368 protein-coding genes and 4 tRNA genes (1 of these 372 running past the window's edge) are annotated in these 377,377 nt (G+C 64.3%); 174 read left to right on the forward strand and 198 right to left on the reverse strand.

Going from position 1 to position 377,377, the window contains the following annotated elements; genetic code table 11:
* The 3 genes in view from ACO06O_RS17690 to ACO06O_RS17700 are tightly spaced (at most 33 nt apart) and all read right to left on the reverse strand, a layout consistent with a single transcriptional unit that may run on beyond the window.
* A protein-coding gene (locus ACO06O_RS17690; protein ID WP_421882774.1) for a GFA family protein crosses the window boundary here: on the reverse strand, positions 1–285 show its 5' portion. Its footprint begins 105 nt before the window's first position; the window shows 285 of its 390 coding nt (coding positions 1–285); it begins with the start codon at positions 283–285; its stop codon lies off the left edge, out of view.
* Positions 282–419 (reverse strand): hypothetical protein, encoded by a 138-nt coding sequence (locus ACO06O_RS17695; protein ID WP_421882777.1) that lies wholly within the window; start codon positions 417–419, stop codon positions 282–284. The genes ACO06O_RS17690 and ACO06O_RS17695 overlap by 4 nt, the downstream gene beginning before the upstream one ends.
* Before the next feature lie 33 nt (positions 420–452).
* Positions 453–1,481 (reverse strand): permease, encoded by a 1,029-nt coding sequence (locus ACO06O_RS17700; RefSeq protein WP_421882780.1) that lies wholly within the window; start codon positions 1,479–1,481, stop codon positions 453–455.
* Between the two features lie 108 nt (positions 1,482–1,589).
* Between ACO06O_RS17700 and ACO06O_RS17705 the strand changes: the two genes are divergently transcribed.
* Positions 1,590–2,465 (forward strand): LysR substrate-binding domain-containing protein, encoded by an 876-nt coding sequence (locus ACO06O_RS17705; RefSeq protein ID WP_421882783.1) that lies wholly within the window; start codon positions 1,590–1,592, stop codon positions 2,463–2,465.
* A gap of 12 nt (positions 2,466–2,477) precedes the next feature.
* Here the strand turns inward: ACO06O_RS17705 and ACO06O_RS17710 are convergent, their stop codons facing one another.
* On the reverse strand, positions 2,478–4,430 hold the full coding sequence (locus tag ACO06O_RS17710; protein WP_421882786.1) for an acetoacetate--CoA ligase: 1,953 nt from the start codon (positions 4,428–4,430) through the stop codon (positions 2,478–2,480).
* 189 nt (positions 4,431–4,619) lie between these two features.
* On the opposite strand from ACO06O_RS17710, the gene ACO06O_RS17715 reads away from it, so the two are divergent.
* On the forward strand, positions 4,620–5,588 hold the full coding sequence (locus ACO06O_RS17715; protein WP_421882789.1) for a DMT family transporter: 969 nt from the start codon (positions 4,620–4,622) through the stop codon (positions 5,586–5,588).
* On the opposite strand, the gene ACO06O_RS17720 is transcribed toward ACO06O_RS17715, so the two are convergent.
* The 3 genes from ACO06O_RS17720 to polA are packed head-to-tail and all read right to left on the reverse strand — an operon-like array spanning position 5,567 to position 9,688.
* Positions 5,567–6,436, reverse strand: a complete 870-nt coding sequence (locus tag ACO06O_RS17720; protein WP_421882793.1) for a 3-keto-5-aminohexanoate cleavage protein — start codon at positions 6,434–6,436, stop codon at positions 5,567–5,569. The two genes, ACO06O_RS17715 and ACO06O_RS17720, sit on opposite strands and share 22 nt — an antisense overlap.
* 7 nt (positions 6,437–6,443) lie before the next feature.
* A complete protein-coding gene (locus ACO06O_RS17725; RefSeq protein ID WP_421882796.1) occupies positions 6,444–6,920 on the reverse strand; it encodes a DUF3429 domain-containing protein in 477 nt (158 codons plus the stop codon).
* Positions 6,920–9,688, reverse strand: a complete 2,769-nt coding sequence (gene polA, locus ACO06O_RS17730; RefSeq protein WP_421882799.1) for a DNA polymerase I — start codon at positions 9,686–9,688, stop codon at positions 6,920–6,922. The genes ACO06O_RS17725 and polA overlap by 1 nt, the downstream gene beginning before the upstream one ends.
* 209 nt (positions 9,689–9,897) lie before the next feature.
* On the opposite strand from polA, the gene ACO06O_RS17735 reads away from it, so the two are divergent.
* Both ACO06O_RS17735 and ACO06O_RS17740 read left to right on the forward strand, forming a co-directional pair.
* Positions 9,898–10,365 carry an Hsp20 family protein gene (locus ACO06O_RS17735; protein WP_421882802.1) on the forward strand — a complete coding sequence of 156 codons (468 nt, stop codon included), beginning with the start codon at positions 9,898–9,900 and terminating at the stop codon, positions 10,363–10,365.
* Between the two features lie 16 nt (positions 10,366–10,381).
* Positions 10,382–10,594, forward strand: coding sequence for a hypothetical protein (locus ACO06O_RS17740; protein WP_420420490.1), 213 nt, complete (start codon positions 10,382–10,384; stop codon positions 10,592–10,594).
* A 43-nt stretch (positions 10,595–10,637) separates the two neighbouring features.
* Here the strand turns inward: ACO06O_RS17740 and ACO06O_RS17745 are convergent, their stop codons facing one another.
* The 5 genes from ACO06O_RS17745 to ACO06O_RS17765 form a co-directional block, all read right to left on the reverse strand.
* Positions 10,638–11,159: a PAS domain-containing protein gene (locus ACO06O_RS17745; RefSeq protein WP_421882805.1), complete on the reverse strand. Its 522-nt coding sequence runs from the start codon at positions 11,157–11,159 to the stop codon at positions 10,638–10,640.
* A 159-nt stretch (positions 11,160–11,318) separates the two neighbouring features.
* Positions 11,319–11,855 carry a translation initiation factor IF-3 gene (gene infC / locus ACO06O_RS17750; protein WP_421883718.1) on the reverse strand — a complete coding sequence of 179 codons (537 nt, stop codon included), beginning with the start codon at positions 11,853–11,855 and terminating at the stop codon, positions 11,319–11,321.
* A 108-nt stretch (positions 11,856–11,963) separates the two neighbouring features.
* The gene (gene thrS, locus ACO06O_RS17755; RefSeq protein WP_421882808.1) at positions 11,964–13,916 is read right to left on the reverse strand and encodes a threonine--tRNA ligase; all 1,953 of its coding nucleotides are present in this window, start codon (positions 13,914–13,916) and stop codon (positions 11,964–11,966) included.
* 221 nt (positions 13,917–14,137) lie between these two features.
* The gene (locus ACO06O_RS17760) at positions 14,138–15,073 is read right to left on the reverse strand and encodes a glycosyltransferase family 9 protein (protein ID WP_421882811.1); all 936 of its coding nucleotides are present in this window, start codon (positions 15,071–15,073) and stop codon (positions 14,138–14,140) included.
* A gap of 11 nt (positions 15,074–15,084) precedes the next feature.
* Positions 15,085–16,299 (reverse strand): glycosyltransferase family 4 protein, encoded by a 1,215-nt coding sequence (locus ACO06O_RS17765; protein ID WP_421882814.1) that lies wholly within the window; start codon positions 16,297–16,299, stop codon positions 15,085–15,087.
* 47 nt (positions 16,300–16,346) lie between these two features.
* Here ACO06O_RS17765 and ACO06O_RS17770 point away from each other — a divergent pair, with 47 nt between their 5' ends.
* Positions 16,347–17,162, forward strand: coding sequence for an alpha/beta hydrolase (locus ACO06O_RS17770; protein WP_421882817.1), 816 nt, complete (start codon positions 16,347–16,349; stop codon positions 17,160–17,162).
* A gap of 5 nt (positions 17,163–17,167) precedes the next feature.
* Here the strand turns inward: ACO06O_RS17770 and ACO06O_RS17775 are convergent, their stop codons facing one another.
* The 4 genes from ACO06O_RS17775 to ACO06O_RS17790 all read right to left on the reverse strand — a co-directional run bounded on the left by ACO06O_RS17775 (position 17,168) and on the right by ACO06O_RS17790 (position 22,284).
* Positions 17,168–18,106 carry a hypothetical protein gene (locus tag ACO06O_RS17775; protein ID WP_421882820.1) on the reverse strand — a complete coding sequence of 313 codons (939 nt, stop codon included), beginning with the start codon at positions 18,104–18,106 and terminating at the stop codon, positions 17,168–17,170.
* A 24-nt stretch (positions 18,107–18,130) separates the two neighbouring features.
* Positions 18,131–20,059, reverse strand: a complete 1,929-nt coding sequence (locus ACO06O_RS17780; RefSeq protein WP_421882823.1) for a hypothetical protein — start codon at positions 20,057–20,059, stop codon at positions 18,131–18,133.
* A 27-nt stretch (positions 20,060–20,086) separates the two neighbouring features.
* Positions 20,087–21,286 (reverse strand): hypothetical protein, encoded by a 1,200-nt coding sequence (locus ACO06O_RS17785; protein ID WP_421882825.1) that lies wholly within the window; start codon positions 21,284–21,286, stop codon positions 20,087–20,089.
* A 107-nt stretch (positions 21,287–21,393) separates the two neighbouring features.
* The gene (locus ACO06O_RS17790) at positions 21,394–22,284 is read right to left on the reverse strand and encodes an SDR family oxidoreductase (RefSeq protein ID WP_421882828.1); all 891 of its coding nucleotides are present in this window, start codon (positions 22,282–22,284) and stop codon (positions 21,394–21,396) included.
* A gap of 99 nt (positions 22,285–22,383) precedes the next feature.
* Here ACO06O_RS17790 and ACO06O_RS17795 point away from each other — a divergent pair, with 99 nt between their 5' ends.
* The 6 genes from ACO06O_RS17795 to ACO06O_RS17820 all read left to right on the forward strand — a co-directional run bounded on the left by ACO06O_RS17795 (position 22,384) and on the right by ACO06O_RS17820 (position 27,594).
* Positions 22,384–23,172 carry a tetratricopeptide repeat protein gene (locus ACO06O_RS17795; RefSeq protein ID WP_421882831.1) on the forward strand — a complete coding sequence of 263 codons (789 nt, stop codon included), beginning with the start codon at positions 22,384–22,386 and terminating at the stop codon, positions 23,170–23,172.
* A 133-nt stretch (positions 23,173–23,305) separates the two neighbouring features.
* The gene (locus ACO06O_RS17800) at positions 23,306–24,646 is read left to right on the forward strand and encodes a hypothetical protein (RefSeq protein WP_421882834.1); all 1,341 of its coding nucleotides are present in this window, start codon (positions 23,306–23,308) and stop codon (positions 24,644–24,646) included.
* 3 nt (positions 24,647–24,649) lie between these two features.
* Positions 24,650–25,402, forward strand: coding sequence for a hypothetical protein (locus ACO06O_RS17805; protein ID WP_421882837.1), 753 nt, complete (start codon positions 24,650–24,652; stop codon positions 25,400–25,402).
* A 142-nt stretch (positions 25,403–25,544) separates the two neighbouring features.
* A complete protein-coding gene (locus ACO06O_RS17810) occupies positions 25,545–26,084 on the forward strand; it encodes a hypothetical protein (RefSeq protein ID WP_421882839.1) in 540 nt (179 codons plus the stop codon).
* Between the two features lies 1 nt (position 26,085).
* Positions 26,086–26,838, forward strand: coding sequence for a hypothetical protein (locus ACO06O_RS17815; RefSeq protein ID WP_421882842.1), 753 nt, complete (start codon positions 26,086–26,088; stop codon positions 26,836–26,838).
* Between the two features lie 9 nt (positions 26,839–26,847).
* Positions 26,848–27,594: a hypothetical protein gene (locus ACO06O_RS17820; RefSeq protein WP_421882846.1), complete on the forward strand. Its 747-nt coding sequence runs from the start codon at positions 26,848–26,850 to the stop codon at positions 27,592–27,594.
* A gap of 68 nt (positions 27,595–27,662) precedes the next feature.
* On the opposite strand, the gene ACO06O_RS17825 is transcribed toward ACO06O_RS17820, so the two are convergent.
* Together ACO06O_RS17825 and ACO06O_RS17830 are read right to left on the reverse strand one after the other, a co-directional pair.
* Complete coding sequence (locus tag ACO06O_RS17825; protein ID WP_421882849.1) at positions 27,663–29,270, reverse strand: phosphoenolpyruvate carboxykinase; 1,608 nt, start codon at positions 29,268–29,270, stop codon at positions 27,663–27,665.
* A gap of 252 nt (positions 29,271–29,522) precedes the next feature.
* Positions 29,523–30,248: a HugZ family protein gene (locus tag ACO06O_RS17830; protein WP_421882852.1), complete on the reverse strand. Its 726-nt coding sequence runs from the start codon at positions 30,246–30,248 to the stop codon at positions 29,523–29,525.
* 117 nt (positions 30,249–30,365) lie between these two features.
* On the opposite strand from ACO06O_RS17830, the gene ACO06O_RS17835 reads away from it, so the two are divergent.
* Positions 30,366–31,001 carry a LysE family translocator gene (locus tag ACO06O_RS17835; protein WP_421882855.1) on the forward strand — a complete coding sequence of 212 codons (636 nt, stop codon included), beginning with the start codon at positions 30,366–30,368 and terminating at the stop codon, positions 30,999–31,001.
* Positions 31,002–31,063: 62 nt separating this feature from the next.
* Here ACO06O_RS17835 and ACO06O_RS17840 read toward each other — a convergent pair whose 3' ends face one another.
* The 8 genes from ACO06O_RS17840 to ACO06O_RS17875 all read right to left on the reverse strand — a co-directional run bounded on the left by ACO06O_RS17840 (position 31,064) and on the right by ACO06O_RS17875 (position 39,410).
* Complete coding sequence (locus ACO06O_RS17840) at positions 31,064–31,783, reverse strand: haloacid dehalogenase type II (protein WP_421882857.1); 720 nt, start codon at positions 31,781–31,783, stop codon at positions 31,064–31,066.
* Positions 31,784–31,863: 80 nt separating this feature from the next.
* Positions 31,864–32,655, reverse strand: coding sequence for a helix-turn-helix domain-containing protein (locus ACO06O_RS17845; protein WP_421882859.1), 792 nt, complete (start codon positions 32,653–32,655; stop codon positions 31,864–31,866).
* Between the two features lie 12 nt (positions 32,656–32,667).
* Positions 32,668–34,224, reverse strand: coding sequence for a bifunctional phosphoribosylaminoimidazolecarboxamide formyltransferase/IMP cyclohydrolase (gene purH / locus ACO06O_RS17850; RefSeq protein WP_420418921.1), 1,557 nt, complete (start codon positions 34,222–34,224; stop codon positions 32,668–32,670).
* Positions 34,225–34,276: 52 nt separating this feature from the next.
* Positions 34,277–36,247 carry a polysaccharide biosynthesis protein gene (locus ACO06O_RS17855; protein WP_421882862.1) on the reverse strand — a complete coding sequence of 657 codons (1,971 nt, stop codon included), beginning with the start codon at positions 36,245–36,247 and terminating at the stop codon, positions 34,277–34,279.
* A gap of 46 nt (positions 36,248–36,293) precedes the next feature.
* Positions 36,294–37,211 (reverse strand): NAD-dependent epimerase/dehydratase family protein, encoded by a 918-nt coding sequence (locus ACO06O_RS17860; RefSeq protein ID WP_421882865.1) that lies wholly within the window; start codon positions 37,209–37,211, stop codon positions 36,294–36,296.
* Entirely contained in the window at positions 37,196–38,200 is a 1,005-nt protein-coding gene (locus ACO06O_RS17865) for an MraY family glycosyltransferase (protein WP_421882868.1), read from the reverse strand. The genes ACO06O_RS17860 and ACO06O_RS17865 overlap by 16 nt, the downstream gene beginning before the upstream one ends.
* A 65-nt stretch (positions 38,201–38,265) precedes the next feature.
* Positions 38,266–38,769: a transcription termination/antitermination protein NusG gene (nusG, locus tag ACO06O_RS17870; protein ID WP_421882872.1), complete on the reverse strand. Its 504-nt coding sequence runs from the start codon at positions 38,767–38,769 to the stop codon at positions 38,266–38,268.
* Entirely contained in the window at positions 38,766–39,410 is a 645-nt protein-coding gene (locus ACO06O_RS17875) for a winged helix-turn-helix transcriptional regulator (RefSeq protein WP_421882875.1), read from the reverse strand. Before ACO06O_RS17875 ends, nusG begins: the two co-directional genes overlap by 4 nt.
* 606 nt (positions 39,411–40,016) lie before the next feature.
* On the opposite strand from ACO06O_RS17875, the gene fabA reads away from it, so the two are divergent.
* The 4 genes from fabA (at position 40,017) to cobN (ending at position 46,491) form a co-directional block, all read left to right on the forward strand.
* On the forward strand, positions 40,017–40,562 hold the full coding sequence (gene fabA / locus ACO06O_RS17880; RefSeq protein WP_420418927.1) for a 3-hydroxyacyl-[acyl-carrier-protein] dehydratase FabA: 546 nt from the start codon (positions 40,017–40,019) through the stop codon (positions 40,560–40,562).
* Positions 40,563–40,640: 78 nt separating this feature from the next.
* The gene (gene fabB / locus ACO06O_RS17885) at positions 40,641–41,864 is read left to right on the forward strand and encodes a beta-ketoacyl-ACP synthase I (RefSeq protein ID WP_421882878.1); all 1,224 of its coding nucleotides are present in this window, start codon (positions 40,641–40,643) and stop codon (positions 41,862–41,864) included.
* Positions 41,865–41,872: 8 nt separating this feature from the next.
* Entirely contained in the window at positions 41,873–42,685 is an 813-nt protein-coding gene (locus tag ACO06O_RS17890) for an enoyl-ACP reductase FabI (protein WP_420418929.1), read from the forward strand.
* A gap of 41 nt (positions 42,686–42,726) precedes the next feature.
* Positions 42,727–46,491: a cobaltochelatase subunit CobN gene (gene cobN, locus ACO06O_RS17895; RefSeq protein ID WP_421882881.1), complete on the forward strand. Its 3,765-nt coding sequence runs from the start codon at positions 42,727–42,729 to the stop codon at positions 46,489–46,491.
* Between the two features lie 253 nt (positions 46,492–46,744).
* Here cobN and gcvA read toward each other — a convergent pair whose 3' ends face one another.
* A complete protein-coding gene (gene gcvA / locus ACO06O_RS17900) occupies positions 46,745–47,680 on the reverse strand; it encodes a transcriptional regulator GcvA (RefSeq protein ID WP_421882884.1) in 936 nt (311 codons plus the stop codon).
* Positions 47,681–47,828: 148 nt separating this feature from the next.
* On the opposite strand from gcvA, the gene ACO06O_RS17905 reads away from it, so the two are divergent.
* The 3 genes from ACO06O_RS17905 (at position 47,829) to ACO06O_RS17915 (ending at position 49,526) form a co-directional block, all read left to right on the forward strand.
* Positions 47,829–48,020 (forward strand): hypothetical protein, encoded by a 192-nt coding sequence (locus ACO06O_RS17905; protein ID WP_420418932.1) that lies wholly within the window; start codon positions 47,829–47,831, stop codon positions 48,018–48,020.
* Positions 48,021–48,177: 157 nt separating this feature from the next.
* Complete coding sequence (locus ACO06O_RS17910; RefSeq protein WP_421882888.1) at positions 48,178–48,999, forward strand: helix-turn-helix domain-containing protein; 822 nt, start codon at positions 48,178–48,180, stop codon at positions 48,997–48,999.
* Positions 49,000–49,085: 86 nt separating this feature from the next.
* A complete protein-coding gene (locus ACO06O_RS17915; RefSeq protein ID WP_421882891.1) occupies positions 49,086–49,526 on the forward strand; it encodes a VOC family protein in 441 nt (146 codons plus the stop codon).
* Here ACO06O_RS17915 and ACO06O_RS17920 read toward each other — a convergent pair.
* The 4 genes from ACO06O_RS17920 to ACO06O_RS17935 form a co-directional block, all read right to left on the reverse strand.
* Positions 49,523–50,392: an HpcH/HpaI aldolase/citrate lyase family protein gene (locus tag ACO06O_RS17920; RefSeq protein ID WP_421882894.1), complete on the reverse strand. Its 870-nt coding sequence runs from the start codon at positions 50,390–50,392 to the stop codon at positions 49,523–49,525. The two genes, ACO06O_RS17915 and ACO06O_RS17920, sit on opposite strands and share 4 nt — an antisense overlap.
* Positions 50,393–50,407: 15 nt before the next feature.
* Complete coding sequence (locus ACO06O_RS17925) at positions 50,408–50,929, reverse strand: redoxin family protein (protein WP_421882897.1); 522 nt, start codon at positions 50,927–50,929, stop codon at positions 50,408–50,410.
* Between the two features lie 135 nt (positions 50,930–51,064).
* Positions 51,065–53,266, reverse strand: coding sequence for a molybdopterin cofactor-binding domain-containing protein (locus tag ACO06O_RS17930; RefSeq protein ID WP_421882899.1), 2,202 nt, complete (start codon positions 53,264–53,266; stop codon positions 51,065–51,067).
* Between the two features lie 3 nt (positions 53,267–53,269).
* Positions 53,270–53,731, reverse strand: coding sequence for a (2Fe-2S)-binding protein (locus ACO06O_RS17935; protein WP_421882901.1), 462 nt, complete (start codon positions 53,729–53,731; stop codon positions 53,270–53,272).
* Between the two features lie 141 nt (positions 53,732–53,872).
* Between ACO06O_RS17935 and ACO06O_RS17940 the strand changes: the two genes are divergently transcribed.
* On the forward strand, positions 53,873–54,763 hold the full coding sequence (locus ACO06O_RS17940) for a LysR family transcriptional regulator (protein ID WP_421882903.1): 891 nt from the start codon (positions 53,873–53,875) through the stop codon (positions 54,761–54,763).
* Positions 54,764–54,778: 15 nt separating this feature from the next.
* Here the strand turns inward: ACO06O_RS17940 and ACO06O_RS17945 are convergent, their stop codons facing one another.
* Positions 54,779–54,973, reverse strand: coding sequence for a zinc-finger domain-containing protein (locus ACO06O_RS17945; RefSeq protein WP_421882906.1), 195 nt, complete (start codon positions 54,971–54,973; stop codon positions 54,779–54,781).
* A 231-nt stretch (positions 54,974–55,204) separates the two neighbouring features.
* Here ACO06O_RS17945 and ACO06O_RS17950 point away from each other — a divergent pair, with 231 nt between their 5' ends.
* Genes ACO06O_RS17950 through ACO06O_RS17960 form a run of 3 tightly spaced genes read left to right on the forward strand, consistent with a single transcriptional unit; the run spans position 55,205 to position 58,462 of the window.
* A complete protein-coding gene (locus ACO06O_RS17950; RefSeq protein ID WP_421882910.1) occupies positions 55,205–56,206 on the forward strand; it encodes an ABC transporter ATP-binding protein in 1,002 nt (333 codons plus the stop codon).
* Between the two features lie 12 nt (positions 56,207–56,218).
* A complete protein-coding gene (locus tag ACO06O_RS17955; RefSeq protein ID WP_421882914.1) occupies positions 56,219–57,202 on the forward strand; it encodes an alpha/beta hydrolase in 984 nt (327 codons plus the stop codon).
* 60 nt (positions 57,203–57,262) lie between these two features.
* Positions 57,263–58,462, forward strand: a complete 1,200-nt coding sequence (locus tag ACO06O_RS17960; protein WP_421882918.1) for a pyridoxal phosphate-dependent aminotransferase — start codon at positions 57,263–57,265, stop codon at positions 58,460–58,462.
* A gap of 102 nt (positions 58,463–58,564) precedes the next feature.
* Here the strand turns inward: ACO06O_RS17960 and ACO06O_RS17965 are convergent, their stop codons facing one another.
* Positions 58,565–60,523, reverse strand: a complete 1,959-nt coding sequence (locus tag ACO06O_RS17965) for a transglycosylase domain-containing protein (RefSeq protein WP_421882921.1) — start codon at positions 60,521–60,523, stop codon at positions 58,565–58,567.
* A gap of 204 nt (positions 60,524–60,727) precedes the next feature.
* On the opposite strand from ACO06O_RS17965, the gene irrA reads away from it, so the two are divergent.
* From irrA to ACO06O_RS17985, 4 genes are all read left to right on the forward strand, one after another.
* Positions 60,728–61,180, forward strand: a complete 453-nt coding sequence (gene irrA, locus ACO06O_RS17970; RefSeq protein WP_420418945.1) for an iron response transcriptional regulator IrrA — start codon at positions 60,728–60,730, stop codon at positions 61,178–61,180.
* 217 nt (positions 61,181–61,397) lie between these two features.
* Positions 61,398–61,814 carry a rubrerythrin family protein gene (locus ACO06O_RS17975; protein ID WP_420418946.1) on the forward strand — a complete coding sequence of 139 codons (417 nt, stop codon included), beginning with the start codon at positions 61,398–61,400 and terminating at the stop codon, positions 61,812–61,814.
* A gap of 123 nt (positions 61,815–61,937) precedes the next feature.
* Positions 61,938–63,296, forward strand: coding sequence for a (Fe-S)-binding protein (locus ACO06O_RS17980; protein ID WP_421882924.1), 1,359 nt, complete (start codon positions 61,938–61,940; stop codon positions 63,294–63,296).
* Between the two features lie 102 nt (positions 63,297–63,398).
* A complete protein-coding gene (locus tag ACO06O_RS17985) occupies positions 63,399–63,983 on the forward strand; it encodes a DUF3501 family protein (protein WP_421882928.1) in 585 nt (194 codons plus the stop codon).
* A gap of 63 nt (positions 63,984–64,046) precedes the next feature.
* On the opposite strand, the gene ACO06O_RS17990 is transcribed toward ACO06O_RS17985, so the two are convergent.
* A complete protein-coding gene (locus ACO06O_RS17990; protein WP_421882931.1) occupies positions 64,047–64,628 on the reverse strand; it encodes a TetR/AcrR family transcriptional regulator in 582 nt (193 codons plus the stop codon).
* An 80-nt stretch (positions 64,629–64,708) separates the two neighbouring features.
* Between ACO06O_RS17990 and ACO06O_RS17995 the strand changes: the two genes are divergently transcribed.
* On the forward strand, positions 64,709–65,503 hold the full coding sequence (locus tag ACO06O_RS17995) for a crotonase/enoyl-CoA hydratase family protein (RefSeq protein ID WP_421882934.1): 795 nt from the start codon (positions 64,709–64,711) through the stop codon (positions 65,501–65,503).
* 56 nt (positions 65,504–65,559) lie between these two features.
* Here the strand turns inward: ACO06O_RS17995 and ACO06O_RS18000 are convergent, their stop codons facing one another.
* Positions 65,560–66,033, reverse strand: coding sequence for a YHS domain-containing (seleno)protein (locus ACO06O_RS18000; protein WP_421882937.1), 474 nt, complete (start codon positions 66,031–66,033; stop codon positions 65,560–65,562).
* A 179-nt stretch (positions 66,034–66,212) separates the two neighbouring features.
* On the opposite strand from ACO06O_RS18000, the gene ACO06O_RS18005 reads away from it, so the two are divergent.
* Positions 66,213–66,782: a TetR/AcrR family transcriptional regulator gene (locus ACO06O_RS18005; protein ID WP_421882940.1), complete on the forward strand. Its 570-nt coding sequence runs from the start codon at positions 66,213–66,215 to the stop codon at positions 66,780–66,782.
* 6 nt (positions 66,783–66,788) lie between these two features.
* Here ACO06O_RS18005 and ACO06O_RS18010 read toward each other — a convergent pair whose 3' ends face one another.
* Positions 66,789–67,337 carry an SH3 domain-containing protein gene (locus ACO06O_RS18010; protein WP_421882943.1) on the reverse strand — a complete coding sequence of 183 codons (549 nt, stop codon included), beginning with the start codon at positions 67,335–67,337 and terminating at the stop codon, positions 66,789–66,791.
* Positions 67,338–67,500: 163 nt separating this feature from the next.
* Here ACO06O_RS18010 and ACO06O_RS18015 point away from each other — a divergent pair, with 163 nt between their 5' ends.
* Positions 67,501–68,487 carry a 2-hydroxyacid dehydrogenase gene (locus ACO06O_RS18015; RefSeq protein WP_421882946.1) on the forward strand — a complete coding sequence of 329 codons (987 nt, stop codon included), beginning with the start codon at positions 67,501–67,503 and terminating at the stop codon, positions 68,485–68,487.
* A 25-nt stretch (positions 68,488–68,512) separates the two neighbouring features.
* Here ACO06O_RS18015 and ACO06O_RS18020 read toward each other — a convergent pair whose 3' ends face one another.
* The gene (locus tag ACO06O_RS18020; protein WP_421882949.1) at positions 68,513–69,157 is read right to left on the reverse strand and encodes a TetR/AcrR family transcriptional regulator; all 645 of its coding nucleotides are present in this window, start codon (positions 69,155–69,157) and stop codon (positions 68,513–68,515) included.
* A gap of 284 nt (positions 69,158–69,441) precedes the next feature.
* Between ACO06O_RS18020 and ACO06O_RS18025 the strand changes: the two genes are divergently transcribed.
* Complete coding sequence (locus tag ACO06O_RS18025) at positions 69,442–70,767, forward strand: MATE family efflux transporter (RefSeq protein ID WP_421882952.1); 1,326 nt, start codon at positions 69,442–69,444, stop codon at positions 70,765–70,767.
* On the opposite strand, the gene ACO06O_RS18030 is transcribed toward ACO06O_RS18025, so the two are convergent.
* The 3 genes from ACO06O_RS18030 to ykgO all read right to left on the reverse strand — a co-directional run bounded on the left by ACO06O_RS18030 (position 70,764) and on the right by ykgO (position 73,275).
* The gene (locus tag ACO06O_RS18030) at positions 70,764–72,011 is read right to left on the reverse strand and encodes an aminotransferase class V-fold PLP-dependent enzyme (RefSeq protein WP_421882955.1); all 1,248 of its coding nucleotides are present in this window, start codon (positions 72,009–72,011) and stop codon (positions 70,764–70,766) included. The two genes, ACO06O_RS18025 and ACO06O_RS18030, sit on opposite strands and share 4 nt — an antisense overlap.
* Before the next feature lie 4 nt (positions 72,012–72,015).
* Positions 72,016–72,918, reverse strand: coding sequence for a bifunctional 5,10-methylenetetrahydrofolate dehydrogenase/5,10-methenyltetrahydrofolate cyclohydrolase (locus ACO06O_RS18035; protein WP_420418958.1), 903 nt, complete (start codon positions 72,916–72,918; stop codon positions 72,016–72,018).
* A 231-nt stretch (positions 72,919–73,149) separates the two neighbouring features.
* Positions 73,150–73,275 carry a type B 50S ribosomal protein L36 gene (gene ykgO / locus ACO06O_RS18040; RefSeq protein WP_420418959.1) on the reverse strand — a complete coding sequence of 42 codons (126 nt, stop codon included), beginning with the start codon at positions 73,273–73,275 and terminating at the stop codon, positions 73,150–73,152.
* A 153-nt stretch (positions 73,276–73,428) separates the two neighbouring features.
* Here ykgO and ACO06O_RS18045 point away from each other — a divergent pair, with 153 nt between their 5' ends.
* From ACO06O_RS18045 to ACO06O_RS18055, 3 genes are all read left to right on the forward strand, one after another.
* Positions 73,429–75,369, forward strand: a complete 1,941-nt coding sequence (locus ACO06O_RS18045) for a prolyl oligopeptidase family serine peptidase (RefSeq protein ID WP_421882961.1) — start codon at positions 73,429–73,431, stop codon at positions 75,367–75,369.
* A gap of 6 nt (positions 75,370–75,375) precedes the next feature.
* Positions 75,376–76,158, forward strand: coding sequence for a competence/damage-inducible protein A (locus ACO06O_RS18050; protein WP_421882965.1), 783 nt, complete (start codon positions 75,376–75,378; stop codon positions 76,156–76,158).
* Positions 76,159–76,264: 106 nt separating this feature from the next.
* Complete coding sequence (locus ACO06O_RS18055; RefSeq protein ID WP_421882968.1) at positions 76,265–76,843, forward strand: PAS domain-containing protein; 579 nt, start codon at positions 76,265–76,267, stop codon at positions 76,841–76,843.
* Between the two features lie 24 nt (positions 76,844–76,867).
* On the opposite strand, the gene ACO06O_RS18060 is transcribed toward ACO06O_RS18055, so the two are convergent.
* Positions 76,868–77,029 carry a hypothetical protein gene (locus ACO06O_RS18060; protein WP_421882971.1) on the reverse strand — a complete coding sequence of 54 codons (162 nt, stop codon included), beginning with the start codon at positions 77,027–77,029 and terminating at the stop codon, positions 76,868–76,870.
* Between the two features lie 155 nt (positions 77,030–77,184).
* Here ACO06O_RS18060 and ACO06O_RS18065 point away from each other — a divergent pair, with 155 nt between their 5' ends.
* The 5 genes from ACO06O_RS18065 (at position 77,185) to ACO06O_RS18085 (ending at position 80,115) form a co-directional block, all read left to right on the forward strand.
* On the forward strand, positions 77,185–77,478 hold the full coding sequence (locus ACO06O_RS18065) for a hypothetical protein (RefSeq protein ID WP_421882974.1): 294 nt from the start codon (positions 77,185–77,187) through the stop codon (positions 77,476–77,478).
* A gap of 85 nt (positions 77,479–77,563) precedes the next feature.
* A tRNA-Leu gene (locus ACO06O_RS18070) sits at positions 77,564–77,649 on the forward strand.
* A gap of 32 nt (positions 77,650–77,681) precedes the next feature.
* Positions 77,682–78,020: an HNH endonuclease gene (locus ACO06O_RS18075; protein WP_421882977.1), complete on the forward strand. Its 339-nt coding sequence runs from the start codon at positions 77,682–77,684 to the stop codon at positions 78,018–78,020.
* Between the two features lie 169 nt (positions 78,021–78,189).
* Positions 78,190–78,705, forward strand: coding sequence for a hypothetical protein (locus tag ACO06O_RS18080; RefSeq protein WP_421882980.1), 516 nt, complete (start codon positions 78,190–78,192; stop codon positions 78,703–78,705).
* 3 nt (positions 78,706–78,708) lie between these two features.
* Positions 78,709–80,115: a sensor histidine kinase gene (locus tag ACO06O_RS18085; protein WP_421882983.1), complete on the forward strand. Its 1,407-nt coding sequence runs from the start codon at positions 78,709–78,711 to the stop codon at positions 80,113–80,115.
* A gap of 4 nt (positions 80,116–80,119) precedes the next feature.
* On the opposite strand, the gene ACO06O_RS18090 is transcribed toward ACO06O_RS18085, so the two are convergent.
* Positions 80,120–80,998, reverse strand: a complete 879-nt coding sequence (locus tag ACO06O_RS18090; protein WP_421882986.1) for an N-formylglutamate amidohydrolase — start codon at positions 80,996–80,998, stop codon at positions 80,120–80,122.
* 190 nt (positions 80,999–81,188) lie between these two features.
* On the opposite strand from ACO06O_RS18090, the gene ACO06O_RS18095 reads away from it, so the two are divergent.
* Positions 81,189–81,656 carry a RidA family protein gene (locus ACO06O_RS18095; RefSeq protein ID WP_421882989.1) on the forward strand — a complete coding sequence of 156 codons (468 nt, stop codon included), beginning with the start codon at positions 81,189–81,191 and terminating at the stop codon, positions 81,654–81,656.
* 17 nt (positions 81,657–81,673) lie between these two features.
* Here the strand turns inward: ACO06O_RS18095 and ACO06O_RS18100 are convergent, their stop codons facing one another.
* The 5 genes from ACO06O_RS18100 to ACO06O_RS18120 all read right to left on the reverse strand — a co-directional run bounded on the left by ACO06O_RS18100 (position 81,674) and on the right by ACO06O_RS18120 (position 87,764).
* Positions 81,674–82,294, reverse strand: coding sequence for a sarcosine oxidase subunit gamma (locus ACO06O_RS18100; RefSeq protein WP_421882992.1), 621 nt, complete (start codon positions 82,292–82,294; stop codon positions 81,674–81,676).
* Positions 82,287–85,301 (reverse strand): sarcosine oxidase subunit alpha family protein, encoded by a 3,015-nt coding sequence (locus ACO06O_RS18105; RefSeq protein ID WP_421882995.1) that lies wholly within the window; start codon positions 85,299–85,301, stop codon positions 82,287–82,289. Before ACO06O_RS18105 ends, ACO06O_RS18100 begins: the two co-directional genes overlap by 8 nt.
* Complete coding sequence (locus ACO06O_RS18110) at positions 85,302–85,589, reverse strand: sarcosine oxidase subunit delta (protein WP_421882998.1); 288 nt, start codon at positions 85,587–85,589, stop codon at positions 85,302–85,304.
* Positions 85,590–85,602: 13 nt separating this feature from the next.
* Positions 85,603–86,859 (reverse strand): sarcosine oxidase subunit beta family protein, encoded by a 1,257-nt coding sequence (locus ACO06O_RS18115; RefSeq protein WP_420418973.1) that lies wholly within the window; start codon positions 86,857–86,859, stop codon positions 85,603–85,605.
* Positions 86,860–87,029: 170 nt separating this feature from the next.
* Positions 87,030–87,764 (reverse strand): NAD(P)H-dependent oxidoreductase, encoded by a 735-nt coding sequence (locus ACO06O_RS18120; protein WP_421883001.1) that lies wholly within the window; start codon positions 87,762–87,764, stop codon positions 87,030–87,032.
* 95 nt (positions 87,765–87,859) lie between these two features.
* Between ACO06O_RS18120 and ACO06O_RS18125 the strand changes: the two genes are divergently transcribed.
* Entirely contained in the window at positions 87,860–88,750 is an 891-nt protein-coding gene (locus tag ACO06O_RS18125; RefSeq protein ID WP_421883003.1) for a LysR family transcriptional regulator, read from the forward strand.
* A gap of 161 nt (positions 88,751–88,911) precedes the next feature.
* On the opposite strand, the gene ACO06O_RS18130 is transcribed toward ACO06O_RS18125, so the two are convergent.
* A complete protein-coding gene (locus ACO06O_RS18130; protein WP_421883006.1) occupies positions 88,912–89,805 on the reverse strand; it encodes a LysR family transcriptional regulator in 894 nt (297 codons plus the stop codon).
* A gap of 115 nt (positions 89,806–89,920) precedes the next feature.
* Here ACO06O_RS18130 and ACO06O_RS18135 point away from each other — a divergent pair, with 115 nt between their 5' ends.
* On the forward strand, positions 89,921–90,421 hold the full coding sequence (locus ACO06O_RS18135; protein WP_421883008.1) for a lactoylglutathione lyase family protein: 501 nt from the start codon (positions 89,921–89,923) through the stop codon (positions 90,419–90,421).
* A gap of 84 nt (positions 90,422–90,505) precedes the next feature.
* On the opposite strand, the gene ACO06O_RS18140 is transcribed toward ACO06O_RS18135, so the two are convergent.
* From ACO06O_RS18140 to ACO06O_RS18160, 5 genes are all read right to left on the reverse strand, one after another.
* Positions 90,506–90,880, reverse strand: a complete 375-nt coding sequence (locus tag ACO06O_RS18140) for an RNA-binding S4 domain-containing protein (RefSeq protein ID WP_421883011.1) — start codon at positions 90,878–90,880, stop codon at positions 90,506–90,508.
* A gap of 76 nt (positions 90,881–90,956) precedes the next feature.
* The gene (locus ACO06O_RS18145) at positions 90,957–91,571 is read right to left on the reverse strand and encodes a VOC family protein (protein WP_421883014.1); all 615 of its coding nucleotides are present in this window, start codon (positions 91,569–91,571) and stop codon (positions 90,957–90,959) included.
* Positions 91,572–91,581: 10 nt separating this feature from the next.
* Positions 91,582–92,502, reverse strand: coding sequence for an alpha/beta fold hydrolase (locus ACO06O_RS18150; RefSeq protein WP_421883017.1), 921 nt, complete (start codon positions 92,500–92,502; stop codon positions 91,582–91,584).
* Positions 92,474–92,779 (reverse strand): ArsR/SmtB family transcription factor, encoded by a 306-nt coding sequence (locus tag ACO06O_RS18155; RefSeq protein WP_421883020.1) that lies wholly within the window; start codon positions 92,777–92,779, stop codon positions 92,474–92,476. The genes ACO06O_RS18150 and ACO06O_RS18155 overlap by 29 nt, the downstream gene beginning before the upstream one ends.
* Before the next feature lie 88 nt (positions 92,780–92,867).
* Entirely contained in the window at positions 92,868–95,459 is a 2,592-nt protein-coding gene (locus tag ACO06O_RS18160) for a helicase-related protein (protein ID WP_421883022.1), read from the reverse strand.
* A gap of 155 nt (positions 95,460–95,614) precedes the next feature.
* Here ACO06O_RS18160 and ACO06O_RS18165 point away from each other — a divergent pair, with 155 nt between their 5' ends.
* The 13 genes from ACO06O_RS18165 (at position 95,615) to ACO06O_RS18225 (ending at position 107,263) form a co-directional block, all read left to right on the forward strand.
* Complete coding sequence (locus tag ACO06O_RS18165) at positions 95,615–96,205, forward strand: TetR family transcriptional regulator C-terminal domain-containing protein (protein WP_421883025.1); 591 nt, start codon at positions 95,615–95,617, stop codon at positions 96,203–96,205.
* A 30-nt stretch (positions 96,206–96,235) separates the two neighbouring features.
* A complete protein-coding gene (locus ACO06O_RS18170) occupies positions 96,236–96,952 on the forward strand; it encodes a hypothetical protein (protein WP_421883029.1) in 717 nt (238 codons plus the stop codon).
* A 43-nt stretch (positions 96,953–96,995) separates the two neighbouring features.
* Complete coding sequence (locus ACO06O_RS18175) at positions 96,996–97,415, forward strand: DUF350 domain-containing protein (RefSeq protein ID WP_420418983.1); 420 nt, start codon at positions 96,996–96,998, stop codon at positions 97,413–97,415.
* Between the two features lie 15 nt (positions 97,416–97,430).
* Complete coding sequence (locus ACO06O_RS18180; protein WP_421883032.1) at positions 97,431–98,273, forward strand: S1 family peptidase; 843 nt, start codon at positions 97,431–97,433, stop codon at positions 98,271–98,273.
* A 379-nt stretch (positions 98,274–98,652) separates the two neighbouring features.
* On the forward strand, positions 98,653–98,886 hold the full coding sequence (locus tag ACO06O_RS18185; protein ID WP_421883035.1) for a Flp family type IVb pilin: 234 nt from the start codon (positions 98,653–98,655) through the stop codon (positions 98,884–98,886).
* Between the two features lie 120 nt (positions 98,887–99,006).
* Positions 99,007–99,522 carry an A24 family peptidase gene (locus tag ACO06O_RS18190; RefSeq protein WP_421883037.1) on the forward strand — a complete coding sequence of 172 codons (516 nt, stop codon included), beginning with the start codon at positions 99,007–99,009 and terminating at the stop codon, positions 99,520–99,522.
* Between the two features lie 15 nt (positions 99,523–99,537).
* Complete coding sequence (gene cpaB / locus ACO06O_RS18195; protein ID WP_421883039.1) at positions 99,538–100,449, forward strand: Flp pilus assembly protein CpaB; 912 nt, start codon at positions 99,538–99,540, stop codon at positions 100,447–100,449.
* Positions 100,446–101,855, forward strand: a complete 1,410-nt coding sequence (locus ACO06O_RS18200; RefSeq protein WP_421883042.1) for a type II and III secretion system protein family protein — start codon at positions 100,446–100,448, stop codon at positions 101,853–101,855. Before cpaB ends, ACO06O_RS18200 begins: the two co-directional genes overlap by 4 nt.
* Positions 101,856–101,868: 13 nt before the next feature.
* On the forward strand, positions 101,869–102,456 hold the full coding sequence (locus ACO06O_RS18205; protein ID WP_421883045.1) for a CpaD family pilus assembly lipoprotein: 588 nt from the start codon (positions 101,869–101,871) through the stop codon (positions 102,454–102,456).
* A gap of 5 nt (positions 102,457–102,461) precedes the next feature.
* Entirely contained in the window at positions 102,462–103,670 is a 1,209-nt protein-coding gene (locus ACO06O_RS18210) for an AAA family ATPase (RefSeq protein WP_421883047.1), read from the forward strand.
* A complete protein-coding gene (locus ACO06O_RS18215) occupies positions 103,658–105,289 on the forward strand; it encodes a CpaF family protein (protein ID WP_421883050.1) in 1,632 nt (543 codons plus the stop codon). The genes ACO06O_RS18210 and ACO06O_RS18215 overlap by 13 nt, the downstream gene beginning before the upstream one ends.
* Positions 105,290–105,291: 2 nt before the next feature.
* On the forward strand, positions 105,292–106,275 hold the full coding sequence (locus ACO06O_RS18220) for a type II secretion system F family protein (RefSeq protein ID WP_421883053.1): 984 nt from the start codon (positions 105,292–105,294) through the stop codon (positions 106,273–106,275).
* 10 nt (positions 106,276–106,285) lie between these two features.
* Positions 106,286–107,263, forward strand: coding sequence for a type II secretion system F family protein (locus tag ACO06O_RS18225; protein ID WP_421883055.1), 978 nt, complete (start codon positions 106,286–106,288; stop codon positions 107,261–107,263).
* 4 nt (positions 107,264–107,267) lie between these two features.
* On the opposite strand, the gene ACO06O_RS18230 is transcribed toward ACO06O_RS18225, so the two are convergent.
* The 3 genes from ACO06O_RS18230 to ACO06O_RS18240 form a co-directional block, all read right to left on the reverse strand.
* The gene (locus ACO06O_RS18230; protein WP_421883058.1) at positions 107,268–108,074 is read right to left on the reverse strand and encodes a tetratricopeptide repeat protein; all 807 of its coding nucleotides are present in this window, start codon (positions 108,072–108,074) and stop codon (positions 107,268–107,270) included.
* A 103-nt stretch (positions 108,075–108,177) separates the two neighbouring features.
* Positions 108,178–109,350, reverse strand: coding sequence for a pyridoxal phosphate-dependent aminotransferase (locus ACO06O_RS18235; RefSeq protein WP_421883061.1), 1,173 nt, complete (start codon positions 109,348–109,350; stop codon positions 108,178–108,180).
* A gap of 122 nt (positions 109,351–109,472) precedes the next feature.
* Positions 109,473–109,865, reverse strand: a complete 393-nt coding sequence (locus ACO06O_RS18240; RefSeq protein WP_421883064.1) for an NUDIX hydrolase — start codon at positions 109,863–109,865, stop codon at positions 109,473–109,475.
* A 208-nt stretch (positions 109,866–110,073) separates the two neighbouring features.
* On the opposite strand from ACO06O_RS18240, the gene ACO06O_RS18245 reads away from it, so the two are divergent.
* Positions 110,074–112,077 (forward strand): PAS domain-containing sensor histidine kinase, encoded by a 2,004-nt coding sequence (locus ACO06O_RS18245; protein WP_421883067.1) that lies wholly within the window; start codon positions 110,074–110,076, stop codon positions 112,075–112,077.
* Between the two features lie 54 nt (positions 112,078–112,131).
* Here ACO06O_RS18245 and ACO06O_RS18250 read toward each other — a convergent pair.
* Together ACO06O_RS18250 and ACO06O_RS18255 are read right to left on the reverse strand one after the other, a co-directional pair.
* Positions 112,132–112,207: transfer RNA gene (locus tag ACO06O_RS18250), tRNA-Ala, on the reverse strand.
* Positions 112,208–112,305: 98 nt separating this feature from the next.
* On the reverse strand, positions 112,306–112,650 hold the full coding sequence (locus tag ACO06O_RS18255) for a TIGR02300 family protein (RefSeq protein ID WP_421883070.1): 345 nt from the start codon (positions 112,648–112,650) through the stop codon (positions 112,306–112,308).
* A gap of 205 nt (positions 112,651–112,855) precedes the next feature.
* Between ACO06O_RS18255 and ACO06O_RS18260 the strand changes: the two genes are divergently transcribed.
* From ACO06O_RS18260 to ACO06O_RS18300, 9 genes are all read left to right on the forward strand, one after another.
* On the forward strand, positions 112,856–113,473 hold the full coding sequence (locus ACO06O_RS18260; RefSeq protein WP_421883074.1) for a hypothetical protein: 618 nt from the start codon (positions 112,856–112,858) through the stop codon (positions 113,471–113,473).
* Between the two features lie 155 nt (positions 113,474–113,628).
* Positions 113,629–114,966, forward strand: a complete 1,338-nt coding sequence (aroA, locus tag ACO06O_RS18265) for a 3-phosphoshikimate 1-carboxyvinyltransferase (RefSeq protein WP_421883076.1) — start codon at positions 113,629–113,631, stop codon at positions 114,964–114,966.
* A gap of 20 nt (positions 114,967–114,986) precedes the next feature.
* The gene (gene cmk / locus ACO06O_RS18270; RefSeq protein WP_421883079.1) at positions 114,987–115,688 is read left to right on the forward strand and encodes a (d)CMP kinase; all 702 of its coding nucleotides are present in this window, start codon (positions 114,987–114,989) and stop codon (positions 115,686–115,688) included.
* Positions 115,689–115,925: 237 nt separating this feature from the next.
* Positions 115,926–117,614, forward strand: coding sequence for a 30S ribosomal protein S1 (gene rpsA, locus ACO06O_RS18275; protein ID WP_421883082.1), 1,689 nt, complete (start codon positions 115,926–115,928; stop codon positions 117,612–117,614).
* A 264-nt stretch (positions 117,615–117,878) separates the two neighbouring features.
* Positions 117,879–118,160 (forward strand): integration host factor subunit beta, encoded by a 282-nt coding sequence (gene ihfB / locus ACO06O_RS18280; RefSeq protein WP_420419004.1) that lies wholly within the window; start codon positions 117,879–117,881, stop codon positions 118,158–118,160.
* Positions 118,161–118,197: 37 nt separating this feature from the next.
* Positions 118,198–118,566 (forward strand): lipopolysaccharide assembly protein LapA domain-containing protein, encoded by a 369-nt coding sequence (locus tag ACO06O_RS18285; RefSeq protein ID WP_421883085.1) that lies wholly within the window; start codon positions 118,198–118,200, stop codon positions 118,564–118,566.
* Between the two features lie 138 nt (positions 118,567–118,704).
* Positions 118,705–119,328: a cob(I)yrinic acid a,c-diamide adenosyltransferase gene (gene cobO, locus ACO06O_RS18290; protein WP_420419006.1), complete on the forward strand. Its 624-nt coding sequence runs from the start codon at positions 118,705–118,707 to the stop codon at positions 119,326–119,328.
* 50 nt (positions 119,329–119,378) lie between these two features.
* Positions 119,379–120,068: a lipid-binding SYLF domain-containing protein gene (locus ACO06O_RS18295; RefSeq protein WP_421883088.1), complete on the forward strand. Its 690-nt coding sequence runs from the start codon at positions 119,379–119,381 to the stop codon at positions 120,066–120,068.
* 20 nt (positions 120,069–120,088) lie between these two features.
* The gene (locus ACO06O_RS18300; protein WP_421883091.1) at positions 120,089–121,588 is read left to right on the forward strand and encodes a cobyric acid synthase; all 1,500 of its coding nucleotides are present in this window, start codon (positions 120,089–120,091) and stop codon (positions 121,586–121,588) included.
* 48 nt (positions 121,589–121,636) lie between these two features.
* On the opposite strand, the gene betC is transcribed toward ACO06O_RS18300, so the two are convergent.
* The gene (gene betC, locus ACO06O_RS18305; protein ID WP_421883094.1) at positions 121,637–123,190 is read right to left on the reverse strand and encodes a choline-sulfatase; all 1,554 of its coding nucleotides are present in this window, start codon (positions 123,188–123,190) and stop codon (positions 121,637–121,639) included.
* Between the two features lie 249 nt (positions 123,191–123,439).
* On the opposite strand from betC, the gene ACO06O_RS18310 reads away from it, so the two are divergent.
* Positions 123,440–123,604 (forward strand): hypothetical protein, encoded by a 165-nt coding sequence (locus ACO06O_RS18310; protein WP_421883097.1) that lies wholly within the window; start codon positions 123,440–123,442, stop codon positions 123,602–123,604.
* On the forward strand, positions 123,598–124,125 hold the full coding sequence (locus tag ACO06O_RS18315) for a hypothetical protein (protein ID WP_421883101.1): 528 nt from the start codon (positions 123,598–123,600) through the stop codon (positions 124,123–124,125). Before ACO06O_RS18310 ends, ACO06O_RS18315 begins: the two co-directional genes overlap by 7 nt.
* On the opposite strand, the gene ACO06O_RS18320 is transcribed toward ACO06O_RS18315, so the two are convergent.
* Positions 124,119–125,969 (reverse strand): ATP-binding protein, encoded by a 1,851-nt coding sequence (locus tag ACO06O_RS18320; protein ID WP_421883103.1) that lies wholly within the window; start codon positions 125,967–125,969, stop codon positions 124,119–124,121. The genes ACO06O_RS18315 and ACO06O_RS18320 overlap by 7 nt on opposite strands.
* Before the next feature lie 193 nt (positions 125,970–126,162).
* Between ACO06O_RS18320 and ACO06O_RS18325 the strand changes: the two genes are divergently transcribed.
* From ACO06O_RS18325 to ACO06O_RS18335, 3 genes are all read left to right on the forward strand, one after another.
* Positions 126,163–127,377, forward strand: coding sequence for an argininosuccinate synthase (locus tag ACO06O_RS18325; RefSeq protein ID WP_420419013.1), 1,215 nt, complete (start codon positions 126,163–126,165; stop codon positions 127,375–127,377).
* 199 nt (positions 127,378–127,576) lie between these two features.
* Positions 127,577–128,980: a tetratricopeptide repeat protein gene (locus ACO06O_RS18330; protein ID WP_421883106.1), complete on the forward strand. Its 1,404-nt coding sequence runs from the start codon at positions 127,577–127,579 to the stop codon at positions 128,978–128,980.
* A 96-nt stretch (positions 128,981–129,076) separates the two neighbouring features.
* Positions 129,077–130,456: a FecR domain-containing protein gene (locus ACO06O_RS18335; RefSeq protein ID WP_421883109.1), complete on the forward strand. Its 1,380-nt coding sequence runs from the start codon at positions 129,077–129,079 to the stop codon at positions 130,454–130,456.
* Between the two features lie 117 nt (positions 130,457–130,573).
* On the opposite strand, the gene ACO06O_RS18340 is transcribed toward ACO06O_RS18335, so the two are convergent.
* From ACO06O_RS18340 to ACO06O_RS18360, 5 genes are all read right to left on the reverse strand, one after another.
* Positions 130,574–131,026, reverse strand: coding sequence for an RrF2 family transcriptional regulator (locus ACO06O_RS18340; RefSeq protein ID WP_420419016.1), 453 nt, complete (start codon positions 131,024–131,026; stop codon positions 130,574–130,576).
* Between the two features lie 31 nt (positions 131,027–131,057).
* Positions 131,058–131,513 (reverse strand): dUTP diphosphatase, encoded by a 456-nt coding sequence (gene dut, locus ACO06O_RS18345; RefSeq protein WP_421883112.1) that lies wholly within the window; start codon positions 131,511–131,513, stop codon positions 131,058–131,060.
* Positions 131,514–131,520: 7 nt separating this feature from the next.
* Complete coding sequence (gene coaBC / locus ACO06O_RS18350; protein WP_421883116.1) at positions 131,521–132,771, reverse strand: bifunctional phosphopantothenoylcysteine decarboxylase/phosphopantothenate--cysteine ligase CoaBC; 1,251 nt, start codon at positions 132,769–132,771, stop codon at positions 131,521–131,523.
* Positions 132,772–132,994: 223 nt separating this feature from the next.
* A complete protein-coding gene (ubiB, locus tag ACO06O_RS18355; RefSeq protein WP_421883119.1) occupies positions 132,995–134,542 on the reverse strand; it encodes a 2-polyprenylphenol 6-hydroxylase in 1,548 nt (515 codons plus the stop codon).
* A gap of 6 nt (positions 134,543–134,548) precedes the next feature.
* Complete coding sequence (locus ACO06O_RS18360) at positions 134,549–135,298, reverse strand: class I SAM-dependent methyltransferase (protein ID WP_421883122.1); 750 nt, start codon at positions 135,296–135,298, stop codon at positions 134,549–134,551.
* A 49-nt stretch (positions 135,299–135,347) separates the two neighbouring features.
* Between ACO06O_RS18360 and mutM the strand changes: the two genes are divergently transcribed.
* From mutM to ACO06O_RS18405, 9 genes are all read left to right on the forward strand, one after another.
* Complete coding sequence (mutM, locus tag ACO06O_RS18365; RefSeq protein WP_421883125.1) at positions 135,348–136,214, forward strand: bifunctional DNA-formamidopyrimidine glycosylase/DNA-(apurinic or apyrimidinic site) lyase; 867 nt, start codon at positions 135,348–135,350, stop codon at positions 136,212–136,214.
* An 85-nt stretch (positions 136,215–136,299) separates the two neighbouring features.
* A complete protein-coding gene (locus ACO06O_RS18370) occupies positions 136,300–136,662 on the forward strand; it encodes a hypothetical protein (RefSeq protein ID WP_421883127.1) in 363 nt (120 codons plus the stop codon).
* A 39-nt stretch (positions 136,663–136,701) separates the two neighbouring features.
* Positions 136,702–137,478, forward strand: coding sequence for an enoyl-CoA hydratase (locus ACO06O_RS18375; protein ID WP_421883129.1), 777 nt, complete (start codon positions 136,702–136,704; stop codon positions 137,476–137,478).
* 121 nt (positions 137,479–137,599) lie between these two features.
* Positions 137,600–137,866 carry a 30S ribosomal protein S20 gene (rpsT, locus tag ACO06O_RS18380; protein ID WP_421883132.1) on the forward strand — a complete coding sequence of 89 codons (267 nt, stop codon included), beginning with the start codon at positions 137,600–137,602 and terminating at the stop codon, positions 137,864–137,866.
* 958 nt (positions 137,867–138,824) lie between these two features.
* Positions 138,825–140,189, forward strand: a complete 1,365-nt coding sequence (gene dnaA, locus ACO06O_RS18385) for a chromosomal replication initiator protein DnaA (protein WP_421883135.1) — start codon at positions 138,825–138,827, stop codon at positions 140,187–140,189.
* 483 nt (positions 140,190–140,672) lie between these two features.
* A complete protein-coding gene (dnaN, locus tag ACO06O_RS18390; protein WP_421883137.1) occupies positions 140,673–141,788 on the forward strand; it encodes a DNA polymerase III subunit beta in 1,116 nt (371 codons plus the stop codon).
* Positions 141,789–141,831: 43 nt separating this feature from the next.
* A complete protein-coding gene (recF, locus tag ACO06O_RS18395) occupies positions 141,832–142,989 on the forward strand; it encodes a DNA replication/repair protein RecF (protein WP_421883140.1) in 1,158 nt (385 codons plus the stop codon).
* Positions 142,990–143,021: 32 nt separating this feature from the next.
* On the forward strand, positions 143,022–145,478 hold the full coding sequence (gyrB, locus tag ACO06O_RS18400) for a DNA topoisomerase (ATP-hydrolyzing) subunit B (RefSeq protein ID WP_421883144.1): 2,457 nt from the start codon (positions 143,022–143,024) through the stop codon (positions 145,476–145,478).
* A 784-nt stretch (positions 145,479–146,262) separates the two neighbouring features.
* A complete protein-coding gene (locus ACO06O_RS18405; RefSeq protein WP_421883147.1) occupies positions 146,263–148,020 on the forward strand; it encodes an adenylate/guanylate cyclase domain-containing protein in 1,758 nt (585 codons plus the stop codon).
* Between the two features lie 755 nt (positions 148,021–148,775).
* Here the strand turns inward: ACO06O_RS18405 and ACO06O_RS18410 are convergent.
* Positions 148,776–149,966 (reverse strand): FAD-dependent monooxygenase, encoded by a 1,191-nt coding sequence (locus ACO06O_RS18410; RefSeq protein ID WP_421883150.1) that lies wholly within the window; start codon positions 149,964–149,966, stop codon positions 148,776–148,778.
* 96 nt (positions 149,967–150,062) lie between these two features.
* A complete protein-coding gene (locus ACO06O_RS18415) occupies positions 150,063–150,812 on the reverse strand; it encodes a GntR family transcriptional regulator (protein ID WP_421883153.1) in 750 nt (249 codons plus the stop codon).
* Positions 150,813–151,072: 260 nt separating this feature from the next.
* On the opposite strand from ACO06O_RS18415, the gene mabB reads away from it, so the two are divergent.
* From mabB to ACO06O_RS18460, 9 genes are all read left to right on the forward strand, one after another.
* Positions 151,073–152,149, forward strand: coding sequence for a 5-aminosalicylate 1,2-dioxygenase (gene mabB / locus ACO06O_RS18420; protein ID WP_421883156.1), 1,077 nt, complete (start codon positions 151,073–151,075; stop codon positions 152,147–152,149).
* 75 nt (positions 152,150–152,224) lie between these two features.
* Positions 152,225–153,538, forward strand: a complete 1,314-nt coding sequence (locus tag ACO06O_RS18425; RefSeq protein ID WP_421883159.1) for a fumarylacetoacetate hydrolase family protein — start codon at positions 152,225–152,227, stop codon at positions 153,536–153,538.
* 77 nt (positions 153,539–153,615) lie between these two features.
* Entirely contained in the window at positions 153,616–154,800 is a 1,185-nt protein-coding gene (locus ACO06O_RS18430; protein ID WP_421883161.1) for an ABC transporter substrate-binding protein, read from the forward strand.
* Between the two features lie 61 nt (positions 154,801–154,861).
* Positions 154,862–155,794 (forward strand): branched-chain amino acid ABC transporter permease, encoded by a 933-nt coding sequence (locus ACO06O_RS18435; protein WP_420417541.1) that lies wholly within the window; start codon positions 154,862–154,864, stop codon positions 155,792–155,794.
* Positions 155,794–156,750 (forward strand): branched-chain amino acid ABC transporter permease, encoded by a 957-nt coding sequence (locus ACO06O_RS18440; RefSeq protein ID WP_420417542.1) that lies wholly within the window; start codon positions 155,794–155,796, stop codon positions 156,748–156,750. Before ACO06O_RS18435 ends, ACO06O_RS18440 begins: the two co-directional genes overlap by 1 nt.
* Positions 156,743–157,504, forward strand: coding sequence for an ABC transporter ATP-binding protein (locus tag ACO06O_RS18445; RefSeq protein WP_421883164.1), 762 nt, complete (start codon positions 156,743–156,745; stop codon positions 157,502–157,504). The genes ACO06O_RS18440 and ACO06O_RS18445 overlap by 8 nt, the downstream gene beginning before the upstream one ends.
* A complete protein-coding gene (locus ACO06O_RS18450) occupies positions 157,497–158,183 on the forward strand; it encodes an ABC transporter ATP-binding protein (RefSeq protein ID WP_420417544.1) in 687 nt (228 codons plus the stop codon). The genes ACO06O_RS18445 and ACO06O_RS18450 overlap by 8 nt, the downstream gene beginning before the upstream one ends.
* Positions 158,184–158,226: 43 nt before the next feature.
* A complete protein-coding gene (locus ACO06O_RS18455; RefSeq protein ID WP_421883167.1) occupies positions 158,227–159,081 on the forward strand; it encodes an alpha/beta hydrolase in 855 nt (284 codons plus the stop codon).
* Positions 159,078–159,479: a RidA family protein gene (locus tag ACO06O_RS18460; RefSeq protein WP_421883169.1), complete on the forward strand. Its 402-nt coding sequence runs from the start codon at positions 159,078–159,080 to the stop codon at positions 159,477–159,479. The genes ACO06O_RS18455 and ACO06O_RS18460 overlap by 4 nt, the downstream gene beginning before the upstream one ends.
* Before the next feature lie 160 nt (positions 159,480–159,639).
* Here the strand turns inward: ACO06O_RS18460 and ACO06O_RS18465 are convergent, their stop codons facing one another.
* Entirely contained in the window at positions 159,640–160,545 is a 906-nt protein-coding gene (locus ACO06O_RS18465) for a LysR family transcriptional regulator (protein ID WP_421883171.1), read from the reverse strand.
* A gap of 179 nt (positions 160,546–160,724) precedes the next feature.
* Between ACO06O_RS18465 and ACO06O_RS18470 the strand changes: the two genes are divergently transcribed.
* The 3 genes from ACO06O_RS18470 to ACO06O_RS18480 all read left to right on the forward strand — a co-directional run bounded on the left by ACO06O_RS18470 (position 160,725) and on the right by ACO06O_RS18480 (position 165,580).
* Positions 160,725–161,681: a TauD/TfdA dioxygenase family protein gene (locus tag ACO06O_RS18470; protein ID WP_421883174.1), complete on the forward strand. Its 957-nt coding sequence runs from the start codon at positions 160,725–160,727 to the stop codon at positions 161,679–161,681.
* Between the two features lie 140 nt (positions 161,682–161,821).
* The gene (locus ACO06O_RS18475; protein WP_421883177.1) at positions 161,822–164,587 is read left to right on the forward strand and encodes a bifunctional aconitate hydratase 2/2-methylisocitrate dehydratase; all 2,766 of its coding nucleotides are present in this window, start codon (positions 161,822–161,824) and stop codon (positions 164,585–164,587) included.
* Between the two features lie 381 nt (positions 164,588–164,968).
* The gene (locus tag ACO06O_RS18480) at positions 164,969–165,580 is read left to right on the forward strand and encodes a hypothetical protein (protein WP_421883180.1); all 612 of its coding nucleotides are present in this window, start codon (positions 164,969–164,971) and stop codon (positions 165,578–165,580) included.
* Here ACO06O_RS18480 and ACO06O_RS18485 read toward each other — a convergent pair.
* Positions 165,577–166,494, reverse strand: a complete 918-nt coding sequence (locus ACO06O_RS18485; protein WP_421883183.1) for a LysR family transcriptional regulator — start codon at positions 166,492–166,494, stop codon at positions 165,577–165,579. The genes ACO06O_RS18480 and ACO06O_RS18485 overlap by 4 nt on opposite strands.
* A gap of 111 nt (positions 166,495–166,605) precedes the next feature.
* Here ACO06O_RS18485 and ACO06O_RS18490 point away from each other — a divergent pair, with 111 nt between their 5' ends.
* From ACO06O_RS18490 to ACO06O_RS18500, 3 genes are all read left to right on the forward strand, one after another.
* Entirely contained in the window at positions 166,606–166,929 is a 324-nt protein-coding gene (locus ACO06O_RS18490; RefSeq protein WP_421883186.1) for a nuclear transport factor 2 family protein, read from the forward strand.
* Positions 166,926–167,705: an SDR family oxidoreductase gene (locus ACO06O_RS18495; RefSeq protein WP_421883190.1), complete on the forward strand. Its 780-nt coding sequence runs from the start codon at positions 166,926–166,928 to the stop codon at positions 167,703–167,705. The genes ACO06O_RS18490 and ACO06O_RS18495 overlap by 4 nt, the downstream gene beginning before the upstream one ends.
* A 94-nt stretch (positions 167,706–167,799) precedes the next feature.
* Positions 167,800–168,597, forward strand: a complete 798-nt coding sequence (locus tag ACO06O_RS18500; protein ID WP_421883193.1) for an alpha/beta fold hydrolase — start codon at positions 167,800–167,802, stop codon at positions 168,595–168,597.
* 126 nt (positions 168,598–168,723) lie between these two features.
* On the opposite strand, the gene ACO06O_RS18505 is transcribed toward ACO06O_RS18500, so the two are convergent.
* From ACO06O_RS18505 to panB, 8 genes are all read right to left on the reverse strand, one after another.
* Entirely contained in the window at positions 168,724–168,912 is a 189-nt protein-coding gene (locus tag ACO06O_RS18505) for a hypothetical protein (RefSeq protein ID WP_420419037.1), read from the reverse strand.
* A gap of 10 nt (positions 168,913–168,922) precedes the next feature.
* Complete coding sequence (locus ACO06O_RS18510) at positions 168,923–169,717, reverse strand: sterol desaturase family protein (RefSeq protein WP_421883196.1); 795 nt, start codon at positions 169,715–169,717, stop codon at positions 168,923–168,925.
* A gap of 135 nt (positions 169,718–169,852) precedes the next feature.
* Positions 169,853–170,740, reverse strand: a complete 888-nt coding sequence (locus ACO06O_RS18515) for a phytanoyl-CoA dioxygenase family protein (RefSeq protein WP_421883199.1) — start codon at positions 170,738–170,740, stop codon at positions 169,853–169,855.
* Between the two features lie 10 nt (positions 170,741–170,750).
* Entirely contained in the window at positions 170,751–172,064 is a 1,314-nt protein-coding gene (locus ACO06O_RS18520) for a TRAP transporter large permease (RefSeq protein WP_421883201.1), read from the reverse strand.
* Positions 172,061–172,585: a TRAP transporter small permease subunit gene (locus ACO06O_RS18525; RefSeq protein WP_421883203.1), complete on the reverse strand. Its 525-nt coding sequence runs from the start codon at positions 172,583–172,585 to the stop codon at positions 172,061–172,063. Before ACO06O_RS18525 ends, ACO06O_RS18520 begins: the two co-directional genes overlap by 4 nt.
* 74 nt (positions 172,586–172,659) lie before the next feature.
* Positions 172,660–173,730 (reverse strand): TRAP transporter substrate-binding protein DctP, encoded by a 1,071-nt coding sequence (gene dctP / locus ACO06O_RS18530; protein ID WP_421883206.1) that lies wholly within the window; start codon positions 173,728–173,730, stop codon positions 172,660–172,662.
* Between the two features lie 54 nt (positions 173,731–173,784).
* Positions 173,785–174,081 (reverse strand): DUF6166 domain-containing protein, encoded by a 297-nt coding sequence (locus ACO06O_RS18535; RefSeq protein WP_420419043.1) that lies wholly within the window; start codon positions 174,079–174,081, stop codon positions 173,785–173,787.
* Positions 174,082–174,109: 28 nt separating this feature from the next.
* Positions 174,110–174,970, reverse strand: a complete 861-nt coding sequence (gene panB / locus ACO06O_RS18540; RefSeq protein ID WP_421883209.1) for a 3-methyl-2-oxobutanoate hydroxymethyltransferase — start codon at positions 174,968–174,970, stop codon at positions 174,110–174,112.
* Between the two features lie 146 nt (positions 174,971–175,116).
* Between panB and ACO06O_RS18545 the strand changes: the two genes are divergently transcribed.
* Together ACO06O_RS18545 and ACO06O_RS18550 are read left to right on the forward strand one after the other, a co-directional pair.
* Complete coding sequence (locus ACO06O_RS18545; RefSeq protein ID WP_421883212.1) at positions 175,117–175,782, forward strand: GntR family transcriptional regulator; 666 nt, start codon at positions 175,117–175,119, stop codon at positions 175,780–175,782.
* A gap of 38 nt (positions 175,783–175,820) precedes the next feature.
* Positions 175,821–176,213 carry a GFA family protein gene (locus tag ACO06O_RS18550; RefSeq protein WP_421883215.1) on the forward strand — a complete coding sequence of 131 codons (393 nt, stop codon included), beginning with the start codon at positions 175,821–175,823 and terminating at the stop codon, positions 176,211–176,213.
* Positions 176,214–176,417: 204 nt separating this feature from the next.
* Here the strand turns inward: ACO06O_RS18550 and ACO06O_RS18555 are convergent, their stop codons facing one another.
* The 3 genes from ACO06O_RS18555 to ACO06O_RS18565 all read right to left on the reverse strand — a co-directional run bounded on the left by ACO06O_RS18555 (position 176,418) and on the right by ACO06O_RS18565 (position 178,962).
* Entirely contained in the window at positions 176,418–177,650 is a 1,233-nt protein-coding gene (locus ACO06O_RS18555; protein WP_421883218.1) for an ATP-binding protein, read from the reverse strand.
* Positions 177,651–177,847: 197 nt separating this feature from the next.
* The gene (locus tag ACO06O_RS18560) at positions 177,848–178,120 is read right to left on the reverse strand and encodes a hypothetical protein (RefSeq protein ID WP_421883221.1); all 273 of its coding nucleotides are present in this window, start codon (positions 178,118–178,120) and stop codon (positions 177,848–177,850) included.
* Positions 178,121–178,227: 107 nt separating this feature from the next.
* Positions 178,228–178,962 (reverse strand): NnrU family protein, encoded by a 735-nt coding sequence (locus ACO06O_RS18565; RefSeq protein WP_421883223.1) that lies wholly within the window; start codon positions 178,960–178,962, stop codon positions 178,228–178,230.
* 43 nt (positions 178,963–179,005) lie between these two features.
* Here ACO06O_RS18565 and ACO06O_RS18570 point away from each other — a divergent pair, with 43 nt between their 5' ends.
* From ACO06O_RS18570 to ACO06O_RS18585, 4 genes are read left to right on the forward strand one after another with little or no spacing between them, the layout of a single operon-like run.
* A complete protein-coding gene (locus ACO06O_RS18570) occupies positions 179,006–179,296 on the forward strand; it encodes a hypothetical protein (RefSeq protein ID WP_420419050.1) in 291 nt (96 codons plus the stop codon).
* Between the two features lie 14 nt (positions 179,297–179,310).
* Complete coding sequence (locus ACO06O_RS18575; protein WP_421883226.1) at positions 179,311–179,625, forward strand: DUF3253 domain-containing protein; 315 nt, start codon at positions 179,311–179,313, stop codon at positions 179,623–179,625.
* Positions 179,626–179,640: 15 nt separating this feature from the next.
* Positions 179,641–180,543: a DMT family transporter gene (locus ACO06O_RS18580; RefSeq protein WP_421883229.1), complete on the forward strand. Its 903-nt coding sequence runs from the start codon at positions 179,641–179,643 to the stop codon at positions 180,541–180,543.
* Positions 180,540–180,971 (forward strand): MarR family winged helix-turn-helix transcriptional regulator, encoded by a 432-nt coding sequence (locus tag ACO06O_RS18585; RefSeq protein WP_421883232.1) that lies wholly within the window; start codon positions 180,540–180,542, stop codon positions 180,969–180,971. Before ACO06O_RS18580 ends, ACO06O_RS18585 begins: the two co-directional genes overlap by 4 nt.
* A 6-nt stretch (positions 180,972–180,977) precedes the next feature.
* Here the strand turns inward: ACO06O_RS18585 and ACO06O_RS18590 are convergent, their stop codons facing one another.
* The 4 genes from ACO06O_RS18590 to ACO06O_RS18605 form a co-directional block, all read right to left on the reverse strand.
* Positions 180,978–181,955 carry an HpcH/HpaI aldolase/citrate lyase family protein gene (locus tag ACO06O_RS18590; RefSeq protein ID WP_420419054.1) on the reverse strand — a complete coding sequence of 326 codons (978 nt, stop codon included), beginning with the start codon at positions 181,953–181,955 and terminating at the stop codon, positions 180,978–180,980.
* Between the two features lie 135 nt (positions 181,956–182,090).
* A complete protein-coding gene (locus ACO06O_RS18595; protein ID WP_421883235.1) occupies positions 182,091–183,002 on the reverse strand; it encodes a site-specific tyrosine recombinase XerD in 912 nt (303 codons plus the stop codon).
* Between the two features lie 17 nt (positions 183,003–183,019).
* Positions 183,020–184,798 carry a hypothetical protein gene (locus tag ACO06O_RS18600; protein ID WP_421883238.1) on the reverse strand — a complete coding sequence of 593 codons (1,779 nt, stop codon included), beginning with the start codon at positions 184,796–184,798 and terminating at the stop codon, positions 183,020–183,022.
* Positions 184,776–184,919, reverse strand: coding sequence for a hypothetical protein (locus tag ACO06O_RS18605; RefSeq protein WP_420419057.1), 144 nt, complete (start codon positions 184,917–184,919; stop codon positions 184,776–184,778). The genes ACO06O_RS18600 and ACO06O_RS18605 overlap by 23 nt, the downstream gene beginning before the upstream one ends.
* 152 nt (positions 184,920–185,071) lie before the next feature.
* Here ACO06O_RS18605 and ACO06O_RS18610 point away from each other — a divergent pair, with 152 nt between their 5' ends.
* Genes ACO06O_RS18610 through ACO06O_RS18625 form a run of 4 tightly spaced genes read left to right on the forward strand, consistent with a single transcriptional unit; the run spans position 185,072 to position 188,631 of the window.
* Positions 185,072–185,644, forward strand: coding sequence for a shikimate kinase (locus ACO06O_RS18610; protein WP_421883242.1), 573 nt, complete (start codon positions 185,072–185,074; stop codon positions 185,642–185,644).
* Positions 185,641–186,753 carry a 3-dehydroquinate synthase gene (aroB, locus tag ACO06O_RS18615; protein ID WP_421883245.1) on the forward strand — a complete coding sequence of 371 codons (1,113 nt, stop codon included), beginning with the start codon at positions 185,641–185,643 and terminating at the stop codon, positions 186,751–186,753. The genes ACO06O_RS18610 and aroB overlap by 4 nt, the downstream gene beginning before the upstream one ends.
* A complete protein-coding gene (locus ACO06O_RS18620; protein WP_421883248.1) occupies positions 186,750–188,039 on the forward strand; it encodes an HlyC/CorC family transporter in 1,290 nt (429 codons plus the stop codon). The genes aroB and ACO06O_RS18620 overlap by 4 nt, the downstream gene beginning before the upstream one ends.
* A 13-nt stretch (positions 188,040–188,052) precedes the next feature.
* Positions 188,053–188,631 carry a DUF2889 domain-containing protein gene (locus ACO06O_RS18625; RefSeq protein WP_420419061.1) on the forward strand — a complete coding sequence of 193 codons (579 nt, stop codon included), beginning with the start codon at positions 188,053–188,055 and terminating at the stop codon, positions 188,629–188,631.
* 5 nt (positions 188,632–188,636) lie between these two features.
* Here ACO06O_RS18625 and ACO06O_RS18630 read toward each other — a convergent pair whose 3' ends face one another.
* Positions 188,637–188,909: a BolA family protein gene (locus tag ACO06O_RS18630; protein ID WP_421883253.1), complete on the reverse strand. Its 273-nt coding sequence runs from the start codon at positions 188,907–188,909 to the stop codon at positions 188,637–188,639.
* A 105-nt stretch (positions 188,910–189,014) separates the two neighbouring features.
* Between ACO06O_RS18630 and ACO06O_RS18635 the strand changes: the two genes are divergently transcribed.
* The 3 genes from ACO06O_RS18635 to cobT are packed head-to-tail and all read left to right on the forward strand — an operon-like array spanning position 189,015 to position 192,562.
* Positions 189,015–189,587, forward strand: coding sequence for a J domain-containing protein (locus tag ACO06O_RS18635; RefSeq protein ID WP_421883256.1), 573 nt, complete (start codon positions 189,015–189,017; stop codon positions 189,585–189,587).
* Between the two features lie 51 nt (positions 189,588–189,638).
* Complete coding sequence (gene cobS, locus ACO06O_RS18640) at positions 189,639–190,640, forward strand: cobaltochelatase subunit CobS (protein WP_420419064.1); 1,002 nt, start codon at positions 189,639–189,641, stop codon at positions 190,638–190,640.
* A gap of 14 nt (positions 190,641–190,654) precedes the next feature.
* Complete coding sequence (gene cobT / locus ACO06O_RS18645; RefSeq protein WP_421883259.1) at positions 190,655–192,562, forward strand: cobaltochelatase subunit CobT; 1,908 nt, start codon at positions 190,655–190,657, stop codon at positions 192,560–192,562.
* A gap of 6 nt (positions 192,563–192,568) precedes the next feature.
* Here the strand turns inward: cobT and ACO06O_RS18650 are convergent, their stop codons facing one another.
* Both ACO06O_RS18650 and ACO06O_RS18655 read right to left on the reverse strand, forming a co-directional pair.
* The gene (locus ACO06O_RS18650) at positions 192,569–193,693 is read right to left on the reverse strand and encodes a mandelate racemase/muconate lactonizing enzyme family protein (protein WP_421883262.1); all 1,125 of its coding nucleotides are present in this window, start codon (positions 193,691–193,693) and stop codon (positions 192,569–192,571) included.
* 120 nt (positions 193,694–193,813) lie between these two features.
* Positions 193,814–195,292, reverse strand: a complete 1,479-nt coding sequence (locus ACO06O_RS18655) for a cyclic nucleotide-binding domain-containing protein (RefSeq protein ID WP_421883265.1) — start codon at positions 195,290–195,292, stop codon at positions 193,814–193,816.
* A gap of 157 nt (positions 195,293–195,449) precedes the next feature.
* On the opposite strand from ACO06O_RS18655, the gene ACO06O_RS18660 reads away from it, so the two are divergent.
* Both ACO06O_RS18660 and ACO06O_RS18665 read left to right on the forward strand, forming a co-directional pair.
* Positions 195,450–196,424, forward strand: coding sequence for an acetyl-CoA carboxylase carboxyltransferase subunit alpha (locus ACO06O_RS18660; RefSeq protein ID WP_421883721.1), 975 nt, complete (start codon positions 195,450–195,452; stop codon positions 196,422–196,424).
* Complete coding sequence (locus ACO06O_RS18665) at positions 196,384–196,722, forward strand: hypothetical protein (RefSeq protein WP_421883268.1); 339 nt, start codon at positions 196,384–196,386, stop codon at positions 196,720–196,722. Before ACO06O_RS18660 ends, ACO06O_RS18665 begins: the two co-directional genes overlap by 41 nt.
* A 21-nt stretch (positions 196,723–196,743) precedes the next feature.
* Here ACO06O_RS18665 and ACO06O_RS18670 read toward each other — a convergent pair whose 3' ends face one another.
* The 11 genes from ACO06O_RS18670 to ACO06O_RS18720 form a co-directional block, all read right to left on the reverse strand.
* Entirely contained in the window at positions 196,744–197,484 is a 741-nt protein-coding gene (locus tag ACO06O_RS18670; RefSeq protein WP_421883271.1) for a protein phosphatase CheZ, read from the reverse strand.
* Between the two features lie 98 nt (positions 197,485–197,582).
* The gene (ccmI, locus tag ACO06O_RS18675; RefSeq protein ID WP_421883274.1) at positions 197,583–199,352 is read right to left on the reverse strand and encodes a c-type cytochrome biogenesis protein CcmI; all 1,770 of its coding nucleotides are present in this window, start codon (positions 199,350–199,352) and stop codon (positions 197,583–197,585) included.
* Entirely contained in the window at positions 199,349–199,888 is a 540-nt protein-coding gene (locus ACO06O_RS18680) for a cytochrome c-type biogenesis protein (RefSeq protein WP_421883277.1), read from the reverse strand. The genes ccmI and ACO06O_RS18680 overlap by 4 nt, the downstream gene beginning before the upstream one ends.
* Entirely contained in the window at positions 199,885–200,466 is a 582-nt protein-coding gene (locus ACO06O_RS18685) for a DsbE family thiol:disulfide interchange protein (protein ID WP_421883279.1), read from the reverse strand. Before ACO06O_RS18685 ends, ACO06O_RS18680 begins: the two co-directional genes overlap by 4 nt.
* 10 nt (positions 200,467–200,476) lie before the next feature.
* Positions 200,477–202,477, reverse strand: a complete 2,001-nt coding sequence (locus ACO06O_RS18690; protein ID WP_421883282.1) for a heme lyase CcmF/NrfE family subunit — start codon at positions 202,475–202,477, stop codon at positions 200,477–200,479.
* Positions 202,478–202,510: 33 nt separating this feature from the next.
* On the reverse strand, positions 202,511–203,044 hold the full coding sequence (gene ccmE, locus ACO06O_RS18695) for a cytochrome c maturation protein CcmE (protein ID WP_421883285.1): 534 nt from the start codon (positions 203,042–203,044) through the stop codon (positions 202,511–202,513).
* Positions 203,041–203,232: a heme exporter protein CcmD gene (gene ccmD / locus ACO06O_RS18700; protein ID WP_420419075.1), complete on the reverse strand. Its 192-nt coding sequence runs from the start codon at positions 203,230–203,232 to the stop codon at positions 203,041–203,043. Before ccmD ends, ccmE begins: the two co-directional genes overlap by 4 nt.
* A 15-nt stretch (positions 203,233–203,247) precedes the next feature.
* On the reverse strand, positions 203,248–204,063 hold the full coding sequence (locus tag ACO06O_RS18705; protein ID WP_420419076.1) for a heme ABC transporter permease: 816 nt from the start codon (positions 204,061–204,063) through the stop codon (positions 203,248–203,250).
* A 131-nt stretch (positions 204,064–204,194) separates the two neighbouring features.
* Complete coding sequence (gene ccmB / locus ACO06O_RS18710; protein ID WP_421883289.1) at positions 204,195–204,863, reverse strand: heme exporter protein CcmB; 669 nt, start codon at positions 204,861–204,863, stop codon at positions 204,195–204,197.
* On the reverse strand, positions 204,860–205,507 hold the full coding sequence (gene ccmA, locus ACO06O_RS18715; protein ID WP_421883292.1) for a heme ABC exporter ATP-binding protein CcmA: 648 nt from the start codon (positions 205,505–205,507) through the stop codon (positions 204,860–204,862). Before ccmA ends, ccmB begins: the two co-directional genes overlap by 4 nt.
* A 70-nt stretch (positions 205,508–205,577) precedes the next feature.
* The gene (locus ACO06O_RS18720) at positions 205,578–206,714 is read right to left on the reverse strand and encodes an OmpA family protein (RefSeq protein WP_421883295.1); all 1,137 of its coding nucleotides are present in this window, start codon (positions 206,712–206,714) and stop codon (positions 205,578–205,580) included.
* A gap of 303 nt (positions 206,715–207,017) precedes the next feature.
* Between ACO06O_RS18720 and ahcY the strand changes: the two genes are divergently transcribed.
* Together ahcY and ACO06O_RS18730 are read left to right on the forward strand one after the other, a co-directional pair.
* Positions 207,018–208,307, forward strand: a complete 1,290-nt coding sequence (gene ahcY, locus ACO06O_RS18725; protein ID WP_421883298.1) for an adenosylhomocysteinase — start codon at positions 207,018–207,020, stop codon at positions 208,305–208,307.
* A gap of 138 nt (positions 208,308–208,445) precedes the next feature.
* Complete coding sequence (locus tag ACO06O_RS18730; protein ID WP_421883301.1) at positions 208,446–210,725, forward strand: PAS-domain containing protein; 2,280 nt, start codon at positions 208,446–208,448, stop codon at positions 210,723–210,725.
* Between the two features lie 26 nt (positions 210,726–210,751).
* Here ACO06O_RS18730 and ACO06O_RS18735 read toward each other — a convergent pair whose 3' ends face one another.
* Positions 210,752–211,777 (reverse strand): NAD(P)/FAD-dependent oxidoreductase, encoded by a 1,026-nt coding sequence (locus ACO06O_RS18735; RefSeq protein WP_421883305.1) that lies wholly within the window; start codon positions 211,775–211,777, stop codon positions 210,752–210,754.
* Positions 211,778–211,903: 126 nt separating this feature from the next.
* On the opposite strand from ACO06O_RS18735, the gene tsaE reads away from it, so the two are divergent.
* From tsaE to trxA, 6 genes are all read left to right on the forward strand, one after another.
* Positions 211,904–212,407 carry a tRNA (adenosine(37)-N6)-threonylcarbamoyltransferase complex ATPase subunit type 1 TsaE gene (gene tsaE, locus ACO06O_RS18740; RefSeq protein WP_421883309.1) on the forward strand — a complete coding sequence of 168 codons (504 nt, stop codon included), beginning with the start codon at positions 211,904–211,906 and terminating at the stop codon, positions 212,405–212,407.
* A complete protein-coding gene (locus ACO06O_RS18745) occupies positions 212,397–213,425 on the forward strand; it encodes an aminoglycoside phosphotransferase family protein (RefSeq protein ID WP_421883313.1) in 1,029 nt (342 codons plus the stop codon). The genes tsaE and ACO06O_RS18745 overlap by 11 nt, the downstream gene beginning before the upstream one ends.
* Complete coding sequence (locus ACO06O_RS18750; protein WP_421883316.1) at positions 213,422–214,150, forward strand: nucleotidyltransferase family protein; 729 nt, start codon at positions 213,422–213,424, stop codon at positions 214,148–214,150. Before ACO06O_RS18745 ends, ACO06O_RS18750 begins: the two co-directional genes overlap by 4 nt.
* A 52-nt stretch (positions 214,151–214,202) precedes the next feature.
* Entirely contained in the window at positions 214,203–217,244 is a 3,042-nt protein-coding gene (gene addB / locus ACO06O_RS18755) for a double-strand break repair protein AddB (protein ID WP_421883319.1), read from the forward strand.
* Positions 217,241–220,747, forward strand: coding sequence for a double-strand break repair helicase AddA (addA, locus tag ACO06O_RS18760; protein ID WP_421883322.1), 3,507 nt, complete (start codon positions 217,241–217,243; stop codon positions 220,745–220,747). The genes addB and addA overlap by 4 nt, the downstream gene beginning before the upstream one ends.
* 122 nt (positions 220,748–220,869) lie before the next feature.
* Positions 220,870–221,190 carry a thioredoxin TrxA gene (gene trxA / locus ACO06O_RS18765; RefSeq protein ID WP_421883326.1) on the forward strand — a complete coding sequence of 107 codons (321 nt, stop codon included), beginning with the start codon at positions 220,870–220,872 and terminating at the stop codon, positions 221,188–221,190.
* Positions 221,191–221,244: 54 nt separating this feature from the next.
* Here trxA and ACO06O_RS18770 read toward each other — a convergent pair whose 3' ends face one another.
* The 20 genes from ACO06O_RS18770 to tsaB form a co-directional block, all read right to left on the reverse strand.
* Positions 221,245–223,470: an ATP-binding protein gene (locus ACO06O_RS18770; RefSeq protein WP_421883329.1), complete on the reverse strand. Its 2,226-nt coding sequence runs from the start codon at positions 223,468–223,470 to the stop codon at positions 221,245–221,247.
* A gap of 125 nt (positions 223,471–223,595) precedes the next feature.
* Positions 223,596–224,033 (reverse strand): 30S ribosome-binding factor RbfA, encoded by a 438-nt coding sequence (gene rbfA, locus ACO06O_RS18775; RefSeq protein ID WP_421883332.1) that lies wholly within the window; start codon positions 224,031–224,033, stop codon positions 223,596–223,598.
* Positions 224,034–224,067: 34 nt separating this feature from the next.
* Positions 224,068–226,632 (reverse strand): translation initiation factor IF-2, encoded by a 2,565-nt coding sequence (infB, locus tag ACO06O_RS18780; RefSeq protein WP_421883335.1) that lies wholly within the window; start codon positions 226,630–226,632, stop codon positions 224,068–224,070.
* A complete protein-coding gene (locus tag ACO06O_RS18785) occupies positions 226,629–227,303 on the reverse strand; it encodes an RNA-binding protein (RefSeq protein ID WP_421883338.1) in 675 nt (224 codons plus the stop codon). The genes infB and ACO06O_RS18785 overlap by 4 nt, the downstream gene beginning before the upstream one ends.
* A gap of 38 nt (positions 227,304–227,341) precedes the next feature.
* Complete coding sequence (gene nusA, locus ACO06O_RS18790; protein ID WP_421883341.1) at positions 227,342–228,931, reverse strand: transcription termination factor NusA; 1,590 nt, start codon at positions 228,929–228,931, stop codon at positions 227,342–227,344.
* Between the two features lie 57 nt (positions 228,932–228,988).
* On the reverse strand, positions 228,989–229,510 hold the full coding sequence (gene rimP, locus ACO06O_RS18795) for a ribosome maturation factor RimP (protein ID WP_421883343.1): 522 nt from the start codon (positions 229,508–229,510) through the stop codon (positions 228,989–228,991).
* Positions 229,511–229,646: 136 nt separating this feature from the next.
* Positions 229,647–230,336 (reverse strand): tRNA (guanine(46)-N(7))-methyltransferase TrmB, encoded by a 690-nt coding sequence (gene trmB / locus ACO06O_RS18800; protein ID WP_421883345.1) that lies wholly within the window; start codon positions 230,334–230,336, stop codon positions 229,647–229,649.
* Between the two features lie 60 nt (positions 230,337–230,396).
* Positions 230,397–231,581 (reverse strand): methionine adenosyltransferase, encoded by a 1,185-nt coding sequence (gene metK, locus ACO06O_RS18805; RefSeq protein WP_420419104.1) that lies wholly within the window; start codon positions 231,579–231,581, stop codon positions 230,397–230,399.
* A 115-nt stretch (positions 231,582–231,696) separates the two neighbouring features.
* A complete protein-coding gene (locus ACO06O_RS18810) occupies positions 231,697–232,152 on the reverse strand; it encodes a helix-turn-helix domain-containing protein (RefSeq protein ID WP_421883348.1) in 456 nt (151 codons plus the stop codon).
* 159 nt (positions 232,153–232,311) lie between these two features.
* Complete coding sequence (lnt, locus tag ACO06O_RS18815) at positions 232,312–233,904, reverse strand: apolipoprotein N-acyltransferase (RefSeq protein ID WP_421883351.1); 1,593 nt, start codon at positions 233,902–233,904, stop codon at positions 232,312–232,314.
* Positions 233,905–233,943: 39 nt separating this feature from the next.
* Positions 233,944–234,900: a hemolysin family protein gene (locus ACO06O_RS18820; protein ID WP_421883354.1), complete on the reverse strand. Its 957-nt coding sequence runs from the start codon at positions 234,898–234,900 to the stop codon at positions 233,944–233,946.
* A 21-nt stretch (positions 234,901–234,921) separates the two neighbouring features.
* Positions 234,922–235,410: an rRNA maturation RNase YbeY gene (gene ybeY / locus ACO06O_RS18825; RefSeq protein ID WP_421883356.1), complete on the reverse strand. Its 489-nt coding sequence runs from the start codon at positions 235,408–235,410 to the stop codon at positions 234,922–234,924.
* Complete coding sequence (locus ACO06O_RS18830; RefSeq protein WP_420419109.1) at positions 235,407–236,399, reverse strand: PhoH family protein; 993 nt, start codon at positions 236,397–236,399, stop codon at positions 235,407–235,409. The genes ybeY and ACO06O_RS18830 overlap by 4 nt, the downstream gene beginning before the upstream one ends.
* Complete coding sequence (gene miaB, locus ACO06O_RS18835; RefSeq protein WP_421883359.1) at positions 236,396–237,781, reverse strand: tRNA (N6-isopentenyl adenosine(37)-C2)-methylthiotransferase MiaB; 1,386 nt, start codon at positions 237,779–237,781, stop codon at positions 236,396–236,398. The genes ACO06O_RS18830 and miaB overlap by 4 nt, the downstream gene beginning before the upstream one ends.
* 297 nt (positions 237,782–238,078) lie before the next feature.
* Positions 238,079–239,002 carry a lysophospholipid acyltransferase family protein gene (locus ACO06O_RS18840; RefSeq protein WP_421883362.1) on the reverse strand — a complete coding sequence of 308 codons (924 nt, stop codon included), beginning with the start codon at positions 239,000–239,002 and terminating at the stop codon, positions 238,079–238,081.
* On the reverse strand, positions 238,989–239,822 hold the full coding sequence (locus tag ACO06O_RS18845) for a GNAT family N-acetyltransferase (protein ID WP_421883365.1): 834 nt from the start codon (positions 239,820–239,822) through the stop codon (positions 238,989–238,991). Before ACO06O_RS18845 ends, ACO06O_RS18840 begins: the two co-directional genes overlap by 14 nt.
* Positions 239,819–240,265 carry a Fur family transcriptional regulator gene (locus ACO06O_RS18850; RefSeq protein ID WP_421883367.1) on the reverse strand — a complete coding sequence of 149 codons (447 nt, stop codon included), beginning with the start codon at positions 240,263–240,265 and terminating at the stop codon, positions 239,819–239,821. The genes ACO06O_RS18845 and ACO06O_RS18850 overlap by 4 nt, the downstream gene beginning before the upstream one ends.
* Before the next feature lie 161 nt (positions 240,266–240,426).
* Positions 240,427–240,852, reverse strand: a complete 426-nt coding sequence (locus ACO06O_RS18855; protein ID WP_420419114.1) for a MucR family transcriptional regulator — start codon at positions 240,850–240,852, stop codon at positions 240,427–240,429.
* 242 nt (positions 240,853–241,094) lie between these two features.
* The gene (locus ACO06O_RS18860) at positions 241,095–241,565 is read right to left on the reverse strand and encodes a GNAT family N-acetyltransferase (protein ID WP_421883370.1); all 471 of its coding nucleotides are present in this window, start codon (positions 241,563–241,565) and stop codon (positions 241,095–241,097) included.
* The gene (gene tsaB, locus ACO06O_RS18865; RefSeq protein ID WP_421883373.1) at positions 241,562–242,254 is read right to left on the reverse strand and encodes a tRNA (adenosine(37)-N6)-threonylcarbamoyltransferase complex dimerization subunit type 1 TsaB; all 693 of its coding nucleotides are present in this window, start codon (positions 242,252–242,254) and stop codon (positions 241,562–241,564) included. The genes ACO06O_RS18860 and tsaB overlap by 4 nt, the downstream gene beginning before the upstream one ends.
* Positions 242,255–242,425: 171 nt before the next feature.
* Here tsaB and ACO06O_RS18870 point away from each other — a divergent pair, with 171 nt between their 5' ends.
* On the forward strand, positions 242,426–243,496 hold the full coding sequence (locus ACO06O_RS18870) for a polysaccharide deacetylase family protein (RefSeq protein WP_421883377.1): 1,071 nt from the start codon (positions 242,426–242,428) through the stop codon (positions 243,494–243,496).
* 25 nt (positions 243,497–243,521) lie between these two features.
* Here the strand turns inward: ACO06O_RS18870 and ACO06O_RS18875 are convergent, their stop codons facing one another.
* The 9 genes from ACO06O_RS18875 to ACO06O_RS18915 all read right to left on the reverse strand — a co-directional run bounded on the left by ACO06O_RS18875 (position 243,522) and on the right by ACO06O_RS18915 (position 253,388).
* The gene (locus ACO06O_RS18875; RefSeq protein WP_421883380.1) at positions 243,522–244,622 is read right to left on the reverse strand and encodes a glucosaminidase domain-containing protein; all 1,101 of its coding nucleotides are present in this window, start codon (positions 244,620–244,622) and stop codon (positions 243,522–243,524) included.
* A 202-nt stretch (positions 244,623–244,824) separates the two neighbouring features.
* A complete protein-coding gene (locus tag ACO06O_RS18880) occupies positions 244,825–245,409 on the reverse strand; it encodes a NifU family protein (protein ID WP_421883383.1) in 585 nt (194 codons plus the stop codon).
* A gap of 105 nt (positions 245,410–245,514) precedes the next feature.
* On the reverse strand, positions 245,515–246,003 hold the full coding sequence (locus ACO06O_RS18885) for a universal stress protein (protein WP_420419120.1): 489 nt from the start codon (positions 246,001–246,003) through the stop codon (positions 245,515–245,517).
* 102 nt (positions 246,004–246,105) lie between these two features.
* Complete coding sequence (locus tag ACO06O_RS18890) at positions 246,106–247,455, reverse strand: bifunctional folylpolyglutamate synthase/dihydrofolate synthase (protein ID WP_421883386.1); 1,350 nt, start codon at positions 247,453–247,455, stop codon at positions 246,106–246,108.
* Positions 247,456–247,493: 38 nt separating this feature from the next.
* Positions 247,494–248,465 (reverse strand): acetyl-CoA carboxylase, carboxyltransferase subunit beta, encoded by a 972-nt coding sequence (accD, locus tag ACO06O_RS18895; RefSeq protein WP_421883389.1) that lies wholly within the window; start codon positions 248,463–248,465, stop codon positions 247,494–247,496.
* 19 nt (positions 248,466–248,484) lie between these two features.
* Complete coding sequence (gene trpA, locus ACO06O_RS18900; RefSeq protein WP_421883392.1) at positions 248,485–249,336, reverse strand: tryptophan synthase subunit alpha; 852 nt, start codon at positions 249,334–249,336, stop codon at positions 248,485–248,487.
* 2 nt (positions 249,337–249,338) lie between these two features.
* On the reverse strand, positions 249,339–250,550 hold the full coding sequence (gene trpB, locus ACO06O_RS18905; RefSeq protein ID WP_421883395.1) for a tryptophan synthase subunit beta: 1,212 nt from the start codon (positions 250,548–250,550) through the stop codon (positions 249,339–249,341).
* 134 nt (positions 250,551–250,684) lie between these two features.
* On the reverse strand, positions 250,685–251,935 hold the full coding sequence (locus ACO06O_RS18910; RefSeq protein WP_421883398.1) for a hypothetical protein: 1,251 nt from the start codon (positions 251,933–251,935) through the stop codon (positions 250,685–250,687).
* 232 nt (positions 251,936–252,167) lie between these two features.
* Complete coding sequence (locus tag ACO06O_RS18915; RefSeq protein ID WP_421883402.1) at positions 252,168–253,388, reverse strand: M24 family metallopeptidase; 1,221 nt, start codon at positions 253,386–253,388, stop codon at positions 252,168–252,170.
* Between the two features lie 100 nt (positions 253,389–253,488).
* Here ACO06O_RS18915 and cysK point away from each other — a divergent pair, with 100 nt between their 5' ends.
* Together cysK and ACO06O_RS18925 are read left to right on the forward strand one after the other, a co-directional pair.
* Positions 253,489–254,445, forward strand: coding sequence for a cysteine synthase A (cysK, locus tag ACO06O_RS18920; RefSeq protein WP_421883405.1), 957 nt, complete (start codon positions 253,489–253,491; stop codon positions 254,443–254,445).
* Positions 254,446–254,555: 110 nt separating this feature from the next.
* A complete protein-coding gene (locus ACO06O_RS18925) occupies positions 254,556–255,311 on the forward strand; it encodes a HesA/MoeB/ThiF family protein (protein WP_421883408.1) in 756 nt (251 codons plus the stop codon).
* Between the two features lie 527 nt (positions 255,312–255,838).
* On the opposite strand, the gene zapE is transcribed toward ACO06O_RS18925, so the two are convergent.
* From zapE to ACO06O_RS18960, 7 genes are all read right to left on the reverse strand, one after another.
* On the reverse strand, positions 255,839–256,966 hold the full coding sequence (zapE, locus tag ACO06O_RS18930; protein ID WP_421883411.1) for a cell division protein ZapE: 1,128 nt from the start codon (positions 256,964–256,966) through the stop codon (positions 255,839–255,841).
* A 40-nt stretch (positions 256,967–257,006) separates the two neighbouring features.
* Positions 257,007–257,687, reverse strand: coding sequence for an outer membrane protein (locus tag ACO06O_RS18935; RefSeq protein WP_420419131.1), 681 nt, complete (start codon positions 257,685–257,687; stop codon positions 257,007–257,009).
* Between the two features lie 108 nt (positions 257,688–257,795).
* The gene (locus ACO06O_RS18940) at positions 257,796–258,548 is read right to left on the reverse strand and encodes an SDR family oxidoreductase (protein ID WP_421883414.1); all 753 of its coding nucleotides are present in this window, start codon (positions 258,546–258,548) and stop codon (positions 257,796–257,798) included.
* Positions 258,549–258,724: 176 nt separating this feature from the next.
* Positions 258,725–260,065, reverse strand: coding sequence for an NAD(P)H-dependent oxidoreductase (locus ACO06O_RS18945; RefSeq protein WP_421883417.1), 1,341 nt, complete (start codon positions 260,063–260,065; stop codon positions 258,725–258,727).
* A 6-nt stretch (positions 260,066–260,071) separates the two neighbouring features.
* Complete coding sequence (locus ACO06O_RS18950) at positions 260,072–260,875, reverse strand: phytanoyl-CoA dioxygenase family protein (protein WP_421883420.1); 804 nt, start codon at positions 260,873–260,875, stop codon at positions 260,072–260,074.
* 19 nt (positions 260,876–260,894) lie between these two features.
* Complete coding sequence (locus tag ACO06O_RS18955) at positions 260,895–261,611, reverse strand: GntR family transcriptional regulator (protein WP_421883423.1); 717 nt, start codon at positions 261,609–261,611, stop codon at positions 260,895–260,897.
* Between the two features lie 90 nt (positions 261,612–261,701).
* Positions 261,702–263,513, reverse strand: a complete 1,812-nt coding sequence (locus tag ACO06O_RS18960) for an SLC13 family permease (RefSeq protein ID WP_421883426.1) — start codon at positions 263,511–263,513, stop codon at positions 261,702–261,704.
* Between the two features lie 170 nt (positions 263,514–263,683).
* On the opposite strand from ACO06O_RS18960, the gene ACO06O_RS18965 reads away from it, so the two are divergent.
* From ACO06O_RS18965 to ACO06O_RS18980, 4 genes are all read left to right on the forward strand, one after another.
* Entirely contained in the window at positions 263,684–264,562 is an 879-nt protein-coding gene (locus tag ACO06O_RS18965) for a DUF2189 domain-containing protein (RefSeq protein WP_421883428.1), read from the forward strand.
* Positions 264,563–264,650: 88 nt separating this feature from the next.
* Positions 264,651–265,400: an EI24 domain-containing protein gene (locus ACO06O_RS18970; RefSeq protein ID WP_421883430.1), complete on the forward strand. Its 750-nt coding sequence runs from the start codon at positions 264,651–264,653 to the stop codon at positions 265,398–265,400.
* An 8-nt stretch (positions 265,401–265,408) separates the two neighbouring features.
* The gene (locus ACO06O_RS18975) at positions 265,409–265,855 is read left to right on the forward strand and encodes a hypothetical protein (protein ID WP_421883433.1); all 447 of its coding nucleotides are present in this window, start codon (positions 265,409–265,411) and stop codon (positions 265,853–265,855) included.
* A 141-nt stretch (positions 265,856–265,996) separates the two neighbouring features.
* Positions 265,997–267,862 (forward strand): PAS domain-containing sensor histidine kinase, encoded by a 1,866-nt coding sequence (locus ACO06O_RS18980; RefSeq protein WP_421883436.1) that lies wholly within the window; start codon positions 265,997–265,999, stop codon positions 267,860–267,862.
* A gap of 21 nt (positions 267,863–267,883) precedes the next feature.
* Here the strand turns inward: ACO06O_RS18980 and ACO06O_RS18985 are convergent, their stop codons facing one another.
* The 4 genes from ACO06O_RS18985 to ACO06O_RS19000 form a co-directional block, all read right to left on the reverse strand.
* Positions 267,884–268,324 carry a tetratricopeptide repeat protein gene (locus ACO06O_RS18985; protein WP_420419141.1) on the reverse strand — a complete coding sequence of 147 codons (441 nt, stop codon included), beginning with the start codon at positions 268,322–268,324 and terminating at the stop codon, positions 267,884–267,886.
* 174 nt (positions 268,325–268,498) lie between these two features.
* Positions 268,499–270,052, reverse strand: a complete 1,554-nt coding sequence (locus ACO06O_RS18990) for a tetratricopeptide repeat protein (RefSeq protein ID WP_421883439.1) — start codon at positions 270,050–270,052, stop codon at positions 268,499–268,501.
* A gap of 90 nt (positions 270,053–270,142) precedes the next feature.
* The gene (locus tag ACO06O_RS18995; protein ID WP_421883443.1) at positions 270,143–270,742 is read right to left on the reverse strand and encodes a cysteine hydrolase family protein; all 600 of its coding nucleotides are present in this window, start codon (positions 270,740–270,742) and stop codon (positions 270,143–270,145) included.
* Between the two features lie 45 nt (positions 270,743–270,787).
* Entirely contained in the window at positions 270,788–271,684 is an 897-nt protein-coding gene (locus ACO06O_RS19000) for an MBL fold metallo-hydrolase (RefSeq protein WP_421883445.1), read from the reverse strand.
* 118 nt (positions 271,685–271,802) lie between these two features.
* On the opposite strand from ACO06O_RS19000, the gene htpG reads away from it, so the two are divergent.
* The gene (htpG, locus tag ACO06O_RS19005) at positions 271,803–273,713 is read left to right on the forward strand and encodes a molecular chaperone HtpG (protein ID WP_421883447.1); all 1,911 of its coding nucleotides are present in this window, start codon (positions 271,803–271,805) and stop codon (positions 273,711–273,713) included.
* 92 nt (positions 273,714–273,805) lie between these two features.
* Here htpG and ACO06O_RS19010 read toward each other — a convergent pair whose 3' ends face one another.
* The 4 genes from ACO06O_RS19010 to truB form a co-directional block, all read right to left on the reverse strand.
* The gene (locus tag ACO06O_RS19010) at positions 273,806–275,071 is read right to left on the reverse strand and encodes a SulP family inorganic anion transporter (protein WP_421883449.1); all 1,266 of its coding nucleotides are present in this window, start codon (positions 275,069–275,071) and stop codon (positions 273,806–273,808) included.
* A gap of 866 nt (positions 275,072–275,937) precedes the next feature.
* Positions 275,938–278,127: a polyribonucleotide nucleotidyltransferase gene (gene pnp / locus ACO06O_RS19015; protein ID WP_421883451.1), complete on the reverse strand. Its 2,190-nt coding sequence runs from the start codon at positions 278,125–278,127 to the stop codon at positions 275,938–275,940.
* Positions 278,128–278,454: 327 nt separating this feature from the next.
* Positions 278,455–278,724 carry a 30S ribosomal protein S15 gene (gene rpsO / locus ACO06O_RS19020; protein WP_420419148.1) on the reverse strand — a complete coding sequence of 90 codons (270 nt, stop codon included), beginning with the start codon at positions 278,722–278,724 and terminating at the stop codon, positions 278,455–278,457.
* A gap of 47 nt (positions 278,725–278,771) precedes the next feature.
* Complete coding sequence (gene truB, locus ACO06O_RS19025; RefSeq protein WP_421883455.1) at positions 278,772–279,698, reverse strand: tRNA pseudouridine(55) synthase TruB; 927 nt, start codon at positions 279,696–279,698, stop codon at positions 278,772–278,774.
* Between the two features lie 128 nt (positions 279,699–279,826).
* Between truB and ACO06O_RS19030 the strand changes: the two genes are divergently transcribed.
* Positions 279,827–281,209 carry a flavin monoamine oxidase family protein gene (locus ACO06O_RS19030; RefSeq protein ID WP_421883457.1) on the forward strand — a complete coding sequence of 461 codons (1,383 nt, stop codon included), beginning with the start codon at positions 279,827–279,829 and terminating at the stop codon, positions 281,207–281,209.
* 243 nt (positions 281,210–281,452) lie between these two features.
* Here the strand turns inward: ACO06O_RS19030 and ACO06O_RS19035 are convergent, their stop codons facing one another.
* The 4 genes from ACO06O_RS19035 to ectA form a co-directional block, all read right to left on the reverse strand.
* Entirely contained in the window at positions 281,453–282,931 is a 1,479-nt protein-coding gene (locus tag ACO06O_RS19035) for an aspartate kinase (RefSeq protein ID WP_421883459.1), read from the reverse strand.
* A 47-nt stretch (positions 282,932–282,978) separates the two neighbouring features.
* The gene (locus ACO06O_RS19040; RefSeq protein ID WP_420419152.1) at positions 282,979–283,371 is read right to left on the reverse strand and encodes an ectoine synthase; all 393 of its coding nucleotides are present in this window, start codon (positions 283,369–283,371) and stop codon (positions 282,979–282,981) included.
* Between the two features lie 24 nt (positions 283,372–283,395).
* Positions 283,396–284,673, reverse strand: a complete 1,278-nt coding sequence (ectB, locus tag ACO06O_RS19045) for a diaminobutyrate--2-oxoglutarate transaminase (RefSeq protein WP_421883461.1) — start codon at positions 284,671–284,673, stop codon at positions 283,396–283,398.
* A 93-nt stretch (positions 284,674–284,766) separates the two neighbouring features.
* Complete coding sequence (gene ectA / locus ACO06O_RS19050) at positions 284,767–285,300, reverse strand: diaminobutyrate acetyltransferase (protein WP_421883464.1); 534 nt, start codon at positions 285,298–285,300, stop codon at positions 284,767–284,769.
* Positions 285,301–285,592: 292 nt separating this feature from the next.
* On the opposite strand from ectA, the gene ACO06O_RS19055 reads away from it, so the two are divergent.
* Positions 285,593–286,078, forward strand: coding sequence for a MarR family winged helix-turn-helix transcriptional regulator (locus tag ACO06O_RS19055; RefSeq protein WP_421883467.1), 486 nt, complete (start codon positions 285,593–285,595; stop codon positions 286,076–286,078).
* A 150-nt stretch (positions 286,079–286,228) separates the two neighbouring features.
* On the opposite strand, the gene gshB is transcribed toward ACO06O_RS19055, so the two are convergent.
* The 4 genes from gshB to ACO06O_RS19075 all read right to left on the reverse strand — a co-directional run bounded on the left by gshB (position 286,229) and on the right by ACO06O_RS19075 (position 289,263).
* The gene (gene gshB, locus ACO06O_RS19060) at positions 286,229–287,170 is read right to left on the reverse strand and encodes a glutathione synthase (protein ID WP_421883469.1); all 942 of its coding nucleotides are present in this window, start codon (positions 287,168–287,170) and stop codon (positions 286,229–286,231) included.
* 50 nt (positions 287,171–287,220) lie between these two features.
* Positions 287,221–288,087: a SirB1 family protein gene (locus tag ACO06O_RS19065; protein WP_421883472.1), complete on the reverse strand. Its 867-nt coding sequence runs from the start codon at positions 288,085–288,087 to the stop codon at positions 287,221–287,223.
* A gap of 4 nt (positions 288,088–288,091) precedes the next feature.
* Positions 288,092–288,727 carry a BON domain-containing protein gene (locus ACO06O_RS19070; RefSeq protein ID WP_421883475.1) on the reverse strand — a complete coding sequence of 212 codons (636 nt, stop codon included), beginning with the start codon at positions 288,725–288,727 and terminating at the stop codon, positions 288,092–288,094.
* A 143-nt stretch (positions 288,728–288,870) separates the two neighbouring features.
* Positions 288,871–289,263 carry a YraN family protein gene (locus tag ACO06O_RS19075; RefSeq protein WP_421883477.1) on the reverse strand — a complete coding sequence of 131 codons (393 nt, stop codon included), beginning with the start codon at positions 289,261–289,263 and terminating at the stop codon, positions 288,871–288,873.
* A 271-nt stretch (positions 289,264–289,534) separates the two neighbouring features.
* Between ACO06O_RS19075 and ACO06O_RS19080 the strand changes: the two genes are divergently transcribed.
* Positions 289,535–290,983 carry a penicillin-binding protein activator gene (locus ACO06O_RS19080; RefSeq protein ID WP_421883480.1) on the forward strand — a complete coding sequence of 483 codons (1,449 nt, stop codon included), beginning with the start codon at positions 289,535–289,537 and terminating at the stop codon, positions 290,981–290,983.
* An 89-nt stretch (positions 290,984–291,072) separates the two neighbouring features.
* A tRNA-Arg gene (locus ACO06O_RS19085) sits at positions 291,073–291,149 on the forward strand.
* A gap of 35 nt (positions 291,150–291,184) precedes the next feature.
* On the opposite strand, the gene fabI is transcribed toward ACO06O_RS19085, so the two are convergent.
* The 3 genes from fabI to ACO06O_RS19100 form a co-directional block, all read right to left on the reverse strand.
* Positions 291,185–291,949, reverse strand: coding sequence for an enoyl-ACP reductase FabI (gene fabI / locus ACO06O_RS19090; protein ID WP_421883483.1), 765 nt, complete (start codon positions 291,947–291,949; stop codon positions 291,185–291,187).
* 90 nt (positions 291,950–292,039) lie between these two features.
* A complete protein-coding gene (locus ACO06O_RS19095; protein ID WP_421883486.1) occupies positions 292,040–293,149 on the reverse strand; it encodes a pyridoxal phosphate-dependent aminotransferase in 1,110 nt (369 codons plus the stop codon).
* A gap of 85 nt (positions 293,150–293,234) precedes the next feature.
* On the reverse strand, positions 293,235–293,519 hold the full coding sequence (locus ACO06O_RS19100; RefSeq protein WP_421883489.1) for a hypothetical protein: 285 nt from the start codon (positions 293,517–293,519) through the stop codon (positions 293,235–293,237).
* A 141-nt stretch (positions 293,520–293,660) separates the two neighbouring features.
* Here ACO06O_RS19100 and ACO06O_RS19105 point away from each other — a divergent pair, with 141 nt between their 5' ends.
* The 5 genes from ACO06O_RS19105 (at position 293,661) to ACO06O_RS19125 (ending at position 298,429) form a co-directional block, all read left to right on the forward strand.
* Positions 293,661–294,119 (forward strand): hypothetical protein, encoded by a 459-nt coding sequence (locus ACO06O_RS19105; protein ID WP_421883492.1) that lies wholly within the window; start codon positions 293,661–293,663, stop codon positions 294,117–294,119.
* Positions 294,120–294,198: 79 nt separating this feature from the next.
* Positions 294,199–295,107 (forward strand): lytic transglycosylase domain-containing protein, encoded by a 909-nt coding sequence (locus tag ACO06O_RS19110; protein WP_421883495.1) that lies wholly within the window; start codon positions 294,199–294,201, stop codon positions 295,105–295,107.
* Between the two features lie 120 nt (positions 295,108–295,227).
* A complete protein-coding gene (locus tag ACO06O_RS19115) occupies positions 295,228–296,685 on the forward strand; it encodes a hypothetical protein (RefSeq protein WP_421883498.1) in 1,458 nt (485 codons plus the stop codon).
* Positions 296,682–297,230, forward strand: coding sequence for a hypothetical protein (locus ACO06O_RS19120; protein ID WP_421883501.1), 549 nt, complete (start codon positions 296,682–296,684; stop codon positions 297,228–297,230). Before ACO06O_RS19115 ends, ACO06O_RS19120 begins: the two co-directional genes overlap by 4 nt.
* Before the next feature lie 53 nt (positions 297,231–297,283).
* Positions 297,284–298,429 carry a hypothetical protein gene (locus tag ACO06O_RS19125; protein ID WP_421883504.1) on the forward strand — a complete coding sequence of 382 codons (1,146 nt, stop codon included), beginning with the start codon at positions 297,284–297,286 and terminating at the stop codon, positions 298,427–298,429.
* Positions 298,430–298,666: 237 nt separating this feature from the next.
* Here ACO06O_RS19125 and ACO06O_RS19130 read toward each other — a convergent pair whose 3' ends face one another.
* Positions 298,667–299,638: a quinone oxidoreductase family protein gene (locus ACO06O_RS19130; protein ID WP_421883506.1), complete on the reverse strand. Its 972-nt coding sequence runs from the start codon at positions 299,636–299,638 to the stop codon at positions 298,667–298,669.
* Between the two features lie 117 nt (positions 299,639–299,755).
* Entirely contained in the window at positions 299,756–301,780 is a 2,025-nt protein-coding gene (locus ACO06O_RS19135; protein ID WP_421883509.1) for a thioredoxin domain-containing protein, read from the reverse strand.
* Between the two features lie 159 nt (positions 301,781–301,939).
* Here ACO06O_RS19135 and ACO06O_RS19140 point away from each other — a divergent pair, with 159 nt between their 5' ends.
* From ACO06O_RS19140 to ACO06O_RS19165, 6 genes are all read left to right on the forward strand, one after another.
* Positions 301,940–302,194 carry a DUF6489 family protein gene (locus ACO06O_RS19140; RefSeq protein WP_420419170.1) on the forward strand — a complete coding sequence of 85 codons (255 nt, stop codon included), beginning with the start codon at positions 301,940–301,942 and terminating at the stop codon, positions 302,192–302,194.
* A gap of 37 nt (positions 302,195–302,231) precedes the next feature.
* Positions 302,232–303,560 (forward strand): tRNA uridine-5-carboxymethylaminomethyl(34) synthesis GTPase MnmE, encoded by a 1,329-nt coding sequence (mnmE, locus tag ACO06O_RS19145; RefSeq protein ID WP_421883513.1) that lies wholly within the window; start codon positions 302,232–302,234, stop codon positions 303,558–303,560.
* Between the two features lie 262 nt (positions 303,561–303,822).
* Entirely contained in the window at positions 303,823–305,712 is a 1,890-nt protein-coding gene (mnmG, locus tag ACO06O_RS19150; RefSeq protein ID WP_421883515.1) for a tRNA uridine-5-carboxymethylaminomethyl(34) synthesis enzyme MnmG, read from the forward strand.
* A 100-nt stretch (positions 305,713–305,812) separates the two neighbouring features.
* Entirely contained in the window at positions 305,813–306,394 is a 582-nt protein-coding gene (rsmG, locus tag ACO06O_RS19155) for a 16S rRNA (guanine(527)-N(7))-methyltransferase RsmG (RefSeq protein WP_421883517.1), read from the forward strand.
* Positions 306,395–306,514: 120 nt separating this feature from the next.
* Positions 306,515–307,339, forward strand: coding sequence for a ParA family protein (locus tag ACO06O_RS19160; RefSeq protein WP_420419174.1), 825 nt, complete (start codon positions 306,515–306,517; stop codon positions 307,337–307,339).
* Positions 307,336–308,325, forward strand: coding sequence for a ParB/RepB/Spo0J family partition protein (locus tag ACO06O_RS19165; protein WP_421883520.1), 990 nt, complete (start codon positions 307,336–307,338; stop codon positions 308,323–308,325). The genes ACO06O_RS19160 and ACO06O_RS19165 overlap by 4 nt, the downstream gene beginning before the upstream one ends.
* Before the next feature lie 27 nt (positions 308,326–308,352).
* On the opposite strand, the gene holA is transcribed toward ACO06O_RS19165, so the two are convergent.
* From holA to ACO06O_RS19195, 6 genes are all read right to left on the reverse strand, one after another.
* Positions 308,353–309,402, reverse strand: coding sequence for a DNA polymerase III subunit delta (gene holA, locus ACO06O_RS19170; RefSeq protein WP_421883523.1), 1,050 nt, complete (start codon positions 309,400–309,402; stop codon positions 308,353–308,355).
* A gap of 9 nt (positions 309,403–309,411) precedes the next feature.
* A complete protein-coding gene (locus ACO06O_RS19175) occupies positions 309,412–309,963 on the reverse strand; it encodes a hypothetical protein (RefSeq protein ID WP_421883526.1) in 552 nt (183 codons plus the stop codon).
* Between the two features lie 41 nt (positions 309,964–310,004).
* On the reverse strand, positions 310,005–310,496 hold the full coding sequence (locus ACO06O_RS19180; RefSeq protein WP_420419178.1) for a DUF3576 domain-containing protein: 492 nt from the start codon (positions 310,494–310,496) through the stop codon (positions 310,005–310,007).
* A gap of 230 nt (positions 310,497–310,726) precedes the next feature.
* Positions 310,727–311,851 carry a porin gene (locus ACO06O_RS19185; RefSeq protein WP_420416281.1) on the reverse strand — a complete coding sequence of 375 codons (1,125 nt, stop codon included), beginning with the start codon at positions 311,849–311,851 and terminating at the stop codon, positions 310,727–310,729.
* 329 nt (positions 311,852–312,180) lie between these two features.
* The gene (locus ACO06O_RS19190) at positions 312,181–313,398 is read right to left on the reverse strand and encodes a cupin domain-containing protein (RefSeq protein ID WP_421883528.1); all 1,218 of its coding nucleotides are present in this window, start codon (positions 313,396–313,398) and stop codon (positions 312,181–312,183) included.
* Positions 313,399–313,400: 2 nt separating this feature from the next.
* Complete coding sequence (locus tag ACO06O_RS19195) at positions 313,401–315,227, reverse strand: tetratricopeptide repeat-containing sulfotransferase family protein (protein ID WP_421883531.1); 1,827 nt, start codon at positions 315,225–315,227, stop codon at positions 313,401–313,403.
* 137 nt (positions 315,228–315,364) lie between these two features.
* On the opposite strand from ACO06O_RS19195, the gene ACO06O_RS19200 reads away from it, so the two are divergent.
* Entirely contained in the window at positions 315,365–316,036 is a 672-nt protein-coding gene (locus ACO06O_RS19200; protein ID WP_421883533.1) for a YggS family pyridoxal phosphate-dependent enzyme, read from the forward strand.
* A gap of 3 nt (positions 316,037–316,039) precedes the next feature.
* Here the strand turns inward: ACO06O_RS19200 and ACO06O_RS19205 are convergent, their stop codons facing one another.
* Both ACO06O_RS19205 and ACO06O_RS19210 read right to left on the reverse strand, forming a co-directional pair.
* The gene (locus ACO06O_RS19205) at positions 316,040–316,552 is read right to left on the reverse strand and encodes a L,D-transpeptidase family protein (RefSeq protein ID WP_421883536.1); all 513 of its coding nucleotides are present in this window, start codon (positions 316,550–316,552) and stop codon (positions 316,040–316,042) included.
* 38 nt (positions 316,553–316,590) lie between these two features.
* A complete protein-coding gene (locus ACO06O_RS19210) occupies positions 316,591–317,817 on the reverse strand; it encodes a hypothetical protein (RefSeq protein ID WP_421883539.1) in 1,227 nt (408 codons plus the stop codon).
* A gap of 175 nt (positions 317,818–317,992) precedes the next feature.
* Here ACO06O_RS19210 and ACO06O_RS19215 point away from each other — a divergent pair, with 175 nt between their 5' ends.
* On the forward strand, positions 317,993–318,679 hold the full coding sequence (locus ACO06O_RS19215) for a response regulator transcription factor (RefSeq protein ID WP_421883541.1): 687 nt from the start codon (positions 317,993–317,995) through the stop codon (positions 318,677–318,679).
* Here the strand turns inward: ACO06O_RS19215 and ACO06O_RS19220 are convergent.
* Positions 318,676–319,941: an MFS transporter gene (locus ACO06O_RS19220; RefSeq protein WP_421883544.1), complete on the reverse strand. Its 1,266-nt coding sequence runs from the start codon at positions 319,939–319,941 to the stop codon at positions 318,676–318,678. The two genes, ACO06O_RS19215 and ACO06O_RS19220, sit on opposite strands and share 4 nt — an antisense overlap.
* A gap of 189 nt (positions 319,942–320,130) precedes the next feature.
* Here ACO06O_RS19220 and ACO06O_RS19225 point away from each other — a divergent pair, with 189 nt between their 5' ends.
* Positions 320,131–320,973, forward strand: coding sequence for an MBL fold metallo-hydrolase (locus ACO06O_RS19225; RefSeq protein WP_420419186.1), 843 nt, complete (start codon positions 320,131–320,133; stop codon positions 320,971–320,973).
* Positions 320,974–321,009: 36 nt separating this feature from the next.
* Positions 321,010–321,870 carry a class I SAM-dependent methyltransferase gene (locus ACO06O_RS19230; RefSeq protein WP_421883547.1) on the forward strand — a complete coding sequence of 287 codons (861 nt, stop codon included), beginning with the start codon at positions 321,010–321,012 and terminating at the stop codon, positions 321,868–321,870.
* A gap of 193 nt (positions 321,871–322,063) precedes the next feature.
* Here the strand turns inward: ACO06O_RS19230 and dnaQ are convergent, their stop codons facing one another.
* Genes dnaQ through ACO06O_RS19255 form a run of 5 tightly spaced genes read right to left on the reverse strand, consistent with a single transcriptional unit; the run spans position 322,064 to position 325,703 of the window.
* Positions 322,064–322,762: a DNA polymerase III subunit epsilon gene (gene dnaQ, locus ACO06O_RS19235; RefSeq protein ID WP_421883550.1), complete on the reverse strand. Its 699-nt coding sequence runs from the start codon at positions 322,760–322,762 to the stop codon at positions 322,064–322,066.
* On the reverse strand, positions 322,755–323,372 hold the full coding sequence (gene coaE, locus ACO06O_RS19240; RefSeq protein ID WP_421883553.1) for a dephospho-CoA kinase: 618 nt from the start codon (positions 323,370–323,372) through the stop codon (positions 322,755–322,757). The genes dnaQ and coaE overlap by 8 nt, the downstream gene beginning before the upstream one ends.
* Positions 323,369–324,214, reverse strand: a complete 846-nt coding sequence (locus tag ACO06O_RS19245; RefSeq protein WP_421883555.1) for a shikimate dehydrogenase — start codon at positions 324,212–324,214, stop codon at positions 323,369–323,371. Before ACO06O_RS19245 ends, coaE begins: the two co-directional genes overlap by 4 nt.
* Positions 324,211–324,825, reverse strand: a complete 615-nt coding sequence (locus ACO06O_RS19250) for a Maf family protein (RefSeq protein WP_421883558.1) — start codon at positions 324,823–324,825, stop codon at positions 324,211–324,213. Before ACO06O_RS19250 ends, ACO06O_RS19245 begins: the two co-directional genes overlap by 4 nt.
* 17 nt (positions 324,826–324,842) lie before the next feature.
* Positions 324,843–325,703 carry a pyruvate, water dikinase regulatory protein gene (locus ACO06O_RS19255; protein WP_420419192.1) on the reverse strand — a complete coding sequence of 287 codons (861 nt, stop codon included), beginning with the start codon at positions 325,701–325,703 and terminating at the stop codon, positions 324,843–324,845.
* Positions 325,704–326,102: 399 nt separating this feature from the next.
* Between ACO06O_RS19255 and hemE the strand changes: the two genes are divergently transcribed.
* From hemE to hemJ, 3 genes are all read left to right on the forward strand, one after another.
* Positions 326,103–327,149: a uroporphyrinogen decarboxylase gene (gene hemE / locus ACO06O_RS19260; protein WP_421883561.1), complete on the forward strand. Its 1,047-nt coding sequence runs from the start codon at positions 326,103–326,105 to the stop codon at positions 327,147–327,149.
* A 25-nt stretch (positions 327,150–327,174) separates the two neighbouring features.
* Complete coding sequence (hemH, locus tag ACO06O_RS19265) at positions 327,175–328,194, forward strand: ferrochelatase (protein WP_421883564.1); 1,020 nt, start codon at positions 327,175–327,177, stop codon at positions 328,192–328,194.
* 170 nt (positions 328,195–328,364) lie between these two features.
* The gene (gene hemJ / locus ACO06O_RS19270; protein WP_421883567.1) at positions 328,365–328,787 is read left to right on the forward strand and encodes a protoporphyrinogen oxidase HemJ; all 423 of its coding nucleotides are present in this window, start codon (positions 328,365–328,367) and stop codon (positions 328,785–328,787) included.
* 15 nt (positions 328,788–328,802) lie between these two features.
* Here the strand turns inward: hemJ and ACO06O_RS19275 are convergent, their stop codons facing one another.
* Entirely contained in the window at positions 328,803–329,183 is a 381-nt protein-coding gene (locus ACO06O_RS19275) for a PIN domain-containing protein (protein WP_421883570.1), read from the reverse strand.
* Positions 329,183–329,404 (reverse strand): type II toxin-antitoxin system VapB family antitoxin, encoded by a 222-nt coding sequence (gene vapB, locus ACO06O_RS19280; protein ID WP_421883573.1) that lies wholly within the window; start codon positions 329,402–329,404, stop codon positions 329,183–329,185. The genes ACO06O_RS19275 and vapB overlap by 1 nt, the downstream gene beginning before the upstream one ends.
* A 340-nt stretch (positions 329,405–329,744) precedes the next feature.
* Between vapB and rho the strand changes: the two genes are divergently transcribed.
* Together rho and kynA are read left to right on the forward strand one after the other, a co-directional pair.
* Complete coding sequence (gene rho, locus ACO06O_RS19285; RefSeq protein ID WP_421883576.1) at positions 329,745–331,016, forward strand: transcription termination factor Rho; 1,272 nt, start codon at positions 329,745–329,747, stop codon at positions 331,014–331,016.
* Positions 331,017–331,337: 321 nt separating this feature from the next.
* The gene (gene kynA, locus ACO06O_RS19290; RefSeq protein WP_421883578.1) at positions 331,338–332,138 is read left to right on the forward strand and encodes a tryptophan 2,3-dioxygenase; all 801 of its coding nucleotides are present in this window, start codon (positions 331,338–331,340) and stop codon (positions 332,136–332,138) included.
* 214 nt (positions 332,139–332,352) lie between these two features.
* Here the strand turns inward: kynA and secB are convergent, their stop codons facing one another.
* From secB to ACO06O_RS19305, 3 genes are all read right to left on the reverse strand, one after another.
* Positions 332,353–332,901, reverse strand: coding sequence for a protein-export chaperone SecB (gene secB / locus ACO06O_RS19295; RefSeq protein ID WP_421883580.1), 549 nt, complete (start codon positions 332,899–332,901; stop codon positions 332,353–332,355).
* Positions 332,902–332,984: 83 nt separating this feature from the next.
* On the reverse strand, positions 332,985–333,557 hold the full coding sequence (locus tag ACO06O_RS19300; RefSeq protein WP_421883582.1) for a histidine phosphatase family protein: 573 nt from the start codon (positions 333,555–333,557) through the stop codon (positions 332,985–332,987).
* Positions 333,554–334,120 carry an FxsA family protein gene (locus tag ACO06O_RS19305; RefSeq protein WP_421883585.1) on the reverse strand — a complete coding sequence of 189 codons (567 nt, stop codon included), beginning with the start codon at positions 334,118–334,120 and terminating at the stop codon, positions 333,554–333,556. The genes ACO06O_RS19300 and ACO06O_RS19305 overlap by 4 nt, the downstream gene beginning before the upstream one ends.
* Positions 334,121–334,269: 149 nt before the next feature.
* On the opposite strand from ACO06O_RS19305, the gene ACO06O_RS19310 reads away from it, so the two are divergent.
* From ACO06O_RS19310 to ACO06O_RS19320, 3 genes are all read left to right on the forward strand, one after another.
* A complete protein-coding gene (locus ACO06O_RS19310; RefSeq protein WP_421883589.1) occupies positions 334,270–334,944 on the forward strand; it encodes a Tim44/TimA family putative adaptor protein in 675 nt (224 codons plus the stop codon).
* Positions 334,945–334,949: 5 nt separating this feature from the next.
* Positions 334,950–336,194: a murein transglycosylase A gene (locus ACO06O_RS19315; RefSeq protein ID WP_421883592.1), complete on the forward strand. Its 1,245-nt coding sequence runs from the start codon at positions 334,950–334,952 to the stop codon at positions 336,192–336,194.
* A 203-nt stretch (positions 336,195–336,397) separates the two neighbouring features.
* Positions 336,398–337,000, forward strand: coding sequence for a Smr/MutS family protein (locus ACO06O_RS19320; protein ID WP_421883594.1), 603 nt, complete (start codon positions 336,398–336,400; stop codon positions 336,998–337,000).
* Positions 337,001–337,015: 15 nt separating this feature from the next.
* Here ACO06O_RS19320 and ACO06O_RS19325 read toward each other — a convergent pair whose 3' ends face one another.
* Positions 337,016–337,606: a hypothetical protein gene (locus ACO06O_RS19325; protein ID WP_421883597.1), complete on the reverse strand. Its 591-nt coding sequence runs from the start codon at positions 337,604–337,606 to the stop codon at positions 337,016–337,018.
* A 158-nt stretch (positions 337,607–337,764) separates the two neighbouring features.
* Between ACO06O_RS19325 and ACO06O_RS19330 the strand changes: the two genes are divergently transcribed.
* The 3 genes from ACO06O_RS19330 (at position 337,765) to ACO06O_RS19340 (ending at position 340,623) form a co-directional block, all read left to right on the forward strand.
* Complete coding sequence (locus tag ACO06O_RS19330; RefSeq protein WP_421883600.1) at positions 337,765–338,115, forward strand: helix-turn-helix domain-containing protein; 351 nt, start codon at positions 337,765–337,767, stop codon at positions 338,113–338,115.
* A gap of 106 nt (positions 338,116–338,221) precedes the next feature.
* Entirely contained in the window at positions 338,222–339,919 is a 1,698-nt protein-coding gene (locus tag ACO06O_RS19335; protein WP_421883603.1) for an ATP-binding protein, read from the forward strand.
* A gap of 125 nt (positions 339,920–340,044) precedes the next feature.
* Complete coding sequence (locus ACO06O_RS19340) at positions 340,045–340,623, forward strand: hypothetical protein (protein WP_421883606.1); 579 nt, start codon at positions 340,045–340,047, stop codon at positions 340,621–340,623.
* A 28-nt stretch (positions 340,624–340,651) separates the two neighbouring features.
* On the opposite strand, the gene ACO06O_RS19345 is transcribed toward ACO06O_RS19340, so the two are convergent.
* The 7 genes from ACO06O_RS19345 to hrcA all read right to left on the reverse strand — a co-directional run bounded on the left by ACO06O_RS19345 (position 340,652) and on the right by hrcA (position 347,056).
* Positions 340,652–341,038 (reverse strand): RidA family protein, encoded by a 387-nt coding sequence (locus ACO06O_RS19345; protein ID WP_421883609.1) that lies wholly within the window; start codon positions 341,036–341,038, stop codon positions 340,652–340,654.
* A 55-nt stretch (positions 341,039–341,093) separates the two neighbouring features.
* Positions 341,094–341,690, reverse strand: a complete 597-nt coding sequence (locus ACO06O_RS19350; protein ID WP_421883612.1) for a hypothetical protein — start codon at positions 341,688–341,690, stop codon at positions 341,094–341,096.
* A 71-nt stretch (positions 341,691–341,761) separates the two neighbouring features.
* Positions 341,762–343,090 carry an ATP-dependent protease ATPase subunit HslU gene (hslU, locus tag ACO06O_RS19355; protein WP_421883616.1) on the reverse strand — a complete coding sequence of 443 codons (1,329 nt, stop codon included), beginning with the start codon at positions 343,088–343,090 and terminating at the stop codon, positions 341,762–341,764.
* The gene (gene hslV / locus ACO06O_RS19360; protein WP_421883619.1) at positions 343,087–343,653 is read right to left on the reverse strand and encodes an ATP-dependent protease subunit HslV; all 567 of its coding nucleotides are present in this window, start codon (positions 343,651–343,653) and stop codon (positions 343,087–343,089) included. The genes hslU and hslV overlap by 4 nt, the downstream gene beginning before the upstream one ends.
* A gap of 94 nt (positions 343,654–343,747) precedes the next feature.
* Positions 343,748–345,175: a S1C family serine protease gene (locus ACO06O_RS19365; protein ID WP_421883622.1), complete on the reverse strand. Its 1,428-nt coding sequence runs from the start codon at positions 345,173–345,175 to the stop codon at positions 343,748–343,750.
* Positions 345,176–345,255: 80 nt separating this feature from the next.
* Positions 345,256–345,885 carry a nucleotide exchange factor GrpE gene (gene grpE, locus ACO06O_RS19370; RefSeq protein WP_421883625.1) on the reverse strand — a complete coding sequence of 210 codons (630 nt, stop codon included), beginning with the start codon at positions 345,883–345,885 and terminating at the stop codon, positions 345,256–345,258.
* Positions 345,886–346,000: 115 nt separating this feature from the next.
* The gene (gene hrcA / locus ACO06O_RS19375) at positions 346,001–347,056 is read right to left on the reverse strand and encodes a heat-inducible transcriptional repressor HrcA (protein ID WP_420419216.1); all 1,056 of its coding nucleotides are present in this window, start codon (positions 347,054–347,056) and stop codon (positions 346,001–346,003) included.
* Between the two features lie 153 nt (positions 347,057–347,209).
* Between hrcA and rph the strand changes: the two genes are divergently transcribed.
* From rph to ACO06O_RS19420, 9 genes are all read left to right on the forward strand, one after another.
* On the forward strand, positions 347,210–347,923 hold the full coding sequence (gene rph, locus ACO06O_RS19380; RefSeq protein WP_421883628.1) for a ribonuclease PH: 714 nt from the start codon (positions 347,210–347,212) through the stop codon (positions 347,921–347,923).
* 22 nt (positions 347,924–347,945) lie between these two features.
* Positions 347,946–348,545 carry an RdgB/HAM1 family non-canonical purine NTP pyrophosphatase gene (gene rdgB / locus ACO06O_RS19385; RefSeq protein ID WP_421883630.1) on the forward strand — a complete coding sequence of 200 codons (600 nt, stop codon included), beginning with the start codon at positions 347,946–347,948 and terminating at the stop codon, positions 348,543–348,545.
* On the forward strand, positions 348,542–349,723 hold the full coding sequence (gene hemW, locus ACO06O_RS19390; protein WP_421883633.1) for a radical SAM family heme chaperone HemW: 1,182 nt from the start codon (positions 348,542–348,544) through the stop codon (positions 349,721–349,723). Before rdgB ends, hemW begins: the two co-directional genes overlap by 4 nt.
* A 164-nt stretch (positions 349,724–349,887) precedes the next feature.
* Complete coding sequence (locus tag ACO06O_RS19395; protein WP_421883637.1) at positions 349,888–350,637, forward strand: hypothetical protein; 750 nt, start codon at positions 349,888–349,890, stop codon at positions 350,635–350,637.
* Positions 350,619–351,251, forward strand: coding sequence for a hypothetical protein (locus ACO06O_RS19400; RefSeq protein WP_421883640.1), 633 nt, complete (start codon positions 350,619–350,621; stop codon positions 351,249–351,251). Before ACO06O_RS19395 ends, ACO06O_RS19400 begins: the two co-directional genes overlap by 19 nt.
* A 189-nt stretch (positions 351,252–351,440) precedes the next feature.
* Entirely contained in the window at positions 351,441–352,433 is a 993-nt protein-coding gene (gene dctP / locus ACO06O_RS19405; protein ID WP_420419222.1) for a TRAP transporter substrate-binding protein DctP, read from the forward strand.
* Between the two features lie 67 nt (positions 352,434–352,500).
* Entirely contained in the window at positions 352,501–352,995 is a 495-nt protein-coding gene (locus ACO06O_RS19410) for a TRAP transporter small permease (protein ID WP_421883643.1), read from the forward strand.
* Positions 352,992–354,266: a TRAP transporter large permease gene (locus ACO06O_RS19415; RefSeq protein WP_420419224.1), complete on the forward strand. Its 1,275-nt coding sequence runs from the start codon at positions 352,992–352,994 to the stop codon at positions 354,264–354,266. Before ACO06O_RS19410 ends, ACO06O_RS19415 begins: the two co-directional genes overlap by 4 nt.
* A gap of 8 nt (positions 354,267–354,274) precedes the next feature.
* On the forward strand, positions 354,275–355,144 hold the full coding sequence (locus ACO06O_RS19420) for an isocitrate lyase/PEP mutase family protein (protein ID WP_420419225.1): 870 nt from the start codon (positions 354,275–354,277) through the stop codon (positions 355,142–355,144).
* A gap of 78 nt (positions 355,145–355,222) precedes the next feature.
* On the opposite strand, the gene gpt is transcribed toward ACO06O_RS19420, so the two are convergent.
* From gpt to ACO06O_RS19455, 7 genes are all read right to left on the reverse strand, one after another.
* Positions 355,223–355,705 (reverse strand): xanthine phosphoribosyltransferase, encoded by a 483-nt coding sequence (gene gpt / locus ACO06O_RS19425; protein ID WP_420419226.1) that lies wholly within the window; start codon positions 355,703–355,705, stop codon positions 355,223–355,225.
* A 126-nt stretch (positions 355,706–355,831) separates the two neighbouring features.
* Entirely contained in the window at positions 355,832–357,355 is a 1,524-nt protein-coding gene (locus ACO06O_RS19430; protein ID WP_421883647.1) for a DegQ family serine endoprotease, read from the reverse strand.
* A gap of 221 nt (positions 357,356–357,576) precedes the next feature.
* Positions 357,577–358,782 (reverse strand): multidrug effflux MFS transporter, encoded by a 1,206-nt coding sequence (locus ACO06O_RS19435; RefSeq protein WP_421883650.1) that lies wholly within the window; start codon positions 358,780–358,782, stop codon positions 357,577–357,579.
* Positions 358,779–359,966, reverse strand: coding sequence for a multidrug effflux MFS transporter (locus ACO06O_RS19440; RefSeq protein ID WP_421883654.1), 1,188 nt, complete (start codon positions 359,964–359,966; stop codon positions 358,779–358,781). The genes ACO06O_RS19435 and ACO06O_RS19440 overlap by 4 nt, the downstream gene beginning before the upstream one ends.
* Before the next feature lie 48 nt (positions 359,967–360,014).
* Entirely contained in the window at positions 360,015–360,755 is a 741-nt protein-coding gene (locus tag ACO06O_RS19445; protein WP_421883657.1) for a M48 family metallopeptidase, read from the reverse strand.
* A gap of 62 nt (positions 360,756–360,817) precedes the next feature.
* Entirely contained in the window at positions 360,818–361,291 is a 474-nt protein-coding gene (locus tag ACO06O_RS19450; RefSeq protein ID WP_421883661.1) for an SRPBCC family protein, read from the reverse strand.
* Complete coding sequence (locus ACO06O_RS19455; protein WP_421883664.1) at positions 361,281–361,634, reverse strand: ArsR/SmtB family transcription factor; 354 nt, start codon at positions 361,632–361,634, stop codon at positions 361,281–361,283. The genes ACO06O_RS19450 and ACO06O_RS19455 overlap by 11 nt, the downstream gene beginning before the upstream one ends.
* A gap of 106 nt (positions 361,635–361,740) precedes the next feature.
* On the opposite strand from ACO06O_RS19455, the gene ACO06O_RS19460 reads away from it, so the two are divergent.
* Entirely contained in the window at positions 361,741–362,691 is a 951-nt protein-coding gene (locus tag ACO06O_RS19460) for a DMT family transporter (RefSeq protein ID WP_421883667.1), read from the forward strand.
* Positions 362,692–362,790: 99 nt separating this feature from the next.
* Here the strand turns inward: ACO06O_RS19460 and ACO06O_RS19465 are convergent, their stop codons facing one another.
* A complete protein-coding gene (locus ACO06O_RS19465) occupies positions 362,791–363,894 on the reverse strand; it encodes a mandelate racemase/muconate lactonizing enzyme family protein (protein ID WP_421883671.1) in 1,104 nt (367 codons plus the stop codon).
* A 108-nt stretch (positions 363,895–364,002) separates the two neighbouring features.
* On the opposite strand from ACO06O_RS19465, the gene ACO06O_RS19470 reads away from it, so the two are divergent.
* The 3 genes from ACO06O_RS19470 to ACO06O_RS19480 are packed head-to-tail and all read left to right on the forward strand — an operon-like array spanning position 364,003 to position 367,180.
* On the forward strand, positions 364,003–364,557 hold the full coding sequence (locus ACO06O_RS19470) for a hypothetical protein (RefSeq protein WP_421883674.1): 555 nt from the start codon (positions 364,003–364,005) through the stop codon (positions 364,555–364,557).
* Positions 364,558–364,586: 29 nt separating this feature from the next.
* Complete coding sequence (locus ACO06O_RS19475) at positions 364,587–365,597, forward strand: ligase-associated DNA damage response exonuclease (protein WP_421883677.1); 1,011 nt, start codon at positions 364,587–364,589, stop codon at positions 365,595–365,597.
* Positions 365,594–367,180, forward strand: a complete 1,587-nt coding sequence (locus tag ACO06O_RS19480; protein ID WP_421883680.1) for a cisplatin damage response ATP-dependent DNA ligase — start codon at positions 365,594–365,596, stop codon at positions 367,178–367,180. The genes ACO06O_RS19475 and ACO06O_RS19480 overlap by 4 nt, the downstream gene beginning before the upstream one ends.
* Before the next feature lie 98 nt (positions 367,181–367,278).
* Here ACO06O_RS19480 and ACO06O_RS19485 read toward each other — a convergent pair whose 3' ends face one another.
* From ACO06O_RS19485 to ACO06O_RS19495, 3 genes are all read right to left on the reverse strand, one after another.
* Positions 367,279–368,064 carry an ion transporter gene (locus ACO06O_RS19485; protein WP_420419238.1) on the reverse strand — a complete coding sequence of 262 codons (786 nt, stop codon included), beginning with the start codon at positions 368,062–368,064 and terminating at the stop codon, positions 367,279–367,281.
* 64 nt (positions 368,065–368,128) lie between these two features.
* Positions 368,129–368,938 (reverse strand): hypothetical protein, encoded by an 810-nt coding sequence (locus ACO06O_RS19490; protein ID WP_421883683.1) that lies wholly within the window; start codon positions 368,936–368,938, stop codon positions 368,129–368,131.
* Positions 368,939–368,984: 46 nt separating this feature from the next.
* On the reverse strand, positions 368,985–369,884 hold the full coding sequence (locus ACO06O_RS19495; protein ID WP_421883686.1) for a LysR family transcriptional regulator: 900 nt from the start codon (positions 369,882–369,884) through the stop codon (positions 368,985–368,987).
* A gap of 144 nt (positions 369,885–370,028) precedes the next feature.
* On the opposite strand from ACO06O_RS19495, the gene gstA reads away from it, so the two are divergent.
* The 5 genes from gstA to ACO06O_RS19520 are packed head-to-tail and all read left to right on the forward strand — an operon-like array spanning position 370,029 to position 372,610.
* Complete coding sequence (gene gstA, locus ACO06O_RS19500; RefSeq protein ID WP_421883689.1) at positions 370,029–370,637, forward strand: glutathione transferase GstA; 609 nt, start codon at positions 370,029–370,031, stop codon at positions 370,635–370,637.
* A gap of 3 nt (positions 370,638–370,640) precedes the next feature.
* Positions 370,641–371,021, forward strand: a complete 381-nt coding sequence (locus tag ACO06O_RS19505; protein WP_421883692.1) for a nuclear transport factor 2 family protein — start codon at positions 370,641–370,643, stop codon at positions 371,019–371,021.
* A 10-nt stretch (positions 371,022–371,031) separates the two neighbouring features.
* Positions 371,032–371,256, forward strand: a complete 225-nt coding sequence (locus tag ACO06O_RS19510) for a tautomerase family protein (protein ID WP_420419244.1) — start codon at positions 371,032–371,034, stop codon at positions 371,254–371,256.
* 42 nt (positions 371,257–371,298) lie between these two features.
* The gene (locus ACO06O_RS19515) at positions 371,299–372,264 is read left to right on the forward strand and encodes an NAD(P)H-dependent flavin oxidoreductase (RefSeq protein WP_421883694.1); all 966 of its coding nucleotides are present in this window, start codon (positions 371,299–371,301) and stop codon (positions 372,262–372,264) included.
* 19 nt (positions 372,265–372,283) lie between these two features.
* Entirely contained in the window at positions 372,284–372,610 is a 327-nt protein-coding gene (locus tag ACO06O_RS19520) for a Dabb family protein (RefSeq protein ID WP_421883697.1), read from the forward strand.
* Positions 372,611–372,617: 7 nt separating this feature from the next.
* Here the strand turns inward: ACO06O_RS19520 and ACO06O_RS19525 are convergent, their stop codons facing one another.
* The 4 genes from ACO06O_RS19525 to ACO06O_RS19540 form a co-directional block, all read right to left on the reverse strand.
* The gene (locus ACO06O_RS19525) at positions 372,618–373,253 is read right to left on the reverse strand and encodes an exopolysaccharide biosynthesis protein (protein ID WP_421883700.1); all 636 of its coding nucleotides are present in this window, start codon (positions 373,251–373,253) and stop codon (positions 372,618–372,620) included.
* On the reverse strand, positions 373,250–374,548 hold the full coding sequence (locus ACO06O_RS19530) for an MFS transporter (protein ID WP_421883703.1): 1,299 nt from the start codon (positions 374,546–374,548) through the stop codon (positions 373,250–373,252). The genes ACO06O_RS19525 and ACO06O_RS19530 overlap by 4 nt, the downstream gene beginning before the upstream one ends.
* Before the next feature lie 141 nt (positions 374,549–374,689).
* Entirely contained in the window at positions 374,690–376,012 is a 1,323-nt protein-coding gene (gene dapF, locus ACO06O_RS19535; protein WP_421883706.1) for a diaminopimelate epimerase, read from the reverse strand.
* A 39-nt stretch (positions 376,013–376,051) separates the two neighbouring features.
* Positions 376,052–376,627: a hypothetical protein gene (locus tag ACO06O_RS19540; RefSeq protein ID WP_421883709.1), complete on the reverse strand. Its 576-nt coding sequence runs from the start codon at positions 376,625–376,627 to the stop codon at positions 376,052–376,054.
* Between the two features lie 141 nt (positions 376,628–376,768).
* On the opposite strand from ACO06O_RS19540, the gene ACO06O_RS19545 reads away from it, so the two are divergent.
* Positions 376,769–376,844 (forward strand) — tRNA-Lys (locus ACO06O_RS19545).
* The last annotated feature ends 533 nt before the right edge of the window (positions 376,845–377,377 follow it).

The following is a 377,377-nucleotide window of genomic DNA, read 5'->3' on the forward strand; positions in this document are numbered from 1 at the left end:
CGGCTTCGCGGCGGGATACCAGTAGACGGTACCGCCGCATCGCGGACAGAAATGAAACGCGATATCGAACCCGCTATCCCCTCGCCGCAGAAACTCGGCGGACTCGCCGCCTGTTGCGACCGACGCAATGTCGAAGAAGGCCGCGATGCCAAAGGGGCTGCCGGTCCGGCGCTGACAGTCCAGGCAATGGCACAGCGAGACCGAAACCGGCTCGCCGGAACAGCGCGCCGTCAATTGCCCGCACGCACAGGCGGCCGTTCGAACCACCGGCGGGCCGGCGGTCAATATCCTGCGTCCTGATTGCCCCCGACCTCGCCTTCGACGGCCGGCTTATCTTCGCCATCCTGCTTCTTGCAGGCAGCGATCAGGGCGGCGAGCGGCAACAAAGCGGCAAGACGCAGGGCGGTACGACGGGTCATGTTTCGGCTCCGGCTTGGATCGACGCCAGGATATCACACCACGAGGCCGAACACCCAACCCGCGATCAGGGACCCGGTCAGAGCGATCGCGAGGTAGAGTGCGAAAGCCTTGGTCCTCAACACTGGCAGGATCGCCATCGCGCCCCAAATGCTGACCACGCCGCCGGACACCAGGAAGGCCATCGCCGCCCCCGGCGCCATCCCGTGATCGATCAATCCGCGGGTCAGGGGCAACGCGGCATAGCCGTCCAGATAGGCCGGCGCCCCGACGAAAACGGCCAGCGGCACAGCCCACCAGACATCCTTGCCAACCAGCGGCGCCAAGGCATGCGGGTCCAGCACGGATTGCAGCACATGTTCGGCCGCGAAGGCAGGCGTCAGGCAGATCAGGATCAGCCGGGTCGTGACCAAGGCCTGGCGCAGGAAGACGGCGCGCCGTTCCGGATCGACCCAGGGCGCCGCCACGAATTGCGACGGCCCACAGCCGCAGGGCCGTTGTTCCTGCAAGCCGCGGACGATGCCGTTTTCCCGCAGCGGATTTTGCACCCAATCCCGCCCTACGATCAGAGCCGTCACAGCGCCGCCCAGCATGCCGATGCCGAAAGCGGCGACCGTCTTGCCGACCGCGAAATCCATGCCCAGCGTCGCCGCCGTGGTCGCCAGCATCGCCGGGTCGGTCACGGGCGAGGACAGCCAGAACGCCATGACCGGCGCCAGGGGTACGCCCGCGGATAGCAGGCCCACCATCAAGGGCAGGACGGTCACGCCGCAGACCGGGGTCACGGCCCCGATGGCGGAGGCGACAAGAACCGTCTTGAGCGCATGGCCGTTGAAGACCGCCGCGACCCGGCCTCCGGCACCGCTGGACGTAACCCAGGCGGCGACAAGGATCCCGGGCACCACGATCGGCGCAACCGACAGCAGGCTGTGCAGCACAAAGGTGAAGGTTTCCAGAGCCGCCCCGGGATAGACCGCCGTGGCGACGGCCCCCGCAAAGCCCGCCGACAGAAGGATGACCCGGCCCGGCCTTACCGGACCCAACCAGCCGATGCCTTGTCTCATGTCCCTTGCCTCATGCCGGTCTCCAGCGCCGTTCGGAATGACGATGGACGCAGTTTGCGGCACGGCCTATCATTTGAGAAACTTGTATTTCTTCTATGAGCTATTCGAATGACTGATGGATTGCCTGCCCGTTCCCTGAACAGCGATGCCTTGCGCACATTTCTGGCCGTCGCGGATGCCGGCAGTTTCACCGGCGGCGCGGACCGGATTTTCCGGACCCAATCGGCCACCAGCCTGCAGATCAAGCAGCTCGAAACGCTACTGGGCCGTCCGGTTTTCGAACGGCATGGAAGGGGCGTGCGTCTGTCACCGGCGGGCGAGCAGTTGGAGAAGGTGGCGCGGCAGGTCGTCGGCGATCTGGACCGGGCGATGAGGGCTTTCGCCGGTGCGGAGACGACAGGCCGATTGCGGGTTGGGCTTCCGGACGAAATCCGCCACGGCCAGCTTTCCCGCGTTATCGCCGATTTCACCGCGGCCCATCCGGGAACGGAGATCGTCGTACAATGCGCGATGAGCAGCCGGTTCTCTTCGGCGCTGGAGAATGGCGAGCTGGATCTCGCCGTCTATGACGCCGAAACCGCCCCACCCGACGCCGAAATCCTGATGCAGGAAACGACCCATTGGGCCGCGTCCCGGCGCAACACCGCGTGGCGGCGCGAACCCGTGCCCGTTGCCCTGTTCGACCGGGACTGCTGGTGGCGGAACGAGGCGCTGGAACATCTGGCCCGGCTGCGCCGCCCCTACCGCATCGTCTATTCCAGCGAAAGCTCCGAAGGCGTGATCGCCGCGCTGGACGCCGGAATCGCCGTCGGCATGCTGTCGCGCGGCAGCATCCATGACGGCCTGACCATCCTTGGCGCAGAAGACGGTTTCCCCGAACCGCTGCCCAACACGACCCTGGTCCTGCGCCGCGCCCCGGCCCTGAAGGACGACCCGGCCGCCGACGCCATGTCGGACGCCCTGCGGTCGGCCTTCAGGCGCTGACCGGCTCTTCGGTTACGACTGCAGTTCCGGCAGGTCCCGGTAGAGATCCAGCGCTTCCGGATTGGCGAGCGCTTCGGCGTTCTTCACCGGGCGGCCGTGGACGACATCGCGGACGGCCAGTTCGGTGATCTTGCCGGAGCGCGTGCGCGGGATGTCGGCGACGGCGATGACCTTGGCCGGGACATGGCGCGGGGTGCAGTTGGTGCGGATGCGGGTCTTGATCGACTTGATCAGATCCTCGGTCAGCGCGTGCCCCGGCTGCATGCGGACAAACAGAACGACACGGGTGTCGTTGTCCCAGATCTGGCCGATGACGATTGATTCCAGGATCTCGGTAAAACTTTCGACCTGGCGATAGATTTCCGCCGTGCCGATCCGCACCCCGCCCGGATTGAGCGTTGCGTCCGACCGGCCGTAAACCGTGAAACCATGATGTTCGGACTGGGCGATGAAATCGCCATGGGTCCAGACATTCGGATATTTGTCGAAATAGGCCGCGTGATAGCGCTCGCCCGTATCGTCGCCCCAAAAGCCCAACGGCATGGACGGGAAGGGCCGAATGCAGACCAGTTCCCCCTGTTCGCCGACCACCGGCTTGCCGTTATCGTCGAAGACATTGACCGCCATGCCCAGACCCGGCGACTGGATCTCGCCGCGCCAGACCGGCTTCACCGGATTGCCCAACATGAAACAGCCCAGAATATCCGTGCCGCCGGAAATGGAGCTGAGCTGCAGGTCCTTCTTCACGTCGCGATAGACATAATCGAAGCTTTCCGGGACCAGCGGCGACCCTGTGGAACACATGACCCGAACCGTGGACAGATCGTGCGTCTCGATCGGCTTCAGCCCGGCCTTGGCACAGGCGTCGATCCATTTGGCCGAGGTGCCGAAGATGGTCCATTTCTCATCCCGGGCAAAATCGAACAGGACATCGCCGTCCGGCGCGAAGGGCGAGCCGTCATAGAGCATCAGGGTCGAGCCGCAGGCCAATCCGGCGACCAGCCAGTTCCACATCATCCAGCCGCAGGTGGTGAAATAGAAGGTCCGGTCTTCCGGGCCCGCATCACAATGCAGCAGATGTTCCTTCCATTGCGTCAGCAACGTGCCGCCGGCACCATGGGTGATGCATTTCGGCTTACCCGTCGTGCCCGACGAATACATGATGTAGAGTGGAATGTTGAACGGCAGTTGCGGGAAGTCGATCTCCTGCGCCGGGAAGTCGGCGATGAAATCGGCCAGCGAGGCCGCGCCCGCCACCATCTCGCAATCCGGTTCCGCGTCGATCAGCGGCAGGACCACGACCTGCTGCACGCTGGGCAGATCGGTCAGGAATTCCCGTACCCGCGGCAGGCTTTCGATTGTCTTGCCGTTGTAGAAATACCCGTCCGCTGTAAACAACACTTTGGGTTCCGATTGGCCGAAGCGGTCCAACACGCCCTGAACCCCGAAATCGGGCGAACAACTGGTCCAGACCGCGCCCAGCGAGGCCGTCGCCAGCATGGCGGCAATGGTCTCCGGCATGTTGGGCACGAAGCCGGCAACCCGGTCGCCCTGCTGCACACCGGCCGCCGCCAGCGCCTGACGCAGGCGCGAGACCAGATCGTAGAGTTGATTCCAGGTCAGACGCTTCTGGGCCTTGTCTTCCGACCGGAAGACGATGGCGTCGCTGTCGTCCCGGCGGGACAGCAGGTTTTCCGCAAAATTGAATTTGGCGTCGGGGAAGAATTTCGCGCCCGGCATCTTGTCGCCATCGGCCAGAACGCGCTCGCCCTTGACCTGCGCCTTGATGCCCGCGAAGTCCCAGAACGTGTCCCAGAACTTCTCGACCTCGGTCACCGACCAGTGCCACAACGCATCGTAATCCGGCAGATCGACGGACCAGCGCCGTTCGCATTCACGGCGGAACTTGGTCATGTTGCTGGCTTCGACAGCCTGCGGATCGGGCGTCCACAACGGCTCGGTCATCCCCCTCGACTCCTTCTCAAATACTGGCTCGGTATAGCGTTCTGACGGTCTGTGCGGTTCCGGCACAATGGTCGTGCCACGCCCCCGCCTTGTTCTTTATGGCGTAAGGGGATAGCACGGAGGAATAGGAAGGCCAAGGCGGCGCGAAGCCCCGGTCCGACGCCTTCTCTCACAAGCTCAAAGCCCCGGATGAGCCCGCCCGTTACCGAAGTCGACGTTCCCGCCGCGAAACACGCCCCGCCCCGGGCGCCGGTCCCGGCAAAGCCAAACAATCCGATGCTGGGCGCGGCACTGATGACCCTGGCCGCCGCGCTGTTCGCCGGGCTGAACGGTCTGGTCAAATATGCGTCCAATCTGGGCCTGGATCCGCTGCAGATCTCCTTCCTGCGCTCGATCTTCGCAGCCGGCGCGATGATGCCTTTCCTGATCCGTCCGATCCTGGCCAACGGGTTTGCCTATCTGAAACCCGTGCGGCCCGGCCTGATGCTGTTCCGGGGCCTGTCGGCCAGCATCGGCGTGATGCTGTGGATGACGGCGGTTACCATGCTGCCGCTGGCGGAAGTCACCGCAATCAGCTTCACCGCACCGCTTTTCGCGACCATCGGCAGCGCCTTGCTGCTGGGCGAAATTGTCCGCGCCCGCCGCTGGTCGGCCATCGCCATCGGTTTCGTCGGCGTGCTGATCATCCTGCGGCCCGGCATGATCCCGCTGGAGACCGGTGTCTTCTGGGCCATCGGGGCGGCCGGGGGGATGGCTGTCGCCGCCCTGGTGATCAAGCTGTTAACCCGCACGGAACCGGCGGACCGCATCGTCTTCTGGACCAATGTCATCCTGACTTTCGGCACATTGGGCCCGGCGATGTGGGTCTGGCAGCCGATGACGATGGAGATGTGGCTGGTCGGCATCGCCATGGGCGCGGTCGGCGCCATCAGCCATATCTTCCTGACCAATGCCTTTGCCGTCGCGGATGCGTCGATCGTCCTGCCCTTCGACTATACCCGCCTGCCCTTCGTCGCGGTGGTCGGCTTCTTCGCCTTCGGGGAGACGTCCGATCTGGTCACCTGGCTGGGTGCGGGGCTGATCGCGGCCTCCGCCTTCTATGTCGCCCGACGGGAACAGCAGATCGCCAAGAAAGCTCAGAGCGCGGCGCGCACCTGATCCGGCGTCGCCGGTGTCCCGCCCGCCGCCTCGATCCGCCGGACGGCGTCCGTCACCCAATCCAGATTGGACCGGGCCGACCCCCAGGGCGCGTCCTCCAACCCGACCCGGACATGACCGCCCGACGCCACCGCCGGTTCGATCAGCGGCGTGATATCGACCCGCAGTCCCGCCACCATCCAGGTCGCGCCCGGTGCGGCCTCGTCCAACAGCCGCCGGTGGGCTGCCAGCGCCCACTCTTGCGGCGGGAAGCCGAAAGCGAAACCCTCCGAGAACATGAAGCGGTAGATCGGTCGCGGGCAGTTCGGCACGGCGGCATGAAGCGCCGCGCCCAGACGGGTGAAACCGGGTTCGTAAATCGCATAGCCGGGATGGAATCCGTGTTCTGCCGCCAGTTCCAGACCGGCGCGGATATGGTCCCCCGGATTGGCATAGAGAAACCCGGTCTCGCCTGCCTCGATGCGGTCGAACCCGGCGATCTGAACCGATCCCGGATCGACCACGGCACAATCGATCAATCCGCGCTTCGCCAGTTCCGCGGTGTGTGAGAAGCGCTGCGCGCCTGTCATGGCGTTGGGATCGCCCATCGCGCCCGGGAAGGGGATCGTCGGATAGACCAGCGCATCGCAGCGCGCGCGGATGCCTTCGATGATCCGGGCATAGGTCCGCCAATCGTCGCGCTGACGCCCGGTCGCCTCGTCGAAGGCATGGACATGGATGATCGCCGCCCCCGCCTCGGCACAGGCGACGCCTTCCGCGACGATCTCGTCCACGGTGATCGGAATGCCGGGCTGGATATCCCGCGTCCAGGGACCGTTCAGCGCCGCTTCCAGCCAGACCGCGTCCATTCGTGAATCAGACCGCGATCGCGCCGTATCCGGCGGCCAGGGTCAGGATCAGCGCCGTCAGGACACCGATGGTCAGAAGCTTGCGCAGCCTGCCGTACCAGGCCGGGAACATGCCGACGGCCACCGCCTTCCGGTCGACCAGGAAGGCCAGCGCGAAAGCGACCGCGAACCCACCCAGAATGACCTTTGCATCGGGCAGCAGCAGCAGCGCCCAGCCCAGTGTCGCCGGCGTCACCGACCAGATCAGTCGCGCCCAGTTCGGCGTGCAGGCGTCCCCGGCCAGCGCACGCCCCCAATGCACCCCGCCCAGAAAGGACAGGATCACGGCGGCATAGCCGAATTGCATGATCAACGCGTTGTGGATCAGGGACGGGTCGCCGCTCCACAGGCCGAGCGCCGGGGCGAAGAAGGGGATCAGCCCCGCCAGCCCCAGAATCAAGGCCGGTTTCGGGATATCGCGCTTGGAGTCCGTCGCCCCGGCCATCAATGCGCCTCCGCCCAACTCTTGCCGGTTCCGGCCTCGACGACCAGCGGGACGGCGAGGTCGAGGATCGGCAACGCGGCGCCTTCCATGACATCCTTCACGCAGGCGATGACCGCCTCCGCCTTATCCTCCGGCGCTTCGAAGACCAATTCGTCATGGACCTGAAGCAGCAGTTTCGCGTCTTCGGTCAGCCTGGCACTTTCCAGCGCTTTTGGAATCCGGATCATGGCGCGCTTGATGATGTCGGCAGCGCTGCCCTGAATGGGCGCGTTGATCGCCTGACGGTCGGCATAGTTCCGGCGCATCGGGTTCTTGTCGTTGATCGTCGGGATGTGGATACGCCGACCGAACAGCGTCTCCACCCGGCCATGCTTGCGGCAATAGTCGACGGTTTCGTCCATGAACTGGCGGATGCCGGGGAAGCGTTCGAAATAGCGGTTGATGAAGTCCTGGGCCTCGCCGCGCGCCACCCCGATCTGGTTCGCCAGACCGAAGGCCGAGATGCCGTAGATGATGCCGAAATTGATCGCCTTGGCCTTGCGGCGGATATCCGGCGTCATGTCGGCCAGCGGCACGCCGAAGACTTCCGACGCGGTCGCGGCGTGAATGTCCTGTCCGTCTCGGAATGCCTGGATCAGCGGCTTGATGTCCGCCACATGGGCGACGAGGCGCAGTTCGATCTGGGAATAATCCAGCGAGATCAGGGTCGATCCTTCCGGCGCGACGAAGGCCTGGCGGATCTTGCGGCCTTCCTCCGTCCGGATCGGGATGTTCTGCAGGTTCGGATCGGTCGAGCTCAACCGCCCGGTCTGCGCGCCCGTCATCATATAGGAGGTGTGAATGCGCTTCGTTTCCGGATGAATTTCTTCGGGCAGGGAATCCGTATAGGTGCTCTTCAGTTTCGACAGCATGCGCCAATCGAGAATTTTGGCGACGATGGGATGGGCGTCGCGCAACGGTTCAAGCACGTCCGAATTGGTCGAATAGGCGCCGGTCTTGGTCTTCTTGCCGCCTTGCAGCCCCATCTCGTCGAACAGGATTTCGCCCAATTGCTTCGGCGATCCGACATTGAAGTCGCGCCCGGCATCCTTCTTGATCCCGTCCTCCAGTTCCATCATCCGCTTGCCGAAATCGCTCGACATCTGACGCAGGACCGTCGGATCGACCTGAATGCCCCGGCGCTCCATCGCGGAGAGAACCGGCACCAGCGGCCGTTCGATGGTCTCATAGACCGTCGTCAGCTTTTCTTCCAACAGGCGCGGCTTCAGGATCTGCCACAGGCGCAAAGTGACGTCCGCGTCCTCGGCGGCGTAATCCCGCGCCTTGTCCAGCGGCACTTCGGCGAAGCTGATCTGCGACTTGCCCTTGCCCGCGACTTCGGAATAGGCGATCGGCTTGTGACCCAGATGCAGTTCCGACAATTCGTCCATGCCATGGCCGTGCATGCCGCCTTCCAGCACGAAGCTGATCAGCATCGTGTCGTCGATGGGGCCGACCTGAATGCCTTCATTGGCGAAGATCACGGCGTCGTATTTGATGTTTTGGCCGACCTTCAGAACGCCCGGATCCTCCAGCATCGGTTTCAGGATTTCCAATGCCTCGGCCTTGGCGATCTGTTTCGGCGGCTCCGCTCCGCCGCCGAGAAGGTCGCCGCCGCCCGATCCCGGCGCGACATGGGCAACGGGGATATAGCAGGCCTTGCCCGCCTCGACGGACAGGGAAATTCCGACCAATTCGGCGCGCATCTGGTTCAGCGAGGTCGTTTCGGTATCGACGGCGACAACGCCCGCCTTCTCCGCCCGCGCGACCCAGGCTTTCAGCGCGTCGGTATCCTGGACCAGCTCGTATTCCGCGTCCGCCGGGGCCGGTACGTCGGCCGCCTTGTCCGCCGCGCCGCCGGTCTCCGTGCCGTCGCCGACACGGGCGATCAGGCGCTTGAAATTGTTCGCCTGAAGGAAGGTCATCAGGCGGTCCCGGTCGAGATCGCGCCGCTTCAGCTCGGTCAGCGGCACCGTCACCTCGACATCGTTCTTCAGCCGCACCAATTGGCGCGAGATCCGGGCCATTTCGGCATGTTCGATCAGGCTTTCCCGGCGCTTCGGCTGCTTGATTTCCTCCGCCCGGGACAGAAGCGTATCCAGGTCGCCATATTCGTTGATCAATTGCGCCGCGGTTTTGATGCCGATACCCGGCACGCCCGGCACGTTGTCGGTCGAATCCCCGGCCAGGGCCTGAACATCGACCACGCGGTCGGGACCGACGCCGAACTTCTCCACCACCTGGTCGTGCTTGATCGCGATATTCTTCATCGGGTCCCACATGGACACCCGGTCGTCGACCAGCTGCATCAGATCCTTGTCGGAGGACACGACCGTCACTTCCGCGCCCAGCTTCTTCGCCTGTTCGGCATAGGTCGCGATCAGATCGTCCGCTTCGAACCCCTCCATCTGCAGACAGGGCAGGTTCAGCGCGTCCACCGCCTCATGGATCAGCGGAAACTGCGGGATCAGCTCTTCCGGCGCGTCGGGGCGATGGCCCTTATAGTCGGGATAGATGTCGTTCCGGAAATTCTGCCGCTTGGCGTCGAAGATCACCGCGACATAGTCGGCATCCGTCTGTTCGATCAGGTTCAACAGCATGCTGGTCACGCCGAACACCGCATTCGTCGGCGTACCATCCGCGCGGTTCATCGGCGGCAGGGCGAAAAATGCCCGGAAAATATAGCCGGAACCGTCGACGAGATAGAGATGTTTGGGTGTTTCGGACATGCGGATCGGACCCTCGAACGGAATGGCGTGGCGCGGTGGCCGCAGTATGCCCGCGCCGGTCGGATCGGGAAACACCGCAGCCGCTTGAATTTCCGGCTCTGCTGACCAAAATAGGAAGAGCGGACGGACGCCTATGAAGGGTCCGTGACCGCGGATCGGCTCTCGCTTGATCGCCGCTGCTACGGGCGATCGCAAGGAGGAGGCAGCCCATGGCGCGCATGACGCTGTTCAACAGCCCGCTTCTGCTGGGCTTCGACGAGATCGAGCGGACTCTCGACAGGGTTGCCAAGATGTCGTCGGACGGATATCCCCCGTACAATATCGAGCAGCTGGACGAAGACCGCATTCGGATTACCTTAGCTGTAGCGGGGTTCTCTGAAGAGGATCTGGCGATCCAGCGCGAGGACGATCAATTGGTCGTCATCGGCCGGCAGGGAACGGACGACAGCGAGACGAGGATCTTCCTCCATCGCGGGATCGCCGCCCGCCAGTTCCAACGCCGGTTTGTCCTGGCGGAAGGGATTGAAATTGACGGTGCGACGTTGAACAACGGTTTGTTGGATATCGATCTGCGCCGCCCCCGCCCCGAAACGCGCGTCGAGAAGATCGCGATCAATGCGGGACGGAAAACGAAATCGGCGAACGCGCCGAAAGCCTTGGACGTCGAAGATGCCTGAGGCGAAGGAGAAAGAGATGGAAACGACCGACCTGAAATCCCTCACCCTGGACGAGCTTCTTGGCCTCGGCGCGGGAGATGTCGGCTATATTCGCCTCGTCGAAACCGACGAAGGCCCGCAATACGAATTGCGTGACGCGGATGGCAGCCAGCTCGCCACCGCCGCGACCGCCGACGCGGCCCTGTTCGCGGCGGAACATTTGGACATCGAACCGGTCACGCTGCACTAGGCGGCGGACGGTCGAAAGGGCCGGCCTCGCGCCCTTTTCCCCTCTATTCCGGAATCGGCAGAAAGGTTGAGCGAACCTGTTCGGACGGGTTCTTGTCGACCGCGTTCGGCCCGTCGTAAATGACGGTGACGCCAACCATGCCGTCCGCCGTTTCGCCATCGCTGGACAACGGTAACGCGAGCCGTTCCGCACGCGTATAGCGTCCGACAGATCGATAGACGAAACCGTCTGTGTGAAAGATCGCTGGCTCTGTCAGAACACGCAGCATCAGCGCGTTGACGCGTGCGAACTCTTCCGGACGAACCAGATCCGACAGCAGCTTTCCGCGAACCGTGGAAATTCCCGTCGCAATCGACACCGCTTCCCCGGCAAGCCGGTAGCGGATGGTGTCGTGCTCCGCCTCGTAGTCGCACAGCCAGATTCCGGACAGGATCGGGCCCAAGTCGACAGGATCAATGTCCTGTCTGGAAGGCAAGGCGCGGCCGTCACGCTTGGCGTGCCAGTAATTGAAAAGCGTCCACAGTTCCCGGTGTTCAAAGCAGGAATAGGTACCGCGGTCGATCACCGGTCTACTACTACGTATCACTTGCGCTTCTTCCGCCCGCCAAACATGCAACCAATCGCACATGTTAGGGGACCGGCCCTGACAGTCAAAGAAATAGCAGCAAAAAAAGCGGCGCCCCATTTCCGGGGCGCCGCCAATTCCGTTTGCATGTCCGGCGCCTTAGCGCGGGGCGAGGACCATGATCATCTGGCGCCCTTCCATATTGGGGCGCTGTTCGACCTTGGCCTGCTCGTCCATTTCGGCCTGGACGCGCTGCAGCACTTCGAGTCCCAGCTCCTGGTGGGCCATTTCGCGACCGCGGAAGCGGAGCGTGACCTTCACCTTGTCGCCTTCTTCGATGAATTTCTTCAAAGCGCGCATTTTGACTTCATAGTCATGCTGCTCGATATTCGGGCGGAATTTGATTTCCTTGACCTCGATGGTCTTCTGCTTCTTCCGCGCCTCGTTCTTGCGCTTCTGCTGTTCGTATTTGAACTTGCCGTAGTCGAGGATCTTGCAGACCGGCGGGTCGGCGTTGGGGGACACTTCCACCAGATCCAGACCTGCCGCTTCGGCGATCCGAATGCCTTCCTCTACCGTGATCACGCCATGATTTTCGCCGTCGTCATCGATGACACGGACTTGCCGCGCTGTGATTTCCTCGTTGACGCGGGGGCCCTCCTTGGTGGGGGGAGGAGCGTAGTGTGGTCTGCGTATAGGAGCCTCCTCGACCGATTGCCGGCCGGTGTCGTTGATGTTGGGTAACCATCCGTTCCGTATGCCGAAGGCGTGCAGGAAATCCCGCACGCCCGCACCGGAACACTTTTAAGGCGCGCCCGCAGGGGATCGCGCTTCTTCTCTTAGAATATGGATTGCGTCGTCCAGCGCAAGAATTTCCTGATCCTTGCCGCCCAGACGGCGCAGGGCGACGGTGCCTTCCTCCTGTTCGCGCTTACCGACGACCAGGACGGCCGGAACCTTCTGCAACGACAATTCGCGGATCTTCAGGTTGATCTTCTCGTTCCGCGTGTCGCTTTCCGCCCGCAGCCCGGCCGCTTTCAGCTTCGCCAGCACCTCGGCCGCATAGCCGTCCGCGTCGTTGGTGATCGTCGCCACCGTCGCCTGAACCGGGGACAGCCACATCGGGAACCGGCCCGAGAACTGTTCGATCAGGATGCCGATGAAGCGTTCGAACGACCCCAGAATCGCCCGGTGCAGCATGACCGGACGATAGCGGTTGCCGTCCTCGGCCATATAGGTGGCATCCAGACGTTCCGGCAGGACGAAATCGACCTGCAGGGTGCCGCATTGCCAATCCCGGCCGATGGCGTCGCGCAGCACGAATTCCAGCTTCGGACCATAGAAGGCGCCTTCGCCCGGATTGAGCGTGAAGGTGGCGCCGGCCGCCTCGGTTGCCCGTTTCAGGGCGTCTTCGGCCTTGTCCCAGGTCTCGTCCGACCCGGCGCGGGTTTCCGGCCGGTCGGAGAACTTGATGGCGAAATCCTCGAAACCGAAATCGCGATAGATCGACGCCAGAAGGTCGATGAAGATCTTCGTCTCGGATTCGATCTGGTCTTCGGTGCAGAAGATATGCGCATCGTCCTGGGTGAAGGCGCGCACCCGCATGATACCGTGCAGGGCGCCCGACGGTTCGTACCGGTGGCACGACCCGAACTCGCCCATGCGGATCGGCAGATCTCGATAGGACTTGATGCCCTGTTTGAAGATCTGCACATGGCCCGGACAGTTCATCGGCTTCAGCGCCAGCATGCGCCGGTTCGCGCCGTCCTCGGACGTGCTGTCGGATTCATCGACTTCGGCGATGAACATGTGCTCGCGGAACTTCTCCCAGTGGCCGGACTTTTCCCACAGCGCGCGGTCGACGAGCTGCGGCGTCTTGACCTCGACATAACCGGCCTTGTCCAGACGGTCGCGCATATAGCGTTCGATGGTACGGTAGACCGTCCAGCCCTTCGGATGCCAGAAGATCGACCCGCGCGCCTCTTCCTGAAGATGGAACAGGTCCAGTTCCCGACCCAGGCGGCGGTGGTCGCGCTTCTCGGCCTCTTCCAGGCGGTGCAGATAGGCCTTCAGCTCCTTCTCGTCGCGCCAGGCCGTGCCGTAAATGCGCTGAAGCTGCGGATTGTTGGCGTCGCCGCGCCAATAGGCCCCGGCCAGACGCAACAGCTTGAACGCCTTGCCCAGACGGCCGGTCGACGGCAGATGCGGGCCGCGGCACAGGTCGATCCAGTCGCCCTGGCGGTACATCGTGATGTCTTCGCCCTCGGGCAGTTCCCAGACCCATTCGGCCTTGAAGCTCTCGCCCTTCTCGGCGAACAGATCGGCGACGTCCTTGCGGTCCCAGACCTCGCGCACGATGGGCACGTCGCGGTCCACGATCTCCTTCATCCGGTTTTCGATCGCCTCGAAATCTTCGGACGAGAAAGGCTGCTCGCGATGGAAATCGTAATAGAACCCTTCCTCCGTCGCCGGGCCGAACGTGATCTGGGTGCCGGGGAACAGTTCCTGCACCGCCATCGCCAGCACATGGGCGGCGTCATGACGGATCAGTTCCAGCGCCTCGTCATCCTGGCGCCGGATCAGTTCCAGCTTCGCATCGGTTTCGATCGGGCGGTTCAGGTCCCATTCCGTGCCGTCGACACGGGCCAGCACCGCGGCCTTCGCCAGGCCGGGGCCGATTTCGGTCGCGACATCCAGCGCCGTCACCGGGCCGTCATAGGATCGCACACTGCCGTCGGGAAGGGTAATTGCCACCATGGCGTCTTGTCTCCATCCAGGTCCCGTCAACCAAACGGGGCACCGTTTCCGGATCGCGGGTATCTCGGCCCGTTTCGAAGGGCCGCCCCCACAACCTGTCAACGTTCGGTTCCGGCACCGCCTCGCCCCTACGAAGGACGTTTGGACGGCACCGCTCGTCAAATAGTCGAACGGGCGGGGTGTATCGCAGCCCCGTTTTCGGGGCAAGGAAATTCAGTTCCCTACGCCAGGGCGGTGCAGGCGGCCAGAACGTCCATCTCGTTCAGGCCGGTCAGATTGGGTACCCGCAGGATCGTGACCTGCGGCCCCTTCTGTCCGCACAGCTTCGGATCGGAGGCATGGGAATAGAGAACGACGCAGCGGCAGCCGGCGACGGCGGCCAGATGCATCGGGCCGGTATCGTTGCCCACCGCGATCTCCGCCCGGCGGGCCAGACTGGCAAGCTGCAAAAGGTCGGTCCTGCCGGTCAGGTCCAGGGCGTCCGGACAGGCGGCGGCAATGGCGCTGGTCCATTCGGCATCGGCCGCGGTCCCGATCAGAACCGGGGTCAATCCACCGGCGGCCCAACGCGTGGCCAGCGCCGCATAACGGTCCGCGGGCCAGCGCTTTTCCGGCCGGTGCGGCGCGCCGCCCGGGACCAGCAGGCCGAAGCGCTGCGGCAGGGCCAGCGCCGACAGGTCGGCATTCATCCATGCCGCGTTCGGCATCGGCACTTCCGCGATGCCGGCTCTGGCCAATTGATCGCGCTGGCGGTCCAGCGTGTGCATGCGGTCGCGGGCGGGATTGTCATGCGGATGGGACGCGCCGGGCGCGATGCCGGACAGATAGGGCCTGTCCGGCCACATCAGCCACCAATACAGGGCCGAGCGGTCCGATGTCTGCAAATCGAAGACCATGTCGAACCCGCCGCCGCGCAGCCGATTGCGCAGGGCAAGATAGCCCAGCGGACCGCGCGGCCGGGCATCCACCCAGACCCGGTCGAACCAGCCCGACCGTTCTGCAAGACCCGCAAAGGGTTTTGTCGTCAGCAGCGTGATTTCCGACTGCGGCAGGGCCGTGCGGATGGCCTGGAACGGTCCCATCGCCTGGACGAAATCGCCCAGCGCGCCAAGCTTGATCACAAGGACCCGTTTCAGGCCGGTCGGAAGGTCCGCCATATCAAGATGTCTTAGGCCGCGCTGGCGGCGGGCGCCTGCAGCAATTCCCGGTACACGTCCAAGGTCGACGCGCACATCCCGGCCTTGGTGAAGCGGTTGCGGGCATTCTCGATCCCGGCCTGACCCATTGCCATGCGCGCCTCGGCGCCCATATCCAGCGCGCGGTCGAGCTTGTTGGCCAGGTCGAACGCGTCGCCCGGACGGAACAGCCAACCGGTCACGCCATCCTCGATCTGCTCCGGCGCGGCGCCATGGGCGGGGGCGATCACCACGCGGCCCATCGCCTGGCCTTCGACGGCGACCCGGCCGAACCCTTCCGGATCGGTCGAGGCGGAAATCACGATATCGGCCAGTTTCAGCGCCGCGGGCATGTCGTCGCAGCCGCCGACGGCATGGACCATGTGATCGACCTTCAGGCGCTTGGCCAGATCCTCGACCTCGCGGACATAGGCGTCGCGCCCCTGGGAGTCGCCGACCAGCAGGCAGCGCACAGGACGGTGCGTCATCTCTGCCAGCGCGCGCAGCAGCAGGGTCTGACCCTTCCACCGCGTCATGCGGCCCGGCAGCATGACAATCGGCACGCCGTCCGGCAGGCGCCAGCGTTCGGACAGCCGGATCAGGCGTTCCGCCGCGACGTTCTCGCCGGAATACAGATCCATGTCGATACCGCGATGGATCACCCGAACCTTGGTCCCGTCCGGGCGGTAATTGTCATGGATATGGCGGCGGATGAACTCGCTGATCGCGATCACCCGGTCGGCCTTAGTCATGACCGAATTGTAGTACCGCTTCAGCGGGTTGCTGAAATTATAGGTGCCGTGGAACGTGGTCACGAACCGCGCGCCCGTGCGCTGCGTCGCCCAGAGCGCACTCCAGGCCGGGGCGCGGCTGCGCGCATGAACGATGTCGACGCCCTCGTCGCGGATCAGCGCTTCCAGGCGGTCGGCATTCCGGCGCATCGTGAAATAGTTCTTGGACGCCAGCGGCAGCTCGACATGCTCGATTTCGGCACGGTGCAGTTCCCGGGTCATCGGCCCGCCGGCAGAGGCGACCAGCGCCCGGAAACCCGCGTTTTTCAACGCCAGTGCCACGTCGATCGTGCCGCGTTCGACGCCGCCGGTCACCAGGGCCGGCAGGACTTGCAGCACCGTACCGCGATACCGTGTCGCGGCGGTTTCGGCCGGCGCGGTTTCGGTCGGGTCGTCTTCCGTGTTAGAGCGTACCATCGTCACAATTCGTCAGTCCGTCGCCACCCGAAGGATCCGCTCCATCCATGTCCGAAAACGCGCACCTGGATACCGTCAAGACGCTCGATCAACCGGAACCGGGTACCACCGGTCGAGCAAGGATCGCATACCGGGATATCCCGCGCAACGCAAGCGATCCGACGGCCGAAAGCAGCGGAAATGCGGGAATCCTGTTCTGCGGCGGCTTTCATTCCAACATGGATGGCGGCAAGGCGGCCTTTCTGGCCCAGCGTTGCGCCGAGACCGGACGCGGCTTCGTACGGTTCGATTATCGGGGGCACGGCTTAAGCGGCGGCGCCTTTGCGGACGGGACCATCGGCGACTGGTATGACGACGCGAGACTGATCTTCGACCGGGTCTGCGACGGACCGCAGATTGTCGTCGGTTCCTCCATGGGCGGTTGGATGGCGCTGCTGCTGGCGCGCGACCGGCCGGAACGGATCCAGGGTGTGGTTCTGATCGCGCCGGCGCCGGATTTCCCACGCCGACTGATGCTGCCGCAACTGGACGCGGCCGCCCGTCAGGCCCTGGACCAGGACGGCGTCTGGCACCGCCCGTCGGAATTTGAGGAGGATTCCTACCCGATCACCCGCGCGCTGATCGAGGAAAGCGCCCGGCACGAAATCCTGGACGGACCGAAGATCGCGGTGTCGGGGCCGGTTCACATTCTGCACGGCACGGCCGACGAGGTCGTGCCGCTGGACCATGCGCGCCGGGTCGCCGAGCATCTGGCGGCGACCCGCGTCACCCTGGACGTCATCGACGGCGGCGGCCACCGCCTGTCCGACCCGCCCGATCTGGACCGTCTGTGGCGCGCGGTCGAATCCGTCTCGGCGCGCTGAACCGGTTACCAATGGGTCAGATCGACCCGCCTTCCTTCTTCCAGGGCGCAAGCAAGCTGATAATAGAGGCCCTGCCAGCGCATTTCCTCGGGATTGCCGTCCGGAATCGGCTTCGTGTAGCAATCGGCATCGGTGCCGTAGGACGCTGCCGCACAAGTACAGACCGATACCGGGTGTCCCGCATTGTCATCCGGCTCCCGCGAGCCGATCATAGTCGCGCGCAAGAAGCCGATTACATTGGTCCGCGTCCCTTTCGCCGTGGCGGCCATGACCTGCAAATTCGACTTCATGGTCGTGACGGCGGTATCCGTACCGATCAGGGAGTTCTGAATGGTGGTGAAAACGTCCGTCGTCGCCTTGTAGTTATTGACGATCGGCAGCCATTCCTGCGTCAGCCGGTCGCCCTCTGTCCCTGCGACGGCTTGGGTGAATTCCGCGCGCGCCTCAGGGCGTGCAAAGGATTTGAACTCGAGATACAGGCGCGCAAGCCTTTCATGATAGGCCATGCCGGCGGCGACGCGGATCAGGGTGCATTCGGCGACGAACCGGGTGGCGCGATCCCCAACGCAGAGCTGCTTCGCCGCGTCGGCAGCGCCGATGACGCTGGAAAGCGCGGACTTGGACTTGGCCCCGGCCAGCGCCTGGATATACCAGAGCTGCAGATTCAGATCGTCGTCGTTCAAGGTCGATTCGCGAGCCGCCGCCGAGTCTTCGGCGATGGCACGATAGACCGGCTCCGGTTGCGCCGCGCAGGAAAATTTTTCCAGCGCGGAGACGGAGGCGTCCGACTGGGACTGCAGACAGCGTAACTCCTCCGCCGCCGCGTCCCTGAAACGGTTTTCCAGGCTGGCAAGCTTGGCTTCGTTGCAGGCGGCCAGCGTCAGGGTTACGCCGATCGCGAGCAGCAAGGCGGCGATACGGCGAGGCGGGACGGTCGGTGGCATGGTCCGGTTCTCCTGTCGGCTGGCTTACTGCACGCCGCCCGTGTCGGTCGGCGCGGGCAGGGGCGAATCGCTGCTGATCAGGGATTCGATCAAGGCGTCGGTCAGGGTCGGCACCGTGCCGTATTGGACGACATAGGGCAGAAGGTCCCGCAGGACCTCGCGCATTTCCCGCTCCCCGAACGATCCGACATGGGCGGCGGCATAGTCCTGCAGGGCGGCCATAAGGCCGCGGATCGCCGCCGTATTCGCGGCCGCTTTCGTGACATTCCCGGCGGCGGTCTTCACCGCGACATGGATGGCGTCCGCCAGGCTTTCGCCGAACAGGATTTTGCCGGACCGGCGGCCCGCAGCGACATCGGCGGCGTTGCGCATATCGCCCGCCGCCCCGGCGATGACGGCGGATACGACGCCATACAGGACCTGATCCGTCTGGGCATTGCCGGTGGAAATGTCGATCAAGCGGCCGGGATTAGCGGCCACGGCGTCGGCCGACAGCGCGGCCACGTTCAGCCAATCCTCCGCCGACAGCATCGGCGCCCCGGAATCGCGGATCGACGCCGCGACGATACCCATAAAGGCCTGCAGTTCGGGTGACCCGTCCGGTGCAATCATGCCCGGCGTCGCGGCAAAGCGGGTCGCCGCGATATGAACCAGAGCGGCAGCCTGATCCTTGCTGAAGAGTTTCTCCAGCACCTTGTCCGTCCCGTCCTGCGCGCGCAGCGCGCCGCTGAGCCCGGCGGTCACGTTCTGGACGAGATGGGTCAGAAGGTCGTTGGACAGAGTTCCCCAATCGCCGGTCCGGTCAAACAACACCGGCGCGGTCTGCCCGACCGCATCGACAGCGGCGGCCACGACCTCGCCGATCGCGGCCTTGTTGTACGGCGGCGGCGCGGCGCGGAGCTGCGTCGCCAGCGCCTCCAGGACATTTTCGCCCAGGGTCTGGATCTTGCCGTCGGCGTCGATGAACAGTTCCGGGCGCTCGGCCGCCAAGTCCAACAGCGCGTTATAGATTCGCAACGCCCCGTCGCGGCCGAAATCGTCGATCAGCCCGTTCTCCTGAAGCGCCGTCAGCACCGACCGGGTCAACTCGCCGATCAACGAGCCCGCCGACGCCGGATCGCCCGCAGACGTCTTGAATTTGGACCCCAGGAAGGCTTCCTGATTGCGCATCAGCGCGCCGATGGCCGCCTCCGACATCGGCCCAAGCAGCAGGTCGCGCACCTTTATGGCGGACAGCGAATCCGCCTCGAATGCCTTGACCAGCGGCACCAGGACGGATTTGGACATGTCGCGCAGATGATCCTCGTCGATCATCTCGTCGATATTCGATTGCAGCGCGCTCAAGCCGGCCTGACTGAAGATCATGAAGGCCTTTTCAGCGAACGGCTGGGATGTGTTCTGAAATTCCTCCAGCTGGGGGATCAGATTCAACGCCAACGACGAGACCAGGCGCGCGGCATTGCCTTCCAACCCGACCGCGCCCGGCTGGTTGGCCACGAAACTGAGACCCAATCGCGCCAGTCTGACCGCCAGCCGTCCGGCCCAGGGTTCGGCTTCCGCCGCGTCGCCCCATTGCTTGACCAGCACGACATAGCAACCCTGATTGCGTATATCGTTCGATCCGAGCGACTGCTGGAAATCAGCAACGTGAAGGCTTGCCAATCCGGTCAGACGATTGGCAATGCGCTGCCCCGCCGGCGTGGATTTGTCGGGGATGTTGTTCCAGGTGTCCTTAAGCTGCTCGAATTCGGACAGGACAGCGGCGGGAAGCGACGCCTGGACGCCGCGCAGCGCCTGATAGGCGCGCTCCCCGGCATCGTCGCCGGTATAGGTCAGAGGCGGCAGGACCGCGCCGTTTCGGCGCAGACTGTCGCGATAGATCAATCGGCCCTCTTCGCCCAGTTCCAAGGCCGCCTGGAATCCCAGAACGATCAACGAAATCGGAATAGCCATGGCGAATACCTTTCCTTGTCGGGCCGGTCAGTCGAGATAGCGGCGCACCGAGGCGGGGCGGGCACCGACACCCGCGGCGAAGGCGTCGATCACGCCATCGACCTGGTTGCGGATCGCGCTGAACGGCGCGGCATTGCCCGCCGGATCCTCGCCCGTGCGTGGACCGGTCTGGTCCTTCTTGCCGCCGCGTATAACCGTGCGGACAGCCGCCAGGCGCTTGGCGACGTCGAACCAGAAGGGCCCGCCAAGACCGATCAACAGCCCCGTCACCAGCACGCGGAAGAACCAGAAGACATAATCCGGACCCTGGTCGGACCCACACAACGCGTCCGCCGCCGCCCCGGCCTTCTGGCAATACGGAAACTGCTGCCAACCGATCGGCAGATTTCGATCCTGAAGGTTTTTCAGGATATCCGCGGATCCAGCCAGCAATTGGCGCATCGCTTCCGGATCGGCCAGTTTCGCAAGTTCCTGCTGCTTCGCCACCAGCGCTTCCCTGGCGGCTGCCTTTTCGGTCTCATTCGCGCTTCGATACTTCTCTTCCAGCGCCCTGACCTCCGCCTCCAGGGCGAGTGCAGCGCGGAAGGAGTCCGTCGCGGCGGCATCGGCCGCTGCCAGATCGTCTTGATCGGCGATGATCGCCAGCGCCGTTTCCGGACTGTCGCGGTAGGTCTCGAACAGGCGCAATCCGTCAACATTCGCCGCGAACGCCAGAATGATGCCGATGACCAGCGACCATCCCCGGGCGCGCGTTGCGAAACTGGTGACCGTGGCCCCCGACATCTTGTCGAAGATGCGTGCCGACTCGACCAAAGCCGCCCGCACCTCCGCGCGCGCCGTATCGATCCGGCCCCGCAACCCGGTTTCTTCGATCAAGCGGGACAGGAAATGTTCCAGGGTAATCCGTTCATAGGCCCCGCCCGGACCGATAATGCGTCTTTCGAGGGACACCTTCTCGGCCGGATTGCCGATGATCGCTTCGACCAGCTTGCGTTCGGCGGCCTTGGCTGTCTCTTCGGTCGGCGCTGCGCCCGTTGCGGCGGCGAAGGCTGTCTTGACTATGGGAATGTTCAGGACTTCCGGCAGGACATAATCCTGGATCATGGTTTTCAGAAACCGCGCCCTTATGCAGAAAACGCGGAAAATGAGTTCCATGAGCATGGTAACGATTGTGCCCAACGCCCCAAGCGTCAGGACCAGCGCCAATGCGGCGTCGAGAAGTTCCACGATAGTTCTCCCCCGGATTTCGCAGCCGTCCGCCAGAACGGCCACTTCAATCCGAGGACAATCTTAACGTGAAAAATGTAGAATACGAATCAAAATATTCGCAAAAGTTACGTGTTTTCTCGGTCAAGCAACGATTTTAGGGCGTTACGGTAGTCCGGCCAACCCAGCTTTACTCCCAGTTCCTGCTTGATGCGCGCATTCGACACCAGCTTGTTATCGGAATAGAAGCTGCGTGCCATGGGCGACAGTTCCGCCTTGTCGAAAGGCACTTCCGGCGGCGGTTCCACCCCCAGCAATTCGCAGGCAAGGGCGATCACGTCCTGCGGCGGGGCCGGGTTGTCGTCGCAGCAATTATAGGCCGCCCCGGCATTCGGGCGCGCGATCGAGGCGCGCAGAATGGCGACCACGTCGTCGCGGTGGATCCGGCTGAAGACCTGACCCGGCTTCACCACGCGGCGCGCACGGCCCTGACGGACCGTTTCCAGCGCGTTCCGGCCGGGACCATAGATTCCGGCCAGGCGGAAACTGTGCACCGGTCCGGCGGCAGCCAGACCGAACCAGGCGGCTTCCGCGTCGACCCGCCGCTGGCCGCGCTCCCCACTGGGCGTCAGGGCGGAGGTCTCGTCGACTTCCCCCCCGTCCCGGTTGCCGTAAACCCCGGTCGTCGACAGATAGCCGATCCAGGCATAAGGCGCGCCGTCGCGAATATCCGCCGCATGGGCGTCGATCACCGGATCTCCCGCCGCATCCGGCGGCACGGAACTGAGCAAATGGTCGGCCTGCCTCAGCGCCGCCCGGCCGGCCGCGTCCAGGGCCCGGTCCCGGTCGAACAGATGCGCATCGATCCCGGACCGGCGCAACCGGTCCTGTTTGTCCGCTTCGCGGCAGGTGGCGGAGACGCTCCAACCCTCGTGAACCAAACTTTCCGCCAGCGCCTCGGCGCAATAGCCATAGCCGAAAATGAAAAGATGGGGTTTCGGCGGTTCGGCATCGGTCATCTGCGTCTCCTGGAGCGGATTGGCGGGCATGGGAGAAAATTGCATCCGGCGCGGCGAGTTGGGCTTGCGTCGGCGGGTCGCGGCGTCGAATTTAGGGGTATGCACAACCGGCTTCAACCAGTCCACCTCCTACTTCTTCTGCTGCTGCCCATCGCGATTTTAGCGGGCGCGTCGGCGCGGGCCCAGACCTTGGGCACTGTCGACGAACAGCAATACCGTTCCTGTATGCAGCAGACGCGGATCGACCCGTCGGAAGCGTTCGAACTGGCGCTCGGCTGGCAGGATATGGGTGGCGGGACACCGGCCAGGCACTGCGCCGCGGTCGCGCTGATGATGCTGGGCCATTATCAGGAGGCCGCCGCGCGGCTGGAAGAATTGGCGCAGCAGATGCCGGACGACGCGCCGAAGGAAATCGTCGCCGATATCCTGGCCCATTCCGGGATCGCCTGGATGGAGGCCGGCAATCTGGAACGCGCCTACAGTGTTCAGTCCGCCGCCCTGGAACTGACTCCGGATCGGGTGATGATCCTGGTCGACCGGGCCCTTGTCCTGGGCCAGATGGACCGGTTCTGGGAATGTATCGACGATTTGAACCGCGCGATCGAATTGGACCCGACCGACCCCAACGCCTTCACCATGCGGGCCAGCGCCTATCGTTTCGTCGAGGCGAACGACCTCGCCCTGGAGGATGCGAACCGGGCGTTGGACCTGGACCCGTCTCATCCGGAAGCGCTTCTGGAGCGCGGAATCCTGCACCGTCTTGCCGGGAACAAGGAAGCCGCCCGGCACGACTGGCTAAAACTGATCGAGGAACATGACGGCCGTCCCGCCGCGGACGATGCCCGCCGGAATCTGGAACTTCTCGACGTCGCGCCCGCCGCGCAGTAAGGCACCCCGAAAAGACGATTTCCCGATTCTTATTGCACCAAAGGCGTGCGGAACATATTATGTACGAAGATCGGATTGGCGAAGGTGCCTCCCGACATACTCTTTTTAATTTTTGAACAAAACGGAAACAATTATGCTTTACCACACAATCGGCCGAGCCCGGCCCGTGGGGACTCCCCGCACCCAGCGACTGCCCAAGCGATCCGAAGAGTTCCCTGGCCCGGTCATGGTTCCGGTTTTCGACGATCCCGATACCGACCCCGATGGCATCGACCGGTTCCTGACCGGCATGATGCGCGACCCGCGCTATGTCCTGCGCGGTCCTGAATCCGACGCCTATCGCGACCGGATCGGCCAGTTGTGGCAAGCCGCCTATCCCGGACAGCGTGCACCGGGCAGTTGGGGCCGCGACGAACGCCCGGCCCTGTCCTTGCGGGAGATGAAGCAGCAGGCGGGCGATTTGGTTGTGCCAGCTTCGGCCCCGTCCGGCGATGGAATTGGCGGGACGCCTGCCCCGCCCGAGGCAATGGGGGCGGCCGCTGCGCCTTTCGACAAGGGCGGAGCCGGAAGGCCGTCGCCCCAGGCAGATAACAGCGCAAAGAGCAAAGCCGACGGCTCGGTTCAGGTTGCGCTGGGACCGCTTGCGATCCCGGCCGCCGGGGCTGCCGCAGCCGGCTTGGCCGCCCTCGGGCTCTATGGCATGGACGACGATACGCGCGACTCGCTTTCCCGCAGCATCGACGGTGCGCTGGGCGGAGACCCGCGCCGCGAAGGAATGGAGACCTACCCGGCGGATAGTCCGGAGGGCACGGTGGAAACCTTTCCAGCCGATCCGCCGGATATGGACGATGCCGAGGTGTTTCCGGACCTTTCCGGCGATCCGGACGACCTTGTCCTGGTGTTCCCCGATGGCCGCGAATTGGCGGCCAAGGCCGGCGTGCCGCCGTTCGAGGATCAGACGGGATATCTGCCCGACGGCACGATCCTGCGTATCGAGGACCAATCGGGCACCCGTTACGGTATCGACGTATCCGGTGCCCGACCCAAGGAAATGGGGCGCCTGAAGGGTCATCTCAATGCGGCGCCGACTGAAGCAGTCCGCAGGCTCTTGATGAAGATCACGGATGGAAGCCGGCTTTCAACGGATTCAGGCGCCAACCGAAAAATGAGCAACCTGACCAAGACGACGGAGGGGGAACCGATCAAGCAGGCCATCCGGGAATTCGAAGAATTGATCCGGGCGGATGGCGGGGACCCGGCCACTGAGGATATTGGTGGTCCCGACAGCGACATATGGGTTCGAATTTACAATATCGACGGGGACAGCCCGGATTCGGGCATCACGATAACGTTCCGCTCCATGGGCAGTTCGAAGAGCGCGGACACCACCAACGAAATTGTCCTATCCCGGATCAAGAACCATCAGACTGTTCTAAAAATCCGCTATGAGAGACAAGAGTCAGATTTGGAGTAGATCATGGACGTAAAGGAATATGGCCAGGATTTCTACCGCCGCTACACCCAGCGGGAGGCGGCAGACATTTTCTTGCCGGTGTTCAATCGCATCTTTCTGCCGGCGGACGATAAACGGTCTCTCCTTGGCGGCCGAGACTCCGCGTCGGCGGTGTTCCGGCAATCGGACTGGAAGACGGTCGTCAGCATTCCCGGCCCCTGGTGGGGCTGCCTGATTAGTCGTCCGACCGAGGAACCGGGTCCGAAGGACGAGAATTTCTGGAACCCTGAAACCAAGGAATGGGAGCCCTTGCGCCCCCTCATGCGGACGCTTGTCGAATTCGAAATCGACGAGATTGTGCATATGAGCATCCCGCGTGAGCCGGGCCTGGACGAAACGGCCGACCTTCTGGATAGGGATCGGAAAGGCCAACTAGTCTACAAGGGCGCCATCACAACACCGCCCGCCGCGGATATGCTGCCCGTCCCGCATTATCAGGAGCCCTGTCACATCATCGTGGACGGCGTGATCTTCTCCCGCGACGGGCGGTGGGGCATTTACGGCGATACGGACGATTTCACCGTTATCGGCGGCGAACCGGATCTCATGGCGCGCTACATCGACAATGCCGGTGGCGAGGAATTTCTGAAGGCATGCTTCTTCAGCGCTGCCCCTAGGGTTCCCTACAGCCCTGGCATGCCAGGAAAGGAATTCCTTCTGACACTCTGCGGTTTGGCGGGCTGGGAGCCGACGCCCGCCTTGCTGGCCAGGACATAGCTTCTATTCCGCTTTTCATACCAGGGTAGGCGGGGACAGATATCGCCCGCCCCCTGGAACGCAGCGCCATCAAAAACCGGACACCGACAAAAGTCATTTTGGCAGTCAACTTCAGAAAACTGAACAAAAGAGGAATAAATTAATGCGTATTCATCAGCCTTCATCGCGCCCGCGCAACGACATGGTCCGAAAAAGGCCTCTGCCCAATCGAGACTCGGATTGGTTCGGCGGAGAACAAGATCCGACGTCTGAAATCGACCGGTTCCTGACCGGCATGATGCGCGATCCGCGCTATACCCGGCGTGGTCCGGAATCCGACGCCTATCGCGACCGGATCGGCCGGTTGTGGCAAGCCGCCTATCCCGGTCAACGCGCGCCGGGCAGTTGGGGCCGCGACGAACGCCCGGCCCTGTCCTTGCGCGAAATGAAGCAGCAGGCGGGCGATTTGGCCATGCCGCTGTCGGCCCCATCCGGCGACGGAAAAGGCGGGCCACCCGCCTCGCCCAATGCGATGGGACCGGCTGTTGCGCCTTTCGAAAAAAGCGGGTCTGGCGCGCCGTCGAACCAGGCGGATGAAAGCGCAAAGAACGATCCCGATGGTTCGGTTCAGGTCGCCCTCGGGCCGCTTGCAATCCCAGCCGCCGAAGCCGCCGCAGCCGGCTTGGCCGCCCTCGGACTCTAGCATGGACGACGATACGCGCGACACGCTTTCCCGCAGCATCGACGGCGCGCTGGGCGGCGACCCGCGCAGCGAGGGAATGGAGACCTTTCCAGAGCATCGGCCCGGAGGCCATATCGAGGTCTTCCCGGAGAAACCGACCGCGCCAAGTATCGAGACTTTCCCAGATCAATCCGGTCTGGGTGAAGGGTTCTCGCTGGTTTTCCCGGACAGAACCGGCCCGGCGGACGGCGCCCCGACACCCCCTTCGGAAGACCAATCCGGAACCTTGCCGCAAGGCACAATCCTCCGCATTGAGGATAGCAACGGCAACTACTACAACATTGACGTGTCGAACTCACGGCGGCAGAAAATCGGGAAGCTGCGCGGTCATTTGAATAAGGTTCCGAACGAGGCCATACGCCGCTTGCTGCGGATGGCGACCGACGGCGGACGGCTGACGACCGAAACGGGGACGAATGGAAAATATAGTGAGATCACGGTATCGAAGGGATCGGCACCGCTGGAAGACGCCCGCCGACTGTTCGAGGAAATCATCCGCGCTGATGGCGGCGACCCGGCCAATGCTGCGCACCATGGTAATCCGGGAGAACGGCTACAGCTTTGGTGGCACCCACTGGACGGTGACGGCGCGGATGGAACGCACTCAATCTCTTACCGAACCTGGTCGGAGTCGGGAACAAACAAGCCGACAAACGAGTTTTCCCTGTATCGGCGCAGCGATGGCGGGATCGTGTTCAAGATACGATTTGAATAGGAGTCCCTTATGGACGTGATGCATTGCCGGGGATACTACCATCGGCGCTACTCCCAGCGGGAAACAGACCGGCTGTTCCGGCCTGTCCTGAACCGTATTTTCGTTCCCTACGGCAACCCGGAAAGCTTCGTAAACCTGGATCCCGGGCCGGAGCTTTTCCGGAACCCGGAATGGAAAGCGTTCGCGGGATTAAGCGATCCCTGGAGCGGCGGCCTGTCGGTGTCTCCTCTGGGAGAGGATGATCCGAGGGATGTTCATTTCCTGAAACCGGAGACAACGGATTGGGAACCGTTAAGGCCGTTATTCGACGCTCTGGCGGAACGGGAAGTTGACGAGATCATTCATATGGGACGCCAATTGCCGGATGCAGACACGGACAATCTGGATTCACTGGATCATTCCATGTACGGCGCGGTGACCTCACCGCCGTTGGAAGCAGCATGTGCCTTCGCGTATTCGCAGCAGCCTGCCTTCATCCTCGGCGCGGGCTACGCGTTTTCACGCGACGGGCACTGGGGGCTCTATGGCAGCACGGACAGTTTCTTTGTATGCGGCGGAGAGCCCGATTTGATAGATCGTGCCTATGAATTGGCCGGTGGAGAAAGCACCTTGAAAGAGGCTTTCTACAATCGGTTTCTCCTCTTGCATGGAAACGATCTCTGGCGGCCGAATCTGCCGATGAAATCGATCATCCTCGGCATGTGCAAATTTTCCGGTTGGGACCCTTTGCCGGAAATGCTCGATCTGGATTACTGAGCGATAATGCAAAACGCCCGGACCTGAAGGTCCGGGCGTATCGCGTGAAATCAAAGGTCCGAGAGAGATTAGGCGGCGTAGATGCCGGCCTTCTTGATGTCGTCGGACACATCGGTTTCGAACTGCTTGAAATTGTCCTGGAACAGACCGCGCAGATTGCGGGCGGTTTCGTCATAGGCGGAACCGTCGGACCAGGTCGTCTTCGGCTGCAGCACGTCGTTCGGCACGTCCGGGCAGTTTTCCGGCACCAGCAGGCCGAAATTCGGGTCCTGAACGCGGGCGACGGAGGCCAGCTTGCCTTCGATCGCGGCACGCAGCATGGCGCGGGTGTACTGGATCGACATACGCTTGCCGACACCGTACTGGCCGCCGGACCAGCCGGTGTTGACCAGCCAGCAACGGGCGCCGGTCTTGGCCATCTTCTCACCCAACATCTTGGCATAGACCGTCGGATGACGCGGCATGAAGGGCGCGCCGAAACAGGTCGAGAAGGTCGCCTGCGGCTCGGTGACGCCGCGTTCCGTACCGGCGACGCGGGCCGTATAGCCGCTGAGGAAGTGATACATCGCCTGATCCGGCGTCAGCTCCGAAATCGGCGGCAGAACGCCGAACGCGTCGGCGGTCAGCATGACGATGTTCTTCGGCAGGCCGCCCATGCCCGTCGGCTCGACATTCGGAATGAAGTCGATCGGATAGGAGGCGCGGGTGTTCTCCGCCAGCGAACCGTCGAACAGGTCGACTTCGCGGGTGAACGGATCGAACACGACGTTTTCCAGGATCGTGCCGAAACGCCGGGTCGTGGCGTAGATTTCCGGCTCTGCTTCCTGGCTCAGATTGATGACCTTGGCATAGCAGCCGCCTTCGAAATTGAAGACGCCATTGTCCGACCAGCCATGTTCGTCATCGCCGATCAGGGTACGCGTGCCGTCGGCCGACAGCGTGGTCTTGCCGGTGCCGCTGAGGCCGAAGAAGACCGCGACATCGCCCTGCTGGCCGATATTGGCGGAGCAGTGCATCGGCAGGACGCCCTTTTCCGGCAGGATGTAGTTCATCATGCCGAAGACGGATTTCTTGATCTCGCCCGCATATTGCGTGCCGCCGATCAGCACCAGCTTACGCGCCAGGTCGGCCAGGACGAAGCATTCGGAATTCGTGCCGTCGCGTTCCGGCACCGCGTTCATGAAGGGCGCGTGCAGAATCGTCGCGTCCGGAACGAAATTCGCCAGGTCTTCGGCAGGCGGGCGGATGAACATGTTGCGCGCGAACAGCGCATGCCATGGGCTTTCCGACACGACGCGCACCTTGATGCGGTGCGCGGGATCGGCCCCGGCATAGAGATCCTGGATATAGAGATCCCGGTTCTGCAGATAGACCGAGAGCATCGTGTGCAGGCGATCGAAACGATCCTGGCTGATCGGCCGGTTGACCTTGCCCCACCAGATCGATTCCTTGGTTTTCGGCTCTTCGAGAATGAACTTATCGTTCGGCGACCGGCCCGTATACTTGCCGGTCTGGCAGGCCAGCGCCCCGCCCTTCGTCACCGTGCCGAGGCCGCGGCGCACCGTGGCTTCGTACAGCGCTTCCGCGCCCAGGTTCCAGTGTTGCGTCGCCGTGTTGACGACGCCGTGCTTACCCAGCCCATAAGAGCTGCGGGTGACAGTTTTCTCGGACGCCAAGGTTTCCTCCTTGTTGCGCCTTACCGGTCTCGCTTAAACGATCATGCACCGCCGATCCGGGGCCGGATACGGGATGCGGCGAGCCGGCATTCCGGCGCCTTTCGATTGCCTACTCTTCGACCCAATCCGGCGGCGCGCGGCCAACGGTTGCGACAGCACGTCTCTACTGCCCGCCGGGGCGTCGTTTATACCGGCTGCACACCGTGTTGGCGAGTCGCGAATCCCTGAAAATCCGCGCTGCACCGCACCAAATCAGCCCATTTGCCGCGCCCGTTTGACGCATCCGACAAGTTCGCGGCGCACCGCATCCGAATCCTCGGCCGCGCCCTCGAAATTCAGCCGCGCGATCGCGCCCTGCCGGCGCAGATCGCACCCTTCCGGATCGACGCCCGTCATGAACCAGCCGACGCCCTCACGACCCAGCAGCCGGTTGGCGTAAAGCCCGATCGCATCCAGGTGATCGGCGTTCATATGGGCCAGGATCTCCGCCTCCGCCTGGGCCAGGGTTTCGGTCGTCCCGCCATACAGAAGACCGTCGCCCGCCTCGACCCAATGGATGCGCCCGAATCCGGCCACCAGATGCGCGCGTTCCGGCACGATGCGGTAGAGGTTGAAATCCCGGAACCCCGCATAGAACCGCGCCGATGGATGCCGCCGCACATAGCGGGTGCGCAACAGATTGTCCTCAACCTTTTCGATCCGGCCCTGAACCGTGGCCCGCGCCCCAGTGAGGGGGTCGTCGAGCCCGGCCGTGCCGTCGATCATCAGGGAGACGCGCGGATCGGCACCAAAGTTCCGGGTGTGATCGGCGAGATCGCTCAACAGCATCAGCGGCTCCCCGGCAGGCGAACTGGCGATCAGAACCAGCGAGCCATAGGGGCCGGATCCATCGGCCATAAGGGTGGAAAGCGTCGCCCGGTCGGCTTGTCGAAGCAAGCGGCGGCAGGCGGCGGCGGGGGAAAGGTCCGTATCGGTCATGGGCGCGAGTGTGCCGGGCCCACCCCCGCCCGCCAAGCCGGAATTGGGCTGGTCAGGGGCGGAACAACAGGCGTAGTCTTACCGCCGTTCGCGCGCCGCCTCCGACGGAACCAATCCATGACCTTTTTTGCTTTCTTGCCCGATCTTTTGATCGCCTATGGCGCCTATCTGATTGCCACGGCCAGCCCGGGCCCGGCCAATCTGGCCATCATGACCACGGCCATGCGCCGTGGGCGCCGCGCCGGGATGTTCCTGGCGGGCGGGGTCGTCCTGGGCTCCGCCACTTGGGGGTGCCTCGCCGCCGCGGGCATGTCCGCCTTGCTGGCGCAATATGCCGGGATCACGGAGATCATCCGGATCCTGGGTGGGCTCTACCTCTTCTGGCTGGCCTTCAAGGCGCTGCGTTCCGCCGCCCGTTCCGGCCCGGTCGCCCTGTCGGAAACGACGGAAAGGCGGTCCGATATCCGCTATTTCTCGACCGGCCTGGCAATCCACCTGACCAATCCGAAATCGATTTTCGCCTGGTTGGCCATCATTGCCCTTGCGATCACGCCCGATGCGCCCGGCTGGGCGGCCTTCGCGGTGGTCGGCGGGTGCTGGCTGCTGGGCATTTGCGTGTTCGAAGGCTATGCGATCGTCTTTTCGACACGTCGGATGATCGATGGCTATGCCCGCTTCCGCCGATGGATCGAGGGCGTGACGGGCCTCGCCTTCGGCTTGGCGGGGATCAAACTGATCGCCGGGTCGCGCTAAGCAAAAGTCCCGGCGCGGACAGGGAACCGCGCCGGGACAGTCAGCCACACCGGAGCTGGGCCTTACGCCTCCGCTTCGACCGCGTCGGCCATTTCGGCCAGTGAGTGGAACTTCCATTCCGGCGTGACATCGATTTCCGGCTTGCGGGTCGCGCCGAACCCTTCCTGGCCGTGGCGGCGATAGATCCAGGCGCGGCTGAGCCCGAACTGACCGGCCCGCCAATGGTCGTGATACAGGCTTTCCGCCGTGTGCAGGATTTCGGACGGCGCGATGCCCCGCTTGCCCATGTCTTCGATCATCACCTCGTAATTGCGCGGCGTCGGTTTATAGGAGCCGACATCCTGGGCGGTGATGATGTGGTCGAATTCGACGCCCAGACGCCGGTTGCTGGCGGCGAACCCGGCGCGATGCACGTTGGACAGGATGACCAGTTGGAAATGCTTCTTCAGCCGGCGCAGCGCCGAAGCGGAATCGTCGAAGGCAGGCCAGTAGGGGACCGACTCGCCAAAGCGGCGGTGGTCGTCCTCGGTCAGCCCCTTCACGCCCAGATCGGCCGCCATGCGGCGATGGGTTTCCGTCAGGACGTCGCTGTACAGTGCCGCCGGGGTTTCGGTCTGAACCGTGGATTCATGACGGGCGAAGGCTTCCAGTTGTTCATCGCGGGAGATCGACAGATTGCCGACCGTCCGCATCGCCTGGGTCGCCAGGTAAACGCCGCTTTCCCAGTCAATCAACGTGCCGTAGCAGTCGAAGGTCAGCGCCTTGAAATCGGTCAATTTCATCGGAGGTCATCCTTTCGGGGTTCGGTTTCCCGAAAGGTAGGAGGGCCCGGCGCGGAAATCTTGTCCCCAGCCGCCGATTTTTAGATCGAAACTCCGGTTTCGGATTCTCGGCCTTTGCGATAGGCGGCGGGCGTCGTGCCGGTCAGCCGCCGGAAGGCGCGGGTGAAGGCAGTCTGATCTGAAAAACCGCTATCCTGGGCGATCTGGGCAATGGGCAGGTTGGTTCCGGTCAGCGCCGCCCGGGCCCGGCGGATGCGGATCGCGGTCAGATGCGCCTGCGGACCGGCGCCGATCCAGGTCCGGAACAAATCGTAGAGCCGGCTTTCGCTGAGCGCCGCCGCCTGGGCGATATCGGCCACGGTCAGGGGCTTGTGGCTCTGCGCTTCCATGAAGGTGATCGCGCGGCGCAACTGGCGTGGCTCGGTCTTGCCCTGACCGGCGGCGATGCTTTCCAGCGCGGTCGCCAAAAGCAGACCTTCGATCCCGCCGTCATTCATGCCCCGCGCCTCCACAAAGCGCAGCAGGTGGAACAGGGCCGGATCGAGCGAGAAGAAGGGATCGCCGCGCCCCTGCGCCGCCGCGTTCAGCAGATCCGACCCGGCTTCCGGCACGTCCAGGATGGCGCAGCGGGCGGACCGGTGACCGATGAAGGCGTGCAGATCGCCGGACGGGACCAGCGCCCCGCGCAGGTCGTCGACGAAGCCGCCCCGACCCCTGGCTTCCAGTTCCAGCGCCCCGCGCAGCGGCAGGACGAACTGATGGTGGCCGTGGCTATGCGCCCGAACCTCGCCGCGATAATCGCGAAAGGACAGTTTGGACTCCCGCTCGGCCACCGGCTCATCCGCCTCCTTGGAAACGACGCCGGTCAGCATAGCGGCAGTTCATCAATGCCGGAAGTGGCGCATGCCGGTGAAGACCATGGCGATACCGGCCTCGTTCGCGGCGCGGATCACCTCTTCGTCACGCATGGATCCGCCCGGCTGAATGGCGGCGGTCGCGCCGGCCTTCACGGCCTCCATCAGCCCGTCCGCGAAGGGGAAGAAGGCATCGGACGCCACGACGGAATTTTCCGTCCCGGCCTGTTCCTTGGACTTCCAGGCGGCGATCCGGGCGCTGTCGACGCGGCTCATCTGACCGGCGCCGACACCGACCGTGGCACCGTCGCGGGCATAGACGATGGCGTTCGATTTCACATGTTTTGCGACGCGCCAGGCGAAAAGCATGTCCGCCATTTCCTGATCGGTCGGCTGGCGTTCCGTCACGACCTTCAGATCGGACCGTTCGACCCGACCATTGTCGGTGTTCTGGATCAGCAGTCCCCCCGCGACCGTGCGGACCTGTGTCCGGTTCTCCGCCGGGTCGGGCATTTCGCCGGTGCGCAGCAGGCGGACATTCGGCTTCGTCGCCAGGACTTCGCGGGCGCGCGGCCCGAATTCCGGCGCGATGACGACTTCCAGGAACAGTTCTTTCAGCTTTTCCGCCAGGTCCAGATTGACCGACCGGTTGACCGCGACAATGCCGCCGAAGGCCGAAACCGGGTCGCAGGCCAGTGCCTTGTCCCAGGCTTCCGCCACCGTGCCGCCCGTCGCGACGCCACAGGGATTGGCGTGCTTGACGATCACGACCACCGGCTCGTCGAATTCGGCGGCCAGTTCGAAGGCCGCGTCGGCGTCGTTGATATTGTTGAAGCTGAGTTCCTTGCCCTGAAGCTGTTCGGCATTGGCGACGCCGGGCCGGTGATCGCCGGCGCGGGTATAAAGCGCCGCCTGCTGATGCGGGTTCTCGCCATAGCGCAGTTTCATCTCCCGGCGTCCGGCGACCGAAATCCGCTTCGGCCAAAGCTCGTCCTGCTGGGTGCCGAACCAGTTCGCGATCGCGCTGTCATAGGCGGCGGTGCGGGAATAGGCCTCACGCGCCAGGAATTGGCGCAGCTCGATCGACGTCATGCCCTCATTCTCGTCCATCGCCTGCAGGATGCTTTCGTACTCGGCGGGATCCGTGGCGATGGTCACCGTTTCATGGTTCTTTGCCGCCGCGCGGATCAGGGCCGGACCGCCGATATCGATATTCTCGATGCAATCCTGATAGCTGGCGCCGGATGCGACCGTTTCGACGAAGGGGTAGAGATTGACCACGACCATGTCGATCGGCGCGATGGAATGGGTTTCCATGGCAATCCGGTGCTTCGGATCGTCGCGGCGCGCCAGGATGCCGCCATGGATCGACGGATGCAGCGTCTTGACCCGACCGTCCATGATTTCCGGGAAGCCGGTATGGTCGGACACTTCCGTCACCGCCAGTCCCGCCTCCTTCAGGATCTTCGCCGACCCGCCGGTCGACAGCAGCCGCACCTTGTGGCGCGCCAGCCCCTTGGCGAATTCGACCAGTCCGGTCTTGTCGGAAACGGAAATCAGCGCGCGTTGGATGGGATGATCGCTCATGGCGGGGTCTATTCCTTCGTGATCGTTCCGGGATGTCGGCCGGTTGCCGGTTCTATTCCGCGATATGCCGCATGTCGAGTGGCGGCTCGGAGTCAGATTCTGGATCAGTTTCGGGATCGGATCGGGATGCCAGCGTCGCCGGGTCGGCCTCGTATTCCGGCACCAGGGCACCGATCCGCCGCAAAACGTCGTTACGGCGGCGGGCGCGGGCGTCGGATTCCAGTTCGTCGAGCGCGCGGCGCATCGCGTCCAAATCAACGGTGCGCGGGGCGGCCAGGGTCATACCCGGCGCCCGGGTCGGCAGCTCCGCCTCCCCGCCATGCAGCAGCTCTTCATAAAGTTTTTCGCCGGGACGCAGGCCGGTAATGCGGATTTCGATATCCTTGTCGGGCTGCAGCCCGGCCAGCCGGATCATCTGGTGCGCCAGGTCCATGACCTTCACCGGCCGCCCCATATCCAGGACGAAAATCCGACCGGCCGCCTCGGCATCCTCCATCCCGACGACGGCGGCCTGCAGCACAAGTTCAACCGCCTCGCGCACCGTCATGAAGAAGCGCGTGATGTCGGGATGGGTGACGGTCAGCGGCCCGCCCGCCGCGAGTTGGCGCTGGAACAGCGGCACGACCGACCCGGTCGACCCCAGGACATTGCCAAAGCGCACGACGACATAGCGCGTGCCGCCCTCTGCCCGCGATACCGGGTCGAGGGCCTGGATATAGGCCTCGGCGATCCGTTTCGTCGCCCCCATCACATTGGTTGGGTTGACCGCCTTGTCGGTCGAGATCTGAACCATGCAGGCGACGCCCGCCGCGCGGCAGGCATCGGCGACGATCCGACTGCCCAGCGCGTTGGTCAGGACACCTTCGACCGGATTGGCCTCCACCATCGGGACATGTTTCAGGGCCGCCGCGTGGAACACCAGTTCCGGGCGCAGGCGCGCCATGGTCTCGTCGACCCGGCCCCGGTCCCGCACATCGCCCAGGATCGCTTCCCGTTTCAGGCCGGGGCGGGTCTCGGCCAGTTCCATGTCGATCTGGTAAAGTTGGTATTCCGACGCATCGAACAGAACCAGCTCCGCCGGTTCTTTCGCCGCGATCTGCCGCACCAATTCGGACCCGATCGTTCCACCCGCGCCGGTCACCAGGACCCGGCGGCCGCGCACCAATGCCGCCATGGATTCCCGGTCCAGCGGCTGCTGCGGCCGGCCCAGAAGATCCTCCACCGCGACCGGGCGGATCGCCAGCCGGTCGGAATCCAGACCGGATCGCAGCTCCGTCAGGCGCGGTGCGCGGGACACGCTCAGGCCGTGGCGTTCCGCCTTCTCCACGACCTGGCGCACCAGTTCGCCGTCCAGATTTTCTTTGGTGATCACCAGTTTGCGCGGCGGAATCGGCACCCGCGTGATGACGTCGCGCAGATCGTTCAACGTGCCGACAACCGGGACATTGTGAATTTCCCGGCCGACGCGGGTGCCCTTCTCGTCCAGAATGCCGACGACTTGATAGGGCGAGTGGCGGTCGCGCTGCATTTCGCGCAGGAACAATTCCGCCCCGTCGCCGGCGCCGACCAGCAGGATCGGCATCCGGTTCGGATCGTTTACGGCCAGGATGTTGTCCAGCCGCCGGTCTTTCAGCAGGCGGTAGAGAAAGCGCGGCGCGCCCAGCATGGCCAGCAGCACGAACCAATTGATGATCGGCAGCGACCGCGGGACCATTTCCAGCCGCGTGATAATGAACAGCAGCGGCAGGAAGATCAGAATGACGATGGTCACCGCGCGGGTCAGCGCGACCAGATCGTTGATCGACGCATAGCGCCAAATTCCGCGGTAGAGGCGGCTGAACAGAAAGACCGCCGCCGCGATACAGGTGAAGATGGCCGTGCCCTGCCACAGATAGCGGTCGGCCAAATAGGGCATGGAATCGCCAACCCGCAGATAAAGCGACAGCGGGAACGACGCCGCCGCCATCACCACATCGTGGGCGAAGGCGATTCGCGCGCGGTTATGGCGGAGTGGCCCCAACATACGTGGCGTATAGCGCCGACCCGCATTCCGCGCAAGCGGGCGCGGATCACCGGGCGTGCCGGCGCAGATAGCTCCAGGCTGTCTTGTCGATCCCGTCTTCCGTCGCGACGGGCGGCACCCAGCCGTCCATCGAGCCGTCGGATGTGAAGGTCTCGGTCAGGCGCGAGACCGCCGCGCGGCGGCCCGTCAACCGCCCCAGGATCCGCATCAGAGCGGGCGGTACCGGAAACAACCGGCAAGGCCGTTCCATACCGGACGCGATCAGCCGCGTCAGTTCCGGCAGCGACAGGTCGCGCCGGTCCTTCGGGTGATAGGTGCCGGGACGGCAGGACAAGGCATGGCGCACCGCGTCCGCCAGATTGCCGACATGGATCAGGCTGCGCCGGTTCCGGATCGCGGCGAAGGGCAGCGGCCAGCCGGACGCGACAAGCCCCATCAGCCGTTCGAAATTGGCCCGGACGCCGGGTCCATAGACCAGCGGCGGGCGCAGAATAACGACATCCATATCCTCCGCCAGATCGTGGATCGCCGCCTCCGCCTCGGTCTTGCTGACGGCATAGGCGTCATAGGGGGCGGGGGGATCGTCGGGACGGACCTCAACACCCGATTCGCCCAGGACCTTGATCGTGCTCATGAAGACGAAACGGCGGACACCGGCCGACCGCGCCTGCCGGACCAGGGTCGCGGTGCCGTGCAGATTGACTTCGCGATAGGCGTCGTCCTCGTCTTCCCCGGCGGCGGGCCCGTTCATGACATGGACGCGGGCGGCCAGATGGACCACCGCATCGCAGCCTTGCAGGACGGCACCCCAATCCGTCCCGCGATGGATTTCGCCGACCTCGTGCCGTCCGACGGCTCGGACAGTGTATCCGGCTTCGGTCAGGCGGGCACAGACGACACGACCGACGAAGCCGGTCGCACCGGTCACCAGGACCGTCGCACCAGGCTTTACCGGGTCATCCACCACAACAAACCTCCTACCGCCGCGACACCGATACAGATTGCGGCCAACGGCTGAGACAGGGACAGCGCCGCCGCCGCGACCAGGACCGCATTTACGCATCCGATCGCGGCGGAAATACGGCCATGTGCCGCCGCCCGGGACAAGCCCCGTGTCAGGCGCAGCGCGACCGCCCGCTGATAGAAATGCTCCCGGTGCGCCTGCCACACCTTTTCCAACCGGGCGGCACGGCGCAGCAGCGTGATCCCTGCGTCGGCCAGATAATAGGCCGGCAGCAGCAGGGCCGGCAGCCAATAGCCCTTCACCGCCAGGAACAGCAGAAACCAGCCCAGAAGAAAGCCCAGCGGAACACTGCCGACATCGCCCATGAACAAATGCGCCGGCGGGCGATTCCACCACAGGAAACCCAGCGCGGCCGCGACCAGCGTCAGCGGCCCGGCGACAGGCAGCGTCTCGGCCGGCAGCAGCGCGGCGACGACGATCAGCCCGGTGCCGATGCCGATGGTTTCAACGCTGGTGATCCCATCGATTCCGTCCATGAAATTGTAGAAATTGACGAAACCGGCCCAGATCAGAACCGTCAGTCCGAAATCCGCCCAGCCCGGCAACAGCCCCTGAAACACCATTCCGTTACCCGGCAGCAGCCAGACCCCGGCGATGCAGGCGGCGAGATGCGCGGGCAGCCGGAGCCCCGCCCCAAGACCGCGCAGATCGTCGATCCAGGACAGGCCGCATAGCAGGATCGCGGCCAACAGAATGCCCGGATGCAGCCCTGTCGTCAGATCGGGGCGCAGCGCGACGACTGCCGCCCAACCGGCCAGCACCGTCCCGACGATGGCCAGACCGCCGCCGCGCGGGGTCGGGGTCTCGTGATTGGACCGGTCGTTCGGGGCGTCCAGAATTGCCCGCCGCTTGAGCCAGGACAGTGTGAACCCGGTCAGCACGATCCCGGCCAGGGTCAGGACAAGGCCGTATGTCAGCCAAAACAACATGCCAGCGGTTTAGGGCCAGTCGTCGGACGGTGGCAAGAGGAAACGGCGTCCGGCCGGTTCCGCGATCAGGACGCGCGGCGCAGTTTTTCCTGCCGAACGCGCACCGGCACCTGACGGCCCAGCAGCGACATCAGCACGATGCCGCGTTCCTGCGAGGTCCGTGCCTGATACAGGCAGCGAACCTCGGACAGCGGGCCCTCGGAGATCTCAAGCGATTCGCCGGGCCGGAACGGCGCGACCGTCGGCAGGCGGACGATCCCGTCATCATCCTCGCGGCTGCGCAATTCGGTGATGACCGCGTCCGGCAACCGCGCCGGTCGCTCGCCGAAACTGACGATGTTGGACACGCCGAAGGTTCCGTTGATCGACCGCCACGGCGCGGCGTCGACATCGATCCGCACGAAAATGTAGCGGGAGAACATCGGAACCGTTACTTCTGCCCCGCGCGGCGCATCTTTCCGACGCGATGCCAGGCGCGGCAGATAGGTTTCGAACCCCTGGGCGCGCAGATTGCCCTCCGCCAAGCGTTCCTGACCCGCCTTGGTATAGACCACATACCAGTGCATCATGGCCCGCTCTCCGGCAAAGACCCTGCGGCCGCCAAGCGGATATGCAGCAGCATCGGCGCCTTGACGCGGTCCGCGCCATACCGGGCGACCATGGTGTCATAGGCTTCCTGCGATTGTCGGACATCCGTGATCAGGTAGGATTCGGCGGCGGGCAGGTCTTCCAGGCGGCGCACCACCGGCAGGCCGGCGAAAGTGTCCTTGTGGCTCTTGGGATCCACGATCCCGACCAATTCCACATCGATCTGCAATTGGCACAGCGCCGCGATCTCCGCCAGCTCGCTGACCCCGATCAGGACGACCTTGCGCCGGTCGGCGGCAGCGAAGCCTTCCAGCGCCTCGCCGATCTGATCCTTGGCCCGGCGGAAGAAGGTCAGGGAGCTGCTGAGATATTCGGCCGTCAGCCGTGCCTTTTCCGCAAAACCCTGCGGCGTCACATAATAGGCATAGCGGTTGGGGGGTACCTGCTGAACCTTGATCCAGCCCTTATGCGCGGCACGCTTCAGATAGGCATTGGCGAGGCCGAGGGCGATACCAAGCTCGCCCGCCAGCGACCGCTGGGTCACGCTCTCCTCTCGCTCGACGGCGGCGAGGAGGCCCAACGTGATCGCCATACTGTCTTCCGAAGTGTCCTTTTCGCTCATCGCGGGCGGCGCTTCCGGTTCGTGTTCACGGCGCGAACGCTTACCGCGTTCACACAATGAACGTCAACTGGAAAACCGTTCGCCGCCGCCAAGCCCGGAAAACCGGGCGCGCCCCGGAAGGCACGTTCGATCCGTCAGGAAAGCCGGATGCCGCCAACCCGAATCGGTGCCCCCGCGTAACGGATCGAACCGCGGCGACATCGCGGCTTCGCGACAAATTTCCATCCGCGTGTAAAAGACGCGACGTCCAATCGGGAATTGGACCGGACCCGTGTCCCGATACCTCGACCACCGCCCCGGCAGGTCAGACGCCTTCGTAACAGGCGCCGTTGGTCAAGACCGCGCGAAGGCCGCGGAAATCAAGACTTTCACAGGCATAGACCGCCGCCCAAGTCGCCGACCAAGCCCGGGCAAGCAACACTCCGCCGCCGCACGCGTACAGGCCTTGAGAGGCGCGGGCTGCGCCCCGTTTGACATCCGAAACGCGCTGTCGTCTATCCATTGTGTTCCGGGGGCATCTTCGGTATGACTGAAATGTTGAATTCGTTATCCGGCCCGCAAGACGATGGTGCCGGACGGTTGTTTGTTAGGAATGAGGGCGAACACTTGACGGGAAACCAGGCGACCGTAGCCGCGCGGCAGAGCAGCTTCTCTTACGATGAACTGATCGATTGCGCCAAAGGCAAGCTCTTCGGCCCGGGCAACGCGCAATTGCCGCTGCCGCCGATGCTGATGATCGACGCCATCACCCAGATCACCGAAGACGGCGGCCAGCATGGCAAAGGCCAGATCCTGGCGGAATACGAAGTCCGTCCGGACCGCTGGTTCTTCGATTGCCACTTCAAGGGCGACCCGGTCATGCCGGGGTGCCTGGGCCTGGATGCCATGTGGCAGTTGGTCGGCTTCTTCCTGGGCTGGATGGGCGCACCGGGCCGCGGTCGCGCCCTGGGTGTCGGCGAGGTGAAACTGTTCGACATGATCCTGCCGACGGCCAAGAAGGTCACCTATGAAATCAACCTGAAGCGGGTCATCATGCGCCGCCTGGTGATGGGGATTGCCGACGGCATGGTTCGTGTCGACGGAAAACCCGCCGCAGAAGCGAAGGACATGCGGGTCGGTCTGTTCCAAACAGAAGGCGCGGACGCCTCGTAATCGTCGCGCCGCGCCCCTACATGCGGGTGTGAGACGCGAATACAAAACATATCGAACGGGTGGAGCTGCGAGATAGCCATGAATACGCGGCGTGTCGTTGTCACCGGGCTGGGCATCGTGTCCTGCATCGGGAACAGTCAGGATGAAGTGCTGGAATCCCTGCGCGAAGGCCGCAGCGGGATCAGCTTCAGCGAAGAATATGCCGAGCGCGGCTTCCGCAGCCATGTGCATGGCAAGCCGAACATCGATGTCGCAGAGCATATCGACAAGAAACTGCTGCGTTTCATGGGCGATGGTGCGGCCTATAACTATATCGCGATGGACCAGGCGATCGCCGATGCCGGCCTGACGGAATCGGAAATTTCCAACGACCGCACCGGCCTGATCATGGGGTCCGGCGGACCGTCGACCAAGAACATGCTGTGGTCCTGGGATACGGCGCGCGAGAAATCCGCAAAACGCGTCGGCCCCTTCATGGTGCCGCGCGCCATGTCGTCGACCAATTCGGCGACCCTGGCGACGCCGTTCAAGATCAAGGGCTACAACTACTCGATCTCGTCCGCCTGCTCGACCAGCGCGCATTGCATCGGCAACGGCGCGGAACTGATCCAATGGGGCAAGCAGGACATCGTCTTCGCCGGCGGCGGCGAGGAGCTGGACTGGACCCTGTCGGTCCTGTTCGACGCCATGCCCGCGCTCAGCTCCGGCTATAACGACGATCCGACCAAGGCCAGCCGCGCCTATGACAAGAACCGCGACGGGTTCGTCATTTCCGGCGGCGGCGGCGTGGTCGTTCTGGAAGAGCTGGAACACGCCAAGGCGCGCGGCGCCAAGATTTATGGCGAAATCGTCGGTTATGGCGCCAATTCGGACGGTTACGACATGGTTCAGCCGTCGGGCGAAGGCGCGGTGCGCTGCATGAAGCTGGCGCTGCAGGGTCTGAACGAGCCGGTCGGCTATATCAACACCCACGGCACGTCGACCCCGATCGGCGATTCCCGCGAGATCGAGGCGATCCGCGAAGTCTTCGGCGACAATATTCCGACGATCTCGTCGACCAAGTCGATGACCGGCCATTCGCTGGGTGCGACGGGTGTCCAGGAAGCGATCTATTCGATCCTGATGATGAACAACAACTTCATCGCCCCGTCGATCAACATCGACGACCTGGACGAGGAACTGGGCGACGTCCCGATCGCGCGGGAGCGGATCGACGATATCGACCTCAACCTTGTGATTTCGAACAGTTTCGGCTTCGGCGGCACCAATGCGACGCTGGCTTTCCGGAAATACGCGGACTGAGCCGAGACATGACCGCGAAGAAACTCATGGCCGGCAAGCGCGGCCTTATCATGGGCGTGGCGAATCACCATTCGATCGCCTGGGGCATTGCCGAAGCATGCCATAAGCACGGGGCCGAACTGGCTTTCACCTATCAGAACGACGCGTTCCTGAAACGGGTGAAGCCGCTGGCCGCGGGCGTGAACGCCGCAGCGCTGTTGCCCTGCAACGTGTCCGATGACGACAGCATCCAGTCCGCCTTTCAGGAACTGGGCAAGGTCTGGGACGGCGTCGATTTCGTCGTCCACGCCATCGCCTATTCGGACAAGGAAGAACTGAAGGGCCGCTATGTCGACACGACGCGGCACAATTTCCGGCATACGCTGGACATTTCCTGCTTCTCCTTCACCGCGGTCGCCAAGGCAGCGGAACCCCTGATGCGCGACGGCGGCAGCCTGTTGACCCTGTCTTATGAGGGCGCACAGCGGGTCATGCCGTCCTACAACGTCATGGGCGTCGCCAAGGCCGCCCTGGAAGCGTCGGTGCGCTATCTGGCGGTCGATCTGGGCCGCAACGGCGTGCGCGTGAATGCGCTGTCCGCCGGACCGATGCGCACCCTGGCCGGATCGGCCATCGCGGGCGCCCGCTTCACCTATAATTGGCAGGGCAAGTCGTCGCCGCTGCGCCGGAACATCGAGCTGGAAGAGGTTGGGAATTCCGGCCTGTACCTGCTGTCCGACCTGTCGGCCGGGGTCACCGGCGAAGTGCACTTTGTCGACAGCGGCTATCACCTGATCGGCATGGCCATTCCGGGCGGCGAAGAGCCTTCGGTCGAAGACTGATTTTCTTTCGCCTACCCGCCCGCCTGCAGTAGAGGTCCCTCATGCACCTGTTAGCGGCAACGCCGGGCGGGATCGACGACGGATCGGAAGCCGTCGATCTGGGGCAAGATCCGGCCGACATCGTCATCCTGACCGCCGCGGACACGGAAATCGCCTGTCTGGCCGCCGCCCAGGAACGCCGCCTGGCCGCCGATCCCGATGCCCCAACGCTGCGCTGCGCCAATCTGCTGCATCTTGGCCATAACTATTCCGTCGACCTGTATCTCGAAGAGACCCTGTCGAAGGCCAAGCTGGTGATCGGCCGCCTGCTGGGCGGGCGCGGCTACTGGTCTTACGGCGTCGACGAAGTCACGGCCCTGTGCCGCAAGAAGGACATCGCCCTGGCTTGGCTGCCCGGCGACGATCAGCCGGATGCGGAACTGCACGGTCTGTCGAGCCTGCCCGGCGATACGGTCCATCGCCTGTGGCAGTATTTCGTGCAGGGCGGCATCGACAATGCGGAGCATCTGCTGGCCTATGCCGCGACCCTGCTGAACCGCGACGCCGAATGGCGGGAGCCGGCACCGCTGCTGCGCGCCGGCCTGTACTGGCCGGGCCGCAACTTGCCGGATCTGGCTGATCTGCCCCGCACCAAGGGACGCCCGGTCGCCGCCATCGTCTTCTATCGCGCGCTTTTCCAGGCGGCCAATACGGCGGTCATCGATACCCTGATCGATGCCCTGGACGCCGCCGGGGTGGATGCGCTGCCGGTTTATGCCGCCAGCCTGAAAGACCCGGTCGCCGCCGACACCGTGCGCGGCCTGCTGGCCGACGGTGGGGCGGGGATCGTTTTGAACGGTACCGGCTTCGCGCTGTCGGTTCCCGGTGCGGCGCGGGTCGAAACGCCGTTCGACGGGCAGGACTGCCCGGTTCTGCAGGTCGTCTTTTCCGGCGGGAATCGCGACGCCTGGGCCGAGGGCACGCGCGGCCTGTCGGCCCGCGACATCGCCATGAATGTCGCCCTGCCGGAGGTCGACGGCCGTATCCTCAGCCGCGCGGTCAGCTTCAAGGGCGCGGCCCGGCGCGATCCGCTGACCCAGGCGGATATCGTTACCTATGAGCCGGTCCCGGATCGGTGCCGTTTCGTCGCGCAGCTCGCCGCCAACTGGCTCGCCCTGCGCGGCACACCGGTCGCGGAGCGGCGGGTCGCCGTGGTCTTCGCGAACTACCCGAACCGGGATGCACGGCTGGGCAACGGCGTCGGGCTGGACACGCCCGCGGGGACCATCGCCCTGATCGAGGCGATGAAACAAGCCGGCTATGCCATCGAGGGCGGATTCGACGATGGGGATGCCCTGATCGCACATCTGAAGGCCGGCCCGACCAACGCGACAAACCAGGGCCGCGAGGAGCGGGAATCCCTGTCGCTGGCCGACTATCAGCTTTTCTTCGGCGACTTGCCGCAACCTGTCCAGGATGCCGTGACCGAGCGCTGGGGCGCGCCGGAAGAGGATCCGTTCTTCCGCCCCGGCGAGGTCGATTGCGGCCGTTTCGCGCTGCCGGTCTTCCGGCTGGGCAAGCTGGCGATCGGATTACAGCCCGCACGCGGCTATAACATCGATCCGCAGGCGACCTATCACAGCCCGGATCTGGTGCCGCCGCACGGCTATCTGGCCTTCTATGCCTGGCTGCGCTGGTCCTTCCGTGCCCAGGCCGTCCTGCATATGGGCAAGCACGGCAATCTGGAATGGCTGCCGGGCAAGGCCGTGGCCCTGTCCGAGACGTGTTATCCCGAGGCCGTCTTCGGCCCCCTGCCGCATATCTATCCCTTCATCGTCAACGATCCGGGCGAGGGCACACAGGCCAAGCGCCGGGCCCAGGCGGTGATCGTCGACCATCTGACGCCGCCGTTGACCCGTGCGGAAAGCTATGGACCGCTGAAGGATCTGGAACTGCTGGTCGACGAATATTTCGAGGCCGCCGGCACCGATCCGCGCCGCATCAAGGTGCTGAAGCGCGACATCCTGGACCTGACGCACCGGATCGGCCTGGCCACCGATTGCGGCATCGATACCGGCGATGACGAGGAACAGGCGCTGGCCAAGCTGGACAATTACCTGTGCGAGTTGAAGGAAATGCAGATCCGCGACGGGCTGCATATCTTCGGCCGGGCACCGGACGGCGATCGATTGACCGATCTTCTGGTCGCGCTGGCCCGGGTGCCGCGCGGCAAGGGCGAAAGCGGCGACGCCTCCTTGATCCGCGCCCTGGCGCGGGATTTCGGCTTCGATCCGGCATTCGATCCGCTGGATTGTGTCATGGGCGACGCCTGGACCGGCCCGCGCCCGGATGCGTTGGCGGCCCTGGACAGCGCCCCCTGGCGCAGCCTGGGCGATACCGTCGAACGGCTGGAGAGCCTGGCCCGGCTTCTGGTACTGGGACGGAAAGAAGCCCCCGGCCCCGCCAGCGCCGCAGTGCTGGCCTGGCTGAACGGCCCATTGCGCACCACCGTGACCGACAGCGGCAACGCCGAACTTACCGGGGCGCTGACCGCGCTGGACGGCCGGTTCCTGGCACCCGGTCCCTCCGGCGCTCCGACGCGGGGCCGCCCCGATGTGCTGCCGACCGGCCGCAACTTCTATTCCGTTGACACCCGCACCGTGCCCACCCCAGCCGCCTGGACCTTGGGATGGAAATCCGCGCAGTTGCTGGTCGAAACCTATGCCCAGGAACATGGCGACTATCCCAAACGCTTGGCGCTGAGCTGCTGGGGCACCGCGAATATGCGCACTGGGGGCGACGACATCGCCCAGGCCCTGGCGCTGATGGGCGTGCGGCCGACCTGGGACAGCGCATCGCGCCGGGTCACGGGGTTCGAAATCCTGCCCGCCGACATGCTGGACCGGCCGCGCGTCGATGTGACCTTGCGCATTTCCGGCTTCTTCCGCGATGCCTTCCCCGGCCTGATCGATCTGGTGGACAGCGCCGCCCGGGCCGTCGCGGCGCTGGATGAGCCGGAGGACGTCAACCCGCTGGCCGCCGGGGTACGTCAGGAGACGGCGAGCCTGATCGCAGACGGCGTTGACGCGGACAGCGCGGCGGCGCGCGCCGGCTCGCGCATCTTCGGATCGAAGCCCGGCGCCTATGGTGCGGGATTACAGGCCCTGATCGACGAGAAGGGCTGGACGACCGAGGCCGATCTGGCCGACGCCTATCTGGCCTGGGGCGGATACGCCTATGGCGCCGGCAAGGAGGGCGCGGCCGACCGCGCCGGGTTCGAACGCCGCCTGGGCCGGGTTCAGGCCATCCTGCACAATCAGGACAACCGCGAGCACGACCTGCTGGACAGCGACGACTATTACCAGTTCGAAGGCGGCATGGCCGTCGCCGCCCGAACCCTGTCCGGCGGCAAGGTGCCGGTCTATCACAACGACCACAGCCGTCCGGAAAGCCCGAAAGTCCGCAGCCTGGAAGACGAGATCGGCCGGGTCGTGCGCGCCCGCGTGGTCAATCCGAAATGGATCCAGGGCGTCATGCGCCATGGCTACAAAGGCGCTTTCGAAATGGCCGCCACGGTCGACTATTTGTTCGCCTTCGCCGCAACGGCACGGGCCGTGTCCGACCACCATTTCGACGCGGTGTTCGAGGCCTATCTGATGGACGAGGAGGTTCGCGCCTTCCTGGAACGGACCAACCCGGACGCCCTGACCGACATCGCCGCCCGACTGCAGGAAGCAGAAAGGCGCGGCCTTTGGACATCGCGGCGCAACGATACCGGCCCCGTCCTGGCCGAAATCGCCAATCCGGAAAATCGCTTAGCCCGCTAGTGCGGTGCGAATTCGCGGCACGAGATGACCCCATTGACTCAAGGGTCATATCGGCGCGACACTTTTCCTCACGCGGTCGGTGAGACTCCGACGGTGCAGCATCCGCCGCAAAACCGATGCGGTGGACGGACCCCACTCACTACGGCCGGTGGGTCAGGGATCCAGCAAAACGACGCGTTCATGCAAAGCGCGAAACCCGGCGGGGGCTCCTTTCAGGGGCCCCCGCTCGCTTTGGGGAGTTAGGCGTCCAGGATCACCGCCCCGGCACGGTAATGTTGAGGGTCCGGTCGCGCTCCTCGAACAGCCAGGCCCGGAACGCCTGCAGCCGGGGATCGTCCGCGTGATGCGGCGGATAGACGACGTGATAGCCCAGATTGGCGTTCAGGATCGGCACATCGGCGAAGGGCTGCACCAGCTTGCCGCTCGTCAGTTCCTCATCCGCGAAGACATATTCCACCAGCGCCACCCCATGGCCGGCCAGGGCCGCGTCGATCAGCAGGGAATAGGTGTTGAAGCGGGGACCGCGCGTCGGATCGACATCGTCGATTCCGGCCGCCCGCAGCCACATGGCCCAGGTATCCTCCATGGCCGCCGCCCCGGTCTCCTGAAGATGGATCAAGGTGTGATTCTTAAGGTCGGCCGGATGCTTGAGCGCATTCGCCCCCTTCGTCAGTTTCGGACTGCAGACCGGCAGCGTCCGGGTCTGGAACAGGGGTTCCCCTTTCAGGCCGGGATAGCTGCCCATGCCGAACCGGATCGCCATGTCGATCGCCTCCTTGTCGAACTGGACAAGACGCGTATTGGCATCGATGCGCAGGTCGATTTCGGGATGACGCTCGTGAAACCGGCCCAGGCGCGGCACCAGCCATTTCGACGCCAGGGACGGCGGCAGGCTGACCGTCAACGGCCCCGCCCGGCCGCCGCTGCGCATGATGACATAGGCGTCCTCCAACTGATCGAACGCGGCGGAGACTTCGGGCGCCGCCTGCTTCCCCGCCTCGGTCAGGGCCAGGGCCCGGGTCAGACGCCGGAACAGCTTCACCCCGGTATAATCCTCCAGCGTCTTGATCTGCTGACTGATCGCGGCGGGGGTTACCCGCAACTCTTCCGAGGCGGATTTGAAGCTCAGATGCCGGGCCGCGGCCTCAAAGGCGCGCAACGCGGCAAGGGGCGGCAAATTGCGTGGCATGGCGCCTCTCATAAGTAATCTGAACTTACTTATAGTCAGAAATTTACTCGTTTGTGAAGCCTCACGGGATACCCCAGATTACGTACAGATGAAGCGTCACCGCCGGTCGCGCTTCCCCTCGGAAACCCGGATTTGAAGGAGTATCCCCATGTTCCTGACGCCCTATCATACCCTGTCCGAAATCCCTGGAAGCCATGCCCTGCGCTCGCGGAACGAGGCCACGGCCTTCGCATTCTGGCAGTCCCTGAACAGCACGCAGGACCGGTTCGCCAGCCTGCTGCGCTGGGGCCGGCCCGACAGTGCCCGGACGCTCGAAGGCCGCTGGCTGGAAGCCAGCTAAACGCCGGGACCGATTAACCCCTGTTTGTGTATCCCCGTTTATCGCCCCCCTCGGGAAAGGGCCGGAACCCAAGATCGGTTTCGGCCCTTTTTCGTTGGAACTTCGACAAGCGGGGGACTGGTGTCTAAGTTGGGGAATAACACCAAACGAGCCTGCCATGACCCTGTCCCGACCGCCGCATCCCATGCTGCGTTCCCTGATCGAGGTGATCTGGGCCGCCCCGGCGCGTCCCGGGACCGGGCGGATCCGGCGTGAGGCCGTGCTGCCGACCGGTCAATGCCACCTGGCCATCCGCATCGGCGGCGCACCGTTCCGGATCGCGGAGCCAACGGATCCCACCGCGCCCCAGATCCTTTCCAATGCGGTTATCGGCGGGCCGCGCAGCGGACACTATGTCAAATTTCTGGACGGCGGCGGCCCCAGCGTCGGCGCATTATTGAGGCCCGGCGTGGCGCCGCTGTTGTTCGGCGTCTCCGCCTCCGACCTCGCCGAACGCCATATCCCCTTGCAGGATGTCTGGGGATCGTCGGCCACGGCACGGCTTGTCGACCGTATCGCCGCCTGTACGGGCGAGACGGCGCGGCTGGCGGCGTTCGAAGCGTTCCTGATGCAAAGGCTGACGCCGCGCCCCATTGGTCTGCATCCCGCCATTGCCCAAACCCTGGGCGCCCTGTCGTCGGATGCGCGGATCGGCCTGTTGAGGGCGGCAAGCGGATTGAACCGCAAACGGTTCGACAGCCTGTTCCGGGATTCGGTCGGCCTGACGCCGAAGCGCTATCAGCGGTTGATCCGCTTCCGCGCGGCACTGACCCTGTTGGCGGATGGTGAGGAGGCGGATCTGGCCGACATCGCCTATGCCGCCGGTTTCGCGGATCAGGCGCATTTTCAGCATGAATTCCGGGCCATCGCCGGACTCACGCCGGGCGCCTATCGCCGGCTAGGACCGGCCGCCGCGCATCATCTGCCGATGCCGGACTAACGGCAGAACCGGAACAAAACTTACAATACGACGCATCGACTGGCCGCTATGGTTCGGGATACCGACCGTTCAGAACGAGGGCCGCCATGCCGATCCACGAATTGTTTCCCTATATCCATGTCCGCGACGCCGCCGCCGCCATCGCCTTCTATCGCGATGCCTTCGGGGCGGAGGAGGAATTCCGCCTGACCGAGCCGGGCGGCCGCATCGGCCATGCCGAAATGCGCTTCGGCGGGATGGTGCTGATGATCTCGGAGGAGTTCCCCGAATACGGAATCCAGGCGCCGCCCAGCGTCGGCGGCACTTCCGTCACACTGCATATCCATGTCGACGACGCCGATGCGACCATCGCAAAGGCAGAGGCGGCGGGCGCGACCGTCGCCACCCCGGCCCAGGATTGGTTTTATGGCGAACGGTCGGGCTGCGTCATCGATCCGTTCGGTCACCGCTGGAATATCGGCCACAGCATCGAGGACGTGACTCCGGACGAAATGCAGCGCCGCTACACCGCAATGATGACAGGCTAACGGCCGGCCCAGGCGTCGAATTCGGCCGCCCGGGCCAGAAGGCGCCGCGCGTTGGAGATCATGGGCAGTTCCAGCATGACACCGTCCAGCTCGACATGGGCGGTCTCGGCCCGGTCGAAAGCGTCGACGATCCGGCGCGACTGATCCAGGGCGTCGGGCGATGGGGTCAGGACCTCGTGGATCGGACCGACATGATCCGGCCGGACCAGCGATTTGGCGGTATAGCCCAACCGCTTTGCATGCCGCGTTTCCGCCTCCAATCCGTCCAGATCGGTATAGGTATAGGGGCAGTCGATCGAAACCACACCCGCCGCGCGGCATTCCAGATGGAAGCGCTGGCGGACATAGAGAAGCTCGGTCCCGTCGCGCCCTCTCTCCGCGCCCAGATCGGCGGCCATGTCCTCGGATGCGACCAGGCAGGCGGTGACGCGCGGATCGGCCTGCGCGACATCGAAGGTCTGCATCAGGCCGCGTGCCAGTTCGACATTCGGCACCAGTTCCACCGCCGCCCGGCCGCCGGCGATACTATCAACCGCCTGGGCCAGTTCATGAATGCGTTCCGGCCCATCGACCTTGGGCAGCATGACCACGTCCGGCCCGGCGGGCAGCACGGCCCGTAGATCGTCCATGCCGTCCCCTGCAAGCGGATTGACCCGAACGGCCGCAACCGCCCCCGCCGCGCGCCAGGCCGGAAACAGCTCCGCCGCCAGGGCGCGGGCAGCGGGACGCTGCGCCGGGCGGGTGAAATCTTCCAGTTCCAGGATGACGACATCGGCACCGCTGGCACCGGCACGCAATTGGGTGTCCCGATCCGCGCCGCCGGTGAAAAGCCAGCTTCGGCGCAGATGCGGCGGGCGAATGGCCATGATTTGAAGTTCCGATCAGGCGTCCACGATTTCGAACATGGAATCCGATTCGGTATCGACCAGCGAGTGCAATTGTGCCTGTGATCCGGTGCGGCTGACCACAAGCACCGACTCCTCGACATCGATATGTTCGATACGTGTCCCGGTGGTCTGAATGACATAGCGTTTCGAACATTCGCCCAGGAACAGACCCGCGCAGCGTTCGGTCAGGCCGCAGGTCCGCACGAAATCCATATTTCCGTCGGACAGGAAGATGAACTCCTCCGCCTCGGGGAAATGTCTTTGCCAGGCTTTCATGGTCCAAGGGTTGTCCGGCGCGATGACCAGGAATCGGTCGAACCCCAAAGCGCGATAGCGTTCCAGGTCACAGGCGATTTCCGGCACATGGGTCTTGGAACAGATCGGTGTGAAGGCCTGCGGTGCCCCGATGATCAGACATCGGTGCCCGGTCAACAGATTGCGGATGTCGAAAGATACCGGAAGATCGTTGTCCAGTATCGCAACATGCGCGGAGGGTATGTCCTCACCGATATTCATTAGTCCTGCCCCTTATCCTGAATCACCCAGGGGATATTGGCGTACCAAGCGCTAAAGATTCGTTAATCGCAGACATGAAAAAGGGCCGCATCCCGATGGAATGCGGCCCCGATTTTCACAGGTGCTCCGGAACGGTCAGGCCGTCATACCCTTGCGGAAGGGCAACATGCGCAGGCGACGCCCGGTCGCCCGGAAGACCGCGTTGGCGACGGCGGGGCCGATCGGCGGAACACCGGGCTCCCCGACGCCGGTCGGCGGTGCATCGCTTTGGACGATATGCACCTCGACCTCCGGCATGGCATCGATCCTGAGCGGCTCATAGCTGTCGAAATTGCCCTGATCGACCTCGCCGCCGGTCAGGGTGATTTCCTCGCTCATGATCGCGCCGAGGCCGAAACCGATCCCGCCTTCGATCTGCGCCCGGATCGTGTCCGGATTGATCGCGGTGCCGCAATCGACTGCGCAGACGACCCGGTGCACCCGGATATCGCCGCCGTCGACGGAGACCTCCGCCACCTGGGCGACGAAGGACGCGAAGCTTTCATGCACGGCGACCCCGTGATGCCGGCCTTCGGGCAGGGGTTTGCCCCAGCCGGCCTTTTCCGCCGCCAGACGCAGGACTTCGGCATGACGGGGCTTGTCCGTCAGCAGGCCCAGGCGGAATTCGACCGGGTCGGCCCCGGCGGCTTCCGCCACCTCGTCGATGAAGACCTCGCCCGCATAGGCGTTCTGGGTCGATCCGACCGAGCGCCACCACAGGACCGGAACCTTCACATCCGTCGTCGTCAGACCCACGGACAGGTTCGGCACCTTATAGGGCAGGTTCGACGCCCCTTCGACCGAGGTATGGTCGACGCCGTTATGGACCAGCGCGGACTCGAACGGCGTGCCCTTGACGATGGACTGGCCGACAATGTGATCCTCATAGGCGATCAGCTTGCCGTCGGCATCCAGCCCGGCCCGCAGCTTGTGGACATAGGCCGGGCGATATCGGCCGCCGCGCATGTCGTTCTCGCGGGTCCATTGCACCTTGACCGGGGCCTGCCAGCCGATGGCCTTGGCGATGGCCACGGATTCGACGACCACATCGCCGTCGGCGACCGCGCGGCGACCGAACCCGCCGCCGGACTTCATGATGTGAAGCCGTACCTTCTGCGGGTCGATGTCCGCCGTGACCGCCGCCAGGTACTGGTAAAGATCCGGCAATTGATGACCGCCCCAGATTTCCAGAATTCCATCAGAATTCATGTGGGCAACGGCGTTCAGCGGTTCCATCGCCGCATGGGCCAGGAAGGGGAATTCGAAACTGGCTTCCAGGACCTTGTCGGCATTGGCGAGGGCGGTTGCGACATCGCCGTCATTGCGCGCCATCGCCGCCGGGGCCTGATCGGCCAAGGCACGATATTCCGACAGGATTTCGTCCGTACCCCGGGTTTCGGCCTGACTTTCGTCCCATTCGACCGCGACCAGATCGCGGGCTTTCAGCGCCGACCACATGTCCCGGCCGACCACCGCGACACCGCGCGGGATGGCCACGACATCGACGACGCCCGGCGACTGTTTGGCTTCGGCGGCGTCGAAGGACGCGACCGTCGCGCCGAATTTCGGCGGATGGATCATGACCGCGGTCAACATGCCCGGCAGGCGGACATCCAGCGTGAAATCCTGTTCGCCGCGCGTCTTGCCGACACGGTCATACCGCCGCAGATCGGTATTGCCGATCTGGGTCCAGTCCGACGGGTCCTTCAGCGCGACCTCTGCCGGAACCGGCTGAGAAGCGGCCGCTTCCGCGAAATCGCCGATATCGGCACTGCGGCCCGATCCGGCATGGGACAGCAGGCCGTCCGACACGGTGATTTCGGATGCCGGCACGCCCCAGGCTTCGGCGGCGGCGGCTTTCAGCATTTCCCGCGCCGCGGCGCCGGCCTGGCGATAGCGCTGCCAGGAACTGACCATGGAGGTCGAGCCGCCGGTCCCCTGCGCCGCGCCGCCCCAGGCCAGATTGCCATAGAGCGCCGCATTGCCATAGGCGCCCTGAACCGACACGCGGTCCCAACCGACGCCCAGTTCCTCGACCACCAGAGTGGCGAGGCCGTGATAGGCCCCCTGCCCCATGTCGAACTGCGAGGACAGGACCGTCACCGACCCGTCCTTGGCGATTTCGACATAGCTTTCGAACGGGCTGACAGCCGCTTTTGCCGCCGTGTCGGCCGAAGCGGGCCGGAAGCCGACGGCGAGCCCGGTCGTCGTGGCGGCCGCGGCCAAAAGGAATCCGCGGCGCGACAGCTTGGTGTCCGTGGCGCGTTGGGCGATGGATTGCAGAGTGTGTGCAAGCATGGATCAGGCCTCCAACCGGCGGGCGGCTTCGTGGATCGCCGCGCGGATCCGCTGATAGGTCGCGCAGCGACAGAGATTGCCCCACATGGCGCCGTCGATGTCTTCATCCGTGGGTTTCGGCGTTTCGCTGAGCAGCGAGACGGCCGACATGATCTGGCCGGATTGACAGTAGCCGCATTGCGGCACGTCCATTTCGGCCCAGACCGTCTGGACGGTCGCCGCGACCTTGTCGTCGCCGACGCCTTCGATCGTGGTGACCGACGCGCCTTCGACGTCGCCGACGAAGGTCTGGCAGGACCGGGTCGGATATCCGTCGACATGAACCGTGCAGGCACCGCACTGCGCCAGACCGCAACCGAACTTCGTGCCGGTCAGACCGGCATGATCGCGAAGGGCCCAGAGCAGCGGCATGTCCGGATCGACATCCAAGGTCTGTTCCGCCCCGTTGAGCGTGAATTTGATCATGATTTCGTCCCCTGATTTCTGTGCCGATGGATTGCAACGCGGGACGCGCGCCCCCATTTGGCCTCCTAACGGCAAGTGGTGACCGGCCCTCCCCCAAACAACATCGTTCAAATCGATTACATTATTCGATATGGTTCACGAATGGACCGAGACATCCTGATTCATCTGCCGGCCGTTCTGGCCGTCGCCCGCAGCCGCAGCTTCGCCGCGGCGGCCAAAGAGCTGTCCATGAGCCCGTCGGCGGTGAGCCATGCCGTCCGGTCGGTCGAGGATCGCCTGGGCCTGCCGCTGTTCACGCGCACGACCCGCAGCGTGTCCCTGACCGAAACCGGCCGCGATTTTGTCGCCGCCACCGCACCGGCGGCATCGGACATCGCGGACGCGGTCGACCGGGCCCGGGCGGCCAATGGACGGGTTACCGGACTTCTGCGCCTGAACATTCCGTCGCCGACGATCGCCCTGTGTATCGACCGGGTGGTGCGCGAGATGACCAACCGCTATCCGGATCTGCGGATCGAGGTCTATTGCGAGAATTCCAACGTCGATATCTTCGCGGACGGGTTCGATGCCGGCGTTCGGCTTGGCGGGATGATCGCGGAGGATATGGTGGCGATCCGCCTGACCCCGCCATTCCGCACCGCGCTGGTCGCCGCGCCATCCTATCTGCAGCGGCATGGCACCCCGGTCCGGGTCTCGGACCTGCAGGATCACAATTGCATCACCTATCGCAAGTCCAAGTCGGAGACGCTGTTCGACTGGTATCTGAAGGATGGCGGCGAGGAAGTTTCGATCGAGGTCAAGGGATCGATCGTGGTCAATGACGTATCCTACGCCCGCCAGCTCGCCCTGGACGGTTTCGGCATCGTCTATGTCTACGAACCGCTGTTGCGCGAAGAAATTGCCGACGGCCGCCTGGTCGAGATCCTGCAGGACAGCGTGATGGAGAAGCCGGCTTCTTCCTGTACTTCCCGCAACGCGCCTCGCGCAGCCCGAAGCTGCGCGCCTTCATCGATACGGCAAAGGACGTGCTGAAACTCTGATCGGGGCTTAGTGGTGCCCGCCCAGCGGCACGCCGTCCTTCAGGACAAAGCGCTTGTCGCAATAGGGGCAATCGACCCGGCGGCTCGGCCCGATCTGCAGATAGACTTTCGGATGACCCAGCGCCCCGCCGCCGCCATCGCAGCTCACGCGGCTGGTCTCGACGGTTACGGTTTCCGGTTCGTCGATCGACGGCACACCCATTCTTCCGGTCCTTCTCACCAAGGCTCCAACGCCGACACCGCGCCCCTGTACCGGGCTTTCGGCGTCTCGGCATAAATGCGTTTCCGCGTCAGCGCTTGCCCCCGATGGCCCATGGCCCTATCTAGGGGGCTCACGGCGTCGCGACGCCACACAGCCGTTATGACCCAGCCTACCCCATCCGCGCAAGTCCGATGCGGCGGCCAAGGGAACCGAAACGAGGACCGACGCAGCATGCCGCTGGACTCTGAAACACGCGCCGACGATCGCGTGATGACCGACCCGGATTTCGCGATCGAGGCGAAGGGCCTGTCCAAAGTCTATCGCAGCCAGGGCAAGACCGCCGAGAAACGGGCGCTGGAGAATGTCGATCTGCAGATTCCGCGCGGCAGCCTGTTCGGCCTTCTGGGCCCGAACGGCGCGGGGAAGTCGACCTTCATCAACATCCTGGCCGGTCTGGTCGTCAAATCCGCCGGCAGCGCGAAGGTCTGGGGCTATGACGTCGCCGACAATCCGCGCATGGCGAAATCCTCCATCGGCGTCGTGCCTCAGGAACTGAACATCGACCCGTTCTTCACCCCGGAAGAGATGCTGGACGTGCAGGCGGGTCTGTACGGCGTGCCGTCGTCCGAGCGCCGGACCGAAGAAATCCTGGCCATGATCGGCCTGACCGACAAGCGCGACGCCTATGCAAGGACCCTGTCCGGCGGCATGCGGCGGCGGCTTCTGATCGGCAAGGCCATGGTGCACGATCCGCCCGTCCTGGTGCTGGACGAGCCGACCGCCGGGGTCGATATCGAACTGCGCCAGCAGCTTTGGGAAAATGTCGTGGCCCTGAACAAGCGCGGGACGACCGTGCTGCTGACCACGCATTACCTGGAAGAGGCCGAGGAACTGTGCGACCGGATCGCCATCATCAACCATGGCAAGCTGGTCGCCCATGACGACAAGCGCAGCCTGCTGGGCCAATTGGACGCCAAGACCGTGCGCGTCACGGTCAAGGAAACCCTGACCGACATCCCGGAACCGCTGCGCAAGCTGAACCCGGCAATCCAGCAGGATGGCCCGGCCGGCGGCCCGACGGTCATGACCATCGCCTACCGCCCCTCCGCCATGACCGCCGGCGAAATCATCGCCGCCCTGAACGAAGCGCGGCTGACGATCCACGACCTGTCGACCGAAGAGACGGACCTGGAAGACATCTTCCTGCAGATCACCCGCAGCAGCCGGGATTAGCCCGGGGCACCGATGCGGCGCTTCATCCTCGTCCCGCTGTTCTGTCTCCTCGCCGCCTGCACGCCCAGGGTCGAGGGGCTGGGGCCGGTGGCGGGGTCTGCGGGGATGGAGGCGGATGCCTTCGTCATGGCGGACGGGTATCGGTTGCCCTATCGGGCGGCAATGCCCGACGGCGAGGCGGAGGCGGTGCTGCTGGCGCTGCATGGGTTCAACGATTATTCCCGCGCCTTCGAAAGCGCCGCGCCGGAATGGGCGGCGCGCGGGATGGCGGTCTATGCCTATGATCAGCGCGGCTTCGGGCGCACGGCGGGGCGCGGCCTTTGGCATGGCGACCTGGCGCTGGCCGCCGATCTGCAGACCGTTGTCCGTCTGCTACGGCTGCGTCACCCCGGCCTGCCCGTCGCGGTGCTGGGGGAGAGCATGGGCGGCGCGGTGGTCATCGCGGCGCTGACCGATCCCAGCCTGCCCAAGCCCGACATCGACCGGGTGATCCTGTCCGCCCCCGCCGTCTGGGGTCGGGCGGTCATGCCCTGGTGGCAGCGCTGGCCGCTGGCGCTGATGGCCCATACCCTGCCCTGGCTGGAAATCGCGCCGCATATCCGGCGGCGGCCGACCGACAATATCGAGGTGTTGCGCGCGATTAGCCGCGATCCGCTGATGATCCGGCGCACGCGGATCGACGCGGTACACGGTCTGGTCGGGCTGATGGACCGGGCCTATGACGGGGTGCCCGCGTTGGGCGGTGATACGCTGATCCTCTATGGGCTGAACGAGGACATTCTGCCGGGTTACGCCATGGAGGCGGTGGTGGCGCGACTGACCCCCGGCGCGGGCTGGCGTCTGGCCATCTATGACACCGGCTTTCACATGCTGACCCGCGACTTGAACGCCGACCGCGTCATCGCCGATATCGCGGTTTTCGCCAAGAACCCGGCCGCGCCCTTGCCGTCGGGCCGCGAAGAGATCGCATCGGACTTGCCCGCCCCGAAGAATTGAAGGAAGTTGCCGCCGTCTTGCGCGCCGCCGGTTCCGGCATTCTGAACAAGGGTAACAGTCATGCGTTTTTCGGGGATCGCCGATCGGGTCGGCGGGATGGGAGAAAAGGCCTGGGAAATCCATCGCCGGGCCGTCACGCGCCACGCGGCGGGCCAGCCGATCATCGTGCTGTCGGTCGGCGAGGACCGGACCGCGACGACCCACCCGGCGCTGGTCCAGGTGGCAAAGGACGCGCTGGACCAAGGCCTGCATCATTACTCCGCACTGACCGGATCCCCGGCGGTAAAGGAAGGGATTGCCCGGCGGCACAAGGCCCTGACCGGCCAGACGGTCGCGCCAGAGGCCTGCTGTCTGTTTTCCGGTGCGCAGAACGCCTTGTTCGCTACGCTGATGTGCCTGACCGATACCGGCGACGAAGTGATCGTGCCGGAACCCTATTACGCGACCTATCCCGGCGTGACCCAGGCCAGCGGCGCGAAGATGGTCGCGGTCAAGACCGATCCGGAATCCGACTTCGTCCTCGACCCGGCCCGGCTGGAAGCGGCGGTGACGGACAAGACCCGCGTCATCCTGCTCAACAGCCCGAACAACCCGACCGGCGCCGTCTATCCGCGCTCGGTGATGGAGGCGGTCGCGGATCTGTGTAAGCGCCACGATCTCTGGCTGATCTCGGACGAGGTCTATGTCGACTTCCTGTATGACGGGGAGCATGTCGCGCCCTGCACCCTGCCCGGCATGGCCGAGCGCACGGTGACCATCGGGTCGCTGTCGAAATCCCACCGGATGAGCGGCTGGCGCATCGGCTGGACCGTGTCGACACCGGAATTTTCCGAACTGTTGAGCGATTTCGCCTGCTGCATGCTGTATGGAAGCGCGCCCTTCATTCAGGAGGCCGCGGCCGCCGCGCTGGCCGAAACCCCGCTGCCCGGCGTGGAGGAGGACCGGCTGGCCATGCTGGCCGATTATCACCGCAAGCGCGATATCGTCATGGGGGCGCTGGGCAATACGCCCGGCCTGGTCCTGCGCCGCCCGTCGGCGGGCATGTTCGCCATGGTCGACGTGCGCCCGACAGGCCTGGGCGATTTCGATTTCGCCGCCCGGCTGCTGGATGAGGAAGAGGTCGGCGTCATGACCGGCGGTGCCTTCGGCCCCAGCGCCAAGGGCCATATCCGCCTGGGCCTCGTCGCCGAAGCCGAAATGCTGCGTGAGGCCTGCACCCGGATCGACCGTTTCGCGCGGAAGATCGTCGCGGGGGGCTGACATCGGCCTGAATAGCGTTCCTGCGATAGCAGGAACCTTCTTCGCCAAACAAAGGCGCTGGGTTTGCGGAGGCTCCTGCTTTCGCAGGAGCATCGGGAAGGCTTAACCGCCGCTCTGCGTCTCCAGACCGCGCGCCAGGGGGACGACGGCCTCGCCGGACAGGGCCTGTTCCATGAATACGCGCCACATCTGCGCCGGGTAGAGCCCGCCATAGACACCGTCCGTCGGCAGGCCGTTGTCATTGCCCATCCAGATCACGGCGGTCAGCTGCGGCGTATAGCCGGCAAACCAGGCGTCGCGGTAATCCTGCGTCGTGCCGGTCTTTCCGGCGGCGGGGCGGCCGGGCAAGGCGGCGGCCTTGCTGGTGCCCCAGGCGACGGACGCGCCCAGCACGTCATTCGTCATGGCGACGACCTGCGGCGACAGGATGCGCGGGCCCAGCCCGCCCTCGCGCTCGTAAATCACCGACCCGTCCGCGGCGTCCCGTACGCGCCGGACGATGTAAGGCGTCGCGGCATGTCCGCCGGCGGCCACAGTCGTGTAAGCCCCCGCCATTTCCATCGGGCTGACCTCATAGACGCCCAGCGCCAGGGCCGGATCGGGGTTCAGGTTTGCGGTAATGCCCAGGCGGCGCGCCATATCGACCACCCGGCTGCGCCCGACCGTTTCCATCGCCGCGACCGCGACCGTGTTGATCGAGCGAGCCACCCCTTCGCGCAAGGTCACGACGCCCCGATACCCCGCCCCGGCATTGCGCGGCGACCAGCCCTCGATCGGCGCGATCCTATCGTCGATCGGCGTATCCGGCGTCAGACCGCCCTCGAATGCGGCCAGATAGACGAAGAGTTTGAAAGAGGAGCCAGGTTGCCGCTTGCCGTGAACCGCGCGGTTGAACGCGCTGCCGCGCCGGTCGGCGCCGCCCAGCAGGGCCGCGACGGCGCCGTCGGGCCGCATGGCGACCAGCGCCAGTTCCGACGCTCCTTTTGCCCTGGCTTCCGGCCCGATCTGTGCGGCGGCGGCTTCGGCAGCGCGCTGAACATCGGATTCCAGGGTGGTTTCGACCAGGATATCCCGGTCCACCCCGCCCAGAATGTCCGCCGCCCGGTCGACCGCCCATTCCGCCAGCCAGCGGGTCTGGGCCCCGGCCGTGTCGATGGGCATGGTCGCGACGCTGTTCCGCTTGGCGGCCTGGGCCTGGTCCGCCGTGATGAAGCCGGCGCGCACCATGTCATCCAACACCTCACGCGCACGCTCCGCCGATTTCTGCGGCGACCGGAACGGGTTCAGCGCCGACGGCGCCTTGGGCAATCCCGCCAGAACCGCCGCCTGCCACAGCGAAACCTGCGCCGCGGGCACGCCGAAATAGCGCCTGGCCGCCGCATCGACGCCATAGGCCCCGGCACCGAGATAGATCCGGTTCAGATAGATTTCGAGAATCCGGTCCTTGCCGTAACGCGCCTCCAGCCAGAAGGCCAGCAACGCCTCCTGCACCTTGCGACGGATCGTCCGGTCGCGGGACAGGAACAGATTCTTCGCCAATTGCTGGGTCAGCGTGCTGCCGCCCTGACGCACGCCGCCGGCCGCGATATTGGTGTAAAGCGCCCGGGCGATGCCGATCGGGTCGACACCGGGATGGTAATAGAAGCGCCGGTCCTCGGTGGCCAGAAGCGCATGGGGTACATGCGGCGGCAGGTCGGTCAGCTTCACGGGGTGGCCGTAAAGATCGCCGACCTTCAGCAGTTCCGTCCCGTCCGCCGCCAGGATCGTCACGCCCGGCCGCCGAACGTCGCGTGCCAGCACGTCTTCCGGGTCGGGCATGTCCCAGGCAAACCAGCCGATCACGGCCGACGTCAGGACCAGCCCCCAGATCAGGACGGAGACCGCGCCGCGCAGAAGCCGCGGCCAGAACCGGCGCGGGGGTCGGCCGGAACGGCCACGGGCCGGCCGGGCCGACGGCGATTTCCGCCCGGCGGTTTTCTTGGCGGCAGCCTTTTTTGCCGCGGATTTTCGCGCACCGCCGCGTTTCAGGGGCGGCGGTTCCTGTCTCGGTTTACGTGCCATGCGCCCGATATAGCGTATCTGACCCAAGAAATCGCCACATATTGTATGGGAATCGGTGTAAATCTACGAGTCTGAGAATCGGGCCAACACAGTGCTGTGAATTGGTGTTGTTCCAAAAAGACACCTAGCTTATTGTGTTAACGCTTGAATTTAGAATTCCTCTGACGATATATGTCGCGGAGATTTGGACTAGGAGACCGTCGAATGGCACATCGCCATGACAGCGAACCGAATACCGGCACGGCGCAGCGCCCCTTTGCGGACGCGCTCGCGCGGCTGAAGGAGGTCGGTCTTCGCCCGACACGCCAGCGCCTGGCGCTGGCCAAACTGCTGTTCGACGGCGGGGATCAGCATATCACCGCCGAACAGCTGCACGGCATGGCGCGCAATGCGTCGGTCAAGGTATCGCTGGCCACGGTTTACAACACGTTGCATCAGTTCCGGGATTCCGGGCTGCTGCGTGAGGTTGTCATTGGCCAGGGCCGGTCCTATTTCGATACCAACATCCACGACCACCACCATTTCTTTGTGGAGCCGATGGGTCAGTTGGTCGACATCCCGGTCGATTCGGTCGAAGTCGGTCAATTGCCGACACCGCCGGACGGGACGGTCCTGGATCGTGTCGACGTGATCATCCGCGTCACGCGGAGCGCCTGAACGCGCGATCCGGCTTAGGCCGCGTCTTCAATCCAATAAACAGTACATTAGAACGATTATAAACTGTTGACTCCTGCCGACTCTGGGGTAGCATGCGACCGTTCCAATTTCGTGTCGTTGGTACCGGCGCGGATGCGGACGATCGGTGAGACCATATCTCTGCCGGCGTCGCGGCCTTCGCCGCGGCTTCGGCCTTAAACCGGACAGGAGAGTGACCATGTCCCTCAAGGGCAGCAAGACCGAAGAAAATCTGAAAGAAGCGTTCTCCGGCGAAAGCCAGGCGAACCGCCGTTACCTGTATTTCGCCCAGAAGGCCGACATCGAAGGCTACAACGACGTCGCCGCCGTGTTCCGCTCGACCGCGGAAGGCGAAACCGGCCACGCCCATGGCCACCTGGAATATCTGGAAGAAGTCGGCGATCCGGCGACCGGTGAGCCGATCGGGGAAACCTCCGACAACCTGAAAGCCGCCATCGCCGGCGAAACGCACGAATACACCGACATGTATCCGGGCATGGCGCGCACCGCGCGCGAAGAAGGCTTCGACGAGATCGCCCAGTGGTTTGAAACCCTGGCGAAGGCCGAGAAGTCGCATGCCGGTCGTTTCCAGAAAGCCCTGGATTCGATGGAATAAGGCTTCGGCCGGGATATCTGGCCGCGGGCGGCGCGCCGACAATCGCCGCCGCCCGCCGCCATTCCCGCCTGCCTCGCGCCGGTCGCGCGGGCTTATCAAAGATGACAGGTCAGGAGACGGGTTATGCGTGAAGGCAGCCTGGACGCACCGGTACGGCATCCGATCGACTGGAACGATCCGGATTTCTATGACGAGACGAAGCTGGACGAGGAACTGCGGCGGGTGTTCGACATCTGCCATGGCTGCCGCCGCTGCTTCAATCTGTGCGACAGTTTCCCGCGCCTGTTCGATCTGATCGACGGTTCCGAAACCGAAGAGCTCGATTCCGTCGATTCCAAGGATTTCAAGCCGGTCGTGGACGCCTGCACCCTGTGCGACATGTGCTTCATGGTGAAGTGCCCCTATGTCCCGCCGCATGAATTCAACCTGGACTTCCCGCATCTGATGCTGCGCTACCGGGCGGTCGAGAACCGCAAGGGCCTGCGCGGCGGCATGGAAGGGCAACTGACCAAGACCGACCGCAACGGCAAGCTGGGCAGCGCCGTTGCCGGGATCGCCAACTGGGCGACGAAGGAAACGAACGGCCTGACCCGCGGCGTGATGCAGTCCATCGCCGGCGTCCATAAGGAGGCGGCCCTGCCGCCCTTCGCCGGCAAGACCTTGCTGGATATGGCCGGCGACCTGCCCAAGGCCGATCCGACCGGCCCGGCCGCCGGACAGAAGGCGGTGATCTACGCCACCTGCTACGGCAACTACAACACGCCGGAGATCGGTGAGGCAGCCGTGAAGGTCCTGGCCAAGAGCGGCGTCGAATGCGAGATCGTCTATCCCGAATGCTGCGGCATGCCGCAGATGGAACAGGGCGATATCGGCACCGTCGCGGGCAAGGCGAAGAACGTCGCCAAGACCCTGAAACCCTATATCGACAAAGGCTACGACGTGATCGCCCTGGTCCCGTCCTGCGCCTTGATGCTGAAATTCGAATGGCCGCTGATCGCGCCGGACGATCCGGATGTGAAGGCCCTGGCCGAGGCATCGCACGACATCTCGGAATATGTCGTCGCCCTGTCCAAGAAGACCGGGCTGGCCGAAGGCATGCAGCCGCTGGACGGTCCGATCGCGATCCATATCTCCTGCCACGCCCGGGCCCAGAATATGGGTCAGAAAGGCGCGGAACTGGCGCGGCTGATCCCCGACACACGGATCGCGGCGGTCGAGCGCTGCTCCGGCCACGGCGGGTCCTGGGGCGTCATGAAAGACAATTTCGACGTCGGCTTAAAGGTCGGCAAACCGGTCTTCAAGCAGATGCAGGCCAAGGGAAAGGCCAAGTTCATTGCGTCCGAATGCCCGCTGGCCGGTCTGCATATCCAGCAGGGGATCGAGCGCAACCCGGAGGATCCCGGCGAGGGCGCGGAGCGGGTCGAGCCCGAACTGGCCGCCCATCCGATCGTATTGCTGGCCAAGTCCTACGGGCTGATGTAGTTGCGACCCATTCGCAATGGAGTTTAGGAAAGGGCTTTGTGGGGGACCGGCGGAACGCCGCCGGGTGGAAGCCTCTAACGGAGAACCGAAGAGATGGAACATATGACCAAACGTGAAATCACCCAGGCCGATATCCTGCCGCTGGCGGATTATGTCAAAGTCCGCAAACAGCGCCATGCCGCGCTGATCGCCCAGAAGAAGCACCGCCGGATCGAAATCGGACCGGTCGCAACCTGCTATTTCGAAAACTACGACACGATGCTGCACCAGGTGCAGGAGATGCTGTATATCGAAAAGGGCGGCGACGAGCAGATCGCCGATGAACTCAGCGCCTACAACCCGATGATCCCGAACGGCAGCGAGCTGACCGCGACCGTCATGTTCGAGATCGACGATCCGATCCGCCGTAAGAATTTCCTGAGCCGCCTGGGCGGGGTTGAGGAGACGATGTTCATCCGCTTCGGCGGCCAGGAAGTCGTGGGCGTCCCGGAAGCCGATGTCGACCGTACCAATGCCGACGGCAAGGCATCCTCGGTCCAGTTCATTCATTTCCCGTTTACCGGCGAGCAGATTGCGGCGTTCAAATCCGCCGATCAGGTCCTCGTCGGTTTCTCCCATGAGCAATACGGCCATATGGCCGTCCTCACCGAGGCGTCGCGCGACGCATTGGCGGCCGATTTCGATTGACCCCCCAAGGTAACGGGATCCGCCGCCCCGGCCCCCTGCCCCAAGCAGGGGGCCGGTTGCTTTTCAGCCCTTCGCCTGCGCCATGGCGCCAAGGTCCCGGGCCGCGGCCGCGGCGGCGTCGATATAGGCTGTATCGTGATGGACCAACATTGCGGAGAAGGCCCCATCGATAAGAAGAAGCATACGACGGGCCAGGGCATCAGCCTCCGCCACACCCGCCGCTGAGAACTCATCGGCCAGCCAGGATTCGATGGCTTGTTTGTGGCGCGACGCCGCGCGCACCGCCGGATGACCGGGCATGTTGGCCAACTCGCCCGCCGTCCGCAGAAAGCCACAGCCGCGCCAGTCCGGGTGGTGCGTCGCCCGCTTTAGCCCGTCGAACAACCCCGCCAAACGATCCTCCAAGCTACGGTCCGACGAGCCGAACCAACGCCGGAAGGCGGCAAGATTCGGCTCATCCCGAGAAACGAGATAGGCCTCGATCAGATCGTCCTTGCTGCGAAAATGGTAGTAGAGCGAGCGTTTTGTGATTCCGGCGCGCGCCGCAATCGCATCCACGCCGGTCGCCCGAACGCCGTCGCGGTAGAACAACGCATTGGCCGCCTCCAGAATCTTGTCCTTGGTCTGATTTGCCGATTTCGTCATGTATACCGACCGGTGAGTGTACTTAGATTGTCCCGTTTTCTAGCCTGGCCCCGTTCGAAACGCAATTCAGGAGCCAGACCATGTCCAATACCGTCATCGAATCGCGCCAAGACGCGATCGCGATACTGCGGCTTAACCGTCCGGAGAAGCTGAACGCCCTCAACTACGAGTTGGTGGACGCACTGTTGAGCGCGCTGGACCGGATTGAAGCGGACCCCGCCCTGAGGGCAATCATTCTGACCGGCGCCGGAGATCGCGCCTTTTCGGCCGGTGCGGATATCCCCGAATTTGCCGGCAGCATTTCGCATGGCGTGGATACGGCGCTAAGGCTTTTCGTGCGGCGCGGTCAGGCTCTGACATCCCGTATCGAGACCTTCCCGAAGCCGATCATCGTCGCGGTAAACGGCCTTGCCTATGGCGGCGGCTGCGAGATCACGGAGGCGGCTGGGCTGTCCATTGCCAGCGATCGCGCCCGTTTTGCCAAGCCGGAAGTCGCCATCGGCATTCCGCCGACCTTCGGCGGCACGCAGCGCCTGCCCAGACTGGCCGGCCGCAAGCGCGCGCTGGAGCTGCTTCTGACCGGGATGGATTTCGGACCGGAGCGGGCGCTGGAACTCGGTCTGGTGAACCAGGTCGTGCCACATGACGACCTGATGGCGGCCAGCCTGGATCTTGCCCGCCGGATCCTGGAACACGCGCCAGAGCCGGTTTCCGCCATTCTGCGCGCCGTCGCCCATGGTCTGAACGTACCCATCGCCGAAGGTCTGCGGATTGAAGGAGAGCAGTTCGCCCGGGTGGCGGAAACACCGAATACTTGGGAGGCGCTGTCGGCATGGATGGATCGGCGTCCGCCGAGCTACCGCAGCCCTATCTGAGAAAGGATCGGCCGGGGCGAAGGGGGCCGCCCGCCCCGGCCGAAATGCGGAACGGCTTACTGCTGCAGTTCCGCGGGGGATTTCGTCGCGATGTCGACCCATTTGCCATCGGCCTGGTCGATATAGCCCGGGACGTCCGCCAGCCATTTTTCCTGAATTTCAGCCGACAGGTTCAGATACAGCTTGTCGTCGACGATGCGCCACTGGGTCGGATCGCCGTCGAATTTGAAGCCCATCGCCGTACCGAAGGCGCAGTAACCGCCGTATTGCGGGACATAGGCCGCCGGATCGGCCTCGAACTTTTCCTTATGCGCCTCATTGGCGAAACGGTAGGTCGCGCCCTGATACTGGGACGTGATTTGCCAGTTGCCCTGAACCGGCTTTCCTTCAGTAAAATAGGCAACCGGATCGTAGCCTTGCAGGGCCAGACCGGTCTGCGAGGTGTTCAGTTCTACGCCGGCGGCCATGGCGGAGGCCGCGACGAATAGCGAGACGACGGCGCCCGCCAGAAGGGATGCGATGGATTTCATGTCTGATTCTCCCGAATTGTAGCTGCCGCAACACAGTTCGGCGGCGGCTGGTTTCCGGTGCGGCATCCGGATCGAATGCTGCGCCTGCTGCAGACATACGGTTAGGAACCAGTTGGTACAAAACAACAGAGTGTGATCGCCGCGTGATGCGGGGACCGGAATCGCGGTAAGGATGGGCCATGGCGCGACCCAGAGAGTTCGACACCGACACGGCGATGCAGGGCGCGATGCGCGTTTTCTGGATGAAGGGCTATGCGGCGACCAACCTGCCGGACCTGCTGTCCGCGATGGGCATCACCCGGGGCAGTTTCTACAAGGCCTTCGACGACAAGGAATCGGTCTATCTCGCCGCGCTGGATTACTACGACGACAAGATCGTCTCGACCGTCGTCGAGCGACTAAGCGCCGGAACGGATGACAGCGCTTCGGCCTGCCTCGCACCCTTGTTCGCCTGCACCGGCGATGCCGCGGACAAGGGCTGCTTCATCTGCAACGCCATGGTCGAACTCGCGCCATTCAACGCGACAGTCGCCGAACGCACGGGCCGAATGGCGGAACGGGTGCGCGCGGCGATCGAGGGCGTTCTGTGCCGGTTCGACATTGGCAGAAACGACACGCACCGCCGGGAGCTCTCGACCCTGGTCCTGCATCTCTATTTCGGATTCCACGCGATGGGCCGGGCATCCCGTGTTCCCGGGGATTGGCAGGCACGATTGAGCCACCTGTTCGGGGAAGCGGCGCCCGCCTGACCGGCACTATTGCAGCGTTTCGCCCGGCTCGATACCCCAGACATCGCTGCGTTTCAGCCAGCCGTCATATCCCAGCACGGTGACCAGGCACCAGACGGGCTCGCAATATTCGACGCGGGCGACCAACCCCTCGGCCAGACGGGCGACGGCGGGCGAGGCCTCGTCGGACAGGCGGCGCAGGGTCGTTTCCGGCGCGGTGACGATGACCGTCCGGCGGGAGCTTAGCAGCGCGAAATGGACCCAGCCTTCGTCGCCTTCCCAATCGCGGATTTTCCGCCATTTGTCGAATTCGGCGATGACCTGGACCGGCATGTCGAGGCGGCGATAGACCCAGCGGATCGGATAATCGACACCCGGGCCGGTGCGGACATTCGCCTCCGCCGCCTTGATCGACACCATGCGCGGAATGGGTTGGCCCGACCTCTGGCCCGCGCCCTGTCCGGCCCCTTGTCCCACCTCTTGGCCGCCGCTCTGCGCCTGGGCCGGCGCACCGGCGGACAACAGGGCGACACCCAGTCCGACGGAGAACAGCAATGTGAGCGCGATCCGGCGCATCGATTCCTCGGGACAGACCTATCGGGCGGCAACGGTTTCCTATAACGCGATTCTTCTATAAAGAAAGCGCTGCACCCGGATTCAGGGACGCGCCGGACTGTGGAAATCCGTCGCACGCGGCCCTAGAACGAAGAGACCGGGACCATCGGGGGTTGGACACGCCATGACCTACAGGAAGCCGAAAGTCGTCGTCACGCGCAAGCTGCCGGACATCATCGAAACCCGGATGATGGAACTGTTCGATTGCGAGCTGAACCTGGCCGACGAGGCCTTCACCCGCGATCAGATGCTGGACGCGGTGAAACGCGCCGAAATCCTGGTCCCGACCGTGACGGACAAGATCGACCGCGAGGTGATCGACGCCGCCGGGGACAAGCTGAAGATGATCGCCAGTTTCGGCACCGGGGTCGACCATATCGACTTCGCCGCCGCCAAGAAGCGCGGGATAATCGTGACCAACACGCCGGACGTCCTGACCGAGGACACGGCGGATATGACCATGGCGCTGATCCTGGCGGTGCCGCGTCGTCTGGTGGAAGGCGAGCAATTGGTGCGCGAAGGATCCTGGACCGGCTGGAGCCCGACCGGGATGCTGGGCCATCGGATCTGGGGCAAGCGGCTGGGCATCATCGGTATGGGCCGGATCGGCACCGCCGTCGCCCGCCGCGCCAAGGGATTCGGCCTGTCGGTGCATTACCACAACCGGAACCGCGTGCCGGAAAGCCTGGAAGAGGCACTGGAGGCGACCTATTGGTCGTCCCTGGACCAGATGATCGCCCATATGGACATCCTGTCGATCAACTGTCCGCACACGCCGGCAACCTATCACCTGCTGAACGCCCGCCGCCTGGACCTGATGAAGTCCCATGCTTATGTCGTCAACACCTCGCGCGGCGAAGTCATCGACGAGGCGGCACTGGTCAAGGCCCTGTCTCAGGGTCAGATCGCCGGGGCCGGTCTGGATGTCTATGAGAACGAGCCGGCGGTGAACCCGAAACTGATCAAGCTCAGCAATGTCGTCCTGCTGCCGCATATGGGGTCTGCGACGATCGAGGGCCGCATCGCCATGGGCGAACGGGTCATCATCAACGTCAAAACCTGGGTCGACGGCCACAACCCGCCCGACCGGGTCATCGACACGATGTTCTGATCCGGCCGAGCCGGACCGCCTCGGACTAGGCAGCTGATCGTGACGAACCGGCGGGTACCGCGAAAGCCAGTTCGATATAGCGGCGCAGATGATCCACGCTTTCCGCGGCGATCTCCACGGCGGAATCGGCGCCGCCTTCGGCCTTGGCCAGGATGAACGCACCCTGCAGCACCGCCTGGGTGTGCAGCGCCAATGACCGCGCAGACCAGTCCGGCGTCAGCCCCCGCTGATCCATCGCGGCCTGGATATCGGCTTCCAGCTTCGCCGCATGGCTGGTGATGCTGCGCTGGCAGGCCTCGCGGATCGACGGTGCGGTCTCATAGGTCTCCTGCACCATCGTTCCGACCAGACAGGTGAATTCCGGCACGCGCCCCTGCAGCAGTGCCTTGCGGAAATCGACATAGGCCAGGATGCGGTCCAGCGGGTCGTCCAGATCGTGATAAGGGGCATCGACGAACAGGGCCCCCGTCACCTCGGACCAGTAATCGGCCGCCGCAACACCCAGTTCGTCCTTGTTCTTGAAATGGTGAAAGAACGCACCCTTGGTCACGCCCGCGGCCGAGCAAAGCTCGTCGACCGAGGTCGCCGAATAGCCTTTCGTGCGGATCACCGTCAGCGCGGCGTCCAGCAGCTTTTCCTTACTGGTTTTCTTTCCCGGCAGCATGGGCATGTCTCATCTCCTTACCAATTAAATACCGACTGGTTGGTATGTATTCAAGTAGCCGTGTTGCCATGCGACAAAAATGTCGGATTCCCGTCCCGGACGCGACCGCGATCTACGGCCGGACCCGCACCGGGACACAAACGCGTGGCGGCGGTCGATTTCGCTTGCCGTGACCCGCCCGCCGGTACACCTAAAACGGTATGAGCACCCCGGTCCCACCACCCCCGCCATTGGGCGGCCCGCATCCTTCCGTAGATCAGTCCGGCGCCCGTTGGTTCTTCGGGCGGTTTATGCGGCATTCGGCGGAACTGGGACGGTTGGCGGTACCGGTCGTGGCCAGCCGCGCGGGCATCCTGACCCTGGCGCTGGCCGACACTGTCATGCTGGGTCCGCTGGGCGCGGAAGAGGTCGGGCATTACGGCCTGGGCACGTCCGCCTTCGTCTTCCTTCTGGTCTGCGGTATCGGCCTGATGTTCGGGACGATGGTGGAGACCAGTCACCTGCGCGGTGAGGGCAGGCTGGTGGATACCGGTGCCGTGTGGCGTCGCGCCCTTCCCTATGCCGCGATCCTGGCCGGGGCCGGATTCGTCCTGACCCTGTTCGCCGAATATTACTTCCTGGCGACCGGCCAGTCGCCGGACCTGTCGCGGGAGGCCGCCACCGTCACGCGGATTCAAGGCATCGGCCTGATCCCGATGCTGCTGTATATCTGCACGAACATGTATCTGGAGGCGATGGGCCGGCCGATGCCGGGCATGATCGCCGTCTGGGGCGCCAATATTCTGAACATCCCCCTGAACCTGTGGCTGATCGACGGCGGCCTGGGCGTGGATGGGGCTGACGGCGCGGCGCTGGCGACGACGCTCTGCCGGGTCGGCATGATGGTCTATGTGGTCGGTTATGTCTGGTATCTGGGCGGCCGGCAGGAATGGGGCATCCGCACCCGGCCGGTGCCCGGCTGGGTCGTCGGGGGCCGGACGGCACGGCGCCACGGTTACGCCGCCGGGCCGGCCTATGCGGCGGAAAGCGGCGCCTATCACGTCATGCATATCTTCGCGGGCTGGATGGCAGCCAGCGAATTGGCCTCGTTCAGCGTCAACATGAACCTGTTGGCGATGATCTTCATGATCTCGCTGGGCATTGCCAGCGCAACGGCGGTGCGCGTCGGCGTCGCCCATGGCCGCAGGGATTGGCCCGACCGGGCGCTGGCAGGCTGGACTGGGGTTTTCTGGGTCATGCTTATGCTGACCCCGTTTGCGCTGGTGCTCTATCTGATGCCGATGGAAACCATGTCCGTCGTCTACCGTATCACCGACCCGGTATTGCTGGCGGTCATGGCCCCGGCGACGATGCTGGTCGGCGCGGCGATGATCATGGACGGGGCGCAGTTCACGTTGGGAAATTCCCTGCGCGCGACCGGTGACGCCTGGGTCCCGACCTTGCTGAATTTCCTGGGCTTCGTCGTCTTCATGATCCCGGCCGCTTATTGGCTGGGCATCGTCCTCGACCGGGGCGCGGCGGGCCTCTACGAAGGCATATTGCTGGCCAGCGGCGTGGTCATGACCATCCTCGCCCTGCGCTGGACCTGGATCTGCGTCCGCAAGATCGCGGGTTAGCCCAGAATCTCGTCCAAAGCGGCAGTCAGTCGGTCGACCTCGGCTTCGGTCGTGTAATGAACCATGGAGACGCGCAGCACACCGACTTCCGGGTCCAGCCCCAGCGCCTGAATGCAGCGGTAGCCATAGAAATGACCGGCGCCGACGCATAGGCCCTTGTCGCCCAGCGCCTCGGCCAAGGCTTCCGGCACATGGTCCGGAACGACCAGGCTGAAGGTTGCGGCACGACGGTGACAATCGGCCTCACGGCGGCCGATCAGGCGGATTTCCGGGCGGGTGTCCAGCCAGTCCAGGAACCGCTTCATCACCGCCTCTTCCTGTTTCTGGAACAGGCGGTAGACGGCGGTGGCGCGGGCGCGGGGATCGTTGGCGGGCGCATCGAACTGATGGTCGTAGACCGCGTCGAAGTAGTCCAGGATGCCGCCGATCGACCCGGCGGATTCATAGTTGGTGCCGCCCGGGTTGAGCATCGCCGCGCCATTGCCTTCATGGAAGAAGTGGTTCTGGTTCGCGACGGCGTCGATCCGGTCCTTCTTGCCGTACAGCATGGCGAGATGCGGGCCGAACAGCTTGTAGAAACTGAACAGATAGAAATCGACGTCTAGGTCCTTCAGGTCCGACAGGGTATGGGCCACGGCGGCGACCCCGTCGACCACGGTCATGGCCCCGGCGGCATGGGCCTTCGCGGTAATCGCCTTCACGTCGTTGACCGAGCCGACGACGTTGGAGACATGCGGGAAGGCGACCAGTTTTACCTTGCCGTCGGCCAACAGTGCGTCCAGACGGGCCGGATCGAGGTCGCCGGTCGCCGGGTCGAGCTGCCATTCCCGGACCTCGATCCCGGTATCGGCCAGCCGCCGCCAGCAGCCGCCATTGGCCTCGTGATCCTGATTGGTGACGACGATCGCGTCGCCTTCCGCGAAACCGGGGCGCAGGGCCTGGGCCAGCACGTAATTGTTCAGGGTCGTCGACGGGCCGATCACCAGTTCGGCCGGCGAAATGTTGAACAGGGCGGCGATGCCCTTCTGCGCCTTTTCGATCCGTGCCTTGCCCCGCTTGGCGGCGGCGAAGGGCCATTCCGGCTGGGTCTGGCTGTCGGTCATGAAGGCGGTCATGGCATCGATGACCTGGCGCGGCACATAGGAGCCGCCCGCATTTTCGAAATAGGCATCCGGCGCGCCGTCCGCGCTCGACATCAACGGGAACTGCGCGCGGCAGAATTCGACATCCAGTTTATCGCTCACAAATTCACTCCGCCGCACTGTTCTGGGTAAAGGTGGCCTCATAGGCCGCTTTCTGGCGCTTCAGCGCGCCCATCGTATTGCGCATCAGGATCGCGACCGTCACCGGCCCGACACCGCCCGGCACGGGGGTGATCCAGCCCGCGACTTCGGACACGCCATCATAATCGACGTCGCCGCAGATGCCCTCGCTACCGTCTTCCTTGGTGATCGCATTGATGCCGATATCGATCACGGCCGCGCCCGGCTTGATCATATCGGCGGTCACCAGTTTGGGCTTTCCGACCGCGACAAAGACCGCATCGGCCCGGCGCGAATGGACGGAAAGGGCACGGGTCATATGGTGGCAGACCGTAACCGTCGCACCTTCCGCCATCAGAAGGAAGGCGATCGGCTTGCCGACGATCTCGGAATGGCCGACGACGACCACTTCCAGCCCCTGCATCGGCAGATTGGTGCTTTTCAGCAACTCGACCGACGCGGCGGCGGTACAGGGCGCGAGATCCAGCTCGTTATAAACGATATTCCCGATGGAAGTCGGGTTCATCCCCTCGACATCCTTGAACGGATGCACGGCGGTCTGCAGCGCCTTGATGGAGATCTGGGGCGGGACCGGGCGCTGAATGATGATGCCGGTGACCCGGGGATCGACATTCATGGTGGAGATGGCAACTTCCATCTCCTCCTGGGTCACATCGCCAGGGAAGGCCCGTTCCTCGAAGGCGATGCCGACCCGTTCGGCCACGCGACGCTGGTTGCGGACATAGACGTCCACGGCCTCGACATCGCCGACCGTGATCGACACCAGTTTCGGCGGCCACCCGGCGTCGGTCAGGCTGTCGACCTCGACCCGCACTTTCTCCAGGATCGCGTCGGCGACCGGCTTGCCGCGCAGATCTCTATCACCCATGGAATCCACCCCTACCGGCCGGTTTCGCGATCCGGCCGCATTTCTTTCGAAAGCCCAGCAGTGTCGATATCGCGCCGGGCCTTTCGCGTCCATGCGCGATTCCGACGCGGAGCGGAAAAACAGCTATGCCGTCGTTCGGTCCCGGCAAGCGGACAAGCGAAAACCGCGCCCGGGTCGGGGCGCGGTTCGGAACACGCGAAGCACCGCCGCAGAGACGCGGCGGGCGCAACCTCAGGCCTGTTTCGCCTTGAAGCGCGGGTTCTTCTTGTTGATGACGTAGACCCGGCCGCGACGGCGGATGATACGGCAATCCTTTTCACGCTTCTTCAGCGTCTTCAGCGAGCTTGCGATGCGCATGGCGCTTCTCCGTTATTTCGGTTCCACAGGGCACGATTTCAGCCGCCCCTGGCGAAAGACCGGCGGAACATATGGATCGGCCCCCTGCTTGTCAAACGGGTTTTGACCGTTACCCTCTGCCCCGCCGCACAATCTCCGCGACGAAGGAAATCCATGCCTGACGATATTCGGAAAACGCCCGCGCCCTGCGGGTCCTGGGCGTCCCCGCTGAGCGCGGATGCGATCACCGGTGCCACGGTCGGTCTGGGCCTGCCCTGGATCGACGGGGACGCGGTTTACTGGACGGAGTTGCGCCCGTGGAACAAGGGCCGGACGACCCTGGTGCGTTGGACCGAACAGGACGGCGCCGCCGACCTGTCCGCCAAAGACCATAATGTGCGCAGCCGTGTCCACGAATATGGCGGCCGCGCCTATGTCGCCGCCGGCGGGACCGCCTGGTATCTGAACGCGGCGGACCGAATGATCTATGCCGCGACGGGGCAGGATGCCCCGCGGGCGATCGCGGGCGACGGACGGCTGGAATTCGCCGATTTCATCGTCGACGCACCGCGCAAACGCCTGATCGCCGTCGCCGAGCGAGCCCGGAACGGACAGGAATCGGAAAACCTGCTGGTTGCCGTGGCTTTCGACGGCAAGGTCACGTCCCTGGCGGAAGGGGCCGATTTCTACGCGGCCCCGAAGCTGTCGCCGAACGGGTCGAAACTGGCCTGGATCGAATGGTATCACCCGAACATGCCGTGGGACGGTACGGTTTGCCGCGAGGCACGTCTGGACGGCGACGGCCGGGTGCTCGGCGTTCCGCGCAACGTCGCAGGCTCCGACGAAATCAGCGTCTTCCAGCCGGAATACGGGCCGGACGGCACGCTGTATTACGTGTCGGACCAAAGCGGCTATTGGAACCTGTACCGCGATGGGGATCCGCCCGCGCATTATCGCGCCGCCGCCGAATTCGGCCTGCCTCATTGGCAGTTCGGTATGCGGACCTACGCGATCCTGGATGCCCGCACCACCGTCGTGACCTTCGCACTGGACGGGGATTGGCGTCTGGCCCTGTTCGATCTGGAAAGCGGCAAGGCGACGCCGATCGACCTGCCCTGGTCGCGCTTCGACGGCCTGACCGCCGCCGGTCGCCGCATCGTTTTTTCCGCCGCGCGCCCGGACGGGCCTGGCGGGATCGTCGAACTGACCTTCGGCGCGGCGGAGCCGGAACGGGTTCTGCGGCTCAGCAGCAACGATCCGCCCCCGGCGGGCAGTGTGTCCATTCCCGAAGCCATCGCCTTCCCGACCGAAGGTGGGCTGACGGCGCATGCCTATTTCTACGCCCCTGCCAATCCCGACTTTCGGGTGCCAGACGGCGAGAAGCCTCCGCTGATCGTCATGGGCCATGGCGGCCCGACCGGCCAGGCCGACAACGGCTACGCCGCGAAAATCCAGTTCTGGACGACGCGCGGCTTTGCGGTCGCCGATGTCAATTACGGCGGCAGTACCGGCTATGGCCGTGCCTATCGCGATCGCCTGAAGGGCAATTGGGGCGTGGTCGATGTCGACGATTGCTGCAACGCCGCGCGGTTCCTGGCCAAGCGGGGCGATGTCGATCCGGAGCGCCTGATCATCGTCGGCGGCAGCGCCGGCGGCTACACGACCTTGAGCGCGCTGGCATTCCGGTCGGTGTTCAAGGCCGGGCGGTCGTCCTATGGCATCGGCGACCTGGAGACCCTGGCCCAGGATACGCATAAATTCGAAAGCCGCTATCTGGACAGCCTGATCGGCCCCTGGCCCGAGGCGAAGGCGGTTTATCACGCGCGCTCCGCCCTGAAACATCCGGAAGGGATCGATTGCCCGGTCCTGTTCCTGCAGGGATCCGAAGACAAGGTGGTCCCGCCGAACCAGGCCGAAGCGATGGTCGAAACCTTGCGTGGAAACGGTGTGCCGGTGGCCTATCTGTTGTTCGAGGGTGAGGGTCACGGTTTCCGCACGGCCGACGCGATCAAGGCGGCCCTGCATGCGGAACTGTCCTTTTACGGGCAGATCTTCGGCTTCACCCCGGCCGGCGACCTGCCGGTCCTGACAATCGACAATCTGGAGAAGGCGTAAGGCATTATGGCGGATACCGTCGGCGCGGCCCTGATCATCATCGGCAACGAGATCCTGTCCGGGCGGACCCATGACAAGAACATCCCGCATATCGCGGAACGCCTGAACAGCGTCGGCGTCCGGCTGATGGAGGTACGGGTGATCCCGGATATTCCCGAGACCATCATCCGCACGGTGACGGAAATCAGCGCCGCCTTCGACTATGTCTTCACCACCGGCGGGATCGGACCGACCCATGACGATATTACCGCCGATTGCGTGGCCCAGGCCTTCGGTGTCGACCTGCCGATCAACGACGAGGCCCTGCGCCGGCTGGAACGGCATTACGCCAATTCCGATCTGGACCTGAACGAGGCGCGGCTGCGCATGGCGCGCATTCCCGTCGGCGCGACACTGATCGACAATCCGGTCTCGGCCGCACCGGGCTTCCGGATCGGCAATGTCCATGTCATGGCGGGCGTGCCTAAGATCATGCAGGCCATGCTGGATGGAATCCTGCCGACCTTGAAGGGCGGGCGGCCGATGCTGTCCGTCACGATCCGCAGCAACCTGCCCGAAGGCATGGTCGCGGCCGGATTGGGTGATCTGGCCAGGACTTATCCGGACATCGATTTCGGCTCCTACCCGGCCTGGACCAAGACCGCCTTCCAGTTATCGGTCGTCGCGCGCGGTCAGGATGCGGAACGTCTGGAACAGGCGGCACTGGACGTTGAAGCCTTGATCCGGTCGCTGGGCGGGACGCCGGAACGCCTGTCAGCCCCCCTGCCGGGAGAAACAGCCGCGCCCTGACGTCGCAGGGATTGTGTCGATTCAGTTACGAATTTTTAACATCCGCGTGCCATATTGGACTTGCGATCAAAGGTGACCTTAGTGTGTAGGTGAAAGAGACCGGCACATGGCCAGTCAGAAAGAAGCGGTTCAGTCGATTACCTCGGCAAACCTAGCGGTACGGGAAAGTCTGGATCTCTATCCGGACCTAGCCTGGGCGCATTCCTATTGGGACACCAAACGCGGCGATCGCATCGCCCCGCGCCGCCGCGATATCGACCCGTTGGAAATGCCGGACATCCTGCCGCGCATCCTGTTGGCCGACGTGATCGACGGCCCGGACGGGATCGATTTCCAGTACCGGCTCAGCGGAACCGGAATCTGCAACGTCCACGGCAAGGAATTGACGGCGCTGCGGCCGCGCGACCTGACGCCGGCAGCCTATGGCGAGCTGATCCACGCGCATTACCTGGACGCTTGCCGCCAGCGGGCGCCCCGGGCCGACGTGATCATTCTGCAGACCGACCAGCGCTCCCGCTCCTACGCCCGTCTGTTGCTGCCGCTTTCGGACGATGGCGAGACGATCAACAAGCTGATGGCGGTGGACAGCGAAACCCAGAACGATCTGCAGGAATTCCTGCGTGTCGTGGAAGGTTTGCGATCCGACCAGGTCCATCCGCGCATGCGCCTGGTACGCGGCAGCTGACTCGTCCGCCGCCGGTCCCGCCCATCACCCGATCAAATTGAACAGCAGCAGATACGCCAGGCCCACGGCAACCCCGCAGGCGATCAGCGACATGCGGCCCCGGCTGGGCAAGCCGCGCCGGAAGGCGAGCCAGAGCAGCACCGCCCCGCCCGCGATCAGGCCGAAATAGAGCATGTCGCGTTCCATCGCCCCTCCTGTGCCAATATTGGCATAAGGTATTGGACAATAGTCCCATATCGACCCCGCACCGTCACGAAGTCGCCGCAATTTCATGCGACAGAGGCGGTGTGGGCCCGTTTCCCGGCCCCTCCCCCGATATCCTGGCACCGGCTGGCGACTGAATGAGACCGAAACGACGCAAGATCAAACTGGACCGCGGCGATACGCTGGGCGGGACCGTTCCTTTGCTGCTGCGCGACAGCGTCACGGCGAACGGGACAGAGGGCCGATTTCTGCACAAGGATCGCGGCGACGGGCTGAGTCTGAAAGCATTGGCCATCGGTCTTGGCGTCATCCTCGTCCTGACGATCGCCGCCTGGGTGGCCCTGCCCGACCTGATGGAGAATCTGGGGGTCCCGACCCTCACGGAGGTCGTGGAACGGATAGAACTGTTCTTCAGCGTCCCGGAAGCGTGACAGCGCGCCGGATTATCTTCCGGCCGCCTCCCATCTTGCGCCGCAGCGCCGCCGCGGGGTAGTTTCCCCCGGCACCATCGCGCATGCGGGCGTGGCGGAATTGGTAGACGCAAGGGACTTAAAATCCCTCGATCCTGGATCGTGCCGGTTCGAGCCCGGCCGCCCGCACCAAAGCCGGGGCTGACTGTCCCGATGGAGGCGCCGTGACCCATCCCGACCTCCCTGAACCTGAAGACGGCCCGCCGCCGGCCGAAGACCTCGGACCCTGTCCGATCTGCGGGCGGCCGATGCCGAAAGGCACGGCGGTGGACCGGCATCATTGGGTGCCGCGCAAGCATAAGGGCCGGGAATGGAGCTGGCTGCACCGGATCTGCCACAAGAAGCTGCACAGTCTTTACGACGAACAGACGCTGGCGGCGCATCTCAATTCCCCCGAGGTATTGCTGCGGCAGGAAGAAATCCGGCGCTTCGTGAAATGGGTGCGCAAACAGCCGCCCGAAAAGACCGGCCGGCACCGCCCACCCAGAAACCGGCCGGGCTGAACCGGCCAGGCTGAACCGGTAGGGACAAATCGGCCAGGTTGCATCGGGACGGCCGACGGCGCGCGGCTTTTCGTCGGTCCTGGTCATTCCCGATCTGGCGTCCCCCGGTAATTGCAGTATCATCGACCCTTGCGCGATCTGGTTACCCTCACAAGAGGACTTGCGACAAATGCATCCGAGAGTTTTTGCGGCAGTTGCGCTTGCCGTATTGATGGCGATTGCCGGGGGGCCATCCTGGGCGCAGACGACTCTGCCGTCGCCGACCGGCCCGGTGGTCCTTTCGATCACCGGCCAGATCGGTCGAACCAACATGCCGGGCGGGGCGGAGTTCGACATGGCGATGCTGGAGGACCTGCCGCAAACCGACATGCGGACCTTCACCGATTGGACGGAAGGACACCAAATTTTCACCGGACCGTCGCTGACCGACCTGTTGTTGGCGGTCGCGGCCGAGGGCTCGCGGATCAAGGCGTCGGCGCTGAACGGCTATGCCATCGAAATCCCGGTCTCGGACGCCGCGAAATTCGGACCCATTGTGGCGATCCGCCAGAACGGCGCCCCAATGAGCGTGCGCGACAAGGGGCCGCTCTGGATCATCTATCCGAATGAAGATCAGGATGCCCTGACGCCGAATCCGAACAACGACAAATCCGTCTGGCAGCTTCGAACGATGGAGCTGCAGTAAGCCATGCGGCGCGGGGTGGGGGGCCGGCTTTTCGGCGCATTTGAAGACTGGCGATTGCGAATCGGCGTCTCCGTCGGTGTGGGGATCATGTTGCTGATCCTGATCGCGATCCAGCAATACAGCACCGAGACGGAACGGAAGGCCTATGCCTATCTGACCCGGACCAATCATTGGATCGCCAGCGAGATGCAGCGCGAGATGCTGGGATTCCTGGTCGATCTGGATGGGTATGTGATGGGCCACGGCGTGTCCCACGGCCATGTTCTCATGAAATACGATCTGTTATGGAGCCGGTTCCCGATCTTCCTCACCGGCCCGGAAGCGTCTACCGCGCGCAGCGTGCCGGGCGCGTTCGAGACGGTTCAGGCGCTGTTCGAAGCCGTGCGCCGGATAGAACCAGACGTTCAGACTCTGCAGCCGGGCGACCTGGCCGCGAGAAACCGGATCGCCGACGCCCTGATCCCGTTCCGTCCGGCCCTGCACGACATTACGCGCACGATTGCCATCGGCGACAAACGATCGGAGCTGCTGAACGAGTTGCTGGAAATCGATACCTTCCACCTCTATTCGACCGTCGCGATCTTTCTGATGGGCGGATCGGTCGTGCTGCTGTTGCTGTTCGAGGTCCGGCGCAGCGAACGCCGCGCGGATGGCGAACGCCGTGCCCGCGCCGCGGCGGAAGCGGCAAGCGAGGCCAAATCCCGCTTTTTGAGCAACATGAGCCATGAGCTGCGCACGCCGCTGAACGCGATCATCGGCTTCTCCGAGATCACCAGCGAAGAGCTTTACGGACCGGTCGGGTCGCCCAAATACAAGGATTGCGCCCAGAGCATCACCGCCAGCGGCCGGCATCTTCTGTCGATCATCGAAGACATATTGGACATCGCACGGATCGAGGCCAATGCCCTGGCGATCAACCGCGAGCGCTTCGAGGCCGCACGGATGGTTGAAGAATGCCTTTTGATGTTCACGGAAGAGGCGCGGCGGAAGCGCATTCACATCCGCACCAGCCTGCCCGACGCACGGACCGACATCACCTCCGATCGGCGGCTGCTGAAACAGACCTGTATCAACCTGGTATCGAACAGCCTGAAGTTCACGCCGCCGGGTGGGGATATCCTGGTGGGCATCCGCGTCGACGGCGACAGCGCGATCCTGTCCGTCGCGGATACCGGGCCCGGCATCCCCGAGGACGAAATCGACGAGGTCGTCCGACCCTTCTTTCGGTCGGACAAGAACGGCCAACAGAATCTGGGAGGAACCGGTCTGGGCCTGTCCTTGGTGAAATCCTTCGCGGAACTTCAGGGCGGCAAGGTCAAGATCGAGAGTGCGCCGGACCGGGGAACGAAGGTTCAGGTATTCCTGCCCCAGGCCATGCCCCGGATCGCTGCGGAACAGGCGGCGGGTTAGCCGGTTATTCGGCCGCTTCGGCGACCGGATCGGTGCGATCCCGGGTATAGGCCGCCATGGCGCGGATCAGCTCCGTCAGCGTTTTCTGCAAGGTCTCGAAACCCCGTCCCGGCTCGATCGCCTGTTCGTCGAGATAGAGCGCGCGGTTGATTTCGATCTGCAGGCTGTGCCGGCCCTCCGACGGGGCGGCATAGGCGCGCACCAGCTCGGCCCCGCGATAAGGATCGTTCAGGCGTACCGAATACCCCATTGCTTCCAGCGTATCGCGCACGAAAGCCGTGAAATCGCGCCCGCAGGTCGTGCCGTCCCGGTCGCCCAGCACGAAATCGGCCCGCACGCCAGCCCGGCCCGGGATATAGGGGCTGCTGGTCGACGGCATGGAATGGCAGTTCAGGTGCCAGACCTGGCCATGGGCGATGTGCAGACGACGGATCTCGGTCTCCAGCGTCTCGTGATAGGGCAGCCAGTATTCGTTGATCCGTCGGCGCACGGCGTCGACCGCCAGCTTACCCGGATAGAGCGGCCGGTCCGGCGGATAGGTTTTCCACACAAGACCGTGTCCCAGGCGCGATTTTTCCGACGGGCGGATCGGTTCGGGCCAGGGGCTCAGCAGCATCGCCGGGTCGAGATCGGTCGCGGCACGGTTGGCGTCGATATAGGTCCGCGGGAAGCGCGCGTTCAGCAGCGTCGCGCCAAAATCCGGCGCCCGTTCGAACAGGCTGTCGACGAAGGCATCTTCCACCCGACGCAGATCGTGACGTCCGACCAGCGGCTGAAAATCATCCGGATAGTCCCTGCCGGAATGCGGCGAATCCAGAATCAGCGGCACGCCATCCGTGTCCGGAAGCGTCAGGTCGAGTACGCCTGGAACCTCATATCGCATGCCTGTCGGGATGTCCTTGGAAGCCTGTCTGTAACAATCCTGCCCGATGGAGATAGCAACGCAGCGCCCAAATTCAAAGCACCTTGTCGCCGCAGCGCCCGAATCCGCCGCGCCGCGCCATGGACAGGGCAACCGGGCGCTGTCTATAGTCCGCGCCAAAGACAACCAACCGAACTATGGGGATACCGATATGGCCGGCACAATCGACGCGCGCTTGAAGGAACTGGGTTTGGAACTGCCGCAGGCCCCGAAGGCGGCCGGTGCCTATGTCGGCTACGTCCGGACCGGCAATCAGCTCTTCGTCGCCGGTCAGATTCCGCTGTGGAACGGCGAATTGCGCCATATCGGCAAGGTCGGGGTCGAAATCTCCATCGAGGAGGCCCAGGAGGCCGCGCGGGTCTGCGCCCTGAATATCGTCGCCCAGGCCAAGGATGCCCTGGGCGGAGATTTGGACCGTGTCGTGCGGATCGTGAAACTGGGCGGCTTCGTCAATTGCCCGCCGGATTTCACCCAGCACCCCGAAGTCATCAACGGCGCGTCGAACCTGATCGGCGATATCTTCGGCGACAAGGGAGCCCATGCCCGGTTCGCCATGGGCGCCGGATCGCTGCCGCGCAATGTCGCGGTCGAAATCGATGCGGTGATCGAGGTCGCCTGAGCCGCGGCGTTCGGGTTCTAAACCGGGTCGGTGACCCGCAGGCCGTATTCCAGACTGGCTTCGACCAGCCAATGATGCAGGTCCGGCGCGAAAGACCGGGCGCAATAGATATCCGCGCCCGACGGCCCGCGTCCGTGGATCGTCACCGTGAAATGGCCCAGGATCGTCCCGACGCAATCGCCATCGCCGAAAGTGTCGAAATCCAGGGTCGATCCTTTCGACAGGACCTGGCGCAGCGCCGGCCCTTCCAGACGCCAGCAGACGCGGGAATGCCCCTGATCGGTAACCGCCGCCCAGTCCTCGGGGATCGACTTGCGTACGGCGGCAAAGAGATCGCGGCTTTCCTTTTCGACCACCAGCCAGCGGTTCGGCCCGACCGACAGGATCGCGCGCTGACCCAGCTCGACCGCGCGCAGCTTTTCCGGCGGTGTCAGATCGAAATCGTCGCGCAGCGCATGGTGGACCTCGCCATGCTTGTCGAACCAGGCGTCGATATGGACGATGGCCAGGTCGCGGCGTTCGGACAGTTCGATGCCCGGGACGCCATCGACGAGCCATCCGAAGTCGCCGGTCAGATAATGCCCCTGCAGGGCGGATCGGCGTTGCGGCTCGGCGGGCGCTTGGTGTTCGTCAGCCATGGAGGCGCTTCCCTTCCGGATCGACGAAATGCGGGTTCCGCACAGTCGCCGGGATGTAGAGGTTCTTCAAAGGATAGGCGACCAGCACGGTATCGCCCTCGCGCGCCAGGCCGCCTTCCAACAGGCCCAATGCGATCGGCGTGTTCAATTCCGGGCTGAACCCGTTCGAACTGACATTGCCGATCATCTTGACCGGGCGAGGCTTGTCGCGGTCGGCGAGTTCGATGATCTGCGACCCGTTCGGCAGCGCCGTTTTGCCGTCAACCGGCACTAGGCCGACCAGCTTCTTGCGGGTCGGCGCCGTCAGGCCCGGGCGCTGTGCCAGGGTCTTGCCGACGAAGGGCTTCTGGCCCGACAGCATCTTGCCCAGCCCCAGATCGTCCGCCGTGGTACGGCCGTCCAGTTCGGCGCCCGCCACATGCCCCTTTTCGATCCGCATATTGCCCAGGGCCTCCAGGCCGTAGGGCACGATGCCGAATTCCGCGCCCGCGTCCGTCAGCGCATCCCAGACGAAACGGCCATAATCGCTGGGCACGTTGATTTCATAGGCCAGTTCCCCGGAAAAACTGATCCGGAACAAGCGTGCGCGAATGGTGTCCGTGACCGCATGGCAGGGTCCGCAGGCCATGAAGGGAAAGGCGTCGTCCGACAGGTCGATATCGACGATCTTCTGCATCACCTTGCGGCTGTTCGGACCGGCCAGCGCGATGGCGGCATATTGCTCCGTCACACTGACGACCTTGACCCGAAGGTCGGGCCAGACCGCCTGAAGATAAAATTCCAGCTTGGCCATGACGGTCACGGCATTCGCCGTGGTCGTCGTCATGACATAATGGTTCTCGCCCAGCCGCGAAGTCGTGCCGTCGTCATAGACCTGCCCGTCTTCGCGCAGCATCAGGCCATAGCGCGCCTTGCCGACCGGCAGTTTGGCGAAACCGTTGGTATAGACCCGGTTCAGGAATTCCGCCGCGTCCGGGCCCTGAATATCGATCTTGCCCAGCGTGGTGACGTCGCAGATGCCGACGGATTGGCGGGTCTGCTTGGTCTCGCGCACATAGGCCTGGCGCAAGGTCTCGTTCGGGGTCAGCGGATAGTGCCGCGGCCGGTCCCACAGGCCCGCCGGAATCCACTCGCAGCCGCGTTCCTGATGCCAGTCATGCATCGGCGAGCGGCGGCGCGGCTTGTAGTGCTGACCGCGCTCCGTCCCGCCCATCGCACCGATGGCGATCGGGGTATAGGGCGGGCGGAAGGTCGTCGTGCCGACCGCCGGAATCGGCTGGCCGCGCAGCTTCGCCATGATGGCCAGACCGGTGATATTCGACGTCTTGCCCTGGTCGGTCCCCATGCCCAGCGTGGTGTAGCGCTTCAGATGCTCCACCGACACATAGCCTTCCCGATGGGCCAGGCGGACGTCGTCGGCGCTGACATCGTCCTGATGGTCGACGAATTTCTTCGGATGGCCCGTCGCCGGGTCCGGCGCTTCCCACAGGGCTTCCGGCGGGGCGGGCGTTTCGGCGTCGACGCGCGGCAGTCTGACCTCGCGGTCCAGGGAATGGCCGGTCAGGGCGGCCGCTTGTGTCCCGCGCGCATGACCGTCCGACAGAACGGCGGCCAGCGTGAACCGGCCCGCCGCCGCCCCGGCCGAGGCTTCCGGCCGTTTCGGCGTTCCGGGCAGGAAGCAATTCATCTTGTCGTTCCAGACCGGTTTCGCCCCGGTCTGGCTGGACAGGTGCACATTCGGCTGCCACCCGCCGGAAATCGCCAGCAGATCGCAGTCCAACCGACGCGCCGCACCGTCGCCATCGATCGGCGCGACGTCGACCGCCTGCAGTTCGAAATGACCATGGGTGTTGACCACCGCATGGCCAGTCAGGACCGTCACGCCCTTGCCGCGCGTATGGTCGATCAGGGTCGACCGGGGGTTCTTGCGGGCGTCGACGACGGCGACCGCCGCCCCACCGGCATTTATCACATCCAGCGCCGTTCGATAGGCGTCGTCATTATTGGTGAAGATCACCGCCCGCCGGCCCGGCAGCACGCCGTATTCGTTGATATAGGCGCGCACCGCCCCGGCCAGCATGATGCCAGGCCGGTCGTTATTGCCGAAGACCAGCGGCTGTTCGGTCGCGCCGGTGGCCAGGATCACCTGTTTCGCGCGGAACCGCCACCAGCGCTGACGCGGCAGATGGACCGGCGTTTCGGGAAGATGGTCGGAAACCCGCTCCACCGCGCCGATCAGATTGCCGTCGTAATAGCCGAAGGCCGTGGTGCGGGTCAGCAGCTTGACGGTCGGCAGCGCGGTCAGCTTGGCGACCGTCTGTTCGACCCATTCGCCGCCGGACAGATCGCCGATCTTGTAGACATCCTGATTCAGCCGCCCGCCGAGCCGCGGCGTTTCGTCGACCAGGATCACGCGCGCGCCGGCCTCTCCCGCCGCCAGTGCAGCGCTGAGCCCCGCCGCGCCGCCGCCGATCACCAGAACGTCGCAATGGGCGTGCATCCGGTCATAGCGGTCGGGATCCGCCTCGCCCGATGCCGTCCCCATGCCCGCCGACTTGCGGATGATCTTTTCGAAGAACATCCACAGCCGCGTATTGGCGAAGGGACCCATGAAGGTCTTGTAGTAGAAGCCTGCCGGGATGAACCGCGCGATCGCCTGGTTCAGCGATTGAATGTCGTATTTCAGATTGGGCGACCGGTTCTGGCTTTCGGCGACCAGCCCGTCGAACAGTTCGGCGACCGTCGCCCGTGTGTTCGGTTCCCGCCGCGGGCCTTCACGCAGGGCAACGAGGGCGTTCGGTTCCTCCACCCCGGCGGAAAAGACGCCGCGAGGCCGGTGATACTTGAAGCTGCGGCCGACCAGTTTGACGCCATTGGCCAGCAGGGCCGACGCCAGGGTGTCGCCCTTATAGCCCGTATAGGCCTTGCCATCGAAGGTGAAGCGCAGCGGCTCGTCGCGGCCGATCCGGCCGAAATCGGGGATGCGGTTCGGTTGATTGCCGCTCATTTACGCGCCCTCTCCGCCTGTTTCGGGCCGCGTCCGGCCGGTGGCCGGGCCGCAGGCCAGGATTTCATGGGTCAGCGTGTCGCGTTCGACGCGGATCCATTGCCGGCAGCCGGCGACATGGTGCCAATACTCGACATGCGGTCCGCGCGGATTGTCGCGCTGATAGACGGCGTCGAACCAGGCATCTTCGCCGGCGGCCAGATCCGGCACGACGACACTGGCGTCCCCGCCATAGCTGAATTCGACGACGTCGCGTTCGCCGCAATGGGGGCAGGTGAAGCGGAACATCCGTCCGTCCTTCTCAGTGATGGCCCGGGATCGGCCCGGCCCCGCGCTCGTCGACCATCCGGCCGTCACGGAAACGGGCGAGATCGAGATCGCGGTTGATCCAATGGGGTTCGTCATGGGCGATGGTATGGGCGAAGACCCAGCCGGATCCCGGTGTCGCCTTGAACCCGCCGTAACACCAGCCGCCGTTGAGATAGAGGCCCTTGATCGGCGTCTTGCCGATGATCGGACTGCCGTCCATCGACATGTCCATGACCCCCGCCCAATGGCGCAGCATGCGGATACGGCCGATGGCGGGCATCAGGGCCATGCCTTCCTCACCCAGATGCTCGATCAGCGGCAGGTTGCCGCGCTGGGCATAGGAGTTATAGCCGTCCAGATCGCCGCCGAAGACCAGGCCGCCCTTGTCGGACTGGCTGATATAGAAATGTCCGGCCCCGAAGGTGACCACCCCGTCGATGAAAGGTTTCAGCGGTTCCGATACGAAGGCCTGCAGCAAGTGACTTTCGATCGGCAGGGTCAGTCCGGCCAGCGCCGCGACCTGGCTGGTATGTCCGGCCACGGCCATTCCGATCTTCTCCGCCTTGATCGGGCCGCGCGTGGTCTGGACGCCCTTGACCGCCCCGCCCTGAATGTCGAAGCCGGTGACTTCGCAGTTCTGGATGATGTCGACGCCCAGACTGTCCGCACCGCGCGCAAGGCCCCAGGCGACCGCATCGTGCCGTGCCGTACCGCCGCGCGGCTGCAATAGGCCACCGACAATGGGGAAACGCGCCGAATCGGAGAAATCCAGCACCGGCGCATACCGCCGGACCTGTTCCCGGTCCAGCAGTTCGGCATCAATGCCGTTCAGGCGCATCGCGTTGCCGCGCCGGGCGTAGGCGTCCATCTGCGCATCGCTATGGGCCAGGTTCAGGACCCCACGCTGCGAGAACATGACGTTGTAGTTGAGGTCGACCGACAGGCCTTCCCACAGCTTCAGCGAATGCTCATAGAAATGCGCGTTCGCCTCCAGCATGTAGTTGGACCGGACGATGGTCGTGTTCCGGCCGGTATTGCCGCCGCCCAGCCAGCCTTTTTCCAGGACCGCGATATTGGTCATGCCGTGGAGCTTGGCCAGGTAATAGGCGGTGGCGAGGCCATGACCGCCGCCGCCGATAATGATCGCGTCGTATTCGGGCTTCGGCTCGGGATCGCGCCAGGCGCGGCCCCAATGCGTCTGCCCGGTCAATCCCCCCTTGAGGACACTGAAAACGGAATACCGGGACATGGCGGCTTTCGTCACTCCATAGAAATGCGGAAGGCCGATACCCGGAAATCGGGCGGTAGAATGGCCGGCGCGATTGCAGGCTATCTAAAAAGAGTCGCGCTGCAAATGACGCGTTGAAATCCGTCCCGGATCATTCAAATTTCGCCATCTTTGCTCTGTAACCGACAAAATTAGCCTGCGCGCACCAAAGGCGCGCCATCCTCGTTCCAATCGTCCCAGCCGGGGAACCGGATCGGGCTGAGGCGGTCGAGCCCTTCCAAATGGTCCGACCAGCGCCGCAAATGATCCGTGCGCAGCGCCGCCGCGCCCGCCGCATCGCGATAGGCATAGCCGTGGCCCTGAACACCATGGGCGGCGAAGGGCGGCAGGACGCCGAAGCCCATGTAATGCAGGGAATAGTGTACGGGCCAGAGGATCTGGTCCATGTCGCCGCCCCGCGCATTCCGCCCGAAGGCCGCAGCCGGCGCGCCGGTCGTGACGGACGTAAGGGCCCGCTTGCCCCGGAAAAAGCCCCTGTCATACCGCATGCTGCCGGTATACAGGCGCCCGCTGAGGAAGACTCGGTCGAACCAGCCTTTGAGAATGGCCGGCGGACCGTGCCACCAGATCGGGAACTGGAAGATCACCAGATCGGCTGCGATCAGCCGATCGATCTCGCATTGGACCTGCCCCGGCACCGTGTTTCTTTTGCCGGCATGCCGCTGTTCCGCCAAGGCGGCGAAATAGTCCGGGTCGGTGCGGTCGGCATAGTGGTTTCCGGATTCAACGGGATCGAACCCCTCGGCATAGAGGTCGGAGATCGAGACGTGATGCCCCTGCCCCTCCAGGCTGCGGCGCGCGGTTTCGGTCAGCGCGCCGTTGAAGGATTCCGGTTCCGGATGGGCATGGACGATATGGACGCGCATGGGCGGCCTCCTGTTCGGTTGGTGATCCGAACGCCAGAATAGTGTTATCGTTTTTGATCGTTTATTGGAAATTTTGGCAAGCGGACTTTGCAAAGATGAACAACCGGCTGGATTGGAACGATCTGAATTACATCCGCGCTATCGCGGAGGGCGGCAGTCTTTCCGGCGCGGCACGACTGTTGGGGGTCAGTCATGCCACCGTCTTCCGGCGCCTTGGCGAGATAGAATCCCAATTGGGCGTGCGTCTGTTCGAGCGGTCGCGCACGGGCTATGCCCCGACCGCCGCCGGCGAGGAGGCGGCCGCCGCCGCCGCGCGTATCGCCGAGGAGGTCTTCGGGATCGAGCGCAGACTCGCGGGCCGCGACCTTCGCCCGTCCGGCACGGTCCGTGTCACGACGACGGACACGCTATTCTTTGGCCTGCTGTCCCCGGTTTTCGAGGCCTTTCGGGTCGATTATCCCGACATCGCCCTGGAGGTTGCGCTGTCGAACGACCGGTTCGACCTGTCGCGGCGGGAGGCCGATATCGCGATTCGACCGGCCGCCGATCCGCCGAACCATTTGACCGGACGCAGGATCGGCCGGATCGCTCAGGCAGCCTATCTCGCTCGCTCCCGCTATCCCGCCGACGCCGCACCGAATACCGTGCCCTGGATCGGGCCCGATGCCCGCATGGGTTATCCGGCTCTGGAGCGCTGGATGACGGGGCAGGGCTTCGGTGTGCATTGCGCCTATCGTTTGGATTCCATGCTGGCCATCGCTGCGGCCGTTCGTGATGGGGCGGGGGCCGGGATACTGCCCTGCTATCTGGCCGATCGCGATCCGGCCTATCGCAGATTGCTGTCGCCGGTCCCGGAGTTGGAAATCGATCTGTGGATCCTGATCCATTCCGATCTGCGCGGCATCGCCCGGATGACGGCTTTTACCGACCATGTCGCAAATGCCGTCAAAGCGGCGTCACCGCGACTGGCAGGGGATTCGGGCTGATCCTGGCCGCGCAGCCGGTCGATTTCCCGGCGCTCTTTCTTGGTCGGCAGGCCGGCGCCTTCATCCCGGACGGCGACCGGGGCCGGTTGGTCCACTTTGGGTTTCGGCTGCAGCGGTGACAGATCCGAATAGAACGCCCCACCTATCGTCTCGGCCGGCAATCAGACATGGTTCGTCATCCGGAAACTGCTTCGGACCATGTCGCCAAGGCGCACGACCTGTGCCGGCAAGACGCGGGCCTTTCGCTGGATCAGCCAGAGGTCGCTGACCACCGGCTCGTCCAGTTCAACCACATTCAACCGATCGCGACGGTGAAACGCCTCATAACCGCTGCGCGGCAGGATCGTGTAGCCAATTCCCTGAGCAACGGGTTCCAGTATCTGTCCAATCTGATTGACATAGCTTCGTATCCTCAGGCTTTCCGCCCCCCGAAAATCCGCAGGATAGTTCGCGGCCAGCACCTGCTCCGCATAGCCCGCCCCATCGGGATGGGCGATGAACCCAAGTTCTTGCAGCCGCGCGAAATCCGGCGCTGCCGGCGCCGCGTTCGGAAGGATCAGGCACAGTTCGTCCTGACCGATCCGGGTACCGGCCAATCTGGCGCCTGTCGGGGCAGCATCGACAATACCCAAGTCGAACGCGCCCTGTTGCACACCATCGACAATCCGGCCTTGCGGCGCAGCCTCGAGCCGGATCTGCAGGCCTGGAGCGTCCCGCATCAATGTCAGGCACGACGGGTAGAGCAGCAGAGCCAGACTTCCCGAGCAGGCGAGCGTTGCCTCGCCGGTGTCGGGGTCATCCCATGCCAATGCCGCGCGCAGACGCCTTTCCTCCTCCCGTCGACTCCGGCCAAGGGCAAGAACCGCTTCACCCGCCGGCGTCGGCACGAAGCTCTTTCCATCGCGGGACAGCAACGCCTGACCGACCTGCTGTTCAAGCTTTCGCAGATGCTGCGACACACCGGGCTGGGTCATGTTGAGACGCCGGGCGGCACGCGTGAAATGGCCTTCGTCGCAAAGCGTGACATAGGTTTCCAGCCAGGTGGCGTTCAACATTGTCATTCCGAATTGTTATCATAATAAGTTATATTGATAATTTCATATTTCGACATGGGCCGTCCAGATTCCTGTCATCCGTCAGGCGACAGAAATCACAGGAAAGGAGTCAGCCATGTCGAATGTTACCACCCGCACTTTTTCTCATATCGGGCTTTCGGTTCCCGATCTGGACGCCGCCGTCGCCTTCTATCGCGACGTTTTGGGCTTCTATGTCATCATGGAACCGACGCGCATAACCGAGGATGACAGCCCGATTGGCGTGATGTGCACGGACGTCTTCGGACCCAACTGGGGGTCCTTCCGAATTGCGCATATGGCGACGGGGGACAGGATCGGGATCGAGTTGTTCGAGTTTCCGGATAATTACCAGCCGGAAGACAATCTGCAGCATCGGCAGATCGGTATGTTTCATTTTGCCGTCCAGGACCCGGACCTCGAGGGCCTGCTACAGCGCATCGTCGATGCCGGCGGCAAGCAGCGCATGCCGGTCCGCGAGTATTTTCCCGGCCAGAAGCCCTATCGCATGGTCTATGTGGAGGACCCGTTCGGCATCGTGTTTGAAATCTACTCGCACAGTTACGAGCTGACCTATTCCGCGGGCGCCTATAGTTGAGCAGGCACACCGGCCGGAAACGATGAAAGCGGCGGCGGGCGCGGGCCCGCTGCCGACTGGTTTTTGCCGCCTGTTTCTTGCCGCTTAATCCTCGCCGCGTAGCCGATCGATCTCGCGCCGTTCCTTCTTGGTCGGGCGTCCGGCGCCTTCATCTCGGACGGCGACCGGGGCCGGCTGGTCCACCTTGGGTTTCGGCTGCGGCGGCGATAGATCCGAATAGAGCGCCTGGGCTTCAGGCGCCGGTCCGCGGCGTTCCGCCAGTCCCAGAATCTCGATTACCCGGATATGCGGGCCCTGCGGAAAGGTCAGAACATCGCCCGGCCCCACGGCGTGGCTGGGTTTCCGGATCGGCTGGCGGTTGACGCGGATATGCCCCGCCGACACGACGTCCGAGGCCAGGCTGCGCGTCTTGAAGAAGCGCGCGTGCCACAGCCATTTGTCGATACGCTGTTTGGACATCGGGACGCGGAATACCTTGGTAAAGGGCAGTCTATGACTGAACCATAGAAGGACAGGCGTCCGATCCCAAGTGCCTTCACACCAGAAGCCGCCGTCCCGAGGGCGTGTCAATTTCCGCGACCAGGCCCGCCCCTGGCGATTCCGCGAAGACCAGGCGGTCATCTTTCAGATAGTCCGCGGCGAAGGACGCGATCGGGGCGACATCGGGATGACCAATGCGCAGGACGGACAGGCGGCAGCCGAGATCCGGCATGGAGTCGGAAGGATGCGGTCCCGGCGGCCATTCGATAAAGGTCGGAAAAGCCCCGTCCATCGGCAGCGACCCATCCTGCGGCACGGAGATTCGCCAGTTCAACGCCCCGCGCGTGATCGGTTCCGCCTTTCCTGCCACCGGATAACGGGCGACGGCGGTATCGAGGTCCGGCACCCCGGCGACCCAGGTTGCGAGCCGCGTCGAACCCGGGGCGTCGAGCCCGAACCAGCGCGCCCGGCCCGGTGGGTCGGCCGCCGGATCGGGTGCGACGATTTCCAGGAAAATCCCCTCACCCAGGCGCATCAAACGGTTATGGGTGCCCATCTGAACATGTTTGCCGCCGGCCGGAACTTCCAAGTCCAGCGCCGCCGCCACGTGACGAACGCCCTCGTCCAGATCGGCCGCGACGATTGTGATGTGGTCGAGACGATAGGTCATGGTGCCCCTTTCAATTCAGAAAAGCGTTTAGCGCGTCATAGGCTTCGTCCGGTGCCTGTTCCGGAATGAAATGGCCGCCCGGCATCGGGGCGACGCGGAGGGTATCCGCCCATCCGGACCAGACCGCCGCCATATCGAAATGCCGGGCCGCGACGCCTTCTTCGCCCCACATCGCCAGGGTTGGGCAGGCGATGCGGCGGTCGGCCGCCCGGTCCGCGCGGTCGTGATCCCGATCCGTCGTGAACCCCGCACGAAAGCATTCGCACATCGCCGTGACCGCGTCGGGCGTTGCGGCGGACCTCAGATAGACGTCCATTGCGATGTCTTCATAGGGCACTCCTTCCGACGACAGGCCGGTCAGAATCTCCCGTACGAACCCGGCCGGGTCCCCGGCGATCAGCCGCTCAGGCACCGGATGCGGCTGGGTCAGGAAGAAAAAATAGTAATAATCCTGGGCCAGGTCGGAGCTGACGCCGTCATAGAAATCCAGGGCCGGAACGATATCCATGACCGCCGGGCGTTCCACCCTTTCCGGGAAATCCAGCGCCAGACGCCGTGCCACCCGCGCGCCCCGGTCATGGCCGACCAACCGGAACCGGTCGTGCCCCAGGCTGCGCATGACGGCGGCCTGTTCCGCCGCCATCGCGCGTTTGGAATACGCAATATGACCGGCCGTACGACCCGGCTTGTGACTTTCCCCGCGTCCGCGCAGGTCGGTCAGTATGACAGTGTGGTTCTCCACCAGACGCGGCGCCAACTTGTGCCAGCACAGATGGGTCTGCGGATCGCCATGCAGCATCAGCAGCGGCGGCCCCTCCCCGGCGGTCAGCACCCGGACCGGCCCGTTCCCGACATCCACGAAGGTGCGCTTAAATCCGGGCAACAGCCGCGCATCCGCCTCTTCAAAGAGAGTCACGGACCCACCGCGCATATTCGCTCAGTCCTTCCTCGTTCCGGGAAAAGAAGGACCACTGGCCGATGCGCCGGACGGACAGAAACCCGGCGCGCCGCAACTGGTCCAAATGGCGGCTGGCCGTGGGCTGACTCATTTGCAGCTTTTCGGCGATGAGGGTGACACAGACGCCGATTTCCGCCGGATCTCCGGTCATCTGATGGGCGAAATGGGATCCCGGGTCTTTCAACCAGTCCAGGATCTTCATCCGCGCATCGCTGGCCAGCGCCTTGGCCTGTTCTATTCGGTCCGTCATGAAATCTGTATATAGCTATATTGCTATATACGCAATGAACAATTTTCCAATCCCAAACTCCGTATGCGAGATGTGAGACGAAGCTTTCCTAGCGGCTTTGTGCGGATTTCTTCCCGACGACTAGATCCTGCAGCACAGCGAAGGGGGAATCGGGATTTGGACGGGCCGGGCTCGGCTTGGCGGACTGTTGCTTCTTATGACCTTTGCGCTTCGCACCGCGGTTTCGGGAGACCGGGACGAAGGCGGCGTTCGGCGAGTCCCCGGTGGCTTCCTGTTTGAAGCCCAGCGCCCGCAATACACCGGGAAGTGCCGGATCGTCCGCCGCCAGGCCCAGCCGGGCGCAGAATTCGGCATCGGGCTCGAATCGGGCCCCCTTCTTGCGGTTGCGCAAATGCGCCGCAAGTTGCTCCCACCGATCCAGGCGCAGCGCGATCGGCCCCAGCGGCGCGTAACCCAGCAACGGCCAGACCTGTTCCGGAACCCGGTCGGCGGGCAGGCTGGGTGCGGTCGTGTTCGGGATTTCCGGCACCGGGCGTCCCGACGCGGCGGCCCAGAGGATCGCCCGGGCGCGCACGGCTTTCACATCCAGAATGCCGGACAGATAGATCCAATCGCGGCCGAGCCGCAGCCCCGCCTTGGTCAGGGCCGCCCGCGCGTCGTCGCCCATAGCCTTCAGATTGTCCCGTGCCTCCCGCCGCGCCATCGCGCCAAGCCCTTCGCGCAGCTGGAACAGAAGCCCCCGGGCCGGCGAATCCAGATCGGCGGCGGACACGGCCGGAGTATAAAGCGCCGGGAGACGGCGGCGCAGATATCCGTCCAGGAAGGACTGGGCCCGTAGCCGGACTCGCTCCGCCAGGACCGATTCCGACAGCGAATGGCTCAACAGGACACAGCGCGGCGACAGCAGGGAATCGCCGCGTTCCACCCGGGCAATCTCGCGGCCCTGCCAGGTGATGCGGCCTTCCGGCGTCATCCCGAAGGCCTGGTCTTCGGATTGTTCGACGGCCTGCACCCGGCGCGGCGCGTCGGATGTCAGCGCGCGGTGGGCGGCGGCCATCAAGGCCTTTGCCTCGCGCCGGTCGGCGGCCTCATGCGGCAGGAACCGCAAGCCTTCCATATGGCCGACAACGTGGCCTTCGACGATGACCTGGCCCTTGGCATTGACGGCGGAGAGCATTTCCGCCCCCTCCGCGCCGCGCGACCGGCCGATCACCGCGGCGCGGCGATCGACGAACCGGTCGGTCAGCCGCTGATGCAGGGCGTCCGACAGGGAATCCTCGATCTGGCGGGTGCGCATCTGCCAATCGGCGGCGCCGTCCAACCAATCGGCGCGGTGCGTGATATAGGTCCAGGTCCGGATATGGGCCAAGCGCGCCGTAAGCGTATCGATATCGCCGTCGGTCCGGTCCAACCGTTCGATATGCCCGGCGACCCAATCGGTCGGCAATCGCCCGTCCCGGTCGACCAGATGCGTGAACAGGCTGGCCACCAGCGTCGCATGATGTTCCGGCATGGTCTTGCGGAAGTCCGGCACCTGGCAGACATCCCACAGCAATTGGACACGGTCGCGGCTGCCGGTGCGTTGTTCCACCGCCGCTTCCCGCATCAAGGCGGCCAGGACCAGTTGATCGTCGGCGTCGCGCGCGCGGACCAGTTCGTCACGGCCGGAATATTCGTTCAAACTGGCATAGAGGCGTTTGGGCGAGGCGAAGTCCAGGGCGCGGTTGCGCCAGTAGATCTGTTTGACCGGAGGATAATCGTGCTCTTCCACCCGGCGCAGAACTTCCGGATCCGGCGGCTTCGTATTGTTGGTGACGCCGAACGTGCCGTCATTCATATGCCGCCCGGCGCGCCCCGCGATCTGCCCGATTTCCGGGGCCGTCAGCATCCGCCGCCGGGCGCCGTCGAATTTGCGAAGCTGGGCAAAGGCGACATGGTCCACATCCATATTCAGGCCCATGCCGATCGCATCCGTCGCCACCAGATAGTCGACTTCGCCGGCCTGATACATCTCGACCTGGGCGTTTCTGGTGCGCGGGCTGAGGGCGCCAAGCACCACCGCTGTCCCGCCGCGCGTCTGGCGCAAGGCCTCCGCCAACTCGTAGACCTGATCCACCGAGAAGGCGACGACCGCGCTGCGCCGCTTCAGACGGCTGAGCTTTTTCTCCCCGGCCCAGGACAGGGTCGACAGCCGTTCGCGCCCCTCGATCTCCGCATCGGGGACCAGCAGCCGGATCATTTCCGTCATGCTGTCCGAGCCCAGGAACATCGTCTCGTGACGGCCGCGGGCGTGCAGCAACCGGTCGGTAAAGATATGACCGCGTTCCGGATCGGCGCAGAGCTGGATTTCGTCGATGGCCAGGAAATCGACATCCCGGTCCATCGGCATCGCCTCGACCGTGCAGACCAGAAACCGGGGATTCGGGGGGATGATCTTCTCCTCCCCCGTGATCAGCGCGACCGAGGCCCGTCCGGCCCGGTCGACGATCCTGTCATAGTTTTCCCGCGCCAGAAGGCGCAGCGGAAAACCGATCATACCGCTGGCATGCCCCAGCATGCGTTCGACGGCCAGGAAGGTCTTGCCAGTATTGGTCGGCCCCAGGACGGCGCGGATTGACCCGCGGCGGCGCGAGGGTGTCGCGCGTGACGGTCCCGGTGCGGGCGCGTTTCGTCCTGTCATGCGAAGAGCCTAGACGAATCTCGGGGCGAGGTGAACCGGAACCCGATGATTCCGGTCAGCATTCATTAATTTTTCATACGAATAATAAATTGAACGATCAATCAATAAATGGTTGGATGAAACAACGGATTGATCTTTATGGGGATTAGGGGGCCGTGGCGCGCCGATCGATCGAAGAAATCCGCCGGCAGGAACTGGTCGAGGCCTGCCTTGCCGTCGTCGCGGAGGAAGGGCACGACGCGGCGACGACCCAGCGCATCGCGGCGCGGGCGGAAACCTCGGCCGGGATCGTCCACCATTATTTCGGCGACAAGGCGAGCCTGCTGCAGGCGGCGATGCGGGCCGTCCGTGCGCCGGTGGCCGAAGCCTATCGCGACCGCCTGACGGCCGGCGGGATCGCGGACGGGTCCGGCCGCGCGGCCCTATCCGCCTGTATCGACGCCCATCTGGATCCGTCGATCCTGACGGTGCGGCGCGCGGCGGCATGGCTGCAATTCACCTCGCGGGTCGCCTATGTCCCGGATTACGCCCGGATCCACGCCGCGATTCGCTGCCGCCAGATCGCCGCCCTGCGCCGGTCGCTCCGTGGCATGTCGGCGGATCCCGGCGCAGCGCCGGCCGTGGCCTTGCGGCTGGCGATCGCCATCGACGGGTTCTGGGCCGAATGCGCGACCCGGGAAGGCGGCTTGATGCCCGGCGAGGCGCGCGCCGCAATCGATGCCATCCTGTCCGATTCCGTTTTGTAACCGACCGCGGAGAGGGATAGGCTTCCGGCCATGACGTACCGTTCGATCCGTTCATCCCTGCATTTGGCCGTATTGGCGCTGTTCGTGGCGCTGACGGCCAGCTGTTACCTGCCGAACAAGTTCGAATTGACCATGCAGGTCGCCCCCGACGGGCGCTACGCCGTCGCCTATGACGGCACCCTGACGCAGCTTCTGTTCCTGCAGCGGATCGGCAGCGGCGAATTGCAGGGCCATGCGATCGACGAGTATGTCGGCATCTACGAAAACGAGATGCGGCGCAATTCCGGCTTCAAGGAAGTCACCTATCTGGGCAATGCCGAGTATCAGGTGAAATACGAAAAGCAGGGCAGCCTGGCGAAGGAGAAGCAATACAGCTTCCCGACCCGCCGGGGGATCGTACTGGGCCTGCGGCGCTGGACCGCCGAAAGCGCGCAGGACTATATCGCCCGGTTCGAGGCGACCGGCCACCCGGCCCTGCAATCGCTGGCCGAGGCCGGATTCGCAAGCGAACCCCATATCATGGAGCTGTTCGGCGACCGGCTGCCGGCCAAGATGCGTCAGGACCTGATTGCCAACGGCTTCTGGATACAGGGCGAGATCCGGATCTGGACCGCCGCCAAGGTGGGCTATCACAATGCCAACCGCGTCGTCGAAGGCAATCCCAGCCTGTATATCTGGAGCGTCGACGATTTGAACCAACCGTCACCGCATATGATCCTGGCCTGGACACCCCCATCCGCAGATTAGAACCCGTCCGCCGTCTATTCATCGCAACAGGACTATAGCGCCCATGGAATTCGCCCCGATCCTGCAAAGCCTGCTGGCCGGTTTTCCTTATCTATTGCTGCATTTCGGACTGACCTTGGCGATCTGGATCGCCGGCGTCGTACTGTACGCCTATTCCACCCCCTATCACGAACTGACCCTGATCCGGCAGAACAATGTCGCCGCCGCCGTCACGCTGGCCGCCGCGATGCTGGGCCTCGCCCTGCCGCTGGCTTTCGCGATGGCGTCCAGCGTAAACGCCGCCGACATCCTGGTCTGGGGGGCGGTTACCGTCATTCTGCAGATCCTGGTTTTCCGCGCGATCGACCTGGTGCTGCGCGGCCTGCCGGCGCGCATCGAAGCGGGCGAAATCGGCCCGGCCATCATGGTTTCCGCCGCGAAACTGTCCGTCGCCGCCTTCAACGCGGCGGCGGTATCCGGATAGAACGGACCCGCCGGCATGCGTCCCGTCGATATAGGCGCGCTGCTGATCCTGTTCGGCGTGCTGGCAGCATCGCTGCTGGGCGCCTTCGGGGGCGAAAAGGATGTTCAGCGCGGACCCGGTGAAAAGAGGCGCCCGATGCCGACGGGCCCGGCCCTGCCCGACCCCAGTCCCCGCGATCCCATCATCCAGGTTCAGGGCGGCGGGCCGAAGAAGAACAGTATCGGAACCGCCTTTTCGCTGGATTCCGACGGTATCTGGATGACTGCACGCCATGTCGTCGACGGCTGCAAGACGGTTGGGATCGAACGCCGTCCGGGCGAGGCCGTCCGGGCCGGCAGGATCTGGATTCACCCGGACGCCGACCTGGCGATCCTGTCCGATACCTTGAGGACACCGGCCCTGGAGATCGCGGAGCGGCTTCCGACCGTGGGAGAGACAGGGTTCGGCGTCGGCTATCCACAGGGAATACCGGCGGAAGTCACCGGAACCCTGATCGGCCGCGCCGTATCGGTCGCGCTGCATCGGAACGAGCGGGCGGAGCCCGTCCTGACCTGGGCGGAATCGCGGCGCTATCCCGATTTCGAAGGAACGCTGGGCGGCATCAGCGGCGGGCCATTGTTTGTGTCCGAAGGCCGCGTGGCCGGCGTCGTGATCTCCGGTTCACCACGCCGGGGCCGCTTCAATACCGCCGCCCCGCGCAGTTTCCCCGCTGCGATCGCCGCGGCGCAACTGACCCCGGACCGGCGGGACCGGTACTTTACCTTCTCGGAATACATCGACGAGACGTCCATCGACGGGCTTGGCGACGCCTTGCGCAGCGCCGGCGCAGTGGCGCTGGTGTATTGTTTGGTCGAATAAGGTAACCAAACACCGCGAAGGCGCCCCATCAATCAGGCATTTTCATGCCGATTGTTAGGAAAATATACTGCCGAATGAAACTTTCGTTCGGGCTTAGAGATGAATAAGGACAAAATTGTTCTTATCATTTATAGAAAATACCATCAATCAAAACAAAATGTTGTGTTGTGTCAAAGCTGTAACCAATACTTTTAGAATTATCTAAATTTATAGTTATATTTGCAAATCAAAACCAAATAAATCTCCATCATTTTAGCTCCACATCCAACTCGATACTCGTTGCGTTTCAAATCGGACTTTTTGAATGTGGATACCGGCAATCCGCCAAGAATTCGGCACAACTGCCGGCTTCGTGTCTTGCAGAGAGGAGGATAGGTCTATGCTGACAAAGAAAATCACAGGTTTCCTGAAAGATGAATCCGGGGCGACAGCCATCGAATACGGTCTGATCGCCGGTTTGGTCTCTGTGGCCGCCATCGGTGCGCTGCAACTGATGGGGACTTCGCTTGTCGACATCTTCACGGTTGTCCAGACCGAGCTGGACAACGCGGCGCAATCCGCGACCGGCAGCGCCGGCGGCGGTGGCACCGAAGGCGGTGGCGGCACCGAGTAATCGCGACACGGCCCCGTTGGGAATGGGGCGGAATCCGGCGCGGGGGATAATAGCGCCTGGTTCCGCCTCCCAACGGGAAGGCGGCTTGCGATCACGACGCACCGAGAGGGACCGGTAGCGATGTTCGATCCACTTGTATCCTTGTGGCAGTTTGGGGATGCCCGTCACGCGGTCCTGATCGTCGGCCTTGCGCTGACCGTCTGGGCCGCGGCGACGGATCTTCGCCACTTCACCATTCCAAACAAGATCAGTGCCGCGCTGTTCGCGGCGGGCGCGGTCTGGATTCTGATATCCGGCGCGGATCCCGGGGCGCATCTGGCGGCTTTCGCCTGCGTCCTGGCGCTCGGCTTCCTGGCCTATGCCTTTCAGTTCTTCGGCGCCGGAGACGCGAAACTGCTGGCCGTCCTGGCATTATGGACCGGGCCGCAGATTGCCGTCGCGCTGGTCCTGCAAACGCTGATATTCGGCGCGATTCTGGCCTTCGCCTGGATGCTGAGCCGCCCGGTGCGCACGGTCCTGATGGCGGCCGGCCTGCCGGTCGATCCGGAACCGCCGGCCCAGATCCCCTATGGCGTCGCCATCGCGGCGGCCGCCTGCTTCGCCTTCGCCGGCCTTTGGCCGCCCTTGGGCGGTTGAACGGAGGACGGGGCGATGCGCATCAAACTGCTGCTTCTGCTGCTGGTCGCCGGCGCCGCCGCCTTTGGCGCGGTGACCGTAGCGCGGGGCTGGCTGGAGGACCGCCGGGCCGAGTTGCTGGCCCTGCAGGCGAGCGAGCCGGTACAGGTCGAGACCATCGACACCGTCGAGGTGCTGGTCGCCAAGGAGGACCTGCCGAGTGGCACCTTCCTGAATCTCGACCAGTTCGTCTGGACGCCGTTTCCCAGCAGCAACCTGCCGGAAACCTATCTGACGCGGGCGACGCTGGGCGAAGAGGGCCTGACCGGCGCGGTGATCCGCGGGGCGATCACGTCTGGCGAGCCGCTGACCAGCGGCCGCGTCATTCGGCCGGGCGACCGGGGCTTTCTGGCTGCGGTATTGCGACCCGGCCTGCGCGCCGTATCGGTGCCGGTCGACGCGACGACCGGAATCGCCGGCTTCGTCTTCCCGGGCGATCGGGTGGACCTGTTGCTGACCCATGAGATCGAGCTGTCCCAGCGCGTGAAGCGGCTGGCGACCGAGACCGTTCTGACCGACATCCGGGTGCTGGCCGTCGACCAGCGTACCGACGATACCGAGGGCGAACCGACCCTCGCCAAGACGGCCACGCTGGAAGTTGATTCCAAGTCGGCCGAAGTGATCGCCGTCGCCCTGAGAATGGGGCGCCTGTCCCTCGCTCTGCGCTCGTTGGCGCAGTACCCCGACGCCCTGGCGACGGCGACCCCTTCCGATCCCCAGCAGACCTATACCTGGGACAGCCAGGCCAGCCGTCTGCTGCCCCCCATTGCCGCCCCGGCCCAGCCGGAACGCGGCGCGCCAGCCAAACCGGCACCGCCGAAAGTCACCGTGACGGTGTTCCGGCGCGGCCAGGCGGAAACGGTGGAATTCCGGGACTCGGGATCATGACATCCCGATTTCGAGCCCTGGCACTGATCCTGGCCGCCATCGCCGGCGCGGGATGGGGGGTTGCGGTCCCATCCATCGCAACACCGGCACAGGCCGAAACCCATACGGCCGATGCGCCCGGCCAATCCGGCCCGATCGCCATCGATCTGGGTGCGGGCGAGATGCTGGCGCTGGCCGGTCGGGCGACGGCGGTCTATGTCGCGAATGACGAGATCGCCGATGTCCAGCTTCGGACCCCGATGCTGCTCTATCTGTTCGGTAAAGCGGCCGGCGAGACGACCCTGACCGTGATCGGCCCGAATGATGAGGTGCTGCTGTCGCGCCGTATCCAGGTGCGCCACAACACCGTGCGGCTGCAGGAGTTGATCGCCGTCGTACAGCCGGATGCCCAGGTCGAACTGGCGTCGATCCGGCAATCGCTGGTGATTTCCGGCCATGTGCCCAGCGCCGAGGCGGCAGAGGACATCTTCCAACTGGCGCGGACCGTGATCGGCGAGGACGGGCTGATCCTGAACCATATGCGGGTCGGCACGCCGAACCAGGTCAATCTGCGCGTCCGCATCGCCGAGGTCAGCCGCGAGACGACCAAGCGCCTGGGCTTCAGTTGGGACATTTTGAAGACCGCCGGGGAATTCAGCTTCGGCCTCGCCACCGGCGGGTTCATTTCGGGTGCGGTGGACGGGTCCAGCATCCTGTCGCTGGCCAAGGACGGCAGCGGGTTCGATGTGAACGGACTGATCGACGCGCTGGACGACCAGGGTCTGATCACCGTTCTGGCCGAGCCCAACCTGACTGCGTTGAGCGGCGAATCCGCGAATTTCCTGGCCGGCGGGGAGTTCCCGATCCCGGTCCCGGACGGCGATGACGGGGCGATCACCATCGTCTTCAAGAAATTCGGCGTCAGCCTGGCCTTCATGCCGGTCGTGCTGGGCGACGGCCGCCTGCACATCAAGGTCAGTACCGAGGTCAGCCAGCTGGCCACCGCCGGGGCCGTCGCCTTCAACGGGTTCAACATTCCGGCCCTGACCGTGCGGCAGGCGACGACGACGGTGAACCTGAACAGCGGCCAAAGCTTCGCCATCGCGGGTCTGCTGCAGAACACCACCAATCAGGACGTATCCGGCGTTACCGGGCTGAGCGAGATCCCGATCCTGGGCGCGCTGTTCCGGTCGACGGATTTTCAGCGCGACGAAAGCGAGCTGGTGGTCATCGTCACGCCTTATGTGGTGCGACCGACCTCGGGGCGGCTGGCCCTGCCGACGGACGGATTCGAAGCGCCGACCGACGCCGACCGGATGGCCCATGCCGCCGATCACACCCCGCGCGTCCCGGATACGCGCCGCATCCCGCTGAACGGCGACGGAACCCAGGGGCTGAAAGGCCCCGGCGGGTTCCTGCTGCGCTGAGGAAGGAAGAATCATGAGATCCCTTTCGCTGATCCTCGTCTTCGCCGGGCTATTGACCGCGTGCGGTCCGACCCAGATCCGCAGCGACGCGGAACTGCGCCGCGAGCCGGTTTTCGACACCGTCACCGACCGCGCCGTGATCGAACCGGGCCTGGCGGGGGACACGGCGCTGGATCTGCTGTTGGCCCGGAATGGCGCCCGATATGGCGACCGGCTGATTGTCACCGCGCCGCCGGAAACCCGCGAACACCTGCGGCGGCGGCTGGCCGGGACCGGCATCCGCGTTCTGGCCGCGCCGGAAGAAACCGCCGTCCAGGGCGGGGCCTATAGCGCGACCTTCGTGCGCTTGGTCGTGACGCCGCCCAATTGCGGGGACTGGTCGGACGACGCGGATTTCGACAACAAGCCGGACGCCCATTGGGGCTGTTCGCAGGTATCGAACCTGGCCCGCATGGTGGCCGATCCCAATGACCTTCTGGCCGGCCGGGAAGCCGACGCCCTCTACAACACACAGGCCGACATGCTGGCGATCCGCGCCTATCGCCAGCACACGATCAAATGGGTCAGCGATCCGATGGAAACGGCGACGGTGGGGGATTGACGGTCATGGCGATGGAACAATCCCGTAAAGTGACGACACGCCTGCCCGACCGGGTCGTCGCCTATATCGACGATACCGCCCTGTGCGACGGGCTGGCCCGGCTGGCGGATGGCTGCGGCATCGCCATGGCGGAAGTCCTGCCGGGCGGTCTGGCCGCGGCGCTGGCCGATGACGCACCGGCGGCCGAAGTGATCCTGCTGGAAATCGAGAATCCGGACGACGCCGTGGAAGCGCTGTCCGTCCTGTCGGCCCGGTCGGACGCGCGGCTGCTGGCGGTCGGGCGGCGGGACGATGTGCGCACCTATCGCCGCCTGCGCGAGGCCGGGGCGTCGGATTATCTGGTCGCGCCCTTGGACGATGACGATCTGCTGACCGCCTTGCGCGTTCCGGCCGGACGCCCCGCGCGCGAGACTTCGGATACACCCCATCTGACCCCGCGCGTGACGGTCTTCCTGGGATGCCGCGGCGGGGTCGGCACGACGAGTCTGGCCGTTTCCTGCGCCTGGTGGGCGGCGGAGAAACTGAAGACCCAGACGGCGCTGGTCGACCTGGACCTGGTCTTTGGCACCGCGACGCTGGCCCTGGATCTGCTGCCCGGGCGCGGCCTGCGCGAGGCGCTGGAACATCCGGAGCGGATCGACCCCCTGTTCGTCGGCAGCGCCATGATCAACGCTACCGACAATCTGTTCGTTCTGGGCGCGGAGGAACATCCGGGACTGGAAACCATGCCGGTCCCGGACGGGCCGGTTCGTTTGATCGAGGCGGTGGCCGAAAGCGTGCCGACCATCATGGTGGACCTGCCGCGTGCCATGCTGCCCGCGTCACGCGACCTGATCCGCCGGGCCGACGAAGTGGTGCTGGTCACCGATCTGAGCCTGGGCGGGTTGCGGGATTCCATCCGGCTGCGGACCCTGTGCCGCGAATGCGCGCCCGACACGGCGCTGACCCTGGTCGGAATCGTGCCGGCGACCGGCGCGCCGCCGATCGAACGCCGCGAGTTCGAGCGGGCCTGCGAATGCGCCGTCGACTGGCTGGTGCCCCTGGACGGCAAGGCGGCGGCAGAGGCCGCATCCGCCGGCAAACCGGTCGCCGCGCGGCTGAAACCGAAACACGCCTATTCCCGCGCCGTCCGGAACATCGCCGAAAGGGCGGTTCCGGCGGCCCCGACGGACGGCATCCATACCGGCAAGGCGAAGCGCAAATGGCTCTGGTAGACGATATCGCCAACCGTGCGGCGCGGCGCCGGCCCGATGATGGCGGCCTGCCGGATCTGATGGAATTGCGCGACCGGCTTCAAGATCAGGTCACGGCCGCTCTGGATAGCTTCAGCGCCGGACCGGGAAGAGGCGCCAGCCGCACCGACCAGGCCGCCTTCGTCCGCAGCGAGGTCGACCAGTATCTCGACCGCACCGGCCTGGCGCTGAACGCGTTGCAGCGCCGGAACCTGACGACCGCGCTTCTGAACATCTATCTGGCCGCAAAGTCCCAGCCGGAAGCCGTCATGGAATCCGCACCCGCACCGCGCCAGGAAACCCGCCCGCCCGCCGCGCGGCGCGATGAGCTGACGACCAGCCGCGAAGGCATCGCGGCGGCGTTGTCGCAAATCCGCGGCCCCTTCATGGAACGGATCGATCCGGCGGCGGCGGTGAAGCTGCCGCGCCCGGACCTGGCGACGGAGGTCGGGCGCATGCTGCCGGATCTTCTGCGCGAATTGGGCCTGCAATTGAACGGCGCGGAACAGCGCGATGTGGTCACCCAGCTGGTCAACGACATGCTGGGTCTGGGACCGCTGGACCCGCTGCTGGACGATCCGTTGATCACCGACATTCTGGTGAACGGCCCGAACCAGGTCTATGTCGAGCGGCACGGCAAGCTGGAACTGACCGATGTCGTGTTCCGCGACGGCAAGCATCTGCTGGCCATCGCCCAGCGCATCGTCAACCGGGTCGGCCGCCGGGTCGACGAAAGCTCCCCCATGTGCGACGCGCGCCTGGAAGACGGCAGCCGCGTCAATGTGATCGTCCCGCCCCTGGCCATCGACGGGGCATCGATCTCGATCCGCAAATTCGCCGAAAAGAAGATCACGCTGGAGGTCATGGCGCGGCAATCCAACCTGTCCGATGCGATGATGCGGGTGCTGCAGATCGCATCCCGGGCGCGGCTGAACATCCTGATTTCCGGCGGCACCGGGTCGGGGAAGACGACATTGCTGAACGCGTTGAGCCGGATGATCGACACCGGCGAGCGCGTGGTGACCATCGAAGACGCCGCCGAACTGCAATTGCAGCAGCCCCATGTCGTGCGCCTGGAAACCAGGCCGCCCAATCTGGAGGGCAAGGGCGAGGTCACCATGCGCGGATTGGTCAAGAACGCGCTGCGCATGCGCCCCGACCGCATCATCCTGGGCGAGGTGCGCGGCGGCGAGGCCCTGGACATGCTGCAGGCCATGAATACCGGCCATGACGGGTCGATGTGCACCTTACACGCCAACAACCCGCGCGAGGCGCTGACCCGGCTGGAAAACATGGTCGGCATGTCGGGCGCGAACCTGCCGCCAAAGGCGGTGCGGACCCAGATCGTCGCCGCCATCGACATGATCGTCCAGGTCAGCCGCATGCGCGACGGCGTCCGGCGCATTACCAGCGTGACGGAAGTGGTCGGCATGGAAGGCGAGATCATCACGACACAGGAACTGTTCCGCTATCGCTATGAGGGCGAGGGCGCGGACGGGAAGCTGATCGGCCGGTTCGAATCCGCCGGGCTGCGCCCCGCCTTCACCGACAAGGCCGGTTATTACGGGTTGGACCGCCCGCTGCTGGACGCGGTGATCTGACCATGATCCCGGGCCTGTCCAGCGAAAGCGTCGAATACGGGTTGATCGGCCTGGCGCTGATCGCCGGACTGGCCCTGGGTCTCGCCGCGATGACGGCTTTCGACCGCGAACGCCGCGCCAGGACGCGGCGCCTGATCCAAACAGCCGCCCGCGCCGCGCCGCAATCGCGCGCGGCGGCGGAAGCAATCCGCCTGACCCGGGACCGGCCAAAATCCGGCGTGCTGATGGCCGCCCTGCCCCGCCGCAGCCAGTTGAACCGGCGGCTGTCGCGGGCGGGCTACAAGCCCGACCCGCGCCGCTATATCGCCTTCTCGCTGGTGGTCGGCTCGATCGTGGCGGTCGCGCTCGCCGCCTCGGGCATGGCGGTCGGGGTCGTGCTGCTGGGCGGGTTGGGGGCGGCACTGCTGATCCCGCATATGGTGCTGTCGAACCGGATCGGCAGCCGCGAAACCCGGTTCCTGACCAATCTGCCGGAAGGGATCGACATCGTCGTGCGCGGCCTTAAGGCCGGCCTTCCGGTCAGCGAATCCCTGTCCGCCGTGGGCCGGGAAGCGCCGGAACCGGTCGGCGGCATTTTCCGTGAAGTGGTCAATCTGGTGCGGATCGGCCATTCGGTGGAGGACGCCATCGCCAAGGTCTCGGACAGCATGGCCGTGCCGGAACTGCGCTTCCTGGGCATTACCCTGTCGATCCAGAAGGAAACCGGCGGCAACCTGACAGAAACCCTGCAGAACCTGTCGGACATCCTGCGCAAGCGCCGCCAGATGAAGCTGAAGATCCGCGCGGTATCGTCGGAGGCCCGGGCCAGCGCCTATATCATCGGCTCGCTGCCCTTCGCCGTCTCGGCCGCGATCTACATCGTCAATCGCGACTACGTCATGCTGCTGTTCAGCGATCCACGCGGCCTGATCATGGTTGCCTGCGGCCTGACCAGCATCGCGGTCGGCGCGGCGGTGATGATGAAAATGGTCAAGTTCGACATCTGAGGGAGAAGGCATGGCGCTCGCGGAACAGATCATCGCCGTCGCCACCGGGGAAACCGCGCTGTTGACCGCGGCGGCGACCTCCGCCGCCGCCGGGGCCGCCGCCCTGTGGCTGTCCCTGACGGAGCGCGGGCCGTCCAACCGCCGGGCCCGCGCGCTGTTGGAGCGGCGCGCCGATCTGGGCCGCACGATCAAGGCGCCCGAGCGGCGCGGTCTGGCCCCGGCGGGACTGAGCCTGGCCAAGCGGCTGGTTCATCGGTTCCGCCTGATGGGCAGCGCCCAGGCCCAGGACGCCCAGCTGAAACTGGAACGCGCGGGCATCCGGTCGCGCGACGCCATCGCCGTCTTCCTGGCCGCGAAGATGATCCTGCCGGCCGCGTTCGGACTGGTCGCCGCCTTCCTTCTGTATGTCCTGCAGATCGCGGGGGACATCCCATCCTTCATGAAGCTCGCCTTGTCCTGCCTGGCGGTGGGCGGCGGCTATATCGCGCCGGACACCTATTGCAAAAACCTGTCTGACCGGCGCAAGACCGTGCTGCGCCGCGCCTTGCCGGACGCGCTGGACCTGATGGTGATCTGCACCGAGGCCGGGTTGAACCTCGATTCCGCCTTTCAGCGCGTGGCGCGCGAATTCCGCGGCGGGTGCCCGGAACTGTCCGACGAGTTCGAACTGACCGCCGTCGAGCTGGGCTTCCTGCCGGAGCGGCGGGCCGCCCTGGCCAATCTGGACCGACGCACCGACCTGCCCGGGGTCTCCGCCCTTACCGGGACCCTGGCGCAGGCGGAGCAATACGGCACGCCGCTGGCCCAGTCCCTGCGCGTCCTGGCAGCGGAAATGCGCGATCAGCGCCTGATGAAGGCGGAAGAGAAGGCGGCGCGTCTGCCCGCGGTCCTGACCGTGCCGATGGTGATCTTCATCCTGCCGGCCCTGTTCATCGTGTTGATCGGGCCGGGTATCCTGAAGACCATCGACGCGCTGATTTCGCTTTAGAGATTCACCCGGAATAGACGGTACGGATGGCCTGTGCCTTGCGGGCATGGTCCGGCATGGCGCGCACCGTCCGCAGCAGCGACAGGTTGCGCGACACGGTTTCCGCCGTCTCCGTTTCCGCCATCAGCCGCGCCGCTGCGCCTTCCTGCCCGTCCAGGGCATAGGCGATGGCGAGCGTGCTGCGATAGCGGGCGTTCCGGTCATGGACCTGCATCAGGTCTTCCAACAGCGACAGCGCCGCGGGCGTATCGCCCGCCAGTGCCTGTGACAGGCCCAGATTGTTCTTCAGTTCGGGATTGTCCGGCGCCTTGGCGAGGCCCGCGCGGTAACTGTCCTGCGCCGCCGACGGGTCGCCCGCCAGATCATGGGCCACACCTAAGCCCAGATCGGCGCGCCAATCGTCCGGCGCCAGGGTTAGCGCCTTTTCATAGTAGGGGATCGCAAGCGCCGGCTGACCCAATCCGACCAGGGAATTGGCCAGGCCGCGCTGGGCGTCGTGATCGTCCGGCGCGCGGATCAGGGCGGCGCGGAACGCCTCCGCCGCATCGTCATAGGCGCCCGCCGCCGCCAGGGTCTCGCCCAGCTTGACCAGCGGCGCGGCCTCGTCGGGGCCGGCCTCATGGGCGCTGCGATAAAGCGCCGCCGCGCCGGGCAGATCGCCGCTGACCCGGCGGGAATCCCCGGCCTTCATCAGCGACGGCGCGGTCGGCGACCCGGCCGCAACCATCGCCTCCAGATCCGTGACGCATCCGGCCAACAGGGCGAGGCTCAAGCCAAGCGCCGTTCCGCGCAGAAAACCAAGCTTTCTCATACCACGCTCCTCCATCGGGCGATTTGCCCATGAAGAACGCATTCCCGTCAACGAATATTGAACGGGAAGTATTTGGTATTTCAGCTAAAATTGCGCCTATCGGTCAGAGCGACGCCAGGCCGGATTCCAACCGGTCGAACGCCGTGGACAGGCGTTCCGGCGACTGCGCGAAGCACAGACGGTACCAGCCTTCCGCGCCGGGACCGAAGGCGGTGCCGGGGGCGATCCCGACCTTGGCCTCGCGCACCAGACGCTGACAAGTTTCCAATGTCCGGTCCTCCGTCCCGTCGATCCGGAAGAAGCCGTAGAAGCTGGCCTCAGGCTCGCGATAGCCGCTGACGCGGGGCAGGTTGGGCAGGCGCTGACTGCAGATCCCCCGCCCCGTCCGGCAATGGCCGATCATCGCCGCAACCGCGCTCTCGCCCTGTTCGATGGCATGGATGCCGCCGCGCTGCAGAAAGGTCGGGACGCAGGAATAGTTGAATTCGATCATGTTCCCCAGCAGTTCGCCGATCTGCGGCGGATGCGTGATCCAGCCGATCCGCCAGCCGGTCATGGCCCAGCTCTTGGAGAAGCTGTTCACCGACAGGACGGGATCGTCCGGCTCGGCTATTTCCAGGAAGCTGGGCGCGGCGCGGCCGTCATAGACCATGCGGGCATAGACCTCGTCCGACACGATCCAGATACCCCGTTCCCGCGCGAAATTCAGCAGGTCGCGCATCTGATCCAGCGGCATGGTCCAGCCGGTCGGGTTGTTCGGCGTATTGACGAAGATCGCGCGGGTTCGCTCGTCGCATTGGGCGAAGACCTTTTCCAGGTCCAGATGCCAGCCGCGCGCCTCATCATTGTCCAGGACGGCATAACGCGGCTCCCCGGCCAGGGCGCGCACGACCGATTGGGCATTCGGCCAGACCGGGCAAACGATGACGGCATTGTCGCCCGGATCCAGGATGGTCTGGAAGATCATCATGATCGCCGACATGCCCGATTGGGTCAGCGACACCCTGTCCGGCGCGATCGCGCGGCCGTACAAATCGGACATATAGGCCGCCAGCGCCGCCTGGAATTCCGGCAGGCCGCGCTTGTGGCCATAGAAGGTCTCGCCCGCGTTCAGCGATTCGATGGCGACCTGGCGGATGGCCGTATCGGTCGGCAGGTCGCTTTCGCCATACCACATGGCGATGACGGAAGGATCGCCCAGGGCCAGCTTGGAGACGGCCAGAATCTGTTGTTCTTCGATGCCGGCGACGGCGGGTCGGATATGCCCGATCGGCATGGTTGGATTTCCTCTCGGCGGGATGGCGGGCGGACGGCGGCGATGCTGTCCGAACCCGCCGCCCCTGGCAAGCGCAGTGTCCGAAAATCCGTGCCGCCCTGATATTTGGCTGTGTCTGACTATCAGCCAAGAATATCCAGCGCGGACCGGACGATGCGTCGGGTTTCGTCCCATTCCAGCAGCGCATCGACGTCGGCCGCCGGAACCCAGCGCGCTTCGGCGGCATCGTCCCCGGCCTGCAGGTCGCCGCCGACGGCCCGGGCGGCGAAGTCGATCAGTGTGTAGTGGTGAACCGGTTCTCCGTCCGGCCCGGGGCTGATCGCGTCGATCACATCGATCAGCCCGGCGATTTCCACCTCGATACCGGTCTCCTCCCAAACCTCGCGGATCGCAGCCTGCCGGACGGTTTCGCCCCATTCCTGTCGGCCGCCGGGAATCGACCATTGCCCTTTGCGCGGTTCCTTGCCGCGCCGAACCAGAAGAACGTCGTCCCCGGCTTCACCGGACCGTATCACCACGGTTCCCACGCCTGAAATTGGTAGTTTTTCCGCCACCGCGACCTCGCCTTGTTTTGGTTAACGCTTACCGCCCGAAAAGGTCCAACTTTCGGCAATACCGGCATTCTGGGTTAAGATTAGTCTTTCCTTAACAGCATTCGGATACTCTTATTTCGCCTGGGAAATCGCACCGGAACAACCGGTGCGCAGGGGCGGGAATGGAAAGATGAAGCACGATCGGCGTCTGCGCCGAGTTTCGTGGAGCGTTTGGCTCATCACAACGGCGATCGTATTGCTGCTGGGCAGTCTGATCGCGACATTCTCCTATCGTCAATTCATCTCCCAGACCGAGGCACGGCTGAGGCAATTGCTTCAGGAGGTGACCCTGGCCACCGATGCCCATCTGAATGGGCATATTGCCGTGGCGCGCCTGGCGGCGGCAACGCAGCTTCGGATTTCATGTTACGAATTGTCCGGCGCAGATTGCCGGGCGGCGGCGATTCCGGCAGGCGGCCTGCACGATGCCGGCGGCGGCGGCGTTATCGGCGCCTGTCCCAACGAACTGTGGCACGAGCGAACGGATCGGGTCGGCACGGCCCTCGGCCCTGTCGGTCCGACGGGAACCCAGGGTGGGTTGCGCGCGGCGCTGACCGTCCGGTTCGGCGGCACGCGCAGCTCCCGGTTCGGCGGTCTGTGCCTGGATGTCGACCGAATCCTGGGCTGGTGGCGCAATGCCGATTGGCCGCCGGGTTCCGAAGTCGCGCTGATCCGCAGCAATGGCGACATCTGGATAACCATCGGACCGCGCACCGGCATGGAGAACTATCTGGCCGAGGCCATCACCTCCCAACGCGAGGCCGCCGGCCTGCTGGAGACGGCGGCTCAGGATACGCAGCACCCGGCCATGGTGATCGCCTGGAGCCGATCCAAGGTCGCCGACCTGACACTGGTCGCGGGTTTCACCACCGACGCCGGACTGGCCGCCTGGTCGAGCCGGTCCCGACCACTGTTGATCGCGATCGCGCTGTCGGCTCTGGTCTTCCCCCTGCCCCTTGCGATGGTCTATGGCCGCCTGGCCGCCAGCAACCGGGAGATCCGACGGCATGTCCAGCGCCTGAACCTGGCGGTCGACAGCGGCGCGATCGGGGTTTGGGAATACGATCCGAAGACCGACGGACTGGAATGGAACGACCAGATGTTCCGGATCTTCGGCGTCGAACCGGAAACTTTTGGCAATCATATCGACGATTGGCGCCGCACCTGCCATCCGGACGATCTCGATCCCACGGAAACCGCCCTGGCGCACAGTATCGAGAATGGCACGCGGTTCCAGCGCCTGTTCCGCATCCGCCGCAAGACCGATGGCGCCACCCGTTGGATCCAGGCCTATGCCGAACCCAGCCGCGACGACGGCGGCGCGGTCGTTTCCGTCATCGGCCTGAATTGGGACGTGACGCGCGACATCGAAAACAAGGCCGAACTGGGCCGCCGCCTCGCCGAGGCGAAAGAAGCCAACGCCGCCAAGGACCGATTCCTGGCGACGCTCAGCCATGAGCTGCGCACGCCGCTGAACGCGATCATCGGCTTCACCGACCTGATGCGCAGCAATATTGTCCGGATGACATCCGAAAAGCGCGATCAGTATCTGGAGGACGTGCATTACAGCGCCGGACATCTGCTGAACCTGATCAACGACATGCTGGACCTGGCACGGATCAACAACGATGCGCTGGATCTGGCCAGCAAGCCGGTCGATCTCGGCGACGCCATCGAAACCCTGCCCAGCCTGACCGGCGCGCGCACCGCCAAGGGCGGCGCCGGGCCGCGCCTGGTCTGGGACATCCCCGACCCGGCCCCGGTCGTCGTCGGCGACGTGCGCGCGATTCAACAGATCCTGATCAACATTGTCGGCAACGCCCTGAAATTCACCCCGCCGGACGGGCGGGTCACGGTGACGACCGCCAAGGCCGCGGGCGGCATGATCGACATCGCCGTCAAGGATACCGGCATCGGCATTCCGCCGGAACGCCTGCCGCTGCTGGGCGAGCCCTTCGCGAAGGGCGACGCGGTCTATCAGGCGAACGAGGAAGGCGTCGGCCTCGGCCTCGCCATCACCAAGCGCCTCGCCGAAGCCATGGGCGGCCGCATCGCCTTCGAAAGCCAGATGGGCAAAGGCACCAAGGTCACCGTCACCCTTCCCGGCGCGGCCCCGGCGAAGACGACGGGGTAGACGCGCGAGCAATCCCGAAACGACGAAACCCCCCGGTTTCCCGAGGGGTTTCGATGGTGGAGCCAAGGAGGATCGAACTCCTGACCTCTACACTGCCAGTGTAGCGCTCTCCCAGCTGAGCTATGGCCCCTTTTGGGACGCGGCCGGTCGGGGTTGGCCCCTGTCCGGCGCGGCGGCATGCGTTATACACACCGCGCGCGGTCCCGCAAGTGATTTTCCGATCCCGGATCAGGAATCGTCGTCGTCTTCGCCCTTACCGCCGACGACAGGCACATCGTCGTCGTCCAGGTCGGACGTGTCTTCCAGGACGCCGTCATCGTCGTCATCGACCAGATCGTCGTCCAGATCCGAATCCAGATCGTCTTCGTCCTCTTTGCTGGCAGCCTTCTTCTCGGCTTCCTTCTTGGCCTTTTCGTCCGCGATCTGCTGGCGGCCGCGCTTCAGCTTGGTCGCCGCTTCGGGATCGAAAGCCGCCTCACAGGACGGGCAAACGATCGGAGTCTTCTGCAGGTCGTAGAACTTCGCGCCGCAGCTAAGACAGGTGCGTTTGAAGCCCCATTCAGGTTTCGCCACGCCGTCGTCCTCCTTCGGGGTTGGAACCGGTCCGAGTGACCGGTTCCGGAATTCATCGATCGGGCCGTAAAAGACCCATGGCGCGCGCCTTTGCCAAATTCAAGTCGCGCTGTCAAAAGCTATTTCGAACGCGGCCCCGGAATCTGCGACCGGCACGGGAATTGCTTTCGCTTCGGCGACGCAATTCTTACGGGAGGATCCGCGGATGTTTGACGCGGTATCATCATTGTTCGGCGGCGCGGCCGCCATGGGCAACGCGGCCTATGGCAAGAAAGCCGCGGGCAAATCGGCGGAAACCCACGACACCGCCTCCGTGAATGAAGGCCTGCCGCCCAATGTCGCGGCGGTTCAGCGCATCAAGGAAATCGGCTTCTCCAAATGGGCGGAGGAAGTGCGCGCCCAGAAGCTGGAGGAGATGCGCGAGGAGATTCTCGCTTCGATGGGACTGTCGGAGGCAGATCTTGCCGGGATGGAGACCGGCGACCGCGCGTCGATCGAACAAATGATCCAGCAGGAAATTCAGGAGCGCATGGCGGCCTCGTCCCTGACCAAGGACAATGCCGCCGGCATCGCGACCAATCAGAGCGGCGTCCAAGCCCAGCAATTCGGTCAGGCCGGCGCCGCCAGTTCCCCTTCCGCCGCCGGGTTTGCCATCGGCGGTGCGCCGGGTACCGGGATCAGCATGGGCCCCGCCGCCATGACCGTCCTGATCAACGCCCAGGAACAAAGCGCGACGCAGGCACAATCCCGCGACGCCGAGCGTGGGTCTGTCCAGAGCCGCTTCGACCCGCCTCCGGGCCGCCGGGCGGCAAATTTTGCCTAACCCGGCCCGCCCCGTCGCGGCGGGACGATTTCCTCCAGCGGTTTAAGCCATAGAGCGGATTTTCACACCGGGGAGCGCGTGCTAAAAGCCGCTCGCCCGGCGGCGTTCCATGCCGGATGCCTGTCCGCAACCTTACCGACTCGAGGCCCTGCCCTATGAGCGCTTCCGCCACTGCCGCCGCCGAGCCGATTTCCGCCCGCGCCGAGGGCCCGCTTTCGGGCATCGCCCGGGTGCCGGGGGACAAGTCGATTTCCCACCGGTCGGTGATGCTGGGCGGGCTGGCGGTCGGGGAAACCCGGATCACGGGTCTGCTGGAAGGCGAAGACGTTCTGGCCACCGCCGCGGCCCTGCGCCAATTGGGCGCGTCGGTCGAGCGCGACCCCGCCGGCACCTGGCGCGTGTCCGGCGTCGGCCTGGGCGGGCTGGCCGAACCGGCCGATGTTCTGGACATGGGCAATTCCGGCACCGCGGCGCGGCTGTTGCTGGGCATCCTGGCCGGGCATCCGATCCGCTGTTTCATGACCGGCGACGCCTCACTGCGCTCCCGCCCGATGAAGCGGGTGACCGACCCGCTCTGCGCCATGGGTGCGCGGATCGAATGTCGCGAGGGCGGACGCCTGCCGCTGATGATCGAAGGCGCCGAACCGGTCCTGCCTATTACTTATGAATTGCCGGTCCCGTCGGCCCAGGTGAAATCCGCCGTCCTGCTGGCCGGGCTGATGTCGCGGGGCGAGACGGCGGTGATCGAATCCGTCGACACGCGCGACCATACCGAACGCATGCTGACCCATTTCGGCGGCACCGTGACGCGCGAGGCAATCGCGGGCGGCGGGGCGCGCATCGCCGTCCTGGGCGAGCCGGAACTGACGGCGGCGGACATCCTGGTTCCGGCCGACCCGTCCTCCGCCGCCTTCCCGATGGTCGCGGCGCTGATCGTGCCGGGATCGGAGGTCCAGATGCCCAATATCGGCATGAACCCGACCCGCACCGGCCTGATCGCCACCCTGCGCGACATGGGCGGCGATATCGAGATATCGAACGAACGCATCGCGGGCGGCGAGCCGGTGGCCGACCTGACCGTCCGGCATTCGGCGCTGAAGGGCATCGAGGTGCCGCCGGAACGCGCCGCCAGCATGATCGACGAATATCCGGTGCTGAGCGTCGCTGCCGCCTGCGCCGAGGGCCGCACGGTGATGCGCGGCGTCGGCGAACTGCGGGTCAAGGAATGCGACCGCATCGCCGCCATGAAGGACGGCCTGATCGCCAACGGCGTCACGGTCGAGGATGGACCGGATTGGATGATCGTCGAGGGCCGGCCGGGCGATATTGTCGGCGGTGCCCCGGTCGCGACCCATCTGGACCACCGCATCGCCATGAGCTTCTACGTCCTGAGCCTGGTGACGAAAAAGCCCGTGACCGTCGACGACGCCGCCCCGATCCGCACCAGCTTCCCGAACTTCCTGGAACTGATGCGCGGCATCGGCGCGCAGTAAGCAGAAGCGGAGACGCCATCATGAACCAGCCCACCCTTCCCATTATCGCGGTCGACGGGCCGGCGGCCAGCGGCAAGGGCACGCTGGCGCGGCGGCTGGCGACGCATTTCGATTTCGCCTATCTGGATACCGGCAAGCTGTACCGTGCCGTGGGCTTGAAGGTCGTGCGGACCGGCGGCGACCCGGAGGACGAGGAAGCGGCGGAGGCCGCGGCCCGCGCCCTGGACACGACCGAACTGGACGACCCGGCGCTGAGCGGCGACGACGCGGCCTCGGCGGCGTCGAAAGTGGCCGCGATCGACGGCGTGCGGCAGGCGCTTCTGGAGTTTCAGCGCAGCTTCGCCGCCATGCCGCCGGAAGGAAAAAAGGGCGCCGTATTGGACGGCCGCGACATCGGAACCGTGATCTGTCCGGAGGCGACGGCGAAGCTGTTCGTAACCGCGGACGTGGAAGTCCGGGCCGACCGACGCCACAAAGAGTTGCTCAATCGGGGCGAGACCAGTATATACCCCCGCGTTTTGGAGGAACTCAAAGCCCGGGATGCCCGCGACACGAACCGCGCGAGCGCCCCGCTGAAACCCGCCGCCGACGCCACGGTGCTCGACACCTCGGCCTTGGATGTGGAACAGGCCTTCGCCGAAGCCCTCAAGATCGTGGGCGGCAAGGTGCAGGAGGCGTTGGATGTGTTGGCGGAAGATTCGGGCGATCCCGAACTCTTCTAACACCTTCAGGACACGAGAGTACCGATTGCAAGAGCACAGGGAGCGCCCCCCGATACTCGGCCGTGGCTGATGCCGCGGACCCTGGCGGAACAAGAAGGGCGACAGACAGTAACGATGTGCCGGCTGCCGCGCGATAAGCCCTAAGCGCGCGGCGGGCCGTTTTCTTTTTGGGGCGAGACCGCCGGAGACAACCGGACGGCCGGAAAACCGAACCAGACTGAAAGGAACAACTGAATCATGGCAAAAGAGAGCTTTGCCGAGCTTTTGGAAGAATCCCTGGGCGAGCGCGACTCGCTCGAAGGTACGGTAGTTAAGGGGATCGTGATCTCCGTAGACAACGACATGGCGCTGATCGATGTCGGGCTGAAGGCTGAAGGCCGCGTGCCGGTGAAGGAATTCGCCGCCCCGGGTCAGCCGGCCGAAATCGCCGTCGGCGACACCGTCGAGGTCTATGTCGAGCGGATGGAAGACAAGAACGGCGAGGCGATGCTGAGCCGTGAGAAGGCCCGCCGCGAAGAAAGCTGGATCAAGCTGGAAGAGCAGTTCAACAACAGCGAGCGCGTCAACGGTGTGATCTTCGGCCGCGTCAAGGGCGGCTTCACGGTCGACCTGAACGGCGCCGTCGCGTTCCTGCCGGGCAGCCAGGTGGATATCCGCCCGGTCCGCGACATCACGCCGCTGATGAACACGCCGCAGCCGTTCCAGATCCTGAAGATGGACCGCAGCCGCGGCAACATCGTCGTGTCCCGCCGCGCCGTCCTGGAAGAGACCCGCGCCGAACAGCGCGCCGAACTGGTCGAAAACCTCAAGGAAGGCCAGGTTCTGGAAGGCGTCGTCAAGAACATCACCGATTACGGTGCGTTCGTTGACCTGGGCGGTGTCGACGGTCTGCTGCACGTCACGGATATCTCCTGGCGCCGCATCAACCACCCGTCGGAAGAACTGTCGATCGGTCAGACGGTCAATGTTCAGGTCATCCGCTTCAACAGCGAAACCCAGCGCATCTCGCTGGGCATGAAGCAGCTGCTTGCGGATCCGTGGGAAGGCGTCGAAGCCAAATACCCGGTCAGCGCGTCCTTCACGGGCCGCGTCACGAACATCACCGACTACGGTGCGTTCGTCGAACTGGAAGCCGGTATCGAAGGCCTGGTCCACGTGTCGGAAATGTCCTGGACCAAGAAGAACGTCCACCCCGGCAAGATCGTCTCGACCTCTCAGGAAGTCGAAGTCATGGTCCTGGACGTCGACCCGAACAAGCGCCGCATCTCGCTTGGCATCAAACAGTGCCAGGAAAACCCGTGGGATACCTTCACCGAGAAGTATCCGGTGGGCGCCGAGATCGAAGGCGAGATCAAGAACATCACCGAATTCGGTATGTTCGTCGGCCTGACCGAAGAGATCGACGGCATGGTCCACATGTCGGACATCGACTGGCACACCGCCCCGGAAGAGGCGCTGGCCGGCTACAACAAGGGTGACCGGGTCAAGGCGAAGGTTCTCGACGTCGACGTCGAGAAGGAACGCGTCTCGCTGGGCATCAAGCAGCTGGAAAGCGATCCGTTCGAAGAAGCCATGGACGGCGTCCGCAAGGGCGACGTCGTGACCTGCACGGTCACCAAGGTGCAGGACAACGGCATCGAAGTGACGGTGAAGGACTCGCTGCCGGGCTTCATCCGCAAGGCGGAGCTGAGCCGCGATCGTTCGGAACAGCGCCCGGACCGCTTCGCCGAAGGCGAGAAGGTCGATGCGAAGATCACCGCCATCGACAAGTCCAGCCGCAAGCTGACCCTGTCGATCAAGGCCTTCGAAACGGCGGAAGAGAAAGAGGCCATGGCCAACTATGGCTCCTCTGACTCCGGTGCGTCCCTGGGCGATATCCTGGGCGCCGCGCTGAAGAAGAAGGAAGAGCAGTCGGGCGACGAATAATCGTCCCCGTCTGACGGAAAACGTCGGGCCGGCCCTGCGCAAGCGGGCCGGCCCTTCGCTTTTCGAGACCCGCAGCGTCACCCTTCCGGCGCGGCCGGAGGCGCGAACGCGGGCAAAACAATGACTTGGCAGGTTTTGGACAAGTCTTTGTCCTTGAAGGGAAATCAGGCCTTTGGCAGGGTCTGCAAGGGTTGAGAGTCGCGCCAGAGAAGAAACAACCGGTTCCGGGGGCGGCGCGCATATGAAACGGCGGGAGACATCCGAATGACGCGATCCGACTTGATCGCCCGTATCGCGCAGAATCGCGGACTGTTCCAGCGCGACGTCGAACGGGTTGTGGCGACGGTATTTGAAGAGGTCACGAACGCCCTGTCCCGGGGAGACCGTGTGGAGCTTCGCGGGTTCGGTGCCTTTTCCGTCAAGGACCGCGACGCCCGGACCGGTCGCAACCCGCGCACCGGCGAAGCGGTGGATGTCGACGCCAAATCCGTTCCGTTCTTCAAGACCGGCAAACAATTGCGTGAGCGGTTGAACGACTCGCAGTAAGCTGGGTACCGTCGGCGGCAAGCCTCGGAGGGACCCCATGCGCGCAATAGCGAAAATTCTTGGAATTGTGATCGGCCTGCCGATCATCATCGTGTCGGTCGCTTTTGCCGTCGCCAATACGGAGCCCGTGTCCCTGGGCCTCTACCCCTTCGAAACCGTGGTCGCGGTGCCGGTGGTTCTGCTGGTCTTCGTCGTCCTGCTGATCGGATTCGCCATCGGCGCAATCTCCGCCTTCCTGGGCGCCGGCCGGTTGCGCCGACGCGTCCGGAACGCCGAGTTCCGCCTGCGCCAGATGGAAATGACCGCCGCGCGCATCAAGCGCGAGGAGGAGGCGGCCAAAGCCAAGGAACGCCAGGAAGCGGCCCTGCAGAAGCCCGCCGACCACCCGGTCCTGGCGGCGGAGTGACGGGCAGCCTCCCCCGTCCCGAAATCGCCTCATTCATCCCCTTCACTACCCGGATAGGGTTGATCCGGCTGGCGTTGCCGACGAATCGGCGGCACTCTCCGCCCTGTCCGGGATAATGGGTGCTAAGGTGTCGAAGCGATGAAAACCGACGGGATGACCGAAGAAGAGATCAACCGCCGCCACGCCGAGAAAATGGCGAAGAAGAAGGCCGCGCGGGACAAGATGCTGGCCGACAAGACAATCGAGAAGGGCCTGCTGATCGTCCATACCGGCAAGGGCAAGGGCAAGACCACGGCCGCCATGGGCCTGGCCGCGCGTGCCGTCGGTAACGGCAAGAAGGTCTGCATCGTCCAGTTCGTCAAAGGCGTCTGGAACACGGGCGAGCGCGAAGTTTTGAAACATTTTCCTGATTTATGCGTCATGAAGGCGATGGGCGAAGGATTCACCTGGGATACCCAGGACCGCGCCCGCGACATCGCGGCCGCGCAAGCGGCATGGGATTTCGCGAAGGAGGCCATGGCGGACCCGAGTTTCGACATGGTCATCCTGGACGAGATGAACATCGTCCTGCGTTACGACTATCTGGACCTTGAGGACGTCATGGCGACGCTGACGGGCAAACGGGAGATGCTGCACGTCGTGGTGACCGGCCGGAACGCCAAAGAGGAACTGATCGAGGCGGCCGACCTAGTGACCGAAATGACCCAGGTGAAACATCCGTTCCGCGCCGGTGTGAAGGCGCAGATCGGAATTGAATTCTAAGCCGCGCCCGGACGGGCAGCCGCGCGCCGGAACCGAAAGGAAGCGACCCTATGCGTATCATCGCTGCGTTAACCCTCGTGCTCGCCCTGGCGACAGCCCTGCCCTACGGCACCGCCCGCGCGGACAAGCTGGACGCCGAACAACTGGTCAACGACGCCGAATTCACCGTGAAGCGGATGTGGGACCATCCCGAATTCAAGGATTACATCCGCACCTATCTGCGCCGGGCCAAGGGCGTGGTCGTCGTACCGACCCTGTTGAAAGGCGGCTTCATCATCGGCGGCGAAGGCGGTTCGGGCGTTCTGATGGCCCGCGCCCAAAACAATGAATGGAGCTATCCGTCCTTCGTTTCGGTCGGCTCCGCCTCCATCGGGCTGCAGATCGGCGGCCAGACTTCCGAATTGCTGCTGATCATCATGACCGGACGCGGATTGCAGGCGATCCTGGACGATCAGGTTCAGATCGGCGGCGAGTTGAGCGGCGCGATCGGCCCCTATGGCAGCAGCGCCGAGGCGTCGACGACGACCAATCTGGATGCCGACATCATCGCCTATTCGATCTCAAAGGGCGCCTTTGTCGGCGTGAATATCGAAGGCACCGCCCTGGTGCCGCGCGGCAGCTACATCCGGTCCTATTACGGGCAAACCGTGTCGCCGCATGCCGTCGTCCTGGAGGGCAAGGCTGGCAATCCGCACGCGGATTCGCTGCGCGCCACGTTGAAGAGCCTGGTCTCGCAATAGGCCGAAGGGAGCCCGTCGGGATGACGGTCGCGCCAAATGCCCCCGCGATCATGTTCCAGGGGACCGGCTCCGATGTCGGCAAGAGCCTGCTGGTCGCGGGTCTGGCGCGGGCTTTCACACGGCGCGGATTGCGGGTCGCGCCGTTCAAACCCCAGAACATGTCGAACAACGCCGCCGTCACCCCGGACGGCGGCGAGATCGGCCGGGCCCAGGCCCTGCAGGCCCGCGCCTGCGGCCTGGCGCCGGATGTCGACATGAACCCGATCCTGCTGAAGCCCCAGACCGATATGGGGTCGCAGATCATCGTCCAGGGCAAGGTTTTCGGCACCGCCAAGGCGCGCGATTATTACGGCCTGAAGCAGACCTTGCTGCCCAAGGCGCTGGAAAGCTTTTCGCGCCTGGCCGAACGGGCCGATCTGGTCCTGGTCGAAGGGGCGGGCAGCCCGGCTGAAATCAATCTGCGGGCGGGCGACATTGCCAATATGGGATTTGCCGAGGCGGCCGATCTGCCGGTCATCCTGATTGCGGATATCGACCGGGGCGGGGTGATCGCCAGCGTCGTCGGCACCCATGCGGTACTGGACGACGCCGAACGCGACCGGATACGCGGCTATCTGATCAACAAGTTCCGGGGCGACGTTTCACTGTTCGACGATGGGATCGCCGCCATTGGGTCGCGCACCGGCCTGGATTGCCTGGGCGTCCTGCCCTGGTTCGTCGAGGCGGTCCTGCTGCCGGCGGAAGATGCCGTGGCCATGGACCGGGGCGCCATCGCAACGGCCGGGACCGGCGAGAGGCCGATCAAGATCGTCGTTCCCCGCCTGTCGCGCATCGCCAATTTCGACGATCTGGATCCGTTGCGCGGCGAACCGGATGTCACGGTGGAAATCGTACCTGGCGGAAAACCCCTGCCCGGCGACGCGGATCTGGTCCTACTGCCCGGGTCGAAGGCGACCATCGCCGATCTGGAGGATTTCCGGCGCAACGGCTGGGATATCGACCTTCTGGGCCATCTTCGGCGCGGCGGCCGGGTGCTGGGGCTCTGCGCGGGCTACCAGATGCTGGGCCGCAAGATCTCGGACCCGGAAGGGATCGAGGGGCCGCCGGGAACCGTGGACGGCCTGTCGCTCCTGGATGTCGAAACGGTGCTGCAGGGCCCGAAAAAGCTGGTCGAGGCAGCGGGCCGCGACCTTGCGACCGGTCAGGCGATCGCGGGGTATGAGATGCATATGGGGCGCACCACAGGCCCTGGCTGCGACAGACCGGCGGTGGAAATCGACGGCCGTCCGGACGGCGCCATTGCCGCCGGCGGCCAGGTCGCCGGATGCTATCTGCACGGCATCTTCGCCTCCGACGCGTTCCGGTCGGCCTATCTGGCGGGCTTCCGGCAGGGCCGCGAGAGCGGCGCGGTCTATGAGGCCACCGTCGAGAAGACGCTGGACCGATTGGCCGATCACCTGGAGCGCCATTGCGACCTGGACCGCATGCTTTTCATCGCCAAGGGCCGAACCGCGCCCTGACCCTTATACCCAATCCGATGAGCGGCCCGGATCCCCGGCGCCGTCCCGCTATTTCCAGCGCGGCTCGAACGGAACCGGCCGGGGATAGCGCGACGCGACATCGTGTTCGGTCAGGTCCATATGGCTGCGCGAATATTCCTCGGTCGCGTCCCGCTTGGGCTGCCAATCCCAGCCATGATGCTTGCCGATCCGCAGCGCGCCGGACAGGACGCGGCGGCGCTTCTGGCTGTCCAGCACCCGGTCGTAGATTTCTGACGGGTCCCAGTGTTCCTTGGCCCAGCCCCGGAACATCGCCATGCGGTCCGCTTGATTCGGGTCGGCCGCGCGGTTGGTCACTTCGTTCGGATCACTGGCCAGATCGAACAACTGTTCCGGATCGCCGGGGCAGCAGGTGTACTTCCAGGTCCCTTCGCGCAGCAGCAGCATCGGCTGGCCGGTGCCTTCGGCGGTGTATTCCGCCACGGTCCGGTTCCGATCGGTCTTGCCGTCGGCGAAGTTCAACAGGCTTTCGCCGTCCAGCGGATCGACCGGTTCCGGAATCGCCGCGCCGGTCCCCTCGGCGGCCAGTTGCAGCAAGGTCGGGGTCACGTCGACCTGGCTGACCGGTTCGCGGACCACCATGCCCGCCGGCGTCCGGCCCGGTACATGCAGCACCATCGGAATCCGGCAGGACCATTCGAAGAAGCTCATCTTGTACCACAGGCCGCGCTCACCCAGCATGTCGCCGTGATCCGCGACCAGCAGGATCGCCGTGTCGTCGGCCAGGCCGCATTCGTCCAACGCGTCGCGCAAGCGCCCCAGCCAATGGTCGACATAGGAGACATTGGCCATATAGGCGCGGCGGGTCCGCTTGATGTCCTCCGGGCCGAAATCGACGGCGTCGATCGCGGAAACCTTCTCCAGGCGCAGGCTGTGCGGATCGTTATCGGCGCGCGCCGGGCGCGGGACCGTCGGCAGCGGGATGTCCGTGTCTTCGTACAGATTCCAGAAGCTGGGCCGCGCGGCATAGGGATCGTGCGGATGGATGAAGCTGGCGACCAGACAGAAGGGCCGGCCGTCCTGCGTCCGCGCCGCGTCATAGATCGCCCGCAAGCTCGCCGCACCGACCTCGTCATCATATTCAAGCTGATTGGTGATCGCCGCCGGGCCGGACTGAATGACGGACGACATGTTGTGATACCAAAGATCGATCCGTTCATCCGGCTGCCGCCAGTCCGGGACCCAGCCGAAATCCGCCGGATAGACGTCGGTCGTATGGCGTTCCTCAAAACCGTGCAATTGGTCCGCGCCGACGAAATGCATCTTTCCGGCCAGGCCGGTGCGATACCCCATCATGCGCAGGTAATGCGCGAAGGTCGGCACCGTCGACGGCAGATAGGCGGCATTATCCCAGCCACCGAAGCGCGAGATATACTGACCCGTCATGAAGGCGTAGCGCCCCGGAGTGCACAGCGGGCTGTTCGTATAGGCGGCGTCATAACGCACGCCTTCCGACGCCAGCCGGTCCATATGCGGGGTCTTCACCGCGCCGTTGCCGTAACAGCCGACCATGAACGGCGTCAGTTGATCGGCCATGACAATAAGAATGTTGCGTGCGCCCATGACGTGATCTCCCCCTTGGATCGATTGCGAACCTCCCTTGCCCTGTGACAGCGAATGCGCGCCGCCGCAAGCGGAAAACCGCTGGAAACCGCGAAATTCCGGGCCTTCATAAACGGTGTCGATGGCGCCCAATCACGCGATGGATGACAGGCCCGAAAATGCCTCAATTTTAATATTGAGAATGATTCGCAATCGCGTTATTAACACTGGGACGGCGGCGAAAATCGACCGTCCTGGAAGGAGACGACAATGACACAGGCCCCTAGTTCCGGATGCTGCACCGGATGCCCGAAATCGGATGCGCCGCGCGGTCCGACCTGCGGTTGGGCCGACAGCCTGTTTCTGCTGCGTGGACGCCGCCTGTCGCGGCGCCATGGGGCACACGGAACGATGGAGGGCGTGGCGGAATGCTGATCCGAATGGCGGGACCCGGACCGATCGACGCGCTGTACCACGCGGTCCGTTTCGACGACCTTAAGTTCGCCGAACGGCTTGCGGTCTGGACCCTACGCCTTTGGACTCAGTCGGTTACGCCGGACGGGTCTCACCGAAACATCCTGTCCATAGCCTATGAAAAGGCCGGCGTTCCCGACGCCATGCCCTCCATCGACGGCACTTTGTGGGCTTTCCGCATTGGCGGCCATCGCAAACTGTCCGTCGGCTTCCCCTGCGCGGCGACCCTGTCCGAGGACGAACGCCGCATCCTGCATCTGCTGTCCTGTTACCAAGCCGGGGCGGCACCCGCCGCGCGGCCGGTGATGGATGCACTGGCCCCTGCGGCGACGGCCCGCGCGGTTCAGGCGCCGCTGTCCGTTTGGGCGGCCTGTCTGGAGCGGGCCGGGCTGATCCTGCCGATGCGCGATTGGGACCTGCCGGAACTGCGCGGCCCCGCGCATTGCAGCCCTGCCGGCACGGAAAGCCCAGTCCTTCACTGACCCGGCGGTTCCAGCGCGCGACTCAGCACTTCATACAAGGAATGCGGCATGATCGGTTTGGCCAGATAGTCGTCGAAGCCATGCGCCAGATAGCGCTCTCGCGCACGGTCCAGCGCATCCGCGGTCAAGGCGACGATCATGGTATCGGTATTGGGTCCTGCCGTCGCACGAATGGTCCGAACCGCTTCGATCCCGTCCATGTTGGGCATCTGTGAATCCATCAGGATCACGTCGAACTTCGTATCGGCAGCCATCCGCACCGCGATCACGCCGTCCTCCGCGAAGTCGACCGCCCCGCAGCCCAACGCCGACAGCAACGTCCCGATTAGCTCCCGATTGGTTTCATTGTCTTCGGCGACCAGAATGCGGGCCGCGGTCCAGTCCGATTCCTGGGTTGGCGCCGCCGCCTCATCCGGCTCCTGCGCGACACCGGCACGAATTTCGGCACTGGTTTCCAGCGGGATATCGATGCGGAAGGTCGCCCCTACGCCGGGGCGGCCGTCGGCGCGCACCTCACCGCCCATCGCGGTGACAATACGCCGGACGATGGCGAGGCCCAGCCCAGTGCCGCCGAAGCGGCGCGTCGTGGTCTGATCTTCCTGTGTGAACGCCTCGAACAGGTATTCCGCCATATGGGGCTCGAACCCGATACCGGTATCCTCGACCTCGATACGTACCTGCCAGGACGTGTCCGACACCTCCCGCCGGAAGGCGCGGACGGTAACGCCACCCTCTTTGGTGAATTTCAACGCGTTGCTGATAAGATTTGTCAGCACCTGGCGCAGGCGCGTCGGATCGCCCAGAACGCCGGCATCCAGCTCCGGCTCCAGTTCCAGGGTCAAATCCAGACCTTTCTCGGAACAATCGCTGCCGAAGACCTCCGCCGCTTCCCCGATCAGGCGCGACAGGTTGAACGGCACCTGTTCCAGGACAAGCTGATCCGCCTCCATCTTGCTGACATCCAGGATGTCGTTGAGGATCGACAGCAGCGACCGGGCCGACCGACGAACAATTTCGGCATAGCGTTTCTGGGTCGGCTCCAACGGTTCCGCCGCCAGCAAATCCGCCATGCCGATAATGCCGTTCATCGGCGTACGAATTTCATGGCTCATACTGGACAGGAACTGAGTTTTGGCAAAATTCGCCCGTTCCGCGACGACACGGCCCTCCTCGGCGCGCAGAAGGTTGCTCCGCACGAACAGTATCGCCGGCCACAGAACCAGCGCGCCGATCAGGACCACACAAACAAGCATCGCCAGCCAGAGGCCGACCGTGATCCGGCTTAGTATCGTCTGCGAATTCTCGGCTGCCTGCTGATACAACAGGACGGCGTTATCCAGCCCCTGCAACAGCGGCTGCCGCGCCTCCCGCGACAGATGGTCCAAATCCGCGGGCGAGGCGATGCCGGTCTTGGTATCGCGCTCGACCCGTTCCGCAGTATCCAGGAAGTCGCGGATGCGGAGGTCCAGGGATTGCGCGCCATTGAAATAATGGTCGGTCAGGGCGTCGTCGGGCGGGGGCAGTTCCGCCCCGGGGTCACCCATCGTCAGGGCGCGATGGGACTGGCGCATCAGGTCGATCGCCGCCCGCAGATCGGCCCGCGTCTCGTCGGTCGCGGCACCATAAAGGGTCACTTCGCGCGAGGCTTCCGCCGCCAGGCCGGCGGTTCGTTGGCTCAACATTCGCTGCCGCCCGCTGATATTGATCAATCGGGCATAGGCGCTTTGAGAATCGACAATCAGCTTGGAAATCACGAATTCGGCGGTCGCCAGTGCGGCGATCAGCGACAGCGCAACGACAACCCGAACCGTCAGTCTCCGGGACGCCGCCGTCACATTCGGCATGTTTCCGGACCTGCCCTCGTTCTCGCTCACGTCACAACCTCGGCCTCAGCCATGAAGTCCTTCCATATAGCGACCGGTCCACTTGCCAAGGTCGCGCCGTCCCACTAGAACGCCGTGTCGGGTCGCGCCGGTTGGCTGCGGCCCGACCCAGCCGTGCCCGTATCACACCGCGTCAGCATAGGGAACGTTCTAGATGACCAAATCCGTAAAGAAAGTCGTATTGGCCTATTCCGGCGGTCTGGACACGTCGGTCATCCTACGCTGGCTGCAAGATACCTACAAATGCGAGGTTGTGACCTTCACCGCCGATCTGGGTCAGGGCGAAGAGCTGGAACCGGCGCGCAAGAAGGCCGAAATGATGGGGATCAAGGAGATCTTCATCGACGACCTGCGCGAGGAATTCACGCGCGACTATGTCTTCCCGATGTTCCGCGCCAACGCGCTGTATGAAGGCACTTACCTGCTGGGCACCTCCATCGCGCGTCCGCTGATCGCCAAACGCCAGATCGAGATCGCCGAGATGACCGGCGCCGACGCCGTCGCCCATGGCGCGACCGGCAAGGGCAACGACCAGGTTCGGTTCGAACTGGGCTATTACGCGCTGAAGCCGGATATCAAGATCATCGCCCCCTGGCGCGAATGGGACCTGACGTCGCGTACCAAGCTGATCGACTATGCCGAAAAGCATCAGATCCCGGTGCCGAAGGACAAGCGCGGCGAGGCGCCCTTCTCGCAAGACGCCAACCTGATGCACATCTCGTCCGAAGGCAAAATTCTGGAAGATCCGGCCCAGCCGGCGGATATGGACCTGATCCTCAGCCGCATGGTCACGCCGGAAAGCGCGCCCGATAAGGCAGAAGAGATCGTCATCGACTTCGTCAACGGCGACCCGGTCGCGGTCAACGATCAGACGCTGAGCCCCGCCGACCTGCTGACCAAGCTGAACGAGCTGGGCGGCAAGCACGGTGTCGGCTGTATCGACATCGTCGAAAACCGCTTCATCGGCATGAAGTCGCGCGGCGTTTACGAAACGCCCGGCGGCACGATCCTTTTCGCTATGCGCCGCGCGGTCGAAAGCCTGACCCTGGACCGGGGCGCCATGCATCTGAAGGACGAGTTGATGCCGCGTTATGCGGAGCTGGTCTATAACGGCTTCTGGTTCTCGCCGGAACGCGAAATGCTGCAGGCCGCGATCGACCACGCCAGCCAGGCCGTCACCGGGCGCGTCACCGCGAAACTGTACAAGGGCAATGTCATCGTCACCGGCCGCAGCGCGCCGAAGAGCCTGTATGACGCCGACATCGTCACTTTCGAGGAAGACAGCGTCTACGATCAGCGCGACGCCGAAGGCTTCATCAAGCTGAATGCGCTGCGCTTGCGCCTGCGCGGTCGGTTGCTGGGACGGTAAGGAAAGCCTTTCCATTCCAAGTTTCTAGATTGTAGTCTCGCAGCCGGGCGTTTGGGGAGGCGCGCCGGCAGGGCGGTATTATCCGCCGAGACGGGATCGGTGGAGTTGGGGGAGAGCCGTGCGTCGCAGCGCAGGCCGACAATCCGGAAGGTCTTGGGCGTGCCGAGGGGCCGCCCTTTTTCTGTGCCTGGGCCTCCTGTTGCCGGTGCTTGCCGGTTCGGCCAAGGCGCAGACCGGCGGCAGTACCGTCGAAACGGAAGATCCGGACCGCGCGCGCGGTGAAGTCGACGCCGCCGCGGACGATCTGGACGCGCTGACCCAAGTGCGCCAGGCGCTGCAATCCGGGTCCTCCCGCAAGGTCACCTATGCGGAAATTCTGAAAGACCCCGACAATATCGCCCTGAACGTCGCCTATGCCCGTCAGCAGGTGGAACAGGGCCGATTGAAGGCCGCGGCGACCACATTGGAACGGGTGCTGCTGGTCGAACCGAAACTGCATGAAGTGCGCTTGTTCTATGCCCTGGTCCTGATCCGGTTGGACAGCCTGGAAACGGCGGAGCGCGAGCTGGAGCAATTGCGGCAATTGGACATGCCGCCCGATCTGCGCGCGCAACTGGACGGCTTGATCGCCCAGATCAACAACCGGCGCCGCCGCTGGGAGGCAAGCCTGCTGACCGGGTTCGGCGTCAGTTATGACTGGAACATCACCGGCGTTCCGGCCAATCGCCAGGTCGTATTCGCCGGCGTTCCGGCCCGGCTGGACGATCAATCGGACCGGACCGGGGATTTCGCCTTCACGGCCTTCAGCCGGGTCGACGTCGCCTACGATCTGGGCTTCCAGGCCCGGCATCAATTGATCGGTTCCGCCACCGGCTATTTCAACGACAAGGTCAATGTCGACCGGCTGGATGTCGGGTCCTATGCCGTGGATGCCGGACTGCGCCTGCGCCTGCCGGGCTTCACCCTGACACCGGAAGTGTTTCACAGCGTCCTGTGGCTGTCCCACGAACGCTATTACGCCAATTACGGCGGACAGGTGAAGGTGCGGGTGCCCCTGCCGCCGGACATCGCGCTGTTCGGGCAGGCCGGCTATACCAATGAAGGCTTCAACCGGATTTCCGAGACCACCTCCGCCGTCCAGGATTCCGGCTGGCGCCTGGACGGGCTGGTCGGGCTGGAATGGGATCTGGACGCCCGCAACCGGCTGACCTTCACCTATGACGCACGGGCGAAATACGGCGCCTTCAACTACGATCATAACTGGCGGCACGGGCTCACAGCGGATTACCTGCGGATTCTGGACAAGGGCGTGTTCGTCGGCGGCAATCTGCGCCTTGCACGGCGTCAGGACTTCCGCGGCGACCCGTTTGTCGACCCCGCACGCCAGCGCCAGGACGACATCGTGCGGGTCCGCGCGCGGATCGGGGCGCCGATCAATGCCCTGATCGACCTGGACGGCATGCCGGACGCGGTGCGCGACGGTCTGGGCAAGACCGTGGCCTCGGCGACGGGCGAGGTCTACCGGTCGATGTCGAACATTCGGAACTATCAGTACTGGAACCGCCGGGCGGATGTGCTCCTGACCCGGAAATGGACATTCTGAGGCGGCTGTGACCGGTGTCACTTACAGGTGCCGGGCGCCATACGATATGAAAGAGACGCGGGAAAAGTCGGGGCGATGACAGGCGGAGACCGAGCGATGCGATCTTGGAAGACGGTTTTGACGGCGGCGGCGCTGAGCGGCCTTATGGCCTATACCCCGGCCGGCGCGGCCGAAATGGCGGGCGTTGCCGCCGGGGTCACCGGCTCCATCCAGGTTGCGCGCCTGACCGATACGGTCGGACGCGACGCGGTCAGCGGCGACGAGATTTTCCTGGGCGATTCCATCACTTCCGCTGCCGACGGCCAGATGCAGCTTCTGCTTTTGGACGAAACGGTCTTCACCATCGGTCCGAATGCCGAATTGATCATCGACGAATTCGTCTACGACCCGGAAACCAATGCCGGCAAGGTCGCCGCCCAGGTCCTGAAGGGCGCCTTCCGCTTCACCACCGGGCTGGTCGGCCAGGAGGATCCGGATTCCGTCTCCATCGGCACGCCCCTGGGCACGATCGGCATTCGCGGCACCATCGTCGCGGGCGTCGTGTCCGGCGACCAGGCGCTGGTCGTTCTGATCGGGCCCGGCGACGAGGGATCCAGCAAGGAACGCGTCGGCCGGATCGAGGTTTCCAACGGTGAAGGCAGCGTGTCGATCTCGCGCAGCGGCTACGGCACCATCCTGGGCGCCGATGGTCCGCCCTCCGCCCCGGTCGCGATCCCGCTGGACACGATCAACGCCGTGCTGGGCGCCGTCGGCACCAGCCGTCAGGGCCGCCCGGCGGCACCGTCCCAAACCGCCGCGACCGACGAACAGGATGGCGAGGAAACAGCGTCCGACGAGGGCAACAGCCAATCCTCCGGCGGATCCGACACCAGCCTGTCCGGGTCTATCGGCGGCGCCAGTGTCGGAAGCCTGGCCGGCAATACGCTCGACATCGCCGTCGGCGGCAGCAATCAAACAACCGACCCGGGCGCCACCGGCGGGAAAAGCAACGACGACACCGGAGAGCCGGCCATAACCAGCAATGTGGCCGATCGGGTCACCACGATCAGCGACTTGGTCAGCGTGACGACCGGCACGGCCACCATGTCCGGCAGCGGCAATTTGACGGGCGACCAGGGATCGACCGGGTCCTTTACTTTCTCCGGCACCTTCAATTTCGGCAATCAGACGGCCCAGTTTCAGATGAACGGGTCCTGGACCGGAACGAATTCCGGCAACTATGCGATCAATGCCGGTCCCGACACCTATACGAATATCTTCGAAAACGGCGGGGAGCGGTTCAGTTCCTTCAGCGATGGCGACTTGAAGCCCTTCAAGGACACCGATGACGACTTCACCCTGAACGGCGCGACCAGCGGCACCGTGAACCTGCGGGTCCGCAACGTGAACGGCGTCGTGGCCGGAGCCCTGGACACCAATGTCTCCATCGTCGACGGCGCCGAAACCATCACCGGCAGCGCCTCTGCATCGCGGTGATCGGGGCGCTTTCAGAATAGATGGCGCATTTGGCACCTTCGCCGGAAGGTCGGGCCAATTCCCACCCGTCTCCCTGCGGAAGCAGGAACCTTTGCGGATCTCGCGCGGCGCCCCGCCTCAGATCATGAAGTCGAACTGGTTCTGGGAATGGCTTTCGATGCCCGCGCGCTGGGCGGAAATGCAGAGGTCTTCGATGGTCGTCTTGGACAGACGTTCCATCGCGTATTCTTCGATTTCCTGCCAGATCGGGCGCAGGACGGTATGGCCCAGCTCGCTGCCCGCCGGGTCGGTCAGGGGGTCGCGGCCGCCTTCCATGTCGTGGACGACGGTGGCGATTTCGGCGACCGTGATGCGGCGGCGTTCCTTGGCCAGGCGGTAGCCGCCGCGCGGGCCGCGCACGCCGCGCAGGATTTCGGCGTGGACGAGTTGCTGCAGGACCTGTTCCAGATAGCGGCGCGGGATGCCCTGACGGTCGGCGATCTCCTTCGACTGCACCGGCAGGTCGGAGGCATGATAGGCGATGTCGAGCACCGCCTCGATGGCGAACATCAGTTTCTTGGTCAGCCGCATTGGTCCCTCGTCCCTTTCGCCTTTTCGTTTTTCAGTTCACACCGGTCGACCCGAAGCCGCCTGCCCCGCGCGCCGTTTCGTTAAGGTCGTCCGTCTCCTGCCAGGCCACCTGAAGCACCGGGGCGATCACCATCTGGGCGATCCGCATGCCGCGCTCCACGGCGAAATCCGCCGACCCGTGGTTGATCAGGATAACCCCAACCTCGCCGCGATAATCGCTGTCGACCGTACCCGGCGTATTCAGGACGGTGACGCCGTTCTTGGCCGCCAGTCCGGATCGCGGGCGGACCTGCGCCTCGTAACCGGGGGGCAGGGCGATCTTCAGGCCCGTCGGCACAATGGCGCTGGCGCCGGGGGTCAGCGTCAGCGTTTCCGTCACCGCCGCAACCAGATCGCAGCCCGCCGCTTCCGCGCTGCCATAGGCCGGCAGCGGCAGGCCCTCGGCATGGGGCAGGCGTTGGACGCGGACGGAAACGGGATCGGACATGGCGGGATCAGCCTTTCTGGATCAGAACGGGTTTGTCGGTTTCGGAGGCGAAATGCGCGGCGATGCGGTCGGCGAGACGCTCGGCGACCTCGGCCTTGGACAGGCGCGGCCATTCCTCCGCACCTTCCGGCGTGATCAGATGGACCTGATTGTCCTCACCGCCGAACGTGCCGCTGCCGGTCGAGACGTCGTTCGCAACGATCCAGTCGCAGCCCTTGCGACCGCGTTTGGCGATCGCCTTTTCGACGACCGATCCCGTTTCGGCGGCGAAACCGACGACAAGCGCGGGCCGGTCTTTCGGCGCGCTTGAGACGGTCTTTAGAATGTCCGGATTTTCGGTCAGGGACAGGGTCGGCGGTGCGGACCCGTCTTGCTTCTTCAGCTTGCTGTCGGCCGCCTGTTCGACCCGCCAATCGGCCACGGCGGCGGCAAAGACGGCCACATCCACCGGTAGCGCCTTGCGGCAGGCATCCAACATCTCCTGCGCGCTCTCCACCCGGATCGTTTCGACCCCCGCCGGATCGTCCAGCCGGGTCGGGCCGGAGACGAGGGTAACCTGCGCGCCCTGGGCCGCGAGTGCCGCCGCGATGGCATGCCCCTGCTTGCCTGAGGAGCGGTTGGCGATATAGCGGACGGGGTCGATCGGTTCGTGGGTCGGACCCGATGTCACCAGCGCGGACCGCCCGGCCAGCAAGGGCTGTTTCGGTGCCGTATCTTTTTTCAGAGCGTCCAGAATGGCCGCCGCGATCGTTTCCGGTTCGCTCAGACGCCCATATCCGAACTCGCCGCAGGCCATCGGGCCTTCGTCCGGGCCGATCACCCGGACGCCACGTCGTTTCAGGGTCGCCAGATTGTCCTGTGTCGCCGGATGATCCCACATTCTGACATTCATCGCGGGCGCCACCATGACGGGTTTATCCGTCGCCAGCAAAACGGTCGTTGCGATATCGTCCGCCAGGCCGGCGGTCATCTTTGCAAGGATGTCCGCGCTGGCCGGGGCGACCACGATCAGGTCTGCCTGGCGCGACAATTGGATATGGCCCATTTCGGATTCGTCGGTCAGGGAGAACAGGTCGGTATAGACCTTGTCCTCACTCAGGGCCGCCAGCGACAGGGGGGTCACGAATTCCGCCCCGCCCTTTGTCAGGACGCACCGGACCGCGACGCCGCGTTCGCGCAGCCGCCGGATCAGCTCCAGCGACTTATAGGCGGCGATACCCCCTGAAACGATCAGAACGATGCGATGCGATGCCGTCATGTGGCCTCTCCGCCGGGCGGCTATAAAACAGGACATCTATGTAGATTATTCCCGGCCCAGGGACAAGCGCGGGAGTTTTTCATATTCTACACCGGTTAATCCGTTTGGGATCGAAATAGTTAAACGAAGGTTAACGGTCAAAAAACTACGAATGAAGTTTTCTAGCTCCCTCGGCACCTCAAAATGTGGTGTCCCACGGGGTCCCTGACTGCAAATGTAGGAGTCAGTTGTTGAACAGGCCTATTGTCATCGCCCCCAAGACCGCCAGAACGACCACAGGCCCCCAGAAACGCACGTTTTCCCGCATTCCACCCGGTTCCCGCAGGCTGCCATCCGGGTTCATGCCCGCCTTGGCCAGCCGGTCCAGGGTCTCCTCCGCCTTGCGCAGGGTGCGGGGCAGGCGTTCCAGACTTTCCATCGTGTCGCGCACCGTCTCGACGATCCGCGCCTCCGGCCCGCGATTGGCGATCATCCATTCCTCGATCAGCGGACGGGCCAACAGCCACATATTGACGTCGGGATTGAGTTTCCGCCCCACGCCTTCGGCCACCAGCATGGTTTTCTGCAGCAGCAGCAGATCCGGCTGGGTCGGCATGTCGAAGCGTTCGGTGGTGCGGAACATCTGTTCCAGCAGACGGCCGACGGATATCTCGTTCAGCGACTTGTCCAGAACCGGCTCCCCGATGGCCCGCAATGCCTGGGTGAACAATTCACGCGACTGGGTCGGCGGAACATAGCCGATTTCGAAATGGGCATCGGCCACCCGGCGGTAATCGCGGCCCAGGAAGCCGACCAGCGTGTCCGCCATGAACAGCCGCTGGCGCCGCGTCACCCGACCCATGATCCCGAAATCGACCGGACAGAGCCGCCCTTCGGCATCGATGAACATGTTGCCCGGATGCATGTCGGCGTGAAAATAGCCGTCGCGAAAGACCTGCAGGAAGAAGATGCGGGCCGACCGCGCCAGGATGTCTTCGATATCGTGGCCCGCCGCCCGCAGCGCCTCGACATCGTCGATATTGTGTCCCCGGATGCGTTCCGTTGTCAGCACGCGCTGACCGGTGCGCTCCCAATCCACATCGACGACGTGGAACCCCTCGTCGCCTTCGCAATATTCCTTCAGCTCGGCGGCCGCCGCACCTTCGAGACGGAGATCCAGCTCGACCCGGATCCATTCCTCGAACGTGTCGACCACGGCGACCGGACGCAGGCGCCGGACCGGCGGATGCGCCCTTTCCGCCAACCGGGCGAGAAAGCGGAACAGGCCGATATCGCGCTCCAGCCTGTCCTCGATCCCGGGCCGCAGAACCTTGACCGCGACCTCGCGCCCATCGGCGGTCGTGGCGAAATGCACCTGGGCGATGGAGGCGGCGGCGACCGGATTTCGGTCGAACTCTGCAAAGGCCTCGGCCAGCGGCATCGCCAAGGTGGCCTCGATCGTCTCGACGGCCTTGTCGGTCGGGAAGGGATCCAGACCGTCCTGCAGCTGTTCCAGATCGCGCGCGACCTCATCACCGACCAGATCGGCGCGGACCGACAGCGCCTGACCCAGCTTCACGAAGCTGGGGCCCAGATCGGCCAGCGCGACGGCCAGCCTTTCCCCCGGGCGTCCGGGGCGGCGGCGGCGGAAGAGTATCCTGAGACACCAGACACAGGCCCGAAGCGGCGCCGCGCGGCGGCTGACCATTTCCAGCGGCCACAGCGCGTCGTGGCGGGCCAGAGTCCGCGCGATCCCGACAAGCCGGGTGAGATGAATGATCGGTAGAAACATCCCGCTCTAAATCCGCCAGCCCTGATGGATTGCCGCGATCCCGCCGGACAGGTTGCGGTAGCCGACGCGTTCCAGCCCCGCTTCGCGCATCTTGCCGCACAGCACGTCCTGCGGCGGGAAGCGCCGGATCGATTCCGCAAGATAGCGATAGCTCTCCTCGTCCTTCGCGACCCAGCGTCCAAGCGCCGGCAGAACCTTGAAGGAATAGGCGTCGTACAAACGGTCCAGCACGGGCAGCGCGACGGTGCTGAATTCCAGGCACAGGAACTTGCCGCCCGGCCGCAAGACCCGGCGCGCCTCGGACAGGGCGCTGTCGATATCGGTGACGTTCCGCAGGCCGAACGCGATGGTATAGGCATCGACGCTGCCGTCCGCGATCGGCAGACGCTGGGCATCGCCGACGGTCCAGTCCAGCCCCGTCAGGCGTGCGGCGTCGATGGCCCGGTCCCGGCCGACCCGGACCATGCCCTCGGTCAGGTCGCAGACCGTCACCCGGCCGCCGCCCGCCTCCAGGAAGCGGAAGGCGATGTCCCCGGTCCCGCCCGCGACATCCAGCAGATGCTGACCCGGCCGGGGGCGGATCTGGTCGATCAAGGTCGCCTTCCACAGCCGATGGATTCCGCCCGACATCAGGTCGTTCATCAGGTCATAGCGCGACGCGACCGACGAGAAGACCCCCCGCACCAGGCCGGGCTTTTCCTCCGCCTCAACGTCGCGATAGCCGAAGCTCGCGTTATCGCTGGAATTTTCGCTCATGATGGGCCAGACAATAGCGCTGGCCCTCCACTAATCAAAGACTATCCGCATGCCGGAACTGCCTGAAGTCGAGACCGTTTGTCGCGGATTGCGCCCGGCGCTGGCCGGCAAGCGCCTGTTCCGGGTTGAGCAGCGCCGGCCGGACCTGCGCTTTCCGTTTCCGGACGGGTTCGTCGCACGGCTGGAAGGCGCGCGGATCGCCGCCATCGAGCGGCGCGCGAAGTACATTCTGATCCGGCTGGAGGACGGCTGGACCTGGCTGGTTCATCTTGGCATGTCCGGCCGGTTCACCGTGACGCCGGGCGCGCAGGCATCCAGCGGGCAGGCCGGGCACAATTCCGGCTGGGCCATGGTCGAAAAGCACGATCACGTCCTGATTGAAGTCGAAGATGGCGGCCGGCTGGTCTTCAACGACACCCGGCGTTTCGGCTTCATGGATCTGATCCCGCCCGGCGGAGAGGCGGCAAGCCCGCATCTGGCGCATCTGGGGCCGGAACCGCTGTCCGACGCTTTCAGCACCGAGACCTTCTCCGCCGCGCTTGCGGGCAAGCGCACGCCGATCAAGGCGGCGCTGCTGGATCAGCGCCTGGTGGCCGGCCTGGGCAATATCTATGTCTGCGAGGCGCTGTGGCGGGCCGGAATCAGCCCCAAGAGATCGGCCCATACGGTGGCGGGTGCGCGCGCCGCGCGTCTGGTCCCCGCCGTGAAGGAGGTCCTGGCCGCCGCGATCGAGGCCGGTGGGTCGTCCTTGCGGGATTACGTTCAGGCGACGGGGGAGCTGGGCTATTTTCAGCATTCCTGGGACGCCTATGACCGGGAAGGAGAGCCCTGCCGCCAACCCGGTTGCGACGGTACGGTCGTGCGGATCGTGCAGTCGGGCCGGTCCAGTTTTTACTGTCCGCGCCATCAGCGATGAGCCGCCGGTTACGGTAAATCCAGCGAAATCAATCTGATTCAGATCGTCATTGTGCAGGGCATCAAAACGGGATAGCAAATCCGCCATGGGAAGACGCCTTGCATGGACGGTTTTTGCCGTCGCGACCGTGATCTCAACCGCGCTGGCCGGTGCCGGCGCGCAGAGCTTCATCGAAGGCTCCGAGGATCTGCCGCTTGCTCCGGTTCTGGAGGCGGTGGACGAGGCGGGCATGGTGTTCGATTCCCCGTCCGGACGGATCGTCGAGGCATTCGCCACCGGCGACACCGACCGGCAGGAGGTACTCGCCTTTTATGCTGAAACACTGCCCTCGCTGGGATGGGAACAACTGGCCGACGGCCGGTACCGGCGCGAGGGCGAACGACTGGCCATCGACTTTTTCGGCGCTGACGGCGCGCTGAGCGTGCGCTTCACGCTGGCACCGGAATAATCGGGCCCCCTTTCCAACGACATCTACGAGGATCACCCCATGGGCTATGAATTCATTCAGACGGAGAAGAAGGATGCGGTCGGCATCATTACCCTGAACCGTCCGAAGGCGCTGAATGCGCTCTGTGCCGGCCTGATCGAAGAACTGGGCCGCGCGCTGGACGATATGGAAGCCGACGATGCGATCGGCGCGGTTGTCCTGACCGGGTCCGAGAAAGCCTTCGCCGCGGGCGCCGATATCAAGGAGATGTCCGAGAAGTCCTTCATGGACGTCTATCTTCAGGATTTCATCACCGACGGCTGGGAGCGGATCACGACCTGCCGCAAGCCGATCATCGCCGCCGTCGCCGGCTATGCCCTGGGTGGCGGCTGCGAGGTAGCGATGATGTGCGATTTCATCATCGCCGCCGAAAACGCCAAGTTCGGCCAGCCGGAAATCACCATCGGCACCATTCCCGGTTCCGGCGGGACCCAGCGCCTGACCCGCTTCGTCGGCAAGTCCAAGGCCATGGAAATGTGCCTGACCGGCCGTCTGATGGATGCGGCCGAGGCGGAGCGCGCCGGACTGGTCAGCCGCATTGTCCCGAATGACGAATTGATGAGCGACGCGCTGAAAACCGCGACCCAGATCGCCGGCCTGTCGCGGCCGATCGTGATGATGGCCAAGGAATCCGTGAACCGCGCCTACGAGACCACGCTCGCCGAGGGCGTCCGTTTCGAACGCCGCCTGTTCCATTCGACCTTCGCGACCGAAGATCAGAAGGAAGGCATGGCGGCCTTCGCGGAAAAGCGCACCCCGAAATGGCAGAACCGCTGATTGCGGTCCCAGGGATCAGTGCGGGGTTGACGGGCCGGTCCGGTATCCGTATAAGCCCCGCCGATCTGATACATGACTGGCCCGGCGCTGACCGGCGCCCTGGAAGGCAAGAGACAAAGACATGGCGAACCACGCATCCGCGCTGAAGCGCATCCGCCAGACCAAGAAACGCACCGACCGCAACATGGCGCGTCGCAACCGCGTCCGCACCTTCGTGCGCCGCGTCGAGGAAGCGATCGCTTCCGGCGACAAGGAAGCCGCGGAGGCCGCCCTGAAAGTGGCGATGCCGGAACTGCACCGCAGCGCGTCGAAAGGCGTCATGCGCAAGGACACCGCGTCCCGCAAGATCAGCCGCCTGACGCACCGCGTGAAGGCCGTCGGCGCCTGACGGATTGCTTCCGGGATCTTCGGTTCCCGGACCTGATTGATCGAACCGCCGTCCGGACTCCGGGCGGCGGTTTCGCTTGCCCATTCATCGTTCTGTCGCCTTTCCGTCACACCCGGACGTCACCGTAATATTTCTGTCCATGGATCAAAAATCGCGGAGTTCCGGGGATGCATTTGCCATCACGCAGACTCGCAACGCTTTTTCGCGGCGCAATACATTGTGTGTGTTTTGAGGGCTTCCGGCGGAGTCAGAATGGGTTCAGAGTCAACAGATTTATTTTCCGAATCACCCTGGCAGGCGGCTTGATCGGCAAATAGCCGCTGAGTAGGATCACTTCCGGTGAGGTTGGTCATACCTTCCCGGAACCAGAAGAACAGTAGAGCTTTCAATAAAATGAAAGATAAAAACCGAGGACAAGAAGCAACAATAGGTCGTTCAGTTTAATCACGCCTGGTCTATGCTTTCTTCGGAACTGTTTCTACTGTCGCTTGCCGGGCATCGGCGAGGCCTGCATTTGTTTTTGGCGCTCGTCCTTGGGGAGTACAAAGTAGTGAGGAGACATCCAACGGCGTTGCCGTTGCCGGGTTCCTATTACTTTGCGCTTTAGGGTTCCACCGATCCTGTTCGGCCGGCACGGGGGCGCTGGCGGCCGGATAATTCTCCGTCCCGTTCCCGGTATTGACCGGGGCAGCGGGTCGGGCGCCGGGACCGTATTTTCGTAGACGACCTCTTCGGTCCGAAACGAACAAGCGGTAACGGCGGGGGTGGGCAGGTATTTTGGCAGGATCGCGGCGCCGCTCAGGCGGGGATCCGGCTCCTACCGGCGGCGGGCTGGCCGTCGGAGAACTGGAACGGGTCGACGGCATTGGGCGTTTTTCGGCGTCGGTGATCGACGATTGGTATAGGCGAAAGCGGGCCAAACTGGCCGCATCGAATTTGGCGGGGGTTACGTCGGTCAATGGACGGCACTACGACTGAGCAATGGGCGCGCGTGCGCGCGGCGCTGCGCGAGGAATTCGGCGAGAACGCATACCGCAGCTGGCTCAAACCGCTGACCTTCGAAGGGTTGGACGGCGACACGGTCCATCTGTCCGTGCCGACCCGCTTCATGCGCAACTGGATCGAATCCCAATATGGCGAACGCCTGACCGCGTTGTGGGCGTCGGAGCGGCAGAGCATCCGGACCGTCTCGGTCCGACAGGCGAAACAGCGCCCGTCGGCGCAGGACCTGCCGGAAGAGGCCGCCGCTTTGCCGGCCGCCGAACTGACCGAGGCGCCGGAGGATGTCGCCGCCGCCAATCTGTCGGCCCCGATAGACCCGCGCTTCACCTTCGAGACCTTCATCGTCGGCAAACCGAACGAGCTGGCCTTCGCCGCCGCGCGCCGCGTGGCCGAGGCGCCCAATGTGCCGTTCAACCCGCTGTTTCTGTTCGGCGGCGTCGGCCTGGGCAAGACCCATCTGATGCACGCCATCGCCGGTCATATCCGCACCACCGCGCCGCAGAAGAAAGTGCTCTATCTGTCCGCGGAAAAGTTCATGTACCAGTTCATCCGGGCGCTGCGGTACAAGGACACGATGGCGTTCAAGGAGATGTTCCGCTCCGTCGACGTGCTGATGATCGACGATGTGCAGTTCATCGCCGGCAAGGAAAGCACCCAGGAAGAGTTCTTCCACACCTTCAACGCCCTGGTGGACCAGAACCGCCAGGTCGTGATCTCCGCCGACAAGTCTCCGGCCGAGCTGGACGGGATCGAGGACCGGATGAAGTCGCGTCTGGGCTGGGGCCTGGTCGCGGAAATCCATTCGACCACCTACGAGCTGCGCCTCGGCATCCTGCAATCCAAGGCCGAGCAGATGCAGGTCGACGTGCCGGTGAAAGTCCTGGAATTTCTGGCCCACCGCATCTCGTCCAATGTGCGGGAGCTGGAAGGCGCCCTGAACCGCCTCGTCGCCTACGCCAATCTGGTCGGCCGCCCGATCACCCTGGAAAATGCCCAGGACGTGCTGCACGACCTGCTGCGCGCCAATGACCGCAAGGCGACCATCGAAGAGATCCAGAAGCGCGTCGCCGAACACTACAACATCAAGGTTTCCGAAATGCATTCCGCCCGCCGCAGCCGCGCCGTCGCCCGGCCGCGTCAGGTGGCGATGTATCTGTCCAAGCAGTTGACCGCCCGTTCGCTGCCGGAGATCGGCCGCAAGTTCGGCGGCCGCGACCACACGACGGTCATGCACGCGGTCAAGAAGGTCGACGAACTGCGCCAGAGCGACCACAGCTTCGCGGAGGATGTCGAGCTGCTGCGGCGCATGCTGGAGGGGTGATTCGCGAAAATCGCCCCGGACGGACGAATCGGGACCCGTTGCGCCGCAAACACGGACTGAAACGGGCCAGGTACCTCCACTTAAGAGTTTTTGAATAACTCCGTAATATCAGAGGCTTACAAAGCAGCTTCCGGAGCCGCCTCGACGCCGGAGCGCGCGCCCGGGAATCGCCAAAAAAAACGCGGATTTCTTGGGCGCGCATGCTATAGTCCGGTCCCGTTCGGACCCCTCGGCAAAACCGTCGAAATCCTCGGTCCGGCGGGCGGAATCCGGTCTCGCGATTCGGCCCGGTCCATCCGCGAAACCACCCCAAGTCCGACCTCGATTGAACGGGGCGGGCACGATCCCCGGAAGCGGGGTCGCATGGGTCGAGACTGACGAATAGGGAGTGCGCTCGCGGCGTTTTCGCCCGGAAATGCTGGAAGTACAGGGTCCCCGCGGACGCTTAAGGTGAAACCAAACACGGAAACGATCTTCTAAGCCATGAAACTCACCATTGAACGGGCCGCGCTGCTTCGCGCTTTGAACCATGTGCAGAGTGTCGTCGAGCGCCGCAATACCATCCCGATCCTCGCCAACGTCCTGATCGAGGCGCGCGACGGCATGTTGAGCCTGAACGCGACCGATATGGATATTTCGATCGTCGAGCGCACGGCGGCGGAAGTCGCCACGCCGGGGTCGATCACGGCGCCCGCCCATACGCTGTACGACATCGTCCGCAAGCTGCCGGACGGCGCCCAGGTCGATCTGGACGCAACGGGCGAGGGCGACCGCCTGATCCTGTCGTCGGGCCGGTCGCGCTTCACGCTGCAGACCCTGCCGACGGAGGACTTCCCGGTCATGGCCGGCGGCGACATGCCGCACAGCTTCGATCTGGATGCCGGCGCGCTGCGCACTCTGATCGACCGGACGCGCTTCGCGATCTCCACCGAGGAGACGCGCTATTATCTGAACGGCATCTATCTGCACAGCGTCACCGAGGACGAGCCCAAACTGCGCGCCGTGGCGACGGATGGGCACCGTCTGGCGCGGGTCGAGATCGACCTGCCGGAGGGTGCCGCGGGCATCCCGGGCGTGATCGTGCCGCGCAAGACCGTGGCCGAGCTGCGCAAGCTGATCGAGGAAACCGATGGCGCGGTCACCGTGACCCTGTCGGACACCAAGATCCGCTTTGCCTTCGACGAGGCGGTGCTGATTTCCAAGCTGATCGACGGGACCTTCCCGGATTACGAACGCGTCATTCCGACCGGCAACGACAAGATCCTGTCCGTCGACCGCAACAGCTTCTCCCAGGCCGTCGACCGTGTGTCGACCATCGCGACCGAAAAGCTGCGCGCCGTGAAGCTGAGCATCGATGCCGGACAGCTGACGCTCAGCGCGTCGAGCCAGGAAAATGGCACGGCCGTCGAGGAACTGCCGGTCGATTACGACAAGGATTCCATCGAAATCGGCTTCAACGCCCGCTATCTGATGGATATCGCGGATCAGATCGAAAGCGTCCAGGCGCAGTTCGTTCTGGCCGATGCGGCCTCTCCGACCATCGTCCGCGATTCCGAGGATCCCGGTGCGCTTTATGTGCTGATGCCGATGCGGGTGTGACCGCTTCGTGTCCACCCTCGTCGCAGCGTCGGCCGAGACGCGAATGGCAATGTCAGAGACCGGACCCGTTCGGGCCTTGGCGGTTCGCCGGTTGCGGCTGACCGCCTTCCGGAATTATCTGTCGGCGGCGCTGGATCTGGACCCGCGCCCCGTCGTCCTGACCGGGCAGAACGGCGCGGGGAAGACGAACCTGTTGGAGGCCGTTTCGCTGCTGACGCCGGGTCGCGGCTTGCGGCGGGCGAAGACGCAGGAATTGGATCGGGTTTCACCGGACGGCGGCGGCACTGGGACGGCCTGGGCTGTCGCCGGAACGGTCGATACGGCAACCGGCCCGGTCGATCTGGGCACCGGGCGCGATCCGGAAGGCGACCGCAGGGTGGTCCGGATCGACGGCGAGGCCGGCCGCAGTCAGGCGGCATTGGGCGAGCATCTGTCCGTCGTCTGGCTGACGCCGCAGATGGACCGGCTGTTCCAGGAATCGTCCGGCGAGCGCCGGCGGTTCCTCGACCGGCTGATCTATGGTTTCGATCCGGCCCATGCCGGTCGGGTTACGGCCTATGACAAGGCTTTGCGTCAGCGCGCGCGGCTGTTGAAGGACGGGACCGGCGACGATACCTGGTTGGGCGCGTTGGAGGCCCAGATGATCGAGCGGGGGATCGCCATCGCGGCGGCCCGGCGCGACATGGCGGACCGGTTGGCCCGTGCCTGCACCCGGCAGGACGGTCCCTTCCCCGGCGCGGCAATCGCCGTCGACGGCGATGTGGAGACCTGGCTGGCCGAGCTGCCCGCGCTGGAGGCAGAGGACCGTTTCGCGGCGGCCCTGCGCGACAACCGGCGGCGCGACGCCGAGGCCGGCGGCGCCGCGGTCGGGCCGCACCGCTCGGACCTGGCGGTGACGCATCTGGCCAAGGGCCTGCCCGCGTCGCAATGCTCGACCGGGGAGCAGAAGGCGCTGCTGATCGCCATCGTCCTGGCCCATGCGCGGCTGCAGGGCGCGGAGCGCGGCGCCGGACCGGTCCTGCTGCTGGACGAGGTGGCGGCGCATCTGGACGAGGCGCGGCGCGACGCGCTGTTCGGCACGGTGCTGGGCCTGGGCCTGCAGGCCTGGATCACCGGCACGGATGCCGGGGTGTTCGGCGCTTTGGGCGGCCGGGCGCAATATTTCGAAGTGGCGGCGGCGACCATTCGCCCCGCCGGATGACAGTGTAACCAAGTGACTGGATTGGGTTCGGTATGAGTGACGATTCGACATCGGATACGGACGGCCTCGGCCAGAGCGTGAACGAGTATGGCGCGGATTCCATTAAGGTCCTGAAGGGCCTGGAAGCGGTGCGCAAAAGGCCCGGCATGTATATCGGCGATACCGATGACGGCACCGGCCTGCACCACATGGTCTATGAAGTCGTCGACAACGCGATCGACGAGGCACTGGCCGGCCATTGCGACATCGTGAAGGTCAAGCTGAACGGCGACGGCTCCGTCACCGTGTCCGATAACGGTCGCGGCATTCCGACCGAGATGCACCCGACCGAGGGCGTTTCGGCGGCGGAAGTCATCATGACCCAGCTGCATGCCGGCGGGAAGTTCGACCAGAATTCCTATAAGGTTTCCGGCGGTCTGCATGGGGTCGGCGTCTCGGTGGTGAACGCCCTGTCGATCTGGCTGGAACTGGAAATCAAGCGCGGCGGCAAGACCCATCGCATGCGGTTCGAACACGGCGACGCCGTCGCGCCGCTGGCCGTGGTCGGCGACAGCGTGGGCGAGAAGGGTACCCAGATCACCTTCCTGCCGTCGCCCGAAACCTTCACCATGACCGATTTCGACTTCGGCACGCTGGAACACCGGCTGCGGGAACTCGCCTTCCTGAATTCCGGCGTTCATATCCAGCTCACCGATGCGCGTTCGGCCGATAAGAAGGTCGTCGACCTGCATTATGAAGGCGGGGTCCAGGCCTTCGTCTCCTGGCTGGACCGGTCGAAGCAGAGCCTGCATGGCGACCCGGTGCTGATCACCGGCGAGAAGGACGGCCTGACCGTCGAATGCGCCCTGCAATGGAACGACAGCTATCACGAGACCATGCTGTGTTTCACCAACAACATCCCCCAGCGCGACGGCGGCACGCATCTGGCCGGGTTCCGCGGCGCCCTGACCCGTCAGATCAACGGCTATGCCTCCGATAGCGGCCTGGCGAAGAAGGAAAAGGTCACCCTGTCCGGCGACGACGCCCGCGAGGGGCTGACCTGCGTCCTGTCGGTCAAGGTGCCGGATCCGAAATTCTCCAGCCAGACCAAGGACAAGCTTGTCTCGTCCGAAGTTCGCCCGGTGGTTGAGGCGATCGTCAACGAGAAACTGGCCGAATGGTTCGGGGAAAACCCCGGCGAGGCCCGCAAGATCGTGCAGAAGGCGGTCGAGGCCGCCGCGGCCCGCGAGGCCGCGCGCAAGGCCCGCGAACTGACCCGCCGCAAGGGCGTGCTAGACATCGCCTCCCTGCCCGGCAAGCTCGCCGATTGTCAGGAACGCGATCCGGCCAAGTCCGAATTGTTCCTGGTCGAGGGCGATAGCGCGGGCGGTTCCGCCAAACAGGGCCGCGACCGGAAGTTCCAGGCCATCCTGCCGCTGAAGGGCAAGATCTTGAATGTCGAGCGCGCGCGCTTCGACAAGATGCTGTCCAGTCAGGAGATCGGCACGCTGATCACCGCGCTCGGTACCGGGATCGGCAAGGACGATTTCAACTTCGACAAGACGCGCTATCACAAGATCATCATCATGACCGACGCCGATGTCGACGGCAGTCACATCCGCACCCTGCTTCTGACCTTTTTCTACCGTCAGATGCGTCAGTTGGTCGATGCGGGCTATCTCTATATCGCCCAGCCGCCGCTCTTCCTGGTCAAGCGGGGCGAGCGCAAGCTGCGCTATATCAAGAACGAGCCCGAACTGGAGGCCTTCCTGGTCGCCAACGGGCTCAGCGACGCCGTCCTGACCGACGCCCATGGCGCCCAGCGGGCCGGCGAGGATCTGAGCGCCATCGTCAGCCGCGCCCGCGAGGCCAAACGCCTGATCGAGCCGCTGGCCCGGTCCTGCGGCAACGCCCAGGTGATCGAGCAACTGGCGATCTATGGCGCGCTGAGCGCGACCCTGCAGCAGGACATCAACCTGGCCGTCGACGCCGCGAATTTCGTCGCCAAGGTGCTGGACCGCCTGTCCGACGAACATGCCAGGGGCTGGACCGGCGAGGCGAGCGCGGAGAACGGTTATGTCTTCACCCGCGTGAACCGGGGCGTCACCGAACGCATCCAGGTCGACCCGGAACTGCTGCGCAGCGGCGAATCCCGCAAGCTGGACGGCATGGCCGGCCATCTGCAGGAGATCTACAGCCAGAACGGCGCGACCCTGCATATCAAGGAAGACGGCCACAAGATCACCGGCCCAATCGACCTGATCGACCGCATCGTCCAGACCGGCCGCAAGGGCCTGTCGGTCCAGCGCTATAAGGGTCTGGGCGAAATGAACCCCGACCAGCTTTGGGAAACCACCCTGGATCCGGAAGCCCGCACCCTGCTGCAGGTCCGGGTCGCCCATGGCGACGACGCCGATACCGTCTTCTCCACCCTGATGGGCGACATCGTCGAACCCCGCCGCGACTTCATCCAGGAAAACGCGCTGAAAGTGGCAAATTTGGACGTTTAGTTCGGGGGTGTGAGAAGTCACATAACCCTGGAAACTTACCTTACGGTATTAGGGTTCTGCCGCACGGACTGGACCGACGGCGCCTAACGCTCGGACCCGAACCTCGAACCCGAACGGCCTGCCGTTCGCGCACCGTCCGCCATACGCGCCCGAACGGACGATCAGGCCGACATGCAAAGCCGCCTGTTCTTGACCCTTAGTGGACAATTGCTGTGGATTTCTACAACATCTAAAGGCCGCATCGGCTTTCCCCGACACTGTTGGACCCTTAGGCAATCAGATTGGTACGGCCAATCATGGCCGAAAGCGGTGTATGCGCGACAATTGGAACCGATCTCCGACTTTTCGCCATTTGTCTGGAGTTTGCGATTGAAACCGGTTCCCCTGCATGTCCAGACGCAGTCGACGGAGTTCGGTCTGGCATCCATGGGGATGATCCTGCCTAACGTCCGCCGGCGAAGGAGCCAAGGGCCTGCCTCGCCATTGACCCGGAGCGGACAAACGCAACCAAATCGCTTCGTCAGCGATCAATTCTGACCTAACCCGCGTCTCGACTGACACATAACTCGCTTCCTGAGAGTGGGTTCCAACAAGATGCGTCTTTGAGACAATTCGATATCGGTAGGTGCCATATGTGAGCGAGGTTTCTGGCAGGCCACAAGAACTGGAAACGTCCACGACGGGGGCAGGTTACGGAAGTTTCTCGTCCGAGGTCTTCCGGCCTGAGGTGGTCGAACCTGGCGGAAATTACTCCGCCGAACCGGCAGCTGGAGTCCAAGCCATCATGAAAAGCGTCAAGTTTGTCCTCGGTTTTGGCGTTTGCATTCTTATCGTGCTCTCCGTTGGTACGGTCGGAGCGCTTGGCACGTTCGGATCCATGGAGTCGGCGCTCGAAGTGACCCGCCGACTGCAGCAGAACCGCACGAACGCGATTGCGGAAAATCTGATCGAATATTTTCGGCAGGTTGAGGAAGATATGCGCACCCTGGCAGAACTGGTGGGTGCGTCGAACCAGAGTGCCTCCGATCCCTACGCGATTGCGGTTCTCAGCGCCTTCGTCCGCAACAAGGATTACCTGTACGACCTAACTCTGGTTCGCCGGGACGGCTCAACTGTCCTTGTCTGGCAGGACGGGGATGATCCGCCGGAATCTGACCTGACCTACCGGCCGGATGGCGAAACCCTTGCATATGTGAAGGCGGGTCGCCCAGGGGACGGAACGGAGGGATTCGACGATATCTTCCTGAACGAAGACGACCGCCCGGTTATCGAATACTCCATACACGTCGCCGACCCGCAAGGTGCCCCGATCGGCAGCATTTTCACAGAATTGGGCGTGGCGACGATTTCCGGGCACATTTCCGACACCGATGACCAGGGCGGAGGATACCGGTTCGCATTCGACGAAACGGGATATGTTTTGGCGCATCCGACCTTCGCGGGTCTCGAAACCTTCGCGAAGTGGGAGGAGGTCCCCTCCATCGGCGATCTGTCGGATCCGGTCGCCGAAGCCGTCTTCGCCCTCGTTGACGGCGGTCAAACCGAAATCGGTGAGGTGACGGTGGCCGAGCGCCGATGGCTGGTCTCGGTCGCGGAAGTCGACCGGTTTGGCTACAAGAGTTGGTACACCGCAGACGTGGTCCCGCGCGATACCGTGCTTGGACCAGCGGTGGAGCGGGCACAAATGATCGCCCTTGTGGGCTTGGCGATCCTCATTGGCGCGGTTGTCTTCGCCGTGTTGGTCGGGCGCGGGATCGTCGGTCCGATCATTCGTTTGTCTTCGGCGGCGAAGGAAGTGGAGAGCCTCAACATCGTCCCCCGTGACCACAAATTCAGCGGGTTCACGGAATTGAACCGAGCCGAACAGGCGTTCGCAGCCATGTTAGGCGGCCTCGAAGTCTTTGCGCGCTATGTGCCGAAGAACCTGGTCCGTCAGCTGATCTCCATGGAAGCCAGCGGTCGCGATGTGAAAGCGACAGAACGCGAGGTCACCATCCTTTTTACCGATATCGCCAGCTACACCACGATTTCCGATGGCATGTCGCCGAACGAGCTTGCCAAGATGCTGAATGACTATTTCGAAGCCGTGGTGCTGCCGGTCAATGACCGCGAAGGCACGGTCGATAAATTCATTGGCGATGCGTTAATGGCTTTCTGGAACGCCCCTGTTGAACAGTCCGATCATGTGGACCGGGCTCTGGCGGCGGCGCTTGAGATACAATCCGTCACCGCGCGGATAAATGCCAAACGGGAGGCTGACGGCGAGCCACCGTTGGTTACACGGATCGGCATTCACACAGGCACGGTGCTTGTCGGGAACATCGGTGCCAGCGCGAGGATGAATTACACCATCGTCGGCGATGCCGTGAACACCACCGCGCGGCTCGAGGCACTGGGTAAGGACGTTGGAGAGACGTTATGTATCTCGAGCGATACGCGCGATAAGGCGAGGGGCGACTATGTCTGGCGCGAAGTCGGACGCGTGCAACTGCGCGGGCGCGGTTCCGAGACCACAGTGTTCACGATCGACTCTGAAGGCTGAAGCGGGAAGTGTCAGAGCAAATCGGATTGAGCGTTTCGGTGCTAATGACCTAAGCCCTTAATCTTCTTCCAGATTTGGGTAAGGTCCGTTCCTGGATAAATGCGGTCGCGTGATCCCGAATCTACTTTTTGGAATTACCACCCCTGCCAGACTCTGCCCGTAGAACCTCCCCAAGCCATACCGGGTCGAGTGACTGGCGCTGTTCTTTGCCATGGCGCGCGTGGGGGGCTAGTGGCGATCCCTTTGTCTATTTGTACTCTTCGAGGAATTCGGATTCGAAACACGGTCCGAATGCGGCGGATTGGTCACGAAGCTTACCACCGAACTCGCAAATGAACATGCGGTGGTCGTAAAGAACGACCGTCGCCCCCGCAGTCTGAGTTGTTAGGATTTTACCATTCTCCATAAGTTCTTTTGGGGACGGCTCGAGACTGGCTGTCATTTCATTTGCGGAGAACTCAAGGAAAGTGGCGGTTGCGATTGCTACCAATAGGATCAGTCCTGCAACTGGCATCATAAAGCATTTACGCATCTTGAAGTCCCAGGGCGAAAGGTAAGTCACGACCAGGAGGCGAAACTTTTTAGAAACAGTATAGGATCTGATCCGTCGTACGAAGCCTTAATCGGTTTGGAATTTCTAGTGTTCGGACGCGCACCCCACCCCTTGCGCCTCCGCGAAACCATGTATGGTATGGGCGACGGAAAGTAAGGGCGGATCTCGCGGCTGCGGCTCGCTCGCACCCTCGGGTTCGAGTTTACTCGAACCTCAGATGGCTTTCGGCGGAGTACAGCCAATCTATGGCCTGGTAGAGTTTCTCGACCGGCCGATGTTTGAAGTAATGGTCGCGGACTTGGTCGAAGACCGGGCCGGCCTGGCAGACTTCGATGAATCGGCGCGCGCTGAGCTGGACGCGGGCGGTGCGCAGGTAGCGCTTATGCGAATAGGCCCGAAAGGCCTCGTCAATCGTGGAGTGGCGCGACAGGGACGCGGCCAGTTCGGCACTGTCCTCCAACGCCTGACAGGCACCCTGGGCCATGTATTGCAGCATGGGATGGGCCGCGTCGCCCAATAGGACGGCATTGCGGTCGGCCCAATTCGCCACCGGCTCGCGATCCGATACGAGCCACCGCCTCTCATGCGGCAGGTGGCGCAGCAATTCATGGACCTCGGGCGCGAAGCCGCTAAAGGGAGCGGTCATGTCTTCGAGCGACCCCTCGATGTCGTCGGGCTCAAGCTCTATCGGGGAGCGGAAGGTGACCACGAGATTGAACAACTCACCCGACCGCAGAGGATAGTGCACGAAATCAGCGCCGTCGCCGCACCACATGACAACGTCCTGGCACCACAGGGCGTCGGGGATGGTGTGCCGTGGCACCACGCCGCGATAGACGACGTGCCGCGGCTTTTCCGGGGCGCCGTCACCGACGATTTTCTGTCGTACGGCGGACCGCAATCCGTCCGCACCGATCAAGGCGTCGCCTTCCACCGTTTCGCCTGATGAAAGCCGCACCGACACCCCGCCATTTGCCGCCTCGTAACCTTCGACTCGGGCGCCAGTTTGCAAGTCGATCCTTGTTTCCGCCTGACAGGCATCCAGCAGGATCGAAAGAAGATCGGCACGGTGGACGACACAATAGGGCGCGCGGTAGCGCTGCGCGAATTCCGCATTGGTGGGAAGCTTCACAATCGGCGCGCCGGTATAGCCATTGCGCATCTGCAGGGCTTCCGGCTTCCAGGCATAGGGCATTACCGGATCGGCGAGGCCGAGATCGGCCAAGGCGCGCATGCCGTTCGGTGCCAGTTGGATCCCTGCGCCCACCTCGGTGAAATCGGTCGCCTGCTCCAGGACCGCGATTTCATGGCCTTTTTGGGCCAGCGCATAGGCGATCGACAGCCCGCCGATGCCGCCGCCGGCGACAATGAACTTTCTGGAACCGCGTGTCATGGCACTTTGCTCCCGTTGCCGAATGGGAGCCGCAGCATGCGAAGCGGCATGCGGCTTGTCAACAAACTATCGATAAAAAAATGAATTACCGATAATTCAATCGTGATCCAGAGCGACCTCGTCCAGTTTTCCGCTTTCCTCGACCTTGCGGAAAGTTGCCTCCAAATGCTCGGAGATCAGGACATGGATCGTCGAAACGTCCCGGTCCATCGCGGCCTCCAGCAATTGCTTGTGTTCGGCCTTCACATCGCGGGAGATGGAGGTGATGCTGAGACAGAGCCGTCGATACCGTTCGGAGCAGATATAGGCGGTGTTGCGCGTGCGTAAGAGCCAGGGCGACTTGCAGGCTGAAACCAACGCATCATGGAACTCGCGGTTCATGTCCTCCCAGGCGACGACGCTGTCGCGATCATTCGGATCGAAGCGTTCCTGTACCCGGTTCAACTGATGGAAGGCGGCAACAATGGCGGCCTCCCAGCGGTCGTCCCCTCTCGCCAGAGCCTGGGACAATGCTTCCTTCTCCAGGAGCTTTCGAAGATTTGTCAGATCCCGGAAGTCGCTCAACGAAACCGGCGCCACCACGAATCCCCGGCGCTGCAAGGACAGAACCAGATTGTCGGATACCAGACGCGACAATGCCTCCCGCAAGGGGCTGGCGCCGATGTCGTAGCGTTCGCGCAGCATCTGCATGCGCAGGCGCGTATTCGGCGTCAGTTCGCCGGACAGAATATCTTCCCGTATGGCATCCAGGGCGGCCTGCGTCAGGGAGCTTGAATCCGGCTCCTCCGCGTTCCAGCCCGGTGCCACGCGGACCGTGGAGCGCCCTTGGTTCGGTCGGTTGGCCATTACATGCGATCCTAAACTTCTCGATAATTTTTCATATTGCCGATGAAAACAGATATAGAGGTCAGTCCGCATCCGATGTCAACGGAAAGGCCTCGAACCGCCGTGCCGCTGTACCGAGCGCGTGAGCCGCACTGTCGAGGGTTAACAATATAATCGATCAAATAATTTTTTATCGATAAAATAATTGACAGCCGATGTATGCATCAATTATCGATTGAGTGAACGATAACGATATTGGCGGCCCGGGCCGCGCAGGGACAATGCTGAAGAACGATTCTCTCGATCTGCTTCACGAGGATATGCGCGCGGCGAACATGGCGCCGACATGGAAATACATCTCCGACTTCGTGACCAAGGAGCCGCGGACAAGCTATCGCCCCTGGCTGTGGCGCTGGAACGATGTCATCCCGTTGCTGATGCGCGCCGGCGACCTGATCACACCGGAGCGCGGCGCCGAGCGCCGGTCGATGGAACATCACAATCCGGACCTGCCCGGCAGTTACAGTGCAAGCCATACCATCGCGACCGCCTTCCAACTCGTCCGTGCCGGAGAGCGCGCTCCGGCGCACCGGCACATGGCGGGCGCAATCCGCTTTGCGGCGAAGAGCCGGGGCGGCGCGGTCTATACCCGGGTCGAAGGGGAACCCCTGCGGATGGAGGAGAACGATCTCGTCCTGACACCGTCCTGGACCTGGCACGAGCATGAGAATGAGACCGAACACGACATCGTCTGGCTGGACGCCCTGGATTTCCCGCTGGTGAACCTGATGCAGGCCAGCCTGTTCGAACCGGGCGAGGCCGGCAACTGCCCGCCTCGTCCCGGCGATTTCTCTGAGCGCCGTCTGGGGTTGTTCCGGCCATCGGGCTGGGGCGACTATCCCGACACGCATCCCGTCCTCCGCTATCCCTGGTCCGATATGCGCGCAGCGTTGCTGGCCGAGCGGGACAGCGAAGGAAGCCCGTACGACGGGATCATTCTGGAATATATCAATCCGACCAATTCCGGCCCGACACTGCCAACCATGACCTGTCACGCACAATTGCTGCGCGCCGGGGAAGACACGTTGGCCCACCGGATGACGACCAGCACCGTTGTCTATGTCATCTCAGGGGTCGGAACCACGGTCATCAACGGAATTCAGTTCGACTGGTCCCCCGGGGACGTCTTCGTCATTCCGACCTGGGCCTGGCACGAACATCGATGCGGCGCGGAAGACGCGTTCCTGTTCTCGATCACCGACCGGCCGGCGCTAGCCGCGCTGGGCATGGTGCGGGAGCAACCGTTTGAAGCGAACGGAGGCCGGCAGACCGTCACCGGAACTTTCGACGGTACGTAAATCATAACAAAGGGTTACGCCGAAACCGCTTGCGGCACCGTGGCGGTCGACGCTCCCCGTATGTCTGAACGGAGCATGAAATTGGGTACCAACCGCGTCATGATACTCTTCAACTACCGCAGCCCGTTCTGCGCCCTGATCGTGGATCGAATGCTGGATCTGGGGGACCGGTTCGACGTTGAGGTGGATTGGAAAATTGCGGCGGATGTGCCCCGGCCGTCCAGCCTCCCGGTCACGCTCGACAATCCGCGCTTCGGCTATAACCGGCAGGATTGTCAGCGCCGCGCAGAATGGGCGGGCCTGCCCTGGGACCCGCCGATCGAATGGCGTCTCAAGGGTGTTCAGGACGCTTCGCGGCTGGGCCAGTATCTTCTGTCCAGCGGATCAGACGCATTCCGGCCCTTCACCATCGCGTGCAATCGCGCTTATTGGAGCCACGGCCGGAACATCAGCGACGCGAATGTGGTGCGACAGATCGCGCTGGAAACAGGGGTAACGGAAGCGGAACTGACCGCGGCCGCCGACCAGACCCGCGAGATCGACGCGCAACTCGCTTCCGTCATGGAATGGTGCGAACAGGCCGGAATCCTCGGCGTTCCCTATTTCACCTTTCGCGGCGAGGCGTTCTGGGGCTCGGACAGGCTGGAGGATCTGGAGCGCCGCTTGCGCGAAGCAGGGCTGGAACGGAATGCCGATCCCGCCGGCTTCGCCCTGCCGGAACGCCCGGTGGTGCCGGTCGCGGGACAGGAGGCGGGCTACCCGGTCGGACGCATTTTCTGCGTCGGCCGGAACTATGCCGAACATGCTCGTGAAATGGGTTTCGACGCGGAACGCGATCCGCCCTTCTTCTTCATGAAGTATCCCGAGGGACTGGTGCTGGATGGCGCCGAGATCCCGTATCCGACGATGACATCGAACTTCCATTACGAGATGGAACTGGTCATCGCGATCGGAGCGACAGTCCGTAATGTGGATGTGTCGGACGCCCCCGGCGCCGTGTTCGGCTATGCGGCGGGGCTGGACATGACGCGGCGCGACCTGCAACTGGCCGCGCGGGACAAGGGGCGGCCCTGGGAAACCGGAAAGGCCTTCGACCATTCCGCGGTAATCGGCGCGATCCGCCCATCGGATCCGGTCGATGGGCCGATCCCCGGCCGGATCGCCCTTTGGGTCAATGACGAAATCAAACAGGATTCCAGCGTCGATCAGCTGATCTGGTCGGTGCCCGAGATCGTCTCGAACCTCTCTCAATTCTACACCCTGCGCCCGGGAGATCTGATCTTCACCGGAACGCCGGCCGGGGTCGGGCCAGTCGTTCCCGGGGACCAACTTCTGGGCCGCATCGACGGCGTCGGCGCAGTCCGGGCCCGCATCGGCCCGCCGGAGTGACCCCCCGCACAAAAGAAGAGCCGCAAGGCCACAACAGCACTCGATTGTTGAAACGATAAACACCGAACAGGAGAAACATGATGAAACCATCCGTTAAAACGCTCGCCACGATGGCTGCCGCCGTCGCGGCATTTGCCATGCCGGTGGGCGCGTCCGCCGAGACCATCAAGCTGGGCCTTGTGACCACATTCACCACCAGTGCCGGTGCGGGCGGCGAAGCGACGAAGCGCGGCGTCGATCTGGCGCTGGAGATGCTGGGCAACAAGATGGGCGGCCACGATATCGAACTCCTTGTCGAGGATGACGGGCTGAAGCCGGAGATCGGTAAGCAGAAGACCGACAAGCTGATCCTCCAGGACCGGGTCGATTTCCTGCTGGGCTACAACTATTCGAATGTTCTGCTCGCGTCCTTTCCGTCGGCCGTCGAGAACGAAACCTTTATCATCAGCACCAATGCCGGACCGCATCAGCTCGCGGGCGATTACTGCAATCCGTGGTTCTTCGCGGTCGGCTTTCAGAACGGTCAGGCGCCCGCCGCGGTCGGTCATGTCCTGAACGAGGCCGGGACCAAGTCGATCTATGCGCTGGCCCCCAACTACGCCGCGGGCAAGGACATGGTGGAAGGCGTGATTTCCACCTTCGAAGGCGAGGTCGTCGGCACGTCGATGACGAAATGGCCGGATCAGCTGGATTTCTCGAGTGAACTGGCCAGCGTCCGGGCCGCCGATCCCGAAGCGGTCTTTGTCTTCTACCCGCCGGCGCACGCCTTGCAGTTCGTAACCCAATATCAGCAGGCCGGCCTGAAGGACACGATCCCGCTTTACTCGGTCTACACCTTCGACGCATTGACGATCCCGAGTATCGGTGAGCCCGCCATTGGCGCCCAGATGGCGCTGTTCTGGTCGATCGACCTGGAGAACGAGGCAAACCGGACATTCGTGGAAGCCTTCCGGGCCAAGTACGACCGGAACCCGTCGAACTTTGCGGCGACGGCCTATGACACGGTGATGCTGATCGACAGCGTCGTCCGCAAGCTGGACGGCGACATGAGCGACAAGGATGCGGTACGCGAAGCGCTGAAGGCAGCGGATTTCAATTCAGTGCGGGGCAACTTCCGGTTCGGCAACAACCACTTCCCGATCCACGATTTCTATCAGATCGAAGTGGTGCAAGGGGCAGACGGTGAGTTGACCACCAAGATTGTGAAGAAGGTCCTGTCGGACTTCCAGGACGTCTACGCCGGCAATTGCTCGATGAACTGATCCGGTTCGGCCCCGCCGCCACAAAGGCGGGGCCGACCACCCGGCTTCCCTGGAGATCTCGATGCCTGACACCGCAACGCTTCTGTTTCTCGAACAATCGCTCAACGCGCTGCAGTTCGGAATGATGCTGTTCATGATCACCGCCGGCCTGACGCTGGTTTTCGGGATCATGGATCTCGTCAACCTGGCCCACGGCTCCCAGTTCATGTTCGGCGCCTTCATCGCGGCATGGGTCGCGGGTGAGACGGGAAACTTCTATCTCGCTGTCGTGGTGGCGATCGTGCTGACGATGGCGCTTGGCTTCCTGATGGAGGTCACCGTTCTGCGCCATTTCTACAAGCGCCATCACCTCGACCAGGTCTTGGTCACTTTCGGGTTCATTCTCATCCTCAACGAGGTCGCGCGGGCGCTTTGGGGCGCGCAGGGTCTTTCTCTCGCCCTGCCTGATGCGCTGAACCGTTCGGTGCCCCTGCTGCCGGGGCTCGATTACTCGCTCTATCGCTTTGTCTTCATCGTCTGCGGAATCGTCGTCTCGATCTTTCTTTATGTGCTGATTGTCAAGACGAGGGTCGGAATGCTGATCCGAGCCGGGGCCAGTGATCGCGATATGGTTCGGGGGCTGGGTGTCAATATCGGGCTGCTGTTCACCTTTGTCTTCGGGCTCGGCGCGGCGCTGGCCGGACTGTCCGGCGCGCTGGCCGCACCGATCATGTCTGCAACGATCGGAATGGGCGAACCGATCCTGATTATCGCCTTCGTGGTGATCGTTCTGGGCGGGGTCGGCAATGTCAAAGGCGCCTTCTGGGCGGCGCTGCTGATCGGGTTCATTGACACTTTGGGCCGATCCTACATGGCAGCGATCATCTCCTTCCTGGCCGGCGATTCCGTCTCCGCCGCGTTGGCCCCGTCCCTGTCGGGCATGCTGATCTATCTATTGATGGCGTGCGTGCTGGTCGTGCGACCAGAGGGCCTTTTTGCACGGAGGGCCGGTTGATGCGCAAACAGCTTGTGTCCTTTGCGATTCTGATCGGTCTGCTCTGCGCCGTTCCGCCTATCGCCTATTGGCTGGACGATCTCTTCCTGCTGTCGCTGGCCTCGCGTTGCCTGATCCTGGCCTCGGCGGCGGTCGCTACCAATCTGATCATGGGGTATGGCGGTTTGATCAGTCTGGGCCATGCCGTTTTCATCGGCATCGGCGGATATGTCGTCGGGATCGCCAGCCACCACGCCTTCAATGACGGCATGACCTGGCTGTCGAACGGGTTCCTGCAGTTGGTCGCCGTCCTGGTGCTGTCCGTTCTGGTCGCGCTGTTCGTCGGCCTGGTCAGCCTGCGCACCAAAGGCATCTACTTTCTGATGATCACCCTGGCGATCGGGCAGATGTTCTATCTGGCCGCCGTCGGCGCCTATGACTATGGCGGAGACGATGGCATGACGGTCTTCGCGAAGAGCCGGTTCCTGGGGCAGGCACTCAGCGGACACTATCTGATCTACTGGGTGTCGGCGGCCTATCTGACGGCGTCCATGTTCCTGGTCGCCCGGCTGTCGAGTTCCCGTTTCGGATTGGTCCTGCGTTCCGCGAAGGTCAACGAGGCCCGAACCCGTGCCATGGGGTATGAGCCGTTCCGGGTCCGCCTTGTCGCATTCACCGTCGCTGGGGTCATCGCCGGCGGGGCCGGGTTCCTAATGGCGAACCATGCCGGTTTCGTCAGTCCCGCGATGCTGCATTGGACACGCTCCGGCGACTTGATCGTCATGGTCGTCCTCGGCGGCCTCGGCAGCGTGTTCGGACCTCTGGCCGGGACGGTTGCCTTCCTGGCGCTGGAAGAGGTGCTATCCGGCATCACCGAATACTGGGCCATCCCGGTCGGCGCCATCCTGATCGCTGTCGCGCTTTACACGCCGCAGGGCGTGATGGGCCTGCTGTCCAGGAGGCGCAATCATGGTTGAACCCATTCTCTCGGTTGAAGGTCTCAACAAGCGGTTCGGCGGTCTTGCCGCGACCGACAATGTATCGTTGAGCGTTCCACCAGGAACGCTGCACGCGATCATCGGACCGAATGGAGCCGGAAAGACGACGCTGATTGCGCAGCTGATGGGCGCCTTACGGCCGGATTCGGGCCGGATCGTTTTTCAGGGCGAGGACGTAACCGCACTGGCGACGCCGGCGCGTGTCCGGCTCGGTATGGCGCGGTCGTATCAGGTGACCAGCCTGTGCCCGGATTTCAGCGTGCTCGAAAACGTGCTTCTGGCCAGTCAGCTTCGCGATGGTGGTTGGCTGAGTTTCTGGCGGCCGGCCATCGCCTATCCGCGGGCGCGCAGCCGGGCCATGGAGGAATTGTCGAAGGTAGGGCTCGCGGATCGATCCGACCGGCTTGCCGGCGAACTGTCCCATGGCGAGCAGCGCCAGCTTGAGGTCGCGATGGCATTGGCGTCGGACCCGGTTCTGATGCTTCTCGACGAACCGCTGGCCGGATTGGGGCGAGACGAGGCGGATGGCATGGTGTCCCTGCTTCACTCCCTGAAGGGGCATGTCACCATGCTGTTGATCGAACATGACATGGAGGCTGTTTTCGCCTTGGCGGATTGCGTCAGTGTGTTGAGCTTCGGCCGCATCATCGCCTCCGGAACGGTTAATGATATCCGCAAGGACCCCAACGTCCGCGACGCCTATCTGGGAACGGAGGGCGAGGCCCATGCTTGAGGTCGAAAATCTCGGTGTAGCCTATGGCCGCAGCAAGGTACTGCATTCGATTTCACTGACCGTCGGGGCGGGCGAAGTCGTGACCCTGATGGGTCGCAACGGCATGGGCAAGTCGACAACGGTCATGTCGATCCTGGGCCTGAAGGACAAGCTGCACGGCAATGTCCGGTTCGATGGCAAGGACATCACAGGGCTGCCGGCCCACCGGGTCGCGGGCTTGGGGATCGGGCTCGTACCCGAAGGACGCCGCGTCTTTCCGAACTTGACGGTGGAGGAGAACCTGCTGGCGACACGGCGGCCGGGACCGTGGGACCTGAACCGCGTGCACGGCCTGTTTCCGCGGCTCAGCGAACGGGCACGCAACATGGGCAACCAACTGTCCGGCGGCGAACAACAGATGCTCGCCATCGGCCGGGCACTGATGCTGAACCCGCGCCTTCTGATCCTCGATGAAGCGACCGAGGGCCTGGCGCCGGTCGTTCGGGAGGAAATCTGGAGCAGCTTGGAGACGCTGAAGCGCGAGGGGCAGTCGATCCTGGTCATCGACAAGCATATCGACCGGCTGCGCCAACTGGCGAACCGGCACTATGTCGTCGAGAAAGGCCGCATCGCCTGGAGCGGCGACACCACGGCGCTGGCCGCCGAACGGGACAAGGTCGAAATTCTGATCAGTGTGTGACGGAGCACCGGGCAGCAATCGTGGCATGAAGGATTCAGGGCAAATGGATGCAGGGCAGATGGATGCATCGGATTACTGGTTGGACATGGAACGCGGTGACGTTCCGGACGTGCTGAAGGATTATGCCGTCCGAAGCGAGGCCGTCCGGAACGGCCCGAACGCGGTTCTGGGGCTGCGATACGGCCCGGATCCCCGGGAGCGCCTGGAACTCTTCAAGCCGGACATGCCGGGCAGCGTGCCTTTCGTGGCATTCATTCACGGCGGCTGGTGGAAAGGTGGACGACCGGAAGATCGAGCCTGCCTCGCCCCGCATTTCACGGAACGGGGCATCGCCTTCGTGTCGATCGGTTATCCCCTGGCCCCGGCGGCCTCGCTCAGGGAGATTGTGGACAGCATTTTCAAGGCCATGGCCTGGCTTGGAACGGACGGCATCGCGCAGGGGCTGGACCTGCAGCGCATGGTGATCGCCGGTAACTCGGCCGGCGGGCATTTGGCGGCGATGGCCGCCTCCGCCGACGGTCTGGCCGCCGCCGGACTGGATGTGCATGGGATCCGTGGGCTCTGCGCCTTCAGCGGCCTTTACGATCTGGCGCCGTTGCGCGGCAGCTATGCCGACGAGTGGCTGAATTTGGACGATGCGACCATTGCCGACTGCAGTCCGGTCCGCAAATTACCGCCAGCCTCGGTCCCGGTGTTTCTTGGCATCGGCGACGGCGAACCGGGCGGTTTCCATGCGCAGACCAAAGACTTCGCGTCACTGCTCCGTGAAAGCGGCCGGTCGGCGGAGACCGCAATCGTGCCGGATCGCCATCATTTCAGCGTCATCGCCGATATCGGTGCGCCGGGAAGCGCCCCGTTCAATTTCATCCTCAAACAACTAGGAGACCAAACACCATGAAGATGCAGCGCATTCTCAGCGACAAGGTCAAGGAACCGAAACCCGGCACATGGTCGAACTGCAAGCGCGTCGGCGATCAGTTTTTCGTGTCCGGCATGACCGCCCACGACCTGGCAGGCAATGTCATGGGCGAAAAGGACATGTATTCGCAGACGAAGCGGACCTTTGAGAAGATTCAAGGCATGGTGGAGGCCGCCGGCGGCAAGATGAACGATATCGCCAAGCTGACGATCTTCGTCACCGATATCACGGAACGCGAGGAAGTCTGGAAAGCGAGGGCTGAGTTCTTCACCGGCGACTTTCCTTGCTGCTCCCTGATCGGGATCAAGGAATTGGCGACTCCGGAGCTGAAGGTCGAGATCGAGGCCGTAGGGTTTATAGGCGCCGGCGCCGATTAGTGTTGGGTCCGTGACCTGCAACCTCAAACATCTTGCCCATTTCGGTAGAGTCCGTCCCAGCCCATCGGGGCGCTTGCATGCCATGTCTTGTTTCGCTTCACAGACTGCACGCCATCAGAATGTATGGGACGGGCTTGCCGACGGGGTCTAACGCCGTCCGTCAAGTCTGTTCCCCCTCAAACAGCCTTGTCACGATGTTCTGGAATGCTGTTGCGAATTCCTGGACGGGGGGCGGGAGAACTCGGTCGGGCCGTTTTACCAGGGCCAGGCCGTGCCTGGAGGTCTGAAGGATTTTCCGGGCGACCAACCCCTCGGTCAGGCCGGTGGTTCTGGTTGCCAGTTGTTCGACGATCGCCGGTTTGGACAAGGCCCGGGATACCGCAACAAGCGTCGGTGTCGAGTTGGAGGTAACCGCCGCGTTCGCCACGATGTGATCGATCACGCTCGGGGAATACCGCATGACCTCAAGCAGTTGGCGGTCATAGGACACGAACGAACCCGCATCCAATGCCATGATGTCGACCGGGCCCTCGGACCCTGCCATCGGATGGCCTTCCGGGATCAGACAAACCCCGTCAAATTCGATCTTGAAGACGATCTCGACATCCTGAAGCGTCACCGTCGCACCGACCACAGCTATATGGATGTCGTTCAGAAGCACAGCATTGATCATCGCCGGCGCCGTTCCGACCGAAATATGTATGCGCCGGTTTGATGAGACGTCCCGCAGGCCGGTCAGTGCCCTCGGCACCAGCGATTGGGCCACTGACGGGATGGAGCCGATGGCAATCTCCCCGTCGCGGCTCTCGGCAATACCCCGCGCGGTGTCCCTCAGACGCTCCATGCCTAGGTAGGATTTCTCAACGGCCTCGTGAAAGAGCCGCCCCTCGATCGTCGGGACCATGCCGCGCCGCCCCCGGGTGAACAGGGCGAAGCCGATCGACGCTTCCAGGTCGGCGATCAGGCGGCTCAAGCTCGGTTGGGAGGTATGAAGAAGGGCCGCGCCGCCCGACACCGACCCGGCCCGGAAAACCGCGCGGAAAGCCTCCAACTGTCGCATGTTCATGGGCGTCCCCTAATCCTTATGATCCCCGACAGCACGCTTGGAACGCCCCTGAGCGCAGATTTCCAGCTATATCAAAACTGAAATCTAACCGAATAAACGGTATTTTACAGCATATCTGATCCTTGGCAGCATTCTCATCGAGGCAACCGGCTTCGCATCATTCCGGAGGACGACCGACGATGATCCGCACACCGAGACTGGATTTTAGCCATTTCGAAACGCGCCCGCTGACGCTGCATATCGGCGCGGAACTGGAGGGGCTTGATCTGTCCGCCCCCTTGTCGCCCGGCGCCTTGGACGAGCTGCAACAGGCGCTGGTCGGGTGGAAAGTCATCTTCATCCGGGGTCAATTCCTGGATCATGCCGCCCATACGGCGCTCGCACGGCAATTGGGGCGGCCCACCATCGGCCATACGGTTTTCGGTCACGACGAAACCTTCCCGGAAATCTATTCGGTCGGGAAGCATCGCACCGCGAACAGCATCCGCCCGAACAAGATCCTGAGGGCGTGGACCGATTGGCACACGGACATCACGGCCGCGGTCAATCCGCCTTCGGTATCCATTCTCCGCGGTGTCGAGATTCCGCCCTATGGCGGCGATACGTTCTGGACCAATCTCGCCGCCGCCTATCTCGGCCTATCCGAACCGCTTCGAAAATTCCTGGAGACCCTCGACGGGCTGCATCGCTTCGAGCTTCCGTCCGAGAAAGCCAACGCATCCCAATATCTTTCCAAGATCGAGAGCCGGTTCATGGAAAGCAGCCACCCGCTGGTCACGGTGCATCCGGTCACCGGGGAACGGGTCCTCTTTGTCAGCCCCGATTTTCTCTATCGGATAGACGGACTCGGTCCCCGAGAAAGCCAGGCCCTGCTTCAGTTTCTCTGGGAACACTCCGTGCGCCCGGAATATTCGGTCCGATACAAATGGCAACCGGGCGACGTGGCCATCTGGGACAATCGCGCGACCGCCCATCTCGCCCCATCGGACATTTTCGACACTGATTTTGACCGCCAATTGTATCGCGTGACGCTGGTCGGCGAGAAGCTGGTCGGCGTGGACGGCCGGCAATCGCGCGCAATCAGCGGCGCCCCGATCCTCTCGGCCGAAGAAGAACTCGCCTTGCGGGCCGGATAGACGACCGACACCCGGCGGTCCCGCCACAAAACCCTATTCCCTGCGGCATGGGGTGCCATTGCGTGTCTTACCGGGGTTGGGTAAATAGCTACTCAGCGGTGATTGGCACCGATTTCAGAACCCATCCGGCGAGATTCATCATGACACTTTATTCCGATTATCTGACAGAAATCGAAGATCGTAAGAAACAGGGCCTGCACCCGAAGCCGATCGAAGACGGGGCGCTTGTCGAGGCGCTGATCGCGCAGATCAAGGATGTGGGGCATGAGCACCGCGCGGATTCACTGAATTTCTTCATTTACAACACGCTTCCGGGGACCACGAGCGCGGCGGGCGTCAAGGCGGCCTTCCTGAAAGAGATCATTCTGGGCCAGGCTTCGGTCGACGAGATCACCCCGGAATTCGCCTTCGAACTTCTGTCCCATATGAAGGGCGGGCCGTCGATCGAGGTGCTGCTGGACCTGGCCCTGGGCGACGATGACAATGTCGCCAAGCCGGCGGCCGAGGTCCTGAAGACCCAGGTTTTCCTCTACGACGCGGACCAGGATCGTCTGGCGGCGGCGTACAAGGCCGGAAACGCACACGCCGAAGACATTCTGAAAAGCTACGCCGACGCCGAATTCTTCACCAAGCTTCCCGATATCGAGGAGGAGATCAAAGTCGTCACCTATGTCGCCGCGGAAGGCGACATTTCCACCGACCTGATGTCGCCTGGGGCCGAAGCGCATTCCCGCGCCGACCGCGAACTGCACGGCAAGTGCTTCATCTCCGAGGCCGCGCAAAAGGAAATCGAGGCGCTGAAGATCCAGCATCCCGGCAAGCGCATCATGCTGATCGCCGAAAAGGGGACCATGGGGGTCGGCTCGTCCCGCATGTCCGGCGTCAACAACTGCGCTCTGTGGACCGGCCGCCAGGCCAGCCCCTATGTGCCCTTCGTCAACATTGCACCGATCGTGGCGGGCACCAACGGTATTTCGCCGATCTTCCTGACCACCGTCGGCGTGACCGGCGGCATCGGGATCAACCTGAAGAACTGGGTCAAGAAGGTCGACGAGAACGGCAAGGTTATCGTCAACAATGACGGCAACCCGGTGCTGGTGGAGAAGTATTCCGTCGCGACGGGCACGACCCTGACCATCAATACCAAGGCGAAGAAGCTCTATAACGAGGACGGTTCCGAGGAACTGGCCGATGTCGCCGCCGCCTTCTCGCCGCAGTTGGTCGAGTTCATGAAGGCTGGCGGGTCCTACGCCGTCGATTTCGGCAAGAAGGTTCAGATCTTTGCCGCCGAAACGCTGGGCGTCGAACCGAAACCGGTCTTTGCGCCGTCCAAGGTGGTGTCCCATGAGGGCCGCGGCCTGACCGCCGTCGAGAAGATTTTCAACCGGAATGCCGTCGGCGTGCCGGAAGGCAAGGTTCTGTATGCCGGATCGGACGCCCGGGTGACGGTCAACATCGTCGGGTCGCAGGACACGACGGGCCCGATGACGGTCCAGGAACTGGAAGCCATGGCCGCGACCGTGATCTCGCCGGTTCTGGACGGCGCGTATCAGTCCGGCTGTCACACCGCCTCGGTCTGGGACAAGAAGGCGCAGGCGAATACGCCGAAGCTGATGGCCTTCATGAACAAGTTCGGGCTGGTCACCGGGCGCGACCCGAAGGGCGTCTATCCCGCGATGACCGACGTCATCCACAAGGTCCTGAACGACATCACGATCGACGACCGGGCGATCATCATCGGCGGGGATTCGCATACGCGGATGTCCAAGGGCGTCGCGTTCGGGGCGGATTCGGGGACCGTGGCCCTGGCGCTGGCGACCGGCCAGGCCAGTATGACCGTGCCGGATTCGGTCAAAGTCACTTTCAAGGGCAAGATGGCCGAGCATATGGACTTCCGGGACGTGGTGCACGCGACCCAGGCCCAGATGCTGGCCCAATCGGGCGGCGAAAACGTCTTCCAAGGCCGTGTCATCGAGGTGCATATCGGCACGCTTCTCGCCGACCAGGCCTTTACCTTCACGGACTGGACGGCGGAGATGAAAGCCAAGGCGTCCATCTGTATCTCCAATGACGAAACCCTGATCGAATCCCTGGAAATCGCGAAGTCGCGCATTCAGGTCATGATCGACAAGGGCATGGAGAACGAGGCCGGGATGCTGCGCGGCCTGATCGACAAGGCGGACAAGCGCATCGCGCAGATCAAATCCGGCGAGCAACCCGCGCTGAAGCCGGACGACAATGCGCATTACTTCGCCGAAATCGTGGTCGATCTCGACCAGATCAACGAGCCGATGATCGCGGACCCGGATGTGAACAACATCGATATCGCGAAGCGCTACACCCACGACACCATCCGCCCGATCTCGTATTACGGCGCCGAAAAGAAGGTGGACCTGGGATTCGTCGGGTCCTGTATGGTGCACAAGGGCGACATGAGCATCATCGCGCAGATGTTCCTCAACATCGAAAAGGCCCAGGGCAAGGTCGAGTTCAAGGCGCCGCTGGTCGTCGCCCCGCCGACCTACAACATCGTCGACGAGCTGAAGGCCGAAGGCGACTGGGACATCCTGAAGAAGTATGCCGGGTTCGAATTCGACGATACCGCGCCCAAGACGAAGGCGCGGACGGAATATGAGAACATCCTCTATCTGGAACGTCCCGGCTGCAATCTGTGCATGGGGAACCAGGAGAAGGCCGCCAAGGGCGATACGGTCATGGCAACGTCGACCCGCCTGTTCCAGGGCCGCGTCGTGGCCGATTCCGACGAGAAGAAGGGCGAGTCGCTGCTGGCCTCGACCCCCGTCGTCGTGCTGTCGACCATTCTTGGCCGGACGCCGAGCATCGACGAATACAAATCGGCGGTCGCCGGGATCAACCTGACCAAGTTCGCCCCGCCGCGTGCTTGATCCTCAAGGATCTGATTTCCTTGGAATGCGCGTAATCCAGCGCTGCCTATTGCGGGCAGCGCTGGTCGCCTTTTGCCCCTTCGTCGATTCCGGATACGATGTCACGCGCGCGCGTCTTTGCGCAGCTTGAGCCCGGGGGATATGGCGGAGTACAAGATATTCAAACTCGCAACCGGGCATCTCCCGGTGGACGGGTTCTTCAAGCACCAGCGCGGGCAAGTTCTTTTCTGGCCGACCGCCAAGGGCCCCGCGGTCATTCTGACCGTTCCCGAGGCATCACGATCGGCCGAAGCCTTCCAAGCCTTGCAGGAGGGCGTTTTCAGATGGTCCCTCCGGTGTGCGGCCGTCCTCACGCTACTCTACGCCGTTTCGGTCGCAATTGTGTTCTATTCCCAACCCGACCTGACCGAGCCCGAGGCCGAATACTCTTCCGGCATTACCGTACTGGCCTTTATGGCGCCCTGCGTCAGTTCGGTGTTCCTGATCGGCCATCTGATCGGCGCGACGCGGTTGAGGCGCATGAAGTTGCGAGAGGCCAATCGGCTACATTCCGCCGGCGCGGAACTGCTGCACTCGGAACGGCCGACACCCCTGCTGCTGCGCCCATCCGAAACGCAACGGATCATGCCTCCCGGGTTCAACCGACCGGCAAAGATGGTTCTGGGCATCGTCTTCTGGATCATGGGCATATTTTGGACTTTCCCATTTCATGCAACGCCCAACCTGGTTCCGGCGATCCTGCTGCTGGCCGCGGCGATCCCGCAATGTGTCATGGGCATGATGCTGTTCGTCCCGGAAACCCGCCCGGTCGCAACCCGAAAGCGGCTGGCGGTGACGGCCGACGGACCCGTGACGCAGGACTTTCGCCACCTGATCCGATGGTTTCGCCACATAACGTATGGCCGTAGCGGATTGTTGGTGGTTCTGGTCGCCCTGCCGTTCTTCAATGTCCTTGTGAACCTCCCCGCCATTCTATCGAACGCCTTCGATTAGGCCTTATCGGTCCGCCCTCCTCCTCTGGCGAATCTGCGGGCCAGATCGATGAACGCCTTCAGGGCGGCAGGCGGGTTGCGGCGGCCGGGATAGTAGAGGCAGAGATCGGCCAGCGGCGGGGTCCAATCGTCCAGGATGCGTACAAGGGTTCCGGCGGCGATGTCGTCCAGGACGTTGTGTTCCAGGAAAAGACCGATACCGACCCCTTCCAGGACCGCCATGCGGGCCAGGCTGGTCTCGTCCAAGGTGATCGGCCCGGAAACGTCGACCTGAACCGTCTCCCCCTGTTTCTCGAAATACCATCGGAACAGGGCGCCGTTCGGCAGACGAATACGGATGCACCGATGATTGAGAAGATCCGTCGGTGTGGCCGGCCGGCCGTGGTGTTCAAGATAGGTGGGGGACGCGACCACGGCGTAGCGTTGCATTCGGCCCAGCGGCACCGCGATCATATCCGCAGGGACAAGGTCCAGGCGCCGCACGCCCAGATCGAAGCCCTCCGCGACGATATCGACCAGACGTCCCTCCGTCACAAGATCCACATGCACTGCGGGATTGCGGTGCAGATAGTCCAGAATCAGCGGCCTCAGAATTTCCCGAGCCCCAGACGCAAAGGCATTGATTCGCAAAGTTCCCGTCGGCGTCGCTTGCTGGGACCGGGCCGTGTCCATCGCACCGTGAATATCCAGCAGGGCCGGGCCGACCCGCGCGACAAAGGCCCGTCCGGCATCGGTCAGAGACACGCTGCGGGTGGTCCGGTTGAACAACCGCACCCCCAGACTGCTCTCCAACTTCGCCACGGCATTGCTCAATGCCGTCGCGGACATGCCCAACGTTTGGGCGGCGCCCCGAAACGTGCCGTCCCGGGCGATCGTCAGGATGGCATCGAGGTCGTTCAGCGAAGGGCGATACATGGTCCTCATTATCCCGTTATTCGTAATTACTCATACCGAATTATCCTTCTTATCGGAACACAGGTCCATGCCCAGATTGCTGGAACCGTGATCGCAAAGAAGGAAACCGTCGTGACTCTACCGGAACCCGTGCAATCCTATTTCGCTGCGGATGCCGTCATAGACGGTGCCGTTCCGCTCTGCGCATTCTCCCGGGACGCCGTTGTCCTGGACGAGGGCGGGACGCATGTCGGCGACGCTGCCATCACATCCTGGTGGCGCGCGGCCAAGGCGCGGTATCAAAACACATCCGTCCCGCACAGTGTCCGGCGGGACCAAGACCGCATCATTGTTCGGGCCACGGTTACCGGCCGTTTTCCGGGCAGTCCGACACTCCTGTCCTTCGCCTTTCGTCTTTCCGACGGACGGATCGCCGAGTTGGAGATCGGCGCATGAGCGGTTTTCTCGATTTCGACGGCAAGCGGGTTCTGATCACCTCCGGCACCCGTGGGACGGGGGCGGCATGCGTGGCCCTCTTCCGCGAGTTCGGCGCGCGGGTCCTGACCGCGGCGCGGTCCCAACCCACCGCAATGGCGGATGATCTGTTTGTCGCGGCCGACCTGACGACGCCCGAAGGCTGTGACCGCCTCGTTTCAGCCGCCCGGGACCGTCTGGGAGAGATCGATATCCTCATACATATGCTCGGCGGGTCTTCAGCGCCGGCCGGCGGCTTCAAGGCGCTTGGCGACGCGGAATGGCTGCGGGAAATCGACCTGAATCTCATGCCGGCCGTACGGCTGGACCGCGCGCTTGTCCCGGCCATGGTGGAACGCGGTTCCGGCGTCGTCATTCATGTGACGTCGATCCAGAGTTCCCTGCCCTTGCCGGAATCGACCACCGCCTATGCGGCGGCAAAGGCGGCTCTCTCGACCTACAGCAAGAGTCTGTCGAAGGAAGTGTCGCCGAAGGGCGTTCGCGTTGCGCGGATATCGCCCGGCTGGATCGATACCGAAGCGGCGCGGCACTTGACCGAACGGATCGCGCAAGATGCCGGTGTCGACCTGGAATCCGGCCGCGCCATCATCATGCGGTCGCTGGGCGGCATCCCGATCGGACGCCCGTCGACCCCCGAAGAAGTGGCGAACCTAGTCGCGTTCGTCGCCTCCGATCGTGCCGCGACAATCACCGGGACGGAATTCGTCATCGACGGCGGCACGATACCAACCGTTTGAGTCCGGACTTCCGCACCAATCCCCCTGACCGGGGCGGATCGCGAGAAATCCGGCGTTTCAAACCGACCCCCAACCGAAACAGAAGAAGCAGACCATGACCCGAACCCTTCGCACCACCATGTTGGCCGCTGCAACGGCCGCCGCATTATCCGGCCAGGCCCTGGCCGAGCCCGTTGGCCCGATCCCGGACGATCAAGCCGTCAGAAACGTCGTTCTCGTTCACGGCGCTTTCGCGGACGGGTCCGGCTGGCGCGGTGTCTATGACATCCTGACCGCACGCGGCTATCGCGTCTCGATCGTGCAGAATCCGCTGACCCGCTTTGAGGACGATGTGAACGCGACCCGCCGCATTCTGGCGCGGCAGGACGGCCCGAGCATTCTGGTCGGCCATTCCTATGGCGGGTCCGTCATCACCGAGGCCGGCACCGACCCGAATGTGGCGGGCCTCGTCTATGTCTCGGCGCTGGCCCCGGATATCGGCGAGACCACGGGCGATCAGTTTGCGGAAATTCCGGCACCGCCCGAATTTGTTATCGAGCCTGGTCCGGACGGTTTCGGATTCGTCAATATGGCGCTGTTCAAGGCGGGCTTTGCCGGCGACACGACCGATGACGATGCCGCCTTTCTTCGCGACTCCCAAGTGCCGATCAACATGGCGATCTTCGGCACCCCGCTGACGCAGGCGGCGTGGCGCACGAAGCCGAGCTGGGCAATAGTCGCGACCCGGGACCGGGCGATCGACCCGCGTTTGCTGACGCAGCAGGCGGAACGCATCGGCGCGGAAATCGTCGAAGTCGAGGCAAGCCATGTCCCGTTTCTGACCCAACCAGATGCCGTGGCCAATACCATCGATACCGCGGCGCGCGCCATGTCACAGGCCGCGACGCGCTGACCGGGCAGCATCGGTCAAGAGGTGCGCCTTTTGGGCCGAAGGGCGACGATCCCTGTCTTACTGGCCGAAAGCAAAGGGAGGCGCCGATTGGCGCCTCCCGACTTCGTTATGGCGGGCCGTAACCGCCTATTTCTTCCGCGCCGGCTTTCCGCCGCCTGCCTCCGGGAAGACCCAGAGGCCGAAGAGCATGATGCCGGCGATGGCGTAGACGATATTGGCGAGATCGGGCTGCGGACCTTGCGTTTCCAACCAGCCGACCAGGGCGGCGACCAGGGCGACGATCAGGGACAGGGCGATTTTGTAGGGCAGGGGCATCCTCGCCTCCTCAATTCGCCGGGGCTTCGGCCGGGGCGCCGGCCTTCACGCGCGGCGTGCGGGCGACCTTCCGCATATCGGTCTTCACGTATTTCGTGCTGTAGCCGTTGAAAATATGGCCCAGCAATCCGCGGTTCAGATCCGAAGTCCCGAACAGGCAATCGGCAATCGGGAAGGTCAGGTTCATGTTCCGCTCCATCATGATCGACTGATTATGGTGGGCGGTATGGTGGCGGCGCAGCGTGTTGACGAAGGGCATGTTGCGCACGAAGGCGTTGTCTTCGACATGACAGCAGAAATGCATGAACTCATAGAGCAGATACATGCCCGTCGTCGTCGAAATGAACAGCCAGCCGACATTGCTGCCGAACAGGAAGGACAGAACCACCACGCCCGGGATCGACATCAGGATGAAGACCACCAGCGCGTAGGGCGGGAAGAAAGTGACGCGCCAATCATGGGCGTTGGCGAAGCGCATTTCCTCCTCGGTGAAGAACTGGTGATGCTGCAGCGTATGGCGCTGATAGACGGCGCGCAGGCCCGGCAGGTTGATCGGCCGGTGCATCACGTATTTATGTAGCGCCCATTCGAAGATGTTGCAGGCGATGAAGGTCACCGGAACGACCAGCCATTCCCACCACAGCACGTTCGACATATGGGCGGCGTAGTACCAGAGCGCCAATCCGCCGATCGAATAGATGATCGCGACATGCAGGAAGCCGTTGTACCAGCCGTCGATCCGTGACCGATACACCGAACGATAGTCTTTTTGGCGCGGCGTCATAGGGCTTTCACTGAGTTCCATGGTCTTTCTCCTGCAAGGCGGCCCAGGTCCCGTCCTAGGCTGTCTGTCTGATATATCAGTTATACATTAGACTGTCACAAACATCAAGAGGCATGGGCGGCGGCCGCCATTTCTCTGGCTTTCCGGCGGGCGCCGTTAACCCGCTTCCTTCTGTTGCGAGGCGAAAATCGACCCATAGCCGCCGCTCCAATCGGGCGGCAGCCGGAACCGGCCCGGCTCGTGATGGGCATGGCTGGCCGGGCGGCCCCGCACGACCGCTTGTTCATAAGCCGATTGCAGCGGCTGGAACGTATAGGGCAGGGCGTCCGCGGCGCTGAGCACATAGAGCAGCAACGGCCGCGCACCGTCGGACCGGTTGGGTTTCGAGCCATGCACGGTGCGGTAATTGTGGATCGTCACCGACCCGGCGGCGCCATCGAAGACTTTCGCGCTCGAATCGTCGATCCGGCTGCTGTCGGCGGCAGAGATCTCACCCCGCCAGACGCCGCCGGAATCGTAATGATTGAAGATCTCGCCCTTATGGCTGCCCGGAATGATCTCCAATGGTCCGTGATCCAGGGTGCAGTCTTCCAGATAAACACCCATGGTCAGGACCGCGTGGTTGGTATGGGGGAAGAAGGGGTGGTCCTGGTGCCAGCGCACCTCGGTCCCGCCCTTCGGCGATTTGAAGTTCAGTTTCGCCTGATAGAACTTCACATCCGGCCCCAGCAGATCCATCGCCAGGTCGCCCAGCGGCCCATCGGTCAGAAGTTCCCAGAAGACCGCGTCCTGATCGCAAGGGCTGGATACCCGGCGCAGGCGAGGATTATCCGGACGGTGGCCCGGTTCCAGATCGAAGACCTTGTCCGACTGGGTCAGGCTTTCGCTCTGCCGTTTCAGGCGTGCCACCGCGTTGCGGCAGCGTTGCAGCCATTGCCCGCCGACAACGCCCGGTACGACGATGCCGCCATCGTCGAAATACCGCTGCCTATCGGCCTGCGAAATCAGACGGGTTTCATGGGCACAAATCTCTTCCGGCGTCATGACGAACCTCCTATCTGAAGCCGAGCAATTGATCCGGCAGCCAGAGCGCCGTCTGCGGGAAGGCCATGACGATCCCCAGGGCGATGATCTGGATGACGATGAAGGGAACGACCCCCTTGTACATCTGGACCAGGGTGATGCTGTCCGGCGCCACCCCGCGCAGATAGAAGATGGCGGGCGCCATCGGCGGGGTCAGATAGCTGGTCTGGATCATCACCAGGATCAGCATGCAGAACCAGACCGGCTCGAACCCGCCGGACAGAACGAAGGGCATGAACAACGGCACGAAGATCAGCAGGATCGAAATCCATTCCAGGAAGAACCCGGCGATGAAGACCAGGCCCAGGAAGATGAACAACAATCCCCAGGGTCCGATTTCGACCGCGTTGATCATCGCGCGCATCACGCCCATGCCACCGCTGGCGACGAAGATGCCGGTAAACAGGCTGCCCGCCAGCAGGATGAACATGATCATCGAGGTCACGGTGATCGTCTTGACCAGCGCTTCCCAGAAGGTCTTCAGGTTGAACTTCCCGTAAAAGACGGTCAGCACGAATGCACCCGCCGCGCCCAGCGCCGCGGCTTCCGTCGGGGCCGCCCAGCCCAGCATGATCGAACCAAGCACCGCGAAGATCATGAACAGTGGCGGCAGCAAGGCTTTCCCCGTGATCGCCAGTTTCTCGGCGAGAGGCATGTCGTCTTCCTCGTCGACCACGCGCGGGCCTTCTTCCGGCCGGACCAGACAGAGGCCGATGATATAGACGATATAAAGCCCCGACAGGATCAGGCCGGGCACGATCATGCCGACCATCAGATCGCCGATCGACACATTCGCGATCGGTCCCAGGACGACCACGACCACCGAGGGGGGAATGATGGTGCCCAAGGACCCGCCGGCGCAGATCGTCCCGGAAATCAGGGAATTCGAATAGCGGTGCTTCATCATCGCGGGGATGGCCAGCAGGCCGACGACGGTTTCGGTCGCCCCGATCACACCGGTCGACGCGGCGAAGATGATGCACATGATGACGGTACCGACGGCCAACCCGCCCGGCAGCCGCTTGGTCCACAGATGAACCGCGCTGAAAAGCTGTTCCGCGATCCCGGAACGCTCCAGCATCGATCCCATGAAGACGAACAAGGGGACGGCCGCCAGGACGAAGTTCGAGGCGACGTCCTCGATTTTCTGAGTAAACTGGAACAGGGCGGCATCGCCGAAGGTCAGGATGCCGAAGACAAAGGCCACCGCCAGCAGCGAGAACGCGACCGGGAAGCCCAGGAAAATCATCCCGAACAAGGATGGAAACATCAACAATGCGGTCATTGGCCGGACTCCCCGTTTACCGTGTCCCGGCCGCGCAGGATCGCGACGCATTTCAGGATCTCCGCCACCACCTGGAGCGTCAGCAACAGGAAGCTGGCGGCGATGATGGCGCGCAGGGGCCAGATTTGCGGGTTCCAGGCGGACTGGCCGGTGGTCTCGCCGGACAGAAAGGCCTCGGTCGCGTAATCGGCGAGACGCAGGAAAATCAGGACCAGCGCCGGCAGAACGATCAGGGCATAGAGGACCAGATCGATCAGCGCCTGACGGGGGCGGCTCAACCGCGCGTAGATCAAATCGATACGCACATGTTCCTGGCGCTTCAGGGTAATGGCACCGCCCAGCAGGAAATGCAGCCCCATCAGGATGTAGCCGAGCTCGAAGGCCCAGATCGTGGGGGAGCCGAGCACATAGCGGGCGAAAACTTCGTAACAGGTGGCGAGAACGAGCGGGATGACGATCAACGCGGCCAAGCCGCCGACCCCCTCGCTCAACCATTCAATGGAGGCGATGACGCTGCGCATGAATACCGTCCGGAAATACTCCCCGGCACGCCAAATGGCGGCCGGGGATAGTTCGAGGAAACCGTCCGTTAGGCTTATTCGCCCCGGACTTGTACGGTGCGGTACCGGTTGGCGCCCGACCACAGCTTGGCGAAGGCCTTCTGGTCGTCCAGAACGCGCTTGAACCATTCATTGTCGGCGGCGATGCCGTCGGCCCAGGCGATACCGGCCTCATGCGCGGCGTACTGGACTTCCGGATCCAGTTCGACGACTTCGTTACCCTGCTCCCGGAAGAATTCCAGCGCCTTGGCATCTTCCTGACCGATCGTCAGCCAGGAATTCATGGTGGTCAGGAAAGCGGCCTCCCGGACGATCTGCTGATCGCCTTCAGACAGTTCGGCCCAGGCGTCCTTGTTGATCACCAGTTCGAACGGGGCGGTCGGCTGGTGGATGCCGGGGATGATCACGTATTTGGTCACGCGGTGGAAACCGGGCGCGATGTTTTCCCAAAGCGTGCCCCATTCCGTCGCGTCGATGGCCCCGCGTTCCAGTGCGGTATAGACGTCGCCGCCGGGCATGGTGACCGGTGCGGCGCCCATGCCGCGCGAGATGTCCAGCCAGGCCCCGGCGGTGCGCAGCTTCAGACCCTGCAGGTCTTCCAGCGTTTTGACCGACTTGCGGGAATGCAGAAAGACTTCCGCCGTGCGAATGAACAACGGCATGGATACCAGGTCGAACTTGTCCATGCGCCATTCGGCCTGCAGTTCCGCACCGCCGGCACGATAGAGCCAGTGCAGCATGCGTTCCGTATCGAAGGACCCGGCATAACCGCCGAACAGGACCGCCGTCGGGTCCGCGCCCCAATCATAGCCGGCCCAGGTATGGCCGAATTGCGCGACGCCGTTCTTGACGGTTTCCGAAACCTTCAGGCCCGGGCCCAATGTTCCGGCCGGGAAGACTTCGATGGCGATCCGGCCGTCGCTCAGTTCCTTCACCTTGTCCGCGAAGGCCTGGGCGCCGATATCCATCAGCGGCCCGCCGGCCCAGCCGGTGGCCATTTGGAACGAATGGGTTTTCTTCTCCTCGGCCTGCGCCAAGCCCGGCGACGCGAGCGACACCGTCATCAATGCCGCTGCCGCGGCCGCCTTCAAACTTGAGATTCTCATAGACTTCCTCCCGATCGATTTATGGTTGTCGGTTTTCCCTTGCAGGACGGATCTTCACGCCCGTTCCAGCGCTTGCACCGCGGCTTTCACATCTGCCTCGGTCATTTCCCAGTCGTTGTCGAAATTCGCGACGATCTGTTCCATAAAATCCCGCGACAATCGCAACGCGGTCGCGTCGTCGGTCGCATCCGCCAGAATGGCGAGTGCGAGTTGATGCGGGGACGCGCCCTCGAAACTCCATTCGAAGCCGTTCTTCGACAGGAGCTTCAGATCGGTGCGCGGGTTCAGTTTTTCGCCATCGACGCGCACATCCAAGCCGTCGAAGGCGCGGGTTCCGGTATAGGTCTTCATCTGCGGGCTTCCTTGTCCGGTCCGCCGGTCACATCTGACGGCGGCGTTCGACCAGGGTGAGGAACTTCTCGTATTCCTCCTCGGCCACGCCATAGCTGTGGTCATCGTCCGGGAAACTGCCGGATTTGACGTCGCGGACATAGGCGGACAGGCCCGCTACGGCGACTTCGGTCAGATTCGCGTACCGTTTGGTGAATTTCGGTTTGAAATCCGTGAAGACCCCCAGCAGGTCATAGGACAGAAGTATCTGCCCGTCCGTGCCGGCGCCTGCTCCGATCCCGATGGTCGGAATCTCAAGCTGTTCAGAGATGACCGCGGCGATCTTGGCCGGCACCGCCTCGAATTCCAGCATGAAACAGCCGGCATCCTGGATCGCGAAGGCGTCTTCCAGGATCTTCAGCGCGGCCTCAGCCGTCTTGCCCTGGATCTTGAAACCGCCGAAAACCGCGATCGTATGCGGCGTCAGACCGATATGCGACGCGGTTGGAATGCCCGCATCGACCAGCGCCTTCAGGATATGCGCCTGCGACTTGCCGCCTTGCGGCTTCACGGCGTCGCTGTCCGCGTCCTGCATGAAGCGTGTGGCGTTCTTCAGGGCGGATTCGACCGTGTGATAGCTCTGATAGGGCATGCAGCCCAGGACGAATGTGTTCGGCGCGCCCCGGCGCACGGCCTGGGCATGCATCACCATCATGTCCATCGTGGCCGGAATGGTGCTTTTGTGACCATGGGCGATCATGGCCAGGCTGTCCCCGACCACGCAGACATCGACCCCGGCGGCTTCCGCCCATTGCGCCGATGTGTAGTCGGGCACCGATGTGTAGACCATCTTTTCGCCGGATGTCTTGGATTCGCGGATCTCAGTTATCGTCCGCTTCTTGCGTTCCACGACGCCAACCTCCCCTTTAACATATTTATTATGTGTACTTAGTCGACTACTGACATATCAATTGAAGGTCATGTGTCGACACGTTGTCAAGAGGCATGACGTGTTGCACATTCAAGCCCCTGAAAGACGACTGGAACAAATTGCCAATGGTTGCAGGACTGCCCCCATCGCTGACCGACAAGGCCTATGCCGAGTTGGAAGAACGCATTGTCACCCTGGAGCTCAAGCCGGGACAGGTCCTGTCCGAGAACGCGCTGGCGGCGTCTTTGGGTATCGGGCGGACGCCAATCCGCGAAGCGTTGCAGCGTTTGGCCCGCGAAGGGTTGATTGTGATCCTGCCGCGCCGCGGCGTCATGGTGTCCGAAATCAATGTCCGCAGTCAGTTGGAATTGCTGCGCGTCCGCCGGGAGTTGGAACGGCTGATGGCCAAACTCGCCTCCAAGCGGGCCTCTGCCGATGAACGGACTCTATTCGTCAACCTCGCGGAGGAGATGCGCGATTGCGCCGACCGAAGCGACGATGTCGGTTTCATGCGCCTTGATCGCGACATGAACCTCATGGTCTCCCGGGCCTGCCGGAACGAATATGCCCAGCGCGCGATGGGGCTGACCCACGGTCTGTCCCGTCGGTTCTGGTACATGCATTACAAGGAAGTCTTGGATCTGCCGCGCTGCGCGACCTTGCACGCCACCTTGGCGCAGGCGATCGGCGAGGGCGAAACCGAAGGTGCGATGCAGGCATCCGACAATCTGCTGGACTATATCGAATCCTTCACCCGCGCCGCTCTGGATGTGCCATTGAATATCGCCTGACCTTCCGCGATCGTCATCGAACGGGCAGGAGATGGATCATGAAAACAGTCAACGGCGGGTGCCAATGCGGGAAGGTCCGGTTAGTCGCCCAGGGAGATCCCTTTCGGGTCGGCCTGTGCCATTGCATGGATTGTCGCAAGCACCACGGAGCCCTGTTTCACGCATCGGCGATCTTTCCCGGGGATGCCGTGACCGTCACGGGGGAAACCCGCGACTATCGGGGTCGTCATTTCTGCCCGCAATGCGGCTCGTCCGTCTTTTCGTGCAGCGGGGACGAGATCGAGGTTCATCTGGGCGCGCTGGACGAGCCCGACCGCTTCGTTCCGACTTACGAGTTGTGGACCGTGAGGCGGGAATCCTGGCTTCCGGCCATCGAAAATATGAAGCGGTATCCCCGGGACCGGGACGAAACGAACCGGTCGGAGGACTGACCCGCCCCGCCCTACGGCACAGAAACCGGCCTCGAACGGCTGGTCGACGGCGACCCACCGGAAGTCTGGATCTGAATTCCAGGTTTATCGCGATCTGGGAATGACCACCCGGGTTCCGAGGGTTCGGCGATTGTCTGTTGCGGGGGATTCGAACGCCACGGCGCTGACCTGGCCGGCGGCTAATCCCGGCACCGGCTTCGGACTTTACCCAACGGAGTGACGCAAGACTTCCTGATGCGTCGCGGGAATGGTGAACGTGAAGGTCGTCCCCTCGCCGACTTTGGATTCAACGTGAATCCGACCGCCATTCTTTTCGACCAAGTCCTTGCACATCAGCAGGCCCAGTCCCGTCCCTGTCTCGCCGCTGGTGCCGGTGGTTTTGACGTTGCCGGAAATACTGAAGCATTTGGCGACCTGATCAGGCGTCATGCCGACTCCGTCGTCCCGGATCGACACCGTGATCGCGCCATTTACCTGTTCGGCCTTCAAGCGGACGGTACCCCCCGTCTTGGTGAACTTCACGGCGTTGTTCACCAAGTTGCGGATGACCGTCTCAATCATGCCGGGATCGCAGAACGCTTCCGCTTGCTGGACATCGAATTCCAGCTCGATGCCTTTGCGGTGAGCGATGTTCTCATAGACCTTCATCGTATCTTCGGTCAGGTCCGAAAGCGACGCCTGACACGGCTCGAAATCGACATGGTCCATTTGCAGCCGTGCCCATTCCAGCAGCGTCTGCATCAGTTTGAAGACATTGCTGGCGGCCAGATGCGCCGCTTCGGCATAATGTTTGACCTGATCCGGCGACAGCCTGTCCGCCGTCGCGGCCAGCAATTCCGCATAGCCCAGGATCGAATTGAACGGACTGCGGAGATCATGGGCGACGATTGAGAACAACCGGTTCTTCTCGGAGTTCAGCCGCTCCAGAGTATCCTTCGATAACTGCAGATCTTCTGCCATCTCGACCAATTGCGAGGATTGCTCATCAATCCGTTCCTGCTCGTCCCGAAGATCGAGAAGCTGACGAATCAGACCCTCTCGCTCGTCGCGATAGCGCATCGCCTCCGCTTTGCGCTCGATTGCGCCGGCGATCAGATGGGGGACGATGAACGGAAAATGGCCGTCCGCATCGACCACGGTCATTGCGCCCAGCGCGCGCAAGGCACGGCGGTCGCCGACATTGCGACCGCTCAGAACCGGCACGACACGGGTCTTCAGACCGGCTTGGGCCAGATCGCCGAGAATGGCGCTGGCGGTCGCGACGGTTCCGCCGATAAAGCAAAGATCGTGATTTGTGACAGCAATGGCCTCCAGCGCGTCATCCGGAGTCGCCGCCGTTTCGACTTGAATCTCGATGGAATCGTCCAGACCCAGGGCCGGAAGCGACCAGTCGACATCGGGGATGCTGCCGACAACGATGACACTGATGCTGCTCATCAAAGGATTCGAAACCTATCCTGCGTCGGTTCTTGACCGGACAAAAGGGTCTACCGCTCCCGACGCCCGGTTATCCCCTGCATTCCGGTTCCGCCGAAACACCGGTTCCCGCCCAGCGCCAGAACACCCGGACAATGAGTACGGAATAAGTCTTAAATTCGTATTAAGCGTGACAAATCAAGTATGTCCAGGCCCTGTCAGGAGCCGGCAGCCAGTCCGAAGTAACCAACCAGGAACGCACCGAGCCCAACGACGAGGACAACGGTGAAGACTGTCGCCAAGCTGAATCCGGACGATTTTGGCTTCGTGGCTTGAGCCGGTGCGGCGGACAATTTTTCAATTTCCTGCTGGACGCTCTGAATCCGCTGAGCAAGTTTGATCGCCGCCGCATCCCGTTGATCGGGCAACGATCGGTGCATTGTGTTCAGCCGGTCCAGCTCCTGTTGCGCCTCGGCGATAGAGCGGGCCATGGTTTCCTCCCCCGTGGGTGTTTCCCCCCGTATTAACCATGGCCGTGGTATCATCGATTCGTCATATTGTCCAAAGCCTTGGACGGAAAACAGGTGGGGTATTGGTATTACCAGCCGAGCGGAACGCCGGTGAACCATCCATGGGCGTAGATCAGCACCACATACAACACCAACCCCAGCACCACCCGCCAGATTCCGATGCCGGACCAGTCGATTCGTGTCCGGCCCTGTATCGCGGCCAGGAATGGCACCACGCCCGTGGTCAGGGCAATCGGCCCCCATTTCGCACCGAGGGACTGACGGCGGCGCTGATCGATATGGGCGATCCCGCCGAGGCTCAGGACCGCCAATCCACCGAACAGGATCACTGAAGCCGCGTCGCCATTCGGTGCCATATGGGCGAAACAGGCCAGCGTGACACCGACCAGCATCGGATGGCGCGTGACGGTCACTATTCCTTGCTGCGGCCGGGGGTCGCTGGCCAGAGCCTCCCCGCCGGCGGCGGTCGGGCTGCGCGTCGTAACCGCGCAGACGATCAGGACCAGGGCGAAGGGCATGACCACGACCGGTACCATGTTCAGCGCCGGAACATGCGGCCAGAGCAGAATGTTGTCCATTCGCGCCGCGCCGTAGGACATCACCACCCAGACAAGGAAAATCACAGCCACCGCCGAAAAGGCGGCGCCGAATCCGCCTTCGCCCAGCCGCGCCACAAGTGCCCTTCGAATCCCGTCGCCGGTCAGGGCGAAATGGCTGCCGACGAAAACCGCGACCGCCAGCAGCAATGTCATCAGGCTATCCGTCATGTCCGCAATATGGACAAGGGCGGGCGCGCCGTCCATAGTCCGCCATCCATCCCGCAACCCCGCCGCAGATGGGAACGACATGGGCCTTTCCGACATTGCGCGTCGGCTGTTTCTGGGCTCCCTGCAGCCATCGACCGAAACCTTCCAACGGCAGATCCTCAACTATCTGCACGGTAATGGAGAAACGGATGCGGCGATGCTTTACGCCCGGATCGGCATCGATCCCGACGAGAAGGGCCAGCGATATGCGATTGATCAGGCCGCGCAGATTCTGGTCAATCGCGGCGAGATCACGGCCCGCCGCGACGGCCGACGGGTCGACCCGATCAACGCGGAAGGGCGATACCGCCTGAAACTGCGGACCGAATAGAAGGAAGTATGAAGGTGAGTGACGACAATACGAATGACCTGCCACCGAAGGACCCGGCGCCGCTGGACCCGGTGGCGACGGTCATCCTGGATCAGCTCGCGGCCCTGCCGGCGGATAAATCCGCCGCGCCGGACGACATCGCCCGCGCCTACGCGGAAATACGGCGCAAACCCAGTGACGGCCGCGACCTTTACAAGCGCTATCGCCGCGCGGTGAAGGAGCAGGCGATTTTTCTGGCCCGCATCGGGCGGATCGAAATCACGCGCCGGGGCGAACCGGTCGATCCGGATGATTTCAAGGGCGTCTGGCGTATGCGGTTGAAACGGTAGATCGGGTAGAGGTTCATGCGTATCGGGTGGCAAGTTTTGTTGTTGGGTTTGGCGTTCTGCACGCTTTGGAGTTCCGCGTTTACGGTCGGCAAGTTTGCCGTTCAGGTGGCGCCGCCACTCTGGTTCCTGACCATCCGCTTCGGCCTGGCCTTTCTGGTCATGTGGCTGGTGCTGCTGGTGATGCGACGCGGCCTTCCGGCGCGCGGCCCGGACCGATGGACGGGGATCTGGCTGGGCATTTTGAACAATGCGGCCTATCTCGGCCTGGCCTTTATCGCCTTCACGATGACCTCGTCCAGCATGGTGGCGCTGATCGCCAGCCTGATGCCGCTGGTGACGACCGCCCTGGCGTGGCCTGTCCTGGGCGAGAAATTGACGCCGCTAAAGGTGCTGGGCCTGATTTTCGGCACGGCCGGGGCTTGGTTTATCCTGTGGCACCGTCTGGGCGGTGACCTTCAGATCGACGATCCTTTCGGTCTCGGTATCGCGACCATCGGCATGATTTGTCTGGCCTGCGGTACCGTGCTTTACAAGAAACGCGGCAGTCATGCCGATCCGTTGGCGATGAACGCGGTCCAGGCGCTGTCCGCATCGGTCGTGCTGTTGCCGGCGGCGATCCTTCTGGAAGGCCACATTCCCGACATCGAATGGGGCTGGACCTTCGTCTGGACCCAGGCCTATTCGGCGATCGTCATGACTTTCGGCGCGCTGCTGCTGTGGTTTGCGCTGATCCGCAAGGCCGGGGCGGGCTCGGCCAGCGCCTTCCATTTCCTCAATCCCGGAATCGCGATGTTGATCGCCTGGCTGGCGCTGAGCGAGCCGGTCGGGGCGACCGACATCATCGGTCTGATCCCCGTTGCCATCGGCATTCTGATGGTCAACTGGCCGGCCCGGAAACCGGCGGTGGAGATCGCATGACGGACAAGTCTGCCCCCGATTATCGCGTCGAACGTCAGATCGGTCATTTGCTGCGCCGGGCCCATCAGCGGGCGAGCGCGATCTTCCAGGAAACCCTGGAGGATCCAAACCTGACGCCGACGCAGTTCGCGGCCCTGATGCGGCTGTGCGACGACGGGGCGATGTCCCAGAACCATCTGGGCCGACTGACGGCGATGGATCCGGCGACGATCCAGGGTGTCATGCGGCGTCTGGAGGAACGGGGCCTGGTACAGCGCGCGCCGGACCCGAAGGACCGGCGCCGCACCATTCTGTCTCCGACCGAGGAAGGCCGGGAGTTGGCCAAGAAGCTGATCCCCAGCGCCAAGGCGGTTTCCGCCCGGACGCTGAGCCCGCTGACGCCGGACGAGCAGAAGATCTTGACCGAACTGCTCGACCGGCTGGGTTGACCGGGATCAGCGGTTGGCGATCACCTCGGCCTTGGCCACCAGGTTTTCCGCCTGCTTGATCGACGCAATGTCGATCAGACGGCCGTCCAGCGACACCGCGCCCTTACCTTCCTTCTGAGCCTGGGCCATGGCTTCCAGAATGCGTTTCGCTTTCGTCACGTCAGCGTCGGAGGGCGAGAACAGTTCGTTTGCCAGCGCGACCTGGCTGGGATGGATCGCCCATTTGCCTTCGCAGCCCAGCACACCGGCGCGGTTCGCCTGCGCCTTGTAGCCGTCCGGATCGGAGAAGTCGCCGAACGGACCGTCGACCGGACGCAGCCCGTTGGCGCGGGCGGCGACGACCATTCGGCTGATCGCGTAATGCCACATATCGCCCCAGTGGTAGTCGCGCGGGGCGTCGCCGTCCTTGTCGGTCAGGACACCGTAATCCGGGTGCGGCCCGCCGATGACCGTCGTCCGCGCCTTGGTCGACGCCGCATAGTCGGCCACGCCGAAATGCAGGCTTTCATTGCGCGGCGAGGCGGCGGCGCAGGCATCGACATTGGCCATGCCCAGCGCGGTTTCGATGATCAGTTCGAACCCGATGCGCTTCTTGCGCTTCACCGCCGCTTCGACCTGGGTGACCAACATGTCGACGGCATAGACATCCGACGCGGTGCCGACCTTCGGGATCATGATCAGGTCCAGCCGTTCGCCGCCCTGTTCGATGATGTCGACCACGTCGCGATACATGTAATGCGTATCCAGACCGTTGATCCGGACCGACATGGTCTTGTCGCCCCAGTCGATGTCGTTGAGCGCCTGAATGATGTTCTTGCGCGCCTGCTCCTTTTCATCCGGCGCGACGGCGTCTTCGCAATCCAGGAAGATGACGTCGACATCCGACTGCGCGGCCTTTTCGAACAATTCCGTACGGCTGCCCGGAACGGCCAGTTCACTGCGGTTCAGGCGCGGCGTGGCCTGTTCGACGATGTGGAAACTCATGGGTCTGCTCTCCCGGTCTGATGGGCGGTTTAAATCCGTAATGCGGAATTAATTCCATACCACGGAAAATTCAAGCCCGATATCGCATGGACGAGGTCGGGCGGCACTGCCGGGACGCCCCGTCATAACACCGGTTCAGTCGCGGGATCGTTTCGCCAGCGGATGTTTTTCCGACACCAGCGACGCCAAACGCTCGTTCAGGACATGGGTATAGATCTGCGTTGTCGAGATATCGGCATGGCCCAGCATCTGCTGCACGGCGCGCAAATCCGCGCCATGGGCGACAAGATGTCCGGCAAAGGCATGGCGCAGGACATGTGGGCTGACCTTCGCCGGGTCCAGTCCTGCCTTCAGCGCCAGTTCCTTCAACATCTGCCCGAAACGCTGACGGGTCAGATGACCTTCCTGGGACCGGCTGGGAAACAGAAAAGGGCTTTCCGCCCCCTCGCCCGGCAGGAAGACCTTGCGCCAGTCACGATAGAGACGCAACGCGTCGCGCGCCGGGGCAGAGAGCGGCACCAGGCGTTCCTTGCCGCCCTTGCCGCGCACCGTCAGAAAGGGTTCCTCCCGCCGCGCGGCGGACAGCGGCAGGGTGACCAGTTCGCTGACCCGCAGCCCGGTGGCATAGAGCACTTCCAGAAGACAGGTCAGCCGCACCCCCTCGGGACCGGGCTCGGCCCGGGCGGCTTCCAACAGGATATCGACCTCCGCCTCGGTCAGGACTTTCGGCAAGGGACGGCCGCGGCGCGGGGCATCGACATTCGCCGTCGCATCGCGGTCGGCGAAGCCTTCGGCATAGAGAAACCGGTGGAACTGCCGCAGCGCAGACAGTTTGCGCGCCGCCGTCGACGCCTTCATCCCGTCCGCCGCAAGGCCGGACAGATAGGCGGACACGTCTTCCGACGCGGCCTGGCCCGGGGCGGTGCCCCGGCGGCTGAGGAAGCCCGCGTAATCCTGCAAGTCGCGGCGATAGGCCAGAATCGTGTTGCGGGCCGCCCCGCGCTCCACGACCAGCATTTCCAGAAACGCCTCGATATGCCGCGACATGGCCGCTTCGCCGCCGGTCAGTCGGGCGACCGGGGCTCCGGCGCAGCCAGAACCGCAGCCTCGACAGCCAGTCTGCGGGCGTCACGCTGCAGACCGGCCCGGCGCAAGGACCGTACCACGGCGGTCACGGTGGACGGCGAGAGTTCCGGGGCCGGGGCCGACGCCAGGGCAGCAATGCTTAGGGCCGCGGTTTCGCCGCTGCGCCCTGCGCTGGCAGCCTGATCCAGAAGATCCAGCGTTAGGGCGGACGCGCCCGGCCGGTCCTCGGCCGCCGCCGCCATGGCGGCTGCACGCAGTTCGGCCTCGCCGGCGACCGCTTCCGCGCCTGTGGACGCGGCGATCAGCGCCTGCAGGAAAGCCAGGTGCGTCCGGCCGCGATCGGCATCGCGTGCACCGGAGACGACAGCCTCTTCCCAGCCTTGCCGCGACCGGCCCAACGCGGTTCCGGTCTCGCCCGTCAGCATTGCCAGATGCCACAGTCTCGCGTCCGATTCCGCTGCCGCCGTGTCCGTCAGGGCGGCGTTACGCAGCAAGGCATGCCAAGCACGGGCGCGGTCGATATGCCCGGTGCGATAGAACAGGCGCGCGGCGTCTTCGGCGAACCACAAAAGATCGGCGCTGGGCGGAATGTCCAGGGCGGGACCGGCGAAGACCGGCGCCACGGCCAGCCCGACACCGTCCGCCGCCGCCCGGTCGAGGGCCGTCGCGACCGCTTCGGCGCGCAGGGCCGGGATCTCCCAGCGCAAAAGAACCTGATACAAAAGCGCCCGTCCGCCGGCCGGACTGATTTGGTCCAGCACTTCCAGCGGGGTATCCAGGGCGGATTCCTTGAATTTCTCGGCCAGGTACTTGTCGGCCAGATCGCCGGGCGGCAACAGCCCGCGCAGGGCCGCAACCTCGGCCGCCGCCAGATCGTCGCTGCGCCGCGCCGCCAGGAGGGCGATGTTGGGATCACGCAGATCGCCGGGCACGGGCGCATCGGCGAACCGCAACATCGCATAATGCAGCGGCCCGACAGCGGTCAGGCCGCCGACTTCGGGCGCCAGATCCAGCGTAATGCTGTCCATCAGCATGAAATACAGCGGATCGTCTTCGCCCATATCCAGCAAGGTCTGCGCCGCCAGGGAAGCCTGATCCTTCTGACCCGCGACCGCCTGGCAGAAGGCGAGAAGCTTTGCCCAGAACGGCGACGCATCGCGTGTGGCGGCCTGCACCGCCGTCGCGCAAGCGCCGGGCAGGTCGAATGCCGCCAATTGCGCGCCGGCAAGGGCCGCCTGCCCCTGCGGATCGCGCAGCGCATCCGCGCCGGTTTGCGCCAGGGTTGCCGCATCCGCCGAGAAACCCAGCCGTGCCAGGGCGGCAACGCGTGCGCGCAACACCGAAACCGGCGGATCGCTGTCGGCGGGCGGCAGCGAAGCCGCGGTCAGAAGCAGACGCCGCGACAGGCTTCGGGCCGCCGGATAGTCGCCGGCCGCCGGCAGCCCATCGATCAGCGCCGCGACCGTCGCGCGGGACAATCCGGTCCACAAGGTCGCGGGAAGCGCCTCCGACGGATCGACGACGGCGCCCACAGCTTCCGCGTCGACACTGTCCAGGCTTTCGACCGACATGCCTTCGGGCGCGCTCGGCTGGGCCGGGGCGGGCGTCGGGCTCGCAGTGGGTTCTGTCTCCAACGGCGGGAACAATTGAACCTGCGCCTGGGCAACGCCTCCGCCCGCCGCACCGACCCAAAGGGCGGCGGCAATCAGAAGCAGGGATACCGGTGGCGTCACGTCACGATTTGGGGAAACGGGCATCGTCCAATTCTCGTTCAACCGGCGCGGTCGGGGCCGGGATATCGTAAGCGATCAGATAGATCGCGCCGCCGACCAGGGCAGCGAAGATTAGGCCGATCAGAAACAAAACGACTTTTCCCACCGTTCCTCCTAGATTTGCAGGCAGTTGGACGCGAGTGTTCGGCAATGCAGCGCAGGCTTTACCCTATTCGCCGACTATGGCAATTCTGCGACCAGGATAAAAGGCGCGAAACCGCGCCGCGAACGGATTCGAGGCGGGGCGGTCGGCGCCCCATGACACACGGTATGGCAAAAGTCACCTCTGCCCCGCCGGTCGCGATCGAGCGCACGATCGTTCTGGTTGGCATGATGGGCGCGGGCAAGTCGGCGGTCGGCCGGCAATTGGCCCAGCGCCTGAAGCTGCCATTCTATGACGCCGATCACGAAATCGAGCGCGCCGCCGATTGTTCGATCGCCGAAATTTTTCGGCAATATGGCGAGGCCTATTTCCGCGCCGGCGAACGGCGCGTCATCGCCCGCCTGCTGGAGGAAGGGCCTTGCGTCCTGGCCACCGGCGGCGGGGCATTCATGGACCCTGAAACCCGCGCCATGATGAAGGACCGAACGCTGACCGTCTGGCTGAACGCCGAATTCGATGTTCTGTGGGAGCGCGTCAGCCGCCGCAGTCACCGTCCCCTGCTGAAGACCGAGGACCCCAAGGGCACCTTGCGTCAGTTGATGACCGATCGCTATCCGGTCTATGCCGAGGCCGATGTCACCGTCCTGTCCGACCGCGCGCCGAAGGAGGAGACCGCCGAACGGGTGCTCCACGCGGTCGCCGATCACCTGGAAAGCCAACCGCAATGACCCGCGCCACCGTGCCTGTCGCCCTGGGCGACCGTTCCTACGACATTCATATCGGGCCCACGGTTCTGGCAGAGGCCGGCGCGTTGATGGCCCCGCTTCTGCGCCGCAAGCACACGATCATCGTCACCGACGAGACGGTCGCGGGCCTGCATCTGGAAACCCTGACAGCGTCGTTGGACCGGGCCGGGATCGGTCATGAGGCAATCGTCCTGCCGCCGGGCGAGGGCACAAAGAGCGTCGATCAGCTCTCGGCCCTGCTGGACCGGATTTTCGCCATCGGGATCGAACGGGGGTCGACATTGACCGCGCTGGGCGGCGGCGTGATCGGCGATCTGGTCGGGTTTGCGGCCGCCATCGCCCTGCGCGGCATCGATTTCATTCAGATCCCCACGACCCTGCTGGCGCAGGTCGACAGTTCCGTCGGCGGCAAGACCGGGATCAATGTCGCGGCCGGCAAGAACCTGGTCGGCGCCTTCCACCAGCCGCGGCTGGTCCTGGCCGATACGACGGTCCTGGACACCCTACCGGTCCGGGAGCTGCGCGCGGGCTATGCCGAGATCGTCAAATACGGCGCGATCGACGATTTTCCCTTCTTCGAATGGCTGGAAACCCATGGCGCCGATCTGCTGGACGGCGATGTCGCCGCCCGCATTCATGCGGTCAAGGTGAGCTGCGAAGCCAAGGCCCGCATCGTCGCCGAGGACGAGCGCGAATCCGGCCGGCGCGCGCTGCTGAATTTCGGCCATACTTTCGGTCATGCGCTTGAATCCGCCACCGGGTACGGCAGCCGCCTGCTGCATGGCGAGGGCGTATCGATCGGCATGGTCATGGCCTTCGACCTGTCGGCGCGCCTCGGCCTGTGCGATGGCCAGGACGCCGCCCGCTTCGCCCGCCATCTGGGCGAGCTGGGCCTGCCCACCGGCCCGTCCTCCGTCCCCGGTGTCGCCTGGAGCGCGCGGGATCTGGTCGGGCGCATGGCCACGGACAAGAAGGTCAAGGACGGCAAGCTGACCTTCATCCTGGCACGCGGCATCGGGTCTGCCTTTCAGACCCAGGATGTCGACCCCGCCGACCTGACGGCCGTTTTGGAAGAGGCGATCGCGGCATGAGCGAATCCGAATATTACGCCATCGGCGCGATTTTCCTGCTGCTGGTCCTGTCCTTTTTCTTTTCCGGGTCGGAGACCGCGCTGACCGCGACCTCGCGATCGCGCATGCATCAGCAGGCGAAGAATGGGGAGGGGCGCGCGACGACCGTGCTGCGCCTGCTGGAACGCAAGGACCGGCTGATCGGGGCGATCCTGCTCGGCAACAATATGGTCAACATCCTGGCCTCCGCCCTGGCGACCTCCGTCCTGGTCAGCCTGTTCGGCGAGGCCGGCGTCGCCTATGCCACGATCGTCATGACCCTGTTGGTCCTGATCTTCGCGGAGGTCCTGCCGAAAACCTATGCACTCGTGCATACCGACGCGGTGGCTTTGGCCGTAGCGCCGATCATGCGCTGGATCGTCTTCATCTTCGCGCCCGTCACATCCGCCGTTCAGATCGTCGTGCGGGCGACGCTGAGACCCTTTGGCGTCGATCTGTCGACGTCGATCAGCGTCGAACAGCACGAAGAGGAGCTGCGCGGGGCCATCGACCTGCATGAAGGCGCGGACCCGGATATCCGGCACGAGCGCGAGATGCTGCGTTCGATCCTCGACCTCGACGATGTGGAAGTCAGCGACATCATGACCCACCGCCGCCAGGTCGCGATGATCGATCTGGGCGATGCGGTGCCGGATTGCGTCGAACAGGTGCTGGGCAGTCCCTATACCCGCATCCCGGTCTATCGGTCGGACCCGGACGACATTTCCGGCGTGCTGCATGCCAAGGCGCTGTTGCGCGAAATCCACGCGCGCGGCGGCAAGCTGGACGATCTGGACCTGGCGGCCCTGGCGACGCCGCCCTGGTTCATCCCGGATTCGACGACGCTGCTGGACCAGCTTCAGGCCTTCCGGGAGCGCCGGGAGCATTTCGCCATCGTCGTCGACGAATACGGCGCCTTCATGGGCATCGTGACCTTGGAGGACATTCTGGAGGAAATCGTCGGCAATATCGACGACGAGACCGACATCGCCGTCCCCGGCGTCAAATCGCAGCAGGATGGCAGCTTCCTCGTCGACGGCGACGTCACCCTGCGCACCCTGGCGCGCGACCTGGAATGGAACCTGCCGGACGAGAACGCCGCGACCATCGCGGGGCTGGTCCTGCACGAAGCGCGGCTGATCCCGGAACCGGGTCAGATCTTCCTGTTCCACGGTTTCCGCTTCGAGGTGCTGCGCCGCCAGCGCAACCAGATCACCTCGTTGCGGGTAACGCCGCCGCGCGAGCCGGAACCCGGCGAGACCGAGTAAGGAGCCCTGCCGCATGCCGTTGAGCGATCCTGGCGTCGAACGCCGCCATTACCACACCCGCGACATCCAGGTCCGGGGCTATTTCCGCGCCGACGGTCTGTGGGATATCGAAGGGCATATGCGCGACACCAAGACCTATGCCTTCGAAAACAGCCATCGCGGCGAGGTCGCGGCGGGCGAGCCGGTGCACGACATGTGGCTGCGCATCACCATCGACGACACGATGCTGATCCACGGCGCGGAGGCGGCCACGGAATCCAGCCCCTACGACGTCTGCCACGCGATCACGCCGTCCTATGAACAATTGATCGGCCTGCGCATCGGTCCCGGATTCCACCGCGCGGTGAAACTTCGGCTGGGCGGCAAGTCGGGCTGTACCCATCTGACCGAGCTGCTCTATCCGATGGCGACGGTCTGCTATCAGACCGCCTACGCCTCGCGGAACAAGGCGCGCCGGGATTTCGGCCTGCCGGTCGAGGAAGAGCCGCAAAGCCGCGACAAGCGCCCCGGCCATATCGACGCCTGCCACGCCATGCGCGCCGACGGTCCGGTCGTGAAAGAGGTCTGGCCGCAGTATTACGAGGGCAATTGACCCGCCTAGTCCCCGGGCACCGACAGTTTCAGGGCCAGGGCATGCACCGGCCCGGACAACTCATCCGCCAGAACGGCATAGACCTTGCGCTGCCGGTCGACGCGGGTGGTCCCGCGAAAGGCTTCCGACGCCATCGTCACCGTGAAATGCGAGGTGCCGGTGCCGGGCGATCCGGCATGGCCTGCATGGCGGTGGGAATCGTTTTCGATGACCAGCGCCGCCGGGTCGAAAGCCGCGCGCAGCTTGCGTTCCATCTCGCGTTCGACATCCGTCATCATTGTTTCAACAACCTTTCGCAGGTGGGAGGGCCGTCATCCTTGTCCGGGCCCGACGTCATCCCCATAGTGGGAATCCTCAGACCGTTTGACAATGACCGGACCGCAATGGGACGCACCGCCACCAGAGACCCGAGGGATCACGCAGCCGCACCGCGACTCTGCGCCCATCCGGAATGCCTGGAGGAAGGCCTGCATCCGGCGCCGAAATCGCGCGACCGGCTGCGCGACTATTTCTGGTTCTGCAAGCAGCACGCCCGCGAGTACAACGCCGCCTGGGATTACTGCCGAGGCCTGGGCCAGTCCGATATCGACAGGATCATCCGCCAAGACACGGTCTGGGGCCGGCCGACCTGGCCCCTGGGCATGCAGCGCATGGCCGGTCAAGGCGGCGAGTTCCGGATGAAGGACGGCACCGGTTTCTTTTCCGAGGACGACACCAAGGCCGAACCGCCGCCGGACGACAGCCCCATCGGCACCGAACTTTGGGCCATGCGGGCGCTGGACCTTGCGCCGCCGCTCACCTTGACCGGCCTAAAGGCGCGCTATAAGGAATTGGCCAAGCTTCTTCATCCGGATGTCAACGGGGGCGATTCCGAGGCGGAGGAGCGGCTGAAGCGGATCAACCTGGCCTATGCGACGTTGCGCGCTAACTTCACGTCCAAAGCCGAGGCATCCTGATCACGGATCGACGCAGACCGAGTAACCCGAACGTACGAAAGCCAGCCTGACATGACGAAGAACAGTGCCGCCGGAAAGGGCGTGGACGCCCTGGACGCGCCGGATATCGAAGTTTCCGTGCGCCAGACTTTTGGTTTGGACAGCGACATGAAAGTCCCCGGTTTCTCCGACCGCACCGAACATGTGCCGGATGTCGACGACACCTATGTCTTCGACCGCGAGACGACGATGGCGATTCTGGCAGGTTTCGCCCATAACCGCCGCGTCATGATCCAGGGCTATCACGGCACCGGGAAATCAACCCATATCGAACAAGTCGCGGCGCGCCTGAACTGGCCTTGCGTGCGCGTCAATCTGGACAGCCATATCAGCCGTATCGATTTGATCGGCAAGGACGCGATCGTCCTGAAGGACGGCATGCAGGTCACGGAATTCCGCGAAGGCATCCTGCCCTGGGCGCTGCAGAACCCGGTCGCGATCTGTTTCGACGAGTACGACGCGGGCCGTCCGGACGTCATGTTCGTGATTCAGCGCGTGCTGGAAATCGAAGGCAAGCTGACCCTGCTGGACCAGTCGAAGGTCATCCGCCCGCACAAGCATTTCCGCCTGTTCGCGACGGCCAACACGGTCGGCCTGGGCGATACGTCGGGCCTGTATCACGGCACACAGCAGATCAACCAGGGCCAGATGGACCGCTGGTCGATCGTCACCACGCTGAATTATCTGCCGCATGACGAGGAAGTCCGCATCGTCCTGGCCAAATGCCCGGATTTCGACACGGACGAGAAGCGCAAAGTGGTCTCCGCCATGGTGCATTGCGCCGACATGACGCGGACCGGCTTCATCGGCGGCGACATCTCGACCGTCATGAGCCCGCGCACCGTGCTGACCTGGGCCGAGAACGCCCGCATCTTCAACGATGTCGGCTTCGCCTTCCGGGTTACCTTCCTGAACAAGTGCGACGAGACCGAACGCCCCGCCATCGCAGAGTATTACCAGCGCTGCTTCGGCGAGGAGCTGCCGGATTCCACCGCCGCAATTCAGGTCCACTGACCGGAGGCAGGGCCATGTCCTCAGCCGATCGGGAAGGGCCGCTGGAAGCGTTCAAGCGGGCCAATGCCGCCTGTTTCCGGGCCGTCGCCAAACGCCCGGATATCGAGGTCGCCTATGGCGCAGACCCGGCCCACATGACCGGGGAACGGGCGCGTCTGCCTTTCCCGGCGCGCCACCTGCCGGCTGAGGAGGTCGCCCAGGTCCGCGGCGAGGGCGATCACCTGGCCTGCCGCCTGCGCCACCATGACGCCAAGAAGCACGCCGCCCACCGTCCGGCCGGAGAGGTCGCGCCGATGCTGTTCGACGCTCTGGAATCCGCCCGGATCGAGGCGGTCGGCGGCAAGGATCGGGCCGGGCTTCGCGCCAATATGGCCGCCGCCCTGGAACAGCGGTACCGCCGCATGGGCTTCCACCGGATCGAGGACAAGACCGAAAGCGCCCTGCCGGAAGTGGTGCGCCTGCTGGCGCGCGAGCATCTGACCGGCGAGGCGCCGCCCGTGGCCGCCCGCAACGCCGTCGAACAATGGCGTGGCCAGATCGCCCCGAAAATCGCCGAAGCCCTGCGCGAACTGGCGCCGTTGCTGAACGATCAGGACGCCTATGGCGAGGCCGCCCGCCGCCTGATCCGGGCGATGGATATCGATGTCGGCAGCGACGACGTGCCGGACAGCGCGGAGGACGGCGAGAGCGACGACGATCAGGAACAGTCCGACAATCAGGCCCAGGGCCAAAACGAGGAACAGGGCGGCGAAGACAATGCCGCCCAGGCCGAGGGCGCGTCCGATTCCGCCATGGGCGAAGGCGAGGACGACGATCAGGGCGATTTCGCCGACGAGGACATGTCCGGCGAGATGATGCAGGCGCCCGGCGCGGAACAGCCCGGCGATTCCGGCAAGCGCTGGCGTCCGGAAAACGACCTGTCGAACGTCCCGAAGGAAAAATTCTACAAGGCCTATGTCGAAAGCTTCGACGAGGTCGTCGGCGCCGAGGACCTGTGCGACGCCGAGGAACTGACCCGGCTGCGCACCATGTTGGATCAGCAGCTGACCCATATCCAGGGCATTATCGGCAAGCTGGCGAACCGCCTGCAGCGCCGCCTGATGGCGCAGCAGCAGCGGTCATGGGAATTCGACCTGGAAGAGGGCATCCTGGACACCGCGCGGATCGACCGCGTCGTGACCAACCCGACCCACCCCCTGTCCTTCAAGCTGGAACAGGATACCCAGTTCCGGGATACCGTCGTCACCCTGCTGATCGACAATTCGGGCTCCATGCGCGGCCGGCCGATCTCCATCGCCGCCATGTCCGCCGACATTCTGGCACGCACCCTGGAACGCTGCGGCGTGCGGGTCGAGATTCTCGGCTTCACGACCCGCGCCTGGAAAGGCGGGCAGGCGCGCGAACAATGGCTGGCCGACGGCAAGCCCGCCAATCCCGGCCGCCTGAACGATCTGCGCCATATCGTCTACAAGCCGGCGGACCTGCCCTATCGCCGCGCGCGCCGCAATCTGGGCCTGATGCTGCGCGAAGGGCTGCTGAAGGAGAATATCGACGGCGAGGCGCTGATGTGGGCGCACCAGCGCCTGCTGGGCCGGCCGGAGGAACGCCGCATCCTGATGGTGATTTCCGACGGCGCACCGGTCGACGATTCCACCCTGTCGGTGAATCCGGGCAATTATCTGGAACGCCATCTGCGCGACGTGATCGACTATATCGAAACCAAATCGCCGGTCGAAGTCGTCGCCATCGGCATCGGCCACGACGTCACCCGCTACTACCGCCGCGCCGTCACCATTGTCGATGTCGATCAATTGGGCGGCACGATGATGGAACAGCTCGCCGATCTTTTCGAAGACGAAACGAGTCTGCCGCGCGGGCGACGGAACAGCGCCAAGCTGGAACCAATCCGGGCCCGGCGCTGAATCTCGCTACTGTCCGGCGTCGAACCTGGCCTCTGCCGCGTCGATGACGGCGTGGTCCAACTCGAATCCCAGACCAGGTGCGTCGGGCAGGCGCATCCAGCCCTGTTTCGGGGCCAGGCCGGGCGTCGCGACCGTATTGTCCTTCGCCAATTGCCACATGATCTGATTGCCGTCGTCCAGATTGGGCATGGCGAGGGCAATCTGATGTTCGGCGCAAGTCGTGATGCCCGAGGTGAAGGAGCTGTGGATGCAGATCTTCATGCCCGCCGCCTCGGCCACGGCGGCCGCCTTCATCATCGGGCGGACCCCGCCGATTTCTCGCGGGCCGATGCAGATCATATCGGCCGCCCGGCGGCGGCAAATCTCATAGACGTCATAAAGGGTGAAGGCAGCCTGATCGGCGACGACGGGGATACCGATCGACTGCCGCACATGGGCCAGCGCCTCCAGGCTCCAGCTTGAGGTGGGCTGTTCGATGAAATCGATGTCGAAGCGCTCCAGCTTCTTGGCCATGCGGATCGCCTGATACGGATCCCAGGCCTCATTGGCATCCAGGCGCAGGCGGCTCCCCCCGATCTCCGCCCGGACGGCGGCGACGATATCCAGGTCGATCTGTTCCGCGCGCCCGACTTTCAGATAGAAGACGCGCTCGCCCGCCGCCATGCCGGCCGCGGCATCCTTTGCCAGGTCTTCCGGCGTGTCGCCCTGCAGGAAATAGAAATAGCCGACCTTCTCCCGTTTCGCCCCGCCCAGCAGCTTGTGGGCGGGCAGGCCGGTCAGCTTGCCCTGAAGATCGATCAGCGCCATGTCGAAGCCGGACATCATCTGGTTCGCCGCGCGCATGACATTCGCGCCATTGGCATAGTACCCGGCCTTTGCCGCGCGATCCGTCAGCGCGTCCGCATCGAAGGGCGACTGGCCGACAAAGAAGGCCGTCAGCCGTTTCAGGATCGCCGCCGACCCCGCCTGATCCGGCGCCACGGTCGCCTCGCCGATCCCGGTCGTGCCGTCGTCGGCGATGATCTCGATCAGGTTGACCGCGAAGCTGTCGCGCACGCCATAGGACCAGTGATAGGGCTGACGCAGGGGCAGGACGAGCGGGCGGATACGGATTTCGGCAATCTTGGTCATGGGGCGGTGCTCTTGCGGTTGCGGGACCTCCACAATGCCGCGCCGCCGGGCGCGCAGTATCCCGCTTCCGACATAATTTGACGCAAGCCGGCCCGAACCGGATCAACGACGGCGCACCGCCTAGATCCCGAAGAACTTCTTGATGCCTTTCAGGAATTCCTCGCTCAGGGAGGCCCGGCGTTCGATACCGGTTTCGGCGTCCAGCGCCGCGAAGGCCTCGCGGGTCCGCATCTGACGTTCGGCCAGGGTCTCCGACAGGCGCTCCGCCAGTTCCGGGCGGCGCTGGAGGATCGGGGCCAGCGTGTTCTTGGTGATCTCGAACCCGACCGAATCCACTTCCGGCACCACGGTCGCGCCGCGCGGGGCGCCGGTCAGCAGCGACAGCTCCCCGAAAAAGGCGCCGGGCGTCAGCGACCCGACCCGGGTTTCGCGCCCATCCGCCCCGGCGACGAAGACCGACAGCATGCCTTCCTTGACCACGAACAGCGAATGTCCGGCCTCGCCCTGCGAGACGACCGGCACGCCGCGCTTGAACAGGTGCTGGGTCATCTGATCGTTGATGACCAGAATTTCCTCGTCCGTCAGCGGCGCGATCAGGTCGATCGCATGCAGGAAATCGATGTCGCGCTGCGGCGCCTCACGCGGCAGGCTGCGCCATTCGATGCGCTGGGCCGGGACATGCACGCCGGAGAAATGCATATTGCGCAGGATCGCGCGCTGCACCTCATAGCGCAGGCGGTGCAGGCTGCCGTAATCCGGGATCCAGAACCGGACCAGCCAGACCGTCCCGCTTTCGGTGAATTCCTTGATCCGCACCTCGGATTCGCGCGGCACGTCGACCACTTCCTGCACCGACCAGATCGCCGATTTCAGCAGGCGTTCGGCGCGCCAGGCCGTGATGGAATAATCCAGCAGGATTTCGATCTCGTCGCGGAAGAATCGGTCGGGCGTGCTGTAATTCTTGAACCGGCCGGTCGCCAATTCGGAATTGGAGATGATGACGGTGGTTTCTTCCTTGGTCAGAAGCCGCGTCGCCCGCCAGTTCATCATCACGACCTTACCGACCGTGCCGTCGTTCAGTTCGACCCAGTCGCCGATACTGAACGGCCGCTCGACCCCCAGCGCGACCCCGGTGAACAGGTCCGAAATCATGCCACGCAAGGCAAAACCGATGACGGCAATGACGATGGACGACGTCGTCAGCAGCCCCGTCACCGGCAGGTCGAACACAAAACTGAGAACGATGATCAGCGCCGCGACATAGATCAGCGCGGCCGACATGTCGATCAGAAGGCCCGGCGCGGGGACGCCCGAACGCGCCTCGACGATCCCGGTCCACAACAGGACCCGCAGCCAGCGCTGCGCGGCGAAGGCGGCGGCGAACCAGAACAGGGCGGTGAGGCCCTTAGTCAGCCACGCCGCCTCGACACCGTCCGGGTCCAGGTCGAAAGCCCCGACGATCGAGCCGGCATCAAGGGCCGCGACGATCAGGACAAGCGCCAGGGCGATCGGCCAGATCAGTCCGATCGGCCCGAAACCCGCGCCGGTTTTCGGTTCTTCCGCGTCCTTTGTAGGATTGCTGTTCCGACTGTCCTGCATCCGCCCCCGGTGCGCCCCGCGTTCTGTCCTCCCGCACAAAGAGACCTTAGAACAGACCTGCCGCGCTTGGGAAGCGGCACAGCGGAGATTTGCAATGCGGGATGCGTGTGCTAGTGAACCCGCGAGCGATAACAAATGGGGGCTAGTGGCCCGCGCCATGCGGAACTATCTGGATTTCGAACAGCCGATCGCCGATCTGGAAGGCAAGATCGAGGAATTGCGCCACCTGACCGACGACGGCGGCGTGAACATCGCGGACGAGGTCGCACGCCTGCAGGCCAAGTCTGACAAGCTTCTGCGCGCGACCTATCAAAAATTGTCGCCCTGGCAGAAGGTTCAGGTCGCCCGCCACGCGGACCGGCCGCATTTCTCGGACTATGTCGCCGGGTTGATCGACAATTACGTGCCGCTGGCCGGCGACCGCGCCTTTGCGGACGACAAGGCGATTCAGGGCGGGATCGGACGCTTTCGCGGCCGTTCCGTCGTGATCCTGGGGCATGAGAAGGGCGCCGATACCTCCAGCCGCGTAAAGCACAATTTCGGCATGGCCCGCCCGGAAGGCTATCGCAAGGCGATCCGCCTGATGGAACTGGCCGAACGGTTCGGCCTGCCGGTCCTGACCCTGGTCGACACGCCCGGCGCCTATCCCGGTGTCGACGCGGAGGCCCGCGGCCAGGCGGAAGCCATCGCCCGGTCGATCGAAACCTGCCTGAAGCTGAAGACGCCGCTGGTGTCGCTGGTCATCGGCGAGGGCGGCTCCGGCGGGGCCATCGCCATCGCGGCGGCGGACAATGTGATGATGCTGGAACATTCGGTCTATTCGGTGATTTCACCGGAAGGCTGCTCGACCATCCTGTGGAAGAAGGACGGATCGGAGAAGGTCGTCGCGGAAACTCCCAAACTGGCGGAATCCCTGCGCATGACGGCGCAGGACCTGCTGGAACTGGGCGGTGTCGACACGATCGTTCCGGAACCGCTGGGCGGCGCGCATCGCGACAAGGCGGCGACCATCGATGCCGTCGGCGACGCTTTCGGCGAGGCCCTGGACAAGCTGTCCGGCAAGACCGTCGACGAACTGCTCAAGAACCGCCGTGAGAAATTCATCGCCATCGGGCGCGACAGCCTGTCGTGACCTCCGCCGGCTCGGCGCGGCACTGGCAGCGGCCCTCTTAGCGGCCGCCTGCCAGCCGCCGCCCCCTCCCGTGCCGGAGGGCTGCGTCGTCGGGGTTCTGACCGGCGAGGGCGCCACCTGCCAGGCGATGCGCGACGGCAAGGACCGGCTCTACAGCTTCTACTCCGACATGACGGGTTATCGCCTCGGCGAGACGGTCTGCGTCTGCGGTTCGGAGGCGCAGATGTCCTTCTGTCAGCAGGGCACGGTGATCGAGGTCACCCATCTTGGCCGGACCTGCCCCGGTACGACGGAATGACCTGTCGTCGCGGAAACCCGATCAATCGAACAGGGCGTCGATTTCGTCCTGGCTGATCGAGCCGTCGCCCTGGATGGCCGGACCGTGCAGTTCCTCGCCGGCTTTCGGCGGGGCCTTTTCTTCGCCGCTCGTGACGCTGGCGAAGGCGCTGTCGCCGCCCCAGATTTCCATCATCTTGCGCACCCGTTCGTCGATGAACTCCATCGTGTTCACGACCTTGGTGATGCGCTGACCGGTAATGTCCTGGAAGTTACAGGCCTCGAAGATCGCGGTCGCATGTTCGAACAGCTCGTCGACCTGGGTCTGGGAGTCGCCGGACAACTCCGCGCGCAGGCGTCCGGCCACATCTTCGATGGCCTCCGCCGCGTTGATGATCCCGTTCGTCGCATATTCGGTGTCGCCGACAACGGCGCGCAGGGCCTCTGAAGCGGTCGCGATCTTGTCGTTCGTCGGATCCGCGCTGCGCAGGGTGGCGATTTCCTGTTTCGTACGCTCGATGGCCTCGGACAGTTCCTGCAGGTCGAATTTCAGCCGCTCGGCCTCGACGATCTGCTTCTTGAAAGTTTCCGCGTCGACGCTGCTGGACGATGGCTGCTGGGCCGTGCCGCCGGCGGACAGGGCCTGCACTTCCTTGCGCAACCCTTCGATCGATCGACGGATCTCGGCGAGTTCCCGGCTGTCCGCCGGCGCCTCGGCGACGGCCGATTGCTTGCCGTTTGGAAACCGCGATTGCTCGATACGGAACAATTTACCTCTGGTCATATGGTCCTACCTCGCACCGGAACTGAATCACCGTGAAACCGCATTTGTGTCACAGGGGCCAAACACCCCTTCCATACACGAACAGGCGATTTCTAAAACTAGTTTCCAACAGGTTCTGCAAACAATCGGTTAATTTCCGCTTCCAAAGAGGCACGTTCCGGCGATTCAGGCGGCAAGGCTGTCAGGGCGCGCTCGAAATAGCTGCGCGCCACGTCTCGATTCCCGCCCCGATAGGCGTCGAGTCCCAGGAACCACAAGGCTTCGATATTCCCCGGGGCGATCTTTTCGACCCGGCGCATCAGGGCAACGCTTTCGGGCGTCTGCTGTTCACCGGCCTGGGCCCGCAGGATCCGGGCACGATCGATCAGTATTTCCGGATTGTTCGGCGCCAGGTCCGATGCCCGTGCGAGGGCCGCGTCGGCGTCGTCCAGCCGTCCCAGCACCGTGTAGGACCGGCCCAGCATGATCCAGCCCTGCAGATCGTCCGGATTTTCTTCCAGGCGCGCCGCCAGGCCGCCGACCATTCCTTCGATCATCTCCCGCCGCTCTTCGGCCGTCATGTCCTGCGCGGCGGCGACGTCTTCCTGGCTGGGCCCTCGCGTCGAGGCGGTGGCCGGGGCGGGCGTGTCCAGCCCCAATTCCTGCGCCAGCGCCGTCAACTGACGCATCGGGAAGGGGGCGGCGGCGAATTGCGCGGCGGCCGTGTCCAATGCCGCCTGCGCGCCGTCGCGATCGTCCAGCACCATGCGCGAGCGGATGAGCCGCAGCCAACCGTCGAAATCGGACGGATCGTCCGCCAACCGCGCCGCCAGACCGTCCACCATGCCCTGGATCATGTCCTGGCGCTCGGCCTCGGTCATATTGGCGGCCGCAGCCATGTCTTCCGCCGTCGGACCACCGGAATTCCGGGCGACGGTATCGGCCAGAGACGGGGCCGCGGCGGCGCCTGCCAGCAGCATTTCCTCCAGGTCGACGCCCATATCGGCGGCCAGTTCCTCGGCGCGCTGCCGCACCACACCGGCCCAGGTCGCATCCGGTCCGGCCCGGTTCAACAAGGCCACCCACCGGGTCAGCGCATCTTTCAACCGGCCTTCTTGGCGGTCATAGGCGCCGAGATAGAAATGCGCCCGAGGATCGTCCAGGGTCAGGCTCAGAACCTTGTGGAAGGTCGCGGCGGCGGTATCGCTGACATCGCCATTGGACCAGAAGACCAGCGCCTCGCCATAGGCGGAGTTCAGCGCCGCGTCGTCCGGGAAGCTCTTCAACGCCTCTTCATAGGCGGCGGCCGCCTGGGCGTAGTTGCCCCGCATCATTTCCGTGCGACCCAGCAGCGACCAATCCGCCGGGGCGCCGTCCCCCGCCGCCAGTCGCGCGGTCAGTTGCGCTGCCATGTCGTCCAGATTGCCCGCCTCGCCGTCCTCCCCGGCCACAGGCTGGCTCCCGGCACCACCGGCATTCTGGGCCAATTGCCGTTCGGCCTGCCGTAGGGCCAGGGGCATGTCGGGATTGGCCGGATCGCCCTGGTCCAGATACAGCAGGACCGTCAGCGTCAGAGCCCCCGCGATCAACGCCGCCGCGACCGCCTGGGAGCCGGTGCCGGACCGCCGCTCGCGCACGGCCGATTGGCGCCGCCGGTCCGCCGCCAGCAATCTGCGGCCGATCTCGACCCGGCTGGCCTCGGCCTCCTCGGCGGTGATGCGGCCACGGTCCAGATCGCGCGCGACCTCATGGAGCTGGGACTTGTAGACCGTGACGTCATAATCGGCGACATCCGGCTCTTCGGCGCCCGGCGCCTCACGCAACAGCGGGCGCAGCACGGCGTAACCGGCCGCAACGGTCGCCAACGCCGCGAATACCCAGAAAATCATTCGCGGCCTCCCTCGCCCTTACCACCGCCGCCCGGCGACGAATCTTCCGCCAGCAAGCTGTCGATGCGGCGGCGTTCCTCGGCGCTCAAACCGCCAGATTCCGCCATCCTCGGAACCGCTGTCCCTACAGAGCGCCCCCTGAACCAAATAAAAACCGCCACCGCGCCAAACGCGACGAAGGCGAATGGTCCGACCCAGAGCAGGATCGTCCCCAAGGCCATGGGCGGGGTCAGCAGAACATAATCGCCGTAGCGATCGACCAGGTAGCGTTTGACCTCGGCATTGCTGTCCCCGGCGACGAGGCGTTCGCGCACGATGATGCGCAGGTCGCGCGCCAGGTCGGCATTGGAATCGTCGATCGACTGGTTCTGACAGACCAGGCAACGAATATCCTTCGAAATTTCCCGGGCGCGAGCTTCCAGGGCCGGGTCGTCCAGGATCTCATCGGGCAGGACCGCCATACCTGGGGTCGCGGCCAGAAGTCCCAGCGCCATCAATCCGGCGACGGCCAGAATGAGTTTCTGCCAAAGGGTCATTGCGCCCTCATCGCGTCGATGCGGGGCAGAAACTCCTCCTCCAGCAGGCGCGGCGTGATCGGGCCGACATATTTATAGACCACCTCGCCCTCGGGATTGATCAGGAAGGTTTCCGGATAGCCGTAAACGCCCCATTCGATCCCGGCACGGCCGTTCGGGTCGTAGCCGATCCGGGTATAGGGATCGCCCAGCTCGTCCAGCCAGGCAATCGCCGCCTCGCGCCGGTCCTTGCTGTTCAGGCCGTAAACCGGGATGCCGTAATCCCGCGCCAGCGCCGTGATCAGCGGATGTTCGACCCGGCAGGGCACACACCAGGAGGCGAAGACATTGACCAGGATCGGCCCACCACCGAAATCCTGCGGACCAAAGCCCGGCTTATCCGCCTTCAGCGCGGGCAGTTCCACCGCCGGCACGGGATCGCCGATCAGGGCCGACGGCACGATGCTGGGATCGCGCCCGCCGATCAGCTGATAGGCGAAGACCGCCAGCAGGCCGGAAAACATCAGCAGCGGCAGTAGGCCAAGCCACCAGCGCCGCTTGGGCCGTTCAGCATCCGGCGCGTTCGTTTCGTCGCTCATCAGATCGTCCTCATTCCGCGGGCTGTGCTTTTCCGCCGGCGGGTGCGGCGCTGCGTTTCGGCGCGCCGACGCGCAGCCGCCGGTCGCTGAGCGACAGGAACCCGCCCAGAACCATCAAGGTGGACCCGATCCACAGCCAGGGCACCAGCGGCTTGAAATAGAGCCGCACCGTGAACCGGCCCTGCCCGGCCGGATCGCCCAGCACCGCATAAAGATCGTACCAGAGCGTCGATCGGATCGCCGCTTCGGTCGTCACCTGACCGTTCGAGACATATTGCCGGTTCTCGGATTGCAGGATCTGGGGTTCCGCGCCGGCGGATCCGGAAGGCACGACCGAGAAGGTCCCGCGCTCGGCATTGTAGTTCGGCCCCGGCACGTCGCGCACATCGGTCAGGGTGAAGTCGAACCCGCCGACTTCCACCGTCTGGCCGATGGTGACCGCCTCGATCTTTTCCTGGGTCAGAAGCGACGCGCCGGTGGCGCCCGCGATCACCACGGCGATCCCCAGATGCGCGGCGGTCATGCCCCAGGCGGCGCGGCTCAATCCGGTCAAGCGCCGCAGAGCCTGGCCCGCCGTCACGGTCTGGGTCGGGCGGCATTTCCGGTACAGTTCCGTCAGGACCGCACCGATCAGCCAGGCCGACAGGCCCAGACCCAGAAGGGCGATTGCGGCCTGTCCCCAAACCGCGATACCGGCGACGATCGTCACGACGAGCGTGAAGACGAAGGCGACCCAGAGCAGCCGCAAGGCCGGCGCCAGATCGGCGCGCTTCCAGGGCAATAGCGGCCCGACGCCCAGCGCGACGAAGAGCGGCGCCATGATCGGCACGAAGGTCGCGTTGAAGAACGGCGGACCGACGGAAATCTTGTCATCCGTCGCCAGTTCCAGGAACAGCGGATAGAGCGTGCCCAGCAGGACCGTCGCCGCCGCCGTGGTCAGCAGCAGATTGTTGAGGACCAACGCCCCTTCGCGGCTGATCGGGCGGAACAGACCGCCGCCCGTCAGCAACGGTGCACGCCAGGCATAGAGCGCGAAGGACCCGCCGATGGCGACCGCCAGCAGCGCCAGGATGAAGACCCCGCGTTCCGGATCGCTGGCAAAGGCATGGACCGAGGTCAGCACGCCCGATCGCACCAGGAAGGTGCCGATCAGGCTGAGCGAGAAACCGATGATCGCCAGCAGGATGGTCCAGCTTTTCAACGTATCGCGCTTTTCGACCACGATGGCGGAATGCAACAGGGCCGTCGCCACCAGCCAGGGCATGAAGCTGGCATTCTCCACCGGATCCCAGAACCAGAAGCCGCCCCAGCCCAGCTCGTAATAGGCCCACCAGCTACCCAGCGCGATGCCACCGGTCAGAAAGGCCCAGGCCAGAAGCGTCCAGGGCCGGACCCAGCGCGCCCAGGCCGCGTCGACCTTGCCTTCGATCAGCGCCGCGCACGCGAAGGAAAAGACGATGGAGAGGCCGACATAGCCGATGTAGAGCATCGGCGGATGGAAGGCGAGGCCCGGGTCCTGCAGCAAAGGATTGAGGTCGCGGCCTTCCAGCGGCGCCGGAAAAATGCGTTCGAACGGGTTCGAGGTCAGCAGCATGAACAGCAGGAACCCGACCGTGACCAGCGCCTGTACCGACAGGGTGCGCGCCTTCAGACCCGGCGGCAGATTGTCCCCGAATATCGAGACCAGCGCGCCGAACAAGGCCATCACCGTCACCCAGAGCAGCAGCGACCCTTCGTGATTGCCCCAGGCACCGGACACCTTGTAAAGCAGCGGCTTCAGAGAATGGGAGTTCTGGACCACGTTCAGGACCGAGAAATCGGACGTCACATAGGCGTGGATCAGCGCCAGGAAGGCAAAGAGCAGCAGGCCGAACTGGACCAGCGACGCCGGGGCCGCCACCGCCATCCAGCGTTGGTCGCCGCGCGCCGCGCCCAGCATCGGCACCGTCGCCTGGATCAGCGCCACGCCCAGGGCGAGGGTCAATACGTAATGGCCCAATTCCGCGATCATGCTGTCTCGCTCCCGTCCTTCCGCAACTCTTGGTCAGCCCTTGCAGGGATTGGCGCCCGAGGGCGCGCCGGCCGCCGCGACCGTCTCGCCGCCGCCCTCCTGCCAGGTGCCGGCGCGCTTCATCGCCTCCACCGCTTCCGCAGGCATATAGGTTTCGTCATGCTTGGCCAGAACCTCCTCCGCCCGGAATTCACCGGCGGCGTCGGTCAGTTGGCCCAGGGCGACGACGCCCTGGCCGTCGCGGAACAGGCTGGGCAGGATGCCTTCATAGGTCACCGTCACACGGTTGGCGCCGTCGGTCACCACGAATTCCCGGGTCACCCCGTCGCCGCGGATGCGGCAGCTGCCAATCTCGACCAGCCCGCCGATCCGGAAGGTCGCGCCCGCCGGCACCTTGCCCTCAACCACTTCCGTCGGGCCAAAGAACAGGTTCACATTGCTTTGCAGGGCGGTCAGGGTGAGGGCCGTCGCCGCCCCAAGGAAGGTCACGCCGCAAACGACCAGGATCAGGCGCATCCGCTTGCGTTGCGCCGCCGGGGACCGCCGTCTTGCCGCCGTCTCGCTCATGCGCCCTCCGTCCGATCACGCCGCGCGCGGCTGTCTTGCAACAGGTCCAGATCCCGCTGACGGGTCCGGATCCGGCGCAGCGTTTGTGCGGCCAATCCCAGCATCAAGACGGCGCATAGTCCATACGAGCCCCAGACATAGACGCCGTTGCCGCCCATATGCCAGAAATCTGCAAGCGTCTCGAACATGGATCCCTTTCCGCCTCAGGCGCCGCGCGGTTCTGCGCGGAAACCGGCCCGGAGCGCCCGCAGACGCACCGACGCGAATTCCCCGCGCAGCCGCAGGATCAGCAGCGCCAGAAAGGCCAAGGTGAACCCGGCCAGCATCAGCATCAGCGGCAACAGCATTTCCGGCGGCAGATCGCCGCCCTGCTGCGCGGCCGCCGCCGCCAGATCGGCCGGAAGGTTCTCGGCCTGAACCGCCGCCTCCGGCTCGCCGAACACCGCGCCGAACAGATCGCCCGCCAAGGTCGATTTCTGATGCAGCGTATTGAAGAAATAGACCGAAAACTTGATCAACGGAATGTTCACGACGCCGACCAGCGCCAGGATCGCGGCCGGTTTGTCGCCGCGCGCCGGGTCGTCGAAGGCATTGGCCAGTGCCAGATACCCGAAATACAGGAACAGCAGGATCAGCATCGACGTCAGCCGCGCATCCCATACCCAATAGGTGCCCCAGGTCGGTCGGCCCCAAAGCGACCCGGTGACCAGGCAGATGATGCAGAAGACGCAGCCGATGGGCGCCGCGGATCGGGCGATCAGGTCGCCCAGCGGATGTTTCCAGATCAGGAAACTGGCGCTTCCCAGCGCCATCACGACATAGGCACCCTGCGCCAGAAAGGCCGTGGGAACATGGATATACATGATCCGGACCGTCTCGCCTTGCTGGAAGTCGGGCGGCGAGGCGTAAAGGCCGAAATACAGCCCGGCGGCGATCAACGGCAGGCACAGCGCGACAATCCAGGGCAGCACCCTGTCCGCCACACGCATGAACTGACCCGGATTCGCGAACCGATGCATCCCGTTCGATCCCATCATGCTCTGCTCGACCCCGCGGGGCAGGGGCGATCCGCCCTTGTCCTACACGCTCCAGCCGTTTCGTGCACGTTGATTTGGCTCAAACTTTCGGGTCCGACCAGTCCTCCGACGCCCTAACCTTCGACACCGTGACGAACCGCCGCGGCGGCGGCCAGCGGCGCCAGCGGAATCGCCGCCATCAGGATCGCCGCGAGATATAGGAAATGCGCGGTCGGCGGCACGCTGGTCAGGACGGCGTCCACGGCTGTCACCCCAAAAATCAGGATGGGGATATAGAGCGGCAAAACCAGCAGCGCGATCAACAAGCCTGCCCGGCGGGCCCCGAGGCTGAGCGCCGCGCCCACCGCGCCGATCAGACTGAGGCTGGGCGTGCCGAGCGCCAGCCCCGCCAGCAGGACCGCATAGCCCTCGGCCGGAAGATTGAGCAATATGCCGATCAGCGGCGCGATTGCGATCAGCGGCAGGCCGGTCGTCAGCCAATGCGCCAGGCATTTCGCCAGAACAACGAGCGACAGCGGCGTCGGCGACAGGGCCATCTGTTCCAGACTGCCATCGGCAAGGTCCTGCTGAAACAGCCGATCGAGCGACAGCATGACCGACAGCAGCGCCAGGACCCAGATCACGCCCGGCGCAATGCGCGCCAGCGTGTCCGGCGACGGCCCGACGCCGAAGGGAAACAGGGACGCTGCGATGACGAAGAAGCCCAGGACCAGGGCGAGATCGGCACTTTGCCGTATCGCCAGGCGCAAATCGCGCTGCAGAACGGCGCGGAACCCCATCATGCCGGGACCCGCCCGAAAGCGCCCGGCGCGTAATCGCCGAGATCCAGGGACTGACCGCCCGGCAGGGTGAATTCGATATGGGTGGACAGGACGACCGACCCCCCGTTCCGGCGGTGATCGGCCACCAGGTCTTCGACCGCGCGCACCGACACTGTGTCCAACCCCACTGTAGGCTCGTCCAACAGCCAGATATCGGCATCCGACACCAGAAGCCGGGCCAGGGACAGGCGGCGGCGCTGACCTGATGACAGGATCGCGCCCCGCGCATCGGCCAGTGCCGAAAGGTCGAGCGCGCCGAGAGCCGCGTCCAGCCTGCGACGATCCCGCAGTCCGGCCAGGTCAGCCCAGAAGGACAGGGTTTCGCGCACGGTCAGGGTCGATTTGACCGGATCGGCATGCCCGATATAGGCGATCCGGGCGCGCTGCCCCTCGCGATCCGCCGCGACCGGCGCGCCGTCGATCTCCAGATGCCCGTCGAAGGGCTCCAGAAGACCCGCCAGAAGGCGCAGAAGGCTGGATTTACCACTGCCGTTCGGCCCGGTCAGCAGCAGCGCGCCGCCGGCATCGAGCGTGAAGCCCAGATCTTCGAAGACCAGCCGCGCGCCGCGCAGGCAGGTCAGCCGATGCGCCGAGAGAATTGCCATGACGCTTTCCATGCGGCGCGGACGGGCCGCGCGTCAAGCGGTATGCGCGTCGGCCCGGTTCGCTTTCGGATCACTCGAGCAGGATTTCGACCCGGCGGTTCTTCGGTTCGCGGACACCGTCGGCGGTCGCGACCATCGGTTCCTCCTCGCCCCGGGCGAAGGTGACGATACCGGTCGCGGGCATGCCCAGTTCGACCAGCATGCCGCGCACCCGATCCGCCCGCTTCTCGGACAGGCCCATATTGTACTTCTGGGTGCCCGACGTGTCGGCGTGGCCGGTCAGGATGATGCGCGCAATGTTGCCGTCCCGGGCAAAGCCGGCCGCCTGGCGCAGGATCGCCTCCGTCGCGGGCGTCAGCTCCGTTTTATCCCAGTCGAAATAGACGATGAAGTTCCGCGTGATCTCCGGTTCCACCGCGGGCGGCGGGGGAGGTGGCGGCGGGGGCGGAGGCGGCGGAGGAGGCGGCGGCGGAACCGCGGCGATCTGGGGCTCCGGTTCCGGCACCGGTTCGACCGCCGATTTCATCGGCAGCGGTTCCGGCTCTGCCTCGGGCCGCGAATTGCCGACCGGGAAGGTGTAGCGAAGGCCGATCGTGAACAGGTGATCGTAGAATTCGGACCGGGACCGGACGCCATTGGCCGTATTGACCTCGACTTCCGGCACGGCCAGGAAGTTGTACTGGCCCGTCAGCTCGACATTGTCGTGCAATTCGAAGGACACGCCCGCGATCGCCTGCAGGGCGAGGTTCGGGTCCGCGTAATCATCGATGGACGATGTGCCGCCGGCGGTGATGACCGGCGAGACATTCTTATAGTTCAGATAGGCGACACCGGCGCCGACCCCCAAATAGGGCGAGAAGCCGTCCGCTTCGAAATCGTAGAGGCCGTTGACGATCAAGGTCCAGGCGTCGACGTCGCCGGTCGCGGTGCCTGCGCTGATGTTCTCGACGGTGCTGGTGCGATAGCCGAACTCCAGTTCCGACCGCCAGCCTTCTTCATACTTGAACCCGAAGGTGCCGAGAGCGCCGGGGCCGCCGGAATGCTCGATCGACTGGTCGGTGTTCGGGACGTCCAGGTCCTGTTCATGCGGAATGTTGTAGCCCGCGCCGAAACCCAGATAGAATCCGTCGTCACGGGCCGCCGCCGCGCCGATGCCCAGCGCGGAGACCGAGGCCGTCGCAGCGGTAATAAGGATCAGGCGATTCATGTCCGCCTCTCATCGTTCCTGTTATTTGGTCGGACATACCAGATACTGTGAAGATATGCCCAATCTCTCCTATTCATACTTTCTGTAGTGATTTGCCCTCTATGTCGACATGTAATTTCCCAACCGCACCAGGGTTGGTATGGCTGAAAGGATGCATCGGCGCCGAGGTCGGGATTCAACGTCTGGGCGCGCCGCGCCTTGCCCGCATGGGGCTGCGCTGGTATATGCCCGCAAATTGCGGACTCCGCGCAATACCGGGGCGCCCAGCCGTGCGCCCGTTCCAAACGTGAAAGGGTGAAGACCATGGCCGAGGACTTTAAAGTCAAGGACATCTCGTTGGCCGATTGGGGCCGCAAGGAAATCGAACTGGCCGAAATCGAGATGCCGGGCCTGATGGCACTGCGCGACGAGTTCGGCAAGGCTCAGCCGCTGAAGGGCGCCCGCATCGCCGGCTGCCTGCATATGACGATCCAGACCGCGGTCCTGATCGAAACCCTGACGGCGCTGGGCGCGGAAGTCCGCTGGTCGTCCTGCAATATCTTCTCGACCCAGGATCACGCCGCCGCCGCCATCGCCGCGTCGGGCGTCCCGGTCTTCGCCTGGAAGGGCATGAACGAGGAAGAATTCTGGTGGGCCATCGACATGACGATCGAAGGGCCGAACGGCTGGGTTCCGAACATGATCCTGGACGATGGCGGCGACCTGACCGTCCGGATGCACGAGAACTTCCCGGCGCTGCTGGACGATGTGAAGGGCCTGTCGGAAGAAACCACGACCGGTGTCCACCGCCTGTATGAAATGGCGAAGAAGGGCACGCTGAAGGTTCCGGCCATCAATGTGAACGACAGCGTCACCAAGTCGAAATTCGACAACAAATACGGTTGCCGCGAAAGCCTGGTCGACGCCATCCGCCGCGCCACCGACGTGATGATGGCCGGCAAGATCGCCGTCGTCGCCGGCTATGGCGATGTCGGCAAAGGTTCCGCCGAAAGCCTGCGCAATTCGGGCTGCCGCGTGCTGGTCACCGAAGCCGACCCGATCTGCGCCCTACAGGCCGCGATGGAAGGTTTCGAAGTCGTAACGATGGAAAACGCGGCCCCGCGCGGCGACATCTTCGTCACCGCCACGGGCAATGTCGACGTCATCACCGTCGACCATATGCGCGACATGAAAGACCGGGCGATCGTCTGCAATATCGGTCATTTCGACAGCGAGATTCAGGTCGACGGCCTGAAGAATTTCAAATGGGACAACATCAAGCCGCAGGTCGACCAGATCGAATTCCCCGACGGCAAGAAGCTGATCCTGCTGGCCGAAGGCCGTCTGGTGAACCTGGGCTGTGCGACCGGTCACCCCAGCTTCGTGATGAGCGCATCCTTCGCGAACCAGGTCCTGGCCCAGATCGAGCTTTGGAACCATGCCGAGAAGTACGACAACCAGGTCTATGTCCTGCCGAAGCATCTCGACGAGAAGGTCGCGGCGCTGCACCTGGAGAAAGTCGGCGCGCAGCTGACCAAACTGTCCGAAAAGCAGGCCGCCTATATCGGCGTCGCCGTCGAAGGCCCGCACAAGCCGGAAGCCTATCGCTACTAAGCGCTACGTTCCGGCCGGATACCGGCCAAGCGTTAAAGGGCGGCGCATCGCGGATGCGCCGCCTTTTTCGTACCCCCCTTTCAGCATCCGGGCGAACCGCACTAGACTGGCCGCGGTCCGTAAGGGGAAATGCGCCGGATGGAATCGCCCGAACTGGTTTGGCCCTATATCGCGTCCGCCGGATGTGCGGCCGCCGCTGTCCTGGGCATGCTGCTGTGGCGCGTGCGGACCGCCCGGCGTCGGGCGGAGGCGCGCGTCGACAGACTGCAGGCGCTGTTGGAAGACTCGCCCTATGGCGTCATCCGCTGTCGGCCGGAAGGCTGGCGCCCGAACCCGGCCGCCGCCGCGATCCTGAAGCTGGACCCCGACCGCCTCGTCGCACCCGATAAGGCTTTGGCCCGTTTCGCCGACCGGCATCGCGAGGCGATCGGCGAATCCGCGGCCGCCATGATCCGCGACGGCCGTCCGTTCGAAATGACCGTCGACACCGACGAGGAGGGATTGGTCCTGACCCTCTGCGGCCGATCGGTCGAGGGTGACGCGGCGATCTGGCTGCGCGACGACAGCGCCTCGGCCTGGCTGGCCGAACAATATACGGAGCGCGAGGATGAAGTGGCGCTGCTGCGCGGCGTGCTCGACACGGTAACGCATCCGGTCTGGTGGCGCGATCGCGACGGCCTGAAGATCGCCGGGCACAACCGGGCCTTCCGCGACATGTTCGGCGGCGACGAAAGATCCCGCAGTCTGGGTGCACCGGAACGGGCGATCGATCTGGCGCGCCTGGCCCAGCGCACCGGCCTGCCGCAGAGCGAAAGCCGCCACATCGTCCTGGGCGGCGACCGTCACGCCATGGATGTCTTGGAATCGCCGGTACCCGGCCATCAGGGCATCGTCGCCGGCATGGCCCAGGACATGACCGCCTTGGAAAACCTGCAGATGACCCTTGCCGAACATATCGCGGTACAGGATCAGGTGCTGGAACGCCTGACCTCGGCCATCGCGATCTTCGGACCCGACCGGCGGCTGAAATTCTTCAACCCGCCCTATGCCGACATGTGGCGCCTGTCCCATGACGTCCTGGACGACCAGCCCGTCATCGGAACCTTGCTGGAGCTGCTGCGCGAGAACCGGCAGCTGACGGAAATGTCCGATTTCCCGGCTTTCAAACGCCAGATGGAACAGCTGTTCACAGCCCTGATCGAACCGCGCGAAGACCTGTTGCACTTGCCCGACGGGCGGACGGTGCGGGCCGTGGCCTCGCCACATCCCCTGGGCGGTCTGATTTTCCAATACGAGGATGTGACCGACCGATTGGCGCTGGAAAGCTCCCATAACACCCTGACCGCGGTGCAGCGGTCGACCCTGAACTCGCTGTTCGAAGGGGTCTGCGTCTTCGGTCGGGACGGTCGGCTGAAACTGTTCAACGACGTCTATGCGGGCCTGTTCGGTCTCGATCCGGCCTGGCTGGCGACGGAGCCCCATATCTCGGAAGTCGCGAACTACGCCAAGGGCATGCTGCGCACCGAGGAAGATTGGGAGAGTTTGCGCCGGCGCCTGATCACATCGGTGTCGGAACCGGCCGCGCGCCAGGGCCGCATGAACCTGGTCGACGGGCGGGTGATGGACTACGCCTATGTGCCCCTGCCGGACGGGCAATGCCTGGTGCTTTACCTGGACATCACCGATTCGACCCAGGTCGAACGCGCGCTGCGCGAACGGAACCGCGCCCTGGAAAACGCGGACCTGTTGAAAAGCCGGTTCGTCTCCAACGTGTCCTATGAGCTGCGGACGCCGCTGAACGCCATCATGGGCTTCGCGGAGTTACTGCGCCTTGAAACCTTCGGCACCCTGACCGAACGGCAGAAGGCCTATGTCAACGACATCCTGGTCGCGGCGTCGGACCTGTCGGATCTGATCGGCGATATTCTGGATCTGGCGGCGGTGCAGGCAGGCTTCATGCAGTTGGAATCCGTCGAGATCGATCTGGCGACCATGATGCCGGAGGTCTGCGAGCTGGTGTTGCGCGACCGGCCGCTGACCGCGCGGCTGACTTTCGACAAGCCGACACGCCCTGGCCGGGTCCTGGCGGACCGCCGGCGCCTGTTCCAGGCGCTGCATTACCTGATCGCGGATGCGGCGCGGCATGCCCCGACCGGGCCGGAGGCGGCCATTGTTCTGACCGAGGAAGCGGGCCGCCCGGCCATCCGTATGACCGTCCCGCTGACCCTGGCCGACGATTCCGCCTGGGCCAGCCGGGCGTCCGGCAATCCCGATCTGGATATTGTCGAGCATGCCCTGGCGACCGGCGCCGATATCGGCATCAGCCTGGCCCGTTCACTGATCCACGCCCAGAAAGGCCGCATGGAGGTCGCGGAGGATGGGGTTACCCTGATCTGCTCTTTCGAGCCCGCCGACTGACGGACGCGTAACCGTCCGGACAACCGTCAGCCGGGCACGCCCTTGGTCGTCGAATATTCGAAATGCAGGGCCTCGCCCGGATAGACGATGCCGTGAATGCGGTGCGCGGCGGCCGCGGCATCGGCAAATCCCTGCAAAATGAGCTTCAGCTTGCCCTCATACATCGCGACATCGCCGATGGCGAAGATTCCGGGCAGCGGCGTCTCGCAGGTCGCCCGATCCACCGGGATCGTATTGCGGTCCACCGTGAAGCCCCATTCCGCAATCGGCCCCAGCTTCGCGGCCAGTCCGAAGAAGGGCAGCAGAACGTCCGCCTCCAACAGCCGCTCATGGCCGTCGAAATCCTTGACCTTCACCCCGGTCAGGCGACCGTCGGCGCCTTCCAGGCCGCTGAGCTGACACGGCGTCACCAGTTCCAGCTTACCCTTTTCGGCCCAGGACATCATACGGTCCACCGATTCCGGCGCGGCGCGGAACTTGTCGCGGCGGTGCACGACATAGACCTTCCGTGCCACTTCCGGCAGCGACATTGCCCAATCGACCGCGGAATCGCCGCCCCCGGCGATCACCACCGTTCGGTCGCGGAAATCCTCACGCCGCTTCACCATGTAGAAGACCGACGTCCCCTCATACTTGGCCAGCCCATCGAGCGGCGGCCGGTTCGGGCCGAAGGCGCCGCCGCCGGCGGCAATGATCACGGCCTTGCATCGAAACTGTGTGCCTTTGGAGGTTTCCAGCGCATAACCGCCTTCCGCCAAGGGCGTCAGGACCGACACCTGTTGGTTCAAATGATAGACCGGATCGAAGGGCGCTGCCTGGGCCTCCAGATTTTCGATCAGCGCCGCGCCGTCGATGCGCGGATGGGCCGGAATGTCGAAAATCGGCTTTTCGGGATACAGGGCCGTGCATTGTCCGCCGACTTCTTCCAGCGAATCGACGATATGCGCGCGGATTTTCAGCATGCCCAGTTCGAAGATCGCGAACAGGCCAACGGGCCCGGCCCCGACGATGACGACATCGGTTTCGATCGGCGCGGCGGCGGTCTCGGTCATGGTTGGCACCCCGAATGTGTGAACGGTTGGGTTTGCGGAATCGGAGTGATATGAAGAGGCACCGGCCCGGACCGTCAAGCGCCCGATGCCGGATTTCTTCGCAGAAACGCCCTTTTCGAGCCGACCGTGCCGCCATCCGAACCCGACAGAACCGACCTGGAACCGGCTTTCGACCTATTTTTGCCGGATCCCGATGCGACGGCCCGGCTGGGGGCGGCGTTGGGCCTTGCGCTGACGGCGGGCGACGTCGTCGCGCTGACCGGCGATCTGGGGGCCGGAAAAAGCGCCCTGTCGCGTGCCGCCATTCGCGCCCGATTGGGCGATCCGGAGGCCGAAGTACCCAGCCCCACCTTCACCCTGGTCCAGACCTATGAGACCGACGATCTGGAAATCTGGCATGTCGACCTCTACCGGCTCGACGGCCGCGCCGATGCGGTGGAACTGGGCCTGGACGAAGCCTTCGCGGAGGCGGCGAGCCTGATCGAATGGCCGGACCGGTTAGGGCCCGACTTGCCCCGCCGGGCGCTGCGGATCGACATCGTCCATGACGGCGACGGAAGGCGGGCCCGGATCGCCGCACCGGCCGAATGGCGAAACCGGATCGAAGAGGTACTGCGCGATGCAGCATGACCGCAATGCGGCGATCGACGGATTTCTGGCCGCGTCCGGATGGCCCGGCGCGGCCCGGCGGAACCTGGCCGACGACGCGTCCTTCCGGCGCTATGAACGGGTCGAACTGGGCGGCCGCCGTGCCGTCCTGATGGATGCCCCGCCGGACAAGGAAGACGTGCGGTCCTTCGTTACGGTTTCGAAACTTCTAACCGCGCAAGGTCTCAGCGCCCCGGAGATCCTGGCCGAAGATCCTCAGAACGGGTTCCTTCTGCTGGAGGATCTGGGCGACGATACCTATACCCGTGTCCTGGCGCGCGGCGGCGACGAGTATGAGCTTTACAGCCTGGCGACCGACACGCTGATCCGGCTGCAGCGCGATTTCCGTCCGGCGGCGCAGGTGCCGGATTACAGCCGCGACAAGCTGGCCGCAGAGGCCGATCTGCTGATCGACTGGTTCTGGCCGGCGGTGAAAGGATCGCCCTGCCCGGAGCCGGACCGTGCCGTCTTTCGCGGATTGTGGCGAAACGCGCTGGGCCATGCCTTTGCGGTGCCGTCCAGCCTGGTCCTGCGCGACTATCACGTCGACAATCTGATCCACCTGCCGGACCGGACGGCGGAAGCGGCCTGCGGCTTGCTGGATTTTCAGGACGCGGTGATCGGGCCGGTGACCTATGACCTGGTGTCGCTGTTCGAAGACGCCCGGCGCGACGTGCCCCATGCCTTGGCCAACGGCCTGATGCGGCGCTATCTGAACGCCTTCCCGGCCATGCCGCGCGACGCCTTCGCCCTGTCCTACGCCGTTATGGGCGTGCAGCGCGCAACCAAGATCGTCGGCATTTTCACGCGGCTGGACCGGCGCGACGGCAAATCCAGCTATCTGCGCCACATTCCCCGTACCTGGGGCTGGCTGGAGGGCGGTCTGCGCCATCCGATGCTGCGCGATCTGAAAGAATGGTATGATATGAACTTTCCGCCGGACCTGCGCCGGGCCCCGGCCGCGGCGTCGGCTTCTGCACAGGATGGCGCCCGATCATGACCGATATCGACACCGCCATGGTTCTGGCCGCGGGCTTCGGAAAGCGCATGCGCCCGCTGACCGAGACGATGCCGAAGCCCCTGGTCCCGTTATGCGGCAAACCGCTGATCGATTGGACCTTCGAGCGGCTGCGCGCGGTGAAACTGACCCGCTTTGTGGTGAACAGCCATTATCTGGGCGACCAGATCGCAGCGCATTTCCACGATGCCCGCGACGTCACCCTGTCGCCCGAGGCAGACATTCTGGATACCGGCGGCGGTGTCGCCAATGCCCTGCCGTTGCTGGGGGAGAAGCCGTTCTTCGTCGCCAATGCCGATACGGTCTGGCTGGACGGCCCAAAGCCGGCGGCCGCCCGGATGCGCGATGCATTCGACCCGGAAACCATGGACGCGCTGCTGCTGCTGCATCCGGTGGCGACGGCGGGCGGCGATTACCGCGGTGTCGGGGATTTTTTCCTGGACCCGACCGGTCATGCCCGCCGGCGCGCCGAACAGCAGGTCGCCCCCTATCTTTTCGCCGGCCTGTCCATCCTGACCCCGGACTTGTTCGTCGGGGCGCCTGCGGGCGCATTCTCCCTGGTCCGGCTGTTCGAGAAGGCAGCGGCGTCGAACCGCCTCTTCGGCCTGGTCCATGACGGCGAATGGTACCATGTCGGCACGCCGGAAGCGCTGGAAGAGACGCAGACCGTGATCGAACTGGGCCATACCGCATCCAACACCCGGTGAGGGCGAAGCCCGCGCTTGGCGACCCGCGCGAATTGCCGTTAGTCTCGACACCGTGACCCAGCTTTATTCCATCCCGTCCTGGCGGCCCTTCGTCGACGCGCTGGCCGAGGGGCTTCTGGCCCGTACGGCGGCGGACCCCCTCGCCTTGTCCGATTATGTGATCCTGCTGCCGACGCGCCGCGCCTGCCGGTCGCTGCGGGAGGCCTTTTTACGGCAGACCGGCGGTAAGGCCATGCTGTTGCCGCGGATGCGGCCGATCGGCGAGGTCGACGAGGAGGAACTGGTCCTGACCGCACCGGGCGACGAATCCGGCGCATTGGCGGATCTGGTGGACCTGCCGCCGGCAATTTCGACGACGGAGCGGGTGCTGCGTCTGACCGAGTTGGTGAAGGCCCTGCGCAACGCCCAGGCCAAGGCGGACCCGGCCCTGGACGAGATCGGGCCGGATCAGGCGTTGTTGCTCGCCAAGGAACTGGCACGGCTGCTGGATCAGGTCCAGACGGAGGGGCTGACCCTCGACAATCTGGAATCCCTGGTGCCGGAGGAATATGCCGACCATTGGGCACAGACCGTCGTCTTCCTGAACATCCTGCGCAGCGAATGGCCGGCCTATCTTGCCGCATCCGGCGAGATCGATCCGGCGGAACGGCGCAGCCGCCTGATGCGGGCCCAGGCCCAGGCCTGGCGTGACGCGCCGCCGGCGCATCCGGTCATCGTCGCCGGCTCCACAGGGTCCATCCCGGCCACGGCGGAACTGATCGTTACGGTCTCGCAACTACCGAATGGCGCCGTGGTTCTGCCCGGGCTGGATCGGGTTCTGGCGGAGGAGGACTGGCCCGCCGTCCGGCGCGATCCGACCCATCCCCAATTCGGTTTGGCGCTATTGCTAGAGAAGCTGGGCGCGGGTCGCTACGCCGTGGCCGAATGGACCGGCACGGAAGACACGCCGCCGCAACGGGCCGCCCGGACCCGTCTGATCGCCGAGGCGCTGCGTCCGGCGGAGACGACCGACCGATGGCGAAGCCTGGACCGGATCGATCCCGCTGCCTACGACGGGGTCGAATGGCTGGCCGCGCCCTCCCCCGCGGCGGAGGCGGAACTGGCCGCGCAATGCCTGCGCGAGGTGCTGGAGGTGCCCGGCAAGACCGCCGCCCTGGTCACGCCGGACCGGATGCTGGCGCGCCGGGTCGCCGCCCAATTGGACCGCTGGGGGGTCCGGATCGACGATTCCGCCGGCCGGCCCCTGTCCCAGACCGAGGCCGGGCGGTTCTTTCGCCTGACGGCTGAGGCGGTGGCGGCGCGGTTGAGCCCCGTCGCCCTGCTGGCCCTGTTGAAACATCCGATGGCGGCACTGGGCGGCCGGCCGAAGGACATGCGCCGGGCGGTCCGCAATCTGGAAATCGCCTGCCTGCGCGGCCCGAAACCGTCCGGGGGCGCCGACGGACTGCGCCGCGCGATCGAAGCCCGCCGCACCGACCCGCACGGCCCGGCGGCGGAGATTCTGGACGATGCGGCGCGCCTGACCGATGCCATCGATGCCGCCCTGTCGCCGCTGACCGACCTGCTGACCACAGGGCGCGCGCCGTTCGACCAGGTTCTGACGGCCCATATCCGCGCGGCGGAGAACCTGGCCGCGCGCGAGGACCGGCCCGGCGCGGATTCCGTCTGGCGCGACGACGATGGCGAGGCGCTGGCCGACTTCATCCATGACCTGATTCCCCATGGCGGTTTGCTGGGGCCGGTCGGGTCCGGCGATTATGTCGCGCTGATCGACGCGCTGATGCAGGGCAAGACTGTGCGGCCGCGCCACGGCGCCCATCCACGGCTGGCCATTCTGGGCCCGCTGGAGGCGCGGCTTCAGCATGCCGACCGCTTCGTCCTGGCCGGGCTGAACGAAGGGATCTGGCCGCCGGAACCTGGCGACGACCCCTGGATGTCCCGGGCGATGCGGCGCGATTTCGGCCTGCCCGCCCATGAACGCCGGATCGGCCTGGCCGCCCATGACTTCGCACAGGCCTGCGGCGCGCCGGAAGTGGTGCTGCTGCGCGCGGAGAAAAGCGGCGGGCAGCAGACCGTCCCCGCCCGATGGCTGGAGCGTCTGGCGACCCTGACCGAACGGTTGGGCCTGGAGGGTCGCCTGCCCAAGAACAACGGCCGGTCGGCCTTGCGCCTGTCCTGGCAGAAAGACCTGGACCGGCGGGACCGTCTCCCGGTGCTTGCCCGCCCGGCCCCGACCCCGCCCGCCGATGCCCGCCCGTCCCGCCTGTCGGCGACGCGGATCGAGCTTCTGATGCGCGACCCCTATTCGATCTATGCCCAGTATGTCTTGCGCCTGGACGTGTTGGACCCGCTGGAGGCCGATCTGGGTGCGGCGGACAAGGGCACCATCATTCACCGCGCCCTCGACGCCTTCACCAAGGCCTATCCGGACACCCTGCCCGACGATGCGGAGGCGCGGCTTCTCGCTTTCGGGGAGGAGGCCTTCGGCGCCCAGGTCCTGGCCAATCCGGCGGTGAAGGCCTTCTGGTGGCCGCGCTACATCCGCATCGCCCAATGGTTCCTGGCCCAGGAAGCGGCGCGGCGCGCGCGACTGGCCGCCAGCCATACCGAAATCAAGGGCAGCCTGAAGATCCCGACCGCCCGGGGCGCATTCACCCTGTCCGCCGAGGCCGACCGCATCGATCTTTTCCAGACGGGCGGCTATGCCATCCTGGACTACAAGACCGGGTTCGTGCCGTCGAAGAAATCCGTCGCCGACCTGACCGCGCCGCAATTGCCGCTGGAGGCCGCGATCCTGAAAGCCGGCGGCTTCCCCGGCGTGGCACCCGGTCCGGTGGTCGAATTGTCGTATTGGAAGCTCAGCGGCGGCGACCCGCCCGGCAGCATCCAGACCGACGGCAAGCTGGACGCGGACGCGCTGGCCGAAGCAGTTGCGGAGAAGCTGACCGCCCTGGTCCAGGCCTATGAGTTGGAGACGACGCCCTATCCGGCCGTCCCCCGCGCCGAGCTGGCGCCCCGGTTCAACGATTACGCCCATCTGGCACGGATCAAGGAATGGTCGCTGGGCACGGCAGGCGGGGAGGAGAGCGCATGAGCGACGCGGCCACTGCCCCGAAACCCGATCCCGACCTGATCCAACGCCGGGCCGCCGATCCCAAGGCCAGCGTCTGGGTCGCGGCCAGCGCCGGCAGCGGCAAGACCAAGGTCCTGACGGACCGGGTGCTGGCGTTGCTGGTCGACGGGGCCGCGCCGGACGGCTTGCTGTGCGTCACCTTCACCAAGGCGGCGGCGTCTGAGATGGCCAACCGCATTCACCGCCGCCTGTCGCAATGGACGCGGTTGAGCGATGCCGAGCTGGAGAACGCCATCCGGCGCCTGGATGGCGGCCGTGTCACGCCGGAGAAGATGAACCGCGCCCGGCGCCTGTTCGCCCAGGTTCTGGACCTGCCCGGCGGGTTGCGCATCCGTACCATCCATTCCTTCTGTCAGTCGGTTCTGGGCCGGTTCCCATTGGAGGCGCGCGTCGCCCCCAATTTCGAGGCCATGGACGAACGCCAGGCATCGGAAGCAATGGACCTGGCGCAGGAGACGGTCCTGCGTGCAGCCCTGGCCGGCGGACCGCTGGGCGCCGCGCTGGAACAGATCACGGCCCGCGCGGTGGAAAGCGGGTTCTCCGACCTGATGGGCGAAATGTCCCGCCGCCGGGCCTGGCTGGCCGAAACCTTGCGCCAATGCGGCGGCGTCGACGGGGCGATCGCCAGTCTTTACGAAGCCCTGGGGGCGGAACCGGAGCTGGACGAGGCGAGTATTGTCGCCGAGGCCTGTGCTGACGGGGCCTTGGACGGCGCGGCCCTACGCCGGGTCGTGGCGGTGCTGCGCGATTTCGGCGGCAAGGCGAATGAGGAGCGATGGCCCGTCATCGAGGCCTGGCTGAACGGCGGCCCGGAAACCCGGATCGCGACATTCGACCGTTACTTCCGCGCCTTCATCACCGACAAGGGCACGCCGAACACCCGCATCCTGGTCAAGAAAGTCGTGGAGGCGAGCCCGGACAGCGCCCAGGCGGTGACCGCGGAGCAGGAGCGTCTGCTGGCCGTCGATGCACGGATCCGGCGTCAGGGCACGGCCCGGGCCAGCGAGGCGCTGTTGCGGCTGGGCGCGGCAGTCCTGCGCGCCTATGAGGATTACAAGCGGGCGACCGCGCGGCTGGATTACGACGATCTGATCCAGAAGACAGGCGCGCTACTGACCCGCGACAATGTGCCCTGGGTCCTGTTCAAGCTGGATGGCGGCCTGTCGCATCTGCTGATCGACGAGGCGCAGGATACCAGCGGCGAGCAGCGCCGCATCGTCGACGCATTGATCGGCGAGTTTTTCTCCGGCGCCGGCGAGCAACGCACCTTGTTCGTGGTCGGCGATGCCAAGCAATCGATCTACAGTTTCCAGGGCGCCGATCCGGAAGGCTATCGCGCCTGGCGCGACAGCCTGTCTCAAACTGCCGAATCCGGCGGCACCACAATCCGCCCCGTCCCGATGGAAGTGTCCTTCCGCTCCGTTCAGGCGGTGCTGGACGCCGTTGACGCGACTTTCGCCCAACCGCCCGCCAGCATTGGCGTCGTGGGGCCGGACGAACCGCCTCTGCGCCATTACGCCTTCGCAAAGAAGGCCCAATTGCGCGGCCGTGTGGAAGCCTGGACGCCGACCGCACCCGGCGATGCGGCGGAGATCGACCCCTTCGCCCCGCCGGACGCCACCGGGACCCCCGGCGCCGACGCGACACAGATTCTGGCGGCGGGACTGGCCGCGACGGTCCGGGACTGGCTGAACAGCGGCACCTTGTTGGAATCCGAGGGCCGGCCGATCCGGGCCGGCGATATCCTGTTCCTGCTGCAGAAACGTACCGAACTGATCGATGCGCTGGTCCGCGAACTGAAACGGCTGGACATACCCGTCGCCGGGGTCGACCGCATCGCCCTGACCGAACAGATTGCGGTCATGGACCTGCTGGCACTGGCGCGCGCGCTGCTGTTGCCCCAGGACGATCTGACCCTGGCCTGCGTGCTGAAATCGCCCTTCGTCGGTTTCGACGACGACGATCTGTTCCGGATCGCCCATGGCCGGGGATCGGCCAGCCTGTGGCAGAGCCTGAGCCGGATGCGGCTGGACGACCCACGTTTCGGCGCGGCGGCGGATTGGTTCGACGGGTTGCTGCAGGCCACGGACAGGCTGCCGCCATATGAGCTGTTCCAGCGCGCGCTGCTGTCGCCCTGTCCGGGGCCGGGCCGCATGGCGGCGGACGAGGCGGTCTATACCGGGCGGCAGGCCCTGGTCGCCCGGCTGGGCGCGGAGGTCGAGGACCCGCTGGAGGAGTTTCTGAGCCTCGCCCTCGACCACGACGTCAAACGCACACCAACGCTGGAAGGCTTCCTGTCCTGGTTCGCGCGCGGCAATACCGAGCTGAAGCGCGACCTGGAAACCGAGGCGCGGGACGAGATCCGCATCATGACCGTGCATGGCGCAAAGGGTCTTCAGGCACCCATTGTCATTCTGCCGGACGCCCTGACCAAAAGCGGCGCCCGCAGCGCGCCGTTGCGCTGGCTGCCCAGGCCGCAGGGCGGGGCGCTGCCCATCTGGACGCCCTCCGCCCGGTATGAGGAGACCGTTGCCGCCGAGTTGAAGGAGGCGGAGAAGGACGCGGTCGAACGGGAGTACCGGCGGCTTCTCTATGTCGCGATGACCCGGGCGGAATCCCGCCTGATCGTGACCGGCCGCCTAGCCCGCCAGAAACCGGCGGAAGGGAACTGGTACGATCTTGTGACAAGCGGGTTGGAACGGCTGAAGGATACGCGCCAAACCGCGATCTCCCCGGTCCCGGAATGGCAGGCGGAGGCTCTGGTTTACGAGACGGGCGAGGCCGCTGCCGTCGCGATGGTCGCGCCGGAGGCGGTGACGGATAGCCCCGGCGCACCGGGATGGCTGACCGCGCCGCCCCCCGGCGAACCGTCCCCGCCTAAGCCCTTGGCGCCCAGCCGGCCGGATACCGCCGATCCGCCGGTCCGATCGCCGTTGGATGATGGGGATCCGCTGCGTTTCAAGCGGGGGACTTTGGTGCACCGGCTGTTGCAGACCCTGCCGGACCTGCCCCCGGCGCGGCGGAACGATGCCGCCGCCCGATACCTCGCCATGCCCGCCCACGGCCTGAGCGCGGCGCAGCAGGCACAATTGCGGGACGAGACATTCGGTGTCCTTGAACACCCGGCCTTTGCGCCGTTGTTCGGACCGGGAAGCCGCGCCGAGGTGCCGCTTGCGGGTCTGATCGAGCGGCCCGGCGAATCGACCGGGCCATTTGCGGTTTCCGGACAGGTCGACCGGCTTTTGATCCGGGGGAATGAGATCCTTGTCCTCGACTATAAAACGCTGCGTCCGGCACCGGCGGACCCGGAACGCGTGCCGGCCGCCTATCTCGCGCAAATGGCGGGATACCGGGCGATTCTGCGGCAAATCTATCCGGACCGCCCCATCCGCTGTGCGCTGGTTTTCACCGAAACGCCCCGTCTTGTGCCCCTGCCGGACACGCTGATGGACGCCCACGCTTGATTCCGAATCCTCCCCTGCCTAGATTCGGATCAGCGATACGGGGCACCTGACAATCGGAAGCCACAACCACCCGACCCGCCGACGGGGTAGACACCGTCCATGACGGGCAAAGGAGTTACGCCATGAGTACGGTCAACGTCACCGACGACGAATTCGAATCGAAAGTACTTCAGGCCGACGGACCGGTCCTGGTCGACTATTGGGCCGACTGGTGCGGTCCGTGTAAGGCCATCGCCCCGGCATTGGATGAAATTTCCGGCGACATGCAGGGCAAACTGACGGTCGCCAAGCTGGACATCGACAGCAACCCGCTGACCCCGTCGAAATACGGCGTGCGCGGCATCCCGACCCTGATGCTGTTCAAGGACGGCCAGGTCGTCGGCACCAAGGTCGGCGCCGCGAAGAAAAGCGATCTGGAAAGCTGGCTGAACCAGCACGTCTGATCGATTGATAGACGGCGTTTCAATGACGAGCCCCCGCCCTTCGGCGGGGGTTTTTCATTGCACCCCTGCCCCCTCGGCCCGGCCTGACATGGCATAGACCTGGCCGATCGCGTCCACCAGAACGTTCCAGTCGATTGGTTTGGCGACACAGTCGTTGAATCCCGCCTTCTGATATTCCACCACGCTGCCAAACATGACATCGGCGGTCAGCGCGATGACGGGCAGATTGCGACCCTCGTCGCTGGCACGGATCGCCTTCAGGGTTTCCATGCCATCCATGACCGGCATATGAATGTCTAATAATACGACATCAAAATGATCTTCGCGGAAGCGGGCTAGTGCTTCGGCACCGTCTTCGGCGATGGTAACGGCGAATCCTTTTGCGGACAACATGCTGACGATCAGCATCCGGTTTACGGGATTGTCGTCGGCCGCCAGGATGCGCAAGCCCTTGATCCGCTCCGCAGGCACGACCGGCTTGTCATGACGCGCCGCGGTCTCTTTGGGTGTTTTCTCTTCATCCCGGATCAACGTCAGCGGTACTTCGACCAGGAAATGGCTGCCCTGACCCGGCTCACTTTCCAATGTGATACGGCCGCCCATCTGGTCGATCAGACGGGAACAAATGGCCAGACCCAGCCCGGTGCCCTGAAACCGCCGATTTTCATCATTATCGGCCTGCATGAAAGGCAGGAAGATCGATTCCGCCTTTTCCTTGGGGACTCCAATGCCGGTATCTCGCACGCTAAGCGTTAACCATCCATTGTCCTCCCGATCCGCGTCACGCGTCAGGGTAAAACTGACCGCGACCTTGCCGGTATCGGTGAATTTTACGGCGTTACCAACGAGATTGTAGGCGATCTGACGTAGACGCAGCATATCGCCTTGGATCGCCATTCCCGCCGGGGGACTGAAGGGATCGACCGTCAGTGCCACCGATTTGGCCCGCGCCGCCGGTCCGAACATGGTCTTGATGCTGTTCAACAGGACATCGAAATCTACAGGCTCTGAGCGCAGAACCAGTCGACCGGCCTCCAGTTTCGACAGATCCAGAATGTCGTCCAGCAGACCGGCAAGATGCTTGCCCGACTGGCGGATCGTCGAAACATAGTGCCGTTGATCGTCGGTGAGCTCTGTAGAATCCAGAATATCCGCCATGCCCAGGACCGCGGTCAGCGGAGTGCGGATCTCGTGACTCATATTCGCCAGGAAGGCGGATTTCGAGCGGTTAGCACGGTCCGCCGCGACCCGCGCGTCCTTCAGCCCCTCCTGCATCTTGCGCTGATCGGCCACATCGCGGATCGATACCATGACGACCGAGTTCGGCCCCCGGTCGATATGACTGAGCGCGATATCCACCGGCACTTCATGTCCCGAACTGTTGAGGATGTATAGATCCTTGCCGGATCCCATGCGACGCGGTGCTGGGCGGCGCAGATAGCCGTCCCGAAGGTCGGCATGCCCTTCGCGGAACCTGGGGGGCATCAGCGCTTCAATCTTTGTGCCGCGCAGAACGGCGGGCTCGTAACCGAACAGGGCCGACGCCTGCTGATTGGCCCGCAAGACCTCCCCGCTGGCGGAGATCCACAACATTGCGTCCGGCGAGTTATCGAAAACCGCATCTGACAGGGCGAGGGCGTTGCTGGTTGTTTCATGGGTGCGGAACTCACGTCGCAGCCAGAAGGCACCGGCCAGTGCTATCGTCGTCAGTGCTGCCAGAAGCAGCAAACCGAGGATGGCCACCCCATCCGTGCCGATTACCTCTGATCTAGGGGTATTGTCCGCCTCGACCTTATCCCGCCATTCCTTCAGACGCAGCAAGGTGGCACGCGCGGCGGTGACGGACCGTGCGGTTTCGGATGCGGCGCGTGACGCGTCATAGGCATCCGGATCGGCCTCTATATCGGCCAATTGCTTGCGATACGCCGCAACCAAAGCCTCCAAAGGTTCAATGGACGGGCTTTGGTCATCTTGGGGGAGGTGCCGGCGCAAGACATCGACAAGATGGGTCAGACGCTCCAGGTCCAGCTCGATCGCTTCCAGAAACGCCGGATTGGCGGTCGTGCCCCAATTATCCATGCCGCGCCACAGAGCCGCCTGACGGACATTGCCATCCAGTTCGGCCATCGCACTCACCAAGCGCGATGCATCGGAATCGACGACAGGCGCGCTGCTATCGGTGATCCCGCGCGCGAAGAACATGCCCCAAACGGCCAATGCAATGGCTATTGCAAGCAGGGAAGCTGCAAATACGACGACACGACCAGAATTGCGCAACACTGGAGCCTCCTAAGGCTCCCCACACTCGGGTGGTAAAGTCGCAGTCCGGGGTTAACGAAACGTTAATGAACGGTCTATTCTCGGCGTCTTTAGTTTTCTATCCGTGATAGAAAGCCGTCGATGGGTCAGTCGTCGCCGGCGCTGCGGGCGGGATCGTCGTCGTCCTCGTCCGGGTCGTTTGCCGCACCGGGGCGCAGATCGCGCACGACTTCCGGACGCCGCAGCAGCGTATCGATACGGTTCGCTTCGTCGAAGGAATCGTCGGCCATGAAGCGCAGGCCCGGCGTGTATTTCAGGCGGACTTCGCGGGCGACCTGACCGCGCAGGAAGGCCCCGGCGCGTTTCAACGCCGAGATGACTTCATCCACATTCTGCCCGCCCAGCGGCAGGACATAGGCCGTCGCGGTCTTCAGATCCGGCGTACAGCGCACTTCCGAGACGGTGATCGGCACATTGGTCAGGGCCGGGTCGCGCAACTCGCCCCGGGCCAGAATACGCGACAGCGCGTGCCGGATCTGCTCTCCGACACGCAACTGACGCTGCGATGGTTCTTTGTCACTCACACCCGGACTCCCTCGCCTTGGTCCGGAACGGCGACTACAGCTCGCGCTTCACCGACTGCACGTCGAAGCATTCGACCACGTCGCCGACCTTGATATCGTCGTAGTTTTCGAAGGCCATACCGCATTCATAGCCCTGCTTGACCTCGCGGACGTCGTCCTTGAAGCGCTTGAGCTGTTTCAGCGACCCTTCGTAGATCACCGTATCGTCGCGCAGCAGGCGCACCTTGGCGCCGCGGCGGACTTCGCCGTCGGTGATCATGCAACCCGCGACCTTGCCGACCTTGGTGATCGCGAAGACGTCGCGGATCTCGGCATAGCCCAGGAATTCCTCGCGCTCTTCCGGCGCCAGCATCCCCGACAGGACCGCCTTCATGTCGTCGATCAGATCGTAGATGATCGAGTAATAGCGGATATCCACCCCGTCGCGGCGCGCATGATCGCGGGCCTGGGGGTTGGCGCGGACGTTGAAGCCGACGATCACGCCGCCGGTCGAGGACGCCAGCGTCACGTCGGATTCGGTGATGCCGCCGACGGCGCCGTGCAGGACACGGATCTTCACCTCGTCGGTCGCCAGCTTGTCCAGCGCCGCGGTGATGGCCTCCAGCGAGCCCTGGACGTCGGTTTTGACGACGACCGGAAGCTGCTCCGCCTCACCCGCTTTGACCTTCTCGAACATCTGTTCCAGCGTGCCGCGGCCGGCGATGGTGAACTGCGCCTCGCGCGCCTTGCGCTGGCGGTAATCGGCAATTTCGCGGGCCTTGGATTCGTCGGTCAGAACGACGAATTCGTCGCCCGCCTGAGGCGTTCCCTGCATGCCCAGCACCTCGACCGGAACCGACGGACCGGCCTGTTCGACCGGGCGGCCCTTATCGTCCAGCAGCGCACGGACACGGCCCCATTCCTGACCGGCAACGAAGATGTCGCCGACCTTCAGGGTCCCGCTTTGCACCAGGACGGTCGCGACGGAGCCGCGGCCCTTTTCCAGCTTGGCTTCGACAACCGCGCCGCGTGCCGGGGCAGCCGGATCGGCCTTCAGTTCCAGGATTTCCGCCTGCAGCAGGATCGCCTCTTCCAGCGCATCGAGATTGAGCCGCTTCAGGGCCGAAACCTCGATGCAGATCACATCGCCACCCATGTCTTCGGGCACCAATTCGTGTTCCAGAAGCTGGGTCTTGGCGCGGGTCGGATCGGCGCCTTCCTTGTCGATCTTGTTGACCGCGACGATGATCGGCACTTCGGCCGCCTTGGCGTGGTTGATCGCTTCCACCGTCTGCGGCTGGATCCCGTCATCGGCGGCAATGACCAGCACGACGATGTCGGTCACCTGCGCACCGCGCTGACGCATCGACGTGAAGGCCGCGTGGCCGGGCGTGTCCAGGAAGGTGATCGTGTCGCCCGACGTCATCGTGACCTGATAGGCACCGATATGCTGGGTGATCCCGCCGGCCTCGCCCGCCGCGACATCGGTCGCGCGCAACGCGTCCAACAGCGACGTCTTGCCGTGGTCGACATGGCCCATCACGGTGACGACCGGCGCGCGCGGCACGCCTTCGCCTTCCGGCACTTCGGGCTTCACCAGAACGTCTTCGACATCGGCTTCCGACACGCGTTTCACGCGGTGGCCGAACTCCTCCACCACCAATTCGGCGGTATCGGCGTCGATCGCCTGGTTGACGGCCGCCATGACGCCCATCTTCATCAGCGCCTTGATCACGTCCGGCGCCCGTTCGGCCATACGGTTGGCCAGATCGCCGACAGTGATGGCTTCCGGAATGGTTACTTCACGCACGACTTTCTCCCCGCGCGACAGACGTTCGCGGTTCTGTTGTTTCTCCCGCTCGCGCGCCCGGCGCAAAGCGGCCATCGAACGGCCCCGGCTTTCGCCGTCATCGTCTTCCAGGGCCTGCGTAATGGTCAGCTTGCCCTGACGGCGGCGCGGTTCGCCCCGCAGGCGCATGGTGCCCTTGTTTTTCTTGTCCTTGTCGGCAGCGGCCGGATCCACCGGCGCTTCGACCTTGGCCTTGGCGCGCGCGGCGTCAGGCTTCTCGGACGGCGGCAGCGGAATTTCCTCGGCAGCCGCCGGCGCTTCGGCCTGGGCCGGCTCTTCCTTGACTTCCGGGGCGCTGGCGGCTTCGGCGGTTTTCTGTTCCGCTTCCTCGGCCTCGCGGCGGGCAGCCTCTTCCTCGGCCTTGCGGCGGGCCTCTTCCTCTTCGGCCTTGCGACGGCGTGCTTCCTCGGCGCGGCGCTCGGCCTCTTCGGCCTCGATCTTGCGGCGCTCTTCTTCCTTCGCGGCGCCTTCCAGCGCGCGCAGGCGGGCCTGGCGTTCGGTTTCGGACAGGCCGTCCAGCGGATTTTCCGCGACCAGCTTGTTGCCTTCCTGGGCCGGACGACGCGCGGCGCCGCCCTTGACGGCCTTCATGTCGCCGCCATCGGTCCGTTCGAAGGAACGCCGGCTCTTCGTCTCGACGATCACGGTCTTGGAACGGCCGTGACTGAAGCTCTGCCGCACCTGGCCGCTTTCGACCGTCTTGGACAGGCTCAGCTTGCCCGGTTTCCCGAGTGAAAGCTTGCCGCCGCTCTTAGAAGTTCCGTCGCTCATCCATCGTCCTTTCCGACTGGCCGACCCATGCCGGCCGCCGTCTCTCTAAAACCTGTCAACCGCCCGGCTTCCGTCAGGAAGCGGCGGCTCAGACCGCCCGGCGCCAGCGCCGCGTGTACGGCCATGTCCCGGCCGAACGCCTCGCCCAGCTCCGCGGCGTTCAGCACCGCGACCACCGGTACCGCTCCGCCGGCCAGCGCGGCCAGCTTGGCCCGGCCGTCCTCGGCGCCGTCGGAGGCCTGCAGCAGGACCGCCGCGCCGGGATCGCCCTTCAGGGCCGCGCGGGTCTTTTCGAACCCGCAGACCGCCTCTCCGGCGCGCCGCGCCAGGGAAACGGTTTCGATACAGCGCCGCGCCAGCAAATCGGCCACTCGGTCGGCCAAATCCGGCGGCGCCGTCACCGCCGCCCGCGCCGCGCGGGCGAACAGCTTCCGATCCAGCGCCGTCTTAATGCTTCGCGGATCGGCGCTCAACCACATTCCGCGTCCCGGCAGCTTTGCCGCCAAATCCGGGACAAGCACGCCGTCGGGACCAAGAACGAAGCGGATCAGCGCTTCCCGGGGTCGGCGCTCACCGGTGGCGAGACAGCGGCGGATCGGTTCGCGGCCCGCCGAAGCCGTCCCGTCGTCGGTCGCCAGGTCCGGCAGGTCCGGGTCTTCCGGTTCCGCCATCGCGTCCTACCCCGCCCGTCCTGTTAAGGCCGTTCCGTTCAGGCCGTCTCGCCTTCCTCCTCGGAGGCTTCCTCGTCCGCCGCCAACATGGCGTCCAATTCTTCCTGGGTGATCCAGCCAGCGGCGACGCGGGCATTCATGACCATCAGGGTCGCGCCCTCCTCACTCAGATCTTCGCCACGCAGAATGCCGTCCGCCGGATCGGTCAGCTCGTCGGCCGCCAGGCCGGCGAAATCCTCAACCGTGCAGATTTCATTCTCGCCCAGCTTGATCAGCAGCTTGTTGGAGAAGCCGGTGAACTCGGCCAGCGCATCCTCGACGCCCAGTTCCTTCCGCTTTTCCTCCAGCAACCGGTTCTGTTCGTCCAGGTGGCTGTTGGCGCGCTCGGACAGCGCCTCGGCCACGTCCTCGTCAAAGCCTTCGATCGCCGCCAGTTCGTCGGTCGGGACATAGGCGACTTCCTCGACCGAGGTGAAACCTTCCGTCACCAGAAGCTGGGCGATCATGTCGTCGACATCCAGCGCTTCCATGAACAGTTCGGAGCGTTCGGCGAATTCGCGCTGACGCTTCTCCGACTCCTGTTCCTCGGTCATGATGTCGATGTTCCAGCCGGTCAGCATCGACGCCAGGCGCACATTCTGACCGCGGCGGCCGATGGCCAGCGACAGCTGTTCGTCCGGCACCACGACTTCGATCGTGTTGGTGTCGGGGTCCATGACGACCTTGGTCACCTCAGCCGGGGCCAGGGCGTTCACCACGAAGGCCGCATCCTCATCGCGCCAGGAGATGATGTCGATCTTCTCGCCCTGCAGTTCGGCGACGACGGCCTGGACGCGGCTGCCGCGCATGCCGACGCAGGCCCCGACCGGATCGATCGAGCCGTCATTGGACAGGACGGCGATCTTGGCGCGGCTGCCCGGGTCGCGGGCGACCTTCTTGATTTCGATGATGCCGTCATAGATTTCCGGCACTTCCTGAGCGAACAGCATGGCCATGAATTCCGGCCGGGTGCGCGACAGGAAGATTTGCGGGCCCTTCGGCTCGCGGCGCACGTCGTAGATGAAGGCGCGCACGCGGTCGCCGCGCTTGAAATGTTCGCGCGGGATGATCTCGTCGCGGCGCAGCACCGCTTCGGCACGACCCAGATCGACCGTGACGTTGCCGTATTCGACGCGTTTCACAAGGCCGTTCACGATCTCGCCGGCGCGGTCCTTGTACTCTTCGTACTGACGCTCGCGTTCGGCTTCGCGGACCTTCTGGACGATGACCTGCTTGGCGGTCTGGGCGGCGATACGGCCGAAATCGATCGGCGGCAGGCGGTCGACCAGGAAGTCGCCGACGACGGCATCCGGCTTCTTGCGGCGCGCGCGTTCCACGGTGACCTGCTTGACCTCGTCTTCCAGGGCGTCGGGCTCGACGACCTCGATATAGCGGGCCAGGACGATCTCACCGGTCTTGCGGTCGATGGCCGCCCGGATGTCGTGCTCCATGCCGTATTTGGAACGGCCGGCCTTCTGAATGGCCTGTTCCATCGCCTCCAGCACGAGCTCGCGCTCGATCCCCTTTTCGCGCGCCACGGCGTCGGCCACGGCGAGCATGTCGGTGCGGGTGATCGTGATGCCTTCCATCGTATTCACGTCCTTATGACTATCAGTCCGTCAAAATTCGTTGCGGTGGGCGCGGGTTCAGACCGCGGATCCCTCCGCCGTTCCTTCCTGACCGTCGGCGGCGGCGCGGCTCGCCTCGATCAGCGCGTCGGTCAGGACCAGTTTCGCATCCCGGATCGCCTCGAACGGGATCTGGAACTCCGCGGTGTCGGTTTCGATCGTGACCGCATTGCCGTCGATGCCGCCCAGGATGCCCCGGAAGCGGCGGCGCCCGTCCATGATCTGGTCCAGTTCGATCTTTACTTCAAACCCGGCGAAGCGCTCAAAATCGCGCGGACGGGTCAGCGGCCGGTCGATACCGGGGGAGCTGACTTCCAGCGCGTAGGCGCGGTCGATCGGGTCTTCCACATCCAGAATGGCGGAGACGGCACGGCTGATATCGGCGCAATCTTCGACCGTGATCGGCGTTTCGTCCAGACGGTCGGCCATGATCTGCAGGGTGACGCGCTGCGAGCCTGACAAGCGAATGCGGACCACCCCGAAACCCATATCTTCCAGGGCAGGTGAAATCATATCCGCGATACGCTTTTCGAGCGTCATTCAGTCTTCCGTTGCCAACAAAAAAGGGCGGGCCGCAGCCCACCCCCATCCATCGCTCCCATAGGATGAGGCGATACAATGAAAGTTACTGCGCGCTACATACGCCAAACGGCCCGGCAATTCAAGACCCGGTCCGTCAGACCCGCCGGAAACGCAGATAGGAGGGTCGGCCGGCCAAAGCCTTCGTCTCATAGCGCGTCGGGATATGATCGTCCCAGCGGTCGCGCCAATCCTTCGGACCTTCCGCCAGCCATTCGAACGCGGCGCTGCGGCCGACATGATACAGCATCCAGTCGAGATAGTCAGGATGATCGGTGGCACAGCGCAATTCGGCACCGGGCCGCAACAGCCGGGCAAGGCGGGGCAGGTTGTCCGGACCGACAAACCGGCGCGGGCGATGCCGCTTCTTGGGCCAGGGATCGGGGAACAGGACATAGGCGCGGCCCAGGCAGGCATCCGGCAGCGCATCCAGCAGCAGCCGCGCATCATCCGCGAGGATCTTTACATTGCGCAGGCCCGCCGCATCGGCATCGCGCACCATCTTGGCAACGCCGTTGATAAACGGTTCGCAGCCCAGAAAACCGATGTCCGCGTGATTACCGGCCTGGCCGACCAGATGTTCGCCCGAACCGAACCCGACTTCCAACCAAAGATCGCGGATTTCAACGTCGAACAAATCCGACGGATCGGCGGGCAGGGCATCGGGGTCGACCGACAGGCCGGGCAGTTTATCGTCCAGAATCCGCTGTTGCGTCGGGTTGAGCGAACGGCCCCTGCGGCGGCCGAAAAACTTCGGACGACTGGCATCCGACCATTCGTGGCTCATGTCCGGCGCGGACCGGCCCGGAAATCCGGGGCCGGCCTCCCTTGCTATCAGGCCCTAAAATCAGGTCAGGGCGGCTTTCAGCGCTTCGACCAGGTCGGTGCGCTCCCAGCTGAAATGACCCTCGTCGGTCGGCTGGCGGCCGAAATGGCCATAGGCCGCGCTCGGCGCGTAGATCGGGCGGGACAGATTCAGGTGCTCGCGAATGCCGCGCGGCGACAGGTCGATGACCTCGCTGACGGCCTTCACCAGCTTGTCCTCGGACACGCGGCCGGTGCCGTGGGTGTCGACCAGCAGCGACAGCGGCTTGGACACGCCGATCGCATAGGCGACCTGGATCGTGCATTTGTCGGCCAGGTCGGCGGCTACGATGTTCTTGGCGACATAGCGCGCGGCATAGGCGGCCGAGCGGTCGACCTTCGTCGGATCCTTGCCGGAGAACGCGCCGCCGCCATGCGGGGCCGCGCCGCCATAGGTGTCGACGATGATCTTGCGGCCGGTCAGGCCGGCGTCGCCGTCCGGACCGCCGATCACGAAACGGCCGGTCGGGTTGACATAGAACTCGTCTTCCGACGGGAACCAGCCTTTCGGCAGGACTTTTTCGACATGCGGGCGGACGATTTCGCGCACTTGCGGCTGTTCCAAACCGGCATCGTGCTGGGTCGAAACGACGACCGAGGTAACGCCGACCGGCTTGCCGTCTTCGTATTTCAGGGTCACCTGGCTCTTCGAATCCGGGCCCAGGCCGCTGTTCGGGTCGCTGTGGCGGAATTCGGCCAAGCTTTTCAGAATGTCGTGCGAATACTGGATCGCCGCCGGCATCAGCACATCCGTCTCACGGCGGGCATGGCCGAACATCAGCCCCTGGTCGCCCGCGCCCTCGTCCTTGTTCCCGGCGGCGTCGACGCCAACCGCGATATCCTGGGACTGGGCATGCAGGTAGATCTGGACTTCGGCATGGTCGTGATGGAAGCCGTCCTGGGCATAGCCGATATCCTTCACGGCGGCGCGGGCCAGGGCTTCGATCTTTTCCTTGTTCACTTCGCCGTTGGCCACGACGCTTTCCGGACCGCGCACTTCGCCGGCAATCACGATCCGGTTCGTCGTCGTCAGCGTTTCGCACGCGACGCGGGCGCCGGGATCGGCAGCCAGGAACAGATCGACGACTTCGTCGGAAATGCGATCGCAGACCTTGTCAGGGTGACCTTCGGATACGGATTCACTCGTGAACAGGAACGAATTGGCCATACTGGTAGTCCCCCCTAGGGTCAGTCTCATGGGTTGGCAGATCAGCACCGCGGGCATTTGGGCTGATCCGCGCCGCGGGCGCAAGGGCGGGCGGTTAGTTACGGGGGTTTTTCCACTACGTCAATACTAGGCCGTCCGGCGATCGGGACGGGCGCGCCGCGCGCGCCATCGCGCGGCACAACTCCACCATACAGGCACGCATTTTGGGGTCTTCAATCCGGTAATAGGCGCGGATCAGATCGGCGCTCTCGCGGCGATGCTGCGGCGGCGGATCAATCTGCGCCGACCTGTCCGCATGAACCGGCTTTTCCGGGCCCAATCCCGCGAAGAAATAGCCGATCGGCACATCCAGACGGCGCGACAGATCATAAAGCCGGCCCGCGCCGATCCGGTTCGCGCCCCGTTCATACTTCTGAATCTGTTGAAAAGTCAGGCCGATCGACGCCGCCAGCTTCTCCTGACTGAGACCCAACAGCATACGCCGTTCGCGCAGCCTTTCTCCGACTTGAACATCGACGGCATTGCGCCGTGCGGCGTGGCCGCCGCCATCCAGCTTATCCCCATTGGTCATGGCCGTTCGCTCTTCCGCTTCGGCCGGGTTGCAGGCCCGGACCGACCTCCCCATAACCATGCCGCGAAAAGGACGCGGCGACGGCAACGCGATACGCCTCTTGCGTGCGTTCCATCATAGGTACCGCCCGTCGGTCAGATGGTCAACATTTCCGGTCTGTCAGACCTTGATGCGCCGCGCAAAGAGACCGCCGATAACGAGCAGGCCCAGCATAACCAAGGGTAGAGTCATGCCTTGTTGCGCGAAAACAGTGGCGGGCAGTGGCGGCGGCAAACGCAAATCCAAAACCCCACGCGTTTCCAACGGTATGCGCCCGATTTCACGGCCATACCCGTCGAAGGCGATGGAGATCCCGGTATTGGCGGGCCGAACCAGGGGCAGCCCTTCTTCCACGGCCCGCATCCGGGCATGCTGCAAATGCTGATACGGTCCCGCCGTCCGGCCGTACCAGGCGTCATTGGTGGCGTTCAGCAGCCAGGCGGGGCGGTCCGCGGGATCGGTCACCGCCGCGGGGAAAATCACCTCATAGCAGATCAACGCCGAGAACGACGGCAGGCCGGGCAGATGGATCGTGCGGGGGCCGGGTCCGGCGGAATAGTCGATCTCTCCAACCGCCACCTTGCCAAACGGCATGTATTTCGCCAGCGGCACATATTCGCCGAACGGGACCAAATGCGCCTTGTCATAGCGCGCCCGCACCACCGATCGTCCGTCGATCGCCACGACGGAGTTGAACAAGGCCTTTTCCGGCTGCAGCGTGCGGCGCGGCGCGCCGGTGATCAGATAGCCATTATCCGGCACCGCATAACGCGCCATCGCGCCGCGATAATCATCACTGTCTTCCACCAGAAAGGCGGCGGCGGTTTCCGGCCACAGGACCGTGCCGACCCAATCCGGCCGGTTTTCCGCGCTATCCAACAGATGGATTTGCAGATTGCGTTCGCGCAAAGTATGCCGCCACTTTTCCCGCTGCGGCACATTGGCCTGCACCATGCGCAGACCCGGCAGGGCCGGGTCGGCCTGCTGAACCGCCAAATCCGGCGCATCGGCCAGCCGGGCGGCGCCACCGGCATAGGTCAGAAGCGGAATTGCCACGGCGACGGCCAGGGCAGCAATGGCCTTACGCCCACCATTTGCGGCAAGCGCCGGCAGCGCCCCGGACAACAGCACCAGCAGGCCAATGCCATACACCCCGAACAACGCGGCGGACTGGCTCAGCGCCTCCGTGCCCGACCACAGATACCCGAAGACATTCCAGGGAAAGCCGGTCAGCAGGAAACCGCGCGCGATATCCGCCCCGGCCAGCGCCGCCACGGTCAACAACACGCGCGCGACCCGGCGCTGAGGCCCCGGCCCCAGCAGGATATGCGGGATCAGAAGTGCAAGACCGCCATAGACCGCCAGGGCGCCGGGCAGACCGATCAGCGCGAAGGGGATCATCCAGGCGAAGCTGGCGGAGAAAACCAGCAGCGCGTTGGAAATCCAGTACCAGCCGACGGCAAAATAGCCGAACAGGAACCACCAGCCGGTCCCGAAAGCCTGCTTCCGGGACTGCGCCCCTTCCAGCAGCCAGATCAGCATCGGCAAGGTCAGAAAGGCGACGGGCCAGGCATCGACCGGCGGCAGACCCAATACGGTGGCGGCACCGAGACCGAACAGCAGACCGCGCCGCCGCCAGAGACCCAGCGCGCCGAGCCGCCCCGGAAGGCCGGTCACGAAGGCGACACCTCCGTTGGACGGGCGGTCGGTCATTCTTGGGCTTCCTTCCGGGAAAGGCGCCGGCGGCGCGTGTTATTCCGCCGCCTTGGCGGGGCTGGGCGGGATCGCATCGTTGACCGCGCCGGGCGGGCGGTAGCGCAACCGGATGCGCTTGATCCGGCGTGGATCGGCCTCCAGAACCTCGAATTCCAGCCCGGACGCTTCATGCGGGATCAGCTCGCCGCGGATCGGCACACGCCCGGCCAGGGTGAAGACCAGCCCACCGATCGTGTCGATATCCTCCTCGCGCTCCTCTTCGGTCAGGACCGGACCGATCCGATCCTCCAGATCCTCAATATCCAGGCGCGCATCCGCGATCCAAGTGCCGTCGGGCTTGCGTTCGATCTTCGGGCCCCGGTCGACATCATGCTCGTCTTCGATCTCGCCGACGATCTCCTCAACCAGATCCTCGATCGTGACCAGCCCGTCGATGCCGCCATATTCGTCGACGACCAGCGCCATATGCAGACGGTTCATGCGCATCTGCAGCAGCAGGTCCAGTACCCGCATGGACGGCGCCACGAACAGGACCTTGCGCATGACCTTGCGGATGGAGAAATTCTCACGCGGTTCCGTGGTCGCGGCCAGCACGTCCTTGATGTGAACCATGCCCAGGACATCGTCCAGGCTCTCGCGGTGCACCGGATAGCGCGAATGCGGCTGACGCGACATGATCGCGACCAAGTCGTCCAGATTGGTGTCGACGGGCACGGACACGATGTCGGCGCGCGGCACCATGACGTCATAGGCCGTTTCCTCGCCGACATTCAGGATGTTGTCGATCAGCGCCCGTTCGTCCGGGTCGATCGGGGTTTCGCGGTCGTCGTGCTGCTCCAGCAGTTCTTCGAAACTGTCGCGAAGCTGCGAGTCACCGTTTCGGCCGAGCAGCGCGCGCAAAAATCCGCGCAGGCCACCCGGCTTCCTAGAACTCGGCTCCCCCGCTCCGGGGTCGGCCGAGCCGGTGTCGCTCGTCGTAATCTGGTCCGCCATGATCCTCTCGAAAACTCGCCTCTAAACCGCTTCCGGCTTCTCAAGATAGGGATTCTCGATCCCCATTTCCGCCAAAATTTCAACTTCCAGCGCTTCCATCTCTTCGGCCTCGTCCATTTCGATATGGTCGTAGCCCAACAGATGCAGAACGCCATGCACCGTCAGATGCGTCAGATGATCGCCAAAACTCTTATCCGATTCCAGCGCCTCGCGCGCGCAGGTCTCGCGCGCCAGCACCAAATCGCCCAGGATCAACGGCTGACCCGGCATCGGGTCGTCGCCGGCCTCAAAGGACAGGACATTGGTCGGTTTGTCCTGTCCGCGGTAATCCCGGTTCAACTCGCGCACCGTCGCGTCGTCGGCCAGCGCGACCGACAGTTCCAGCGGCCCGTCCGGACCTACCGCGCCCAGGGCCGCCAAGGCCGCGCGCCGCACCGTCTCTTCGTCCGGACCGGTCCAGTCGCCCTGGAGGACCGAAATCGCGATGTCCCAGGATTCCGGGTCGCTCATCGTTTCGTTCCGCCGGCTTTCACCGCGTCCCGCGCGTCATACGCCTGAACGATCCGCGCGACAAGCGGATGCCGCACGACATCGGCCGCGCTGAAACGGATCATCGAGATTCCTTTGACGTCGGACAGCGTCTGCACCGCTTCGGCCAAGCCCGAAATCTGACCCGGCGGCAGATCGATCTGGGACAGATCGCCGGTGACCACCATGCGGCTGTTCTCGCCCAGTCGGGTCAGGAACATTTTCATCTGCATCGCCGTCGTGTTTTGCGCCTCATCCAGCAGGACGAAGGCGTTTTTCAGCGTCCGGCCGCGCATGAAGGCCAAGGGCGCGACCTCGATATCGCCGTTCTCGAGCTTACGCGACACCTGGTCGGCCGGAAGCGTGTCGTAGAGCGCGTCATAGATCGGCCGCAGATAGGGGTCGACCTTTTCCTTCATGTCGCCGGGCAGGAAGCCGAGGCGCTCTCCGGCCTCGACCGCCGGACGGGACAGAATGATGCGCTCCACCTGACCGGACAGATACATTGACACCGCCATGCAGACGGCCAGATAGGTCTTGCCTGTCCCGGCGGGACCCAGGCCGAAGACCAGGTCATGGCCATAGATCGCGTCGATATATTCGGCCTGCGTCGGCGTGCGCGGTCCGATCTGGCGGCGGCGCGTGCGGATCACCGGTTCCTGCTGGCCGAAAAGGTCGGTCGGCTGGCCGGCCATGCGCAGGGCGGCGTCGACATCGGCGTCCTCGATCCGCTCCCCGCCCTTCAACCGGCTATACAGCCGCTTGAGCCCGGCTTCGGCCAGTTCGACGGCGTCTTTCGGGCCGGTCATGGCGATCTGATTGCCGCGATTGATCAGCGAAATCCCAAGCTGCGTTTCGATCCGGACGAGGTTTTTGTCATGTTCGCCGAACAATTCCGGCAGAAGACGGTTGTCGTCGAAGTCGATGACGCGGGGCTCGACGGCCACGTCGCCGTGCGGGATCGAATTCAAGCGCAGGCCCTTTCTTCAGGGGTGAGAGCGGCGATCCGGCCGAACAGGCTGTAGGACCGAAGGGAATCGATATCGCAATCGACCACCCGCCCGATCAGATCGGCGGTTCCGTCGATATGGACCGGCTGAAGATAGGGCGACCGGCCCACCAATTGTCCGGGGTTGCGGCCGGGCTTTTCGATCAGCACCGGCAGGCGCCGCCCGACACAGCCGTGATTGAAGGCCTCCTGCTGCGCCTCCAGCAATTGGTTCAGCGCGGCCAGACGGTCGGACTTGACCGATTCCGGCACCGCATCGGCCATCGAAGAGGCCGGCGTGCCCGGTCGCGGCGAATACTTGAACGAGAAGGAGGACGCGAAACCGATATCGGTGACGAGGCGCAGGGTCTCGGCAAATTCCGCGTCGGTCTCGCCCGGGAAGCCGACGATAAAGTCGGAACTGAGCGCCAGATCCGGACGCGCCGCGCGCAGGCGGTCGACGATGCGGCGGAACTCGTCGGCGGCATGTTTGCGGTTCATCGCCGCCAGGATCCGGTCCGACCCGCTCTGCACCGGCAGGTGCAGGAAGGGCATCAGCGCCGGCAGATCGCCATGGGCCGCGATCAGCTCATCATCCATGTCGCGCGGATGACTGGTCGTATAGCGAATCCGGTCCAGGCCCGGCAGTTCGGCCAGCGCGCGGGCCAGGCGGCCCAGGCTCCATTCCCGTCCGTCCGGTCCGATGCCGTGATAGGCGTTCACATTCTGGCCCAGCAGCGTGACTTCGCGCACACCTTGCGCCACCAGACCCTCGGCCTCGCGCAGGATCGCGGCGACCGGGCGCGATTGTTCGGACCCGCGCGTGTAGGGAACGACACAGAAAGTGCAGAACTTGTCGCAGCCTTCCTGCACCGTCAGGAAGGCCGTGACCCCGGCGGTCTGACGCTCTTCGGGCAGGTGGTCGAATTTATCCTCGACCGGAAAGTCGGTTTCGACCTGCCGCGCCCCGGTTTCCCGGTCGGCGCGCGCGATCAGTTCCGGCAGGCGGTGATAGGTCTGCGGCCCGAAAACCATGTCGACCTGCGGCGCGCGGATCAGGATTTCCTCGCCTTCGGCCTGGGCGACGCAACCGGCGACGGCCAGCATCATGCGGCCGCCGGCCTCGCTCTTGCGGCCCTGCGCCTCGCGCAGGCGGCCCAGTTCGGAATAGACCTTATCCGACGCCTTTTCCCGGATATGGCAGGTGTTCAGAATCACCAGATCGGCGCCTTCCGCCTCGGACGTCATCTCGAATCCCAGCGGCCGCAGCGTTTCCAGCATGCGCTCGGAATCATAGACGTTCATCTGACAGCCATAGGTCTTGATATGGACCTTGCGGGTGTTGCTGGCGGTATTCTGGGTCATTGGCGCTCTCGTTCCGCAATGGGCGGGAATTCGCGGTCGCGCGCCTGATAGGGCACCGGGCCGCCTTCCGTCAATGCCGCAGAGAGTGAAGGCTCGGCACGCGCCGCGCGGAATCCGCCCGAAACACCGCACCGGAGACAGGTCATGCGGCGGCCGTCCCGACGACCGCCGGCGGGAATCGCCGGATTGCCGATAAACAAGCTGTTATTGGGTGTGCGCTGCGCTGCATACCGCCTGTTCTTGCCGATCACGGCCGCTTGGACCTGAAAACGAGTCTAGCCCAAGCCTGATTCGACTTCAAGGATCGACGGACAGGGCAGCGCGGGTTTCGACCGCCTCCGGCCGACCGCGCAGCGCCGATTCCACACCTAGTGCGCAGGCCGCCTGCGTCCGCGCCGCAAGGCCCTTGCGGCCGCCGGATTCGGACAGCCGCACCGGCTCGTGAAAGATGACATCGATGCCCAACGAACCGAGCCCGAGCCAGTCGATCAGATGTGGTGCCAGTTCCATGTCGCCATACCAGGTGTAATAGGGGCGCAGGGCGCGCCCCATCGGCATGCCGTCCAACCGCGAATAGGCGATGGAGACCGGCTGGACCTCGATCTCTCCCGTCTCCGGGAACTCGATGGAGGCGGCCTGAAACAGGGAGGATTTGAAGGGCAGGACCCGACCGCCGTCGGTGCTGGTGCCTTCCGGGAACAGGACCAGACAGGCCCCCTGCTCCAGCCGGGCCTTCATCTCGCCCAGGTGATGTGCGGCCTTGCGCGGATCGCGCTCGATGAAGATCGTGCGCTGCTGCACCGCCATCCAGCCGAAGACCGGCCAATGCCGGACTTCCGACTTCGACACGAAGGAGCAGGGCAGCAGAGCGCCCAGCGTGATGATATCCAGATAGGAGGCGTGATTGGCGACGACCATGACCGGCCGATCCCGCACCGGCTGACCGGTAATCGTCACATCGATTCCGGCGAGGCGCAGCACGTTGCGGTGCCATTTCATGGTGGTCGCCGGCGTCATGCCGCGGCGGCTGAGCGCGCTGCGGATGTTCAGACAGGTCATCCAGACGGTCCAGAGCGCGATACCGGTCGCGCGCAACCCGCCCAGCAGGCGCGACGGCTTCAGATGACCGTCGAGTGCCGGAAACCATCCCGGTCGGCGCTCCGCCGCCGGAGGCACGGTCACGCCGGCCGGCACGCCGTTACCGGTCTCAGGCGCGCTCATCTCCGCTTCCTTCCCCGGTTTTCCGGGAATAGTGCTTGTAATAGCGGCCGGTCACATTGTGCGTTTCGACCACAATGCAGACATCGGTCGTGTCGAATTGCGGATCGATCACCGCGCCGTCCCCGACATAACCGCCCAGGCGAAGATAGCCCTTGATCAGCGGCGGCACCGCGGCCAAGCCCTGGCGCCGATCAATCTGGTCGGCCGGAATGCGGTTCATTTCCACATGCCGCGACGCCAACGCCACCGGGCGTTTCTCCGGCGGTGCGAGGTGATTGTGATAGAGATAGCTGAGCGGCAAGGCCAGCGCGTCGGGATCCGTTCCCGGAATACTGGCGCAGCCGAACATCAATTCGATATCGTAATGGAAAACATAGGCGGCGATGCCGCGCCACAACAGTTCCATGACATGGCGGGTGCGATAGGCTTCGTCGACGCAGGACCGTCCCAGTTCCAGGATCTCGTCCGGCCGATCGGTAATCGCGGAGATATCGTATTCGTCGACCGTGTAGAACTGACCGTGCCGTGCGGCGGCCTCGCGCCGGGTCAGCCGATAGGTCCCGACGACGGATTCCGGCCCGTCGCCGCGGTCCCGATCGACCACCAGCAGGTGATCCGCAACGGCGTCGAAATCGTCGAAATCGCGCTTGCGGGCCGCCATCTCGTCGGTCGGCTTGGCGGTCATCTCTTCATAAAAGACACGATAGCGCAGCGCCTGCGACGCATCGATAAAGGCCGGATCGCCGTCGGCCAGACGGATTCCAAGATTGTTGCTGGTCAGTTGGGCCAGCGACGCATTCAAACTACTGGGTGCACTCACGTTTTGGCTTTCTTGTCCTTACGGTCCAGCCGCACGCCGAACAGTTCCAGCCGGTGATCGACAAGCCTGTATCCCAGGGAACGCGCGACCTCTTCCTGAAGCTTTTCGATCGCGTCGTTGTGGAATTCGATCACCTCACCGGAATCGATGTCGATCAGGTGATCGTGATGCTCGTCCGACACTTCCTCGTACCGGGCACGGCCGTCACCGAAATCGTGACGGGTCAGGATGTCCGCCTCTTCCAGCAGGCGCACGGTGCGATAGACCGTCGCAATGCTGATCCGGGGGTCGACCTCCGTCGCGCGCTGATGCAACTGCTCGACATCCGGGTGGTCGGCGCTTTCCGACAAGACGCGGGCGATGACGCGCCGCTGCTCCGTCATCTTCAGGCCCTTTTCAGAGCAAAGCTTTTCGATGCGAAGTGGATCGTTTCCGTCCGCCATGGCGTCCCCTACCGTCCCTGATTCGAGTTGCTCTACACTAACGGCAGGCGTGCGCCGGATCAAACGGATTGGACCCGGCGACCAACAGCGCCTTCGCGGCATCCCGGAGCCTTCTCAAGATCCCGGAATACCGCATCATCGCACGGGAATGCCCCGCGGGTTTATTTGGCTTTGCGGCTGCGCCGGCCGAGGCCGATATCTTTTGCCAGCTTCGAGCGTTGCTTGGCATAGTTCGGCGCGACCATCGGATAATCCGCCGGCAGACCCCAGCGCTCGCGATATTCTTCGGGCGACATATCATAGGCGGTCTTCAAATGCCGCTTCAGCATTTTCAACTTTTTGCCGTCTTCCAGACAGATCAGATAGTCCGGATGGACCGATTTCTTGATCGACACGGCGGGGATCGGCTTGTCAGCTTCCGGCTCCGGCGCTTTCCCGACTTGCTCCAGCGTGCGGTAAACCTGTTCGATCAGGCCCGACAGTTCCGAAGACGGGACGGAGTTATTGGAAACATGCGCGGCGACGATATCGGAGGTCAGCTGCAACAGTTCCGAAGAGCTGATGTCCGTTTCATTTGCTTCCGCCATTTTGCGACCTTTCATTCAATGTGGGTATACGCAAGACTTCATCCCACGAACCCGATATATAGTGCCCAGCGAATTTTTCTATTTCTCTCACCAGCCCCGTGAAAGAAAGAAGGAAAGTACCTTTCTTCCTTTTTCCGGGCTTAACGGGACTTAGCAAGAAAATTAGAGTTGCTGCAAGAACAGAATTAACCTGATCGAACTAATTTCAAGCCCCTGTTAACGAAACTTTTAAGAGAGGTATTCTAGGACGTTCGAAGTAGTGGTTTCCGTAGCACCAAGGCATCGGCATAGCTTCCGTCCTGTCGGCGATAGTATTTCTTTCGGCGCCCGACCTCCAAGAAACCCAATCCAAAGTAAAGGTTCATCGCACCCGGATTGTCCGTGCCAACTTCCAGGAATACATTCACCGCACCGGAATTGGCCATCCGCGGCATCGCCGCCGCCATCAGCGCCTTGGCCAGCCCGGTGCGGCGGTGGTCTGGAGAAATGCCGATGGAGAGGATTTCCGCCTCGTCGGCGACGACCCGGGCCAGCAGAAACCCGGCCGGGTCCTTGGCCTCACCGGTCAGCGCGACAAGACCCCAGGTCCCGTACGCAGAGAGAAGTTCTCGAACCGAAGGTTCCGGCCAAGGATCGTCGAAGCTTAGGGCATAGAGCCTTGCGATAACTCGAAACGCCTCGGTGCCGACGGGCTGAATGGCGACCCGCGTCATGTGCCAGACGGCCTGCGCGCACGGTCCTTCGACGGGGCCGATACATCCGGGGCCCGCAGATAGAGCGGAACGGCGGGGGCAGCCTCGCCCCCAGACAGCGCTCTTTCGGCCAGCGTCGCGACGCGCACCGGGTCGGGATGAGGCGATATTTCGGCGACGCGCCCGGTGCGAAGGGCCGCCCGCGCCTCCTCCGCCAGATCGCCGGCGAGTATCGGTGCCTGGGCGCCCTCTAGGAACGCGGCTAGGGCGCCGAGCCCCCCGGGCAACGCGCAGGGCCCGTCGCCGCGCCAGACATTTCCGGATAACCGGTATCGCTCAACGAAAGGATCCGGCCGGCGGCTGTCCAGCACGACAACCAAGGTCTCGCCGTCGGAAGGCGGAACGGCGTTGGCCAGAGCGTCGGTGACCGTGATCCCGACGACCGGACATCCAGCAGCGCGCGCAATGCCCTGGGCCGCGGCGATGCCGATGCGGACACCGGTGAAAGCGCCCGGGCCCACCGTCACCGCGACCGCCCCCAGCGCGTCCGGTGTCCGGTCCGCGTCGGTCAGAACCTCTGCAATCATCGGCACGATCCGCTCGGCCTGCCCGCGGCGCATGACCTCCTGGCGCGCGGCCAGTGCCACGCCATCGTCGATCACGGCGGCGGAGCAGGCGGAACCGGCGCAATCCAGGCCCAATATCAGCATGTCGTCCAGGTCCCGATGTCACGGTTTGGCGGATCGCCGGAACCTGCCCCGCGCGGCGTCGCAAGGCAAGTGTCATGCCCGAGAAACACCGGACTTTCGGATTGTTAACGGGGTTTTGACATGGTTAATCTGCGCCCTTCGCAAGACGGCCCCGCGAGCATGGAGACTGGGATGGCATTTGGCGAAACGGGCGCATCGGCGCTGCGCCGGGCTTTGGCCGCTTTGGCGGTCGCGGCATCGACGATCGGCATTGCCGGACCAGCCCTGTCCCAGGATCCGGAAGCAGCGGCGGTGATTTTGATGTATCACCGGTTCGGCGAGGCCGATTACCCCAGCACCAGCGTCGATATGGACCAGTTCGAAGCCCATATCGCGGAGCTGACCAACGGCGATTTCAACGTCGTGCCGCTATCCGACATCGTCTCGGCGCTGCGCGACGGGCGGGATTTGCCGGACCGGACGGTCGCGATCACGGTGGACGATGCCTATACTTCCGTCTTCGAACGCGCCTGGCCCCTGTTGAAACGCGAAAATCTGCCCTTCACGCTGTTCGTGGCGACGGAGCCGGTCGATCGCGGCATTCCCGGCTACATGACCTGGGATCAGATCAAGGAATTGCACGATGCCGGCGTGACAATCGGCAGTCAGGCCGTCACCCACCCCCATATGCCGACCCGGTCGGCGGCCCGGAACCGGTTGGAACTGGTCGATTCCGCACAGCGCATCGCGTCGCGCATCGGCCAAGCGCCCACACTGTTCGCCTATCCCTATGGCGAGGCCAGCACGGAGATCATGAAGCTTACCGCCGAAGCGGGATATCAAGCGGCGTTCGGCCAGCATTCCGGTGTGGCGAATGCAACCAGCGACCGCTTCTATCTGCCGCGCTTCCCGATCAATGTGAATTACGGCGGCATCGACCGGTTCCGGCGCCTGATCAACACCCGCCCGCTGCGGGTTTCCGGTTTGACGCCGAAGGATCCTCTGCTGCCCGCCGAAGGGCCGGGCAATCCGCCGGCCTTCGGCTTCTCGGTCGACGGTGATACAGACGGGTTAGGGGCGTTGAACTGTTATCATTCCGACACCAGCCGGATCACCCAGTTCGAACGGCTGGGCAACCGCATCGAAGTCCGCTTCGACGCGCCCTTCGCGGCCGGCCGTACGCGGATCAACTGCACCATGCCGACGCGTGACGGCCGCTGGCGCTGGTTCGGCATGCAGTATTACGTCGCGCCGCCGAACTGATCGGCGGGGCGCGGCCGGCTTCACGTCAGGCGCGGGCGTCGCGCAGCCGGGCCCGGTCGAACGGGCGCAGCTTGTTCACCGAAATGATGCTGCGCACGAAATCGATATAGTCGCGGCCTTTCTCCGAATAGGATTCCAGCCCCTCGGCCAGGGTCATGCCGTTGATCCCGGCGCCCTGTCGGCGGAGATTGGCGCGAATATCGCGGAACCCGCGATAGGCGCGGTGCGTGTTCAGATTCTTGATATAGGCCATGACCGCCTGAAGCGGTGTGTCGAAGGCGCGGATCTTGTGGGTCATGCCTTCAACCCGGTCCTCCGGCACGATGCCGTCGGCATCGTCGCCCCAGACCCATTGACCGAACAATGCGTTCCCTTCCCGGGCGAAGCGGGAGGTGCCCCAGCCGCTTTCGATCGCCGCCTGGGCCATCGCCAGGGACGGCGGTACGACGTCGACGCGCCGCAGCAGGATATCCCAATCGCCTTCTTCGACGCGGTAAAGCTCGAACTGACGGGCCAGCCAATCGCTGTCTTCGGCATTCAGGTTCTGGCCGGATTCTTCCTGTGCCCGCAAATCGGCGATGCGGGCCCGGTCGGCCTCCAGGCGCTCATTCGCGATCAGGACCAGCGGCAGCACCATCTTGAAGAACACGGCCTTGCGGCGCGGAATATCCTGGATCTCCTCCAGATCGCCCGGAACGGCCTCCGCCACCAGGCGCGGTACGCCGCTGGACTGGGTGCGGATATCCGCCAGACGATAGTCCAGCGCGTCGAATTCGGTTTCCAGAGACGCGACGCTGAAGGACGGAACCGGGGCGGCGGAAACATCGCGGGCGGGCAATTCCGGCACCGGGACGCGGATCGGCGCGGCATCGGAGGCATCGACCGGGGAGGGCGGCGGGCTGAGATCCGTCGGCAGCAGCGACATCGGAATGCGCGGCACGACGGGCAGTTCGATCGAGGCGCGGTCCCGGCGCAGGGTATCGGTCAGCGAGACCGGCGTTTGCAGCATGGATACGGCCAAAACCGCGCCCACACCGGCCGCGAAACCGAGGGCGAACAATGGCATCCAGCGCTCGTTACGCCCAACTTGCGGCGGCAGGCCGCCCATCATGGTAGCGTCTGTCATCGACCCCATCCTCTATCCCATGCCGCAAAGCCCAAGGCGTTCTTAGGAGAGCCCTTTAGGCGGCAAACACAAACGGACCCCCGGCGGTTCGCGCCGGGGCCGGGTGCCAGGGTATGTGGTACCAAGTTGGATCGGGTGGGCCCGTTTCTTCGGGCGTCCCGGTCCGGCCTGTGCTCCTGATCGGATCCGCTTAACCCTGCCGTCAGGCAGTGGCGCGGACCTCCGTCACTTCGGGGATGTAATGCCGCAGCATGTTCTCAATCCCCATTTTCAACGTGGCGGTAGAGCTGGGGCAGCCCGCACAGGCCCCCCGCATGGTCAAAAATACCACGCCTTGCTTGAAGCCGTGGAAAACGATATCGCCGCCGTCCTGCGCCACCGCCGGGCGCACACGGGTTTCCAACAATTCGCGGATCTGCCCCACAACGGCCTCGTCCTCGGGGTCGTATTGGGCCTCTGCCGCGCCGGACGCCTGTCCGCCGGCAGTGGACCCCGACCCGGCCAGAACCGGACGGCCCGCGGTGAAATGCTGCATGATCACGCCCAGAACGGACGGCTTCAGCACGTACCATTCACGATCGTCGGCCTTGCTGACGGAAATGAAATCCTGACCCAGAAAGACCGCGGTGACGCCTTCGATCTCGAACAGGGCGCCCGCCAGCGGCGACACGCCTTCGGCAGCGGCCGCATCCGGGAAATCCACCGGATCCGCGCCGTCCAGAACCGCACGTCCCGGCAGGAACTTCAGGGTGGCCGGGTTCGGCGTCTGTTCGGTCTGTATAAACATCGCGTCCTCGCAATTCCATTTCAGCCGGGCGCGCATCGCGTGCCCGACGGGTGCATAGATGGCATTCGGCGCCGTCAGGTCAACCCCAAAGCCGGACACCCCTCCTCACGTGAGTTGTTCCACCTGTTCCACGGACAGAGATCCCGGCACGATGGTCAGGGGAACCCGCATGCGCCCGCTGCCCTGTTTCATCATGTAGCTGATGATCGGCCCCGGGCCTTCGCTGTCGGTGCTGGCGGCCAGAACCACGATCGAAATCGACGGATCCTCGTCCAGCAGCTTCAACAATTCCTCGCCGCGCTTGCCCTCGCGGACCAGCAGGATCGGAATCGATCCCGATATCTCCTGGGCGCGGGCGGACAGGTCGCTCAGCCGTGCCTCGGCCTCCTCCCGTCGTTCCTGCTGAATCAGTTCCCCGACGCCCAGCCAGTGGTGAAATTCCGCCGGTTCCTGAACATAGAGCAGGGCCACACGTCCACCCGTGTTCTTGGCCCTGAGGCAGGCGAAACGGAGTGCGACCTCCATTTCCTCACTGTCGTCCACGACGACCAGAAAGACGCGTTGTCGACCCTCGGCTTCCGCGCTTGTCGTCATTTGATCCCCTGTGCGCGTTATCGTTATGGACCGGCAGTCTATCATCCCGGCCCAGGCGGATGTAAGCGATTTCCGGAGAGGACCTGCGCGGGCCGGAACGGATCAGCCGTTGCGGCGCAGAATCCGGCCGGCGAGATAGAGCGATCCGCAGATCAGCAGGCGCGCCGGGACGGGCAAACCGGCAAGGCCGGCGACCGCCGTGGGAATGTCCGACGCCGCCCGGGCGCCGGCGATACCCGCCGTCCGGGCCATGCTGGCCAGATCATCGGCGGAGAACGCATTTTCCTCGCCCGGAATGGCGACCGTCTGAAATCCGGCCAGATAGGGTGCCAGGGGGCGCAGGAAATCCGTCGCCGCCTTACTGTTCATCATGCCGCAGATCGCATGAACCGGGCGCGGTGCGCCGAAGTCGCGCCGATCCTCCTCAGCCCAGCGGGCCAGTTCCTCGGCCAGGATATCGCCCGCCGCCGCGTTGTGCCCGCCATCCAGCGTCACCGTCCAGCCGGGCAGGGCCTCCGCGATCGGCCCGCGCGTCAGAGTCTGCAGCCGTGCCGGCCAGTCGATACGGCCCAGCCCGTCGCGCAGTGCCGTGTCGGGCAGGTCGAACCCCTGATCGCGCAGGATCAGGGCCGCCGCGACCGACGTGGCCGTATTCATGACTTGATGGCCGCCGCGCAGGTTCGGCGCGGGTAGGCTGCCGCTCCAGGCCGGGCTGTCGAACCGGAATCCGCCCGCCGCATCCGGGGTTGCCGACCATTCGAGGCCGAACCGGGCCAGCGGCGCGCCGACGGTTTGAGCGTATTCGCTGACCACCGCCAGCGCCTCGTCGGATTGCGGACCGACGATCGAGGGCGTGCCCGCTTTCTGGATATGGGCCTTCTCCGTGGCGATCTGCCGCAGGGTGTCGCCCAGGAACTGAACATGATCGATCGAAATCGGTGTGATCACGGTCGCCGCCGGACGGTCCACCATATTCGTGGAATCCAATCGCCCGCCCAGCCCGGTTTCCAGCAGCAGCAGGTCGGCCGGCGTATCGGCGAAGGCCTTGAATGCGGCACAGGTCGTGATTTCGAAGAAGGTGATCGGCCGGTTCTCGTTCACCGTCTCGCATTCAATCAGCAGATCGGTCAGCGCGTCTTCCCCGATCAGCGCGCCGGCCAGACGGATGCGCTCGTGGAAGCGCGCCAGATGGGGGGACGTATAGACATGGACCTTGTAGCCCGCCGCCTCCGCGATGGCGCGCAGCGCGGCGATGGTCGATCCCTTGCCGTTGGTGCCCGCGACATGGACAACCGGGGGCAGGCGGTCCTGCGGCCGGCCCAGCCGGTCGAGCAGATCCTGCGTCCGGCCCAGCGACAGGTCGATGACCTTGGGGTGCAGGCGCATCAGGCGGGCCAGCACTTCGTCGCTGGCCGCGTCGGGCGCGTCGAGGGTGAAGGGAGCGGCAGTCATGACCGGACCCGGCGCGTCGGCCGTCTCTCTTGGAAGGGTCAGGCGGGCTTCGCGTCGCCCGCGGTGGGGCCGGCATCCGGCGTCGGAATGGCCAGGTCGCCTTCGTCCCCGCCGTCCTCATCCGCATCATCGGCCTTTTCGGCGGCACTGTGAGCCGACGCCTTGCCGTCCATCAGCAGCCCGATCAGATTGGCCAGGGTCTCACGCTGTTTCGATCTCGGAACGATCAGATCGATCATGCCGTGATCCAGCAGATATTCCGCGGTTTGGAAACCTTCCGGCAGCGTTTCGCGCACCGTCTGTTCGATGACGTCGCGCCCGGCGAAGCCGATCCGCGTCCCCGGCTCCGCGATGTGGATGTCGCCCAGCATGGCGAAACTGGCCGAGACGCCGCCCGTGGTCGGATCGGTCAGCAGAACGATATAGGGCAGGCCCGCTTCCTTGACCTCTTCGACGGCGATGGTCGTGCGCGGCAATTGCATCAGCGACAGGAAGCCTTCCTGCATGCGCGCGCCGCCGGAGGAGGGAATGGCAATCAGCGGCGCCTGCTGCATCACCGCAAGACGCGCGGCGGTCAGGAACCCTTCGCCGACGGCCATGCCCATGGACCCGCCCATGAAGTCGAAATTGAAGGCAGCGACGACGACCGGGCGGCCTTCGACCTTGCCGTGGGCGACGGTAATCGCTTCCCCGGTCTCGGACTTTGCCTGCGCCTCTTTCAGCCGGTCGGTATAGCGCTTCTTGTCGCGGAACTTCAGCGGATCGATCTTCACGCGCGGCAGTTCGACCTTGGTATAGGCGCCATCGTCGAACAGATGCTGCAGCCGCTTTTCCAGCGGCAGGCGCAGATGATGGCCGCAATGCTGACAGACATGGACATGGGTTTCCAGGTCGCGGTGGAAGATCATCTGTCCGCAGTTCTGGCATTTGTGCCAGAGATTGTCCGGGACATCGGTCTCGCCGACCAGCGCCTTGATCTTGGGTTTAACCCAGTTCGTCAGCCAGTTCATGGGACAGTCCTTACCGTTTTCAGTTCCGTGCGCCCGCGGCGAGTTCCGCGACATAGTCGAGGACCGCCTTGGCGCAGCCGGGCAGCGGCTTGCCGTCGGCGTCCAGATTGGTGCGCACCCGGTCGACAATGGCCGACCCGACGACGGCGGCATCGGCGACCTGGGTGATTTCCCGGACCTGCTCCGCCGTGCGGATGCCGAACCCTACCATGATCGGCAGATCGGTGTGACGCCGCAGCCGGGTGATCGCGCCACGCACCGGATCGGCCTGAATCTCCTTGGTCCCGGTAATGCCCAGGATGGAGATGTAATAGACGAAGCCGGACGTGTTGCGCAGCACCGTCGGCAGGCGGTGATCGTCGGTCGTCGGTGTGGCCAGGCGGATGAAATTGATGCCGGCGCGCAGGGCGGGCAGGCACAGCTCCTTGTCTTCTTCCGGCGGCAGATCGACGACGATCAACCCGTCCACCCCGGCAGCCTTCACATCCGTCAGGAAACGGTCTACGCCATAGGAATAGATCGGGTTGTAATAGCCCATCAGCACCAGCGGCGTATCCGGATGAACATCGCGGAAGGCGCGCGCCATGGCCAGGGTCTTGGTCATGGTCTGACCGGCCTTCAGGGCGCGCAGACCGGCCGCCTCGACCGCCGGTCCATCGGCCATCGGGTCGGTGAAGGGCATGCCCAGCTCGATCATGTCGACCCCGGCATCCGGCAGGCCCAGGAGGATTTCCAGACCGGTGTCGTAATCGGGATCGCCGGCGGAAACGAAGGTGGAGAACCCGCCCCGGCCTTCCGCCTTCAACTTGGCGAAACGGGCGGCGATACGGCCGGAATCGGGCTGAAAACCGGTGTCCATCGTCTCGGCCATGCTCACAGCGACACCCCCATGATCTCAGCGATCGTATTCACGTCCTTATCGCCCCGGCCGCTCATATTCATACAGATGATGTGATCCTTGGGCAGCGTCGGCGCCAGCTTCCGGACATAGGCGATGGCATGGGCGCATTCCAATGCGGGCAGGATGCCCTCCAACTGGCTGCAGAACTTGAAAGCGTCGACCGCTTCCTTGTCGGTGACGGGCACATATTGGGCGCGGCCCAAATCCTTCAGCCAGCTATGTTCCGGCCCGATGCCCGGATAATCCAGCCCGGCCGAGATCGAATAGGGCTCTACCACCTGTCCGTCCTCGTCCTGCAGCAGATACATCCGGTTGCCGTGCAGCACGCCCGGACGGCCGCCGGTCAGCGACGCGGCATGCTCGCCCGTCTCGATCCCGTGACCCGCCGCCTCGACGCCGACAATGTTGACGCTCTTGTCGTCCAGGAAGGGGTGGAACAGGCCCATCGCGTTGGACCCGCCGCCGACGCAGGCGACCAGCGTGTCCGGCAGACGGCCTTCGGCTTCCAGCATCTGCTGCTTCGCCTCGTTCCCGATGACACATTGGAAATCGCGCACCATGGCGGGGTAGGGGTGCGGCCCGGCGACGGTGCCGATGATGTAGAACGTGTCTTCGACATTGGCGACCCAGTCGCGCATCGCCTCGTTCAGCGCGTCCTTCAGGGTCTTGGAACCGCTTTCCACCGCCTGGACCTCGGCGCCCAGCAGCTTCATGCGGAACACGTTGGGTGCCTGACGGGCCACGTCGACGGCACCCATATAGACCTTGCAGGGCATGTTGAAGAGGGCGCAGGCCGTGGCCGTCGCGACGCCGTGCTGACCCGCGCCGGTTTCGGCGATGATGCGGGTCTTGCCCATGCGGCGCGCCAGCAGGATCTGACCCATCACATTGTTGATCTTGTGGCTGCCGGTATGGTTCAGCTCTTCGCGCTTGAAATAGATCTTCGCGCCGCCGAGCTCTTCGGTCATCCGCTTGGCGAAGTACAGCGGGCTGGGCCGGCCGACATAATGCTGCGCGTAGTAGTCGATTTCCGCCTGATAGGACGGGTCGTCCTTGGCGGCCTCGTAAGCCTTCTGAACTTCCAGGATCAGCGGCATCAGGGTTTCCGCAACGAAGCGGCCGCCGTAGATTCCGAATCCCCCGTCTTCGTCCGGCCCGGTGCGATAGGAATTGAGCTGTGTCATGATTAAGACCTTGCTATCCGTGATCCCCCCACGGAGTCTGCGGCCTCGCCGCAGCGTGAACTTACACTTCAACGCGGCGTTCTAGACCAGCCGCCGGGGGCTGTCCATACGGCTGCGCTGCCGCGGCACGGGGTTTAGGGGAAATCGACGCGGGCGGTCACGGTGGTCAGATCGAATCCCGCCTCCACGGCCCGCAATTCAACATCCAGCCCGTTCTGGGCCAAGCCGTCCTCTGCCGCCTGGAACGGGAAGACGACGACCAGCGTGTCGCCGCTGGACTGGCTGCGGTCGATCTGGCCGCGATTGATCGACCCGTCCAGCAATTCTTCGCCGATCCTGACCCGCAGCGCGCCCCCTTCGATCGCCGACAGGGCGTCGGTATATCCCAGGGAATTCACGCCCTCGACATGCAGCCGGATCCGGGTGAAGGCCGTGCCCGATTCGGTATAGAAACGATAATCCTTGATCGGTTCCGCCCCGCCGACCCCTTCGGACCGCAATTCGGCCGCGGCGGTGGAATTGACCGCGACGGTGCGGTAGGCGCCGCGCCCTTCGAATACCAGATCGCCCTCCGGATCGCGCAGTTCGACGATGGACAGATAGTCCAGCGATCCGATGCCGCCCGTTGCGGCGACGACGCGGATATCCGACAATTGCGCGGCGGTGAAGACCGCCCCATTGGCGACCGCGAAGCCGCCGCCGTCGAACAGCCCTGATTCCGCCTGGCCGCCCAGCTCGTTGCGGATCGACACCGCGTAATGGGTCGCGGTACCGCTTTGCGCGCCGATCAGCAGGTTCGAAAGCAGCACCTCTTCGCCGGCCGCGACCGACACGCCTTTCACGAAGGCGCTCGACAATCCGCCTTCGCGGGCGACGCCGGACAGGGTATCGCCAAAGACGGCGCTTTCCGCCGGGCGCCGGGTAAAGTCCAGATACTTCGGGACCGCCACCGGTTTCGATGCCGTGTTCTCCAGAAGACCCGCTTGTTCCGCCGCCGCAATAAGTTGGGCCAGCAGGGAATTCTGCAATGTCGTTTCGGCTGGGTTGCTGAGATTGGGCCGCTCGTTTCGGATCGCGTCGGTCAGGGTCTCGCGCACCCGCAGAAAACCGTCGCGCGTGTCTTGCAAGCGGCTCTCGAACTTCGCGGTTAGCGAGGACAGGATGAGGAAATTGTCGAGCGCCAACTGCAATGGCCGCGACTGAATGCCCGCCGAATCCGCCGTGAAGCCGCGAAATGTCCGGTCGCCGACCTGATTGAGGGTGCTGAAACCGGCCGGCTCCACCGCGGCGGATTGGATCGCGCGCACAAGCGGGTCGGCCCGTTCGAAAGGCGTGAAGGCCAGCGTGGTGAACACGCTGCCCGGATCGAACACGGTCAGTGCCACGGTCTGTCGCCGTCCCCGTCTGTCGACCGAAGGAAGTTATCGGTCGGGAACCGACATTCTGTCGCGGCGCCCCGGCGGCTTGTCATGAAAGACCCGGTACCCCTCTCTCCAAAGGTACCGGGCCACCGCCCGCGCAAGAGCTTCTCTCTCCACCGCAAAAACTAGCGCAATTCCGGGGCTTTGGCGACTCCGTTCTCCAGATTGTGCGGTCGATTACCGGGGTACCGTCCGCTCAGGCGTAGCTGTCCTCCAGCGGATAGTCGGACAGCAGGACCGGCCCGCCGGCGGTGATCCAGACCGGCTGTTCCAGCTTCACGCCCTCCGGTCCCCCCGTTGCGCCGACATAGCTTTCCAGACAGACGATCATGTTCTCTTCGAACACGCCGTCATAGGCGCCCCAATCCGCGTCCTCCTTGTACCAGATCAGCGGATATTCCACGCCCAGTCCGCAGCCATGCGCGACATCGGCATAGCGGTTAGCGATATAGGGTTCCGGCAGTTGGAAGGACTTGTCGGAATAATCCAGGAAGGCGAGACCCGGCCGCAGCAGCGCCATGTTGTGGTCGATCTGACGCCGGGACAGATCGTAGAGACGACGCTGCCCGTCGCTGGGCCGGGTCTCGCCCACGGTCCAACTGCGGGAGATATCGGTGTAAAAGCCGTAGGGTCCGATCAGATCGGTATCGAAACTAAGCAGCTCTCCGGCCTGCATGACCCGGTCGGCCGTTTCCTGAAACCAGGGATTGGTGCGCGGGCCGGAGGTGAGGAGCCGCGTTTCCGGATATTCCCCGCCGCGATCGACGATGCCGCGCAACAGATGGCCCAGCGCCTGCTGTTCCGTCATGCCCGGCGTCAATGCCGCACGCATGTCCCCGACCGCGCCTTCGCAGGCTTCCAGCGAGCGTTTGAAGGCGCGAATCTCCTCCAGCGACTTGACCGCCCGGGCATGTTCCATCGCGCCCTTGCCGTCGACACTGTCCACGCCTTCCGCGTCCAGCGCGCGGACCAGCGGCAGGTCGGCCCGGTCCAATGCCAGTCGCCCGCCCCCGGCCGAACGCATCAGGTCCGCGATCTCGCGCGCCCAGCGCCGGGCGAATTCCTCCCCGCGCGGCCCGACGATCATGTAGTCGAAAGACAGGGCGGGACGGATCTCGTCGATCGTCTCCAGCCCCGCATTCAGATGCCGGGACGACCCCAGTTCGAACAGCACGACCGGTCCCTCCGCCGGCACGAAGGCGTAGCGGCAGAGCGCGTGCATGGTCCAGACCTGCATGTTCCGGGACCCGGTCGCATAGCGGATATTGATCGGATCCCAAAGTACGATACCTGCCAGATCGCGTGCCGCCAGCGCCGCGCGGACCCGGTCCAGGCGATAGGCGCGGATCGCGGCCTCGTCAATCGGCGCGGGATCGCTCAACAAGGCGCGCGGATCGGCGGCCGGCGTATCGGGCATGGCGGTTTCCCCCTTAATCGCGGCGCATGACTTGCCGCAGGCGTTTCCTACGCTAAAGTCGGGCGCGCATAACGACAATGGTTCCAAGGGTGGATCGGACATGACGACCGGTGAGTTCCGCGGCAAGGTTTACGACAGCATCCTCGACACGATCGGCGCGACGCCGCTGGTCCGCCTGTCCCGCCTGACGGCGGCGCATGGCGTCGAGGCGGAGGTTCTGGCCAAGCTGGAATATTTCAACCCGCTGTCCAGCGTGAAGGACCGCATCGGCTATGCCATGATCCAATCGCTGGAGGAACAGGGCATCGCCGAGCCGGGCAAGACCGCATTGGTCGAGCCGACATCGGGCAATACCGGGATCGCCCTGGCCTTCGTCGCCGCCGCAAAGGGCTACCGCCTGATCCTGACAATGCCGGAAAGCATGTCGATGGAACGCCGCCGGATGCTGAAGCTTCTGGGGGCCGAGATCGACCTGACACCGGCGGAACTGGGCATGAAGGGCGCCATCGCGCGGGCGGAGGAGCTGGTGCAGACCCTGCCGGACGCGGTGATCCCCCAGCAATTCGCCCATCCGGCCAACCCGGAGATCCATCGCGTCACGACGGCGGAGGAAATCTGGAAGGATACCGCCGGGAAGGTCGACGTTCTGGTCGCCGGGGTCGGCACCGGCGGCACGATCACCGGGGTCGGCGAGATTCTGAAACAGCGCAATCCCGGCATTCGCATCGTCGCGGTGGAGCCGGAAGACAGCCCGGTGATTTCCGGCGGCAAGCCCGGTCCGCACAAGATTCAGGGCATCGGCGCCGGCTTCATCCCGGACAATCTGAACAAGGATGTGATCGACGAGGTGCTTCGTATCGCTAACGAAACGGCCTTCGCTACGGCCCGCGAAGCGGCCAAGCTGGAAGGCGTCGCCTGCGGCATCTCGTCGGGCGCCGCGCTGGCCGCCGCCCTGGAGATCGCGGAGCGTCCGGAGATGAAGGGCAAGACCATCGTCACCGTCCTGGCCAGTTTCGCGGAACGCTATCTGTCGACCAGCCTGTTCGACGGGCTTTAGACTTACAGCGGCCGTGCTCCTGCGAAAGCAGGAGCCTTGATAGGGTCCACCACAGTGCCGGGGTAACGAAGGTTCCTGCTTTCGCAGGAACGCGGCTGACAGGAACGACCATGGACGAACTCGACGACACCCGCCTGGAACGCTACGCCCGTCACGTCATCCTCGACGAGGTGGGCGAGGAGGGGCAGTTGAAACTGCTGTCCTCCAAAGTGCTGGTCGTCGGTGCGGGCGGCCTGGGCGCGCCGGTACTGATGTATCTGGCGGCGGCCGGGATCGGCACGCTGGGCATCGTCGATCACGACGTGGTCGATCTGTCCAACCTGCAGCGCCAGATCATCCATTCGACCGAGGAGATCGGCCAGCCCAAGGTGCGCAGCGCCGCCGAACGCATCGCCCTGCTGAACCCCGATGTCGAGGTGATCGAACACCGCATGCGGCTGGGCCCGAACAATGCCGAGGATCTGTTCGCGGATTACGACCTGATCGTCGACGGCAGCGACAATTTCGCCGCCCGTTACCTGTCCAGCGACACGGCGTTCAAATTGAAGAAGCCCTTGGTCAGCGCCGCCCTGGTCCGGTTCGAGGGCCAGTTGACGACCTACAAGGCCTATGAGACCGGCCCGTGCTATCGCTGCCTCTTCCCGGAGCCGCCCGACCCCAGTCTGGTACCGCGCTGCGACACGGTCGGCATCTTCGGCGCCGTCGCCGGGGTCATGGGAAGCCTGCAGGCGACCGAAGTGCTGAAGGAACTGCTCGGCCTCGGCAGTTCCATGGCCGGCCATCTGCTGTTGTTCGACGCGCTGGACCAGACGTTCCGCAAGATCGCGGTACCGAAGAATCCCGACTGTTCGGTCTGCGGCGGCTGAGAGGGCTCCTCACACCGCCTCAACTCTCGTCACCCCGGCGAAGGCCGGGGTCCAGGGAATTGGACACGATCCTGCATGCACCCCTGGATTCCGGCTTTCGCCGGAATGACGGCAATTGTGGCCCGAAAACACGCTCGAACGCTGAGGGCGCAGAGGCTCCGCAGAGTTCGCCGAGAGTCCCATTGACGCCTTCGCGTCCTCTGCGTTCCGTCTTGTTAGGTATCCGGCGCAGGGCCCGCGCTGTTCGGTCTGCGGCAGCCAGAAAGGCTCCTCACACCGACAACTCTCGTCACCCCGGCGAAAGCCGGGGTCCAGGGAATTGGGCACGATCCTGCATACACCCCTGGATTCCGGCTTCCGCCGGAATGACGGCAATGGTGGCCCGAAAACACGCTCGAACGCGGAGGGCGCATAGGCTCCGCAGAGTTCGCCGAGTGTCCCAAAGACGCCTTCGCGCCCTCCGCGTCTCCTCCGCGACCTCTGCGTTCCATCTTTCTAGGTTTCTGGCGAGGGTAGGGGTGAGGGCCCTAATCCCGGTGCGGCTTCTCGCGGTATTCCGCGGACTGCATCTCCATCAGGCGGCTGACGGCGCGTTCGAATTCGAAGGCGTGGGTGCCTTCGCGGTAGAGGTCGTTCGGGGCGGCGTCGGCGGCCATGATCAGGTTGCAATGGCGTTCGTAAAGCGCGTCGATCAGGGTCATGAAGCGTTTCGCCTCGTTGCGCCGGTCCTCGCTGAGGCGGGGGACGCCGTCCAGGATCACGGTGTGATAGCGCCTGGCGAGGGTCAGATAATCCTCCGCTCCCAGGGGCTTACCGCATAGATCGTCGAACCGGACCTGACAGACGCCGCGCGCGGCCTTGGGCACCGGCACGGTACGGCCCTTCACAATGAGGCTGTCCGCCTCGGCCACCGCGCCCTCGGTCAGATCGTCGAACGCCTTGGTCAATTGGCGGCTGGCGGCGGGACCCAGCGGCGCGTGATAGGTCTTGATCGATTTCAGGCGGATCAGCCGGTAATCGGTCGGCGAGTCCAGATGCAGGATGTCCAGCTTCTTCTTCATCAGCGCGATGAAGGGCACGAACTGCTCACGCTGCAGGCCGTCCTTGTAGAGATCGTCCGGCGGCCAGTTGGAGGTCGCGACCACCACGACCCCGCGATCGAACAGGGCGGAGAACAGGCGGCCCAGGATCATCGCATCGGCGATATCGGTGACGTGAAACTCGTCGAAGCACAGAAGCCAGGTCTCGTCGGCGATCCGCTCCGCGATTTTCGGCAGAGGGTCGGTTTCCTTGGTCTTGCGCGTTTTCTGGGCCTGGCGCCAAGCGTGGATGTCGCCATGAACCTCGATCATGAATTCGTGGAAATGGACCCGGCGCTTGCGTTCGACCGGGGCGTTCTCAAAGAACAGGTCCATCAGCATGGATTTGCCGCGCCCGACACCGCCATAGAGATAGAGCCCCTGCGGCGGGTCTTCGCGGCGGCGGGCCAGACCCAGCTTGGCCTTCCAGCCGCCTGCACCGTCCCGGGGCGTGTATTTCGCCAGGGCGGCATGCAGGCCCTGCAGCTTTTCCGCCGCCAGGGCTTGCATGGAATCGGCGTTGAGGATTCCGTCGCGCACCATCGCGCGATAGCGGATCAGCGGACCTTCGGACATGAAACCTGCATCCCGCGCCGGGGCATGGCCCCTCGGCGGGTCAGAAGTTGAATTGCAGCGACAGGACCAGATCGTGGGAGGTGAAGGGCGAGCCGTCAATGCTCTCGCCGCCCGCCATGGCGCCCGTGTCGAAACCGCCCAGATAGGAGAAGCGATAGGACGCGCCGAGATCCAGCACCTGGGTCAGGCGGTAGTCGAACCCTGCCGCCGCGGCCAGGGCCAGATTGTCGTCGTCATTTTCGGTCGTCGTGACGGTGCCGTTGTTCAGATTGGTGCGGTCGACACTGGACGTGTTCCGCGCCATCCCGCCATAGGCCGCCAGAAACGGCGTCCAGCGGCTGTCATTGCGGAATTCGTAGCCCAGCCCGATCAACGCCGTGGTCGAGGACAGATTGTTTTCATAGCCGACACTGTTGGCGGTATCGCGCAGATCGACATCGACGCGGACCCGGTGCAGGACCTCGAATTCGAAGCGCAGCGGCGTGTCGCCCAGACGCCAGCCCAGCGCCGCCCCGCCGCCCGCTGCCGGATCGGCCGTATTGCGTTCCGTCAGCGTGCCGGTGCCGGAACTGCCAATATCGCCGGGATCGGAATAGCCGCCGAAGCCGCGGATCGCGAAGTATAGACCTTCGTCACGGGCCTGTGCCGGTTCCGCGGCAATGCCAAAGGCCAGCGTGCCGAGCAGCGCCGCTGCACCCAAAATACGAACCGTAACCGACATGCTTCCCCCAACGTTGCCTTCTGCAACCCGTTGCGCGCTTACCCGCGTCGCAAGGTTATGCCGTCAAATGTATGAGATTAAAAGTGCATATCGGCAACAGGTCGTGGGTTATCGACCGCCGCTGACCGGTAGAATGGTGCCTGTGACATAGCGGGATTCGTCCGAAAGGAGCCACAGAATCGCTTCCGCGACCTCCTCGGCGGTGCCGCCGCGCCCCATCGGAACCAAGGATTGCAGACGTTCGATACGGTCCGGTGCGCCGGCGCTGGCATGGATATCGGTGTCGATCAGACCCGGTGCCACCGCGTTGACCCGGATGCCTTCGCGCGCGACCTCCTTGGCGAGGCCAAGGGTCATGGTGCTGACGGCACCCTTGCTGGCGGCGTAATGAACGAATTCGTTGGGCGAGCCGAGCCAGGCCGCAACGGAAGACACCAGGACAATACCGCCGCCAGGGCCGCCCCGCTCGGTCGACATGCGCCGGATCGCCTCCCGCGCCGTCAGAAGCGCGCCGACGACGTTCAGATCGGTGACGGCCTGAATTTCGGCCGCGCTCATATCCACGACGCGCCGGATCTTGCCCGTGATTCCGGCATTGACGATCACATGCGCCGGCGGCGCGCCGAACCGGCCATCCGCCGCCGTGAACAATTGCACCACACCGTCTTCGGTCGCCATATCCGCCTTGACCGCCAGTGCCTGGCGTCCGGCCGCCTCGATCTGCTGTGTCAGCGCCGCCGCCGCAGCATCGTCGCCGCGATAGGAAAAGGCGATATCCAGCCCCTTCGCCGCCAGCATGCGGCAGCAGGCGGCGCCGATCCCACGGGATCCGCCGGTGACGATGGCATAGGGTGCGGTCATGCGGGACTTCCTTTCTCTCCGGGCGAAGGTCGTTCGGGGCAGGCGGCGCTACTAGACCGCCTTCGCCCGCCCGCCGCAAGAGGGGGGCGTCCAGCCTTCACTCCTGAGCCTTGGGAAACCAAAGAGAGAAAACTTAACGCGGAACCTCCGCGTTCTCTGCGTTCACTCGGGCCGCATCACCCGCCGAAAGCCGCCTCCATCTCGCGCCGGAAGCGGTAGGTCGGGTCGGTTTCGTCGACCGCGACATCCTCCCAGGTCAGGACCTGGTCCGGGGCCACGGACTTGCGCAGGGCGATGCCATGGGCGAGGCCGATGGGCAGGGCACCTGCCGCCTTGGACGCGGCCGCCGGCATCAGCTTGCCATAGACCGTATAGCCGCCTTCACCATCCAGCGTGTCGCCCTGCTTCAAGCTGCGCTTGGCCACGGCCACGGCATCCCCGGACCAGGCGCGCGGCGCGCCGGTGGGTTCCCCGCGCAAGGCGGCGCTGGCGACCGACAGGCCCAGCTCCAGCCCGATCAGGTGATAGGGCTTATACATGGCCGAATAGCGGCCGGTCGGATCGGTCAGCAGGCCGTATTCCGAAAAGCAGCGCGCGACATAATCGCTCGGCGCCTCAAAGGTCGCATAGACACCCCAGCGCAGGTCGCGGAAGACCGGCCGGCCGTCCCGCTCGACGCTGGAGATCACCTCGACCGTGCCCTTGCGGGAGAGGTGCCCCCCGGTTTCGCGCGGCGACAGGACGCGCGGCAGATCGTCGACGCCGCAGGGCGGGAATTCCAGCCCGTGATCCTGCGGAACCAGATCGCAGGCATTCGACACCGCCGCCATCTCGATGGCGGATTTGGTGCCGTCCAGGAAGCTGTTGAACATCTGCGGGTTCATGCCGCCCGCCGCCGCCTGTTCGGGCGTCAGGCCGTAATGCGTCCAGACATCGTCCGGCGTCACATGGTGATAGGCCGGCAGATATTTTGTCCCCTTCCCGGCGCAGATCACGTCCAGGCCGACCGCGCGGGCCCAATCGACCATCTCGGCGATCAGGGCCGGCTGATCGCCATAGGCCAGGCTGTAGACCAGCCCGGCTGCCTCCGCCTTGCGGGCCAGCAACGGCCCGGCCAGCACGTCGGCCTCGACATTGACCATGACCAGATGGCGGCCGTTTTCGATACCCTTCAACGCGTGGCGGATTCCGGCGGCGGGGCTGCCCGTGGCATCGATCAGGACTTCCAGCCCGTCAGCCTCGATCAGCGCATCGGAATCCTCCGTGATCCAGGTCGTACCGTCCTTCAGGGCGCTGGCGGCATCCTTGGCGGCGTATCGGTCTTCCGTCCAGCCGATGCGCTTGAGCGACGCCTTGGCGCGCTCGGCGCTCAAATCCGCGATTCCCAGGACGTGATAGCCGGGATGATGTCCCGCCTGGCTGAGAAACATGGCGCCGAATTTGCCCGCGCCGATGATCCCGACTCGCACCGGTTTACCCTCCGCCGCGCGGCGGCGAAGCTTGCTGTCCAAATTCATATTGTCTTACTCCGCCGCCTGAGCCCGTCGCGCGGCCACCAGTTCGTCGAGGCAGTCATCCGCCAGCGCTTCGATCGGCGTGAAATCGCGATGGGCGATCCATTCCTTGCGCTTGAACTGGGTGATGTGATTGGAGACGGCGCAGAGGCTGAGATAGACGATGGTCCGGTCGAACGGGCTGATATTGGGCGGGCTGGCATGGACCAGATTGCCGTGGAACATCACCACCGAGCCGGCAGGCCCAACCGGTGCTTCGCAGCCGCCGTCCTTGGCCAGGCGCGACACCGTCTCGCGATCCAGGGTCCAAAGCGGATAGGAGGTTGTCTCCAGATCGTGCCCGGCCTCCAGCACCCCGGCCTTATGGCTCTTCGGAATGAACAGCAGCGGGCCGTTCGCGGGGGTCACATCCTCCAGGAACAGCGCGATGTTGAAGGCGCGCGGTTCCGGCATGCCGTCGTCGCGCTGCCAGGTGCCGTAATCCTGGTGCCATTGCCAGACGTCGCCGTCGAAGGCGGCCTTGGCGTTGATCTTGTACTGATGCATGTAAACCTGTTCTTCCAGGATCTGCATGACGGGACCGATCAGGCGCGGATGCGCACCCAGGCGGCGATGGGCCTCGTTATAGGTATGCGCGGCGAAGGCCGTCCGGGCCACGCCGGAGGATTCGCGCCAGACCTCTTCGCGGTCGGTGGCATAAATTTGTCGCGCCTCGTCCAGCAGCAGCGCCGCTTCGTCGCGGCTGAACAGGCCGGGCAGAAAGGCAAACCCCTCCTCCCTGAAGGCCGCAAGGTCCTTGTCGTTGAGTTTCATCGGGGTTCCTCCGGTTTTGTCACCCTAGGACCGATCCGAAACGGACGGGCTGGGTGGTCTTGGTGTGTGTTTCGGTGTCGGGCTGTTCCGTCATCCAGCGGATCAGCTGATCCGCGGCGCCCAGGGCGTGACGCTCGGCAAGCTGCCGGGCCAGGGCGGCGTCGCCGTCGCGGATCGCCGCCGCGATACCGGCATGTTCCTGCCAGACCGAGGCGCGGGCGGCGCGCTTTTCCAGCACCGCGCGCATCACCCGGCGGATATGCCGCCAGACCGCGGCGGACGCTTCCGGCAGCAGCGGATTATCCGACAGGGCGTAAATTTTCTGATGAAAGGCGATATCGGCATCGACCAGCGCAGGGACGTCGCCGCCCGCCAGGGCCTGGCGCCCCGCCTCTTCTTCCGCCAGCAGCACATCGCGCCGCACCGCATCGGGCCGCGCCGCCGCAAGTCCGGCCGCCAATCCGTCCAACGCCGCACGCACATCATAGACATGGCGCACCAGAGCGGCATCGACCGGCGCGACCTTGTAGCCCCGCCGGCCGGCCGGTTCGATCAGCCCGTCACGCCGCAGCATGCCCAGGGCCTGGATGATCGGCTGTCGCGAGACATTCAGCTCCTCGGCCAGTCTTTCCTGCCGCAGGGGCGTCCCGGGCGGGAGGCTGCCCGAGACCATGGCGTCCACGAGGCGGGCATGAACTTCTTCCGCAAGACTGGTACGCTCGGTCAGGGGCTGCATCGGGCTGTTTCCAAGGCCGTTGATCAATTTGAATACTGTATACAAAAAACTTTGGAGTCAAGGTTTCCCCGCGACCCGGAACCCGATCGGTCAGGGCAGAAGCGGCCAGAAGATCGGAATGACGAAACTCGCGACCGCCCAGAGAAGGATGTTCAGGGGCAGGCCGACCTTCACGAAATCGGTGAAGCGATAGCCCCCGGCATTATAGACGAAGGTGTTCGTCTGATAGCCGATCGGCGTCATGAAGCTGGCGCTGGCGGCGAACATCACCGCGACGACGAAGGGGCGCGGATCGGCGCCCATCGATTGGGCAAGGCCGATCGCAATGGGCGTCACCAGGATCGCGACGGCGTTGTTGCTCATCGCCTCGGTCAGAAGCGACGTGAAGAGATAAAGAAGGGACAGCGTGACAACGGGCCCGAGCCCGACCGTCAGCCAAAGCAGCCCATGGATCAACAGCGCCGCCGTGCCGGATTTCTCCATCGCCACCCCGATTGCCAGCATCGCGAAGATCAGCATCAGGATGTTCCAATGCACCGCGCCATAGGCTTCCTCCGCGTCCAGGCAGCCGAACGCCACGACGGCGGTGGCGGCGATCAGCGCGAGGGCGGCGATCGGCAGGACATCGAAGGCGGCCAAGCCCATCACGGCGGCGATGGCAGCGATCGCGATCGGCGCCTTGCGGCGGCGCAGGGGCTTTTCCTCCGTCTGCACCAGATTGACCAGTTCCTGATTGTCGAACAGGCGGCGCAGGCCGTCGGCCGGCCCTTCCAACAGCAGGGTATCGCCCATGCGAAGGCGGATGCTGTCAAAGGTCGCCGCCAGCCGTTCCCCCTGGCGATGGACGGCCAGAATGTAAATTCCGTAGAGGCGGCGCAGCCCGAGATCCGACACCCGGCGGCCCTTCAGACGCGACAGCGGTCCGACAATGCCTTCCATGATCAGGGTCTCGCGCGTGCCGATCGGCTCGATCGCATGACTGTCCGCGCCGCCGAAGGCGACGTCGCCGGCCTCCCGCAGGGCCAGCATATCGGCGATGCCGCTGCGCAGGACGATGCGGTCGCCAGCCCGCAGGATCTGGTCGTCCAACCGGGTCCGGAAAGAAATTTCCCCTCGAATCAAATCCACCACGCGGAAGCCGCGCGGCTGGCTAAACCCGGCATCGGCGATGCGCTTTCCGATCAGCGGTGAATCGAGCGGGACCAGGACCTCGGACAGAAACCGCCGGTCCGACGGCTTCGGCAGCAATTCCGTCAGGGAGTCTCGGTCCGGCAGCAGCAGCCGCCCGAACAGGCCGAGATAGATCAGCCCCGCCGCCGCCATGAAAAGACCGGCCAGGGTGATCTCAAACATGCCGAACGGGGCCATGCCGTGCTGCTGCGCCACCCCGTCTACCAGAATATTGGTCGACGTGCCGATCAGCGTGGTCGTGCCGCCCAGAATGGCGGCATAGGACAGGGGGATCAGCAGGCGCGACGGCTTGGTTCCGACCGACTGCGCCAAAGCCAGCAATACCGGCGTCAGAATGACGACGACCGGGGTATTGTTCATGAAGGCCGAGGCCGTGGCGGCAGCCAGAAGCATGGCAACCACGGCCAGAACCGGCGACCCCGCCGCGCGGTCCGACAGAAGGCGGCCCATCGCCTCGACAACGCCGGTGCGCTGCAGCGCGGCGCTCAACACGAACATCGCCGCGATGGTCGCGGGCGCACTGTTCGCAAATACGCCCAGAACGTCCTCGGTCGACAGGATGCCGGTCGCCAGCAACCCACCCACGCCGCACAGCGCCACAATCTCCGGCGCCATGCGTTCCCGCACGAAGCCGAAGAACACCACAATGATCAGGATCAGCACGAAGCCGATCTCGAAACCGTCCCACATCGTCCGGACTTTCCAATCCATCGCCGGGCCAGTCGCACGGTCCCCTCATGATATCCTATTGCGATGCACTTGGAATGCGGGATCTGGCGGAAGGGAGTGGGGCCGGTATTGAAATTTGATACGCCTCAATGCCCCGACGCCCGGGCTCCAACAGAATATACGCCAAGCCCAGGAACCCGACGGGGGGAAAGATGTCAGACAGGATCGAGCCGCCGATAGACGACGGGCTGGCGGCCTTCCCGCATGCCGACCGCATCCGCAAAGTCTCGACCGCCGCGCCCTTCCGCTGGTTGCTGGCCGGATGGCAGGATTTCCGCCGGGCGAAACCGCTGGCCCTGCTGTATGGCGGCCTGTTCGCCGGCATCAGCCTGGCGATCACCGCCGGACTGGCGCTGCTGAATCAAGGCCATCTGATCGCGCCGATGTGGGGCGGGTTCTTCATCGTCGGACCGGCCCTGACCATCGGCATGTACCAGATCAGCCGCCAATTGGAACAGGGTGAAGCACCGACCATTGGCGCGACCCTGTTGGCCTGGCGTCGCAACGGTTATCACGTCATGACGGCGGGGGCGGTATTGATGCTGTTCATGATGATCTGGGTCCGCATCGCGGTCATCGTCTTCGCCCTGACCTTCCCCTATGTCAGCCTGACCTTCCGGGCCATGGTCGAACAGGCCCTGTTCACCCCGGAAGGCTGGGGCTTCCTGGCGCTGGGCACGGCGGTCGGCGGGGTCTTCGCGGCCTTCGCGTTTACCGCGGGCGCAATTTCGCTGCCTGCCATGCTGGACCGGCGGATCGACATCTTCTCCGCCGTGACCCTGAGCGCGGTCGCCGTGTTCCGAAATGCGAAGCCCATGATGATCTGGGGCACCGTGATCGTCACCGTCGTCGCGGCCGGCATGGCGACCTTCTATATCGGGTTGGTCGTCGCCCTGCCATTGATCGGGTTCGCCAGTTGGCATGCCTATCGCGACCTTTATGTCCGCGATCCGGATCCGCCGGCGGCGCCCACCGAGCCGGGGCCGGATCCCCGGGACAAATGGAACGGCGAATCCGCCGATCGCTTGTAAATCCGGCCCGTGATCGCTAGATAGCCCCGGAAATAGAGGGGATTTCGCGCGCGCGGAATTCCGAACCCGGAACCAGGTCGGTACGCGCATGATCAACGCCTTCGTCAAAGCGGTCGAACAACTGCCCGAATCCCGGTTCCGCAATGTCGTGCTGATCGGCATCCTGGGCGCGATCGGTACGCTGTTCGCACTGTTCTCCGTGGCGAAATGGGCGCTGAACCAGGTTCCCTGGACCGAACTTTGGCTGATCGGCCCGGTCTTTGAATGGATGGGCAGCTATGGCGACGAGGTGGGCTGGGTCTCGTTCATTATCGGCGCGGGCGGGTTGACCTGGCTCTTGTTCCCGGTTGCCGCTGTCGCGGTCATCAGCCTGTTTCTGGATTCGATCTGCGAAGCGGTCGAACAGCGCCACTATCCGCAACGCTACGGATCGGCGCGCGCCCAACCGCTTGTGGAAGGCGTTTTTGGCGCGTTGAAATTTCTGGCCGTCACGATCGCCCTGAACGTGGCCGTGCTGCCGCTCTATCTGCTGCTGATCTGGGTGTTGGGTGCCGGCGCGTTCCTGTTCCTGATCGTCAACGGCTATCTGATCGGGCGCGAATTCTTCGAGCTGGTCGCGGCACGCCGCATGGCGCCCGGCCCGGCGAAACGGTTGCGGCGGGCGCATCGGCTGCGCCTGATCCTGTTCGGCATGCTGGCGGTCTTCCTGATGTCGATCCCCGTCGTCAACCTGGTTGCGCCGGTCCTGGCCGCCGCCGCCATGGTTCATTTCTATGAAACCTTGCCGCGCCGCGCCGAATTCGAGGCCCTGGATGCCCCGCCGGCCGAGCGCAAATGAGCCTTGAAATGACACGCATATCCCTTGCCTGCGCCCTCGCCGCCCTGTTGACCGTGACCGGGTGTCAGGCGCTGGACAATCTGACTTCGGTCGGCAGCCCCGAACCGGTCGAGACCGCGGCGGCCACCCCCGAACCGGCCCGTAAATCCGTCGGTGGAACGGTTGCAGGCAGCGATGCGGCCGCACCGCCGGTCAATGACGACCCGATGCAGTTCATGGGATTGCAGGGCGTGTCGGTCGCCGCGCAGCTGGGCAAGCCCGATCTGGTCCGGCGCGACGGCGGGGTCGAAGTCCGCCAGTTCCGCGGCAAGGCCTGCATCCTGGATCTGTTCCTGTATCCGGCGGGCAGCGACCTGGCCGTCAAACATGTCGAGCTGCGCGGTCCGAGCCTGGATGCCGATGCGCGCCGGGCCTGCCTGGCGGAGATGATCCGCGAAAGGACCCTCGCCGGTTAACCTGCCCCTGACGGTTTCCCGGAAGCGGAAACCAAATCTTTACCCTTGATCTCTAGAAAGGCGCCGCGCGATCCGGGACGCTGCCACTAAGGCGCTCCCCGATCCCCGCCGAACTTGGAATATCGGAAAGGGCCTGTCGCAGTGACGGATCCCGACACAGTTTGGTTGAGTGCCATCCCGCCCTTGGCGGCCGCCTGGGCCGGCGCGGCGGGTTTGGGCTATCTGATGCTGTTGCCGGGTGCCTTGCGCGCGATCCGGTACTGGGCACCGGGTTTCGTGCTGATGGGCATCGGCATTGCCGCCGCGCCCCTGTCGCCCGTCCTGCCGATGCCGCCCGGATTCGAAACGGCCCTGGACCCGCTGGGGATCGGCCTGATCGCACTGTCACTGTTTCTGATCGGCATGGGCTTGATGGACCATCTGGGTGCCCGGGTATCGCGCCAGCACACCGTGTTGGGATGCGCCATGCTGGCCGTCACGACGATTCTGGCCGCGACGGCTCCGCCGCTCGGTGCGGTCCTGACACCGGCCCTTCACATTTCGGCGGCCGGAATCGCCGCAGGGCTGGCCGGATATTGCTTCGTCCTGCGCCGCCGGGGCCGCGGCCGGGGCCTGCGCTTCCTGGTGGCGGCCTTCCTGGTCGCGGCAATCGATCCGGCTTTGGCCCTTTTCCCCGGCGCCCTGACACCCGGCGGAGCAGCGAGCACGACCCTGGTGGTGCTGACCGCCTCCGCGCTGGCGGTCGGCCTGTCCATCGTCGCCCTGCGTGGCCAGCAGATCCGCGCGTCGGAAACCGAACAGCGCTTGCGCTGGACCGAGGAACGCTTCGAACTGGCCCTGCGCGGTGCCAGCGACGGCGTCTGGGATTGGAATCTGCGGTCGAACGAAGTGCTGCTGACCCGGCGGCTGCTGGAAATCTGCAACGCCGACACGGTGCGCCGGGTCTATGACCCGCGCCAGATCACCGATTTCGTCCACCCGGCGGATCACGATCTTTACTTAGGCAATATTGCGGATGTCCTGCGCGGCGAAACGGACAGTCTGAACCTGGAGTTCCGGCTGGCGCCGCCGAGCCGCGCGCCGGACCGGGTTACCTGGGTGTTGAGCCGTGGTGTCGCCGTGCGCGATCCGGCCGGCCGTGTGTTGCGTATGGCCGGGACCATCACCGACATCACCGAACGCAAACGCTTCGAACGGCAGTTGATCGACGCCAAGGAAGAGGCCGAACTGGCCAGCCGGACCAAATCCGAGTTTCTGGCGAATATGAGCCACGAGTTGCGCACGCCGCTGAACGCCATCATCGGCTTCTCGGACATGATGAAGCAGGAAATCTTCGGGCCGATCGGCAATTCGCGTTATGTCGAATATACGTCGACAGTGAATATGGCAGGGCGCCATCTGCTGCAGCTTCTCAGCGATATCATCGACATGGCAAAGATCGAATCCGGCCAGACCAAGCTGGAAGACACGCTGTGCGACGTCCACGAGATTGTCGACGGCTGCGTTCAGCTCGTCACCGGCCGGATCCAGGACGAAAAACAGACCCTGGCGCTGGAGGTGGAGGAGTCCTTGCCGTGGCTGCGCGGCGACGCGATCCGCATCAAGCAGATCCTGCTGAACCTGTTGACCAATGCCAGCAAGTTCACCCCGGAAGCCGGGCGTATCACCTTGAGCGCCGGGATGACACCGGACGGACGGGTGCGGATTGCCGTGGCCGATACCGGGATCGGAATCGCCAAGAAGGATATTCCGAAGGCGCTCAGCCGTTTCGGGCGTCTCGGTTCACCCTATATCCGCAGCCGCGACGGAATGGGGCTTGGCTTGGCCCTGGTCCAGGTTTTCGCCGAATTGCACGGGGCGCAGTTCGATCTGACCAGCGCGGAGGGCAAGGGAACGACGGTAACCGTCACCTTCCCTGAGAACCGCACCGTTTTGCGCGAAGGTACGGAATCCGCCGCCATAACACCGCTGAGGCGCGTGACGGCGGTTCGCGCAAAGGCGTCCTGAAGGGCGTCCTGACGCGATCGGTCAGGAGTTTTCGGCCTTGGAGATGGAGGAGGCCAGCGTTTCCGCCTCCTCACAACCGGACGGGCACAGGGTCTGGAGTTTCTCCAGCTGCGCCTTGGCCGAGGCGACATCGCCCTGCATCAGGTACCATTCGCCAATATACTCGTGGGCGCCCTTATGGTTCGGGTCGATTGCCAGGGCGCGTTCATAGGCATCCCAGGCATTGTCGGAATCGCCGGAATTCCGGTAGCTGAAGCCCAGCATGTTCCAGGCATCGGCATTGTCCGGCGTTTCCTTGACCACCTGCTTCAAGACATCGATGGCATCTTCGTAGTCGCCTGCCATGGCCTTCTCGAAGCCCATTTCATAGGTCGCATCGTCGCTGCTGCTGCCGAAGCCCATGGCCAGGGCTGAGGCGGGGATGAATGCCGCCAGCAGGACGGCCGCGAACGTTTTCTTCATAAGGTGGTCTCCTCGTGAGTTGCCCGGCGCCGTCCGGTCGGGGACGCCAGCGCCGGTCCTGCCCTCTTCGGGCCATTCCGTCGGGAACGGCATCCGTGAAGGTCTATACGCGTATATGTGCACAGCCGATCAAAACGGAAATCGCTATCGTCCGCAATGCCGTTCAACTTCGCGTCAATTCCCGGACAGGTCGTCCGGACCGGCACCGTAAGGCGCCGCTTGACCCATGCCCTGCGCGGATGGCGCCTCGTCGGCGGCGGCCGGATCCTCCCGCCCTTCGCGGATCGCGATCAGCCGCCGCGCGATATGGTCGAACACGTCGCGCCAGGTCCCGCCCGGCGGTTTGCGCAGGCATTCCATGGTCGGGTACCAGGCGCTTTGCGTCGCATGCCAGCCGAACCGCCAGTCGCCGCCTTCCGGCAGCACGGTCCAGCACGGCCGCGCCAGGGCCCCGGCCAGATGGGCGATGGCCGTATCCGCCGTTACAACCAGGGCACATTCCTGCATGACGACGGCCGTATCGATGAACGCCGCATCGCCTTCATCCATCTCGTCCGTAGGGTCGTAGACCGGGAAGGGAACGGCGTCGATTTGCTGCCGGCCCCCGCCCTTCTGCAGACTGATCAGCCGCACGCCGGGGACGGCGGCCAGGGGCGCGAAATCGGCCAGCGGGATTTCCCGCTTGCGCTGTTCGAACAGCGGTTCGCCACCCTGCCAGGCGATGGCGATCTTCGGACCCGGCCCCAGCCGTTCGCGCCACGGGGCAAGCAGGCTTGGATCCGGGCGCAGATAGGGCACGTCATCCGGGATCGTATCGGCGTCGATCTTCAACAAACGCGGCAGGGACAGAAGCGGCGCCCAGCAATCGGCCTTGGGCAGCGGCCCGCCCTCCGGCACGACCTCATAGACCCGGTGGCTGGCCCTCAAGATCGGCACCAGCGCCGGCGGCGCCTCGAAGATCACCCGCCCGCCCTCGATCCCGGCCGCCAGACGGAAGAACTGCAGGCTTTCGCTCATTCCCTGTTCGGCACGGACCAACAGCGTCCGGCCCGCCAAGGGATCACCGGTCCAGGGCGGCAGGCCGGGATTGAGCGACGGCAGCAGCCCCGTTTTCCAACGCCAGTCGTATTCGCGAAAGCCTTCGGCGATCTCACCATTGCACAGCATGGCGATGGCCCGCTGCACCCGCGCGGCGGCCATGTCTTCCTTGCCCGCGGCCCGGACCGCCCGGTCCAGGGTTTCGCGCGCCAGGGCGATCTCGCCCGCCTGACGCTGCATTCGGCCCAGCGCGGTCAGGGCGGCGGCGGTCGGACGGCGGCTGGCGGCGGCGGATTCCAGGGCGGCGCGGGCCAGACCGCCATGCCCCTGCCGTTCACGCAGCCGGGCCAGGACGGCCATCGGGCGGCCATCGTCGGGTCCCAGGGAATGCGCCTTTTCCGCCAGATCGACGGCGTCATCCAGACGGCCCCAATCCTCCAGCGTTTCGGCCTGTGCGATCAGCAGGTCCACCGACTGCGGATGGCGTTCGATCCCGGTGCGCAGGACGGCCTCGGATTCCGCCACACGCCCCAGCCTGCGCAGCGCCACGCCCAGCCCGTGCAGGGCCGGCGCGTAATCCGGCTGCGCCAGCAGGACCGCGCGGAAGGCGATGACGGCATCTTCTAGACGATGCCGGTCCGCCGCCGCGATGGCGGTCCTGAAGAGCTGCTGCAACGCGGCGTCGGTCATCTGCCGGGGGTCACCTGAACTCGTGGAAATCCCCCTATTGGTAATCCACGCCGCGCTTTAGGAGAAGACTTCCCTTAGTTCGGGATCGCCTTAGTCCGGGATCGCAGCGGCATTCGGCGCGATCACCGCGAAACGGTCGGACAGCGCGGTCAGCGCCGCATCATGCAGATCGGTCGCCTTCAGCACCCCGCCTTTCGGCTTCGGCAGGTCCCGGGTCGCGCAGGCGCCATCGACGACGGTCGTGAAATAGCCATGGTCCAGAGCCGACCGGGCGGTGGCGCTGACGCACATATGGGTCATGAACCCGGCGACGATCAGGGTCTTGCGGCCGGATGCGGACAGGGCGTCCTGTAGATTCGTGCCGGCAAAACTGTTCGGCAGGCCTTTCTCGACCACCGTTTCACCCTCGGCGGGGGTCAGTTCATCCATGATCTGACCGCCCGGCCCGCCCGGATCGAAGGCGCCGCCCGGCTTGCCGACATGTTTGACATGGATGACCGGCGTGCCCAGCGACCGGGCGCGGGTCAGAAGTGCCGCACATTCACCCGCCGCCGCGTCGACACCGGTCAGGGGCAGAAAGCCGCTGCGGTATTCGTTCTGACAGTCGATCAGCACCAGCGCGGATTGGGACAGGGAGGCCGGGCTGAGATCGGCACCAGCCATCTGCAGCAGGGTCTTCGGGTCGGACATGGACGTTTCCTCTTCTTTATCGAGCGATGGAGTCATACACGAGTGTCAGGGCAGGGAGTAGCGCGACCGCAGGGTCGGCTCCGCCGTGTCGCAGATCACCCGGCCCTCCGCCGTCATCTGAACCAGATGGGCCAGGACGGACCGCGCCGCGGCCGCATGCAGCTTCTGGGGCACGTCGCGATACATGGCGGGCACCATGTCTACGATCGTAGCGTATCCTTCGGCGATACAGGTCAGGATCTGCGCCTCGCGGTCGCGGCGATGGGCGATGAAATCCCGGACATGACGTTTCGGATCGCGGATCGGATTGCCATGGGTCGGGTAGTAAAGATCGTCATTCCGGGTCAGCAGTTTTTCGAGCGACGCCATATAGGCCGCCATGTCGCCGTCGGGCGGGGAAATCACGCTGGTCGACCAGCCCATGACGTGATCGCCGCTGAACAGGGCCTTTTCGGCGGGATAGGCGAAGCAGAGATGGTTCGAGGTGTGACCCGGCGTATGCACCGCCTCCACCAACCAGCCGGTGCCGTCGATCCTGTCGCCGTCTTTGACCGCGATATCCGGGACGAAGTCGCGGTCGGCGCCTTCCTCTACCGTTTGCCCGTCGCGGTCCCCGCCATGCGGGCCATAGCCATAGGTGGGGGCCCCGGTTTCCGCCTTCAGTTCCCGTGCCAGGGGGGAATGATCCAGATGGGTATGGGTGATCAGGATCGCCTCCACCGTCTCACCGGACAGCGCGGCGCGCAGGGCAGCCAGATGCGCCGGATGGCGCGGCCCGGGATCGATCACCGCGACACGGCCCCGGCCCAGGATATAGGTTCCGGTGCCGTAAAAGGTGAAGGCGCTGGGATTTTCCGCCACGATGCGCCGGACGGTCGGCGTCAGGGAGACTGTCTCACCATAATGCGGGTCGAATTGCCGGTCGAATACGGGGGAGGGCATGCAAATTCCGTCTTGGTCAGCAGAGTGGCGGGCAGGCCCGGCCTTGAGGTTCCGGCCCTAGGAAATTATATCGCGCGGGGAAATTCCAATATTCGATTCGGGGAAAAGGACCTACGAAATGGCAAATAAGACCAAGGACAATGCTGCCAAGACCGCCGGTGCCGAGACGATGGGCTTCCAGGCGGAAGTCGGACGGCTGCTCGATATCGTCGCGAATGCGCTGTATTCCGAGCGGGAGATTTTCCTGCGCGAACTGATCTCGAATGCCGCCGACGCCTGCGACAAGCTGCGCTATCTGGCGATCGAGAACCCGGCCCTGACCGAGGGCGACGCGGCGTTCAAGATCCGCCTGCGCGCCGACAAGGATGCCGGCACCCTGACCATCGCCGACAATGGCGTCGGCATGACCCGCCAGGAGCTGATCGACAATCTGGGCACCATCGCCCGGTCCGGCAGCGCCGCCTTTGTCGACAATCTGACCGGCGACAAGAAGAAGGATGTCAGCCTGATCGGCCAGTTCGGCGTCGGCTTCTATTCCGGTTACATGGTCTCGACCGAAATATCCGTCCTGTCCAAGCGAGCGGGCGAGGGCGAGGCCTGGCGCTGGACCTCCGACGGCCGCACCGGCTTCACCGTCGAACCGGCGGAGATGGACGGCCGCGGCACCCAGATCACGCTGACCCTGAAGGACGATGCCAAGGAATACCTGGAAGGGGACACCCTGCACCGCATCGTGAAGACCTATTCCGACCACATTCCCTTCCCGATCGAGCTGGAAGACCCGGCGAACGAGGAGGGCGAGGCGGAACGGCTGAACGAGGCTTCGGCCCTGTGGACCCGCCCGAAATCGGACATCGACGATCAGCAATACACGGAATTCTACCGTCATGTCTCGCATGGCTTCGACGAGCCGTGGCTGACCCTGCATTTCAAGGCGGAAGGCGTGATCGAGTATTCCGGCCTGGTCTTCGTGCCGACCGACCGGCCCTTCGACCTGTTCCATCCGGAGCGGATGTCGAAGCTGAAACTCTACGTCAAACGCGTCTTCATCACGGAAGAATGCGAAGACCTGCTGCCGTCCTGGCTGCGTTTCCTGCGCGGCGTGGTGGACAGCGAAGACCTGCCGCTGAATGTCAGCCGCGAGATGCTGCAGAACAACCCGGTCGTCTCCAAGATCCGCGCCGGTCTGGTCAAGCGCGTCCTGGGCGAATTGGACAAGAAGGCCGAGAAGGAACCCGAATCCTATGCGGAATTCTGGGATCGTTTCGGTCTCGTCATGAAAGAGGGCCTGTATGAGGGCACTTCTGACAAGGAACAGCTGCTGAAACTCTGCCGTTTCAAGTCGTCGAAGCGCGACGGTCTGATCTCGCTGGCCCAGTATGTCGAGGCCATGAAGGAAGGCCAGGACACGATCTATTACATCTCCGGCGACAATATCGACACGCTGAAGAAAAGCCCGCAATTGGAAGGCTTCGACGCCAAGGGGGTCGAGGTCCTGCTGATGGCCGATCCGGTCGACGAGTTCTGGCTGCCGATGATCGGCGAGTTCGACGGCAAGCCGTTCAAATCCGTGACCCGCGGCGGCGCCGATCTATCGAAGATCAAGAAGGACGCGGCCAAGGACGAGGACGATAAGCCGGAAGAGGCCGAAAGCGTCGTCGACGGCCTGGTCATCGCTCTGAAACTGGCGTTGGGCGAACAGGTAAAGGATGTCCGCACCTCGGACCGCCTGACCAGCAGCGCCGTCTGTCTGGTCGCCGACGACAATGCCATGGACATGCATCTGGAGCGGCTGCTGAAACAGCATAACCGCCTGGAGCAAAGCGCCCCGCGCATTCTGGAGATCAACCCGAAGCATGCCCTGATCGCGGCCCTGAACACCAAGGCCGGCCCCGACGGCAAAGGCGATCTGGGCGCCGCCCCGACCCTGCTGCTCGATCAGGCCCGCATCCTGGAAGGCGAAACCCTCCCCGACCCGGCCGATTTCGCCCGCAAACTGGCCGACGTCATGGCGAAGGCGTTTGGGTAGAGCGTAGAACGGCGAAGGTTCCTGCTTCCGCAGGAACGCGGTCTTCCTTTTATCGTGCTCCTGCGAAAGCAGGAGCCTTCTCCGTGTTCTCGCTAGCGCCTGGGAATGCGCCATTTGTCGGGCTGAAGGCGGCCTTGATAGCGGCGCAGGACCAGGCCGACGGCCACGCCGATACCGATCGCGACGGTCAGGTCGATAACGACCGTCAACACCAGGGTCAGCAGCAACAGCAGCCAGTCGCCGACCGGGGCGGCGGCGTAACTGCGCCATTTCTGGGGTTCGCTCATATTCCAGGCGGTCAGGATCAGGATCGCGGCCAGGGCAGGCATCGCCATTCGACCGGCCAATGGCGCCGCCAGCATCATCACCGCCAATACCGTGACCGCATGGACCAGCCCGGCGACCGGGGTCTTGCCGCCGGCCCGCACATTGGTCGCCGTTCGGGCGATGGCTCCGGTGACCGGCAGACCGCCGACCAGGGACGAGGCGAGATTGGCGGACCCTTGGGCCAGTAGCTCCGCATTGGGACGATGCGCGCCCTGTATCATCCGGTCGGCCACCATGGCGGATAGCAGGGATTCGACCCCCGCTAGGAAGGCGATCACCAACGCAGACGGCAACAATTCCAGGATCCGCGGGACGGAAATCTCCGGCAGGGCGGGCACCGGCAGGCTGTCCGGCAGCGCGCCGAAGCGCGAGGCGATCGTATCGACCGGCAGATCGAGCCAAACCGCCCCGGCCGAGGCGACGACGACAGCGACGATCAACCCCGGAAACTTCGGCAATTTCATCCTCAGCCCGACGATCAGCACGATGCTGACCAGGGATACGGCGACCACAGGCAGGTTGATGCTGTCCCGCGCAGCCCAGAAGGCGGCAATCTTGGGGATGAAATCCGCCGGCACGTCGGTCAGCGATAGGCCCAGCAAATCCTTGATCTGGCTGGTCGCAATGATCACCGCAATACCGATGGTGAACCCGTTGACGACGGATTCCGGCACATATTGAACCATGCGTCCCAACCGGAAATAGGCCGCGATCAGCAACAGGATGCCGGCCATGAAAGTCGCCAGAACCAGCCCGCCATAGCCGTGGTCGGCAATCACCCCGAACACGACGACGATGAAGGCCCCGGTCGGCCCGCCGATCTGCACCCGGCTGCCGCCCAGCAGCGATACCAGGAAACCGCCGACAATCGCTGTAAAGAGACCCGTTTCCGGTGCCGCACCGGATGCAATGGCAATTGCGAGACTGAGGGGGATTGCCACCATGGCAACCGTGACGCCGGCGACCGCATCCTCCCGGAACAGGGCCCAGGAGTAGGTTTTTAAGGTCGTGACGATTTTCGGCGTGCGCATGGCGCGAGATTAGCCAAGCTGCCCGGCAGGATGGAACCGAAATTCGTCGGAAACGAAAACGGCCCCCGATTTCTTGGGGGCCGCTTTCGGGACCTTCCGCTGTCGCGATCCGTCGCGGCAGCGAATCAACAGGCGGACTTTGCCTTGTTCGTCCATGCCGCGGCATTTCACCCAAACCTCGTCGCCTACATTGGCAAGGTCGATGACCTAGCCGTTACGAACACCAATAACGAAGCCACAGAAGCCATGTCTGAAGCCGATACCACAGCGCTCCGGACCACCGACGTGGAAACCAGGGGCCCTGCCCGGTTTGATGTCCGTCTGCGAATCCGGCGCTGCCATTCCGGTCAAACCGGGCAAGTCGACCACCAATCCATGGACTGCTGCAGCGATTTTCAAGGAGCTGAAGGCGTTGAACCAGACGACGAACTATAACGGCCATAATGCGATCGGCGGCAGCAACACCCCCATCCAAATCGCAACTTGGTCCATTGCGTTCGACAACTCTCAAGCTCGCTTGCTGAGGCAGTGTATGCACAGCCATCGACGTAATGATGAATCCCCGGCCCTTACATGGGCCGGGGATACCCTTACTTGCCTTTAGGCGGATTATTACCGCGACCACCACCAGAAGGTTTGCCTGATTTGCTCGGTCCATTTGCAGGCGTATTGCCCATAGCACTCTCCATTTGAATTATTGTTAGTCATACCCAACATTTTTGGGTGGAATATAACTGGTGAGAGCGATGAAAAATTCTAGCAAAAAATGAATTGCTCCGAAAAATGCCTTATTTGGTTTATAAGTGGGCAAACAAAAACCCCCGGCCCATAGGACCGGGGGTTTTCGCTAAGCGTTGACCGAAGTCTTAGTCGCGACGCGGACGGCGCGGGCGGCGGTCGCCGCCGCCTTCACGGTCTTCGCGCGGGGCGCGTTCCGGCTTTTCGAGCGTATGCTCGATGTCTTCACCGGATTCCTGATCGACGCAGCGCATCGACAGGCGGACCTTGCCGCGTTCGTCCATGCCGAGGCACTTCACCCAAACCTCATCGCCTTCATTGGCAACGTCGGTGACCTGCGCGGTGCGGCCGACCTGAAGTTCGGAGATGTGCACCAGACCGTCGCGGCCCGGCATGAAGTTCACGAAGGCGCCGAAATCCATGACCTTGACGACCTTGCCGCGGTAGACCTTGCCCGGCTCCGGCTCGGCGACGATGGACTGGATCCAGTCGACGGCCTTCTGACCGGCTTCGGCATCGACCGACGCGACCTTGATCGTCCCGTCGTCTTCGATATCGACCTTGGCGCCGGTGACTTCGCAGATCTCGCGGATGACCTTGCCGCCGGTCCCGATGACTTCGCGGATCTTGTCCTTGTTGATCTGGAAGGTGACGATGCGCGGGGCGTTCTGAGAAACGCCTTCGCGGCCCGCGGTGATCGCCTTCGCCATTTCGCCGAGGATGTGCAGACGGCCCTGCTTCGCCTGGGCGATGGCCGTGCGCATGATGTCTTCGGTGATGGACGTGATCTTGATGTCCATCTGCAGCGAGGTGATGCCTTCCTCGGTTCCGGCAACCTTGAAGTCCATGTCGCCCAGGTGATCTTCGTCACCCAGGATGTCCGACAGGACCGCAACGCCGTCGTCTTCCTTGATCAGGCCCATAGCGATACCGGCGCAGGGCTTCGGCAGCGGGACACCCGCATCCATCAGTGACATCGAGGTGCCGCAGACGGTGGCCATGGAGGAGGACCCGTTGGATTCGGTGATCTCGGAGACCACGCGGATCGTGTAAGGGAAGTCTTCCTTGGACGGCATGATCGGGTTCAGGGCACGCCAGGCCAGCTTGCCATGGCCGATTTCGCGGCGGCCCGGGGGACCCATGCGGCCCGCTTCACCGACCGAGTAGGGCGGGAAGTTGTAGTGCAGCATGAAGTGCTGACGGGATTCGCCGTCCAGCGCGTCGATGATCTGCTCGTCCTGACCGGTGCCCAGCGTGGTCACGACCAGCGCCTGGGTTTCACCGCGGGTGAACAGGGCCGAACCGTGGGCGCGCGGCAGGATGCCGACTTCACCGACGATCGGGCGGACCTGATCGGTCTTGCGGCCGTCGATGCGTTCGCCGGTCTTCAGGATGTTGCCGCGAACGACGTCCTTTTCCAGATCCTTGAACAGCTTTGCCGCCAGCGCGACGTCCAGCTCTTCGGCCTCGATCTTCGCCAGGGCCTCGGCCTTGGCGGCGGCAACCGCTTCAACGCGGTCCTGCTTCTTCTGAATCGAATAGGCGGCACGCAGCGGATCCATCGCGATTTCGCGCAAACGGGCGTCGACCGCGGCAATGTTCGGATCCGGCGCCGGCAGTTCGAACGGCTCTTTCGCAGCCGATTCCGCCAGATCGATGATCAGGTCGATCACCGGCTGGATTTCGCGATGCGCGAACATGACGGCTTCCAGCATGGTTTCTTCCGACAGCTCTTTGGCTTCGGATTCGACCATCAGGACGCCTTCCTGGGTGCCGGCAACGACGAGATCCAGGCTGCTGTCTTCCTTGACCTGGGTCATGGTCGGGTTGGCGACCAGTTCACCATCGATATAGCCGATGCGGATGCCGCCGATCGGGCCCATGAACGGGGCGCCGGAGATCGTCAGCGCCGCCGAGGCGCCGACCATGGCGACCATGTCCGGATCGTTTTCCAGATCGTGGCTCAGCACCGTGCAGACGACCTGAACTTCGTTCTTGAAGCCGGGCACGAACAGCGGGCGGATCGGACGGTCGATCAGGCGCGAGGTCAGCGTTTCCTTTTCCGACGGACGGGCTTCGCGTTTGAAGAAGCCGCCCGGGATCTTGCCGGCCGCGTAGGTCTTTTCCTGATAGTGGACCGACAGCGGGAAGAAGTCCTGACCGGGCTTTTCCGCTTTCGCGAAGGTCACGGCGCACAGAACGGAGGTCTCGCCATAGGTGGCGAGCACCGCACCGTCGGCCTGGCGGGCGATCTTACCCGTTTCCAGCGTCAGGGTGCGGCCGCACCATTCCATCGATTTTTTGTGGATTTCGAACATGTGGAAATAGTTTCCTTTTCTTTCCAGTCACATACGACGATTCCGGGCCCTTGCCCGAGATCGTTCGGCGGCTGCTCCTATGGAATGCATCGAATGCCATAGCGGAACCCGGGCACCCACGACGTCCTGGCCCGGATCGGTCTAGCGCGGCATGTCGGACTCGACCGTCCGCATCCTGATATCGCTGTCCCGCTCTTCGATGATCCCCGTGCGGATAGGCCGCCTGGGAGGGGTTTCGTGTCGTATCCGGCTCGGCCAGCCCGGGCGAAAACCCTAAAACGAGTTAGGGCGCGGTCCCTGTCGGAGCCGCGCCCTAGCCGAAATCTCTTAGCGGCGGATACCCAATCGCTCGATCAGGTCCTTGTACCGCTGCTCGTTCTTCTTCTTGGTGTAATCCAGAAGACGACGGCGCTTACCGACCATGACCAGTAGGCCGCGGCGGGAGTGGAAGTCCTTCTTATGGGTCTTCAGGTGTTCGGTCAGGTTGTTGATCCGTTCGGTCAGAACCGCGACCTGCACTTCCGGCGAACCCGTGTCGCCTTCCTTGGCCTGAAACTCACCGATAAGTTCGGTCTTCTTTTCCTGGGTAATCGACATTTCTTACGCGTTCCTTTTCACGGTACCGGGTTCGTTCAAGTCCCTAATCAGCGGTTCAGCACGCGCACGGGGCGGATTTCGCCTTTTCCGTACCGGGCCAGCGCCACGGCTTCCTCGCCGCAGAACGCCACGACCTCATCCCCGTCTTTCAGATCGGCGATGCGCGCCAGGTCCACCTTTCGGAGAAGCGGGACCGGTTGGCCATTTCTCAGGCGCACCGTCTCCACTTCGCTCAAGACCATCGCCGGGATACCGTCCAGCGCGGCCTCAATCGCGAGCAGCCCCCGCGATTGGCCGGGCTTATGCCCGATCTGTGCCAGCGCATCAAGCGAAATTGCTTGGTTTTCCGCGAAAGGCCCGACCTTTGTCCGGCGCAAAGCCGTCAGGCTGCCAACCGTCCCCAGAACCTTTGCCAGATCGCGTCCCAGGGAGCGGATATAGGTGCCCTTGCCGCAATCGACGTCGAAGATCGCGTGATCGGCATCCGGGCGGCCAATCAGGCGCAGCGCGTCGATCCGAACCCGGCGCGGCTGCATCTCCACCGTCTCGCCGGCGCGCACCCGGTCATAGGCCCGTTTCCCGTCCATCTTGATCGCTGAATAGGCCGGCGGAATCTGCTCGATTTCGCCCAGAAAACCGGGAATTGCCGCCTGGATTGCCGCATCGTCGGGGCGAATTTCCGATGTCGCGATCGCCTCGCCCTCCGGGTCCAGCGTGTCCGTTTCCACACCGAAACGAAGCGTGAAGCGATAGGATTTGGCCCCGTCCATGACGTATTGGACGGTCTTTGTCGCCTCCCCCAGCGCGATCGGCAGCAGACCCGTCGCGAACGGGTCCAAGGTGCCGCCATGGCCCGCCTTCTGGGCGTTCAACGTGCGGCGCACCGCCGACACGGCATCGGTCGACCCCATGCCTTCCGGCTTATCCAGCACGACCCAGCCATGGATCGGGTCGCCCTTCTTGCGTTTCGCCATCACTCGCCCTCTCACAGAACCGGGGCTAGGTATCCGCCAGAACCATTCAATGCAACGGATGTTTCGCTTTGGCCCCGGCCATTTCCGGCTTACCCTGGCTCAAAGATACAAGTTTGGGGGAATGATAGATGACGCAACGACAATTGGATCGCCGGTTTTTCCTGAAGGCGGCTCTGTTCGCATCCGGCGCATTGGCAGCGACACCGATGGGACGCGCGCGGGCCCAGGCACTGGAGGGCACAAAGGTCGTTGTTGTCGGCGCCGGGCTGTCCGGCCTTGCCGCCGCGAAGGCCCTGAAGAATCAGGGGGCGGAGGTCATCGTTCTGGAAGCCAAGCCGCATATCGGCGGGCGGCTGTTGACCGACTGGTCGCTGGGGCCGGACGCGCCGTTCGAAGTCGGCGCCGGCTGGATCCACGGCCCGTCCCAGGACAATCCATCGAAGCAATTGGCGGATGCCGTCGGCTCGACCTATTTCACCACCGATGACGAGAACCTTGTCGTCTACAGCGCCGACGGCGAGGAATGGGACGAGGCGGAGATCGAGGAAATCAACGAAACCTGGGCCGAAGCCCTGGGCAAGGTCGACGAGACCCTGGAACTGAACGACCGCCGCAGCCTGCGCGATGCGCTGAGCGACCTTTATCCTGAAGCCTTATCCGATCCCGGCGTGCTGTGGGCCCTGTCCGCCTATACCGAGTTTTCGAAAGGCGCGCCGATCGAGGACCTGTCGGCTGTCTATCATGACGATGACGAAGTCTTCGACCTGCCCGATGTGGTCGTCGCCAATGGCTATGATTCCATTCTGAAACCGATCGCCGACGGTCTCGACATCCGTCTTTCCACGCCGGTTCGGTCCATCTGGTATGACGAGGATGAAGGCGTCGAGATAACGACCGATCAAGGCGCAATCACCGCCGATTACGTCATCTGCAGCGTTCCTCTGGGGGTCCTGAAGGCAGGCAGCATCGCCTTCGATCCGCCGCTGCCGGACGAAATCCAATCCAAGATCGACCGGGTCGGCTTCAACAGCGTCACCAAGCTGGCGCTGAAATTTGCTGAACCGTTCTGGGACATCGAAACCCAGTATTTCGGGATCATCACCGAAGAGAAGGGGCGCTGGAACTACTGGCTGAACTACCGGACCTTCAGCAAGGAGAACGTCCTGCTGGGGCTCAGCGTCGGCGCCTATGCGCCGGTCGCGGACCGCATGTCCGACGAGCAGATGAAGGCCGACGGGATGGACGTGCTGCGCGGTGTCTGGGGCGACGCGGTGACCGAACCGGTCCAGATGCTGGCGACCCATTGGTCGACCGATCCGGAATCGCTCGGCGCCTACGCCTATCCGCGCCCGGGCGGCGGACCCAGCCAGTTCGACGGCATGGCCGAACCGATCGAAGATCGCTTGTTCCTGTGCGGCGAGCACACGATTTTCGATTATGCCGGCACCACCCACGGCGCCTACATGACCGGCCTGCGCGCCGCGGAGGCGGTGATCGACGAGGCGGGGTAAGGCGCGTCTGTCTTGAAGTCCTGCTTCGTCAGGACCAAAAGTCGTAGATCGTCATTCCGGCGAAAGCCGGAATCCAGGGCCGCATGCAAGGTCCTGTGCCCAATTCCCTGGACCCCGGCCTTCACCGGGGTGACGGGAAGGTTGAACGCAGACACCGCAGACGCAGCACAGGTCTGAGGGTCGAGGACGGGCGGGCTCCTGCGAAAGCAGGGGCCTTTCTCGCCCCATGAACCGCCCGGCCGGTCAGGCCGCCGCCTTCTCTTCGCTGCCCGACTGATCCTCCACCAGCCCTTCATGCAGGGCCTGAATCGCCGCATCGTGGTCCGACTGGTCGACGATGACCTGCAGGTCGACCTTGCGCATCATGTCGTTGAAGCCGATCGGCTCGATCCCCGCCTTGTCCAGGGACGCGAGCGCGCGCAGGGCCAGCCCCGGCACCTTCAGGTCGCGGCCGATGGCGGTGACCAGCGAGACCGCGCGGGTCGACAGGCGCGCCGTCGGGAATTCGGCGGCCAGATCCCGTTCCACCCGGCGCAACAGCTTGGGCGACGCCGCCAGGAAATGGGTGATCGTGTTGGCGTTCGAGCTCTTGGCGACGATGTAGATCTTATGGCGCTTCAGACTGTTCAGGATGGCGGCGTCATACCCCTTCACCCCGACCATGTCCGGCTCGTAGAACTCGAAGGCATAGACATTCTTCCGTCCCGCGACGATTTCGACGCCCGGATCGGTCTTCGGATGGTCGTCGCGAATGACGGCGCCCGGATCGTCGGGCTCGAACGTGTTCTTCACGCGCAGGGGAATGCCGTTCTGACGCAGGCCCTTGGCGGCGCTGGGATGGATCGCCTCCATGCCGATATTCGACAGCTGGTCCGCGACGTCATAGCTGGTCTCGCGGATCGCCCGCACCTTTTCCTGACCGACCAGTTTCGGGTCGGCCGAGGACAGATGGAATTCCTTGTGGATGACGGCTTCCCGGGCCCCCGTCCGCACGGCGATGCGCGACATGGTGACCTCGGTATAGCCGCGGTCGTAGGACCGGACGAGGGATTCCGCACAGCGGCAGTACCCGGTGACGATCGGCAGCTCGCGGCTGACATCGACGGTTTCGAACGCCTCGTCGATCGCCTCGTCGAAGCCGGGCAATTCATCTTCGCGACGCCAGCCGGTCAGGTCGACGAAGCGTGCCTGAACCCCGTTCTCGCGCAGCAGCAGCGCGGTGTTGTGGGCCGAATGCGCCTCGCCCAGCGACGCCAGCATTTCCCGCACCGTCATCAGATGATCGCGCAGCTGGAAATGGCCGGACGCGCAGAGCCGTTGCAGATCGATCAGGCAGTCCCGCACCCCGTCGACCCGTTCCTTGACGAAGGAATCCGCCAGGCGTCGGGCCGGGGAGGTCCCGAAGATTTCCTCGTTGATCTCCAGCATCTTCCCCCGTGCTGCGCTCAGGGAATCGCCCCAGGCCCAATCGCTGTCGCTGTCGGCATAAAGCGCATAGACGCCGGATTCCCCGGTCTTCTTGTGCTCCAGCAGGGCATCCGTGATGCCCGAATAGGCCGACACGACAACGATCCGGTTGTAGAGATCCTCACCTTTGCGGCGACCGAGCAGCACGTTGGACAGAACGGCGTCGGTCTGCCGGATGGAAGTGCCGCCCAGCTTTTCCACCGTGTGGTTGCCGGGTTGGCGTTCGGGCTGATTGTCCTGGTCGCGGTTTGGCATCGGATTATCCATCGTTACTTACGGTCACTCTGAGTTGGCAGTTCGGCTCAAGCGGCGGCGTCGGCGGGCGCGTAAGAACCGTCTTCGCGGTGCACTTCCGTGCCGGTCACCGGCGGGTTGAAGCAACAGGCCAGCACCAATTCGGTTTCGGCACGCAGCGTATGGCGGTCATGCTTGTCCAGCGCATACATCACGCCGGGCTCGATCCGGTGCACCTCGCCCGTGGCCAGATCCTCAATGGACCCCGTGCCGGACACGCAATAGACGCTTTCGAAATGGTGCTTGTATTCGAAGGTATGCTCGCTATCGCCTTCGATGGTCGTGATATGGAAGCTGAAGCCCATATTGTCGTCGGCCAGCAGCAGACGGACGCTTTCCCAGCGCTGGTCGGCGACGCGACGGTCGGTCACACGGGCTTCGTGCAGATTGCGGACGATCATCTCTGTAATCCTTTCGATATCGTATTATTCGGCGGCGGCCGGCATTTCCCGGCCCATGACGGTCTGAACGGCCTCGGCCAGGATGTTCAGACCCGCCTCGAACTGTGCCGTCGGAATGGTCAGCGGCGCCAGGATCTTCACCACTTCGTCATGGGCGCCCGAGGTCTCGATGATCAGACCGTTCTCGAAGCAATGTTTGCAGATCGCCGAAGCGCGCTCGCCAGTTTCAACATCGATGCCCCGGAACATGCCGCGCCCGCGCAGACCCCAGCCATAGGGCTCGGCAATGGCGGTCAGGCGGCTTTGCAGCAGATCGCCCTTCTGGCGCACCGACAGGGCGAAGCTTTCATCCTGCCAGAACTTCTCCAGCGCCACGCGGGCCGTCACGAAGGCGTGGTTGTTGCCCCGGAAGGTGCCGTTATGCTCCGCCGGCTGCCAGATGTCGTGTTCCGGCTTCAACAGGGTCATGGCGAAGGGCAGGCCCATCCCGGACAGGGATTTCGCCATGGTGATGATATCCGGCTCGATTCCGAACTCCTCGAAGGAGAAGAAGGTGCCGGTCCGGCCGCAGCCCGCCTGGATATCGTCGACGATCAACAGGGCGCCGTGATCGCGCGCAATGCGCTCAATCTTACGCATCCAGGCCGCCGACGCCGCGTTCAGGCCGCCTTCGCCCTGAACCGGTTCGACCAGGATCGCGGCGGGCGCATCGATACCGCCCGACGGGTCGGACAGCATCTTGTCGAGAATTTCCGACGTATCGACATCCGGCCCCAGATACCCGTCGAAGGGCAGGCGCGTGACGCCGTTCAGCGGCGCGCCGTTGCCGCCGCGGTGATACCCGTTGCCGGTCGCGGCCAGCGCACCCGCCGTCACGCCATGGAACCCGTTGGTGAAGGCGATGACATTGGTCCGGCCGGTGACCTTGCGGGCCAGTTTCAGCGCGGCTTCGACCGCGTTGGCGCCGGTCGGGCCGGTGAATTGCAGCCGGTACTCCATGCCGCGCGGCTTCAGGATGATGTCGCGAAACGCTTCCAGAAAGGCGCGCTTGGCGTCGGTATGCATGTCCAGGCCGTGGGTCACGCCGTCCGAGGTGATGTAGTCGACCAGCGCCGCCTTCATATCCGGGTCGTTATGGCCGTAATTCAGCGAGGAACAGCCAGCCAGGAAATCCGTATAGTCGCGGCCGTCCTCGGTCGTCAGCGTCGCGTTGGTCGCACGCTCGAACAGGACCGGAAAGGCGCGGCAATAGCTGCGCACTTCGGATTCAACGGTATCAAACGCGGTGAGACGGGACGTCATGTCACTTCTCCATATAGATCGATAGATGCGTCGCGACGCGGCGCGCCCGGCACTTCCAGGCACGCATCGCGGCGACGGAGGGTGAAAGGGGAATTAAGCGGCGATGCGCACCACTTTCCGGGTCAGCGGGCCGATCTGGACCAAATGCTCGGTCGCGGCCTCGCCGTCGAAATGGCGCTCTTCCTCGAAATGCGCATCGCGTTCCAGCGGCGCCTCATACTCCTTGGCGATCGAACCGAACAGCGCCCAGGACGCGTCGTTGTCGCTGGTGATCGTGCTGTTCACATGGCGAATATCGCGATTCCAGGGCCGTTCCAGGGTCCAGCGGATCAGGCGCTTCGCCACGCCGCGTCCCCGCATGTCGGGATGAACGGCGACCTGCCAGACAAACAGCGTGTCGGTCGCGCTCGGCGGGCGGTAGCCGGACATCCAGCCGACGATTCTGTCGCCGTCCTGAGCCAAGGCGCAGGTATCGGCGAAATGCGAGCATTGCAGCAGATTGCAGTACATCGAATTGTCGTCGAGCTTGTTGATGTCCTGAATCAGGTTCCAGACATCCGAACCGTCGTCCATCGTCGGCTTGCGAAAGACGAGGCCATCCGCCTCAACACCCTGATTTCCGTCCATTATGCCGTCGCGAGGCATAGTTTCCTCCAAAAAGTTCCCGCATTAATTTGATGCACAAAGTAATAAGATTTCGCGTGAGCGCAACCCCGTCAGGCCAGAAATTCCAGAAAAAATTGCTCAATTACAGCATGTTGGCAGAGTTTCCTTACCCTCGAATGATCTGAAACCCGCATAGAACGGGCGATTCCTGGGTCTGATATTTCGTTCGCTAAACTAATTATCTTTTTGTGAAACCGACGGCGCGGAGTAGATTTCGTGCCGTCAGGACAGATGCCGCACATCAGGAGGCCGCATGGACCCAAAGGCACGTCACGCCGTCACCGTGTTGCGCCAAATTCTGCGCGCGACGGAAGCCTATGACCGGATCGTCACCCGCGATACGGGCTTAACGTCGTCGCAACTGCTCATGGTTCAGATTCTGGACGATGTCGGCGAGGCGTCGGCGGGTATGCTGGCGACGCGCATGGGGATTTCCCAGGCCACGATCACCAGCCTATTGCACAAGCTGGAGAGCAAGGGGCTGATCGCCCGCAAGCGCGGCGATACGGACCGGCGGCAGGTCTGGCTGTCGCTGACCGATGCCGGACGCACCACCCTGGCGCAGGCGCCGGAAGGGCTTCAGACCAAGTTCGGCACCCGCTTCTCGTCGCTGCCGGATTGGGAGCAATCCATGCTGATCGCGGGGTTGGAGCGGGTCGCCTCCCTGCTGGACGCCGAGAATATCGACGCCTCCGCCGTCCTTACCATCGGCGAATTGGGCGGCGAACAGCCGGGTTAGGGTGACTGCAGGTCACTGCAGCCCCGTCAACCAGCCCCGTCATTCCGGCGAAAGCCGGAATCCAGGGCCGCCGGCACACCCTATGCCTTATCCTTTAGACCCCGGATTTTGCCGGGATAACGGGCCTTGAGGAAAAGACCGAACAGCCCGCTATAGCTGCGCCTCGATCGCGTCCCAGACCAGGCCGGCCAGGTTGGAGCCGTCATAACGGTCGATTTCCTGAATGCCGGTGGGGGAGGTGACGTTGATCTCCGTCAGCTTGTCGCCGATCACGTCGATGCCGACGAAAATCAGGCCGCGCTCCTTCAACAGCGGACCGATCGCCTCGCAAATCTTGTGTTCGGCGGGGGTGATGCCGGATTTGTCCGGCCGGCCGCCGACATGCATGTTCGACCGCGCCTCGCCCTCTGCCGGGACGCGGTTGATGGCGCCGACCGCCTTGCCGTCGACCAGGATGATGCGCTTGTCGCCCTGACGGACCTCCGGCATGTAGCGCTGGACCATCACCGGCTCGCGGCTTTGCGCCTCGAACATTTCCATCAGCGAGTTCAGATTGCTGTCTTCCGGGCGCAGATGGAACACGCCGGCCCCGCCATTGCCGTAGAGCGGTTTGACGATGATATCGCCGAACTCCTTGCGGAACGCGCGGATCGCCGCCCGGTCCCGGGTGATCATGGTTTCCGGCATCAGGTCCGGAAAATGCGTCACCAGCAGCTTTTCCGGCGCATTGCGGACATGCGCCGGGTCGTTCACCACCAGGGTCTCCGGATGCACATGCTCCAGAATATGGGTCGCGGTGATATAGCCCATATCGAAGGGCGGATCCTGACGCATCAGGATCACGTCGACATCCGAACGCAGATCCAGCACACGTGGTTCGCCGAAGGTGAAATGGTTCCCTTTCTCGCGCCGCAATTCCATTGGATGGGCCGTGGCGGTGACGCGCCCCCGGTCATAGGTCAACGCCATGGGCAGATAGTGGAACAGGCTGTGTCCGCGCGCCTGCGCCTCAAGCCCCAGCGCGAAGCTGGAATCCCCGTTGATATCGATCGGCCCAACCGGGTCCATCTGAATGGCGACGCGCAGGCTCATTCTTGTTTTCCTCCCGAAACGGCCCCGGATTTTCCCGGGAAACCGGCGGTTCAGTTCAGCTTTTCGCGCAGCTCCCCGACCAGCGCCTCGGCTTCCCGGCGCGGCTCGCTGCGTGTTTCCTTGGCGATATAGGTTTCGAACGCATCGATGGCGGTGCGTGTCTTGCCGATATGGGCATTCATCAGTCCGGCCTCCCGCCACAGCGAGATCCGATCCGGCGCCAGCATCAGCATGGAATCGACGATGTTCAGCGCTTCTTCGACCCGGCGAGCCTGGATCAGGCGCAGTTTGATATTGTTCTGCAGCCGTATCAGCACGTCCCGGTCCGAGATCGCGTCGTAATGCGCGGCTTCCAACTCCGCCCCCGCGCCCGATGTCGCCTTCAGCAGCGCACGCAGGGCGGGGGCATCCAGTGCGACCCCGCCGTGGAACGGATCGACGATCAGTCTTTCGCCGGGCGCGTCGAGACGCAGCAGGAAATGGCCGGGAAAATCGAGACCGTGCATCTCCCAGCCCTGGGACCGGGCGAGATGCAGTATCAGGATACCAAGCGCGACCGGCAGGCCTTTGCGCCGGTCGATCACCCGGATCATGTTGGCATTCTGCAGATCGTCGTAGGTATCCGCGTCCCCGGCATAACCATGCAGGCCGAACAGGACATGATTCAGCGCCGCCAGACGCAGTTCGGCATCGTCCGCCTCTCCGGCAGCCGCCGCCAGATCCCGCTCCATCCGCGCGATATGGTCCCGGTACCCGGCGAGCCGCTCCGTCGGCGCATCGAAGGCGGCCAGCGCCAGCGCGCCATCGAGAATATCCAAGGCACCGTCCCCGGCTTCGGCCAGGCGGCGCAGCGTCGCCTCCGCCCAGGCCTCTCCGCCGGACGCGTCCTGGTCGCCGATGTCGTCGTCCTGGGTCACCCGGTTATTCCTGCGCCTTCTGCTCGGCCAGCCGCTTCAACAGCGCGACCCGTTCCGGCGAATCCTTGATCAGGACATAGGACACGACGCGGCGGACGCGCTCGATCGTGCGCGCATGGGCGATGACACGATCCAGTTCGGCCTGATTCTGAGCGATTCCCATCAGATAGAGCGTGCCGCCGGTGGCGTCGGCAATGTAGTTCACGGCCTGGACGTCGCGGTCCAAGGTCACGGCGAGATCCAGCGCGCTTTCGATCTTCAGGTCGTAGCCGGTATTGATGACCCCGACATCGGCGCCGATCAGCACTTCGTTGATCACCTCGACCACCCCTTCGGTCTGCCAGGTGGATTCGACCACCCGCACGCGGTCCTCGGCGTTCGGCACCACGCCGGTCAGCAGCACGCGTCCTTCGACGACGGTCACATCGACCCGCTGAAAGGTTTCGAAATCCGCGTCGATCACCTTCTTCTGGATCGACAGTTCCGTGCTCTTGTCGGACAGGGCCTGTTCGAAGCCGCGTTCCTGCATGGCGGTCGACCCGGCCATCGCGGCGCCGCCGATGGCGACCCCGACCGGCGTGCAGGCGGTGTTGAGGGCGACGAGACCCAACAGGGCGAAGGCTGTCAGCAGACGGGACATTCTGAATCCTCTGAATGGCGAGGGGCCGGCCGGGACGGCGCGGACGGCAGGATTGTGTCGGACCAAAAGTAGGATGCGTCGCCGCCGCCCGCAATGGTCCGCGCCGGATCGACGGTTTTTCCCGGCCACACCGGGTCGACCCCTCACCCCTGGGGCCGCCAGGCATCCGGCAGGTGCCTGGGAAGCCGACGCGGCGCGACGGCAATCAGATCGAATCGCAGATCCACATGCGCCGCGTCCCGCCGGTGTTGCAACCACCATTGCGCCGCCCGCTCGATGCGCCGGCACTGGACCGGGGTCAGCGCCTGCAGCGCCAGGGTCAGATCGTCCCGCGCCTTGACCTCGATGAAGGCGATAACGGCGCCGCGGCGCGCGATCAAATCGATCTCGCCCAGCGGGGTTTTCGCCCGGCGCGCCAGAACGCGGTATCCTTTCGCCCTCATCCACCAGGCAGCGAGGAACTCCGCGCCCCGGCCGCGCCGTTCGGCCGCCTGCCGACCCGGCCGGTCCGTCCCGCCGCGCCGCCACGCCCTCACGCCGCGGCCCCAATCGGTCGGCGCCCAGAAAAAGTCAAAATCCGGCCATGGCGATTACCGGAAATCGGGGTAAGTAGATCAGGATGCGCGCTTATGGCCCGGACCGGCCCGACCGGCGCGCCGATCAGTTTACTTGCCCGGATACGGCTTCTATCCTGTCCGGGCGCAGCCAGCGCGATGCGGGAGCCCGTAGACCATGTTGCCTTTGCCATCGGCTGAAAAAGCCTTTCCCTGTCGGACCATTGCGTCGCGGACGGGCCGGACGGGCGCGATGATCGCGGTCTGCGCGGCCCTTATCCTGAGCGCCTGCGGTCCCGGCGGTCAATCGCCGACCGTGACCCTACCGCCCAGCAGCACCACGCCACAGCCGGGCGCCGTCGGACAAAGCGGCGATGCGCCGGAAGGCGCGCCGGCCATTGGTGGCGCGTTGACCCATCCGGGTGTCGGATCGCTGGCCCTGGGCGATTCTTCCCTGCTGGACCCGCCGCCCGATGCCGTACGGACGGTCGACGGCATTCCGGTCGCGATTCTGGTACCGCTGACGGGCCGCTTGGCGGGGCCGGGCAACGCGCTGCTGGAAGGCGCCCAGATGGCGCTTTTCGACGTCCGTAATACCGAAGTCCGCCTTGTGCCCATCGATACCGGCGGCAATGCGCTAGGCGCCGAACAGGCGGCGCGGGAAGCCGTTCAGCGCGGCGCCAAGCTGATCGTCGGGCCCTTGCTGGCGGAATCGGTGTCCGCCGTCCGCCCGATTGCCGAGGCGGCCGGGATCAAGGTCGTCGCCTTCTCCAATTCCAGCCGGGTCGCCGGCGGCCCGGTCTTCCTGGCCGGTTTCGCGCCGGAAGAGCAGGTCGACGCCATCGTCGCCCATGCCATGGCCGAGGGCCGGCGGAAATTCGCCATTCTGGCGCCGTCGAACGATTACGGGAATGTCTCCGTCGACGCCCTGCGCGACGCCGTGACCCAGCGCGGCGGCGAGTTCTCACGGGTCGCCTTCTATGATCCGGAGGCGCTTGATTTTTCCGACCAGATTCAGCGCATTTCCGATTATCAATCCCGCGTGCAGGCGCTGGCCCAGCAGCGCGCGGAGTTGCAGGCAATCGGCGACGAAGCGTCCAAGCGCGCGCTGAAGCGCCTGGAAATCCTGGAAACCTGGGGCGATCCTCCGTTCGACGCGCTGCTTTTGCCGGTGCTGCAGCCGCAGACGCTGCAGATCCTGTCCGCCCAACTGGCCTATTACGACGTCGATCAGCCCGCCGTGCGCATTCTGGGCCTGCAGCGCTGGGACAGTTTTCCGGCGCTCGCCTCCGAGCCCGGCCTGATCGGCAGCCGCTATCCGGCCGCGCGGTCCAGCTTCCGGGAGCGCTTCGACCAGCGCTTCGCCCAGCTTTACGGGCATCCGCCGTCGGAATTGTCCGCCCTGGCCTATGACGTCACCGCTGTCGCCGCCTCCCTGGCCGGGGACGGTCGCCGCCCGCCGAAATACGATGTCGCGACTTTGACCAATCCAGATGGGTTCATCGGCGCGGAGGGCCTGTTCCGGTTCACCGAAAAAGGCCTGGCCCAGCGCAGTTTCGCGATCATGGAAGTGCGGCAGTCGGGCGTGGCGCTGATTCAGGAGGCGCCGGCCAGTTTCGACCTGCCGCAGCCGGCCCTGACCCCGCCCGGACTGCCCTCGGCTGACCAGCCGGGAACGGTGCCGCCCGTCCCCAGTTCCTGACAACCGCCGCCCGGTCAGGGTCGGAAGGACGGACCTGAAATTGCGTCTGGCCTTCCCGCACCGAATTGTCTATAAGCCGGTCCCGGTAAGCGCCTGTAGCTCAGCTGGATAGAGTGTCGCCCTCCGAAGGCGAAGGTCACAGGTTCGAATCCTGTCAGGCGCGCCACTTTCCCAACAGTTCTCCCCGTCAAACGCGTCCGTCTATCCGCGGACGTGAACACCGCCGTCGATATAGTGCACGCCGCCGGTGACATTGGCGGCTTCCGTGCTGGCCAGGAAGGCGGCATAGGCGCCGACATCCATCAGCGAGGCAAGCTTGCCGGTCGGGGCTTCATGTTCCGCGCGGTCCATCATGGTCTGGAAGTCGGCTATCCCCGATGCGGCGCGGGTCGGCATCGGGCCGGGGGACAGGGCGTGGACCGAAATGCCCTTCCGGCCCAGCTCGGCCGCCAAATAGCGGGTCGCGGATTCCAGCGCCGCTTTGACCGGCCCCATGACGCCGTAATTGTCGACCACCTTTTCGGCGCCGTAATAGGACACGGTCATGCATGTGCCGCCTTCCGGCATCATCGGCTCCGCCAGCTTCGCCATGCGCAGGAAGGAATGGACCGAGATGTCCATCGCCGCCAGGAACCCGGCGCGCGAGCAATCGACCACCCGCCCGTGCAGATCCTCCTTCGGGCAGAAAGCGATGGAATGCAGGCAAATATCCAGCTGGCCCCAGCGGTCGCCGATTTCCCGGAACACCGTCGCCATCTGCAGATCGTCCGTAACGTCCAGCGGCATCAGGATCTCGGCGTCCAGCTCTTCCGCAACCGGCGCGACGAAGCGCTTGGCCTTTTCGTTCAGATAGGTGACCGCCAGATCGGCCCCCATTTCGCGAAACGCCCGAGCGCAGCCATAGGCGATGGAATTTTCATTCGCGATCCCGACGATCAGCGCTTTTTTACCGGCCAAGGAATACATGACACTCACCCAGATCGATCAATGTTGCAGCGCAACATAGCGGGTTTTTCTGACGATTTGGAGTCGCATTGTGGCTTTGAGGGGTTGGGCCTAGCCGAGGGCCTTGATCACCGAGGCCAGTCTTTCCGCGAAAATCGCCCGGTCCTGGGCGGTGCCGACCGTCACCCGGATACAGCGGTCCATCGGCGCAACGCCGGGCATCCGCACGAAAACGCCCGCCGCGTCCAGGGCGCGCAGAACCGCGCGGGCATATTCGCCGTCCCGTCCCATATCGATGGCGACGAAATTGGTCGCCGACGGCAGGGCACGCAAACCCAGCCGCGCGGCGGTTTCGGCATATTCGGCCCGTCCGCGCGCGACCTCCGCCACGACACCGGCGACGAAATCCGGATCGCGCAGGGAGGCGAGGGCGGCGGCCTGCGCCACGCGGGTCATCTCGAAATGGTTCCGGACCTTGTTCAGCCCGGTGATCAGATCGCGATGCGCAATGGTATAGCCGATCCGCAGACCTGCCATGCCGTGAGCCTTGGAGAAGGTCCGCATCCGCATGACCTTGGGGTTTGACGCATCGATCGGCGGGGCCGTTCCGTCCGGCGCGAATTCGATATAGGCCTCGTCCAGCACCAGCACCGCGCCGTCCGGCACGCCGTCGATCAGGCGCTGCATCGTTTCGGCTTCGTACCAACTGCCCATCGGATTGTCGGGATTGGCGAAATAGCCCAGAGGCGCGCGGGTTTCGCGCATCTTCGCCAGAATCGCGTCGGGATCCTCGGCGTCGTCGCAATAGGGAACGGTCTGCAGGGCCGCGCCGAAACCGGCGACGTGATAGTTGAAGGTCGGATAGGCCCCGGCGGAGGTGACGACCGGCGTGCCCGGCCCGGCCAGCATCCGCACCGTGTTGCCCAGAATCCCGTCGATCCCCGCGCCGACAAGCACCTCCTCCGGTGCGACGCCATGCTTTTCCGCGAGGGCGCTGCGCAGATCGTGGCTTTGCGCGTCGCCGTACCAAGCGCTGCGCGGCGCCTCGTCGATCAAGGCCTGCAGGGCTTTGGGCGACATGCCGAACGCGCTTTCATTCGCGCCGATGCGGGCATCGAAAGCCGAACCGCGCTGCCGCTCCAGGGTTTCCGGCCCGATGAAAGGGGTCGCGGCCGGCAGACCGGCGACAAGGTCGGTGAAGGGGATTCCGGTATCCGCCATGACAATCCTGCAAATTATGTGAAACCGCGTCGGAACCGCGGAGAGTATCGACCGCGGCCCGGAATGCAAATCCCGTGAGGCGCGCTCAGCCGTCGGCGGCGTTGGGGAACAGGGTCAATTGCAGCAGATTGAGCTGCTGATCGTCCAGGCTGCGCGTCTCGTCCTCATAATAGGCTTCCAGGTATTCCATGAATTCCTGGTTCAGGAAGGCGTCGACGCTGAGACCCGCCCCATTGGCGTCGCGGCGGACGAAGGGCGCCAGATGCGGCGGCAGGGCCAGCAGGAAGGATTCCGGCAAAGGAACGACCTTCGCCCGAGGATGACTGGACAGGGTTACCACCTTGTCGTCGTCACCGTCGTTCTGATCCATGGCCAGGCCCTCCTAATCCGTCGCGAGCGAGTCCTATACCATGATTTGCGCGTGGCGGTAAAAAACCGAAACCGCGCCCGATCCCCCCATAGATTCCGGCATCGCAGATCGCCTGCGCAGATCACCCGACAGGAGTTCGCCATGCCCCATGCCAGCGCCCGCCACCAGACCGGGGCCGACACCGCCATGACCGAAATCGCCCTGGCCCTCGCCATGGCATTCTTCGCCATTCTGGTGCTTGCCCTGGTCTCCATGGGCGCGGGGAAGCCGCCGGATACCGCCCCGGAGACGAAAAGCGACATCCTGGCCGCCGCATTGATCCCGCCCGGACAGGAAGGGGCGGCAACGCCTATGGAAAGCCGGGACGTGCTGGTCGTCTATCACAGCGGACGTTTTCTGGACCGCGATCTTGCACCCTTGTCCGATGCGGCGCTGGCGGCACTGTCGGCCATTCGGGAGGGAGAAGGGCGGGTGGTCTTGGCCGTCCCGCCGGACCTGCCGCTGGGGGAGGCGATGGCGGCGCGTGGCCGGATCGGCCGCCCTGATCTGCTGGTCACGGTCCTGAATGCGGATTGGATGGCGCGGCTTCGGTCCGAGTGACCGGGATTCCGCACCCGGCCCTGCCATAGGGTCGATCGGGCCCGAAGATGCCCCCGAAACTTGAAGAAGGAGGCGGCCGATGCGCCGAAACACCCTGATTTTCCCGCGCCGCATCGTGCCGGTCCTGGCTGCGTCCGCCCTGCTGTTTGGCCTCGGCCCGACTTTTTCGGACAGGCCCGCCCTGGCCGCCATCGCCCCGCCGGCGGGTTCCTCCCAGGCGGCGGTTCAGAAAATTCTGGTGGAGGAGGCGCTGATCGACGGCGTCGTGCCGCCGACCCTGGCGCTGGCGGTGGCGCAGGTGGAATCGAATTTCGACGCCTCGGCGCTCAGCCATGCCGGTGCGCGCGGCGTCATGCAGATCATGCCCGCCACCGCACAGGGCGAATTCGGTGTTTCGGCCGACAGGCTCTATGACCCGCGGCTGAATGCGCGCCTGGGGGTCGCCTTCCTGCACAAGCTTTATGTCGCCTATGGCCGCCGCTGGGATCTGGCGCTGTCGCATTACAATGGCGGCAGCTTGACCCGGGTCGGCGGGCAATGGCGGCCGCATGGCTATACCAGCGGCTATGTCCAGAAGGTCATGCGCTACTGGAACGCCTATCAGCGGGCGCGCTGGGTCGGCGTATTGGTGGCGGAAACCCGGCGCGACGAAACGCGGCTGGCAGCGGATGCGCCGCATGCCGACATCGGCACGCAGGCACAGTTGGCGGCGGATTATGCCTATATGGAGGATCCAGAGATCGACCATGATTGGCGGGATTATCTGCGGGTCGCGGACCGGTGGATGAAAGCCGGGGGGCAGGAAGCGGGCGAAGCCGCGCCGGTCGATTTCAGCGAAACAGCCGCCGCCGATCCCGATTGGCATTATCCGCTGCGCGCCGGCCGCGCCCCCGTTTTGCCGGATACGGCGGGGCTGAAAGGGGCGGAACGCTTCCTGAATTCCAGTCGGTACTGGTCCAGGCCCACGCCTGGCGCAGCGTTCAACTGACGGGAGGGCCATGGAATGGGAGCCGTCGGCTTTTTCGTGACACCCGGCGACGGCGCTGGCTACTCTGCCCGCGGACGCCGCAGCGCGCCGTACAGGCAGTCAGGGGAGAGCCAGACCGTGTTGAGCGCCGCCCATCGGGTGATCACCGCCGGACAGAGCCCCGCCTTGCGCGATCTGTTCCGATCGCTGGCGGAAATCGAGGGCGCGGGCGGACCGAAATTTTCCCGCAAGGCGCTGCATGTCCTGGCCCAGGCCATCGCCTGCCGATCCTATGAACGCATGGCGCTGGAAACCGTCCATCTGGTGCGCGCCGCGGCGCTGACGGCGGGACGTCACGGCTTCGAAGGCGTGTTCTGGGGTATGGACCAGGCCACGGCCAGCGCCTTCCGGGGTCATTTCGCCGGCCGGGCGGAGATTCCGGGACGGCTGGCCGCGATCGACGGCGGTGTCGAGCTGCGCTATCCCGACGGGCGCTTTGCAGTTCGGTTCGGCCGGATGCCGATCCTCTCCGCCTTTCTGGAATTCACGGTCGCCGCGATCGGGTTTGCGGCGCTGACCGACATTGTGGCCGGGATCGATGCGCCGGACGGAACGGTAGCGGCGCAATCGAATGCCGCCAACGCCCTGTCCCGCGCGCTCTACGAGTTTCTGGGCGACCATCTGCCGACCGTGCAGGCCCAGCGCAAGTTCCGCAGCCTAATCGCCTTTCTGGAACGCGATCTGGGCCGGGATTTCCGTCCCGAAGCGATTGACGACGAAACGGTGCTGGATTTCTGGCGCGATGCCAGCAGCCCCGGTCGGGAGGGAAGCGGGGAGGGCGGCGACTTCCGCGCCTATCGCACCGTCGTCCTGGCCTTCCTGCGCCTGGTGGAACTGCTGGAGGATGGCGATGCGCTGGCCCGGTTCGAACGCATGCATGCGATCGGTCCGGACCGGGAGGCGGGCGAGGTCGATCCGGGCGAGGATTCCTATTTGAACGGCGCCGAATGGGCACCGGAGAACCCCCTAGCCGCCTTTGCCGAAGCGCCCCTGGATGCGGTCAAGTTCCTGAACAAGCGGGAGACCGAGGCACTGACCCTGCCGGCCGAGGAGGGCGCGCGTCTGCTGCGCCTGCCCTTGTCCTATCTTCGGGCGGAAACCTTCGGCACCGGGCAGCACCGATTGATCCAGGCCCTGCGGCGCAAGGCGGATCTGGCCGAAATCCGAACCATTGCCGAGGATGCGGCGCCGCAGACCTATACCGACCGGATCGCACTGCTGAACCGGATCGACGAGCATTTGCAAAAGCTCGCCCTGGCGGCGCTGCATGTTGTGGGCGGTGGTGGGGATGAGACCGCGCTTCGCGCCCGAAAGGCCTTCGAAACCCTGTCCCGGCAAGGCTTCGAGGCACACAGGCTGAACGATCCGGATATTCAGGCGGCGTTTCAGGAGGCGGCCGCTCCCTTGGCCGAACTGCGCGAGCGAGTCCGTACACTTCTGAACCGCCTGGAAGCCGGATCGGATTGGGCGCAGGCCTATCGCGACGATCAGGCGGCCTTCGCCGCACAGTTCCTCATTCTGTATGGAGAGGCGGCATGAGCGGCGCGTCCTGGCAATCTCGAAGCGACACGGAGAAAGTACGGATCGAGACGGCTTTCAGCGCGCGTCATGCGGCCGATCTTTGGCTGGATACCGCCGAGCCGGGACAGGCGAAACCCGCCGCTTTTCCAGCACTTTATCGCGCCGCGACGGACCCCACCGCGCCATTGCCGGCGGCGCTGGTGGCGCAGCTGGCGACGGATACGCGGCTGAAGGCCGATTTCGATCGCCTGCTGTCGCGGATCGCGGCCTGTCGGATGCCGCGTGCCGCCGCCGCCAGCAGCGGATCGCTGGACCGGCGGGAGGCGCAAGGCTTCGTGCTGCGCATTCGGCCGTCCCGCGCGGATCCGGATCAGGTCTATCTGTTGATCGATATCCCGGACCGGGCCGAAACCCCACAAGTGTTGATGGCCCGCGGCAATGGGGAAATCCTAAGGCGCGCGCTGGGCGAACCCCAGGACGGCATGTTTCGATTGATCCTGGAACGATCCGATCCGCTGTTGGCGGCCATCGGGGATCCGGCGACGGAGATCGATCTGATATGACGTCCTCCGCCTGAGGGCGCGGCGGAGGTCGGTCGGGGATCGAAAGGCGGCTGATGGGGGTGCGTGTTTACATTGCGACAACGGAAGGGCCGGCCCTTATCCAGAGGGTCGCTGCCGAGGAATCCGACATTCCGCCGGTCGTCTGTCTGAATGGAACAACGGAAACCCTGCCGATCAGCGACGCCTATGGACGGTTCGTGCGGCGCGGGTCGGGCATTGTCGCGAAGCTGACCGGACACGATTCCTACCGGATCGACCTGGACCGGGGCATCGACGGCGGCAGTTCCTGGCAGCTGGGTGTCCTTCTGGCACATTTGCTGATGGTTCATGGACGCCTGGCCGGACCCCGCGATCCGGCCGACATCGTCATTTTCGCAACGGGGGAGGTTGACCGCGATCTGTTGATCCGCCCGGTTGGGCATATCGACCGGAAAGTCGCCGCCTGCCAGGCCACCGGAGACGTGGAGGCGGCGGGAGGCGCGAGATGCCTGTTCCTGGTTCCGGCAGGTGACGGTCCAATCGATCCCGCTACCACCGCGATCGCGTCCCTGGAAGAGGCGGCCGCGTTGTTGTCGATCAGCTTGCCGGGCGGAACCGCCGCACCGGCCCTGCCATCGGCCCCGGCAACTAAGGAAGGCGGTTTTTCCGGGCTGCGGGCGGTCTTGGGCGTCGGTATCGTCCTTGCATTGGGTGCCGGTCTTTACGCCCAGCGGGATCGCATCGCGACCCTTTGGCAGGACCCCATCCCGGCAAGTCCCCCGCAATCAAGCGCCGCGCCAGTCCTTGAGCCTCCGGAGACGCCGGATCAGACCGGCATCGCCGCCGTGACCGTCCAGGCGCTGCTCGCACCCGCGGGCTTTTCCTGCCCCAGTCTTCGGTTTGCCCAACTGGACCTGGTGCCCGGGGAGCCCGTGCCGTTGTCGGACGGGCAAGTGCTCGAAGGTCAGGGTGCGACGTGCATGCTGCGCTACAGGTTCGATGGGGCTGGCTTGGATGAGAAGGCGCGCACCGGGGATTTTGAGATGGTGTGGCAGACCGAGGGGAGAACGGTTAAGGCGGCCGGTGCAGCATCCGCCGAGGCGCCGCTGATTTTGGAGGTCGATTGGCCGGACCAGTCCGATGATTCGGTCGTCCTGACGGTCTCACCGGAGGATGGCAGGGGTGATATCTTGGTGTTGCGTCACAGGATCACGCGGTAAGACGCAGTAGCAATTGAGGAATCCGCGCCGAAAACAACAATTGCAGTTCTTCGGACCGTTTCAGCCCCAATATGTAGCGGGTCGCTTACGTATGATGCGCATTTCCGGGCCATGGCGCACCGGATTCCGCATCATGCCTAGCCACCGAGTCGCCAGACCCAATCAGGAAATGGAGGCGTCCCGGAAATTCCGGGCGAGAGGGTGCGTCATGGCCCCCATCCCGCCCGGTTTTCCGCTTTAGACGACCAGCAGGGTCGATCCTGTGGTCTTGCGGGCTTCCAGATCCTTGTGGGCCTGGACGACATCCGCCAAGGCATAGCGCTGGTTGATCTCGATCTTCAGCCCCTTGGCATAAGCATCGAACAGGGCGGTGGACGATTCGACCAGATCTTCGCGGCTGGCGGTATAGGTCATCAGGGTAGGCCGCGTCATGAACAGCGAGCCCTTGGCCGACAGCGTGCCGAGATTGAAGTTCTGAATCGGTCCGGACGCGTTGCCGAAGCTGACGAACATGCCGCGCGGGCGCAAGGAATCCAGGGATCCGTCGACCGTCGCCGCCCCGACACCGTCATAGACGACCGGCACCCCGGCCCCGTCGGTGATTTCGCGAACGCGCTTCGCAACGTCTTCCTGCCCGTAGAGAATGACGTGGTCGCAGCCATGGGCCTTCGCCAGCGCCGCCTTTTCCGGCGACCCGGCCGTACCGATGACGGTGGCGCCGATCTGTTTCAGCCATTGGCAGGCAATCAGACCGACCCCGCCCGCAGCCGCCTGGAACAGGACCGTATCGCCCGGCTGAACCGGGTAGGTTCGGCGGATCAGATATTCGACCGTCATGCCTTGCAGCATCATGCCGGCCGCGGCCTCGTTGCTGATCGAGTCCGGCAGCTTGATCAGGCGGTGCCAGGGCATCAGGCGTTCGGTCGCATAGGCGCCGACCGGCGGCGCCGCATAGGCGACCCGATCGCCGACCGCCAGTTCCGTCACGCCGTCGCCGATCGCCTCGACAACGCCGGCCGCTTCCAGGCCGATTGCGCTGGGCAGTTCCAACGGGTAGAGGCCCGTGCGGTGATAGACGTCGATATAGTTCAGCCCGCAGAAATCCTGTTTGATGCGGACTTCGCCCGGTCCCGGGGCGCCGACCTGGACATCCTCAAAGACCATATTCTCCGGCCCGCCGGCCGTGTGGATGCGAACTGCCTTCGCCATGAACCCTGCTCCTCCCGTGAGGTTGATTGAAACTGCGTGAGAAACCTAGTCCGCGTTTCCGCCCGGGCCAACCGTCAATGGATCAACAGTTTTCGGCGGTCACGGCACTAATCCGGACTATTCCGCCGCCGAAACCAGCGCGTCGCGCAAAGCCGCCGCCTCGGTGATCGGCAACGAACAGACGGGCCCGCGACAGAGATAGGCCGTGGCTTGCCCGTCTACCATGCCCTTGCCGGCGGCGGGATGGTTGGCCGGCAGCGGATCGTCCGGGCCATAGGCCGCGATCATCCGGTCGGCGAGCGGCGCGGCCTCGGCGGCCCGTCGCAGAGCCTCCGTCGCCGGATCGCCGGACGGACCAATGACGGCAATCTGCGCCCCGTCTTCCAGGAAGCGTGCCCCCTCGATGACGTTGGAATAGGGGAAAAAATTGCGTTCCATCTCCCCGGCGAAGGCCCGAACGATTTCCTCCGCCCGCGCGCCGTAGCGTTCCTTGCCCGTGCGCCAGGCGAGTTGCGCGAGTGCGAAGACCAGCAACCCGTTCCCGGACGGGGTTGCGTTGTCGCCGCCGGATTTGGTCCGTGCGACCAGTGCCTCCGCATCGTCCGGCGTCAGGAAATAGGCGCCGCCTTCCGTGTCTCGATAGTGACGGTCCAGAACCTCGACCCAGATTTCAGCCCGATCGAGATAGGCCGTCTCGCCGGTTGCTTCCAGCAGGGCCAGCGCGGCGCGGATCATCGCGGCATAGTCGTCCACTGTCGCCGCGTGGCGGGCACGACCCTCGCGATAGGCATGGCGCAGGCGATCGCCGTCCGCCATCGGTCCGGCCACGAAGTCGAAGGCGCGCCGCGCCATTTCAATCCAGTCCGGCCGGTCGAACACCCGACCGGCCCGGGCAAGCGCCGCGACGGTAAGGCCATTCCAGTCCGTCAGGACCTTGTCGTCCTTTAGGGGAGGGACCCTCTTATCCCGCTCGGCCAGCAGGATCTTTCGGCTTTCCGCCAGGCATTGTTCGGTTTCCGCATCGGGGAGGGCGTCCAGGTGGAGGCGGTTCAGGATCGTCTTCCCTTCCCAATTGCCGCCCGGCCGGATGTCGTAGTGATCTTTGAATACCACCGCCGCGTCACCCAGCAGCGCGTCGACTTCGTCGGTGTCCCAAACGTAGTACTTGCCCTCTTCGCCTTCGCTGTCCGCATCGCGCGCCGACGCGAAGGCGCCCTCCGGAACGGTCATGTCGTCGCGCAGCCAGGCGACCGTTTCCTCCGCCCGCTGCCGGTACAGCGGATTGCCGCCGTCGCACCAGGCCAGGGTCAGCATGTCGAGAAGCTGCGCATTGTCGTACAGCATTTTCTCAAAATGCGGGACCAACCAGATCCGGTCGACGGTGTAACGGGCGAAACCGCCGCCGAGATGATCGTAGATTCCGCCTTCGCACATCTGGCGCAGGGCGAAATGCACCGCCTTGCGATACCGGGAATCGCCGGATCTCCCGCCCGCCGACCAAAGCTGCTTCAGGACGGCGCATTGCGGAAATTTCGGCGCGTCGCCCAGTCCGCCATGCTCCCGGTCCATGGCCTGAAGAATGCGGCCCGCAATCTCATCAGCGGTACGGCGGTCGATCCCATCGCCGGATTTCGGGTTTGCCAGCGCCGCCAACCCGTCGCGCAGCGCGGTCACATTCTGGTCGATGCGGTCCGGGGCGTCGCGATAGGTCTTTGCGACCTGGCGCAGGACCTCCGGAAAGCCGGGGCGTCCCCAGCGTGATTCCGGCGGGAAATAGGTCCCGCCCCAGAACGGATCTCCGGCCGGGGTCAGGAACATGGTCAGCGGCCAGCCGCCCTGTTGACCCAGCATGGCCAAGGCCGACTGATAGATCGTGTCGATATCCGGCCGCTCTTCCCGGTCGACCTTGATGTTCACGAACAGCTCGTTCATCAGGGCGGCCGTCGCGGAGTTCTCGAAACTCTCATGCGCCATGACATGACACCAATGGCAGGCGGCATATCCGACGGAGAGCAGGATCGGCTTGTTTTCCGCCGCCGCCTCGGCGAGGGCGTCCGGACCCCAGGCCCGCCAATGCACCGGATTGTCCTGATGTTGCAGAAGATAGGGGCTCGTTTCCTGCCCCAGCGCGTTGCCGGTCATGTCCCCTCCCAGATCTCAGGTGCCTGTTGTCGGCGCGGCGGCACTGGACAGCGCCTGTTCTCTACATAGGATGAACGGCGGGATACGCCAACCGGCACCCGACCGATCGTTTGGCCGGAGCAGCGCAATTGGGCAACGCAACATGGAAAGGAACGCCGGATGAAGATATCGATCGATATCGATTGCACCCCCGATGAGGCCCGCCGGTTTCTGGGACTTCCCGATGTCGCGCCGATGCAGGAAGCCCTGATGCGTCAGATTCAGGAGCGGATGGAAGCCAACCTGAAAGCTTTGGAACCGGAGGCGCTGTTCCAGACCTGGCTTCCGGCATCGATTCAGGGCATGGAGCAGTTGCAGAAGATGTTCTGGGCCCAGATGGGCGGCGCCACGGATGGTAAGAAGGGCGGCGACTGAGGCACTGGGCGCGGGCCATTTGCAGCGGGTTTCTGATATGACCGATACGATTTTTGCCCTGGGCAGCGGCCCGGCGCCCGCGGGTGTCGCCGTGATCCGGGTCTCGGGCCCGGCCGCGGCTCAGGCAGTGTGTGCGGTGGCCGGTCTGTCCGCATTGCCCGAGGCCCGGCGCGCCGTTTTCAGGCCTTTGCGACATCCCGCATCCGGGGAGGTCCTGGATCACGGCCTTGTTCTCTGGCTGCCGGGGCCGGGCACTTTTACCGGTGAGGATGTGGCCGAGTTTCAAGGGCATGGCGGGGTCGCCTCCATCAATGCGTTGCTGAACGCCTTGTCCGATTTCGAAGGATGCCGTCAGGCCGAGGCGGGGGAGTTCACCCGCCGCGCCTTCGCCAATGGCCGGATGGACCTGACCGAAGTCGAAGGCCTGTCCGATTTGATTGCCGCTGAGACCGAAGCCCAACGTCGGTTGGCCCTCCGGCTCGCGGCCGGGGAGGGGCGGGACCGGTATCAGGATTGGACCGATCGGCTGGTGCGGGTGCTGGCTTATCTCGAAGCGGCCGTGGATTTTCCGGAGGATGACCTGCCGGAGTCGATGCTTGACCGTAATGAAATCGAGATCCGGGCTCTGCTGAGGGAGTGGACGCAAGATATTGAATTGGGCGCGCTGTCTTCGGGGATCCGGGATGGCGTCCGTGTAGCGATTGTCGGAGCGCCGAATGTTGGGAAGTCGTCGCTGCTTAATCGGCTGTCTGGGCGGGAAGCCGCCATCGTCTCCGACATTGCCGGGACCACACGGGATGTTGTTGAGGTACGCATGGATCTCGGGGGCTATCTTGTGACCCTTGCCGATACCGCCGGCCTGCGCGATACGCGGGATCAGATTGAAGAAGAGGGGGTGCGTCGCGCCCTGCGGACGGCAGAGAGCGCTGACCTTGTCCTGTTTCTGAGCGATGATGCCGCCGACTTTGGCACGCCGTCGCATGAGAGGGTCCAGCGTGCCGAAAGCGATGTGATTTCTGTCCTGACGAAAGCGGACCTGAGCTCTCATGTCAGTCATGCAGGGAACACCGTAATCCCCGTTTCCTCCAAAACAGGCGCCGGCATTGGGGATCTGCTCAAGACATTGGAAGCAGCCTGCAGAGATAGGTTGGCCGTTTCCGCCGGGGCCGTTGCGGTGCGCGCGCGACACCGGGATGCCCTTTCCCGTGCGACCGAAGCCCTTGAGCGCGCCCTTTCTCAGCCAGAGGCGGCTTTGGCTGGAGAGGATATCCGCCTGGCCCTGAGTGAGATGGGCCGCATAACCGGACGCGTAGATGTTGAGGCCGTTCTGGATGTTCTTTTTGGCGAGTTTTGTATCGGCAAGTAGGGCAATGTTTCACGTGAAACACCACCAATGGCCTGTGGATTGGTTTAATCTCGGGTCCTGATGGGATTGTCTGCTACACACTTTCACGAAGGTCCTGCTTTCCGATCCTCTCTGCCTTGGCCACTTGTCACGTCACCCAGCAGCCGATGTTTCACGTGAAACATTTCCCGTCTCGCCCCTGTGAAATGCGGACCGAACCATCGTTTCTATTGACCCGATTTCTTCCTCGGCGTATATCCTCGCGCGGAAAGGATCCGAGGCCATGGGCGCGGACAAAACCCTCCCCAAGACGAAGTGGGACGTCATCGTCGTAGGCGGCGGACATGCCGGTTGCGAGGCGGCCGCCGCATCGGCGCGTCTCGGCGCCGACACCTTGCTTGTCACCCATAAGCTGGAAACCATCGGGGAAATGTCCTGTAACCCCGCCATCGGCGGGTTGGGTAAGGGACACCTTGTCCGGGAAATCGACGCCCTGGACGGGGTGATGGGCCGGGTTATCGACCAGGCCGGGATCCAGTTCCGGATGCTGAACCGGAGCAAAGGGCCGGCCGTCCAAGGACCGCGCTCCCAGGCGGACCGCAAACTCTATCGCGAAGCCATGCAAGCCGAGTTGGCGACCCAGGCCAATCTGACGCTACACGCCGCGGCAGTGGAAGACTTGATCCTTGATCCGAGCGGTCGACTAACCGGGATTGTCCTGGGCGACGGCAAGACCCTTGAAACCGGCGCGGTGGTGCTCACCACGGGGACCTTCCTGCGCGGCATGATCCACTGCGGCCAGGAGCGTATCCCGGCCGGCCGGGTCGGCGATGCTCCTGCCCTGGGGCTCTCCAAAACTTTGGAACGGGCCGGGTTTGCCCTGGGTCGCCTGAAGACCGGGACCCCGCCAAGACTGGACGGCAATACCATCGATTGGTCGGGCCTCGACCGACAGGATGCGGACCCGGTGCCCGAACCTTTCTCGATGCTGACCGACAAGATCACGGTGCCCCAGATCCCGTGTCACATCACCTATACCAACGACGCGACCCATACCGCGATACGCGACAATCTTCACTTGTCCGCGATGTATGGCGGAATGATTGAGGGGATCGGCCCGCGATACTGTCCGTCGATCGAAGACAAAGTCGTCAAATTCGCGGACAAGCCTCGGCACCAAATATTTCTCGAGCCGGAGGGTTTAGATGATTCGACCGTTTATCCGAACGGTATCTCGAATTCTCTCCCGGCATCGGTGCAGGCCGCTTTCTTGAAGACCATTCCGGGGCTGGAGACAGCCGAAATCCTGCGCCCGGGATATGCGATCGAATACGATCATGTCGATCCTCGGGAACTGCATCCGACTCTGGAAACCCGTCGCGTCCCGGGCCTCTATCTCGCCGGTCAGATCAACGGAACGACCGGCTATGAAGAAGCCGCCGCGCAGGGGCTGATGGCCGGGCTGAATGCCGCCCGAAATGTCGGCGGCAATCCGGAGCCGATCATCCTGGACCGGGCGGACGCGTATATCGGGGTCATGATTGATGATCTGACCACGCGCGGCGCCGACGAGCCTTACCGGATGTTCACCTCCCGCGCCGAGTACCGGTTGCGTCTGCGTGCCGACAATGCCGACCAAAGATTGACCCCCCTGGGTCAGCAGATCGGATGCCTTTCCCCAGAGCGCGAGCGGGCCTGGGATCGGAAGCACACCGCCCTATCCGCGGCGCGCGAGCTGATGCAGGATCTCAGGGCAACACCCCAGGAACTTGGACGGCACGACATCACCGTGCGCGCCGATGGCAAGATTCGCAGCGCGGCCGAAGTCCTGGCTCTGCCGGACATGACGCTCGAACGGATCGTGGCGATCTGGCCGCAACTCTCCCAGATTGATCGCGCCATCGCGCCACAGATCGAGATCGATGCCCGATACGCCGCCTATCTGCAGCGTCAGGATTCCGATATCCGCGCCTATCGCCGTGACGAGGCTCTGCATCTGCCGGAAGATCTCGATTTCGCGACGGTCGGCGGGCTGAGCAATGAGATGGTGCAGCGCCTGAGCCGCGCGCGGCCGCGCACTCTGGGTCAAGCCGCCCGTCTTCCCGGCGTCACGCCCGCCGCTGTTGTCGCGTTGATGCGGCATGTAAAGCGCGGCGATACGAAAGCCGCTTAGAGTCATGGCCGGCATCGACCGCGGGCGACCCGGTTCGCCATCGGCCTCGGGGTTCTCTCCTTCGGATTTTCAGAATTCTACGGGCGTTTCACGTGAAACAATGGATGCCCTGACTCTCTATGCGGGTCTGCTGGAAAAATGGCAGAAGCGCATCAATCTCGTCGGCCCGAAAACCGTCGCGGACCTCTGGTCCCGGCACTTCCTGGATTCCGCACAGCTCGCCTCCCTCATTCCGCCCGGATCGACCCGCCTTGTCGATCTGGGCAGCGGCGCAGGCTTTCCAGGTTTGGTGCTCTGCATCCTCACCGGACTTGAAACCCATCTGATCGAATCCGACACTCGCAAATGCGCCTTCCTGCGCGAGGCCGGCCGGGCCGCCGGCGTCTCCGCGCATTTGACCGTCCACGCCAAAAGGGCTGAAACGGTCGACTTGCCACCGGCGGACATCATCACGGCCCGCGCCCTGGCGCCGCTTCCAGATCTTCTAAGCTTGGCATTCCCATTCTGGGGAAAATCTACTCTCGGGCTCTTCCTGAAGGGAAAACGGCACCAAGAGGAATTGACTGCCGCAAAATATGGATGGTATATAAATTACAGCACGATTCCGAGCCGGGTTGATCCGGATTCCGTGATTCTGTCGGTCACAGGGCTGAAACGGTCCGATACGGCGGGTTCGCCGTAGCAGGCAGACGGGCAGGGGAGATAGCGCGGATCGTGCCGGGCCCGATATAGGGCCGGCGTGGCGCCCGCGATCCCGCGACTTACGCCGCGACGTTGGCACAGCAAGGAAGGAATTGCGCCGATGTATGCGAAGTTGCCCGAAAAATTGACCCGGCCCCGCGCCGATGGCACGGCCCGGATTGTGGCCATCGCAAATCAGAAGGGCGGTGTCGGCAAAACGACGACGGCCATCAATCTCGCCACGGCTTTGGCGGCCTGTGAAAAGAAGGTCCTGATCGTCGACATCGATGCCCAGGGGAACGCCTCGACCGGCCTCGGCATCGACCGCCGCGATCGGGCGCTCAGCTCCTACGATCTGCTGTTCGGGCGGGAGCGGGCGGAAGCCGTTGCCGTCGCCACGGCGATCCCCGGCCTCAGCATCGTCCCGGCCTCGATCCATCTGTCGGGGGCAGAGATCGAACTGGTCGAGGAAGACCGCCGCGAGTTTCGGCTGCGCGAGGCGCTGCGCGGCGCGGTCACGGAATATGATTATGTCCTGATCGATTGTCCGCCCGCGCTCGGCCTGCTGACCCTGAACGCGCTCTGCGCCGCGGATTCCGTTCTGGTGCCGCTGCAATGCGAGTTCTACGCGCTGGAGGGCCTGAGCCATCTGATGGGCACGATCGAGCGGGTGAAGCGCGCCTTCAACCCGCGCCTCGACATTCAGGGCGTGGTCCTGACCATGTATGACCGCCGCAACAATCTGTCCGACATGGTGGCCGCCGACGTCCGGGCGCATCTGGGCGACAAGGTTTACGAAACGGTCATTCCCCGCAATGTCCGGGTGTCCGAGGCGCCGAGCTACGGCAAGCCGGTCATCCTTTACGACATGGATTGCCGGGGATCGCAGGCCTATATCCACCTGGCGAGCGAGGTCCTGAAGCGCGAGAGGAGGGTTTCGGCATGACGGCGGCCGCGGAAGACACACGCAAGCGCGGATTGGGACGGGGCCTGTCCGCCCTGTTCGGTGAAGACAGCGACATGGGCGGCGGCTATAGCGAGCCGGCCGTCCGGACCTCCAAGACGGTACCGATCGAATTCCTGCGGCCCAATCCCAGCCAGCCGCGCAAACGCTTCGACGAAGCGGCGATCGACGGCCTGGTCGATTCGATCCGCCAGCAGGGCGTGCTGCAGCCACTGCTGGTCCGGCCGCATCCCGACGACGCCAACGCCTATGAGATCGTCGCCGGCGAACGCCGCTGGCGGGCCGCCCAGCGGGCACAGCTGCACGAAGTGCCGGTCGTCATCAAGGAACTGTCGGATTCCGACACGCTTGAGATCGCGCTGATCGAGAACATTCACCGCGAGGATCTGACCCCGCTGGAGGAAGCCGAAGGCTATCAGCGCCTGATCGAGGAGTTCGGGCACACCCAGGACGTTCTGGCCAAGGCCGTCGGCAAGAGCCGCAGCCATGTCGCCAATATGCTGCGGCTGCTGGGCCTGCCGGAAGAGCTGAAAAGCCTTCTGGACGACGGGTTGATCACCAGCGGCCATGCCCGCGCGCTATTGGGCGCATCCAATGCCGAGGCGTTGGCCCAGGACATCGTCAAGAAGGGCCTGAATGTCCGCCAGACCGAGAAACTGGTGCAGGATTCCAAGCCGAACGCGGCGCGGACCGAAACCGGCATGCGCAAGCTCAAGGGTCGGATCGAAGGCAGCGCCGGCACCGGCGGCGGTACGACTGCCGCGCCGGCGGAGAAAGATCCCAACACCGCCGCCATGGAGCGCAGCCTGTCCGATCTCTTGGGCATGACCGTGTCGATCGATCTCATGGGCGGAGGAGAATCCGGGCGCCTCAGCATCGGCTTCGACAATTTCGATCAGCTGGACGATGTCATCGAGAGATTGAACCGCGGCGGCGTCCCGGCCAAAGCCGACATCGTGGAGATGTAGCCTGAACGGCGGCGACAGGCGTCACCGTCAGCGCCGCCCGGGCCGCCGTCCGCCTTGCCGCCGGGCCAGGGCGCCGACCTGATGCAGGGTTCGATGACAGAGGACCCAGTCCGGCGCCCCACTGCGCTTGCACGCCGCCTCCGCCTCCAACAGCAAGGTCAGGGCCTCGCCCACCGCGATAGGGGACCAACGCTTCACGCTGGCCTCGAACCGCGCCTTCACCTTGAAGAAGATCGGCGGTTTCAGTGCCGCCATGGCGCCCGGTAGCGGGGTCCCGGCGGCGACGAGATCCTGTACCCGCCGCAGCCTTAGCATGTGATTGCCCGCCATCCGCAGCAGGGAAACCGGCGCGACCGCCTCTTCCGCCGCCAGATCCAGCGCCCGGTCCAAAGTCCCGGATTCTCCATCGACCATCGCATAGATGACGTCGTCCATGGTCGAAACCGAACTATCCCCGATCAGGGTGGCGACCGTATCGACATCCAGATGACCTTCCGGCCCGGCATAGAGGGCCAGTTTCTCAATCTCCGACCGGCTCACACCGCGATCCGACCCGAGATGGTCCACCAGATAGTGCCGCGCCTCCCGATCGATCCGAACCCCCATGGGCCGCAATCCCTCGTCGATCAAGCGGTCGATGCCGCCGGCCTCGTCGAGATAGCAGGGCAGGGCGGCGGCGCAGGGGGCCGCTTCAAACGCTTTGCGCAGTTTGGATTTCGCGGCCAGTTCCCCCGATGTGACCAGAACCAGCGCGTCCCCGACCGGATCGTCGAGGAAGGACAGAAGTGCATCGCCCAGGGAATCCGCCGCGTCGCGGATCAGCACCACCCGCCGACCGCCGGTCATAGCGATCGCCGCAGCCTCGTCGCCCAGCAAGCCCGGATCGGATTTCACCGACTCCGCGTTCAACTCGGCGACCAGGAAGGGATCATCCAGGGAGGGCACCACCGTCAGCGCCAGCGCGGTCAGCCTTTCCCGCGCCAACCCCGAATCCGGTCCGTAAAACAGAACCGCACGCAGATCCGGAGGCGGTTTGCGCAGAAATCCGTCGATCGCGCCGGTGGCAATCTTCACCATCCGACCGGCCTAGCCCTGAACCAGGCGGCGCTTCTCGAAAAATGTGGCGATCTGCAGCCGAAGATCGTCGGCAATCACGCGAAGCGATCGCTCGATGGCGTTCCGCTCGGCAACCAGGGCGGCATAGTCGGATTCCGACGTCGAGTAGCTCGCCACCGCCCGGGATTGGAACTGGAACGTCTCCTCAAAGGCCGACAAGGTCGCATAGGCAAACACCTGCACTTCCGCGCGGGTTGTCGTCGCATCCAACTGGACGCCCAGATCCCTGGAGGTCACGTCCAACTCCGTCGACAGAACATAGAGCGGTTTCACCGGACGGCCCGACGGATTGAACCGGTCCAGTAAGAGATTGTGCAGGAACTGACCTTCGCGATCCTTGATGATCCCAATCTTGGTCGCCGCCAGATCCAGGGTCGTGTCGCGGCTCGTATCGTGGGAAGACGTGCCATAGACCGGCTGAAACCCACAGCCCGCCAGGGAAGTAAGCGCGACGGCGGCCCCGGACAGCAAAATCGCTCGGCGCAGGATGTTCTTTGAGGGTGAAGGCGCGGTTCTCGGCATCGTTACACCCTTGCAACAATTTTCCGGACGAAAGAATTCGATCAGTTCAAGATCGCCTGGCTGTCGATGCGCAACTGCCGGGCACGGGTCAGGATGGCATTTTCGATACGCGCCGCGGACCCTTCGGCAATCGGCGCGTCCGTCCAAGCGCCGCCAGCGCCCTGGACCTGTTTGAACAACGACACCCGCACACCGTCCGCCCGCAATTCCCGGTTCAGAATATAGACCTGCATCTTGTAGCGTTCGTTGGGCGCCTCAGGCAGCGAATACCATTCGGTGATAATCACGCCACCATGGGCATCGACCTGCGCCATCGGAAAGAAGGCGATCGTATCCAGCGACGCCCGCCACAGATATCCGTTCACCGCGATGCCGCCTGGCCCGCCCGCACCGGCGGGGCTGTCGCCCCCGATGGTGATTGAATCGCCGAAGATGCTGCCTTGCGCGCGCATGTCACGAGTCAGCGCATCTCGCTCGACATCGACGGGCTTGAAACCGCCGCATGCCGCGAGAGCCGCAAGACACATCGTCATAAGTACAAATCGAAGGCGCCGCATCTATCCAACCACCGGTCCGTTGCTCCGGATACTCGCGTCCTTGGTACTGAATATTTCGACTCCCGGCAAGCCCGCCGGACGAGAGAACCCCACCCACCGACATGCGTGGCAAGGGCCTTAAAGAAGGGGGGCCGTAAAGATGGGGGTGCCCAAAAAGAAAGGGGCGGCCGAAGCCGCCCCTTCCCAAACCCGATGGGTTTCCGCAATTAGAAGGTAACGCGGGTACCCAGGATCACGACGGTCGCGTCGTTGGAGTTCGCAGCGACGCCGGAGCCCGCTTCGTTTTCCAGGTCGAACCAGTAACCGTTCAGGTGAGCCGACAGACCTTCCGCGATGTTGTAGTTCACACCAGCGTGCAGGATCGAGACTTCGTCGTCCTGGCCGTTGCCGTCCGTGTCGTTCTCAGACTGTTGGTACATGATCGACACTGCGCCCGGGCCGAAGTTGTAAGACGCACCGACGTTCCAGCCGTCGCCCGCGTCACAATTCGTGACCGTCTTCACGCAGTTCGAGTCGCCGTTGTCCAGGAACGCACCAGCGATCTGGAAGCCAGCGAAACCGACCGTCGCACCGACCATGTACGAGCCGACGTCTTCGTTGTCGACACCGTTCACACCGGACTGGTCGTCGGCAATGCCGTACGAACCGTCAACACCCAGCGTCACGTCGCCGAACGAACCCGACCAACCGGCAGCGAATTCCCAGGCATTCGCGTTACCGTCGTTGTTCGTGCCCTGCGCCTGCAGGAACGTCGAGTTCGGCGAGTACGAAACACCAGCGCTGAAACCACCGAAGTTCGGCGTGATGTAGCCGATCTTGTTCGCGTCACCGGTCATGCCAGCGTGCGAAGCGTAGTAGTGCAGAGCCGTGCTCATGCCCAGGAAGTTCACGTGACGAAGGGCGTTGTTGCCGTCCGTACCCCACGTACCAACCTGAACCGAGTGACCCGACGTACCGGCCGCCAGATCGGACACGCCGTCTTCGCCACCGATGAACAGACGGCCGAAACCGCCCGTGAAGTCCAGCCACGCTTCGTCGAACGTACCAGCGTTGCCGCCGGCACCGCCGTTGGCCCAACGCCACTGGATGTTCGCACGGTACTTCAGGCCGTTGTCAGCCGAACCGCGCGCATCCCAAACCAGCTCAGACTGCTGCTCGTTCGCCGTCACGTTGAAACCGGTACCGGCGTCAGCCTGGTCACCGTCAAACATAACAGCTTCGTAAGCCAGAGCGCCCGAGAACGTCATCACCGGGGCTTCAGCCGCCGCAGTACCAGCCGTCAGCAGGGACGCACCGGCCAGCGCCGACGTGGTCAACAGAACTTTCTTCATTTCATACCTCCAAAATCAGACCAGGCTAGTCGCCTATTTTGTGGTCCCCGACATGCGGCTATTAGAACCCATGTCCTTATTGCCATCGTCGTACAAACCGCCAGGGCGTTTCACACCACGACAACGTGATAGTCGACCTTCAACCATGTGTTCGAATGAAACGCAATGAGCGCGCATGGACTTAGCCGCTATTCCGCCGGCCATGTGACAAGATTGCAACAAGCCGTCTTCTTGCTGAATTTCCCTCTAGTTAGCCGGGCCCGCGCCCGCCATTCTTTGCCGCGCCGCACAATGACGGATGCCGACGACGACGACCCTCCCAGACCGGGTCAGTTTTCCGGGCGAAGCACGCCCATGCCGATCAGCTCCTGCAGCAGCCGGTCCAGATCCGCGGTCGGCAAGGCGGTATGCGCATCCAGATAATCGCCCCTGCCGAAGGACGGCCGCCCCACGACCCATTCGACAATGGCCTCGCGGCCCGGCGGAATGGGGACGCCGCCGCGTGGCCCGACCAGCGCAGCCCGACCGCCCTGCCGAACAACCTTGAAACCGGGTCCGGTCCGCGCGAAACGCTTCTCCACCACCTCAACCGGCAGGGCGAAGCCCATGCGATGGTTTCGGAAGCCCGCTTGATGCGCCCGGATGGCGTCCAGGACGCCGGGATCCCGCGATAAGGACTGCAGGCGATCGCCCAGATCCGCAATCGCCGCGGCCAGGGCCTCCGGACCCGCATCAGACCGTGGAAGGTTCATCCGGAAGGCCTCGTCCTCGACCGCGAAATCACTCAGAGCCCCGATCACATCCAAGCCGATCACGCTGGTGACCCCGAAGGCCATGTGAATCGTGCCGCCGCTGGTCGCCAGCGCGTCGTGATACCAGCCGCGCGGCAGATACAGGACATCACCCGGCCGCATGGTCACTTCCATCAGCAAATCGCCGCGCTGTTGCTCGTGGGCCGGTTCGGCATAGGCATCGTTCTGATGCCGGGCATGACGGATCGGGTGCGGCATCCGCGTTTTGTAGACACGCCAGACCTTCTCGCCTTCGACATGCAAGGCGAACACGTCATGGGTATCGAAATGCGAATTGAACGCCTGGCGCTGCTTCCAGGAACAATACAGATTGACCTGCGTCTTGGCGTCGTAGGCGGCCTCGAACGCATCGGCAAGCGCGCTCAGCTCCGGCGTCAATGTATCGATGTCGTTCGCCACCAGCGACGCGCCCTGGCGCAGGAACTCCATCACCTTTTCCGGCACCGGCTGCAGCACCGAATTGCCCGCCCGGTCGTCGACGCTTTCGCAATAGGCGCGCGCCGGAACCGGCTGACGGTCCGCCACGAGCATCAGGGACTTGTTGGTCCAGATCGCCGTCTTGTTCAGCAATCGGGTCAGGATATCCCAATCCATCAACCCGCCGAACTTGCCGGCATCGCCCGGAATATGCAGCGGCTTCCTGTCATAGTATTCCGCGAAGAAGGTTTCGGGTGTCACCGGTGCGATGATATCGGCGAAGGCCGGACGATCGCCGGCATTCTCAAAAATCGACATGGCTAAAGCGACTCCTCGTAACGCGCGGGCAAGGCGCCCAATTCGGCCAGCAACGGACCCAGCTTGCCGTCGAACCGTTTCCACCGGGCGACCGAACTCTTGTAGATCGGCCGGCGAACCTGCAGGCGGCTCGCGGTCAGAACGTCGCGGTCCGTCTCGAAGAATTTGGCCATGGCAGGATCCCAATCCAGGCCAAGGCGACCGAGAACCGGCATGACGGTCCCTTCCATATCCGCCACCATGCCTTCGTACCGGACCGGCGTAATGGCGCTATCCCAGTCGCGCCAGAAGGTCATCAGCCGGTCGTATTCCCGATAGTAATGGCCGATATCGCCCAGATCGTGGTCGAAGAGCAGATCGCTGCCGAACTTCTGGACATAGATCGACCAGCTGACATCCAGGGGATGGCGCTCGGTATTGAGAATAAGCGCCGCCGGAAACAGTCTGCGGATCAGGCCGACATTGACGAAATTGATCGGCAGCTTGTCCGTCACGTGACGCGCGTTCGGATCGATCGCATCCAGCGACGCGAGATATTCCGCCGCCATTTCTTCCAAAGCGCTGTCGGACAGGCCTGCGATAAATCCGGCGAAGTCACCATCCGGCGGCAGGCGGTCCGTTATGACGCGCGGTATGTCCATTAACTCGCCCGCGCCGGCGATCGCGGAATGCGAGGCGAGAACCTGCTCCAGCAGCGACGTGCCCGAACGGGGCATGCCGACGATGAAAATCGGCCGGCGCGACGCACGCGCGCTCTCCGGCGGCACCGAATCCTGCGGCGGCAGGTCGCGAAAGATGTCGATCAAGGAATCGTAAAGCCGCTCGGTCCCGCGCCGGTCATACTCCTTGCCGACGCTTTTCAGTCCAGCCTTGAACGCCGACTGGGCGCGGCCGTAGAACCGAAACGCGGCATCATAGTCACCCTGTGCTTCATAGGCCTGGGCGATACGATGCGACAGGATGGGCGGCGGATCGGCGGCAAGCCCCTGACGCCGGAACGCCGCCAGACCTTCCTTGCGGTAGTCGGCCGGGCTGCGATCCCCGTCGCCGGACCGGGACTCGACCAGATCCGCATAATCGAACCAGGCGGTCGGATCGTCGCCATTCTCCGCTATCAGCGCCTTCAAGAGGCCACGCGCCTCGTCAAAGGAACCCTTGTTGACCAGAAGCGACGCGAGGCGCAGACGCAGTTCCCGGCCGGACGGCACCGCCCGAACGGCCTCCCTTAGCACAGTCAATGCGCCATTCAGGTCCCCCTGTGTCGTCAGGGCGTCGGCCAGGTTGAGCAGGATCGATCCGTCCTTGGGACAGCGCTGTCGGCCGCGCTTCAGAATGTCCAGGGCACGTCCCGTTTCGCCCAATGACGTCAGCAATCCGCCAAGATTGGCGTATGAGTCCGGGTAGTTGGGCTGCGCCGCGACCGCCGCCTCGAAGGCTGGAATGGCCAGATCGAAACGCTGCAATCCTCTATAGGCAATGCCCAGATTGTTCAGAATGACCGCTTCGCGCGGCATCTTCCGGCGCAGGTCCTCAAAGATTTTCGCCGCCTCGCCATAGCGCTGCTGGTCCAGCCGGACGATGCCCATTCCGCTCAACGCCGCCGCATTGTTCCGGTCGGCGGCATAGCTTTTCTCGAAGAACTTGGCCGCGTCTTTCAGGTCGCCGTTCTGATGATGCAGCACGCCCATCAAATAAAGCGCGTTCGGCTCCTTCGGCGCGGATTTCAGGATCGCGCTCCCAATCCGCCGGGCTTCGTCGGTCTGCCCCGCGTTCAACCGATCGAAAGCCTGCTTCAATTGGCTCTGGATATGAAACGGCGGAGACGGCATGTAAGGGCTCACGGCTGGACGGCGGGTTGGGCGATGCGCACTATGGCCATCGTCAGGTCGGAGTGCAAATTCTTCGCCCGGCGCGGCTTAGGCGACGCGGAACACGCCAAGAAACGACAGGATTTCGGAGGGACCGCATGAGTGCGATCGACGGGTATCGGCAGGTTCTGGATGCCATCGCGGCGGCAGAGAAGGAAGCCCGCCGTGCAGCGGGCGAGGTGCACCTGGTCGCGGTGTCGAAAACCTTCGGCGCCGAGGAAATCCGGCCCGTTCTGACGGCAGGTCAAACCCTGTTCGGGGAAAACCGCGTACAGGAAGCCGAGGATAAATGGCCCGCCCTGAAGGAAGCGTTTCCCGAAACGGTCCTGCACCTGATCGGTCCCTTGCAGTCGAACAAGACCAAGAACGCGGTCGCACTGTTCGACGCGATCGAATCCGTGGACCGGCCGAAAATCGCCCGCGCCATTGCCAAGGAAGCCGAGAAACAGGGCCGGATGCCGGATGTCTTCCTGCAGATCAACACCGGCGAGGAGCCGCAGAAAGCGGGCACGCTGCCGGGCGAGGCGGATGCCTTCATCGCCGAGGCCCGCGATGTCCTGAACCTGCCGGTCAAAGGCCTTATGTGCATTCCGCCGGTGGACGAGCCCCCGGCGCCGCATTTCATGCTGTTGGCCAAGATTGCCGCGCGGAATGGCCTGACCGGCCTGTCCATGGGCATGAGCGCGGATTTCGAGACCGCCATCCGCTTCGGCGCGACGCATATCCGCGTCGGCAGCGCAATTTTTGGCGCCCGGCCCAAACCCGCCTGACGGCTACAGCGCCGCGCGAATATCCAGATAGGCCTCCTCCGCCACCGCGCCCAGCAGATCCTGCAAGACCGGGCGATCCAGAGCGATGCAGCCCGCTGTCGGTTTGCCCTCGGGATTGCGGCAATGCAGGAAAATCGCGCTGCCGGCACCAGGCACGACAGGATCGCTGTTGTGATCGGTCGTGACGACGATGTCGTAAAGCCCATCCGACCGCCACATCGCCTCGTGCGACGCCGGATAGGGCCTCAGAACATGGCGGTTATAGGCCGGATCGTGCGGCGCGTCGCACCAGCCATCCTGTTCGCTCAGGGGCGAGACCGGTAGGCGGCAGGGCGGCGGGTCGACGCGGTCGGGGCGGAAGTAGACCTGCACCAAACGCCACCGGCCGATCGGCGTCGCGCCATCGCCCTCGCGTTTCCGCGCGGCGTCGATCAATCCGCTGCGTCCCATCGCGCAAGGGACGACGCCGCCACCCGGCAGAATCAGCCGGGTCCCGTCGGTCACGATGTCCGTCATGCCCCAATCCCTTGAAGTTCAACGCCCTGACTGCCCCACTATTGCTTCATGGACTCGTATTTCTGCAAAGCTTCCATCATCGCGGCGGGCAGATCCTCCGCCGGGACAGGGTCAAAGAATGCGGCGGATTGGGTCCTGCCACCGCCCTGTTCCGCCGTCGCGGACGCGGTGGAAGGTTCGCGCGCCGGTTCCGGCGATGGGGCGGGAGACGGCGCAGGCGGCGGTGCCGCCGCGGTCTCCGGTGCAGCCGCCACATTCGGCGGCGGGGCGGTCATCGGGGCCTGCGGTGCGGTCATGGCAGCCTGCGGCGCGGGTGCCGATTGCTGCGACAGGCGCATCAGCATATTGGCGGCCTCGGGCGACAGGGTGGGAACGCCCTGCGCCGCGGCGGCGGCCGGGTTCACCGGCGCGGATACAGGCGTAGGTCCGACATCCAATTGCTGTCCGGGTACGCGGTTCAGAACCGTCGGAGCCCCCGGCGGCCGCAGGACGGCCATGGGTGAGTTCCCCGAAGGCTGCGCCGCAAAGGGCGACCCGACCGGTTGGGCTGCCATCAGGGGGCTGGCCTGGCTGCGCGGCGGGGTCTCCGCCTGAACGGCCGACTGCGCCGCCATCTGAGCCGCCGGACCTTGCGCGCCCGCGGCCGGCGCGATCATCGCGGGATCGAAGGACGCTGTGTGGGGCGATGTATCCGCCTCCGCCAAAGCGCCGCCGTCCATATCCGGATCGACGGCGTCCGGCTCTCCGGTGAAGGCCGCCACCATGGATCCGGCGACATCGCGCCCGGTCAGATCTTCGCTGACATTATCCGCCAGGGCAGATGCGAAACCGAGGGGCCCGCCATAGAGTGTCCCGCCGGCCAACCGTGCACCCGGGCTGATCTCGTCCCCCGTCATCGCGCGATAGACCGTTGAGACTCCGGGAATATGCTGCAGCGGATTGACGATATCGATCAGATCGGAAATGCCGAAACCATCCTCGCCGAAAAACTGATCATGGCGGATTCCGACCGGCGCTTCACCGCTTAGGCGCTCCTCCGGGCGGCTCGGCAGGCGCGTATAGGCGATATTCCCCGCGGCCTCGTTCCCCGCCGCTTCATGCGTCCGGGCCTGTTGCGGCGGCGCGGCGCGGGACAATGCGGCGGCGAAACGGCCCTGTTCCTGCATTTCTTCCGGCCGACCGCGCCGAAGGGCGGCATGGCTCTGCGCCGGTGCGCCGGCAGATTGCAGGGACCAGGACGGCAGATCCGTCTGTGGCTGTGTCATGGGACGCCTCTCTCTCCTTCTCCGGCAACAAGCCAAGCAATCCCCGTGCCATTCTCAAGGCGCCGGTATTCCCCATTTCGTGACTTTCCCAGGCCGGGGCGCTTCGTGCTATGGTCCGCCCGCAACGGCGATCCCCCATAGCGGGCGGATCGGAGAGCGGCATACCGGGAGACCCATGAGCGGCAAGAAAATCCTTCTATGCGACGATGACGACGCCCTGCGTCAGTCGCTCGCGGAACAGCTTCAGCTTCACGAGGAATTCGAGACGATCCAGGTCGGCGCGGCGGGCGATGCCATCGCCGTGGCGAAGGAGCATCACTTCGACGCCATCGTGCTGGATGTCGGCCTGCCCGACATGGATGGGCGCGAGGCCTGCCGCCTGCTGCGGCGCAACGGCGTGAAATGCCCGGTCCTGATGCTGACCGCCCATGATTCCGATTCCGACACCATTCTGGGACTCGACGCGGGCGCCAACGATTATGTCGCCAAGCCGTTCCGCCTGAATGTGCTGCTGGCCCGGCTGCGCGCCCAGTTGCGCCAGCATGAGCAGAGCGAGGATGCCGTCTTTGCCATCGGCCCTTACAGCTTCCGCCCGGCGCAGAAACTGCTGTTGGAGGAAGAGAAGAACAAGAAGATCCGCCTGACCGAAAAGGAAACGGCGATCCTCAAATATCTCTATCGCGCCGGGATGAAGGTGATTTCCCGCGACACGCTGCTGGGCGAAGTCTGGGGCTATAATGCCGGCGTCACGACCCATACGCTGGAGACCCATGTCTACCGCCTGCGCCAGAAGATCGAGCGCGACCCGTCCAATGCGGAAATCCTCGTGACGGAGCCCGGCGGCTACAAGCTGGTGCCTTAGGAGCGAACGGCCTGCGGGCTATCGCCCTTGGGACCGGCCGCCCGAATCCGGCGATGAATTGCCAGCGCGGCAGCAGTCGCGCAGAGGGTCGACATTGCCGCCGTCCACCATCCGGCGGACCAGCCCAGCGCGCTCGACCCGACCCAACCGACAACGATCGGACCGGCCAGAACGCCCAGATTGCGGCCGCTCATCAGCATGCCGAAGGCAGCGGTCCCCGCGCCGCCCGGACCCAGGATCCGGCCCGGCAGGGCGAAAAGACAGGTCGGCGTGACGCCGGCGAAAAATCCGTAAGCCAGCAGTACCGCGATCCCGGTCCAATCCGTTCCCGCAAACGGACCCAGGAACAGCACGACCACCTGCCCGGCAAGGACCGCCGCCAGCAGCCGCGCGATGGGCAGGCCGGATGTCAGCAGGATCGCGGCGAACAGGTTGCAGGCGGCAATCGCAGCCACGGTCAGACCATACATTTCCTTCGCGCTGGCATGGTCCAGCCCGCGGTCGGCGACCAGATATTCGGGCAGCCAGCTTAACACCGCGATATTCTGCAACGCCCAGAAACTGAAACACAGCGCGACCAAGGTCAGGACACGCCGCGCAGAAGGCGGCAGGTCCGGCGCACCGCCCTTCGCGGTCGGCAAGGCGAGACGCCGCCCGTCGCCCCGGGCCAGATAGAGGGTCCACAGGGCCATCCCGACCGCCAGAATCACACCGCCCCACCAGACGCTGGGCCAGACCGACCCCGCCGGAAGCACGCTTTCCGCCGCTCGGCCGATCAGCGTCGCCACCAATCCGCCCAAGGGGATCCAGGTCGCCGACAACGCCGCCGCCAAGGGCAGATGGCGCGGCGCGGCATTGCGGGTCATCAAGGTCGGCCCGGCAACGGCCAGGATTGCCATAGCGAGGCCTTCCAGCGCCCGGCCGGCCAGAACCGCCCAACCGCTTTGCGGCCAAGCCAGAATGGGCATCGCGCCGACCACCACCAGAACGCAGCCCGCCACCAGCCAGGCCGCCGTCGACTGGCGCTGCATCGCCAGGCCGATTTTCAGGGACAGGCCGAGACCGATCACGGCGAAAACCGACATGAACCCGCCCGCCAATTCAGGACCATAGTCGAACCGATCCAGCATTTCCGGCAGAACCGGCGGCAGCTTCAGCTGCTGATAGGCTGCCAGGAGCGCGACGCAGAGCCCGAAGGCGATGCCGGTCCAATCGCTGCGGCGCCCCAATTCCCGAGGGTCGCTGGCCGGTCGGTCGGTCATGACGCTGAGACTCCAATTCGGTGGCGGAAAGCGCCGCGCCTTTCGCCGGTCGGCGGGGCGGCACATGGTTTGCGTTCCCAAGATACCCGCTATAGCATCCGCCTTGGGGCATGTCCCGCCGTGATCGCGGCGGCGGCGTTCGGAAAAAATCCCGGGGGAGAGCGTTCCGGGGGAGAAAGAGGGATTGCCATGGCGCGCGACCAGGGACGCCCGGAATTCTTCGTGAAGTTCTGGGGCACCCGGGGCAGCATCGCCTGTTCCGGCCCGGACACGATGCGCTATGGCGGCAACACGTCCTGCATCGAGGTGATGTGCGGCAGTCAGCGCCTGATTTTCGACGGCGGGACGGGTCTGCGCAAACTGGGCCGGGAAATCGCCCAGGAAGGGCCGCAAGATATCGACCTGTTCCTGACCCATACCCATCTGGACCATATCATCGGCCTGCCCTTTTTCGTGCCGTTTCACATACCGGGCAACAATCCGCGGGTCTGGGCGGGCAACCTGCTGCCCGACCGGACGCTGAAAGGCACGCTGTCCGACATGATGCAGGCGCCGCTGTTCCCGGTGCCGCCCGAAACCTTCCGCGCCAATGTGGAGTTCCACGATTTCGTGGCCGGGGACACGCTGGAACCGGGGCCCGGGATCGTGCTGAAAACCGCGCCCCTGAACCATCCGAACGGCGCCTGCGGGTACCGCGTCGAATTCGCCGGCCGGTCGATCTGTTACATCACCGATACCGAACACTATCCGGAAGGCCGCGATCAGACCGTGGTCGATCTGGTCCAGGGCTCGGACATCATGATCTACGACGCGACCTATACCGAGGAGGAATACCCCCGTTTCGTCGGTTTCGGGCATTCGACCTGGGAAGAGGCGGTGCGCGTTGCCGACGCCGCATCGGTCAAGACGCTTGTCCTGTTCCATCACGAACCGACCCATACCGACGAGTTCATGGACGATATCGCCGAAGCGGTGGACGAGGCACGGCCCGGCAGCCTCGTCGCGCGCGAAGGCATGATGATGCGGCCCTGAGGCCGAACCCCCTGACGCCGGTAAAGGATCGCCGCGATGTACGGCTCCTCCCCTCTTTTGCGCCGGTTGGCGCTGGGACTTCCGACGATCCTCGGCCTCGCCAAGCGGGGCTATTTCATTCCCTACCGCTATGCCGCCGGGATACCGGCACGTGCCGAGCGCGCGGCCTTTCCCTTCATCGAAGACCTGTTTCGGGCGCGGGAACAGGACTTCCTCGACCTGCTGGACGTGCCGGAGGATTTGATCCTGTCCCTGGCCGACCGGTTCAACTGGCCGGCGCCGCCATCACCGCGCTGGCAGCAGGTCTGGTTCCCGCGCCTCGATGCGCTGGCGGCCTATCTGCTGGTCCGCCGGCACCGACCGAGGCGGATCGTGGAAATCGGCAGCGGCCATTCGACCCGCTTCGCCGCCGCCGCGATCCGGGACGACGGTCTGGAAACCGAAATCCGCGCCGTCGACCCCGACCCCAGGGCCGATCTGGAACACCTGAAATGCGTCAGTTTTTACCGGATGCCGCTACAGGACGTGCCGCTGTCGGAATTCGCAGACCTGGCGCCCGGCGATTTCCTGATGATCGATTCCAGCCATATCGCCATGCCGGGCAGCGATGTCGACATTCTGCTGGGCCGCATCGTTCCGGCCCTGCCGCCCGGCGTCTTCATCCAGATCCACGACATGTTCCTGCCCGATCCCTATCCCGAAAACTGGACCTGGCGCGGCTATAACGAGCAATTGCCGGTGGCGACCCTGATCGCCGGCGGCGCGGTGGAGCCGGTCTGGTCCAGCCGCTGGGTCGCCACACGGCACCCCACCGTGGTGGAGACGGGCCCGATCGCCAAGATACCGATCTGGGAGGACGTGCCCGAAACCTCCCTCTGGCTGCGCAAGATCCGTTGAGGGTCGGGGAGCATGCCGGGTGGCCCTGGATTCCCGCCTACGCGGGAATGACGGATAATCCAAGGCCTGTGTTTCTACTTTCGCAGGAGCGCGCTTTACCCAAGTTCGTCATCCCCGCGTAGGCGGGGATCCAGGGGCGCAGGCACGACACTGGCCCGTTTCCAGAGAGTCTCGAAACGCACTCGCGGAGATATTACTCGGCGGCGGTCCAGATCGGGTTGCTGATCTTCGCCAGGAAGGCCTTGTGGGCCGCTTCTTCCTCGGCGCTCGGCGCGTGCGGGCGAGGGTCCCGGACCGGCCGGTCGGTCATGCTGGCGACCCGGGCCGTTGATTTCGCCGTGGTCTGCGCCGGGCCGTCCTCGCCGAAGGTCAGGCCGGTCTGCCGCCCGCCGGTCAGCTCGATATAGACTTCGGCCAGTAATTCGGCGTCCAACAGCGCGCCGTGCTTGGTACGCGCCGAATTGTCGATACCGAAGCGTTTACACAGCGCGTCCAGGCTGGCGGCGGCCCCCGGGAACTTCTCGCGCGCCATGGCAACGGTGTCGATCGCCTGGCTCATCGGCAAGGTCGGGCGTCCGCAGGCCTTCAATTCCCAGTTCAGGAATTTCATGTCGAAGGACGCGTTATGGATCACCAGCTTGGCGTCGCCGACGAATTCCAGGAAATCCTCGACCACGTCCTGAAACAGCGGCTTGTCGGCCAGAAAGGCTTCCGACAGGCCGTGGACCTGGAACGCCTCCACCGGCATGTCGCGTTCGGGATTCAGATAGATGTGATAGGTCTTGCCCGTCGGAACGCGATTGATCAGCTCGACCCCGCCGATTTCGACCACGCGGTGGCCGCCGGCCGGGTCCAGGCCGGTCGTTTCCGTATCGAAACAGATCTCACGCATGCGGGCTTCTCCACCGGTTTCGCGGTTCGACAGGCATTGTGAGGGTGTTCTGCAGCGCCCGCAAGACCGGGCGGCGGCCCAGGGACGACCAGATTACCACATCGGCCCGGCGGCGTTTCTCCGTCTCCGGCATCTGGCGGGACCGGATGTCGCGCAGCTTTTCCGGCGTCATGCCGGGCCGGGCCAGCACCCGCTGAGCCTGAATGAAAAGCGGCGCAGTGATCGCGATGGTCAGGTCGCACAGCCGATCGCCGCCGGTTTCAAACAGCAGCGGCACATCCAGCACCGCCGCCGCCCGGCCCTGCAGGGCGCAGGCCTTCAGGAAGGCATTGCGGTCCGCGGCGACCATGGGATGCAGGATCGATTCCAGGCGTTTCAGTGCCGCCTTGTCCCCGAACACCTTGGGTCCCAGCGCCGCCCGGTCGACCGCCCCGTTCTTCGTCGCACCGGGGAAGGCCTCCTCGATCCGGGCCACGGCGGCGCCGCCCGGCCCGGTCAGGCGATGGACGGACGCATCCGCGTCATGCACCGGAACGCCCATCCGGCGCAGCATGGCGCTGGCTGTGCTTTTCCCCATGCCGATCGATCCGGTCAGGCCGATCACGATCATTGCGCCATCGCCCCCAGCACGATCCGGCGCAGATCGTCATCCACGGCCGGCCGTTCAGGCGGATGAAACCAGGCCTCGAATCCCGGGATGGCCTGATGCAGCAGCATGCCCAGGCCGTCCACCGTCGCATTGCCCCGTGCCCGCGCCGCTGCCAGCAATCCGGTTTCCAACGGCTTGTAGACGATATCGGTGACAAAGGCCGATCCCGGCAGCGCGGCCAGATCGATCTCCAATGGCGGCTGGCCGGTCATCCCGAGGCTGGTCGTATTGACCAGCAGATCGCAGTCTTCCAATGCGGGCGCCGTCACCGCCGCCAGCCGCGCCCTGCCCGATCCGGCGAGGTCTTCGCTCAGCCGCTCCGCGCGCGCCACAGTCCGGTTCACGATGCGGATCTCCGCAAAGCCCAAATCCTGCAAGGCCGCCACCACGGCGCGCGCCGCCCCGCCGGCGCCCAGAACCACAGCCGCGCCCCGTCCGGTTCCGGTCCAGCCCGGGGCGGTTTCGAGATTGCGCCGGAAGCCGTAGAGATCGGTATTGCGCCCTTCATTCGTCCCGTCCGGCAGCCGAACCACCGTATTGACCGCACCCAGACGCCGGGCGGAATCGTCGACGCGGTCGCAGAAGCGGAAGGCGGCCTCCTTATGCGGGACGGTGACATTCATCCCCGCCCAGCCTTCGTCGCGCAGAAGCGCCGTCATATCGGCTTCGAAAGTCTCAGGCGCGATCTCCCGGCGTTCATACCGGCCCGGCAGGCCAAAGCGCTTCAGCCAGGTGCCATGCAACACCGGCGACAGGGATTGCGCGACGGGCATGCCCACCACACCGGCAATCGGACCGGTCATGACGTGATCGCCCCATGTTGACGCAGGAAACCCAGCAAGGGCAGCAGCGGCAGGCCCAGAACGGTGAAATAGTCGCCCTCGACCCGGCTGAACAATTGCGCGCCCAGCCCTTCCAGCCGGTACCCGCCGACAGAGCCGAGCCCGTCCTCGCCCACCGCCTCGATATAGCGGGTGATGAAATCGGCGCTCAAATTGCGCATCGTCATGTGGGCCGGTTCGACCAGACCCCAAAGCCGTTGGCCGTCGCGCATCACGGACACGCCGGCGAACAGGCTGTGGCGATGGCCGCCCAGCGCTTCCAGATGGGCGCGCAGGTGATCCAAATCCGGCGGCTTGTCGAACCAGACGCCGTTGCAATCCAGGGTCTGATCGGCGCCGATGACCAGCGCGCCCGGATAGCGGCGGCTAACCTTCAGGGCCTTCAGATCGGACAGAGCTTCCGCGACCTGGGCGGCACTTGCGCCCTCGGCACGCAGCGATTCCTTGACCGCGTCCTCATCGACATTGGCCGGATCGATTTCGACGGTCAGCCCCGCGCCGCGCAGCAGCTCGGCGCGCGTCCGGCTGCCGGAAGCCAGGACAATCGTCATGGATTGGCCGATGGCCGTCATACTTGCACCGCGATCCGTCATTCCGCCCCACCCGGCCGGACGCCGCGGTTTTCCAAGCGGCGATCGAAATGTTGGATGACGGCGGCCGCGGTTTCCTCGATCGACCGGCGGGACACATCGATGACCGGCCAATTCCGCTCCCGGCAGATCCGGCGGCAGGTCATGACTTCCTGTTTCACCGTCTCCAGGTCGACATAGTCGGTCTCATCGTCCTCGGCGATCATCTTCAACCGGTTTTTGCGGATCTGGACCAGGCTGGCCGGATCCTTGGTCAGGCCGACGACCAGCGGCGCATTGGCGTCGGTCATATGCAGCAATTCTTCCGGCAGGCCGATACCGGGCACGAAGGGCACATTGGCCGCCTTGATGCCGCGGTTCGCCAGATAGATGCAGGTCGGCGTCTTCGACGTGCGCGACACGCCGGTCAGGATTACATCGGCGCTGCGCAGGTTCCAAAGGCCCTGCCCGTCGTCATGGGTCAGGGCAAACTGCATCGCGTCGATCCGGCTGAAATAATCGGCGTCCAGGGCATGCTGGCGCCCCGGTTGCTGCCGCGCCGGTTCGCCAAGATAATTCTCGAACGCGTTGATGAAGGGATCCAGAACCGAGATACAGGGCACCCGCAGCTGGCGGCAGCCATCCATCAAGTGGCGGCGCAGTTCCTGATTGACGAAGGTGAACAGCACGATGCCCGGCGATTCCGAAACTTTCTGCAGAATCTGGTCGACCTTTGCCGTGCTGCGGACAAGGTTCCAGTGATGCTCGACCCCTTCGACATCTTCGAACTGCACGATACAGGCCCGGGCGATCGCCTGGACGGTCTCGCCGGTCGAATCCGAAACGAGGTAAAGCTGAATGTCGCGCATGCCGTCGGCCATGGGGAGAAAACCCTGTCGAAAACCTGTGAACAGTTTATGGGACAAACCGACCGGTCGACGCAATCCCGGACACCATCCCCGCTGACCCTTCCTTTTCGCATCCGGTTATGCGCATCGGGATAACCGCTGCACGAAAAGATTCCCCTGTGGAGAGGTATTCTGTCACGAAACAGTCATCCCCATGACTCTCAAGCGACGCATTCCCCGGACCGCAAGGCATCCCACAGCTTGTTTCGAAGTTGCCCACAGTTCCGGAGCTTGGAAAACCCGCCCTGTGGATCGGTGCGGGATAGGATTTAATCCCCGGTTCTGCACCCCCCAAAAACAACCACTCTCTTTTCTATTAAATAATATTACTTATAAGGATGAGCCCATGATCTGTGTATCGAAAGCCCTTCCATGACCGTATTGCGATCCCCGAAACCCTTCCTGAGGGCCCTATCCGGTCAGGTGCAGGATATCCCGCCGATTTGGCTGATGCGCCAGGCCGGTCGCTATCTGCCCGAATACCGTGCCGTCCGCGCAGAGGTCGGGGGATTTCTCGATCTTTGCTACGATCCGGACCGCGCCTGCGAAGTCACCTTGCAGCCGATCCGGCGCTTCGGCTTCGATGCGGCAATCCTGTTTTCGGACATTCTCGTCCTGCCGCATGCCTTGCAGCAGAAGGTCTGGTTCGTCGAAGGCGAAGGGCCGAAACTGGAGCCGCTGCGCGACGCGTCCGATCTGGCGATCCTGCAGCCCGATGCGGTTCTGGGCCATTTGCGTCCGGTCTTCGAAACGGTCGCCAAGCTGAACGCCGCCCTGCCGATGGAAACCGCGCTGATCGGCTTTGCCGGCGCGCCCTGGACCGTCGCGACCTACATGATCGAAGGCGGTTCGTCGCGCGACTTCGCCAAGACGAAGATCTGGACCTATCGCGATCCGGACAGCTTCCAGCGGTTGATCGATATCCTGGTCGACGCCACCGCCGATTATCTGGTCGCGCAGATCGATGCGGGCGCCGATGCGGTGCAATTGTTCGATTCCTGGGCCGGCGCGCTGGACGAGGCCGGATTCCGGCGCTGGTCCCTGGAGCCTGCAAAAGCCATTGTGGAGAAGGTCCGCGCCCGCCATCCCGATGTGCCGATCATCGGTTTTCCCCGCGCCGCCGGGCCGCTCTATGCGGATTACGCGGCCGAAACCGGGGTCACGGCGGTGTCCCTGGACCAGGGCCTGCCCGCCGAATGGGCCGCCCGAACCCTGCCGCGCGACGTGGTGACGCAGGGCAATCTGGATCCGATGGCGCTTCTGGCGGGCGGTGCGGCGCTGGATCGGGCCGTGGATCATATCCTTCAGGCCTTTGACGGCCGGCCGCATATCTTCAATCTGGGCCACGGCATCATCAAGGAAACGCCGCCGGATCACGTGGAAAGGCTGGTCGCCCGGATACGCCGCGCTACTTCGTGAGGCGAACGCAACAGAGCCAACCGCCATGTCCCCGACCCTGCCGCGCAATCATCCGCCCCTGACGACGCCGAAAACCGGTGTTCTGCTGGTCAATCTGGGCACGCCGGACGGGCATGACGTCAAAAGCATGCGCCGCTATCTGGGCGAGTTCCTGTCCGATACCCGCGTCATCGAGGCCCCGAAATGGCTGTGGTGGCCGATCCTGCACGGGATCATCCTGAATACCCGGCCGAAGAAATCCGGCGCGGCCTATCGCAAGATCTGGATGACGGAAACGGATGAAAGCCCGCTGCGCCATTACACCCGCGCCCAGGCCCAGGAACTGGCGCCACGCTTGGAGGCGGAGGGCGTGATCGTCGACTGGGCCATGCGCTATGGCTCCCCGTCGCTGGCGCAGGGGATCGATTCCCTGTGCAACCGGGGCTGCCAGCGAATCCTCTTGATGCCGCTCTATCCCCAATATTCCGCCGCGACCACCGCCTCCGTTGTCGACAAGGCGAATGCCCATCTCGCCCGCCTGCGCCGCCAGCCCGCCACACGGGTCTTGCCGACCTTCCATGACGAACCGTCCTATATCCGGGCGCTGGGCGACAGCGTGCGCGCCGCGCTGAAGGACGGGCCGGAACCGGATCGCCTGCTGTGCAGCTTCCACGGCATGCCCCGCGAGACCCTGGACAAGGGCGATCCCTATCACTGTTTCTGCCAGAAGACCGCGCGGCTGCTGCGCGAGGATCTGGGCTGGCCGCAGGACCGGTTTCAGGTCGTCTTCCAGTCCCGTTTCGGCCCGAAGGAATGGCTGCAACCCTATGCCGAACCGACGGTCGCGGGCCTGGCCAAGGAAGGCGTGAAAAGCATCGCCATGATCTCCCCCGGTTTCGTCTCCGATTGCGTCGAGACCCTGGAGGAACTGGCCATCGGCCTGCGCGAGACGTTCGAGGAAAACGGCGGAGATCGCTTCACCTACATCCCCTGCCTCAACGCCACCCCGCCGATGATCGACCTGCTGGAGACCCTCGCCCGACGCGAATTGGGCGGCTGGATTTGAGTCCGTGCTGTGATCGGAGCGGCTTGTGCCATTCGTCATCCCCGCGAAGGCGGGGATCCAGAGGATCGGGCAAGATCGTGCCGCAATGCCCTGGATTCCCGCCTTCGCGGGAATGACGCCAAAAAGGCAACGAACCTGGCTCAGACCAATCTAGATGCGGGGAGCGGATTATGTACGAATGGATAAAGGCGCTGCATGTCATGTCGGTCATCTCTTGGATGGCCGTGCTGCTCTATCTGCCGCGGCTCTATGTCTATCACGCGGGCGCCGAGGCCGGGTCGGACAAGTCGGAAACCTTCAAGGTGATGGAGCGCCGCCTGCTGCGCGGGATCGGCAATCCGGCGATGATCGCGACCTGGATTTTCGGCCTCTGGGCGGCCTATGACGCCTATTGGTTCACCGCCGGATGGTTCCACGCCAAGATGGCTTTGGTGCTGCTGATGACCGGTTATCACATGGTCATGGCGCGCTGGCGCAAGGATTTCGAGGCCGACCGCAACACACGAACGGAACGCTTCTACCGCTTCATGAACGAGGTCCCCGCCGTTCTGATGGTCGGGATCGTCATTCTGGTGATTGTGAAGCCGTTCTGATCTACCAGGTTTCCCCTACCAGCTTTCCAGGCGCAGGCCCGGAATCGTGCGATAGGCTTCCGGCGCGCCGGTGACGAGGATCAGGCCGTTGGCCCTTGCCGTGGCGGCGATCATCGCCCGGTCGGCATCGATCGACGATGCGGCGCGGATTTCGCCGGCATGAATGGCTGCGTCATGGTCGAAGGCCCGGACGGTCAGGCGCATGGCGAATTCCTTGACGATCCGCCGGTTCCGTTCCGGCCGTTCCGTACGCTCCGCCCCCTCGAACAGGGCTGCCAGCGAGATCGGGGAAACGCCCAGCTCGTCGGCATGGGCGTTGAACCGGACCCGCAGCCCCTCCTCCCGGTCGCGGATGGCGCGAAGGCAGATGTCGGTGTCCAGCAGATACCCTGCCATCACCGCCCCCTTCCGCGGTCCGTCCGACCATCCGGCATGAAATCGTCGGTTACGCCGGGGGCGGCGAAGAAATCGTCCCACAGCGCTCCGCCCGGGGCGATGACCCGCGCAGTGCCGATTTCCGCGATCTCGACCGCGGTGACATGGGCGGGAAAAGCCAGCGCCTTCGGGATGCGCACGGCTTGGGTTCGGTTGTTCGTGAAGATCGTCGTTTTGGTCATGCGGTCCCGCTCGCTCGGTATATACTCAACACGTATACGAAACTGCGGTCGTTGTATATGTTCAAAGTATATCCGTGAGCGATTTGAAGGCATTGTCGCCGCTCTTCATGAAACCTCCATTTGACTTCCGACGCGATGCGGCCTATTTGAAACGTGTCGGGCACGAGGTCCGGCACATCGCACCCCGGACATCCGGGTCTCCAAAAACGCACGGTTCCAACCGAACAGCCATCGACCCGGCAGAGTCGTACCCGATATCACCATTTGTCGGGCCCTTCGGAACGCAGCGTCCTGAAAGATTCCCTGTCACACATCCCTCGCGACAGAGCACAAGAAACTCATGCATCTCAAAGAACTGAAACAGAAGACCCCGCCCGAACTCCTGGCCTTCGCGGAAGAGCTGGAGATCGAAAACGCCTCGAACCTGCGCAAGCAGGAGCTGATGTTCGCCTGCCTCAAGCAATTGGCGATGAACGATGTGGCGATCTATGGCGAGGGGGTTCTGGAAGTTCTGTCCGACGGGTTCGGCTTCCTGCGCTCGCCCGAGGCGAACTATCTCGCCGGGCCGGACGACATCTATGTCTCGCCCAGCCAGGTCCGCCGTTTCGGACTGCGCACCGGCGACACGGTCGAGGGCCAGATCCGCGCGCCGAAGGATGGCGAGCGCTATTTCGCCCTGCTGAAGGTCAACAAGGTCAATTTCGACGAGCCGGATTCGGTTCGGCATCGAATCAATTTCGACAACCTGACGCCGCTCTATCCGGATGAGAAGCTTCAGCTCGAGATCGAAGGCAATGACGATCAGAAGAGCAAGAAGAAGGAACAGTCGACCCGGGTCATCGATCTGGTCGCGCCGCTGGGCAAAGGTCAGCGCGCGCTGATCGTCGCGCCGCCGCGCACCGGTAAGACGATGCTGATGCAAAATGTCGCGCATGCGATTTCGCAGAACCACCCGGAAGTCTATCTGCTGGTCCTGCTGATCGACGAGCGGCCGGAAGAAGTGACGGATATGCAGCGCTCCGTGAAGGGCGAGGTTGTGTCCTCCACCTTCGACGAGCCGGCGCAGCGCCACGTCCAGGTTGCCGAAATGGTGATCGAGAAGGCCAAGCGGCTGGTCGAACACAAGCGCGACGTGGTCATCCTGCTAGATTCCATCACCCGCCTGGCCCGCGCCTACAACACGGTCGTCCCGTCCTCGGGCAAGGTCCTGACCGGCGGTGTCGACGCCAATGCCCTGCAGCGCCCGAAGCGCTTCTTCGGCGCGGCGCGCAACATCGAGGAAGGCGGATCGCTGACCATCATCTCGACCGCGCTGATCGATACCGGCAGCCGCATGGACGAGGTCATCTTCGAAGAGTTCAAGGGCACCGGTAACTCGGAAATCATCCTGGACCGCAAGCTCTCCGACAAGCGCACCTTCCCGGCCATCGACATCACCAAGTCGGGCACCCGCAAGGAAGAACTGCTGGTCGACAAGGGCACCCTGTCCAAGATGTGGGTCCTGCGCCGCATCCTCATGCCGATGGGCGTGGTCGACGCGATGGAATTCCTGCTCGACAAGATCAAGCATTCGAAGAACAACAACGAATTCTTCGACAGCATGAACCAGTAATCCGTGCTGCTGCGCTCCTGCGACAGCGGGAGCCTTCAAGGATCAGTGGAGACGCCCGAAGCAGGTTCCCGCTTTCGCAGGAATTCATACCGGGTATTCCTCGGCGGCCGGGTGAATCCCACGTGAGCCTCCATTTCCATTTTCTGTCCGAACCGGCCCGGAATTTCCGCTCCGTTACGTCCATGGCGGAACTGGCAGGCTCATAACGGCCGTGCTCTTGCGAAAGCAGGAGCCTTCATGGGTCAGATACAGGCCCGACGAAGATTCCTGCTTTCGCAGGAATACGGTAAGGGTGTGGGTAGTATTTCGAAGGAATCCGCCATGACCGATGCGCCGCCTGACATCTCCTATGCCGACTATCTGGGCCTGGACACCCTGTTCGACAGCCAACATCCGCGGTCCGATGCCCATGACGAGTTGCTGTTCATCATTCAGCACCAGACGTCGGAATTGTGGATGCGCCTTGCCCTGCATGAGTTGCATGCGGCGCGTGCGGCGATCCTGGCCGGGGAGACACGGCCGTCGTTTAAGATGCTGACCCGGGTGGCGCGGATCTTCGAACAGTTGAACAGCGCCTGGGACGTACTGCGCACCATGACGCCGTCGGAATACACCACCTTCCGTCCGTCCTTGGCCAATTCCTCCGGATTCCAATCCTTTCAGTATCGCGAGATCGAATTCCTGCTGGGCAACCGCAACAAGGCCTTGATGGATATGCATGAATCCCGCCCGTCTGTGATGGATCGGTTGCGTAACGAATTACAGATTCCGAGCCTTTACGACGCGGCGCTGGGCCGGCTGGCGGCCGCCGGTCTTACGATTCCGGAGAGTGTGCGGGACCGCGATCTGTCGACCCGGCACGAGCCCGATCCGGCGGTGGAGGAGGCCTGGCGCACGGTCTACCGCGCACCTCAGACCCATTGGGAACTCTATGAGCTGGGCGAGAAGCTGGTCGATCTGGAAGACTATTTCCGACGCTGGCGCTTCAACCATGTCACGACGGTCGAAAGGGTGATCGGCGCCAAACGCGGCACCGGCGGCACCAGCGGCGTCCCCTACCTGCGCCGGATGCTGGAAACCGTGCTGTTCCCAGAACTCTGGTCCGTGCGGACGGCGCTGTAAGGGCGTTGCGAGGCACCAACGTTTCCGTCATTCCCGCGCAGGCGGGAATCCAGAGGTCCATGCAGGATTGTGCCCGCTTTCCTGGATCCCCGCCTGCGCGGGGATGACGGCGTCCCAAATGTGCGCTCCTGCGAAAGCAGGAGCCTTCGCAGGGTGGACACGTTGCCGGGATGATGAAGGTTCCTGCTTTCGCAGGAACACGGCCGTTATGGGATCACGCTTCGGCGGTCTCGCCTTCCGCCGTGTCCTTACCTTCGGCCGCCTTCTGGGCATCTTCCTGGGCGGCGAGGCGGCGGCGGTAGAGCTGAACGAAATCGAACGGGGCCAGCAGCAGCATGGAGAAGCCGCCGGACCGCGTGGAATCGCAGACGATCTGACGCACGAAGGGGAACAGCATGCGCGGTACTTCGACCAGCAGCAGGGCGTTCAGCGCCTCTTTCGGCACCTGGCCGACGCGCACGATGGCGGCATAGGCCAGTTCCAGGATATAGGCGGTCTGCCCGTCCTGTTCGGCCTTCACCTCAACCGTCAGGACGACTTCCACATCGCGCCCGCCCAGGGCGGCGGTCTGCACGTCGATGACGATGCTCGCCTCCGGTGCGGCGCTGCTGGCAAAGGTCTGCGGCGCGTTCGGGTTCTCGAAGGACAGGTCCTTGATGTATTGCCGCATGATCTGATACGGCGGCTCGGCCTGGGTGCCGGGATTGGCCGTCTTCGGGATATCGCTGGGGTTAGCGGGCGCGGTGTCGCGATCGTCTGCCATGGAGTTCACTGTCCGTCTTTTGGGTCGGGAAAGCCCGGCAACCGGGCCGTCCGACGAAGTTCTGAAGGGCTGCGGGTCCGCTATCACACATCCGGGACACAGACAACCTCGGCCCCCGCCGGATGCGGCAGCGTCGGGTCCAGGCGCAGGACGGTCGCGTTCTTGACCCGGTGCCCGGTCAAAGAGCGGATGAAGCCCCAATGGGTCACGACCAGCGCCTCTGCCCAATCTTCCGTCGCCGCCATGCGCTGGCGGTATGCGATGGCCCGGCGGTCGACCTCGTGCTCCTGTTCCGGACCCGGCCACCATTCCTCGTCCAGATGACCGAAATCCAGCTCCGGCCATTGGGTCAGAAGCTCGGTTCGCGTGGTCCCGATGTCGCAGGTGAAATGGGCATGCTCGCGGATATCTGCATCGATCTGGACCGGCAGATCCAGCGCGTCCGCCAGGATCGCCGCCGATTGCAGGGTGCGCGAATAGGGCGACGCGACGATCCGGCGCAGCCCGTCGCGATGGGTTTCGGCGATGAAGGCCGCGGCGGCGGCGATCTGGCGCCGACCGATTTCGGTCAGATGCGGGTCGCGGATGCCCGGATCGACCGGGTTCTGGGCGAAACGCACATTGAATTCGGACTGTCCGTGACGCACCAGGATCACGGCTTGCGCTCCGGCGTATCGTCGCTGGGCGGCAGGCTTTCATTGCCACCCTGGTTGTCGTCGCGGTTCCAGGGGGAATTCGGATTCGGGTCGGAGACGTCCTCGAATTCGCCGTCGATCACCGGTCCGCGCCCGCCGCGGCCAGGACCGCCGCCCGGCGGATTTCCCGCCCGGCCCAGGCCGCCGGCATGGACATGGAACCGGCCGCTGGCCCGCATGCTGCCAATGATCGTCTTCGCCAGCGCGGCGCGCAGCGGCGGGATCAGCAGCACGAAGCCCAGCGCGTCGGTCAGAAAACCCGGCGTCAGCAGCAATGCGCCGGCCACCAGAATGCACAGGCCGGCGATCACTTCGTCGACCGGCATCTGGTTGCGATTCATGGCGGCACGGGCGCGCTCCATGGTCTGCAATCCCTGCTGGCGGACCAGCCAGGTACCGATGATCGCTGTCGCGAAGATCGTGATGACCGTCCATACGGTGCCGATCGCGCCGCCGATTTCGATAAAAAGGGCGATTTCCGCAATCGGAACGGCGATGAAGAGAAGAAGGATCAGGAACGGCATCTTGCCCTTTCGCGGGTGACGGCTTACATCTGAACCACGCAAACGGTGCGCGGTTCGCGCCTCAAGGGGCGTCCCGGCGGGACGCATTCCCCAGAGGTAGGATGGCGCGCCGTGAAAGGCAATGGTTAGACCTGGTAGCAGAGAGCGGTATGTCCATCGAACTTCTGATTTACGCGGCCGTCGCTCTGTTCCTGGTATTTCGCCTGTTCAGTGTCCTCGGCAAGCGGACCGGGCATCAAAAACGGCCGGACTTTCCGCCGGGTGCCGCGCCGGAGCGCGAGGAAAGCCGTTCGGGCGAAGCCCAGGACAACGTGGTTCGCATCCCCAGCGCCAATGACGGCGACGCCCCGGAAAGCGCGCAATTCAGCGGTCCGGCGGGCGAGGGACTGCGGGCGATCCGCGGTGCCGACCGCAATTTCGATCCGGATTCCTTCGTCGACGGCGCCAAGAAGGCCTTCGAAATGATCGTGACCGCCTATGCCGAAGGCGACCGCAAGACGCTGAAGAACCTGCTGGACAAGGCGACCTATGACAGTTTCTCCGGTGCGATCGACGCGCGGGAGAAGGCCGGCCACCGCATGGAGGACATGCTGGTCGGTATCGATTCAGCAGAGATCACCGAGGCAAGCCTGGACAAGGACATCGCCCGCGTCACCGTCACTTTCGCCAGCCAGCAGGTCAATGTGACCTATGACGGCGAGGGCCGCGTGGTGGACGGTGATCCGTCGACCGTCGAGACCGTGTCCGACGAATGGACCTTTGCCCGCAGCGTGAAATCCAGCGATCCCAACTGGCAATTGGTCGAAACCCGGGTCGCGGCCTGATCAAAATGCAGCCACGGTTCCGCCCGTTCCGAACCTTCGCGCTCTGCGCGATGGCGGCGATTGCCCTTGCTTCCTGCGAGGCGGAAAAGGACGAAAAGGAACCGGAACCCGCCCCGGTGGCGCCGGCTCCGGCCGGGATGACCCTGTCGGCGGTGGGGTTCGATGCGCTGCCGGACTGGCGCGCGGACGATCTGTCCGGCGCCCGAGACGCACTGTCGCGTTCCTGCGCGCGGATCCTGACCCTGAAGCCCGAAACCGAAATCGGCAGCGGCGCGCTGCAGACGACGGCGATGGACTGGCGCGCCGCCTGTCAGGCGCTGGACGCCGTACCGGATGGGGCGGATGCGCTGCGCGATTATTTCGAAGGCTTTTTCCAGCCCTTCGCGGTGGCCGACGCGGCGGATGGCGACGCCCCCGACGCGGATCAGGGGCTGTTCACCGGCTATTTCGAGGCGGAGCTGACCGGGTCGCGGGTCCGGGACGAGATCTTCGCCACGCCGATCTATGCCCGGCCGGAGGATTTGATCACCGTCGATCTTGGCCTGTTCGACCCGGAGCTGAAGGGTAAAGGCATTGTCGGCGCGGTGGAGAAAGGCAAGCTGAAACCCTATCCGACGCGCGGCGAGATCGAAGCGGGCGCGCTGAACGGCAAGAACCTCGAATTGTTGTGGATCGACGATCCGGTCGATGTGTTCCTGCTGCAGGTCCAGGGGTCGGGCCGAGTCATCCTGCCGGATGGCGAGGTCGTGCGGGTCGGCTTTGCCGCCCATAACGGCCATGGCTACCGCTCCATTGGACGCCGCCTGATCGATATGGGCGAATTGCAGGCCCATGAAGCGAGCTGGAACGGCATCCGCAACTGGGTCGAAAGCCATCCTGACAAGGCCGCCGAACTCTTCGCCTATAATCCGCGTTTCATCTTCTTCCGCCAGTTGGACGGCGACGGGCCGATCGGGGCGGAGGGTGTCGCCCTGACGCCGGAACGCAGCCTGGCGGTCGACACGGCGTTCATCCCGCTGGGCGCCCCGATCTGGCTCGACACCGTTCGGCCGGGCGGCAGCGCGGAACCGATGCGCCGCCTGATGGTGGCTCAGGACAAGGGTGGTGCGATCAAGGGCGTGATCCGCGGCGACTTCTTCTGGGGTTATGGCGATGCCGCCCTTGCGGAGGCCGGACGCATGAAGTCGACGGGCCGCTATTTCCTGTTGCTTCCCAAGCCCTTGGCGAACCGGGTGAAGGCGACGAGTTAACCCGTTCAACCGATCTGGCAGGTCGTTAAAGCGGGCTCGATTCCTTGCCATTCGGGCCGGCGCCGACCATTGTCGATGGCCTAATTGAGATTTCGGTTGAAGGTCCTCATGTCGGATTTCAGCATCCCGCCAAAAACCCTTCAGAAGCCGCCCGTCATCGGCGGCGTCGAACGGACAATCGAACCGCGCACGCTTGGACCGCCGTGCCCGCCCCTGTCAATCGTTTCATTTCCGTAACAATGCCGCGCCGCCGCAAAGATGCCGATGACAATGCCTTGTGGGAGGCCGTGAAGGCGACCGCGACGCCGGTTGTCCGGGATACGGTGTTCCGCGACAGTCTGGAATCCGCTATCGCCGTGCCACCTGAGGCGGAGAAAGCAAAGAAAACGGCAAAACGGCGGCCCGCTAATCGGCCTCCGACCGCCGTTCTCCCCGAGGCCCTGCCTCAGCCTAAGCGCGCCCGGGAACTCTCCCACGGCTGTGCGCCCGGCGTCGACCGACGGACGGCGGAAAGGCTGAAAAAGGGCCGGATGGAGATCGAGGGACGTCTGGACCTGCATGGGATGAGCCGCGAGGACGCCCATCGCGCGACATTGAGTTTCGTATCCGGCGCGCGCCTGTCCGGAAAGCGCTGCATCCTGATCGTGACCGGCAAGGGCAAGGGCATTCTACAGAGCGAACTGCCGCGCTGGCTTAACCTGTCGCCTATTCGCGAGCAGATCCTCAGCTTCAGCCACGCCCGGCCGCAGGATGGCGGGTCCGGTGCTGTCTATATCCTGTTGAAACGGGACAGAAGCGTGCCTTAGAGCCCCAAGGGAATACTACGACGCCGGAAGGCCTGGCAGGGGGCAGACGGTATCCTTCTGGCCTTTCCCGCGAATATGGACATCGAACACGCCGCGAAGGGCGTCCACCGCCGCGGGGTCCTTTCCGCTGCCGCTGCCGTAGTAGATGCCTAGGCAATCCTCGACCAACTGGGCGACATCGCCGATCGGACGGCCTGTCGCCTGGGCGATCCCATTCAGGTCGTGAGAGACCGATAGCGCCAGATTGGCCTTTGCGACCTCGCTGATGAAAGCGGAATAGAAGGAACCGAACCCGTTCTTCGCCCCCATCAGGTCGAGAACGGCGCAGGTCGGCGGCGCGGCGGCTTGGTCGCGTTTCAGGATCCCGTCAACCATGGTCCCGATCTGGGTCACCACCGTCGGACACATGCGGCTGGGGTCCATCTTGTCGGCCCATATGTCGATGCAATTGATATCCGGCCGATAGAACGGCAAGGCCGCCACGGCGTGGAACATTTCTTCGACATTGCTTTGCGTTGGCTGCCCATCATGGACCCAAACGATGAAATCCCCATCATCGCTGGGTCTGATAAGGCAGGAATAACCCGACCGGACCGACCTGAACATGGTAACGCAGCCTCCCAATCACTCAGAGCCCACGCTAAGCTACGCGAACAAGCTTAATCAATTCATAACATTGCATTTTCTTGCATGCGTTGTGGATAGGGTGACGTTTATACCGAGCGTCGTTCGAAATGCCCTGTTTCGGGAAAGGAAAGGCGGAAATGACCACGCCCTTTGGCCAACGGTTGCGCGATCTCCGGCGGGAACGCGGTGTGACCCTGAAAGACCTTGCCGAGGCGCTGGGGGTCAGCCAGGCCTACCTCTCAGCGCTGGAGACGGGCCGCCGGCCGCGGCCCACACCGGTCCGGGTCGACCAGATCTGCGCCTATTTCGGGATCATCTGGGACGAAGCGGAAAGTTTGAAGGACCTTGCCCGGTTGTCGCAACCGCGCATCACCATCGACACCACGGGCCTGTCACCGGAGGCGACCCGTCTGGCCAACCGCCTGGCGCAGCGCATAAGACGGCTGGACGGTAAGAAAATTCAACGTCTTCTGGAAACCCTGGGGTGAAAGTTTGGAATGCTTTCGATTTACCAAATATCAACTTGTTCCGTTTCAATATTAATGCGTTTCGCCATGAAACTTGGCGCGGGTTGGAAGGGAACGATCGGCGACTATGGCCGGTGACAAGCGGGAAACACGTGACAGCGTGACAAGCCGGGGTCGGCGCTCGGCCCGGTTCGGCAAATTGGTCGCAGCGCATCTTCTGCCGACCTTCATCCTTGTCATCGGTGTGGTCGCGGTTGGCGCGGGCCTCTTGTTCTATTCCGCTCATCAGCAGAACGCGGTCTCGCAGAATGCCGGCCGACATCTGGCCCAGACCGCCATTTCCGTGGTCACGGAGGAGATCGAGGCCTTCGTCCGGGACTATGCCTATTGGGACGCGACGGCCGAACACCTGATCGTAGACTACAATCCCGACTGGGCCGACGAGAATGTCGGTTCCTGGGCGATCGAGGGCCTGGAGATGTCCGGCGCCCTAGTCTTCGGGGCCGACAACCGGGTCATCAATGCCGCCGATCTCCATGATGCCGACCGGTTCCGCGAAGCCGCGAAACTGCGAAAGTCCCTGGTGGCGCTGATCGCCCGTGCCCGCGACATCAGCCGGACCGGCGACGAAATGCCCCCAGCCGCGACCGGTGTCTTTCGCGATGGTTACGGTATCCATCTTGCGGCGGCGGCTGTGATCCAATGGGAAGACGGCACCGACGCACCGCTCGACGGGTCGGAACCGGGCGTGCTGCTGTTTTATCGAACCATAGACGACACGATGCTTGCCAATCTGGAGGCGCGCTTCCTGCTCAGCGCGCCCCGTCTGGTCTTGAACGATCCGGGCGGCGGCATGGTGCCGCTCCGCTCCGTCGACGGCCGCGTGCTAGGCGGGCTCGCCTGGCAATCGGAAACGCCGGGCACGGACATGCTCAAGAACCTTGCGCTGCCGCTTCTGGCCTCTGTCGTCATCATGAGCATTCTGGTCGGGATGATCGTGGTTCGCGTGGTCCATTCTGCCCGTCAGGTCCGCATCTATCAGGCAGATCTGGAGGCGCAGACGCGGAAACTGCGCGCCGCGTGGAGCGAGGCGGAGAACGCGAACCGCAGCAAGTCCCGGTTCCTGGCGATGATGAGCCATGAATTGCGCACGCCGCTGAACGCCGTGATCGGGTTCTCCGATTTCATGCGCCAGGCACCGCAGGAGGTGATGGACTACGACCGGGTGCGGGGCTATGCCGAGGATATCCATACCAGCGGCACCTTTCTTCTGGCCCTGATCAACGACATCCTCGACATGTCGAAGATCGAATCGAACCGGTATGAGCTGTACGAAGAAGAGATCGATCTCGACACCATTCTGGACCAGTCGGCGACCCTGGTGCGCGGCATGGCCAAGGAGCGCGGGATCCGCCTGTCGGTGCCGGCTTCAGGGCAGCGTCTGCGGGTCGATGCCCGGGCGTTGAAACAGATCCTGCTGAACCTCCTGTCGAACGCGGTCAAGTTCTCGAATGCCGGCGGGATTGTCCGCGTCGACCACACGGTTCAGGACGGGATGGTGCGGATCGCCGTGACCGATAGCGGGATCGGCATGGCGCCCGCCGAAATCGAAAAGGCACTGACTCCCTTCGGTCAGGCCAAGGACGCGCATGTCCGCAACATGGAAGGGACGGGCCTGGGCCTGAACATCGCGAAATCGCTGGCCATCCTGCATGGCGGCGATCTCGAGCTGAGCTCGTCCCCGGGCAAGGGCACCACGGTCACGATCCTGCTGCCCGAATCCCGGTTGGTCGGCGCGCCGGCCGGTGCGGTATCCGCGGCCTGACCGCCCTGAATGCGGCGCAATGTCCTGCCGAATGGTTTTGCCGCGTTAACCAAATCACGTCATTGTGATCGCCACTCGGGTCGCTGGGATGGGCGGCCCGTATCAGCGCTTGGTTTAGGAACATCGTGGCGGAAAAATTCGATCCACGTTCCGGCGTGCCGGTTTCGACCGACGCCGCGAAGCTTTTTTTGTCGGTCTGGCGGGATCTGACGCGCCGCAGCGCGCCGGATCTGCCGCTGAAATCCGACCTGGACCCGGCCGCGCTGACGGCCGCTTTGCCGCATTTCTGGCTTTACCGGCAGATGCCCGACCGCACGATCCTGTGCCATTTCACCGGCGAGGACGTCACCTCCGCCTGGGGCGCGCCGACGCGCGGAAAACCGCTCAGCCAGATCATCCGCAACGGCATGCACAAACCTGTCGAGGCGCGTTTCAATCTGGCCATGGAGCGCAGGCTCCTGGTGCATGGCATCAACCATACGCCGGGCGCCGAACATTCCTATGCCGAACGCATTTACGGTCCCTTGCGGGACGAGGACGGCACGCTCTATGTCGCCGGGATTTCGGTCTATCGCAGCGCCGGTCCCGAACTCCTGGAAAACGCGCTGCAAAGCCTGGAAATGGATGCCCTGCGCGCCTATGACGCCCTGACGCTGGACTATATCGGCACGTTCCACGGCACCGATCTCGATCCGCTGGGGTGAGGGGGCCGGAAGACGGCCAGCCTAGCAATCAGCGGGCGGCCAGGACGTCGATTTCGACCAGATAATCGGGTTTCCCCAGCGCCGGGACGCAGACCAGCGTCCAGGGCGGCAAGCGGTCGCCGTGGAGTTCCTTGTGAACCGCGACATAGGCCGCGATGTTCTCCTGGCCGACGATATAGCTGGTGACCTTCACCACATGCTCCGGCCCCATCCCGGCTTCGGCCAGTATGGCGAAGACATTCTCCCAAGCCTGCCGGCTCTGCGCCTCGGCCCCGGCACGGCAGGTCCCGTCCGGCGCCTCGCCAAGCTGTCCCGACAGGGTCAGAAGGTCGCGCACGCCTTCCGTAAGGAAACCGTGATTGTAGGCGCTGGCGGGCGGTGCGATCTGCGGCGGGTTGATGGGCTTCGGCGGCATTCGATCATCCTTCTCATCGGTTAAATGGGTCGACAAGACGGGCCGGGAGAAATCGCTATCGCTCCAGGCCAAGGGCTTCGTCGGCGAAGACCACGATTTCCGCGATCAACTTTGAGAAGGCGATGGGCGCGGCCTTCATATGAAGAGGATCGAAGGCCGTAACCGGTAGAAAGAATTCGCTGCCGCTGGCCCTGTGCGACTTTGCCAGTTTACGGCGGGCCACGCGTTCACCTCCCTTGTTTACGATGACAAGGGCACCGAATTCGATCCCTTGGGAGCATTGGTAGAACGTGTATTTTCGGCAGCTTAGATCGCCCTCAATATCCGTGAAATGGATTTCCACATGATTGGCCGTGTCTTCCTCCGGTACCAATGCGTATGATCTGGACAATCCATCCAACAGGGCGGGAATGACGGCCTTCGAATAGTCGTAGGTCGTGTTCTCAAAACCGAGGATGGGGTCACTGAATACAAATTTCAGTTCTTCCTGATGAACAATCTCGACATTCAGTGGCGGCCGAACTTCTTGGGACTCGAGAATTGGGTCGTTGATAAGTTCCTTGGGTTCCATGACCCGTTCCTGAATGGATGCGCACGCCGTCGCACCGACCAGAAGCATCAATAGAACCGAGGCCCGCAAAATCGCGCGCATACATTCCCCTCCCGTGAAGCAGCAAGACTCACCGCTAAAAAACACGGGTGGTGAAACCGGGCAATCGCCTTCTACAAAATGAACTTCGACAAATCCGCGTTCTTGGCCAGGTTGCCGACCTGGGCGTGGACATAGGCGGCGTCGATTTCGAAAGTCTCGCCGTCCGGCTTGTCGGACGCGCTGTAGGAGATCTCTTCCAGCAGCTTTTCCAGCACGGTGTGCAGGCGCCGCGCGCCGATATTCTCGACCGATGCGTTGATCTCGGCGGCCAGCTTGGCCAGCGCGTCGATCGCATCCTCGGTGAAGGACAGGGTCAGCGCTTCCGTCCCCATCAGGGCGACATACTGCTTGATCAGGCTGTTATCCGGTTCGGTCAGGATGCGGCGGAAATCGGCCTCGGTCAGCGCGTTCAGGCTGACCCGGATCGGCAGGCGGCCCTGCAGTTCCGGCAACAGGTCGCTCGGCTTCGCCAGATGGAAGGCACCGGACGCGATGAACAGGATATGGTCGGTCTTCACCGCGCCGTGCTTGGTCGCGACCGTCGTGCCCTCGATCAGCGGCAGCAGGTCGCGCTGCACGCCTTCGCGGCTGACATCGCCGCCGGAGCGTTCGGACCGTACGGTGATCTTGTCGATCTCGTCGATGAAGGCGATGCCGTTCTGCTCGACATTGTGGATCGCGGCCAGCTTGATCGCCTCGTGATCGACCAGCTTGTCGGCCTCCTCGGCGACCAGGACCTCATAGCTTTCGCGCACGGTCATCTTGCGCGCCTTGGTGCGGCCGCCGCCCAGGGCCTTCCCGAAGATGTCGTTCAGGTTCAGCATGCCCATCTGGGCGCCCGGCATGCCGGGAATGTCCATGGTCGGCAGGCCCATGCCGCCGGTATCCTGGACGTGGATTTCGATTTCCTTGTCGTCCAGGGAGCCCTCGCGCAGCTTCTTGCGGAAGGTCTGGCGTGTCGCGTCGCCGGCCTTGTCGCCGACCAGGGCGTCGATCACCCGCTCCTCCGCCGACAATTCGGCCTTGGCGTGAACCTCGCGGCGCTGGTTCTCGGTCTCCATCTGGATCGCGACCTCGACCAGATCGCGCACGATCTGCTCCACATCGCGGCCGACATACCCGACCTCGGTGAATTTCGTCGCCTCGACCTTGATGAAGGGGGCGCGGGCCAGCTTGGCCAGGCGGCGGGCGATCTCGGTCTTGCCGCAGCCGGTCGGGCCGATCATCAGGATGTTCTTCGGCAGGACCTCTTCGCGCATCTCGGGCTCAAGCTGCAGCCGCCGCCAACGGTTGCGCAGGGCAATGGCGACGGCCTTCTTGGCGTCGTTCTGACCGACGATGAACCGGTCGAGTTCGGAGACGATCTCGCGGGGGCTGAAACTCGGGCTCTTGTCGCTCACGTGTCCAGGCTTTCCAGGGTGATGTTCTCATTGGTGTAGATGCAGATATCGGCCGCGACCTTCATCGACCGGCGGGCGATATCCTCGGCGCTCATATCGTCACGGTCGGCCAGCGCCCGGGCGGCGGCCAGGGCATAGGCCCCGCCTGATCCGATGCCGATCAGCCCGTCTTCCGGTTCCAGCACGTCGCCGGTGCCGCTGAGGATTAGCGAAACGTCCTTGTCGACCACGGCCATCATCGCCTCCAGGCGGCGCAGATAGCGGTCGGTGCGCCAGTCCTTGGCCAGTTCGACGCAGGCTCGGGTCAATTGCGCCGGATATTGCTCCAGCTTCGCTTCCAGCCGTTCGAACAGGGTGAAGGCGTCGGCGGTCGCCCCGGCAAAGCCGACGATCACCTTGCCGTCGGCCAGCGGGCGGACCTTGCGCGCATTGGATTTGAACACGGTGTTGCCCAGGCTGACCTGGCCGTCACCGGCGATGACCACCTTGTCGCCCTTGCGGACGGACAGGATCGTGGTGCCATGGAAAACCGGCGCGTCGCCGGCAGAAGTTTGCTGCGTCATGCCCGCCGATATGGGCGACCGGGCCCGGAAGGTCAACTCTGGCCCGCAGGCGACGTCAGGACCATGGCGCCAGGGCGGCTTCAGGATGGCGGAGTCAGGATGGCGGCGATCCGTCGACGGTCATGTTGAGATATTCCAGCGCCGAGGCGATGGGAATGAACAGGCTCAAGGAATCCGTGGCCTGCCCGCCGGCATTCGCGACCGCGACCGTGACGCCGAGAATATTGCCGTTTTCATCGACCAGCGCCCCGCCGCTATTGCCGCCATGGACGGCCGCGTCAGCCTGGATCAGCGGCGGTTCCCGCCCGGTCAGGCCCGTGGACCGAATGCTGCTGACGATGCCGCGGGTCACGGTGGCTTCCAGCACCTGTTGTGCCGGGGTGCCGATAACGAAAACCGGCGCCGCGACCTTCGGATAGGCGAGATGCAGCGGCAAGGGTTTCAGGCCGCTGACCGGCACCCGCAACAGGGCCACATCGCGGACCTTGTGGCGGCGCACCACATCGGCGGCCATTTCCAGGCCGGACGGGAACCGGACGCGCACCGTCTCGGCCTCGCCGACCACATGATAATTGGTCAGGATATGACCGTCTTCCCGGACGACGAAACCGGATCCATGCCCGCCGGCGCCGACCACAACGGTCACGACGGACCCGGTCACCGCGTCCGAAACCTCGTGAAAAGGCCTCTGGGACAGCGGCAGGTTCGGCAGCACGAAGACCGGCGCGGAGCTCGGTGCGGCGGAGCCGGATTCCGGCAGGTCGGCGGTTTGCGCCGTCGGGCCGAGTTTGCCGGAGACCGCGGCGACAAAATCCGCGTCGCCCGCCAGCCGGTCGGCCGACGCCGCGAAGGCGCCGCGCCACGCCTCCATGAACCCCGTCGTCGACGCCTTGGATTTCAGAAAATACCCATTGGAGGTGAACTGCGCGATTTCCCGCTGCTGAACCACGTCATAGACGCTCCAGGTCACGTCCAGATAGACCTCGCCGGCATATTTTCCAAGCGGCCGTCCGTCCCACCAATGGTGTTCCTCACAGAAATTGCCCCGCATCTCGTCGATACGGGCGGCGATGAGATACTGCGCGCGGTCGATTTCGTCCGGGACGTTGAACAGTTTTCCGGGATCGGTCGTCACGTCGAAGCCACGGCCGGTCATCGTATCGAAAAAGGCGATGCCCAGATCGTCGCGCCAGCCGGACAATTGCTGCGAGGCGCCGATCCAGGTTTCCGTGACTTCGCCGGTATAGCCGTAATTGCACAGACCCACGCTGGTCCCCGGCACGCCGTCGGCCGGGTAATGCGCGACGACCGTGCCCGACCGGATCCCGGACACGACCCGTTCGAAAGCGATCGGCTTGGTGCCTTCAACGCGGATGAAGTCGGCCGGCGCATCCTGCGCGACCGGGATATCCATTGTCGGTGTCGTGTTGCAGGCGGTTAGGGCGGCACAGGCGGCCAGCAGGCAGGCCGACGGGACAAAGGTCGCGATGCGGCGCGCCCAATTCGATTCACCAAAGACCATATGCGCCTCCCGAAAAAACAATCGGGAGGAGAATATGGAACAAATGCTGAACCGCCAAGAAAATTCGCGCGGGACGGGAATCAGGCGGACGTGTCGACTTTCTCCGTATCGTCCGGCGGCGGTGCCGCGTCGCCCTTGGCGACCAGCACCATGGCCGGGCGCAGCAGGCGATCGTGCAGCTTATAGCCCGATTGCAGGACCTGGACGACGGTGCCGGCCGGCTTGCCGGTGCCGGGCACTTCCTGGATCGCCTGATGTTCCGCATAGTTGAACTTCTCGTCCAACGGATCGATCTTGGCGATGTGGTTCTTCTGGAAGGCGTCCAGCAGCATCTTTTCGGTCATTTCGACCCCGACCAGCAGGTTCTTCATGACCTCGTTGTCGGCCCGGTGCTCTTCCGGCACGGCCTCGACGGCGCGGCGCAGATTGTCGACCACCGGCAGCAATTCCTTGGCCAGGCCGGACGCGGCATATTTCAGCGTGTCGCTGCGCTCCTTGTCGGCGCGGCGGCGGACATTTTCCGCCTCGGCCACGGCACGCAGCGCACGGTCGCGCATCGCCGCCAGTTCGGATTTCAGCTGGACGACCTCGTCGCTGTCTTCCGGTGCGGTTTCGACATCGGCACCGGTTTCCTCCACCGCGGCTTCGGCCGCGGCATCCGCCGCTTCCTGTTCGGTTTCGTCCGACTGGGTCTTCTTATCCTCGCTCATACTCACCGCCTGTTTGCGTTCATACCTTAAAAGGGTCGCGGGGGGCGTAGCCCATTCCGGGTGACGCCTCAAGTCCCGCTGCGAAATCCGCCGATCTTCTCCCGTTTTCGCCGGTTCAGGTCCTGGTGCCGCCGACCAGCCGGCCAATCACCTTGGCCGTATAATCGACCATGGGAATGATCCGGGCGTAATTCATCCGGGTCGGGCCCAGAACGCCGATGGCGCCGACGATCTTCTGACCGTCCTCGCCGCCGCGATACGGGGCGACGATCATGGAACAGCCGGCCAGCGAGAACAGATCGTTCTCGGCGCCGATGAAGATCTGGACACCTTGGGCGACCTCCGCCGCGTCCAGCAGCTTCCACAGGTTTTCCTTGGCTTCCAGGGCCGAGAACAGGCTGCGGATCCGTTCCAGATCGGCGATGGCCGTTACGTCCTCCAGCAGATTGGACTGACCGGACACGATCAGGACCCCTTCGCCGGACGTCACATCCGACCAGGTCGCCAGGCCGGTTTCGACCACCTTTGCCGTCAACTCGTCAATCTGGGCACGATGGGCCTGAATTTCATCCGCAATAACGCTGCGGGCGTCGGCGATGGACCGGCCGACCAGCTTCGCCGTCAGGTAATTCGTCGCCTCGATCAGGGTGGAGGAGGGCAGGCCCATCGGCAGGTCGATGACCCGGTTCTCCACCATGCCGCTTTCGGTGACCATCACGACCAGCGCCCGGCCCGGGCCCAACGGCACGAATTCGATATGCTTCAGCACGCCGTCGGTTTTCGGCGCGGTGACCAGTCCGGCGCAGCGGCTTAACCCCGACATCAGGGTCGAGGTTTCCTCCAGCATCTGGGTGACCGACCGGCCGGCCGTCGCGCATTGCCGCTCGATCATGGCGCGGTCGTCGCTGCTCAACTGGCCGCTTTGCAGCAAGCCGTCGACGAACAGCCTGACCCCCATATCGGTGGGCAGCCGCCCGGCGGAGGTATGCGGCGCATAGAGCAGCCCGGCCTCCTCCAGATCCGCCATGACATTGCGGATCGTGGCCGGCGACAGGCCCATATCCAGACGCCGCGAGAGCGTGCGCGAGCCGACGGGTTCGCCGGTTTCGACGAAGGCCTCCACGACCAGGCGCAGGATGTCTCGGGATCGATCGTTCAGCTCGGTTATCATGGCAGCGCAAATGTAGGTAGGGGTCGGTAAGGCGTCAATTGCCCCGCGGCGAAGCGCCAAGTGCCCCGCACTGGACGGAACCCGCGGGAAAGGCTAAAGCGTAAGTCGCTTAACCATAGTCAGAACCGTTGCAATTTGTCCCAGGGAGAAACGATGCGCCCGTCCGGCCGTGCCGCAGATCAGCTTAGAGAAATCGTCCTCGAACCGGAGGTCGCGCGCTATGCCGAAGGGTCGTGTCTGGCGAAATTCGGTCATACGCATGTCCTGTGCACCGCGTCGGTCGAGGATGGGGTTCCGCCGTTTCTGCGCAATACGGGCAAGGGCTGGGTGACGGCGGAATACGGCATGCTGCCGCGCTCCACCCACAGCCGGATGGACCGCCGCCGCACTGCCGACAGCGGCCGGTCGCAGGAAATCTCGCGCCTGATCGGGCGGTCCCTGCGGGCCGTTACGGATACGAAACTATTGGGCGAACGCCAAATCCGGGTCGATTGCGACGTGATCCAGGCCGATGGCGGCACCCGCACGGCGGCCACGACCGGCGGCTATGTCGCCCTGGCGCTGGCAATCCAGCATATGGTGAAGCTGGGCGCGGTCCAGAAATCGCCGCTGACCGGCTCCATCGCCGCGATCTCCTGCGGCCTCTACAAGGGCGAGGCGGTGCTGGATCTCGATTACGACGAGGATTCCTCGGCCCAGGCGGATGCGAATTTCGTGCTGACCGGCACCGGCGGCCTGGTCGAAATTCAGGGCACGGCGGAAGGCGAGCCGTTCAGCGAGGATCAGTTCCTGGCGCTCCTGCGCCTGGCGCGTAAGGGCTGCTCGGAATTGACGGCTGCGCAAAACGCCGTTCTGGCCAACGGCTGAGCGGGGCGGGGACAGGAACCGAATGGCGCGGCATTTCGACGGGGACAAGCTGGTCATCGCCAGCCATAACGAAGGCAAGGTCCGCGAAATCGCGGATCTGCTGAAACCCTTCGACGTGAAGGTCTTCTCTGCCGCCATGCTCGACCTGCCGGAGCCGGAAGAGACCGGCTACACCTTCCTGGCCAATGCCGAATTGAAGGCCCGCGCCGCCGCGACGGCCGCGAACATGCCGGCGCTGGCCGACGATTCCGGTCTGGCGGTGGCGGCGCTGGACGGCGCGCCCGGCATCTATTCGGCGCGCTGGGGCGGCAAGACCAAGAATTTCGACCTGGCCATGAACCGCGTGCACCGCGCCCTGATCGGCCAGGAGGATAAATCCGCCGCCTTCATCTGTGCCCTGGCGCTGGTCTGGCCCGACGGCCATCTGGAAGCCTTCGAGGGCCGGGTCGAAGGGTCGATCGTCGAGCCGGGACGGGGCAGCCGGGGTTTCGGTTATGACCCGATCTTCGTTCCGGAAGGGGACCGCCGGACCTTCGGGGAGATGGATCCCGACGAAAAGCACGCGATCAGCCACCGCGCCGACGCCTTCAACCAGTTGGTCGCGGCCTGCTTCTCGAAATGAGCCCGCAGCCCGAAAGAGCGGAAACGGCGGCGCGCGCGCCGCTGGCGCTCTATATCCATTGGCCCTTCTGCAAGGCCAAATGCCCCTATTGCGATTTCAACAGCCATGTCCGGGACGGCATCGACCAGGCGCGCTGGCGCAAGGCGCTGCTGACCGAGCTGGACGGCGCGCTGGACGGTTTCGAGGACCGGCGGCTGACCTCGATCTTTTTCGGCGGCGGCACGCCCTCGCTGATGGACCCGGAAACCACGGGCGCCCTGATCGCGGCGGCGCGGGTGAAGGTGCCGCCCGCCGACGATATCGAAATCACGTTGGAAGCGAATCCGACCTCGGTCGAGGCCGGCAAATTCGCCGCCTATGCCGATGCCGGGGTCAATCGGGTATCGCTGGGGATCCAGGCGCTGGACGACGAATCGTTGAAATTCCTGGGCCGGGAACATTCGGCGGCGGAAGCGCGCGGGGCCATCGATCTGGCCCACAGGCATTTCCCGCGCCGCTCCTTCGACCTGATCTATGCCCGGGCCGGTCAGACGCCCGACGCCTGGGCCGCGGAACTGGGTCAGGCGATCGATCTCGCCGCCGACCATCTCTCGCTCTATCAACTGACCATCGAGGAAGGGACGCATTTCCACACGCTGGCGCGGCTTGGACAGCCCCTGACGGCGGAGGAAGAGGTCGCCGCCGCGCTCTACGAGGCGACGCAGGCGCGTCTCGACGCGCTCGGCCTGCCCGCTTACGAGGTCTCGAACCACGCCCGTCCCGGCGCGGAAAGCCGCCATAACCTGGCCTATTGGCGCTATTGGGACTATGTCGGCATCGGCCCCGGCGCCCATGGCCGCGAGACCCGCGCCGGGGTCAAGCGCGCGACCACCCGCGAGCGCCTGCCCGAACGCTGGCTGGAGGCGGTGGACCGTCAGGGCCATGCGCTGAAGGAAGCGGAGGATATCGGCCCCGACCGCCGCCTGCAGGAACTGCTGCTGATGGGCCTGCGCCTGTCGGAAGGCGTTCCGGAAAGCCGCCTGATCGCCGAGACGGGACAGGGTTTCGGCGCGCTCGACGCCGAACGTCTGACGGCCTTGCTGGAGGAAGGCTACCTGGACCGCCGGGACAATGTGCTGCGCGCCACTCCCGAAGGCCGCCTGCGCCTGAACACCGTGCTGGGCTACCTGCTGGCCTAATCGAATCCCATCTTGTTCCTGCGAAAGCAGGAACCTTGGTCGGCCTGACACTCAAAAGCGTCCATCGAAGGCTCCGGCTTTCGCAGGAGCACGGTTTTAGGGGGACAGAACCGACACGGTCTGCGATCCTGGGAAGTAGTCCGCAATCGCAGGTTACAGTCCGGTTGCGGACGGGCGCGGTTCCCGGTTATCTGCTGGGCATGACGGAAGAACGGAACCCTCCCTATCCAGGCCCAGACCGCGAAGGTTGGAAGGCCGCGATCAGCGGCGGCGCGCCGCCGTCCTGGGTTGGGCCGTTGCGGCAGGACGAACGCGTGGTTTGGACCGGCCGCCCCAGCATCTGGTGCTTTAAGCTGAACGGGCTGTGGATGACGGTCTTCTTCTTCGTGTTTCTGTATGTTCTCGGTCCAGTTTTGTTGGTAGTTTTTCTGATCGCCATCCCGGAACTCATGAAGGTGGCAATCCTGGAGCCGTTCGCTTGGTTCTTCATTTCGGGCTTTGGCCTAGCCTTCCTGTTCGTTGTTTATGACAGCTTCGTGCGGCCGGTTCGCCTTATGGTGCGGATCGCGGGTATGCGCTACGCCGTAACGACGGATCGCGCGCTGATCGTCTGGCGGGGGGGCAAGGACCGCCAGTTCATCGAACCGGGCGAAATGCTGTGGGACATCGAAATGCGGCGGTCCATATTGACTGGGCGCGGCACGATCCGGCTGACCGAATGGATGGAGACCCGAAACCATTGGAAGAACCAGGGGCTGCGGGAGGCGGGTGCCTTTTGGCGGATCAAGGATCCCGAGGGCGCGCTGCAGGCGCTGCAGGCCATTCGACACAAACCGCTGACGCCTGAAGAGATCGGCATCTGGCAGCCCCGTTTCGATGCGCCGTTGGGCAAAAAATGGGACAAGCCGACGTGACGGCCGCTGCACCGGATCATCCGGAACTCGCGCCCTGGAATCCGGCGTTGCGGGCGGGCGAGAGATTGCTCTGGACCGGAAGGCCGTCTTCGGGCTGTGCCTCCCTGAACGGAATTCGGCTCCTTCTGGCCTCAATAGCGTTTTCGATTGGGTTGATGATGGCCGGGATACTGCTGTTCTCGGACATCCCGGGCGGCGGTACGGACGCCTGGCCGTTTCACTTTCGTGTCTACTTCGTCTGGGTATCGATTGTGCCGGTCTTGTACGGGGCCGGGTTCTATCTCGTGCGGCGTCGGCGGATTGATCGGACACGCTATGCGATCACCACGGATAGAGTCCTGATCGCCCGGAATCTTGGCGAGGAAGTGGCCGCGATCGAACCGCAGGATATCGATGCGGTCCCGACGGCACCGCGGGCCGATGCGAAGAGGGCCACCATCCGGCTGCGCCATTGGGTCGACACTCCGTTCGAGTTCCGGACCCTGCCGCGGCGCGAAACCGGGGCTTTGTGGGAAGTCGAAAACCCCGCCTCAGCCTATGTCGCTCTGGAACCTTTGATCCGGAAAGGGGCTGCGCTACGCCTCGCCCAAGGCCTGCCGCTGACTCGGACCTGACCCTGCGAAGGATATCGCCTCTGCTCCCGTCCGCTACTGGGATCCAGACCACCGCTTGTCCGAATAGCGAACAGATCGACTGTTTCCAGTTCGCGGCATAATGCATTCGGCGAATTGGCAATTGTGCCGGTGCGCGGTTTCCGTAATCTTTGGTCCTACCAATAAGAAAGCCTTCAGGGAGGACCTGACATGAAGCGTATTCTTTCCGCAGCCGGCTTGGCCGCGACCCTGGCCCTTGGGGCCGTCCCGGCCCAGGCGGCCGATGTCACCATGCGTATCTCGCTGCAGCTGCCGCTGAAAAGCCATCTCGGCCAGAATCTTCTGATGTTCAAGGAAGAGGTCGAGAAGACGACGAATGGCGAAGTTGCGGTCGAAATCTATGACAGCGCGCAGCTTTACAAGGACAAGGAAGTGCCCGCCGCCGTCGGCTCGGGCGCGATCGAGGCCGGTGTTGCCTCGCTGACCCGCTATGTCGGCGACATTCCGGCGGTCGATATCTTCTATCAGCCCTTCGTCTTCGACAGCGAGGAGAAGGTCCGCGCGGCCGTCGCCAAGGGCTCGCCCATCCGCGGCCCGATCGACGACGCAATCGCCGATACCGGCGCGACCGTGCTGTGGTGGCAGGCCTATGGCGGCGCGATCATGCTGTCCAAGGGCGGGCCGCTGAAAACCCCGGCCGATATGGAAGGCAAGAAGGTCCGCGTCTTCGGCAAGACGCTGGGTGATTTCGTGACCGCCGCCGGTGGTGCGCCGACCTTGATCTCGGGTTCGGAACAGTATCTGGCCTATCAGCGCGGCACGGTGGATATCGGCATGACCGGCGTGTCCGGCGTCAAATCCCGCAAGCTGTGGGAAGTGATGGACACGATCACGATCACCAACCACGCCGATATCGAATTCATCGTCGTGGTGAATACCGAATTCTGGAACGGCCTGTCCGATGCCCATAAGTCGGCGATCGAGGCGGCGGCGATGAAGGCGGAAGCCCATGTCCGCAACAAGATGTCGGAAATCGAAGCCGAAGCCTATGCCGCGGCCAAAGAAAACGGCATGAGCGTCTATACGCCGAATGCCGAGGAATTGGCAGCCTGGCGGGCCGTCGCGCAGCCGGTCTATGACGAGTACAAGGAAAAGGCCGGCGAACTCGGCCAGACCCTGTTCTCCGTCGCGACCGGAATGTAATCGGCTGGAACGCAAATCGGGGCCGCTCCGGGATGTTCGGGCGGCCCCTTCCGCGTGGAAAATGACCATGATCGACCGGTTCGTCACGGCACTGGCCTGGCTGGCCGCAGCCCTGTTCACGATATCAGGCTGCATGCTGACCTATGAGGTCGTCGCCCGCTATTTCTTCGTCAAGCCGACAGTCTGGGCGGCGGAACTCAGTCAGCTTTGCCTGATCTGGGGGTCGCTGATCGCCATGGCCTGGGCGCTGCGCTTCCATCGCCACATCGTGGTCGACGCCCTGGCGGCACAATTGCCGCCCCGGATCCTGCGCTGGACGGATACCGGCGCGATGGTCGTCGTCGCGGTGTTCAGTGCCGCGCTGGTCTGGAAGGGCTGGCCGATTTTCTGGGATTCCTTCGAACGCGGCCGGACCACCGGTTCCATGCTGGACCTGCCGGCCTGGGTCGCCGAACTGGCGGTGCCGTTCGGCTTTGCCGTCCTGTTCGCGCAGGCGGTGATCGAGGCGATTGAGACATTCAGGGGCAATCGGCCCGGCCACTGGGAGGCGCCCCACGAATGACCGTGATTCTGATCCTGGCGGCCCTGTTCGGGCTGTTGTTGCTGCGGGTGCCGGTTGCCTTTGCACTGGGCGGGCTGGGCCTTGCGCTGTTGCTGATTGGCGGATTCTCGCCGCTGATGGCGCCGCAGGCGGTGCTGTCCACGCTGGACGGGTTCATCCTGCTGGCCGTGCCGCTGTTCCTGCTGATGTCGAATGTGCTGCTGAAGGGCGGGGTCGGGCGCGACCTCTTCGCCGCCGTCCATGCCTGGGTCGGCCATTGGCCGGGCGGGCTGGCCGTGGCGACCATCCTGTCCTGCGGCATCTTCGCGGCGATTTCCGGCTCGTCGGTCGCAACGGCCGCGACCATCGGCACCGTCGCCATTCCGGAAATGATCAAGCGCGGTTACGAAAAGCGCTTCGTTTACGGCCTGCTGGCGGCAGGCGGGACGCTGGGCATCCTGATTCCGCCGTCGATCCCGATGATCGTCTATGGCTTCGTGACGGAGGAATCCGTCATCTCGCTGTTCCTCGCCGGGATCGGCCCCGGCATCGCGCTGCTGACGCTGTTCATCGTTCTGGCGATGATCCAGGCGCGGTTTTTCGGCGGCTACACGCCGGAAAAGCCGGTGTCCTGGCCGGAGCGCTGGCGCGCGACCCTGCGCGCCGTGCCCAGCCTGGCACTGGCGGCGCTGATCATCCTGGGGATCTATACCGGCGCCTTCACCCCGACGGAGGCTGCGGCGGTCGGTTTCGCCGCCGCCGTCGTGATCACCGCCGGCGTGCTGCGCACCCTGACCTGGAAGGCGTTCCGCGAGGCGGCCTTCGAGGCGATGGCGACGACCGTCGCGATCCTTTTGATCATCGCCGGGGCGAAGATTTTCGGGAAGGCGATCACGCTCTATCGTCTGCCGCAGGACATCTCGCTGTTCATCAGCCAGAACCTGGATACGGCGCTGTTGTTCATCATCGTCGTCAGCGCGGTGCTGCTGCTGATGGGCCTGGTATTCGAAGCCCTGTCCATGGTGTTGATCATGACGCCGGTCCTGCTGCCCTCCGCCATCCAGATGGGATTCGACCCGATCTGGTTCGGGGTCTTCATGGTGGTCATGGTCGAATGCGCGCTGATCACCCCACCGGTCGGATTGAATCTCTATGTGATACAATCCGTGGCCAGGGCGCCGCTATCGGATGTGGCGCGCGGCGTGCTGCCTTTCCTGGTTCTGATGCTGGCCGTGGCGGCGCTGCTCTACGTCTGGACCGATCTGGCGCTCTATATACCGTTCAAACTGTGAGGTGACCCATGTCCGCCCCCGATAAGCTGCGCGCGCTCCTCAATCGCGGCGGGCTCTCCGTCATGCCCTGCTGCTTCGACGCCCTGTCGGCGAAGCTGATCGAACAGGAAGGCTTTCCGCTGACCTTCATGTCCGGTTTCGCCGCCTCCGCCTCGCGGATCGGGGAGCCGGATCTGGGCCTGATGAGCTATGGCGAGGTCGTCGATCAGGCCCGCAACATCTGCGACACGGTCACGATCCCGGTCATCGGCGACGGCGACACGGGCTATGGCAACGCGATGAACGTGATCCGCACGGTCCAGGGCTTCGCCAAGGCCGGCTGCGGGGCGGTGATGATCGAGGACCAGGTTGCGCCGAAACGCTGCGGCCATACGCCGGGCAAGGCCGTGGTCGGGCGCGAGGAGGCCTTCGACCGTATCCGCGCCGCCGCCGACGCGCGGGCCGAAAGCGACATCCTGATCCTGGCGCGGACCGACGCGCGCCACGAACATGGGCTGGGCGAGGCGATTGACCGGGCCGCGAAATTCCACGAACTGGGCGCCGACATCCTGTTCGTGGAGGCGCCGAAGACGGTCGAGGAGATGCGCCGGGTCTGCGACGAGCTGCCCGGCCCGAAAATGGCCAATATCGTCGAAGGCGGCGAAACCCCGGATCTCAGCCATAAGGAACTGGCCGATATCGGTTATGCCATCGCCGCCTATCCGCTGACCCTGATGGCGGCGGCGATGCAGGCGATGGTCGGCACGCTGCAGGCGATGAAACAGGACGCGCCGCGCGACGGCATCATGGATTTCAAGGAATTGCGCCGCCGCATCGGTTTCGATTCCTACTATGAGGCCTCGTCGGTCTATACCTCATCCCAGCGCAAGATGGACTGAGCCGGGCGCGCCGCCGAAACCACGTCGTCGCAGGAGGGTCCCGCTGCCGCAGGACCCCGGTTACCGGGTCGGAAGAACTCAGCCGCGCCCGCGGGTGCGGATGGGTTCGGCATAGGCCATTTCGACATCCCAGGGGAACAGGATCCAGGTGTCCTGCGAGACCTCGGTGACGAAAGTGTCGACCATCGGGCGGCCGGCCGGCTTGGCGTAAACGGTGGCGAAATGGGCCTTGGGCAGCATGTCGCGCACGATTTTCGCGGTCTTGCCGGTATCGACCAGGTCGTCGACGATCAGCCAGCCCGAGCCGTCCCCGGCGTCGGCGGGCTTCAAAGTCGAGGCGGCGCCCTGCGTCTTGTGGTCATAGGACGCGATGCAGACCGTATCGATCAGGCGCACTTCCAACTCGCGCGCGACGATGGCGGCCGGGACCAGGCCGCCGCGCGTCACGGCGACGATGCCGTCCAGCGGCTGCAGATTGGCCAGGCGCCAGGCCAGGGCGCGGGCGTTGCGGTGCAGTTCTTCCCAGGAGACCGGATAGTCCCGGATGCGCGGCTCGTTCATCGACCGATAGTCCATTTTCGGTGAATTGGAATGGCGATCTGACTACCCGATGGGGGCGCGGCGGGCAAGAAAAACCCCCGGCGAACGGGTCGCCGGGGGGCTTTTTCAGGGTCGAGGCGTCCGTCCCTACCGGGCGAAACGCACCGCGATGAACTTCTTGCTGTCGCCGCGCAGGACTTTCAGCAGAACCGAGGACCGGCCGGCATCAAGCGCCGTCTTGACCTCGGTTTCGACTTCGCCCGGCGTGCCGACCTTGTTCTGGTTGACCTCCAGGATGACGTCGCCGCGGCGCAGATCCTTTTCTTCGGCGTCTGAGCCTTTGGCGACATCGGTGATGATGACGCCGCCGCCCTCGCCACGGTCCACGCCGAATTCCTCGGCCAGAACGTCGCTCAGCGAGGCGATTTCCAGACCCAGGGAGTCGAGTTTCTTGACCTGATCGGACTCGCTGCTCTGCGATTCCTGCTCGCCGGTAAGGGAGGCCAGATCGATCTTCTCGCGCTGACCCAGCGTCGGGGTCAGGTCGACCTCCTTGCCGTTCCGCCAGACGACCACGTCCACCGGCTCGTCGACGGCGGCATTGGCCACTAAACGCAGCAATTCGCGGGTATCGGAAACCGGCTTGCCGTCGAAGCTGATGATGATGTCGCCGGCCTGGAACCCGGCATCCGCCGCCGGTCCGCCGTCATGCACGGTCGAGATCAACGCGCCCTTGGCCGTTTCCATGCCCAGGGAGTCGGCAATGTCGTCGGTCACTTCCTGGATCGAAACGCCCAGCCAGCCGCGCCGGGTCGAGCCATAGGTCAGGATCTGGCTGACGACATTCGCCGCCTGGTTCGACGGAATCGAGAAGCCGATGCCGATCGATCCGCCGGTCTGCGAGAAGATCGCCGTGTTGATACCGATCACCTTGCCGTCCATGTTGAACAGCGGACCGCCGGAATTGCCCCGGTTGATCGACGCGTCGGTCTGGATGTAGTCGTCATAGGGACCGCTTTGAATGTTGCGGCCGCGCGCCGAGATGATCCCCGCCGTCACCGTACCGCCGAGACCGAGCGGATTGCCGATCGCGACGACCCAGTCGCCGACCCGCGCGGCATCGGAATCGCCCCAGGGCACTTCCGGCAGGGTTTTGCCTTCGGTGTTGATGCGCAAGACCGCGACATCGGTCGCCGGGTCGGAGCCGACGACTTCCGCGGTATATTCGGAATCGTCCTGCAGGATGACTTTCACCTCATCCGCGCCGTCGATGACGTGATTGTTGGTGATGACGATCCCCGCCGTGCCGTCGATGACGAAGCCGGACCCCAGGCTCTGCGCCCGGCGCGGCTCGTCGTTCTTATCGCCGCGGCCGAAGCGTTCCAGGAATTCTTCCGGGAAGGGGCCGGACCGCTGAACCGCGGTTTCGGACGAGATGTTGACCACCGCCGGCAGCAGCTTTTCCGCCAGATCGGCGAAGCTTTCCGGCGCCCCCCTGGCGAAACCGGGCCGCGCGGCCAGGAACAATACTGCCAGGCAGACCGTCATAAGGGTGATCAGGCGTAGCAGGCGGACCTGGTGGGCAGCGGTGTCCGCCGCCAGCGCCCGGGCGCGAGGCTGCGTCCGGTCCGAGCCGCTGCGATAGCTTTCGGGGTGTCGAAGATGCGTCATGGGTTTCCTCTATAGTCTCGCGCGGTGTTGCCGCCGCGTCTCGGGTCGCGGGCCACGATAGCATGGCCCGTCGGACGTGCATCCGGTTTTCCCGCCGTTCCGTCCCGGACCGGCCAGGCTTGGTCGCGTGTCGGGAATTCTGCGCATTTGCGATTTGGTGCGCAGGCAGGGGCCCGTCAATAAGCGGCGGGAGCGGAAGACCGCAATGCCACAGTTTCGCCTCAATTTCCGGCGGCGCGGGCCAGTTTTCCGCGCCAAAGCAGCACGGCGAAACACGCGAATGTGATGACGCCCGACAGGGCGATGGCCCAGGCCATGGGCATGGCGGACCCGTCGAACCCATGCCCGACGAGCAACCCGACGCCCGAAGCGATGGCGTATTGGAAGGTGCCGTAGAGGGCCGAGGCCGTCCCCGCCTTCTCCGGATAGGGCGCGACCGCGCCGGCCTGTGCATGCGGCAGGACGATGCCCATGCCGATGGCGAACACGACCATCGGGGCCAGAACCGTCACAACGCTTTCCACCCCGGCCAGCAGGAAGAGCAGCATCGCGAGGCCGCCAAGGGCGTTCAGCGACGCGCCGATTCCGACCGCGCGGCGACGGTCGTTCATCCTGGATGCCGTCCGGGCGCCGACGATAAATCCCAGTACGGCCGCCGAGAAGCAGTAGCTGAATTGTGTCGGCTCCAGGCCCAGCACGGTGATGAAGACGAAGCTGGAGCCGGAAATGAAGGCGAACAGGCCGGAATAGCTGCCCGCCGCGCAGAGCGAATAGCTGATGAAGCGCGGATCGACGGTGAGGCTCGCGATGTTGCGCAGGATGCGCCCCGGTGCCGTCGCGGCGGGATCGCGCATCCGGTTGGTCTCGGTCAGCATCAAGGCGCCGCCCAGCAATGCCAGCCCGCCCGCCGCCGACAGCGCGACGAAACAGGCCTGCCAGCCGAAAGCGTCGGTCAGATAGCCGCCAAGGACCGGCCCGATCAGGGGCGCGATCCCCATCGCGGCGGCAATCTTGGCCAGGACCTTGCCGGCGCCGTCCGGACCGTGCACGTCGCGGACGATGGCGCGCACGATGACCTGACCCGCGCAGCCGCCGACCGCCTGCAGGAAGCGGGCGCCGATCAGGACCTCCACGGTCGGGGCCAGGATGCAGAGGACGGAAGCGACGAAGTAGAGCGCCAGCCCGGCCAGGATCACCGGCCGCCGCCCGAACCGGTCCGACAGCGGCCCGTAGATCAGCTGCGAGAAGGCGAAGGCGATCAGATAGACGGACAGGGTGAGCTGTACCGTGGCCACATCGGTGCCGAAGGCGGCCTGGATGCCGGGCAGGGCGGGCAGATACAGATCCGTCGAAATCGGCCCGACGGCGACGATCAGAACTAGCAGGGCGGTTGCGGCGCCGCCGGCGGGATCGGCGAGGGGTCTCATGTCTTGGGCGGTCCGTTGCGGGTCAGGAACAGGAACTGGCAGAGCGCGGAAACCGCGACCAGGAGAATGACGACGGACAGAAGCCGCGCCGTCCCGTCGTAAAGCGGCTGGACGATCAGGCTGGTGCTGGCGGCGCAGAAGAACTGGAAGAATCCCAGCACCGCCGAGGCGCTGCCCGCGACGCGCGGAAAGGGGCGCAGGGCTTCCGCCATGCTGCCCGGAATGACCATCCCGAAACCGATCGTATAGACGCTCATCGGCGCGATGACGCGGACCAGGCTTAGTTCGCCGGACAGCGCCAGCAGCAACCCGGATCCGGCCAGCAGAAACCCGCAGCCGAACAGCACGACCTTGCGCGGTCCCCAACGCGGCACCAGCCGCCCGGCCAGGAAGCTGCCCGTCGCATAGCCAGATACGGTGAAGATCATCAGATAGCCGAACGTGTCGGCCCCGATGCCCAATTCGCCGATGAACAGGAAGGGCGCTTCGGTGAAATAGGCGAAGAACCCGGCGAAGGCGAGGCCGGAAACCAGAACCTGCCCCATGAAGAAGGGCGTGCGCAGCAGGTGCGCATAGATCCCGAGCAGCCGTCCGGGGCGCAGCGCCTCCGGATTGCGCGTCTCGTTGGTTTCCTTCAATCGGAAGACGCAGATCGTCAGCAGCCCGATCGCCAGGACGGTCAGCAGGACGAAACTGGCGCGCCAGCCGATATGGGTCTGGATCAGCCCGCCCAGCATCGGTGCCAGCGCCGGAACCACGGCCAGGGCCGTGCCCAGGATCGCGAAAGCCCCCGCCGCCGACGGGCCGTCGAACATGTCGCGGACCACGGCGCGTCCGACCACCGGCCCGACGCAGGCGACGAAGCCCTGCAGGAAACGGCCGGTCTGCAGCGCCTCGATCCCCCAGGCAAAGGCGCAGGCCAGACTGACGATCGCATAAAGCACAAGGCCGACCATCAGGACCGGCTTTCGGCCATACCGGTCGGAGAGCGGTCCGAACAGCAATTGCGCGCCGGAAAAACCCAGGAAAAACAGCGTCAGCGTCAGTTGGGTTTCGCTGGGCGCGACGGCGAATTCCGCCTGAATTGCGGGCAGGGACGGGACATAAAGCGCCATCGAGGCGACGCCCATCGCGACCAGGGCCGTGATCAGCGCAAGGAATCCCGGCGCGATGCGTGTCGCCATGCGGCGCGTCCTTTCCTGTCGTACGAACCGCCGACAGGGGACAGTCGGTCAGCCGATCCGGTGCAGCCGCGCGCCTTCGGTGCCCAGCCAATCCCGCGCCGCGCGATACTCCGGATAAACGGAGGCGACGGCGCGCCAGAAGGCCGGGGAATGATCCATATGGACGAGATGCGCAACCTCGTGGCTAACCACGTAGTCCAGGATCTCCGGCGGCGCAAGGATCAGCCGCCAGCTGAAGGACAGATCGCCATTAGCGGCGCAGGACCCCCATCGGGTGCGCTGGTCACGGATGCTGATCCGGCCCGGCTTGCGGCCCAGCGCGGCCGCCCGTTCCAGCGCCAGCGGCCGGATTTCCGCGCGCGCCTGCTTCTTCAGGAAATCGGTCAGGCGGCGCGCAAGATGTTCCGCCCCGCCGGTGACGATCAAGGCACCGTCCTCCGCCCGAACCAGGCCGCGCGCGTCGGGATTATGGACGATGCGATGGTCCTCGCCGCGATAGGGCACGATCCCGTCCGGCGCAAAATCCAGCCTGTCCGGCAGGCGGTCCAGCGCCTTCAGCGTCCAGCCCGCGTTCCGGTCTAGGAAGCGCAAGGCCTCGCGTTCCGGCACGCCCGGCGGCAGGGTCAGGACCGGCCGTCCCTGGCTGGCATCGACCGTCAGCTTGATCCGCCGCGCCCGGGGATGGCGGCGCAGCACAATATCGACGCGCCGCCCGTTCAGGTCGACGCTCCGTTCCGTTTCCTGCGGCCCCTCCGGGGCGCGGCTGGCGAAGTTGCGGAAAAAGCCCATGGACGCTGTCTAGCCTGAATCGTGCTTGTCCGGGAAGCGGTTCCGGGATTTCGGCCGGGCTGCTACGCCATGGCGGCCAGTTTCTCAATCGCCTGCGCCCATCCTCCGGCACCGCCGGACTCCGCGGGAACGCCGATATGGGTCATTTTCATCCGGGTTTTGCCGCCGACATCCGACAGTTCGACAATGACTTCGGTGACCGACGGGTGCCCTTCCGGCATTCCCATGCTTTGCGGCGGCACGATGTTCCCCGCATCATCGCACAGGCTTTCCGAATAGACGAGGCGGTATGGCCGGTCGACCTCCTTGTACTCGCCGGTGAACCACATCGTCATGGTCCGGTCCGGCATCTCCATTTTCATACAGATCTTGCGACGCCCGCCGACAACCACGTCCATTTCGGCGACCGGGATCGTCATGCCGTTCGGACCGTACCATTGCGCGAACAGGGCCGGGTCCGTCCACATGTCCCAAACTCGCTCAATCGGTGCCTCCAGCACACGTTCTATGCGAACCCAATCCATCTCAGCTTTCATGCTCGTCATCCCCAACGTGGATTTCCTGGTGTTGCAGAACGCTTTCCAACCGGTTGAACCTCGCCTGCCAAATCGATCGATATGCATCGGCCCAGGACGCCACCGCATTCAGCGGTTCCGCGTTCAGCTTGCAGGGTCTGTATTGTGCGTTCCGGCCCCTGACGATCAGGCCGGCCTGCTCCAGAACCTTGATATGCCTCGACACGGCGGGAAGGCTCATGTCGAACGGCGCGGCCAGTTCGTTGACCGTTGCGTCCCCTGCTGCCAGTCGCGCCAGCATGGCGCGCCGCGCCGGATGGGCCAGGGCGGCAAAGGTCTTATCAAGGATCCCCGCGTCGGACATACGTCGATGATTAACACATTTGTTAATTAGAAGATACGTTAAATAAAACTCCCATCGATTATCCCGTCGAGACAATCACCGGTTACGGTTATAGGATGCGCGCGCCATGACCGTTTCGAACTCGCGTTCCCCGACATCATCCGGCCTATCGCCGCGTATCGCGCCCCTTGTGCTGCTGATCCTGGGCAGTCTGTGGGGGCTAAACACGTCGTTGATCAAGCTGGCGGGGCTGGAAGGCGTGCCGCCGATCGGCCTGTCGACCCTGCAGATGAGCGGCGCCGCCGTGATCGTGGTTCTGTTCTGCCGCTGGCGCGGCATCGGTCTGCATTTCGACCGGGCGCATCTGTCCTACTATCTGCATGTCGGTGTTCTCGGCACGGCCGTGCCCAGCGTCAATCTGGTCAATACGCTGCGTGAATTGCCCGCCGGGGTCATGGTCCTGGCCATCGCCACGGTGCCGCTGCTGACCTATCTGGGCAGCCTGGCCTTCCGGATGGAACGGTTCGATCTGGGCCGGTTCGCGGGGGTCGTCCTCGGCCTGGCCGGTGTCGCCATGATCGTCCTGCCCAGTACCAGCCTGCCGGAGGCGGACGATACAATGTGGTTCCTGATCGGGATGATCACGCCGGTCATGTATTCCTATTCCGCCATCGCCGCCGCCCGGCTGCGCCCGGAAAACGGCAGTTCGGTCGGCCTGGCGGGCGGCATGTTGATCTGTATCGCGGCCCTGCTCTGGCCCATCGCGGGATTGGCCGGTCAGGTTTATATCCCGAATGTGGCGGCTCCGGATCTCGCGGCCCTGTGCATCGCCATCGTGACTCTGGTGACGGCGCTGGCCTATTTCCTCTATTTCGAACTGATCCGCGCCATCGGACCGGTCAGCATCAGTGTCGTCGGCTATGTCGTCACCCTGACCGGCATGATATTCGGCATGATCTTCTTCGGCGAAAGCCATTCCGCCTGGGTCTGGGCCGCCGCCGGCCTGATCTTCGCCGGCCTCGCCCTCGTCAATGGCCGCCAGGCCGCCGGTGCGCTGATGAATTCGGTGCGGGGATAGGCCACCATCCGTGTTCCTGCGAAAGCAGGAACCTTCGCGACAGCTTGCGTGGTGTCGGCCCATAGAAGGCTCCTGCTTCCGCAGGAGCGCCGTGGCGGGTCATTCGTAAACCGCGACAGGGTCGCCCAGGGCGGCCATCACCGGTTCGATCCCCAGGCCCGGCCGGTCGGAAACGATCAGGCATCCGTCGGCAACGGTCGGCGCGCCGGTGGCGATTTCGCCGTCATTGTAGTTCTGCAGGTCGGTCGTGTTCAGCAGCATGTCCGGCGGGGTAGAGGCCGCCAGATGGGCGACGGCCGCCGATGCGATCTCGCCGCCCCAGACATCCTCCACCGTCATCGGCAGGCCGCGCGCGGCGCAGATATCGCGGATCAAGCGCGCCTTGGTCAGCCCGCCCTGCTTGGCGATCTTCACGCAGACCGTGTCGCAGGCATCGTCGGCAATGGCGCGGAACAGGTCGTCGGCGGTCTTGATCGCCTCATCCAGTTTCAGCACATGGGACGTCCGGCGGCGCACCGACAGGCAATCGTCATAGCTATCGCAAGGCTGTTCGAAGGTCAGGCACAGATCTCTCGTTTCGTGGGCGAAACGAAGGGCCTGATCCCGGCGCCACCCGCGATTGGCATCCGCGATCAGCGATTCCTCGGGCCGCAGCAGCCCGGCGACCGACCGAACCCGTGCGGCCTCCGCCGACGGATCGCCGCCGACTTTCATCTGGAAGTACCGGAAGCCCTGAACCCGAAAATCGGCCAGCCGCGTGTCCAGATCGTCATGGGGCGGCTGCGGGATGGTCCGGAAAATCGGCATTGCGTCTAACCGACGTCCGCCCAGCAGCAAATGGCAGGGCACGCCCAGCGCCCGCCCGGCCAGGTCCCAGCAGGCGACGTCGATGGCGGATTTGGCATAGGCATGACCGTGCAGCCAGCGGTCCATCTCCGCATCCACCGCCGCGGGATTGCGCGGATCGAGCCCCAGCAGGTGCGGCGCCAGTTCCGCCAGCACTGCCGGGATGCCCTTGTCATGGGCGGGCAGATAGAAGGCGACCATCGGCGCGCTCTCGCCCCAGCCGGTCAGGCCGGTATCGCTGTCCAGCGCCACGACATGGGCGGTCCCGGCATGCATCTCGAACCCCTTGCCCCAACGCCAGGGCCCGCCCTTGATGGGCAGCGGCGCAGCAAAAAGGCGGATGCGGGCGATTTTCATGGCGACCCTTCGCGTCTGAAACGAATGCCCGACCTTAACCGTCCGGTTGCAGTGTTGAAAAGCATGCGGTTCGACTACCATCCCGGCAATTCAAGGAGGGTATGCGCCATGCTGCTGAAACGTGATGAGTTGGAGGCGATCCGCGACGGGCGGCTAACTTCCGTCCATCGGGTCTGGCGACGGCCGACGGTGAAGGCCGGCGGGACGCTGAACACGCGGATCGGGCAATTGGCCATCGACGCCGTGACGCCGGTGGACTTGGCCTCCCTGCCCGACGCGGTTCAGGCGCCACTGGCCAGGCGCGAGGGGCAGGCCTATCGCATCGACCTGCATCTCGCCGGGCCCGATCCGCGCGTGGCGCTGCGGGAGGATGCCGAACTGACGGCAGAGGATATCGCCGCAATCCGGGCGAAACTGGCGCGGCTTGACCGGGCCTCGGCCCGCGGACCCTGGACGATGGACGCACTGTCCCGCATCGCGCGGCAGCCGGGCGTGGTCGCCAAGCAACTGGCGGCGGAGGCGGGGGTCGAACGCGACCGGTTCAAGACCGATATCCGCAAGCTGAAGGCGATGGGCCTGACCGTCAGCCTGGAGGTCGGCTACCGCCTGTCGCCGCGCGGCGCGGCCTTTCTGGCGGCTTCCCTTTCCGGGAATGAGGACTAGCTTTCCGCCGACGGAAGCGTGGAGTTGTGATGTCCAAGGATCCGAGACGCTGGCTGACCGTGAAGCCGCAGGGGCTGTACTGCGCGGCGGGCGATTTCTATGTCGACCCGACAAGGCCGGTGGCGCGGGCCGTCATCACCCATGGCCATGCCGACCATGCCCGCGCCGGGCATGGCAAGGTGCTGGCGACGGCGGAAACCCTGGCGATCATGCAAAGCCGGTTCGGCGAAGATTGCTGGGGGTCGGCCCAGGCGGTGGGGTTCGGCGAGCGCATCGAAATCGGGGCTGCGGTGGTTTCTCTCGCTCCGGCTGGGCATGTTCTGGGTAGCGCCCAGGCGGTGCTGGACCATGACGGCGGACGGGTCGTCGTCTCCGGCGATTACAAGCGGCGGCGCGACCCAACCTGCGCCGGTTTCGAGCCGGTGCCCTGCGATGTCTTCGTGACAGAGGCGACCTTTGCCTTGCCGGTCTTCCGCCATCCGGACGATGCGGGCGAGATCGCGAAACTGATGGATTCCCTGCGCCTGTTCCCGAACCGCACGCATCTGGTCGGCGCCTATGCGCTGGGCAAGGCGCAGCGGGTCATCCGCCTGCTGAGAGAGGCGGGATACGACCGCACGATCTATCTGCACGGCGCGCTGGAGGCCTTGTGCACGCTCTATGAAGGATTGGGCGTGGCGCTGGGGCCGCTGGAACCGGTCGCCGGCAACAAGAAGGACAAGGCGGGCGAGATCGTGATGTGCCCGCCGGGCGCGCTGAACGATCGTTGGGCGGCAGGGTTTCCCGATCCGGTCACCGCCATGGCATCGGGCTGGATGCGGGTCCGCCAGCGCGCGCGGCAGCGCGGCGTCGAATTGCCGCTGATCCTGTCCGACCATGCCGATTGGGACGAACTGACCCGGACGCTGCACGATGTCGGCGCGCCGCAGGTCTGGATCACCCATGGCCGGGAGGAGGCGCTGGCCCATTATGCGCAACAGGCGGGGTTCCAAGCCGAGGCCCTGTCGCTGGTCGGGTTCGAGGAGGGCGAGGACGGATGAAGCGCTTCGCCGATCTGATGGAGCGGCTGGTCTATACCGGCGGGCGCAATGCCAAGCTGGCGATCCTGGCGGAATATTTCCGCACCACGCCGGATCCGGACCGGGGCTGGGCACTGGCGGCGCTGACCGACGGCTACGAGACCCGCCTTCTGACCCCGGCGGCGGTCCGAAAACTGGCCGAGGCGCGAACCGATCCGGTGCTGTTCGGCCTGTCCTACGATTATGTCGGCGATCTGGCCGAGACGACGGCGCTGATCTGGCCGGAGGCAGAGGCACCCTGTGGAGAGCCACCGCCCCTGTCCGAGGTCATCGACACGCTGGCCGGAACCAGCCGCGCGCGCGCCCCACAGCATGTCGAAGGCTGGCTGGATCGGCTCGACGGGTCCGGCCGCTATGCTCTGCTGAAATTGCTGATGGGCGGGCTGCGGGTCGGCGTATCGGCCCGGCTGGCGAAGACCGCGCTGGCGCAATATGGCGGCAAGCCGATCGAGGAAATCGAGGAATTATGGTTCGGCCTGACGCCGCCCTATGGCGACCTCTTCGCCTGGCTGGACGGCAGAACCGCCGCGCCGCAGGTCGATACCAGCACGCTGTTCCGCCCGGTCATGCTGGCCAATCCCTTGGAGGACGGCGAATTGGACCGCCTGGACCCGTCGGAATACCGCGCGGAATGGAAATGGGACGGAATCCGCGTGCAATTGGCTGCCCGGGACGGGGAAGCGCGCCTGTTCACCCGCACCGGCGACGAGATCGGCCCGGCCTTCCCCGATATCGCCGACCGGGCGGATTTCGACGCGGTGCTGGATGGCGAATTGCTGGTCCGGCGGGAGGGCGAAATCCGACCATTCAACGATCTGCAGCAGCGCCTGGGCCGCAAGTCGGTGACGGCGGCGATGCTGCGCGACTATCCGGCGCATCTGCGGGTCTATGACATCCTGTTTCGCGGCGAGCGCGACCTGCGCCCCGACCCGTTCGAGACACGGCGCGCGGAACTGGAAGCCTTCGTCACCGGACTGAATCGGGACTGGCTGGACCTGTCGCCGCTGGTGCCCTTCGACGACTGGGATGCCCTGCGCGCGATCTGGGACGGGACGCGGGAGGCCGGGATCGAGGGGTTGATGCTGAAACGGGCCGATGCGCCCTATACCGCCGGACGTCCGAAAGGCCCCTGGTTCAAATGGAAGCGCGCGCCGCTGACCGCCGATTGCGTGCTGATGTATGCCCAGCGCGGTCACGGCAAGCGGTCGTCGCTCTATTCCGATTTCACCTTTGGCTGCTGGCGCGACGGGCCGGACGGCGCGCCGGAACTGGTGCCGGTCGGCAAGGCCTATTCCGGCTATACCGACGCCGAGTTGAAGGAAATCGACCGCTGGATCCGCCGCAACACGGTGGAGAAATTCGGTCCCGTACGGTCCGTCACCCCCGAAATCGTCCTGGAGGTGGCCTTCGATTCCGTCCACCTGTCGAAGCGCCACAAGTCGGGCATCGCCATGCGTTTCCTGCGCATCCACCGCCTGCGCAAAGACAAGCCGGCGGAGGAAGCCGACCGGGTCGAGACCCTGGCTGCGATGATCGAGGGCTAGCCCCTCACCCGGCCCTTCGGGCCACCCTCTCCCATGGGGCGAGGGTACCTTCCAAAGCCCCTCTCCCTCGGGGAGAGGGGTTGGGGTGAGGGAAATTGCTACCCCCGCTCCCCGCGCATTTCCCGGACTTCCGCGCGCAGCGCCTTCAGCTCGGCCATGATTTCCTCATGCTCGCTGCCCAGCTCGCCGCGGGTTTCGGCTTCGGCGGCCTTGTGCTCCTGGCTCATGCTGTCGACGATGATGGCGATGAACAGGTTCAGGACGGCGAAAGTGGTCAGCAGGATGAAGACCACGAAGAACAGCCAGGCCTGGGGATAGACTTCCATCACCGGGCGGACGATGCCCATGGACCAGCTTTCCAAGGTCATGATCTGGAACAGCGAATAGACGGATTCCCCGATGGTCCCGAACCAGTCCGGGAAGGCCTCGCCGAACAGTTTCGTCGCCATGACCGAGGCGATGTAGAAGACCAGCGACAGCAGCATGATGACCGATCCCATGCCCGGGATCGCGCGCAGCAGGGCCTGCACCACCAGCCGCATGGACGGCACCAGCGAAATCAGCCGCAGGGCGCGCAGGATACGCAGCGCGCGCAGCACCGACACGCCGTCGCCCGCCGGGGCCAGGGTGACGCCGACAATCACGAAATCGAAAACGTTCCAGGCGCTTTTGAAGAAGGCCAGGCGGTAGACCGCGAGCTTCAGCAGGATTTCGACGACGAAGATCGCCAGCGCGATCTTGTCGAGCGCCATCAGCAACCCGCCGGCATGGGCCATCGCCGTTTCCGACGTTTCCAGCCCCAAAATCAGGGCGTTGGCCACGATCACCCCGGTGATCGTATTCTGAAACAACCTGGATTCGATCAGTGCCTTGATACGGTCCATGGCAACGCGGCCTCCTCACGCCCAAAATGCTGCGCCGCATATGAAGGGCGGAACGGCCGGAAAATCAAGCGGTGGCGGCACCTGCGATGGCGGGATTGGTCGCGGCCCAGGCACAGAGCTGGGGATAGCTCGGCTCCTCCAGCCCGATCAGGGGCAGGCCGGTCTCGTTGCAGAAGGCACGGAAGGTGTCGGCGGTGAAGGCCTCCACCGGAATGCCTTTGGCGACGGCCCAGTCGACGGCCTCGATCTCCTGACCCCAATAGCCGACGCGCGGGGCCGGGACATGGGCGTGGATCGTCTGCATGTGGGCGACCTTGGGGTCGTTGCGGTAGGTCCGCCAGATGTCGACATACAGGAAATCGACCGGCACCGCCGCCGGATCGTGCCGGTAGGTCAGCAGATCATGTTCGACGATGTCGACCTTGTCGCGGGTCGGCCAGTCGTCCATCCCGGCGAAATCCCGGGCCAGGGCGATCACCTCCGCGTCGCGTTCGACCACGGTCACCTTGGTGACTTCCGGCTTGGCGGCGACGGCATAGGCCATGATCGCCATGCCCAGACCGCCGATCAGCACATGGCCCGACGCGGCTTCCAGATGCGGCCATTGGCTTTCGATTTCCATCGGATTGACGGTCATCCAGGCCTCGTTGTTGCGCATCAGCCCGAATTGCATATGCCGGATCTGGCGATGTCCCAGGAAATAGCCCGCACCCGCCGGAAAATAGGCCTGCCACAATTTCCAGTTCGCGCCCTGGGCCTTGCGGAATTTCGGGATCGGGAAGGGCGCATAGGGCAGGGCAGGCTGGTCGCCGACCGGTTCCGGTACATAGGATTCCACATTCGGCACCATCTCGCCCAGCATCGCCGCCCCCATCGATTGTCCGTTACCGGCACGACCTTAGGGTGCGCGGTTTTCGGCGTCACGTCTTTTCCGGCACGCGATCTTCCCCGGCCAATGCCTGCCACAGGGCCTGCCCCACCAGACCGCCGCGCCGGTCGCGTCGGCGCATGATCATCAGGCGCGAATGCCGCACCGGATAGCCCGCCAGGTCGAGCCGGACCAGCGTGCCGCTTTCCAGTTCCGCGCGGATCATGTGTTCGGGCATGCCGCCCCAGCCCATGCCCGCCAGCAGGATTTCCTTCTTCGCCGCGAAATCGGTGACGGTCCAGCGCAGCCCGTCCGGCAGCACGTCGCGGGTCTGGTCATAGGCGCCCCGCCCGGTCCCGGCGACGACGACCTGGACAAAGGCGCGCATGGCCGCATTTTCGATCGGCCCCGCGTCGGTTTCCGGTCCGTATCCAGGCCGGGCGACCGGGATGATATCCAGTTCCAGAAAGGGGATGCTTTCCACCTCGTCCAGCGGCGCGCTGTTGTCCGGGGCGACGATGATATCGGCCTCGCCGCGCATCAGCCGGTCCGCCGCCCCGCCCAACACGTCGGTCGCCAGCTTGATATGGGTCTGCGGATAGGCGCGTCCGACCGCGCCGACGACCGCCAGGACCGGTGCCATCGGACAGGTGGCGGAAACGGACAGCGCGACTTCCGGTTCCTGCCGCGCCGCCAGCCGGTCGGCGAGATTCCGCAACTCCCGCATCTGACTGAGGACGATGCAGGCCTGGCGGTGAAAGGCCCGGCCTTCCGGCGTCAGCACGGGCCGGTAGCCGTCGCGGGACAACAGGGTCACGCCCGCCGCCGTCTCCAACTGCTTGATCATATGGCTGACCGCCGGCTGGGTTTTGTGCAGCTTTTCCGCCGCCGCGCGGAAGGTGCCTTCGCCGACCACGGCGTCCAGCACGCGCAATTGTTCGTGGGTGATCAAGACCTTCGCCTTAGATGATTAGTACGATTTATCGAGTTTATCAGAAACTATCATTATCTTTCTATCATGTATCGCCACAGATAGGGGCGGTCGGGCCGCGTTAGGGTCCGCACTGGAAGCCTCAATTCTGAAAGGGTGACGATCATGAAGCTTTATATGAAACCGGGTGCCTGTTCGCTGGCCTCCCATATCGCGCTGCGCGAAGTCGGTGCCGCCTTCGATCTGGACCAGGTCGATACGGACAAGAAAATCACCGCGTCGGGCAGCGATTACCGCCGCGTCAATGCCAAGGGTTATGTCCCGGCGCTGGAGCTGGACAGTGGCGAGGTCCTGACCGAGGGCGCGTCGATCCTGCAATACATCGCCGACACCAATCCGGGCAGCGGCCTGGCCCCGGCGGCAGGGTCGGTCGAGCGCGCGCGTCTGCAGGAACATCTGAACTATACCGCGTCGGAACTGCACAAGGCCTTCAACCCATTCTTCCGTGCCGGTGTCAGCGACGCGGACAAGCAGTCGGCGGGCAGGGCCGTGGCTCAGAAATTCGACTATGTCGAAACCCTGCTTGCCGACGGCCGGACCCATCTGCTGGGCAGCGCCTTCACCGTTGCGGACGCCTATCTGTTCGTCGTGTCCAACTGGGCGAATTTCGTCGGCATCGATCTGGGCAACTGGCCGAAGCTGAAGGCCTTTGTCGAACGGGTCGCGGCCCGACCGACGACCCAGGCGGCGCTGCGGGCGGAAGGCCTGGCCTGACCCATGGATACGGAGACGGCCCATCGCGCCATTCTCGGCCTGCTGCAGACCTATTTCGACGGTCTGTACCATGCCGACACCGCCCGTCTGAGCGAAATCTTCCACCCGGACGCCCGGTATGTGAACACGGTCGACGGGCACCGCACCAACCTGTCGGTGCCGGAGTATTTCGCCCTGGTCGACGCCCGCACCCCGCCGTCGCAGGAAGGTCAGGATCGGCGGGACAAAGTCCTCGCGGTTCAGATCGGCGGACCCAATATGGCCTTTGCCAGGGTCGAGATGGCGATGATGGGCCGGGTCTATACCGACTTCCTGACGCTGGTTTTCGACCAGGACCGCTGGTGGATTCTGGCGAAGGTGTTTCATTTCGAACTCGAAACGTGAAGGACATCCCATGCCCTATGTGAATATCAAGGTAACCCGCGAAGGCGGCCCGAACGGGACCGGACCCTCGGCGGAACAGAAGAAGGAACTGATCGCCGGGGTCACCGACCTGCTGGTCCGCGTCCTTGACAAGGACCCGGCCACGACCTTTGTGATCATCGACGAGGTCGACCTGGACAATTGGGGTCTGAACAGCATGTCGACGCGGGACTACCGGGCCCGGCAATCCGGCTAGAGAGCGCCCGTCGCGGCGCCGGAAACAGAGGGTGGAAATGCCATGTTGAAAACCGGACTGACCGATCTTCTCGGGATCGAACACCCTGTGCTTCTGGCGCCGATGGCCGGCGTCAGCGGCGCCGAGCTGGCGGCATCCGTTTCCGCCGCCGGGGGCCTCGGCCTGCTGGGCGGCGGCTATTGCGACAGCGCCTGGATCCGTCAGGAACTGGACGCCCTGCGCGGCAAGCGTTTCGGGTTCGGGGCCATCACCTGGGCGCTGGATCAGGATCCCAACGTCCTGGACATCGCCCTGTCCTATGGGCCGGAGGCGGTCTTTCTGTCCTTCGGCGATATTGCGCCCCATGCAGGAAAGGTCCGGGATGCGGGCGTCAAGCTGATCGCCCAGGTGCAGACGGTGGATGGCGCGAAGTGCGCCGCCGACCAGGGCGCGGACATCATTGTCGCCCAGGGGACGGAGGCCGGCGGCCATGGCGGGGCGCGCGCGACCCTGCCCCTGGTCGCGGCCGTGGTCGATGCCGTGCCGGACCGTCCGGTTGTGGCGGCGGGCGGCATCGCCGACGGGCGCGGCCTGGCCGCCGCCCTGATGCTGGGCGCCCAGGGCGTGCTGGTCGGCACCGCCTTCTGCGCGGCGGAGGAATCCCTGGCCAAGCCCGGCGCGAAGAAGATCATGGAAACCGCCAGCGGCGACCGCACGATCCGCAGCACGGTTTTCGACATTGCCCGCGACAAGGACTGGCCGAAGGATTGGAACCTGCGCACCCTGCGCAATGACTTCACCGACCGCTGGCATGACGATCCGGCCGCCATGCTGCCCGATGTCGATTCGATCCGCGCCGCCTATAACGCCGCCCTCGACAAGGGGGAATTCAAGGAGGCCGCCATCATCGTCGGGGAGGCAATCGATCTGGTCCATGCCGTCGAACCCGCCGCCGATATCCTGCAGCGCATCGTCCGTCAGGCCGAAGACCGCCTCGCCGGCGCGCTGACCTTTCTGCGCACGCCATGACCCCGGCCCCGGAGAACAGATGATCCGCCATATTGTCTTTTTCACCGCCAAGGACGGGATCGACGCCGAACGCCTGCGTGACGGGCTGTCGATCCTGACCGGCATTCCCCATGCCCGTCATCTGGAAATCGGCCTGAACCAGAAGACCGACCCGTTGAGCCGCGAGGTCGATATCGTGGTCTATGGCGAATTCGACGACGAAGCGGCCTTGGCCGCCTACAAGGCGCATCCGGTTTATCAGCGCGCCATAGAGCGGGTCCGCCCGCTGCGCGAGATGCGGTTGGCCGCGAATTTCGATACGCAGGCCGCCGTCACCGCACCACGGATCGCCCGGCAGGCGGGCTGACCCCGGATCACAACGGAATCGCCTGGGCCGCCAGGATCGCCAGTACCAGCATCGCGATCCCCAGGGCGATGGCCAGCATGGCCACGACCAGCCCGGCGGCGATCAGAACGCCGTCCTTCTCGAACAGGCCGATCGCCAGCGCGAACAAGGCCACGGCCGGGGGCAGATTGCTGAACGGCAGCGGCAGGGCCACCACCAAACCCAGAAGCCCGGCCGTCACCCCAATCAGTGCGATGGCGGGTGCCGTCGTCAGAAACAGCCAGCGCGGCCGGACATAGCGTTCGATCCACCGCAGCGCGGGCCGAAGTCGCTGCGCCGCCGCCACGACGGTCTCCGTCCGCAGGCGCCGCCGACGGATAAAGCGCGGCAGTACCGGCGATCGGAACCCCAGCGCCATTTGATAGGCCGGAATCAGCATCGCCAGTCCGGCGAAACTGGAAATTCCGGGCATCAGGCCCAGGATCGCGAGCAGAAACAGCAACCCGCCGAAGGACCGTCGGCGCAGCAAATAGGCGACCTGACCGATGCTCGTCTCCGGCTTGCCGATCGCCGGGCCGAGCCGGCCGAGCAGGTCCGATGTCCGTTCGTCCGGACGGGGCGCAAGCTCTGGCGGCGTCGCGCCCGGCCCCTGGTCGGTTGTCATGGCCGTGTACCGGCATCCTTGGTGCGGCCGATCGATTCCGCCGCAACGGTGCCGGTCTCGGACAGGGTCTGGGCCGCAACGGCGGATCGGGTGAAGGTCACCCGGTCTTCGCGCGCCACCGGACCGCGCCGCAGCAGGCGCCACAGGACGAAACCGACCAGCGCGCCATGGATCAGCGCGGTATAGGTGAACAGCGCCGGGAAGGGCAGGGTGGATTGCAGCAGCGACGCCAGGACCGGCCCCATCGCCGCCCCGGCCCCGAAGACCAGCAGCAGGCCGCTCGACACCTCGACCATCTGGTCGGGCTTCGCATGGTCATTGGCATGGGCGACGGACAGCGCATAGACCGGCATCGCGCCCGCACCCAGCAGCGCGCCGATGCTCAAGAGCGCCCACAGGTCGCCGCCGGCCAGGAAGGTCAGGGTCAGTCCGGCCAGGCAGGCCAGGGCGGAGGCCGCGATGACGACATAGCGCCGGTCGACCCGGTCCGACAGTGCCCCGAACGGCCATTGCGCAAGGGCCCCGCCCAGCACGATCGCGCTCATGAACAGGCCGACGCCCGACGGGTCCAGACCGTTCGCCTGGGCAAAAAGCGGCGCCAGGGCCCAGAAGGCCCCATTTGCGAAGCCGACCGCCGCGCAGCCGACGAATCCGACCGGCGAGATCTTGTAGAGCCGCTTCAGATTGGCGCGGATCGGCGCGGCCGGTTTGGGCGAGGTCGAGGTCGTGAAGGCCAGCGGCAGGGCCGAGACCGAAATCAGGATGGACGTCACCGCGAAGAGCAGGAAGGACGTGGGCGAGGCCATGCCGACCATCAACTGGCCGATCGTCACCACCGTCAGATTCACGATCGTATAGACCGAAAACACCGTGCCGCGGTTGGCATTGGTCGATTTCTCGTTCAGCCAGCTTTCGATGACGATATACAGAACCGCGAAACACAGGCCGGTAATGCCGCGCAAGGCCGCCCACAGATAGGGTTCTGGCATCATCGCGTGCAGCAGCGCGGTGACGGAGGTCAAGGACGCCATCGCCATGAAGGTGCGGATATGCCCGCCCCGGCTCAACAGATAGGGTCCGGAAATACAGCCGACGGTGAAGCCCAGGAAATAGAAGGTCCCCTGCAGGCCGATCTGCAGATTGGAAAAGGATTCCGCCACCCCCCGGATCGGCAACAGCGTCCCTTGTAGTCCATTGCCCATCAGCAACAGCGCCACACTGACCAGCAACGCCGCCACCGGCGCCAAAGCCCCCCGCAACGCCGTCCCGCCGGTCTGGCCGTCTGCCTGATTCATACAACCCCCAACCTGTCGCCGCTTCGCTGCCCCGCAGACGGTCAGGGTGTTCGGATTTCCCGAAGGATGCAACAGGGCCTGCGCCCCATACGCAAGGTCGGCGGGTGAACGGGGGACCGATATGGCCCCCCGTTCTGGGTATCAGGCGTAAAAGGGCGAATTCATCTCCCGGCTCGCCGCCGCCGTCGCCTTGGCGTCGAAGACCCGCGTGTAGAAGGCGGCGTTCAGCGCTTGCGCCTCGCTTGGAAAATAGTTCAACGCAAAGGAAGTCGCGTTCTCGACCGTATCGAAGGCATAGATCCCGCCTGGCGTCCCGGTATGCAGGCCGCTGAGCCAGGTCTTGGACATCAGGCCCGGCTGCTGCTTCAGGACCGGATTGAATTGGCGCCAGGGCGCATTGTCGAAGGGCAGGGCGCTCAGCCAGACTTCCGTATAGACAAAAGCCCCCGGTTCCCGATCCAGCGCGCCGCCCGGATAATGGACCGAGTTCATCTCCCGGCTGGCCTCTTCCGTCGCGACGGCGTCGAAGATGCGCGTGGTCTGGGCGACCCCGAACTTCCGCGCCTCTTCCGGGAAATAGCCGGTGACGAAGGCTTCGGCGTCGGCCACGGTCTCGAAACTGTAGATCCCGCCGGCCGAATTGTTGCCGACACCACTGAGCCAGGTCTTGTTGCGGAAGCCCGGCAGGGCCTTGATGTCGGCATTGATGTCGCGCCACTCCACCAGGATCCGACCCCCGTCAAGATCAATGGCGACGGACCGGCCGGTCAGCCCACGGCGCGCAGCAGCGACAGCCACCGCGCAGGATGACGACCCCGAGGCCAGAGTAATCCCTGCTCCGCGCTCCCATACGCGTGTGCGCAATTGATCAGGACCGGTCAGATGCACGAACTGAACGTTCGTACGCTCCGGAAAAAGAGGATGATGCTCAATTTCCTTCCCTCGAGAGGCAAGGTCGATCACGTCGGCGTCATCAACGAAGAACGTGCAATGGGGGTTTCCCATACCAGTCGCTACCGGATCGCCCTCGATGGGCAGATGCAGGGTATCCACCTCTTCCGACAAGGGAATGCGATTCCACTGCAGGAAGGGGGTGCCCATGTTTACCCGGGTCAGGCCGTCGCCGGCATCCTCGCATACGAGAAGACCGCGTTCCGTTCGCAAAACTACGGCCTCTCGCCCGCTCTCATCCATTAGGTGGCGCGCGATGCAGCGCGTGGCATTCCCGCAGGCGGCCGAAACCGAGCCATCGGAGTTGAGGAAGGTGATAGCGGCATCCGCCTCGCCATCGACGTCCATCACAGCCAGTTGATCGAACCCCACGCCTCGATGCCTGTCAGCCAGGGCCCGCGCCATGCCAGCCGTCATCGCCGGGCCGCCAGCACGGCGGTCGATCACGACGAAGTCGTTGCCAAGCCCGTGCATTTTCATGAAGGGCAGGTGTATGGATGCGGTAGGCGTCATTCGGCGGCATATAAACTTGTGCGAGTTCCGATGGAAGCGTTAGCCGTCGGTCGGGACGACATTGGTCGCCAATCTGAGTTCGCGCGCTCGCTTCGCAGAGATTATCCAAAGCTTGTCGTTGGGAACCTGATACGCCAAATCGTTGACCTTCGAGAACCCCAGATCCCCCCAGTACTTGCGGTCGATCTCGTAAGCGAAGTCGCGGTCCGTTGCGGAATGAAGCCCTAACTCGGCGATATCCATCATCTCGCGAATGTCGCCGGCGATGAAGACGTCGACACAGGCCGAGATACAGTTCACCAGAACGATCGTGTTGATCTCGCGCTTGCTGATTTCCCGGCCAATCTGGTGCGCCGCCAAAAGGTCGCCGCCCGGGCTCTGAGCAATAACCAATCCCTCGACGTCGGCCTGCTCGACAACGGACAGAAAGGTATACGCAGTTCGGGCCGAGATTTCCCCGTCCAGCACAAGGAACTGATCACCGTCCAATGTGGTTTCGATGAACAAGTTGCCGCCCACCGGTTCGGCAGAATCCGACACCAGCAGACCGCCCGGCGGTGCGCAGGCAGCAAGAATACCGATAGCGATTGCAATTTTCGCAAGGCGACGGAACATGAAGGTCCTCAGGAGCGGCAGGCGTTCCACCGTGTCCCCGTGCCAAGCAGACTGTCAAGGCGCGCCCGGAAACCACCCCGAAGATCGTGCCGAAAATACCCTTGACGCTCAGAGACCTTGCCATTAGTCCGGCCTCCGAGTGGGCCGTTAGCTCAGTTGGTAGAGCAACTGACTTTTAATCAGTGGGTCGCAGGTTCGAATCCTGCACGGCTCACCACTGCAGACACCAGCAAAAATCGAAAAACGCCAGTAACATGCTGGCAGTTTTTCGGTCTTGAGACCAGTCGTCGCTTGCCTGCCTAAACTACATACAGAGAAGTCAAGCATGCTGCGATGCAGCAATTGCTCTTGGTGCGGACACGAAACAGCTTTTGCATCCCACGAAAGGTTTCCTGCGTTGGAGGACAGCCACAGACAGAATCCTGTCGGGAAAGGTTTCGTTTCAAAGCTGGAAAACAACAGATACCGATGTAATGCTAGGGTTAGACGCCGCCGTAAACACTGTCGATTGCATTGCCTCAAAGTGCGCTGCCGACCTTTCGACCGAAGAGTTTCTGTCTACGACACACGGCATCGAGTGGCGAATTCCAAAAGCGACGGCCCGGGCGAAACCCGGGCCGAGCAATCCACTTGATCAAGCGCAGAAAGTCCCCCGCGCCAGACTTTCTCAGAGCTCTTCCGGTGGCACTGGCACCGCATATTCGTGGATGTAATTGATCACGACCCGAGCGTCGTCCGCTGCTTGCGTGA

Origin of the sequence: Pacificispira sp. (genome assembly GCF_965228185.1) — a bacterium.
Classification (GTDB): domain Bacteria; phylum Pseudomonadota; class Alphaproteobacteria; order UBA8366; family Aestuariispiraceae; genus Pacificispira.

Coding starts and splice junctions, on each gene's coding strand:
- ACO06O_RS17695 (WP_421882777.1), bottom strand. CDS start 419: ATGACCCGTCGTACCGCCCTGCGTCTTGCCGCTTTGTTGCCGCTCGCC.
- ACO06O_RS17700 (WP_421882780.1), bottom strand. CDS start 1,481: ATGAGACAAGGCATCGGCTGGTTGGGTCCGGTAAGGCCGGGCCGGGTC.
- ACO06O_RS17705 (WP_421882783.1), top strand. CDS start 1,590: ATGACTGATGGATTGCCTGCCCGTTCCCTGAACAGCGATGCCTTGCGC.
- ACO06O_RS17710 (WP_421882786.1), bottom strand. CDS start 4,430: ATGACCGAGCCGTTGTGGACGCCCGATCCGCAGGCTGTCGAAGCCAGC.
- ACO06O_RS17715 (WP_421882789.1), top strand. CDS start 4,620: ATGAGCCCGCCCGTTACCGAAGTCGACGTTCCCGCCGCGAAACACGCC.
- ACO06O_RS17720 (WP_421882793.1), bottom strand. CDS start 6,436: ATGGACGCGGTCTGGCTGGAAGCGGCGCTGAACGGTCCCTGGACGCGG.
- ACO06O_RS17725 (WP_421882796.1), bottom strand. CDS start 6,920: ATGGCCGGGGCGACGGACTCCAAGCGCGATATCCCGAAACCGGCCTTG.
- polA (WP_421882799.1), bottom strand. CDS start 9,688: ATGTCCGAAACACCCAAACATCTCTATCTCGTCGACGGTTCCGGCTAT.
- ACO06O_RS17735 (WP_421882802.1), top strand. CDS start 9,898: ATGGCGCGCATGACGCTGTTCAACAGCCCGCTTCTGCTGGGCTTCGAC.
- ACO06O_RS17740 (WP_420420490.1), top strand. CDS start 10,382: ATGGAAACGACCGACCTGAAATCCCTCACCCTGGACGAGCTTCTTGGC.
- thrS (WP_421882808.1), bottom strand. CDS start 13,916: ATGGTGGCAATTACCCTTCCCGACGGCAGTGTGCGATCCTATGACGGC.
- ACO06O_RS17760 (WP_421882811.1), bottom strand. CDS start 15,073: ATGGCGGACCTTCCGACCGGCCTGAAACGGGTCCTTGTGATCAAGCTT.
- ACO06O_RS17765 (WP_421882814.1), bottom strand. CDS start 16,299: ATGGTACGCTCTAACACGGAAGACGACCCGACCGAAACCGCGCCGGCC.
- ACO06O_RS17770 (WP_421882817.1), top strand. CDS start 16,347: ATGTCCGAAAACGCGCACCTGGATACCGTCAAGACGCTCGATCAACCG.
- ACO06O_RS17775 (WP_421882820.1), bottom strand. CDS start 18,106: ATGCCACCGACCGTCCCGCCTCGCCGTATCGCCGCCTTGCTGCTCGCG.
- ACO06O_RS17780 (WP_421882823.1), bottom strand. CDS start 20,059: ATGGCTATTCCGATTTCGTTGATCGTTCTGGGATTCCAGGCGGCCTTG.
- ACO06O_RS17790 (WP_421882828.1), bottom strand. CDS start 22,284: ATGACCGATGCCGAACCGCCGAAACCCCATCTTTTCATTTTCGGCTAT.
- ACO06O_RS17795 (WP_421882831.1), top strand. CDS start 22,384: ATGCACAACCGGCTTCAACCAGTCCACCTCCTACTTCTTCTGCTGCTG.
- ACO06O_RS17800 (WP_421882834.1), top strand. CDS start 23,306: ATGCTTTACCACACAATCGGCCGAGCCCGGCCCGTGGGGACTCCCCGC.
- ACO06O_RS17805 (WP_421882837.1), top strand. CDS start 24,650: ATGGACGTAAAGGAATATGGCCAGGATTTCTACCGCCGCTACACCCAG.
- ACO06O_RS17810 (WP_421882839.1), top strand. CDS start 25,545: ATGCGTATTCATCAGCCTTCATCGCGCCCGCGCAACGACATGGTCCGA.
- ACO06O_RS17815 (WP_421882842.1), top strand. CDS start 26,086: ATGGACGACGATACGCGCGACACGCTTTCCCGCAGCATCGACGGCGCG.
- ACO06O_RS17820 (WP_421882846.1), top strand. CDS start 26,848: ATGGACGTGATGCATTGCCGGGGATACTACCATCGGCGCTACTCCCAG.
- ACO06O_RS17830 (WP_421882852.1), bottom strand. CDS start 30,248: ATGACCGATACGGACCTTTCCCCCGCCGCCGCCTGCCGCCGCTTGCTT.
- ACO06O_RS17835 (WP_421882855.1), top strand. CDS start 30,366: ATGACCTTTTTTGCTTTCTTGCCCGATCTTTTGATCGCCTATGGCGCC.
- ACO06O_RS17840 (WP_421882857.1), bottom strand. CDS start 31,783: ATGAAATTGACCGATTTCAAGGCGCTGACCTTCGACTGCTACGGCACG.
- ACO06O_RS17845 (WP_421882859.1), bottom strand. CDS start 32,655: ATGCTGACCGGCGTCGTTTCCAAGGAGGCGGATGAGCCGGTGGCCGAG.
- purH (WP_420418921.1), bottom strand. CDS start 34,224: ATGAGCGATCATCCCATCCAACGCGCGCTGATTTCCGTTTCCGACAAG.
- ACO06O_RS17855 (WP_421882862.1), bottom strand. CDS start 36,247: ATGTTGGGGCCACTCCGCCATAACCGCGCGCGAATCGCCTTCGCCCAC.
- ACO06O_RS17865 (WP_421882868.1), bottom strand. CDS start 38,200: ATGTTGTTTTGGCTGACATACGGCCTTGTCCTGACCCTGGCCGGGATC.
- nusG (WP_421882872.1), bottom strand. CDS start 38,769: ATGATGCACTGGTATGTGGTCTATACCAAGGCGGGTCAGGAACGCTTG.
- ACO06O_RS17875 (WP_421882875.1), bottom strand. CDS start 39,410: ATGAGCGAAAAGGACACTTCGGAAGACAGTATGGCGATCACGTTGGGC.
- fabB (WP_421882878.1), top strand. CDS start 40,641: ATGAATACGCGGCGTGTCGTTGTCACCGGGCTGGGCATCGTGTCCTGC.
- ACO06O_RS17890 (WP_420418929.1), top strand. CDS start 41,873: ATGACCGCGAAGAAACTCATGGCCGGCAAGCGCGGCCTTATCATGGGC.
- cobN (WP_421882881.1), top strand. CDS start 42,727: ATGCACCTGTTAGCGGCAACGCCGGGCGGGATCGACGACGGATCGGAA.
- gcvA (WP_421882884.1), bottom strand. CDS start 47,680: ATGCCACGCAATTTGCCGCCCCTTGCCGCGTTGCGCGCCTTTGAGGCC.
- ACO06O_RS17905 (WP_420418932.1), top strand. CDS start 47,829: ATGTTCCTGACGCCCTATCATACCCTGTCCGAAATCCCTGGAAGCCAT.
- ACO06O_RS17910 (WP_421882888.1), top strand. CDS start 48,178: ATGACCCTGTCCCGACCGCCGCATCCCATGCTGCGTTCCCTGATCGAG.
- ACO06O_RS17915 (WP_421882891.1), top strand. CDS start 49,086: ATGCCGATCCACGAATTGTTTCCCTATATCCATGTCCGCGACGCCGCC.
- ACO06O_RS17920 (WP_421882894.1), bottom strand. CDS start 50,392: ATGGCCATTCGCCCGCCGCATCTGCGCCGAAGCTGGCTTTTCACCGGC.
- ACO06O_RS17925 (WP_421882897.1), bottom strand. CDS start 50,929: ATGAATATCGGTGAGGACATACCCTCCGCGCATGTTGCGATACTGGAC.
- ACO06O_RS17930 (WP_421882899.1), bottom strand. CDS start 53,266: ATGCTTGCACACACTCTGCAATCCATCGCCCAACGCGCCACGGACACC.
- ACO06O_RS17935 (WP_421882901.1), bottom strand. CDS start 53,731: ATGATCAAATTCACGCTCAACGGGGCGGAACAGACCTTGGATGTCGAT.
- ACO06O_RS17940 (WP_421882903.1), top strand. CDS start 53,873: ATGGACCGAGACATCCTGATTCATCTGCCGGCCGTTCTGGCCGTCGCC.
- ACO06O_RS17945 (WP_421882906.1), bottom strand. CDS start 54,973: ATGGGTGTGCCGTCGATCGACGAACCGGAAACCGTAACCGTCGAGACC.
- ACO06O_RS17950 (WP_421882910.1), top strand. CDS start 55,205: ATGCCGCTGGACTCTGAAACACGCGCCGACGATCGCGTGATGACCGAC.
- ACO06O_RS17955 (WP_421882914.1), top strand. CDS start 56,219: ATGCGGCGCTTCATCCTCGTCCCGCTGTTCTGTCTCCTCGCCGCCTGC.
- ACO06O_RS17960 (WP_421882918.1), top strand. CDS start 57,263: ATGCGTTTTTCGGGGATCGCCGATCGGGTCGGCGGGATGGGAGAAAAG.
- ACO06O_RS17965 (WP_421882921.1), bottom strand. CDS start 60,523: ATGGCACGTAAACCGAGACAGGAACCGCCGCCCCTGAAACGCGGCGGT.
- irrA (WP_420418945.1), top strand. CDS start 60,728: ATGGCACATCGCCATGACAGCGAACCGAATACCGGCACGGCGCAGCGC.
- ACO06O_RS17975 (WP_420418946.1), top strand. CDS start 61,398: ATGTCCCTCAAGGGCAGCAAGACCGAAGAAAATCTGAAAGAAGCGTTC.
- ACO06O_RS17980 (WP_421882924.1), top strand. CDS start 61,938: ATGCGTGAAGGCAGCCTGGACGCACCGGTACGGCATCCGATCGACTGG.
- ACO06O_RS17985 (WP_421882928.1), top strand. CDS start 63,399: ATGACCAAACGTGAAATCACCCAGGCCGATATCCTGCCGCTGGCGGAT.
- ACO06O_RS17990 (WP_421882931.1), bottom strand. CDS start 64,628: ATGACGAAATCGGCAAATCAGACCAAGGACAAGATTCTGGAGGCGGCC.
- ACO06O_RS17995 (WP_421882934.1), top strand. CDS start 64,709: ATGTCCAATACCGTCATCGAATCGCGCCAAGACGCGATCGCGATACTG.
- ACO06O_RS18000 (WP_421882937.1), bottom strand. CDS start 66,033: ATGAAATCCATCGCATCCCTTCTGGCGGGCGCCGTCGTCTCGCTATTC.
- ACO06O_RS18005 (WP_421882940.1), top strand. CDS start 66,213: ATGGCGCGACCCAGAGAGTTCGACACCGACACGGCGATGCAGGGCGCG.
- ACO06O_RS18010 (WP_421882943.1), bottom strand. CDS start 67,337: ATGCGCCGGATCGCGCTCACATTGCTGTTCTCCGTCGGACTGGGTGTC.
- ACO06O_RS18015 (WP_421882946.1), top strand. CDS start 67,501: ATGACCTACAGGAAGCCGAAAGTCGTCGTCACGCGCAAGCTGCCGGAC.
- ACO06O_RS18020 (WP_421882949.1), bottom strand. CDS start 69,157: ATGCCCATGCTGCCGGGAAAGAAAACCAGTAAGGAAAAGCTGCTGGAC.
- ACO06O_RS18025 (WP_421882952.1), top strand. CDS start 69,442: ATGCGGCATTCGGCGGAACTGGGACGGTTGGCGGTACCGGTCGTGGCC.
- ACO06O_RS18035 (WP_420418958.1), bottom strand. CDS start 72,918: ATGGGTGATAGAGATCTGCGCGGCAAGCCGGTCGCCGACGCGATCCTG.
- ykgO (WP_420418959.1), bottom strand. CDS start 73,275: ATGCGCATCGCAAGCTCGCTGAAGACGCTGAAGAAGCGTGAAAAGGAT.
- ACO06O_RS18045 (WP_421882961.1), top strand. CDS start 73,429: ATGCCTGACGATATTCGGAAAACGCCCGCGCCCTGCGGGTCCTGGGCG.
- ACO06O_RS18050 (WP_421882965.1), top strand. CDS start 75,376: ATGGCGGATACCGTCGGCGCGGCCCTGATCATCATCGGCAACGAGATC.
- ACO06O_RS18055 (WP_421882968.1), top strand. CDS start 76,265: ATGGCCAGTCAGAAAGAAGCGGTTCAGTCGATTACCTCGGCAAACCTA.
- ACO06O_RS18060 (WP_421882971.1), bottom strand. CDS start 77,029: ATGGAACGCGACATGCTCTATTTCGGCCTGATCGCGGGCGGGGCGGTG.
- ACO06O_RS18065 (WP_421882974.1), top strand. CDS start 77,185: ATGAGACCGAAACGACGCAAGATCAAACTGGACCGCGGCGATACGCTG.
- ACO06O_RS18080 (WP_421882980.1), top strand. CDS start 78,190: ATGCATCCGAGAGTTTTTGCGGCAGTTGCGCTTGCCGTATTGATGGCG.
- ACO06O_RS18085 (WP_421882983.1), top strand. CDS start 78,709: ATGCGGCGCGGGGTGGGGGGCCGGCTTTTCGGCGCATTTGAAGACTGG.
- ACO06O_RS18090 (WP_421882986.1), bottom strand. CDS start 80,998: ATGCGATATGAGGTTCCAGGCGTACTCGACCTGACGCTTCCGGACACG.
- ACO06O_RS18095 (WP_421882989.1), top strand. CDS start 81,189: ATGGCCGGCACAATCGACGCGCGCTTGAAGGAACTGGGTTTGGAACTG.
- ACO06O_RS18100 (WP_421882992.1), bottom strand. CDS start 82,294: ATGGCTGACGAACACCAAGCGCCCGCCGAGCCGCAACGCCGATCCGCC.
- ACO06O_RS18105 (WP_421882995.1), bottom strand. CDS start 85,301: ATGAGCGGCAATCAACCGAACCGCATCCCCGATTTCGGCCGGATCGGC.
- ACO06O_RS18110 (WP_421882998.1), bottom strand. CDS start 85,589: ATGTTCCGCTTCACCTGCCCCCATTGCGGCGAACGCGACGTCGTCGAA.
- ACO06O_RS18115 (WP_420418973.1), bottom strand. CDS start 86,859: ATGTCCCGGTATTCCGTTTTCAGTGTCCTCAAGGGGGGATTGACCGGG.
- ACO06O_RS18120 (WP_421883001.1), bottom strand. CDS start 87,764: ATGCGCGTCCATATCGTCCATGCCCATCCGGAACCGGAATCCTTCAAC.
- ACO06O_RS18125 (WP_421883003.1), top strand. CDS start 87,860: ATGAACAACCGGCTGGATTGGAACGATCTGAATTACATCCGCGCTATC.
- ACO06O_RS18130 (WP_421883006.1), bottom strand. CDS start 89,805: ATGTTGAACGCCACCTGGCTGGAAACCTATGTCACGCTTTGCGACGAA.
- ACO06O_RS18135 (WP_421883008.1), top strand. CDS start 89,921: ATGTCGAATGTTACCACCCGCACTTTTTCTCATATCGGGCTTTCGGTT.
- ACO06O_RS18140 (WP_421883011.1), bottom strand. CDS start 90,880: ATGTCCAAACAGCGTATCGACAAATGGCTGTGGCACGCGCGCTTCTTC.
- ACO06O_RS18145 (WP_421883014.1), bottom strand. CDS start 91,571: ATGACCTATCGTCTCGACCACATCACAATCGTCGCGGCCGATCTGGAC.
- ACO06O_RS18150 (WP_421883017.1), bottom strand. CDS start 92,502: ATGCGCGGTGGGTCCGTGACTCTCTTTGAAGAGGCGGATGCGCGGCTG.
- ACO06O_RS18155 (WP_421883020.1), bottom strand. CDS start 92,779: ATGACGGACCGAATAGAACAGGCCAAGGCGCTGGCCAGCGATGCGCGG.
- ACO06O_RS18160 (WP_421883022.1), bottom strand. CDS start 95,459: ATGACAGGACGAAACGCGCCCGCACCGGGACCGTCACGCGCGACACCC.
- ACO06O_RS18170 (WP_421883029.1), top strand. CDS start 96,236: ATGACGTACCGTTCGATCCGTTCATCCCTGCATTTGGCCGTATTGGCG.
- ACO06O_RS18175 (WP_420418983.1), top strand. CDS start 96,996: ATGGAATTCGCCCCGATCCTGCAAAGCCTGCTGGCCGGTTTTCCTTAT.
- ACO06O_RS18180 (WP_421883032.1), top strand. CDS start 97,431: ATGCGTCCCGTCGATATAGGCGCGCTGCTGATCCTGTTCGGCGTGCTG.
- ACO06O_RS18185 (WP_421883035.1), top strand. CDS start 98,653: ATGCTGACAAAGAAAATCACAGGTTTCCTGAAAGATGAATCCGGGGCG.
- ACO06O_RS18190 (WP_421883037.1), top strand. CDS start 99,007: ATGTTCGATCCACTTGTATCCTTGTGGCAGTTTGGGGATGCCCGTCAC.
- cpaB (WP_421883039.1), top strand. CDS start 99,538: ATGCGCATCAAACTGCTGCTTCTGCTGCTGGTCGCCGGCGCCGCCGCC.
- ACO06O_RS18200 (WP_421883042.1), top strand. CDS start 100,446: ATGACATCCCGATTTCGAGCCCTGGCACTGATCCTGGCCGCCATCGCC.
- ACO06O_RS18205 (WP_421883045.1), top strand. CDS start 101,869: ATGAGATCCCTTTCGCTGATCCTCGTCTTCGCCGGGCTATTGACCGCG.
- ACO06O_RS18210 (WP_421883047.1), top strand. CDS start 102,462: ATGGCGATGGAACAATCCCGTAAAGTGACGACACGCCTGCCCGACCGG.
- ACO06O_RS18215 (WP_421883050.1), top strand. CDS start 103,658: ATGGCTCTGGTAGACGATATCGCCAACCGTGCGGCGCGGCGCCGGCCC.
- ACO06O_RS18220 (WP_421883053.1), top strand. CDS start 105,292: ATGATCCCGGGCCTGTCCAGCGAAAGCGTCGAATACGGGTTGATCGGC.
- ACO06O_RS18225 (WP_421883055.1), top strand. CDS start 106,286: ATGGCGCTCGCGGAACAGATCATCGCCGTCGCCACCGGGGAAACCGCG.
- ACO06O_RS18230 (WP_421883058.1), bottom strand. CDS start 108,074: ATGAGAAAGCTTGGTTTTCTGCGCGGAACGGCGCTTGGCTTGAGCCTC.
- ACO06O_RS18235 (WP_421883061.1), bottom strand. CDS start 109,350: ATGCCGATCGGGCATATCCGACCCGCCGTCGCCGGCATCGAAGAACAA.
- ACO06O_RS18245 (WP_421883067.1), top strand. CDS start 110,074: ATGAAGCACGATCGGCGTCTGCGCCGAGTTTCGTGGAGCGTTTGGCTC.
- ACO06O_RS18260 (WP_421883074.1), top strand. CDS start 112,856: ATGTTTGACGCGGTATCATCATTGTTCGGCGGCGCGGCCGCCATGGGC.
- aroA (WP_421883076.1), top strand. CDS start 113,629: ATGAGCGCTTCCGCCACTGCCGCCGCCGAGCCGATTTCCGCCCGCGCC.
- cmk (WP_421883079.1), top strand. CDS start 114,987: ATGAACCAGCCCACCCTTCCCATTATCGCGGTCGACGGGCCGGCGGCC.
- rpsA (WP_421883082.1), top strand. CDS start 115,926: ATGGCAAAAGAGAGCTTTGCCGAGCTTTTGGAAGAATCCCTGGGCGAG.
- ihfB (WP_420419004.1), top strand. CDS start 117,879: ATGACGCGATCCGACTTGATCGCCCGTATCGCGCAGAATCGCGGACTG.
- ACO06O_RS18285 (WP_421883085.1), top strand. CDS start 118,198: ATGCGCGCAATAGCGAAAATTCTTGGAATTGTGATCGGCCTGCCGATC.
- cobO (WP_420419006.1), top strand. CDS start 118,705: ATGAAAACCGACGGGATGACCGAAGAAGAGATCAACCGCCGCCACGCC.
- ACO06O_RS18295 (WP_421883088.1), top strand. CDS start 119,379: ATGCGTATCATCGCTGCGTTAACCCTCGTGCTCGCCCTGGCGACAGCC.
- ACO06O_RS18300 (WP_421883091.1), top strand. CDS start 120,089: ATGACGGTCGCGCCAAATGCCCCCGCGATCATGTTCCAGGGGACCGGC.
- betC (WP_421883094.1), bottom strand. CDS start 123,190: ATGGGCGCACGCAACATTCTTATTGTCATGGCCGATCAACTGACGCCG.
- ACO06O_RS18310 (WP_421883097.1), top strand. CDS start 123,440: ATGACACAGGCCCCTAGTTCCGGATGCTGCACCGGATGCCCGAAATCG.
- ACO06O_RS18315 (WP_421883101.1), top strand. CDS start 123,598: ATGCTGATCCGAATGGCGGGACCCGGACCGATCGACGCGCTGTACCAC.
- ACO06O_RS18320 (WP_421883103.1), bottom strand. CDS start 125,969: ATGCCGAATGTGACGGCGGCGTCCCGGAGACTGACGGTTCGGGTTGTC.
- ACO06O_RS18325 (WP_420419013.1), top strand. CDS start 126,163: ATGACCAAATCCGTAAAGAAAGTCGTATTGGCCTATTCCGGCGGTCTG.
- ACO06O_RS18335 (WP_421883109.1), top strand. CDS start 129,077: ATGCGATCTTGGAAGACGGTTTTGACGGCGGCGGCGCTGAGCGGCCTT.
- ACO06O_RS18340 (WP_420419016.1), bottom strand. CDS start 131,026: ATGCGGCTGACCAAGAAACTGATGTTCGCCATCGAGGCGGTGCTCGAC.
- dut (WP_421883112.1), bottom strand. CDS start 131,513: ATGTCCGATCCCGTTTCCGTCCGCGTCCAACGCCTGCCCCATGCCGAG.
- coaBC (WP_421883116.1), bottom strand. CDS start 132,771: ATGACGGCATCGCATCGCATCGTTCTGATCGTTTCAGGGGGTATCGCC.
- ubiB (WP_421883119.1), bottom strand. CDS start 134,542: ATGTTTCTACCGATCATTCATCTCACCCGGCTTGTCGGGATCGCGCGG.
- ACO06O_RS18360 (WP_421883122.1), bottom strand. CDS start 135,298: ATGAGCGAAAATTCCAGCGATAACGCGAGCTTCGGCTATCGCGACGTT.
- mutM (WP_421883125.1), top strand. CDS start 135,348: ATGCCGGAACTGCCTGAAGTCGAGACCGTTTGTCGCGGATTGCGCCCG.
- ACO06O_RS18370 (WP_421883127.1), top strand. CDS start 136,300: ATGGGAAGACGCCTTGCATGGACGGTTTTTGCCGTCGCGACCGTGATC.
- ACO06O_RS18375 (WP_421883129.1), top strand. CDS start 136,702: ATGGGCTATGAATTCATTCAGACGGAGAAGAAGGATGCGGTCGGCATC.
- rpsT (WP_421883132.1), top strand. CDS start 137,600: ATGGCGAACCACGCATCCGCGCTGAAGCGCATCCGCCAGACCAAGAAA.
- dnaA (WP_421883135.1), top strand. CDS start 138,825: ATGGACGGCACTACGACTGAGCAATGGGCGCGCGTGCGCGCGGCGCTG.
- dnaN (WP_421883137.1), top strand. CDS start 140,673: ATGAAACTCACCATTGAACGGGCCGCGCTGCTTCGCGCTTTGAACCAT.
- recF (WP_421883140.1), top strand. CDS start 141,832: ATGGCAATGTCAGAGACCGGACCCGTTCGGGCCTTGGCGGTTCGCCGG.
- gyrB (WP_421883144.1), top strand. CDS start 143,022: ATGAGTGACGATTCGACATCGGATACGGACGGCCTCGGCCAGAGCGTG.
- ACO06O_RS18405 (WP_421883147.1), top strand. CDS start 146,263: ATGAAAAGCGTCAAGTTTGTCCTCGGTTTTGGCGTTTGCATTCTTATC.
- ACO06O_RS18410 (WP_421883150.1), bottom strand. CDS start 149,966: ATGACACGCGGTTCCAGAAAGTTCATTGTCGCCGGCGGCGGCATCGGC.
- ACO06O_RS18415 (WP_421883153.1), bottom strand. CDS start 150,812: ATGGCCAACCGACCGAACCAAGGGCGCTCCACGGTCCGCGTGGCACCG.
- mabB (WP_421883156.1), top strand. CDS start 151,073: ATGCTGAAGAACGATTCTCTCGATCTGCTTCACGAGGATATGCGCGCG.
- ACO06O_RS18425 (WP_421883159.1), top strand. CDS start 152,225: ATGAAATTGGGTACCAACCGCGTCATGATACTCTTCAACTACCGCAGC.
- ACO06O_RS18430 (WP_421883161.1), top strand. CDS start 153,616: ATGATGAAACCATCCGTTAAAACGCTCGCCACGATGGCTGCCGCCGTC.
- ACO06O_RS18435 (WP_420417541.1), top strand. CDS start 154,862: ATGCCTGACACCGCAACGCTTCTGTTTCTCGAACAATCGCTCAACGCG.
- ACO06O_RS18440 (WP_420417542.1), top strand. CDS start 155,794: ATGCGCAAACAGCTTGTGTCCTTTGCGATTCTGATCGGTCTGCTCTGC.
- ACO06O_RS18445 (WP_421883164.1), top strand. CDS start 156,743: ATGGTTGAACCCATTCTCTCGGTTGAAGGTCTCAACAAGCGGTTCGGC.
- ACO06O_RS18450 (WP_420417544.1), top strand. CDS start 157,497: ATGCTTGAGGTCGAAAATCTCGGTGTAGCCTATGGCCGCAGCAAGGTA.
- ACO06O_RS18455 (WP_421883167.1), top strand. CDS start 158,227: ATGGATGCAGGGCAGATGGATGCATCGGATTACTGGTTGGACATGGAA.
- ACO06O_RS18460 (WP_421883169.1), top strand. CDS start 159,078: ATGAAGATGCAGCGCATTCTCAGCGACAAGGTCAAGGAACCGAAACCC.
- ACO06O_RS18465 (WP_421883171.1), bottom strand. CDS start 160,545: ATGAACATGCGACAGTTGGAGGCTTTCCGCGCGGTTTTCCGGGCCGGG.
- ACO06O_RS18470 (WP_421883174.1), top strand. CDS start 160,725: ATGATCCGCACACCGAGACTGGATTTTAGCCATTTCGAAACGCGCCCG.
- ACO06O_RS18475 (WP_421883177.1), top strand. CDS start 161,822: ATGACACTTTATTCCGATTATCTGACAGAAATCGAAGATCGTAAGAAA.
- ACO06O_RS18485 (WP_421883183.1), bottom strand. CDS start 166,494: ATGTATCGCCCTTCGCTGAACGACCTCGATGCCATCCTGACGATCGCC.
- ACO06O_RS18495 (WP_421883190.1), top strand. CDS start 166,926: ATGAGCGGTTTTCTCGATTTCGACGGCAAGCGGGTTCTGATCACCTCC.
- ACO06O_RS18500 (WP_421883193.1), top strand. CDS start 167,800: ATGACCCGAACCCTTCGCACCACCATGTTGGCCGCTGCAACGGCCGCC.
- ACO06O_RS18505 (WP_420419037.1), bottom strand. CDS start 168,912: ATGCCCCTGCCCTACAAAATCGCCCTGTCCCTGATCGTCGCCCTGGTC.
- ACO06O_RS18510 (WP_421883196.1), bottom strand. CDS start 169,717: ATGGAACTCAGTGAAAGCCCTATGACGCCGCGCCAAAAAGACTATCGT.
- ACO06O_RS18515 (WP_421883199.1), bottom strand. CDS start 170,740: ATGACGCCGGAAGAGATTTGTGCCCATGAAACCCGTCTGATTTCGCAG.
- ACO06O_RS18520 (WP_421883201.1), bottom strand. CDS start 172,064: ATGACCGCATTGTTGATGTTTCCATCCTTGTTCGGGATGATTTTCCTG.
- ACO06O_RS18525 (WP_421883203.1), bottom strand. CDS start 172,585: ATGCGCAGCGTCATCGCCTCCATTGAATGGTTGAGCGAGGGGGTCGGC.
- dctP (WP_421883206.1), bottom strand. CDS start 173,730: ATGAGAATCTCAAGTTTGAAGGCGGCCGCGGCAGCGGCATTGATGACG.
- ACO06O_RS18535 (WP_420419043.1), bottom strand. CDS start 174,081: ATGAAGACCTATACCGGAACCCGCGCCTTCGACGGCTTGGATGTGCGC.
- ACO06O_RS18545 (WP_421883212.1), top strand. CDS start 175,117: ATGGTTGCAGGACTGCCCCCATCGCTGACCGACAAGGCCTATGCCGAG.
- ACO06O_RS18550 (WP_421883215.1), top strand. CDS start 175,821: ATGAAAACAGTCAACGGCGGGTGCCAATGCGGGAAGGTCCGGTTAGTC.
- ACO06O_RS18555 (WP_421883218.1), bottom strand. CDS start 177,650: ATGAGCAGCATCAGTGTCATCGTTGTCGGCAGCATCCCCGATGTCGAC.
- ACO06O_RS18560 (WP_421883221.1), bottom strand. CDS start 178,120: ATGGCCCGCTCTATCGCCGAGGCGCAACAGGAGCTGGACCGGCTGAAC.
- ACO06O_RS18565 (WP_421883223.1), bottom strand. CDS start 178,962: ATGGACGGCGCGCCCGCCCTTGTCCATATTGCGGACATGACGGATAGC.
- ACO06O_RS18570 (WP_420419050.1), top strand. CDS start 179,006: ATGGGCCTTTCCGACATTGCGCGTCGGCTGTTTCTGGGCTCCCTGCAG.
- ACO06O_RS18580 (WP_421883229.1), top strand. CDS start 179,641: ATGCGTATCGGGTGGCAAGTTTTGTTGTTGGGTTTGGCGTTCTGCACG.
- ACO06O_RS18585 (WP_421883232.1), top strand. CDS start 180,540: ATGACGGACAAGTCTGCCCCCGATTATCGCGTCGAACGTCAGATCGGT.
- ACO06O_RS18590 (WP_420419054.1), bottom strand. CDS start 181,955: ATGAGTTTCCACATCGTCGAACAGGCCACGCCGCGCCTGAACCGCAGT.
- ACO06O_RS18595 (WP_421883235.1), bottom strand. CDS start 183,002: ATGTCGCGGCATATCGAGGCGTTTCTGGAAATGCTGGTCGTGGAGCGC.
- ACO06O_RS18600 (WP_421883238.1), bottom strand. CDS start 184,798: ATGCCCGTTTCCCCAAATCGTGACGTGACGCCACCGGTATCCCTGCTT.
- ACO06O_RS18610 (WP_421883242.1), top strand. CDS start 185,072: ATGACACACGGTATGGCAAAAGTCACCTCTGCCCCGCCGGTCGCGATC.
- aroB (WP_421883245.1), top strand. CDS start 185,641: ATGACCCGCGCCACCGTGCCTGTCGCCCTGGGCGACCGTTCCTACGAC.
- ACO06O_RS18620 (WP_421883248.1), top strand. CDS start 186,750: ATGAGCGAATCCGAATATTACGCCATCGGCGCGATTTTCCTGCTGCTG.
- ACO06O_RS18625 (WP_420419061.1), top strand. CDS start 188,053: ATGCCGTTGAGCGATCCTGGCGTCGAACGCCGCCATTACCACACCCGC.
- ACO06O_RS18630 (WP_421883253.1), bottom strand. CDS start 188,909: ATGATGACGGATGTCGAACGCGAGATGGAACGCAAGCTGCGCGCGGCT.
- ACO06O_RS18635 (WP_421883256.1), top strand. CDS start 189,015: ATGGGACGCACCGCCACCAGAGACCCGAGGGATCACGCAGCCGCACCG.
- cobS (WP_420419064.1), top strand. CDS start 189,639: ATGACGAAGAACAGTGCCGCCGGAAAGGGCGTGGACGCCCTGGACGCG.
- cobT (WP_421883259.1), top strand. CDS start 190,655: ATGTCCTCAGCCGATCGGGAAGGGCCGCTGGAAGCGTTCAAGCGGGCC.
- ACO06O_RS18650 (WP_421883262.1), bottom strand. CDS start 193,693: ATGACCAAGATTGCCGAAATCCGTATCCGCCCGCTCGTCCTGCCCCTG.
- ACO06O_RS18655 (WP_421883265.1), bottom strand. CDS start 195,292: ATGCAGGACAGTCGGAACAGCAATCCTACAAAGGACGCGGAAGAACCG.
- ACO06O_RS18660 (WP_421883721.1), top strand. CDS start 195,450: ATGCGGAACTATCTGGATTTCGAACAGCCGATCGCCGATCTGGAAGGC.
- ACO06O_RS18670 (WP_421883271.1), bottom strand. CDS start 197,484: ATGACCAGAGGTAAATTGTTCCGTATCGAGCAATCGCGGTTTCCAAAC.
- ccmI (WP_421883274.1), bottom strand. CDS start 199,352: ATGATTTTCTGGGTATTCGCGGCGTTGGCGACCGTTGCGGCCGGTTAC.
- ACO06O_RS18680 (WP_421883277.1), bottom strand. CDS start 199,888: ATGACCCTTTGGCAGAAACTCATTCTGGCCGTCGCCGGATTGATGGCG.
- ACO06O_RS18685 (WP_421883279.1), bottom strand. CDS start 200,466: ATGAGCGACGAAACGAACGCGCCGGATGCTGAACGGCCCAAGCGGCGC.
- ACO06O_RS18690 (WP_421883282.1), bottom strand. CDS start 202,477: ATGATCGCGGAATTGGGCCATTACGTATTGACCCTCGCCCTGGGCGTG.
- ccmE (WP_421883285.1), bottom strand. CDS start 203,044: ATGAGCGAGACGGCGGCAAGACGGCGGTCCCCGGCGGCGCAACGCAAG.
- ccmD (WP_420419075.1), bottom strand. CDS start 203,232: ATGTTCGAGACGCTTGCAGATTTCTGGCATATGGGCGGCAACGGCGTC.
- ACO06O_RS18705 (WP_420419076.1), bottom strand. CDS start 204,063: ATGCATCGGTTCGCGAATCCGGGTCAGTTCATGCGTGTGGCGGACAGG.
- ccmB (WP_421883289.1), bottom strand. CDS start 204,863: ATGATGGGGTTCCGCGCCGTTCTGCAGCGCGATTTGCGCCTGGCGATA.
- ccmA (WP_421883292.1), bottom strand. CDS start 205,507: ATGGCAATTCTCTCGGCGCATCGGCTGACCTGCCTGCGCGGCGCGCGG.
- ACO06O_RS18720 (WP_421883295.1), bottom strand. CDS start 206,714: ATGAATCGCCTGATCCTTATTACCGCTGCGACGGCCTCGGTCTCCGCG.
- ahcY (WP_421883298.1), top strand. CDS start 207,018: ATGGCCGAGGACTTTAAAGTCAAGGACATCTCGTTGGCCGATTGGGGC.
- ACO06O_RS18730 (WP_421883301.1), top strand. CDS start 208,446: ATGGAATCGCCCGAACTGGTTTGGCCCTATATCGCGTCCGCCGGATGT.
- ACO06O_RS18735 (WP_421883305.1), bottom strand. CDS start 211,777: ATGACCGAGACCGCCGCCGCGCCGATCGAAACCGATGTCGTCATCGTC.
- ACO06O_RS18745 (WP_421883313.1), top strand. CDS start 212,397: ATGCAGCATGACCGCAATGCGGCGATCGACGGATTTCTGGCCGCGTCC.
- ACO06O_RS18750 (WP_421883316.1), top strand. CDS start 213,422: ATGACCGATATCGACACCGCCATGGTTCTGGCCGCGGGCTTCGGAAAG.
- addA (WP_421883322.1), top strand. CDS start 217,241: ATGAGCGACGCGGCCACTGCCCCGAAACCCGATCCCGACCTGATCCAA.
- trxA (WP_421883326.1), top strand. CDS start 220,870: ATGAGTACGGTCAACGTCACCGACGACGAATTCGAATCGAAAGTACTT.
- infB (WP_421883335.1), bottom strand. CDS start 226,632: ATGAGCGACGGAACTTCTAAGAGCGGCGGCAAGCTTTCACTCGGGAAA.
- ACO06O_RS18785 (WP_421883338.1), bottom strand. CDS start 227,303: ATGGCGGAACCGGAAGACCCGGACCTGCCGGACCTGGCGACCGACGAC.
- nusA (WP_421883341.1), bottom strand. CDS start 228,931: ATGGAAGGCATCACGATCACCCGCACCGACATGCTCGCCGTGGCCGAC.
- rimP (WP_421883343.1), bottom strand. CDS start 229,510: ATGACGCTCGAAAAGCGTATCGCGGATATGATTTCACCTGCCCTGGAA.
- trmB (WP_421883345.1), bottom strand. CDS start 230,336: ATGAGCCACGAATGGTCGGATGCCAGTCGTCCGAAGTTTTTCGGCCGC.
- metK (WP_420419104.1), bottom strand. CDS start 231,581: ATGGCCAATTCGTTCCTGTTCACGAGTGAATCCGTATCCGAAGGTCAC.
- ACO06O_RS18810 (WP_421883348.1), bottom strand. CDS start 232,152: ATGACCAATGGGGATAAGCTGGATGGCGGCGGCCACGCCGCACGGCGC.
- lnt (WP_421883351.1), bottom strand. CDS start 233,904: ATGACCGACCGCCCGTCCAACGGAGGTGTCGCCTTCGTGACCGGCCTT.
- ACO06O_RS18820 (WP_421883354.1), bottom strand. CDS start 234,900: ATGGCGGACCAGATTACGACGAGCGACACCGGCTCGGCCGACCCCGGA.
- ybeY (WP_421883356.1), bottom strand. CDS start 235,410: ATGAGCGACCCGGAATCCTGGGACATCGCGATTTCGGTCCTCCAGGGC.
- miaB (WP_421883359.1), bottom strand. CDS start 237,781: ATGACCCAGAATACCGCCAGCAACACCCGCAAGGTCCATATCAAGACC.
- ACO06O_RS18840 (WP_421883362.1), bottom strand. CDS start 239,002: ATGAGCGCGCCTGAGACCGGTAACGGCGTGCCGGCCGGCGTGACCGTG.
- ACO06O_RS18850 (WP_421883367.1), bottom strand. CDS start 240,265: ATGGCGGACGGAAACGATCCACTTCGCATCGAAAAGCTTTGCTCTGAA.
- ACO06O_RS18855 (WP_420419114.1), bottom strand. CDS start 240,852: ATGGCGGAAGCAAATGAAACGGACATCAGCTCTTCGGAACTGTTGCAG.
- ACO06O_RS18860 (WP_421883370.1), bottom strand. CDS start 241,565: ATGACGCGGGTCGCCATTCAGCCCGTCGGCACCGAGGCGTTTCGAGTT.
- tsaB (WP_421883373.1), bottom strand. CDS start 242,254: ATGCTGATATTGGGCCTGGATTGCGCCGGTTCCGCCTGCTCCGCCGCC.
- ACO06O_RS18870 (WP_421883377.1), top strand. CDS start 242,426: ATGGCATTTGGCGAAACGGGCGCATCGGCGCTGCGCCGGGCTTTGGCC.
- ACO06O_RS18875 (WP_421883380.1), bottom strand. CDS start 244,622: ATGACAGACGCTACCATGATGGGCGGCCTGCCGCCGCAAGTTGGGCGT.
- ACO06O_RS18880 (WP_421883383.1), bottom strand. CDS start 245,409: ATGTTTATACAGACCGAACAGACGCCGAACCCGGCCACCCTGAAGTTC.
- ACO06O_RS18885 (WP_420419120.1), bottom strand. CDS start 246,003: ATGACGACAAGCGCGGAAGCCGAGGGTCGACAACGCGTCTTTCTGGTC.
- ACO06O_RS18890 (WP_421883386.1), bottom strand. CDS start 247,455: ATGACTGCCGCTCCCTTCACCCTCGACGCGCCCGACGCGGCCAGCGAC.
- accD (WP_421883389.1), bottom strand. CDS start 248,465: ATGAACTGGCTGACGAACTGGGTTAAACCCAAGATCAAGGCGCTGGTC.
- trpA (WP_421883392.1), bottom strand. CDS start 249,336: ATGGCCGAGACGATGGACACCGGTTTTCAGCCCGATTCCGGCCGTATC.
- trpB (WP_421883395.1), bottom strand. CDS start 250,550: ATGACACAGCTCAATTCCTATCGCACCGGGCCGGACGAAGACGGGGGA.
- ACO06O_RS18915 (WP_421883402.1), bottom strand. CDS start 253,388: ATGCCCGATACGCCGGCCGCCGATCCGCGCGCCTTGTTGAGCGATCCC.
- cysK (WP_421883405.1), top strand. CDS start 253,489: ATGACGACCGGTGAGTTCCGCGGCAAGGTTTACGACAGCATCCTCGAC.
- ACO06O_RS18925 (WP_421883408.1), top strand. CDS start 254,556: ATGGACGAACTCGACGACACCCGCCTGGAACGCTACGCCCGTCACGTC.
- zapE (WP_421883411.1), bottom strand. CDS start 256,966: ATGTCCGAAGGTCCGCTGATCCGCTATCGCGCGATGGTGCGCGACGGA.
- ACO06O_RS18935 (WP_420419131.1), bottom strand. CDS start 257,687: ATGTCGGTTACGGTTCGTATTTTGGGTGCAGCGGCGCTGCTCGGCACG.
- ACO06O_RS18940 (WP_421883414.1), bottom strand. CDS start 258,548: ATGACCGCACCCTATGCCATCGTCACCGGCGGATCCCGTGGGATCGGC.
- ACO06O_RS18945 (WP_421883417.1), bottom strand. CDS start 260,065: ATGAATTTGGACAGCAAGCTTCGCCGCCGCGCGGCGGAGGGTAAACCG.
- ACO06O_RS18950 (WP_421883420.1), bottom strand. CDS start 260,875: ATGAAACTCAACGACAAGGACCTTGCGGCCTTCAGGGAGGAGGGGTTT.
- ACO06O_RS18955 (WP_421883423.1), bottom strand. CDS start 261,611: ATGCAGCCCCTGACCGAGCGTACCAGTCTTGCGGAAGAAGTTCATGCC.
- ACO06O_RS18960 (WP_421883426.1), bottom strand. CDS start 263,513: ATGGATTGGAAAGTCCGGACGATGTGGGACGGTTTCGAGATCGGCTTC.
- ACO06O_RS18965 (WP_421883428.1), top strand. CDS start 263,684: ATGTCAGACAGGATCGAGCCGCCGATAGACGACGGGCTGGCGGCCTTC.
- ACO06O_RS18970 (WP_421883430.1), top strand. CDS start 264,651: ATGATCAACGCCTTCGTCAAAGCGGTCGAACAACTGCCCGAATCCCGG.
- ACO06O_RS18975 (WP_421883433.1), top strand. CDS start 265,409: ATGACACGCATATCCCTTGCCTGCGCCCTCGCCGCCCTGTTGACCGTG.
- ACO06O_RS18985 (WP_420419141.1), bottom strand. CDS start 268,324: ATGAAGAAAACGTTCGCGGCCGTCCTGCTGGCGGCATTCATCCCCGCC.
- ACO06O_RS18990 (WP_421883439.1), bottom strand. CDS start 270,052: ATGACCGACGCCGCGTTGCAGCAGCTCTTCAGGACCGCCATCGCGGCG.
- ACO06O_RS18995 (WP_421883443.1), bottom strand. CDS start 270,742: ATGTCCGACCCGAAGACCCTGCTGCAGATGGCTGGTGCCGATCTCAGC.
- ACO06O_RS19000 (WP_421883445.1), bottom strand. CDS start 271,684: ATGCCCTCCCCCGTATTCGACCGGCAATTCGACCCGCATTATGGTGAG.
- htpG (WP_421883447.1), top strand. CDS start 271,803: ATGGCAAATAAGACCAAGGACAATGCTGCCAAGACCGCCGGTGCCGAG.
- ACO06O_RS19010 (WP_421883449.1), bottom strand. CDS start 275,071: ATGCGCACGCCGAAAATCGTCACGACCTTAAAAACCTACTCCTGGGCC.
- pnp (WP_421883451.1), bottom strand. CDS start 278,127: ATGTTCGAAATCCACAAAAAATCGATGGAATGGTGCGGCCGCACCCTG.
- rpsO (WP_420419148.1), bottom strand. CDS start 278,724: ATGTCGATTACCCAGGAAAAGAAGACCGAACTTATCGGTGAGTTTCAG.
- truB (WP_421883455.1), bottom strand. CDS start 279,698: ATGGCGAAACGCAAGAAGGGCGACCCGATCCATGGCTGGGTCGTGCTG.
- ACO06O_RS19030 (WP_421883457.1), top strand. CDS start 279,827: ATGACGCAACGACAATTGGATCGCCGGTTTTTCCTGAAGGCGGCTCTG.
- ACO06O_RS19035 (WP_421883459.1), bottom strand. CDS start 282,931: ATGCCAAACCGCGACCAGGACAATCAGCCCGAACGCCAACCCGGCAAC.
- ACO06O_RS19040 (WP_420419152.1), bottom strand. CDS start 283,371: ATGATCGTCCGCAATCTGCACGAAGCCCGTGTGACCGACCGTCGCGTC.
- ectB (WP_421883461.1), bottom strand. CDS start 284,673: ATGACGTCCCGTCTCACCGCGTTTGATACCGTTGAATCCGAAGTGCGC.
- ectA (WP_421883464.1), bottom strand. CDS start 285,300: ATGGACGGAAATCAGGGTGTTGAGGCGGATGGCCTCGTCTTTCGCAAG.
- ACO06O_RS19055 (WP_421883467.1), top strand. CDS start 285,593: ATGGACCCAAAGGCACGTCACGCCGTCACCGTGTTGCGCCAAATTCTG.
- gshB (WP_421883469.1), bottom strand. CDS start 287,170: ATGAGCCTGCGCGTCGCCATTCAGATGGACCCGGTTGGGCCGATCGAT.
- ACO06O_RS19070 (WP_421883475.1), bottom strand. CDS start 288,727: ATGTCCCGTCTGCTGACAGCCTTCGCCCTGTTGGGTCTCGTCGCCCTC.
- ACO06O_RS19080 (WP_421883480.1), top strand. CDS start 289,535: ATGATCGCGGTCTGCGCGGCCCTTATCCTGAGCGCCTGCGGTCCCGGC.
- fabI (WP_421883483.1), bottom strand. CDS start 291,949: ATGTATTCCTTGGCCGGTAAAAAAGCGCTGATCGTCGGGATCGCGAAT.
- ACO06O_RS19095 (WP_421883486.1), bottom strand. CDS start 293,149: ATGGCGGATACCGGAATCCCCTTCACCGACCTTGTCGCCGGTCTGCCG.
- ACO06O_RS19100 (WP_421883489.1), bottom strand. CDS start 293,519: ATGGATCAGAACGACGGTGACGACGACAAGGTGGTAACCCTGTCCAGT.
- ACO06O_RS19105 (WP_421883492.1), top strand. CDS start 293,661: ATGCCCCATGCCAGCGCCCGCCACCAGACCGGGGCCGACACCGCCATG.
- ACO06O_RS19110 (WP_421883495.1), top strand. CDS start 294,199: ATGCGCCGAAACACCCTGATTTTCCCGCGCCGCATCGTGCCGGTCCTG.
- ACO06O_RS19120 (WP_421883501.1), top strand. CDS start 296,682: ATGAGCGGCGCGTCCTGGCAATCTCGAAGCGACACGGAGAAAGTACGG.
- ACO06O_RS19125 (WP_421883504.1), top strand. CDS start 297,284: ATGGGGGTGCGTGTTTACATTGCGACAACGGAAGGGCCGGCCCTTATC.
- ACO06O_RS19130 (WP_421883506.1), bottom strand. CDS start 299,638: ATGGCGAAGGCAGTTCGCATCCACACGGCCGGCGGGCCGGAGAATATG.
- ACO06O_RS19135 (WP_421883509.1), bottom strand. CDS start 301,780: ATGACCGGCAACGCGCTGGGGCAGGAAACGAGCCCCTATCTTCTGCAA.
- ACO06O_RS19140 (WP_420419170.1), top strand. CDS start 301,940: ATGAAGATATCGATCGATATCGATTGCACCCCCGATGAGGCCCGCCGG.
- mnmE (WP_421883513.1), top strand. CDS start 302,232: ATGACCGATACGATTTTTGCCCTGGGCAGCGGCCCGGCGCCCGCGGGT.
- mnmG (WP_421883515.1), top strand. CDS start 303,823: ATGGGCGCGGACAAAACCCTCCCCAAGACGAAGTGGGACGTCATCGTC.
- rsmG (WP_421883517.1), top strand. CDS start 305,813: ATGGATGCCCTGACTCTCTATGCGGGTCTGCTGGAAAAATGGCAGAAG.
- ACO06O_RS19160 (WP_420419174.1), top strand. CDS start 306,515: ATGTATGCGAAGTTGCCCGAAAAATTGACCCGGCCCCGCGCCGATGGC.
- ACO06O_RS19165 (WP_421883520.1), top strand. CDS start 307,336: ATGACGGCGGCCGCGGAAGACACACGCAAGCGCGGATTGGGACGGGGC.
- holA (WP_421883523.1), bottom strand. CDS start 309,402: ATGGTGAAGATTGCCACCGGCGCGATCGACGGATTTCTGCGCAAACCG.
- ACO06O_RS19175 (WP_421883526.1), bottom strand. CDS start 309,963: ATGCCGAGAACCGCGCCTTCACCCTCAAAGAACATCCTGCGCCGAGCG.
- ACO06O_RS19180 (WP_420419178.1), bottom strand. CDS start 310,496: ATGACGATGTGTCTTGCGGCTCTCGCGGCATGCGGCGGTTTCAAGCCC.
- ACO06O_RS19185 (WP_420416281.1), bottom strand. CDS start 311,851: ATGAAGAAAGTTCTGTTGACCACGTCGGCGCTGGCCGGTGCGTCCCTG.
- ACO06O_RS19190 (WP_421883528.1), bottom strand. CDS start 313,398: ATGTCGATTTTTGAGAATGCCGGCGATCGTCCGGCCTTCGCCGATATC.
- ACO06O_RS19195 (WP_421883531.1), bottom strand. CDS start 315,227: ATGCCGTCTCCGCCGTTTCATATCCAGAGCCAATTGAAGCAGGCTTTC.
- ACO06O_RS19200 (WP_421883533.1), top strand. CDS start 315,365: ATGAGTGCGATCGACGGGTATCGGCAGGTTCTGGATGCCATCGCGGCG.
- ACO06O_RS19205 (WP_421883536.1), bottom strand. CDS start 316,552: ATGACGGACATCGTGACCGACGGGACCCGGCTGATTCTGCCGGGTGGC.
- ACO06O_RS19210 (WP_421883539.1), bottom strand. CDS start 317,817: ATGACACAGCCACAGACGGATCTGCCGTCCTGGTCCCTGCAATCTGCC.
- ACO06O_RS19215 (WP_421883541.1), top strand. CDS start 317,993: ATGAGCGGCAAGAAAATCCTTCTATGCGACGATGACGACGCCCTGCGT.
- ACO06O_RS19220 (WP_421883544.1), bottom strand. CDS start 319,941: ATGACCGACCGACCGGCCAGCGACCCTCGGGAATTGGGGCGCCGCAGC.
- ACO06O_RS19225 (WP_420419186.1), top strand. CDS start 320,131: ATGGCGCGCGACCAGGGACGCCCGGAATTCTTCGTGAAGTTCTGGGGC.
- ACO06O_RS19230 (WP_421883547.1), top strand. CDS start 321,010: ATGTACGGCTCCTCCCCTCTTTTGCGCCGGTTGGCGCTGGGACTTCCG.
- dnaQ (WP_421883550.1), bottom strand. CDS start 322,762: ATGCGTGAGATCTGTTTCGATACGGAAACGACCGGCCTGGACCCGGCC.
- coaE (WP_421883553.1), bottom strand. CDS start 323,372: ATGATCGTGATCGGCCTGACCGGATCGATCGGCATGGGGAAAAGCACA.
- ACO06O_RS19245 (WP_421883555.1), bottom strand. CDS start 324,214: ATGACCGGTCCGATTGCCGGTGTGGTGGGCATGCCCGTCGCGCAATCC.
- ACO06O_RS19250 (WP_421883558.1), bottom strand. CDS start 324,825: ATGACGGCCATCGGCCAATCCATGACGATTGTCCTGGCTTCCGGCAGC.
- ACO06O_RS19255 (WP_420419192.1), bottom strand. CDS start 325,703: ATGGCCGACGGCATGCGCGACATTCAGCTTTACCTCGTTTCGGATTCG.
- hemE (WP_421883561.1), top strand. CDS start 326,103: ATGACCGTATTGCGATCCCCGAAACCCTTCCTGAGGGCCCTATCCGGT.
- hemH (WP_421883564.1), top strand. CDS start 327,175: ATGTCCCCGACCCTGCCGCGCAATCATCCGCCCCTGACGACGCCGAAA.
- hemJ (WP_421883567.1), top strand. CDS start 328,365: ATGTACGAATGGATAAAGGCGCTGCATGTCATGTCGGTCATCTCTTGG.
- ACO06O_RS19275 (WP_421883570.1), bottom strand. CDS start 329,183: ATGGCAGGGTATCTGCTGGACACCGACATCTGCCTTCGCGCCATCCGC.
- vapB (WP_421883573.1), bottom strand. CDS start 329,404: ATGACCAAAACGACGATCTTCACGAACAACCGAACCCAAGCCGTGCGC.
- rho (WP_421883576.1), top strand. CDS start 329,745: ATGCATCTCAAAGAACTGAAACAGAAGACCCCGCCCGAACTCCTGGCC.
- kynA (WP_421883578.1), top strand. CDS start 331,338: ATGACCGATGCGCCGCCTGACATCTCCTATGCCGACTATCTGGGCCTG.
- secB (WP_421883580.1), bottom strand. CDS start 332,901: ATGGCAGACGATCGCGACACCGCGCCCGCTAACCCCAGCGATATCCCG.
- ACO06O_RS19305 (WP_421883585.1), bottom strand. CDS start 334,120: ATGCCGTTCCTGATCCTTCTTCTCTTCATCGCCGTTCCGATTGCGGAA.
- ACO06O_RS19310 (WP_421883589.1), top strand. CDS start 334,270: ATGTCCATCGAACTTCTGATTTACGCGGCCGTCGCTCTGTTCCTGGTA.
- ACO06O_RS19315 (WP_421883592.1), top strand. CDS start 334,950: ATGCAGCCACGGTTCCGCCCGTTCCGAACCTTCGCGCTCTGCGCGATG.
- ACO06O_RS19325 (WP_421883597.1), bottom strand. CDS start 337,606: ATGTTCAGGTCGGTCCGGTCGGGTTATTCCTGCCTTATCAGACCCAGC.
- ACO06O_RS19330 (WP_421883600.1), top strand. CDS start 337,765: ATGACCACGCCCTTTGGCCAACGGTTGCGCGATCTCCGGCGGGAACGC.
- ACO06O_RS19335 (WP_421883603.1), top strand. CDS start 338,222: ATGGCCGGTGACAAGCGGGAAACACGTGACAGCGTGACAAGCCGGGGT.
- ACO06O_RS19345 (WP_421883609.1), bottom strand. CDS start 341,038: ATGCCGCCGAAGCCCATCAACCCGCCGCAGATCGCACCGCCCGCCAGC.
- ACO06O_RS19350 (WP_421883612.1), bottom strand. CDS start 341,690: ATGCGCGCGATTTTGCGGGCCTCGGTTCTATTGATGCTTCTGGTCGGT.
- hslV (WP_421883619.1), bottom strand. CDS start 343,653: ATGACGCAGCAAACTTCTGCCGGCGACGCGCCGGTTTTCCATGGCACC.
- ACO06O_RS19365 (WP_421883622.1), bottom strand. CDS start 345,175: ATGGTCTTTGGTGAATCGAATTGGGCGCGCCGCATCGCGACCTTTGTC.
- grpE (WP_421883625.1), bottom strand. CDS start 345,885: ATGAGCGAGGATAAGAAGACCCAGTCGGACGAAACCGAACAGGAAGCG.
- hrcA (WP_420419216.1), bottom strand. CDS start 347,056: ATGATAACCGAGCTGAACGATCGATCCCGAGACATCCTGCGCCTGGTC.
- rph (WP_421883628.1), top strand. CDS start 347,210: ATGCGCCCGTCCGGCCGTGCCGCAGATCAGCTTAGAGAAATCGTCCTC.
- rdgB (WP_421883630.1), top strand. CDS start 347,946: ATGGCGCGGCATTTCGACGGGGACAAGCTGGTCATCGCCAGCCATAAC.
- hemW (WP_421883633.1), top strand. CDS start 348,542: ATGAGCCCGCAGCCCGAAAGAGCGGAAACGGCGGCGCGCGCGCCGCTG.
- ACO06O_RS19400 (WP_421883640.1), top strand. CDS start 350,619: ATGGGACAAGCCGACGTGACGGCCGCTGCACCGGATCATCCGGAACTC.
- dctP (WP_420419222.1), top strand. CDS start 351,441: ATGAAGCGTATTCTTTCCGCAGCCGGCTTGGCCGCGACCCTGGCCCTT.
- ACO06O_RS19410 (WP_421883643.1), top strand. CDS start 352,501: ATGATCGACCGGTTCGTCACGGCACTGGCCTGGCTGGCCGCAGCCCTG.
- ACO06O_RS19415 (WP_420419224.1), top strand. CDS start 352,992: ATGACCGTGATTCTGATCCTGGCGGCCCTGTTCGGGCTGTTGTTGCTG.
- ACO06O_RS19420 (WP_420419225.1), top strand. CDS start 354,275: ATGTCCGCCCCCGATAAGCTGCGCGCGCTCCTCAATCGCGGCGGGCTC.
- gpt (WP_420419226.1), bottom strand. CDS start 355,705: ATGAACGAGCCGCGCATCCGGGACTATCCGGTCTCCTGGGAAGAACTG.
- ACO06O_RS19430 (WP_421883647.1), bottom strand. CDS start 357,355: ATGACGCATCTTCGACACCCCGAAAGCTATCGCAGCGGCTCGGACCGG.
- ACO06O_RS19435 (WP_421883650.1), bottom strand. CDS start 358,782: ATGAGACCCCTCGCCGATCCCGCCGGCGGCGCCGCAACCGCCCTGCTA.
- ACO06O_RS19440 (WP_421883654.1), bottom strand. CDS start 359,966: ATGGCGACACGCATCGCGCCGGGATTCCTTGCGCTGATCACGGCCCTG.
- ACO06O_RS19445 (WP_421883657.1), bottom strand. CDS start 360,755: ATGGGCTTTTTCCGCAACTTCGCCAGCCGCGCCCCGGAGGGGCCGCAG.
- ACO06O_RS19450 (WP_421883661.1), bottom strand. CDS start 361,291: ATGAAAGCTGAGATGGATTGGGTTCGCATAGAACGTGTGCTGGAGGCA.
- ACO06O_RS19455 (WP_421883664.1), bottom strand. CDS start 361,634: ATGTCCGACGCGGGGATCCTTGATAAGACCTTTGCCGCCCTGGCCCAT.
- ACO06O_RS19460 (WP_421883667.1), top strand. CDS start 361,741: ATGACCGTTTCGAACTCGCGTTCCCCGACATCATCCGGCCTATCGCCG.
- ACO06O_RS19465 (WP_421883671.1), bottom strand. CDS start 363,894: ATGAAAATCGCCCGCATCCGCCTTTTTGCTGCGCCGCTGCCCATCAAG.
- ACO06O_RS19470 (WP_421883674.1), top strand. CDS start 364,003: ATGCTGCTGAAACGTGATGAGTTGGAGGCGATCCGCGACGGGCGGCTA.
- ACO06O_RS19475 (WP_421883677.1), top strand. CDS start 364,587: ATGTCCAAGGATCCGAGACGCTGGCTGACCGTGAAGCCGCAGGGGCTG.
- ACO06O_RS19480 (WP_421883680.1), top strand. CDS start 365,594: ATGAAGCGCTTCGCCGATCTGATGGAGCGGCTGGTCTATACCGGCGGG.
- ACO06O_RS19485 (WP_420419238.1), bottom strand. CDS start 368,064: ATGGACCGTATCAAGGCACTGATCGAATCCAGGTTGTTTCAGAATACG.
- ACO06O_RS19490 (WP_421883683.1), bottom strand. CDS start 368,938: ATGGGGGCGGCGATGCTGGGCGAGATGGTGCCGAATGTGGAATCCTAT.
- gstA (WP_421883689.1), top strand. CDS start 370,029: ATGAAGCTTTATATGAAACCGGGTGCCTGTTCGCTGGCCTCCCATATC.
- ACO06O_RS19505 (WP_421883692.1), top strand. CDS start 370,641: ATGGATACGGAGACGGCCCATCGCGCCATTCTCGGCCTGCTGCAGACC.
- ACO06O_RS19510 (WP_420419244.1), top strand. CDS start 371,032: ATGCCCTATGTGAATATCAAGGTAACCCGCGAAGGCGGCCCGAACGGG.
- ACO06O_RS19515 (WP_421883694.1), top strand. CDS start 371,299: ATGTTGAAAACCGGACTGACCGATCTTCTCGGGATCGAACACCCTGTG.
- ACO06O_RS19520 (WP_421883697.1), top strand. CDS start 372,284: ATGATCCGCCATATTGTCTTTTTCACCGCCAAGGACGGGATCGACGCC.
- ACO06O_RS19525 (WP_421883700.1), bottom strand. CDS start 373,253: ATGACAACCGACCAGGGGCCGGGCGCGACGCCGCCAGAGCTTGCGCCC.
- ACO06O_RS19530 (WP_421883703.1), bottom strand. CDS start 374,548: ATGAATCAGGCAGACGGCCAGACCGGCGGGACGGCGTTGCGGGGGGCT.
- dapF (WP_421883706.1), bottom strand. CDS start 376,012: ATGACGCCTACCGCATCCATACACCTGCCCTTCATGAAAATGCACGGG.
- ACO06O_RS19540 (WP_421883709.1), bottom strand. CDS start 376,627: ATGTTCCGTCGCCTTGCGAAAATTGCAATCGCTATCGGTATTCTTGCT.